This is a genomic window from Bauldia litoralis, from assembly GCF_900104485.1.
GTDB lineage: Bacteria > Pseudomonadota > Alphaproteobacteria > Rhizobiales > Kaistiaceae > Bauldia > Bauldia litoralis.
In genome coordinates this window covers 57672-395220 of record NZ_FMXQ01000006.1, presented here as the reverse complement: position 1 = coordinate 395220, position 337549 = coordinate 57672, and the positions used below count along the sequence as shown (strand labels likewise).

The 337549-nt window shown below is 66.4% G+C and carries 296 protein-coding genes, 5 tRNA genes, 2 other RNA genes, 1 pseudogene and 1 riboswitch (1 of these 305 running past the window's edge); of the genes and pseudogenes, 118 read left to right on the top strand and 186 right to left on the bottom strand.

The features are described 5' to 3' along the window. Positions 1-153 precede the first annotated feature (153 nt). Together BLT60_RS16120 and BLT60_RS16115 are read left to right on the top strand one after the other, a co-directional pair. The gene (locus BLT60_RS16120; protein ID WP_244521296.1) at positions 154-1170 is read left to right on the top strand and encodes a HupE/UreJ family protein; all 1017 of its coding nucleotides are present in this window, start codon (positions 154-156) and stop codon (positions 1168-1170) included. A gap of 86 nt (positions 1171-1256) precedes the next feature. Further along, a complete protein-coding gene (locus tag BLT60_RS16115; RefSeq protein WP_090877786.1) occupies positions 1257-1892 on the top strand; it encodes a hypothetical protein in 636 nt (211 codons plus the stop codon). Between the two features lie 48 nt (positions 1893-1940). Here the strand turns inward: BLT60_RS16115 and BLT60_RS16110 are convergent, their stop codons facing one another. Continuing rightward, positions 1941-2384, bottom strand: coding sequence for a methyltransferase family protein (locus BLT60_RS16110; protein WP_090877784.1), 444 nt, complete (start codon positions 2382-2384; stop codon positions 1941-1943). 178 nt (positions 2385-2562) lie between these two features. On the opposite strand from BLT60_RS16110, the gene BLT60_RS16105 reads away from it, so the two are divergent. After that, a complete protein-coding gene (locus BLT60_RS16105; protein WP_090877782.1) occupies positions 2563-2742 on the top strand; it encodes a Flp family type IVb pilin in 180 nt (59 codons plus the stop codon). A gap of 146 nt (positions 2743-2888) precedes the next feature. Here the strand turns inward: BLT60_RS16105 and BLT60_RS16100 are convergent. From BLT60_RS16100 to BLT60_RS16070, 7 genes are all read right to left on the bottom strand, one after another. Next, positions 2889-2965: transfer RNA gene (locus tag BLT60_RS16100), tRNA-Pro, on the bottom strand. Between the two features lie 63 nt (positions 2966-3028). Continuing rightward, positions 3029-3628 (bottom strand): MerR family transcriptional regulator, encoded by a 600-nt coding sequence (locus BLT60_RS16095; RefSeq protein WP_090877780.1) that lies wholly within the window; start codon positions 3626-3628, stop codon positions 3029-3031. A 33-nt stretch (positions 3629-3661) separates the two neighbouring features. Next, positions 3662-3994 carry an integration host factor subunit alpha gene (locus tag BLT60_RS16090; protein WP_090877778.1) on the bottom strand — a complete coding sequence of 111 codons (333 nt, stop codon included), beginning with the start codon at positions 3992-3994 and terminating at the stop codon, positions 3662-3664. Between the two features lie 131 nt (positions 3995-4125). Further along, positions 4126-5103, bottom strand: a complete 978-nt coding sequence (locus tag BLT60_RS16085; protein WP_090877776.1) for a beta-ketoacyl-ACP synthase III — start codon at positions 5101-5103, stop codon at positions 4126-4128. Then, positions 5100-6158 (bottom strand): phosphate acyltransferase PlsX, encoded by a 1059-nt coding sequence (gene plsX, locus BLT60_RS16080; protein WP_090877774.1) that lies wholly within the window; start codon positions 6156-6158, stop codon positions 5100-5102. The genes BLT60_RS16085 and plsX overlap by 4 nt, the downstream gene beginning before the upstream one ends. A gap of 141 nt (positions 6159-6299) precedes the next feature. Further along, positions 6300-6845: a YceD family protein gene (locus BLT60_RS16075; RefSeq protein WP_175478481.1), complete on the bottom strand. Its 546-nt coding sequence runs from the start codon at positions 6843-6845 to the stop codon at positions 6300-6302. After that, positions 6811-7401, bottom strand: coding sequence for a ubiquinol-cytochrome C chaperone family protein (locus BLT60_RS16070; RefSeq protein ID WP_090877770.1), 591 nt, complete (start codon positions 7399-7401; stop codon positions 6811-6813). Before BLT60_RS16070 ends, BLT60_RS16075 begins: the two co-directional genes overlap by 35 nt. A gap of 84 nt (positions 7402-7485) precedes the next feature. Between BLT60_RS16070 and BLT60_RS16065 the strand changes: the two genes are divergently transcribed. Next, the gene (locus BLT60_RS16065) at positions 7486-7959 is read left to right on the top strand and encodes an outer membrane protein assembly factor BamE (RefSeq protein ID WP_090877768.1); all 474 of its coding nucleotides are present in this window, start codon (positions 7486-7488) and stop codon (positions 7957-7959) included. A 143-nt stretch (positions 7960-8102) separates the two neighbouring features. On the opposite strand, the gene BLT60_RS16060 is transcribed toward BLT60_RS16065, so the two are convergent. The 6 genes from BLT60_RS16060 to BLT60_RS16035 all read right to left on the bottom strand — a co-directional run bounded on the left by BLT60_RS16060 (position 8103) and on the right by BLT60_RS16035 (position 16252). Continuing rightward, the gene (locus BLT60_RS16060) at positions 8103-10208 is read right to left on the bottom strand and encodes a sodium-translocating pyrophosphatase (RefSeq protein WP_090877766.1); all 2106 of its coding nucleotides are present in this window, start codon (positions 10206-10208) and stop codon (positions 8103-8105) included. A 204-nt stretch (positions 10209-10412) separates the two neighbouring features. Next, on the bottom strand, positions 10413-11828 hold the full coding sequence (locus BLT60_RS16055; RefSeq protein WP_175478480.1) for a M10 family metallopeptidase: 1416 nt from the start codon (positions 11826-11828) through the stop codon (positions 10413-10415). Positions 11829-12017: 189 nt separating this feature from the next. Continuing rightward, positions 12018-12929, bottom strand: coding sequence for a calcium-binding protein (locus BLT60_RS16050; protein ID WP_090877763.1), 912 nt, complete (start codon positions 12927-12929; stop codon positions 12018-12020). A 208-nt stretch (positions 12930-13137) separates the two neighbouring features. Continuing rightward, the gene (tig, locus tag BLT60_RS16045) at positions 13138-14496 is read right to left on the bottom strand and encodes a trigger factor (RefSeq protein ID WP_090877761.1); all 1359 of its coding nucleotides are present in this window, start codon (positions 14494-14496) and stop codon (positions 13138-13140) included. Between the two features lie 122 nt (positions 14497-14618). After that, positions 14619-14703 (bottom strand) — tRNA-Leu (locus BLT60_RS16040). Between the two features lie 97 nt (positions 14704-14800). Next, positions 14801-16252 carry an NAD(P)H-hydrate dehydratase gene (locus BLT60_RS16035; RefSeq protein WP_090877845.1) on the bottom strand — a complete coding sequence of 484 codons (1452 nt, stop codon included), beginning with the start codon at positions 16250-16252 and terminating at the stop codon, positions 14801-14803. 302 nt (positions 16253-16554) lie between these two features. Between BLT60_RS16035 and BLT60_RS16030 the strand changes: the two genes are divergently transcribed. Next, complete coding sequence (locus tag BLT60_RS16030; RefSeq protein WP_090877758.1) at positions 16555-16893, top strand: P-II family nitrogen regulator; 339 nt, start codon at positions 16555-16557, stop codon at positions 16891-16893. A gap of 111 nt (positions 16894-17004) precedes the next feature. Further along, the gene (gene glnA / locus BLT60_RS16025; RefSeq protein WP_090877756.1) at positions 17005-18414 is read left to right on the top strand and encodes a type I glutamate--ammonia ligase; all 1410 of its coding nucleotides are present in this window, start codon (positions 17005-17007) and stop codon (positions 18412-18414) included. Between the two features lie 90 nt (positions 18415-18504). On the opposite strand, the gene BLT60_RS16020 is transcribed toward glnA, so the two are convergent. The 4 genes from BLT60_RS16020 to BLT60_RS16005 form a co-directional block, all read right to left on the bottom strand. After that, complete coding sequence (locus BLT60_RS16020) at positions 18505-21213, bottom strand: valine--tRNA ligase (RefSeq protein WP_090877754.1); 2709 nt, start codon at positions 21211-21213, stop codon at positions 18505-18507. Positions 21214-21296: 83 nt separating this feature from the next. Next, positions 21297-21995 carry a PopZ family protein gene (locus BLT60_RS16015; RefSeq protein ID WP_175478479.1) on the bottom strand — a complete coding sequence of 233 codons (699 nt, stop codon included), beginning with the start codon at positions 21993-21995 and terminating at the stop codon, positions 21297-21299. Between the two features lie 142 nt (positions 21996-22137). Then, the gene (locus BLT60_RS16010) at positions 22138-23517 is read right to left on the bottom strand and encodes a TolC family outer membrane protein (RefSeq protein WP_425285023.1); all 1380 of its coding nucleotides are present in this window, start codon (positions 23515-23517) and stop codon (positions 22138-22140) included. 168 nt (positions 23518-23685) lie between these two features. Beyond that, positions 23686-24357 carry a protein-L-isoaspartate O-methyltransferase family protein gene (locus tag BLT60_RS16005; RefSeq protein WP_090877749.1) on the bottom strand — a complete coding sequence of 224 codons (672 nt, stop codon included), beginning with the start codon at positions 24355-24357 and terminating at the stop codon, positions 23686-23688. A gap of 159 nt (positions 24358-24516) precedes the next feature. Between BLT60_RS16005 and BLT60_RS16000 the strand changes: the two genes are divergently transcribed. Further along, a tRNA-Cys gene (locus tag BLT60_RS16000) sits at positions 24517-24590 on the top strand. Between the two features lie 29 nt (positions 24591-24619). Here the strand turns inward: BLT60_RS16000 and BLT60_RS15995 are convergent. From BLT60_RS15995 to BLT60_RS15985, 3 genes are read right to left on the bottom strand one after another with little or no spacing between them, the layout of a single operon-like run. Continuing rightward, positions 24620-25396, bottom strand: a complete 777-nt coding sequence (locus tag BLT60_RS15995) for an ABC transporter ATP-binding protein (protein WP_090877747.1) — start codon at positions 25394-25396, stop codon at positions 24620-24622. Then, on the bottom strand, positions 25393-26415 hold the full coding sequence (locus tag BLT60_RS15990; protein ID WP_090877745.1) for a FecCD family ABC transporter permease: 1023 nt from the start codon (positions 26413-26415) through the stop codon (positions 25393-25395). Before BLT60_RS15990 ends, BLT60_RS15995 begins: the two co-directional genes overlap by 4 nt. A 10-nt stretch (positions 26416-26425) precedes the next feature. Continuing rightward, the gene (locus BLT60_RS15985; protein WP_175478478.1) at positions 26426-28162 is read right to left on the bottom strand and encodes a TonB-dependent receptor plug domain-containing protein; all 1737 of its coding nucleotides are present in this window, start codon (positions 28160-28162) and stop codon (positions 26426-26428) included. A 253-nt stretch (positions 28163-28415) separates the two neighbouring features. Here BLT60_RS15985 and BLT60_RS15980 point away from each other — a divergent pair, with 253 nt between their 5' ends. From BLT60_RS15980 to cysK, 3 genes are all read left to right on the top strand, one after another. Next, positions 28416-29276, top strand: a complete 861-nt coding sequence (locus BLT60_RS15980; protein WP_244521295.1) for an ABC transporter substrate-binding protein — start codon at positions 28416-28418, stop codon at positions 29274-29276. Next, entirely contained in the window at positions 29273-30253 is a 981-nt protein-coding gene (gene cbiB / locus BLT60_RS15975) for an adenosylcobinamide-phosphate synthase CbiB (protein ID WP_090877739.1), read from the top strand. The genes BLT60_RS15980 and cbiB overlap by 4 nt, the downstream gene beginning before the upstream one ends. Positions 30254-30348: 95 nt before the next feature. Beyond that, positions 30349-31398: a cysteine synthase A gene (cysK, locus tag BLT60_RS15970; protein WP_090877737.1), complete on the top strand. Its 1050-nt coding sequence runs from the start codon at positions 30349-30351 to the stop codon at positions 31396-31398. A gap of 11 nt (positions 31399-31409) precedes the next feature. Here the strand turns inward: cysK and BLT60_RS15965 are convergent, their stop codons facing one another. The 7 genes from BLT60_RS15965 to BLT60_RS15935 are packed head-to-tail and all read right to left on the bottom strand — an operon-like array spanning position 31410 to position 39795. Next, positions 31410-32855 (bottom strand): cobyric acid synthase, encoded by a 1446-nt coding sequence (locus BLT60_RS15965; protein ID WP_090877735.1) that lies wholly within the window; start codon positions 32853-32855, stop codon positions 31410-31412. 34 nt (positions 32856-32889) lie between these two features. Next, on the bottom strand, positions 32890-33513 hold the full coding sequence (gene cobO, locus BLT60_RS15960; RefSeq protein WP_090877733.1) for a cob(I)yrinic acid a,c-diamide adenosyltransferase: 624 nt from the start codon (positions 33511-33513) through the stop codon (positions 32890-32892). Then, complete coding sequence (gene cobN, locus BLT60_RS15955) at positions 33510-37358, bottom strand: cobaltochelatase subunit CobN (RefSeq protein WP_090877732.1); 3849 nt, start codon at positions 37356-37358, stop codon at positions 33510-33512. The genes cobO and cobN overlap by 4 nt, the downstream gene beginning before the upstream one ends. A 3-nt stretch (positions 37359-37361) precedes the next feature. Continuing rightward, entirely contained in the window at positions 37362-38369 is a 1008-nt protein-coding gene (cobW, locus tag BLT60_RS15950; protein ID WP_090877730.1) for a cobalamin biosynthesis protein CobW, read from the bottom strand. Next, positions 38366-38908 (bottom strand): bifunctional adenosylcobinamide kinase/adenosylcobinamide-phosphate guanylyltransferase, encoded by a 543-nt coding sequence (gene cobU / locus BLT60_RS15945; protein WP_090877728.1) that lies wholly within the window; start codon positions 38906-38908, stop codon positions 38366-38368. The genes cobW and cobU overlap by 4 nt, the downstream gene beginning before the upstream one ends. Continuing rightward, the gene (locus BLT60_RS15940) at positions 38908-39606 is read right to left on the bottom strand and encodes a CbtA family protein (RefSeq protein ID WP_090877727.1); all 699 of its coding nucleotides are present in this window, start codon (positions 39604-39606) and stop codon (positions 38908-38910) included. The genes cobU and BLT60_RS15940 overlap by 1 nt, the downstream gene beginning before the upstream one ends. Positions 39607-39621: 15 nt before the next feature. Next, positions 39622-39795 carry a CbtB domain-containing protein gene (locus BLT60_RS15935; protein WP_090877725.1) on the bottom strand — a complete coding sequence of 58 codons (174 nt, stop codon included), beginning with the start codon at positions 39793-39795 and terminating at the stop codon, positions 39622-39624. Positions 39796-39833: 38 nt separating this feature from the next. Further along, a riboswitch (cobalamin riboswitch) is annotated at positions 39834-40036 on the bottom strand. Between the two features lie 101 nt (positions 40037-40137). Here BLT60_RS15935 and lipB point away from each other — a divergent pair. Next, positions 40138-40833: a lipoyl(octanoyl) transferase LipB gene (lipB, locus tag BLT60_RS15930; RefSeq protein WP_244521294.1), complete on the top strand. Its 696-nt coding sequence runs from the start codon at positions 40138-40140 to the stop codon at positions 40831-40833. Here the strand turns inward: lipB and BLT60_RS15925 are convergent. From BLT60_RS15925 to rpoZ, 10 genes are all read right to left on the bottom strand, one after another. After that, entirely contained in the window at positions 40830-41111 is a 282-nt protein-coding gene (locus tag BLT60_RS15925) for an acylphosphatase (protein ID WP_090877723.1), read from the bottom strand. The two genes, lipB and BLT60_RS15925, sit on opposite strands and share 4 nt — an antisense overlap. 8 nt (positions 41112-41119) lie before the next feature. Further along, a complete protein-coding gene (locus BLT60_RS15920; protein ID WP_090877721.1) occupies positions 41120-41623 on the bottom strand; it encodes a DUF3291 domain-containing protein in 504 nt (167 codons plus the stop codon). An 82-nt stretch (positions 41624-41705) separates the two neighbouring features. Further along, positions 41706-42617 (bottom strand): GTPase Era, encoded by a 912-nt coding sequence (gene era / locus BLT60_RS15915; protein ID WP_090877719.1) that lies wholly within the window; start codon positions 42615-42617, stop codon positions 41706-41708. Then, positions 42607-43353, bottom strand: a complete 747-nt coding sequence (gene rnc / locus BLT60_RS15910; RefSeq protein WP_342028604.1) for a ribonuclease III — start codon at positions 43351-43353, stop codon at positions 42607-42609. Before rnc ends, era begins: the two co-directional genes overlap by 11 nt. Beyond that, positions 43311-44054 (bottom strand): signal peptidase I, encoded by a 744-nt coding sequence (gene lepB, locus BLT60_RS15905; protein WP_090877715.1) that lies wholly within the window; start codon positions 44052-44054, stop codon positions 43311-43313. Before lepB ends, rnc begins: the two co-directional genes overlap by 43 nt. A gap of 105 nt (positions 44055-44159) precedes the next feature. Beyond that, entirely contained in the window at positions 44160-44567 is a 408-nt protein-coding gene (gene acpS, locus BLT60_RS15900) for a holo-ACP synthase (protein WP_090877713.1), read from the bottom strand. Then, complete coding sequence (locus BLT60_RS15895) at positions 44564-45091, bottom strand: DUF2062 domain-containing protein (protein WP_244521293.1); 528 nt, start codon at positions 45089-45091, stop codon at positions 44564-44566. Before BLT60_RS15895 ends, acpS begins: the two co-directional genes overlap by 4 nt. Positions 45092-45143: 52 nt before the next feature. Beyond that, positions 45144-45728, bottom strand: coding sequence for an orotate phosphoribosyltransferase (gene pyrE / locus BLT60_RS15890; RefSeq protein WP_090877709.1), 585 nt, complete (start codon positions 45726-45728; stop codon positions 45144-45146). 10 nt (positions 45729-45738) lie between these two features. Beyond that, the gene (locus BLT60_RS15885; RefSeq protein WP_090877707.1) at positions 45739-48024 is read right to left on the bottom strand and encodes a RelA/SpoT family protein; all 2286 of its coding nucleotides are present in this window, start codon (positions 48022-48024) and stop codon (positions 45739-45741) included. A 111-nt stretch (positions 48025-48135) separates the two neighbouring features. After that, positions 48136-48522 (bottom strand): DNA-directed RNA polymerase subunit omega, encoded by a 387-nt coding sequence (gene rpoZ, locus BLT60_RS15880; RefSeq protein ID WP_090877705.1) that lies wholly within the window; start codon positions 48520-48522, stop codon positions 48136-48138. Between the two features lie 298 nt (positions 48523-48820). Here rpoZ and BLT60_RS15875 point away from each other — a divergent pair, with 298 nt between their 5' ends. Both BLT60_RS15875 and BLT60_RS15870 read left to right on the top strand, forming a co-directional pair. Beyond that, entirely contained in the window at positions 48821-49429 is a 609-nt protein-coding gene (locus tag BLT60_RS15875) for a LabA-like NYN domain-containing protein (RefSeq protein ID WP_090877841.1), read from the top strand. Positions 49430-49461: 32 nt separating this feature from the next. Further along, positions 49462-50103: a uracil-DNA glycosylase gene (locus BLT60_RS15870; protein ID WP_090877840.1), complete on the top strand. Its 642-nt coding sequence runs from the start codon at positions 49462-49464 to the stop codon at positions 50101-50103. A gap of 42 nt (positions 50104-50145) precedes the next feature. On the opposite strand, the gene BLT60_RS24410 is transcribed toward BLT60_RS15870, so the two are convergent. After that, a complete protein-coding gene (locus BLT60_RS24410; protein WP_175478477.1) occupies positions 50146-50304 on the bottom strand; it encodes a hypothetical protein in 159 nt (52 codons plus the stop codon). 192 nt (positions 50305-50496) lie between these two features. On the opposite strand from BLT60_RS24410, the gene BLT60_RS15865 reads away from it, so the two are divergent. Next, entirely contained in the window at positions 50497-52137 is a 1641-nt protein-coding gene (locus BLT60_RS15865) for a winged helix-turn-helix domain-containing protein (RefSeq protein ID WP_175478476.1), read from the top strand. Between the two features lie 7 nt (positions 52138-52144). On the opposite strand, the gene BLT60_RS15860 is transcribed toward BLT60_RS15865, so the two are convergent. The 4 genes from BLT60_RS15860 to BLT60_RS15845 all read right to left on the bottom strand — a co-directional run bounded on the left by BLT60_RS15860 (position 52145) and on the right by BLT60_RS15845 (position 56157). Then, complete coding sequence (locus BLT60_RS15860; protein WP_090877838.1) at positions 52145-52627, bottom strand: cupin domain-containing protein; 483 nt, start codon at positions 52625-52627, stop codon at positions 52145-52147. A gap of 198 nt (positions 52628-52825) precedes the next feature. Continuing rightward, complete coding sequence (locus tag BLT60_RS15855; RefSeq protein ID WP_139167863.1) at positions 52826-53446, bottom strand: PilZ domain-containing protein; 621 nt, start codon at positions 53444-53446, stop codon at positions 52826-52828. Between the two features lie 102 nt (positions 53447-53548). Beyond that, positions 53549-55036, bottom strand: coding sequence for a hypothetical protein (locus BLT60_RS15850; RefSeq protein ID WP_090877698.1), 1488 nt, complete (start codon positions 55034-55036; stop codon positions 53549-53551). Positions 55037-55041: 5 nt separating this feature from the next. After that, positions 55042-56157 (bottom strand): substrate-binding periplasmic protein, encoded by a 1116-nt coding sequence (locus BLT60_RS15845; RefSeq protein ID WP_090877696.1) that lies wholly within the window; start codon positions 56155-56157, stop codon positions 55042-55044. Between the two features lie 79 nt (positions 56158-56236). Between BLT60_RS15845 and BLT60_RS15840 the strand changes: the two genes are divergently transcribed. After that, entirely contained in the window at positions 56237-56767 is a 531-nt protein-coding gene (locus tag BLT60_RS15840) for a YgjV family protein (RefSeq protein WP_090877694.1), read from the top strand. Here BLT60_RS15840 and aroE read toward each other — a convergent pair. The 3 genes from aroE to dapA are packed head-to-tail and all read right to left on the bottom strand — an operon-like array spanning position 56764 to position 59018. Further along, positions 56764-57621, bottom strand: coding sequence for a shikimate dehydrogenase (gene aroE / locus BLT60_RS15835; RefSeq protein ID WP_090877692.1), 858 nt, complete (start codon positions 57619-57621; stop codon positions 56764-56766). The genes BLT60_RS15840 and aroE overlap by 4 nt on opposite strands. A 37-nt stretch (positions 57622-57658) precedes the next feature. Next, entirely contained in the window at positions 57659-58135 is a 477-nt protein-coding gene (gene smpB, locus BLT60_RS15830; protein WP_090877690.1) for an SsrA-binding protein SmpB, read from the bottom strand. A 7-nt stretch (positions 58136-58142) separates the two neighbouring features. Then, positions 58143-59018: a 4-hydroxy-tetrahydrodipicolinate synthase gene (gene dapA, locus BLT60_RS15825; protein WP_090877688.1), complete on the bottom strand. Its 876-nt coding sequence runs from the start codon at positions 59016-59018 to the stop codon at positions 58143-58145. A 254-nt stretch (positions 59019-59272) separates the two neighbouring features. On the opposite strand from dapA, the gene BLT60_RS15820 reads away from it, so the two are divergent. Further along, positions 59273-61456 carry a lytic transglycosylase domain-containing protein gene (locus BLT60_RS15820; RefSeq protein WP_175478475.1) on the top strand — a complete coding sequence of 728 codons (2184 nt, stop codon included), beginning with the start codon at positions 59273-59275 and terminating at the stop codon, positions 61454-61456. 5 nt (positions 61457-61461) lie between these two features. Further along, a complete protein-coding gene (locus tag BLT60_RS15815; protein WP_090877683.1) occupies positions 61462-62442 on the top strand; it encodes an alpha/beta fold hydrolase in 981 nt (326 codons plus the stop codon). Here BLT60_RS15815 and BLT60_RS15810 read toward each other — a convergent pair. From BLT60_RS15810 to BLT60_RS15800, 4 genes are all read right to left on the bottom strand, one after another. Continuing rightward, positions 62439-63320: a hypothetical protein gene (locus BLT60_RS15810; protein ID WP_090877681.1), complete on the bottom strand. Its 882-nt coding sequence runs from the start codon at positions 63318-63320 to the stop codon at positions 62439-62441. The two genes, BLT60_RS15815 and BLT60_RS15810, sit on opposite strands and share 4 nt — an antisense overlap. After that, positions 63317-63457 (bottom strand): hypothetical protein, encoded by a 141-nt coding sequence (locus BLT60_RS24405; protein WP_175478474.1) that lies wholly within the window; start codon positions 63455-63457, stop codon positions 63317-63319. The genes BLT60_RS15810 and BLT60_RS24405 overlap by 4 nt, the downstream gene beginning before the upstream one ends. Before the next feature lie 8 nt (positions 63458-63465). Beyond that, positions 63466-65580, bottom strand: a complete 2115-nt coding sequence (locus BLT60_RS15805) for an OmpA family protein (protein WP_175478473.1) — start codon at positions 65578-65580, stop codon at positions 63466-63468. 312 nt (positions 65581-65892) lie between these two features. Continuing rightward, positions 65893-67080 carry a porin gene (locus tag BLT60_RS15800; protein WP_090877677.1) on the bottom strand — a complete coding sequence of 396 codons (1188 nt, stop codon included), beginning with the start codon at positions 67078-67080 and terminating at the stop codon, positions 65893-65895. 541 nt (positions 67081-67621) lie between these two features. Between BLT60_RS15800 and BLT60_RS15795 the strand changes: the two genes are divergently transcribed. After that, a tRNA-Ser gene (locus BLT60_RS15795) sits at positions 67622-67713 on the top strand. A 207-nt stretch (positions 67714-67920) separates the two neighbouring features. Here the strand turns inward: BLT60_RS15795 and BLT60_RS15790 are convergent. Beyond that, complete coding sequence (locus tag BLT60_RS15790; RefSeq protein ID WP_090877675.1) at positions 67921-69093, bottom strand: helix-turn-helix transcriptional regulator; 1173 nt, start codon at positions 69091-69093, stop codon at positions 67921-67923. A 224-nt stretch (positions 69094-69317) separates the two neighbouring features. Here BLT60_RS15790 and BLT60_RS15785 point away from each other — a divergent pair, with 224 nt between their 5' ends. Beyond that, on the top strand, positions 69318-70103 hold the full coding sequence (locus tag BLT60_RS15785; RefSeq protein WP_175478472.1) for an alpha/beta fold hydrolase: 786 nt from the start codon (positions 69318-69320) through the stop codon (positions 70101-70103). A 24-nt stretch (positions 70104-70127) separates the two neighbouring features. Here BLT60_RS15785 and BLT60_RS15780 read toward each other — a convergent pair whose 3' ends face one another. Continuing rightward, positions 70128-71009: a sulfotransferase domain-containing protein gene (locus BLT60_RS15780; protein WP_175478471.1), complete on the bottom strand. Its 882-nt coding sequence runs from the start codon at positions 71007-71009 to the stop codon at positions 70128-70130. A 145-nt stretch (positions 71010-71154) separates the two neighbouring features. On the opposite strand from BLT60_RS15780, the gene BLT60_RS15775 reads away from it, so the two are divergent. Both BLT60_RS15775 and BLT60_RS15770 read left to right on the top strand, forming a co-directional pair. Continuing rightward, positions 71155-72096, top strand: a complete 942-nt coding sequence (locus BLT60_RS15775) for a sulfotransferase domain-containing protein (RefSeq protein WP_175478470.1) — start codon at positions 71155-71157, stop codon at positions 72094-72096. A 49-nt stretch (positions 72097-72145) separates the two neighbouring features. Then, positions 72146-73018 (top strand): sulfotransferase domain-containing protein, encoded by an 873-nt coding sequence (locus tag BLT60_RS15770; protein ID WP_139167861.1) that lies wholly within the window; start codon positions 72146-72148, stop codon positions 73016-73018. Positions 73019-73131: 113 nt separating this feature from the next. Here the strand turns inward: BLT60_RS15770 and BLT60_RS15765 are convergent, their stop codons facing one another. After that, positions 73132-73830 (bottom strand): helix-turn-helix domain-containing protein, encoded by a 699-nt coding sequence (locus tag BLT60_RS15765; RefSeq protein ID WP_175478469.1) that lies wholly within the window; start codon positions 73828-73830, stop codon positions 73132-73134. 153 nt (positions 73831-73983) lie between these two features. Between BLT60_RS15765 and BLT60_RS15760 the strand changes: the two genes are divergently transcribed. Then, positions 73984-74766, top strand: coding sequence for an SDR family NAD(P)-dependent oxidoreductase (locus BLT60_RS15760; RefSeq protein ID WP_090877662.1), 783 nt, complete (start codon positions 73984-73986; stop codon positions 74764-74766). A 10-nt stretch (positions 74767-74776) separates the two neighbouring features. Here BLT60_RS15760 and BLT60_RS15755 read toward each other — a convergent pair whose 3' ends face one another. Further along, positions 74777-75817, bottom strand: coding sequence for a Gfo/Idh/MocA family protein (locus BLT60_RS15755; protein ID WP_090877660.1), 1041 nt, complete (start codon positions 75815-75817; stop codon positions 74777-74779). A 194-nt stretch (positions 75818-76011) separates the two neighbouring features. Between BLT60_RS15755 and BLT60_RS15750 the strand changes: the two genes are divergently transcribed. Further along, positions 76012-76395 (top strand): hypothetical protein, encoded by a 384-nt coding sequence (locus BLT60_RS15750; protein WP_090877659.1) that lies wholly within the window; start codon positions 76012-76014, stop codon positions 76393-76395. Positions 76396-76427: 32 nt separating this feature from the next. On the opposite strand, the gene BLT60_RS15745 is transcribed toward BLT60_RS15750, so the two are convergent. Next, positions 76428-77201 carry a hypothetical protein gene (locus BLT60_RS15745; RefSeq protein ID WP_139167860.1) on the bottom strand — a complete coding sequence of 258 codons (774 nt, stop codon included), beginning with the start codon at positions 77199-77201 and terminating at the stop codon, positions 76428-76430. A gap of 372 nt (positions 77202-77573) precedes the next feature. Here BLT60_RS15745 and purL point away from each other — a divergent pair, with 372 nt between their 5' ends. Genes purL through grxD form a run of 3 tightly spaced genes read left to right on the top strand, consistent with a single transcriptional unit; the run spans position 77574 to position 80432 of the window. Then, entirely contained in the window at positions 77574-79784 is a 2211-nt protein-coding gene (gene purL / locus BLT60_RS15740; protein ID WP_090877655.1) for a phosphoribosylformylglycinamidine synthase subunit PurL, read from the top strand. Positions 79785-79811: 27 nt separating this feature from the next. Further along, positions 79812-80045: a BolA family protein gene (locus BLT60_RS15735; RefSeq protein WP_090877653.1), complete on the top strand. Its 234-nt coding sequence runs from the start codon at positions 79812-79814 to the stop codon at positions 80043-80045. 42 nt (positions 80046-80087) lie between these two features. After that, on the top strand, positions 80088-80432 hold the full coding sequence (grxD, locus tag BLT60_RS15730; RefSeq protein ID WP_090877651.1) for a Grx4 family monothiol glutaredoxin: 345 nt from the start codon (positions 80088-80090) through the stop codon (positions 80430-80432). A 134-nt stretch (positions 80433-80566) separates the two neighbouring features. Here grxD and rpsD read toward each other — a convergent pair whose 3' ends face one another. Continuing rightward, the gene (gene rpsD / locus BLT60_RS15725) at positions 80567-81184 is read right to left on the bottom strand and encodes a 30S ribosomal protein S4 (protein WP_090877649.1); all 618 of its coding nucleotides are present in this window, start codon (positions 81182-81184) and stop codon (positions 80567-80569) included. 196 nt (positions 81185-81380) lie between these two features. After that, positions 81381-82736 (bottom strand): chromate efflux transporter, encoded by a 1356-nt coding sequence (chrA, locus tag BLT60_RS15720; RefSeq protein ID WP_090877647.1) that lies wholly within the window; start codon positions 82734-82736, stop codon positions 81381-81383. Between the two features lie 155 nt (positions 82737-82891). On the opposite strand from chrA, the gene BLT60_RS15715 reads away from it, so the two are divergent. Continuing rightward, on the top strand, positions 82892-83398 hold the full coding sequence (locus tag BLT60_RS15715; protein WP_090877837.1) for a DUF2165 family protein: 507 nt from the start codon (positions 82892-82894) through the stop codon (positions 83396-83398). Here the strand turns inward: BLT60_RS15715 and murI are convergent. Then, the gene (gene murI, locus BLT60_RS15710) at positions 83390-84184 is read right to left on the bottom strand and encodes a glutamate racemase (RefSeq protein WP_090877645.1); all 795 of its coding nucleotides are present in this window, start codon (positions 84182-84184) and stop codon (positions 83390-83392) included. The two genes, BLT60_RS15715 and murI, sit on opposite strands and share 9 nt — an antisense overlap. Before the next feature lie 19 nt (positions 84185-84203). Beyond that, positions 84204-85007: an RNA methyltransferase gene (locus tag BLT60_RS15705; protein WP_090877643.1), complete on the bottom strand. Its 804-nt coding sequence runs from the start codon at positions 85005-85007 to the stop codon at positions 84204-84206. Positions 85008-85130: 123 nt separating this feature from the next. On the opposite strand from BLT60_RS15705, the gene BLT60_RS15700 reads away from it, so the two are divergent. The 3 genes from BLT60_RS15700 to BLT60_RS15690 all read left to right on the top strand — a co-directional run bounded on the left by BLT60_RS15700 (position 85131) and on the right by BLT60_RS15690 (position 87587). After that, entirely contained in the window at positions 85131-85685 is a 555-nt protein-coding gene (locus BLT60_RS15700; protein WP_090877835.1) for an HdeD family acid-resistance protein, read from the top strand. A gap of 230 nt (positions 85686-85915) precedes the next feature. Further along, positions 85916-86206 carry a DUF718 domain-containing protein gene (locus BLT60_RS15695; protein WP_090877641.1) on the top strand — a complete coding sequence of 97 codons (291 nt, stop codon included), beginning with the start codon at positions 85916-85918 and terminating at the stop codon, positions 86204-86206. Positions 86207-86369: 163 nt separating this feature from the next. Continuing rightward, entirely contained in the window at positions 86370-87587 is a 1218-nt protein-coding gene (locus tag BLT60_RS15690) for an NADP-dependent isocitrate dehydrogenase (RefSeq protein WP_090877640.1), read from the top strand. On the opposite strand, the gene BLT60_RS15685 is transcribed toward BLT60_RS15690, so the two are convergent. Further along, complete coding sequence (locus BLT60_RS15685; RefSeq protein WP_090877638.1) at positions 87584-88474, bottom strand: AraC family transcriptional regulator; 891 nt, start codon at positions 88472-88474, stop codon at positions 87584-87586. The two genes, BLT60_RS15690 and BLT60_RS15685, sit on opposite strands and share 4 nt — an antisense overlap. A gap of 319 nt (positions 88475-88793) precedes the next feature. On the opposite strand from BLT60_RS15685, the gene BLT60_RS15680 reads away from it, so the two are divergent. Continuing rightward, the gene (locus tag BLT60_RS15680) at positions 88794-89819 is read left to right on the top strand and encodes an aldo/keto reductase (protein ID WP_090877637.1); all 1026 of its coding nucleotides are present in this window, start codon (positions 88794-88796) and stop codon (positions 89817-89819) included. A gap of 39 nt (positions 89820-89858) precedes the next feature. On the opposite strand, the gene BLT60_RS15675 is transcribed toward BLT60_RS15680, so the two are convergent. From BLT60_RS15675 to recA, 5 genes are all read right to left on the bottom strand, one after another. Then, complete coding sequence (locus tag BLT60_RS15675) at positions 89859-91595, bottom strand: cation:proton antiporter domain-containing protein (RefSeq protein ID WP_175478468.1); 1737 nt, start codon at positions 91593-91595, stop codon at positions 89859-89861. Positions 91596-91670: 75 nt separating this feature from the next. Next, positions 91671-92846: a cyclic nucleotide-gated ion channel gene (locus BLT60_RS15670; RefSeq protein WP_090877634.1), complete on the bottom strand. Its 1176-nt coding sequence runs from the start codon at positions 92844-92846 to the stop codon at positions 91671-91673. A gap of 12 nt (positions 92847-92858) precedes the next feature. Beyond that, positions 92859-95531: an alanine--tRNA ligase gene (gene alaS, locus BLT60_RS15665; RefSeq protein WP_090877632.1), complete on the bottom strand. Its 2673-nt coding sequence runs from the start codon at positions 95529-95531 to the stop codon at positions 92859-92861. 203 nt (positions 95532-95734) lie between these two features. Then, positions 95735-96136, bottom strand: a complete 402-nt coding sequence (locus BLT60_RS15660; protein ID WP_244521292.1) for a VOC family protein — start codon at positions 96134-96136, stop codon at positions 95735-95737. 51 nt (positions 96137-96187) lie between these two features. Further along, entirely contained in the window at positions 96188-97288 is a 1101-nt protein-coding gene (gene recA / locus BLT60_RS15655; RefSeq protein ID WP_090877628.1) for a recombinase RecA, read from the bottom strand. A gap of 245 nt (positions 97289-97533) precedes the next feature. On the opposite strand from recA, the gene BLT60_RS15650 reads away from it, so the two are divergent. Continuing rightward, positions 97534-98493, top strand: coding sequence for a PfkB family carbohydrate kinase (locus BLT60_RS15650; protein ID WP_090877626.1), 960 nt, complete (start codon positions 97534-97536; stop codon positions 98491-98493). Beyond that, positions 98490-99392, top strand: coding sequence for a pseudouridine-5'-phosphate glycosidase (locus BLT60_RS15645; RefSeq protein WP_090877624.1), 903 nt, complete (start codon positions 98490-98492; stop codon positions 99390-99392). Before BLT60_RS15650 ends, BLT60_RS15645 begins: the two co-directional genes overlap by 4 nt. Before the next feature lie 6 nt (positions 99393-99398). Here BLT60_RS15645 and BLT60_RS15640 read toward each other — a convergent pair whose 3' ends face one another. Beyond that, a complete protein-coding gene (locus BLT60_RS15640; protein WP_090877622.1) occupies positions 99399-100532 on the bottom strand; it encodes a sulfotransferase family protein in 1134 nt (377 codons plus the stop codon). 560 nt (positions 100533-101092) lie between these two features. On the opposite strand from BLT60_RS15640, the gene BLT60_RS15635 reads away from it, so the two are divergent. Continuing rightward, positions 101093-102793, top strand: coding sequence for a calcium-binding protein (locus BLT60_RS15635; RefSeq protein WP_090877621.1), 1701 nt, complete (start codon positions 101093-101095; stop codon positions 102791-102793). Positions 102794-102920: 127 nt separating this feature from the next. Here the strand turns inward: BLT60_RS15635 and cckA are convergent, their stop codons facing one another. After that, a complete protein-coding gene (cckA, locus tag BLT60_RS15630) occupies positions 102921-105479 on the bottom strand; it encodes a cell cycle histidine kinase CckA (RefSeq protein ID WP_090877619.1) in 2559 nt (852 codons plus the stop codon). 233 nt (positions 105480-105712) lie between these two features. On the opposite strand from cckA, the gene BLT60_RS24600 reads away from it, so the two are divergent. The 6 genes from BLT60_RS24600 (at position 105713) to BLT60_RS15600 (ending at position 111224) form a co-directional block, all read left to right on the top strand. After that, positions 105713-106714 carry a flagellar biosynthetic protein FliO gene (locus BLT60_RS24600; RefSeq protein WP_210185626.1) on the top strand — a complete coding sequence of 334 codons (1002 nt, stop codon included), beginning with the start codon at positions 105713-105715 and terminating at the stop codon, positions 106712-106714. Positions 106715-106867: 153 nt separating this feature from the next. Beyond that, positions 106868-107296 (top strand): RNA polymerase-binding protein DksA, encoded by a 429-nt coding sequence (dksA, locus tag BLT60_RS15620; protein WP_090877617.1) that lies wholly within the window; start codon positions 106868-106870, stop codon positions 107294-107296. 179 nt (positions 107297-107475) lie between these two features. Next, the gene (locus BLT60_RS15615) at positions 107476-107961 is read left to right on the top strand and encodes a BA14K family protein (RefSeq protein ID WP_090877615.1); all 486 of its coding nucleotides are present in this window, start codon (positions 107476-107478) and stop codon (positions 107959-107961) included. Positions 107962-108102: 141 nt separating this feature from the next. Further along, positions 108103-108648, top strand: a complete 546-nt coding sequence (locus tag BLT60_RS15610) for a SixA phosphatase family protein (protein WP_090877614.1) — start codon at positions 108103-108105, stop codon at positions 108646-108648. A gap of 81 nt (positions 108649-108729) precedes the next feature. Continuing rightward, positions 108730-110181, top strand: a complete 1452-nt coding sequence (locus tag BLT60_RS15605) for a YcjX family GTP-binding protein (protein ID WP_090877612.1) — start codon at positions 108730-108732, stop codon at positions 110179-110181. After that, a complete protein-coding gene (locus tag BLT60_RS15600) occupies positions 110178-111224 on the top strand; it encodes a YcjF family protein (protein ID WP_090877610.1) in 1047 nt (348 codons plus the stop codon). The genes BLT60_RS15605 and BLT60_RS15600 overlap by 4 nt, the downstream gene beginning before the upstream one ends. A 3-nt stretch (positions 111225-111227) precedes the next feature. On the opposite strand, the gene BLT60_RS15595 is transcribed toward BLT60_RS15600, so the two are convergent. Further along, positions 111228-111731, bottom strand: coding sequence for a cupin domain-containing protein (locus tag BLT60_RS15595; RefSeq protein ID WP_090877833.1), 504 nt, complete (start codon positions 111729-111731; stop codon positions 111228-111230). 277 nt (positions 111732-112008) lie between these two features. Between BLT60_RS15595 and BLT60_RS15590 the strand changes: the two genes are divergently transcribed. Together BLT60_RS15590 and BLT60_RS15585 are read left to right on the top strand one after the other, a co-directional pair. Next, positions 112009-114333 (top strand): efflux RND transporter permease subunit, encoded by a 2325-nt coding sequence (locus BLT60_RS15590; RefSeq protein ID WP_090877608.1) that lies wholly within the window; start codon positions 112009-112011, stop codon positions 114331-114333. Continuing rightward, the gene (locus BLT60_RS15585; protein ID WP_139167859.1) at positions 114264-114830 is read left to right on the top strand and encodes a hypothetical protein; all 567 of its coding nucleotides are present in this window, start codon (positions 114264-114266) and stop codon (positions 114828-114830) included. The genes BLT60_RS15590 and BLT60_RS15585 overlap by 70 nt, the downstream gene beginning before the upstream one ends. Before the next feature lie 45 nt (positions 114831-114875). Here BLT60_RS15585 and BLT60_RS15580 read toward each other — a convergent pair whose 3' ends face one another. From BLT60_RS15580 to BLT60_RS15565, 4 genes are all read right to left on the bottom strand, one after another. Beyond that, positions 114876-115931 (bottom strand): NAD(P)/FAD-dependent oxidoreductase, encoded by a 1056-nt coding sequence (locus tag BLT60_RS15580; RefSeq protein WP_244521291.1) that lies wholly within the window; start codon positions 115929-115931, stop codon positions 114876-114878. A gap of 161 nt (positions 115932-116092) precedes the next feature. Continuing rightward, entirely contained in the window at positions 116093-116602 is a 510-nt protein-coding gene (locus tag BLT60_RS15575; protein ID WP_090877604.1) for a FecR family protein, read from the bottom strand. Between the two features lie 154 nt (positions 116603-116756). Next, entirely contained in the window at positions 116757-117077 is a 321-nt protein-coding gene (locus tag BLT60_RS15570; protein ID WP_090877829.1) for a 2Fe-2S iron-sulfur cluster-binding protein, read from the bottom strand. 132 nt (positions 117078-117209) lie between these two features. Then, the gene (locus BLT60_RS15565; RefSeq protein ID WP_090877603.1) at positions 117210-117584 is read right to left on the bottom strand and encodes an Hpt domain-containing protein; all 375 of its coding nucleotides are present in this window, start codon (positions 117582-117584) and stop codon (positions 117210-117212) included. A gap of 893 nt (positions 117585-118477) precedes the next feature. Between BLT60_RS15565 and BLT60_RS15560 the strand changes: the two genes are divergently transcribed. Further along, entirely contained in the window at positions 118478-123313 is a 4836-nt protein-coding gene (locus tag BLT60_RS15560) for an apolipoprotein A-IV repeat region-like domain-containing protein (protein ID WP_090877601.1), read from the top strand. A gap of 127 nt (positions 123314-123440) precedes the next feature. Here BLT60_RS15560 and BLT60_RS15555 read toward each other — a convergent pair whose 3' ends face one another. The 4 genes from BLT60_RS15555 to BLT60_RS15540 form a co-directional block, all read right to left on the bottom strand. Further along, positions 123441-123986 (bottom strand): ABC-type transport auxiliary lipoprotein family protein, encoded by a 546-nt coding sequence (locus BLT60_RS15555; RefSeq protein WP_139167858.1) that lies wholly within the window; start codon positions 123984-123986, stop codon positions 123441-123443. A gap of 103 nt (positions 123987-124089) precedes the next feature. Next, positions 124090-125508, bottom strand: coding sequence for an MlaD family protein (locus BLT60_RS15550; RefSeq protein WP_090877598.1), 1419 nt, complete (start codon positions 125506-125508; stop codon positions 124090-124092). 11 nt (positions 125509-125519) lie between these two features. Next, positions 125520-126323: an ABC transporter ATP-binding protein gene (locus BLT60_RS15545; RefSeq protein WP_090877595.1), complete on the bottom strand. Its 804-nt coding sequence runs from the start codon at positions 126321-126323 to the stop codon at positions 125520-125522. A gap of 2 nt (positions 126324-126325) precedes the next feature. Then, positions 126326-127471, bottom strand: a complete 1146-nt coding sequence (locus BLT60_RS15540; protein ID WP_090877593.1) for an MlaE family lipid ABC transporter permease subunit — start codon at positions 127469-127471, stop codon at positions 126326-126328. Positions 127472-127589: 118 nt separating this feature from the next. Here BLT60_RS15540 and dgcA point away from each other — a divergent pair, with 118 nt between their 5' ends. Beyond that, positions 127590-128573 (top strand): N-acetyl-D-Glu racemase DgcA, encoded by a 984-nt coding sequence (gene dgcA, locus BLT60_RS15535; protein ID WP_090877591.1) that lies wholly within the window; start codon positions 127590-127592, stop codon positions 128571-128573. A gap of 3 nt (positions 128574-128576) precedes the next feature. On the opposite strand, the gene BLT60_RS15530 is transcribed toward dgcA, so the two are convergent. The 7 genes from BLT60_RS15530 to BLT60_RS15500 all read right to left on the bottom strand — a co-directional run bounded on the left by BLT60_RS15530 (position 128577) and on the right by BLT60_RS15500 (position 135499). Then, the gene (locus BLT60_RS15530; RefSeq protein ID WP_090877590.1) at positions 128577-129764 is read right to left on the bottom strand and encodes an MFS transporter; all 1188 of its coding nucleotides are present in this window, start codon (positions 129762-129764) and stop codon (positions 128577-128579) included. Positions 129765-129855: 91 nt separating this feature from the next. Further along, positions 129856-130842 carry a threonine ammonia-lyase gene (locus BLT60_RS15525; protein WP_090877588.1) on the bottom strand — a complete coding sequence of 329 codons (987 nt, stop codon included), beginning with the start codon at positions 130840-130842 and terminating at the stop codon, positions 129856-129858. Between the two features lie 12 nt (positions 130843-130854). After that, positions 130855-131901, bottom strand: coding sequence for a glycosyltransferase family 4 protein (locus tag BLT60_RS15520; protein WP_090877586.1), 1047 nt, complete (start codon positions 131899-131901; stop codon positions 130855-130857). After that, the gene (locus BLT60_RS15515) at positions 131898-132725 is read right to left on the bottom strand and encodes a UDP-2,3-diacylglucosamine diphosphatase (protein ID WP_090877584.1); all 828 of its coding nucleotides are present in this window, start codon (positions 132723-132725) and stop codon (positions 131898-131900) included. The genes BLT60_RS15520 and BLT60_RS15515 overlap by 4 nt, the downstream gene beginning before the upstream one ends. A gap of 143 nt (positions 132726-132868) precedes the next feature. Next, positions 132869-133315: a nuclear transport factor 2 family protein gene (locus BLT60_RS15510; RefSeq protein WP_090877583.1), complete on the bottom strand. Its 447-nt coding sequence runs from the start codon at positions 133313-133315 to the stop codon at positions 132869-132871. Between the two features lie 68 nt (positions 133316-133383). Beyond that, positions 133384-134787, bottom strand: coding sequence for a magnesium transporter (mgtE, locus tag BLT60_RS15505; RefSeq protein WP_090877581.1), 1404 nt, complete (start codon positions 134785-134787; stop codon positions 133384-133386). A gap of 115 nt (positions 134788-134902) precedes the next feature. Further along, complete coding sequence (locus BLT60_RS15500; protein ID WP_090877579.1) at positions 134903-135499, bottom strand: LysE family translocator; 597 nt, start codon at positions 135497-135499, stop codon at positions 134903-134905. Between the two features lie 361 nt (positions 135500-135860). Between BLT60_RS15500 and BLT60_RS15495 the strand changes: the two genes are divergently transcribed. Then, complete coding sequence (locus BLT60_RS15495) at positions 135861-136715, top strand: fumarylacetoacetate hydrolase family protein (RefSeq protein ID WP_090877577.1); 855 nt, start codon at positions 135861-135863, stop codon at positions 136713-136715. Position 136716: 1 nt separating this feature from the next. Here the strand turns inward: BLT60_RS15495 and BLT60_RS15490 are convergent, their stop codons facing one another. Next, the gene (locus BLT60_RS15490; RefSeq protein ID WP_090877575.1) at positions 136717-137667 is read right to left on the bottom strand and encodes a DMT family transporter; all 951 of its coding nucleotides are present in this window, start codon (positions 137665-137667) and stop codon (positions 136717-136719) included. Positions 137668-137813: 146 nt separating this feature from the next. Next, complete coding sequence (locus BLT60_RS15485) at positions 137814-140126, bottom strand: xanthine dehydrogenase family protein molybdopterin-binding subunit (protein ID WP_090877573.1); 2313 nt, start codon at positions 140124-140126, stop codon at positions 137814-137816. 217 nt (positions 140127-140343) lie between these two features. Here BLT60_RS15485 and BLT60_RS15480 point away from each other — a divergent pair, with 217 nt between their 5' ends. Together BLT60_RS15480 and BLT60_RS15475 are read left to right on the top strand one after the other, a co-directional pair. Beyond that, on the top strand, positions 140344-141030 hold the full coding sequence (locus tag BLT60_RS15480; protein ID WP_175478467.1) for an RraA family protein: 687 nt from the start codon (positions 140344-140346) through the stop codon (positions 141028-141030). An 8-nt stretch (positions 141031-141038) separates the two neighbouring features. Further along, a complete protein-coding gene (locus BLT60_RS15475) occupies positions 141039-142028 on the top strand; it encodes a ketopantoate reductase family protein (protein WP_090877569.1) in 990 nt (329 codons plus the stop codon). Between the two features lie 6 nt (positions 142029-142034). Here the strand turns inward: BLT60_RS15475 and BLT60_RS15470 are convergent, their stop codons facing one another. The 3 genes from BLT60_RS15470 to BLT60_RS15460 form a co-directional block, all read right to left on the bottom strand. Beyond that, complete coding sequence (locus BLT60_RS15470) at positions 142035-143204, bottom strand: alpha-hydroxy acid oxidase (RefSeq protein WP_090877567.1); 1170 nt, start codon at positions 143202-143204, stop codon at positions 142035-142037. Positions 143205-143237: 33 nt separating this feature from the next. Further along, a complete protein-coding gene (gene pgi, locus BLT60_RS15465) occupies positions 143238-144887 on the bottom strand; it encodes a glucose-6-phosphate isomerase (protein WP_090877565.1) in 1650 nt (549 codons plus the stop codon). Between the two features lie 80 nt (positions 144888-144967). Continuing rightward, positions 144968-146131, bottom strand: coding sequence for a pyridoxal phosphate-dependent aminotransferase (locus BLT60_RS15460; RefSeq protein ID WP_425285019.1), 1164 nt, complete (start codon positions 146129-146131; stop codon positions 144968-144970). Positions 146132-146248: 117 nt separating this feature from the next. Between BLT60_RS15460 and BLT60_RS15455 the strand changes: the two genes are divergently transcribed. The 6 genes from BLT60_RS15455 to aat all read left to right on the top strand — a co-directional run bounded on the left by BLT60_RS15455 (position 146249) and on the right by aat (position 151677). Further along, entirely contained in the window at positions 146249-147673 is a 1425-nt protein-coding gene (locus BLT60_RS15455) for a M48 family metalloprotease (protein WP_090877561.1), read from the top strand. 32 nt (positions 147674-147705) lie between these two features. Further along, entirely contained in the window at positions 147706-148590 is an 885-nt protein-coding gene (locus BLT60_RS15450) for a DsbA family protein (protein WP_090877559.1), read from the top strand. A 138-nt stretch (positions 148591-148728) separates the two neighbouring features. Next, positions 148729-149175 carry a type II 3-dehydroquinate dehydratase gene (gene aroQ / locus BLT60_RS15445; protein ID WP_090877557.1) on the top strand — a complete coding sequence of 149 codons (447 nt, stop codon included), beginning with the start codon at positions 148729-148731 and terminating at the stop codon, positions 149173-149175. Positions 149176-149184: 9 nt separating this feature from the next. Continuing rightward, the gene (gene accB / locus BLT60_RS15440) at positions 149185-149646 is read left to right on the top strand and encodes an acetyl-CoA carboxylase biotin carboxyl carrier protein (protein ID WP_090877555.1); all 462 of its coding nucleotides are present in this window, start codon (positions 149185-149187) and stop codon (positions 149644-149646) included. After that, positions 149643-151022, top strand: coding sequence for an acetyl-CoA carboxylase biotin carboxylase subunit (accC, locus tag BLT60_RS15435; RefSeq protein WP_175478466.1), 1380 nt, complete (start codon positions 149643-149645; stop codon positions 151020-151022). The genes accB and accC overlap by 4 nt, the downstream gene beginning before the upstream one ends. Then, a complete protein-coding gene (gene aat, locus BLT60_RS15430) occupies positions 151006-151677 on the top strand; it encodes a leucyl/phenylalanyl-tRNA--protein transferase (RefSeq protein WP_090877553.1) in 672 nt (223 codons plus the stop codon). The genes accC and aat overlap by 17 nt, the downstream gene beginning before the upstream one ends. Here the strand turns inward: aat and BLT60_RS15425 are convergent. Beyond that, positions 151614-152012 carry a DUF2155 domain-containing protein gene (locus BLT60_RS15425; RefSeq protein ID WP_090877550.1) on the bottom strand — a complete coding sequence of 133 codons (399 nt, stop codon included), beginning with the start codon at positions 152010-152012 and terminating at the stop codon, positions 151614-151616. The genes aat and BLT60_RS15425 overlap by 64 nt on opposite strands. Positions 152013-152172: 160 nt before the next feature. On the opposite strand from BLT60_RS15425, the gene BLT60_RS15420 reads away from it, so the two are divergent. Beyond that, the gene (locus tag BLT60_RS15420) at positions 152173-153504 is read left to right on the top strand and encodes a UDP-glucose dehydrogenase family protein (protein ID WP_090877548.1); all 1332 of its coding nucleotides are present in this window, start codon (positions 152173-152175) and stop codon (positions 153502-153504) included. 31 nt (positions 153505-153535) lie between these two features. On the opposite strand, the gene BLT60_RS15415 is transcribed toward BLT60_RS15420, so the two are convergent. Next, positions 153536-155065 carry a glycerol-3-phosphate dehydrogenase gene (locus tag BLT60_RS15415; RefSeq protein ID WP_090877546.1) on the bottom strand — a complete coding sequence of 510 codons (1530 nt, stop codon included), beginning with the start codon at positions 155063-155065 and terminating at the stop codon, positions 153536-153538. A gap of 63 nt (positions 155066-155128) precedes the next feature. Beyond that, entirely contained in the window at positions 155129-155941 is an 813-nt protein-coding gene (locus BLT60_RS15410) for an IclR family transcriptional regulator domain-containing protein (RefSeq protein ID WP_210185625.1), read from the bottom strand. Positions 155942-156158: 217 nt separating this feature from the next. Here BLT60_RS15410 and BLT60_RS15405 point away from each other — a divergent pair, with 217 nt between their 5' ends. The 13 genes and pseudogenes from BLT60_RS15405 to pcaG all read left to right on the top strand — a co-directional run bounded on the left by BLT60_RS15405 (position 156159) and on the right by pcaG (position 170563). After that, positions 156159-157373, top strand: a complete 1215-nt coding sequence (locus BLT60_RS15405; protein WP_244521290.1) for an amino acid ABC transporter substrate-binding protein — start codon at positions 156159-156161, stop codon at positions 157371-157373. Between the two features lie 184 nt (positions 157374-157557). Further along, positions 157558-158433 carry a branched-chain amino acid ABC transporter permease gene (locus BLT60_RS15400; protein ID WP_090877541.1) on the top strand — a complete coding sequence of 292 codons (876 nt, stop codon included), beginning with the start codon at positions 157558-157560 and terminating at the stop codon, positions 158431-158433. Next, positions 158430-160112, top strand: coding sequence for a branched-chain amino acid ABC transporter ATP-binding protein/permease (locus tag BLT60_RS15395; RefSeq protein WP_244521289.1), 1683 nt, complete (start codon positions 158430-158432; stop codon positions 160110-160112). Before BLT60_RS15400 ends, BLT60_RS15395 begins: the two co-directional genes overlap by 4 nt. Then, positions 160105-160581, top strand: a pseudogene (locus BLT60_RS24790) (ABC transporter ATP-binding protein); the annotation flags it as partial. The gene BLT60_RS15395 and the pseudogene BLT60_RS24790, both read left to right, overlap by 8 nt. A gap of 507 nt (positions 160582-161088) precedes the next feature. Continuing rightward, the gene (locus tag BLT60_RS15385) at positions 161089-162537 is read left to right on the top strand and encodes an aldehyde dehydrogenase (protein WP_090877822.1); all 1449 of its coding nucleotides are present in this window, start codon (positions 161089-161091) and stop codon (positions 162535-162537) included. A 91-nt stretch (positions 162538-162628) separates the two neighbouring features. Then, positions 162629-163837 (top strand): 4-hydroxybenzoate 3-monooxygenase, encoded by a 1209-nt coding sequence (gene pobA / locus BLT60_RS15380; RefSeq protein ID WP_244521288.1) that lies wholly within the window; start codon positions 162629-162631, stop codon positions 163835-163837. Beyond that, positions 163834-165207, top strand: a complete 1374-nt coding sequence (locus BLT60_RS15375; protein WP_090877539.1) for a class-II fumarase/aspartase family protein — start codon at positions 163834-163836, stop codon at positions 165205-165207. Before pobA ends, BLT60_RS15375 begins: the two co-directional genes overlap by 4 nt. A gap of 3 nt (positions 165208-165210) precedes the next feature. After that, positions 165211-166401 (top strand): bifunctional 3-oxoadipate enol-lactonase/4-carboxymuconolactone decarboxylase PcaDC, encoded by a 1191-nt coding sequence (gene pcaDC, locus BLT60_RS15370; RefSeq protein WP_090877537.1) that lies wholly within the window; start codon positions 165211-165213, stop codon positions 166399-166401. 11 nt (positions 166402-166412) lie between these two features. Continuing rightward, on the top strand, positions 166413-167261 hold the full coding sequence (locus tag BLT60_RS15365) for a CoA transferase subunit A (RefSeq protein WP_090877535.1): 849 nt from the start codon (positions 166413-166415) through the stop codon (positions 167259-167261). A 2-nt stretch (positions 167262-167263) separates the two neighbouring features. Then, a complete protein-coding gene (locus tag BLT60_RS15360; RefSeq protein WP_090877533.1) occupies positions 167264-168043 on the top strand; it encodes a CoA-transferase subunit beta in 780 nt (259 codons plus the stop codon). After that, entirely contained in the window at positions 168043-169248 is a 1206-nt protein-coding gene (pcaF, locus tag BLT60_RS15355) for a 3-oxoadipyl-CoA thiolase (RefSeq protein ID WP_090877818.1), read from the top strand. The genes BLT60_RS15360 and pcaF overlap by 1 nt, the downstream gene beginning before the upstream one ends. A 23-nt stretch (positions 169249-169271) precedes the next feature. Then, the gene (gene pcaH, locus BLT60_RS15350; RefSeq protein ID WP_090877531.1) at positions 169272-169976 is read left to right on the top strand and encodes a protocatechuate 3,4-dioxygenase subunit beta; all 705 of its coding nucleotides are present in this window, start codon (positions 169272-169274) and stop codon (positions 169974-169976) included. Continuing rightward, entirely contained in the window at positions 169976-170563 is a 588-nt protein-coding gene (pcaG, locus tag BLT60_RS15345) for a protocatechuate 3,4-dioxygenase subunit alpha (protein ID WP_090877530.1), read from the top strand. The genes pcaH and pcaG overlap by 1 nt, the downstream gene beginning before the upstream one ends. On the opposite strand, the gene BLT60_RS15340 is transcribed toward pcaG, so the two are convergent. Then, the gene (locus BLT60_RS15340) at positions 170527-171390 is read right to left on the bottom strand and encodes a polysaccharide deacetylase family protein (protein ID WP_090877528.1); all 864 of its coding nucleotides are present in this window, start codon (positions 171388-171390) and stop codon (positions 170527-170529) included. The genes pcaG and BLT60_RS15340 overlap by 37 nt on opposite strands. Positions 171391-171416: 26 nt before the next feature. Here BLT60_RS15340 and BLT60_RS24400 point away from each other — a divergent pair, with 26 nt between their 5' ends. The 14 genes from BLT60_RS24400 to BLT60_RS15280 all read left to right on the top strand — a co-directional run bounded on the left by BLT60_RS24400 (position 171417) and on the right by BLT60_RS15280 (position 183820). Next, positions 171417-171701, top strand: coding sequence for a peptidase associated/transthyretin-like domain-containing protein (locus tag BLT60_RS24400; protein WP_175478448.1), 285 nt, complete (start codon positions 171417-171419; stop codon positions 171699-171701). A gap of 179 nt (positions 171702-171880) precedes the next feature. Continuing rightward, complete coding sequence (locus BLT60_RS15335; RefSeq protein WP_139167857.1) at positions 171881-172360, top strand: DUF6932 family protein; 480 nt, start codon at positions 171881-171883, stop codon at positions 172358-172360. Continuing rightward, entirely contained in the window at positions 172357-173286 is a 930-nt protein-coding gene (locus BLT60_RS15330; RefSeq protein WP_090877525.1) for a hypothetical protein, read from the top strand. Before BLT60_RS15335 ends, BLT60_RS15330 begins: the two co-directional genes overlap by 4 nt. A 170-nt stretch (positions 173287-173456) precedes the next feature. Then, on the top strand, positions 173457-174473 hold the full coding sequence (locus tag BLT60_RS15325) for a substrate-binding domain-containing protein (protein ID WP_175478465.1): 1017 nt from the start codon (positions 173457-173459) through the stop codon (positions 174471-174473). 19 nt (positions 174474-174492) lie between these two features. Further along, entirely contained in the window at positions 174493-175839 is a 1347-nt protein-coding gene (locus BLT60_RS15320) for an ABC transporter substrate-binding protein (protein WP_090877521.1), read from the top strand. A gap of 136 nt (positions 175840-175975) precedes the next feature. After that, positions 175976-177220 carry a carbohydrate ABC transporter permease gene (locus BLT60_RS15315; protein ID WP_090877519.1) on the top strand — a complete coding sequence of 415 codons (1245 nt, stop codon included), beginning with the start codon at positions 175976-175978 and terminating at the stop codon, positions 177218-177220. Continuing rightward, the gene (locus BLT60_RS24785) at positions 177220-177900 is read left to right on the top strand and encodes an ABC transporter permease family protein (protein ID WP_210185623.1); all 681 of its coding nucleotides are present in this window, start codon (positions 177220-177222) and stop codon (positions 177898-177900) included. The genes BLT60_RS15315 and BLT60_RS24785 overlap by 1 nt, the downstream gene beginning before the upstream one ends. 3 nt (positions 177901-177903) lie before the next feature. Continuing rightward, a complete protein-coding gene (locus BLT60_RS24780; RefSeq protein ID WP_342028608.1) occupies positions 177904-178449 on the top strand; it encodes a carbohydrate ABC transporter permease in 546 nt (181 codons plus the stop codon). 6 nt (positions 178450-178455) lie between these two features. Then, positions 178456-179739 (top strand): amylo-alpha-1,6-glucosidase, encoded by a 1284-nt coding sequence (locus BLT60_RS15305; RefSeq protein WP_090877517.1) that lies wholly within the window; start codon positions 178456-178458, stop codon positions 179737-179739. Between the two features lie 11 nt (positions 179740-179750). Continuing rightward, entirely contained in the window at positions 179751-180806 is a 1056-nt protein-coding gene (locus BLT60_RS15300) for an ABC transporter ATP-binding protein (protein WP_090877515.1), read from the top strand. 123 nt (positions 180807-180929) lie between these two features. After that, a tRNA-Lys gene (locus tag BLT60_RS15295) sits at positions 180930-181005 on the top strand. Between the two features lie 78 nt (positions 181006-181083). Further along, positions 181084-181302 (top strand): hypothetical protein, encoded by a 219-nt coding sequence (locus BLT60_RS15290; protein ID WP_090877513.1) that lies wholly within the window; start codon positions 181084-181086, stop codon positions 181300-181302. After that, positions 181299-182387, top strand: a complete 1089-nt coding sequence (locus BLT60_RS15285; RefSeq protein WP_175478464.1) for a TIGR03032 family protein — start codon at positions 181299-181301, stop codon at positions 182385-182387. The genes BLT60_RS15290 and BLT60_RS15285 overlap by 4 nt, the downstream gene beginning before the upstream one ends. A 308-nt stretch (positions 182388-182695) precedes the next feature. Then, positions 182696-183820 (top strand): ROK family protein, encoded by a 1125-nt coding sequence (locus BLT60_RS15280; RefSeq protein ID WP_244521287.1) that lies wholly within the window; start codon positions 182696-182698, stop codon positions 183818-183820. 7 nt (positions 183821-183827) lie between these two features. Here the strand turns inward: BLT60_RS15280 and BLT60_RS15275 are convergent, their stop codons facing one another. The 9 genes from BLT60_RS15275 to BLT60_RS15235 all read right to left on the bottom strand — a co-directional run bounded on the left by BLT60_RS15275 (position 183828) and on the right by BLT60_RS15235 (position 192190). Next, a complete protein-coding gene (locus BLT60_RS15275) occupies positions 183828-185324 on the bottom strand; it encodes an amidase (protein ID WP_244521286.1) in 1497 nt (498 codons plus the stop codon). Between the two features lie 29 nt (positions 185325-185353). Then, positions 185354-186307, bottom strand: a complete 954-nt coding sequence (locus BLT60_RS15270) for a cyclase family protein (RefSeq protein WP_090877510.1) — start codon at positions 186305-186307, stop codon at positions 185354-185356. Continuing rightward, the gene (locus BLT60_RS15265) at positions 186304-187128 is read right to left on the bottom strand and encodes an ATP-binding cassette domain-containing protein (RefSeq protein ID WP_090877508.1); all 825 of its coding nucleotides are present in this window, start codon (positions 187126-187128) and stop codon (positions 186304-186306) included. Before BLT60_RS15265 ends, BLT60_RS15270 begins: the two co-directional genes overlap by 4 nt. Positions 187129-187133: 5 nt before the next feature. Then, positions 187134-188150: an ABC transporter permease gene (locus BLT60_RS15260; RefSeq protein WP_244521285.1), complete on the bottom strand. Its 1017-nt coding sequence runs from the start codon at positions 188148-188150 to the stop codon at positions 187134-187136. Between the two features lie 81 nt (positions 188151-188231). Then, complete coding sequence (locus BLT60_RS15255; RefSeq protein WP_090877811.1) at positions 188232-189161, bottom strand: sugar ABC transporter substrate-binding protein; 930 nt, start codon at positions 189159-189161, stop codon at positions 188232-188234. Between the two features lie 559 nt (positions 189162-189720). Then, complete coding sequence (locus BLT60_RS15250) at positions 189721-190560, bottom strand: glycosyltransferase family 2 protein (protein WP_090877506.1); 840 nt, start codon at positions 190558-190560, stop codon at positions 189721-189723. Between the two features lie 11 nt (positions 190561-190571). Continuing rightward, positions 190572-190859 carry an acyl carrier protein gene (locus BLT60_RS15245; RefSeq protein WP_175478463.1) on the bottom strand — a complete coding sequence of 96 codons (288 nt, stop codon included), beginning with the start codon at positions 190857-190859 and terminating at the stop codon, positions 190572-190574. Between the two features lie 79 nt (positions 190860-190938). Then, positions 190939-191886 (bottom strand): aKG-HExxH-type peptide beta-hydroxylase, encoded by a 948-nt coding sequence (locus BLT60_RS15240; RefSeq protein WP_139167856.1) that lies wholly within the window; start codon positions 191884-191886, stop codon positions 190939-190941. Between the two features lie 121 nt (positions 191887-192007). Next, positions 192008-192190 carry a hypothetical protein gene (locus tag BLT60_RS15235; RefSeq protein ID WP_090877501.1) on the bottom strand — a complete coding sequence of 61 codons (183 nt, stop codon included), beginning with the start codon at positions 192188-192190 and terminating at the stop codon, positions 192008-192010. 166 nt (positions 192191-192356) lie between these two features. Between BLT60_RS15235 and BLT60_RS15230 the strand changes: the two genes are divergently transcribed. Continuing rightward, positions 192357-193325 (top strand): hypothetical protein, encoded by a 969-nt coding sequence (locus BLT60_RS15230; protein WP_090877499.1) that lies wholly within the window; start codon positions 192357-192359, stop codon positions 193323-193325. A gap of 6 nt (positions 193326-193331) precedes the next feature. Here BLT60_RS15230 and BLT60_RS15225 read toward each other — a convergent pair whose 3' ends face one another. From BLT60_RS15225 to BLT60_RS15205, 5 genes are all read right to left on the bottom strand, one after another. Beyond that, positions 193332-194537: a cytochrome P450 gene (locus tag BLT60_RS15225; RefSeq protein ID WP_090877497.1), complete on the bottom strand. Its 1206-nt coding sequence runs from the start codon at positions 194535-194537 to the stop codon at positions 193332-193334. After that, on the bottom strand, positions 194534-196231 hold the full coding sequence (locus BLT60_RS15220) for a fatty acyl-AMP ligase (protein ID WP_090877495.1): 1698 nt from the start codon (positions 196229-196231) through the stop codon (positions 194534-194536). The genes BLT60_RS15225 and BLT60_RS15220 overlap by 4 nt, the downstream gene beginning before the upstream one ends. Continuing rightward, positions 196228-197181, bottom strand: a complete 954-nt coding sequence (locus tag BLT60_RS15215; RefSeq protein ID WP_090877493.1) for a hypothetical protein — start codon at positions 197179-197181, stop codon at positions 196228-196230. The genes BLT60_RS15220 and BLT60_RS15215 overlap by 4 nt, the downstream gene beginning before the upstream one ends. A 221-nt stretch (positions 197182-197402) precedes the next feature. After that, complete coding sequence (locus BLT60_RS15210) at positions 197403-202385, bottom strand: autotransporter outer membrane beta-barrel domain-containing protein (RefSeq protein WP_090877492.1); 4983 nt, start codon at positions 202383-202385, stop codon at positions 197403-197405. A 204-nt stretch (positions 202386-202589) separates the two neighbouring features. Continuing rightward, positions 202590-204833: a tetratricopeptide repeat-containing sulfotransferase family protein gene (locus BLT60_RS15205; RefSeq protein WP_090877490.1), complete on the bottom strand. Its 2244-nt coding sequence runs from the start codon at positions 204831-204833 to the stop codon at positions 202590-202592. A gap of 187 nt (positions 204834-205020) precedes the next feature. On the opposite strand from BLT60_RS15205, the gene BLT60_RS15200 reads away from it, so the two are divergent. Both BLT60_RS15200 and BLT60_RS15195 read left to right on the top strand, forming a co-directional pair. Further along, positions 205021-205593: an invasion associated locus B family protein gene (locus BLT60_RS15200; RefSeq protein WP_090877488.1), complete on the top strand. Its 573-nt coding sequence runs from the start codon at positions 205021-205023 to the stop codon at positions 205591-205593. 141 nt (positions 205594-205734) lie between these two features. Then, on the top strand, positions 205735-206517 hold the full coding sequence (locus BLT60_RS15195; protein WP_090877486.1) for a hypothetical protein: 783 nt from the start codon (positions 205735-205737) through the stop codon (positions 206515-206517). 14 nt (positions 206518-206531) lie between these two features. Here the strand turns inward: BLT60_RS15195 and BLT60_RS15190 are convergent, their stop codons facing one another. After that, on the bottom strand, positions 206532-207398 hold the full coding sequence (locus BLT60_RS15190; RefSeq protein WP_175478462.1) for a class I SAM-dependent methyltransferase: 867 nt from the start codon (positions 207396-207398) through the stop codon (positions 206532-206534). A 101-nt stretch (positions 207399-207499) separates the two neighbouring features. On the opposite strand from BLT60_RS15190, the gene BLT60_RS15185 reads away from it, so the two are divergent. After that, entirely contained in the window at positions 207500-208537 is a 1038-nt protein-coding gene (locus BLT60_RS15185; RefSeq protein ID WP_090877482.1) for a Bug family tripartite tricarboxylate transporter substrate binding protein, read from the top strand. A gap of 42 nt (positions 208538-208579) precedes the next feature. Here the strand turns inward: BLT60_RS15185 and BLT60_RS15180 are convergent, their stop codons facing one another. Both BLT60_RS15180 and BLT60_RS15175 read right to left on the bottom strand, forming a co-directional pair. After that, positions 208580-211738 carry an AMP-binding protein gene (locus BLT60_RS15180; protein ID WP_090877480.1) on the bottom strand — a complete coding sequence of 1053 codons (3159 nt, stop codon included), beginning with the start codon at positions 211736-211738 and terminating at the stop codon, positions 208580-208582. A gap of 77 nt (positions 211739-211815) precedes the next feature. Continuing rightward, positions 211816-213843, bottom strand: a complete 2028-nt coding sequence (locus tag BLT60_RS15175; protein WP_090877478.1) for a tripartite tricarboxylate transporter permease — start codon at positions 213841-213843, stop codon at positions 211816-211818. A gap of 225 nt (positions 213844-214068) precedes the next feature. On the opposite strand from BLT60_RS15175, the gene BLT60_RS15170 reads away from it, so the two are divergent. The 6 genes from BLT60_RS15170 (at position 214069) to BLT60_RS15145 (ending at position 224755) form a co-directional block, all read left to right on the top strand. After that, complete coding sequence (locus tag BLT60_RS15170) at positions 214069-215745, top strand: NAD(P)-binding protein (RefSeq protein WP_090877809.1); 1677 nt, start codon at positions 214069-214071, stop codon at positions 215743-215745. Beyond that, positions 215742-219329 carry a pyruvate:ferredoxin (flavodoxin) oxidoreductase gene (nifJ, locus tag BLT60_RS15165; protein WP_244521284.1) on the top strand — a complete coding sequence of 1196 codons (3588 nt, stop codon included), beginning with the start codon at positions 215742-215744 and terminating at the stop codon, positions 219327-219329. Before BLT60_RS15170 ends, nifJ begins: the two co-directional genes overlap by 4 nt. 2 nt (positions 219330-219331) lie before the next feature. Beyond that, positions 219332-220336, top strand: coding sequence for a dihydroorotate dehydrogenase-like protein (locus tag BLT60_RS15160; RefSeq protein ID WP_090877476.1), 1005 nt, complete (start codon positions 219332-219334; stop codon positions 220334-220336). A 112-nt stretch (positions 220337-220448) separates the two neighbouring features. Then, on the top strand, positions 220449-221156 hold the full coding sequence (locus tag BLT60_RS15155; protein ID WP_210185622.1) for an ABC transporter ATP-binding protein: 708 nt from the start codon (positions 220449-220451) through the stop codon (positions 221154-221156). 5 nt (positions 221157-221161) lie between these two features. After that, positions 221162-223534 (top strand): ABC transporter permease, encoded by a 2373-nt coding sequence (locus tag BLT60_RS15150; RefSeq protein WP_090877805.1) that lies wholly within the window; start codon positions 221162-221164, stop codon positions 223532-223534. A 3-nt stretch (positions 223535-223537) separates the two neighbouring features. Next, positions 223538-224755, top strand: coding sequence for an efflux RND transporter periplasmic adaptor subunit (locus tag BLT60_RS15145; protein WP_090877472.1), 1218 nt, complete (start codon positions 223538-223540; stop codon positions 224753-224755). 223 nt (positions 224756-224978) lie between these two features. Here the strand turns inward: BLT60_RS15145 and hypE are convergent, their stop codons facing one another. From hypE to BLT60_RS15080, 13 genes are all read right to left on the bottom strand, one after another. After that, positions 224979-226028 carry a hydrogenase expression/formation protein HypE gene (gene hypE / locus BLT60_RS15140; protein ID WP_090877469.1) on the bottom strand — a complete coding sequence of 350 codons (1050 nt, stop codon included), beginning with the start codon at positions 226026-226028 and terminating at the stop codon, positions 224979-224981. Further along, complete coding sequence (hypD, locus tag BLT60_RS15135; protein WP_090877467.1) at positions 226025-227137, bottom strand: hydrogenase formation protein HypD; 1113 nt, start codon at positions 227135-227137, stop codon at positions 226025-226027. The genes hypE and hypD overlap by 4 nt, the downstream gene beginning before the upstream one ends. A gap of 82 nt (positions 227138-227219) precedes the next feature. Next, positions 227220-227471, bottom strand: coding sequence for a HypC/HybG/HupF family hydrogenase formation chaperone (locus BLT60_RS15130; protein ID WP_090877465.1), 252 nt, complete (start codon positions 227469-227471; stop codon positions 227220-227222). An 11-nt stretch (positions 227472-227482) separates the two neighbouring features. Continuing rightward, a complete protein-coding gene (locus tag BLT60_RS15125) occupies positions 227483-228094 on the bottom strand; it encodes a LysE family translocator (RefSeq protein WP_090877463.1) in 612 nt (203 codons plus the stop codon). Further along, positions 228091-230400 carry a carbamoyltransferase HypF gene (gene hypF / locus BLT60_RS15120; RefSeq protein WP_210185621.1) on the bottom strand — a complete coding sequence of 770 codons (2310 nt, stop codon included), beginning with the start codon at positions 230398-230400 and terminating at the stop codon, positions 228091-228093. Before hypF ends, BLT60_RS15125 begins: the two co-directional genes overlap by 4 nt. Next, positions 230390-230623, bottom strand: a complete 234-nt coding sequence (locus BLT60_RS15115) for a hypothetical protein (protein WP_210185620.1) — start codon at positions 230621-230623, stop codon at positions 230390-230392. The genes hypF and BLT60_RS15115 overlap by 11 nt, the downstream gene beginning before the upstream one ends. Positions 230624-230645: 22 nt before the next feature. After that, positions 230646-231113: a hydrogenase maturation protease gene (locus BLT60_RS15110; RefSeq protein WP_090877458.1), complete on the bottom strand. Its 468-nt coding sequence runs from the start codon at positions 231111-231113 to the stop codon at positions 230646-230648. Continuing rightward, complete coding sequence (locus tag BLT60_RS15105) at positions 231110-232414, bottom strand: Ni/Fe hydrogenase subunit alpha (RefSeq protein WP_090877456.1); 1305 nt, start codon at positions 232412-232414, stop codon at positions 231110-231112. Before BLT60_RS15105 ends, BLT60_RS15110 begins: the two co-directional genes overlap by 4 nt. Then, positions 232404-233183 (bottom strand): NADH-quinone oxidoreductase subunit B family protein, encoded by a 780-nt coding sequence (locus tag BLT60_RS15100; protein ID WP_090877454.1) that lies wholly within the window; start codon positions 233181-233183, stop codon positions 232404-232406. Before BLT60_RS15100 ends, BLT60_RS15105 begins: the two co-directional genes overlap by 11 nt. A gap of 2 nt (positions 233184-233185) precedes the next feature. Continuing rightward, positions 233186-234022, bottom strand: coding sequence for an FAD/NAD(P)-binding protein (locus tag BLT60_RS15095; protein WP_090877452.1), 837 nt, complete (start codon positions 234020-234022; stop codon positions 233186-233188). A gap of 2 nt (positions 234023-234024) precedes the next feature. Beyond that, a complete protein-coding gene (locus BLT60_RS15090) occupies positions 234025-234495 on the bottom strand; it encodes a cyclic nucleotide-binding domain-containing protein (RefSeq protein ID WP_090877449.1) in 471 nt (156 codons plus the stop codon). Positions 234496-234514: 19 nt separating this feature from the next. After that, positions 234515-235633 (bottom strand): 4Fe-4S dicluster domain-containing protein, encoded by a 1119-nt coding sequence (locus BLT60_RS15085; protein WP_244521283.1) that lies wholly within the window; start codon positions 235631-235633, stop codon positions 234515-234517. Between the two features lie 103 nt (positions 235634-235736). Further along, positions 235737-236411, bottom strand: a complete 675-nt coding sequence (locus BLT60_RS15080) for a Crp/Fnr family transcriptional regulator (RefSeq protein WP_090877445.1) — start codon at positions 236409-236411, stop codon at positions 235737-235739. 196 nt (positions 236412-236607) lie between these two features. Between BLT60_RS15080 and BLT60_RS15075 the strand changes: the two genes are divergently transcribed. From BLT60_RS15075 to BLT60_RS15065, 3 genes are all read left to right on the top strand, one after another. Next, positions 236608-237633, top strand: coding sequence for a TRAP transporter substrate-binding protein (locus BLT60_RS15075; RefSeq protein ID WP_342028602.1), 1026 nt, complete (start codon positions 236608-236610; stop codon positions 237631-237633). Between the two features lie 95 nt (positions 237634-237728). Further along, complete coding sequence (locus tag BLT60_RS15070) at positions 237729-238208, top strand: TRAP transporter small permease (protein WP_090877441.1); 480 nt, start codon at positions 237729-237731, stop codon at positions 238206-238208. Next, a complete protein-coding gene (locus tag BLT60_RS15065; protein ID WP_090877439.1) occupies positions 238205-239509 on the top strand; it encodes a TRAP transporter large permease in 1305 nt (434 codons plus the stop codon). Before BLT60_RS15070 ends, BLT60_RS15065 begins: the two co-directional genes overlap by 4 nt. Here BLT60_RS15065 and BLT60_RS15060 read toward each other — a convergent pair. Then, the gene (locus tag BLT60_RS15060) at positions 239506-239778 is read right to left on the bottom strand and encodes a hypothetical protein (RefSeq protein ID WP_244521282.1); all 273 of its coding nucleotides are present in this window, start codon (positions 239776-239778) and stop codon (positions 239506-239508) included. The two genes, BLT60_RS15065 and BLT60_RS15060, sit on opposite strands and share 4 nt — an antisense overlap. 2 nt (positions 239779-239780) lie before the next feature. After that, positions 239781-240059 (bottom strand): DUF1488 family protein, encoded by a 279-nt coding sequence (locus tag BLT60_RS15055; RefSeq protein ID WP_090877435.1) that lies wholly within the window; start codon positions 240057-240059, stop codon positions 239781-239783. A 342-nt stretch (positions 240060-240401) separates the two neighbouring features. On the opposite strand from BLT60_RS15055, the gene BLT60_RS15050 reads away from it, so the two are divergent. The 4 genes from BLT60_RS15050 to BLT60_RS15035 all read left to right on the top strand — a co-directional run bounded on the left by BLT60_RS15050 (position 240402) and on the right by BLT60_RS15035 (position 245861). Continuing rightward, a complete protein-coding gene (locus tag BLT60_RS15050) occupies positions 240402-240716 on the top strand; it encodes a co-chaperone GroES (protein ID WP_090877433.1) in 315 nt (104 codons plus the stop codon). 57 nt (positions 240717-240773) lie between these two features. Beyond that, the gene (gene groL, locus BLT60_RS15045) at positions 240774-242432 is read left to right on the top strand and encodes a chaperonin GroEL (protein ID WP_090877431.1); all 1659 of its coding nucleotides are present in this window, start codon (positions 240774-240776) and stop codon (positions 242430-242432) included. Between the two features lie 193 nt (positions 242433-242625). Then, a complete protein-coding gene (locus BLT60_RS15040; RefSeq protein ID WP_090877428.1) occupies positions 242626-243537 on the top strand; it encodes a mechanosensitive ion channel family protein in 912 nt (303 codons plus the stop codon). Positions 243538-243650: 113 nt separating this feature from the next. Continuing rightward, positions 243651-245861, top strand: a complete 2211-nt coding sequence (locus BLT60_RS15035; RefSeq protein WP_090877424.1) for an esterase-like activity of phytase family protein — start codon at positions 243651-243653, stop codon at positions 245859-245861. A 97-nt stretch (positions 245862-245958) separates the two neighbouring features. On the opposite strand, the gene BLT60_RS15030 is transcribed toward BLT60_RS15035, so the two are convergent. The 5 genes from BLT60_RS15030 to BLT60_RS15010 form a co-directional block, all read right to left on the bottom strand. After that, positions 245959-247095, bottom strand: a complete 1137-nt coding sequence (locus tag BLT60_RS15030; protein WP_139167855.1) for a hypothetical protein — start codon at positions 247093-247095, stop codon at positions 245959-245961. Positions 247096-247296: 201 nt separating this feature from the next. After that, positions 247297-248868 (bottom strand): 2-isopropylmalate synthase, encoded by a 1572-nt coding sequence (locus BLT60_RS15025; RefSeq protein ID WP_090877421.1) that lies wholly within the window; start codon positions 248866-248868, stop codon positions 247297-247299. Positions 248869-249224: 356 nt separating this feature from the next. Continuing rightward, positions 249225-249653, bottom strand: a complete 429-nt coding sequence (locus BLT60_RS15020; protein WP_090877419.1) for a hypothetical protein — start codon at positions 249651-249653, stop codon at positions 249225-249227. 81 nt (positions 249654-249734) lie between these two features. Then, positions 249735-250163 carry a hypothetical protein gene (locus BLT60_RS15015; protein ID WP_139167854.1) on the bottom strand — a complete coding sequence of 143 codons (429 nt, stop codon included), beginning with the start codon at positions 250161-250163 and terminating at the stop codon, positions 249735-249737. 67 nt (positions 250164-250230) lie between these two features. Next, on the bottom strand, positions 250231-251139 hold the full coding sequence (locus tag BLT60_RS15010; protein ID WP_090877416.1) for a PhzF family phenazine biosynthesis protein: 909 nt from the start codon (positions 251137-251139) through the stop codon (positions 250231-250233). Between the two features lie 182 nt (positions 251140-251321). Here BLT60_RS15010 and BLT60_RS15005 point away from each other — a divergent pair, with 182 nt between their 5' ends. After that, positions 251322-251771, top strand: coding sequence for a BA14K family protein (locus BLT60_RS15005; protein ID WP_090877414.1), 450 nt, complete (start codon positions 251322-251324; stop codon positions 251769-251771). Between the two features lie 64 nt (positions 251772-251835). Here the strand turns inward: BLT60_RS15005 and BLT60_RS15000 are convergent, their stop codons facing one another. The 9 genes from BLT60_RS15000 to miaA all read right to left on the bottom strand — a co-directional run bounded on the left by BLT60_RS15000 (position 251836) and on the right by miaA (position 261468). Beyond that, positions 251836-253092 (bottom strand): cation:proton antiporter, encoded by a 1257-nt coding sequence (locus tag BLT60_RS15000; RefSeq protein ID WP_090877412.1) that lies wholly within the window; start codon positions 253090-253092, stop codon positions 251836-251838. A gap of 132 nt (positions 253093-253224) precedes the next feature. Continuing rightward, the gene (ilvC, locus tag BLT60_RS14995) at positions 253225-254244 is read right to left on the bottom strand and encodes a ketol-acid reductoisomerase (protein ID WP_090877410.1); all 1020 of its coding nucleotides are present in this window, start codon (positions 254242-254244) and stop codon (positions 253225-253227) included. A gap of 144 nt (positions 254245-254388) precedes the next feature. Then, positions 254389-254997, bottom strand: coding sequence for a LysE family translocator (locus tag BLT60_RS14990; RefSeq protein WP_090877408.1), 609 nt, complete (start codon positions 254995-254997; stop codon positions 254389-254391). A 10-nt stretch (positions 254998-255007) separates the two neighbouring features. After that, entirely contained in the window at positions 255008-255961 is a 954-nt protein-coding gene (locus BLT60_RS14985) for a sulfotransferase (RefSeq protein WP_139167853.1), read from the bottom strand. A gap of 59 nt (positions 255962-256020) precedes the next feature. Then, a complete protein-coding gene (locus BLT60_RS14980) occupies positions 256021-256935 on the bottom strand; it encodes a sulfotransferase (protein ID WP_090877404.1) in 915 nt (304 codons plus the stop codon). Continuing rightward, positions 256935-257678, bottom strand: a complete 744-nt coding sequence (locus BLT60_RS14975) for a pyridoxine 5'-phosphate synthase (RefSeq protein ID WP_090877402.1) — start codon at positions 257676-257678, stop codon at positions 256935-256937. Before BLT60_RS14975 ends, BLT60_RS14980 begins: the two co-directional genes overlap by 1 nt. Positions 257679-257879: 201 nt before the next feature. Next, the gene (gene ilvN, locus BLT60_RS14970) at positions 257880-258446 is read right to left on the bottom strand and encodes an acetolactate synthase small subunit (protein WP_244521298.1); all 567 of its coding nucleotides are present in this window, start codon (positions 258444-258446) and stop codon (positions 257880-257882) included. A gap of 122 nt (positions 258447-258568) precedes the next feature. Next, the gene (locus BLT60_RS14965; RefSeq protein WP_090877398.1) at positions 258569-260365 is read right to left on the bottom strand and encodes an acetolactate synthase 3 large subunit; all 1797 of its coding nucleotides are present in this window, start codon (positions 260363-260365) and stop codon (positions 258569-258571) included. A gap of 221 nt (positions 260366-260586) precedes the next feature. After that, positions 260587-261468, bottom strand: coding sequence for a tRNA (adenosine(37)-N6)-dimethylallyltransferase MiaA (gene miaA / locus BLT60_RS14960; protein ID WP_090877396.1), 882 nt, complete (start codon positions 261466-261468; stop codon positions 260587-260589). A 119-nt stretch (positions 261469-261587) separates the two neighbouring features. Here miaA and BLT60_RS14955 point away from each other — a divergent pair, with 119 nt between their 5' ends. Both BLT60_RS14955 and serB read left to right on the top strand, forming a co-directional pair. After that, positions 261588-262805, top strand: a complete 1218-nt coding sequence (locus BLT60_RS14955) for a DUF1015 domain-containing protein (protein WP_090877394.1) — start codon at positions 261588-261590, stop codon at positions 262803-262805. A 60-nt stretch (positions 262806-262865) separates the two neighbouring features. Next, a complete protein-coding gene (gene serB / locus BLT60_RS14950; protein WP_090877392.1) occupies positions 262866-263753 on the top strand; it encodes a phosphoserine phosphatase SerB in 888 nt (295 codons plus the stop codon). Positions 263754-263771: 18 nt separating this feature from the next. On the opposite strand, the gene BLT60_RS14945 is transcribed toward serB, so the two are convergent. From BLT60_RS14945 to BLT60_RS14920, 6 genes are all read right to left on the bottom strand, one after another. After that, a complete protein-coding gene (locus tag BLT60_RS14945; RefSeq protein ID WP_090877390.1) occupies positions 263772-265271 on the bottom strand; it encodes a Do family serine endopeptidase in 1500 nt (499 codons plus the stop codon). Positions 265272-265389: 118 nt separating this feature from the next. After that, the gene (hflC, locus tag BLT60_RS14940) at positions 265390-266568 is read right to left on the bottom strand and encodes a protease modulator HflC (protein ID WP_090877388.1); all 1179 of its coding nucleotides are present in this window, start codon (positions 266566-266568) and stop codon (positions 265390-265392) included. Further along, the gene (gene hflK, locus BLT60_RS14935; protein WP_090877386.1) at positions 266565-267704 is read right to left on the bottom strand and encodes an FtsH protease activity modulator HflK; all 1140 of its coding nucleotides are present in this window, start codon (positions 267702-267704) and stop codon (positions 266565-266567) included. The genes hflC and hflK overlap by 4 nt, the downstream gene beginning before the upstream one ends. Positions 267705-267878: 174 nt before the next feature. After that, the gene (locus BLT60_RS14930) at positions 267879-268385 is read right to left on the bottom strand and encodes a dihydrofolate reductase (protein ID WP_090877384.1); all 507 of its coding nucleotides are present in this window, start codon (positions 268383-268385) and stop codon (positions 267879-267881) included. An 11-nt stretch (positions 268386-268396) separates the two neighbouring features. Next, positions 268397-269191, bottom strand: a complete 795-nt coding sequence (locus BLT60_RS14925; RefSeq protein WP_090877382.1) for a thymidylate synthase — start codon at positions 269189-269191, stop codon at positions 268397-268399. Between the two features lie 91 nt (positions 269192-269282). Then, a complete protein-coding gene (locus BLT60_RS14920; RefSeq protein ID WP_090877380.1) occupies positions 269283-270497 on the bottom strand; it encodes a multidrug effflux MFS transporter in 1215 nt (404 codons plus the stop codon). Between the two features lie 192 nt (positions 270498-270689). Here BLT60_RS14920 and BLT60_RS14915 point away from each other — a divergent pair, with 192 nt between their 5' ends. The 6 genes from BLT60_RS14915 to BLT60_RS14890 all read left to right on the top strand — a co-directional run bounded on the left by BLT60_RS14915 (position 270690) and on the right by BLT60_RS14890 (position 274024). After that, entirely contained in the window at positions 270690-271124 is a 435-nt protein-coding gene (locus tag BLT60_RS14915) for a lipocalin-like domain-containing protein (RefSeq protein WP_090877378.1), read from the top strand. 29 nt (positions 271125-271153) lie between these two features. After that, positions 271154-271516, top strand: a transfer-messenger RNA (tmRNA) gene (ssrA, locus tag BLT60_RS14910). Positions 271517-271586: 70 nt separating this feature from the next. Next, the gene (locus BLT60_RS14905; RefSeq protein ID WP_090877376.1) at positions 271587-272168 is read left to right on the top strand and encodes an SspB family protein; all 582 of its coding nucleotides are present in this window, start codon (positions 271587-271589) and stop codon (positions 272166-272168) included. Between the two features lie 5 nt (positions 272169-272173). Continuing rightward, a complete protein-coding gene (gene fumC / locus BLT60_RS14900) occupies positions 272174-273604 on the top strand; it encodes a class II fumarate hydratase (RefSeq protein ID WP_090877374.1) in 1431 nt (476 codons plus the stop codon). Position 273605: 1 nt separating this feature from the next. Continuing rightward, positions 273606-273794: a DUF4169 family protein gene (locus tag BLT60_RS14895; RefSeq protein WP_090877372.1), complete on the top strand. Its 189-nt coding sequence runs from the start codon at positions 273606-273608 to the stop codon at positions 273792-273794. Positions 273795-273805: 11 nt separating this feature from the next. Next, complete coding sequence (locus tag BLT60_RS14890) at positions 273806-274024, top strand: ribbon-helix-helix domain-containing protein (RefSeq protein WP_244521281.1); 219 nt, start codon at positions 273806-273808, stop codon at positions 274022-274024. A gap of 7 nt (positions 274025-274031) precedes the next feature. On the opposite strand, the gene BLT60_RS24940 is transcribed toward BLT60_RS14890, so the two are convergent. Further along, on the bottom strand, positions 274032-279731 hold the full coding sequence (locus BLT60_RS24940) for an AsmA family protein (RefSeq protein WP_090877368.1): 5700 nt from the start codon (positions 279729-279731) through the stop codon (positions 274032-274034). 51 nt (positions 279732-279782) lie between these two features. Then, positions 279783-281198 carry an FAD-linked oxidase C-terminal domain-containing protein gene (locus BLT60_RS14880; protein WP_090877366.1) on the bottom strand — a complete coding sequence of 472 codons (1416 nt, stop codon included), beginning with the start codon at positions 281196-281198 and terminating at the stop codon, positions 279783-279785. A 208-nt stretch (positions 281199-281406) separates the two neighbouring features. On the opposite strand from BLT60_RS14880, the gene BLT60_RS14875 reads away from it, so the two are divergent. After that, positions 281407-282333, top strand: coding sequence for a DMT family transporter (locus tag BLT60_RS14875; RefSeq protein ID WP_090877365.1), 927 nt, complete (start codon positions 281407-281409; stop codon positions 282331-282333). Positions 282334-282336: 3 nt separating this feature from the next. Here the strand turns inward: BLT60_RS14875 and BLT60_RS14870 are convergent, their stop codons facing one another. Continuing rightward, positions 282337-283374, bottom strand: a complete 1038-nt coding sequence (locus tag BLT60_RS14870) for a GlxA family transcriptional regulator (protein WP_090877363.1) — start codon at positions 283372-283374, stop codon at positions 282337-282339. 110 nt (positions 283375-283484) lie between these two features. Between BLT60_RS14870 and BLT60_RS14865 the strand changes: the two genes are divergently transcribed. Together BLT60_RS14865 and BLT60_RS14860 are read left to right on the top strand one after the other, a co-directional pair. After that, a complete protein-coding gene (locus tag BLT60_RS14865) occupies positions 283485-284573 on the top strand; it encodes a class I SAM-dependent methyltransferase (RefSeq protein WP_090877803.1) in 1089 nt (362 codons plus the stop codon). Between the two features lie 148 nt (positions 284574-284721). Then, positions 284722-286311, top strand: coding sequence for a chloride channel protein (locus tag BLT60_RS14860; protein ID WP_342028600.1), 1590 nt, complete (start codon positions 284722-284724; stop codon positions 286309-286311). Between the two features lie 1663 nt (positions 286312-287974). Here BLT60_RS14860 and BLT60_RS14855 read toward each other — a convergent pair. Then, positions 287975-288949 carry an SIR2 family protein gene (locus BLT60_RS14855; RefSeq protein WP_090877359.1) on the bottom strand — a complete coding sequence of 325 codons (975 nt, stop codon included), beginning with the start codon at positions 288947-288949 and terminating at the stop codon, positions 287975-287977. A gap of 154 nt (positions 288950-289103) precedes the next feature. On the opposite strand from BLT60_RS14855, the gene BLT60_RS14850 reads away from it, so the two are divergent. Both BLT60_RS14850 and BLT60_RS14845 read left to right on the top strand, forming a co-directional pair. Then, positions 289104-291503, top strand: a complete 2400-nt coding sequence (locus BLT60_RS14850) for an ATP-dependent helicase (RefSeq protein ID WP_090877358.1) — start codon at positions 289104-289106, stop codon at positions 291501-291503. Between the two features lie 88 nt (positions 291504-291591). Continuing rightward, positions 291592-292443 (top strand): S1C family serine protease, encoded by an 852-nt coding sequence (locus BLT60_RS14845; protein WP_090877356.1) that lies wholly within the window; start codon positions 291592-291594, stop codon positions 292441-292443. Positions 292444-292475: 32 nt separating this feature from the next. Here the strand turns inward: BLT60_RS14845 and BLT60_RS24390 are convergent, their stop codons facing one another. From BLT60_RS24390 to BLT60_RS14835, 4 genes are all read right to left on the bottom strand, one after another. Then, on the bottom strand, positions 292476-292613 hold the full coding sequence (locus BLT60_RS24390; RefSeq protein ID WP_175478460.1) for a hypothetical protein: 138 nt from the start codon (positions 292611-292613) through the stop codon (positions 292476-292478). An 11-nt stretch (positions 292614-292624) separates the two neighbouring features. Further along, positions 292625-292792, bottom strand: coding sequence for a hypothetical protein (locus tag BLT60_RS24385; protein WP_175478459.1), 168 nt, complete (start codon positions 292790-292792; stop codon positions 292625-292627). Between the two features lie 141 nt (positions 292793-292933). Continuing rightward, a complete protein-coding gene (locus tag BLT60_RS14840) occupies positions 292934-293383 on the bottom strand; it encodes a hypothetical protein (RefSeq protein WP_090877354.1) in 450 nt (149 codons plus the stop codon). A gap of 87 nt (positions 293384-293470) precedes the next feature. Beyond that, positions 293471-293896, bottom strand: coding sequence for a hypothetical protein (locus BLT60_RS14835; RefSeq protein WP_090877352.1), 426 nt, complete (start codon positions 293894-293896; stop codon positions 293471-293473). 534 nt (positions 293897-294430) lie between these two features. Between BLT60_RS14835 and BLT60_RS14830 the strand changes: the two genes are divergently transcribed. Further along, positions 294431-295306 carry a 50S ribosomal protein L11 methyltransferase gene (locus BLT60_RS14830; protein ID WP_090877350.1) on the top strand — a complete coding sequence of 292 codons (876 nt, stop codon included), beginning with the start codon at positions 294431-294433 and terminating at the stop codon, positions 295304-295306. A 61-nt stretch (positions 295307-295367) separates the two neighbouring features. Here BLT60_RS14830 and BLT60_RS14825 read toward each other — a convergent pair whose 3' ends face one another. The 3 genes from BLT60_RS14825 to BLT60_RS14815 all read right to left on the bottom strand — a co-directional run bounded on the left by BLT60_RS14825 (position 295368) and on the right by BLT60_RS14815 (position 298230). Continuing rightward, on the bottom strand, positions 295368-296957 hold the full coding sequence (locus BLT60_RS14825) for a calcium-binding protein (RefSeq protein WP_090877348.1): 1590 nt from the start codon (positions 296955-296957) through the stop codon (positions 295368-295370). Positions 296958-297108: 151 nt separating this feature from the next. Beyond that, on the bottom strand, positions 297109-297873 hold the full coding sequence (locus BLT60_RS14820) for a DUF1194 domain-containing protein (RefSeq protein ID WP_175478458.1): 765 nt from the start codon (positions 297871-297873) through the stop codon (positions 297109-297111). Positions 297874-298014: 141 nt separating this feature from the next. Beyond that, a complete protein-coding gene (locus tag BLT60_RS14815) occupies positions 298015-298230 on the bottom strand; it encodes a hypothetical protein (RefSeq protein WP_090877801.1) in 216 nt (71 codons plus the stop codon). A 214-nt stretch (positions 298231-298444) separates the two neighbouring features. On the opposite strand from BLT60_RS14815, the gene BLT60_RS14810 reads away from it, so the two are divergent. Further along, positions 298445-300265, top strand: a complete 1821-nt coding sequence (locus tag BLT60_RS14810) for an aminopeptidase P family protein (RefSeq protein ID WP_090877345.1) — start codon at positions 298445-298447, stop codon at positions 300263-300265. Between the two features lie 4 nt (positions 300266-300269). Here BLT60_RS14810 and BLT60_RS14805 read toward each other — a convergent pair whose 3' ends face one another. Continuing rightward, positions 300270-301178: a hypothetical protein gene (locus BLT60_RS14805; RefSeq protein ID WP_244521280.1), complete on the bottom strand. Its 909-nt coding sequence runs from the start codon at positions 301176-301178 to the stop codon at positions 300270-300272. A gap of 259 nt (positions 301179-301437) precedes the next feature. On the opposite strand from BLT60_RS14805, the gene BLT60_RS14800 reads away from it, so the two are divergent. Further along, positions 301438-302076, top strand: a complete 639-nt coding sequence (locus BLT60_RS14800) for a PRC-barrel domain-containing protein (RefSeq protein ID WP_175478457.1) — start codon at positions 301438-301440, stop codon at positions 302074-302076. A 69-nt stretch (positions 302077-302145) separates the two neighbouring features. On the opposite strand, the gene BLT60_RS14795 is transcribed toward BLT60_RS14800, so the two are convergent. Next, positions 302146-303381, bottom strand: a complete 1236-nt coding sequence (locus BLT60_RS14795; protein ID WP_090877338.1) for a hypothetical protein — start codon at positions 303379-303381, stop codon at positions 302146-302148. Positions 303382-303513: 132 nt separating this feature from the next. Continuing rightward, complete coding sequence (locus tag BLT60_RS14790; protein WP_090877336.1) at positions 303514-304266, bottom strand: oxygen-binding di-iron domain-containing protein; 753 nt, start codon at positions 304264-304266, stop codon at positions 303514-303516. A 147-nt stretch (positions 304267-304413) separates the two neighbouring features. Here BLT60_RS14790 and BLT60_RS14785 point away from each other — a divergent pair, with 147 nt between their 5' ends. Further along, positions 304414-304986: a TetR/AcrR family transcriptional regulator gene (locus BLT60_RS14785; RefSeq protein WP_090877334.1), complete on the top strand. Its 573-nt coding sequence runs from the start codon at positions 304414-304416 to the stop codon at positions 304984-304986. Between the two features lie 191 nt (positions 304987-305177). Here the strand turns inward: BLT60_RS14785 and BLT60_RS14780 are convergent, their stop codons facing one another. Then, positions 305178-305744: a hypothetical protein gene (locus tag BLT60_RS14780; RefSeq protein WP_090877332.1), complete on the bottom strand. Its 567-nt coding sequence runs from the start codon at positions 305742-305744 to the stop codon at positions 305178-305180. Further along, complete coding sequence (gene ligA, locus BLT60_RS14775) at positions 305741-307912, bottom strand: NAD-dependent DNA ligase LigA (protein WP_090877330.1); 2172 nt, start codon at positions 307910-307912, stop codon at positions 305741-305743. Before ligA ends, BLT60_RS14780 begins: the two co-directional genes overlap by 4 nt. Before the next feature lie 200 nt (positions 307913-308112). Between ligA and BLT60_RS14770 the strand changes: the two genes are divergently transcribed. After that, positions 308113-309183 (top strand): transporter substrate-binding domain-containing protein, encoded by a 1071-nt coding sequence (locus BLT60_RS14770; protein ID WP_244521279.1) that lies wholly within the window; start codon positions 308113-308115, stop codon positions 309181-309183. Between the two features lie 11 nt (positions 309184-309194). On the opposite strand, the gene recN is transcribed toward BLT60_RS14770, so the two are convergent. The 23 genes from recN to BLT60_RS14655 all read right to left on the bottom strand — a co-directional run bounded on the left by recN (position 309195) and on the right by BLT60_RS14655 (position 334362). Beyond that, entirely contained in the window at positions 309195-310865 is a 1671-nt protein-coding gene (recN, locus tag BLT60_RS14765) for a DNA repair protein RecN (protein ID WP_090877326.1), read from the bottom strand. Between the two features lie 12 nt (positions 310866-310877). Beyond that, complete coding sequence (locus BLT60_RS14760; RefSeq protein ID WP_244521278.1) at positions 310878-311714, bottom strand: outer membrane protein assembly factor BamD; 837 nt, start codon at positions 311712-311714, stop codon at positions 310878-310880. A gap of 194 nt (positions 311715-311908) precedes the next feature. Continuing rightward, positions 311909-312859 (bottom strand): UDP-3-O-acyl-N-acetylglucosamine deacetylase, encoded by a 951-nt coding sequence (gene lpxC / locus BLT60_RS14755; RefSeq protein ID WP_090877324.1) that lies wholly within the window; start codon positions 312857-312859, stop codon positions 311909-311911. Between the two features lie 245 nt (positions 312860-313104). Next, positions 313105-314964 (bottom strand): cell division protein FtsZ, encoded by a 1860-nt coding sequence (gene ftsZ / locus BLT60_RS14750; RefSeq protein WP_090877323.1) that lies wholly within the window; start codon positions 314962-314964, stop codon positions 313105-313107. A 102-nt stretch (positions 314965-315066) separates the two neighbouring features. Next, complete coding sequence (ftsA, locus tag BLT60_RS14745; protein WP_090877797.1) at positions 315067-316386, bottom strand: cell division protein FtsA; 1320 nt, start codon at positions 316384-316386, stop codon at positions 315067-315069. 5 nt (positions 316387-316391) lie between these two features. Continuing rightward, on the bottom strand, positions 316392-317288 hold the full coding sequence (locus BLT60_RS14740; RefSeq protein WP_090877322.1) for a cell division protein FtsQ/DivIB: 897 nt from the start codon (positions 317286-317288) through the stop codon (positions 316392-316394). Further along, positions 317285-318205, bottom strand: a complete 921-nt coding sequence (locus tag BLT60_RS14735) for a D-alanine--D-alanine ligase (protein ID WP_090877320.1) — start codon at positions 318203-318205, stop codon at positions 317285-317287. Before BLT60_RS14735 ends, BLT60_RS14740 begins: the two co-directional genes overlap by 4 nt. Positions 318206-318372: 167 nt before the next feature. Further along, positions 318373-318768, bottom strand: coding sequence for a type II toxin-antitoxin system VapC family toxin (locus BLT60_RS14730; protein ID WP_090877318.1), 396 nt, complete (start codon positions 318766-318768; stop codon positions 318373-318375). Continuing rightward, positions 318765-319022 carry a type II toxin-antitoxin system VapB family antitoxin gene (locus tag BLT60_RS14725; protein WP_139167850.1) on the bottom strand — a complete coding sequence of 86 codons (258 nt, stop codon included), beginning with the start codon at positions 319020-319022 and terminating at the stop codon, positions 318765-318767. The genes BLT60_RS14730 and BLT60_RS14725 overlap by 4 nt, the downstream gene beginning before the upstream one ends. Positions 319023-319090: 68 nt before the next feature. Beyond that, on the bottom strand, positions 319091-320035 hold the full coding sequence (gene murB / locus BLT60_RS14720) for a UDP-N-acetylmuramate dehydrogenase (protein ID WP_090877314.1): 945 nt from the start codon (positions 320033-320035) through the stop codon (positions 319091-319093). Positions 320036-320038: 3 nt separating this feature from the next. Then, positions 320039-321445, bottom strand: a complete 1407-nt coding sequence (gene murC / locus BLT60_RS14715) for a UDP-N-acetylmuramate--L-alanine ligase (RefSeq protein WP_090877312.1) — start codon at positions 321443-321445, stop codon at positions 320039-320041. Further along, positions 321442-322557: an undecaprenyldiphospho-muramoylpentapeptide beta-N-acetylglucosaminyltransferase gene (gene murG / locus BLT60_RS14710; protein WP_090877310.1), complete on the bottom strand. Its 1116-nt coding sequence runs from the start codon at positions 322555-322557 to the stop codon at positions 321442-321444. The genes murC and murG overlap by 4 nt, the downstream gene beginning before the upstream one ends. 11 nt (positions 322558-322568) lie before the next feature. Next, positions 322569-323726, bottom strand: a complete 1158-nt coding sequence (gene ftsW, locus BLT60_RS14705) for a putative lipid II flippase FtsW (protein WP_090877308.1) — start codon at positions 323724-323726, stop codon at positions 322569-322571. Beyond that, the gene (gene murD, locus BLT60_RS14700) at positions 323726-325126 is read right to left on the bottom strand and encodes a UDP-N-acetylmuramoyl-L-alanine--D-glutamate ligase (protein ID WP_090877306.1); all 1401 of its coding nucleotides are present in this window, start codon (positions 325124-325126) and stop codon (positions 323726-323728) included. The genes ftsW and murD overlap by 1 nt, the downstream gene beginning before the upstream one ends. Before the next feature lie 5 nt (positions 325127-325131). Next, a complete protein-coding gene (mraY, locus tag BLT60_RS14695; protein ID WP_090877303.1) occupies positions 325132-326217 on the bottom strand; it encodes a phospho-N-acetylmuramoyl-pentapeptide-transferase in 1086 nt (361 codons plus the stop codon). Next, a complete protein-coding gene (locus BLT60_RS14690; protein ID WP_090877301.1) occupies positions 326217-327668 on the bottom strand; it encodes a UDP-N-acetylmuramoylalanyl-D-glutamyl-2,6-diaminopimelate--D-alanyl-D-alanine ligase in 1452 nt (483 codons plus the stop codon). The genes mraY and BLT60_RS14690 overlap by 1 nt, the downstream gene beginning before the upstream one ends. After that, positions 327665-329125: a UDP-N-acetylmuramoyl-L-alanyl-D-glutamate--2,6-diaminopimelate ligase gene (locus tag BLT60_RS14685; RefSeq protein ID WP_090877299.1), complete on the bottom strand. Its 1461-nt coding sequence runs from the start codon at positions 329123-329125 to the stop codon at positions 327665-327667. The genes BLT60_RS14690 and BLT60_RS14685 overlap by 4 nt, the downstream gene beginning before the upstream one ends. 43 nt (positions 329126-329168) lie before the next feature. Further along, a complete protein-coding gene (locus BLT60_RS14680) occupies positions 329169-330908 on the bottom strand; it encodes a peptidoglycan D,D-transpeptidase FtsI family protein (protein ID WP_090877297.1) in 1740 nt (579 codons plus the stop codon). A 12-nt stretch (positions 330909-330920) separates the two neighbouring features. Next, positions 330921-331244, bottom strand: coding sequence for a cell division protein FtsL (gene ftsL, locus BLT60_RS14675; RefSeq protein ID WP_090877295.1), 324 nt, complete (start codon positions 331242-331244; stop codon positions 330921-330923). After that, positions 331241-332281, bottom strand: coding sequence for a 16S rRNA (cytosine(1402)-N(4))-methyltransferase RsmH (gene rsmH / locus BLT60_RS14670; RefSeq protein WP_090877293.1), 1041 nt, complete (start codon positions 332279-332281; stop codon positions 331241-331243). The genes ftsL and rsmH overlap by 4 nt, the downstream gene beginning before the upstream one ends. Continuing rightward, positions 332278-332751, bottom strand: coding sequence for a division/cell wall cluster transcriptional repressor MraZ (gene mraZ, locus BLT60_RS14665; RefSeq protein WP_090877795.1), 474 nt, complete (start codon positions 332749-332751; stop codon positions 332278-332280). The genes rsmH and mraZ overlap by 4 nt, the downstream gene beginning before the upstream one ends. 420 nt (positions 332752-333171) lie before the next feature. Next, positions 333172-333567, bottom strand: an RNA gene (rnpB, locus tag BLT60_RS14660) — RNase P RNA component class A. A 33-nt stretch (positions 333568-333600) separates the two neighbouring features. Next, positions 333601-334362 carry a peptidoglycan recognition protein family protein gene (locus BLT60_RS14655; RefSeq protein ID WP_090877292.1) on the bottom strand — a complete coding sequence of 254 codons (762 nt, stop codon included), beginning with the start codon at positions 334360-334362 and terminating at the stop codon, positions 333601-333603. A gap of 71 nt (positions 334363-334433) precedes the next feature. Between BLT60_RS14655 and BLT60_RS14650 the strand changes: the two genes are divergently transcribed. Next, entirely contained in the window at positions 334434-335180 is a 747-nt protein-coding gene (locus BLT60_RS14650; protein ID WP_090877290.1) for a ZIP family metal transporter, read from the top strand. A gap of 20 nt (positions 335181-335200) precedes the next feature. Here BLT60_RS14650 and BLT60_RS14645 read toward each other — a convergent pair whose 3' ends face one another. The 3 genes from BLT60_RS14645 to BLT60_RS14635 form a co-directional block, all read right to left on the bottom strand. Beyond that, the gene (locus BLT60_RS14645) at positions 335201-336118 is read right to left on the bottom strand and encodes a thermonuclease family protein (protein WP_090877288.1); all 918 of its coding nucleotides are present in this window, start codon (positions 336116-336118) and stop codon (positions 335201-335203) included. A 65-nt stretch (positions 336119-336183) separates the two neighbouring features. Continuing rightward, a complete protein-coding gene (locus BLT60_RS14640) occupies positions 336184-336882 on the bottom strand; it encodes a molecular chaperone DjiA (protein ID WP_090877286.1) in 699 nt (232 codons plus the stop codon). Between the two features lie 82 nt (positions 336883-336964). Then, positions 336965-337549, bottom strand: the 3' portion of a protein-coding gene (locus BLT60_RS14635) for a hypothetical protein (protein ID WP_139167849.1). 42 nt of this gene lie beyond the right edge of the window; 585 of the gene's 627 nt are visible here — the last part of the coding sequence; its start codon lies beyond the right edge, outside the window; its stop codon occupies positions 336965-336967.

Sequence of the window (337549 nt, the reverse complement as noted above, 5' to 3'; positions counted from 1 at the left end):
CACCCAGAAGGCGGACGCCTGGCGCGACGCCTACGACGAGATGCGGGCGAAATACACCGTCCTGCTGCCGGTTCCGGCAGAGGCCGACACCGCCGCCGCGCCGCCGGAAACCCGCCCGCCGGAGGCGCTGGCCCAGGACAACGAGGCGCCGTTGTGAGCGGCCTCGGCCTCCATCGAGGCTGGCGCTGGCTGTTCGCCGCGGTCCTGCTGTCGTGGATGGCCGCAATCCCCGCCGCCCAAGCCCACGAGTCGCGGCCGGCCTACCTGGAGATCGAAGAAACGGCAACCGGCCAGTACGACATCCGCTGGCGCACCCCGGTGCTGGCGGGCCAGCGCCTGCCGATCGTCCTGAGACTTCCCGAAGGCGTCCGCAACGTGCGCGAGCCGTTAATCCAGGAGTTGAGCGACTCCCTCCTCGAGCGCCGCTGGATCGCAACCGGTCCCGATGGGCTGGCGGGACAACGCATCGGCTTTCCCGGTCTGGAACTGACGATCACCGAGGCGGTGGTCCGGGCGAAGACGCTCGACGGCGAGAGCTGGATGGCGGTCGCCCGCCCCTCGCAGCCATGGGTCGAGTTCGACCTCACCCGCGGCAGCATCGACGTCGCCATCGACTTCGTCCAGGAGGGCGTCTGGCACATCCTGTCGGGCTGGGACCATCTGCTGTTCGTCTTCGGCCTGCTCCTGCTCGTCCGGTCGCCGATGATGCTGGTCAAGACGGTCACCGCCTTCACCATCGCCCACAGCATCACCCTGGCGGCGGCGACCCTCGGCTATGTCGAGCTTCCGTCGCGGCCGATCGAGGCCGGCATCGCCCTGTCCATCCTGTTTCTCGGCGTCGAGGTCGTCCGCGAGAAGCGTGGTCGGACGAGCTTCACGATCCGCAATCCCTGGGTCGTTGCCTTTGCCTTCGGGCTCCTGCATGGCTTCGGCTTCGCGGGCGTATTGTCGGAGGTCGGGCTGCCCCCCCTTGAGGTGCCGCTGGCGCTGGTGTCGTTCAATGTCGGCGTCGAAGTCGGCCAGTTGGCTTTCGTTGCCGTCGTACTGCTCCTTGCCCGGGGACTGAAGCTTCTGGGCGTCGTCTGGCCCCGCCGCATGGAACTGGCGCCGGCCTACCTGGTCGGATCGCTCGGCGCCTTCTGGCTCCTGCAGAGGCTGGCCTTCGCCTAGGTCCGCCTCGCCTGCTGAAACCGGAATCCAGCGCCCGGGCGTGTAATTTGGAGGGACATGTGCTGCCCCGGGTTCTGGCGACAGGTTTGGCAATCGTTGTCCTGGCAGCCACGGTGGCCCGTGGCTGGTCCTGCGGCTTCGAGGACCCGAACAGCGCCACCATGCAGCGCGTCATGCTCACCGTGGTCTATCCGGAGTCCCTCCACGTCCAGGGCGCAGCCGATGCGGCCTTGCGCGCCGGCGCGCTCAAGCCGGAGCATTTCACCAGGCCCGGCGACTTCTTCGCCCTCCAGCGCACCACCCGCAATCTCGACCGCCTTGCCGGCGCCCTGGCCAAGGGCAAGCCCGCCGACCTCGCGGCCTTCTCAGTCGTCCTGATGGGCCCGGTCCTCTGGACCCGCTTCCGTCCCGATGTTGGCGGCGTGGCGATCGAACCGCACGCCGACGGTCCGCTGCCGGACAAGGTGGTGGTCGTGAGCGATGTCCCGGCGCTGGCGGCGCTGGTCGCCGGCGACGTTTCCGCAGCGGATGCGATGACCACCGGTCTTGTCCGTTTCTACGGCGATCCGGCGGCGATCGTTGCGCTGCGCGGCGCGCTGGATGCGGCCTTCCCGACAGACGCGACCCGGCAAACCGGTAATGCCAAACCGTCACTTCGCGCGTTTGACCAGAGCAGTCTGGACGCCTCAAACAACCGGCGCGGCAGCGTCGTCAAGCTGTAGCCGAAGCGGCGCCCGGTTCAGTCGCGAACGCCCGGCCGCTTCGGCCGGTCACAACCAGCGGCGCGATCGTCCAAGATAGTCCTCTGCCTGCTTGCCAAACGCAGCCCGGAGCCCCTTCTCTTCATCCAGGACAAAGCGCCGGGTGATGATGACCGGGAACACCAGGACCGGCAGGAGGGCGGTGACCGCTCCGAGAACCATCGCCCAACCGAGGAGCATGGCAATCATGCCCGTGTAGATCGGATTGCGGTTGAGGCGAAAATGATACTCGGCCAACAGCACCTTCGGCGTGTGGCGTGGTTCAACCGGCGTTCTCTTCAGAAGAAACAGGGCGGCCGCGGTGGCGGCCCACAGGAAGCCGAGACCGAAAACAGCCCACCCGAGCCAGTCAGGCAGATCGATCGCCGCAACGGGTATCCATTGGGCCAGAATCCAGGAAATCGCCCCGCAGCCCAGGAACCAGACCGGCGGCAGATCGGGAAAACCCTTCATTCTATCGCCCGTTCGAGATCATGACCGGTGCGATCATCGTCTTCCCCATCCCCACGGTCTCACCTCTCTGGCCGCACCGATGGCCGTCCACCGGTATCCGAATTGTTAACCGGTAACTGGAAGCATAGCCGGAAATGGGCGCAGACCGCCCTGAACTTCGTCGGGAGATGACCGAGCGATGAAGACCCTCGTCGAGATCGCCAACCGGCTCGCCCATGACGAAACGGGTTCGACCTCGATCGAATATGCGCTGATTGGCACGCTGATCAGCGTGGCCATCATCGGTGGCGCGATCGCTCTGGGCGACCAGTTGGGCGTGACCTACACGGATTTGTCGAAGAAATTCAGCGGCAAGTGAGGCTTTTGGGCGCTCCGCGGGGCCCAGGAGCTCCGGAAATCGCCGGGGATCGCGATGAATCGCGCGGGAGCAGCCTCTCCCGACAGGGGCAACATGCCGACCGCCTGGAGCGAGTCCTGTAACCAGTTATAATCTTTGGGGAATTTTGGTCGGAGCGATAGGATTTGAACCTACGACCCCTTGACCCCCAGTCAAGTGCGCTACCAGACTGCGCCACGCTCCGGCCGAGCGGGACTATAGATCATCTGACGCAGGATTGAAGGCGCTTTTCGCCCCAAAAACCCGATTATTGAGCCTGATCGAGCAGCCTCTTGCAGTCGAGCAGTTCGGCCAGCGTCGCCTCCAGCGTCCTGATGTCCGCTGCAGAAAGGCCGGCGGGCTCCTGCTTGGGTTCTGGCTTCGGTTCCGGGCGTGACGGCGCGGCCACGGTCGGAGCCGGCTGCTCGGCCCGCGGTGGCGGTTCTGCCGCGCGCGACTGCGGTGCCGGTGACGGCCGTTTTGCGAAGGACGGTTCTACCCGTTCCGCTTCCGCCCGACCGGCAGCGGGCTTGCGCCCGGTCGGCCGCTCGTCGGGACCGTCGGCGGCGTGTTCACCATCCGCCTCGCCGTTGAACTCGCCGCGACCGGCGCCGATGACGAAGCGCGGACCCTGTTCCTTGAGAATGCGCTGGACGCCGCGGATCGTGTAGCCCTCCCCGTAAAGGAGGAACCGGATGCCGCGCAGCAGGTCGATGTCGTCAGGGCGATAATAGCGACGTCCGCCGCCGCGCTTCATCGGCTTGATCTGCGTGAACCGCGTCTCCCAGAAACGCAGGACATGCTGCGGCAGATCGAGATCGTCCGCGACTTCGCTGATCGTGCGGAATGCGTCAGGACTCTTGGCCACTATCGTCCTCGCGCGCCGGATTGCGTTTCCGCGCTATTCCTCGCCCGGCGGAGTCTTGGCTTTGCCCCCGAGCAGCGCATCGTTGATCTTGTCCTTCAGGACATTGCTCGGCTTGAACACCATCACCCGGCGCGGCGAGATCGGCACTTCCTCGCCGGTCTTCGGATTGCGACCGACGCGTTCGCTCTTGCTGCGCACGATGAACGATCCGAACGACGAAAGCTTCACCGCTTCGCCCCGAACGATACTGTCTCGAATCTCGTCGATCACAACCTCTACGAGTTGCGCCGATTCGGTCCGCGATAGTCCGACCTTGCGATACACCGCCTCGCAAAGGTCGGCCCGCGTCACCGTTTTGCCGCCCATGGCCTCCACGCCCCGTTTGGAAGGTGCCGCTTCTAGAAGAAATTTCTCGGCTGTTAAAAACTCAGGGCACCGTATTGCCTCGCCACGCCGGAATCAACTGATCTTGCAGGAGGATCACCCGAGCCGGCGCATCACCACCGAAGCAGGACGGCCCCCCAGGTGAACCCGCCACCCATTGCTTCGAGCAGAAGCAGGTCGCCCCGCTTGATGCGACCGTCGGTGCTCGCCTCCCACAACGCCAGCGGGATCGAGGCCGCCGACGTATTGCCATGGCGATCGACCGTGCGGATGACCTTCTCGATCGGGATGCCGAGTTTCTTCGCGGTCGCATCGATGATCCGGATATTCGCCTGGTGCGGCACGAACCAGTCGATGTCCGCCGCGGTGAAACCCGTCGCCGCGAAGGCGTCCTCGATCACGTCGGAAACCATGCCGACCGCGTGCTTGAAGACCTCGCGGCCCTCCATCCGCAGATGGCCGACCGTACCGGTCGATGACGGGCCGCCATCGACGAAGAGCTTCTCCTTGAAACGGCCATCCGAGCGCAGGTGAGCACTCAGGACTCCGCGGTCGCTACGCCAACCCGGCAGCGACTCCCCTTCGATCACCACGGCCCCGGCGCCGTCGCCGAAGAGCACGCAGGTGCTCCGGTCTTCCCAGTCGAGAATCCGCGAAAAGGTCTCCGCACCGATGACCACCGCCCTGCGCGCCTGTCCGGACCGGATAAGGGCATCCGCGGTCGTCAGCGCAAAAAGAAAGCCCGAGCAGACCGCCTGGACATCGAAAGCCGCGCCGTGGTTCATGCCCAGAGCCTGCTGCACGGTGACGGCCGAAGCGGGAAAGGTGTTGTCCGGCGTTGCCGTCGCCATGACGATCAGGTCGATGTCGTCCGCTGACAGATCCGCCGCTTCAAGAGCGGCCCTGGCAGCGCGGGTCCCGAGATCCGAAGTCAATTCACCGTCGGCGGCGATGTGCCGCTGGCGTATTCCCGTCCGCTGGGTGATCCATTCGTCGGACGTCTCGACCAACTGCGACAACTCCGCGTTGGTCATCACCTTTTCCGGGAGATAGCCACCACAGCCCAGCACGACGGAACGGATGCTGCTCACGCGGCACCCGCTTCCACGACGGCCGGCTCTACGGACTGGTAGTAGACGCTCAGGTCGTTGTTGATCTTTTCGAGAAGCCGGTTGCGGACCATGCTGTAGCCAAGCTCGACCGCGGTTGCGAAGCCCGTCGGGTCGGTCCCGCCGTGGCTCTTGATGACGATGCCGTTGAGGCCGAGGAAGACGCCGCCATTGCCGCGTCTCGGATCCATCTTGTCGCGCAGCCGGTCGAACGCATGCCGGGCAAAGATATAGCCGATCCTGGCAAGCAGCGTCCGTCTCATCGCCGAGCGCAGGTAGGTGGCGATCTGCTTCGCCGTGCCCTCGGCGGTCTTCAGAGCAATGTTGCCGGAGAAGCCTTCGGTCACCACCACATCGACCGTCCCCTTGCCGATATCGTCGCCCTCGACGAAGCCGGAATAGGCAATGTTGGGCAGGTTCGCTTCGCGCAACAGGATTCCCGCCTCGCGGATCTGCTCCAGCCCCTTGACCTCCTCGACCCCGATATTGAGCAGGCCGACGGTCGGCTTCTCCAGGTCGAAAAGGGCCCGCGCCATCGCGCCACCCATCACGGCAAAGTCGAAGAGCTGCTGTGCATCGGCGCCGATCGTCGCCCCGACGTCGAGAACGACGCTCTCGCCGCGCAGCGTCGGCCACAGGGCGGCGATTGCCGGTCGTTCGATATCCGCCGTCGTGCGCAGGCAGAACTTCGCCATGGCCATCAGCGCGCCCGTATTGCCGGCCGACAGGGCGAAATCCGCCTCGCCCCGCTTCACGGCCTCGATCGAGCGCCACATGCTGGAACGTCGCCGGCCATGGCGCAGCGCCTGGCTGGGCTTGTCGTCCATCCGCACGGAAATCTCGCAATGCTCGAAATCCGACGCGTCGCGGACCTTCGGATAGCGGTCGAGCAGCGGCTCGACGATCTCGCGTTCGCCGAACAGCTTGAACCGGATGTCCGGGCGGCGGGTCAACGCCTCCGCGGCGCCGGGGATGACCAGTTCGGCCCCCTCGTCTCCCCCCATAACGTCCAGTGATACGATTACGTCAGCCGCCATTCCAACCCGCGTACGATCCTGATGTCGCGCAAAACTTCGTCCGTCAGAGCCTTGCGCCCCGGCGGGGCGGCAAACATACCCGTTTGCGGCGATGACACAAAGGCTTGGCGTGTGCTTCCCACCATAATGAGCATTGCCCGGCTAATTGTCGTTCCGGGCGATTTTCGCCAGCACCGCGAAGGGCGACTCGCGCTTGGCTTCGCCGATTCCGTCAGCCCCCGCCGGCAGTTCCGCTCCCGGCGCCCGCGGATAGGGATCGATCGCCAGGGCAAAATGCTCCAGCGCCACGGCGCCGAGATCGAGCATCCGGTCCGGCAGGACATCCGGCGATTCGTCATCCGGATCGACATGCACCTCCGCGCCGGGCTTCGGTTCCGGCGCCGGCTTGCGCTCGTCGGCCGGGATGAACCGCACCCGGAACGTCTCGTCGATTGCCTGGGTCACCGGAGCGAGGCTGACCACGCATTCCTGGACAATTTCGGCCCGAATCCGCCCTTCGACCGCAACATTGCGATTCGCCTCGCGCTGCGCTTCGAGATCGGCGACGAAGGCATTCACCGCGACAAGTCCGTAGGATTTGGCGATTGCCGCCCTTTCATCGGGACCGGTTTCGATCCGGACGATGTGTCCGGTCGGCGGAATCGCATCGACGTCAATCGGTCTGGCCGGCAGTCGGTTGGTCGACATGGCTCGTCTCGTCCTGAAGAAACGTGGCGGGATCGGCGAAGTCCAGCTCGCTGGCAAGCAACTGGGCCTTGCTTTGCGCCTTGAGTGACGCATCCGAGGCAATCATATAGGCGGCAAGCGCGTCCGCCGCCACCTCCCTGCCCTCGGCGGCCGGAATGTTCCGCGCCAGCGATTCGGCCAGCCCGGCGGCATCTCCCTCGGCAAGCGCCGTGTCGAAGGCCGCCGACCGCCCGTAGAACACCTCGCCGATCTTGCGCATCCGCTTCGGCACGCCGAGGTCACCGACGCCCATTTCCCGCAGCGAACGGTCCATCTCGGTGCAGAACTGGTCGAAAACCGTCTGCCCGATCGCCCGCATCTCCGCGTCCCCGGAGCCGAGGCGGCGCAGGACCAGCACCATGTGCAGCACGACCGCCTCGAAGCGCCCGTCGACGGTGTCGGCGACGTTCATGTCGCGATAGAGTGCCGGCGCGCGCGACTGCGCCACGATCGCGCCGTAAAGCGCGGATGGAATGGCGTCATCGTTGCCACCGCGCCGGAACAGACGGCCAAACATCGATTCGTCTCCTTTGGGGGCACTTGAACAGCGGCCAAACTTCTGTTGCAAGCCTAGGGCGCGTACGGTAGGGGAAATGCCAGAATGAGCAACGGTTTGCGTGACATCTCTTCCCCTGCGCGTCGCCGCCTGGCACTGGCCGCGAGCCTGTGTCTGGCCGTCGGCATCGCCGGCTGCGCCGCCACCGAGGGAATCGGCACGACCTCTAAGCATGGCTACGTCGTTTCCGACATCGCCATCGAGCAGGTTCCGGTCGGCTCGAGCAAGGACCAGGTGCTGATCGCGCTCGGCTCGCCCTCGACCACCGGCAATTTTGGCGGCGAGTCCTATTACTACATCAGCCAGACCCGCAAGCAGCCGGTCGCCTTCATGCCGGAGCGCGTCGTCGACCAGCGCGTCCTCGCCGTCTACTTCAACGACGATGACGAAGTCACCCGGATCGCCGATTATGGCCTGAAGGATGGCCAGGTCTTCGACTTCATCTCCCGCACCACCCCGACCGCCGGCAAGGACGACAACTTCGTCCGCCAGGTCATCGGCGGCCTCCTCGGCGGCTAGCGCGACCGACGGGCCCGGCCACGGCGTCCCGCCACCGGGTCGCCGTCTGCCCCCCGACCTGAGCCCCCCCAAACGCAAAAAGGGCCCGCCGTTTCCGGCGAGCCCCTGTTCGTACCCGCATCTGGTGCGGAGCGTGCGACGCCCTAGTGGGCCAGCACCGCGAGCAGCAGCAGCGCGACGATGTTGGTGATCTTGATCATCGGGTTGACGGCGGGGCCGGCAGTGTCCTTGTAGGGGTCGCCGACGGTATCGCCGGTCACCGCGGCCTTGTGGGCCTCGGATCCCTTGCCGCCGTAGTTGCCGTCCTCGATGTACTTCTTGGCGTTGTCCCAGGCGCCGCCGCCCGCGGTCATCGAGATCGCGACGAACATGCCGGTGACGATGACGCCGAGCAGCATCGCGCCGAGGGCCGAGAAGGCCGCCGAAGGCCCGCCGATCCAGTTGATGACGACGAAGATGACGATCGGCGAAAGCACCGGCAGCAGCGACGGGACGATCATCTCCTTGATCGCCGCCTTGGTCAGCAGGTCGACCGCGGCGCCGTAATCCGGCTTCTCGGTGCCCTTCATGATGCCGGGCTTCGCCTTGAACTGGCGCCGGACCTCCTCGACGATCGCGCCGGCCGCACGGCCGACCGCGGTCATCGCAATGCCGCCGAACAGGTAGGGCAGCAGACCGCCGAACAGCAGGCCGACGACGACATAGGGATTGGACAGCGAGAAGTCGACGGTGACGCCTTCGAAGAAGGAACCCGGTACCGCATTGGCCACGAAGAATTTCAGATCCTCCGTATAAGCCGCGAAAAGCACCAGCGCGCCGAGACCGGCCGAACCGATCGCGTAGCCCTTGGTCACCGCCTTGGTCGTGTTACCGACCGCATCGAGCGTATCGGTCGACTGGCGCACCTCTTCCGGCAGGCCCGCCATTTCGGCGATGCCGCCGGCGTTGTCGGTGACCGGGCCGAAGGCGTCGAGCGCCACCACGAAGCCGGCAACCGCCAGCATGGTGGTCACCGCGACCGCGATCCCGAACAGTCCCGCCAGCGAGTAGGCGACGAGGATGCCGGCGATGATGACGATCGCCGGCAGCGCCGTCGATTCCAGCGAGATGGCCAGGCCCTGGATGACATTGGTGCCGTGGCCGGTCTCGGAGGCCTTGGCGATCGACTGCACCGGGCGATAGTTGGTGCCGGTATAGTATTCGGTGATCCAGATGATCAGGCCGGTGATGACCAGCCCTGCGATGCCGCAGATATAAAGATCCATCGGCGTGAAGGTCTGCCCGGCCAGCGGCGTCGACATGTCGCCGAAGATCAGCATGGTGACCGGATAGAGCACGATCAGCGACAGCACCGCAGTCGCCACGAAGCCCTTGTAGAGGGCGCCCATGATCGACTGGTTGGCGCCAAGCCGGACGAAGAAGGTGCCGATGATCGAGGTGACGACGCAGGCCGCGCCGATCGCCAGCGGATAGATCATCGCCGGGATCGCGGCTTCGGAGCCGACGAAGAAGATCGAGGCGAGCACCATGGTCGCAACCACGGTCACCGCGTAGGTCTCGAACAGGTCGGCGGCCATGCCGGCGCAGTCGCCGACATTGTCACCGACGTTGTCGGCGATGGTTGCCGGGTTGCGCGGATCGTCCTCCGGAATGCCGGCTTCGACCTTGCCGACCAGGTCGCCACCGACGTCGGCGCCCTTGGTGAAGATGCCGCCGCCGAGACGGGCGAAGATCGAGATCAGCGAAGCGCCGAAGCCGAGCGCCACCAGCGCGTCGATGACGATGCGGTCGCCCGGCGCATGGCCGAGGAACTGGGTCAGCACGAGGAAGTAGACCGCGACGCCGAGCAGCGCCAGGCCAGCGACCAGCATGCCGGTGATGGCGCCCGAGCGGAAGGCGATGCTGAGGCCGGCGGCGAGGCTCTGGCTGGCGGCCTGCGCCGTGCGCACATTGGCGCGAACCGAAACCATCATGCCGATGAAGCCGGCAACACCCGACAGCACCGCGCCGATCAGGAAGCCGATCGCGACGGTGATCGAAAGAAGCCATGCGACGATGACGAAGACGACGGCGCCGACGATCGCGATGGTGAGATACTGCCGACGGAGATAGGCGGTTGCGCCTTCCTGGATGGCGGCTGCGATTTCCTGCATGCGGGCATTGCCAGCGTCAGCAGCGAGTACCGATTGGGCGGCCCAGATTGCGTATGCAATGGCAAGGAGACCGCAAAGAATGATGACGTAAAGCACGGGGTTTCCTCTTTGTCCGTAGGTCGTTCGTGACCCGGAGTTTTGGGCAGCAGCGCTTGTCTACTAGGGAATCGGCCGGGCCGCCCGCCTCGGCCGGTAAAAAGACGCGCGAGGGTATGGCCTGTCACATGCCGGTCGTCAAGCCTGTCGAGGCCCTGCGACGGTCGATGGAGCGCCAAATACTGCGGTTCGTGGCGTTGCCGGTCAGGCGACGACGACGAAGTCGTGGTGATCGAGCGACAACCCTGCGTCAAGCTTCGCGAATTTCTTCAGCCCACCGTTGTCGCCATGCCGCGCAAAGCTCAGGTTGCCGGAGTCGTCGTCATAGACGATGCGGTCCTTGCCGTCCTTGGCGTCGTCGCCAACGGTGAACTTGCCGGCCTTCAGATCGCCCTTGCTGCCGATCCCCTTGAAGGCCTTTTTCGAAAGAAGGATCTGGTCCTTGCCCGCCTTGAAATCGTCGACCGTGTCGACGCCGAGGGTCTTCAGCCGGCCCTTGAACTCGAAGCTGTCGCGACCGCCACCGCCATTCAGGATGTCGTCGCTGGCGCCGCCGGTCAGCACGTCCTTGCCCTTGCCGCCGTCGAGCTCGTCGGCGCCCTTCTTGCCGAGCAGCGTGTCGCGACCGGACCCGCCAAAAAGCATGTCGTCACCGCTTCGGCCCTTGATCTTGTTGGCAACGCTGTTGCCGCGCAGGTAGTCGTCGCCGGCGCCGCCGGTGGCATTCTCGATCACCACGCCATGGGCGATGGTGAACCCGCCATAGACGTCGTCGACATAGGACAGGAAGCCCCCGCCCCCCGGCTCGAGCTTCAGCGTCGCCGCGCGCAGGTCAATCAGCGCCGGGCCGCCGCCGGTAGCGGCGATGGTGTCGGTCCCGCCCGCGTCCCAGATGCAGGAATAGAAGGTGCCGGTTCCGTTGGTGGTCGGAAGATAATAGGTGGTGTCGCCAACGTTGTGGGCGGTGTTCACCCCGTATTTCGCCTGCAGGACCGCGATGTCGATCGCCATCGGCGTACCCTGGTAGCCAAAGTTCACCGATGGCGGCAGTCCGTCCGGGTTGGTTCGCCAGCCGGCATTGTAGGACATCGTGGTGTAGACGCCCTGATTCAGGGCGAAGTCGCCATAGTCGTTGAAGGCCCCGGACACGCCTGGAAAGACGGTGGAACTGCCCCCCTCGTCATGCGGATGGGCAAGCCCCAACCCGTGGCCAAGTTCGTGAATGATGGTGACGAAACCGAAGCCGCCCTGCTCGAGGCCACCGGTACCGGGCGCCGTCCAGTCCCACCCCGATCCGGCATAGTTGAAATAGCCGAAACCGGCATGTTCGGTCACCCCGGGGGGGAACATCATGCCGAGCGTTGAACTGGCGCTCGCATAAGTCAGCAGGTTGTAGTCCGCCTGCGCCGACTGGTCGACTTCGATGAAATGAAGGTCGAGAAACGTACTATAGACCGCGAAGGCCTGTTCGAACTGGGCAACCTCGTATTCGGTAAACCCGGACGAGACTTCGCCGAACGGTGTTTCTTCGGCGTATTCGTAGAAATAATAGAAGATGAAACTGTCGCCATCGGCGACCTTTGTTCCCCAGTTCAGCCCTGTCTCTAACGGGTTCGCCATTCTTCGATCTGTTCGGCCCATTGCGTCGAAACGAAGGACAGGGGCAACGCGGCAACGAAGCCACCCAATTCGGAACCAACTCTTGACCGTTGCCTGGGTCCCGGGCGGATATCATGCACGCGCCCAAACGATCGAACCGGCGCGAACACCCTGCGCCGAACTTTCGCCAGGTCGGCCTTCCCCATCTTATCAGACGACGAAGAAGTCCGTATTCGACAGCGCCAGTCCGGTGCTCACTGACGCGAACTGGACCTGCGCACCGCCGCCATTGCCGTCCGCGTCGTAATAGATGGCGCCACTTGAATCGTCATACACGATTCGTTGGTCGGCTTCAGTCGCATGTGTTCCGACCTTGAATTCCTTGGACTTCAGGACACCCTTGCCGGACAGCGCCGTAAAGACCGACAGCGCGAGGTCGATCGCGTCACCGCCGGGCGTCATGTCGGTGATCGTGTCGACGTTGGTCGCGGCATCGAGCGCGGTGTTGAAGACGAAGGTGTTGAAGCCGCCGTTGCCGGTCAGCGTGTCGTGGCCGGCGCCGCCGTTGATCGTGTCGGAGCCGCCGCCGCCCGCGATCGTGTCGTCATCGTTGTTGCCGAAGATCTTGTCGGCTCCGCCCGACCCCATGATGGTGTCGTTGCCGGAGCCGCCCTTGATAGTGTCCGCGCCCTTGCCGCCGTTGACGGTGTCGTTGCCGTCATTGCCCTTTATCTTGTCCTTGCCCTTGTAGCCATACAGGACGTCGCCCTCATCCGAGCCCTTGATCTTGTCGTTGCTGCTGAAGATCTTCTTGCTCAGACTGGGGAAGTTTTTGGAGAAGTATTTGTCCATGCTCTTGACCGGAATATTCAGTCCGCTCAATTCGTACTGAAGCCCGGACGAATACACGTCGATTGACTGGATGAAGCCGGCATACGGCGTCTTCCCGTTATAGAGCAGTCCGCTCCCCTCCATCCGAAAGGATATGCCGGCATCCTGGTCGATCGCGTTGAGGGTCGTGTGCGAACGATTGACCAGCTTCATGTCGGTAAAATCCGACAGCAGGCTCAATTCGCTGAGCTTCTGGGTATTGACCGCGACATCCGCGACGAACTTGACCATGGGGCATCCTCCTCAATCCGGACTGGCCGGCGGCTGCCGGCGACGAAAGCCGAGTTGGCCGACGAAACCTTAAGAGTCGGTCAAGCGGCAGACGTGCGCTTTAACGACAAACGCCGTCACGGTGACGAAAGAATCGTCACCGTGACGGCGATTGAAGCCGAATTGATTCGGGGAATCCAGTATTTCGGGTCAGGCAGGCGACATCGCCCTACCCGGCCTTGGTCGCCTCGTCTTCATCTTCGCGCATCAGTTCCTCGCGCGAGACGGTCTTGTCGGTGACGTTGACCAGTTCGAGCAGGAAGTCGACGACCTTCTCCTCGTAGATCGGGGCGCGAAGGCTGGCGATCGCCTCGGGATTGGCGCGGTAATACTCGACCAGTTCCTTCTCGCGGCCGGGGAACTGGCGAAGCTGAGCCGACAGCGCCCGCTGCACCTCTTCCTCGGTGACCTCGATGCTGTTCTTCTCGCCGATCTCGGACAGCACGAGACCAAGGCGCACCCGGCGCTCGGCGATCTTGTGGTAGTCGGCGCGTGCTGCCTCTTCCGTCGTGTCTTCGTCCTCGAAGCTCCGGTTCGACTGGGCAAGCTCCGACGTGACCTGCCGCCAGATGTTGTCGAATTCCTGCTCGACCATCTTCGGCGGAAGCTCGAACGTGTGCAGCGCATCGAGCTGGTCGAGGATCTGCCGCTTGACCTTCTGCCGCGTCGCCATGCCGTACTGGTTCTGCAACTGCTGGCGGATCGCGTCGCGAAGCTGGTCGAGCGACTCGACGCCGACGCGGGTGGCGAGTTCGTCGTCGATCTTGATCGGATCGGGCGACGAAACTTCCTTCACCGCGACGTCGAAGGTGGCGTCCTTGCCGGCGAGGTGCGCGGCGCCGTATTCCTCGGGGAAGGTCACGGAGATCGTCTTCTCGTCTCCGACCGCCATGCCCTCGAGTTGCTCGGCGAAGCCGGGGATGAACTGACCGGAGCCGATCTGCACCGTGGCATTGTCGTCGGCGCCGCCCTCGAAGGGCTCGCCGTCGAGCTTGCCGAGGTAGGAGATGACAAGACGGTCACCGGACTCGGACTTGCCCTCCTTCGGCGAGAAGCTCCTGACATTCTCGGCCAGGCGATTCATCTCGGTCTCGATTTCCTCGTCGCTGACGTCAGCGACCGGGCGCTCGACCTTGATCGACTTGAAATCGCCGAGGACGACCTCCGGCAGGATCTCGTAGGTCATCGTATAGGTGAGGTCGGCCTTGCCCTGGAGGACCTTCTCCGCCTCGCCCTCGTCTTCCGGCAGGTTGAAGTCCGGCTGCTGGGCGGCCCGCTCGCCGCGCTCGGACATCGTGTCGCGCGCCACGTCGGAGATCAGCTTCTGGACGATCTCGGCCATCGCCGATTTGCCGAACAGCCGCCGCAAGTGGTTGACCGGCACCTTGCCCGGCCGGAAGCCCTTGATACGGACTTCGCCCTGCATTTCGCTCAGGCGGCTGACCAGGCGGTCATCCAGTTCCGAAGCCGGAACCTTCACCTCGAATTCCCGTCGCAGCCCTTCGGCCAGAGTCTCGGTCACCTGCATGTTGTCACGCTTTCGTTGATCCACTCGTTCATCTAATCGTCCGGCCGGTTACCCGACCGCCAAAGCCGTTCGCGTCGCGCGGTTCAATCCGTTCACTGTGAACGACCTGTGACCAGAGACGCTGGTGCGGGCGGAGGGACTCGAACCCCCACGACTTTCGTCACGGGAACCTAAATCCCGCGCGTCTACCAGTTCCGCCACGCCCGCGGACAACGACGGCCCCGGCCGAGGCGCCGCCTCTATAACAACTGGTTTCGCACCAATCAAAGGGAAAGCTGCGCCGGCGAAATCAGCGTTGACGGGTTCAGGGGCCGGCAAGCGCCGAAAGAACCGCCGGGAGGGCCTCGGGCAGGTCCTCCGAAATCAGTCCCCGGCCGACATGCGCGGCGGCCGCGCCATGCAGCCAGACCCCGGCCGTGGCGGCCTCGAAGGCCGGCATCTGCTGGGCCATCAACCCGCCGATCATCCCGGCCAGGACATCGCCTGCCCCGGCCGTCGCAAGGTCCGCCGGGGCGTTGTCCGCGACCGTCGCAATCCCGTCCGGGGCCGCCACGACGGTGTCCGGACCCTTCAAAACCACCACCGCGCCCGACCGCATGGCCGCCTCGCGCGCCCGGTCGAGCTTCGAGGACAGGATGCCCAAGTCCGGGAAAAGACGGGAGAATTCGCCTTCATGCGGCGTCAGCACCACCGGCGCGCCCCGCCCCTTGATCCGCATGAACAGCGAATCCGGCGTGGCGGCAAAGGATGTTAGCCCATCCGCATCAACCACCGTCGCAGCATCGGAGTCCAAGGCCGCGGAAACCATGGCGATTGCCCCGTCTCCGACGCCCAGCGCCGGGCCGATCACCACGGCATTCTTCCTGTGATCCGCAAGGATTTCCGCCAATCCGTCAGCCTCATACATCCGCATGACCATGATTGCCGTCAGTTGCGCGGCGTTGGCGACGATCGCATCCGGCGGCGACGCCACCGTCACCAGTCCGGCGCCGATCCGCAAAGCAGCCCGCGCCGCGAGCCTCGCCGCACCGGTGCCGGTAATCGGCCCTGAAACCACAAGCGCATGGCCGCGATCGTACTTGTGTCCGTCAAGCTGTGGCCGCGGCAGGCCATCGAGCCAGAGGGTCGGGGAGTTGTGAAAGGCCATCGGCCCGATGTCGTGGAGGATCGACAGGTCGTGGCCGATGTCGGCGAGAGTCAGCCGGCCGGCGAGCACCCGCCCTGGCATCAGCAGATGCCCGGGCTTGCGGCGAAAGAAGGTGACCGTCTCGGTCGCAAGGATGGCCTGGCCGAGGATCGCCCCCGATGCGCCATCGACCCCGCTCGGCAGATCGACCGCGAGGATCGGCACCCGGCTCTCGTTGGCTGCCTCGATGGCCGCGGCAGCGGCTCCCTCGATCGGCCGGTCCAGCCCGGCGCCAAAGAGTGCGTCGATGATCAGGCCCGCTCCGTGGGCAAGATCCCGCCCCGGCGCCTCGATAGGCCCCTTCCAGGCCCGCGCCATCAGGCTGGCGTCGCCCTTGAGGGAGTCCCGGTCACCGATCAGGAAGACCGCAACCCGGTAGCCCCGCTCGGTCAGCAGCCGCGCGGCGACGAACCCGTCGCCGCCATTGTTTCCCGGCCCTGCCAGAACCGCGACACGGCCGCCCGGCGGAAGCATGGATTCGGCGACCGCCGCGACCGCTTCGCCGGCCCGCTCCATAAGGGCCGAGCTTCGGACCCCCGACGCCACCGCCAGCCGATCGGCGGCTCCCATTTCCTGGGGCGTCAGCAGGTCGGGCGCATCCGGCGCGATCGCCGCGGGCTCCTCCCCTGGATTGTCCAGCAGCGTTTCGAAGCGTTCGGCCCACTCTATGCCGATCGATGAATTATTAGCCAATTGCATATTCCTTAGTCACCAATTGACTGTCCTCACGGCGCCGATCATGGTGCGGTCCACCGACTAGCTTAATTTCCCGGCGGGTTCCACCACCTGGCAACGTGGCATGGAGTCTGCAAAACACCGCGCTGACCGGCAGTTGGCTGAGGCGGCTGCACACTTTCGGAGAATTGGAATAGATGAAGAAGATCGAAGCGATCATCAAACCGTTCAAGCTCGATGAGGTGAAGGAAGCGCTTCAGGAGGTCGGACTGCAGGGTATCACTGTCACCGAGGCCAAGGGCTTCGGACGGCAGAAGGGGCATACCGAACTCTACCGGGGCGCCGAATATGTCGTCGACTTTCTCCCCAAGGTGAAGGTCGAGGTCGTGCTCGGCGATGACATGGTCGAGCGCGCCGTCGAGGCAATCCGGAAGGCGGCCCAGACCGGCCGGATCGGCGATGGCAAGATTTTTGTTTCCAGCGTAGAGGAAGCGGTTCGAATCCGGACCGGCGAAAGCGGCATGGACGCGATCTGATCGTCGGACTGCTCGTATTTCCGCATGAGAATTGAGACCGTCTACGGGCTTTGGCACCGCCGGCAGTCGCAAGATTGAAACCACAGAAAGACAGGAAAGAAGGAACACACCATGGCAGGCGCCAAAGACGTCCTCAAGATGATCAAGGACAACGACGTCAAGTTCGTTGACCTGCGTTTTACCGATCCCCGCGGCAAGTGGCAGCACGTCACCTTCGACGTCGCCATCGTCGATGAGGAGACGTTCACCGAGGGCGTGATGTTCGACGGCTCGTCGATCGCCGGCTGGAAGGCGATCAACGAATCCGACATGAAGCTGAAGCCGGATCCGGTTACCGCCACGATCGACCCCTTCTTTGCCCAGACGACCATTTCCGTGGTCTGCGACATTCTCGAGCCGCTGACCGACGAACCCTATGATCGCGACCCGCGCGGCATCGCCAAGAAGGCCGAGGCCTATCTCAAGCAGACCAAGATCGGCGACACCATCGTCGTGGGTCCCGAGGCCGAGTTCTTCGTCTTCGACGACGTCAAATACTCCGCTACGCCGTACAACACCGGCTTCAAGCTCGACGACGTCGAACTGCCGATCAACTCCGACCGCGACTACGAGATGGGCAATCTCGGCCACCGGATGAAGATGAAGGGTGGCTACTTCCCGGTCGCGCCGCAGGACAGCCTGCAGGACATGCGCTCCGAGATGCTGTCGACCATGGCGGCAATGGGCGTGAAGACCGAAAAGCACCACCACGAGGTCGGCGCCGCCCAGCACGAACTCGGCATGATGTTCGGCGAAATGACGCTGACCGCCGATCTGCTGCAGGTCTACAAGTACTGCATCCACAACGTCGCCAATGCCTACGGCAAGACCGCGACCTTCATGCCGAAGCCGATCTTCGGCGACAACGGCTCGGGCATGCACGTCCACCAGTCGATCTGGAAGGGCGGCAAGCCGATCTTCGCCGGCAAGCTCTACGCCGACCTGTCGCAGGAGTGCCTCTACTACATCGGCGGCATCATCAAGCATGCCAAGGCGCTGAACGCCTTCACCAACCCGAGCACCAACTCCTACAAGCGCCTGGTGCCCGGCTATGAAGCACCGGTGCTGCTCGCCTATTCGTCGCGCAACCGCTCGGCGTCCTGCCGCATCCCGGTCGCCTCGTCGCCGAAGGCAAAGCGCGTCGAGGTCCGCTTCCCGGATCCGGCCGCCAACCCGTATCTCGCCTTCGCGTCGATGCTGATGGCCGGCCTCGACGGCATCCAGAACAAGATCGATCCGGGCGCCGCGATGGACAAGAACCTCTACGACCTGCCGCCGAAGGAACTGAAGAAGATTCCGACGGTCTGCGGATCGCTGCGCGAGGCGCTGTCCAGCCTCGACAAGGACCGCAACTTCCTGAAGGCCGGTGGCGTGTTCAGCGACGACATGATCGACGCTTACATCGAACTGCGCATGGAAGAGGTCATCCGGTTCGAGCACACCCCGCATCCGGTCGAGTTCGACATGTACTACTCGGTCTGATCGACCGACCGTCCACCACAAACGAAAGAGGGCGCCGTCGGCGCCCTCTTTTTTTGCATCCAGTGAAGCGGCGCGCGGTCCCCGGCCCGCCTAGGCCGCAGGCTCGAGTCGAGCCAGCGCCGCCTCGGTCTTGGCCTTCAGCGCCGCCGCCTCGGCCAGCCGTTCCCGCTGCTCCTCGATGACTTCTTCGGGCGCCTTGGCCATGAACTTCTCGTTGGCGAGCTTCGCCTCGATCTTGCCGACGTCCTTGGCGATCTTGTCGATCTCCCGCAGCAGCCGCGCGCGCTCGGCGTCGATGTCGATGACACCCTCCAGCGGCATCGAGAAGGTCGCCTCGCCGACGACGATCTGGAGCGCCCCTGCCCTCGGTGCATGGGCAAGCGTCAACGACTCGGCTCGCGCCAGCCGGCGGATCAGCACATTGTGCGACTGGAGCCGCGCCGCGGTGGTGAACGCCGCGCCTGAAACCGCAAGCTCGATCATCGCGCCGGCCGGGACGTTCATCTCCGAGCGAACCGAACGTACCGCCGATATCGTCTCGATCAGCCAGTTGATCTCGTCGGCCGCGTCGGAATCCTCGAAGCCGAGGTCCGGCCAGGCGTTCAGCATCAGCGCCGTCCGGCCCTCGTCGCCTTCCCTCGCCCAGAGTTCCTCGGTCAGGAACGGCATGAACGGATGGAGCAGCGAGATAATCCGGTCGAGCACCCAGGCGACGGTTGCCCGCGTCTCCGTCTTGGCCGGTCCGTCCTCGCCGTTCAGCACCGGCTTCGAGAACTCCAGGTACCAGTCGCAGTAAAGGTTCCAGGTGAAGCGATAGAGCGCCGCCGCAGCGTCGTTGAACCGGTAGGCCTCGATCGCGCCCGTGACCGCCGTTGCCGCGCGCGTCGTCTCGGTCGCAATCCAGCGGTTCAGGGTTTCCTTCGCGGTCGCCGGGTCGAATCCCCCAACCCGCTTGCACTCGTAATGCTCGGCAAAGCGCGCCGCGTTCCACAGCTTGGTCGCGAAGTTGCGATAGCCTTCGACACGGGCGGTGGCGAGCTTGATGTCTCGCCCCTGCGCGGCCATCGCCGCCAGCGTGAAGCGGAGCGCGTCGGCGCCGTATTCGTCGATCAGGACGATCGGGTCGATGACGTTGCCCTTTGTCTTCGACATCTTGGCGCCCTTCTCGTCGCGGACGAGGGCGTGGATGTAGACGTCGCTGAACGGCTCCTTCCCCATGAAATGGAGCCCGGTCATCATCATCCGGGCGACCCAGAAGAAGATGATGTCGAAGCCGGTGACCAGCGCCGTGGTCGGATAGTAGCGTTCGAGTTCAGGCGTCTCGTCCGGCCAGCCGAGCGTCGAGAACGGCCACAGCGCCGAGGAAAACCATGTGTCGAGGACGTCCTCGTCGCGCGTCAGGTCGGTCGCCTCGCCATAGTGTGTCGCCGCTTCGGCCCTGGCCTCGTCCTCGCTATAGGCGACGAAGACCTTTCCGTCCGGTCCATACCAGGCCGGAATCTGGTGTCCCCACCAGAGCTGACGGGAAATGCACCACGGGCGGATGTTTTCCATCCACTCGAAATAGGTCTTTTCCCAGTTCTTCGGGATGAACGTCGTTCGCCCCTCGCGCACCGAGGCTATGGCCGGCTGGGCCAGCGTCTTGGCGTCGGCGTACCACTGGTCGGTGAGATAGGGCTCGATGACCGTCGTCTTGGACTTCTCGTCATGGGGCACCATGACGGGCTTTTCCTCGACTTTCTCGAGCAGGCCCTTCTCCTCCATCATCGCGACCACGCGCTTGCGGGCCGTGAAGCGGTCGAGGCCATTGATCGTCGCGATCGTCGCCTTCAGGTCGTCCGACTCCGCCACGCCGTCAAGGAACTCGGCGTTGCCTTCGAGGACGACATTCGCCTCGGTATCGAACAGGTTGACCATCGGCAGATCCTGCCGCTTGCCGACCTCGAAATCGTTGAAGTCATGCGCCGGCGTGATCTTGACCGCGCCCGACCCCGTTTCCGGGTCCGCATGCTCGTCGCCGACGATACGCAGCCGCCGGCCGACCAGCGGCAGGATCGCGTATTTGCCGATCAGATCCTTGTAGCGCTCATCCTCCGGATGGACGGCGATGCCGGTATCGCCAAGCATCGTCTCCGGTCGCGTCGTCGCGACGACAATGGACCGGCCCTCTTCGCCCTCGATCGGATACTTGAAATGCCAGAGATGCCCCTGCATCTCGATATTCTCGACCTCGAGATCGGAGACCGCCGTCTGCAGCGTCGGGTCCCAGTTGACCAGCCGCTTGTCCCGGTAGATCAGCTTTTCGCGATAAAGCTCGACGAAGACCTTGGTTACGGCCTTCGACAGGCCCTCGTCCATGGTGAAGCGCTCACGGCTCCAGTCGCAGGAACAACCGAGCCGCTTGAGCTGATTGATGATCAGTCCGCCGGATTCGTCCTTCCACGCCCAGACCTTCTCGAGAAACTTCTCGCGGCCGATTTCACGCCGGCCCGGCTCCTGGCGCTCCATCAACTGGCGCTCGACCACCATCTGGGTAGCGATGCCGGCGTGATCCATGCCGGGCTGCCACAGCACGTCCCGGCCGCGCATGCGCTCGAAGCGGACGAGGACATCCTGAAGCGTGTTGTTCAGGGCGTGGCCGATATGCAGCGATCCCGTCACATTCGGCGGCGGGATGACAATGGAATAGGGGGCGGCGCCCGGCTTCGCGCCAGCGCCCGCCTTGAAGGCCTCCGCTTCGTCCCAGACGGCGCTGACGCGCGTCTCGACGGCTGCGGCATCAAAAGTTTTATCGAGCATGTCCGATCCCGGTGAAATGGGCGGTGCCCGTGTAAATCGGATGGACCTGTTTAAGTCAACAATCGACGTGGCAAATCTGTCGGTTAGCGGCGCCCCCGCGCCACCCGTTCGATTTCCTCGCGGACCAGCCGCTCGACCAGGGACGGCAGATTGTCGTCCAGCCAGTCCCTCAGCATCGGACGAAGGAGGTCCTCGACCACGTCGTCGATCGTCCGCCCGCTTCCTGTCAGAACGGACGTCGCCAGGTCCCGGAACGCTCCGGAAACGGCCGCGTCGGCCTCACGGGACAGCAAGGGCTCAAGCGGCTGCGCAACAGGCTCGCCGGGTGGCGGTTCAGGGTTTGCGGTCGGTCGCCTTTCCCCGACGGCCGGCGCAATCGGAGGCTCGTGACGGTCGTTTTCGCCTTTCGGCGCAGGGCGCCGCGGCTCCTCGTCACGCGTGACCGGTTCTTCCGACTCGGCGCGGGCACCCCTTTCGATCTCGACCCGCGCCTCCTCCATGGCACGAACCATGGCCAGTTCCACTGCCTGATCGGTTTCTACCGGGGTGTCGACCGTGGCATCCGCCACCGGATCCGGATTCGGCTTCGATACAGGCAGGGCGCTGGGCACGGGCGCCACCTCCGCACGGGGGGCGGCCGGCGGCGTCTCCGAGAAAAGCCTGCTGACATTGTTGGCAGCGGGGCGCGGATCGCCCGAGTCGGGCTCGGCCTGCGCCGCGGCTTTGCCGACACTCTCGCCGTCGGCCATCATGCTGCGAATGGATGCGAGGATCGCGTCCATTGCCTCATCCTGTGCCTGACCCGGTTTGGTCATGACCCCCTGCGTCGTCGATGAAGTGATTCGTCGGCTGCCGACCAACCCTATCTGAATCGGAAGGGAGTCGGAATCCCCGGACGGGCAGGCCCCGATCTGGCGGCGTGGATTACCGGCCGTCCGGCGTCCGCAGGCCCATCCACTTGTCCTTCACCGCATCGTAATGCTGGTCGGGATCGTAGACGGTGACGGGGAGCCCGAGGCTCTGGGCGTTGAGTTTGCCGAGCGCGGCAACCAGCGCATAGGCCGCGACGACCCGGTCGCGCTGCGCGGTGACTTGCTCGACCTGGGCAGCGAGAAGATCCTGCTGTGCGTTCAGGACGTCGAGGGTCGTCCGTTGGCCGACGCGCCGCTCCTCGATGACGCCCGACAGCACAAGTTGCTGGGCCGAGACCTGCAAAGCTGCCGAACGCACCACGGCTTTCGCCGCATCGAGCGCCCCCCATGTCGAAATCAGTCTCTGGCGAACCTCGGCGCGGGTCGAATCAAGCTCGATCCGGCGCTGGCCGAGCGTCTCCTTGAGCTGGCGGACATCGGCCGCGACTTCCCCGCCCTGGTAGATCGGCACGTTCAGGCGGCCGGTGATTGCGGCCGTGTCGTTCCAGCTTGAGCCGATACCGTCGACACCGTTGTCCCGATGGGTCACCGATCCGCTGAGCGTCACGGTCGGCAGGGTCGCGCCTTCGCTGATCCGGACGTTCCAAGACGCAACGTCGATATTGTAGAGGCCGGCGATAATCCCCGGATGCGACGCCTGGGCGGTCGCAAGGCCCGCGTCGACAGAGCCCGGGATCAGCTTCTCGATCCCGTTGACGGCGCCGAGTCGCTCCGGCTTGTGGCCGATCACCTGTACATAGACCGCGATCGAGCGGTTGAGGTCGGAGACGGCCGAGGCGTAGTCGGACATGCCCTGCGATAGCCGCGCATCGGTCTGGGCGACGTCGGTTCGGGTGCCCTCGCCGACTTCCAGCCGATCCTTGGCGGCCCGGACCTGTTCGCGCAGGAACTCGACGTTCTGGGCGGTCAGGTTGACGACCACCTGGGCCCGGACGACGTCCATGAATGCTGACACCGCGTCGAACAGCACCTGCTGCTCGACCAGCTTCAACTGCTCGCGCGCGGCTTTGACCGACGTCTCGGCCATCTTGACGGAGTTCTTGGTGCGGAACCCGAGAAACAGCGGCTGCTCGACCGCCAGGGTCACGCCGCGCGGCGTCGACCCGGTCGACCATTCAGGGAAGAGCTTCGAGCGCGAGGTGCTGGCGCCGATGTCCCCTGACAGCGAAATCTGCGGTCGGTAGCTTGATTTGGCGCGCGGCACGCCTTCATCGATCGCCCGCAACTGGGCGCGTGCGGAATTGAGATCGGGGTTGTTCGTATAAGCAGAAGCCATCGCGGAATCGAGAGATTCCGCCGATGCTGGCGCACCACAAACCGACGCGGCAACCAGAAAGACCGTCGCGGCCCAAACACCACGTCCAACAAACACGACGGGCCCCCTCGACACGGCGGCAGCACAAGCCCTCTTGCGCCGCTCAACTCTACCCAAGGCGGCACTGTAGCCACCTGAGACGCCTCGTCAAACATTCCATGACGCGGCGCGGCAAAAAGCCGTCGCCTGCGACGCCATTACAACAAGCGCCGTTCGACGACCGCCCTAGAAGACAAAGGAACGGGGCCTCTGGAAGCCCGGCAACGGCGGCAAGTGCACGTCGAAGACCGACCGGCCGCCGAAATCGTCGTCGGTGTGGGTAAACACCATGGCCGGGGCCGCCCGACCATAGCCAAGAACGCCAACCAGCCGGCCGCCCTCTTTCAGTTGCTGGAAAAGCGGCTGCGGGATCTCCTCAACGGCGCCGCCGAGCAGAATCACGTCATACGGCGCTTCCGACGGATATCCAGCCTCAAGCGGGCCGGTCACCACCGCCACGTTGTCGATTCCCTGCTCCGTCAACGCTTCCGAAGCGCTGGCCGCAAGAGCTTCGTCCGATTCGAGCGCCACCACCGAGCCCGCCAGACGGGCGAGGACAGCCGCGGCGTAACCGGTCGGCGACCCAACGATGAGCGCGAAATCCGACTGCCCGATCTCCGCCGCCTGAAGCATGCGGGCCAGAGGCGTCGGCCGGATCAGGTAACGCGCCGGGTTGCCGCCCTCGGCGTCCTTCACAAGAATGTCGTCATCGATATAGGCGAAGGGTCGCAACGCGGGCGCCAGGAACATCTCGCGCGGAATCTCGCTCATCGCGGCGATGATGTCGTGATCGGTGACACTCTCGGTCCGGATTTGCGTGTCGACCATTATGGTCCGCGCCTTGGCGAAATCGATCATGGCGTCATTTCTCGAGACGGTGGCGAAGCTTTCCCGTTCCTACCCGTGCCTATCCCCGGTGACAAGACGGCAATCCTCCTGCGATTTGGCCGGCTGTCGCGGATTCCGCAGCTACCCCTTGCACGGCTTGGCAATTTCACTATACCAGCGCCACCGGTTGGCCTCGTGGCGGAGTGGTTACGCAGCGGACTGCAAATCCGTGCACCCCGGTTCGATTCCGGGCGAGGCCTCCACCTTTTCACTCACAGCAGCAATTTTCCGGTCAGATCACCGATTTGGGGATGACGACCGTCGCGCCATCGCGCTCTAGAATTTCGGCCCGCACGCCGAATGTCGTGGCCAGCCGCTCGGCGGTCAGCACTTCGCGCGGCGGACCGGCCGCGACCACCCGTCCCTCGTCGAGAATCAACAGCCGGTCCGCATAGCGCGCCGCGAGTCCGAGGTCGTGCAGGACGGCGACCACCGCGCCCCTTGCCGCGTGTCGTTTCAGGATGTCGAGGACGACGAGTTGGTATCGAGGATCGAGCGAAGCGGTGGGTTCGTCGGCAAGGATGAGGTCCGCCTCGGTCGCCAGCACCCGCGCCAGCGCGACCCGCGCCCGTTCACCGCCGGAAAGCGTGGTCACCGTCCGGCCGGCGAAGCCCGAAACACCCGTCTCTTCCATCGCCCGCGCAACGGCGTTGCGATCCTCCTCGGACAGGTCGGCGCCCGCGCCGCGCGGCAGGCGACCGAGCCCGACGACGTCAAGCACGGACAGCGGCCAGTGGAACTCGTGCCCCTGCGGCAGGTAGCCGAGCAGCAACGCCCGCTGCCGCCGCGCGATGAGCGCCAGCGATCTTCCGCCGAGGAGCACCTCCCCGCTTGCGTCGAGCAACCCTGCCAGCGCCTTCAGGAGCGTCGTCTTGCCCGCGCCATTCGGCCCGATGACGACGAGAAACTCCCCGTGACGCGCCTTCATGGCGATGTCTTTGAGGATCGCGCGACCACCGAGGGAGACTGACAGTCCGGTCGTCGCGAGGACAGGCGCTTCGGCGCTCATGCTCCGCCTCCGGCTAATGTGCTCCGCCGCCGCAGGATCATGACAATGAAGAACGGCGCGCCGATCAGCGCCGTCAGCACGCCGACCTTGATCTCGCTGGTCGAGGGAATCAGTCGCACCGAGATGTCGGCCGCCAGCAGCAGCGCCGCCCCGGACAACGCCGCCGGGATCATCAGCCGCCCGGGGTCGTGGCCGACCAGCGGCCGCACCAGATGCGGCGCCACCAGCCCGACGAAGCCGATCGAACCGGCAACCGCAACGCCCGCCCCGACGGCCGCGGCGACGCCCGCAACCACCCGGAGCCGGATTCCGGTGAGGTCGAAGCCGAGGCTCTGCGCCGCCTCCTCGCCAAGCGTCAAGGCCCGGAAGGCCCGCCGGTCCCAGAACAGGAGCACCACCCCAACGGCCATGAAGGGCAACGCGATCAGCACATGGCGCATGCTGCGATCCTCGAGCGAGCCAAGCAGCCAGAAGGCGATTTCCAGCGCCGCGAAGGGATTTGGTGCAAGATTCAGCGCCAACGCCGTGCCCGCCCCGGCAAGGCTGGACACCGCCAGACCGGCTAGGATCAGCACCAGCAGGCTGGCGCGCGGTCCGGCGACCAGCAGCAGCAGTCCGACCGACAAGAGCGCCCCGGCGATCGCCGCGACCGGCAGCGCGATCGACAAAACGTTGACGATACCGAGCGAGATCACGGTCACCGCCCCGAAGGCCGCAGCCGACGGCGCGCCGAACAGCGAGGGCGACGCCAGCGGATTGCGCAGAAGCCCCTGCAGCGACGCCCCGGCGAGACCCAGCGTCGCGCCGATCATCAGGGCGAGCAGCGCCCGCGGCAACCGGATCTCGACCACGATGATCCGTGCGGCCTCGCCCCCCTGCCCGACCAGCCCCTGCACCACCCGGTCCGGCGGCAGCCAGACCGGGCCGATGCCGAGCGAAAACATGAACAGGAGACCGACCAGCACAACAAGGCCGGCGATCAGCCGTCCGTCCCTTCGCCGCCGACTACCGTGTGTCATCCGGGTCCCGTCAATTGCTCCACTTCAGCCCCGCATAGGCCGAAAGTCCGGCGCTGTTATAGCCTTCGGCATCTTGGTAGTCCGTATCGAGCAGGTTCTCGACCCGGCCGTAGATCGTCGTCGTGTCGCTGAGCCGGTAGTTCGCCGACAGGTCGATCCGCGCATAGGGGTCGAGCTTGACCGTGTTGGCGTCGTCGTCGAACCGCGGCCCGACATAGGTCGCCGTCACCGAGGCCTCCAGCTTGTTGAGGCCCGTATAGACCAGCGAGAAGGAGCCGGAATTCTGCGCCCGTCGGCCAAGTTGCAGGCCGGTCGCCATGTCGCGCGCGTCGAGATAGGTGTAGGTGCCCCTGGCGTTCAGCACGCCGGGAACGATCATCGCCGTCGCGCCGATCTCGACGCCCGATGTCTCGACCTCGGCGATGTTCGAATAGTTGCCCCATGGCGGCAGCGTAAAGTCCCAGTCGATCATGTCGTCGATCTGGTTCCAGAACCCTGTAGCGGAGATCATGAAGCGCCCGTCGAACAGCGACTTCTCGATGCCGAGGTCGCCGCCGATACTGGTCTCCGACTGCAGGTCCGGATTGTAGCCGAGCTGGAACGCTGTCGGGCGCTTTGCGCCGGTCCCGATGCTGCCGCGGATCGCCGCACCAATCTCCGGCAGGGCGTAGTGCGCCGTGGCGCGGCCCGTCGTGAAGCCTTCCTGATCGACCGCCCCGTCGTAACGCCCGGCGAAGGAGAGGTCCAGGCGTTCGCCGACCGGCAACTGGTAGAGCAGATAACCGGCATAGAGAACAAGAGAGGTTTCGAAGGTCGGGTCGGCCATGTCGCTCTGCATGCCGGTCGCCGTCTGGTTCTCGAAGCGCGTCCCGCCGAGCAGCGACCCGGCATTCCCGAGATTGACGAGCTTCTGGTATTCGACGCCGATCGTCCGGCCGACATAGTCGTAGGTCCGCGTCGGGTCGATATACTCGCGGTCGGTGTTGGCCATGAAGAAGTTGATCGAGTCGCTGGCCCGCCCGCCGAAGGTCGGAAAGCTGACCTTGGCGAAACCGGAAAACAGGTCGCGCTTCGCCTCGTAGCCGGACGCGTCCAGGTCCGGCCCGCCATCGATCTCGCTGTCCTGGTGATAGCCGTTGCCGCCGAACTCGAACTTGACGCCGTTACCCGGATCGAAGGCGCCGCGGATCGAGCCTGAGAATTTTTCCGTGCTGTCCGGCTCGCCCTTATCCCGGTCGCCAACCCGCGAGAAGCCGTCCGTCGCGAAATAGGTGCCGGTGGTCAGGAGGCTGAAGTCGCCGGCGGTGGTTCCACCGGACAGATTGACCCGCCGGGTCCCGTAGCTTCCCCCCTCGATCGAGGCCGACATCCGCGGCGGGCCGCCGGGCTTCCTGGTGATGATGTTGATCACGCCGCCGATCGCATCGGAACCGTAGAGTGCGCTCTGCGGTCCGCGAAGCACCTCGATCCGCTCGATGTCGGTGGTGTTGAGGACCGAGAAATCGAACTCGTCCCGTGTCGTCGACGGATCGTTGACCCGGACGCCATCGATCAGGACCAGCGTATGCTGCGATTCCGTGCCGCGAATGCTGACCAGCGTCTGGCTGCCGACACCGCCGCTTTGGGTGACGGTCAGGCCGGGCACGGTACGCAGCAACTGGGCGACCGACTCGGTCGGCTGGCGCTCTATTTCCTCGGCACTGATCACCGAGACGGACGAGCCGACGCGACCGAGCGCGGTCGGCACGTAATTGGGCGTAACAACGATTTCGATGGGTTGTGAGAGCGCCGGTGCAATCAGTGAAACAAACGAACCAATGGCAATAACAGCGCTGGCGCTTGCGCGCCGCGAGCAGAAATACATCAGGCAGACCTCGTCTTTCGATCGATCTGGCGACCGGCGCCCGTCACGGGATGTGTCCCGGGCCCACCCGGCTTCTCGGCCGGGTCAAGAAGGAGTAAACGGGCCCTCCGGGTGATGCAACGCGAAGGCGAACGGAATGCCCAGTTTTGTTGTCGTGTTGGGATTGCTGATAGCCAGCATCGTGGTCGTTGCAGCCGAGACCGCGCCGGTTGCGGAAGAGCCGCCCCGGCGCATCGTCTCCATCAACCTGTGCGCCGACGAATTGCTGATCGCGCTGGCCGACCCTGACCAGATCGCATCGCTCTCGGTCTATGCCACCGACCCGAAGCTCTCCTATTTCGCCACGCAGGCAGCCGCCTTTCGCCATGACGCAGGCGAGGCCGAGACCGTGGTCGAGCGCGAGCCCGACCTCGTGCTTGCCGGGCGCTACACCAAGCGGGCCACCCGCGACATGCTGACCGCCCTCGGCTACCCCGTCGAACTGCTCGATCCCGCGCGCAGCATCGACGAGTCGATCGTCCAGATCCGCCAGGTCGCCAGCCTCGTCGGCCATCCCGAGCGCGGCGAGGCGCTTGTCGCCGAGATCGACGCCGCCAGGACCCGCGCCAGCGACGCATTGACCGGCGACGCCATGCCGACGGCCGCCGTCTACCAGCGCCGCGGCTATGTCACCGGTGGCGACACCCTCACCGGCGAATTGATGACCGCGGTCGGCATCGCCAATGCCGGCGGCGATCTCGCCGGCGGGCGCGGCGGCTTCGTCCGGCTCGAAAGGCTGATCAGCGAACCGCCGGACTACCTCCTCGTCACGACGCCGGCGATCGCGCCCGGCGACCAGGGCGAGGCGTTGCTCGCCCACCCCGCTCTCGCCGAACTCTTCCCGCCGGACCGACGCATCCTGCTGCCCGAGCGGCTGACCGTCTGCGGTGGCCCGTCGCTGCCGGCAGCCCTCGACTGGCTGTCCCAGGAGGCGCGGCGCGTCATGGACGAGAGATGATTGGCCTCGATCATCTGTGGATGCTGGCGCTAGCGCTGGCCATCGACGGGTTGGTCGGCGACCCGGACGTCATCTGGCGAAAGTTCCCCCATCCGGTCGCGCTGATCGGCCGGCTGATCGACTGGCTCGACCGGATGGTCAACCGCTCGCGCGCCAAGCCAATTGTCCGCAGGATCGCCGGCGCTTTCTCGCTCCTCGTTATCGTCGCCATCGCAGCTGCGGTAGGCTTCGCGCTTGAATACGGCCTCGACCGAATTCCCCTTGGCTGGATCGGTACGGTCCTGATCGCCGCCGTCCTGCTTGCCGGCCGCAGCCTTTACGACCATGTCGCCGCCGTTGCCGCAGCATTCGAAACCGGCGGGCTGGCGGCGGCGCAGGCGTCGGTGTCGCGGATCGTCGGACGGGATCCGGCGGCGCTGGATGAAGCCGGCGTCTGTCGGGCCGCGATCGAATCGACCGCCGAGAATTTCGCCGATGGCGTCGTCGCGCCGGCCCTCTGGTTCGCGTTGCTCGGGCTGCCTGGGCTCGCCGCCTATAAGGCGATCAACACCGCCGACTCGATGATCGGCCACCTGTCTCCGCGCCATGAGGATTTCGGCTGGGCCGCCGCCCGGATCGACGATCTGGTCAACCTGCCGGCCAGCCGCCTTGCCGGCCTCCTGATGGCGCTGGCGGCGCCGCTGGTCCGCGGTTCGATCGGCGAGGCCTTTCGCGTCATGCGAAGCGACGCCCCGAAGCACCGATCCCCCAACGCGGGCTGGCCGGAGGCCGCCACCGCTGCGGCCCTTGGTCTGGCGCTGGCCGGCCCGCGGCGGTATCGCGGCGCGCTCGGCCACGACCCGTATATCAACGCCACCGGACGGCGGCAGGCGACACCGGCGGATATTCGGCGCGCCCTGCGGCTCTATCTCGGCGGCTGGGCGCTGCTTCTGATCCTCGCCGCAGCGACCGGCGGGCTCGTCCTCGCGCTGCGCTGACAGATACGGGCCGAGAACCCGCCATCCGATCCGATTTGAGGCGCGCCGCGCATGGGCATAGGGTAGCCTCGGGACTTCAGCCGGGAGGACGGATCATGGGCCACAAATACAGCAGCATTCTCGAGACAGTCGGTCATACGCCTGTCGTGAAAATCAATCGTCTGGCGCCGCCCGACGTCAACCTCTACGTCAAGATCGAGGCCTTCAACCCGCTGGGTTCGGTCAAGGACCGTCTTGCGCTCGGCGTCATCGAGGCGGCCGAACGCGACGGCAGCCTGAAGCCCGGCCAGACGGTCGTCGAGGCGACCAGCGGCAACACCGGGATCGGCCTCGCCATGGTCTGCGCGGCCAAGGGTTACCCGCTCGTCCTCATCATGGCCGAACCCTTCAGCGTCGAGCGCCGCAAGCTGATGCGCTTCCTCGGCGCCAAGGTGGTCATCACGCCGGCCGCCGAGCGCGCCGTCGGCATGATCAGGAAGATGGAAGAACTGGCCGCGGCGCATGGCTGGTTCATGCCCCGCCAGTTCGAGAACGAGGCAAATCCCGACTTCCATTCAAAGACCACGGCGGTCGAGATCCTCGACGACTTTTCGGATGAGCCGCTCGACTATTGGGTTACCGGCTACGGCACCGGCGGCACCCTGAAAGGCGTCGGTCGCGTACTGGCCAAGGAGCGGCCAGACACGAAGATCATCGTCTGCGAGCCCGCCGAAGCACCGCTGATCGGCAGCGGCGAGCCGCAGCAGCGCAATGCCGACGGAACGCCGGCGGCGGCGCACCCGGCCTTCAAGCCGCATCCGATGCAGGGCTGGACGCCGGATTTCATCCCGAAGCTGACCGGCGACGCCATGGACATGGATTTCATGGCCGAGCTGATCGAAATCCCCAATGCCGACGCGATGAAATGCAGCAAGGATCTCGCCGCCAGCGAGGGCATCTTCGTCGGTATCACGTCAGGCGGAACCTTCGCCGGAGCGCTGAAAATCGCGGAGAAAGCACCGAAGGGCGCCAACATCCTCTGCATGCTGCCCGACACCGGCGAACGGTATCTCAGCACCCCCCTGTTCGGCGACATCGAGGCCGACATGAACGCGGCCGAACTGGAGATTTCGAAGTCGACGCCGAGTGGCCAACTCGCGACCTGACGCGGCACCGGTCAGTCGGCAAGTCCGGCGATCGCCAGCAGGCGATCGATGTCGACATGCGCTTCGAGATGCTCGGCCAATGCGTCGAGCGTCTTCTCCACCTTTGCGTCATAGCGCAGGTCCGAGGCCCGCGCGCCAAGCCCGGCCAGATACGCCCGCCGGAAACCGTCGGCGGCAAATACCCCGTGGACGTAGCTGCCGGCGACCCGGCCATCGGCGGAAAGGGCGCCGTCCGCCCGGCCGTCGAGATCGAGAAGCGGCCGCGCGCAGTCCGCACCGGTGGTCCGCCCGAGATGGATCTCGTAGCCGCTGACCGCCTCGCCGCTGGCGTGGTGGGTCCCCGAAACGGAGACCGTCGCCTTGTCGCCGCCAAGCACCGTGTCGACGTCGAGCAGGCCAAGCCCGTCGACGGTGCCGGCCTCCCCCTCGATCCCTTCGGCATCGGCGATCGTCCGGCCGAGCATCTGGTAGCCACCGCACAGGCCAAGCACCCGCCCGCCCCGGCGATGATGGGCCTTGATGTCGATGTCCCAGCCCTGCGCACGGACGAAGGCGAGATCGGCCATCGTCGCTTTCGATCCTGGTATCAGGATCAGGTCCGCATTCCCCGGGAACGCCTCGCCCGGCTGAACGAGGACGACAGACACGCCGGGCTCCATGCTGAGCGGGTCGAGGTCGTCGAAATTGGCGATCCGCGGCAGCACCGGAACGGCGACAACGATCCCCTCGCCGGCTGGCGCGCTGTCGACCAGTCCGAGCACGTCTTCCGCCGGCAGGTTCCGGGTCGCCTCGAACCACGGGATGATCCCGAGCGACAACCACCCGGTCCGCGCCTCGGTGAACCGGAGGCCTTCGCCGAAAAGCCCGGCATCGCCGCGAAACTTGTTGATCAGGAAAGCCTTGATCCGGTTCCGGTCGGCCTCCGGCAGCACGGCGTGGGTGCCGACGAGACTGGCGATCACCCCGCCCCGGTCGATATCGCCAAGGAGAACCACCGGCACGCCGGCGGCCTCGGCAAACCCCATGTTGGCGATGTCGCCGGCCCGCAGGTTGACCTCCGCCGGGCTCCCCGCCCCCTCGACGAGGACGATGTCGGCGCCCTCGCCGACAAGCGCGAAGCTCTCCAGGACCTTCGGCAGCAGCGTCGCCTTGCGGGAGCCGTAGTCGGCGGCCTTCAGCGTGCCGAAGCGCTTGCCCTGGACAATCACCTGGGCGCCCCTGTCGGTCTCCGGCTTGAGCAGCACCGGGTTCATGTGGATCGACGGCGCTAGGCCAGACGCTCGCGCCTGCAACGCCTGCGCCCGGCCGATCTCGCCGCCCTCGATCGCCACGGCGGCGTTGTTCGACATGTTCTGCGGCTTGAACGGCGCCACCTTCAGCCCGCGGCGGACCAGCGCCCGGCAGAGGCCCGCGACGATCACCGACTTGCCGACATGGCTGCCGGTGCCCTGGATCATCAGGGCGGGCCTGGACCTCACGGTAGCCAGCGGCTCAAAACTCGATCCCGAGCTGGGCCTTCACCCCGGATCGGAAGGGATGCTTGACCATCTCCATCTCGGTGACGAGATCGGCGGCCTCGATCAGGCTGTCGGGAGCGTTGCGGCCGGTGACGATGACATGGACGTCGTCGGGCTTTTCGTCGCGAAGGAAGGCGACAATTTCGTCCGCCGAGAGGTACCCGTAGCGCAGCACGATGTTGAGCTCGTCGAGCAGCACCAGCTTGTAGTCGCGGCTGACGATGATTTCCTTGGCGCGCTCCCAGGCCGACCGGGCAGCGGCGAGATCGCGTTGCCGGTCCTGGGTTTCCCAGGTGAAGCCTTCGCCCATCGTGTTGATCGAAACCTGGTCGCCGAACTTCTCCAGCGCCACCCGTTCGCCGGTCTGCCACTTGCCCTTGACGAACTGGATGATCGCCACCGGCAGGCCATGGCCAAGCGCCCGGAAAACCATGCCGAAAGCCGCGGTGGATTTGCCTTTTCCCTTGCCGGTATGGACGATCAGCAGGCCTTTTTCGATCGTCTTTGTAGCGACGATCTTGTCGCGCGCCTTCTTCTTCTTGCGCATCTTCTCGGCATGGCGGGCGTCGAGTTCCGCCTCGGTCATTTCGGTGGTCATTCCGCCGCCTCCCGGTGCTGGTCGATCAATGAGGACAGTCGATCATAGGCGCTGTTCGAGCGCGGCGACCAGAGGCCGCGGTCGATCGCCTCGCGGAACCGCGCCGCCATCTCCCGAAGTGCCGGAGCATTGGCGTCGGCGATGAAGGCGCGGACGGTTTCGTCGGCGATATAGGCGTCGAAGAGCTGGTCGAAATGGTGGTCGCCGACGGCGTCGGTCATCGCCGAATAGGCGAAGAGATAATCGACCGTAGCCGCCATTTCGAAAGCGCCCTTGTAGCCATGGCGCATAACCCCGGCGATCCATTTGGGATTCGCCGCGCGGCCGCGCACCACCCGGGCGATCTCTTCAGAAAGCGAGCGAACGACCGGCTTCTCGGAGCGCGAGTGGTCGCCGTGATAGACCGGCGGCGCGACCCCTTTCAGGGTTTCCACGGTCGCGGCCATGCCGCCCTGGAACTGATAATAGTCATCGGAATCAAGCACATCGTGCTCGCGGTTGTCCTGGTTGTGGAGAACCGCATCGGTGGCTTTCAGCCGTTCCGCAAAGAGCTCCCGGGTCGCGGCACCATGGCTGCCGCCGCCATAGGCGTAGCCGCCCCAGGCGAGGAAGGTCTCGGCGAAATCGGCGCGGTCCTGCCAGATCCCCTCGTCGATCAGCGCCTGCATGCCGGCACCGTAAGCGCCTGGTTTCGCACCGAAAATCCGCGTTGCCGCCAGCGTCCTGGCGACCCTCTCGTCGACCTTCGCGTCGGTCATCCGGTCCTCGGATTCGCGGATGGCGGCGGCGATCGGGTTGGCGGTGGCGTCCTCGTCGAGGGCCGCGATGGCGCGGACGGCGGAATCGATCAGGTCGATCTGGTCGGGAAAGGCATCGCGGAACATGCCGGAGACCTTCAGGGTCACGTCGATGCGCGGCCGGCCAAGCTCGGACAGCGCCATGACCCGGAACCCGGTGACGCGGCCAGTGCCTTGTTGCCATTGAGGTTCTGCGCCCAGCAGCGCCAGCACCTGGGCGATGTCGTCGCCACCGGTGCGCATGTTCGATGTGCTCCAGGCGGAGAGCGCGATCGACTTCGGCCACTCGCCGTGATCGTGGAAATAGCGGAGCGCCAGGGCGTCGGCGGCGGCGCGGCCGAGGGCCCAGGCCGCGGCGGTCGGCACGGCGCGGACGTCGACCGAGTAGAAGTTGCGGCCGGTCGGAATCACGTCCGGACGGCCCCTGGTCGGGGCGCCGGACGGACCGGGCGGCACGAAACCACCGGCGAGGCAGGTCTGGACGGCGGCTGTCTCGGCGTGTCCCGATGAATCGAGCGCCGGCGCCAGCTCGGAGGCGATCCAGTCGAGGACGGCGGAGGCGGCGGGCATGTCGGCCGACGTTATCCCCGCCGCCGGCGCGCCGGAGACGAGCGCGGCGGCCAGCGTCTCGAGACGCTCGACCGTATCACCAGCCGTCCGCCATGGTGTCCCGGATACGGCGGCGAGCGCCTGTGGTCGCGGTCCCGACCATGCCGAACCGAGATCGCAATCGAGCGGGTTGAAAGCGCCGAGACCGAGGTCTTCGGCGAGGGCCCGATGGAGCGAGCGGTCACAGGCGCGCTCGCCGCTCCGGGGCACCCGGGCGATCGCCACCAGCGTGTCGATCCGCTGCCGCCCCTCAGGCGCGGTTCCGAGGATGTGCAGGCCATCGCGGATCTGCATTTCCTTCAGCTCGCAGAGATGCGCGTCGAGGGTCTGCAACGCATCGCCTGCGGCGTCGCGGACGAGGCCGAGGTCGCGGTCGAGGCCGTGTCGCTCGGCGGTGGTGATGATCTCGTTTTCGAGCCAGTCGCGGCGGCGCTGGTCGACGCCGGCGGCGAGATAGTATTCGTCGATCAGGGTTTCGAGTTCGGCCAGCGGCCCGTGGATCTCGGCGCGGGTCATGGCCGGCATCAGGTGATCGACGATGACGGCGCTGGCGCGGCGCTTGGCCTGCGCCCCCTCGCCCGGATCATTGACGATGAAGGGGTAGACCAGCGGCGTCGCCCCGAGCGCCACTTCCGGCCAGCAGGTGCGCGACAGGCCGAGCGCCTTGCCGGGCAGCCATTCGAGATTGCCGTGCTTGCCGACATGGACCATCGCGTCGACGCCGAAGTCCTGGCGGAGCCAGGCGTAGAAGGCGAGATAGTGGTGTGGCGGCACGAGGTCGGGGTCGTGATAGGTCGCCTTGGGATCGATGTTGTAGCCACGCGCCGGCTGGACGCCGACGACGACATTGCCGAAGCGATGGATGGCGAGATGGAAGACGCCGTCCGAGAAATGCGGGTCGTCTTCGGGGGCGCCCCAGCGCTCGGTGAGGGCCTCGCGGATCTCCTCGGGAAGCGCATCGAAGAAAGCCTGGTAGGCGGTCAGCGGCAGGTTGACGTCACTCGCGCCGTCATTCCGGCGAAAGCCGGAATCCATCCCCAACCCTCTCACCGGTTCATCAAGGTCATCGATGGACCCCGGCTTTCGCCGGGGTGACGAAGGGGAAGTGTCGAGCGCATTGGTCAGCCCCGACAGCAGGAGCGCCATCAGATCCCGGCCGGTCTCGGGGAAGCCTGGCAGGGCATAGCCGGCCTCGCCCATCGCGGCGGCGATCCGGGCCGCACTCTCCGGGGTGTCGAGGCCGACGCCGTTGCCGATCCGGCCGTCGCGGTTGGGGTAGTTGGAGAGGACGAGCGCAATGCGGCGGTCGGCGGCGGGCTTCGCCGCGAGGCGCGCCCAGTTGGCGGCCTGCCTGGCGACGAAGGCGACGCGGTCGGCGACCGGCCGGTAGGTGGTGGTGCGGCTGTCGGTGGCCGGATCGTGGGTCTCGGCCTTGAAGGACACGGCGCGGGTGGTCAGCCGGCCATCGACTTCGGGAAGGACGATATTCATCGTCAGGTCGCGCGGCAGCAGGCCGCGCGTGCTGTCGCGCCACGCCTCCTCGCTCGATCCGGCGAAGATCACCTGGAGCACCGGCCGGCCCGGCCGATCAAGGACGGTGCCCTGCCCGGCCACGCCGATCTTCGAGACCGCGAAGGCCGTGGCGTTGAGGACGACTGCCGGCGGGATCAGGCCGAACAGGTCATCGAGGAAGGCTTCGCTCTCGCGGTCCTTGAGGCTGGTGACGAAAACCGGCAGGCCGGCGACACCGTCCGCCGCCAACGCCTCGACCAGCGCGTCGACCGGCGCTGTGGCGCCGCCCTGCAAGATGGAACGGTAGAAGACGATCGGCGCGACTGGTCGGTCGGGATCGAGGCGGGCTTTCGCCTCCTGCGGCGAAAGCACCCCGTGGCCCGGACAATAGCAGCCGGCATTCGCCACCGGGATCGCCTCGTCCGGGCGATCGCCACGGCCGATCAGGTGCGCCATGTGGTCGAGCGCGATCGCGGCATTGGCCTCGCCGCCGGCGACAAGGCAGCGCCAGAGGCGACGCGCGCCATCCTCCGGTATGTCGGAATACACAGCCAGGGCATCGTCCCAGCGGTCCTCGCCGGGGATGACGAGGAGGCGCGGCCCCCCCCCGGCGCGGGCCAGTTCGCGCAGCCGGTCCAGGCCATAGGGCCAGTAGCCGACGCCGCCCATGGCGCGGACGACGACCAGCTTCGCCTCCGCCAGCGTCTTCTCGGCATAGAGATCGACCGACGCGGGATGGGCGAGCCGGACAATGTTGGCGAGCCGGAGGCTCGGCGCGTCCGCGGGACGAGCGGCCGCGACGCTGGCGAGCAGCGCCAGTTCGCTGTCGGCGGAAGAAAGGAAGACGATATCGCCGGGCGATTGCTCGAGATCGACGGCAACATCGCCATCGTCGATCCGTTCGGTTTCGCCGGCGAGCAGGTGCATCGGTCAGCCGGCCAGACGCGCGGAGACCGCCGCGGTGTCGAAGTCGCTGAGGCCGATGACCACCAGCCGGTCGCTGCCCTCGGCGGGATCGAAATAGGTCTCGACGCGCGGGCCGACGCCCTGGACGACGACGGCGGCCGGCTTGCCGGCGATCCGTGCCCGACCCTTGACCCGGAGTACGCCGGGAACCGAGAGCGCCGCCCCGATCCGCTCGCGCAAGACGTCCATCGAGGCGAAGGCCGGCGGCTCGACGACGACACTGACGAAATCGTCGTGATCGTGGTCTTCCTCGCCGGCTCGCTCGTGGTGGCTCTCGCGGCCGACCATGTCGGCCTCGGCGCCGGAGGCGAGGCCGAGCAGCACATCGGCCGGCAGGCCCTTCGGCGAACCGTGGATCGACGGCGTGCCGTCGCGCGCCTCGCGGCGGACGATCGCATCGACCCGGTCGAGCGCCGCGGCATCGAGCAGGTCGGCCTTGCTGACCACGACCAGATCGGCGCAGCGCAACTGGTCCTCGAACAGTTCCTCGATCGGATCGTCGTGATCGCGGGCAGGAGCGTCGCCCTGGGGCGCCTGCGGAGCGAAGCGCCCGTCATCGACCGCCGCCGCGTCGACCACCGCGACAACGCCATCGACGGTGACGCGATGCTTGACCGTCGGCCAGGCGAAGGCGCGGACCAGCGGCTGCGGCAAGGCGAGCCCGGAGGTCTCGACGACGATGTGATCCGGCGCCGGATCGCGGGCGAGCAAGGCTTCCATCGTCGGCAGGAATTCGTCGGCGACCGTGCAGCAGATGCAGCCATTGGTCAGTTCGACGATCGAGTCCGGCCGGCAGTCGGCATCGCCGCAATCGCCGAGCAACCCGCCGTCGAAGCCCATGTCGCCGAACTCGTTGACGATCACGGCAATGCGCCGGCCGCCGGCCCCGGCGATCAGGTTGCGGATCAGCGTCGTCTTGCCGGCGCCGAGAAAGCCGGTGACGATCGTTGCGGGGATACGGGACTGGCTCATGAGGATACTCCGACCGGGCTTGCCGGCTTGATCTGCAGGGGGATGCCGGCCGCCATCAGCACGACGCGCGGAACGGAAGCCGCGACCGTCTGGTTGAGGACGCCCTGGGCGTCGGCATAACGGCGGGAAAGCTGGTTGGCGGGGATGATGCCGGAGCCGACCTCGTTGGAAACGAGGATGGCCGGTCCGCCCGCAGCGGCGAGCGCCGCAACCAACGCGCCGGTCGCGGCGTCGATGTCTCTTTCGCCATGCATCAGGTTGGACAGCCAGAGGGTCAGGCAGTCTACAAGGACGATGCTTCGCGGGCTGGCCGCAGCGGCCAAAGCCTCCGGCAGGTCGAGCGGTTCCTCGATCGTTTGCCAGTCCGGCCCGCGCCGCGCCCGGTGCGTCGCGATGCGTTCGGCCATTTCGCCATCGCCGGCCTGCGCGGTGGCGATGTAGACCGGCGACAGGCCGCTTTCAGCGACGCAGGCTTCCGCATGGCGGCTCTTGCCCGACCGCTGTCCGCCGACGACGAGGAGGTGGCCCGGACCGGCCATCACGGCTGCGTGGAGCCGGACAAACGCCGATGCAGCCAGCCGGCCGAGAAGCCGGCGAGCGTCCACAGGACGGCGCTGACCACCAGCGAGGCGATGACGAATTCGCCGGCCAGCGCCCCGGGATAGGCGACCTCGTGGCCTGGCGGCGGCGGCGCCCCGATGACATGGGGCAGGACGAACAGCGCCAGCCCGGCCGCCTTCACCGCCCAATGGCGACCGAAGGCGATCAGGGCGATGCCGGCGGCGGACGCCACCACAGTCGCCAGCCACCAGACCTGCCTGTCGACGAGATCGGCGGCCGGGGTGCCGGGCAGTTCCGGCGGCAGGCCGAGAGCCGGCATCAGCGAAGCGGCGACGAAACCCGCGGCGCCCCACAGGAGGCCATGCCGCGCGTCGATGCGGTCACCCCTCAACACCATCGCGGCGAGAAGGATCAGCGAGACGGCCGCGCCGAGAACGAGATTGGCGAGGACCGTATAGGCCCGGCGCTCGAAGCCATCGGCCGGCGCCCAGTCCCCGGCGTCGCCGTGATCGTGGGCGGGCGTCGCCGCGTCGTGGTGATGGCCGGAATCCGCGGTGCCCTCAAATTGCTCGGCATGCAGAATCAGCGGCTCGGTCGTGAAGAATTGCAGCGCCGAGATGACGACGCATACGACGAGGCCTGCGCCAAAGGCGCTGAAAACGATCGTCCTGAACATGATGCCCCCGAAGGATCAGTGACAGGGGAAGCCGGTCGCGTGACGGGCGTCATGCGCGGCGTTATGCAGCGCGCTCGGCCAGGCGAAGCCGGTGCCGAGATACAGCCCGAGGCCGAAGACCAGCGCGGCGAATGCCGGCAGAATCCGGGATGACAGGCGTGCCGTTGCCAGGGAGGACGTGGTGGTCATGGTCGCGTCTCTTTCTCCGTCCCGCCGACGGTAGATGAGGGTTCAAGGACGCGCCGGCAGGTCTCCTGGCTCGCGGGTCGAAGCTTTCCCCACGCCTTCCCGGTTTCCCAGTGGCGCGATGTGGGGGAGCTCGCCGCTTACAGTTGCGGGGGCAGCTGCGGGATCGGGACGCTGTCCCTCACCGCATTCCCGTTTAATCTCCGATACGATCGACCGAAGAACCGACGCGGCGCGCAGCCTAGGCCGCGCGGCGTCGCGAGGCAACCGGCTATCGACACGGTTTGCGGCGCGATCTGGGACTCCCTATGTTCAAACCATTCCAGAAACATGGCGAAACGCCCCATGCTCGACACCGTCACGACCGAAACCGGCATGCTGCCGACGGCGCCCTCGCCGATCGAATGGCGGATCGCCGAGGCTCCGGTTGTCTATCCCGACGCGGTCGCGGCGATGGAGGAGCGGGTCGCCGCGATTCGCAACGACGGCGCGCCGGAGCGGGTCTGGCTGGTCGAGCACCCGCCGCTCTACACAGCCGGCACCAGCGCCGACCCCAAGGATCTGCTGGAGCCGGACCGGTTTCCGGTGTTCCAGACCGGGCGTGGCGGCCAGTACACCTATCACGGCCCCGGCCAGCGGATCGCCTATGCGATGCTCGACCTCAACCGGCGGCAGCCGGACCTGCGCCGCTACGTGCGGACGCTGGAGGAATGGGTGATCCGGACGCTGGCCGCCTTCAACGTGCGCGGCGAACGACGCCAGGACCGCATCGGCGTGTGGGTGGCGCGGCCCGAGAAGGGCGTCGGCGCCGAGGACAAGATCGCGGCGATCGGCATCCGCATCCGGCGCTGGGTGACATTCCACGGCATCGCGTTGAACGTCGACCCGGTGCTGGAGAACTTTTCCGGCATCGTGCCCTGCGGCGTCCAGGGTCATGGCGTGACCAGCCTCGTCGACCTCGGCATCCCGGTGACGATGCCGGAAGTCGACGCGGTGATGCGGCGCGAATTCGAGGCGCTGTTCGGGGAGACCGCCGGCTAGAGCGTCGGCAACCCGTTGAATCCGTCTGGCAGGGTTTCGTCCCAGGCCGCTGTTTCGACTCCGGAAACCAGCGCCGCCGGCGGGCCTTCGCGGCACAGGCGTACCATCGCCTCGACCGCGTCCACCGGCCCCGAGACGACGGCCTCGACGGTGTCGTCCGACCGGTTGCGCACCCAGCCGGTGAGGCCGCGCGACCGCGCCTCACCGCAGAGCCAGGCGCGATAGCCGACGCCCTGGACCCGGCCGGCAATACGAAGGTGCAGCGTCTTGTCCGCCATCCGCCAGCTCAGCCGCTGGACCGGTAGCGCACGTCGCCGGGCGCGGCGTCGGGTTCGACCAGCGGCTCGATGCCGGGGGCCGGGTCGAACAGCTTGCGGAAATGGAAGGCATAGGCGCTCGGCCCAACCGCCTGGAGATGGGCGAGCCGCCGCCGGCCCTCGGCCGCATCGGGCCATGCGCCGGGCGCGATCCACCACAGGGCGAGATACGGCCCGTCAAACGGCGCGAACCACTCGGTGCGGCGCTGGACGAAGCCGCGATGGACGGTGTGATAGGCGAAGGCGTGCAGCGCCTCGGCCGACTCCCAGACCGACAGGTTGACGATCACCAGCGGGTCGTCGAAGGCGCTGATATGAGTGGCGTTGCCGCTGTCGTCCTTCAGACGCCAGAGAAAGCCCTCGCTGCGCTCGGCCAGCGCGTTGATCCGGTCGAGATTGTCGGCGAAATCGGCGATCCGGGGATCGTCGATGGGATGGCGCAGGCGGCCGACGTTGATCTCGGCAAGGTGCATGGGACGGGCTCCGCGCAACCGAGGGAACGGGGTGTTGTCGCAGCCGCGGGACGCGGCGGTCAAGCGCGCGGGGCGGCCGGCCTCAGTCCTTGGGGAACTCGATGCCCATCGCCCGGTAGCGCTCCGGATCGTCGCCCCACTTCTCGCGAACCTTGACGAACAGGAAGAGATGAACCGGCCGCTCGGCGATCTCGGCGATTTCCTTGCGCGCCGCCATCGAGATCGACTTGATCGCCGCGCCGCCCTTGCCGATGACGATCTTCTTGTGGCTGTCGCGGGTGACATAGATGGTCTGCTCGACCTTGGCCGAGCCGTCCTTCTGGTCGGTCCAGCGCTCGGTCTCGACCGTCGCCTGGTAGGGCAGTTCCTGGTGGATGCGCTCGAACAGCTTTTCGCGGGTGATCTCGGCGGCGAGCTGGCGGAGCGGCACGTCGGTCACCTCGTCCTCCGGGTAGAGCCAGGGGCCGGCCGGCACGCTGGCCGCCAGATGGGCGAGGAAGACGTCGAGCCCGTCGCCACTGGTGGCCGAGACCATGAAGGTGTCGGTGAAGGAGACCATCGCATTGGCCTGTTCGGCCAGCGCCAGCAACTCCTCCCGCTTGACCAGGTCGACCTTGTTGAGGACGAGGATCTTCGGGTGGGGAACGTCGGCCAGCCGTTCGAGAAGGTCGGTGACCTCGGAGACGAAGCCGCGTGACGCATCGATCATCAGGACGATGAGATCGGCGTCGCGGGCGCCGCTCCAGGCGGTCTCGACCATCGCCCGGTCGAGCCGGCGGCGCGGGGCGAAGATGCCCGGCGTGTCGACGAAGATGATCTGCGAGCGGCCGGCCATGGCGATGCCACGGACAATCGAGCGGGTGGTCTGCACCTTGCGGCTGACGATCGACACCTTGGTGCCGACCAGACGGTTGACCAGCGTCGACTTGCCGGCATTCGGCGCGCCGAGAACGGCGACGAATCCGCAACGGGTGGCTTCGGCTTCAGGCTCCATCGACAGTCTCCCAGACGCCCTCGCGGACGAGCATATTTGCGGCGGCATTCTGTTCGGCCTCGCGGCGGCTTCGCCCTTCGGCCCGCGCCGGCTCGGTCTGGTCGACGCGAACCTCGACCGCGAAGAGCGGCGCGTGGTCGGGACCGGACCGTCCGACGATCTCGTAGGTCGGCGTGCCGAGCGCCCTGCCCTGCGACCACTCCTGCAGCGTCGTCTTGGCGTCGCGCAGCGAGCCTTCCCAGGTCAGCATCCGCGGCTGCCAATGGGTGGCGATGAAGCGCCGGGCGACACCGATGCCGCCGTCGAGATGCAGAGCGCCGATCACCGCCTCGCACACATCGCCGAGGATCGCCGCCTTGCGCCGGCCGCCCGACTGGGCCTCGCCGAGACCCAGCCGGATGGCGGCGCCGAGGTCGAGGTCGCCCGCCACCGCGGCGCAGGCCTCGTTGCGGACCAGCGCGGTGAGCCGGCGGGACAGTTCGCCCTCGCTGGCATCCGGAAACTGGGCGATCAGCAATTCGGCGATGACCAGGCCGAGCACCCGGTCGCCGAGGAATTCCAGCCGCTGGTAGGTTTCGTCGCCGGTCTCGACCGCGCTGGCATGGGTCAGCGCGATCTCGAGCAGCCTGTGATCTGAAAACGTGTGGCCGAGGCGCTTCTGCAGCGCCGCGATGGCTGCGTCGTCGCGGCCGCTCATTCCACGGACGTGAACATCCGATCCCAGCGCACGGTCCACGGCCACCTCCAGAACTCCCAGGCCCGGGCGCCATCCTCGACGGAGAAGAAGATGACTTCGGCGCGGCCGACGAGGTTCTCGAAGGGCACGTAGCCGACGGCGCCGAGGACGCGGCTGTCGGTGGAATTGTCGCGGTTGTCGCCCATCATGAAATAGTGGCCGGCCGGAACTTCATAGACCTGCGTGTTGTCGAGGCTCCCGGCGCCCCGGTCGAGCGTCGTGTAGCTGACGCCGTTGGGCAGGGTTTCCTCGATCTCGTCGTAGCGAACGCCATCATCGTCCACCCAGTCGCCGATCTTCTCGTGTTCGACTTCCTTGCCGTTGATCGACAACACGCCGTCGGTGACCTGGATCTGGTCGCCCGGCAGGCCGATCACGCGCTTGATGTAGTCGGTCGAATTGTCACGCGGCAGCTTGAACACCACCACGTCGCCCCGCTCCGGCTCCGCCGCCCAGATCCGGCCCTCGAAGAGGTTCGGCCCGAAGGGGAAGGAGTAGCGGCTGTAGCCATAGGCGTATTTGGAAACGAAAAGGTAGTCGCCGATCAGCAGCGTTTCCTTCATCGATCCCGATGGGATGTTGAACGGCTGGAACAGGAATGTCCGGACGATCAAAGCCAGAAGCAGCGCCTGGATGACGATCTTGACCGTCTCGCCAAACCCGCTGCTTTTTCCACGCGTCTTCTCGGTGGCCACGCTCATTGTCTCGATCTCGGTCGGGGGGAGGTTCCATACAAAGGAAATCCGGTCCGGTCATACCGGCTCGGATGGGCTTTCGCAACGCCGTGCCGCCCAAAGGAGTCCACTTTAAGGTGCCTCGCCCGGCAGGGCCTCGATGATGACGAAAGCCTGTGCCTGCGGGTATTCGTCGGTGATGGTCAGGTTGATCGCGGCGTGGTGGCCGGCCGGCATGAGGGCAGCAAGGCGATCTGCCGCACCGCCGGTCAGCGCCATGGTCGGCTTGCCGGACGGCAGGTTGACCACGCCCATGTCGCGCCAGAAGACCCCGGAACTCATGCCGGTGCCCAGCGCCTTGGCGCAGGCCTCCTTGGCGGCGAAGCGCTTGGCATAGGACGCAGCGCGCATCCTGCGCCGCTCGGACTTGCGAATCTCGATGTCGGTATAGATGCGCCGGATGAAGCGTTCGCCATGGCGCTCCAGCACCTTCTCGATGCGGCGGATATCGATCAGGTCGTTGCCGATGCCGATGATCATTCGCCCGGAACCTCCGAAGGTGCGTGCCCCGCTTCCGGCCGGTGCCGGGCTGCCAGACGTTCGCGCCGCGCCGCCTGATAGGCCCTAACAGCGGCCCGAACGATGAAATAGGCGATCGCGCCCGAAACCACGCCAAGCGGCAGCGCGCCGACGAGCATCGGCCGCAGGACCCGCATGATCTCCGCCCATGGCGCATGGAACAGGTCGGCATGCAGCGGCGGCGGCGGCCGGCCACCATGGCCCAGAATCCAGTGGCCGACGGAATAGGAGGCCCACCACATCAGCGGAAAGGTCAGCGGATTGCCGACCACCGTACCGAAGAGCGCGGCAAGGACGTTGCCACCGACGATCATCGCGACGGCCATCGCCATCAGGAAATGAAAGCCGAAGAGCGGCGTCCACGACACCAGCACCCCGCAGGCAAAACCGGCCGCGATCGCATGCGGCGAGGCGCTTAGCCGAAGTACCCGCTTGCCGAAATACTTGAGCGAACGCTTCCAGCTCTGGCGTGGCCAGACGGCCACCCTCAGCTTTTCGGTTCTGCTCGGAGGTGTGCGACGACGAAACAGCATGCTTTCAAGTGGCCAATCCGCGGCTACCCGGCTTCACCGCCGGTATGGCCGCCATTTCCGGCGGAATCGCGTCGGCCGCGTAGGCCGGCACCTTGTAATTGGCGAGCGCGATCAGCGGCACGCCGACATCGGCCTCGCCCGCCGACCGGTCGATCAGGCACGCGCAGGCGACAACCTCGGCGCCCAGCGCCCGCACCGCCTCGATTGTCTCGCGAATCGACAGGCCCGTCGTGACGATATCCTCGACGATCAAAACCCGCGCGCCGGGCTCGACCTCGAACCGGCGGAGGCGAAATACCCCCTCCTCCCGCTCCACCCACATCGCCGGCACGCCAAGCTGGCGGGCCGTCTCATAGCCCGGAACGAGACCGCCGACCGCTGGCGAGATGACGACATCAATATCGCCCACACCCGCGGCCCGGACCTTGTCGGCAAGCGCCCGGCAAAGCTGCTCGGTCTTGTCCGGATACATGAAGACCCGCGCCTTCTGCAGAAAGACCGGGCTCCGCAAGCCGGAACTGAGGATGAAGTGGCCTTCGAGCACGGCACCCGCGCTACGGAACACCTCGATCACTTCGGCATCGGTCATCACTCGTCCTTCAGGCATGGACCCGGGCCGCCGAGTTCACCACCGGCCGCGCCCGCAACTGGGCGATTAGACGCGACAAATGCTTCAAATCGAAGACTTCGAGATCGATCAGCATCACCGAGAAATCCGGGGCGGCCTGAGTAATGCTGAGGTTGGAAATATTACCGTCGCTATCCGCAATCACCTGGGCAATCTGGGCAAGGGTACCCGGCTCGTTCATCGCCGTCACTTCAATCCGTGCCGGAAAACGACCGGCGGCATCCTCGTCCATCTCCCAGCGCACGTCCAACCAGCGATCGGGCTCCTCGTCGAAGTCCTTCAACGCCTGCGAGGTGATCGGGTAGATCGTCACCCCCTGGCCCGGCGTGGTGATGCCGACGATGCGCTCGCCCGGCAGTGCGCCGCCGGCGGCAAAGCGCACGGGCTGATCGCCGGCAAGACCGCGGATCGGCATGACCCGGTCGGCCTTTTCCGTCTCGGCCCTGGCGGCGCCATCGACCTTTCGGGTGAAATTCGCCAGCCGGAACTTGAGGCCGGCGGCCCGGGGCAGGCCGAACCACCCCTCCTCGTTCCGCGCCCTGCCACGCGCCGGGCGTTCGTCCTTGTGGTCCGGATAGGCCGCCTTGAGCACATCGGCGAGCGGGATCTCGCCGCGTCCGACGCCGGCCAGCGCGTCATCAAGGTTGGATTGGGCGAGACGCGGCAGAATGGTTTTCACCAGTTCGTCCGAATAGGGCCGCCTGGCGCGCTCGAAGCCGCGCTCGAGGATACGACGACCGAGCCCCGCATACTGACGCCGCACGGCGGTGCGGGTCGCCCGTCGGATCGCCGAACGCGCCTTGCCGGTGACGACCATCGATTCCCACGCCGCCGGCGGCACCTGCGCCTTGGAACAGACGATCTCGACCTCGTCGCCATTCTGCAATTCGGTCATCAGCGGCATCGTCCGGCCGTTGATCCGGCCGCCGACGCAGGTATCGCCGATGTCGGTATGGACGGCGTAGGCGAAGTCGATCGGCGTGGCGCCGCGCGGCAGCGCGATCAGCCGCCCCTTCGGGGTGAAGCAGAACACCTGATCCTGGAACAACTCGAGCTTGGTGTGCTCGAGAAACTCCTCCGGCGTGTCGCCCTCGGCCAGCATCTCGATGGTATGGCGAAGCCACTGATAGGCGCGAATCTCGGCATCGAAGCCGCCCTTGCCGTGCGACGAGCCGTTGGCGCCATTGACGCCGTTCGCCCCATTGCCCTTGGCCTTGACCGGCACCTCGTCCTTGTAGAGCGCGTGGGCGGCGATGCCGTATTCGGCGATCCGGTTCATCTCGGCCGTGCGAATCTGCAGTTCGACACGCTGGCGGCCGGGGCCGATGACGGTCGAATGGATCGAACGATAGTCGTTCTGCTTCGGCGTCGAGATATAGTCCTTGAACCGGCCGGGAACCGCCGGCCAGGTGCTGTGAACGACGCCAAGGGCGGCATAGCATTCCGGGATCGAACCGACGATGACCCGGAAGCCGATGATATCGGACAGTTGCTCGAAACTGACCGCCTTGCGCTCCATCTTGCGGAAGATCGAATAGGGCCGCTTCTCGCGACCATGCACCTTGGCGGCAATGCCGCGTCGGGCGAACCCTTCCGTCAGTTCGCTCTCGATGCCGACGATCAAGGTGCTGGATCGCCGCCGCAATTCATCAAGGCGATCGGCGATGGTGGCGTAGGCTTCAGGATTGACGACGCGAAAGGCGAGCTCTTCCAGTTCCTCGCGCATGTCGTGCATGCCCATGCGGCCGGCAAGCGGCGCATATATTTCCAGCGTCTCCTCGGCCGTCCGCTTGCGCGACGCCTCCGGCATGAACTGCAGGGTGCGCATGTTGTGCAGGCGGTCGGCGAGCTTGACGAGAAGGACCCGGACATCCTCGGAAATGGCGAGGAGCAGCTTGCGGAGGTTCTCCGCCTGCGCCGCCTTCTTGGAGACCAGGTCGAGCTTCTGGATCTTGGTGAGGCCCTCGACCAGTCGGCCGATATCCTCGCCGAAGGTCGAATCGATCTCGGCGCGGGTGGCGTCCGTGTCCTCGATCGTGTCGTGGAGCAGCGCCGCCGCGATGGTCGCGTCGTCGAGCCTGAGGTCGGTGAGAATCGCTGCGACTTCAAGCGGATGGGAGAAATAGGGGTCGCCGTTGGCACGCTGCTGGCTGCCATGCTTCTGCATGGCGTAAACGTAGGCCTTGTTCAGCAGGTTCTCGTCCGCGTGTGGATTATACCGCGTGACCCGCTCGACCAACTCGTACTGGCGCATCATGGCGCAGGTATCCGACGACTTTATCCCGGTCGCACAACGCGACCGGGATCACTTGACCCCTGCCAACAATATAGGAACGAGAAGGTTTAGAAGCTATGGAACCGACGGCAATCAGAAATCGTCGGTCTTGTCGGGCGGCACCATGCTTTCCAGACCGCGCAGCAACTCGTCCTCGGACATCCGGTCGAAGGCAACCTCGCCGTCGTCCTCGGCGCCCGCGGCCTTCGGCGCGGCAATCATCGGCACCGCCTCGGGCTCCGGCTCGTCGACCTCGACATACTTCTGCAGCGAATGGATGAGGTCTTCCTTGAGGTCGTCCGGCGAAATCGTCTCCTCGGCGATCTCGCGCAGCGCCACGACCGGGTTCTTGTCGTTGTCGCGATCGACGGTCAGCGGCGAGCCGCTGGAAATCATCCGACCGCGATGACTGGCGAGCAGCACCAGTTCAAAACGGTTCTCTACCTTGTCGACGCAATCTTCGACTGTGACGCGAGCCATGGGCCAGTCTCCTGAGGAAATCGGGGGTTAGCGGTGGAAATAGGCTGCTTCCCCGGCAAAAGCAAGGCTCCAGACTGGAACGGCTCTGGACTGGAAGGATAATGACGCTATATCGCTTGACATAATCGAAGAAGTTCCGGAAACGGAGCGAAATTTCGGCGGGACCATTTGATACCGAATAAATCGGAAGAGCACACAGTCCGCGACCAGTGTCGCCCAGTCGGGCGAAGTTCCGACACGACCTTCCGACTCCCGCGTTCGCACCTCCCATGTATTAAGCAGGCTGAGAATGAAACCGATGTTTGACGAGCGCGAAAAAATTGCCCTTTTCATCGATGGAGCGAACCTCTACGCGGCGGCGAAGGCACTTGGTTTCGACATAGATTACAGGCGCTTGCTCCAGGAATTTCAGACCAAGGGCTACATGCTTCGGGCCTACTACTTCACGGCACTGGCAGAGGATCAGGAGTACTCGTCGATCCGTCCGCTGATCGACTGGCTCGACTATAACGGCTACTCCGTCGTGACCAAGCCGACCAAGGAATTCGTCGACGCGACCGGACGCCGCAAGATCAAGGGCAACATGGACATCGAACTGGCGGTCGCCGCCATGGAGATGGCCGAGACGGTCGACCACCTGGTGCTGTTTTCCGGCGACGGCGACTTCCGCTCCCTGGTCGAGATGATCCAGCGCAAGGGTCGCAAGGTCACGGTCGTCTCGACCATGGCCTCCCAGCCGCCGATGATCGCCGACGAATTGCGGCGCCAGGCAGACCACTTCGTCGATCTCGTGACGTTGAAGCAGAAACTCGGCCGCGATCCGGCCGAGCGGCCGGCTCGGCCGGAGCGCGCCCCGCAGGGCGAAGAGCCCGGCTTCGAGGACGATTTCGACGACGACGAGGATTGAGCGAGAGCCGGATCGCGGCGGACGAGCCGGCGATGGCGACCGAACCGGAGCGGGACTGCCCGCTTTGCCCGCGGCTGGTGGCGTTCCGCGAAACGTGGCGCGCGGCCGAACCGACGTGGCACAACGCGCCGGTGCCGACCTTCGGATCGCTGGATGCCGGGCTGCTGGTCGTCGGTCTGGCGCCGGGCGTGCGCGGCGCCAACCGCACCGGTCGCCCCTTCACCGGCGACTATGCCGGCGACCTCCTTTATCGCACGCTGCTCGACTTCGGCTTCGCGACCGGCACGTATGACGCCCGTCCCGACGACGGCCTGACACTTGTCGACGCGGCGATCACCAACGCCGTGCGTTGCGTGCCGCCGGAAAACAAGCCGACGACCGTCGAGATAAAGACCTGCCGGCCGTTCCTGATCGACACCATCGCGGCGATGCCGAATCTTGCCGTCATCCTGAGCCTCGGCCGGATCGCCCATGACAGCGTCATCGCGACGCTGGGCCTGAAACGCTCGGCCATGCCGTTCGGCCACGCGGCGGCCTATGACCTCGACGCCGGCCCGGCGCTGGTCAGCAGCTACCACTGCTCCCGCTACAACACCAACACCGGCCGCCTGACCGAGCCGATGTTCCGCGCGGTGTTCGAGGCAATCCGGGCGCGACTGCCGGCGCAAGGCTGAAGGCGCGCAGGCAGCAGCGACCGGATCGTGGGTTCCCCGGCGCTACTTCGGGAACGTTACGCCCCGCCAGACCGGCCACGCCGCCTCGGCGAAGGGTGCGGGCCGCAGGATCCGCCCGCGGTCGCCGCCGGTCGCGGCGGCACGATGGGTTCCGGCCGGGGTCTTGGCATGGTTCGGGGCAGTCCGGGTCGTGTCGGTCATCTGGGTTCTCCCGTGTTGCGGAATGCTTCCGCCGATGCACCCACAGTGCCCTGCCCCGGCCCGTGCTGCTTGAGGACGGGTGAACGATTGGCTGGTGATTGGGCGGGGATTGCCGGGTCTTTGGGGGAACTTCGCCGCTGGATCGCCCGCGGCGATTGCAATAGGCTTTCCGGCAACAGCGCGGAGGGGCGGATGATTTTCCGTTTCGATGATTTCGAGGTCGATACGGAAAAGTTCGAACTGCGGCAGGACGGGGTCGTTCGACCGGTCGAGCCGCTGGTCTTTGACCTGATCTCCTATCTCTCACGCAACCCGGGACGGGTCATCGGCCGCGATGAGGTGATCGACGGGGTCTGGAAAGGCCGCATCGTTTCCGACGCGACGGTCGCCGGTTGCGTCAAGTCGGCGCGCAAGGCGCTCGGCGACAGTGGCGATCACCAGAAATATATCCGTACCGTCCGCGCCCGCGGTTTCGAATTCCTCGGCGTCGTTTCCAGCCCGGGCCGCGACGCGGCGCCTGTGACGACGTCAGAGATCATCGCGCCCGAAGCGCCGGCCGCCGACCTGACCGTCGTGCCGGCAGATGACGACGGCCCCTCCCCGCCGCGGCCCCGGGGCGGAACCATGCCAAAGCTCGCGGTCCTGCCGTTCGAGAATCTCAGCGTCGAGACGGACGAGTATTTTGCCGACGGCCTGACCGAAGACATCATCACCAACCTGTCGCGTTTCAGGGACCTGCTGGTCATCGCGCGGACGACGACCTTCCGGTTCAAGGGCCGGCCGGTCGAAGCGAGAGACCTCGCCGAACAGCTCGACGTCGGCTTCGTGGTCCAGGGCAGCGTGCGGCGCGCGGCTGGCCGGGTGCGCATCTCGGTCCAGCTCATCGATGCGGCGAGCGGCCTTCACCTGTGGGCGGAACGCTACGACCGCGAGCTGGGCGACATCTTCGAGGTTCAGGACGACCTGACAAGAACCATCGCCTCCACACTGGGCGTGACGCTCCAGGATGTCGCGCACCGGCGGGCGATGACCAGGAACCCGGCCGAACTCGGCGCTTACGACCTTCTTCTGCGGGCCCGGCGCTACACGGCGCTGCTGACGCCCGAGGTCCACGCCGAGGCGCGCGACCTGCTCGAACAGGCGGTAGCCCTCGATCCGACCTCGGCCGATGCACACGCCCTGCTCGCCAACGTCTATCTCGCCGAACATCGTTTCGAGAGCAATCCGCGCCCGGATCCGATCGGCCGGGCGATGGCGATGGCGCAGACCGCGACCCGGCTCGATCCGCAGAACGCCTATGCCCATTGCTGGCTGGCGATCGTCCATTTCTTCCGGGGCGAGAACGACAAGTTCAAGGCCGAATCGCAGATCGCCCTGACCCTCAATCCCAACGATCCGGAGATCCTTGCCGACGTCGGCCACTACCTGGCCTTCATGGGCGAGTTCAAGCGCGGCACCGACCTGTCGCGCCAGGCCCAGCAGCTCAATCCGCTGCATCCCGGCTGGTACCATTTCAGCTTCGCGCGCTACCACTACGACCGGCGCGAGTATCTTGAGACGATAGCTCACATGGAGCGGGCCGGTTATCCCCACTTCTACTGGACCCACCTGCTCAACGCCGCCGCGCTGGGCCAGATGCAACGTCCCGAAGCGGCGGCATCGCTCGCCCGCATCTTCGAGATAAAGCCGGATTTCGCCGCGCGCACGGAATTGGCCAAATGGGGCGCACCGCCGCACGATCTCGAACACCTGATGGACGGGCTCCGCAAGGCCGGCCTCGACGACCGGCCCGCGGAAACCGTCCCGCGCCGAAGTCCGGCGCGGGACGACTGACCGCGACCTACTGGGTCATCGGATCATCGGCCGGATCCATGTAGGTGATGTCGAACGGTCCGGGGCCGTGGATCTGGACCACCACTTCGGTCGCGGCCCATGCGAAGTGAGGATGACCGGCCGGCATCTCGACAAAGCCACCGACGGGCAGGACCTCGCCCTTGTCCATGTCGAGCTTCTTGCCGTGGCCGATGCCGAACTCACCGGCGATGACGGTGATCAGTTCATCGCCCGAATGGATATGGGCCGGCACTTCGTACCCTTCCGGGAACTTGAGACGAAGGACGAAAGGCCCCTCCTCCATGGGATTTCCGGAAAGGACGGCGAGTTGCGCGCCGGGCGGGAGGATCGGCGGAGCGTCGCCCCAGGCGAGCGAGTCGGGAGCCATCGCCGGGGGGGCGTCGTGGGATCCGGCGAAACCTGGCTGGGCGCCAATGCTGAAGGCAGCAAGCGCGAGGAGCGGAAGTGAAATGCGACTGATTGCGAACATGATCGTTATCTCCAAGGACTGGATTGAACAGCCGGGCTGGCTGCGATGAAACGATCGTGCCGATTGCCGGCGACCCGCGCTTGAAGAAGCGCGGGTCGCATTCCGGGGATTTGAGGGGGAGCGGAGGGAGATTTACGGCCGCAGGCGCGGATACATGCAGAACGGGAGCGGTCTCGGCGGGGAGAGCGCCCCTCGGGGTCACGCCGCGTTGGCGCGATCGCCTGCCACCGTCGATATCTGATCCCACCTGTCGGCCAGGGTCCCGTCGGCCGAGACGTTTTCGAACCGCACGGCAACGCCATGTTCCGTGTGGCGGACCACGCGGCCCTGAAGGACTCCCAGCCGGAGCAGTGCACCGATCGGCGGGATTTGTCCGGCGACCTTCACCTCGGCACCGAGGATCGAAAGATTGACGATCTCGCAAGCCGGTCCCGACGGCAGGTTGGCCATCGGCGTCAGGTCGGCGGACGGGACGCGTACATCGCGGCGGCGCTCCCGGCCATCGAAGGTCCTTGTCATCCTTTGCAGGCGCTCCAGTCGATCCGAGAGCTTCCTTGTCGCCGCCTCCGACTGCGTCAGTTGCAGCGCGAAGCCGCCATCGACATAGCGGACGATCTTGCCCTGCATGCGTCCGAGCCTGTCGCTGTAGACGACAACGGGTTCGCCCAGCGAGCCGGCTTCGGGAGCCTCCATTCCGATGCCGCCCAGCGCCACGTCGATCAGGGTGCACAGATATTCGCGTCGATCCGAGAGCATGTAACGGCCCATCAATTCGACTTTCGTACGCTTGTACTTTCTCTTGTCTGTTACCTCAGTCACGTCCAACACTCGCCCTTTGCCTTCGAAGGTCGGACATATACCCCACAAGTCGTGTACAGGCGCTTAACCAGGCGGTTGTTTCCTGCAACCGCGCCACGCCCGCTAGTAAAGCTGCCGTTTGCGATACCAAAACAGAAGCAGCGCCACGACGATGACAAAGGAAGCGGCGACACTGAACACGGTATCCATCCTCAGGCTCGAGACGTAGCCCAGGATGTCGAACCAGCCCTCGTCGCGTCGGCCGATGGCCGGGTCGGACCCGAGCTGGCGCCCGACCACCGACATGCCGACGAAGAAGTCGAGCACGGCGACCGAGCCGATGGCGAAGAGCAGGAGGTCGGTGAAGACGCTGCTGCGCGCGGCCGCGCGCTGGAGAAGCTGTTCGTGGCGGCTGCGGGCGACGCCGATGACATCATGGAGATTGCCGACCAGCCGGCTGAAGCCCCAGCCTTCGAGGATGCGGTTGACCTGCCGGTTGCGCGTCCGGGTCAGGTAGCGCTTGAGATGGCGGTGATGGGCAAGGGTGAGTTCGGCTTCCTCCCGCGTGCGATCGAGGCGGGCGTAAGAGGCACGAACCTCGGCCGGCTTGGAGGAGGCGTTGATCTCGCCGAGCAGGCCGAACATGCGGTGCTCGACCTGTTCGAGCGCCGCCCAGAAGAACTGGCTGAACAGCATGCTTTCCCAGGCATCGACGAAGCGGATGCCGCGCTCGGTCATCGCCGACTCGTCGAAGGCATAGCGGAGCCAGCGCATGCTGAGCCCCTCGTCCGACATCTCCTTCCGCCAGTCGTCCTGGCTGACCGGGTCCAGCCAGTCAGCCAGCGCGGCGACGCCGCCGGCATCCTCGCTGTCAAAGACAAGGCTGCGCGTCACCCAGAGCGCCGGCCCGCGATCGGCGCCGGGTTCGGCGCGCCGCTCGGGCGTCCCCTCCGACACCGTCCACGGCAGGCGCTCGCCGGTGCCATTACCGAACAGCCGGCCGGCCAGCCCCCGCACCCCGCCCGGGCGCCCTGCCGCCGGCGTCTCGACGGAGAAGATGCCGACCAGTTCGTTGTCGATCCGCGCCGCCAGCGCCTGGAGCAGCGCCATGCCGAGCTGCTCGACTGCCTCGAGTTCCTCGGCCGACACGCCGTCGCCGGACTGGCCGAAGCCCTGCGCCGGACCGAGCGAGAACCAGACGATCATCACGCCGCCATAGTAGAGCCGGACATGCGCCTCCTCCGGCACGACGTCGATCTGCTCCTGCGTGGCCTCGGCGGTCTCGTCATGCGGCGATTGCGTCAGGCGCCGGACGGCGGTGGCGAGGATCTCGGCGCGCAGCGCGCCGTCCAGGACGACGCGGGTGTCGAGGAGGTGAGCCGGCAGCATCGGCGTGTCGTCGGTCACGGTCTCGTAGCGGACCGGCCGTTCCGCGACCGCTTCGCTGCTATGGGCGAAGCTCGTCGCCGTCAGGTCGAAGATCGACGGGCGACCCCGCGCCCGGGTCGCCACGTCCTGCCAGAGGTCCGCAAGGGCCGGGCCGCCGCCGACCACCGCATCGGCGGCGATCCAAACCCGGGAGAGGCACGGCCCCATGAAGATCGTCCGCATAACGCCTACTCCCCCTCCAGTTCGACGATCTCGTCGCGGACCCAGAGCCGCTCGCCGCGCAGCGGACCGTTGAGCAACTGGACATAGCTCATCGACGGCTCTTCCGGATCGGTGGCGGTGCCGAGGTAGTAACGGCTCCATTCCAGCACCACGGCGCGACTGCCGCGCGGCAGCAGGACGAAATCGGCGACGCCGCGGCGCGGGTGGCCGGCGAGCGGCGCGCCGGTGCCGGGTTCGTGCAGCGACACCACCCGCCCCTTCCACCGCCCCTGCCATTCGATTGTCTGGCGGAGTTCGGCAACCCGGCCGCTTGCCTCGATGCCGGCCAGCGCGCGATCGAAGGCCTGCTTCAGGTCGTTGGCGTCGGGCCGGCTGCGCGGGAAGAGGAAGTGGACGCCCATCGACCAGGTCAGCGCCGGCCGGTCGAGCACGCCGAACTTGCGGCGATCCTCCATCGGGAAGGCGCGGTCGATCAGCGACTCGCCGACCGCCCGGCTGGCGGCGAGATAGTCGATCTCGCCATCGCGCAACATCTCGAAGGCCCGGTACTCCGACTCGACCACGCCGAGATCGGCGACCGGCGGGGCATCCTGCGGGCATTCCACGGTCCCGAAATCGAGCAGGCAGTCGAGCTTGCCATAGGCATAGCCGGCGACCCGGACGGTTTTCAGGTCCTTCAGGTCCTCGAAGGCGGCGATATCGCGGATCGGCGACTGGATCGTCGGATTGAAGAAGACGACATATTCGACCTCGAGGATCGGGTTGGAATAGGCGAAGGCCTTCTCCCGCTCCGCATTGCGGAACCAGGGAAAGGTGCCGATCGCCTTGCCTTCGTCGGTCATCTGCAGGGCGTTGGCGAAGGGCAGGAATTCGTAGACCGGCTCGCGGTCCATGCCCTTGAGGACCTCGCTGACCAGGGCCGAGAGCAGGCCGCCGCCCGGCATTCGCTCGCTGGTGAAAGGTGGCCATTCGCCGGTCACCACGACCGCGCGATCGAGCAATACCGCGGCATGGGCGGAGCGCTGAACGCCGGGCGCCAAGGCCAGCCCGAGAGTCATGAGGAGGAAAAGCAGTGTCCCGTATCGCGATGTCAGCCGCGCGGCGGTACGTTTGCCGATCATGGAGTCTCCTGTGACGCGTTGCTGGTCAATCAATCCCTCGCCGAGCCGATCGCTTCGCCGCCGTCGGCCGGGGCCCTAGATGGATATCGTCCTCCAGGCACAGATCGTCGGCGCCGTCGGATTCGGACTGCTCGTCGTCGCGACCTTCGCCAAGACCCGTACGCGATTCCTTCTGATCGACATAGCCGGGCTGGCACCCACCGCCATCCATTACGTGATGCTGAACGCGGCGGCGGGCGCCGCCCTGACGGCCTTCTACATGGCCTCGGATGCGGTGGCGGCCCTTGCCGGCCAGCGGGCCGCCCGCGCCGTCTACTGGGTCTTCTACCCGACGGCAGGGCTGGTCGGCTGGATCTTCTGGGCCGGCCCTTCCGACCTGCTCGCCATCGGCGGGACGATCCTGGCGGTCGCGGCGCGCCACCAGCGGCCGGTGTGGCGCATCCAGGCGCTGGTCGTGGCCAGCACCATCGGCTGGGGCGCCTACGGTTTCGTTTCCGGATCGTATGTGCAGGTGATCTTCTCGAGCGTCTATGGCGCCGCCGCCCTGCTCAACGCGATCCGCTTCTTCCGCGCCCGCTCGTCACTCCCCGGCTCGCCTGAGGCGGACTAGTCCGAGGCGCCGAAGATTTCCGTCAGCGTGTCGCGCATCACGGTCGGGTCCGCATCGACGCCGGTCCAGTACTTGATGCCGATGACCCCCTGGTTGATCAGCATGCCGAGGCCGTCGACCACCGTGCAGCCGCGCGCCTCCGCATCGCGCAAAAGGTTGGTCTTCGGCGGATTGACGATGACGTCGGCGACGACCATGCCCGGCTTCAGGGTATCGAGATCGATATCGAGCCGCCCGTCGACGTCCGGGTAAAGGCCGATCGAGGTGGCGTTGACGACGATGTCGGTGCCGTCCGGAATCGCATAAGGGCCGCTCCAGGCGGCGAATTCGGCGGTTGCCTCGGTCTTCGCGTTGAGGAGGTCGACAAGGGTCTGGCCGCGCTCGACGCCGCGATTGACGACGACAATCCGGGTCGCACCGGCCAACGCGAGCTCGACGCCGATCGCCCGCGCCGCGCCGCCGGCTCCGAACATGACGACGCTCTTGCCGCGCGGATCAACCTTTTCCATCAGCGACTTGAGGAAGCCCTTTCCGTCGGTATTCTCGCCGATCAACTGGTCGCCCCGCCGCACCGCGCAATTGACAGCGCCCATGATCTCGGCCGACTCGCCCAGACCGTCGAGATGCTCGATCACCGTCACCTTGTGCGGCAGCGAGCAGTTGAAGCCGACCCAGCCCATGGCGCGGGCGCCGCGCACCGCGTCGCCGAGTAGATCCGGCGGCACCTCGCAATTGATGTAGCGGATGTCGAGGCCGTGATGACGATAGGCCGCCTCGACCATCGCCACCGTCGGGTTCTCCGCCGCCCCGGTCGAAAAGCTGCCGGTCAGCGTGCTCAGGAAACTCTTGGGCATTGGTTCTCCCCCCTCGGTATGGATCGTCCGCGCCGGGTCAGCCCTTGTCGCGAAGCAGCCGGGCCTTCTCGCGACCCCAATCGCGCTTCTTCTCGGTCTCGCGCTTGTCGTGGAGCTTCTTGCCGCGCGCCAGCGCCAGCTCGACCTTGGCCCGGCCCTGGTCGTTGAAATAGATCTTCAGGGGCACGACGGTCATGCCGTCGCGCTGGACCGCGCCGGCCAGCCGGTTGATCTCCGTCCGGTGGAGCAGCAGCTTGCGCGGCCGCCGGGTCTCGTGCTGGAAGCGGTTGGCCTGGAGGTATTCGGGGATATAGGCGTTGTAGAGCCACAATTCCCCGCCCTGCTCGCCAGCATAGGAATCGCCGATATTGGCCCGACCGCCGCGCAGCGACTTGACCTCGGTACCGGTCAGCGCAAGGCCGGCCTCGAACGTCTGGCCGATCTCGTAATTGAAACGGGCCCGACGGTTGTCGGCGGCAATGCGCGACGGCGCTTTGGCTTTCTTGGCGGCCATCAGTGGATCAGTTGATCAATCCGGCATGGACCATGGCGGAGCGGATTTCGGCCTTGGTCGCGTCGGACGCCTTGACCATCGGCAGCCGCATGTCGTCGGTCATCTTGCCGAGGATCGACAGGGCATACTTGGCGCCGGCGGGATTGGGCTCGAGGAACAGCGCCTTGTGCAGCGGCATCAGCCGGTCCTGGTAGCTGAGCGCCCTGGGATAGTCGCCGGCCATGCAGGCCTCGAGGAATTCCGACACCATCTTGGGCGCGACATTCGAGGTGACCGAGATGCAGCCGTGGCCGCCATGGGCCATGACGGCAAGCGCCGTCCCGTCGTCACCGGACAGCTGGATGAACTCCGGTCCCATCGCCTCGCGCTGGGTGCTGATCCGGTCGATCTTGCCGGTGGCGTCCTTGACGCCGACGATGTTCTTCAGCTCGAACAGCCGCGCCATGGTCTCGACCGACATGTCGATCACCGAGCGCGGCGGGATGTTGTAGATGATGATCGGGATGCCGATCGCATCGTTGATCGCCTTGTAGTGCTGGTAAAGCCCCTCCTGGCTGGGCTTGTTGTAATAGGGCGTGACGACCAGCACGCCGTCGGCACCGGCTTTTTCCGCATGCTGGGCGAGCTCGATCGCCTCCGCGGTGTTGTTGGACCCCGCCCCGGCAATCACCGGAACACGGCCGCCAGCGGCCTCGATGCAAGTCTCGACGACCCGCTTGTGCTCGGCATGGGTCAGCGTCGGGCTCTCGCCGGTGGTGCCGACCGGCACCAGGCCGTGGCTTCCCTCCTCGATCTGCCAGTCGACAAAGCTGCGGAAAGCCGCCTCGTCGAGCGCACCGTCCCTGACCGGCGTGACAAGCGCCGTGATGGATCCCTTGAACATTTCGGCCACAACCTCGCCGGATTTTTCGCTATTTTCTGGGGTCGAGACCTTATTCCGGGCCGACCGGGGGGGCAAGGACGGCCTTCGGACGGGCTCGTCAAGCAATCGTTCACTATGGCACAATAGGCTCTATGTCGAGGGTTGAGTCTTTTCGACGAGGCCGGTGCGGGCCGCCGAGGCCATCGCAGCCTGCACCGGAGAAGGCACGCATGTCATTCGACGCCCAAAGAACCATGAAACAAGGACGCACCGCCATGCGCGGCAAGGCCCTTCTGATTCCCGCATTCGCGATACTGGCCGTACCGGCGCTCCTCGCCCCGGGCGGATATGACGCCGCAGCCGAAACCGCCGGGATTCAGGTCGCCGACATCCCGATGCCGCGGATGAACCCGCAGCGCGCCCATTCCGACAGCCTGCCGCTGACCGCCGACCCGATCGCCCAGTTCCTCGCCAGCGGCGACGACCAGCACCGCGACGCGGTCGGAGACGTCGAGACGCCGATGGCTTTCACCCCGGTCGCTTCGGTGGCGGCAAAGCCGGCCTCGACGAAGGCCAACCTCAACACCATCGGCCTGCGATACGCGCTGAAATTCCTCGACGACGGCGATCCCGCCGCCGCGACGGCCGCCGCCTATGCCATGCCCAATCCGGTCGACACCAAGGTGATCGACTGGCTGGTGGCGATCAGCGGCCGCGACGACGTCCCCGCGCCGCGCATCGCCGAAGTGTGGCGGAAGCTCGCAGACTGGCCCGGACAGTCGCTGCTGCAAATCCGTTTCGAGCAGGCGCTGGTGCGCGAGAAGCCGCCGGCGCAGACCGTCATCGACGCGCTGGCAGGGCGCGTCCCGGAAACCGACGATGGCCTCGTTCTCCTCGCCAAGTCCTACATCGCCGTCGGCCGCAAGTCCGACGCCGCCAACCTGGTGCGCACCTACTGGCGCACCGAGCGATTCGGCAGCGACACCGAGTCAACGCTGCGCAAGGAATTCGGCAGCCTGCTGACCACCGGCGACTACAAGGTGCGGGCCGACCGCCTGCTCTACGAGGAGCAGACATCGGCCGCGCTGCGCAACGCGGCCTTCGCCGGCAAGAACGAACTGGCCCTCGCCAAGGCGGTGGCCGATGTCGAAGCCAACAACAACGCAGCGAAAGCACTGGCCGCTGTTCCGGCCAGCATGCGCAAGGACCCGCTCTACCAGTTTGCCCAGGCCCAGTATCTGCGCCGCGCCAACAAGTTCAGCGAAGCGGCCAAGGTGATGTTCTCCGCCACCACCGATCCGGACAAGATCGACGGCGATGCGTGGTGGGTCGAGCGGCGGGTGCTGTCGCGCGAGTTCCTCGATATCGGCGACCCCAAGACCGCCTACCGGATCGCCGCCGGTCATTCGGCCGAATCCTCGGCCTCGATCGCCGAGGCGGAATTCCATGCCGGCTGGTATGCGCTCGAATTCCTCAACGATCCGAACACCGCGAAGAAGCACTTCGCCGCTATCCTGAAGGTCTCGAGCCGGCCGCTGAGCGAATCGCGCGCCGACTACTGGCTCGGGCGCGCCTCCGAGAAGGCCGGCAACCGGGCCGACGCGATCGCCTATTACAAGCGGGCCGGCAAGCACCCGACCACCTATTACGGCCAGCTCGCCCTCGCCAACCTCGGCGTCAAGACCCTGCCCATCGCCGCGCCGCCGAAGCCGGACGCCGCCACCAAGGCGCGGTTCGAATCGCGCGAACTGGTGCAGGTGATCAAGCGCCTCGACGCCGCCAATCGCGGCGACCGCAACGACATCTTCTACCGGGCGCTGGCCGACGAACTGACCGACCCGGCCGAGATCGCGTTGCTGGCCGAGATGGCCGAAGAGCACGGCGGGCATCCCTTTGCCCTGCAGATCGGCAAGCTCGCCTCCTATCGCGGCCTGGCCGTCGACTCGACCGCCTTCCCGATCTCGGCGATCCCGAGTTCCGCCAACACGGGCGATGTCGAGAAGCCGTTGGTCTATGCGATCGCCCGCCAGGAAAGCGCCTTCAATCCGAAGGCAGTCAGCGGCGCCGGCGCACGCGGCCTGCTCCAGCTCATGCCGGCGACCGCCAAGTCGATGGCGAAGACCGCGGGCCTGCCCTATTCGCAAGACCGGCTGACCAGCGATCCGGCCTATAACGCGGCGCTCGGCGCGACCTTCCTCGGCAGGCTGAAATCCAGCTTCGGCGGCTCCTTCATCATGACCTTTGTCGGCTACAATGCCGGCCCGAGCCGGGTGAATACCTGGGTCGAGCGGTACGGCGACCCGCGCGACCCGAATGTCGACGCGGTCAACTGGGTCGAGCGGATCCCCTTCACCGAAACCCGCAACTACGTCCAGCGGGTGATGGAGAACCTGCAGGTCTACCGCGCCCGCCTCGGCCGCCCTGCCCTGACCATCCATACCGACCTGAAGCGGGGCTGAGCCGCATGGCCGCCGACGGCGCGACGCAGCCGGCGTTTCGCGATCGCTACTACACCAGCGCCGACGGGCTGAAGCTGCACGTCGCCGAGTATGGCGACCCGCTCCAGCCCTGGCTGCCGGTGGTCTGCCTGCCCGGCCTGTCGCGCAGCGCCCGCGACTTCCATGCGCTCGCCCTGCATCTTTCGAACCATCGCCACCGCCCGCGCCGGGTGCTGTGCTTCGACTACCGCGGGCGCGGCCTGTCGGAGCATGACCCGGAGGTCGCCAACTACAACCCGCTGACCGAGATGCGCGACATCCTCGACGGCATGGCCGCCCTCGGCGTTGGCCGCGCCATCGTCGTCGGCACGTCGCGGGGTGGCATCGTTGCGATGCTAATGGGCGTCGCCCGTCCGAGCGCGCTTGCCGGCGTCGTGCTCAACGATATCGGTCCGGTGATCGAGCCGGTCGGCCTTGCCCGGATCAAGACCTATATCGGACGGACGCCCGCGCCCGACGACTGGGACGACGCCGTCCATATCATCAAGCGGCTGCACGGCGGCCACTTCACCGCACTGTCGGACGCCGACTGGAAGGCCTTCGCCCGGATGACCTATCGGGACGAGGACGACCACCCGGCCGGCGACTACGATCCGGCGCTCGCCCGGACTTTCGACGGGGTCGAGTTCGATCGCCCGGTTCCCGAGCTCTGGGACCAGTTCGATACCTTGAAGGAGATTCCCGTGCTGGCGATCCGGGGCAGCAATTCCGACCTGCTCAGCGCCGCGACGCTGGCGGCGATGGGCGAACGTCATACCGGCCTCGAGTCGGTGACAATCGAGGGGGAAGGCCACCCGCCCCTGCTCCTCAACACGCCGATTCTTCAGAGAATTTCGGCTTTCATCACCCAGGCCGAAGGGTCCGGTCCGCCGATCGACGCGGTCGTCCCGGTCGAGACGTCGGCGTTCGACCTCGACGCACGGCCCGAAGCCTCGACGGAAGGCTAGCCAGCCTCGCCGCGCGCCGCCGCTCGCAATTCCTCGGCGACCGCTTCCTCTTCCGCCGCCCGCTGGCGATCCTCGGCCTTGATGTAGCCGGTCCGCCCACCACTCGCCAGGACTGTTGCCTGCCCGATCCAGTCGTCCCGCTCGATACGCTCCGGGAACTTGATCTGCAGCCCGACCCAGCGGATTTCGGCCGGCGTCCAGGCAGCGATCTGGCCGAAATGGAAGATGCCGAGGGTGTTGAGAAGTTCCTCGTTCTTCTTGCCGATGCCGCGGATCCTCTGGAGATCGTCGGGAACGCCATTACGCGGTGACGTCAGGCCGGCCGGGCGCATCGCCGGCAGTTCCTCGACGACCGGCGCCGGCACGACCTCCGGCAGCGGTTCGGGGACCAGGTCCTCAGGCGCAACGATCGCGGCGACCTCGGCCTCTTCCTCCTCGGTCCAGACCTCTTCGGCATGCCAATCGGGATCGACCTCGACTGGCGGCTCGTGCCAGTCCTGATCCGGATAATCCGGCTCTGCATCGTGACCCGCGAGGGCCGCCTCGATATCCTCGATCGGCCCGAGCGCCGCCGGTTCCTCGGCATGCACGGCGGGGGGCGGGCCGATGCGCCGGAGGGGCTCGCGATCCGGATAGTCGCGGTAGGCTTCCCCCGCATGCGAGACCATCCGCGCCCGCTGGCGGGTCCGCCAGGTCGCCGCGAGTCCAAGGCGCAGCCTGACCCGATCGATGACATGACCGACGCCGTCGGCCACCGCCTCCTGCGCCGGCGCAAGCCGCGTCTCGGCGATCAGCAGGTAAAGGAGCGAACCGAGCAGGCAGCCGGCGACGAAGACCAGCAGAAGCAGAAGCCATATCTCGATGGAATGCCAGATCAATGCTCGTCGGGCCCCCGCTCGAGCCACGCCGTCACGTCGTCAACGCTATACGGGTCCTGATACCACCAGCCCACCGCGACGCCGACACACAGCGCGACCAGAAGGTAGGGCCAATAGGCGATGATCAGATACAGCATGTCGGTACCTAGCCGCTGCCGGGCGGATCGATGGTCAGCGCGATGCGCCGGTTGGCGGCCTTGCCCTCCTCGGTCTCGTTGTCGGCGATCGGCAGCGTCTCACCATAGCCCTTCGCCGTCATGCGTTCGAACTTGACGCCGGCATCGACGAGATAATCCACAACCGCCTCGGCCCGGGCCTGGGTGAGCTCGAGGTTCTTCTCCTCCGAGCCATCGGAATCGCTGTGGCCCCCGACCTCGACCATCGACGCCGGACACCGCATCAGGACGCCCGCGACCCGGTCGAGGAGCGTGTAGCTGTCGATCGAAATCTCTGCCGCGCCCTTGTCGAATTCGACATTGCCGTTTCCGAGCGCCAGTTTCAGCCGCCCGCGGCACCCGTCGGTATCCAGGGGCTGGCCGACCTGCCGGGTGATGACGTTGATCCTGGTCTTGAAGGTGTCGGGGATCGATTCGGCGGCGATATCCGCGATGCGCTGCATGGCGCGATCGTGAAACGTCGTGCCGTCGATCTCGATGACGCTGTCGACGATCGAGAAATGACCGCCCGCCAGACGCGCCGCTGCCCGCATCGCGCCGCTGGCGCCATCGACCAGATTATCCGGCGCGCCACTGGCGAACCCGATCCTGTCCGTGACCCTGACCGAGCCGAACCGTTCGCGCGCCGCATCGAGCAGGGCCTGCTTCTGGTCTTCCGACCCGGCATAGCCGGCCATGATCAGCCCGTTCTCGCCATGGGAGAGCGAAAGGGTGAATGGGGAAACCACAGGCGGCGAGACATCCGAACCGGCCAGTGCGAGGCTCGCCGGAAGGCGTCGGGCATTGGCCGCCGTCAACGCTACATAGGCATCCGAACTCCCGGCCTCGCCGCTGATCGAATAGGTGACGCCCTCGACCTTGGCGACGCCGGTCTTCAACTCGGCCAATTGCTCCATCGCGAACTTGGCGGCGCCGATCCAGTCGATCTTCGGCTCGCCGGAGGCGATCTTGACGTCTTCCTTGACGGAAAGGCCGGCAAACAGCGTCCTGGCAAGCGCCTCGACTTCCGCCCGGCCTTCCAGCGACGGCACGTAACCGGTCAAGGTGATCGAGTCGCCCTCCCGCTCGCCCGTCCAGTGATAGGCCGAGACCGGGGCCGGCGTGATCGCATTGGCGACGATCTCGACCCCGGGCGGCAGGGTTCCGCCGATTCCGCTGACCACGGACTCGTAGTCCTCGACGCTGCGGGCCGTGCCGGCGACATCCAGCGTCAGGCCGTCGAGCATGACACCGCCCTCCTCGAGCTTGCCGAGGGCCTGGACGGCGAAGGTGGCCGCCTCGGCGAAACCTTCCGGCTCTCCGGAGGCAATGTTCATGTTGTCGATGACCGGCACACCGGGCTTCAAGGCTTCGGCGGCGGCGACAAGCGAGGTTCTTGCCACGTCGTTCGGGACATATCCCGCCAGCGTCAGGGAGACCTCGTCGAGGCTCGCCGACCAGACGAAGCGATCGACCCGCGCCGGGAGGATATCGACCGGGCCCAGCGTCACGCCACCGGGCATCGAATCACGGAACGCGGCGCGCGCCTCGGCATAGCCTTCGGCAGTCACGGCGGTTCCGGCAACCGACAGGGTTCCGTCGGTGATGGTCACCTGGCCTTCCGACAGGTTGGCCAGCCGATCGAGGGCAAAGGCCGTCATCGAGTTGAAGGTCTTGGCCGCGCCGCGGGCGAGATGGGTTTCATCGAGGATTTCGGCCTCGGGCAGTGCCCGGCGCGCCGCCGCGAGAACCCCGTTGCGCGTCGCTTCGGAGGGGACGCTGCCGAGCAGCGTCACTTTCCGGCCGAGCCGTCGCGCCGACCATTCATAGGGTGAGGCGATCGGCAGGAGGCCGCTCTCGTTGGTAACCGAGGCAACACCGCCGATGGCAGCCGAGGCAAGCAGCGCTTCTTCCTGCACCTCCGGCGTCGGCGCGACGCCGCCAATGACAACGTTGCGACCGGACACCTCGACGGTCGCCCAGTCGTAACCGTCCGCCACCAGCCGCCCGGACACCCTGGCAGCCAGTTCGCGCTCGACGGCGCCGGTTCGCAGCAGCACCGCCAGGACAGCAAGAAGGATTGTCGCCGCGAGTCCGGGACGCACCCATCTTCGCCAGTTCGACATACCGCGAAACCCTCAATTCTCAACGCACGCCGCTTGCGCACCACGGAAGAAGGCCACCGCCAATCCCGGCCGGCGGCGCCCCGATCTCTAGGGACTGATCGAACGCGGGATTGCGACGAATCTATGGGCGTGGCCCATCTTCGCCAAGAAAACCGCGACCCGCAAGCCGCGAGACGAGGCCGGGAGACGACAATTCCGCCGGCTGGCTCCGTCGAGAAGGAATGGCTCAGACAAAGAAAATGCCCGGCGGATTGCTCCGCCGGGCACTTGGATCAAGTCAGACCCGATCGCTTAGAAAGAAGTCTTCCAGCGAAGGTGACCACCGGTGGTGGAGTCGCCCGATTCCGGATCCGTGTAGAGAACTTCCGCACCGATCTCCGAGTTGCTGGTCGGGTGGTAGTAGATGCCCAGCGCGCCGGTGAAGGTGCCCATGTTCTTGCGGGAGTCCGCAGTGTCCTGCCAGCTGGCGGTTGCCGCAACGTCCATGTTGCCGCTGAGAGCGAAGCTGCCCGAAACGAAGGCACTCCACCACTCGCCGTCATCACAGCCACGGAACTTGCCGCCCGAGAACGTGTCGGAGCAGTTCGAACCGCCGGTGAAGCTCTTGGCGTTATCCGAGTAAGCGCCGGCAGCCTTCAGCTTGAAGCCTCCGCCGATCTCGCCTTCGGCAGCAAGGGCAACACCCCAGCCAGTGCCGCTGGTCCGGTCAGTGACAGCACCCGACAGCTTCATGTCGAAGCCGCCAACGCCGCCCGTCAGGGCCAGGACGATATCCGGATAGTCGCCGGTCGCATTCTTCGCACCGGAGTAACGGTCACGCGGATCTTCGAGGCCGAGCATGATGCCCCAGGTGCCCATCAGGTAGGACAGACGGAACTGGTCGGTCTTCTTGTCCGAACGAACCGCGCCGTCGTAGGTGTAGCCACCACCGACGTCGAAGGTCGAAGCGGTCCAACCGAACATCATCGGGCCGATCGCGCCGTAACCACCGTCGAAGCGAACTTCCTTGTCAACACCGTTGGTGCCGTCGAAGTTGTTCGAAACCGTGACGAAGTTGAAGTTGGTAACGATCGGACCAAGGTCGCCCATCGACTTGGCGGTGAAGTTCACACCGGCTTCCGTCTTGAACTCCCAAGCGGCCGAGTAGTCGTCCAGCGCGTACAGATCGCCGGCGACAACACCGTTGACGTTCGCGAGCGGGTTGCTCGGATCAGTCGTCGCGCCGGTGAGCTGGTTGGCAACGTTGAAGTAGTTACCGACCTTGTAGTTGTCCGAGTAGAACCAGATGTCCATCTGGATGTAGCCACCGACCTTCAGGCAGGTGTCCGTACCCGGGATGTAGTAGTAGCCGGTTCCAAAGGCATCACAAACCTTGACGTAGTCGATCGGCTCGACTGCGAGAGCAAGGTCTGCCGCCTGGGCGCCACCGCTAACCGCAAACGCGGCCGCAGTACCGAGGAAGAGAGCCTTCAATTTCATATCCTGACCTCCAAAACTTGTTCCAAGGGGCAGGTTGGTTCTTCTAGTGCTCCCGAACCTCGTACCCCGGTTCGGTAGATGAGCCTTGCGAAGTCTTCCCAATCCCCGCTGAGCTATCCTGAACGACCTTGCCCCAAGGCGACCGCCAGAACAACGCGAACTACAAATCCGCAGTTCGTGAGTCGCACCATATCCACGACGCCGGGCCTTGCAACGCCAAAAGGCCGTCTGAGGGTCCCCGCTCATGGTTTTGCAAACCCGTGTTGCAGATTTGGCACGAACTGGGGGTCGCTGGTAACCTTTCGGTCAGAATTGGGCGGTTTTCCGGGGGACTTCCGGCCGTGCCGGATCGTGTTGGTCGCGCCACAGCGACTCGTTCCGTCGGGTCCAAGGGCCTCAAGGCGACTCATCTCCGGTTCGCGTGCGGCGACTCTTCCTTCAAGGAGAAGGACGATTCGAGTCGCATAAAGGCGAGATACCGGCTCCCCGACACGATCGCCGCTTGATCGGGCCGTCGCAGACCGTTATCTCCAACCGGACCGGAGAGGTGGCCGAGTGGTCGAAGGCGCTCGCCTGCTAAGCGAGTATACGGGTTAAACCGTATCGTGGGTTCGAATCCCATCCTCTCCGCCATTCGATGTCGCCGCGCGATCGCGTGCTTCAAATCCCCTGCAACGCTGTCATTACCCCCCGGCCCACCGGCGGATACGCCCATTGTCCCACTGAACGGCGCACCTTGCCCGCATTTGTAGCTGGAGGACGGGTCCGTCCGGAAAACCGGAAGCCGCCGGCCCAGCCGATTCGACACAGGAACAGCGAGGTCGGCACAGGGATGCGTGCCTAGTTTTCGGCCGGCCGGCCTTGCGTCGCAATGGCCGGATCATGGTTCCGGCCATTGCTGAGGAGCGCCACCAACTGGCTCTGCTGCGTAGTGCCGGTCTTCCTGAACGCCGCGCTGAGGTGCTTGCGCATCGTGTGGTAGCTGACGCCGCGCTGGACAGCATGCGACTTCAAGGTGGCGCCCTGTTGCAGCGCCGACGCGAGGTCCCCTTCGGCGGGGGTCAGTCCATGGGCGCGGAAAAGCGCCTCCCGATCGACGACGCCGGACCAATCCAGGCAGACTATCGCAACCGGCGGGTCACCATCGGGCCAGCCAAGCATGCCTGCCAGAGCGTCTGTGCGCGATGTCAACGGTGCGACGGTCATCGGCACCATCCGGTTCGAATCCTGATCGCGAAGGAGAATCGGTCCCGTTGAGGCGGTGTGATCTTGACCGGTGATCGCGTGAAGCCTGCGCTGCAGGGCATCGTCTGCTTCCGGATCACTGACGACCAGGCGCCCCGCCCCGTCGTAGGAGAGCAACCGGCTTTCGCGCCGAAGGCTCTCGCCGGCCTTGTTCGCGTAAAGAACATGGCCCTTGTCGTCGACAAGGAAGATCGAGGCCGGCAGGACGTCGAGCGTCGCGCCGGCACCGAGACGGTGCCCGCGCAGATGCCGACTCACAGCGAAGCAGCGCGCCAGGTGCGGCGCCAGCAGGTCGAGCAGATCGGCAAGGTCGGCCTGGATCTTCTCCTGGTCCCTGAACCGGATATTGCAGGACAGCCGGAGCAGCCTTTGTCGGTCGCGGGCAATGGTAATGCCGGCGCCGGTACCAATGTCTTCCTGGGGCCGGATCCACTCATTGTAGAAGCGTGTCTGGCGCAGCAAGTCGGGCTCGATCAGCGATTCCGAGGTCTGAGCCTTGCCGACCGGCATCTGCTGGACCGCATCGAGCCATGGGTTGATCACCCCATATTCTCGATGCAGCGACTCCACAAAGCTCGGATCGTAGAGGTCGCCGGCCATGGCGATGCACAGCCCGGTCTTGGTGTCACTGCAGTGCAGACTTGTCCAGACGCCGCCGAGAGATCCCGAGATCGCGGACAGAAATGCCGGCCATTTCTCGGGCGTGTGTGCTGCCTCGTAGATCGCGTCGACAAGGCCGTTATAGGTCTCAAGAGAAAGGGATCGCATTTGTCATTCCCTCCTGCCTGAGGATCAGAACGCGCAAAAACATGACCACAAGCAAAAGCCTATAGGCGTATAAGCGATGGAACAACCAGCGATGTTTTCGTACCGTTTATTCCAGCGTTTCTTTCTCTTTTCGGCGACGGGCACATGCATTCATCTCAGTGGGAACGGTAATCATGGCAATTAGGTCGGACACTGTTGTTGGCACGTCGCATGGCGATATTGCATTGCATGATACCGGCGGCGCCGGCGCGCCGGTCGTTTTCCTGCACGGAAACTCCCTCTGCAAGGAAGTCTTCAAACCCCAGATCGCCGCGCTCGGCTCGCAATGCCGGGCGATCACTGTCGACTTGCCGGGACACGGCGCATCGTCCGACGCGATCGATCCCTCCCGCACCTATTCGTTGGGCGGCTACGCCCACTGCGTCGGCGAAGTGCTCGCCGCCATGGGTATTACCGACGCCGCGGTGGTCGGATGGTCGCTCGGCGGCCATATCGGGCTGGAATTGACGGACAGTTTTCCGGGCTTGCTCGGGCTGATGGCGATTACCACCCCGCCGTTCGAGCGTCTCGATGACGGGACGGTCGCCGGATTCCAGCCGCACCCGAAGCTTGGCATGTCCGGGCAGCGGGAATTTTCAGCGGACGAAGCCAGGGAATTCGCCTCGCTCATCAGCGATCATCACTCTCCCGCCGCCGATCCCTGGGAGAACGCCGTCGTGCGGACCGACGGTCGGGCGCGCAGCACCCTGTTCGAATCGCTGGCGGCGATGTCGCCGCGCCGGCAGAGGGACCTGGCGGAGCAATGTCCGGTCCCGATCGCCATGATCGTCGGCTCCGACGAACAGTTTGCCGACCCCGACTACATCGTCAGCGTCGACTACCGGACCCTGTGGGCCGGCGAGGTCCAGCTTTTCGAAGGATGCGGGCATGCGCCTCAAATCCATGCCGCCGACCGGTTCAACGACATTCTCAAGCGCTTCCTCACCGACGTTGGCGTTGTCAGGCCGTAACCCCGGTTGCGGGTACTCCGGCCGTCACTTCGGCAGGTAGCCGAAGCGGCGCATCAGCGGCTTGTGCGCCCTGACCATCCGGGCGACCTGCGCGTCGTCGAGCACATCGCGCCACTGCCCGGCCTTGCCGGCGCGAAAGAACTGGTCGGCCGACCGCTCGGACCTTTCAACGAATCCGTCCGCCGCTTCCCGGGCGCGCAGCTGGTCGAAGCTCGACATCGCAATGGCCTTGCGGAGTTCTTCCCGGCCCGGCTTCAGCCGGAGGTGGCGGGCAATGCGGGTAAAGGCTCGTTCGGGCTTCTCGATCATGTCTTCGTAACGCACCACCAGGATGATCGGGTTGGGGCGATCGCTCCAGGTCCCGACATTCTCGCTCCATGATCCCTGAATCACCCGGACCCGCTCGTGGCCCTTGTCGTTGCTCCGGCGAATCCCCCAGCCGCGCGTCGCCATCCGCTCGATCACGGAATCGATCGAGGCGTTGCTGAAGGCCGCGTATGAAATGACGACATCGAGCGGGTTGCGCACGACGTAGATGGCGCCGGCCGTCACCTGCATGTTGATCAGTGGCGCGCCATGATCCATGCCGTTGGCGTTATGGGTCTTGAGGTAGATCGGCCGGCCGGCCGAGCGGGCCAGCGCCGCCTGGACGCTCGGCCGCGCCGCGGCGATCTCTGCCTCGGTGGCCAGCGCAACCGGCTTGCCGAGGAAACGGGGATAAAGGGCGGCGGCATTCTCCACCGCGCCCCCCTCCTCGATCCGGTTGATGTCGACCGCGTCAAAATCGGGATTCCGCATGACGTTGAGAAGGGCGTTGATGAAGGCCCGCGTCCAGGTGTTGCCGGAGCGCGGATAGGAGGCGATCCAGATAATCCCCTGCGGCTTGTCTTCGTCCAGATTGATCACGTTGATTCGTTAGTCCCGATCGCCGATGGTCACGCTTCTGCGGCGGACGATTCCCGTCCTGGCCGGAACCCGCGCCCTGTCCTTTTATAATAGACGAGTCGCGCCTGCGGCAGTCGCCGCCCTATCCGGATCGCCTGAAACGCCCATGATCAACGTCAGCAAGGACAATCCAAGGGGAATCGTCTGGATCGCCTCCTATCCGCGTTCCGGCAACACATGGACGCGGGCCTTCATCAATGGCCTGACGCGGATCATGGAAGACCCCGACGCGGAGGATATCGACCTCGGCAGTGTCAGCCAGTGGTCGGTGTCGGAACGGTTGCTGACGCGCTACACGCCGTTCCTGGGCAAGCCGGCGACCGCGGCGACCCCGGCCGAGATCGCGGCCGTCCGGCCGAGGGTCCAGGCGAGCATCGCCGCCGCCGCGCCCGGCATCGTCTTCGTCAAGACACACAACGCCAACGGGAAGGACTTCGGCGTTCCGCTGATCAACAAGGCGGCCAGCGCCGGCGCCATCTACATCGTGCGCAACCCGCTCGACGTCGCCATCTCTTATGCGGCCTTCAGCAACGCCTCGATCGACGAGGCGATCAAGACGATGGCGACCGAGGGCTGGGGCATCCAGAGCACGGCCGAGAGCGCCAGGGTCATTTCCGGCTCCTGGAGCCAGAATGTCGCCTCGTGGACGGACCACCCCAACCCGGCCGTGCTGGCAGTTCGCTACGAGGACATGCTCGACCGGCCGGACAGTACCTTCGCGCGGATCGCCCGGCATATCCGCCTCAAGCCGAACAACAGCCAGATCCGCCGCGCGGTGGCGATGACCGATTTCGACCGCCTGCGCGCCGGCGAAGAAAAATCCGGCTTTGCCGAAAAGCCGAATACGGCCGACACCTTCTTCCGGGCCGGCCGCGCCGGCCAGTGGCAGGAGACGCTGAGCCCGGAGCAAGTCGCAACCATCGTCGCCGACCACGGGCGGATGATGGCGCGTTTCGACTACCTCCCCCCGGAATACCGGACGGCATCGGCCGGCGGCGCGAAGCGTCTTGATTCGGCGGCGAAACGCCGGCACGGTCGATCGCGATGACGGGGACCAACCAACCGCGGACCGCGCGCCTGCCGCGGCACCTGGCGCCATGATCAAATTCGACAGCGGCAACCCGAGGGGCATCATCTGGATCGCCTCCTACCCCCGCTCGGGCAACACCTGGATGCGGGCCTTCATCAATTCGCTCTTCAAGGTGATGCGCGATCCCGGCTCCGCCGATTTCGACATCAACAAGTTTGACGAAGCCGCTGAATCGGAAGGCGCCCCGGCGCTCTACCCGCGCTTCCTCGGCAAGCCCGTGTTCCGGGCGACCCCGGCCGAGATCGCCGCCGCCCGTCCGTGGGTCCAGGCGGCCCTGGTCGAGTCGGCCAGGCGCCTCATCTACCTCAAGACCCACAACGCCCGGGCGATGGATCACGGCGCCCCGCTGATCAACACCGACGTCACCGCAGGCTCCATCTACATCGTCCGCAACCCGCTCGATGTGGCGATCTCCTACGCCCATCTCAGCAATGCGCCGATCGACTTCACCATTGACCTGATGGCGAGAAGCGGCTGGGGCATTGAGACCACCGCGCAGAAGATCCGGACGGTCACGGGATCATGGAGCCAGAATGTCGGGACCTGGACCGACCGGGCCAATCCCACCACCCTCGTGGTGCGCTACGAGGACATGCTCGACAAACCGGAGCGGACGTTCAAGCGCATCGCGCGGCATCTCAGGACGGACCCGACGAAGGACCAGCTTCGCCAGGCGATCGAGCTGTCGAGCTTCGACCGCCTGCGCGCGAGAGAAGCCGAGGCAGGGTTCTTCGAGAAGCCCGATACATCGGTCGACATGTTCTTCCGCGAGGGCCGCGCCGGCCAATGGCAGGAACGGCTGAGCGCCGAGCAGGTGGCCCGTATCGTCAAGGCCCACAAGCCTGCCATGCGTCGCTTCGGTTATCTGCCGGCGAAATAGGCCTCATGGTCGTCCGGCCGATGGCTTCGAGATGATAGTCTCATCGCGAAGGGCGTTCCCATTGCGCAGGCGTGCAGGCGTTACGTCGCGCCGGGCGCTGTCCGGTTGAGGCTTCAGACCTCCCAGTCCGTCAGGCTGGCGGCCGGCTCGGCAAAGGCGGCGAGCTTCTCACGATCTCGCACCGCCACTTCACGACGGTTGACGGAGATGCCGTAGTCCGAGAGCAGCGCGAAGTTGCGGGACAGGTTCTCCGGCGTCATGCCGAGATGCCCGGCCAGGGTGCGCTTGTCGTAGGGCAGCACGAACTGACCGTTCCGGCTGTGATCCCGGTCCTGCACCAGGATCCAGTTGGCCAGCCGCTCGACACTGGTACACAGCCTCTGCGCCTTCAGTTCGGAGGTCATGCTCCGGAAACTCCGGGCAGTCTCGGCGAGAATTGCCCGCGCAAAACCGCCATCCGCCTCGAAGAGCCTGCGGAGCGGCTCCGCCTCGATCGCCACGATCGACGACGGCTCGATGGTGCGGGCCGACGCCTGGAGCGGGAGATCGTAGATCGTCGAGGCAATGAAAAAGGCCGAGACCGGCAGGACCACCCCGATCGACGCCTCCCGCCGGCCGCGCCTTGAAAAAAGCTCCACCGCGCCCTGGACCACCAGCCAAAGAAACTGCGGGTGGTCGCCCTCCTCGACGATCGTATCGTGGGGAAGGAATCGCTTCGCCACCGCATGCTGCGCAAGATCGGCAAACTGTTCCTCCGCCAGATCCCGGAACAGGGCGTGGGCGCGAATCGTCTCGATCTCGGGAACGGGCATGCTGTCTATTTGCCGAGTCTCGCCGCCGGGTGCCATAATAAAGATCGTCCGACCGACGCAACGGGAGGGTTGCGCGCGGTTTCGATTCGGCCCTGCCGATTGCCGCCCCCGTTGTCCCCCGCCATTTTCCCAATCGCCTTCACTGGAGTGAACATGACCACGAGCAACCTGAGAATCCCCGACCTCGCCGACAAAGTCTTCCTGGTGACCGGCGGTTCGACCGGTATCGGCGCGGCCGTTGCGCTGGCGCTGGCCGAACAAGGCGCCGCGGTCGCCGTCCACTACAATTCCAGTGAAACCCAGGCGCGCGATGTTGCTGATGCGATCACCAAGAATGGTGGAAACGCCTTCCTCGTCAAGGGCGACGTCAGCCAGCACGCTGCGAATGCCGAAATTGTCGACAAGACTGCCGACCATTTCGGCAAGATCGACGGGTTGATCAACAATGCCGGCGCCATGCTCGGCCGAATCCCGATGGAAGAGTCCGACGAGGCGCACGACCGCGCCGTCGTCGACCTCAATTCGCACTCGGTCGTCTGGATGACGCGCGCCGCCCTGCCCTGGCTGCGCAAGTCCCGCGGCGTGGTCATCAACACGACCTCGATCGCCGCGCGCAACGGCGGTGGCGGTGGCGCCATTCTCTATGCGGCATCGAAAGGCTTTGTCTCGACCATCACCAAGGGCCTCGCCAAGGAATTCGTCGGCGACGGCATCCGAGTCAATGCGGTTTCGCCAGGCGTCATCCTGACGCCCTTCCACGAGCGCTTCAGCACCGACGAGCAGATGAAGGGGATGGTCGCGACCATCCCGATGGGCCGCGCCGGTACGTCCGAGGAATGCGTCGGCGCTTACCTGTTCCTCGCCTCCGAGGCCCTCTCCGGCTACGTCACCGGCCAGATCATCGAGGTCAATGGCGGCCAGTTGATGCCGGGCTGACCGGACGGGCTCACGGGTAGGCCCGTGGCTTGACCGCCGTTCCCGAGGCCGCCGATTCGTAGGCGGCCTCGACCACCGCAAAGGTCTTCAGGTTGTCGGCGGCGGCCGTCGCCGCCGCGTCCTTGGCCCGGAAACTTTCCAGCATGTGGCGGCAGGTGATCAGCACGCTCTCCTGCGCCACGTGCCAGGGTTTCGATGTCCAGTGCAGGAGCGGTGCGCCGATGTCCTCGGTCCGCATCTCGCCGCCGCTGGTCACCTGCATCGTCAGACCCGCATCGACCACCACCGCGCCGTCCGGCCCCTCGATCTCGACCATCGTCTCGGGGAAGGGATCGGGCTCCTTGCGGCTCTCATAAGTAAAATCGACCACCGAGACGGCGCCGGAGACATGCTTGAGCATGACGGTCGCCGTATCCTCGGCCTTGACCTTCGGGTTGCGTTGCTGGGTTTCGCAATAGACCCGCTCGACCTCGCCCATGAAGACCCGGGCGATATCGAGCGTATGGACGCCGAGGTCGAGGATGATGAAGCGCTCCTCGTCGAAGAAATAGGGCTGGCCGGCATAGATGTCGTAACCGGTGCGGAAGGAAATCCGCCCCCAGCTCGGCGTGCCGATCACCCCGGTGCGCAGCGTCTCTGCGACGCGGATCAGCGGGGTCTGGAAACGAAAATTCTCGTGCACCGCGAGGAAGACGCCTGCCTTTTCGGCGGCGGCGGTCATCGCCACCGCATCCTCCCAGGTCGGCGCGAAGGGTTTCTGGACAATCGTCGCTATGCCCCGGCCGATCGCCTTTTCGACCAGCATCCGATGGGTATCCATGCGGGTCGCGATGTCGAGGAGGTCGATCTGCTCGGCCTCGACCATGGCGTCGAAATCCGTGTACCAGCGCGGCACGTTGAATTCCTTCGCCGCCGCTTCCGCCTTGGCCGCGTCGATATCGCAGACCGCGACGAGGTCGGCGCCCTCGGCCGCCAGGTCCTTCCAGGAAAACAGGTGATTGCGCGCGAAGAACCCGCAGCCGACCAGGGCGACCTTTACCGAATCTGACATCTCATTCCTCCCAGAACCAAGGCGGACGGTTTACCCCGCCGGGCCGGGTGGGAACAATGCCTTGCGGACCAGCGTTCGCCGAGTACGCCCGCTTGACGATAGCCGTAGCGCCGGTCAAACGTGGCGGAATGCCGGATCGGCCCGTCGCGACAATCGCATGCGTGCCCCTTCCCCCGGCCGCAGGACTCTCGGAAATGAAGCACCTGTCCCTGACCGCCCCAGTCCTTGCGGCCGCCATCGCCTTCCTGCCGGCCACGATCCTGCCGGCCGCCGCCCAGCCGAGCCAGGCGGCCTATACCCTCTATAGCCGCCTCGCCAAGGCGATGGACCAATGCTGGTTCGGACCGAATGCGACGGATTTTGCCCAGTATGTCTATTCGCCGGAGCCCAATGCCGCCGGCGGGCCGCGCATTCTGGTCGTGCCGAAGAACGCGCCGCACGAACTCCCCGTCCTCGTCGTCGAGATCACCGCGGCGGGCGGCCTCAACGTTTACGGACCGCTGGCCGGCACGTCGCTCTCGACACGGATCGCGGCCGACCTCCGCCGCTGGCTGGGCGGCAGCGATAGTTGCAGCTGATCGCAACGCCGCGTCGCGGTCGCCGGTAGCGCCTAAGACGCCTTCACCCGGCGATGGCCGCGCTCGCTGACGAGTTGCAGTCGGAGCGGCTCGAAATGGTTTTCGGCGGTGAACGGCGCGCTGAACTTCGACAGGTCCTCGCTGTCGGCGATCAGGAAGGCGTTGACCCCGTGCAGGTCGCAACCGACGAGGCTCATCTGCTTGCCGGCGCCGATCCGCTCGATGGCCTTGAGCGATCCGCCGTAGATGTGCCCGCCATCCCATACGGTTTCCGCCTCATAGGGCGTCTCGATGTCCAGCATCGGCGGAAACGCCGCGTTGTATTCGATGCAGGCGACCCGGGCCTTGAGGTCCATCGCTCGCCAGACATGAGTGGTATTCTGGTCGACATCCACCGAGACAAGGTCGACGTCCCGGAATTCCGGAGGAATGAGGTCGTTGATCGTCTCGGCCGTCGCCATCCCCTCGACGAGGACGAGGCGTCCCGATTCGATATAGGCGGCGAAGCGGGTCCGGATCCTGGCGCAGGCTTCCGGGTCCATCTCGACCCAGACGCCGCTGAAACCGCAATGTTCCAGCAACATCCGCGTGCAGTTCTGGTGGCCGTCCTCGACGCCGATTTCGACGAAGCGCCGTGAACCAAAGCCGATTCGGGTGAAGATCTCGCCGATCATCGCGTCTTCGTAATTCTGCGAATAGACCTGGGCGTGAGGGCCGAACAGGCGCTTCGGCTCCGAATAGCGCGGCGAAACGGCGGCCAGCAGATCGTCGGCGATCATCCGCAGCAGCTTGTTCTGGATGATCATGTTCGTGTCGATGCGCGGCACATTCTGCAGAAGCCGTGCATTCGAGTCGAGGCGATTAGCGATCCTGCCCGCCGACGCTTCGAGCGCCTTGAGCGGGCGCGCGACGTCTTTCGATCCTGACTTCGTCGCACGGGTCAGCTTCCGGAAGCCGGCAAGCTGCCGTCTCCGCTTCGACGGGACCTTTCCCTCTGAAGGCTTCGATCTCTTCCGCCCGGGACCCCTGCTGAACCAACCCATGAGAAAGAAGCCCCCTTCCGCACAATCGACGCTACCCCCAGTCAATCGCGCCAGGGTCAAACCGCGTCCTTCCATGGGACAGCGCGGCACGCTATGCAACAGGAACCCCGCCACGCCGCCATCGGTATCCACTGAATGACCGCATCTGTTTCCATGACACCCGACGTCATCGCCGCCCACGGCCTGAAGCCGGACGAATATGACCGTATCCTTGCCCTGATCGGCCGCGAGCCGACGATGACCGAGCTCGGCATCTTTTCGGCGATGTGGAACGAGCATTGTTCCTACAAGTCGTCGAAGAAGTGGTTGCGGACGCTGCCGACCACCGGGCCCCGGGTCATCCAGGGACCGGGCGAGAATGCCGGGGTCGTCGATATCGGCGACGGTCTGGCGGTTGTCTTCAAGATGGAGAGCCACAATCACCCCTCCTTCATCGAGCCCTACCAGGGAGCGGCGACCGGGGTCGGCGGCATTCTGCGCGATGTCTTCACGATGGGCGCGCGACCGGTGGCGGCGCTCAACGCGCTGCGCTTCGGCGCGCCGGAGCATCCCAAAACCCGCCATCTGGTCTCCGGCGTCGTCAGCGGCATCGGCGGCTACGGCAATTCCTTCGGCGTCCCGACCATCGGCGGCGAGGTCAATTTCCATAGCGGCTATGACGGCAACATCCTGGTCAACGCCTTCGCCGCCGGCATCGCCCCGACCGACGCAATCTTCTATTCCAAGGCCTCGGGGGTCGGCCTGCCGGTCGTCTATCTCGGCTCGAAGACCGGCCGCGACGGCATCCACGGCGCCTCGATGGCCTCGGCCGAATTCGACGACGATGCCCACGAGAAACGCCCGACCGTCCAGGTCGGCGACCCCTTCTCGGAAAAACTCCTGCTCGAGGCCTGCCTCGAACTGATGGCGACCGGCGCGGTCGTCGCCATCCAGGACATGGGCGCCGCCGGCCTGACCTCGTCGGCCGTCGAAATGGGCGCCAAGGGCGACCTCGGCATCGAGCTCGATCTCGACAGGATCCCCTGCCGCGAGACCGGCATGACCGCCTACGAGATGATGCTCTCGGAAAGCCAGGAGCGGATGCTGATGGTGCTGCGCCCCGAGATGCGGGAGGAAGCCGAGGCGGTCTTCCGCAAATGGGGGCTCGACTTCGCCATCGTCGGCCGGACGACGGACGACCTTCGCTTCAAGGTCCTGCACAACGGCAAGGTCGAGGCCGACCTGCCGATCAAGGAGCTTGGCGACCAGGCGCCCGAATATGACCGGCCGCACACGGCTCGCCCGCCCCGGCCGCCGATCGCCGAAACGAATCCGGAACCAGGGGATTACGGCACGGCCTTGATTCAGATTCTCGGCGCGCCGGACATGTGCTCGCGCCGCTGGGTCTGGGAGCAGTACGACCACCTGATCCAGGGCAACACCATCGTCAAGCCGGGCGGCGACGCCGCGGTCATCCGCGTCGGCGAGGCCGGCAAGGGCCTTGCCTTCGCCCTCGACGTCAACCCGCGCTACTGCGCCGCCGATCCCTATGAAGGCGGCAAGCAGGCGGTCGCCGAATGCTGGCGGAACCTGACGGCGGTCGGCGCCGAGCCGCTGGCGGCGACCGACAACCTCAACTTCGGCAATCCGGAGCGGCCGGAAATCATGGGTGAGCTGGTCGGCGCCATCAAGGGCATCGGCGCCGCCTGCACCGCCCTCGCCTTCCCGATCGTCTCAGGCAACGTCTCGCTCTACAACGAGACCAACGGCACCGCGATCCCGCCGACCCCGACCATCGGCGGCGTCGGCCTGCTCGACGACGTGACGGCGGCCGCGACGGTGCCGTTCAAGGCCGAGGGCGAGGCAATCCTGCTGGCCGGCGCGCCGGAGACCTGGGGCACCCACCTCGGCCAGTCGACGTATCTGCGCGAAATCCACGGCCGCGAGGACGGGCCGCCGCCGCCGGTCGATCTCGACCACGAGAAGAAGGTCGGCGATTTCGTCCGTGGCCTGATCCGCGATCGCCTGGTCACCGCCTGCCACGACCTGTCGGATGGCGGGCTGGCGGTCGGCCTGGCCGAGATGGCGATCGCCTCCGGCATCGGCGCGACCGTCGACCAGCTCGCCGACCAGCCTGCCCTGCCGGTGCTCTTCGGCGAGGACCAGGGTCGCTACCTGATGACCATTGCCGCGGACAAGGTCGACGCCGTAGTCGACCGGGCCCGCGATGCCGGCGTCCTTGCCCCCCGGATCGGCACCACCGGCGGCACCGATTTGATTCTGGGTGGCGTCGTTTCCATATCTGTTGCAAAGCTCAGGGAAGCCCATGAGAATTGGTTTCCGACCTTCATGCAGGCTGAACTCTGAAACCGACCGCCAACGGGAAGCTTCCACATGGCAATGAATGCCCGCGAGATCGAAACGCTCATCAAGACCGAACTGCCGGACGCGAAAGTCGTCATTCGCGATCTCGCCGGCGACGGCGACCACTACGCCGCGGAGGTTGTATCGGAATCCTTTCGCGGCAAGAGCCGTGTGCAGCAACACCAGATGGTCTATAACGCGCTCAAGGGAAACATGGGCGGCGCGCTGCACGCGCTGGCCCTGCAGACCAGCGTGCCGGAGTGAGTTGGCTGCTCGTCACCGGCGACAGGACAAGGATTTAAGGCAATGAGCGAGATCAAGCCCTGGATTGAAAACCAAGTGAAGACAAACGACGTCGTCCTCTTCATGAAGGGCACGCCGACCTTTCCGCAATGCGGCTTCTCGAGCCAGGTGGTCCAGATTCTCGACTATCTCGGCGTCGACTACAGCGGCGTCAACGTCCTCGACAACATGGATATCCGCGAGGGGATCAAGGCCTATTCCGACTGGCCGACCATCCCGCAGCTCTATGTGAAGGGCGAATTCGTCGGCGGCTGCGACATCATCCGCGAGATGTTCCAGGCCGGTGAATTGCAGACGCTGCTCGGCGAAAAGGGCGTTGCGATCGCGGAGCCGGCCAAGACCGCCTGACCGACCGCCACGACGTGTGAATGAACAGGAGGTCGCCCATCGGGCGGCCTCTTTTCGTTTCGGCAGGCACCCTGCGGCCTCATAAACAAAAGGCCGCCCGGAGGCGGCCTTTTCGATGCGACTGTCGACAGGCGTCAGCGCGAATAGAACTCGACGACGAGGTTCGGTTCCATCTGCACGGCGTAGGGGATCTCGGCGAGGCCGGGAACGCGCAGGAAGGTCGCGACCATCTTGCCGTGGTCGGCCTCGACATATTCGGGAACGTCGCGCTCGGCGAGCTGCGTCGCCTCGAGCACCATCATCATCTCGCGCGACGAATCCTTGACGGAGACGATGTCGCCCGGCGAGCAGCGATAGCTCGGGATGTTGACGCGCTTGCCGTTCACCCGGACATGGCCGTGGTTGATGAACTGGCGGGCGGCAAAGACGGTCGGCACGAACTTGGCGCGGTAGACGACCGCGTCGAGCCGGCTCTCGAGGAGGCCGACCAGCTGCTCGGACGTATCGCCCGGGCGGCGGACCGCTTCCTTGTAAATGTTGTTGAACTGCTTCTCGGAGATGTTGCCGTAGAAGCCCTTGAGCTTCTGCTTGGCGCGCAGCTGGGTGCCGAAGTCGGAAAGCTTGCCCTTGCGGCGCTGGCCGTGCTGACCGGGGCCGTATTCGCGGCGGTTCACCGGGCTCTTCGGACGACCCCAGATATTCTGTCCGAGGCGGCGGTCGATCTTGTACTTCGATTGTGCGCGCTTGGTCATCGCGTAATCCCTTCACATTCGGGTTTAAGCGCCCTCCTCTGCCGCCCCTCGCGGGACCGGCCGACAGGAATCAGGAGGCAAGCACCCCCAAATCTCCACGGGTCGCAGAAAAAACCACGCCGGCCCAGAAGGACCGGCGAGGCGAGAGGGTCATACTGCCCTCGTCCGCGGCTGTCAAATACGGGAATGCCGCGGTTCAGGCAAGGAAACGGACGAGGAGCCCGAGACCGGCGCAGATTGCCAGCGTCGGGACCACCCCCAGCCGAAACCGGAAGAGCGCCACGATGGCGACGACCATCAGGCCAACCGCCCACGGGTCGACGCTGCCCCAGACCGGCCATGGGGGTCGCGCCAGCCCGAATTCCAGCACCCCGACCTCGCGAAACAGCACGTGCAGGCCAAGCCAGAGCGCCAGGTTGAGAATGACGCCGACGACCGCGGCGGTGATCGCCGAAAGGGCGCCGGACAGGCGGAGATTGCCGCGCAGCTTCTCGACATAAGGCGCGCCGAGGAAGATCCACAGGAAACAGGGAACGAAGGTTACCCAGGCCGTCAGCGCCCCTCCGATCAGCCCGGCAATCAGCGGGTCGAGGTCGGTTTCGGCCCGGAAGGCAGCGATGTAACCGACATAGGAGAGGACGATGATCAGCGGTCCCGGCGTCGTCTCGGCCATCGCCAGCCCGTCGAGCATCTCGCCGGCGCTCAGCCAGCCGAAGGACGAGACCGCCGCGTCGGCGACATAGGCGAGCACCGCATACGCGCCGCCGAAGGTCACCACCGCCAGCCAGCTGAAGAACAGCGCCAGCCGCGGGTAGATGCTCTCCCAGCCGCCGAGAAGCGCGAAACCGACGATGGGCGCCGCCCACAACGCCCCCCAGGTGGCGATAACCCGGACTGCGCCGGATCGGGTTGTCTCGCTGCTGTGCAGCCGGTCGGGCTCGAGGGCCTTCGATTCCCCCTCGCCCACCGCGGTCCCCTCGCCCGGCGCCATCCGCGCCCGCAGATAGCCGGCCAGCCCGGCCAGGATGACGATCACCGGGAACGGCACGCCGAAGACGAAAATCGCAACGAAGGCGATCGCCGCCAGGATCACGGCGAAGCGGCTCTTCAGGGCGCGGCGGCCGATGCGGATGACCGCGTCGATGACAATGGCGAGGACCGCCGCCTTGAGGCCGAAGAAGATGCCTTCCAGCCAGCCGGTGTCCTGGTAGACCGCGTAGAGCGTCGACAGGCCGAGGATGACGGCGAGCCCCGGCAGGACGAACAGCGTTCCGGCGACGACGCCACCGCGCGTGCCATGGAGCAGCCAGCCGACATAGGTGGCGAGCTGTTGCGCTTCCGGGCCCGGCAGCAGCATGCAGAAGTTCAGGGCATGGAGGAATCGCGGCTCGGAAATCCACCGGCGCTCGTCAACCAGGATCCGGTGCATCAGCGCGATCTGGCCGGCCGGCCCGCCGAACGACAACAGCCCGATCGTCGCCCAGACCCTCGTCGCCTCGGCGAAGGATGGATGCGATGTCGCGTCCGCGTCGGGCTGCCCCGTCTCGCTCATTCCGTTCCCTCACGGTGGCCCGATGCTGTGCGAAAGGCACCGCCGAGCAACCAACTAGCCGCCGAATATGACAGGGATGTTCCGCTCGCGCGCCGGGGCAATTGCTCGCTGCCACAGGCCGTGGCTACGCTTCCTTGGAGGGAGGAACCGATTCGATGCGTGTGATCCGGCTCTGCAAGACGATCCTCGTCGCCTCGGTGGCGCTGCTCTTCAGCCTGTTCGCCCTCGGCAACATCACCGATTACGGTTCGAACTGGGCCTTCGTCCAGCACGTCATGAGCATGGACACGATTTTTCCCGACTCGACCCTGCGCTGGCGGGCGATCACCGACCCGACGCTGCAGACCGCCGTCTACTGGTCGATCATCGCCTGGCAGGTCCTGACCGCGCTTGTCCTGTGGGTCGGCGCCGCCCGCATGCTCGCGGCGTCTTCGACCGGACGCTTTGCTGCGACCAAGCCGACGGCGGCGACGGGCCTGACGATGGCGATGCTGCTCTACGCCGTCGGATTCGTGGCGATCGGCGGCGAATGGTTTGCAATGTGGCAGTCCGAGCAATGGAACGGTCAGGACGCGGCCTTCCGCTTCATCACCCTTGCCGGGATCGTGCTCATCGTCCTCCTGCTCCCGGAACCCGATGGCGAAGCGCGGCAATCAGCCTGAGGCCGGCTCGGACATCGGCTCGAGCCCCATCCGCCCAAGCACGTCGACCAGCGGTTCGGGCCAGACCTTGCCGGAGGTCAGGTAGGCCAGACCACCGCCAGTCTCTCCGCCCTCCCCCTCGCCGACAACGCTGACCACCCGGCGGGCAATCGCCGGCGCCGGGTCGATCCACTCCACCGGCCACGGGGCGAGACGGACGAAATCGGCCTTGAGGAAGGGATAGTGGGTGCAGGCCAGCACGATGCTGTCGGTGCGTCGGTCGCCGTCCTCGACGAAGGCCGGCCCGATCTCGGTGGCGATCGCCGCGTCGTCCGCCGGTTCGCCGCGCATCACCGCCTCGGCGATCGGCGCCAGGTTGGCCGACCCGACCAGCCGCACCGCGCAATGGCTGGCGTGGCTCTCGATCAGCGCGCGGGTGTAGTCGCGCCGCATGGTGCCGGGCGTCGCCAGCACGCTGATCAGGCCGGAGCGGGTCTGCTCGGCGGCCGGCTTGACCGCCGGCACGGTGCCGACGAAGGGGATCGAGAATCGCTCGCGCAGCGGCGGCAACACCAGAGTCGACGCCGTGTTGCAGGCAATCACCACCGCATCCGGGGTGAAGACGTCGATCAGCGCGCCGATCAGTTCGACGACATGGACGCCGAGGTCGTCGTCGCTGCGCTCGCCATAGGGAAAGCCGGCATCGTCGGCGACGTAGATCATCTCGGCCGCCGGGAGGGCGAGCCGGATCTCGCTGGCCACCGACAACCCGCCAATACCGGAATCGAAGACCAGGAGCCGCGTCATGCGATCCTCGGCGACGGTTTCATGCCTCGTCCCCCCGCGCGTCGGTCACGTTGCCATCTTCGGTCTCGCGCGGCCGGGTCGGGCGCCGCTGGAAGGCGGCGATGACGCCGCGCAGCGTCCGCACCTCCTGTTCGGAAAGGTTGGCCTTGTTGAGGATGGTCCGCAGCCCCTCGACCATGTGCGGCCTCTTCTCCGGCGGCCGGAAGAAGCCGGCGGCATCGAGCGCGGTCTCGAGATGCTCGAACAGCCGGAAAAGGTCGTCTTTCGCCGCAGGCAGGCGATCGACCGCGAAAGGCAGGCCGGCATCCTCGCTGGAAAAGCCGGAAATTCGCCACTCATAGGCAATCAGCAGCACCGATTGCGCGACATTGATCGAGGAGAAGGTCGGGTCGACGGGGAAGGTCAGGATCTCGTCGGCGAGCGACACATCCTCGTTGTTGAGACCAGTCCGCTCGGGCCCGAACAGGATGCCGGTCCGCACCCCCTTGTTCGCATAGGCGCGCAGCCGGCCGCCCGCCTCGCGCGGGCCGACGATCGGCTTGGCGACCTCACGCGACCGCGCGGTCGTCGCATAGACGAAGGCGAGATCCGCCACCGCGTCCGCGACCGAGCCGAAGACCCGCACCGCGTCGATGACATGGTCGGCGCGGCTGGCGGCGGCGACGGCCTTCTCGTTCGGCCACCCGTCGCGGGGATTGACCAGGCGCAGATCGACCAGCCCGAAATTGGCCATCGCCCGCGCCGCGGTGCCGATATTCTCGCCGAGTTGCGGCGCGACCAGAACGACTGCCGGGGGGCCGGCTTCGACAATTGTATCCGTCATGGCCGGTTCCTATCCGATCGGCGTGAGCGACGCCATATCGGCGCGCGCCAAAACCGGAGGTGTTGACGGATGGCCGATTGGAGTACTCTCCCGCCGTCGCGAGTCGTGAAGGAGAAGGGGCCCATGACCGACGCTGCAATGACACTCAACTCTGCCGACAATATCCGCAAGCACTGGGGGTGGTTTCTCGCCCTCGGCATCATCTTCGTGATTGGCGGCATCTTCGCCATCGCCTCACCGTTCGTCGCCGGTCTCGCCGTCACCGTGGTGTTTGCCATCGTGCTGGTCTGGCTGGGGATCATGCAGATCGTCCAGGCGTTCAGCACCAAGAGCTGGGGCGGATTCATCTGGCAACTGATCATCGGCCTCGTGCTGCTCGCTGGCGGCGCGTCCATGTGGTTCCGGCCGGTCGTCGGCGCGGTGACGCTGACCATCCTGCTGGCGGCGGTGTTTCTCGCCAAGGGTATCTTCCAGGTCATCCTCGGCTTCCAGATGCGCCCGCAGCGCGGCTGGGGCTGGATGCTGACGGCTGGAATCCTGGCGATCTTCGTCGGCCTGATCATCTGGGCGAGCTGGCCCGTATCGACCGCCTGGGCGATCGGCACGCTGACCGGCATCTCGCTGATCTTCACCGGCTGGAGCTACATCATGATCTCGATGGCCGCCCGGGAAGCCTGACGACCATTATTGGATGCGGATCAAGGGCGCGACGGCTTCGGCCGCCGCGCCCTTTTTTCTTCGTTATCGCAGCCTCCGACTGAAGCGCGATTGCGACGGGCTTCTGTCGATCCTGGCGACCGCAAGCTGAAACCCTGGCGGTGAAACCCAAAAAAGGGAGTAAGCTGCGGTCCGTGCGGGACCGAGTGGACCGCCGTCTCGACCGGTTCCGCCCAGCAAGGGAGGTAACCATGACCGCCTATAACGTCGTGAGAATGCGCGTTAAGCCCGGGTTAGAGGACAAGGTCCTCTCATCGTTTCGGGACGACAACGATATGGACGATGCCCGCCGGTTCGCGGTGATCAAGACCGGCGAACGCAGCTATTGCCTGATCGGCGAGTGGAACAGCATGGACGACATCGTTGCGGCGCGACCGAAGATGATCGCCAGCCTCGACAAGGTGCGCGACATGCTGGAGGACCTCGGCAACGGGCTTGGCGTCACCGACCCCGTGTCCGGCGAGGTGATTCTCGAATCGTAATCTCCGCCATCGCGAGACCCGTCCCGTCGGTTCCATCCGGTAAAGGCGGGACGGTTGCCTTTTCTCGCGACCGGTCGGGTGATATGAGGGCGCCACAATCACCGCGCCGGCCACCTCCACTGGCCGCGCCCTCCCCGATCAGTCTGCCAGTGAGGCCCAAACTATGTCGAAGATCAAGGTTGCCAATCCCGTCGTCGAAATGGACGGAGACGAGATGACGCGGATTATCTGGCAGCTCATCAAGGATAAGCTGATCCATCCCTATCTCGACATCGACCTCCAGTATTTCGACCTCGGCATGGAGCATCGCGACGCCACCGACGACCAGGTGACGATCGACGCTGCGGAGGCGATCAAGAAGATCGGCGTCGGCATCAAGTGCGCGACGATCACCCCGGACGAGGCCCGCGTCGAGGAATTCGGCCTCAAGAAGATGTGGCGCTCGCCGAATGGCACGATCCGCAACATCATCGGCGGCGTCATCTTCCGCGAGCCGATCATCTGCTCCAACGTGCCGCGCCTGGTGCCGGGCTGGACCCAGCCGATCATCATCGGCCGCCACGCCTTCGGCGACCAGTATCGCGCCACCGATTTCCGCTTCCCCGGCAAGGGCAAGCTGACCATCCGCTTCGAGGGCGAGGATGGCGAAGTCATCGAGCGCGACGTGTTCGACGCGCCGGATGCCGGCATCGCCATGGCGATGTACAATCTCGACCCGTCGATCCGCGATTTCGCCCGCGCCTCGATGAATTACGGCCTGGCCCGGAAATACCCGGTCTACCTGTCGACCAAGAACACGATCCTCAAGGTCTATGACGGCCGCTTCAAGGACATCTTCGCCGAGATCTACGAGACCGAGTTCGCCGACAAGTTCAAGGAAGCCGGCATTACCTACGAGCACCGCCTGATCGACGACATGGTCGCGGCGGCGATGAAGTGGTCGGGCGGTTACGTCTGGGCCTGCAAGAACTACGACGGCGACGTCCAGTCCGACACCGTCGCCCAGGGCTTCGGCTCGCTCGGCCTGATGACCTCGGTGCTGATGACGCCGGACGGCAAGACGGTCGAGGCGGAAGCCGCCCACGGCACCGTCACCCGCCACTACCGCGAGCACCAGAAGGGCAACGAGACGTCGACCAACTCGATCGCCTCGATCTTCGCCTGGACCCGCGGCCTGTTGCATCGCGCCAAGCTCGACAACAACGCCGACCTCAAGACCTTCGCCGAGACGCTCGAGAAGGTCTGCGTCGACACGGTCGAGTCCGGCTCGATGACCAAAGACCTGGCGCTTCTCGTCGGTCCCGAGCAGAAGTGGCTCTCGACCACCGGCTTCCTCGACAAGGTCGACGAGAACCTCCAGAAGGCGATGGCGGCAGCCTAAGGGCCCGCAGCATCCACGGGTGAACCGCGCAGCCGGGCCGCATCGCGGGCCGGCGGCGCCCCGAACAGGCGGGCATATTCGCGGGTGAACTGCGACGAGCTCTCATAGCCGACGGCAAAGGCAACGTGGCCGGCGCTCGCCGACTGGCCAAGCAGGAGGCTCCGCGCCTCCTGCAGCCGGATCTGCTTCTGGTACTGAAGCGGGCTCATCGCCGTCGCCGCCTTGAAGTGGCGGTGGAAGGACGACTGGCTCATCCCGGCGATCTCGGCGAGCGGGCCGACCTTCAGCGGCTCCTGGTAATGCCCGCGAATCCAGTCGATCGCCTTGGCGATTCGGGACAGGCGGCTGTCGCGGAGCGCGATCTGGCGCAGCACCGGTCCCTGCGGTCCCTGGAGAAGCCGATAGAGGATCTCGCGCTCAGCGAGCGGCGCGAGCACGGGAATGTCCTCCGGACGATCGAGCAGCCGGGTCAGCCGCAGCATCGGATCGAGAATTTCCGCCGTCACCGGGGCGACCGCGATCGACGCCAGCCTGCCGTCGTCCTGGCCCGGCATCTCCAGCAGCATCGCCGCGATTGCCGCCCGGTCGAGGCTGAGGCCGACCGCGAGATACGGCTTTTCCGGGCTCGCCTCGCAGATCGCCGCCGTAACCGGCAGGTCGATCGAGACCATCAGGGATTTCGCGCTGTCATATTCAATGACCCGGTCGCCCACGACCAGCCGCTTGCGTCCCTGAACAGCGAGGAAGAAAGTCGGCTGGTAGAGCGCCGGCCCCGGCCTGGTGGTCCTCGGCGCATTGAGCAGGACGAGTCGCGGGTTGGCGCTGACGGCGCGACCACCCGCGCAGTGGCGCACGATCAACGCCTTCAGTTCAGATAGATGATCCATGCCGATCTCAATGCACCCGCCGGTCGGTGCCGACAAGGTTCCACCTGCCGATAGAATGGTGGTTTGAGAGGATCGTGCAAGAAGTCGGCAGCATCCGACTACGCCCGCCCCGGTTTCCGACCCATCTTGGGATGGCGACCACCGGACACCGTTGCCGGGGCGCGGAATGGGCTGCTTCTGCCTGAAACCGCCCTCCCCGCGTCTCGCAGGACCATCCGGCCCTGCATCCGGCGGTCGCGGACCACGCAACCGGCATCATGCGCCGGTCGCTTCCGGCCGCTTCAACCGAAGCGGCTTTCCGATCTGAGGTGATTAATCCATGCAATACAAGAAACTCGGCGGCACCGGCCTCCTCGTGTCCGAAATCTGCCTTGGCACCATGACATTCGGCGGCAAGGGCGACATCTGGACCAAGGTGGGCTCCCTCGGCCAGACGGAGGCCGACGCCATCCTCGGCCGCGCGCTCGACGCCGGAATCAACTTCCTCGACACCGCCAATGTCTATTCCGAAGGGCTCTGCGAGGAGATCACCGGCCAGGCGATGGTCAATTCCGGCCGGCCGCGCAGCGACTTCGTCTTGGCGACCAAGCTCAATGGCCCGATGGGCGCCGGGCCGAACGACCGCGGCTCGTCGCGGGCCCATATCATGGATAGCGTCAAGGCCAGCCTCCGCCGCCTCGGCACCGACTATATCGACCTCTACCAGTTGCACGGCTTCGACAGGATCACGCCGATCGAGGAGACGATCCGCGCACTCGACGATCTCGTCACCCAGGGCCACGTCCGCTACGTCGGTTGCTCGAACTGGCCGGCCTGGGCGCTGGCGCAATCCCTGTCGCTTGCCGACCATCGCGGCTGGAGGCGGTTCGCTTCGCTGCAGGCCTATTACACCATCGCCGGCCGCGACCTCGAGCGGGAGATCGCGCCGCTCTTGCGCGACCAGCAGGTCGGCCTGATGGTCTGGAGCCCGCTGGCCGGCGGGCTGCTCAGCGGCAAGTTCGACCGCGACGGCAACGGACCGGAGGGATCGCGTCGCGCCAGCTTCGACTTCCCGCCGATCAACAAGGACCGAGCCTTCGACTGCATCGACGCGATGCGCCCGATTGCCGAGGCGCACGGGGTCTCCGTCGCCCGGATCGCGCTGGCCTGGCTCCTGCACCAGCCGCACGTCACGTCGGTGATCGTCGGGGCGAAGAATACCGACCAGCTCGACGACAATGTCGCCGCCGTCGATATCCGACTCTCGGACGAAGAACTGGCCGCCCTCGACACCGTCAGCGCCCTGCCCATCGAATATCCGGGCTGGATGATCGAGCGCCAGAACAGCAACCGCACCGGAAGTTGACGACGATTTGCTGATACAGCGGATCGGCGAGGGTCGGGATCAGTCCCGGCCCTTGCCGATCTCGCGCATCTCTATCTCCCGCATGGCCGCCAGACGGTTGTCGGTTGCATCCTCGGGCAGGCCGATCCTCATCAGCAGGCCCCGCGCCAGTTGCAGGCTGGCCTCCAGCGTCTCGGGCGTCACCGCCGACACGCCAAGCTTGATCAGCACCTCTGCATGGGCCGAATCGCGGGCACGCGCATGGATCGCCGCCTTCGGCCATGACTGGCGGATGGCGGCCACCATGTCCTCCGTCGCCCCGGGTGCATCGGTGGTGACGACAAAGGCGCGGGCCCGGGCCGCGCCGACCCGCTCGAGGAATTCGCGCCGGCTGGCGTCGCCATAGAAGACGGGCCGCCCGGCAGCATGCGCCTCTGAGACGGCGGCCGCATCGAGATCGAGTGCCACCCACGGAATGCGTTCCTCGGTCAGGAGCCGTGCGACCATTTCGCCGACCCGGCCGAAGCCGCCGATGATTACATGATCCGACAGTTCCTCGGACTCCCCCACCCCCGCGCCGTGATCGCGACCGTCGCGTCGCTCCGCCAGCGACTTGCCGACGCGCTGGCCGAGCTTGCCGAGAAACGGCACGACGAACATCGACAGGGCCGAGACCGAGACCAGGAATTGCAGGAGACCAGGCGCCACCAGGTCATGCTGGCTGGCCAGCGTGAAGACGACGAAGGCGAACTCGCCGGCGCCGGCCAGCAGGAATCCGGCCTCGATCGCAACCGACAGATCGACGCCGAAGGCCCGGGCAACGGCGATCATCACCAGCCCCTTCACCAGCACCAGCGTCACCACCGCGGCGACGAAGGCAAGCGGGCCGATGGTGATCGCCGCGAGATTGAGGCTCATGCCGACGGTCATGAAGAAGAGGCCGAGCAGCAACCCCTTGAACGGCTCGATATCGACCTCGATCTGATGGCGATACTCCGTCTCGCCGAGAAGCAGGCCGGCGAGGAAGGCGCCGAGCGCCGGCGACAGGCCGACCTGGGCGGTCAGGACCGCCGCGCCGATCGCCATGAACAGCCCGATGGCAACCACCAGTTCGCGGCTGCCGGTGCCGGTCGTCAGGCGGAGCAGCGGGCGCTGCATGATCCGGCCGAAGACGATGATGCCGGCGACCACCGCCACCGCGATCCCCGCATCGGCGAAGGAAAAGTCGGCTTCGCCGGCGCTGGCGCCGCCGAGCAGGCCGACGACGATGACGATCGGCACCACCATCAGGTCCTGGAAGACGAGGACGCTGAGCACCAGCCGGCCGACCGGCAAGGCGAAGCGATGCGCCTCGATCAGTACCTGGGTGACGATTGCCGTCGACGACAGGGCGAGCGCCAGCCCGAGGACCAGTGCGCCCGGGAGATTGAGGCCGACCAGCAGGGCGATGCCGAGGATCGCCGCCGCCGAGATGAACACCTGCAGCGAGCCGACGCCGAGAACGTAGCGGCGCATCGCCCAGAGGCGGTCGAAGGAGAATTCCAGCCCGATCAGGAAGAGCAGGAAGATGACGCCGAGCTCGGCGATCGGCGCGACCCGCTCGGGATTGGAGAAGGTGATATAGGAGAGCCAGGGCACCTGGCTGACGAAGGCGCCAAGCCCGCCCGGACCGAGAAGCAGGCCGGCGAGCAGGAAGCCGGGAACGACCCCGAAACGCATCTTGCCGAACAGGGGCACGACGACGCCGGCCGTCCCGAGGACGATGAGCAGTTCCCGTGCCGATTCGTGTTCGAACATTCCCGCCGCCGATATGCCTCTGTGCAGCCTAGAACAAGCGCACCGCGAAGGCATAGCCGCCACCGCGCACGAATCTTAGGCCGGATTGCCTCCCGAACCGTCATCCATGACGATGCCGGCCTGGACATTCGGCTTCAGCCGACCGGCCAGCCCGGGGTAACGGGCGACGAGGTGGATCAGGTCGATCCGGTCGATCGCCAGCAGCTTGACCCGCGTCAGCGCCAGCGCCGGATCCGCCCGCGTCTTGTCGGTGATATCGGGACTGGCCCCGAAGGAGTCGCCGACGCTCAGCCGCCGCCGGCCGCCATCGCTGTCGAGTTCGACCACCCCCTCGGCGATCCCGTAGAGCGCATCGTCGCCCTCCCCCGGTTCGATGATGGCGGTGCCGGCCTCGACGGTCATCGCCCGCAACATCGGCAGGAGATCATGCAGCACATCGGAGCTCAGGCTGGCGAACATCGGCATCCGCACCACGAGCCCGAAGGTGACGACGAAGCTGCGCTGGCGGATGACCTCGGCGAAGGAACTGCCGATGATGGCGATCGGCAGGGCGATCATCAGGATGCCGGTGATCATGGTGATGCCGCCGATGATGTGGCCAGCCAGCGTCTTCGGTATGACGTCGCCATAGCCGACGGTCGTGACGGTCTCGATCGCCCACCAGATCGCCTGGGGGATGCTGCCGAAATCGTCGGGCTGCGCCTCGCGCTCGGCGATATAGGCAAGCGATGCCGCCACCAGCACGATCGACGTCAGCACCAGGAAGCTGGCGACCAGGGCGTGGCGTTCGCGCCGCACCGCCTCGAACAGCGACTGGAAGCCGGTGGAATAGCGCCCGAGCTTGAACAGCCGCATCAGCCGGACAAGCACCATCGTCCGGATGTCGGCGCCGCCAAGGGCGACGATGAAGAACGGCACGATGGCGATGAAATCGATGATCGCCGACGGGGTGAAGACGTAGTTGAGCCGCGCCCGCCAGGCCGGCACGCCGCGCGCCCGGGGATGCTCGACGCAGACCCACAGCCGCACGACATACTCGATCGCGAAGACCGTCAGCGAGACGCCCTCGACCCCGGCAAAGACCTGGAAATAGGTCTGCGTCATGGTCGGCACGGTCTCGAAGATCGCCGCGATGACATTTACCAGGATGAGGATGATCAGCGCCGCCGAGAAGATCCTCGACAGCGCCGCCCGGCGCGAGCCGCCCTCGACGACCTCAAAAACCCGGCGCCGCAGCGAAAGCTGTTTCACCTGGGCATCCCGTCAGCCCATGGTCTCCGCGACAGCGGCCGCGATCGCCGCGATCGCCGCGTCCGCCTTGGCGCCATCGGGGCCGCCGGCCTGGGCCATGTCCGGGCGGCCGCCGCCGCCCTTGCCGCCCAGCGCCTCCGAGCCGAGCCGGACGAGGTCGACCGCGTTCATCCGCTCGGTCAGGTCCTTTGTGACGCCGACGACGATACCGGCCTTGCCGTCGTCGCTGACGCCGACAATGGCAACGACGCCGGATCCGACCGCGCCCTTGCCGTCATCGACCAGGCCCTTGAGGTCCTTCGGCGCGATGCCGGAGACCGAGCGGCCGAGGAACTTGATCGACCCGATGTCGCGAATGCCGGGATCGGCCCCATTGCTGCCGCCCGAACTCATCGCCAGCTTGCGCCGCGCATCTGCGAGGTCGCGCTCCAGCCGGCGCCGCTCCTCGACCAGCGCCTGGACGCGCTCGGCCGCATCCTCCGGCCGCACCTTGAGCGCCATCGCCACCGCCTTGAGGCGGCGCTCCTGCTCGGCCAGGTGCTTGCGGGCCGCGGCGCCGGTCAGCGCCTCGATCCGCCGCACGCCGGCAGCCACCGCGCTCTCGCTGGCAACCGCGATCAGCCCGATCTCGCCGGTGCGACCGACATGGGTGCCGCCGCACAGTTCCACCGAATAGGTCCGGCCGGGGACGCCGTCAGGCACCGTGCCGGTCGACACGACGCGCACCTCGTCGCCGTATTTCTCGCCGAACAGCGCCATGGCGCCGGATTCGATCGCCGCGTCGCGGTCCATCAGCCGGGTCTCGACCGGCGAATCCTGGATGACCACGGCATTGGCCAGCGCCTCGACCGCCTCAAGCTCATCGGCATCGATCGGCTTCGGGTGCGAGAAGTCGAAGCGCAGCCGGTCCGGCGCGACCAGCGAGCCCTTCTGCGCCACATGGCCGCCGAGCACGGTGCGGAGCGCCGCATGCAGCAGATGGGTCGCCGTGTGGTTGCCGCGGATCGTCGAACGGCGCGCGCCATCGACCGTAAGTCGCACCGCGTCGCCGGCCTTCACCGTCCCCTGCTCGACCGTGCCGTAATGGACGAAGAGGCCGTCGGCCCGCTTCTGGACATCGCTCACCGCAACGACGGCGCCGCCATCGGTCTCGATCGTCCCGGTATCGGCGACCTGTCCACCGGATTCGGCGTAAAATGGCGTCTGGTTGACGACCACCGCCACTGCCTCGCCACTCGTCGCCGTCTCGATCGCCTTGCCATCACGGACCAGCGCGAGGATCTCGCCCTCGGCGCTCTCCGTGCCGTAGCCGAGAAACTCGGTGCCGCCCAGCCGGTCGCGCAGGGTGAACCAGATCGCCTCGGTCTGGGAATCGCCGGAGCCGGCCCAGCTCGCCCGCGCCTCTTCCTTCTGCTTCTCCATCGCCTGGGTGAAGCCGTCGGTATCGACGCCGATGCCGCGCGGCCGCAGCGCGTCCTCGGTCAGGTCGAGCGGGAAGCCGTAGGTGTCGTAGAGCCGGAAGGCGACGTCGCCGGCCAGCGTGTCGCCGGTGCCGAGGCTGCCGGTCGCCTCGTCAAGCAGCGTCAGCCCGCGCGCCAGCGTCCGCCGGAAGCGGGTTTCCTCGAGGAGCAGCGTCTCGCGGATCAGCGCCTCGGCGCGGATCAGTTCCGGAAAGGCCCGGCCCATCAACGCCACCAGCGTCGGCACCAGCCGGTAGATCACCGGCTCGTCGGAGCCAAGCAGATGGGCATGGCGCATCGCCCGGCGCATGATCCGGCGCAGGACGTAACCCCGGCCCTCGTTCGACGGCAGCACGCCGTCGGCAATCAGGAAGCTCGTCGCCCGGACGTGATCGGCAATCACCCGGAAGCTCGCGGTTCGCTCGTCGGCCGCCGTCGCGCCGATCAGGTCCTCGGACGCCGCGATCAGCGCCTTGAACAGGTCGGTGTCATAGACGTTGTGGACGCCCTGCATGACGGTCGCCATCCGCTCCAGCCCCATGCCGGTGTCGATCGACGGCTTGGGCAGCGCGATCCGGTCATCCTTCGCCCGCTGCTCGAACTGCATGAAGACGAGGTTCCAGATCTCGACGAAACGATCGCCGTCCTCTTCGGGACTTCCGGGCGGCCCGCCCGCGACACCGGGCCCGTGGTCGAAGAAAATCTCGGAACACGGCCCGCACGGCCCCGTGTCGCCCATCGCCCAGAAATTGTCGCTGGTCCCGATGCGGATGATCTTCTGCTCCGGCAGGCCGGCGATCTTCTTCCACAGGTCGAAGGCGTGGTCGTCCTCGGCATAGACCGTCACCAGCAGCCGATCGGCGGCGAGCCCGAACTCCTTGGTCACCAGGTTCCAGGCCAGCTCGATCGCCCGTTCCTTGAAATAATCGCCGAAGGAAAAATTCCCGAGCATCTCGAAGAAGGTGAGATGCCGCGCGGTGTAGCCGACATTGTCGAGGTCGTTGTGCTTGCCACCGGCGCGCACGCATTTCTGCGAGGTCACCGCCCGCGGATAGGGCGGCTCGGCCCGGCCGATGAAATAGTCCTTGAACTGGACCATGCCGGCGTTGGTGAACATCAACGTCGGATCGTTGCGCGGCACGAGCGGGCTCGACGCCACGGGCGTGTGGCCGTTCTTCTCGAAGAAGCCGAGAAAATGGGAACGAATGTCGTTGACGGATTGCATGGACACTTTTCACTCTGGCGGCGACCGGGACAAAGCTATGGCCGCGCCGGCGGTTTTTACAGCCCCCGCCGTGGCAATGTCCAGAAAATGCCGGCCGAACCGGCTGTTGCCGTATCGGAGGGGCGACCCGATTGCGGCCGCTGGCGGAACGGAAACCCGCCGCCCGACCCGAAATGCCAGCGGATCAACGCCGACTACCTACCTTACGGCAGGGTTACCCGCCCCTCGCCGTCAAGCGTCCAGAAGGGATTGAAGGCGACTTCGAAGGGATGGCCGTCCGGATCGGCGAAATAGCCTGAATAGCCGCCCCATTCGGTCTCCGTTCCGGCCTTCAGGATGCGGCCCCCGGCGGCTTCCGCCTCCGCCAGCAGCGCGTCGACCTCACCCCGCGACCGCGTGTTGTAGGCGATCGCCATGCCGCTGAACGCCGCGCCGTCGTCCCCGATACCGGCATCCGCAGCCAATTCGGCCCGCGACCACAGCGCCAGCACGATCCCCGGCAACTGGTAGAAGGCGACCTCCGCCTCGGTGTTGCCCCGGCCCCAGCCGAGGCCATCCTCGTAGAAGCGCCGCGACCGGGCAAGATCGGCAACGCCGAGCGTCACCAGGCTGATCCGCTGTTCCAGGGCCGCCTCCTTCGGAGTGTCCGGCAGGCGCTATGCCTCCAGCGCGTCCTCGGGACCGCCGTCATCTTCACCGCTCTCCGGCGATGCGTCCTCGAGGAACTGCTCGGCGATCAGGCCGGCCGACTGGCGTACTGCCAGCTCGATCTTGGTCGCCACTTCCGGGTTTTCCTTCAGGAAGAGCTTGGCATTCTCCCGGCCCTGTCCGAGCCGCTGGCTGTCGAAGGAGAACCAGGCACCGGATTTCTCGACGATCCCCGCCTTGACGCCGAGGTCGACCAGTTCGCCGGTCTTCGAGATTCCCTCGCCATACATGATGTCGAATTCGACCTGCTTGAAGGGCGGCGCCAGCTTGTTCTTGACCACCTTCACCCGGGTCTGGTTGCCGACCACCTCGTCCCGGTCCTTGATCGAGCCGATGCGGCGGATATCGAGCCGCACCGAGGAATAGAATTTCAGCGCATTGCCGCCGGTCGTCGTTTCCGGGCTGCCGAACATCACGCCGATCTTCATGCGGATCTGGTTGATGAAGATGACCATGGTGTGGGAGCGGTTGATCGAGGCGGTCAGCTTGCGCAGCGCCTGGCTCATCAGCCGCGCCTGCAGTCCCGGCAACTGGTCGCCCATCTCGCCCTCGATCTCGGCGCGCGGCGTCAGCGCCGCCACCGAATCGACGACCAGGATGTCGACGGCGCCGGACCGCACCAGCGTATCGGCGATCTCCAACGCCTGTTCGCCGGTATCGGGCTGCGAAATCAGCAGGTCGTCGAGCGTGACGCCCAGCTTGCGGGCATAGCCGGCATCGAGCGCATGCTCGGCATCGACGAAGGCGCAGATGCCGCCGGCCTTCTGGGCCTCGGCGATGGCATGAAGCGCCAGCGTCGTCTTGCCGGACGATTCCGGGCCATAGATCTCGACCACCCGGCCGCGCGGCAGGCCGCCGATCCCGAGCGCAATATCGAGCCCGAGCGATCCGGTCGGCACCGTGGCGACCTCGACGATCGGGTCATTCTTGCCAAGGCGCATGATCGAGCCCTTGCCGAACGCCCGTTCGATCTGGCCGAGCGCCGCATCGAGCGCCTTCGACTTGTCCATTGCTTGACCCTCGATCAGACGAAGAGAATTGGCCGCCATTGGTGCGCTCCTTATTCCACAGGTAACAGGGACGTTCAAACGAATGCGCCGCTGATTTCGAAAGCGCAATGTACACGTTTTGTTCTCTTGCGCAAGAGGGTTTCCATTGCGGTACAAAACCCAGGCGCCGCCTGCCGGCACCAGCCCTCGGGCGCAACATTTCCCCGCCCGGCCCTGAACACCATTGCACGAAATTCCCGAGCGTCCGATGATCGGCCCCGGCGGATCTCGGAGCACCTGCAGGCATGACCAAGCGAATCGGCGAACGCGGCCCGATCACCATATTCGGCGGCGCGACGATCGACCATGTCGCCGCGACCAACGACACCCCGGTGATGGCGGCGTCGAACCCGGGGACGGCCCGGACCACGCCGGGCGGCGTCGCCTTCAATATCGCGGTGATCCTGGCCCGGCTCGGCCATCCGGTCCGGCTGGTGACCCGGGTCGGCGCCGACGCGGCCGGCGACACCGTCGTCGCGGCGATGCGCAATGCCGGTGTCGGGACCGGCCATGTCAGCGTCTCCACCGACGCGGCGACCGCGACCTATCTCGCCGCCCTCGACGACACGGGCGGGCTGATCATCGGCATTGCCGGCATGGGGATCTTCAACGAGATGACCCCGGCGGTCGTCGCGCCGGCAACGACCAACGCGCCCGAAGACGACTTCTGGGTAGTGGACGCCAACCTGCCGGAGGAGACGCTCGACTTCCTGGTCGGCCAGGCGCGGTCCTCTGGCCGGCGCATCGCGGCGCTCGCGGTCTCGCCGGCCAAGTGCGTAAGGCTCTCCCCCCTCCTCGACGACATCACCCTGCTGTTCGTCAATCGCCGGGAAGCGGCCGCCATGCTCGGCATCGGCTTCGACGAGGCCGGCGCGCCGGACCTGGCGCGGCGGCTCTCCGGCCCGGTCCACCCCGATGTCGTCGTCACCGACGCCGGCGCGCCGCTGGCCGTTGCCCATGCCGGCGAGTTGCGCTCCTTCCTGCCATTGCGCGCCGACATCCGCAGCGTCAACGGCGCCGGCGATGCGCTGGCCGCCGGGACCATCCACGGCCTGTCGATCGGGCGCGGCCCCTTCGAGGCGATCCTGCCGGGGCTTGCGGCGGCAGCCATTACCATGGAACACGACGGCACCATCCCGCCGGCGCTCAACGCCGACGCCCTTGCCGCCCGCACTGGCGGCGGCGCCCATACGGAGACTTCATGACCATCGACATCAGTGACGAAGTGCAGGCCGCCCTCGACGCGAGGAAACCGCTGGTCGCGCTGGAGACCACCATCGTCAGCCACGGCATGCCCTGGCCGCAGAATCTCGACACCGCGCTCGAGGTCGAGGAGATCGTCCGCGACGGCGGCGCGGTGCCGGCGGCGATCGCAGTGCTCGACGGCCGCATCCGGGTCGGGCTCGACCGGGCGTCGCTCGAACAGCTCGCCCACTCGAAGGAGACGTTGAAGCTGTCGCGCGCCGACCTCGCCTACGGGGTGAGTTCCGGCAAGCCCGGCGCGACGACGGTGGCGGCGACCATGATCGTCGCCGCAAGGGCCGGCATCCGGGTCTTCGCCACCGGCGGCATCGGCGGCGTCCATCGCGGCGCGGAGGAAAGCTTCGACATCTCCGCCGACCTCGGCGAGCTGGCCCGCACCGGCGTCATTGTCGTCGCCGCCGGCGCCAAGGCGCTGCTCGACATCCCGAAGACGCTGGAGGTGCTGGAAACGATGGGCGTGCCCGTCGTCTGCCATGGCACCGACGCCTTCCCGGCCTTCTGGTCGCGCGACAGCGGCCTCCGCGCCCCGATCCGCCTTGACGACGCCGCCGCCATCGCCGCCTTTGCCGATGCCCGCGACGCGCTGGCGCTGGGCGGCGGCATGCTGGTCGCCAACCCGGTGCCGGCCGCCGATGAAATCCCGGCCGAGGAGATGGCCACCCATATCGAAGCGGCCCATCGCGACAGCGTCGCCGACGGCATCACCGGCAAGGCGGTGACGCCGTACCTGCTCAACGCGATCCTCGAGCGGACCGACGGACGCAGCCTCGTCACCAATATCGCGCTGGTGAAGAACAATGCGCGGCTGGCGACCGAGATCGCCATCGCCCTGGCCGCCTGACCGGCGTCAGGCGTCGCGCGTCGCGTAGCCGAAGCGTTCGCGGTAGGGCCGCGAGCGCTCGCCGACCAGGCCGACATCGACAGGCTTCAGCCGGTTCTCGTTGCGCCGGTAGCCCTTGCGTTCGTCGAAATAGGCGGTGATGCCCGGTTCGGCCGGAGCGAAGTCACCAAGCTCGAGTTGCCCATAGATATCGCGAAGGCGCGCCAGCGGATCGGCGACCAGGTCCTCGAAGCGCATTTCGACCAGCCGGTTTGCCGGGATCAGCGACCGGTCCCGCTCATAGGTCTGGAAGAGCTGCTCGAACACGTCGAGCACATAGGCATTCAGCCATTCGTCATCCGCCGGGATCGGATTGTGCAACCCCTGGTTCGAGGCCAGCACCTTCAGGGTGCGAACATGCGAGGCGAAGATCTCGTACGGATCGCGGGCGGTGAAGACGAAGCGGGCGTCCGGAAACAGCTCGAGCAGCGTCGGAATGCGCGCCGCGTGATACGGCGACTTGAGGACCAGCCGCTTGTCGATGCTGAACTGGTACCGCTTGATCAGCGTCAGGTAGGACCGCTCCCAGGCGTCGCGATCGGCGTCCGACAGGCCGGCGAAATCGATGTAGCCCATGTTGGCCGGGCCATGCCGGGGAAAGGCCAGCGTCGCATAGGGCGTCTTCGCGCCGGAGTTGAGCAGCGCGAACTCCTCCTCCTGCGGCCGGTCGGGCCCGAAGGTCATGTTGTCGAAGGGCCGGGTCGCCGGCAGCATGTTGCGCGTCCAGCGGCCGACCAGCCCCTGGGTGAGCAGGAAGGAGCTTGGAAACATGCACTGGTAGGTGTTGGGCGCCGCCAGCCGTGGATCGCAATCCAGCAGTTCCTGCATCAGCGTCGTGCCGGTCCGCCAATGGCCGATGATGAAGACCGGCGGCGTCACCGCCGTCTCTCGGATCCGCCGCCCGTAGGCCGCCTGCGACACCTGGTGGAGCACCGAATTGACCGGCGTCACGGCGGTGACGGCGAGGATGCGTGGCAGGCAATTCAGCGTTACGTCGAAGCGTCCGGAGGCGAGCAGCTTCGCCCAGGTGCCGAACCGCATGCCGTACCAGACATACGGACTGGCGCCGCCGACGCGCTCGATCTTGAAGGGATTCCGCACCTGTTCCCGCCGGTCATTGCCAAGAGCTGGCCGACGATGCTGCGCCGGTCGGCCAGCCGGCCCATTGCTCGATCATGGCGCCGGACCATGGCACGACGGCGGCGTCGACACCACCCGGCCACGCCCCTCCTCCGCACCGGTCGGACCGGAGAGCATCCTTCTTCCGCAGGCTCTGTTAGGCCAAAGCCAAAGAACCAGAAGCCATCTCCCCGCCGGACAACAAATCCGCAATTTTATGCAAATTTTGTTCAACTACAAAAATTGCACTAAATTTTTGTGTAATAAATCAATGAGATACGTCGACACTTCGATGGCATGTCTTAATACTGAGTGGTGACGTGATTTTTTCAGGAAGAACTTTTAGCGCAAGCAGGTTGTGCCTGATCGAGCATCACGGCTTGGCAAACACACCGCCAGGCATCTTCCGGACCACATCTCACCAACGAATTGCGCGGCAGCACCCAGGCGTCGCTTCCATCGAGTCGTAACCGCTCACCCCCGGCCACCACCGGGCGGTGCGGCACCATACTCGCCAACCAGGAAACCGTCAGGACCGTCGCATGACCACTATATTCAAATGGGGGCCCGAGTTCACCGTCGCCTCCGAGGCCATCTACCCGTCCGTCACCGCCCTCGCCGACGGCCGCTTCATCGCCGTCGCGGCGGATAACGCCACGCAAGACGTCTATGGCCAGTTCTATAATGCCGACGGCACCGAAGACGGCGACCCCTTCCTTGTTCGCGATCTTTTCGACGATCCCGATTACTTCCTGCCTTACGCCAACGAGGTCACCGCCCTCGCCGACGGCGGTTTCCTGTATTCCATCCTCGAAGCCGCCCCGTTCGCCAACACCCGCACCCATATCTCGCAAGTGTTCGGTCCCGACGGCACGGCGGAGCCCGAATTCATCACCGGCGATGCCGGTAACGCCGCCTATGAGGCGGTCACCACCGAGCTCGCCGACGGCCGCTTCCTGAGCCTGTGGACCACCGACAGCGGCGGCCTGGACAGCGACGGTCACGGAATCTACGGCCGGTTCTTCAACCGCGATGGGACGCCGTCGGGCGATGCGTTTCTGGTCAACACGACGACCACCGACAATCAGGTTGGGCCGCAAGCCACGATTCTTGCCAACGGGGGCTTCGTCGTGATCTGGAACGACGGGAGCCAGAGCCCCGACGACCCCGACGGAAACACCACGGTTCGCGCACAGGTTTACGACCCCGATGGCAACGCGGTGGGCAACGAGTTCCTGGTGCCGACCGAGACGACGGGCAAGCAGGACGGGCCGGCGGTCGCCGCCCTGGCGAACGGCCGCTTCGTCATCACCTGGATCGACAACAGCGGACAGGCCCCGGACACCGACGGCAGTGCTATCCGCGCCCAGGTCTACAACGCCGACGGGACCCCGGTCGGCGGCGAATTCGTGGTGAACACCACGACGACGAACACCCAGGCCTGGCCGGATATCGCGGCATTGCCCGGCGGCGGCTTCGTCATCGTCTGGGGCGACTCGAGCCAGACCGGGCACGATACCGACGGCACGTCGATCCGCAGCCAGCAGTTCGACGGCGGCGGCAACCCGGTCGGTGGGGAATTCTCGGTCAACGCAACGACGGAAGGCTCGCAGACCAACCCCGAGCTGAAGGTGCTCACCGACGGCCGGTTTCTTGTTTCATATACCAGCGGGGGCGATGTTCTGGCCCAGATCTTCGATCCGCGCGACGAGGCGGTTTCGTTCTCCGGCTCGGGGCTCGACGACCAGTTCGTCGGCACGATCTTCGGCGACACGCTCCTCGGCCGCTCCGGCGACGACCTGCTGATCGGCGAGGCGGGCCGGGACATCGTCGTCGGCGGACGTGGCGAGGACCTGCTCCGCGGTGGCGCCGATAACGACACCATCGACGGCGGTCGCCACCGGGACGATCTGTTCGGAGGCGCCGGCGGCGACCTGTTCGTCTTCGATCACCTGAAGGATTCGCACAAGAAGACTGGCCGCGCCGACACCATCCACGACTTCAACAGCGCCGAGGGCGACATCATCGACCTGTCCGGCATCGACGCCAGAAAGGGCGGCCGCGACAACGACTTCAAGTTCATCGGCACCAGTAAATTCCACGACAAGAAAGGAGAGCTCCGCATCAAGGAGACGGCCGACAAGGTGATCGTCAAGGGCGACGTCAAGGGCAACGGCAAGGCCGACTTCTCGCTGGTGGTGAAGGACACCGACACCCTCTCCGTTGACGACTTCGTGCTCTGACGGGCCCGTTCCTACGCTGCCTTTTCAGTATCCCGGACGTTCTGGCGGCCGGGCAGCGGTCGAAGGCCGCCGGATGACCGGCTGCCCTCTTCGATGAAGCGATAGCCGTCGTGAAGCGCCATCGTGGTCACCGACCAAGCGTCTCCTTCACCGCGATGGCGAGTTCCTTCAGCGAGAAGGGCTTCGGCAGGAAGCGGAAGCTCTCGCCCTCGGGCAGGTTCTTCTTGAAGGCTTCCTCGGCGTAGCCGGAGACGAAGATGATCTTGAGTTCCGGCCGGGTCTTGCGGAGTTCGCGCAGCAGCGACGGCCCGTCGAGTTCCGGCATCACCACGTCGGAGACCACCAGGTCGATCTTGCCGCCCGCCTCCTCCATCACCTCCAGCGCCTCGACGCCGGACGCTGCCTCGTAGACCTGGTAGCCGCGCGAGGTCAGCGCCCGCGCCGCGAAGGCGCGCACCGCCTCCTCGTCCTCGACCAGCAGGATGTTGGCGGTGCCGGTCAGGTCGGCGATCTCGGCCTGAGGCTGGGCCGCCGCGGCCGGGACTTCGCCTTCCGCCGGGATATGCCGGGGGATGAAGATGCGGAAGGTCGTCCCCTTCCCTTCCTCGCTGTCGAGGAAGATATGGGCGCCGGTCTGCTTGACGATGCCATAGACGGTCGACAGCCCGAGCCCGGTCCCCTTGCCGACATCCTTGGTCGAGAAGAAGGGCTCAAAGATCCGCTCCTGGACCTCGATCGGCATGCCGGTGCCGGTATCCTCGGCCTCGAGCAGGACGTAATCGACCACCGGCAGCGGCCGGTAGGTGAAGCGGCTGACCTCGGCGGCCGGCAGGTTGCTCGTCCGGATGGTCATCGTCCCGCCGGAGGGCATGGCGTCGCGGCCGTTGACCGCCAGATTGACGATCACCTGTTCGAGCTGGTTGAGGTCCGCCTTGATCGGCCACAGGTCGCGGCCATGAACCACCTCGAGCTTGACGTTCTCGCCGAGCAGCCGGGTCAGCAGGATGGTGATGTCGGACAAGAGGTCGCTGAGCTGGACCACCTGCGGCCGCAGCGTCTGCCGGCGCGAGAACGCCAGCAACTGTCGCACCAGCCCGGCCGCCCGGTTGGCGTTCTGCTTGATGTTCATGATGTCCTGGAAGGACGGATCGCTCGGCCGGTGATTGGCGAGCAGAAGGTCCGAGAAGCCGATGATCGCGGTCAGGACGTTGTTGAAGTCATGGGCGATGCCGCCGGCCAGCTTGCCGACCGTCTCCATCTTCTGGCTCTGGGCGAATTGCTGCTCCAGAACTCGCTGCTGGGTGATGTCGATGGCGTTGACGATGATCGCCTCTTCGCCGTCGCCGCCATCCGCCACCGGATTGACGTAGAAGCGGGCGCCGCGCTCCCCCTCGCCGACGATGCTGGCGTCGATGCGCGGGATATCGGTGGCGCCGCTTTTCGCCGAGTCGAGCGCCGCCGCGATCATCGGCCGGTCGCTTTCGACCACCAGGTCGATCAGCTTCCGCTTCTTGGAGCCGCCGTCGTCGCCACCGCCGCCGAACAGCTTGAGGAACTCGGCGTTCCGACGGCCGATGAAGCCGTCGGGGTCGATCGCGGCAATGGCGATCGGCGCCGAATTGAAGAACCGCGCGAAGCGGACTTCCGATGCCCGCAGCGCTTCCGAGGCTTCGGATATCTCCTCGCCGGGGCTGCGGTTGAGCACGATGGTGCGGGTCGCGCCGGGGGCGCCGTCGGCCGTCACCGGCACCCGGTGCAACAGCCTGACCGGAAGGCTCCGTCCGTCCCGCTTGACCAGGTCGAGATCGATCACGTCGGTTCGGTCATGCCCGCGTTCCGTCAGGATGCCGGTCAGCAGCGCGATGTTGTCGCCCTTGACGATATCGGCCAGCGTCAGCGACCCGGCTTCGAAACGGGCGATGTCCATGCCCAGCCATTCGGCCAGCGTCGCGTTGATGTAGACGACCCGCCCGTCGGGCTCGGCGGAGAAAAATCCGGCCGGCGCATGGTCGAGATAGTCGATCGCATGCTGAAGTTCCTGGAAGATGGTCTCCTGCCGCGCCCGCTCGCTGGAGATGTCGGCCACGGCCCATGCAATCAGCGACTTCGCGCCGTTTTCCGGGGTCAACGGCCTTGCCTCGACCCGGTACCAGCGCGCCTCGCCGACTGTCGTGTCCCCGCCGGCGAGCGGTGCCGGCATGCGCACCTCCTCCTCGGCCGCGACGCCTTCGCGCAGTTTGCGCGTGATCCGGTGGATTGCCTCGGCCGACGAGGGATGGCCGGCGAAGACCCCGTCCACCGCGCGAACCTCCCGTGCGTCCATTACCCCGATCAGGTCGGCATAGGCGCGGTTGGCGTAGAGGATGCGGTTGGCCGGGTCGGTGATGACCACGCCCTCGTTCATCGAATCGAGGAAGTTGCGGGTGATGTCGACGCTCTGGCCGCGACCGCCGAAGCGGATCAGGCCGATCGCGCCGGCGAACATGCAGACCACGCCGATGACTGCGAGGACGCCGAGGATGCCGAGGACGAAGGGCTCCGCCCGCTGCCGCTCGATCAGCGCGAAGCCGACCGCCAGCCCGACAATGCCGAAAGCCAGGATGGTTAGCCGGCCGGCCGCATTGATGCCGCCGGACCGATCGATGACCGGATCAGGGCGAACGGTGTCTTTGGTCCGCTCGTTCATCCCGGATCGAATGTCCCTCTTCGTCAGCTTGAACCCCGCCCCGGTTCGGCCACAACTCGGTGAAAATTAGTTGGACCATGGGCAAAACCGCCCGCAGTCAGCGACGTCGGGTCTTGCATTGGCCGCCCCGCTTGAAAAGACTGCCATTTCCGATGATTCGCCAACGACGAATGTGCCGATCACGGCGGTAATGAGCAAGGTTAACCATCGTCGGAGGCGTCAGGGGGCGCGAAATGCGTGAGGCACTGGTTTCGATCTTCGGCGAAGACGGCGCGTTGGTAATCCAATACATCATCACCTTCGTCGTCATTCTGGCTCTCGCCGCGACGGCTGTCTGGCTGTATCGGCGCTTCAGCGGAGGCGCCGTCAATGTCGCGGGACGCGGCCGCCTGCCGCGTCTGGCGGTGATAGACGCGCTGACCGTCGACAAGCGCCGACGCCTGGTGCTCGTCCGCCGCGACAATGTCGAACATCTTCTTCTGATTGGCGGGCCGAGCGATATCGTCGTCGAGCCGGCGATCACCCGCACCCGTGTCGCGCAGCGTCCGGGCCAGGCCCCAGGCAGGCCGGCGGCGACCCAGCCAGCGGCCAACGCCCCGCAGCCGGCGCCTCCCCCGCCGCCCTCGCTCCAGCGCACCGCGGCCCAGGCGGCGCTGCGCGCCCGCGCCATACGGACCTCCGACCGCGCCGCGACACCCGGTCGCGAGGAGCCGATCCCCTTCCCGCCGCGTCGCCCGCAAACCCGGCAACCGGAACGTCTGCGACCGCACGAGGAACCGAAGGCCGTTGCCCCTGCGTCATCGCTTCGCCCCGCCGTCGAGCCGGAGCCGGAACCCGCCCCGCCACCTGCGCCGGCTCCAAAGCGAATCGCGGCTGCCGCGCCGCCCCCCGAACGGCCGCCGGTTGAAGCACGACGCAGCGATGCGCCGGGCTTGCCCGCCGTCCCGCCTTTCCTGACCGAAGGCCAGCCGGAGTCGATGGAAGAGGCGCCACTAATGCCCGCCGAGGTCGCGGAGGAGCCGCGCAAGAGCGCCTTCGCGCCACCCGGCGACGCCGATCATCCGGCTTCCCGGACGGATCGTCCGCAAGCTGAATCGCCTGCCCCGGCGGCCGAGGAACCGCGGCGACCGCCGCCCGTAGTGCCGGAGCGCGAGGACGACGAAGATACCGACACCGTCGGCAACCTCGAGAAGGACATGGCCCGCCTGCTCGGCCAGATTTCGACTGGCCGCTGACGCCGGTCTCTCGATAACCTGCCATTCTCACGCCTTTTTTGGTGTGAAAACGCCTCTTCCCGACGTCATTGAATCGTCGTCAACCAGTTGTTGTCGGCGTCAGGTGCCGTCGCTATATTCCGCCGCGCGACGCAGCCGATTCAGAGGTCCTTTATGCCGCAGTCAGCAGTTCGTACCAGAGCGCGGGATTACCGGCCGAGCGACGACGAACCGTTCATGAATGAACGCCAGCGGGAGTATTTCCGCGAGAAGCTGCTCGGCTGGAAGGAAGAAATTCGGAAGGAAGCCAAGGAGACGCTCGATTATCTCCAGGCCGAGAGCCAGAACCATCCGGATCTCGCCGATCGTGCTTCGTCGGAAACCGATCGCTCGATCGAACTCCGGGCCCGGGATCGCCAGCGCAAGCTTATCGCCAAGATCGACGCCGCCCTGCAGCGCATCGAGGACGGCACCTACGGCTACTGCGAGGAAACCGGCGAGCCGATTAGCCTGAAACGTCTGGACGCCAGGCCGATCGCGACCCTGTCGATCGAGGCGCAGGAGCGTCACGAGCGTCGTGAACGCGTCTACCGGGACGACTAGGCGCGTATCGGAGTTGGTCGCCGACCGGTCGTGGGAACCGGATGCCGGTGTGATCCGTTTCACTTGCCTTGGCGCAGCGTATGCGCCATCAATCGAGCCATGAGGGTGGCGTGATTATCCGACGTACCGAGGCTCGCGGGCCCGGTGGCGTCGTTATAAATACGCGAAGGAGCTAACGCATGAAGTCTCTCGTTTCAGCCATCGCCGTTGCCGCAGTCGTCGGCACCGGCTTCATGGGGTTGGGGGTCACCAGCGCCTCCGCGCAGAATTCACGGGCCTATTGCGAGCAGTATGCGCGCGACGTGTCACGCCAGGAGACCGGTGGCAACATCGTTGGCGGCGCAGCGGTCGGCGCCATCGGCGGCGCGGTTCTCGGCGGCATTCTCGGCGGCGGCAAGAAGGGTTCCGTCGGCACCGGCGCGGCGGTCGGCGCGCTTGGCGGTGGCGGTCTTGGTGCGGTGAACCGCAAGCGGGTCTTCGACCGGGCCTATGCCGAATGCATCAATCAGCCTCCGGCCTATGTCGCGCCGCAGCCGGCCTATGCGCCGCCGGTCGGTTCGTACGAATGGCAGGTGGCCTGCTCGCGAAAGTACAAGTCCTTCAATCCGAGCACCGGCTATTACAAGGGTTACGACGGCGCGTTCCATCTCTGCCGCATTCCGTAGTCCCGGCTGATCAGGCTTTGAGTAATGCAAACGCGCTCGCCTCCACGGCGGGCGCGTTTGTCGTTCCAGACCGTCGCGCCTAGACTGGTGCGATGAACACTGAATGCGGCCCTCGCGGTCTTTGATACGGGAGGTTTCGCGATGTTGCAGCTCTTGCTCCTGCGCCATGCCAAGTCCGAATGGGACAAACCGGGCATCCGCGATATCGACCGACCCCTGGCGCCGCGCGGCCAGCGCGCCGCGGCCGACATGGCCCGGGCGATCTTGAACGCCGGCTTGCTGCCCGATCGCGTCCTCTGCTCACCGGCCACCCGGACGAGGGAAACCCTGGCGGCGCTTCGCCCCTATCTGGGCAAGGAGAACGAGGTGATCTTCGTCGACGGCCTCTATGAATCCAGTCCGCGCGATTATCTTCGGGCGATAGCCCAACTCGGCGGCGACGCGGATACGCTGATGGTCATCGGCCACAACCCGGCCACCCAAGGCACGGCAATGGCGCTGGCAGGGGCCGGCGAGCCCGCCGTTCTGGCCGATATCGCCGCCGGATATCCCACCGGCGCGCTGACCGTCATTGCCTTCGACCGGGAAGACTGGATGGACATCACCGCACGGGGCGGCCGGGTAACCGGCTTCATCAAGCCCCGCGACCTCGAAGGCGAGGCCTCCGGGGAAAACCGTCAGGATTGAACGTAAACCCGCTTGGGCCTTTCGGCTTGACTGGTCAGTGCATACATCAAGGTGACAAGCCGGCTGCCGGGAGCGCAATATTTGCCACTGACGACGATCACCGACGAAACCCGGCTCGCCCTTGCCACCCTCGCGGATCGCACCATCGGCATCACGTCGCCGTCCATTCGGCTCGGCGTGACCGGGCTGGCGCGCGCCGGCAAGACAGTTTTCATCTCCGCCCTCGTTCACAATCTCGTGCACGGCGGACGGCTGCCGCTGTTTCGGGCCTATTCCGGCGGTCGCGTCCTCGGCGCCCGGCTGGAGCCGCAGCCCGACGACGCCGTGCCGCGCTTCGACTATGAGAGCCATGTCGCCGCGCTGGTCGACGAGCGGATATGGCCCGACTCGACCCGCCAGATCAGCGAATTGCGGCTGACCATCCAGTACGAATCGGCGTCGCTCTTCTCCCGGACGCTTGGCCGCGGCCGGATGCATGTCGATATCGTCGACTATCCCGGCGAATGGCTCCTCGACCTGCCCCTCCTGTCGAAGGACTTCGCCACCTGGTCCCGCGAAGCGCTCGATTTTGCCCGCACACCGGAGCGCCGCGCCACCGCCGCGGCCTGGCTCGCAGCGCTTGAGGCCGTCGACCCCAAGGCGCCGGAAGACGAGACCCAGGCGCGGAACCTCGCCCGGACCTTCACCGAGTATCTGCGCGCCACCCGCGCCGAAAGCGGCAGCCTGTCGACCCTGCCGCCGGGCCGCTTCCTGATGCCGGGCGACCTCGACGGATCGCCGGCGCTGACCTTCTCGCCGCTCGACCTTGCCGATGACGACATTCCGGCTGGCTCGGTCGCGGCGATGATGGCGCGGCGCTACGAGAGCTACAAGACGGCGGTGATCCGCCCCTTCTTCCGCGATCATTTTGCCCGCCTCGACCGCCAGATCGTGCTGATCGATGCGCTGGAGGCGCTGAGCGCCGGATCGACAGCCGTCGCCGGTCTCGAAACCGCGCTGGCCGAAATCCTCGCCGCCTTCCGGCTCGGTCGCGCCAACTGGCTGAGCGCCCTGGTGTCGCGCCGCATCGACCGCATCCTCTTCGCCGCCACCAAGGCCGACCACCTCCACCACGGCGATCACGACCGGCTTGAAGCGATCCTGTCGCGGATCGTCGGTCGCGCCATCGACCGGGCCCGCTTCGCCGGCGCGACCGTCGATGTCATCGCGCTGGCCTCGGTCCGCGCCACCCGCGAAGGCACCGTCACCGACCGCGGTCAGCGCCTGCCGACGATCATCGGCACGCCCCTGCCGGGCGAAACCGTCAACGGTCGCGTCTTCGACGGCAGCACCGAAATCGCGATGTTTCCCGGTGACTTGCCGGACGATCCGGAATCGGTCTTCGAAGATGGCGAGCACCTCTCCATGCCGCTGCAATATGTCCGCTTCCGGCCGCCAAGGCTCGAACGGACGGCCGAGGGGCTGACGCTTTCGCTGCCGCATATCCGGCTCGACCGGGCCCTGGAATTCCTGATCGGAGACCGTCTCGGATGAGCAGGGAGAGAAGACCGCCGACCGCATTCGACCTCGGCGACCTGAATGTCGTCGAGGCCGACTACGTCCCCGGCATCGGCGCCCAGCCGGTGCTGGCGCCGGACAGCGACCCGTTTGTCGAGGATCCCGAGATCGAGAGCGTCGAGGCGGCCCTGCCGCGCCGCGGCATCCGCTGGTCGCGCTGGTTCTTCGCTGCCCTCGGCGGGCTGGTCACCCTCGGCATCGGCCTGGCGATCGACACGCTGATTCGCGACCTCTTCGCCCGCTACGACGCCCTCGGCTGGGTCGCCGTCGCGCTCGCCGCGCTGGCCGCGCTGGCCCTGCTGGCGCTCGCCGCCCGCGAGGTCGCCGCCCTGTTGCGCATCCGCAAGGTGGCGCAGATTCATGCCCGCGCCGTGGAGGCCGTCGCCACCGACGACCGGACCGCCGCCCGCACGCTGTCGCGCGAGCTGATCCGCCTCTATGACGGCCGCCCGGAGACCGCCCGCGGCCGCGGCGCGCTCGCCCGTCACATCGAGGAGATCATCGACGGCCGCGACCTCATCGGCCTCGCCGAAACCGAACTGATGCTGCCCTTCGACGACGCAGCCCGAAAGCTCGTCATGGCGTCAGCCAGGCGTGTCGCGCTGGTCACCGCGATCTCGCCCCGGGCGCTGGTCGACGTCATCTTCGTTGCCGCCCAGATCCTGCGGCTGATCCGCCAGTTGGCCTCGCTCTATGACGGGCGGCCGGGCACCTTCGGCTTCCTCAAGCTGGCGCGGGCAGCCATCGCCCACCTCGCGGTCACCGGCGGCATGGCGGCCGGCGATTCGCTCGTCCAGCAGATCCTCGGCCACGGCATCGCGGCGAAACTCTCCGCCCGGCTCGGCGAGGGCGTCGTCAACGGCCTCCTGACCGCCCGGGTCGGCATCGCGGCGATCGAGGTCTGCCGCCCCCTGCCCTTCGTCAACGCCCGGCCGCCGCGCCTCGCCGACGTCATGGCCGAACTGCGCACCCTCGGCGGCACCGGCCGGAAAGCCGCGCCTGCCGCCGAAGAAAAATAGCGGTCAGCCGCCCCAGTAGCTGCTCATCGGCCCGCCCTGGCCGCCGACCGGATCGGCGTCCGGCATGGCGACGGCCGCGATCCGGCGGCGAATCCCGGCCGCGTCCTCCGCCCCCTCGCGCATCAGGTCGGCCCACTGGCCGCCGGGATAGGCGCCGATGACCAGCAGGTCTGGCGTGGCGGACAGTCGTTTATGGCCGACCCCGGCCGGGATCAGCACCGCATCGCCGGCTTTCACGGAGAGCGTCTCGCCCTGCTCGCCGCCGAATCGCACCTCCGCCTCGCCGGCCGCGATGCCGAGGACCTCGTGGGCGGTCGAGTGGTAGTGGTGGAAGGGGAAGATGCCGTTTCGCCAGCTGCCGCCCCAGCCGTTCGCGTCGAACAGCGCCTCGAATGCCGCGGCCGCATCCCCGCCCCCGGCGTCGATCGCACCGGCATAGACGATCAACGGCAGGCTGTTGTTGGGCACATCGCCGTCATCGGCGAACGAAAAAGATTGTGTATCCATCATAATACCCGCTCTACGGAAAGATCAGCGAAAGCGCCGCCCATTCCCGCAAAAGTTTGACAGTCTGTCGTCGGGCCGTCAAAACCGGGCGCTTAGAGTGGCGCAAAGTGAAGGGGCCCGGCGAACCGATGCAAGCGGAACGGCTACATGACCAACATGTCGCACCCACCGCCGACTCCGGATCGCGCCGCCGTCACAATTCCGCCCCAACACCCGTTGACCGCTGGCCGGTCGCTCGTTTCGCGGCGGCGTCGTGAGGTCGGGATTGAATACCGGATTGCGTTCACTCGGCTTCGGCCTCGATCGTGTGGTCGTGCCGATATTCCGCTGGCCGCGTATCTCCGCCTTCGTCGTTCTCTGCCTGCTTGCGCTGACCGCCTATGGCGGCACCCAGCTGACCTTCGACCAGAACCTGCGCGCCGTCTTTGCCGGCGGCACCGACGCCTACCAGGACTATATCCAGACCGTCGAGGATTTCGTCGATCCTGAGAACGAGCTCCTGATCCTTGTCGAGGGCGAGCGGCTGGGCGAGCCCGACGTCTTCGCCAAGCTCCGCGATTTCCAGTTCGAGCTCCAGTTCATCGAGGGCGTGAAGAGCGTCGTCTCGGCCTTTGCCCTGCGCCTGGCGCCCGACGCCAACGGTGACGCCCCACTTGTCATCGACGACGCGAAAGCCGAGGCCGGCCTGACGCCGGAACTGCTGGAGGAAGTCCGCGCTCATCCGCTGTTCGGCAACAAGCTCTTGTCGAACAACGGCGAAGCGATGAACTTCATCGTGACGCCGGAAGAACCGAAGGCGCCCCTCGCCATTACCCGGGCCATGCGCCAGGAGATCGAGCAGATTGCTGCGGATACCCTGGCTGATACCGGGCTGGACGTTACGGTCAGCGGCTTCCCGGTCCTGCGCCTCGATATCGTCGACGTGCTGATCCACGACCAGATCGTCCTGAACACCGCCGGCGTCCTTGTCGGCCTGATCATGAGCCTGATCGTTTTCCGCTCGTTCGTCGCCTCGGCGATGACCGCGATTCCGGCGATCCTCGCCGGTGGCGCCGTGCTCGGCATGATCGGGCTGATGGGCACGTCGATCACCGTCATGTCGAATGTCGTGCCGGCGCTGATCATGGTCCTCGGCTATGCGGACTCCATGCACCTCACCTACGCCTGGCGACGATATCGCGCGGAAGGAGCGGACCCCAGGGAGGCCGCGCGCCTCGCCCAGGAAGAGGTTGGCCCGGCCTGCATGCTGACCGCGATCACCACCGCCATCGCCTTCCTGTCGCTGACCCTCTCGGACGTCGAGATCGTCAGCCGCTTCGCCTGGATCGGCGCGATCGGCGCGATCCTCGGCGGCATGCTGGTGCTGGCGGTCCATACCCTGCTCGCCATCTATGTCGGCCGTTTCTGGCACCCGACCCGCGATTCGGGCCGCAACCTCCTGACGATGCTGCGCCGGCCGAATGCGGCGATCGGCCGTTTCGCCGTCACCCATGCCCGCAAGATCGCGATCACCGCCGGCATTCTCGTCGTCGTTCTAGGCACGATGTATTTCTCTGTGCCGCCTCAGCATTCCCTGCGCGAGCATCTGCCGACCAGCAATGCCGCCAACGCCGCCCTCGGCCGCATCGACAAGCTCTTTGACGGCGCCTTTCCGATCCAGATCGTCGTGCCGATCGGCACTATCTCGCCGACCTCGCCCGAGGGCCTCGAGAAGATCCGTGCCGTGCATGAGGCAGTCGCCGGGATCAAGGGCGTCGACCGTCCCCTGTCCTTGTGGAGCGTCGCCGAATGGCTCGGCGGCGACCTCGATGGCGGCGACAACCTGGATGCCGTATCCCGGCGGCTGACCGAGCTTGCCGAGGAGATGCCGACCGAGACCTCCTCGCGCTTCTTCGGGCGCGACGGCGCCTCGCTGGTCACGGTCAACATCCACGAGATGACGACCGAGGACACCGAACCGCTGGTCGACGAGATCGAGGCCGCCGCGCAAAGCGCCGGGGGCCCCGACGTGACGATGACCGGGGTGACCGTGCTCACCGCGCGCGAAAGCAATCGCACGATCAGCAACCTCTTCTGGAGCCTGACCCTGGCGGTCGTCGCCGGCGTTGGCGCCATCATGCTGGCTTTCCGGGACTGGCGGGTCGGCGCGGTGGCCCTCTTGCCGAACGCGCTGCCGATCTTCTCGACCGGGGCGCTGCTGTTCATCGGCGGCCACGGCATGCAGTTTACCAGCGTGCTGTCGCTGACCGTGGCCTTCGGCATTGCAGTCGACGATACGATTCACTACCTCAGCCGTTACAGGACAAGCGGTGCGGCGTTGAAACTGCCGGACCGCCTGATCGAGACGTCGCGTCACATCGGCCCTGTGCTGATCGGCACGACGGCCATTATCATCGCCGGCCTTTCGACCACATTTATGAGCGAAATGCCCACTATACGGTTGTTCGGCCAACTGGCGGCAGTTACCCTCGCCGCCGCCCTCATAGCGGACCTTCTGGTCCTGCCGGCGCTCATGGCCGGAGTAGCAAGTCGATGGTTCGAAAAGAAAACACCAAGTCCGGACTCAAAGCCCGCAAAGCAGGACGCGCCGGTTCAGGCCTGATCCTCGCCGCCCTTGCCTTCGGGCTGATGGGACAGCCGGCATGGGCCGCCGAGGACCCGCTCCTGTCGCGCATGACCGGCGATTTCGTCGGCCGCGGCACGTTCAAGTCGAGCCCCAGCGCCGAGCCGGAGATGGTCTACTGCAAGATCACCAACGCGCTCGCCTCGGGCGGCACGGTCCTCACCCAGAAGGGCCGCTGCGCCGTCGCGACCAATTCCGGCCGGGTCACCGGCACGATGGAAGCCAAGGGCGGCGGTGTCTACCAGGGCACGCTGGAATCGCTGTCGACCAAGGGCCCGGTGAAGTTCGCCGGCAAGGCATCCGGCGACCAGATCACGATGAACGCCGACTTCGTCGACAAGCGCTCGAGCAAGCCCGGCAAGGCCGTCATCCAGACGGTGGTCGGCGATGGCAAATACCGGACGGTCTCAAGGACCGTGGATACGAAGACCAAGTCCGAGTTCGTCGCCAGCGATATCGTCTTCACCAAGCAATAGGCGCTCGCCGCCCCGAAGGCGGCGTCCCCCTCCGCCCGGTTTCCCTCAGATAACGCCGAGCTTCTTCTGCAGGCTCGACGAGGACGTCGTGTACTGGAAGACGATCCGCCGGTCGGGGTCGACGATATGGGCCGCCGCCTGGGCCATCAGCGCGCCTTCGTGGAAGCCGCACAGGATCAGCTTGAGCTTGCCGGGATAGGTGTTGATGTCGCCGATCGCGAAGATGCCCGGCTCCGACGTCTCGAATTTCGCGGTATCGACCGGGATCAGGTTCTCCTCGAGATTGATCCCCCAATTCGCCACCGGCCCGAGCTTCATGGTCAGGCCGAAGAATGGCAGCATCCGCGTGCAGCCGACGCTGGTCTCGCCGGTCTTGCTTTTGACGGTGGCGCCCGTGAGCTGGCCGTTGTCGCCCTGAAGCGCGCTGATCTGCCCCATCTGGAAATCGATCTTCCCCGCCTCGAGCAGGGCATGCATCTTCTTGACGCTGTCCGGGGCCGCGCGGAACTCGTCGCGGCGGTGGACCAGCGTCAGGCTCCTGGCGATCGGCTGGAGATTGAGCGTCCAGTCGAGCGCCGAGTCGCCGCCGCCGACGATCAGCACGTCGTGGTCGCGGAACTCCTCCATGCGCCGGACCGAATAGAAGACCGACGCATTCTCATAGGCCTCGATGCCGGGCACCGGCGGCCGCTTCGGCTGGAACGACCCGCCGCCGGCCGCGATCACCACCACCTTGGCGATGAAGGTATCGCCCGCATCGGTCGTCAGCCGGAAGCGCCCGTCGGCTTCGCGATCGAGGCTCTCGACCATTCGGTTGAGGTGGAAGGACGGGTTGAACGGCTTGATCTGTTCGATCAGCTTCTCGACCAGGCCTTCGCCGGTGATCTCCGGATAGCCGGGAATGTCGTAGATCGGCTTCTCCGGATAAAGCTCCGCGCATTGTCCGCCGGGCTTGTCGAGGATGTCGATCAGCGCCGTGCTGAGATCCAGCAGGCCGAGTTCGAAGACGGCGAACAGGCCGACCGGCCCGGCCCCGATGATCACCACATCCTTCTCGATGACCTCGGTCGCCTCGAGAGTCTTCATCGAAACATCGTTCATGACAGCGAAAATCCCGCGCGTTCCAGTGTTGGCGGACACATATCCGCTCGCCCCGGCAAAACAAAGAAAGATTGTTGCGAGCAATCCGTGAACGCGAGCAAAAACGATTATCCGCCGCCCGGCGTTGATCCGGCGCAAGGCCGGCAGGCCGGGCGCCGGCGTCAGAAGGCGACGGTCGCCAGTGCGCGATCGACCTTGTCCGCCGACCATTGCGTCACCGGTCCGGGCGGCAGGTCGATCCCTTCGAGGTTGACGCCCTCGCCCGGTTCGTCGAGGACGACCGCGCCGGCATTGGTGGTCACGGTCACGACACCCTCCAGGACGAGAACGCCGAAGACGCCGTCGATCGGCCCCGCCCAGTAGTCGGTGCCGCGCACGCCGATGACGGCCGCCGGTGTCCGCACGTCGATCTGGGTCGCCGGGCTGGCAAGGGCGCCGGTCACCAGGCGGAACGGGCCGGTGCTCGAAAGCAGCATCCGGTCGAGGCCGGCTTCCGGCCGGTAGACGAAGGCATCAATGACCACCCGCGCCCGGGCGCCCAGCGTCAGCATCGACCCTTCGTCGAAGGTCACTTCGAGGCGCGCCGCCTCGCCGGTGGTGATCTCTTCGTCCATGTGGACCGGAAGGCCGGCAGCAAGCGGGCGCAATGTCCGTCGCTGAGGCCGACGCATGATCCTTGCGCCCGGCTGACGCCGCCGACCTCGGTCGCGGCCTGTGCCGTCGGCATTGCCAGAATCGCGATGGCAAGCGTCAGTGAAACCTGGATTCCGGCCAGCCGCATCGGCATCCCCGCTCCACGCAACGGACGCATGCGCGCGGCCGGGCTCAGCCCTGGCGCTCGGGCACCGTCACGGTCAGTCCGTCGAGTTCGTCGCGAACCCGGATCTGGCAGGACAGACGCGAAGTCGGCCGGACGTCATAGGCGAAATCCAGCATGTCCTCTTCCATCGGTTCCGGCTCGCCGACGATCTCCTTGAAGGCTTCGTCGACATAGACGTGGCACGTCGCGCAGGCGCAGGCGCCGCCGCATTCGGCCTCGATGCCCGGAACACTGTTCCTGATGGCGTTTTCCATCACGGTCGAGCCGTTCTCGGCCTGAACCTCGTAGCGGGCGCCTTCCGCGTCAATATACGTGATCTTTGCCATTACACCGGTCTGGTTGGGGAGGAGGACGCGCGTCGCGCCGGACAATGCGGCGCCATATAGGCGATTTTTCCCCGCCCTGCCAGTCCACGCCCGTTTTCGTACAACGAAGACGACGTCGGGCTCCCGGTTTTCCTAGCCTTCGCCGAGATACTGCGAAATGAAGTCGCGCGTCCGGGCCACCGATTGCTCCAGCGCCTTGAGCCGGCCGGCGACCGGCGCATGCGACTGTTCGATCTGGGCGGCAAGGTCGGCCATCGGGAATGCGCCGACATTCCGCGCCGACCCGACGATCGCGTGGGCAACCTCGCGCCGCTGGTCGATCGCCTCCGTGGTCTTGAGCTTTTCCACCAGTCGCAAGGCCTCCCGTGAAAAGAGAGCCAGCACCCGCCGCTCCAGTTCGGCGTCGCCGAACGTCTGGCGCTTCAGATGCTCCATGTCGATCGGCGGCCGCCGATGGGCATCGAGCCTGCGCCTGGAGGTTGCCGGCGGAGCGTCATGCAATGACATAGGGGTGTCCTGATGGTCGTGTGTCCGGCGAGCATAGCCGTGAGCACCAAACGGCGAGTAAACGCCTCCGTCCGCCCGGCCGGGCCAACAAACTTAAAAAATGGTTAACGCGCCGAATCGAGGGTCCGGACCGTTTTGCCGGAAGTGGCGGAACACGCCGGGCGGTCGCCCGTCCGTTGCCGTTTCGGCGCGTCACGGCGCCGTCCCGGAGCCCCCGCCCGACACCGATTGCATGCCGATCAATTGACTCGGAATTGTGGAAAAATGGAGGATTCCAAGCAGTTGCGGGTCATGCGCGGTTCGGCTCGGTTGCCGGCCGGCGTCTCGCCCGTCGCATGTATTCCAACCGGCCGTCCGGACCCGGCGGCGCGTCGGGCCTCCGGGACGAAGGCGCGCCAGATTATCCAGCGCGGCGAACGACCTCCGCCGGATCGTTGAACTTAATTAACAGAGCTGGATGGTCGCCTCAGTTTTTTGTTCCGCTGCCTTCAATGTGCCACTAGGATGGACTAGCGGCATACAGATGAGGCCAAACTGGACCGGAAATCGGTCCTGAGCGCGGAAACTGTGCTGCGCCGGGGGAGCGAGCAAAGCAGCGGCAGTCGTCCCTGTCGTTTTCCCGGATTGTGTGTACCAGCGCTTGTCGGGCCGTTTGCCCGGCGTGGCGGCCGGCATTGTATTGAGTACGGCGCGAGGCGATTAGAATGGCAACGAACCCGCGAGCAAAAACCCCCAACGACGCAGCCCTGTCTGCAGTCGAGGAGGCCCTGAGGCTTGATTTCGGCGCGGCCGAGGAACCGGAGCGCGAGCGCGCTCCCGGCCGCCGCCCGCCGGAGCCGCGAGCTCCCGAAGGCAACGATGCGGCCCGCAATCGCCGACCGGAGACATCGAGGATGCCCGCCCCGCCGCGTCGCGGTGAAGCGCCGCGTCGCGAGGAAGCCGCACCCCGTCGCGAGGAAGCGCGCCGTCCGCAGGAAGAGCCCCGGGCGCAGAATGCCCGCCGCCCCGACCCGCAGCCGCAGCCCCAACCGCAGGTCGAAGAGCCCAAGGCCCAGCCGGCGCGCCCCCGCGCTGCCGAGCAACGCGCCCGTGGCCGCTTCGCCGCCAACGACGACCGGCGCCAGCCCGGCGGTCCCGGCGCCTTCCCCCGCCGCCCTTCGCGGATGATCTATCCGACGGCGATGACCCTGTCCGTCATCTGGGCGGTCCTGGTCGTCGGCATCGCGTTGTCGAGCGGCACGCTGTTCGAGGGCGACTTCATCAACTCGCCGCAGTTGATGAACTTCGCCATATTCCTGCTCGCCCCGATCGGCTTCTTCTGGGCGATCGCCTCGATGATCTGGCGGTCGCAGGAGATGAAGATCGTCGCCCGTCAGATTTCCGACGTGGCCATTCGCCTTTCCGAGCCGGAGAACATCGCCACCGACGCCGTTGTCAGCGTCAGCCAGGCGATCCGGCGCGAAGTCGCCGCTGTCGGCGACGGCATCGAACGCGCCCTCGCCCGGGCGAGCGAGCTCGAACTGCTCGTTCACAACGAAGTCTCGGCGCTTGAGAGGTCCTATTCGGACAACGAGACCCGGATGCGCTCGCTGATCGACGATCTCGCCGGCCAGCGTGAAGCGATCGTCATCAACTCGGAGCGCGTCCGCACGTCAATCGTCAGCGCCCAGGAGTCGCTGTCGAAGGACCTGCGCCTGGCAAGCGAATCGATCGCGGAGAACGTCACCCATGCCGGCAACCGCATCACCGTCGCCCTGACGGAGCGCGGCGATCACATCACCGGCGCCCTGTCCTCCGCCGGCGAGACCATGGTCGACCAGCTGGCCAGCCGCGGCGAAGATCTCGTCAGCCGCCTGGCCGAGACGGTCAGTGACGTCGCCGAGTCCCTTGCCGCGACCGGCGGCGAGGTGACCGAGGCCCTGCTGACGCGCAGCGCCGACATCAACGACACCCTGGAGACCACCGGCCGCGCCGTGTCCGACACCATCGCCGAGCGCGGCGCCGAGGTGAACGACACTCTCGCCCGCGTCGGTACCGAGCTCGTCGAGAGCTTCGACCGCCGCACCGAGGAGATCACCCGCTCGATCTCCGAGACCGGCAACCTGGCCGCCGAGACGATTTCGACCCACGTGTCGGAAGTCAATGAAGCGCTCAAGAGCAACTCGGATTCGCTGCTCGTCGACCTCGCCCTTCGCGGCCAGGAGATCAACGACAAGCTGGACGACACCGGAACCCGCATTGCCGAGACCATCACCATTCGCGGTGGCGAACTCGCCGATCGGCTGTCCAACACCGGCGATCGCATCTTCGAAGCGATCTCGGTCAACGGCACCGAGCTCAACGACCGGCTCGCCTCGACCGGCGAAGCGATGGCCAACCTCATCGAGGGCCGCACCAACGCCCTCCGCGAGACCATCGATTCGGCTTCGACCGCGGTCTACGAGACCTTCGATGAGCGCAGCGCGGAGCTTACCCAGCGCCTGGCTTCCGTCGGTGGCGAGGTTGCCAAGGCGATCGCCGTCCGTGGCATGAAGATCAACGAGACGATCATCGCGTCCGGCAACGAAATCGCCGAGACCGTCGCTTCGCGGGCGGGTGCGATCCACGAGCGGATCGTCGAATCCGGCACCCGGATCGCCGATCGCATCACCGAGCAGGGCAATACGCTGCACCAGCGCATCGTCGAATCCGGTGGCCAGATCGCCAACGAGATCGAAGGCCGCGGCGCCTCGATCCACGAACGGATCCTCTCCTCCAGCCGCGAGATCGCCGAGACCATCGAAGGTCGCGGCACCGCGATCTACGACTCGATCGTCGAGGCGACGCAGCATGTCGGCGACGCCATCGAGTCGCGTGGCGTCTCCATCCACCAGAAGATCCTGTCCTCCGGACGCGACGTCGCCAACGCCATCGAATCGCGCGGCGTCTCCATCCACGAGAAGATCATCAACTCGGGTACCGAAGTCGCCGACGCCATCGAGGGCCGTGGCAACACGATCTTCGAAAAGATCGCCAGCTCCGGTACCGAGCTCGCCGATCTCATCGAGGGTCGCGGCAATTCGATCTACGAGAAGATCATCAATTCGGGCACCGAGGTCGCCAATGCCATCGAGGGCCGCGGCAATACGGTCTTCGACAAGATCATCAACTCCGGCAATGAAGTTGCCGACGCGATCGAGTCACGCGGCACGACGATCTTCGACAAGATCATCGAATCCGGAAACCGGTTCGATGAGGTCATCACGGTCCACAGCCGCGAACTCGGCGATGGCCTTGATCAGCGCTTCGAGCGGATCAACACGCTGATCGGCGAACAGGGTCCTGCCCTGATCACATCGATTGGCGCCCAGGCCCAGTCGATGGAGACGGCGCTGGCATCCCGCCTCGCCGATTTCGGCGATACGCTTCGCGGCAAGATCGATACCGTGTCGGAATCGCTGGAGAGCAGCTCGCACCGCATCTCGGAGGCTCTCGATCACCGGTCCCGCCAGATCAACCAGACCCTGATCGAGCGGACCCGGGAAATCGCCGAGACCTTCACCGGCGGCCAGACGGAGTTCGCGGCGCTCATCGACGGCCGGCTGATCGAAGTCACCGGCCAGCTCGCTGCCCGCACCAATGAACTCGCCGAGGTCATGTCCGAACGGGCCGATGCCATCTCGGCCGCCCTCGCCTCCAAGTCCGATCAGGTGGCGGAGGAAGTGCGGCGGACGATCAGCGAAGTCACCCAGCAGCTCATCGCGGAATCCGGCGATGCAGCCCAGGCGCTGCGGGCTTCGGCCTCCGAGGCATCCACGGTCGTCGGACGCGCGGTCAACGAGATCGAGGCGACGCTCGGCGAACGGGCGACCAACGTCACCGAGGCGATCGAGGTTCGCACCCGCGAATTCAACGACGTGCTCGGCGCGCGCAGCGGTGAACTCGCCGCCCTGCTGGACGGTCGCGGCAATGTGCTGCTGCGCACCCTCGACGAGCGTGGCAACGACATCGTCGAGATGGTGGTCAGCCGCAGCGATCAGGCGGCGCGCACCCTCATCGAGAGCGGAGAGCGGGTCGCCAAGACGTTCACCGACACAAACGAGAAGCTGCGCAGCGACGTCTCCGACATCGTCGACAGCCTCTCCCGGTCGAACGAGACCCTCACCGGCCTCCTGTCGGGCACCGAGCAGAACCTCGCCAAGATCGAGACGACGCTTGCCACCCGGTCGGCCGAATTCGCCAAGTCGATCGAGCATGCCGTCGAGACCACCCAGCTTTCGACCGGCGAACTTGGCAGCCAGGTCGAGAAATTGGGCGGCGTCTCGCACAATATCCTCGAGGGTGTCGCTTCGGTCGTGAAGCGCTTCGAGGTCCAGAGCCAGTCGCTGACCGAGGCCACCCGTCATCTCACCGAGGTCAATCGCCAGATCGAGACCACGGTCGAGGAACGGCGCCCGGCGCTCGAGAATCTCGCCTCGGGCCTGCGCGCCCGCAGCGAGGAACTCGACGGCATCATGCGGTCCTTCACCCGCATCATCGCCGAGACGCTGAAAACCGCCGAGGAACGGGCAACCGCGGTCAGCCGCATGCTGACCGAGAACACCTCGAGCGCGACCAAGGGCGTGATCGACAACTTCGAGAACATGTCCCGCACGGCGAGCGCCGAGGGCCTCAAGGCGACCGAGGCGATCCGTATGGCCAATGCCGCCCTGATCGAGGAGATCAGCGGATCGGTGACGTTGGCCGCCAAGAACTTCGGGGAGGCGACCAAGGAGATGCGCGGCGCCATGCAGGAGGTCCAGCGCGATCTCGACCAGACCCGCGCGGAACTGAAGCGCGGCGTCCTCGAGATGCCGGAGGAAACCCGCGAAAGCGCCGAGGCGATGCGTCGGGTGGTTGGCGACCAGATCAAGGCGCTGTCGGAGCTCTCCGACATCATCGCCCGCCACGGCAAGACGCTCGATGTCTACAGCCCGTCGCTGGGCGAGGCGCGCGCTACGCCGATCCATCAGATCGAGATGCCCGCGGCGGCCGTCGCGGCCTCGGCGGGTGGCGCCCCGGCGCGTTCCGCCCCGCCTCCGGCCGCTCCCCCCGCCCCGCAGGCGCGTCATGTCGGCAACGGGAACGGCAATGGCCATGCGGAGGTATCCCGCCCCGCGACGCCGCCGGTGCAACCCGCACCCCAGGCGCAGCAGCCGCGCCCGGCCCCGATTCGCCAGCCAGCAACGCCGCCCGCTCCTCCGACGGGAGCAGCCCCGGAACCGGCACAGGATGAGGCCCGGGCCGAAGGCGGCTGGGTGTCCGACCTCCTCCGCCGCGCCTCACGCGACGAGGAAGGCGGCAGCCCCGATCCGGCACCGACGCCCGCCGCGCCGGGAGTCAATGGCAACGGGACCAATGTCGAGGCCGACCAGCCGCTCAATGCCCTGTCGGTCGATATTGCCCGGGCAATCGACCACGACGCGTCCGTCGAATTGTGGGCGCGCCACGGTCGCGGCGAGCAGAACCTGTTCACCCGCCGGCTCTACACCTTGCAGGGCCAGCAGACCTTCGACGAGATCCGCAAGAAGTATCAGCGCGACGAGAAGTTCCGCACGGCGGTCGACCGCTATGTCTCGGACTTCGAGAAGCTGCTGGCGGAGGTCGCCCGCAAGAACAAGAACGACAAGAACGCGAACAAGAGCTACCTGATCTCGGATACCGGCAAGGTCTACACGATGCTTGCCCATGCCAGCGGCCGCTTCGACTGACGCTCGTCAGCCGAGCCACCGCCACAAACAGGAAAGGGCCTCCCGCGGCAGCGGGGCGCCCTTTTTCCTTGCGTCTCTGGTGAATGGCAGCCCGCTTCGCGCCGGGCCGTCTATGACCCGCAAGCGGTCAGATAACGCCGAGCGTCCAGCGGACCAGTTCGATGAGCACCTGGGACAGGGCGGCATCGACGCCGGCCACCACCCCTTCGGCAGAATCTTCGTGAACCGCGGCGTCGCCGGTCAGCGTCCGCACCGCGACGATCCGGCCATTGCGGTCGTCCATGATCTTCGCCGTCACTTCGATATGGGCAAAGCCGCCCCCGGCGCCATCCGTGCGGTATTCAAAGGAGCGGATGTTGGTGAGCAGCTGATAGTCGATGCTGAGGCCCTCGCCGGGCCGTCCCACGGCTTTCGCCTTCTTCGACTTCTCGAACGCCTCGATGGCCTTGGCCTGGTAGACCTTCGGCATCCGGTCCGGCCACTGGGCATCGGGATAATAGGAAAGCCGGGGCCCCGTCGCGACGACGATCCGCTCGCTGTCGAGGGTCTTCAGCGCGCTCGGCTCTGGAATCAGGATCTGGGCAGCCGTCCCCGACGTCGTCGGCACCGAACTCGGCCCGACGAGCTCGAACGTCTCCGGCGGCGGCCCGCGAAACAGGCTGCAGCCAGTCATCAGCAGCACCAACGCCAAAGGCGGCAGTCGCTGCGACCACCTCTTGGACCGTTCCTGTCGTATCAACCAGGCCCCCTCAAACGCACCGTGTCACGCCCGCCCCTCACCGACGATTGTACTCGCGCACACCAGAATTGCCACCGAAGACCGCGCCGCCCGGATTGCTCGAGAAATCCGAAACGGCCCGGTCGATCCGGGTGACCGAAGCGCGCAATTCCTTGATGAGCGAAGAGATATCCTTCAGGCCGCGATCGGAGAATTCCGCGACGCCGCCAAAGATCGTCCCCGCCTGCGCATCGAACTTGGCGGCGATCTGGCTGATCGACTTGGCCGCCGCGGTCGCCTCGGCAAAGAAGTTCTTGCCCTCGTCGCCCGAGCCGCCGAGGAAGTCGTTCGCCTTGACGAGCACCGTATCGAGCTTCTCGGATGTCCCCTTGAGCCGCTCGGACAGGTCCTTGGCGTTGGCGATGATCTCGTTCAAGTCGTCGTTGCGGGCGTTCAGGTTGGTCGTGAAGGTGCTGGCATTCGCCGCGACCTCCTTGGCGCTCGCCACCGCCGACTTGGCATCGGCGATCAGGCCATCGACGTCCGGTCCGGCCGTCTTGAGGGTATCGGTGAAGGCGCTGATATTGTCCACGGCGGCCGCGACCTTGTCGCGATTGATCCCGTCGACGACGTTCTGGACGTCTGCGAGCGTCGTGTTCAGCCCCTTGGAGAACGCGCCGACATCCTTGACGATCTCCTTCGCCGAACCGGTGATGTCCTTGATATCGGTCGTGGAATCCGCAATGCCGGCGACCAGCCTGTCGGCATTCTGGACCACCGACGCGACGCGATCCGGATCGACGGCGCCAATGATCCTGTCGGCCTTGTCGACGACCGAGACCAGGCGGTTGGAAAGCTGGGAAACGGTATCCGACATCTTGGATACGTTGGCGAGGAAGCCCTGGACGCCGTCGGTGTTGCTGGCCAGCGCGCCGGTGAACTTCTCGACATTCGCGGCCGTCTGGGTAACCGCTTCCTCGTTCTTCTGGAGAAATTCGTCGATGCGGCTGACGATCCCCTCGATCTTGACGATCGTCGCGCTGGCCGAGCCGATGACGTCGCTGATCGCCGACCGGCTGCCGATAATCTTGGGCGGCGTCGCCGCGAACAGGCTTTCGGCGCCGGGGCTGCCGCCCGACATCTCGATATAGGCGACGCCGGTCAGGAGGTTGGAGCCGACCTCGGCCCGCGAATCGACCTTGATCGGCGTGTCCTCACGTACGTCCGCGGTGACCATGACCACGTTCGGATCCTGCTCGTTGAAGGCGAGGGTCGCGACGTTGCCGACCTTGATGCCGGCGAAATAGACCGCGCTGCCCGGCGCCAGGCCACCGACCGTCCCCTGGAACTCGAAATACACGGTCGTGCGGATGCCGGTCTCGTCCAGGCGTTTAAGCCAGTAGACGAAGCCGAACGCCATCACGATCACCAGAAGGGTGAAAGCGCCGATGACCGCGTATCTTGCCCGTGTCTCCATCCGGTCTCGCTCTAGGCCGTTATCCCGCGCGCCCTGGTGCCGCGGAAGTAGCTGCGCACCCACGGATGGTCGAATTCCAGCATATCCGAGAATGCGCCTTCGATAAGGACGCGCTTGTCCGCCAGCACGGCGATTCGGTTGCAGGCCGTATGCAGGCTATCGAGGTCGTGCGTTACCATAAAGACCGTCAGCCCCAAACTCTCGCTGAGGGTGCCGATCAGTTCGTCGAAGTCGGCGGCGCCGATCGGGTCGAGGCCCGAGGTCGGCTCGTCGAGGAAGACGATGTCCGGGTCGAGCGCCAGCGCCCGGGCCAGCCCGGCGCGCTTGGTCATGCCGCCGGAGAGTTCCGACGGGAACTTTGTCGCCGCGTCCGGCGGCAGGCCGACCATCTCGATCTTGAGGCGGGCGAGTTCGTCCATCATCCGCGCCGACAGCTTGAGATGCTCGCGCATCGGCACCTGGACGTTCTGGAGCACGTTCAGCGACGAAAACAGCGCACCCTGCTGGAAAAGCACGCCGAGCCGCTGGTCGATCGCCTCGCGGGCATCCGCATCGGCCGTTTCGAGGTCGACGCCGAGAATCTCGATGGTGCCGGCCCGCTTGGGGATCAGCCCGAGGATCGTGCGCAGGAGCACGGTCTTGCCGGTGCCGGAGGCACCCACGACGCCGAGAACCTCGCCGCGATAGCTGTCGAGGTCGAGATTCTCCAGGACCGTCGTGTCCTCGAAACCGGCGGTCAGGCCGCGGACGCGGATGACCACGTCGCCACGGGCGCCCGCTCCGTTCGTTCCGCCATTGGTGCCGTTCGTATTCATGCTCAATAGTCGATTGCCGCGAAAAAGATGGCGAAAATGCCGTCCGCGACGATGACCATGAAGATCGCCTTGACCACCGAGGAGGTGGTGCGGCGGCCCAGCGACTCGGCGCTGCCCTCGACATTCAGGCCTTCGTTGGCCGCGATCAGCCCGACGATCAGCCCCATGAACGGCGCCTTGATGATGCCGACCATCAGGGTGCTCATGTCGATCGCGTCGCGCAGCAACAGGACGAACCGCTCGAACGCCATGTCGCCGTAGATGAAGGTGACGAAGGCGCCGCCGATCAGGCCGCAGATGTCGGAAACGAAGGTGAGCAGCGGCAGCGCGATGATCAGCGCGACCAGACGCGGCATGATCAGCACCTCGACCGGGTCGAGGCCGATGACCTTGAGAGCGTCGAGTTCCTCGCGCATCTTCATCGAGCCGATTTCGGCCGTGAAGGCGCTGCCGGAGCGGCCGGCAAGCAGGATCGCGGTGAGCAGCACGCCGAGTTCCCGCAGGACAAGAATGCCGACAAGGTCGACGACGAAGTCCTCGGCGCCGAAGAAGCGGAGCTGGAAGACGCCCTGCTGGGCGATGATCCCGCCGATCAGGAAGGAAATCAGCGCGACGATCGGTACCGCCTGCAGGCCGGCGCGATCGAGATGATAGACGATGGAGGTGAAGCGGAACCGCGACGGTCGCGCGAAACCGCGGAGCAGCCCGCCGATCACCCCGCCGAGGATCGCCATTCCCTGCGTCAGGTCATGACCGGCATTGACCGTCGATCGGCCGGTCTGCTCGAGGAGGAGAATAAACATCGAGCGCCGTTTCGGCGTCTCGACGGTGATGTCCTTGGCCCGCTCGACGGCCGCCAGCAGCCGGCGGGCGGGGTCCGACACGCCCTCGAGCTCGACCGAATCGGCTACCGCCTCCAGGTCACCCTGGATGCGGGTGATCAGCCACGCGCCGGCCGTGTCGATCCGTTCGATGCCGGACAGGTCGAGGATGACCCGGCCCCCCGTGTCGCCGATCACCTGGGGAATGCGTGGCTCGATCCGCGAAACCGTGCTGATCAGCCACATTCCGCCGGCCGAGACCCGCGTCACGTTGCCGACCGCGCCGCGATCGAGGGTCGCCTGGGTAACCGTTTGAAATTCCGCCATGAAGCCGCGTTTTCGATACCCGGCGCGACCTGCTTGAGGCTTCCGCGCCCGGCCCCTACTGTCCGGGGCGGAGTGTGCCTGTGAAGCCAAGGCGCGGCAAGCCGACGATCGCCCACAAATGCAAAGATCCCTTGAGGTTTTCGTAGAGAACTGGCCGATTGCCGGGCGGTTTGCCATTTCCAGGGGCGCGCGCACCGAGGCAATCGTCGTCGTCGCGGTGATTCGCGACGGAGCGGCGGTTGGCCGCGGCGAATCGGTCCCCTACCCCCGCTATGGGGAAACCACCGAGGACGTGGCCGGCGCGATTCAGGCGATGGCTGGCGACGTGGCCAACGGAGTCGACCGCACCCGGCTGCAGGCCTTGATGCCGGCCGGCGCCGCGCGGAATGCCATCGACTGCGCCCTGTGGGATCTCGAGGCCAAGCTTTCGGGCCAGCCGGCATGGGTCACCGCCGGGCTTGCCGCGCCACGCGCCGTCGAGACCGCCTTCACGCTCAGCCTCGGCTCGCCGGAAAGCATGGCCGAGGCAGCCGACAAGGCCCGCGACCGCCCGCTGCTGAAGATCAAGCTCGGCGCCGACGGCGATGCGGAACGGCTGGCGGCCGTCCGCGAGGCCGCGCCGGGCGCCCGGCTGATCGTCGACGCCAACGAAGGCTGGTCGGCCGATACCCTCGCCGCCAACATGCGGGCCTGCGCCGCCGCCGGAGTGGTGCTGATCGAGCAACCGCTGCCGGCCGGTGCCGACGACCTGCTGGCCACCGTCGAGCGGCCCGTCCCGGTCTGCGCCGACGAAAGCCTGCATGTCGCCGCCGATCTCAAGGGGCTTCGCAACCGATACGACGCGGTCAACGTCAAGCTCGACAAGACCGGTGGGCTGACCGAGGCGCTGGCGACCGCCCAGGCCGCACGGGACCTCGGTTTCTCGGTGATGGTCGGCTGCATGGTGTCCACGTCGCTGGCCATGGCGCCGGCGATGCTGCTCGCCCAGACGGCGGATTTCGTCGATCTCGACGGTCCGTTGCTGCTTGCCGGCGACCGGCAACCCGGGCTGGTCTATCGCGGCAGCCAGGTTTCACCGCCCGAGCCGGAGCTCTGGGGCTAGGTCTCAGGCGCGCTCGCGGTAGACCCCGCGCTGAAGCCCCAGCACGCCGAGCGCCACCACCGGCAGCACGATCATGATGCGGAAGGAGTCCGGGCCGAACGCCGCATAAAGCGGCCCGGACAACGCGACCATGCCGGCCATGATCAACCCGCCGACCAGCACGATGATGCTCTGCGCCGACCCTGCCATTTCCTCCGGCACGGCCCGGACGATGATGAACTGGGTGCCGACGAAGACCGCGGCAAAAGACAGGGCGTGGAGACTTTGCAGCGCCAGGAAGCCGGCGCCGCCGAGGTCCAAGGGAAGCAGCGTCCAGCGCAGGATCGCAGCGAGGGCGCCGATGGTGAGCATCGCATAGGGACCGATCCGCCTGATCAGCGCCCCGGACCACGCGAAAAGCAGAACCTCGCAGGCGATGCTGACGGCCCAGAATCCACCGATCTCGACCGGGCTGAAGCCGAGCGACTGCCAGTAGATGCTGCCGAAACTGTAGAAGGCGGCGTGGCTTCCAAGGATCAGCCCGCTGGCAAGCACGACTGCCATGACATTCGGATGCCCGAGGACCTTCCATGCCGGTCTTTCCTCGGGGCGTGACGCATCGTCGATCGCGCGCACGGCCTTCGGAGTCCTGGGCAGGACGAAGCCGGCCATCGCGGCAATGACGAAAGCGGCGAAGATGAACCAGAAGATCGCCTCGATCGGCAGCAGGCCGAGCATCGCGCCGCTACCGACATTGGCGGCGGCGAAAGCCACCGATCCCCAGAGCCGCATCCGCCCGTAGTCGACGCCGAAGCGGCGAGCGCCGGTGAGCGCCAGGGCTTCCCCGGCCGGCATCGCCATCTGCATGAGCGTGAAGGCCGCGCCGGTGAGCAACAGCAGCGGCCAATAGGTGGATGCCGTCCAGGCGGTCAGGAAGACGAGTCCGGCCGGGACAAGGAACAGCCGGATGGCGAAGCGGCGGCTGGGCGTCCGGTCGGCGATGAAGCCACCGACCGGCGCCATCAGCACGCGAAAGGCCATTGGAATGGCGAGGACGCTGGCGATTTCGACGTCGGTCAGCCCCCGCCCCTGGAGCCAGACGGGGAACCACGGCAGGGAGACGCCGCTGATCAGGAAGAAGCCGCCGAAGAAGGCCGACATCCGCAGGGCAAAATGCGACGGCGCGGCGGGAAAGGCCGGATCGACGGTCATGGGTCTCAAGATCGCGATGGAGAGCGCCAGGAGGACAGCCCGGCCCGGAAGCGCGATGCTAACCGCAAACACGGTGCATGGCGAGCCGGCTTCAACCTGTGGCTAGCGCCCGGGCCAGGATCGCTTCGTCGATGTTGCCGCCGGACAGCACCGCGACGACCGTCCGGTCGCGGCAGTCGACCTTGCCGGATAGCAGCGCGGCAAGCGCGACGGCCCCGCCCGGCTCGACCACCAGCTTCAGTTCGCGGAAGGCAAATGCGATCGCCGAAAGCACGTCGTCATCGTCCACGGTCACCGCTGCCGCCACGTTGTCGCGGTTGAGCGCGAAGCTGATCGAGCCCGGCGCCGGCGCCATCAGAGCATCGCAGATCGAACCGGAGGTCGACGCATTGGCAACGATCCGTCCGTCGCGGAGCGAGCGACCGTAGTCGTCGAAGTCCCGCGGCTCGACAAGGACAAGGCCGCAGTCGGGGAAACCGTCGCGAACCGCAAGGCCGACGCCGGCCGACAGGCCGCCGCCGCTGCACGGCACCACCACCGCATCCGGCGCCAGTCCCCTCGCCCTGGCTTCATCGACGATTTCCAGGCCGACCGTCCCCTGGCCGGCGATGACATCGGCGTTGTTGAACGGGTGGATCAGGGCGCCGCCGGTCCGCTCGACAATCTCCCTGGCCACCGCATCGCGGTCGCCGCTGACCCGGTCATAGGTGACGACCGTCGCGCCGCTTCGCCGGGTGCGCTCCAGCTTGATGGCGGGCGCGTCCGACGGCATCACGATCGTCGCGGCGACGCCGAAAAGCCGGGCGGCCTCGGCAACCCCTTGCGCATGGTTTCCCGAGGAAGCCGCAACGACGCCCCTCGCCCGCCCTGCTTCGCCCAGCGCCGAAACCGCATTGCAGGCGCCGCGAAACTTGAACGAGCCGGTCCGCTGCAGCGTCTCGCATTTGAGCAGGATCCGGCCACCGAGCCGCGCGTCGAGGATAGGGTTGACCAGCAGCGGCGTCTGCACGGCATGGCCGGCGATGCGGTCTCGCGCGCGATGAATATCATGGATGGAAGGCAGGGCCGGCTCGGACATGCCCGCCGGATATCAGTGGGCCGCGGCCTCGGCAAGAGGCACGAAATCGCGACCGAGGTCCTGCGCCGTCACGACATTGTCGAGGAACTGGCGCGCGCAGGCCGCCCAGCTATGGCGAAGGGCGAAGGCCCGGCAGTCGTCCCGCGAGATCGCCAGGGCCGCGACCGCCGCCTTGCCGAGATCCTCGTCGAGAACGCCGACGTTCGAGTCGCCGATCACGTCGGCCGGACCGGGCACCGGAAACGCCGCAACCGGCAGACCGGAGGCAAGGGCTTCGAGCAGGACGATTCCATAGGTGTCGGTGCGGCTCGGGAAGACGAAGACATCGGCATCGGCATAGGCCTGGGCCAGCGCTTCGCCGGTCAGGGTGCCGGCGAATTCGGCATCGGGAAACGCGGTCCGCAATTCGCTCATCGCCGGCCCGTCGCCGACCACCCGCTTGATGCCGGGCAGGTCGAGTTCAAGAAAGGCGCGGATATTCTTCTCGACCGCGACCCGGCCGACAAAGAGAAAGACCGGTCGTTGCCGGTCGGTCGTGCGAAGGTCCGGGCGCGGACGGAAGAGTTCGGCGTCGACGCCCCGCGACCACGGCAGGAGATTGGTGAAGCCGCGCTCGGCAAGCTCGGTTTCCAGCGTCCGGGTCGCCACCATGCAGCCGCGTCCCGCATTGTGGAACCGCCGCAGCACCGCGTAGCTGGCCTTGGGCGGAACCGGCAGCCGGGCCGCGAGATATTCCGGAAAGCGGGTGTGGAAGGAGGTCGTGAACGGCCGCGCCGTCGCCAGGCACCAGCGACGGATGGCATAGCCGATCGGCCCCTCGGTCGCGATATGCACCCCGTCCGGCGCCATCGCCGCGGCCTTTTTGGCGATCGTCCCGGGCAGCGCCAGAGCCAATCGGATCTCCGGATAGGTCGGCATCGGCATGGTGCGGAAATCGGCCGGCGTCAGCATCGTCACCGCGACGCCTGCCCGCCCCAGTTCCTCGCTCACCCGCTCAAGGGTCCGGACGACACCGTTCACCTGCGGCCGCCACGCGTCGGTGGCGATAAGGAGTTTCACTCCGCCGCCTCGACCATGATGCGGTCTTCATCGGTGCCGGCGCCGGCCTCTTCGATCTCGTCGGCCGAGGCCCGGATCTCGGTCCAGTAGATGATCTCCAGCCGGCCGTCGTGGTGCTCGGCCACCGCCGTGCAGCTTTCGACCCAGTCGCCGGTGTTGACGTACTGGAACCCGTCGCTGTCGTCGATCCGGGCGTGATGGATGTGGCCGCAGACCACACCGTCCGCCCCCACCCGCCTGGCTTCCTTGGCCAGCGCGTCCTCGAAGGCGCCGATGTAGTTCACCGCGTTCTTGACCCGAAGCTTGAGCCAGGCCGACAGCGACCAGTAGCCGAGGCCAAGGCGGCGGCGCATGCGGTTGAAGCCGGTGTTGAGGGCAAGCACGGTCGAGTAGGCGCCGGCGCCGAGATGCGCGAGCCACCTGGCATGCCGGACCACGACGTCGAAGTCGTCGCCGTGGATGACCAGCAGCTTCCGCCCGTCCGCCGTCTCGTGCAGCGCCCGGTCCATAACCTCGACGCCTCCGAAATGGGTGCCGACGTAATCGCGGAGGAAGTCGTCATGATTGCCCGGGATGTAGATCATGCGCGAGCCCTTGCGGCCTTTCCGCAGGAGCTTCTGGACCACGTCGTTATGGGTCTGCGGCCAGTACCATCCGCGCTTCAGCCGCCAGCCGTCGACGATGTCGCCGACGAGATAGACCGTCTCGGCATCGTGGTAGCGGAGGAAATCGAGAAGCAACGGGGCCTGGCATCCCCTGCAGCCGAGATGCACATCGGAAAGGAACAGGGTCCGGAAGTGCCGGGGGGCGGTCGGGGCAAGCATCGCGAAGCGCTCCGCTTCTGTCTGCGCTGCCCCGCATGTAGCTGATTCGAAAGACAGTTCTGTGACGCGACGCTGACCGGACGGCGACGAAACCGCCGTCGCCGCGATGGCCTGACGTTAACCTTGAGCGCCGACCCGGCCGCCTACGGCTTCAGCGTCGTGATCTGGAAGAAGGCCTCGATCCACTTCCCGTCGCGCCTGACCAGCGTCTCGTTGACGAAGGCGTGGGCCGGCAACGGTTCGCCCTTGAAGCTGCCCTTGAGGTCGATGGCGAAGGTCCGCAACGCCACGTCCGGCGACAGGAACGCGACCGACGGTTCCCCGATGATCGTTCCCCCATAGGAGAGTTCGTCGAGCGACGCGATCTGGTCGTCGACGGTCTGCGGTCCGTCGTAATAGGGCGTCACCGAGATGTGGTCGGGGGTCATCAGCGCGCGGATCGCCGCGATGTCGCGCGCTCCGAACGCCGCGTCCAGCGCATTGGACGAGGCGTTGACCGCCGCAACCGTCGCCGCGTCGTCGGCTCGGGCCGTCGTCAGGCCGACAACCGCCGCAAGGCCGACCAGGGACATCAACACCAGTTTCCGCATCGCTCGTCTCCACCGTTCCCATCCTGGGCCGGATAGCACCACGCGGAACCGAACGATGCAACGTCCGGCTAGACCAGCAGCGGCATCATCAGCGTCGCGAGGCTGAGGACGAGGAAGAAGCCGGCAACGTCGGTGATCGTCGTCAGCAACGGTCCGGAGGCGACCGCCGGATCCTGGTTGAAGCGCTTGAGCAAGAGCGGCACCACGCCGCCGATCGAGACGGCGATCACCGTGTTGATCGCCAGCGCCAGCCCGATCACCAGCCCGAGGAAGGCATTACCCTTCCAGATCCATGCGACGATGCCGATCAGGATGCCGAGGACGACCCCGTTGATGACGCCGACCGAGACCTCCTTGGCCCACACCCGGAAGACGTCGACCGGCTTGGTCAGGCCAAGCGCCAGTTCGCGCAGCGACACCGCGACCGACTGGTTGCCCGAGCAGCCGCTCATGTCCGAAACCATCGGCAGGAAGATCGCGATGGCGATGACCGCGGCGATCGTCTCCTCGTAGACGGAGATGACGCTGGCGGCGATGACGTTGAGGATGATGTTGGCGCTGAGCCAGGCCAACCGCCGCCGCGAGCGCAGGATCAGCGGCATCGACCGCAATTCGTCGCCGAAGACGCCCTGCCGCCTCAGGCTCTCGCTCTCGGACCGTTCGAGCAAGGCGTCGGAGATCGCGGAGCGTGAAACGGTGCCGACCAGCTTCCCCTCGCTGTCGATAACCGGCAGGCCGAGAAACTCATGCTCGTCGAGCAGGTCCTGAATGTCCTCGAGAGGCGTGTCGGTCGTCACCGACATCGGCACGACCATGATGTCGGGCAAGGCGGTCGAACGCTTGGCGGTGAGGAGGTTGCGCAGCGAAACGACGCCGATCAGCCGCCCTTCCTCGTCGATGATGTACGGATGCTGGCCGCGATAGCGCTCGAAGTCCTCGTCCTCGCTGGTCAGCCGGCGGATGACCGCGCCAACCGTATCGGTGTTCGGGAAGGAGAAGGTCTCGCCGATCATCAGGCCGCCGGCGGTGTCGTCGTCATACTCGGCGAGGCGCAGGACCTCCGCTGCCTCCTCCGGCTCCATCTCGGCCAGGATCGCGTCGGCGTCATCCTTGTCGAGTTCACCGACGACATCGGCCTGGATGTCGGAATCCAGCTCCTCGATGATGTCGGCGGCATCCCCCGCCTCCATGTGCTCGACGAGATCGACCGCCTGTTCGTTCGGCGCCTCGGTGATCAGCTCGGCGGCAAGTTCCGGCGGCAGGGCCGCAAGCACGCTGGTCCGCTCCTCGGCCTCGAGCTGCAGCAGCGCCCTCAGGCCGTCGCTGAGACTGAGTTCCTCGAAGATCGCGGCGAGGCGTTGCGGATCGTCCGCCTCCAGCGCCTCGCGCAGCGACACCCACGGCTCATCGGGATCGAAGAGCCTGGCACCCTCTTCGGGATCACGCGGATCGATGGTCGGTGCGTCTGTCATGCCTGCCCCCTTCGCCTGCGACGGTGCGGCCTTGCCACCCCATCTTATGTACAGCGGGGGTGGGTGTCGTCGAGGTTCTGTCGGACTTAATCGCCCGGACAACGACGAAATTACGTCAGAACAGGGCTGGCAGAACCGAGGCGACCAGCAGCACCGCCATGCTCACGTTGAAGATGCGCCGTCGCCGGTCGTCGGAGAGAAACCGGGCGATCGCCTTGCCGAAGAGCGCCCATACGATTCCGTTCGGCAGGCAGACGAGACCGAACATCAGGGCCATGACGCCGATCTCGACCACCGGGTCGCCGCCCGGCGTGGTGAACAGCGCCGTCGCGCCAAGCACCAGCGCCCAGGCCTTCGGGTTGACCCACTGGAAGGCCATCGCCTCGAACAGGTTGAGCGGGCGCGATCGCACCGACGTCGTCTGCGGCTTCCCCGCCTGCGCGATGCGCCAGGCGAGAAACAGCAGATAGGCGAAGGCAATGTACTTGAGCACGTCATGCACCAGCGGATAGGCCTCGAACACCTGGCCGAGACCGAGGCCGACCGCGATGATCATCAGCGGAAAGCCGAGCGCGATTCCGACGATATGCGGCACGGTCCGCTTCAGCCCCCAGTTCGCGCCGGAGACCAGCACCATCAGATTGTTCGGGCCCGGCGTCGCGGTGAAGGCGACGACGAAACCGAGAAGCGGCAGGAGCGTGTCTGGGGTCATGGTCGCTCATTATCGGTCAATAGTACTGACCTTTTCAATCGCTCTGAGTCGTCTTCCCGAGAGGGCTTCGGCTGAAATAAGCCGGGAACACCTTGAGCCGCCGACAGGAACGGGGTAGTTCCGTCACAAACGAGGGGCGGAACTTGCATCTCCGGAAATCGGGCCGCAAGGCTTTTGGTTCGCGCGTCACGCCGCGGGCCGGCGAGGCTGTATGGAATCTCGCGCGCGCGGCGAGCGTAGACGCCCCTCTTGCTGACTCCCCTCGCCTGGCGCCAGCGCCGGCCGGAGTATTCGCGCTGACGACGACGTCATCGTGACAGACACCTGAACTCGACAATCCTCAAGGAGAAGAGAACAAGCCATGAAGTTGCTCCGCTACGGACCCAAGGGTCGCGAGAAGCCCGGCATCCTCGACAAGGACGGCGTCATCCGTGACCTGTCCGGCGTCATCGACGACATCACCCCTGCGACGCTGGCCGCAGGCGCCATCGCCAAGGTCAAGAAGGCGAAGATCGACAGCCTGCCGAAGGTCTCGCCGCGGACCCGCATCGGTCCCTGCGTCAACGGCGTTCGCAATTTCATCGCCATCGGCCTGAACTACATCGACCACGCCAAGGAAACCAACTCGCCGATCCCGGCCGAGCCAATCGTCTTCAACAAGGCGCCGAGCTGCATTGTCGGCCCGAATGACGACGTGCTCCTGCCCAGGGGCTCGAAGAAGACCGACTGGGAAGTCGAACTCGCCGTCATCATCGGCAAGGGCGGCAGCTACATCGACGAGAAGAAGGCGCTGTCGCATGTCGCCGGCTACGCCGTCTGCCATGACGTGTCGGAGCGCGAATACCAGATCGAGCGCGGTGGTCAGTGGACCAAGGGCAAGGGCTGCCCGACCTTCGGTCCGCTCGGGCCGTGGTTGGTGACCCGCGACGAGATCAAGGACATCCAGAACGTCGACATGTTCCTCGACGTCAACGGTCGCCGCATGCAGACCGGCAACACGTCGACGATGATCTTCGGCGTCGCCCACCTGGTCAGCTACCTCAGCCAGTTCATGCTGCTCGAGGCCGGCGACGTCATCACCACCGGCACCCCGCCGGGCGTCGGCATGGGCATGAAGCCGAAGCCGCGCTTCCTCAAGGGTGGCGAGACCATCACGCTGGGCATCGAAGGCCTCGGTGAGCAGACCCAGACAGTGGTCAAGCAGAAGAAGAAGTAAATCAGTTGAGCGGCGTGGTCGGGGTCTGTGCCCGCTTCGACCGCGCCCGCTCGATCCCGAGCCAGCGCTCGCGGAAGATCACGAACAGCCCGGCGCCGACCACGATCCCGGTGCCGAGCAACATCCGCTCCGTCGGCCAGGTGTTGAACACCAGCAGGCTGACGATCAGCGCCCAGATCATCGACGTGTAGTCGAAAGGCGCGATCATCGAGGCGCCGCCATAGCGGAAGCTCTGGGTCATCAGCACCTGCCCCAGCCCGCCGAAAACGCCCGCCGCGATCAGCGAGAGAATGCCGAACAGGTCCGGCATCACCCAGCCGAAGGGCAAGGTGAACAGGCCGAAAAGCGACGTGAACAGCGAGAAATAGACGACGATCGTGCCAGCGCCCTCGGTGTGCACCATGGCCCGCACCTGGGTCGACGTCACCGCGCCCAGGAAGGCGCCGACCACGGCGATCATCGCTCCGATGGCGCTGCGCTCCGTAGCGCCCGCCTCGACATCCGGGCCGACATAGTCCGACAGGATCACCAGCACCCCGATTAGACCGACGATCACCGCCGACCAGCGGTAGATCCGCACCTTCTCGCCGAGGAACAGGACAGCCAGCACGACCGTCATCAGCGGCGCCGCATAGCCGATCGCGGTGGCGTCGGCGATCGGCAATAGCGACAGCGCGGTGAAGCCGAGGAACATCGTGCATCCCCCCGTCACCGAGCGGACGAAATGCCGCCCGAATCGCTTGGTGTGGAAGACCGCCGGAAACTGCCCGCGCCACGCCACCCAGGCGAAGACCGGGATCAGCGCGAAGAAGCTGCGGAAGAACACCAGTTCGCCAATGGGATAGCGGGCGCTGTCCAGCTTTATCAGCGTGGCCATCGCAGTGAATGACAGCGTCGAGGCGACCTTGAGCGCGATACCGACAAGCGGCCGCGCATGTTCTGGCGGGTCCATTGAGCGTCCAGCCGATCACAATGCGCGATGCCCTGCAAGCCTGATCGGCGAGGCGGAACGGTCGCGCAGAAACGCCGCCGGAGCTATCCGGCGGCGTCGCTTGGTTCAGTCGTTTCGTCGGCCGGCCCCGAAGACCGGCCGGATTATCAGGCTTTCGCGTTCTGGATCGCGGTCCAGACCCGCTCCGGCGTCGCCGGCATGTCGATATGGGTAATGCCATAGCCACGGTTCAGCGCGTCGACCATGGCGTTCATCACCGCCGGGCAGGAACCGATCGATCCGGCCTCGCCCGCCCCCTTGATGCCGAACGCATTGGTCTTCGACGGGACATTCCGGGTCTCGAAAACGAAGTTGGGCATGTGCGCCGCGCGCGGCATCGTATAGTCGAGGAACGAGGCCGAGAGCAGCTGCCCGTCGTCGTCGTAGACGACGTTCTCGTAGAGCGCCTGGCCGAGGCCCTGGACGATGCCGCCGTGAACCTGGCCCTCCAGCAGCATCGGGTTCACCGTCGCGCCGAAGTCGTCGACGATCCAGTAGCCGACGATCTCGGTGACGCCGGTCTCCGGATCGACTTCGATCTCGGCGATGTGGGTGCCGTTCGGATAGGTCGGCTCCGGCTGCTCGAAATCGTTGTCGAAGGCGGTCAGCGCCTGCGGGTCCTTGGCCGACTTCGCCACGTCGGCGAGCGAAACGCCCCGGTTGGTGCCGGCGACCTGGACCATGCCGTCGACCAGTTCGAGATCGTCGACCGCCGCCTCGAGCTGCTCCGAGGCCAGCGTCTTGACCTGGCGCGCCAGCTTCACCGCCGCGTTGTGGACGGAGACCGCGCCAAGCGGGATCGAGCGCGAACCGCCCGTCCCGTCGCCGTTCGGAACCTGGTCGGTGTCGCCCTGGATCACCTTGACCTTGTCATAGTCGAGGCCGAGATGGCCGACGATGAACTGCGAATAGGCGGTGGCGTGGCCCTGGCCGTTGGTCTGGGTGCCGATGAGCAGGGTGACGGTGCCGTCCTGCTCGAGCCGCACCGTCGCCTCCTCGCTGCCGGGGAAGGCGCAGGCCTCGACATAGGTGCCGATGCCGAAGCCGCGGAGCTTGCCATTCGCCTTCGACGCGGCGGCGCGTTCCTCGAAGCCCTTGTAGTCGGAAACCGTCAGCGCCTGTTCGAGATGGCCGTCGAACTCGCCGCTGTCGTAGATGCGGCCGCCCTGCGTCTCGTAAGGCAGCGCTTCCGGCTGGATGAAGTTGCGCCGCCGGATCTCGACCGGACCGAGCCCGGTTTCCCGGCCGCACTGATCGACCAGTCGCTCGACAAGGTAGGCGGCTTCCGGCCGGCCGGCGCCGCGATAGGCATCGACCGTCACGGTGTGGGTGTAGACGCCACGACACAGCGCGTAGAGATGCGGAATGTCGTAGAGCCCGGTGAGCATGGTCAGGCCGCCTTCGGGAATGAAGGGCCCGAACTGCGAGAGATAGGCCCCCATCCCGGCAAGCAGGTCGACGCGCATGGCGAGGAACTTGCCATTCTCGTCCATCGCCATCTCGGCGACCGCGAAGTTGTCGCGACCATGGCTGTCGATGAGGAAATGCTCGCTGCGGTCGCCGATCCACTTGACCGGGGTACCGAGCTTCTTCGCGGCAATCGCCGCCAGCGGATACTCCTGGTAGACGAAGGACTTGGTGCCGAAGCCGCCACCGACATCCGGCGTGATGACCCGGACCTTGCTGGCCGGAATGCCGAGGATGTCCTTGGCGATGCGATCGCGCATCCCGTGGCCGCCCTGGGTGCCCATGGTCAGCGTGTAGCGATCGTTCGCGCCGTCATATTCGGCAACGATGCCACGGGTTTCCATGTAGTTGGAGACCAGCCGGTTGTTGACGATCTCCATGCGGGTCACCTTGGCCGCGCGCAAAAACGCCGCGTCGGTCGCGCCTTTGGCGCCACGCGAACAGGTGAAGGCGACATTGGTGCCGTGCTCCGGCCAGACCAGCGGCGCGTCGTCCTCGACGGCCCGGCGCAGGTCGGCCACCGCCGGCAGCGGATCGTAGTCGATCTCGACGGACTCGGAGGCCATCTTCGCCTGCTCGACCGTATCGGCGACGATGAAGAGGATCGGGTCGCCGACATGGCGGACGACATCGCCGCACAACAGCGGATGCTCGGGCATCCAGGGGTGGGTGCCGTCGACCTGGCGAATCTTGCCCTTGCAGGGCAGCCCGTTGATACCGTCGAGATCGTCATGCGTCAGGATCAGCTTCACCCCCGTCATGGCGCGCGCCGCCGCGAGGTCGCCGACCTTGATCTTCGCATGCGCCATCGCCGAGCGCAGGACATAGGCCTGCAGCGTGCCCTCGGGCGTGTAGTCGTCGGTGAAATGACCGTGGCCGGTGACCAGCGCCTTGTCTTCGGTGCGCTTGGCGCGGGCACCCATGCCATATTTGGGCGGGGCAGCGATGTTCATGATGCGATCGGCCTGATGGCCGCCTCTCGTCGAGCAAAAGAATGAAAACCGTCGGTCAGGAGTCGCCGACGGTCGAACCGATATCCTGACCAGATCGAGGCCGAAAGGCAACTCCATGATCGCAGGAACCGGGTCGATTGCTCGCGACAGACGGCGTGTTTTGCTAGGTTGCCTGCCGGGCGCTCGCCCCGACATCAAAAACAAGGCATTTCCAGACATGATCACCGATCCGCCGCTGCTTACCGTTCGCCGCAATTTCCCCCGTCCCACCGCCGACCAGGTCGCCGCCTTTGCCGGATGCCAGACCGGCCACGCCGTCGATGCGATGAGCGGCGGCGGCGCGCTCGACGGCCAGATCAAGTCGATCGGCGGCGTGAAGCCCTTCTGCGGCGTCGCCGTCCCGGCCGGCGACGGCCCGGCCGACAACCTCGCCACCTTCGGCGCCCTCAGCATCGCCAGGCCGGGCGACGTCATCGTCTCTGCAACCGGCGGCTTCAAGGGCGTTGCGGTGATCGGCGACCTGCTGCTCGGCATGATGAAGAACAGCGGCTGCGCCGCCTTCGTCACCGACGGCTTTGTTCGCGACGTGGTCGGCCTGCGCGGCGTCGGCCTCCCCTGCTACGCCGCCGGCGTGACCCCGAATTCTCCGGTCCGCAACGGCCCCGGCACCGTCGGACTGCCGGTGATGGTCGGCGGCACGATGGTAGGCCCGGGCGACATCGTGCTCGGCGACGAGGATGGCGTCGTCGTCGTTCCCTACGCCCGGATCGACGAGGTCATCGAGCGACTGGCCGTCGTCCGCGCTGCCGAGGCCGATCTCGAAGCCAAGGTGAAGGCCGGCCTGAAGATGCCCGATTTCATCCAGACGCGGATCGACGCCGGCCTGTTCAACGAGATCGACTGACCGCCGCCATGCGTATCGCGATGATCGGCGCCGGGGCGATGGGCGCGATGTTCGGCGCCCGCTTCGCCGCGGCCGGCGCCGACGTCGTTCTTTATGACCGCGATGCCGAGCATGTCGCAGCGATCTCGGCCGACGGCCTGCTTGTCACGGATCCCGAAGGCGAGAAGCGGTCGCACCTCGCGGCGACCACGTCGATCGACGCAATCGGCCCGGTCGATGTCGCGGTCGTCATGGTCGACAGCAATGCCACCCGTGTCGCGGCGGGGGCGCTGGAAGCGGTCCTCGGACCGGATGCCTTCGTCCTGACCATGCAGAACGGCATCGGCAACGTCGAGGCGCTCGCGGAGGCCTTCGGCGCCGACCGCGTGGTCGGCGGCAGCACCTATAACAGCGCCGCCCGGCAAGCTCCGGGACGCATTCTCCATTCCAACATCGGCGAGACGACCATCGGCGAGCTCGATGGCGCCGCCTCGGATCGGGTCGCGGCGATTGCCGACCTGTTTCGCCGGGCGGCCTTGCCAATCGTCGTCAGCGACAACGTTCTCGGCGTCATCTGGATGAAGTTCGTGCTCAATGCGGCGATCAACCCGGTTTGCGCCGTCACCGGCCTGCGGCCGGGCGAGGTCGCCCGGACCGAGCCGGCGCGACACCTGCTGGAGAGCCTGCTCGACGAGATCCTGGTCGTGGTCGCGGCGCGGGGCATCGCCCTGCCCTCCGTCGATCCGCGCGCCGAGATCCTCGACCACGCCTGGGAGCGCTACAACCGTCCGTCTATGCTCCAGCATGTCGAAGCGGGCCAGCGCACCGAGATCGACGCGCTGAATGGCGCCCTGCTCCGTGAAGCCGATGCGCTGGGCATCGCCTGCCCGTTCAACCAGGCGATCGTGCTGACGATCAAGTCGCTGGAAGCAAGGACGCTCGCCCGCGCCGCGTCGCCCGATCTCGACGAGTCATCTCTCGAGGCGGTGGCGCGCGCCAACCCGCGACCGGCGAGCTGACAGCGCCTAGTTCTGGCGCCACGGCATCCTGAGCAGCAGGTCCGGCCCGAGGTCGTCGACCCGGGTCACGCCGCAAAAGCCCATCACCCGGTCGATCTCGCTGCGGTAGATCTCCAGCACGCGGGCGACGCCCGCCTCGCCGGCCACCGCCAGCCCGAAGAGCTGTGGCCGCGCCACCAGGCAGGCGGTGGCTCCGAGGATCAGGGCGCGAACCACGTCAACACCCCGCCGAATGCCGCCATCGACGAGAACAGGAATCCGCCCCTCGACCGCCGAGACGACGCCGGGTAGCGCCTCGATCCCCGAGGCCGCGCCATCGAGCTGGCGGCCGCCGTGGTTCGAGACGATCACCGAATCGACGCCGTGGTCGATCGCCCGCCTGGCCTCGTCCGGGTGCAGGACGCCCTTGAGGATCAGCGGCCCCTTCCAGATCTTGCGAAGGTCCTCGACATCCTTCCAGGCCATTGCCGGATCCAGCATGTCGGCGATCCGCAGGCCCTGCGCGCCAAGCTCGATCGCCTTGCCCTCGCGCTCATAATTGCCGAAGCCGATCGTCGGCAATTCCCGGCGCATCCGCCACAGCCATCCCGGCTTGATCGCCATCCCGGCGACCTCGACCGGGCCGAGCCGCGGGGGAATGGTAAAGCCGTTGCGAATATCGCGCTCGCGATTGCCGGTAAGCTGGTTGTCGATCGTCAGCACCAGCCCGTCATAGCCACTGGCGGCCGCCCGTTCGGTGAGTTCACGGGTAAACCCGCGATCCTTGTAGATGAAGACCTGCATGAAGCGCGGCGCAGCCCCGGTCTTCGCCAGATCTTCGAGGGTGCAGACCGAGCCGTGGCTGAGGCAATAGGCAGTGCCGGCCGCCGCCGCCGCCCGCGCCGAGCATTGCTCGCCACCCGGCCAGAAAAGCCCGGCAAGCCCGGTCGGGCCGATCATCAGCGGCATCGACAGCTTGTGGCCGAACAGCGTCATCGACAGGTCGCGGTTCGCCGCGCCGTCGAGCGGCTTCGGCAGGAGCGCGATATCGTCGAAGGCCGACTCGTTCCGCCGCAGGGTCCACTCGTCCTCGGCCGCGCCATCGGCAAGGTCAAAGACGGCGCCCGGCAAGGCACTGCGGGCGCGTGTCCGCATCTGGGCGATGCTGTTGATGCGGCGAAGGGCTTCCGGACTCATGGCGCACTTCCGCCTACGGTATGGCGACCCACGTCACCCGCCCCTCAACAGCCGCGCGGCGGCAATCAATCCCGCGGTGGAGGCATCCTTGCCGTCGGTGGACTGCTTGCCCTCGACCATCGGCAGCAGCGTCTTGGCCAGCGCCTTGCCGAGCTCGACGCCCCACTGGTCGAAGGAATTGATCCCCCAGATCGTCCCCTGGACGAAGATCTTGTGCTCGTAGAGGGCGATGATCATGCCGAGCGTCTCGGGATCGAGGCGCTTGTAGAGCAGCGTGTTGGTGGGGCGGTTGCCGGGGAAGACCTTGTGCGGCGCCAGCCGCTCGATGTCGGGCGGGGCCATGCCCTCGCCCTTCAGTTCCTCCCGCGCCTCGGCGATGGTCCGGCCGCGCATCAGCGCCTCGGTCTGGGCGAAGCAGTTCGACAACAGCAGGGCGTGGTGGTTGTAGTCCTCCTTGGCGTCGGAATAGGCCCCGACCATGAAGTCGCAAGGGATCACGTCCGTGCCCTGGTGAAGAAGCTGGTAGAAGGCGTGCTGGCCGTTGGTGCCGGGCTCGCCGAAGACCAGCGGCCCGGTGTGCCCCATCACCGTGGCGCCGCCGGCGACCTTCACCCGCTTGCCGTTGGATTCCATGTCGAGCTGCTGGAAATAGGCCGGCAGCCGCGCCAGCCGCTGCTCATAGGGCAGGATGCCCAGGGCCGGGAAGCCGAGAATGTTGCGGTTCCAGACGCCGATCAGGCCGAGAATGGCCGGCAGGTTGCGCTCCAGCGGCTCGGTGCGGAAATGGTCATCCATCGCCCGGGCGCCGCCGAGAAAGCTGCTGAAGCCGGCCGGGCCGATGGCGATCATCAGCGACAGGCCGATCGCCGACCAGACCGAATATCGCCCGCCGACCCAGTCCCAGAAGGGAAACATCCGGTCCTCGGACATGCCGAAGGCTTTCACCTTGTCGGTCGCGGTCGACATCGCGGCGAAATGCGCCCCGACATGCTCTTCGCCGACCCGCTCGACGATCCATGCCCGCGCCGTCGCCGCGTTCGTCATGGTCTCGACCGTGGTGAAGGTCTTCGAGGCGATCAGGAAGAGCGTCCGGTCGGGATCGAGCCCTTCCAGCACGTCGCGGATGTCCGCTCCGTCGACATTCGAGACGAAGTGGGTGCGCGGCCCGTCGTGATAGGGCGACAGCGCCAGGCAGGCCATCCGCGGTCCGAGATCGGACCCGCCGATCCCGATATTGACGACGTCGGTGAACTGTCCGCCTGAGCCACGAATCTCGCCCGACCGCACGCCGTCGGAAAACGCCGCCATGCGGTTGAGGACGGCATGCACCTCGGGGACGACATTCACCCCACCGGAACGGAATATCTCATCGGGAAGCGACCGGAGGGCGATATGAAGGACGGAGCGGTTCTCCGTCTTGTTGATCGCTTCGCCGGCGAACATCGCGGCGCGATGCGCTTCGACGCCCGCCGCCTTGCCGAGCGCGAAAAGCAGCGGCATCGTTTCGGCGTCGATCTGGTTTTTCGAATAATCCAGAAGGAGATCGCGGAAGGAGATCGAGAATCGCTTGAAGCGCTCCGGATCGCCTGAGAACTTGTCCCTCATGGGCGTCTTGGCGACGACCGACCGGTGTGTATCAAGCGCGGCGAATGCCTGGATCATGTCGGAATTCACGGATCTCATCTCCCCTCGGCGAGCCTCAGTCCTCGGCACCAGACCGACTAGCACATGGACCGGCCCATGGCATCAGGCTTGGTCGATCGTCACCCCAGCCACCGTCCCAGTCGCGCCACTGCCTCCGCCATGTCCTCTCCGGTCCCGGCGAAGGAAAAGCGCATCCAGGCATGGCCGCGTTCGCGGTCGAAGTCCGGCCCCGGTGTCGCCGCCACCCCCGCCTCGTCAAGCATTCGACGGGTGAAGTCGACGGAATCGTTCGAGAAGCGCCGCACCGACGCGTAGACGTAGAAGGCGCCATCGACGGGAAAGAAATCGTCGAAGCCGATCGCCGGCAGCTTGTCGAGCAGCAGTTGGCGGTTGGCGGCATAGCCGGCCTTCACCGCTTCGAGTTCCTCGGTCGCGTCAAAGGCCGCGACGGCCGCCCGCTGGGAAATATCCGGCGCCGAGATGTAGAGATTCTGCGCGATCCGCTCGATCGGCCGGACAAGGTCCTCCGGCAGCACCATCCAGCCGATCCGCCACCCGGTCATGCAGTAATATTTGGAGAAGGAGTTGACGACGATGGCATGCCGCGCGTGTTTCAGCGCCGTCTCTGCGATACCGGCGTAGACAAGCCCATGATAAATCTCGTCGGAGATGAAACGGATGCCGAGACGCTCCGCCGTCTGGACCAGCGTCCGCAGGGCGTCCGGGTGCATCACGGTCCCGGTCGGGTTGCCGGGACTGGCGATCAGCACGCCGGCCAGCGGCGCCCGCTCATGCGCCGCGACAAGCATCTCAGGCGTCATCACATAGCCGCTGTCGGCACTGGTCTCGATATTGACAACCTCGAGCCCCAGCGCCCCAAGCAGATTCCGGTAGGCCGGGTAGCCCGGCGTCGCCAGCGCGATCCGGTTGCCAGGGTCGAAAGCGGCGAGGAAGGCAAGGTTGAAGCCTGCCGACGAACCGGTGGTCACCGCGATCCGGTCGGCAGCGACCTCCGTCCCGTAGGCTTCGCCATAATGGGCCGCGATGCGCTCCCGAAGGGCGCGAATACCGAGGGCGTCGGTATAGCGGAAACGACCGTCCTTCAGCGCCGCGCGCGCCGCCGCGAGCACCGGGCGTGGGGCCGGCGCGCCGGGTTGTCCGACTTCCATATGGACGACGTGATGGCCTGCCGCTTCGCGGTCGCCAGCCGCCTTCAGCACCTCCATCGCGAGGAAGGGATCGACTGCGCTGCGCCGCGAAGCGTGAAATTTCGATCCGCTCAACCGGCTCTCCCTGAAGCCAAACGTCTTTCTGTTGCCCTATTTTCCGGCCATTTGCGCTCGAAGCGCGCCGGGAAGGCCATGGCGCGACCGCGAGTGCGAGACGGAGCGACACCGCCCATGCCAGCGACGAGCGTGCCTAGCAGCCCGGACACGGCTTGGAAAGTCCGGCCAACCGTCGGCCGCCGATGGGTCGGGCGGGCGCTCGCGGCCGGCCTGGCGGCGTCCTTCGCGATCCCCCCGCAGGTCGCCGTCGCCGCCAACGTCAATATTGTTCGCGACGCCGAAACCGAGGCCCTGATCCAGGACTACGCCGCGCCGCTCTTCAAGGCCGCCGGCATCCAGGGCAGAGACGTCCAGATCTTCCTTGTCCCGGACGACCGCTTCAACGCCTTCGTCGCGGATGCGTCCCGCATGTTCATCAATACCGGGGCGATCATGACCGCCGAGACACCGAACGAGGTGATCGGCGTCCTCGCCCATGAAGCGGCGCATCTCGCCCATGGCGACCTTGCCGGCATCCGCAATTCCATCGCCAATTCCACGACCGCCGCCCTGATCGGCGCGATGCTTGGCGTCGGCGCGGTGATCGCCGGTTCTTCGGCCGGTCTCAAGGGACTGGGCCAGGCCGGCCCCGGCATTGTCGCCGGCTCGATGCACGCGGCCCAGCGCAACGTGCTCGCCTATGCCCGTGCCCAGGAAGCTGCCGCCGACCGCACCGCAATGGATTACCTCGCCGCCACCGGGCAATCCGGCCAGGGCATGGTCACCGTGCTGGAGCGACTGGCGAACCAGGTCCTGTTGTCGGCGCGTGGTGCCGATCCCTATGTCCAGTCCCATCCCCTGCCCGCCGATCGCGTCCGGACGGTCGCGGCACTGGCGAGCGCCAGCAAGTTCCAGGGAAAAAAGGATTCGGCCGACCTCCAGCAGCGCCACGATCTCGTCCGCGCCAAGCTCGCCGGTTTCACGCTGACCCCGCAGCAGGTCGGCCGGCGCTATCCGCAGTCCGACAACAGTCTCCCCGCCCGCTATGCCCGGGCGATCGCCGCTTATCGGTCCGGCGCGCTGGACCCGGCGATCAAGCGCATCGACGAACTGATCCGGGCCGACCCCGACAATCCCTTCTTCTGGGAATTGAAGGGCCAGGCGCTGCTTGAGGGCGGCAGACCGACCAACGCCGTCGCGCCGCTGGCCGAGGCGGTCGCTCTCCGGCCCACCTCCGGGCTCCTGCGTATCCTCTACGGCCAGGCGCTGGTCGCGACCGAGCGCCGGGACAATATCGAGCTGGCGGTCAAGAACCTGACCGTCGGACTGCAGATGGATCCGGACGTGCCGGTTGGCTGGCGAACCCTCGCCCGCGGCTTTGCCCTGATCGACAACCTTCCGAGGGCAGAACTTGCCACCGCCGAAGGGCTTTTCGTCCTCGGCAATTTCGGCGAGGCCAAGATTCACGCCCGCCGCGCTCAAGAAAGATTGAAGACCGGGACGCCCGCCTGGCTTCGCGCAGATGACATTTTGACTTATAGACCGCCCAGTTCCCGCTGACCGTTGGTCGGCCGCCCATCCGGAGCCCAGACATGAACCAGAAGAATATCGCCATCGCAGCCATCGGGGCGATTGTCATCGGGGCCGCAGGCTATCTCATCGGCGTCGAGGTTGCCGGTCGCGGACCGAGTGCCGCCGTCACCGAAACGGCGGTCAAGGATTACCTCGCCGCCAACCCGGACATCCTTGCGCCGGCCGGAGCCTCCGAGACCACCGTTGTCGCGGGCCTGAACGATACCCAGCGCACCGAGGTCGCCTCGATGGTCCGCAGCCATCTGATCGAAAACCCCGAGATCATCCGCGACGCAATGGAAGCGCTTCAGGTGAAGGAAGACCAGCAGGCCGCGCAGGCCCAGGTCTCGGCTATCACCAGCAACAAGGACCTGCTCTTTTCCTCCGAACGCCAGGTCGTGATCGGCAATCCCGAGGGCAAGACCACGCTGGTCGAGTTCTTCGACTACAATTGCGGCTACTGCCGGCGCGCGCAGGAGGACATGCATCGGTTGATCGAACAGGATCCCGACCTGCGAGTCGTTCTCAAGGAGTTCCCCGTTCTCGGCGAAGGCTCCGTCGATGCGGCGCGGGTTTCGATCGCCGTCAAGCTGGTCGCTCCCGACAAGAGCGAGGAGTTCCACAACGCTCTGCTCGACCAGGCCGGCCAGGTGAACGGCGATGTTGCGCTCGCGGTAGCGGAAGAAATGGGTCTCGACAGGGACGCGCTCAAGGCCGAGATGGACAGCGACGAGGTGATGGCGACCATCACCGAAGTCTATGCGCTTGCTTCGGAATTGGCCCTGACCGGCACGCCTTCCTACGTCACCAATAGCGAAGTCGTCATCGGCGCCGTCGGCTTCGACGCGCTGAAGACAAAGGTGGCGACAGCCCGGGCCAATTGCGCCGACGAGGCAGTCTGCTAGCCGCCGAGCAGCCGCCCAGGCATCAATCCACAGGTGCCGCGACCTGGCTCGCGGCCCTTTCCCTCGTCGCAGCTACCCCCTATAACGGCGCAAATCCGGGCGGTCGCCGCCTGGCCGCGTGGTGGAAGTGACGATTCGATGACGGGCACCGTCTTCGTCCTTAATGGACCCAACCTCAATATGCTCGGGCAGCGCGAGCCGGGCATCTATGGCGGCAAGGGCCTGGCCGAAATCGGCGAGGAATGCCGCAAGGCGGGCGTTGAGTCGGACCTTACGGTCGATTTCCGCCAGACCAATCACGAAGGCGTCCTGGTCGACTGGATTCAGGAAGCCGCCGACGGCGCCGAAGGCATCGTCATCAACCCGGGCGCCTACACGCACACGTCGGTGGCAATCCACGACGCCCTACGCGCAGTCGGCAAGCCGGTCATCGAACTGCACCTTTCGAACATTTTCGCCCGCGAGGCGTTTCGTCATCATTCTTACGTTTCGCCGGTCGCCACCGGCGTGATCTGCGGGCTTGGCCCCGCTGGCTATATTCTCGCGCTGTCGGCCATGAAACAACTGATCGCGGCGCGCAGCTAAAGAGGACGCATGAACGACAAGAAGAAAATCGTCGACCACGACCTTATCCGCGAGCTCTCGAAGCTGCTCACGGAGACCGATCTGACCGAGATCGAGCTCGAGGACGGTGATATGAGGATCCGCGTCGCCCGCAGCCCGGCCCCGGTCACGGCTGTGGCTCCTGCGGCGGCAGCCCCCGCGCCTGCGGAGCCGTCGCACCGTCAGCCCGCCGCGGCGCCGGACGACCCGGCCGCCAATCCCGGTGCGCTCCTGTCGCCGATGGTCGGCACCGCCTATCTCAGCTCCGAGCCCGGCGCCCGGCCGTATGTGGATATCGGCGAATCGGTTCGGGAGGGCCAGACCGTCATGATCGTCGAGGCGATGAAGACGATGAACCAGATACCGGCGACGCGCTCCGGCACGGTGACCCGTATCCTGGTGGAGGACGGCCAGCCGGTCGAGTATGGCGAGCCGCTGATGATCATCGAATGAGCGAGGCAACGCCCTTGTTCGACAAGATCCTCATCGCCAATCGCGGCGAGATTGCCCTGCGCGTGCTGCGAGCCTGCAAGGAGCTCGGCATCGCCACCGTCGCCGTCCATTCGACGGCCGACGAGGATGCGATGCATGTTCGCCTCGCCGACGAGAGCGTCTGCATCGGCCCGCCGCCGGCCCGCGATTCCTATCTCAACATTCCGCAGATCCTCGCCGCCTGCGAGATCACCGGCGCCAACGCCGTTCATCCCGGCTACGGCTTCCTGTCGGAAAACGCGCGCTTCGCGGAAATCCTCGAAGCCCACAACGTCGCTTTCATCGGTCCGAGCGCCGAACATATCCGCATCATGGGCGACAAGATCGAGGCGAAACGCACTGCCCAACGTCTTGGAATCCCGGTGGTTCCGGGCTCCGAGGGCGGCGTTTCCAACGAGATCGAGGCACGCAAGATCGGGGCCGATATCGGTTACCCGGTCCTGATCAAGGCGACCGCCGGCGGTGGCGGGCGCGGCATGAAAGTGGCGCGCACCCCCGATGAAATGGCCGAGGCTTTCAATACGGCCCGTCAGGAAGCGCGCGCCGCTTTCGGCAATGACGAGGTCTATATCGAGAAATACCTCGACAAGCCGCGCCATATCGAGGTGCAGGTGATTGGAGACGGCAAGGGCGGTGGCGTCCATCTCGGGGAACGCGATTGCTCGCTGCAGCGCCGCCACCAGAAGGTCTGGGAAGAGGCCCCCTCGCCTGTCATCGACGCTGCGACACGCGCCGAAATCGGCGGGGTCGTCGCCAGGGCGATTGCCGATATGGGCTATTCCGGCGCCGGCACGATCGAATTCCTGTACGAGAACGGCGCGTTCAATTTCATCGAGATGAACACCCGGCTCCAGGTGGAGCATCCGGTCACGGAGGCGATCACCGGCATCGACCTGGTGATCGAGCAGATTCGCGTTGCGGCCGGCCACAAGCTGTCCTTCACGCAGGATGAGGTGACCTTCGACGGACACGCCATCGAATGCCGGATCAACGCCGAGGACCCGCGCACCTTCGCCGCCTCGCCGGGCCGGATCGCCAACTACCACCCACCCGGCGGTCTTGGCGTCCGGGTCGATTCGGCGGTCTATCAGGGCTATCGAATCCCGCCCTTCTACGACAGCCTGATCGGCAAGCTGATCGTCCACGGCCGGACGCGCCAGGAATGCATGATGCGGCTCCGGCGGGCGCTCGACGAGTTCGTCATCGACGGTATCCGCACCACGATCCCGCTGTTCAGGGACCTCGTCATCGACGAGGATATCGCCGCCGGCCAGTACGACATTCACTGGCTGGAGAAGAAGCTTTCGGAACCCGCGCCCGATGACCGGACCGGATGACATCCTTCTTGAGATCACGCCTCAGGTTCTGCTGAAGGCTTACGCCGTCGGCATCTTCCCGATGGCGGAGTCGGCTGACGACGTCGGCCTGCACTGGATCGAGCCGGAGATGCGCGGCATCCTCCCGCTTGACCGTTTTCACATTGCCCGTCGCCTGAAGCGGACGGTTCGGCAGAACGTCTTCGACGTCCGCGTCGATACCGATTTCGAGGCCGTGATCGACGGCTGCGCCGCCGCCTCGGAGGGGCGAGCCAAGACCTGGATCAACCAGCGCATTCGCCGTTTGTATTTCGAACTCTTCGAGATGGGTCATTGCCACACGGTGGAGGCATGGCGCGACGGGAAGCTGGTTGGCGGACTCTACGGCGTTCGTCTCGGCGCGGCCTTTTTCGGTGAAAGCATGTTCAGTCGGGCGCGCGATGCCTCGAAGGTCGCGCTTGTCCATCTCGTCGCACGATTGAACGCCGGCGGCTTTGCCCTGCTCGACACCCAGTTCACCACCCGCCACCTGAAACAGTTCGGTGCGATCGAGGTCGACCGCTTCGACTATCAGAAGTTGCTCGAAGCGGCGATCGACAACAACGCCGACTTCTATCGCTGGGACGGGGGCGCGACTTCAGAGGACTGCTTGCAGTCGGCCAGCCACACGTCATAAACCGCGTGATCGACGGCGTGCAGGCCGGGGCTTGCCGCGAACATCCAACCGCCGAAGATGCGCCGGACCTTGCGGTCGAGGGTGATCTCGTCGACCTCGACAAAGGCGTCGGTCAGGGGCGCTTCCGTTGGCGGCCGCGAGTAGCATACCCGCGGCGTCACCTGCAGCGCGCCGAACTGAACCGTTTCGTCGATGTAGACATCGAAGGAGATGATCCGACCGGTGATCTTGTCGAGGCCGGAAAAGACTGCCACCGGATTGGAAATCCGCTCGGCGTTTGCCGGCAGGATGCCGAGTGTCGAAGCCAGTGCGGCAAAGAGCAATATGCGCTTCATGGGCCCGTTGACTGATTCCCGTGACGATTGGTTAAACCGCCTCGTAACACGGGAATCCGGCAAGGAGAAGGCTACTCCGGGGCAATGTGACCGTCTGGCGTCATCCCCTTCCCCGTGCTAGCGAACCGGCTCGAAAAACACCGGCACAGGGATTATCGCGATGCGCCTCACAATGATCGGCGCGGGTTACGTCGGACTGGTTTCGGGGGCGTGTTTCGCCGATTTCGGTCACGTGGTCACCTGTGTCGACAACAACGAAGACCGCATCCGTTCGCTTGGGGCCGGCAAGATGCCGATCTACGAGCCCGGGCTCGACCGGATCGTCGCATCCAACGTCGCCGAAGACCGGTTGCGCTTCACCACCGATCTCGCCGCCTCCGTCGCCAGCGCGGATGCCGTCTTCATCGCCGTCGGCACCCCATCGCGCCGTGGCGACGGCCACGCCGACCTTACTTATGTCCACGCTGCCGCCCGCCTGATAGCCGCCGCACTCGACGGCTTCACCGTCATCGTCACCAAGTCGACGGTCCCCGTCGGCACCGGCGACCAGATCGAGGCGATCATCCGGGAAGAGCGGTCCGATGCCGATTTCGCCGTCGTCTCGAATCCGGAATTCCTGCGCGAAGGCGCTGCGATCGATGATTTCAAGCGCCCGAACCGCATCGTCGTCGGCACCACCGATCCCCGTGGCCGCGAAGTGATGCAGGAGGTTTATCGCCCCCTCTATCTCAACCAGGCGCCGCTGCTCTTCACCGACCGGCGGACCGCTGAACTCGTCAAGTACGCCGCCAACGCCTTCCTCGCGACCAAGATCACCTTCATCAACGAGATGGCTGACCTGTGCGAGAAGGTCGGCGCCGACGTCCAGGACGTGGCCCGGGGGATCGGCCTCGACAACCGCATCGGCCCCAAGTTTCTCCATGCCGGCCCGGGCTTTGGCGGCTCATGCTTCCCCAAGGACACGCTTGCGCTGATCCGCACCGCCGAGGAGGCCGGCGCCGACCTGCGCATCGTCTCGGCGGTCAGCGATATCAACGAGTCGCGCAAGAGCCGGATGGCAGACCGGGTTGTCGACGCGCTGGGTGGTTCGCTGGAAGGCCGGACGATCGCCGTGCTGGGACTGACCTTCAAGCCCAATACCGACGACATGCGCGAGGCCCCGTCGCTCAGCCTTATTCCGCCACTGCAGGCGGCCGGTGCAAGTGTCCGCGCCTACGACCCCCAGGGCATGGAATTCGCCAGGCCCCTGCTGCCCGGCGTGACCCTTGCCAAGGATGCCTACGATTGCGCGACCGGTGCCGATGCACTGGTGATCGTTACCGAATGGGAATCGTTCCGCGCGCTCGATTTCGCCCGGATCAAGTCGGTGATGAAACAGCCGCTTCTGGTCGATTTCCGCAACATCTACCCGCCGTCGGAACTCCACGCCCACGGCTTCACCTATCGCTCGGTCGGCCGCCCGCGCCTTGACCGCGGCGAAGCGGTATCCTGAACAGGACGCATCGATCGACCGGCTGCGCGGGTTACCGCGCGCCGGCGATGGTCGCGCTCAATGCGCCGAGGCCCTGTTCGGCGAGCCAATCCTCAAGTGCTGCCGCTTCCGCCGCGCTGAAATGCGCGCCGAGCTTGGACCGGCGCCACAGGACGTCCTCGGCCGTCCGCGCCCATTCCTCGCGTACGAGGTAGCGTGCCTCGGCCTCCGTCAGGTCAGCACCGAAGGTCCGGCCGAGGTCGCCAGGGCTTCGTGCGCCGGACAGTATCGACTGGGCAAGCGTTCCATACGATCCAACCAGACGCCGCGCCCAGGGATCGTCGACGAAGGGATAGGCGGCCTTCAACGCCCCGGCCAGCGACGTCATCCCGTCCACCTCGAAGCCGCCTCCCGGCAGCGTCGCCTGTGACGTCCAGGCCTTCCCGACAGGCAGGGTCTTTCCGATCTGGTCGACCACGCGCTCCGCGAGACGACGGCTGGTCGTGATGCGGCCGCCATAGGCGGAGATCAGCGGCGCCCTGCCCTCGCCGCCGTCCTCTTCGATGATCCCGTCGCCGTCGCTCGGTCTCGGCTTCGCCGACCCGTCGTCCCGGATCGCCCGCACCCCCGCCCACGACCAGGCGATCTGATCCTCCAGTACCGGCTGGCGAAAGTAGGCGCCGACCGTCGACAGGAGGTAGGCGATCTCGACGTTGTCCGCCGCGACGCTGCCCGGGTCGCCGTGGAAATCTTCGTCCGCCGTGCCGATCAGCGTGTGGTCGCCGTGCGGGATGACAAAGACGATCCGCCTGTCCGTCGCCCGCAGGGCGTAGGCGCGATCGTGATCGAAAAGCCTGCGCACGACGACATGGGTCGACTTGACCAGACGGACCCGCACCGATCGGCTGGCATCGATGACGTGGTTCAGGACGTCGACGGTCCAAGGCCCCGTGGCGTTGACCAGGGACCGTGCCCTGACCACGAAGCGCCGGTCGCTGTCGCTCGCCTCAAGCGATAGCCGCCACGCCCTGCCGTCCCGCTCGGCGATGACGCAGCGCAGGCGGGGATTGATGCTTGCGCCCCGCCCGCGGGCGTCCATCGCGTTGGCGACAACCAGTCGTGCATCATCGACCCGGCAGTCCGAATACTCCGCCGCCCCGGCGAATTCGTCCCGGAGAACCTCGCCAATGGCACCATCCGACCGGTCGAGCATCCGCGTCGGCGGAAAGGCACGCCGCCCGGCGAGATGATCGTAGGCGAACATCGCGGCCCGGAGCATCGTCTTTTGCACCGTCCGATTGCGATACGGCAGGAGAAGCCGGAGCGGGCGAACCAGATGCGGCGCGGAGCGAAGGAGGACTTCACGCTCCTTCAGCCCTTCCCGGAGCGACCCGAGCGCCAGTTGGTCGACGTGGTGTAGCCCGCCATCGACCAGTTTCATCGACGCCGACGAGCCGGCCCCGGCAAGATCGGCCTGGTCGCACAGGAAGACGGACAGGCCGCGTCCGGCTGCATCGCGCGCAATGCTGCAGCCGGTGATGCCACCGCCGATGATTGCTAGATCGTGGATCTGACCCGACATGCCCTTCGCCCCGGTCCGGACATGGCTGCGACAATGCCGCAGTCTGCCCCAAATGCGAAGCGATCAGGGAAGAGATCGCGAAATTTGATGGGCGACCTCACGCAATTCAGGGAGGAACCGCTCGCGGAGTTCGCCGCCGCTGGCCCGGCTCGAATGCGCCGAAAGGTTGATCGCCGCGACATTGACACCGCTGCGCGTGACGATCGGCACCGCCAGCGAGCGAAGCCCTTTCTCGAGTTCTTCATCGACGAGGGAATAGCCCTGCTCGCGATCGGCGAGAACCCGCCGGTGCAACGCCGCGCGGTCGACGATCGTCTGCGGGGTATAGGCCTTGAGGTCCAGTCCCTCGATCGCCTGGCTCAACACCACATCGTTCAGGAACCCCAGCTGGATGCGGCCGAGCGAGGTGAAGAAGGCGGGAAGCCGGGTGCCAACGGCGATGGTCGTCGACATGATCCGATGCGGCGCCGGCATCCGCGCGACATAGACGATCTCCGTGCCCTGGAGGATCGCCGCCGAACAGGATTCCTGCAGGGAGTGGCTGAGTTCCTTCATCAACGGCTCCGCCCGGTCGATCCATGACTGGGTGGTGAGATAGGCGAAGCCGAGTTCGAGGATGCGCGGGGCGAGCGAGAAACGACGGCCGTCCTGGGCGACGTATCCAAGTTCCGCAAGCGTCAGCAGGACCCGACGCGCCGCCGCCCGCGACAGACCGGTCACTTCCGCTGCTTCGGACAACGTCATCGCTTGCCGCATCTCGCCGAAAGACGCCAGCACCGCCAGCCCCTTGGCCAGCGTCGTCATGAATTCCTTGTCGACGTCGACGCGGGAAGCCGCCGGGGCTTTCCCGCCAACGGGATGGTGGGCCGTTGACACTGGTTCGATCCCAAACAATGATGGTCGCATAACGAACGACCGTTCGATATTCGAACGAAACGGATGCCGGGTCAACCACTTTGGCCAGGGCGGGAGGAGCGGGAGAAAAAGTCGACCACGGGCAGACGCACCGGCAGGATCGCCGGCACGCCCGCGCAGGGCACCGTCGCTCCTCGCAAGCCAGCAGTCACACGCTTCAAACGGGAGGAAACCGATGATGAAGACGCTGACATCTACCCTTGCCGCCGCGACAGCCGCGGCAATGCTGCTCGGTGGCGCCGCCGCCGCGCAGGACAAGATCAAGATCGGATATGCGGTCTCCAAGACCGGCCCCAATGCACCGGGCGCCGGGATCACCACGATCCCGAACTACCAACTCTGGATTCACGACATCAACGAAGCCGGCGGCATCAAGCTCGGCGACGCGGTCGTCCCGATCGAGGTGATCGAGTACGATGACCAGTCGAACACCGAAGAACTGGTCCGCGCCGTCGAGCGCCTCGTCAACCAGGACGAGGTCGACATCCTGCTGACGCCCTGGGGCACCGGCATGAACCTGGCCGTCGGCCCGACCTTCAACAAATACGGCTACCCGCAGATGGCGGCGACTGCGGCCACCGACCGCGCCTACGAGATGGGCGAGCGCTGGCCGAACTCCTTCTGGATGCTCGGCACCTCAACGATGGGCGCGAACTCGCTCGCCGAAGTCCTCACCACGCTGAAGGGCGAGGGCAAGATCAACGACAAGGTCGCCATGGTCAGCGTCGCCGACGCCTTCGGCATCGAGTTGGCGGCCGCCAGCCGTCCAGCTCTCGAGGCGGCCGGCTTCGACCTCGCCCTCGACGAGACCTATCCGATCACCACGCAGGATTTCTCGCAGATCATCAACGCCGCGAGGGACAGCGGCGCCGACACTTTCGTCGCCTTCAGCTATCCGCCGGACACCTTTGGCCTGACCGGCGCCGCGATCGCCGGCGCCTATAATCCGGCCGTCTTCTACACGGCCGTCGGCACCGCCTTCCCGATCTACAAGGACAACCTCTTCCACGACAATGTCGATGGGGTGATCGGCATCGGCGGCGTCGATATCGACGATCCGAAGTTCCAGGACTATCGCCAGCGCCACGTCGCCGTGACCGGCCAGGAGCCCGACCGCTGGGCGAGCCCGATCACCTATGCCAGCCTTGAGGTCCTCCAGCAGGCGATCGAGCGGGTCGGCAAGATCGACCGCGAGGCAATCATCAAGGAGATCCAGACCGGGACCTTCGACACGGTGGCCGGCGAGATCAAGCTCGACCGCAACGTCAACGCCAATGTCTGGTGGGCCGGCCAGTGGCAGGATGGCGATTTCCACGGCCTCGCCCCGGCGAGCATGAAGGGCGCCGTCAAGCCGGTCGCCCCGAAACCCGCCTGGAAGCCGGCCGACAAGTAGCTGAACCGGATTCTATCGTGACTTGCGTGAGCGAGACCGCCTCGCCCAGGATTCGTCGATCCACCTCCCCCCCAGCGGGGGAGGTCCGACGTCCCCGATCTGTCATGCGCAGATCGGATTCGGTAGTCCGGGAGGGGGGGACTGAGCCAACACTGCCCCACCACGGGCGAGAGGCCCCCCGCCTATGATCGTCGTCGACATCATCGTTGCCGGGCTGATCCTCGGCGGCCTCTACGCAACGGTCGCGCTCGGGCTGACTCTGCAATATGGCGTCGCCCGGATTATGAACCTCGCTTATGGCGAATTCATCGTCGCCGCCGCCTTCGGCGCCTGGTGGCTGTTCACTGCCAATGCGATCAGCCCGCTCGCCGGGCTGGTCGTCATCGTCCCCCTCGCCTTCCTCGCCAACTGGCTGATCTACCACCTGCTGCTGATGCCGCTGGTCAGGCGCGCCAGGTCGCGCGAGGTGCTGGAGGGCGATTCCATCCTCTTCACCTTCGGCCTGCTCTTCGTCATGCAGGGCGTGATGCTGTCACTGTTTGGCGGCCAGCTCTACAGCTATTCCTACCTTCTGGTCCCGATCGACGTCATCGGCACGACCGTCTCCGCCAACCGGCTGATCGCGTTCGCCTTCGCCATCGTCATCGGGCTTGGCCTCTACCTGGTGCTGACCCGCACCCGCGCCGGCACGGCGATGCGCGCCGTCGCCGTCGACCCGCGCTCGGCACGACTGGTCGGCATCGACGTTCCGCGCATGTCGGCGCTGGCCTTCGCGCTGGGAGGCGCGCTGTGCGCGGCGGCAGGCGTGCTGATCTCGATGTTCCTCACCTTCAGCGCCTCCGGCGGCGTGCTCTTCACCATGAAGGCGCTGATCGTTGTCATCATGGGCGGCGTCGGCAGCCTGCTCGGCACGCTGGTCGCCGGCCTCCTCCTCGGCCTCGCCGAGGTCGCCACCGCCCGCCTCATCGATCCCGGCCTGACGCTCGCCGTCAACTTCGCGATCTTCCTCGCCGTCCTGCTGGTCCGCCCGACCGGCCTGTTCGGGAGGCCGTCGTCGTGACCGCGGGACGCCTGTGGCTCGGGCCGCTGTTGATCCTGGCGGTCGTGGGACTGGCCGTCGTCCCGATCTACGCCAATGGCTACTATCTCGCCCTTGGCATCAGCATGCTGAACTATGTCGTGCTGGCCACGGCATGGGCGCTGTTTTCCGGCCCGACCCGCTACATCTCGCTGGCCACCGCCGCCTTCTTCGGCATCGGCGCCTACACCATGGCTGTCCTGTCCGAAGCAATCCCGGTCGCCGCCGTGATCGTCGTTGCCGCGGCCGTCGGTGTCGCGGTCGCCCTCGTCGTCGGACTGGCGACCCTGCGCCTCCGCGGCGTGTTCTTTGTCATCTTCACCTTCGGCCTCGCCGAACTGATCCGCCAGATCGTCACCTGGTACGAGGTCAAGATCACCAAAACCGTTGGCCGCTACATCTTTCTCGACATCGGCCAGGAGCAGATCTACTGGCAGCTTCTTGCCCTCGCCGTCCTTGTCTTCGTCGTCGGCTGGCTGATAGGCCGGTCGCGCCTCGGCCTTGCCATGCGGGTGATCGGCGACGACGAAACCGTCGCCCGCCATGTCGCCATCGACACCACCCGCGCCAAGCTCATCCTCTTCGCCGTCAGCGCCGCCTTCATGAGCGTCGCCGGCGCGGTCATGGCGCCGCGCTGGACCTATATCGACTCGGCAATCGCCTTCAACCCGATGATCTCCTTCCAGGTCGTCATCATGGCCTTGCTCGGCGGCGCCGGGAAACTCTACGGCCCGCTGCTCGGGGTCATCCCCCTGGTCCTCCTCTTCGAGGTCATCAACGCCAACTTCCCCAACCACTTCGCCATCGTCCTCGGCGTCGTGTTCATCGTCATCGTCTACTTCCTGCCCGGCGGTGTCGCCGGCCTCTACGACCGCTGGCGCGCCGGTTCGATCCGCCTGCCGGTGGTTGCAACTCGGGACAGCGCGGCCCCCGGATCGGCGACGCTCGAACTGGTTGGTCTGCGCAAAGCCTTCGGCGGTCTCGTGGCGGTTGACGATCTCGACCTCCGGGCGGCGCCCGGAGAGATCGTCGGCCTGATCGGTCCCAACGGCTCCGGCAAGACGACCGCGCTCAACCTGATCTCCGGCGCGCTCAAGCCCGACTCCGGCGACATCCTGTTCAAGGGCCGCCCCATCACCGGCCTGCCCGCCAATCGCATCGCCCGCCTTGGCGTCGCCCGCACCTTCCAGATCGTCCGCGTCCTCGAACACCTCTCCTGCCTCGAAAACATCGTCGCCGGACTGGCCTTCCGCCCGCAGCCGCTGTGGGGCGACGCGGCGCGGCGCCGCGGCCGCGAACTGCTCGACCGGGTCGGCCTTGCCGAGCGTGCCGATGTTCCGGCAGGCGACCTGACCTATATCGACCAGAAGCGACTGGAACTCGCCCGGGCACTGGCCCTCGACCCGGAACTCCTTCTCCTCGACGAATGGCTGGCCGGCCTCAATCCGAGCGAACTCGTCATCGGCATCGAACTCATCCAGTCGCTGCGCGACGAAGGACTGACGATCGTCATGGTCGAGCATGTCATGGACGCCATCCGCACCCTCTGCGACCGCTGCGTGGTGATGAATGCCGGCGCCAGGATCGCCGACGGACCGCCCTCGGCCGTACTGGCCGAGCCTGACGTCATAGCCGCCTATCTCGGAGGCGCCGATGCTTGAGCTCACCGGCATCGGCGCCGCCTACGGCAAGCACACCGCCCTGACCGGCGTCGACCTGTTCGTCGATGGAAGCGAGATCGTCGTGATCCTCGGCGCCAACGGCGCCGGCAAGTCGACGTTGCTCAAGGTCATCGCCGGCATCGTCCGCCCCCTGCCCGGCGGCACCGTCACCCTCGGGGGCCGTCAGCTTACGACGATCGAGCCTCACCGGATCGTCGAGGCCGGCATCGCGCTCGTCCCCGAAGGCCGCGGCATCTTCGCCGACCTCACCGTCCACGAAAACCTGATGCTCGGCGCCCATCCCCAGCGCGCCCGCGCCGGGGAAGCGAAAAACCTCGCCACTGTCCTCAAGCTCTTTCCGAGACTCAGGGAGCGGATGCGCCAGCACGTCCACACCATGAGCGGCGGCGAGCAGCAGATGGTTGCCATCGGTCGGGCGATGATGTCGTCGCCGGAGATCCTGCTCCTCGACGAGCCGTCGCTCGGCCTGTCGCCGATGCTGACCCACGAGCTGTTCCAGGCGCTCGCCCATATTCGCGAAACCGGTGTCGGCGTCCTGCTGGTCGAGCAGAACGCCCGCGAAAGCCTCGCCATCGCCGACCGCGGCTACCTGATCGAGACCGGCCGAATCGTCGGCCATGGCGAAGCCAGCCGCCTCGCCGCCGACCCGGCGGTTCGCGAGGCCTATCTCGGCGTCGCCGGCCACGCCAGGCTGCCGGTCCACGCTGATGAGGACAAGCCGATTGCAGAAGGCACGGCGCCCAAACTCCCCCTTGTGGGGAGGTCGAAATCAGCGAACGGCACGAAGCTGATGTCGGGAGGGGGGAAGACCATCGACGAGGAAGCGCCCCCCTCCCGCAATCGCTCGGCGATTTCGACCTCCCCTAAAGGAGAGGATTTTGAGTCGCGTTTCATGGCAAACGAGAATGCTCTGCCGGCGCCCAAGGCGCCCGCTCGCGAATCGGAGACTCCCCCCATGTTCCATACCAAGCTGATCATCGCCGACCGCGATCTCGCCGCCAGCGACTCCCGGACATTCGACCGGCTCGATCCGGTCACCGGCGAGGTCGCCACCCGGTCCGCCGCCGCATCGATTTCCGACGCCCAGAAGGCCGCCGACGCGGGCGCGGCGGCCTTCCCGGAGTGGTCGCAGACCCCGCCCGGCCAGCGCCGCAAGCTGCTGCTCAAGGCCGCCGACATCCTCGAATCGAAGATGGAGGAATTCGCCGCCGCCGTCGTCACCGAGACCGGCAGCCCGGCCCATTGGGCGCAATTCAACGTCGGCCTCGCCGCCGACATGATCCGCGAAGCCGCGTCTATGACGACCCAGGTCTCCGGCGACGTCATTCCCGCCAACCGACCGGGTTCGGTCGCCATGGCGATTCGCCAGCCAGCCGGCGTCGTCCTGTCGATGGCGCCCTGGAACGCGCCGATCATCCTCGGCGTCCGCTCGGTGGCGATGCCGCTCGCCTGCGGCAACACCGTCGTCTTCAAGGCCTCGGAGAACTGCCCGCGCACCCACGCCCTGATCGTCGAATCCTTCCGCGAGGCCGGCCTGCCGGCCGGCGCCATCAACCTCGTCTCCAACGCACCAGAGGACGCGGCCAAGATCGTCGAGACCCTGATCGCCCATCCCAAGGTCCGGCGGATCAACTTCACCGGCTCGACCCGCGTCGGGCGGATCATCGCCGAAACCGGCGCGCGCTACCTCAAGCCGGTCCTCCTCGAACTCGGCGGCAAGGCGCCGCTGGTCATCCTCGATGACGCCGATCTCGACGAGGCGGTCAATGCCGCCGTCTTCGGCGCCTTCGCCAATGCCGGCCAAATCTGCATGTCGACCGAGAAGATCGTCGTCGACGGCAGCATCGCCGATGCCTTCGTCGAGAAATTCGCCGCACGCGCCTCGGCCCTTCCTTTTGGCGACCCGCGTGGACACGTCGTCATCGGCTCCTGCATCAACGCGGGCGCTGTCGCCCGGGTCAGGGAACTGATCGACGACGCTGCCAGCAAGGGCGCCAAGGTGGTCGCAGGCGGCCCAAGCGACACCTCGATCATGGCGGCGACCGTCCTCGACCACGTCACCCCGGCCATGCGCATCTACGAGGAGGAGTCCTTCGGCCCGGTGGTCTGCGTCATCCGCGCCGCCGGCGAGGACGACGCGGTCCGAATTGCCAACGACACGGAATACGGCCTATCGGCAGCGGTCTTCACCCGGGACATCGCGCGCGGCATGAAGGTCGCGGGCCGGATCGAATCCGGCATCTGCCATATCAACGGCCCGACCGTCCACGACGAGGCCCAGATGCCCTTCGGCGGCACCAAGTCGAGCGGCTACGGCCGCTTCGGCGGCAAGGCGGCAATCGACGAATTCACCGAGCTTCGCTGGATCACCATCCAGACCGAACCCATGCACTACCCGTTCTGAGATCGCTCATGCTCGCCCGCTCCGGAACATCTGACGCCACGCCCAACCTCCCCCTCGAGGGGGCGGTTGGGCGCGCCTCGGATGATCGGGAATGCTCGGCATGACCACCCGGCGGACACAGGTCGGGATCGTCGGAGCGGGCCCGTCGGGCTTGCTCCTGTCCCACCTGCTCGCCCGCCAGGGGATCGACTCGATCGTCGTCGAGAACCGCGGCCGCGACTATGTCGAGGAGCGCGTCCGCGCCGGCGTTTTGGAGCAAGGCACCATCGACACCCTCGCCGAAGCCGGCCTCGGCGAGCGAATGATGGCGGAAGGCCTCTTCCACGATGGCATCGAGATCCGCTTCGACGGACAGGCGCATCGCATCGACTTCCCGTCGCTGACCGGCGGCAAGCGGATCATGGTCTATGGCCAGAACGAGGTAGTGAAGGACCTGATCGATGCCCGGCTCGAAGCCGGCGGCGCCATCGTCTTCGATGTCGACGATACCGCCATTGAAGGCATCGACGGCGAAAGTCCGACGATCCGCTACGGCAAGGACGGCGCGGAACACGCGATCGCCTGCGACTACATCGCCGGCTGCGACGGCTTCCACGGCATCTGCCGCCCGAGCATCTCCGAGGCGGCGCTCACCGGATATGACCGCGTCTATCCCTTCGCCTGGCTCGGCGTCCTCGCGGACTCGAGGCCGCCTTCCAGGGAAGTCGCTTACTGCCACAGCGAACGCGGCTTCGCCCTCCTGTCGCTCCGATCGCCAACCGTCAGCCGCCTCTATATCCAGGTCGCGCCCGACGAGGACATCGCCAACTGGCCGGACCAGCGGTTCTGGGACGAACTGCAACGCCGCACCGCCGTCGAAGGCGCCGCGCCGATCGAAACTGGCCCGATCCTCCACAAGGGCATCACCCCGATGCGCAGTTTCGTCGCCGAGCCGATGCGCAATGGCCGCCTGTTCCTCGCTGGCGACGCCGCCCATATCGTCCCCCCGACGGGCGCCAAGGGCATGAACCTCGCCGTCGCCGATATCCGCTTCCTTACCGAGGCGCTGGCCGCCTTCTACCGCACGGGCGATACCGCCGGGCTCGACGGCTATTCGGCGCGTGCGCTCCGCCGGGTCTGGAAAGCCCAGCGCTTTTCGTGGTGGATGACCACCATGCTTCACCTCTCGCCGGACGATTCGCCCTTCGACCGCCGCCGCCAGCGCGCAGAACTCGACTATGTCACCGGCTCAGAGGCCGCGATGCGGACCATCGCCGAGAACTATGTCGGCCTGCCGTTCGAAACGGGGTTGACGCCATGACCTTCTCAGCCCTCGACTCGGCCATTACCGGCCCGCTCTTCGCCACCGACGCCATGCGCGCGGTCTTTTCCGATCGCGCCAAAGTCTCGGCAATGCTGCGGACCGAGGCGGCGCTGGCGCGGATCGAGGCCAAACATGGCTTCGTCGCCAAGGCGCTCGCCCCCGCTATCGACAGGATCTCGCCCGACGATCTCGACCTCGCGGACCTCGGCCGCGAGACGGAGACCACCGGCGTACCGGTCATCCCATTCGTCAAGGCCGTGCAGGCCAGGCTGCCGGCGAAACTCCGCGCCGACTTCCATTTCGCCACCACCACCCAGGACATCGCCGACACGGCCCTCGTCCTGCAGATGTCGGACGGGCTTGACCTCATCGCCACCGACCTCCGCGCCATCCTTGCCGACCTGTCGCGGTTGGCGACCCGGTATCGTACGACGCCCTGCGCCGGCCGCACGTACGGCCAGCACGCCGCTCCCGTCACTTTCGGCCATGTCGCCGCCATCTGGCTCGCCGGCATCGCCGATGTGGCGGGCGGCCTGCCGGCGCTGCGCCAGCGGGCGCTTGCCGTCTCGCTCGGCGGCCCGGTCGGAACGCTGGCCGACCTCGGCGACAAGGCGGACAAGGTGATCGCCGGCGTTGCTCGTGAGCTCGGCCTCGCCGCGCCGGTTGCGACATGGCATGTGACGCGCGGCCGCATGGTCGAAACCGGCGTCTGGATCGCAACCCTGATCGGCGCCCTGGCCAAGATGGCCGAGGACGTCGCCCGTCTCGCCGCCACCGAAGTCGGCGAAGTCGCCGAGCCCCACGCCGCCGGGCGCGGCGGGTCATCCGCCATGCCGCACAAGCGCAACCCGGTCTCCGCCACGGTGATCCTTGCCGCCCATGCCGCGGCGAAAAGTCAGGTCGTCACCCTGCTCGACGCCATGGCGGCGGAGCATCAGCGTCCCGTCGGCCTGTGGCATGCCGAGTGGCACGCCCTGCCGCAGCTCTTCGGCCTCGCCTCCGGCGCCTTGCGGGAAGCACGAAGCCTCGCCGCCGGCCTGACCGTCGACAAGGCCCGCATGGCGAAGAACCTCGACATCACCGGCGGCATGTTGATGGCTGGAGCAGTCGCTGCCGCCCTTGCGCCATCGCTCGGACGCGAGGCCGCCCACCGCCTCGTCGAGACGGCCGCCAGCGCCGCGCGCGACTCCGGTCGTTCGTTTCGTGACATCGTCATCGGCGACAGCCCGGCGAAGGCGCGGCCCGTCGCCGAGGCCGCCTTCGACATCGGCCCCGCCGTCGCGGCGGCCAGCGCGGGTGTTTCCCCGATCGTCGCCGAGGCGAAGACCATCCGCGCCCGCCTCGCCCCCCGAAAAAGGAGCCGTTGACCCGTGCCGACCCTTCTCGCCAACGGCATCGAACATTTCTACGAGAGCAGCGGCCCCGCCAATGCGCCGGTGGTGGTCTTCGCCCATTCGGTCGGCTGCTCGCTCGAAATCTGGGAAGCCCAGGTCGCCGCCCTCGGCGACCGATACCGTTGCATCCGCTACGACATTCGCGGTCACGGCCGGTCGGCGGCGGTCGATGTGCCAACCAACATCGACGACCTCGCCGCCGATCTCGGCGGTCTGCTCGACGCGCTTGAGATCGAAAGAGCCCACATCACCGGCCTGTCGATCGGCGGCATGCTCGGCCAGGCCTTCGCCGTCGCCCATCCGGAGCGGGTGAAGAGCCTGATGCTGGTGTCCACCACCGCCCTCCTGCCGACCCGTGAATTTTGGGCGACCCGCGCCGCAACCGTCCGCGCCGATGGCATGGCCTCGGTCTTCGACGCCGTCATCCCGCGCTGGTTCACGCCCGATTTCATCGATCGCGAGCCGGCCATCATCGACGGCTTCCGACAGCGCTTCGCCGCCACGGATGTCGCCGGCTATGCCCGCTGTTGCGAGGCGATCGGCGGCATGGACCTTCGCGAACGCATCGGCGCGATTGCCGCCCCGACGCTGATCGTCGTCGGTGCGGACGATCCGGCAACGCCGCCGGCCATGTCGGAGGACCTCCGCCAGCGGATCCCCCACGCGGAGATGGTGGTGCTCCCCGACGCCTCGCATATCGTCTCGGTCGAGAGCCCCGACGCCGTCACCGCGCAGCTCGCCGCCTTCCTCGCCCGCCACGAGCCGGACGCGCCGAACAGCGCCTTCGTGCGGGGGCTGGCGACCCGTCGCGAGGTGCTCGGCGATGCCTATGTCGAACGGTCGCTGGCGCGGGCCGGCGCCTTCGCCATGCCGTGGCAGGACTTCATCACCCGCCACGCCTGGAACGACGTGTGGGGAGACCCGACGCTGCCACGCAAGACCCGCTCGCTGCTGACACTGGCGATGATGGTCGCCCTTCACCGCGAGGAGGAGTTCAAGATCCACCTGAAGCCGGCGCTCGGTAATGGCGTGAGCCTTGAGGAACTGCGCGCGATGATCCTCCAGACGGGCATCTATGCCGGCATTCCGGCCGGCAATGCCGCGATCCGCTGGGTGCGCGACGAACTCGGTGACGAGATCGCCGCTTTCGAAGCGCGATCGGACTAGGGAGCCGTCTCTTGGCAGAATTCCTCTCATTGCAGGACGCGGTCGAGGGCAACATCGGCGACGGCGATTTCGTCGCGATGGAGGGCTTCACCCACCTCATCCCTTTTGCCGCCGGCCATGAGGTCATCCGCCAGGGTCGCAAGGACCTGACCGTCAGCCGCATGACCCCAGACCTGATCTACGACCAGTTGATCGGCATGGGCGCCGTCGACAAGCTGGTCTTCTCCTGGGGCGGCAATCCCGGCGTCGGCTCGCTGCACCGCATGCGCGACGCGGTCGAAAACGAATGGCCCCGGCCGCTGGCGATCGAGGAACATTCCCACGCCGCGATGGCCAATGCCTATGAGGCGGGCGCCGCCAACCTGCCCTTCGCCATGTTCCGCGGCTACATCGGCGTCGACCTGCCGAAGGTCAATCCAAGGATCGGCTCGGTCACCTGCCCCTATACCGGCGAGATATTGGCGACTGTCCCGGCCCTCCGACCCGATGTCGCGGTCATCCATGCGCTGCGCGCCGATCGCGCCGGCAACGTCCTGCTTGAGGGTATCGTCGGCGCCCAGAAGGAAGCGGTGCTCGCCGCCCGACGCTCGATCGTCACGGTCGAGGAAATCGTCGACGACTTCGGCCCGCGTTCGCCGAATGCCGTCATCCTGCCGGCCTGGACCGTGACCGCCATCGCCTTGGTCCCCGGCGGCGCCTACCCGTCCTACGCCCACGGCTACTACAAGCGCGCCAACGCCTTCTACAAGGCCTGGGACGCCATCGCCCGCGACCGCGACACGTTCCGCGCATGGATGCGGGAGAACGTGCTGGAAAAGGGCCCGGACGATTTCCGACAATACGCGGCGCGGGCTGCCTGACCATGACCGAACCCTACACCCCGACCGAGATCATGACTGTCGTCGCCGCCCGGGCGCTGCGCAACGACGATGTCTGCTTCGTCGGCATCGGCGCGCCGTCCGCCGCCTGCAATCTCGCCCGCCTGACCCACGCACCGGGCATCACCCTGATCTACGAGTCCGGCACCATCGACACGCGACCGGAGGTCCTGCCGCTGTCGATCGGCGATGGTGAGCTTTGCGAGACGGCGCTGACCACCGTCTCCGTGCCGGAAATGTTTCGCTACTGGCTGCAGGGCGGCCGGGTGACTGTCGGTTTCCTCGGAGGCGCCCAGATCGATCGTTTCGCCAACCTCAACACCACTGTCGTCGGCGCTTATGACAACCCAAAGGTCCGGCTGCCGGGCGGTGGCGGTGCGCCGGAGATCGCCGTCCATTGCGGCGAGATCTTCATCACCATGGCGATGTCCAGACGCGGTTTCGTTGCCAAGCTCCCCTTCGTCACCTCGCTCGGCCACGGCACCGGCAAGGGCAGCCGCGAAGCGCTCGGAGTCTGCACCAAAGGCCCCACCCGACTGATCACCGACCTTTGCGTGCTGGAGCCGGACCAGGAGACAAGCGAGATGTCGGTCGTTTCGCTGCATCCCGGCGTCACCCGCGACCAGCTGCGCGAGAACTGCGGCTGGGACTTGCGCTTCGTCGCCGTTCCCGAGGAGACGCCACCCCCCACTGAGGAGGAACTCGCCGTCCTGCGCGAACTCCACGACCGCACCCGCCGCGCCCATGGAGGCGAAGACGCATGATCCGCGACGTTTTCATCTGCGACACCGCGCGCACGCCCATCGGCCGCTACGGCGGCGCGTTGGCGATGATCCGCCCCGACGATCTCGCAGCGGTGCCCATCCGTGCCCTCCTCGCCAGTCACCCGAGCGTCGGAGAAGCGGTCGACGAAGTCATCCTCGGCTGCGCCAACCAGGCCGGCGAGGACAATCGCAACGTCGCCCGCATGGCGCTGCTGCTTGCCGGTCTACCCGAAACCGTGCCCGGCACCACGATCAATCGGCTGTGCGCCTCGGGCCTCGATGCGATCGGTTACGCCGCGCGCGCCATCAAGGCCGGCGAGATGGAGCTTGCGATAGCCGGCGGCGTTGAATCCATGTCGCGGGCGCCGCTGGCCATGGCCAAGGCCGAGACCGCTTTCCAGCGTTCCGCCGAGATTCACGACACCACCATCGGGTGGCGCTTCATTAACCCGCTGATGAAGGCGCAATACGGCGTCGAATCCATGCCCGATACTGGTGAGAATGTCGCCGCGGATTTTCAGGTCAGCCGCGGCGACCAGGACGCCTTCGCGCTCCGCTCCCAGCAGCGCGCCGCCGCGGCCGAAGCCGCCGGCGCCTTTGACGGTCCGGTCGTCGCGGTCGAGGTTCCCGGCCGCAAGGGAGCGACTCTCGTCACCCGCGACGAGCATCCCCGCGCCGGCACGACAATAGAGGCCCTGGCTGGGCTCCGGCCGATCGTCCGCGAAGGCGGCACCGTGACCGCAGGCAATTCCTCGGGCGTCAACGATGGCGCGGCCGCCGTGATCGTCGCCTCGGCCGAGGCGGTCGAGCGACACGGCCTGACCCCGCTGGTCCGCATCCTCGGCATGGCGACCGCCGGCGTGCCGCCGCGCATCATGGGCATCGGGCCTGTCCCGGCAACCCGGAAGCTGCTCGACCGGCTGGCGCTGCAGACCACGGACATCGACCTGCTGGAAATCAACGAAGCCTTCGCCAGCCAGTCGCTCGCCTGCCTGCGCCAACTCGGTTTCGCTGACGACTCCGAGCATGTGAACCCGAATGGCGGTGCCATCGCCTTCGGCCATCCGCTTGGCATGTCCGGCGCGCGGATCGCCGCGGAGATTGCCCGGCAACTGCCAAAGCGCGGCGGCCGCTACGGCGTGGCCACCATGTGCGTTGGCGTCGGCCAGGGCGCCGCGATGGCTTTCGAGGCCGTGACTGGCTGAAAAACTCTGCGGGAGGACATCCAATGACCATGCAGTATCCGCGCGAGAGCCTTGCCTCCGAGCCGCAGGCGCTCACCCCCGACTACAAGTCGACCATCCTGCGCTCCCCGAAGCGTCCGCTGATCGGCCTCGATCCAACCATCTCGGAGCTGAGCGGTCCGGTCTACGGTCAGGAAAGCGTCCTGCCGACTGACAGCGACCTTACCCGTCAGCATTCCGGCGAACCGCTGGGCGAGCGGATCATCGTCTCCGGTCGCGTCATGGATGAAGACGGCCGGCCGCTGCCGAACACCCTCCTGGAGATCTGGCAGGCCAACGCCGCTGGCCGTTACGTCCACGTCCGCGACCAGCATCCGGCACCGCTCGACCCCAACTTCTCCGGCGCCGGCCGCTGCCTCACCGACGATGCCGGGCGCTACACCTTCACCACCGTCAAGCCCGGCGCCTATCCGTGGAAGAACCACCACAACGCATGGCGGCCGGCCCACATCCACTTCTCGCTCTTCGGCCCGAGTTTTCTCACCCGGGTCATCACCCAGATGTATTTCCCCGGCGATCCCCTCTTCCCCTTCGACCCGATCTTCAATTCGGTAAGCGACGAGAAGGCCCGCCAGCGGATGATCTCGACATTCGATTTCGACACCACGGAGTCGGAGTGGGCGCTCGGCTACCGTTTCGACATCGTGCTGCGCGGCCGCGCCGCGACGCCCTTCGAGGATTCCGAGTGATGAGCGATCATGGATTGATGCCGTCGCAGACGATCGGACCGTTCTTTGCCTATGCGCTGACGCCGACGGCCTACGATTATGCCGCACTCGCCGGCAACGACCTGCGGACCGACGACGCTGTTGGCCAGCCGATCGTCGTCACCGGCAGGGTCTTCGACGGCGGCGGCGATCTCGTCCCGGACGCGATGATCGAGATCTGGCAAGCCGATGGCGAAGGGCGTTATCCGGGCGTTTCGGAGGCCCTCGCTAACACCCGTTTCAAGGGCTTCGGCCGCTCCGAGACGCTTGAAGGCATTTACCGCTTCAGTACCGTCAAACCCGGCAGGATAACGGGTCCCGAGGGCAGCGATCAGGCGCCACACATCAATGTCGGCCTCTTCGCCCGTGGCGTGAACCGGCGCCTCTTCACGCGCATCTACTTCGAGGATGAGAGCACCAACCAGACCGACGCGGTTCTGGCCCTCGTCCCTGACGAACGGCGCGCCACCCTGATCGCCCGCCGCGACGGGACCGAGAATGGACTCCCGCGCTACGTCCTCGATATCCGCCTTCAGGGAGAGGACGAGACGGTGTTTTTCGAAGCGTGAGATCCGTCGGCCGGGTTCGCTCCGGCCCAGTGCTCCGCGATAGCGCCGGCAGTCGTGATCCACACGGCATCGCGGCGCGCGGCGATATGCTCCAGCGCCCGCCTCAGGTGCTTCAATCGGAACGGCTGCCCGACGATATAAGGGTGGAGCGCGATTCCCATGACCAGGGGCATCGTCCTCGATTGTTCCAGCATCTCGTCGAACTGATCGATGATCATGTTGGCGAAGTCGGACGCGTTTGTCCGGCGCACCGCAATCGCCGGGATGTCGTTGATCTCCTGCGGATAGGGAACCGAGAGGAACGGCCCTGCCCTTGTCGTGAACCAGGTCGGCTGGTCGTCATGGCACCAGTCGAGCATGTAGGTATACCCGGCTTCTTTCAGCAAATCCGGCGTCACGCGGCTTTCGGCGATCCACGGACCGAGCCAGCCCGTCGGCGGCAACTCAAAATGCCGCGCAATCCGTCCAGTCGCCTCCGCGATCATCGCCATTTCCTCCGCCTCGCTCATTGTCGATTGGCGGTCGGAATTGGTGTGGCCGTGGCCGGCGATTTCGTCACCCCGGGAAGCCAGGGCGACGGCCACCTCCGGACAATGGTCGAGTATGCTGGAATTGATGAGCGCGGTTGTGGGGAGCGACAGCGCATCGAGCATCTCGATCATCCGCCAGACGCCGACCCGGTTGCCGTATTCTCGCCAGGCGTAGTTCAGCACATCCGGCTGTGGCCCGCCGGGCGCCAGTTCCGCGCCGAGCCCCTCACCGAACGCGAAGTGTTCGAGATTCAATCCGATATAGACGGCGAGGTTGGTGCCGTTCGGCCACGGCATACCCGAACCGCGATCGATCGGCTGGTATGGAAAACGACCGTGATGGGGAAGCGTCACGCCGCGCCGGCTCCCCGCTGCCCGGCAACGTGCAATATATCATTGCCTGGAGTCGGACTTCGCATCCCGGGATCCCCTTGCGTTTAGCATCCCACTATAGGGTCCATCACTTCACGACCGTCAAGCGGGGCAAGATGCCGAGTCCGGACGGCTGCGATCAAGCGCCGCGCATCGGCCTCTTCGCCCGCGGCGTGAACCGGCGTCCGTTCACCCGTATCTCCTTCGAGGACGAGACGGCGTTCTTCGAAGCCTGAATCGGGAATCGCGGAATCTTACGCCGGCAATTCCATCGCGAATTGTGCCGGCAGGGCGGAAGTTCATCCGTGACATCAAGCGGCTCGCATTAACTTCGTCATGAATTGTCGCTATTGAAGAGGAGCGGTGTGCATGGACGACGGTCGAAGGCGACCGGAATGGGGGTTCCGTGACTACATTGGCGCATGAAAAGTCGTTTCCGGCGCTGCTTCCCATGGGGTTTCACCAGACAGATCTGAAGGCCCTGGACCGGCTTTGCGTCGAGTATTTTCCCACATCGACGTCCCGCCCCCGGTTGATGAACACGCTGACGACTGTTGTCTCGCTGATTAACCGCGCCAGCATCCCGGCCCGGCTCTGGATCAATGGCGGCCTGCTCACCGAAGAACCCGACCCGGGCGACTTTTCTGCCACCCTGGTTCTCGTCGAGTCGGTCTTTCTCGGGCTTTCGGCCGACCAGCGCGAATTCTTCGACTGGTTCCGGACGGAGTCTCTCTATCAGCAGTATCACTGCGACAACTACGGCATGGTGATCGACGCCGACCGCGACGACTACGAGCTGATGCAGACCTACTGGATGCGTCAATGCCGGTTCGACCGCGGGCGAAAATCGAGGGGGATTGCCGAACTCCTGGTCCCTTCGCTGGCTCGGTCATGAACTCCCTTTCCGACATTCTCATCGACCTGCGCGATACCGACCTCACGCTTCAGGAACTGCACACCCTCGCCGGCGGCGCCAATGACGACAGGGTTCTCCGGGTCAATATCGACGCCATAGCCAAGCGCCGCCGCGATCTTGAGCGGCAACTCGACGCGCAATTGCGGATCGGACAACTCGATCTCATTCGCTATCGGGTCGAACGCGAAGATGGCGACGTCGCAGCGGCAGCCGCGTCGGCGCAGTCCCTCGTGCTCTTCCAGGAGGTGATTACCGCGGTCTTTGACGCCATCCGGGATAGGCCCAAGCGTCGCTACGCCCCAACCGGCGAAAACGCCGCGCTCTCAGCGTTGCATTTCGCCGCGGCCCCGACGGACTCGCCGACCATGTCGCTATCGATTCCCAATGACCGGCTGCTGGCGATCCGAAGCGATCTCGATCTGACCTTCGAACTGGTATTCGCCCTGTTCCACCTCCGCTCGGTCGTCGAGTTTCGTCACTTCGCGCCGCGCACCGGCATCGCACCGATCACAAAGCTGTCTGCGTGGGCAACCAACAGCATCGAGCACGGACTCCGGACGACGATTGGCTGGCAGAAGACCAAGGCCCGCGCCACAACGACCGTGACCACGCTTCGCGACGCAACCGCCCTCCGCCGGGCCATCGAAGCGGCGAGCGACGAACTCATCGAGGACACTGACATCGAAGGACGACTGGTCAGTCTCGATGAGGCGCTCGGAACCTTCCGCATTCAGTCGGAGACAGCATCGATCCAGGGCTTTCTGGCGAGCGATTTTCCGCGCGGCGACGGCTGGATCGTCAATGCGGGTATCATCGCTGTCCTCTCCAAAGCCACCCGCACGGACTACGCGACCGGCGCGGAGACGGTCCACTGGACGTTGAAAAGTCTCATCCAGCACCGCTGAACGTCCGGGATCTTCCGCGAGCTTTCTCTGTCGGTTTGACAACCGAAAGCGCTTTCGCTTAGCCTTCAGCAGCACCGAAAGCGCTTTCGGACGGAAAGGCCGCGCCACCAACGAGCCGGCCGCCGATGGGAGAAAACGCGTTGCAGCGCAAGCCGCGCCGAAACCAGGGCATGTCCATCGCCCGCCTCGCTGAACACCTCGGCCTTTCCGAGGGCACCGTCTCGCGGGCGCTGAACGGTTATCCCGATGTTGCGGGCAAGACCCGGGAGCGCGTCATCGACGCCGCCCGGACCCTCGGCTACAGCCCCTCCTCCGCCGCCCGCCGCCTCGCCCGCGGCGTGGTCGAGACGGTCGGTTTCGTCCTTCCGCAACGGGCCGGCCATTTCTCCGATCCGTTCCTCGCCGAAATGCTCGACGGCGTCGCCATGGAACTCGCCGACAGCGATTGGGACCTGATCGTCGCGGCGGTTCCCGATGGCCATGACGAACCGGAAGTGATCGACCGCCTCGCCCGCACCGGCAAGGTCGGCGGCTTCATCCTGACGCGCACCCGCCGCAAGGATGCCCGCGTCGACCATCTTCGCGAACTCGGCCTCCCCTTCGTCGTCCACGGCCGCACCGAGGATTGCGCCGACTACGCCTGGCTCGATATCGACAACGAGAAGGCCTTCGTCGACGCGGTGCGCTACCTCGTCGAGCTTGGCCACCGGCGCATCGCCCATATCGGCGGTGACATGAGCTTCAACTTCGCCCACTTCCGCCATCTCGGCTACCGGCGCGCAATGGAGGATGCCGAGCTTCCGGTGCCTGCCGGCTTCGTCGCCGAGGGCATCGCCGACGGCGTCGCCGCCGACGAGGCGATGACCGCGATGCTGTCCCTGCCCGCGCCGCCGACCGCCGTGGTCTGTGTCACGGACGCCGTGGCGCTTGGCGCCATGCGGGCGATCTCGGGCGCCGGCCTCAGGCCCGGGGTCGACGTCTCGGTGATCGGCTATGACGGCCTTCCCTTCGGGCTTGCCGCCCATCCGCCCCTCACCACCATGTCCCAGTCGAGCCACCGCGCCGGACGCGAGGTCGCCCGTATGCTGCTGGCGCTCATCCATGGCGCCGAACCCGCGAATTCCCAGGTCCTCTGGGAAGCCACCCTGACGAAACGAGCGTCAGCAAGCCCACCGCCACCACATTGATCATCATCGGGAGGAGATCATGACCACACGCCCCATTCGGACCCTGGCCGTCGCCGCCGCGGCGCTGCTTCTCGGTTCCAGCCTTGCCAGCGCCCAGTTGCGCTTCTGGACCACGGAGGAACAGCCCGACCGTCTCGCCAAGCAGGAGCAGATGGCGACCGAGTTCGAGGCCGCGACCGGCATCGCCGTCGACGTCATCCCGGTAACCGAGAGCGACCTCGGCCAGCGCGCGACCGCCGCCTTCGCCGCCGGCGACCTGCCGGACGTCATCTATCACACCCTCCAATACGTCCTTCCCTGGTCGGAGGCCGGCATCCTTGATGTCGAGGCCAACAACGAGGTGGTCGAGGAACTCGGTCGCGAGACCTTCGCCCCCGGCAGCCTGACCATGGCCGATTTCGACGGCCAGACCGCCGCCGTCCCGGTCGATGGCTGGACCCAGATGGTCGTCTACCGCAAGGACCTGTTCGACAAGGCCGGGCTGAAGGCGCCGGACAGCTACGCCAACATCCTCGCCGCCATCGAAAAGCTCCATAATCCGCCGGAGATGTACGGCTTCGTCGCCGCCACCAAGGTCGACGAGAACTTCATGAGCCAGGTGCTCGAGCACGTCTTCCTCGCCAATGCCGCGACGCCGGTCCATGCCGACGGCACCACCGGCTTCGACGAGAAGAAGACGATCGAGGTTCTCGACTTCTACAAGAAGCTCGCCGAAGCCTCGCCGCCCGGCGAACTCTTCTGGCAGCAGTCGCGCGAGCTCTACTTCGCCGGCAAGGCGGCGATGATCATCTGGTCGCCCTTCATCCTCGACGAGTTGGCCGGCCTGCGCGATTCCAACCCGCCGACCATCAACAACGACCCGACCTCCACCGAACTGGCTTCGATGACCGGCATCGTCACGCGGCTTGCCGGACCGTCCAATCCCGACGGCGCCGCCTGGGGCGACATTCGTTACTTCGGCATCACCAGCGACGCCGACACCGACGCCGCCGCGGAGTTCGTCAAGTTCTCGATGGACGACGGCTATGCCCGCACCTTGTCGATCGCGCCGGAAGGCAAGTTCCCGGTCCGTCGCGGCACGGCGGACGACCCGCAGAAGTTCGTCAAGGCATGGGAAGTGCTGCCGGTTGGCGTCGACCGCAAGGCGCCGCTGTCCGACCTCTATCCGCCGGAAGTGATCGCCAACATCGTCGGTGGCCTCGAAACCGCCGACCGCTGGGGCGTCAAGGAAGGCCAGCTCGCGCTCGCCTCGAAGATCATCAACAGCCAGGCGATCAACCGCGCCGTCCGTGAATATATCGACGGCGAGCGCACCGCCGCCGAGACGGTTGCGCTGATGAACGAGGAGATCGCCGAGATCGATTGACCGCGAAGCCTTGACCGGGCGCCCCTCGGAGGTGCCCGGTCCCTTTTTTCAGCTCTGGCAGGACAGGCCCATGTCGGCGTCGGACAGTCCCGAACAAGCTCCACCCCGCCCGCCGGGACGCCCGCGCCTCGGCCCGATGGCCCGTCGCGAAGCGCGGCTCGCCGCCGCCATGCTGGCGCCGACCTTTCTCATCGTCCTGGCCATCGTCCTCATCCCGCTGCTCGCCAATTTTTGGATCAGTTTCAAGCCGGTGTCGCTTGCCGACCTCCGCCCGCCCATCCCGGTAGTCTCGGAGCGCTTGCGCGGCGACGCCGATGTCCCCGGCGCCGAACTGCTGATCCAGTATCGCCTGCGCAATTCCTCGCAGGACAAGGAAATCCGCAACGTCGTCCTTGTCGACGAGTTGACGCCCGGCCTCACCTTGCAGTCGGCCGACGAGCGCTGTGCATTCGACGGGCCGCGCGTCCGCTGCGACCTCGGCACCTTCGCCGCCGGTCACCGCGAGGAGGTAGAACTCACCGTCATCGGCGACGAGGCCTTCGCCACCGCCGGCGTCTCGCCCCGCGACAGCCAGCCGCTGATGACCGGCGACGCCGACAACATCCTCACTAGCTGGGAATTCTCCTTCGAGAATTTCGCCCGAATCTTCCAGTCGCGCGACTTCTGGACCGTGGTCTGGGTGACCATCGCCTACACCGTCTTCGGTACCCTTGGTGCCATCGTCCTCGGCCTGTTCGCGGCACAGCTCCTCAACACCAGCTTCCGCGGCCGCGCGATCCTGCGCGGGCTCTTCCTCTTCCCCTATGTCGCGCCGGTGATCGCCGTCGCCTTCACCTGGGTGGTCCTGCTCGATCCCTTCTCGGGCACGCTGAACGCCATTCTCAAGCACATGAATGTCGTCGACGAGGGCATCAACTTCTTCGGTCAGCGCGCCGTCGAGCTCAACCTCTTCGGCCTGACCGTCGACTTCCCGCTGGCGCTGGCAACCGTCATCGCCTTCGAAGCCTGGCGCTATTTCCCCTTGTCGCTGCTGTTCATCCTCGCCCGCATGCAGTCGATCCCCGCCGACCTTTACGAGGCCGCCGGGGTCGATGGCGCGACACCCTTCCAGGCCTTCCGCCACGTCGCGCTGCCGCAGCTCTTCGCCATCCTGTCGACGCTGTTTCTGCTGCGCTTCATCTGGACCTTCAACAAGTTCGACGACATCTTCCTGCTCACCGGCGGCGCGGCCGGCACGCGCACCCTGACTGTCGATGTCTACGAACAGGGCTTCGCCCTCGGCAATCTCGGCGCCGGCGCGGCAGTCGCCGTGGTCATCTTCCTGTTCCTGCTGGTCTTCGCGCTCAGCTACTTCCGCTTCGTCCACCGGGAGGAAGGCTGATGGCCCTCGGCAAGGGTTTTGGTCTCGGCATCCTGACGGGCTCGCTCTGGGGCATCATCGCCCACGGGCTGGCCGGCATCGTCCTGACCCTCTTCACGGGCCTTCCGGCCGCGTCGATGCTGCTCGCCGGTCTCGCGGGGGGAGCGGCCGGCGCCGCCGTCCTGATGCTTCGCCCGCCCGGGGAGCGGACAGCGACGCTCCTCCTCGTGTCCTTCTTCGCAACCGTCCTGGTGCTGCTGCTGGCCTCCTTCGCCCAGCCCTTCTCGATCGCCCTGTCGGCAGGCGCATTCTGGCAAGCCACGGCAATCGCCTTGACCGCCGCGGCGGTAACCGCCGCCAACCGCCTCTGTCTCCACGACATCGGGTCGGGCGCCCTCACCCGCTACAAGACGGAGACCCTCATCGTCCGGGCGATGAAAGGGTTCGGCTTCGTCTTCTTCACCGCGATCGTCATCCTGCCCTTCTACGTGATGGTGGTCACCAGCCTGAAGAACCAGCAGGCCCTGCTCCTCAATCCCCTCGACCTGTCGATCGACGTGTCGCAGGGAATCGGCACCCTGTTCCGCAGCTATGTCGAGCTCTTCACCCAGTTCAACTTCGGCCGCTTCATGCTGATCTCGACCATCGTCTCGGTCAGCACCGTCATCATCACCCTGCTCTTCTCGATCCCCGGTGCCTAGGCGATTGCCCGGCTGCGCTTCCCGGGCCAGGCCTTCCTCAACCGGTCGATCCTGATGATCTACATGGTCCCGGCGATCGTGCTGGTCATCCCGCTCTATTCGGTCTTCAGCCAGCTCGGCCTGCGCAACACGCTCCTCGGCCTGCTCATCGTCTACCCGGCGACCACGGTGCCGGTCGCCCTCTACATGCTCCAGGGATACTTCCGCGGCCTGCCGCCGGAGCTCGAGGAAGCCGGCCTGATGGACGGCCTCGGCCGCTTCGGCGTGATCCGCAAGATCACCCTGCCGCTGTCGCTCCCGGCGCTCGCCTCCGTCGCCCTCTACGTCTTCATGATCGCCTGGAACGAGTTCCTCTTCGCCTTCATGTTCCTCGACGATCCCGGCATCTTCACCCTCGCCCGCGGCGTCGTCGCGCTCGATTCCTCCGAGGTGCCGCGACAGAATCTCATGGCCGGCGCGGTCGTCGCGACGGTCCCGATCCTCATGATCTTTCTCTGGTTCGAGCGGTTCCTGGTCCAGGGCCTCACCGCCGGCAGCGTCAAGGGCTAAGCGAGAATGGAAGACACCAAGCTCGATCTCCGGGCAAAGGAAATCCTGCGGACCAACGATCGTGGCGGCTACACGGTGCCGACCGCCGGTCTCTACCCCTATCAATGGAACTGGGACTCGGCCTTCGTCGCCCTCGGCTTCGCCGCCTTCGACATCGACCGCGCCTGGACCGAGGTCGGGAGCCTTCTCGCCGGCCAATGGCCCGACGGCATGGTGCCGCACATCATCTTCCAGCGGGTCGACGACAGTTACTTCCCCGGCCCCGATCAGTGGGGCACGACGACCAGCCCGCCGACATCCGGCATCACCCAGCCGCCGGTCGCCGCCACCATCGTTCGGCGCCTCCATGACCTTGAGCCCGCCAAGGGCCGCCGCCGCGCCGAAGCCGCATTGGTCGCCCTCGACCGCTGGCACGAGTGGTTCGCCACCGCGCGCGATCCCGCCGGCCGCGGCCTCGTCGCCATCATCCATCCCTGGGAGAGCGGCCGCGACAACCTGCCGGACTGGGATCGTCCGCTTTCCTTCGTCGATACGTCGAAAGTCGGCGCCTATGAGCGCCGCGACACCCAGCATGTCGCCGCCGACCAGCGCCCCCACCAGCACGAATACGACCGGTACCTCGCCCTCGTCGCCTTTGGCCGCGACAATCACTGGGACCCGGCCGCGATCGCCGCCGGCAGCCCCTTCTGGGTCGCCGATGTCGGGGTCAACGCCATCCTCCTGCGCGCCGAGCGCGATCTCGCCGCGCTCGCCGGCGCGCTTGGCGACAGCGACATCGCCGACCGCGCCACCCGCCGCGCCGAACGCCTCCAGGACGGCCTCGCCTCGTTGTGGAGCGACGCCGCTGGCGGCTATGTCTCGCTCGACCTGCGCCGCGAGGAACACGCGACGACGCTGTCGGCCGGCGCCTTCCTCCCCCTCTATGCAGGCGGGGTGCCGGCGGACCGTGCCGAGCGTCTGATTCCGACCTTGCGCCACTGGCTCGATGCCGTCCGCTATGGCGTCCCGAGCTTCGACCCGACCGATCCGCAATTCGACCCGATTCGCTACTGGCGCGGCCCGATCTGGGCAGTGGTCAACTGGATGATCGCCGAAGGGCTGGCCGGTGCCGGCCATGCCGATCTCGCCGACAGGATTCGCGTCGATACCCGGGCACTGATCCGCCAGTCGGGATTCTACGAGAGCTTCAGCCCGATCGACGGCCGCGGATGCGGCGGCAAGGACTTTTCATGGACCGCCGCCATCTGGCTGGCCATGACCGCCCCCGCCCCGGTCGCCGCGGTCGCATAGAGAGAGATGTGATGGGACAGATCGAACTCAGGCAGGTCCGCAAGGCCTTCGGCGCCGTCGAGGTCATCAAGGGCGTCGACCTCACCATCGCCGACAACGAGTTCGTTATCTTCGTCGGCCCCTCCGGCTGCGGAAAGTCGACCCTGCTCCGCCTGATCTCCGGTCTCGAGGAAGCGACCGACGGCGCCATCGTCATCGACGGCGAGGATGTCACCGGCAAGCCGCCGGCCGAGCGTGAACTGTCGATGGTGTTCCAGTCCTACGCCCTCTACCCGCACAAGACGGTACGCGAGAATATGGGCTTCGCCCTCACCGTCGCCCGCATGCCGAAGGCCGAGATCGCCGCCCGCGTCGACCGCGCCGCCGACGTCCTGAAGCTCGAGGCGCTGCTCGACCGCCGTCCCAAGGCGCTGTCCGGCGGTCAGCGCCAGCGCGTCGCCATCGGCCGGGCCATCGTCCGCGAACCCAAGGCCTTCCTGTTCGACGAGCCGTTGTCCAACCTCGACGCCGCGCTGCGCGTCGAGATGCGGCTGGAGATCGCCAAGCTGCACCGCCGGCTCGACGCGACCATGGTCTACGTCACCCACGACCAGGTCGAGGCGATGACGCTGGCCGACAAGATCGTCGTCCTCCAGGCCGGCCGGATCGAGCAGGTCGGCGCGCCGATCGACCTCTACATGCGGCCGGCCAACCTCTTCGTCGCCCAATTCATCGGCTCGCCGAAGATGAACGTCGCCGACTGCCAGCCGGCCGAGGGCGGCCTCGCCTTCGCCAACGGCCAGGCGATGTCGCTGCCGGCCGCCGATGCGGCAGCCCGCAAGATCGGCATCAGGCCGGAGCACATCAACCTCGCCCCGCCGGAGGAGAGCGACGTGACCGGCGTCATCGACGTGATCGAGCAACTGGGATCAGACACCTTCGTCTATGTCGAGGTCGACAAGGTCGGCCTCTTCACCGTCCGCCTCGTCGGCCATGTCGAAATGACCGAGGGCGAACCCGCCGGCCTGCGCTTCGACCGCGATCACATCCACCTTTTCGGCGCCGACGACCGGGCCCTGGCCCCCTGACGGCGCCCCGCCACCCCCACCCGCGTCGCCACGTCGCGGCCCGCGCGCACCAACCCGGCGAGATTACCCAACACCGGACTGGACAGGCGACCCCACAGCTTGGTAGAAGGGCCGCGATCTTACGGGTGTATAGCTCAGTTGGTAGAGCAGCTGACTCTTAATCAGCGGGTCCACGGTTCGAGCCCGTGTACACCCACCAAAGATCTGAACGACTTATCCTGGAAACGGCCTGGGATTCCAACAAGCCGTCACCGGATCATTCTGACACCCCCTGCTCTTGTTCTCTTGTCTGATCGAGCTTCACCACGGCACCGGCTTCTTCCGCGATTTCGATCCGGATGACGCCACGCCGGTCCTGCCTTATGAATGGCAACTGGCCGCCGAGGATAGGAACCGTGCTGGTACAGAGACGGGAGGCTTCGATTTCTACAACCTGGTCAGCGACACCAAGGTTGTTGTTGCGGTCGATGCCGACATGACGATCATTCTGGCGTGAGCGCGCACAAGGCATCAGCCACCTCCAACGCGGAATCTGCTGCCGACAATCGGCCGCCGCGGCTGGAGATAACGACGTCTCGCCAGTTCGTGAGCTGGCTGGCGGAGGCCGGCGGCAGCCTCGCCTTCACCACCTACCAGAGCGGCAAGGTCTTCCTGATCGGCAGCAATCGGGGTGCCCGTCGACTTTCGGTGTTCGAGCGCACCCTCGACCGGCCGATGGGGATGGCAGTGTCGGGCGAGCGACTGTCCATCGCCTCGATGAACCAGATCACCACCTTCGTCGACGCCGCCGAAGGTGCTGCCACCGGCGATGGTTACGACGCGGTCTACGTCCCGCAGCTCGCCCATTTCACCGGCGACCTCGACGTCCACGACCTGGGCTTCGATGCCGGCGGCCGTATCGTCTTCGCCAATACCCTGTTCTCCTGCCTTGCTGCGGCTAGCGAGACCCATAGCTTTCGGCCTCTCTGGCAGCCGCCCTTCATCTCGCGCCTCGCCGCGGAGGATCGCTGCCACCTCAATGGCCTTGCCATGTCCGACGGCACACCGGCCTATGTCACTGCGGTCGGCGAGACTGATGTCGCCGACGGTTGGCGCGACAACCGGGCCGCTGGCGGCGTGGTCGTCGATGTGGCCGCGAACGCCATCGTCTGTCGCGGCCTTTCGATGCCGCATTCGCCGCGACTGCACGAGGGCAAGCTCTACGTTCTCAATTCCGGTGCCGGAGAATTCGGTACGACCGATCTGGCGAGCGGCCGGTTCGATCCCATCGCATTCTGCCCTGGCTACCTTCGTGGCCTGACCTTTCTGGCCGGTCACGCCATCGTTGGCCTTTCGGAGCCTCGCGAAAACAGGACCTTCGGCGGTCTGCCGCTTCAGGATCGTCTTGTTCGGGAGGGGGTCGAGCCGCGATGCGGGCTCTATGTCATCGATCTCAGGACAGGCGACGTCGCCCATTGGCTGCGGCTGGAGGGCTTCGTTTCCGAACTCTACGACGTGGCGGCGCTTCCCGGCGTTGCGCGGCCGAGCATGATTGGCTTCCGCAGTGACGATATCCGCCGCACGATCTCGATCGAACCGTAAAAAAACAAACGCCGGCAGGTGCGCTTTTCTACGACCGTCTGGCGCGGTTCCCGAGACACCGATTGTATGGCGTCCGCACAAATTCGTCGAAAGCCGCGAGGAGATCGTCTAGAAAGCGCAATCGTCGATGACAACTCTCCTCTTTATCTGAGCATTGCCGGAAAATGGACAGCCTTGGCGCCAACCGACGATTTGGAAACGGCCGCTCCGCTTCGGGAACTGCAACCACGCCCAGCGCTGACGAACCGGGCCGTCTCCGCCAGCCTCTGCTGTCGTCGTCACGGGTCGGCTCGACGAATCGCGGCCTCGTGATCCAGGCGCTCTTCGATCTTGGCCCCACGAGCCGGGTCGAACTGGCGCGCCTTGCAGGGGTCAATCGAACGACGATATCCGGAATCGTCCAGCCGCTGATCGATGACGCGTTTCTCGTCGAGATCGACCCCCTCCCCGCTTCAGCCGGCGGCGGCAAGCCGGCGCGGCCACTATGGTTCTCGCCCGAGGCAAGACCGATCTGCGGCGTCTTGCTGATGCCGGATGCCGTCCATGCCTGCGTCGTCACTCTCGACGGCCGCATCCTGGCGGAACACAGGATGGAACTGCCGAGCGGCCGCGGCCCCGTGGAACCGATCGTTGATGTGATCGCCTCCTGCGTCGACCGCACGCTGAAGGATGCCACGCGCCTGCCGCTGGGCATCGGGATCGCGGTCGGCGGCATGGTCGACACCGACCGCGGAACGATCGTCACCATCAATCTTGCCCCGGCGCTTGATGAATTCCCACTCGGCACCTCATTGCGTGACCGCTTCGACCTGCCGGTTCGCGTCGACCATCATCCGAGGGCCCTGCTCGTCGGCGATCGCTGGTTCGGCAAGGGTCGTGGCATGCCGCAATTCGCCGTCGTCTATACCGGCGAAGTCCTGGGCGGCGCCCTGTTTTTCGACGGACACCTGTTCCGCGGCGCTGCGGGCGCCGGCGGCGAACTCGGCCACACCTTCGTGCAGATCGACGGTGAAATCTGCCGGTGCGGAAGGCGCGGCTGCTGGGACACGATTGCAACGCTTGGGTGGCTCCGACGCGAGGCGGGCCGGGCGAAGCTGCCGGGCGCACGCCACATGGATTCCGGACGGCTGGCCGCGCTGGTCGAACGCGGCGATGCCGCCGCCGCCCGCCTCTTCGATCGCTATGCCCACAATATCGCGATCGGCATCGCCAACCTCCAGCAGACGCTGGCGCCGAATTATTACATTCTGCACGGCGACGTCGTGCTCGGCGGCCCGCCGCTTATCGAGGCGATCGCCGCCCATGTCCGCAATCTCGTCCCGTCGCGGCCGGGCGGAGACATCGAGATTGTCGCCGGCGACGCGACCGATCGGGCGGCACTGCTCGGGGCAGCCGGGCTCGTCCTTTCCGATCTCCTTCAGTTTCCGATCTGAGTGCCGCTCAGGCGGCGCGGTCGGCCTGCGCCAGGCCAGGATAGTCCTGGAACCACGGCTGCATCCGCTCGAACCGGGCTGCCATGGCGAGCACGCTTTCGTCGTCATGTCGGCGGCCGATGATCTGGAGCCCGACCGGCAGGCCTTCCGGCGTCAGGCCGGCAGGCACCGAGATTGCCGGATGTCCAGTGAAATTGACCGGATAGGTCATGCACCAGCCGATCAGCGGATCGACGGGTTCGCCGTTGATCTCCGTCGGCCCGATGGTGTTGCCATCCGTTGCGTTGCGGACTGGCGGAACGGCCAGTGTCGGCGCGACAATCAGGTCGTGATCTTCGAAGACGTCCTCAAGCCCATCGAGAATCCGCGTCCGCAGCAGATCGTCAAGGGCGTGGTCGACCGCCGATACCCCGACGGCATCTTCCAGCATTCGGCGGAACTCCGGCGTCAGCCTGTCGGCGTGGTCGCCGAGCAGGTCGATACCCTCACCCTTCCAGTGAACCGCGATCGCCGCGTAATGGACGCCGATGGTCCGTACCCATAGCGCTGCGAGCTCATTGTGATCGACCCCGAAGTCGAGCTCGACCTCGTCAACCGCGATGTCCTGCGCCTGGATGAACGAGACCGCGTCGCGAACGACGGCCGCCACCCGAGCGTCGACCGGGAAGTTGCCCAGCCGCGGGCTGAAGGCGATGCGAGGCGCGCGTGACGGACGCTCGGCGGCGGCGACATAGTCGATGCCGGTATCCGGCAGGCTGAGCGGATCACGGGGGTGCGGCCCGGCCATGACAGCGGTCATCAGCGCCGCGTCGGCGACGGTGCGCGCCAGCGGCCCGATATGGACGAGCGGGTGGCCCCAGAGAAAGGCGTCGGGCCGTGTCACCGAAGGAATGCGGCCGAACGAAGCCTTGAAGCCGACGGTACCGCTGAAGGATGCCGGGATGCGCACCGATCCTCCGCCATCGGTGCCCTGGGCCAACGCCGCCATGCCGTCGGCGACGGCAGCCGCGCTGCCGCCTGAAGACCCGCCCGCATTGTAGCCGATCGCCCATGGCGTGCTGGTCGGGCCGAAACGGAGGTTGTCGGTGGTGCCCTTATGCCCGAATTCCGGCGCGTTGGTCTTGCCGAGAACGATGGCTCCGGCATCGAGAAGGCGCTCGACCGCCAGGCTGCTCTTCGCCGGCACGCGGTTCATCACCGCGTTGGATCCCATCGAGGTCGGAACACCGGCGACGTCGTCGAGGTCCTTGATCCCGACGGGAACACCGTGGAGAGCGCCAAGCGGGCCGCCGGCCATCACCGCCTTCTCAGCGGCGCGGGCCGCGTCCATCGCCCGGTCGGCGAGGATCAGGCTATAGGCGTTGACGAGCGGATTGCGCGCCTCGATCCGCCGCAGATACGCCTCCGTCACCTCGACAGGCGACAGGTCGCGCCGCCTGATGCGGGCGGCCAGTTCCGTCGCGGGCAGGAAGCAGAGCTGCGTGTCGGAGTCGGGCATCGTCATGGCAATGATCTTTCGTGTTCCTGAAAGCGCTACTTGATGAAAACGGGATTGACCGAGCCGCCGGTGCCCTTGCTCACCCGGGTCGGGCTGGCGCAGTAGAATCCGTCATACTGGCGATCGGCGGCGCAATCCGCCGCGAGGTCGTCGAGCCAGGCCATCTCGGTGAACACCACCCCGAGATTGCGCATCAGCGCCGCATGCAGGACCAGCATCATCCCGGTCCGGGGCTCATAGGTGGTCTCGTTGGCCAGGCTGTCGGTCACCAGGCACGGAATCTGCATTTCGTCGAACCAGCGCACGAGGTCGAGGCTGAAGGTCAGGCCTGGTTCCCAATAGCCGTCACCGATCGTCTCCGCACCCGACCGCAGAGCACCGACCCAGCCGGTCCGCACCAGGAGAATCGAGCGCGGCTGGATCTCGACGCCCTGGGCCCGCGCACATTCGAGGAGGTCGCGGTGATCGAAGGTTTCAGCCCTTGCGAGCGCCGGTTTGCCGCGAAACCGCGCCATGTCGATGAGCACCGACCGGCCGACGACACCGCGCGCGGCGATCGGCTCGATTCCCGCCCGGGTCATGCCGCCGTTGGTCGAGGCGGCCGGGTAGCCGTTCCACAGCGTATCGTCGAACCACATGTGGCCGAGGGCGTCGCAATGGGTCCCGGCCTGGGCGAAGCCGCTGACATAGTCGTCGGCGAATTCGAGACCGCCCGGCATCGGGTGCCAATGGCCAGCCTCGAACCCAGCCTTGTCCGCGACCATGTAGTGGCGCGCCGGCCACCGGCCGGGAAAGACGTGGTCGCCGGCCGGCGTGGCGACCGGTACCCCGAGGGTGAAGGTGCGATGCTGGCGGACCGCTGCGAGACCGGACTTCACCTCCGCACCGGTCAGGTAGTTCAGGGCGCCGATCTCGTCATCCGCGCCCCAACGCCCCCAGTTGCTCGGCGCCTCGGCGAGGAGGTGCGCCAGCGTTTCGGTATCACTCATGCCGCGCCCTCGCGCAGCCGGGCGCTTGTCCCTTCGGGCTCCTTCGCGCCGGTTATGTAGCCGACGACGTCCTCCATCGTGGTCGCGGCGCTCGGCATGTCCGCGACCTTGCGGCCCCGACGCATGACAACGACCCGGTTACACACCGCCCACAGATGTTCGAGGTTGTGGGTGACCATGACGATGGTGATGCCACGCGCGCTGAGCCGACCGATGAGGTCGAGCACCTCCCGCGACTCCCGCACGCCAAGGGCGGCGGTGGGTTCGTCGAGAAGGAGCAGCTTGTTGCCCCAGAATGCGCCGCGGGCGATGGCGACGAGTTGGCGCTGGCCGCCCGACATGCGGTCGACCGGCTTGCTGCGTACGCCGGGGATGTCGATGTGGAGTTCCTCGAGTCCGCGGATCGCGGTCTTGGCCATCGCCTTGGGGCGGATGAAACGAAACAGCGCCGGCCCCTTCCCGACCGAAATCTCGCGACCGAGGAAGAAGTTCTCGGCGGCATTGAACGTGCCGACCAGGGAGAGATCCTGATAGACGGTCTCGATACCCAGCCGCTGCGCCTCGGCCGGCGGCGACAGCCGCTGGGGGCGCCCCTCGAGTTCGATGACGCCGGACGTCGGATCGTGGGCGCCCGCCAGGATCTTGATCAGGGTCGACTTGCCGGCACCGTTGTCTCCGACCAGCCCGACGACATCGTGCCGGTGAAGCGAGAGGGACAGGTCATCCAGCGCATGGATGCCGCCAAAGCTTTTCGAGATATGGCGAAGGTCGAGAAGCGCCTTGCGCTCGGTGGTCTCGCCGTCGGGACGTTCGGCCGCCATGCGCGTCACCCTATCCTGTAGCGGCGGCCGATGCCGCCAAGCGCCACGGCAACGACGAGGAGCGAACCGGCGAAGACGAACTGGGTGAAGATCGGCGCACCGATCATCGCCAGCCCGTTGTTGCCGACCGCCACGGTCAGCACGCCGATCAGCGTCCCGACGATATGGAACTGGCCCTCCTTCAGCGCTGCCGAGCCGAGAAAAGCGGCGGCGAAGGAGGTGAGCATGAACCCGTCGCCGGCCGTCACCTGCCCCGAGCCGAGGTTCGACGCCATCAGCACACCGCCGATGGCGGCACAGGTGCTGGCGATGGCGAAGGCGACGATGCGGCTGCGATCGACTGCGACGCCGGCGCGGCGGGCGGATTCGGGGCTCACCCCGATCGCCTTGATATGCTGCCCCTGCACCGTGCGATTGAGGATGACCCAGAGGACGACCAGAACCGCCGCCATCAGCAGAACGAGATGCGGCACGCCGGCGATCCGACCGATCGCAATATCGGTAAACTCCCGCGACTGCGTCAGTTGCTGGGGAATGCCGCCGGAATAGGCGTAGTTGAGCCCGACGACCACCGTCCCGGTTCCGAGCGTCGCGATGAAAGCGTTGACGCCGATCTTGGTGACAATGAAGCCGTTGACGATGCCGATCGCCATGCCGACGGCGATGACCAGGAGGATGGCCACCGGGATGGCCAGTCCGGCGCTGAGCAGCCCGACGACGAGCAGGCCGCAGAAACTCGCGATATAGCCGATGCTGAGGTCGAAATCGCCGGCGACCAGCGGCACGGTCAGCCCGGCGGCGACGATGGTCCCGATCGCCATGTCGTTGAAGATGTTCCGGAAGTTGCCGACGGACGAAAATGTCCCCGGCCGCAGCGACGAGAACACCACGACCATCAGGACCAGGACGATGATGGTTCCGTACGTCCCGAGCACGCGCATCACGATGGCGCGCGTGGCCGGCGGCGCCGCGGTCACGGTAGCTGTCTCCCCGCCCTTGGCGGCATTGCGGTCAGCAGACATGGCTACGCCTTGGGGCGAGGACATCGGGATCGATCCCGGCCGTCAATGCGGCCGGAATCCTGCGTGTTGGACAAGGCCGCTTTACTGCGGGTTCTCGGCCATGAACGCGTCGACGTTATCCTTGGTCACCATGGTATATCCCGGAATGAAGTATTTCGGCTCCCAGGCTTCCCCGGCCGCGAGAATCTCCGGGATCGTGTCGACGAGGATTTGTCCGGCGGACGTCAGGTCGACACCGAGGGTCGCCCGCATGCTGCCGTCCTTGACCGCCTGGACGGCGGGCGCGGTGGCATTGAAGGAATAGACCAGCACGTCGTCGCGGCCATTCTGCTTGAGTGCGGCGATCGCCCCCATCGCGTTGTCGTCATAGCAGTTGAAGATGGCGAACGGCCCCTCGTCGCCCGCCGTGGCGGTCAGCCATGCGCTTGTCGCCGCCTGCGAGGATTCGGCTGCGCCGGGAATGGTGATTTCGTGCGTGGTCGCCTTCAGGGCGGGGTTCGCTGCGACCGCCGCATCGAAGGCGTCGGCACGCTCGCGACAAGGAACGCCGGGGTGATAGCTCAGGTCGAGAAGCGTCCCGGCATTGCCGATGTCCTCAAGCATCAGCGCAACCAGCGGGTCGGCAGCACCGGTGCTGGCCGAAAGCGCGATCCCCGGCGCCATTCCGCCACCCGCCGAGAGGACCGGAATATTTGCCTCCTCAGCGGCGGCGATGCCGGCCGCGAGACCAGTCGAATCGAAGACCGTGACAATGATGGCGTCGACGCCCTTAGTCGCGAGCTGCTTCATCGCCGTGATCGCCTGGGACGGATCGCCGTTCGCGTTGAGCGTCTCGACGCTCCACCCCTGCAACGTGGCGGCTTCGGTCATCGTGTCGATCATCTGGTTGGTGTCGACGTCGGACGAGGAAAAGGTAACGATCCCGATGGACAGGTCGTCCTGCGCGACCGCGGCAGACGTGAACGACAGTCCAATCAGCGCCGCGGCTCCAATGAGTTTGGTGCAATTCATCTTCATGCTCCCAGTTTGAACGCGTCTGTGCGGTTCAACATCGGTCGACGCCCCACCGATCGGTCGATTGGCCCGAAGGTTTGTACGAGCCACAAACTAACTAAGACATAGGTTGGGAAGTCGCGCAACCGAATCCCGTCAGGCAGGGCAAACAGCGAAGGCTTTTTGGATAGCAGACGTTCCGCTATCGTCATGCCGACATCACGATCCGCGGCAACATCGACGCGATGGCGTTTCCGGTCGGCGCGACCTTCGCGGCACGGCCGAACCCGAGGCGCGGAACTGCCGCGACATGGCGCGGCATCCTTCGCGCTGTTCCAGCATCTCGGGCACAGCATCGAGTGGTCGGACATCGTGATCCGTGCCTGCGCACCCTCGACGCAGGAGACTCCGTGCAGCGATGGCACCGGCAGCCGCGAGCCATTCCTCAAGCGTCAGCGACCCGGTGCCTTCTGACCAGGCGGCTTGGACACGATGCGTTGAGCAGACGGCGGCTCACGGCGGCGCCTATAAGGCTTGCGGCTCGGCGCGGCCGCAGCTTTCGGGCCTCGATCCCCGATCAGCGCAGTTTCACCTGTACCGTCACCGTGCGGAGAAACTCCCAGGTCTCGTGCAGGCCGCGCGTCTTGTCGTCCGGGAACTTGATCTCCAGACTGAGTTCCTTGCGCTCCATCCGCTCCATGTTGCCGACCAGCCGGGCGACTTCATCGTAGAGTTGTTGTCGGAGATCCGGGTCGATGTCGAACTGGCCGTTGAGCCGGACCATCGCATCCTTCGCGACGCGGTAGACCTTGCCGATCAGGAAGCCGCGCTCGGCGCTCATGTCGAAGTAGCGACCGCGATCCTGATGATCGTGATCGATCACCCGGACAAAGGCCGCCGGGTCGAGAAAGACGCTCTCGACCCGCGCGGCGGCGAGGCGTTCGTACAGTTCGAGGTCCTCACCGCCGTAGTTCGTGAGAACCTCGTCATAGCCACCGACGAGGTCGAAATGGCGTCGATGCACGACGCAGGTACCCTGGTAGGAATTGTCGAGCACGACTTCCGGCTCGTGGGGCTTGGCGTAAGCGCCCTCCCCGAGGGTCGCATCCACCAGCGCGACAAACCGGTCGGAGATGATCACGTCGGCATCGACAAAGATCAGCGTCTCGCCAAGCGCTTCGGTCGCGCCGCAGTTCCGGGCGCGGCTAGCGTTGAACCCCTCCACGCCGCGAACGCGGACGACCCGGGCCTCGGGGTGGCTTTCAGCGACACGCTCCGCAGTCCGGTCGGGGCATGCATAGTCGACGACGATGACTTCCGAGTCAGGCTGAGCCAGAAGCTGCGGAAGCGATTCGGACAGGTGGTGCCACCGGCCCTTGCAAGTCGTGATGATCGAATAGCGCGGACTGTCGGCCATCGGCCGGGCGATCAGGCTTCGCCGCTATTGGCAGCGGCGTCCGGCTTCGCCGCGTCGCCACCGCTGGTCAGGCGGGCGATCTCTTCGGCCGCCTCGGCCACGGTCTCGCAGCGCAGGAACAATCCCACTTCGATCTCCCGTCCGGTCTCCTGCTCGATCTCCATCGCCAGCACCACCGCGTCGGCCGAATCGAGGCCGAGCGCCTCGAGATTGGACTCGGGCGTGATCTCGTCCGGCTTGATGCCCGCGAGATTCGCCGTCTTCTCGATGACCAGCTTGCGAATCTTGTCTGGTTCCATTGCGCGCTCCTTCAACTGCTCTGTCGTCATGCCCGCATGGTCGTCAGGCCGATCAGCAGGTTTTCATCGAATCCCGGAATTATGCGCCTGACATATACTGTCGGGCCGCGTCATAGAAGGCCTTGCCGACCGGGGTGAATATCGCATGCTCGGCAACAATCTCGTCGCCGAGGCGGAACTGGTGCATGTAATCCGCGATCTGCGCGTCGGAGAAGACCTCGGCCATCGCCGGCCGGGTCGCGAAATAGTGGAGTCGCGCGACGACGAAAGTGGCATGGACGATTCCGTCCATTGGTCGCTCATCCGGCCGGAGCGGCGAGGCATAGCGCTCGCCGCCCGGGTTGTGGACGAGCGGCTCGCCAAGGCTCGCGCCAAGCAGGAGCGCGTGCGCCGCCTCGTGGACGATCCCTTCCGCCAGAGTCACCGCATCCGGATGATTCAATGCATTGATGACATTGGCGCCCCACAGATAAAAGGTCGTCGTCCCGCCGAAATCCGGCGCCTCGCCGCCGCCTTTGGCGAACACCACTTGGCGAACCAGCGCCCGCAACTCACGCCCGAGCGAAGGGTCGGCCGCATCGACAAGGGACATCGCTTCGCCGAGCCGGCGCGTTGCCGCATCCAGTTCGTCGGCGGCAAGCGGCCGCGCGTCGATCGCCACCTCAGGATCGTCGTCGATATGGCGAATGAAGCGGTCTGCCATCCCGGCGCCGAGATCCGCATCGGTCAGGTTGACCGCCTGCACCGGGCCGGGTGGCCGAAGATCGATCGTCCCGGCGGTCGTCAGGACCGACATCACCGCCCCCGGATCTTCGTCCCGGAGCGCATGGGCAAGATCGGTATAGAGCGCAAAGACTGCAGGCGGCACAGGCCCTGCCCGCAAGGCGTCGCAAAGACGATCGAGCGCGGGCGCCGCCGACTCGACCTGCAGCGCCAACGGCGCCCGTATCTCGGAGAGGCTGTCGGCCACGCCGAGACGGACGGCGCGATCGATCGCCGCCGCCCTGTCTGGATCAGGAAGAAACAAGATGCGCCTCTGGCCTGACGCTCAGCCCGCTATTGGCCGGGGATGTGATCTCCACAATAGCCAGTGGCCACCCCGCCCCTGCTGGAAGGCGGACGGCGAACCGTTCACCCTGGCGAGTTGTTCAGGGCTTGATGCCGCGCTTGGAGGCTGACGCCTTGCCCAGCTTGAAACCACGCTTGGAGGCCCCGTTCTTGACGATGCCCCGCTTGGAGGAAGTCCCCATCTGCCCAAGCGTGTTGAAACCAACGAGCCGCTTGTCGCCCATCGTCGCGGCAATTTTGCCGAAATCGATCATCCCCGCCATCTTGAACTCTCCGTCTCATATCGGTGCAACGGTTGCCGAAACCGGCCCACCGCGTAATAAAAGACCGTAGCAGAAGCGGCGCCGATTGGCCATATCGCGCGCCTATATTCCGCGGCTGCCGGCTTGTCGCCGGCGATCCGCGAAATCTCAAGTCAAGAGGCGACAAGTGCTGGTTTTCGTGACGTCCCGGGGCCATTCTTTCCCGGTCCATACGCTGGTTAACAACCGGCTGGGCGAGGCGACGCCGCCGTGCCGGGTGGTCAGCTATGACGATCTTTTCACGACGAATCAGACCGTCAATGGCGTCCACATCTTCACCGGCATCGATCAGCTCTACGACTGGGAGGTGGTTCTGGCCGCCGACCTGTGCAGGGCGCTCAAGGCCAAGGGAATCGTCTGCCTGAACGACCCGGCCAGGGTCATGAGCCGTTTCGAACTGCTGCGGAACCTGCACGAAGAGGGGATCAACCCGTTCAACGCCTACCGGGCGGACGCGCGCCCCAAACCCGCACGGTTTCCGGTCTTCATCCGCCGGGAGTTCGATCACCGCGGCCCGGTCACCGACCTCATCCATGACCAGGCCGAACTCGACCGCGTCCTGGCGGGCATTCGCGCCGACGGCCGAACGCTGCGCGGACTGCTGGTGATCGAATATGCGGCGGAGCCGATCGCCCCCGGCATTTGGCGGAAACTCGGAACCGCCCGGATCGGCGGCGCCTACCACATCCTCGGTCACGTCGTTCAGGATCACTGGGCCGCCAAGCATGGCAAGCTCGGGCTCGCCACCGATCCCATGTACGAAGAGGAACGCGCCATCGTCGCGGCGAACCAGCCGCCGGAGGTGGTCAAGCGTGCGTTCGAGCTCTCCGGCATCGAATGGGGCCGTGCGGACCACGCCACGGTCGATGGACGAGAAGTGATCTATGAGATCAACACGAATCCCTGGATCTACCGCGTCCGGAATATGGGCGCCGACGTGCGCCAGGAAACCATGGCGATCGCCCGCGAACGGTTCGCCAGGCTCCTGTGGCAGACCGACGCCGGCGACGGATCGCCGGTCCTGTTCGAGCCGAGCGACCGGCTCGTGGGCTATCGCAACATGAACAGCGACGCGATCTCGCCGATCCGCCCCTGACGAGCGTCAGCTCATCTCGACCGGCATCGTCCCCAGCGTCCTGATAATCGTTCCCTTGCCGCGTTTCGGTTTGCCGGCGAGCCGCAGTTCCGGCGCCTCGGCAAGAGCGTCCAGCGCCGCAGTGACGATCCTCTTCGACATCTGCATGCCGACACAGACATGACGGCCCGCGCCAAAGGTCAGCCCGACGCCGTGGTGGTTGGACAGGCTGATCCTGTCGGCGTCGGGTCCGAATTTGGCAGTATCCCGGTTTGCCGATGGCGGCGAGGTCATCAGCCGCGATCCGGCCGGCAGGACCACGTCGCCAAAGGTCTTCTCGCTCGACGTCACACGGGTCAGGAAATCGACCGAAGCGCCGTGGCGAAGCAAGTCGTCAGAGAGCCGGCCCCAGTCTTTCTGGGGCACGGTCTCGCCTTTGTTCTGCTCCGGGTCAAGCAGCCATGAGACGCCCGTGCTCATCGCCCCGCCGAGGGCGTCGTTGCCCATCAACAGCATCACGCAGAAGGAATCGATCGTCGCCGCTACACGGTCGGGCTCCGTCTCGGGAATCGCGTTATGGAGCCGGGCGAGAAGGGAGTCGGGCGACTGACGGACGAAGACTGGAATGCGGTCGGTCAGCAGTTCGAACGCCCGCAACAAGGCGTCTTCCATGGCTTGCCGGTCGCGGATCGAAAGCGTTGCCTCGATGGTCCATGAGAGCCGGCTGAGCGGGTAGAGAAGCGGGCGATGGGCGGTCTCTATTTCCGCCAGATCGCAGAGCACCTCGAAGAGCAGCCGATTGGCAAAATCCTCGGCGAAGTCGAACCCACCGTCGCGTCGGGCCCGGTCCAGCAGGCGACGCGCCGCCGCCGCGAAGACCTCGTCCCGGTCGGCAAGGGTCGCAATGGCACGGGCGACCCGCCGCCGACCCTCGGCATGTTGCGCGCCTTCGTAGTTGAAGGGCATCGCCGAAATCACCTGGATGGCGGTCTTGAAATCGATGCCGTGCCGGTCCCTGATCCGCAGCCATGGGTCGAGAATGCCGACATGCGACATGTGCGGATCGCGCAAGACCCGGACGACATCGTCGTAACGCGTCAACAGCCAGGCATTCGCCGACGGCTGCCACGATACCGGGCATTTCGATCGCAGATCGGCATAATGCGCCGCCGGATTGTCGGCGAAAGCCGGCGTGTTGGTGTCGATTCCGCTGGCCCGCGCTACGTCGTTCACGACGGACCCGCCTCGTCTCTCGCCGACGATCGCCGGGTTTCGTGAAGGATCGGCAGCTCCGCCTTGCCATAAAGGTCGGAGACCAGATGACGCCGGATTTTGCCGCTGGTCGTGCGTGGCAGCACGCCGACAGCAACCGCCACCAAGCCGTCGGGCGTGTGGCCCGTCGCTTGCGCGATGCCCTGATTGAGCCGGCGCGACATCGCGGTGAAGTCATCCCCGCCGAGGCCGCGATCGGCCTCGAAGACTAGGATCATCGCCTCGGTCCCCCCGTCCCGCACGGCGACCGCGGCCACGGCGCCGGGCCGGATCGCCGGGTCGGCCCGCAGCGCGGCATTCTCGATGTCGCCCGGATAAACGTTCTGGCCGCGCAGGATGATGATCTCCTTCCGGCGACCGCTGATGTAGACCTCGCCATCGTGGATGAAGCCGAGATCGCCCGTTGGCACCCGGCCCCCGACCGTCGCGCCAACCCCAACCGGCCGGCCGACGCTCTCCCCGGAAATCTCGATCTCGCCGATGACACCGTCGCCGCAAACGTTGCCCCCGGCATCGACGATCGTCACCCCGACCCCGGATACCGGGCGACCGAGGCTGACCACCGGTCCCCCGGCCTCCGCGCCATCCCAACCCTCGACGGGGTCGGCGTGAACGCGCGGCCCCGAGGGACGCCGGCCGCTCGAAACGAGAAGCGTTGCTTCCGCCAGGCCGTAGCTCGGTGCAAAAGCGCCCCGGTCGAGCCCGACCGTGGCAAAGACCCGGCAGAAGGCGTCCACAGTCTCCGGCCAGACCGCCTCTCCGCCACAGACCATCGCGGTCAGCGAAGACAGGTCGATGCCGGTGAGGTCCCCGCCCCTGGCAGCTTCCTTGACGCAGAGTTCGTAGGCGAAGTTCGGCGCGCTGGTGATCGTCGCGCCTTCCTCGCCGGCCCGCCGCAGCCACCGCAATGGCGATTGCAGGAACAGGAGCGGGTCCATGATTGTCGAGCGGCAGCCGATCCATAGCGGCGTCAGGACGTGGCCGACCAGCCCCATGTCATGGTGCAGCGGCAGCCAGGAGAAGCCACGCGTCGCGGCGCTGAGGCCGTAAGCCTCGACAATCGCGCTGCAGTTGCTGGCGAGGTTGGCGTGGCTGAGGCCGACACCGCGCGGTGTGCCGGTCGAGCCCGAGGTGAACTGGATCAATGCCGGCCCGTCCAAATCGGTCGGCCGGGCAATTGCCTCCAGCCGGTCGCCTGCCTCTGGCGTGAGCGGCAATCCCTCGATCCCGCCAGCCTCCAGAAGTTCCGCGATCCAGGGCTGCTCCAGCACCTTGGCCGTCGCCAGGACAGCCGCTGGCGAGGCGGCTTCGAGAATCGAGCCGATCCGTCCGGCCGAACGCCGGGTCGCGACCGCAGGGACCGGAACGACGACCGCGCCGGCATAGAAGCAACCGCAAAGGGCGATGAGGAAATCCCTTGGATCGGGACAGATGACCGCAACCGGCTTGCCGACCAGGCCCTTGCCGAGCAACGCCGCCCCCACGCGCCGTGCCGCGGCGTCAAGGGCGCCCCAGCTCAGTTCGCGCGTATTGGCCGCGTGGCGCGCAACGAAACGGAAGGCCGTGTCGTCGGGGCGCTCCGCCGCATGCCGTTCGACAGCGCCGGCCATTGTCCGGGAGCGGTCGAAGACCGCGGCGGCCGGCGGCGCGTTCATGGCGCGTTTCCAGCCGTTGACGGCCCGGCGCCATAGACGAAGTCGCGAAGCACGTCCTCGAGCTGACCGCGCGCCAGCAATCCCGCCATCACGTCGTGCTGGACGTGATCGGGCAGCAGGTTGACCTCGACCCGCGGCAGGTCAGCCAGGTGCAGGGCATGAGGCCGGTCAACCGGGTTGCCGTCACCGCTGTAAAGGATGACGCGCTCCGGATAACGGCTCTTGATAAGTTCCGGCTTGAGGTCGATCAGCATATGGGGCGCGACGTCGCGCAGTCCCTGCCGCTTGAAGAAGCCCCCGACCGGAATGCGGCTGTCGACCGACAGATCGGTTCGAATGCTCATGCCGAGAAACGACTTGGCCTGCAGGTCGATCGCATAGCGCAGCCCGGCGAACCCTCCGGCCGAATTCGCCATGACGTGGACCTCGTCGACGCCAAGGCTGTCCAGTGTGCCGCGCAGGGCGTCCCGCAACCCGTCATATCCGCGCGCCACCGTCTCCAGCCCGTCGAAGAAGATCAGTTGCCGCAGGTCGGTGAGGTAGATGATGTGGGTGTTGAGCCTCTTGAGAAAGAGGTGCAGCATCATCAGTGACAGCCAGAAGCGCGGGTCGATGCCGGTGAAAACGATGATCGCCTTGCGCGTCTCGCCGTCGTAGCGGGCGGTGAAGGCCTCGTGCCGTCCATCGATGACCTCGCCGCCGTCCGCGGAGAAAGCCGCAAGATCTTCCAGCACGCCGCTGCGCCGCAACTGACGGGAAGCGGCGGACAGCCGGTTCAGGCCACGCCCATAAGCGGGGTTCTGCCGCAGCTTCTCGATGATCTGGTCGGCGAGATCCAACTGCCCCCACGAGACCAGCGTATCAGCCGCGACGTAAAGCTGTTGCTCGGTCGCATTCGGATCATGCGCCCACAGCAAGGCATCGTCGATATTGGGAACTCTCGGTGCCATCTACACTGACCTGCGCGGCGAACTTAGCATGACGATACCCCTAGGCGAATTCCCCGCGCCTGACAAAACGCCGCCACCGAACGGGTTTCCACGACTTTGGGGCCCTGCCCTCTGGCCGCCGAATTGGCAATCGGCGCCAGAACGAAAACAAGCCCCCGTAGGGGCTTGTTTCAATCTTCAGGCGTCGACATTGGTGCCGGACCAGCCGGCACCCGGCCGGATCAGAACTTGTAGGTCCAGCGGGCCACCACCTCGTGCGAGGAATAACCGTTGAGGAACGTACCGTCGTAACCGATCGTCAGGTCGTTGCTTCCGTTGACGCTGTAGGTGCCGCCGATGCCGAGGAGCAGTGCATCCGCGCCCGGATCGGAGCTGATGACGTTGAAGTTGGCTCCCTTCGGCGCCCCGGCGAAGCTGGACTGCACCGTCTGGGTCGTATCGGCGAACTCATGACGCCAGGCCAGCGACATCTCCGGGGTGAAAGCGCCCCACTTGCCGTTGACGCGAACACCCAGCGTCGAAGCGACGGAGTTGGCGTCGGTGCCGCGGACCTTGAGACCCGCGCCGGTTCCATGGGGGTCCTTCTCGGTGAAGGTCCCGATCTCGGCGCCGGCGATCCCCAGGCCGACAAACGGCGTGGCGACCAGACCGCTCTGCATGGCGAAGCGCTTGCCCGCCTCTCCGTAGTAGGAGACGACGCTCGGGTCGAACTTGGCCGACGGATCCACCGGCGAAGAGCCGATGCCGACATCACGATGGCTGGAGCCGTTGTAGCCGCCGTAGCTCAGGATGTTGCGGGCATACCACGTTCCATTGTCCCAGCCGCCGTAGGCCGCGATCTGGAAGCCGTCATAGTCGATCGAAGCGCCACTCCGGCCGCCCCATCCATCGAAGTTCATGTTCGAGCTGAAGTAGCCACCGGCCAGACCGAAGAACACCTGCTCGTTGATGGCATAGTCGCCACCGACGATGAACGTCGCCTGGTCCTCGCTGTAACCCGGCGCGTTCTTGTCGCCGTCGTTGTTGTTCCAGCCGCCGCCGATCCGGCCCCAGACCTGGACTGCGCCAGGATCGAAGCACTGCATCGCGCCGCGCGCATCGGAGGACCCGGCGCCCGCATCCCAGTTGAGCCCGCAATCCATGCGGTCGGTGACGGTCGCGTTGAGCTGACCGGTCGACCACAGCACCGACTGCGCGAGTTGCGCGAATTCGGCGCCCGCAAGCTGGTTCAGGGCGTCGGCGTAATCGGCGTCGTTCAGGGTGAACAGGGTCTGCGTCAGCTCGGAGAAATCGTTCTTCCCCGACACCTTGCCATAGACCTTCTCGATCCCGTCACCGGCCGCGCTCTGGTTCTTGGTCAGGCCCTTGACGTCGCCAAAGCCCTTACGCTTGACCTTCAGGTCGACGTTGCTGTCCGACTTGTAGACCAGCGTCGACTTCAACAGCGCTGAGTTGTCGATGACCTTGTCGAACTTCCCGGACCGGGTGCCCGCCGTGATCACGTTCTCGTAGCGGAAGGAGTCGTCATAGAGGTCCGGAGCGTAGGTTGCGACGAACTTGCCCTTGAGCGTCGCCGAGTTGGCGGTGATCGTCGGGTAGTCTCCCATGCCATGATCGGCGTTGAATTCCATGCCGATCGAACCGCTGCCACCCATAGTGAAGGAGTCGACATAAGCCGCTGACGGACCTTCCAGTTCATTGGTATTGGCCAGCGTCAGCTTGCCCTGGGAGAAGATCTCGAGGCTGCCCTCGAGCGTCATGTCCGGGTTGATGATGCCGTCCAGCCTTGTCCAGCCTTCCGTCACCTGGATCATGTCATCGCCGGTGATGTCGATGTTGCCGAAGATGCTGGCCGGGTCGTCCCCGCTCATCAGTTCGATCAGGACACCGTTCGGTGCGGCCATGAAGGTCGTGGTGCCAAAGGCCGACTGGACGGTAGCCCCTTCGGTGTTGATCGCATTGCCGCGCAGGACGGTCTTCCCACCGTCCGTCGAGTAGCCGGCCCAGATGGTGCCGCCGTCGTTGGTGACGACTGCCGGCCCGGTTCCGGGTGCGACTGCCGAAATGGTGCTTCCGGTCGATGTTGACGTACCGAACACCGCGATCGCCGTGGCCATCGCGCTCGGCCCCTCGGCGTAGGCGGTGATGTCGCCCGTGTTGATGATATTGGCCGAATTGCTCGTCGACGGATCGAGAATGCCGACCGCCCAGGCGAACCCGGTAGCCCCGTCGGCATAGGCGCCGGCGTAGATGCTGCCGGAGTTCTTGAAGGTCCCGGCGAGATTCCCGTCGAAGTAGGCCAGTTCGACACCGATCGCCGCGGCCAGCGCCGTTTCGGCGGCGGGGTCGTTGCTTGAAGCAGTCGCCATGGCCTCAGAGTAAATCAACCCGGCATTCTTCGCATCGAGCACGAAATCCGGGCTGTCCCCGTCTTCCGGTTCGCCGTCATTGGTTAGGCTGACGCCGATCGAACTTGCCGCTGCGAGAGCTCCGTCATGGCCGACCGCATTCGCCACGGCCGAGGCCATGATCTCGCCTTCGGACTTGTTCTTGAACGTCGCCACCGCCGAACCGGTGATGTCGTCCATCTCAGCCGAATAGCCGACGCTGTTGGCAAAAGCGACGGCAATGTCGCCATTGGCATTCGCTTCGCCGTAAGCGCTCACCACCCCGGAATTCGTGAACTTGGTGTTTCCGGTCTCCGCCCATTCGACGTACTGCTGCACTCCGAAGGCGCTGGCAAACGCCGCGGCGTAGGTCGCGTGATCGGCATCGTACCCGCCGGCCGTCGCCAGTCCGCTGACGGCGAGCGTCCCCTCATTCTTGAATGTGGCGCTGGCGAGCACGCCAGGCGCATCCTCGGACCCATCGTAGAATTCGGCATCCGCATCCTGCGAGAGACCGAAAACATTCGCCCGCGCGATGGAAATACGGTTTGCCCGGCTCTCGGCCTCAACACCAACGTTGATCGCGCCGGTATTCTCGAAGAGTGCCGTCGCGGTTACGCCATCCGCCTCTTGGCCAACGCCGAACCCGGACGCGACGCTCGCCGCATAGGTCTCGGCGGTCGCGTTGGCGGCGCTGCTGACCATGATGTTGCCGGAATTATTTCCGGTGACGGCGGCCACCGATCCCAAGGCATTGGTCGGCGCATATGCGCTCTGCGCCACCCCACCGACGTAAGTCGTCTGGGCAAACGCCACCGAAGGCCCGTCGCCCGGCTCCAGGTAGCTCGGAAGTCCGCCGACCTCCGCCATCGCATTGGCCTCGGCATAAACGGCGATGTCGCCTTTGTTGACGAAATCGCCGGCCGCGTATGCGCCCCAGGCCTCCTGGGCAACCCCGATGCCGTTGGAAATAGACATGGCGAGGTAGGTGCTGTTCACCGACGCCATGGACATGACGCTCAGGCTGCCCTTGTTCTCGACAAGGGCCGTGGCCATGCCGTCCTCGTCCTCGGCGACGCCGGCATACTGGTCAACGCCGAAACCGAACGACGAGGCAATCCCGAGAGTTGCCGTCACATCCGATTCCGCACTGACGTTGATCACGCCGTCCTTGCGATTCTTGAATGTCGCGTCCGCGGTCCAGGCATCACCGACCCACTGGTCGACGCCCCCGGCATACGAACTCGCGACGCCGTAGAAGGCACCGAGATCAAATGTGGTTTCGGCGACCGCATCGACGTTGATCGTGCCCTTGTTGACCACCTTGCCTTGAGCGAACGAACCCTCGCCGTTCGACGCCTCGATGTCCTGCATGATGCCCACGCCATCGGCATAGGATACCGCGTAGGTGCCGACATTCGCCCGGACAGAGGCCGCGGCCTCGACATCGATCAGGCCGGTATTCTTGACCAGCCCTGTTGCCGTCTCGCCGCCTTCGATTTCCTGATCGATACCGTAGGCCTCGGCGGTCGCCATTCCCAGATCGAGGAATGTCCCGCTCGACATCGCCTGGGCCGACACGAGGATATCGCCATCGTTCAAGACCGTGGCCGACGCCGTGCTTCCGACGTCGCCGCCGACGATATCGATATACTGCGTGATACCCGACGCTTCCGCATAGGCGCCCGCATACGTGCTGGCCGACGCCTTGGAGATGACCCCGACATCGATCACACCGAGGTTCTCGGCGAAGGCCGACCCGCTATTCTCCGCCAGGACCTGCTGGTCGATGCCGAATCCAGCACCAACCGCCAACCCGATATACTCGGGGGCTATCGCCGAATTCTGGACCATCGCGGTGATGGTGCCGGTGTTCTGCGCGCTGGCAGAGGCGTTCAACGTGCCCTTTCCGCCGGCCTCCTGAAGCACGCCATCAGCAACCGCGTAGGTCGAGGCGACATAGTCGTCGGAAATGGCGAGGCCGTTCGCCGTCGCAGTGATGTCGGAGAAATTGTTGACGATCGTCGTGGCGTTCTCGGAATAGTAGATGCTCTGGACGACACCCGCGGCATAGGTGTCGCCATAGACGTCAGAATAACCATGCAGGCTGGTATTCGCCTCGGCCTCGATCGAGCCGTTATTCTCCGTCAGCGCGTAGCCATTGATGCTGGCTTCTGTGCCGACTTCCTGATCGACACCGACGGCATAGGCAGAACCGCTGGCGTCGTTATCGTCCGACTGCACGAACACGCCGGCTTCCGCGGACACGTCGGAATTGTTGATGAAGGTAGCCGAGTCGTTGAACTCGTTATCCCAACGCACGCCCACTGCTTCGGCGTCCGCGTCGCGCGAACCGGAGTCGTCGCCGTCCACGCCGTCATGAGCGTAGGCATAGGCGTCGATGAGGCCGTTGTTCGTGACCATCGGGGCAACGCCGTCAAGCAGCAGCGCCGTCGCCGTGGCGGCCGTCGTGCTGTAGTTGTTGCCAAGCGCGTCCTCGATCGCCTGGAAGGTGCCGTTGTTGATGATCTCGTCGACGATGGAGTCGCCGCGGACATGGCCGGCCAGCGCCGAAGGGGATCCCGGCGCCTGAGGATTATCGCCTGCCACGCCGAACCCGTCGGAGATCGTCGCGTCATTGGTGAAGACGCCGATGTCCGAGTCGTTGATGTTCAGCCACGTCGCGCTTGCCGCCCTCGTGAAGACTGCCGCGGTCGTCGTGACGCTTGCCGCAACGGCGCGATTCGACGACGCGACCGCCAGAGTGGCAAGCGAAGCGCTCGCCAGAAGGGCGGTAATGGCTTTGTTCTTTTTCAATTTATCCCCCGAGGATCCGCATCTGTCCGTCCGACATGGCCCAATGTCGTCGACTCATATCGTAAACCTAGACTGCCAAAGCCTTAACACTCAAGGGTCGTTGGCAAATCAGGATGGAAACGATCCCTTTTTTTGGGCGACCATCGCATTTTTGCCATACCGGGGCCCGTGTCGCAGCCGCGCCATCGCACGCAATGGTTTAAATCAGGATTGAAACCCGAGTGATTCGATCAACGGCTGGACCGCCGGACCATATCGCCGCCAGCGCTCGACCGAGGTCGTGTAGACCGGACGGCGCACCTGGACGACGCTGGCCGTCTTCACCGGTCGGGCTGACTCGTGGAACGCGAGGCATGCCTCGTCCCATGGCAGCCCGATGAAATCGATGAGGTCGCGGGCGTTTCGCTCCACGTCCGAGACGACTTCCTCGTAAACGACCGTGGTCATGGTGCCCGGCGGCAGGACCGCCTCCCAATGCGCCATGAGGTCCGCATATTTGCGATAGTAGCGCCCCAGTTCGCCGAAATCGTAGCTGTGCGGCATGTCGTCGTGGAAGAGCTTGGAATAACAGGACAAACAGGCGTCGACCGGGTTCCGACGCGTCTGGATGAACTTTGCCTTCGGGAACATGACGTGCAGGAGGCCGACGAAATAATAGTTCGTCAGCAGCTTGTCGGTAATACGATCGGCGGACGGTGCGAGCGCCCGCACCGACGACAGGTAGCCGTCGGCGACAAGCCTGTAGTGGTCGCTGCTCATCCGGAGCGCGAGCTTCGGATATTTCGGCAAGCCCGGGAACCGCCCCCGCAGCGCCCCGAGGCGGCGGTTGAATTCCTTGATCTCGCCGGCTCCGAAAGCCTGCGGGTGACTGGCGATGATCTGCTCGATCAGGCTCGAGCCGGTGCGCGGCATGCCGACGATGAACACCGGCACTTGGGACGCGTCGCCCTGAAACGGCGGATTCTCAAGGAATTCCTTGGTGAACGTCTCCTGGATCGCGTCGAAGAAGGCGAAGGTCTCCGCCTCGTCATAGTCGAGTCGGGCGCGCTTCAGCGTCGCCCCGGCAATGTAGTACTCGATCGCCTTCTCGTATTCGCCGACGTCGTCATAGGCCTTCCCAAGCGCGAAATGGAGCGGCGTGTAGCGCTCGTCCATCGGATTCGCGGCCTCGCCGATAATCCGCTTCATCGTCTGGAAGTGCTTGTTGTCGGGACCGAAGGATTCGAGGTCCGCGAGGTTGTTGTAGCAGCCGAGCCCGTCGGGATTGAATTCCAGCGATTTCCGGAACGCCTCGCGGGCTTCATCCATCCGCCCGACCGACTTCAGGCAGACGCCGTATAGGTTGAGAGTCTCCCAGAGGTCGGGCTTGCGCGCCAGGGCCGCTTCGTAGGCGGCGATCGCATCGGTGAAACGGTCGGCCGAATTATACACCTCGCCCAGCGTCGAATAGGATTCGGGATTGTCCGGCGCGATTTTGATCGCCAGCCGGCATGCCTGCTCCGCCTGGCTGTAATTGCCTTTCTTGAGCTGGGTCCGGCCGACGAGGTTAAGTGTCGATATCGCACGCGGATTGACCTCCAGAGCCTGGCCGAGCGTCCGCAGCGCTTCGTCCAGCCTGTCCTCCTCGCCGAGCAGGATCGCCAGGTTGTTATAGGCGTCCATGTAGCCGGGCTTGAGCTCGATCGCCTTTCGATAGGCGTGCTCCGCCTCGGTCATCTGGCCCTGCTCGCGCAGCACGGTGGCAAGGTTGTTATAGGCCTCCGGGTAGTTTTCGCGGATCAGGAGCGCCTCTTGATAGGCCTCCAGCGCCGCGTCGTTCTCGCCCAGCATCCGCAGGGCATTGCCGAGGTTGTTCTGGGCTTCCGGATAGGCCGTGTTCAGCGCGATGGCGTGGCGATAGTGATCCACCGCCTCGGCGAAGTCCCGTCGGTCGAAGGCGACGATGCCGAGATTGTTGAACGCCTGGGCGGATTGCGGATTGAGTTCGACGGCGCGGCGTAGCGCGATCCCGGCCTCGCGCAGCTTACCCCGCTGCCGCTCGGTCTCGCCAAGATTGGCGTGGAACTGGGCGTTGTTCGGATCGAGGCTGACGGCTCGCTGGAACGACTTGACAGCCGCTGCGACCTCGCCGCGAGCGATGTGGATCGCCCCGAGCAGGTTGTGCGCCATCGCGACGCGCGGGCTGACCGAGATGATCTGGTTGCAGATCCTCTCGGCGACATCGAGCCGCCCTGCTCCGTATTGCTTTAGCGCTCCGGCCAGTGCCTGGTCGAGCGTCACCTTGGTTGTCTTCTGCGGCCCGCCCGCCTGGGGGGCTTCAGGCGTCTGGCCGACCCGCGCCGGGGCAGCCGGCTTCGATGCCGCAGGCGGCGCTCCGAGGAGTCCCGGCGAAACCTTGTGCTCGGATTTGGCGCCGACCGCGTCCGCTGCTTTCTTCGGTTCGTTCATGAACTCCTGCCGGATTGTCTCGTCCCGGCCTTGCCAGCCGCGTCTTGATCCCGACTAGGTGGTATCTTCAACGCGCGATCAGTTGCAAGGCGCTTGATCGGTCGGATAGGTTCGCGCACTTGCGAGACGCCGGCCGAACGACTGCCTGGCGCGGACGCGAAACGTGACAAACCGAGGAAGATGAAACATGGCCCGCAACACTCCCGGACGCCCGATCCTGCCGCTTTCGGGCAAAGCCGGCCGGCTTCGTCTCGGCGGCCTGGTCGCCACTCTCGCCGCCCTGATCGCCCTGCCGGTCCTGGTCGATTCGCCGGCTGCCGCCGCCACCAAGACCGAGAAGACCTTCGACAGCTGGACGGTCGTCTGCCTCGAGAACGACGATCAGCAGAAGCGCTGCTCGATGCTCCAGTCGCGGATTCGCGCCCAGGACAAGCGCATGGTCCTCGTCTGGTCGATCACCGCCGACGACAATAACGAGATCACCCAGTCGCTGACGGTGCCGGTCGGCGTGTCGATCAAGGAAGGCATCCGGCTGTTCCTCGGCGATGGTGATCCGATCACGCTCGGCTACGACGTGTGTGGCCCGCGCATCTGCCTTGCCAGGACACCGCTCGACACCGCGTTGGTGGCGACCGTGAAGAGCAGCGGCAAGGCGTCGGCAAGCTACGTCCTGGTGAACAAACAGCTGATGCAGGTCGAACTCGACCTCACCGGCTTCGACACCGCCTATGATTATCTCGTCGAGCAATTGTCGTCTTAGGATACGAAGAGAACGCGTCATTCGGCTTGATCGCCGATCAGGCCCCACGCCCGGCGCGCACCATTGGTCAGTCGGAGCCACCGGGTTTCCGGGTCCGGTCGTCCGGCCCCCAATCGACAAGACAAGGCATCATCCGCGGTCATGAGCTATCCCGCCGACCCTCCCGCCAATCGCTCGAAACTTCCCTATCGGGACGACGGACGCGTCGCTCCGCCGACGCGCGCCGAAGACCCGCAGGCGTGGGACGGGCCGCCGCCGGTCTGGGATCCCGAGCCGACGGCGCGGCCGGCGCCGCGCCCAAACAAGTCAAAAGGCATCGTCCGCGCTCTGCTCCTGGTCGTGCTGGTCGTCGCCGTTGCAGGTGGCGGTCTCTATGCGGCTGACCGGCTCGGATATCTCGATCTCGCCGGGCTGACCGGCGGCTCGACCGGCGGTGGATCTGGCGGACGACCCGCCGCGGCCACCAGGCATGTTGTCTTCTCCGGCCGCGCTGCCGAACTCGTCGCCGCCGAGGGCAACATCATCCAGGAGGACACCTCCACCAGTCCGCCAACCGTCTGGCTTCGGTCGCGAAACAAGACGGCCAATCCGACCGGCGCCACCGACGGCGTCACCGTGACCGTCCCGAACGCGATCGTGCCCCGCCTCGAAGGCCGGGCGGTTCGTGTGACGGTCACGGCAATGACCGGCGGCAAGGACGACCCCAGGCCCTTCGCGGTTGCGTATTCGGCCGGCACCAACGGCACGAGCGGCTGGTTTGTCTTCCTGCCCACCCGGCGCATGGAAGATTATTCCTTCACCTACAATGTTCCGATCGGTGAGATGGAGGGTTCCGACAACGTCCATCGCATCGCGATCTGGTCCGACATCGGCGGCAGCAACGGACCGCTGGCCGTGAAGGAAATCTTCGTCTCCGGCGAGTAGCCGGCCGGGCGGCGCTACCGGACCGTCGCGCGAACGACCAGCCAGTCGTCAGGATCCTCGGATTCGTCCGTCAATGGCATGTCCGGACAATACTGTTCCACGACATCGCGGACCGGCGCGATATGCACGTCGCGAAACCCGCGGGCCATCAGAGCGGCGGGCAAGTCCCCCCTCGTGTCCGGCAACGGGAAGTTTCCGAAGCGATACGGACGCCCGTTCGCGGCTTCCATCCTGTTGCGTCGGTCGATTCGGGCGTTGGACCAGAAGTCGAAGGTCAGTTCGCTGCCGGGCGCCAGCCCAAGATGGTTTGGGTCCAGCAGCCGTTCGATCGACTCCGGCTGAAGCTGAAAGAACAGGCCCTCCGCGAAGACCGCGGTCGGTCGGGATGGATCGAAGCCGTTTTCGACCAATCGACCCGGGAAAGCTTCGTCCGTCAGGTCGCCTGGCACCGCGACGACCGTTGGTGGATAATCGATCCCGTTTCGGCTCAGAATTTCAGACTTGTGCGCGATCTTGTCGGGCAGGTCGACCTCGAAGACCCGCAGATCATCGCGCATGAGATCCTTGAGCCACAGTGCGCGGGTGTCATAGCCGACGCCAAGCAGGAGAAACTGCGGCAGCGCCTTCGCCGCCGTCGCCATCTGCGCGCTGAAGAACGCGAATCGTCCCAGCGATACCGCGAGCACGGCGGGATTGGCGGTGTAGGTAAGTCCGGCCCGGCGCTGAACTGCGCGGCTCACGAAGAGATGCGCATGAGGGTCCTCCACGCCGCAACGCTGAAGCAAATGGCGAGCACGAAAATACACCATCCCACCATCAAGGATGGCGTTCAGATCGGTCATCGTGCCCATCTGCCGAGCGTCGGCAGTATTGTCCGACATAAGTGCTTCTCCTAAGATATCGCCCCGGGTCCTTGACCACCGAGGAGGAACCACGCCAGACATTTCATTGCCACATCCCTCGAAAGATTGCTGGAGCTTCCATGGAAATCACGCGAATCTGGACGGTCGCCGCGTTTGCGATGGCGACGATGATCTCAACCGGCGCAACGACAATCGCGAATGCGGAGGAAGTCGATTTCTCTGGAAAGACCATCACGATTGTCGTCGGCTTCGGTGCCGGCGGAGGGTACGACGCTTATGGACGGCTCGCCGCTGATCATCTCGGAAAGCACCTCGAGGGAAATCCCACCGTCATCGTCGAGAACATGCCTGGTGGCGCCGGGCAGCGCTCGGCGGTCTACATGGCAACCGCGGCGCCGAAGGATGGAACGTCGATCACCGTGATCCCGGCAAGCATCGCCTTCGACGCAATCCGTGGCGGCATGGCTTCCGAGATCGAGCCGCTCGCGTTTCGTCCGATCGGCCGCCTCACGTCGATCATCGAGGCGCAACTCACCTGGCATGACTCGCCGACCAAGACATTCGCGGACGCGCAGGAGCGCGAGACTCTGGTCGCCGGCGACGGCGCCCGCGGCAATGCCAGCACGGTCCTGAGCGTTATGAACGCCCGGTTCGGCGCCAAATTCAACCCGGTGCTCGGCTACAAGGGCACCGCCGACATGGCGCTGGCCATGGAACGCGGCGAGGTCGAGGGGATCGTCCATCCCCTGCAGACCCTTGATGCCACGCACCCTGACTGGGTCAGCGAGAACAAGGTGAACTTTCTCTGGCAGCAGGCGACGGCACGCCACCCCGACTATCCGGAAATCCCCGCCATCGTCGAATTTGCCGACGACGCCGAGGGCAAGGCCCTGCTCAGCCTGCTTGCGAGCCAGGGCGAAATCGGCCGCTCGCTGTCGGCGCCTCCCGGAACTCCGCCCGAGACGGTCGAAGCGTTTCGCGCGGCCTTCGAAGCAATGATCGTGGATCCGGATTTCATCGCCGACGCCAGGACCCGCAACCTGCCCCTCGATCCGGCAACGGGAGAAGAGGTCGAGGCACTGATCGCGGCGACGATCGAAAGCCCCGCCGAAGTGACTGCCGAACTGAACAGAATCCTCGAGGCCGTCAAGGAGTAGGACCGAAACGCTTCAGCCGCCGTCGGTCTCCGGAGGCGGCTGTCACTTTGCGAAAGCGATACCGGCTCGCTCGATCAGGGCACCGACGGTGGCGTCGGGATCGAGGGACGCCTCCCGGATAAACCGGACGAGGTTGTCGACAAGGCCGTTCATCTTCTCGGGCGCATAGAGGCGCGCATCGTAGGTCAGGAGGCAGTGGTCTTCCTCCTGACGCTCGTCGAACCTGACCACGATCCCCTTCTCCATCGGCAGCTGCAGGGAGTTGTCCCAGTTCAGCTCCAGGCCCGCGAAGCGCAGCGGCGGCAATGGCGTCGGCATGTGCATCCAGAGGACGAGCGGCGGGACCTTGATCTTCTCGCGCTTCATCTCGCGGACGAGCAATGACCAGGGAAGTCCGGCGCGGGACTGCACATCGAGAACGTGGCACCTCACGCGCCCGACATGCTCGCGAAACGTCACGGACCGGTCGAGGCGGAAGATCATCAGCGCCGCGTTGGCGAAGAGCCCGAAGACGCGCTCGACTTCGGCCCGGCTGCGATTGGCGAAGACGCCGCCAACGACAACCGCATCGTGCCCGGAGGCCAGCGCGAGGACAGGAACCAGCGTTGCCAGGCGAACGACGTAATAGGTGGCCGCTTCCTCACGCCCGAGGGCGTCGAGCCTCTCGCTCGTCGCAAGGTCGAAGCCCCATTCCGTCCGCCAGTCGTCGATGGCCAGCGGACCGGCCGGCTTGTCGCGCAGGCAGCTCTTGAGAACGACCGCGTCAGGAAGATCGGGCTGCAGGAATTGCTCCTTCCACCATGCGAAGGTTTTCCTGAACCGCTCCCCGTCGCGACGCCACGTCCGCCGCTGCCATACCGAAAAGTCGGCATACTGCACCGGCAACTCCGGCAGCGCGGGTTCCTCGTTGGCGATCAGCGCCTTGTAGATTTCGGCGAGGTCGCGGAAAAAAAGGTTCCACGACGGCGCGTCGGGCAGGATGTGGTCGTTCGACCGGACGAAGAGGTGTCGATCCTCGCGGAGTCGCACGACGGTAAAAACCACCGCCGGCCCCGCCTGGAGGTCGAAGATCCGGCTGCGTTCGTCGCGGATGAACGCCTCGGTCGCCGCCTCGACGTCGTCCCTTCCGGACAGGTCGACCATCGCCATCGGAACCGCGCCCGCCGGCTCGACCACCTGGACGGGATTGCCGTCGGACAGGCTGAAGCGCGTTCTGAGCAGTTCGTGCCGCGCCACGACGCGATCGAGACTGTCGCGCAGCACCGCCACGTCCAGCGGGCCATCGATCCGGGCCACGCCGACCCGGGTCTGACGTCGGGGACGGGCTGCCGGTCGGCGGGGCCAGTAGGGTTCCTGAAGCAGGGAAAGCGCAATCGGGCGATCGCGCGGCACGGCTACCAGCGGTTCGTCATCGAGAACCTCTGCAACGTCCCGCATCGTATCGATCGTCGTGGCCGCCTCCGCCAGAACCGGATGGTCGACAAAGATATCGAAGCCGAGTTCGATGCCGTAGCTGGCATGCAGTCGCGCGGCGATCGTCGCCGCGATCAGCGAATCCCCCCCAAGGTCGAAAAAATCGTCGACGCGCCCCACGGCCTCGATATCGAACGCCTCCTCCCATAGCCGGGCGAGCAGTCTCTCCGTCTCGGTGACCGGAGGCTCCGGCTCCCGTCGCGCCGGCGGCGCGATCTCCCGCAGGCGCTGGCGGTCGACCTTGCTGTTTCCGGTGCGCGGCAGATCCTCGACGACTACGAACAGGGACGGCACCAGATGCTTCGGCATCGTTCCGCGCGACACCGATCGCAGCCTCCTGATGGACGGCCGGGTGCCGGGCTTCGGTACGACATAGGCCACGAGCTGCAATTCGTCCCGCGGACCGGGAACCGCCACCACGGCGGCAGCATCGACGCCCGGCAATTCCGATAGCCCCTTCTCCGCTTCGGCGATATCGACACGCTGTCCGCGGATCTTGTAGGTGAGATCGCTGCGGCCGGCGAGAACCAGCATGCCGTCCCCGTCGACGCGGCCGAGGTCGGCGCTGCGAAACGTTCGCCATCCGTCCGGATCGACCGCGAAATGGCTTGCGGTGAGATCGGCATCGCGCCAGTAGCCCGTCGCCAGATGCCGTCCCCGCACCGTGATCGCGCCCACCGTTCCGGCGGGGCAGTCCCGTCCGTGATCGTCGAGGATACGGATTTCGAGACCGTCAAAGCACCGGCCCACCGGCAGCGGGCCTTTCGGCAGCGGGCCATCGGACGAGATCATCGCGAAGGCGAGGTTGCCGACTTCGGCCGAGCCCATCGCGTTCATGACGCGCGCGTTCGGGAAGTGCCTGGCACAGGCGGCGATGTCCTGCCACGTCGCCGCATCGGCGCTCAGCTTGACCACCCGAACCGAGGGAAATTCAGCCGTGTCGCCGAGGGTCCGCGTCAAATGCCGGAACAGCGAAGAGGCCGATGCAAAGATCGTGACGCCGGCCTCGTTGATCCAGTCGCCGACTCCCGTCACGCCATTCTCTGTCGCCGGGAAGACCGCCAGCGTCGCACCGCCCAGCAACGCCGTCCACATGGTGTTGGCGCCCTGCCCGCCCCACAACGAGGCAACGAGCGCGATCCGGTCGTCCGGGGTCAGGTCGAGTGCCCGCCACAGGCCTCGACCATTGAACACGGAATGGCCATGCGACTTCATCACGCCCTTGGGGCGCCCGGTCGATCCGGAGGTATAGACAAGCTGCCCGATAGCGTCGGTGTCGATCGCCATCTCGGGCGCTGTTTCGGAGAACCCGTGGAGTGAGGCCGCGACATCGATGGTGGGGGACCGCGCGCCGCCGATCTGGCCCGCCTGCGCCAACAGGTCCGCTGTGGTCAGCACCGCCACCGGCTGGCAATCATCGAGCAACTGGTGGTGACGGGGCAACGGGTCGCCCGGGTTGAGAACGACGATGATCCGCCCGGCCTTCAGCACGGCGAGAAGCGCAACGAATATCCATCGATCATGCGGCAGCAACAGCGCCACCCGGTCGCCGGGATCGCCGATAGCGATCAACCGGTGGGCAAGCCGGTTGGCGGCGCGGTCAAGGTCGGAATAGGTCATCCGGTCGGTGCCGCAAGCGACGGCGACCCTGTCCGGATGCTCGCGAACGGTTCGTCCGAACGCTGCCGGCAGGGACTCGCAGCCGCCTTCGAGACCAGGTGTCGTCACGATGCGTCTTTGTTCCTTATTGCGTAGTCCCGACAGACAGCCTGTCCATCCAATTTCTCAAACCCTGACGCCGGTGACTAGACCAACCCGCCAAGCGCCTGCCGCAGCGCCGGAAAGAAATCGCCAACCAGGCTTCGCGGCCACACGATGCTCAGTCCGAGATCGAAGACCACCCAGCAGCCCATGACGAGACCGAGCCCCAACGTCAGCGAAGTCCGCCAGCTCTCGCGGCCTTCGACGCGGGCAAAGGCAATACCGTAGACCAGCAAGGCCGGCAACAGACCGATCGCCCACGCCGTGGCGATCACGCCGATCAACCAGAGGAAGTAGAGGCCGCCACGCTTGAGGATGTCGCCAGGCGCGAAGCCGTCTTCCTCGGCGGAATGGCCGCGGGACATCGCGTCGGTGGCCCCGGCCGGCGCATCCTCGCCCCGGAACAGTTCGACCAGCAGGCTGAACAGTGCCAGCGTAAGGCCGGTGACCAGGACGATCTGCGGACCGATGCGAGCCTGCAACGGCCAGTCCCGCGCAACAACCAGCGCCGCACCGAAGATCACAACGAAGACCAGATTGAACCACACCTGACGGCCGAACTTGACCGATCGTCCCCTGAGCCGAAACCCCCGGGCCGCGCCGCCGATTGCCCGGCGCAGCGGCCCGTACAGGCCCCAGGCGGCGAGGGCCAGCAGGATCATCACCAGTGGCCGGAAGAGCCACTCGTATCCGTAGATCTGGATGGAGATGAACAGGTAGCGTTCGACCAGGTCGCCCAGCACCAGTCCGAGAAGCAGGGGCGCCCTCGGCCAGTTCAACTCTCGCATCGCAAAACCGAGCAACCCGACGGACACCAGGATCAGCATGTCCTCCCAGGCGCGCTGACCGCCGACAAAGGCGCCGATCAGCGCCAGGCCGATGACCACTGGCAGCAGGATCGCGTAGCGCACGTCGACCAGCTTGACGAGATAGCCGCTGGCCAGCACGCAGACCGTCGCCCCGACCAGCGTTCCCAGCACCAGGCTGCCGATGATCAGGTAGGTCACGTCGAGATGCCGGGTCAGCATCTCCGGCCCCGGCACCAGGCCGTGGATCTGGAAGGCGCCGAGCAGCAGCGCCATCGAGGCGCTCCCCGGCACCCCGAAGGCGATGGTCGGTATCAGGGCGCCGCCTTCCCGCGCATTGTTGGCGGATTCCGACGCGATCACGCCGCGGATGTCGCCGGTGCCGAAGGTCTCGGTGTCCTTTTCCGTCCGCACGGCATGGCCGTAGGCGATCCAGTCGATCACCGATGCCCCCATGCCGGGGACCGCGCCAAACGCCGAACCGATCCACGAACACCGCAGCATCAGCCACCAGTGGCGCCCGACATCGGCAAAGCCCTGCTTCTGGCCGCGCAGCGAATAACCCTCGCTGGTCTTCTTCTCCGAGACGTTTGACCGCGCGATCATCAGTGCCGCGAGTTCGGGAACGGCAAACAGGCCGAGCGTGAAAGGCGCGAGGGGAACGCCGTCCCACAGGTAGAGCTCGCCGAAGGTCAACCGCTCGATGCCGGTCTGCGATTCGATGCCGACCATGGCGATCAGCAGGCCGAGTGCTGCCGCCGTCATGCCGCGCAGTGGTTGTCCGCCGCTCAGCGCCGCGACCATCGACAGGCCGAAGATGCAGAAACCGAGCAGTTCCGGCGTCCCGAGGTGAAGCAGCAGCGGCCGGAGAACGGGGATCGATACCAGCAGCAGCAGCGCACCGAACAAGCCGCCGAGCGTGCTCGCGGCATAGCTCGCGCCAAGCGCCCGTGCCGCCTGCCCTTTCTTGGCCAGCGGATACCCGTCGAGCACCGTTGCCGCGCAGCCGACGGTCCCGGGGACGCCGAAGAAGATGGCGGGGATGACGTCCGACATCGGGATGACCGCCGCCATGCCGATCAGCAGCGCCATCGCCGAATAGGAGTCCATCGAATAGGTGAAGGGGATCAGGACGGCGAGCGCGGTCAGCCCGCCGAGGCCCGGAATCAGCCCGACCAGCAGGCCGACCAGGGCGCCGAGCCCGAGAATCCCGAGCCGCGTCGGATCGGCCAATTCAGATAAGGCTACGCCGGCCGCTTCCAGCACGTCGGTTCTGTCCTTGAATACTGGTCGTCAGGACGGGCGGACGGTTGAACCACAGTCCGTTCCCTGTTCATAGCCCGGACACGGCGTTGGCGGCAGTCGGAACAACGACTTTGATCGGAAATAGCGGCCCATTGCCGTTCCAGCCGCCTTTTCGCGCATTTGACCTGGATTAAAGTGGCGCCCCGCCGCAACCGCTAGGACTCGCTCGACAAGGGAGCGATGCGGATGAGCCTGATACCGAAGGACCTGACGCCGGTCCTCCAGGCGACGATGCAGAAAGGCGCTGGCGCCCGGCGCTGGCAGCGGCCGGCATGGATCGACCACCTGCCGCCCTGCAACAGCGCCTGCCCGGCCGGCGAGAACATCCAGGCCTGGCTGGCGCACGCACGAACCGGCGATTTCGAGGCGGCCTGGCGCACGCTGGTCGCCGACAATCCGATGCCGGCCGTCCACGGCCGCGCCTGCTACCACCCCTGCGAGACAAGCTGCAACCGCAAGGACCTCGACGAAGCGGTGCTGATCCACGCGGTCGAGCGCCACCTCGGCGACCTCGCCGCCGAGCAGGGCTGGACCGTCGCCCCCGGCCCGGATACCGGCAAGCGCATCCTGGTCGTTGGCGCCGGTCCCGCCGGCCTCTCCTGCGCCTGGCACCTGCGCCGCCTCGGCCACGCGGTCGAGATCCGCGACGCCATGGCCGAGCCCGGCGGCATGCTCCATTACGGCATCCCCGCCTACCGCCTGCCCCGCGCCGACCTTGCCAAGGAAGTCGCCCGCATCGCCGCCATGGGCGTCACCTTCACCATGAACACCCGGGTCGACGATCTCGACGCGGCCGTCGCCGAAGGCGGCTTCGACGCCTGCTTCGTCGCGATCGGCGCCCAGGCCGGCAACCACCTCGACATCCCCGCCGCCGACGGCCGCAAGATGGTCGACGCCATTCGCCTGTTCGAGCAGGTCGAGGCCGGCAACGCCCCCCTGCTCGGCCGTGTCGTAGGCATCGTCGGCGGCGGCAACACGGCGATGGATGCCGCCCGCGTCGCCAGGCGACTCGGCGCTGAGGAGGCAATCCTCATCTACCGCCGCGACCGCGAGCATATGCGCGCCGACCCCTATGAGGCGGACGAAGCCTTCCTCGAAGGCGTCAAGGCCCAGTGGCTGACCAGCCCAGTGCGCTTCGGAGCCGAAGGCGTCACCGTCGAGGCGATCGAACTCGGCGAAGACGGCGCCCTTACCCCGACCGGCCGCCTCGAAACCCTCCCCGTCGACGCACTGGTGCTGGCGCTCGGCCAGCACGCCGAGCTCGATGTTCTGCGAAAGATCGACGACGTCGCTATCGGCGCCCGTGACACCGTGCTGGTCGACGCGATGATGATGACCGGCCGTCCCGGCCTCTTCGCCGGCGGCGATGTCATCGGCGGCCTGATGACGATGACCGCCGCCACCGGCCACGGCAAGAAGGCCGCGCGCGCCATCGACGCATGGCTGAACGGCCAGACCATCGAGCCGCGCGAAAAGGCGCCCTCGGTTGATTTCCCGATGCTCAACCTGCCGCATTTCCTCGATGCCGGGCGGTCGCAGATGAGCGCCCTGCCCCCCGAAGCGCGCTCCGGCTTCGCCGAGGTGGTCGCCGGCATCGACGCCCGTCAGGCGCGGTACGAATCCGACCGCTGCCTGTCCTGCGGCAACTGCTTCGAATGCGACAACTGCTTCGCCGCCTGTCCCGAACAGGCAGTCGTCAAACTCGGCAAGGGCCGCAAATACACCGTCGACCTCGACCTCTGCACCGGCTGCGCCGTCTGCTACGACCAGTGCCCCTGCCACGCGATCGAGATGCTGCCCGAACCCGTGGCGGCACTTGCGCCGGAAGCCCACAGTCCTCTCCGCTTCAAGGTCCGGCCATGAGCGCGATCGCCAACACACCCGTCACCGACACCATGGACGGCAACGCCGCCGTCGCCCATGTCGCCTATCGCGTCAACGAGGTCTTCGCGATCTACCCGATCACCCCCTCCTCGCCGATGGCCGAGCATGCCGACGAGTGGATCGCCAGGGGGATTGCCAACGTCTGGGGGACGCTCCCTTCGGTGCAGGAGATGCAGTCCGAGGGCGGCGCGGCCGGTGCGCTGCACGGGTCGCTGCAAAGCGGCGCGCTGACCACCACCTTCACCGCCTCGCAGGGCCTGCTCCTGATGCTGCCCAACATGTTCAAGATCGCCGGCGAGCTGACGCCGACGGTCTTCCATGTCGCGGCGCGTTCCCTCGCCACCCAGGCGCTTTCGATCTTCGGCGATCATCAGGACGTGATGGCGGTGCGCTCCACCGGCTTCGCCATGATGGGCGCTGCATCGGTGCAGGAGGCGCACGACCTTGCCCTGGTCGCCCAGGCCGCGACGCTGGAATCCCGCATCCCCTTCCTCCATTTCATGGATGGCTTCCGCACCTCGCACGAGGTCAACAAGCTGACCCTGCTGCCCGACGACACGATGCGGGCGATGATCGACGAGAAGCTGATCCGCGCCCATCGCGAGCGGGCGCTGAGCCCGGCCCATCCGGTGGTCCGAGGCACCGCCCACAACCCGGACACCTTCTTCCAGGCCCGCGAAACCGCCACCCCGTTCCACGCAGCGGTTCCCGTCATCGTCCAGGCGGCGATGGACCGGCTCGCCGGCCTCTGCGGTCGCCAGTACCGGCTGTTCCAGTATGACGGCCACCCGGAGGCCGAACGCGTCGCCATCGCCATGGGCTCCGGCGCCGAGGTGGTGCGCGAGACAGCGGCCCGGCTGGCGGCCGACGGCCAGAAGGTCGGCGCGCTGCAGGTCCTGCTCTACCGGCCGTTTTCCGTCGAACACTTCCTCGCCGCGCTGCCGGCCACCGTCCGCGGCATCGCCGTGCTTGACCGCTGCAAGGAGCCCGGCGGCACTGGCGAGCCGCTCTACCAGGACGTCGTCGCCGCATTTGCCCAGGCTGTCGCCAACGGCGAGCGAACCGCCATGCCCCGCATCTTCGGCGGTCGCTACGGCCTGTCGTCCAAGGACTTCCATCCCGGCATGGTCAGGGCGGTCTTCGACGAGGCCGCGAAGGACAAGCCCCGCAACGGCTTCACCATCGGCATCGACGACGATGTCTCCGGCACCAGCCTTCCCTTCGACCGCGATTTCGACATCGAACCGGATGCCACCACGCGCGCCCTGTTCTTCGGCCTCGGCTCGGATGGCACGGTCGGCGCCAACAAGAACAGCGTCAAGATGCTGGCCGAGGACGCCGACCGCTTCGCCCAGGGCTACTTCGTCTACGACTCGCACAAGTCGGGCGCCGAGACCGTCTCGCATCTCCGCTTCGGCCACGAGCCGGTCCATGCCCCCTACCTGATCCGTCACGCGGATTTCGTCGCCTGCCACCGCTTCGAGCTGCTGCGCAAGCTCGACATCCTCGGCCCGGCGCGCCCCGGCGCCACCTTCCTGCTCAACGCGCCATACACAGCCAACGCCGTCTGGGATCACCTGCCCCGTCCCGTCCAGCGCCACATCATCGAGAAGCAGCTCCGCGTCTTCGTCATCGACGCGACGAAGGTGGCACAGGACCTAGGGCTTGGGCCCCGCGTCAATACCATCCTCCAGACCTGCTTCTTCGCCATCTCGGACATCATGCCGCGTGACGAGGCGATCGCCGCGATCAAGGCATCGATCGAGAAGGCCTATGGTCGCAAGGGCGGCGCGGTCATCGAGAAGAATTTCGCCGCGGTCGATGCCGCGCTGGCGCATCTCCACGAGGTGACGATCCCCGTCGACCTGACCGGCACGGACAATCCACCCCTGGTCCCCGACGACGCGCCGGACTTCGTCCGCACCGTCACCGGCGCGATGATGGCCGGTCGCGGCGACGCCATTCCGGTCAGCGCCCTCCCCGTCGACGGCACCTTCCCGGTCGGCACCACCGCTTTCGAGAAGCGCAACATCGCCGTCGAGGTCCCCTTCTGGGATGCCGATCTCTGCATCCAGTGTGGCCAGTGCGGCATTGTCTGCCCGCACAGCGTCATCCGCGCCAAGACCTATGCGGAAGACGCGCTGGACACCGCGCCTGACAGCTTCCGCTCGGCGCCGGTCAATGCCCGCGGCTTTCCCGACAGCCGCTTCTCCCTGCAGATCTATGTCGAGGATTGCACCGGCTGCGGCATCTGCGTCGAGAACTGCCCGGCGATCAGCCCGACCGATCCCGACCACCGCGCCATCGACATGGTCGACAAGCGCCCGCTGGTCGAGACCGAGCGCAAGAACATCGCCTTCTTCGAGACGCTCCCCCAGGTCGACCGCTCGCGGGTCAATTTCGCCAATGTCCGCGGCGTCCAGTTCCTCGAGCCGCTGTTCGAATTCTCCGGCGCCTGCGCCGGCTGCGGCGAGACGCCCTACGTCAAGCTGATCAGCCAGCTCTTCGGCGATCGCCTGCAGATCGCCAATGCCACCGGCTGCTCGTCGATCTATGGCGGCAACCTGCCGGCCCATCCGTGGCGCGCCGGTGCCGACGGACGCGGCCCGGCCTGGAACAATTCGCTGTTCGAGGACAACGCCGAATTCGGCCTCGGCTACCGCCTCGCCATCGACAAGCAGACCGAAGTCGCCCGCCATCTCCTGGCAGAGCTCGCCGCGGATATCGGCGACGATCTGGTCACGGCGATCCTCAAAGCCCCGCAGGTGACGGAGAGCGAGCTGGCGGCGCAGCGCACACGGGTCGCCGCCATGCGCGAGAAGCTCGCCGGCCGCATCGACGACATTGCGCTGAACCTTCTGGCGCTCGCCGATTTTCTCGTCCGTCGCAGCGTCTGGATCGTCGGCGGCGACGGCTGGGCTTATGACATCGGCTATGGCGGCCTCGACCATACCCTGGCCCAGAACCGCGACGTCAATGTCCTCGTCCTCGACACCGAGGTCTATTCCAACACCGGCGGCCAGTCGTCGAAGGCGACGCCGCTCGGCGCCACGGCGAAGTTCGCGTCGGCCGGCAAGGAAGTGCCGCGCAAGGACCTCGCCATGCAGGCCATCGCCTATGGCTATGTCTATGTTGCGCAGATCGCGATGGGGGCCAATTCCGAACAGGCGCTGCTGGCGCTGCGCGAAGCGGAAGCCTATCCCGGCCCGTCGCTGGTCCTCGCCTATTCGCATTGCATCGCCCACGGCTTCGACCTGCGCTTCGGCATGAAGCAACAGGCGCGGGCGACGGCCGCCGGCTATTGGCCCTTGTTCCGCTACGACCCGACCCGGCGTCGAAGCGGCGAGAATCCCTTCCGCCTCGACAGCCCCCGGCCGCGCGTCAAGCTCGCCGACTTCGCCTATCGCGAACTCCGCTACAAGACGCTCGCCCGCAGCGATCGCGAGCGCGCCGACCACCTGATGCGTCAGGCGCAGGCCGTCGTCGACGAGCGCTACCGCACCTATGAGGATCTCGCCGCCCGCGACGGCAGCCGGTTCCAGCCGAACTGGACGGAGGTTTGAGCATGGTCGATCTCGCCACCACATGGCTCGGCCTGCCGCTCGCCCACCCGGTGGTCGCCTCGGCCTCGCCGCTGTCCCGCAGCCTCGATGGCATTCGACGGCTTGAGGATGCCGGCGCGGCAGCGATCGTCCTGCCGTCGATCTACGAGGAGGAGATCGAGGCGGAGGATGCGCTCACCCTGGCGCTGGTGGAGGAAGGCAGTTGGACCCAACCGGAAGCCGCAGGCTATTTCCCGACGGCCGACACCGAGACGGGCGGACTGGAGGCGCGGCTTGAGACGATCCGACGGGCGCGCGAAGCCTGCGCCGTGCCGATCGTCGCCAGCCTCAATGGCTCGGCGCCCGCCGGCTGGGTCAGCTTCGCCCATGAGATCGAGGCAGCCGGCGCCTCGGCAATCGAACTCAACCTCTACCGGGTTCCGGCCAACATCGATGAGAGCGGCGAGGCCGTTGAGCGGCGCTGGCTGGAAACCGTCTCTGCCGTCCGCGCCGCCGTACCGATCCCGCTTTCGGTCAAGCTCGGGCCGTGGCTCTCCTCCCCCGGCCATTTCGCCGGCGCGCTTGTCGGCGCCGGTGCCGACGGGCTGGTCCTGTTCAATCGCTTCTACCAGCCGGATATCGATCTCGCGACACTGACCCCGAAGTCCGATCTCGAGCTCAGCTCGCCCTACGAGATCCGGCAGGCGCTGTTGTGGATCTCGCTGCTCGCCGGCCGGCTGAACACCTCGCTCGCCGCGACCACCGGCGTCGAGAGCCATGTCGAGGTGGTCAAGTATCTGCTGGCCGGGGCCGACGTGACGATGACCGCCTCGGCCCTTCTCCGCCACGGACCGGACCACATCGCAACCCTGCGCGACGGGCTGGCGGACTGGATGGCGGGACGCGGTTTCGACAGCCTCGCCGCCATGCGCGGCCGCCTCGCCGCCGACCGCCTGGAGACCACCGAACCGCTGCTGCGCGCCCAATATGCCGAGATGCTGGTCGGCTACGGCGGCGAACCCCGCTGATCCCTGACGGTCGATGCTGCCCGGCCGGACTGCACGATCGATCCGGCCGATTGACTTGGGTCAAGCCAATGACACGGTTCCGCGCTAGGGTCCTCCGCTGAGGAGACACGCATTGCGCGAAGCCGTTTTCACCATCCGTGGTCTCAGCAAGATCTACCAGACCGGCAACGTCGAGGTGAAGGCGTTGCGCGGCGTCGACGCCGATCTGTTCCACGGCGAACTGACGGTGATGCTCGGTCCGTCGGGGAGCGGCAAGTCGACCTTCCTCAACATCATCGGCGGCCTCGATACGGCGACGACCGGCGAAGTCCGCTATCGCGACCATGACCTCTCTTCCGCCAGCGACCGCGAACTGACCCGCTACCGCCGCGACCACGTCGGCTTCGTCTTCCAGTTCTACAACCTGATCCCGAGCCTGACCGCCCGGGAAAACGTCGCGCTGGTCACCGAGATTTCCCGCAATGCCATGCGCCCCGAGGAGGCGCTTGAACTCGTCGGCCTCAAGGAGCGCATCGGCCACTTCCCGGCCCAGCTTTCCGGCGGCGAGCAGCAGCGGGTCGCCATCGCCCGCGCCGTCGCCAAGCGGCCGGAGGTGATGCTCTGCGACGAGCCGACCGGCGCCCTCGACTCGAAGACCGGCATCCTCGTCCTCGACGCCCTGACCGCAACCAACAAGGAACTCGGCACCACCACCGCCATCATCACCCACAACGCCACCATCGGCTCGATCGCCGATCGCGTCTTCCACTTTTCGGATGGAGCGATCACCGAGGTGATCGAGAACGAGACCCGCCTCAAGCCGTCCGAAGTGAGTTGGTGAGCCGGATGCGGGCCCTCGACATCAAGCTCTTTCGCGACCTCCGCCGGCTCTGGGCCCAGTCGCTCGCCATTGCCCTGGTCATGGCCTGCGGCGTCGCCACCCTGATCCTTGCCTTCGGCGCCTATCTGTCGCTCGAGGAGACCCGCGACGCCTATTACGAGCGCTACAAGTTCGGCGACGTCTTCGCCTCCGCGTCGCGGGTCCCGGACTCCGTCGCCCGCCGGATTGCCGAGATCGACGGCGTCGCGGCGGTCGAGTCGCGCATCGTCGAGATGGCGCTCCTCGATATCGAGGGCTTCCGCGAGCCGGCGACCGGTCTCATCGTCTCGACCCCGCCCGACCGGTCGATCGACGTCAACGATGTCTTCGTCCGCCAGGGCCGGATGCCGGAGCCCGGCCGCGTCAACGAAGTTGCCATCGACACCCAGTTCGCCGAGGCGCAGCGCTTCGAGATCGGATCGGAGTTCGAGGCGGTCATCGGCAGCGCCAAGATGCGGCTGACCGTCGTCGGCATCGCCATGTCGCCCGAGTTCGTCTACGCGCTGGGCCCCGGCGACATGATGCCGGACAGCCGCCGCTTCGCCACCATCTGGATGCCGGAGGAGGCGCTGGCCTCGCTCTTCGATCTCGACGGCGCCTTCAACTCCGTCAGCGTCCGGCTCCTGCGCGACGCCAGCGAGACCGCGGTGATCGAGGCGATCGAGGCGATCGACGACCTGCTCGAACCCTATGGCGGCACCGGCGCCCATGCCCGCAAGGACCAGATGTCGAACGCCTTCCTGCAGGGCGAGCTCGACCAGTTGCGCGGCATGGCCCAGATGATCCCGCCGATCTTCCTCCTCGTCTCGGCCTTCCTGATCAACATGATCCTGTCGCGCCTCATCGAGCTGGAGCGCGAGCAGATCGGCCTGTTGAAGGCGCTCGGCTTCGGCCGCGGCGCCGTCGCCTGGCACTACCTCAAGCTGGTGCTGGTCATCGCCGTCATCGGCGTCCTGATCGGCGCCGCATTGGGCACATGGGCCGGGCGCGGCATGACCGTCATGTATTCGCGCTTCTTCGCCTTCCCCTTCCTCGTCTTCCGCTCCGACATCGACATCTACCTGATCGCCGCCGTGGTCAGCATGGCCGCCGCCGCGGCCGGCGCGCTGCGGGCGATCACGGTTGTCTTCGCCCTGCCGCCGGCCGTCGCCATGCGCCCGCCCGCCCCGCAGGTCTATCGCCAGTTCATGGGCGGGCTGCTGTCGCGCCTGAACCTTTTCTCCCAGCTGACGACGATGGCGCTGCGCCACCTTGTCCGCCACCCGGTCCGCTCGCTGCTCACCGCGATCGGCACCGCCTTTGCCGTCGCCCTGATGGGGGTCGCCCTCGGCACCCTCTCCTCGGTCGACTTCATGGTCGACGCCGTCTTCTTCCGCACCGAGCGACAGGACGCGACGCTGGCCTTCTCCACCGCCCGCCCGTCACAGGCTTTCGAAGCGGTCGCGCGCCTGCCCGGCGTCATCGCCGCCGAGCCTTATCTCTCCGCCCCGGTGACGATGCGCAACGGCCAGTATTCCCGCCAGCTCACCATCACCGGCAAGCCGCCGCAGACCGACCTCAGCCGCGTCCTCGACCTCGACCTCGCGCCGGTCCTGCTCCCGCCGACCGGCCTCGCCATCGGCGATCGCGTCGCCGACCTCCTCCACCTCCGCCCCGGCGATCTCGCCCGCGTCGAATTCCTCGACGGCGAGCGCCGCACGGTCGACGTCCCCGTCACCCAGATCATCCAGAGCTATATCGGCCTCGTCGTCTTCATGGACATCGAGGCTCTCGCCCGCCTCCAGGGCACCGGCCCGCGCATCTCCGGCGTCCACCTGCTGGTCGACGACAGCCGTCTCGACGACCTCTACACCGCCGTCAAGGAAACGCCGCAGATCTCCGCCGTCGCCCTGGTCAGCCGCTCCCGCCAGCGTTTCCAGGAGACGATGCAGGAGAACATGACGATGATGCTCACCGTCTACCTCGCCCTCAGCATCATCATCGCCTTCGGCGTCGTCTACAATTCCGCCCGCATCCAGTTGTCGGAGCGCGCCCGCGAATTGGCGACGCTGCGCGTCCTCGGCTTCCGCCGCGCCGAGGTCTCCAACGTGTTGTTCATCGAGATCGGCGTCATCGTCGCCCTCGCCCAGCCGATCGGCTGGCTGATCGCCACCGGGCTCGGCATCATCATTACCGACAGCCTCGCCACAGACATGTTCCGCGTGCCGTTCGTCATCGAGCCGAGCACTTTCGCGATCGCCAGCATCGTCGTCGTCGCCGCCGCGCTGGTCAGCGCCCTGATCGTCCGCCGTCGGGTCGACAGCCTCGATCTCGTCCGCGTCCTGAAGACAAGGGAGTAGGCAATGCAATCGAAATGGGTCAAGCGCGCCCTGGGCCTTGTCGTCGTGGCGCTGATCGTCGCCGGCGCCATCTACGCGCTGATGCCCCAGCCGGTCGCGGTCGACGTCGCCACGGTCACCCGCGCGCCCCTCTCAGTCACCATTGACGAGGAGGGCATCGCCCGCATCCGCGATGTCTTCCGCGTCTCCGCCCCGGTCGCCGGCCAGGTCGAACGCCTGCCGGTCGAGATCGGCGACCAGGTCCATCGCAACACCACCGCGGTCGCCTCGATCCACCCGGTCGACCCGCCCTTCCTCGACGTCCGCTCACGCCGCGAGCTGGAAGCCGCCGTCGAGGCCGCCCGCGCTTCGGTCACTCTGGCCGAAGCCCAGTTGACCGCGGCGGAGGCGACCGAGCGGATGGCCCTGTCCGACCGCGACCGCGCCGAACGCCTCGTCAAGGCCGGGACCATCACCATCCGCGCCCAGGAAAAGGCCGTCGCCGATCTCGACACCGCCACCGCCCAGGTCGCCCAGGCCAAGGCCGCCCTCACCCTTCGCCAGAGCGAATTGTCGAGCGCCGAGGCGCGGCTGATCCAGCCGAACCAGCTTGAAGGCGGCAGCAGCGGCGCCTGTTGCCTGACCCTGCGCGCCCCCGTCGACGGTACGGTGCTCGACCTGCTGACCGAGAGCGAGCAGGTGGTCGCCGCCGGCCAGGGTCTGCTCGAACTTGGCGACCCCGCCAACCTCGAGATCATTGTCCACCTTCTGTCGAGCGACGCGGTCAGCGTCCATCCCGGCAGCCATGCCACCATCGACCAGTGGGGCGGCCAGCCGCTTGCCGCCGAGGTCCGCCAGGTCGATCCGGCCGCCTATACCAAGGTCTCGGCACTCGGCATCGAGGAACAGCGGGTCGACGCCATCCTCGATATCGTCGACCCGAGGGAGGCTTGGGAGCGCCTCGGCCACGAATTCCGCGTCATGGTCCACATCTCGGTCTGGGAAGAGGACGACGTCCTCCAGGTCCCGCTCGGCGCCCTTTTCCGTGTCGGCGCCGACTGGACGGTCTACCGGATCGTCGACGGCAAGGCGGTCGAGACAACCGTCGTCCTCGGCCATCGCAACAACACGGCCGCCGAGGTGATCGAGGGTCTCGATGCAGGTGACCGGATCGTTATCCACCCGAGCGACCGGGTCGTCGACGGCATCGCGGTGGTCGGTCGCGTCGCCGAACAGGGATGATCGGTTTCCGCCAGGCGTTTGGCGGGTGTGCCGGTCGGACGGAGGTGCGTCCTTCGAGGGCCGCCGCTGACGCGCCGGCCACCTCAGGATGGCGAGGAAGGAAGCCAACCAACATTCTTGGGCATCATTTCACGCCCGGAAAGGCGCTTTGCACCACCTTCGCCATCCTGAGGTGCTTCGCATAGCGAAGCCTCGAAGGACGCACGACCCCTCCACTCCCCCCTCAGCAGATCCGCGGCAGTTGCTCCCCGCTCAGCATGTCGACGATGCGATCGACACCCAGCGCCCCCCGGCATGTCACCTCCCCGGCCGCCCCGCCGCCGACCGTGCCGATCCGAACGGCGCCCGCCGACACCGCGAAGCGCCGGAGAATGTCGATCGCCCGCTCGGCGTCGGCCTCTGCAACGAAGGCGACGAAGCGTCCCTCGTTCGCCACATGCAGCGGATCGAGCCCGAGTATCTCGCAGGCGGCGTTGACATCCTCGCGGACCGGGATCGATGCCTCGTCGAGCGCGATCGAAACACCGGCCGCCTCGCCGATCTCCACCGCGGCGCTGGCCAGCCCGCCCCGCGTCAGGTCGCGCAGGCAATGGACCGCGACGCCTGCCTCGATCAACGCCATCACCGGATCGACCACCGGCGCGCAGTCGCTCTCGATCACCGTCTCGAAGCCGAAGCCCTCCCGCGCCGCCATCACCGCGATGCCATGCCGACCGATATCGCCGGAGAGGATCACCGCGTCGCCGGCGCGTACCGCGTCCGGGCCGATCGGCGCGGCGCTGACCACCGGTCCCAGCCCCGCCGTGTTGACGAACAGCCCATCCGCCTTGCCGTGATCGACCACCTTGGTGTCGCCGGTCACCAGCGTCACCCCGGCTGCATCGGCGGCGCTTCGCATCGAGGCGACGACCCGGCGCAGGGTGTCGAGCGGCAGCCCTTCCTCGAGGATCAGTCCGACGCTGAGATGCGCCGCCCGCGCCCCGCACATGGCAAGGTCGTTGACCGTGCCGTTGACCGCCAGCGTGCCGATATCGCCGCCGGGGAAGACCAGCGGCTTGACCACGTAGGAATCGGTTGTGAAGGCGACCGGCCCGGCAAGGTCGAGCACGGCCCCGTCATGGCGGCGCGCCAGGTGCGGATTGTCGAAGGCCGGCCGGATGATCGTGTCGAGCAGCCGTTCCATCGCCCGCCCGCCGCCGCCATGGGCCATCTGCACGGTATCGTCGCCGCCGGCCGGCGCCGGACAGGCAAGGCTGAAATCACCGTCCGTCACGACGCGGCCTCGAGCGACGCCGACTTGCGGCCGCGATAGCGGTAATAGGCGGCGCAGGCGCCTTCGGAGGAAACCATCGTCACCCCCAGCGGCCGCTCCGGCGTGCAGTGCGTACCAAAGGCCGGGCATTCCGGCGGTTTCTTTTCGCCCCGCAACACCAGTCCGCTGATGCATTCGGTTTTCGCTTCTGCCCCCGACGACACCGGACCGAACCGCCGCTCGGCATCGAACCCGGCATAAGCGTCGGACAGGCCAAGCCCGCTCTCGGCAATATCGCCGATCCCCCGCCAGCGGCGCGGCGTCACGCGAAAGACCTCGCCGATAATGGTCTGCGCCGTCCGGTTGCCGGCCCGCGTCACCGAGCGGCTGTACTGGTTCTCGACCTCCGCCCGCCCTTCCTCGAGCTGGCGGATGGTCATGTAGACCCCTTCGAGGATGTCGAGCGGTTCGAAACCCGTGACAACGATCGGCACATGATACTGCGCGGCGATCGGATAATACTCCTCGAAGCCCATGACAGTGCAGACGTGGCCGGCGGCGAGAAATCCCTGGATGCGGTTGGTCGGCCCGTCGAGGATCGTCCGCATCGCGGGTGGCACCAGAACGTGCGACACGAGCAGCGAGACGTTGGTCAGCCCCTCGCGCTTGGCCTGGTAGGCGGCCATGGCGTTGGCCGGCGCGGTGGTCTCGAAGCCGACGGCGAAGAACACCACCTCGCGGTCGGGATTGGCCCGGGCAATGGTCAGCGCATCGAGCGGCGAATAGACCACCCGCACGTCGCCGCCGCGCGACTTCGCCGCCAGCAGGTCTCCGCCGGTCCCTGCCACCCGCAACATGTCGCCGAACGAGCAGAGGATCGTTTCCGGCCGGGCGACAATCTCGATCGCCTTGTCGATATATTCCGCCGGCGTCACGCAGACCGGACACCCCGGCCCATGCACCAGCGTCACCCCGTCGGGCAGCAATTCGTCGATCCCATAGCGGACAATCGCATGGGTCTGCCCGCCGCATACCTCCATCAGCGTCCACGGCCGGGTGGTGATCCTGGCAATCGCGTCGGCATACCCCCGCGCCGCGACCGGATCGCGATACTCGTCCCGGAACTTCATGGGCCACCCCTCAGGGGCATCCTCAACCGCTCCTCCCCGCGAAAGCGGGGACCCAGACGGGCGTGGGGCCGATGCCTCGCCATCACCCCGCCTCCTCCAGGTCTTCCAGTTCCCCGATCTCGCGCAGATGCGCAAAAACCTTCTCCGCCTCCGCCTCGTCGATCACCGTGATGGCGAAGCCGACATGGACCAGCACGTAGTCGCCGATCGTCGCTTCCGGCGTATAGGCGAGGTTGATCTCCTTGAGCACGCCGCCGAAATCGACGCGACCGACCCGCATCAGCGGATCGTCGCCGCTGGTGCTGAGGATTCGTCCGGGGACTGCGAGGCACATGGAAACCTGTCCTATCTGTCCGAGAGCGCCAGCCGAAGCCCGAGCAAACCGAACGTCCCGGCGAACGAGCGTCGGAGCCACCGCATCACGATCGGTTTCGAGATGACGTAATCGCGGGTCGCCGCGGCAGCCGCGCCATAACCGACAAAGACCACGAAGGTCAGCAGCATGAACACGCCGGCCAGACCCAGCATCGTCATCGTCGGCGTCGCGGTCCCGACAGGAACGAATTGAGGCAGGAAAGCCAGGAAGAACAGCGACAGCTTCGGATTGAGCAGGTTGAGGACGATCCCCCGGGCCACGATTTGCCGTGCCGTCATCGTTGTCTTGTCCTCCCGGACCTGGAGAACGCCTTTGTCGCGGAGCACGCTCCACGCCATGTAGACGAGGTAGGCCACGCCAAGAATCTTGACAACCTGGAAGGCGACGGCGCTGGCGTGCAGGACCGCAGCCAGGCCGACGATACTGGCGAAGATGTGCGGCACGATCCCGAGCGTGCAGCCGAAGGCGGCGACGATGCTGGGCCGCAGCCCCTGCCCAAGCCCGATCACCAGCGTGTAGATCACCCCGGTGCCCGGCAGCAGGATGACGACCATCGACGTCAGAAGAAATTCGATACTCATGACGCGGTCTCCGTCATCCCGGCCCAGACGGCCTGCCCAAGCGCCAGGCCGCCGTCGTTCGGCGGAATGCGTCGGTGCCAAAGCGGCGTGAACCCGGTCTCCCGAAGTCCGGCAACGGCGCCTTCGGTCAGGCGGACATTCTGGAAGCAGCCGCCCGAGAGCGCCACCCGGTTTTCGCCGACCCGTGCCGCCACCTTGACGATGGCCGCGATCAGCCCGCCATGCACCGCCTCGGACACAACGTCGGACGCTCCCCCGGCGCGAAGCTCGGCCAGCGCCGCCTCCAGTGCCGGCTGCCAGTCGACCACCAGCATCCCCTCCGCGTCATCGGACACCGGGAAATCGTAGGGCGCGCCTCCGGCCCGCTCCCCTGCCGCCCATTCCAGTTCGCAGGCCGCCTGCCCTTCGTACCCGTTGACCTGCCGCAAGCCGCAGAGCGAGGCGAAGGCATCGAGCAGCCGCCCGACACTCGATGTCAGCGGCGCATTGACCCCGCGCGTTAGCATCCGGCCGATCACGCCGCGTTCAGCGACGTCGAAGGCGGCGACCGTCGGCAGGTCGGTCATCGTCACCGCCTCTTCGCCGAACGCCTCGAACAGGAGACCCAGCGCCGCCCGGCGCGGCTCGCGCACCGCCGCTTCGCTCCCCGGCAAAGGGAAGTGGCGAAGCCGTCCGACACGCCGCCAGCTATCCCTCTTCACCAGAATGAACTCGCCGCCCCAGATCGTCCCATCGTCGCCATATCCGGTCCCATCCCAGGCAACGCCAAGCGCCGGTGGCGCAACGCCGTTTTCGGCAAGGCAGGCAACGACATGCGCGAGGTGATGCTGGACCGCAACGGTGTCGACGCCGAGGGTTTCGGCGGCGCGGCGCGACGCATAGTCGGGATGGAGATCGCGCACCGCCAGCCTTGGCGCGATGGCGTGAAACCGCGTCAGGTCGGCGAGCGCGGCAGTGTGCGCGGCCCGGCTCGCCACGGTGTCGAGATCGCCGACATGCGAACCAACGACGACACTGTTGTCCTGCGTCACGGCGACCGCCGTCTTGAGGTGCCCGCCGACAGCGACGATGCCCTCCTCGACCCCATCGACCGCGATCCGCGCCGGCGCATGGCCCCGACCGAGCCGCAGCACCTGGCCGGCGCCCGCGACCACCTGGACGACGCTATCGTCGAGCGGCCGGACGATCGGCCGATCATGGACGAGGAAGAGATCGGCGATCCCGGCAAGCCGTTCAACCGCCTCATGCTCGTCCGTGACGATCGGCTCGTCGCTGACATTGCCGCTGGTGGCCACGATCGGAAATCCCAAATCCCGCATCAGCAGATGATGCAACGGAGCATAGGGCAGCATCGCCCCGATCCGGGGATTGCCGGGCGCGACCGCCTCGGCGATCGGCCCGCCGGTTCGGGTGAGCAGCACGATGGGGCGCCGTGAATCGGTCAGGAGTGTCTCTTCCGTTTGGGACAGCCGGCAACTCGCCCGGACTGTCGCAAGCGACGGGAACATCACCGCGAACGGCTTCGCCTCCCGCCGCTTTCGGTGCCGGAGATCGTCGACTGCATCGCCGTTGCGTGAATCGCACATGAGATGGAAGCCGCCAACGCCCTTCACGGCGACGATCCGCCCGTCGCGAAGCGCGTCCGCCGCCGTCGCAAGCGCCGCCTCGTCGGTGTCCAGGGGGTGTCCGTCCCTGTCCCAAACCGCGAGTCGTGGCCCGCAGGCCGGGCAGGCATTCGGCTCGGCATGGAACCGCCGGTCGCCCGGATCGTCGTATTCCGCCTGGCAGTCCAGGCACATCGGGAAGCCAACCATCGCCGTCCGAGCCCGGTCATACGGCATGCCGGTGATGATACTGAACCGCGGCCCGCACTGGGTGCAGTTGATGAAAGGGTAATGATATCGGCGGTTTAGCGGATCGAACACTTCCGCCAGACAGTCCGGACAGGTCGCCAGATCGACCGGAACCCCTGCCGTCCGCCCACCAACGTCGTCGCTCATCCGGATCGAAAAACCGGATTCACCGGTCGGAATACCCCGTTCGATCTCAATACCTTCGACCCGCGCGCTGACAGGCGGCCTCAACCGGATCGCATCGACCAGCGCATCGATCGACACACCCGGGCCCTCCACCTCGATCGTCACCCCGCCAGCGGTATTCCCCACCCATCCCGAAAGCCCAAAGTCAGTCGCCTGACGATAGACAAACGGCCGGAATCCAACACCTTGCACGACACCACGGACGACGATCCGCCGCCGCGACGGCGCCGCGCTGACGGCGTTGGCGATGGCGGGTTCAGGTTTCAACCTCGACACTTTCCAGCAGGACGTCCTGCGCATTGGCGTGACCGGGATCGTCGGAAAGAGTCGCGTCGATCCGCGCGCCTTCGGCCCTCGTGCCGGCCGCGGAATGGCGGAAATGCTCGCCGAAATGCTCCTCGGTCATGTGACTGAGCGCCCCCAGCCAGACCGAAACTGCCACCACGCGCCGGGCGTTTTCCTCATCGGCAATGGCGTCGATCTTCGCCATCAGGTTCTTCATCAGCGACGCTTCATGCATCCTGCATCACCTCGTCCGCGACCATGCCCGCCACCGTCTCGATGGCGTCCGCCACCGCCGGGGTGAGTGCCGCGCCTGTCTCGAAGCCGCCCGCCTCGATCGCAAAGACCACCGTGCGCGGCGGCAGATTTCCAAGCGCCTGGCCGAGCGCGATCGCTTCCGCCAGGCCGAAGCCATGGGTCGAGAGACCGAACTGCAGGTCGGGCAACGCGCCGCCGTCCTCGTCCAGATTCAGCCGGCGGACGGCCCCGGGCGCCCCTCCGGACACGCATGCGTCGATCAGAAACGCCGTCCGGACACCCTCGAGACAGGCCAGAAGCGACGCTGCCTCGCCGTCGTGTTCCACGACGCGCACCTCCGGCGCGACCATCGCCTTCAGCCGTCGGGCGACCAGCCGACCGACTCCGTCGTCACCACGATCGGGGTTGCCGATGCCGACGATGAGAGTGCCGGTCGTCATCGGCTGGTCTCGTCGATGCGTTCGAGCTTGAGGAAATGGGTCGAGCAGGAAATGCAGGGGTCGTAGTTGCGCACCGTCTGCTCGCAGCGATGCTGCAGCGCCTCGTCGTCGAGGTCGAGCCAGCCGCCGACATAGCTGCGCAGGTCCTCCTCGATGCTCGGCTGGTTCTGCGAGGTCGGCGGCACGATCTGCGCCTCGGCAATGCTGCCGTCCTCCTCCAGCCGGTAGCGGTGATAGAGTAACCCGCGCGGGGCTTCGGTCGCCGCGTAACCAATGCCGGCGCGCGGGCGTATCTCGACCGCCGGCCGGTCGGGTTGCCGGTAGTCGGCGATGATGCGCAGCGCCTCGTCACAGGCGTAGAGGATCTCGACCGAGCGGACGATGATGCTGCGGAAGGGATTGTTGCAGACCGGTCCGAGGCCGGCTTCCCGCGCCGCCTCCTGCGCCAGCGGCGACAGCCGGTCGAAGTTGAGATTGTAGCGGGAGATCGGACCGACCAGGTAGGAGCCGACGCCGAGCATCTCGGCCTGCAGCGCCGTCGACCGCTCGACATGGATTTCCCTGAAATGCTTGTCGTAGTCGGCGACCGCGATATCGAGACCGCCATTCGAGACGATGCGGCCCTCGTTGAAAGGATACTCGCCGGGATGACTGAGCGAGACGTTGACATAGTCTCGCTCGCGGTCGGGGAAGTCGAAGCCCGCCACCAGCTTGACGGTCTCGAGCGCAAGGTCGCGCGCCGTCTTCAGCGTTTCGGCCAGCGGTTCGAGTTCGCGCCGGGTGGGCGTCCGGTAGAAGCCGCCGACCTTGACGTTGATCGGATGAATTTCGCGGCCGCCGACCAGATTGACGATGTCGTTGCCGGCCTTCTTCAGCGCCAGCCCCTTGCGGACCACCTCGGCGTGGTCACGGGCCATGTCGATGGCGCCGGCATAGCCGAGGAAATCCGGCGCATGCAGCATGTAGACATGCAGCGTGTGGCTCTCGATCCATTCGCCGCAATAGATCAGCCGCCGTAGGTCGCGCAGCGGCCCGTCGACGGTGACGCCGAGCGCGTCCTCCATCGCGTGGACCGAGCTCATCTGGTAGGCGACCGGGCAGATACCGCAGATCCGGGCGGTGATGTCGGGCGCTTCCGAGAAATCACGGCCGCGCATGAAGGCCTCGAAGAAGCGCGGCGGCTCGAAGATCGCAAGCTCCGCCGACTCCACCACCCCATCGCGGACCACCACCTTGAAGGCGCCCTCGCCCTCGACCCGGGCAAGGTAATCGACCTTGATGGTCTTGGTCTTACCTACCATGGCGTTCCTTCTCCTCGCGGAACGGTTCGGCATCGGTGTTGAAGGTGCTGTAGACGCGGCTGATCGACCGGTCATCCATGCCGAGTCTGGACAGCCAGTCGCTGAGCGCCGGCGCGTTCGGCGTTTCCATCGGCCCGAAGCAGCCATAGCAGCCGCGGTCATAGGCCGGACACAGCGCGCCGCAGCCGGCATGGGTCACCGGCCCGAGGCACGGCGTACCATGGGCGACCATGACGCAGACCGTGCCGCGCAGCTTACATTCGACGCAGACGCTGTGGGCCGGGGTCACCGGTTTGCGTTTGGCGAGATAGGCCGACACCACCTCGACAAGCTGGCGCTTGTTGATCGGGCAGCCGCGCAGTTCGAACTCGACGCGGATGTGGTCGGCGATCGCCGTCGAGGTCGCCAGCGTCGAGATATAGTCCGGCCGAGCGTACACGATCGAGGCATATTCCTTGACGTCGGCGAAGTTGCGCAGCGCCTGGATGCCGCCGGCGGTGGCGCAGGCGCCGATGGTGATCACCACGTCGGAGATGCGCCGCACCTCGCGAATCCGTTCGGCGGCATGGGCGGTGGTGATCGAGCCTTCGACGAGCGACAGGTCGTAGCGACCGGAGATGTGGCCCCGGGTCGCCTCCATGAAATAGGCGATGTCGATGGCGTCAGCGACGGCCAGCAATTCGTCCTCGCAATCGAGCAGGCTCAACTGGCAGCCGTCGCAGGAGGCGAATTTCCAGACCGCCAGCCGTGGCTTGTGCGCTTCGGCCATCCCTAGAGCTCCTTCAGCGCCAGCAGGTAGCGGATCTGGTCGTAGCGGAAGACCGGCCCGTCCTTGCAGACGAAGGCCGGCGAGAACTGGCAATGGCCACATAGGCCGATCCCGCATTTCATGCTGCGCTCCATCGACAGGTACATCCCCTCGTCCGGCACGCCGACGCTGCCCAGCGCCTGGACGCCGAAGCGCATCATGATCTCGGGCCCGCACAGGAGCGCAACGGTCCGGCCCGGATCGAAGGCGATGCGCGGCAGCAGCGTCGTCACGACGCCGACCTGACCGTGCCAGCTCTCGTCGGCATGATCGACCGTCACATGCACGTCGACATCGAGACGCTGACGCCAAGATTCGACCTCGCTGCGAAACAGGATATCGGCAGGGCTCCGCGTGCCGTAGAGGATCGCCACCGCACCGAAACGCTCGCGCTCGGCCAGCAGCCGGTAGATCGCCGGGCGGAGCGGCGCCAGGCCGATACCGCCGGCAAGCAGGATGACGTCCTTGCCGTAGAGTTCCTCCATCGGCCAGCCGACCCCGAAGGGGCCGCGCAGGCCGAGCGAGTCGCCTACGCGCAGCTCGGTCAGCGCCCGCGACACAGCGCCAACGGCGCGAATGGTGTGGACGATGCCGTCGCCGCTGGCCGGGTCGCCGCTGACGCTGATCGCCGACTCGCCGACGCCGAAGGCGGTCAGCATGTTGAACTGGCCGGGGGTGAAGCGCGGCAGGTCCGCCTCCGGCTCAAGCTTCAGGGTAAAGACATCGGGCGCGTCCAGTTGTGCCTGGGCGACCCGCATCACCTGCGGCACCATCGGGTCGTGGCTCGCCGGCTGCACCATGGTCACGCCGCCGGCTTCCCGTAGATGTCGAGAACCTGCAGCCGCGTCGCCTGCAGGCGCTGAAAGAGGATCGGCACCAGCCGCTTCATCACGTCATACCCGAGGTCGTGGTCGGCCTCGCACTTGGTGCGCAGGCAGGTCGCGTCCATGCCGATCGCCCGCACCCGCTCCATGGCGCGGGCGTCATAGGTCCAGCGATAGGGTGGAAAGAGCCAGGAGATACCGACGATCTCGCCTTCGGAGACGGTCTGGAACGTCACGGCGCCGCTTCCCGGCGCGGCGATCTCCAGCGCCACCCTGCCTTCGCGGATCAGGTAGAGCTGATCGGCCGGTCCGCCTTCGCGAAAGAGATACGCGCCGGCCTCGAAGCGCACATTCTGCGCGCAGCCGCAGACCAGTTCGAGGAACGACTCGTCGAGCCCCTTGAAGAAGGGGTGATCCCTGACGATGCGCTCCAGTCCTTCGACCGCCATTCTCCGTCTCCCTGAGCCTCTAGTCCCCGCCCTGGATGGCGCGGACTTCCTCGGTGATGTCGATTCCGACCGGGCACCAGGTGACGCACCGTCCGCAGCCGACGCAGCCGGAGGTGCCGAACTGGTCGAACCAGGTGGCGAGCTTGTGGGTCATCCATTGCCGATAGCGCGCCTTAGCGCTCGACCGGACGCTGCCGCCGTGGATGTAGGAGAAATCCATGGTGAAGCACGAATCCCACCGCCGCTCGCGCGATGTCTCCGTCCCGGTCAGGTCGCTGGTATCCTCCACCGACGTGCAGAAGCAGGTCGGGCAGACCATCGTGCAGTTGCCGCAGGTCAGGCAGCGTTCGGCGACATCGTCCCAGCGCGGGTGTTCGAGATTTTCGAGCAGCAATTCGCGGATATCGCCCTCCGGCATCGCGCGGCCCATCGACGCCGTGGTGCGCGCGACGATCCCGATGGCGGTCGCCTCGTCTGCCGCGGTCGCCGGTTCCCGCGGCAGCGCGGCGAGCACGTCGCGGCCCTCGTCCGATCCGACCTCGACGAGGAAGCGGCTCTCGCCGCCCTCCAGCATTTCAGTCAGCGCCAGGTCGAATCCGGCTTCGGCCTTCGGCCCGGTCTTCATCGAGGCGCAGAAGCAGGTGCCGCCGGCCTGGCCGCAATTGACGGCAACGAAGAAGGCGTCCTCGCGCCGCGCCTGATAATGCGGATCGGCGAAGGGGCCGCCGAGAAAGACGCGATCCTGGATGGCAATGGCGTTCAGTTCGCAGGCGCGCACACCGATAAAGGCGAAGCGCGGCGGCTCGGTCACGTCGGCGGTGACCCGTGTCTCGCCATCCTCGCGTTTGGCGGACCACAGGCGTTGCCGTGGCGGATGCAGGAACTTCTTCCACGAATGCGGGCCGACGACATAGCCGAACAGCGCGTCGTCGTCGCGGCGGTTGAGACGGTAGTGGCCGCCGTCCTGTTCGTCGGTCCAGCCGCGCGGCAGATCGTCGACGGCCGCGATGTCGTCGTAGACGATGGCCTGGTCGCGAACCGTCGGGCCGACGACGCGGTAGCCCCGATCGCGAAGCGCGGCGAACAGCGCCTCCACCCCGGCGACGGTCAGAACGGATTGCTCGCGGCCAGCTTCCAAGGGCGCCTCCTCCGACGTCACCCGGCATCCAACCACGAATCCGGCCGGCTGTATTGCGCGAGGTCAATTCATCGGGGAGAAGCCGGCGTGCCGGCGACGGACGTCAGTCGCGGGTCGAGCGGTAAATCTCGATATGCGGCCCGTTCATCCGGATCTTGTCTTCCTTGGCCAGCGCCCGAAGCTGCTTGTTGACCGCCTCGCGGCTCGATCCCAGCATCTGGGCGAGCGTTCCCTGGGTCAGTTCGAGGTCGACGATGGCAACTTCGGCCTCGATGCGGCCATGGATCATCGCCAGTTGGCGCAGCAGCACCAGCAGCCGGTGGCGCAGGTCGTGGAAGATGGCCTGGTCGACCTGGGAATTGGCCGCCCGCAGCCGCTCGCACAGCATCAGGATGATCTGCCGGGCAAGGCGCGGCGTCGTGTCGAGCAGCGACATGAACGGCTCGCGGGGAATGAAGATCAGCTTGGCGTCGGTCAACGCCGCGGCGCCAGCGCTGCGCGGTAGCCCGTCGAGCAGCGCCATCTCGCCGATTACCTCGCCCTCCTCCAGGAGGTTGATCGTCGCCTCGCGGGTGTCGTCGGCGGTCAGGTAGATGCGGATGATGCCGGATACGACGATGTAGAGGCCGTCCGATTCATCGCCCTGGTCGAAGAGGGTCTCGGTCGCGGCAAGGTTGCTCTCCCGGGCGATGCCGGCGAGCCGGCGCAGGTCGGCTTCATCGAGCCCACCGAAGAGAACGGTGCCGTCGAGTTCGGCAGCAATGTCAATGGTGGCCAAGGAAGAACCTCATACGCCGCAGACCCCGTGGTTCCAACCGTAGCGATACCACTAGAGGTGGATTGTGGCGAGCGCGGGTCGCCTCCCCCAGGCCGGTGATCTCAATCGTTGGTAGCTTGAACCATTTACACGCGCGCAGAACACCCTAAGCTGATCATGCAAGCAATGAACAAAAAAGTTACCGGGAGTGAAACGCATGCCAAGCAAAGACCTCACGCGCAGGATTGCGCAGCGCGGCGGGATGACCGTCGCCGGACTCGCCCTTGTCGGACTAATGTCGGTCGCAGCGTCGCCCGCCAGTGCCGACATCACGCTGATCGGCGCCAGCCAGTTCGACGAGAACCACGCCTTCACCAAGACCATGCGCAAGTTCGAGGAGCTGGTTCAGGCCTGCTACACGGACGAGCCGGTGATCTTCGAGCTGCATCTCAACTCCGAGCTCGGCCTTGAGAAAGACTATGTCGCCTACATGAACCAGGGCCTGTCGGTCGACTATGCCGTCGCCTCGCCGGCCCATATGTCGACCTTCTCGAAGATGGCGCCGCTGATGGACATGCCGTTCCTGTTCCGGGACGAGGACCATTGGCAGAAGGTGCTGCAGGAGGACGGCCTGAAGCCGGTCGCCGACGACATCCTCAAGACGGCGGACGTCATCCTCCTCGGCTATGCCGGCGGCGGAACCCGCAACGTCTTCGCCAACAAGAAGATCAGCAACCTCGAGGAGATGCAGGACCTGCCGATCCGCATGCAGGGTGCGCCGATCTGGACCCGCGTCTTCGACGCGATCGGCGCCGCGCCGACCGTCATCGCCTATAACGAGGTGTATAACGGCATCTCGACCGGTGTCATCGAGGCGGCGGAGAACGAGGCCGCCGGCATCGAGCAGATGAAGTTCTACGAGGTCGGGCCGTATGTCACGCTGACCAAGCACGCCATCACCGTGCGGCCGCTCTTCATCTCCAACAAGACCTTCCAGCGGCTGCCCGAGGGCCTGCAGGATTGCATCATCTCCTCCGGAGCCGAGGCCGGCAAATTCGGTCGCGACATCGAAAGCGGCGAGGATGCCGCCAAGCTGAGCGCGATGGAAGAGAAGGGCTGGCTTGAGACGGTCGAGTTCACCGACCGCGACAAGATGCTGGAACTCGCCGACCCGGTGCTCAAGGCCTATGCCGAAGAGCTCGGCGCCGGCGAGGTCCTGGTCAACATCCAGGCCATCGAGTAGGCGAAAATTCGCCGCCTTAAACAGGTCGGGGTGCCGCTTTCGCGGCGCCCCGGTCGCCGTGTGGACTCCAGCGCCAGGGGAGCGCGCGCCGTTCCATGACCCGTATCCTCGACGCCATTCACCTCGTCCTGAAGGTGCTGCTCGCGACGCTGATCGCCGGGCTGCTGATCCCGGTGACGATGCAGATCCTGTCGCGCTTCACCGGCATCATTCCGCGCTACATCTGGACGGAGGAGATCGCCCGCTTCTGCTTCGTCTGGATGATCATGATCGGCGCCATGTGCGCGGTTCGCGACGGCACCCATTTCGACCTCGACGTCCTGCCGCCGGCCCTGAACCCGAAAGTCGAGGCCGCCAAGCGGATCTTCGTCCACCTGATGATCCTTTTGGTCGGCCTGGTCTTCATCTGGTACGGCTGGGACTTCATCGAATTCGGCTGGTTCCAGACTTCCGAGATCGCCGAATTGCCGATGAACTGGATCTTCGCCGCCTGGCCGATCGCCGGCTTCCTGTTCTTCGTCTTCAGCGTCGAGAAGATCGTCGGCGAGGTCCTCACCATGCGTAACGCGCCATGACCCCCGGATTTGTCGCGGCGCTGCTGTTCGGCACCTTCCTGTTCTTCATCATCCTGCGGGTGCCGGTGGCCTTCGCGCTGGCGCTGGCCTGTCTGCCGGTCTTCTTCATCGAGCCGCGGCTGACGCCGGTGCTGCTCCTCCAGGAGATGTTCCGCTCCTACAATTCCTTCATCCTGCTGGCGGTGCCCTTCTTCCTGCTCGCCGCCAACCTGATGAATGTCGCCGGCATCACCGACCGGCTGATACGACTGGCGCGCGCCCTCGTCGGGCACCTGCCGGGGGGACTCGGTCACGTCAACGTCGTCGTCTCGATGTTCTTCGCCGGCATCTCCGGCAGTTCGACCGCCGACGCCGCGGGGATCGGCTCGCTGCTCATCCCGCAGATGAAGAAGGAGGGCTTCTCGTCTTCCTTTGCCGTCGCTGTCACCGCCTGTTCCTCGGTGATGGGCGTCATCATCCCGCCGTCGATCCTGATGGTGGTGTGGGGCGGGCTGATGTCGGTCTCGATCGGCGGCCTGTTCCTTGCCGGCGTCATCCCCGGCGCGCTGATCGCCGGCGCCCAGATGCTGACCGTCTATCTCTATGCCCGCCGCCATGGCATGGGCCTGCATGACCGCGCCACGCTGGTCGAACTGGCCCGCGCCGTCGCCGGAGCCTTCCTCGCCCTGATGACGCCGATCATCATCGTCGGCGGCATTGTCGGCGGGCTGTTCACCCCGACCGAGGCATCGGTGGTCGCGGCGATCTATGCGCTGATCCTCGGCATGCTGGTCTACCGCTCGGTCGGCATCCGCCAGCTCGGCCACGTCCTCTACGATACCGGGCGCTTCGCCTCGATCGCCCTCTTCTGCATTGGCACGGCAAGCGCCTTCGGCTGGATCCTCGCCTATTTCAGGATTCCCGCGGCGCTCGTCACCTATGTCCAGGCGCTCGACCTCGGCGTCACCGAAATGGGCTTCGCGGTGGCGATATCCTTCCTGGTGATCGGCTGCTTCATCGATGCGATCCCGGCGATCATCATCCTCGGCACGGTGCTCTTCCCCGTCACCCAGGCGGTCGGCATGCATCCGATCCACTTCGCCATCATCGGCATCATCAGCCTCGCCTTCGGCCTGGTGACGCCGCCCTACGGGTTGTGCCTGCTGATTTCCTGCTCGATCGGCAAGATCACCGTCCGACAAGCATTGCGGGATGTCGGCATCATTCTGGCGCCGATGCTGGTGATCCTCGCCATCGTCATCCTGTTTCCGGCGCTCACGCTTTGGCTGCCGCGCATGCTGATGGGCAAGTTCATCGACTAGGCGGGATTTTCTCCCGAACCACGAACCGTCAATCCGGCATCGCGCAGAAGGCTTGCGTCGAGATCGACGGCGTCAACGCGGTGAGCCTGAGAGACCCCGGCGCGCCGCACGTGGATCGTCGTGGCAACGCGACGCCAGGCGACGAAGGACAGGTCGGCGATCAAGACCTCGTCCGTCTCCACATCGTAGGTTCCAGGCGGCAGGTCACCCTCGATACCCGACAGGGTGAAGGGTTGTTTGAACGTCACGGTCTCGCGACTGGTCCGCATCGTCATCGCGCACCTGAAAACTGGTCGGCAGTGAGTGTGTAGAAGCTGCGATGCTCGCGCGGACGATACGTCCTCGAAGCGACCGCAATGATCTTGTCGCGGGCGGCATCGAAGGCTTCGAGGATTGCCGCCTCCATCGGGCGGGTCTCCGGATAAAGCGCAAAGATCGCGTTCTCCTCCAGGAAGAACGAGACTTCCATTGCGTTGTCGTGACCCCAGAAGCGGATGCGATGCCGATCCGAATCGTAACTGCGACTGGTATTTGGAAAGCTGAGGCTCATGGTCGATCTCCGGGATCGAAGCGGGAGCCCTCACGCGAGTCTCCCCCGAATTCTTCGGCGCAATCACGCCTTGAAGGCGTCTGTCGTGAACCGCCAACTATCCTGTCTAGAAAAAGTCGGCGATGGCTCGCTTTTTTATTATAGGGACGAAACAGAAATGGCCCCTATTAAATATTTGGAATTATCCAAGGTACCTGAACCTAATAGTTATTCCGATTTTTCTTGAAACCCCCGAAATAAGTTCATACATCCCGCACAGCTTGGCACTCGCCCCTGGAGAGTGCCAGCAGGCAGCCCGGGCGTCCCCGACCTCCGGCCATGCCCCTCACAAAGGACACACCGATGAAGTTCCGACCTCTCCACGACCGAGTCGTGGTGCGCAGAATCGAAGCCGAAGCGAAATCCGCCGGCGGCATCATCATTCCCGACACCGCCAAGGAAAAGCCCCAGGAAGGCGAAGTTGTCGCCGTCGGTCCGGGCGCCCGCGACGAAGCCGGCAAGCTTGTCCCGCTCGACCTCAAGGCCGGCGACCGCATCCTTTTCGGCAAGTGGTCCGGAACCGAGGTGAAGGTCGATGGCGAGGAACTCCTCATCATGAAGGAGTCCGATGTCATGGGCGTCCTGGAAACGAAAGCCGCGGCCCGCAAGGCCGCCTGACCTCCCGGGCGCCTCGCAACTCAGCACGATTTCAATCTGCAAAGGATATAAATTCTCATGGCCGCCAAAGACGTACTTTTCTCAACCGACGCGCGCGACAAGATGCTGCGCGGCGTCGACATCCTCGCCAATGCGGTGAAGGTCACGCTCGGCCCCAAGGGCCGTAACGTCATCCTCGACAAGAGCTACGGCGCACCGCGCATCACCAAGGACGGCGTCACCGTCGCCAAGGAAATCGAGCTTGAGGACAAGTTCGAAAACATGGGCGCACAGATGGTCCGCGAGGTTGCCTCGAAGACCAACGACATTTCCGGCGACGGCACCACCACCGCCACCGTCCTCGCCCAGGCCATCGTGCGCCAGGGCGCCAAGGCTGTCGCGGCCGGCATGAACCCGATGGACCTCAAGCGCGGCATCGACATGGCCGTCGCCACCGCGGTCAAGGACCTCGAAAAGCGTTCAAAGCCGATCAAGGACTCCGGGGAGATTGCCCAAGTCGGGGCGATCGCCGCCAACGGCGACACGATGATCGGCGAAAAGATCGCCGAAGCCATGAAGAAGGTCGGTAACGAGGGTGTCATCACCGTCGAGGAGTCCAAGGCGCTCGAGTTCGAGCTCGAAGTCGTCGAGGGCATGCAGTTCGACCGCGGCTACCTGTCGCCGTATTTCATCACCAACGCCGACAAGATGATGACCGAGCTCGAGGACCCCTACATCCTCCTGCACGAGAAGAAGCTCTCAAACCTGCAGGCGCTCCTGCCGGTGCTGGAAGCGGTGGTGCAGAGCGCCCGGCCGTTGCTGATCATCTCGGAGGATGTCGAGGGCGAGGCCCTGGCCACGCTCGTCGTCAACAAGCTGCGTGGTGGTCTCAAGGTCGCCGCCGTCAAGGCGCCGGGCTTCGGCGATCGTCGCAAGGCGATGCTCGAAGATATCGCCGTGCTGACCGGCGGCCAGGTCGTTTCGGAGGATCTTGGAATCAAGCTTGAGAGTGTCACGCTCCAGATGCTCGGCACCACCAAGAAGGTGACGATTACCAAGGACAACACGACCATCGTCGGTGGCGCCGGCAAGAAGAAGGAAATCGAGGCTCGCATCGGCCAGATCAAGGCACAGATCGAGGAGACCACCTCCGATTATGACAAGGAAAAGCTGCAGGAGCGCCTTGCCAAGCTGGCCGGCGGCGTCGCGATCATTCGCGTCGGCGGTGCGACCGAGGTTGAGGTCAAGGAAAAGAAGGACCGTGTCGACGACGCCCTCAACGCCACCCGTGCGGCGGTCGAGGAAGGCATCGTTCCCGGTGGCGGCGTTGCGCTGCTGCGGTCCAAGAAGGCGGTTGCCAAGCTTTCTTCCGAGAATGCCGACGTGATGGCCGGCATCAAGATCGTGCTTCGCGCGCTTGAAGCGCCGGTGCGCCAGATCGCCCAGAACGCCGGCGTCGAGGGCTCCATCGTCGTGAACACTGTCCTGGAAAACAAATCCGAAACCTTCGGGTTCGATGCCCAGGAAGAGACCTACAAGGACCTCGTGACCGCCGGTATCATCGATCCGACCAAGGTCATCCGCACCGCGCTTCAGCATGCGGCCTCCGTCGCCGGTCTCCTCGTTACCACCGAGGCGATGATCGCCGATCATCCGAAGGACGAAGCGGCCGCCGGCATGCCCGGCGGCATGGGTGGAATGGGCGGTATGGGTGGCATGGGCGGCATGGACTTCTAGACGTCGCCTGAGCATCACCAGAAGGGGCCGTCGAAAGACGGCCCCGTTCGATTCAGAAAGCCTTCGTCACCGCACCCGGAGCCAAACGCCCGGGACCGGCGACGATCTCCTGCCCCGATCGACGCGATCGACAGGCGGGAGAATCCCCTCGCCGCCCTTGTGCGACGCGGCCCGACTCTTCTAGACTCGGCGCATGGACGTCGTCGAAATCCCCTCGCATCTCGGCATCATCGCCTCGGCCTTCTGGACCTGGGCGATCGATTTCCTGCCGAAGCTGGTTTCGGCGCTGATGATCGTCATCTTCGGCTGGCTGGCGGCGAAATGGGCCAGCCGAGCGGTCGGCAACCTGATCCACCGCACCGACAAGATCGACCGGACGCTGCGGCCGGTCTTCACGGCGATCGTCCGCTACTCGATCCTGATCCTGGTTCTCGTCGCCGCCCTTGGCCAGCTTGGCGTCCAGACCACGTCGATCCTCGCTGCCCTCGGTGGCGCGGCGCTGGCAATCGGCCTCGCCCTCCAGGGTACGCTGACCAACATCGCCTCTGGCATGATGCTGCTCTGGCTGCGCCCCTTCGGCATCGGCGACTATATCGAGACGGAAAACGTCGCCGGCACGGTCGAGGAGATCAACCTGTTCCACACCCAGATTCGCACCTGGGACGGCATCTTCAAGTTCGTGCCGAACTCCGAACTCTGGAACACCACGCTCACCAACTACACCCGCAACCCGACGCGGCTGATCCTCATCGAAATCGGCATTGCCTACGAGGACGACATGGCCGAGGGCCGCCGCGTCCTGGTCGAGACGGCGCAGAACAACGCAAACGTCCTGAAGGATCCGCCGCCGGTCGTCGTGCCGCTGTCGCTCGGCGACAGCGCCGTCAACCTGCAACTGCGGGCATGGGCGACGACCGCCGATTTCTGGAACACCCGCTGGGAACTGACCCAGCAGGGCAAGCGCGACCTCGAGGCCGCCGGCATCAGCATCCCCTTCCCGCAGCGGGTGATACACATGGCGCCGTCCGACGACGACGCCCCCTCCCTGCCCAAGCCGTCGATCGAGGCGCACGAGGCCGACCAGGCCGCCCGCCAGGGCTCCTGACCGCTTCTCCACAGCCGTCACCGTTCTGTCATGACGCTGTAATGGCGCAGTCATCGCCGAACGCTATGCGCCGGTAGCTCCCGTTCCGAACCTACGAAAAGGGCTACCCGACCATGATCCTCCTGCGCGCAAGCGCGGCAGCCGCCGCGCTATTGGCCTGCACCGCCCTCACCCCGGCGTCCGCCGCGGTCTTCAACCGCATCGCGACGTTCCATGTCGCGGATAACCGGCCGGCCGATTCCGACCCGCAAGCGGAAACCGTGGCGGAAATCATCGCGGCGACACCCGACGGCATGACCCTGGTTCACACCGACAGCCCCGGCGAACGACTGGGCCTGATCGACATCACCGATCCCGAGGCGCCGAAGACCGCCGGAACAATCGCCCTCGGCGGCGAGCCGACCTCGCTGGTCGTGGTCGGCGACAAGGCGCTGGTTGGCGTCGTCACCTCCGAGTCCTACGACAAGCCGTCGGGCCACCTCGCGGTGGTCGACCTGACCGGCAAGACCGTGCTCGCGACTTGCGATCTCGGCGGCCAGCCGGACGCCCTCGCCAAGTCGCCGGACGGCGCCTACGTCGCCATCGCCATCGAGAACGAGCGCGACGAGGACATCAACGACGGCGCCATCCCGCAGCTCCCGGGCGGCAACCTGACCTGGTTCGGCATCGGCGCTGATGGGACCGTCGACTGCGCCACGAAGACGGTCGCCGACCTCGCCGGTATGGCCGACGTCGCGCCGACCGATCCGGAACCCGAATTCGTCGACATCAACACCGCCAACCAGGCGATCGTCACCCTCCAGGAAAACAACTATCTGGCGGTCGTCGACCTCGCCACCGGCGACGTCATCAACAGCTTCTCCGCCGGCAGCGTCGACCTCGACCAGATCGATACCGTCGAGGAAGACACGATCAGCCTGACCGGGTCGCTGACCGGCGTTCCGCGCGAGCCGGATGCGGTGCAGTGGATCGACGACGACCGCTTCGTCACCGCCAACGAAGGCGACTGGAAGGGCGGCAGCCGCGGCTTCACCATCTTCAGCAAGGGTGGCGACATCCTCTATGACAGCGGCAACACCGTCGAACACATCGCCGCCCGCCTCGGCCATTACCCGGAAGGCCGGTCGGAGAACAAGGGCTCCGAGCCCGAGGGCGCCGAAGTCGCCACCTTCGGCGACGATCGCTTCATCTTCATCGGCCTGGAGCGCGCCTCGCTGGTGCTGGTCTATCGCGACACCGACGGCGAGCCGGAATACGTGCAGGCGCTGCCAGGCGGCATCGGTCCCGAGGGCCTGCTCGCCATCCCGGAGCGGAACCTGCTGGTCTCCGCCGCGGAGAACGATCTGCTGCCCGACGGCGGCATCGGCTCCGTGGTCACGATTTTCGCCCTCGAGGACGGTGTCCCCGCCTACCCGCAGCTGATCTCCACCGACGACGCCAACGGCACGCCGATCCCGTGGATGGCGATTTCCGGCACGGTCGCCGACGCCAGCGAGGCCGGCAAGCTCTACGCCGTCACCGACAGCGCCTCGTCGGTCGCCCGCATCCTGACCATCGACGCTACGAGGAAGCCGGCGGTCATCACCGCCGAGATGACGCTGACCCAGGACGGCAAGCCGGCTGCCAACCTCGACCCCGAGGGCATTGCGCTGGCATCCGACGGCGGCTTCTGGATCGCCTCGGAAGGCAATCCGGAGCGCGAGAAGAACAAGACAGACAGCCTGCTGATCAAGGTCTCGGCCGATGGCGCCATCGAGGCGACCTACCCGCTTCCCGAGGCGATCCTCAAGCACGCGCTACGCTTCGGCTTCGAGGGCGTGACGACCGTCGGAACCGGCGAAGACGAGACGGTCTGGATCGCCGTGCAGCGGGAATGGAAGGACGACGAGAAGGGCCACGCCAAGCTCCTCGCCTTCAAGCCCGCCGACCAGACCTGGGGCGTTGTCCGCTACCCGCTCGATGCACCGAAGAAGGGCTGGATCGGCCTGTCCGAGATCACCGCCCATGGCAACGGCCTGATCGTCGTCGAGCGCGACAACCAGATCGGCAAGGCCGCCGCGACCAAGCAGCTCACCTATGTGTCGCTTGACGGTGTCGTGCCGGCGGCTCCCGACGCATCGGATGTGCCGGTGGTCAGGAAAGAGGTCGTCCGCGACCTGATCCCCGACCTCGCCAGCCCGAAGGGCTACGTCCTCGACAAGATCGAGAGCTTTGCCATCGACTCGGCCGGCGACGCCTTCATCATCACCGACAACGACGGCGTCGACGATCATTCGGGCGAGACGGTCCTCCTCAACCTCGGCAAGCTCGACCTACCGATGTAGGCGGAAGCGCCTTCTTCCCGTCAGGGCTCGCGCGTCCCCGCGCGGGCCCTTTTTTCTGGCTGGACGGCACGAAAGGCGGCGAGGCGCGCGAAGGCCGTCAGTCGCCCTCGATCTCCTGCATGTCGGCGGGGCCGGGACCGGACGCCGGATCTTCCGGCCACGGCCAGGCGTGCGTGTCGAACGGCGCCACCGTCGGGAGCAGCGCCTTCTTCCCCTGTTTCTCGGCGTCCACCTCGACCGCGTGGCGCGCCGCGCTGCCCAGCAGCTCGGCGTCCATCAGGTAATAGTTCCGGAAGAAGACCTCGCCGAGCGACCGGTCGGCAATGATGCGGGACAGGACGTCGAGGAGCTTGGCCTCGGTCGTCGTGAAGGCGGTCGTGCCGACCAGGATCAACCGGTCGTCGATGGCATCCTCGCCCATGAACTGGGCCAGGATCGTGAACAGGACATTGTTCTGGCGGGTCACGTAGAGCGTGTTGGTGATCGCGTAGGTCTGATCCCAGTCGTCGCCGAGCATCGTCTGCCATTCGCCGAGCACGCTTTCCCAGTGATCGACCTGGGTCTGGGCGGCCAGAGCGACATTCTTGACGATGTCCGGCTCAAGCGCGTGGGCAAGGTCGGTCAGGTCGGCGAAGGTAAAGGTGCCCGTCTCCAGGCACCGCTCCATGAAGGCGATTTCCTTGTCCAGCATCGAATCGAGTCGGGCCTGGACATTGTCCGGCAAGTCGACATCGGCGATCGATTCCCGAGCGGTCTTGACCTGCGTCAGGTAGATCGCCATCGGCGCCCGCCATGAGGTGTCGCCCGGATCTTTCAGGTAGGGCGCGACGAGCTGGTACATCGCCATCGCGCTATGCGAGACGGACTTGACCAGTGCATAGGCTTCCGGAACCGGCGGCGCCTGGACCGGATCCTTGCCCGGCGCATAGAGCGTCATCGCACCGCCAAAGTTGTCGAAGCGGGCGATGATCAGGGGATATTTCTCGCGGATGTTCGCCTTGAAGATTTCCAGCGATTCCGCGTAGATCGCCTGCATGCCGTCGTCCAGCGCGGTGATGTTGTCGATCGCGACCTGCGCCTTCGACGTCGGTTTCCCGCTGCCGACGGCGATGTCCATATAGGCTGGCAGCGTTTCAGCGGCGACGGTCGCCGGTCCCGTCAGCGCTACGCCAATGGCGATCGCCCCTGCCGCCAAACACGCGCTACGGATGGGTGAAATACGTGAAGATCGCATGGGAGGCTCCTGACTTGATTCCAGACACGGCCAAAACGGCTTGAAGAGGAACAAAAGAGTACCGTCCGGCAATCGGGACAGGCAACCCCGCCGGCTTGTCGGGAGCGCGGGCGGGCTCGGATGGCGCCTTGGACATAGTCGAAAGGAAACAGGGGCACGGCTCGCACCGCACCCCTGTCAAGCAGCTCGAAGCGCGGTCCGTCAGACCGCCTTGAGTTCGACCGCCGGCTTGCTCTTGGCGCGGCGAGTCACCAGCTTGTTGACGGCCGAGACATAGGCCTTGGCCGAGGCGATCATTGTATCGGTATCGGCGCCGCGGCCGGTGACCATCTTGTCGCCTTCGCCGAGCCGCACCGAAACCTCGGCCTGGGCGTCCGAATCCTCGGTCACCGCGCCGACCTGGTAGAGCTGCAGCGTCGCCTCGTGCGGGGCGATCGCCCGCACCGCCTTGAACATCGCATCGACCGGGCCGTCGCCGGTGGCTTCCTTGGTGACATGCTGGCCCTCGACATCGAGGGTGACGATCGCCTTCGGCGGCCCGCCGGTGCCGGCGATGACGGTCAGCGCCACGAGGCGGATCGCCTCGCCCGCCTGGGTCATCTCGTCCTCGACCAGCGCCTCGATGTCCTCGTCGAAGACATGCTTCTTGCGATCGGCGAGGTCCTTGAACCGCCGGAAGGCATCCTGCAGGGCGTTGTCGCCGAGCTCGAAGCCGAGCGCGATCAGCTTCTCGCGGAAGGCGTGACGTCCGGAATGCTTGCCCATCACCAGCGAGGTCGACTTCACGCCGACATCCTCCGGCCGCATGATCTCGTAGGTCTCGGCATTCTTGAGGATGCCGTCCTGGTGGATGCCGGACTCATGGGCAAAGGCGTTCTTGCCGACGATCGCCTTGTTGTACTGGACCGGGAAGGCCGAAACCGCCGAGACCAGCTTCGACGCCCGCATCAGCATCGTCGTGTCGATGTTGGTGTAATAGGGATAGATGTCGCCGCGGGTCTTGATCGCCATGACGACTTCCTCGAGCGCCGCGTTGCCCGCCCGCTCGCCGAGACCGTTGATCGAGCACTCGATCTGCCGCGCCCCGCCGGCAACGCCGGAGAGCGAATTGGCGACCGCCAGGCCGAGGTCATTGTGGCAATGGGTCGAGAAGACCACCTCGTCGGCGCCCGGCACCTTCTCGATCAGCATCCTGATCATGTCGGCGAATTCGGCCGGCGTCGTATAGCCGACCGTGTCGGGGATGTTGATGGTCGTGGCGCCGCACTTGATCGCCGCCTCGACCGTCCGGCAGAGGAAATCGGCTTCCGTCCGCGTTGCGTCCATCGCCGACCATTCGACGTCGTCGGTATAGTTGCGCGCCCGGGTCACCGAGGACACGACCCGCTCGTAGACCTGCTCCTGGTTGAGCTGGAGCTGAAACTCACGATGCAGCGGCGACGTGCCGATGAAGGTGTGAATGCGGCGGCGCTCGGCATGCTTCAACGCCTCGGCGGCGCGATCGATGTCGCCGTTGCCTGCCCGGGCGAGGCCGCAGACGACGCCGCGCTTGACCAGCTTGGCGATCTCGGTGACCGCCTCGAAATCGCCATTCGAGGCGATCGGGAAACCGGCCTCGATGATGTCGACGCCCATCTCGTCGAGGAGCGTCGCGACCTGCAGCTTCTCCTCGAGGGTCATCGATGCGCCGGGGGATTGCTCGCCGTCGCGCAATGTCGTGTCGAAGATGACGACCTGATCGCGTTTGTCGGCCGTCGGTGTGGTGGTGGTCATCGTACTCTGTCCTTCTCGAAACCTTGCCCGCCTGGCTGTCCCATTCGGGCGATCATGGGATGTCCTCTTGTCGACAGTCCCCTGAGAGCCCGCCCGCAACAGGGCAGTCGACGCTCAGGGGCGTCTAAGGAGCAGGCCGGGAAGAAGCAGGGAGCCGGGCGCAATCCGACGGTCTTCGGCGAAGGCCGGAGTCGGTGCGCTCTGGGGATCGCGAACGATCATGTCAGCTCCACATGGGTCCCCGAGGATCATCCACCGAACAGGTTAAGGCCCGGTTCTCCTCAAGGCACCGGTCTTTTTAGCCAGAACGGTCGGGTTTCGGCAAGTCGAAAACACGATATGGGCGGCGGCCCGGCCTAATGGAAGGCCAGCACGGCGAAGATCAGAGCCATCAGCGCCGAGACCCCGGCGAGCCGGCCGAGCAGCGGCATCTGGCGCGCGGCGCGGATATCGCCCTTCCGCGCCCGGCCCATCAACCGGTGCATGACGATGGCCAGGCCGGTCAGCGCCACGACCGCCACCATCTTGATCCAGAACATGGCCGAGAGGAATGCAAGGCCGTTCCAGCGGATGAGGACAAGGATCACGCCAGTGATCCACAACAGCACCAGCCCGATGTTGGAAACCCTGGCAATGGCCGGCGGGAACCGCGAGAGCACCACAGCGTCGGCGGCCTTCGCCTTTGCGATCAGGCCCATCATCACCATGTTGCCGAACCCGGCGGCGAAGCCCATCGCCAGTCCGAGAAAGTGGCCGATCAACAGCAGGTCATAGAACCAGAGCATTGCGAGTTCCGAAATAAGGAGGCCCCGCGCCGCGCCCAGACAAGCGTCGGACAGCGCGGGGCGGTTATGGTTTGGCGGGTGTCAGCCGAAAGCCAGCGAAGCGAACAGGACCGCCAGCACGGCCGAGGCGCCGGACAGCGGGCCAAGCTTCGGCAGCCGCGACGCCACCGCCTTGTTGCCCTTGCGGATCTCCGCGTAGGTCATGTGGACGGCGATGGCGCTGACGGTCAGGGTGACGATGAAGACCGCCTTGACCCAGAAAAGGGTCGGCAGGCTGCCCAGCCCGTTCCACTTGCTCCAGACCAGAATCAGACCGGTGACCCACAGCACCACGACGCCGAGATGGGCGACGTTGGCCAGCATCGGGCCGAGCATGCGGATGGTCTGGCCCTGTTCCGGCGGCAGGCTCGCCGCCTTGCGCATGATCAGGCCGCTCGCCATGCCTCCGGCAGCGCCGAGCATCAGGCCGAAGAAATGAAAGAACAAGATGACGTCGTTGACCCAGGTCATGCCCATCTCCCCCGTATCGCCTCCTGTGGCGATCGGCGCAGATTAGCATGATTCCACGGAAGCGACGTCAGGCCGACAGCGTCCCCTGGGCGACCACGATCGCGTCGCCCGAAATCCGCGCGCCGTCCACCGCGGCGTCGTGCATGTCGATCTCGAGACCGATCAGGCTCGGCCGTCCCATCTCGTAGCCCTGCTCGATGGTGTAGCGATGGCTGCCGCCCGGCGGTTGGTCGAAACGGGCGATGACGCCGGCGAGTGCCGCGACGGCGGAGCCGGTGGCGGGGTCTTCGGCGATACCGGAGAGTGGCGCGAACATCCGGGCGTGGAAGTGGCGATCCGTGCCGAGCGTCTCGCGCGTGTAGACGAAGGCAAAGGCGTGGGGGCCGGTGAACACCGATCCGAACTGGCGCATCTGCGGTTGCGCCCTGGCGATGGCGTCGAGATCGCGGACCGGCACGAAGCAATAGGGGACACCGGCCTCGAAGGCGCTCGGCACGTGATTCTCGAAACCGACGTCGCTCGGCGACAGGTTAAGCGCGCCGGCAATCAGGTCCCGCTCGGGCGGGTCCTTGATGGCGGTGGGCAGGCGCGGCAGGTCGAACATCGCGTGGCCGGCCGCCTCGCCCTTCAGCGAGACGCCGCAGCGCACCGCTCCGATCTTTTCCTCCAGCACCAGCATCATCTCGTGCTTGTTGTGGTTCGCATCCGCCGCCTCAAGCGCCAGCTGGATCGCCGTGCCCACCGTCGGATGACCGGCAAAGGGCAGTTCACTGCGCGGCGTGAAGATGCGGATCGCGGCAGCATGGGCCGGGTTCTCCGGCGGCAGGACGAAGACCGTTTCGGAGAGATTGAACTCCCGGGCGATGGCCTGCATCCGGGCATCGTCAAGCCCTTCGGAATCGAGGACCACGGCAAGCCCGTTCCCCGCCAGCGGGCGGTCGGTGAAAACGTCGAGAATGGCGAAACGGCGCGGCATGGGGAGACTCCGGCGGGGATGCATCCGCTTGTGGCGCGAGCCCGGAGGCAGGTCAAGGCCACCCCGCAGCCCACGCCATATTTCGTTCAGCGACCATTCATCCACAGGGGCTCATTCTTGTCGGCAATCGGCAAGGACCGGATCTCCGGCCAGCCAAACTCTTGCGTTATGTGGAGTAGAGAATGAGAAAGTTCGCTTTGGCCGCTCTCGCCGCCGCTGTCGCCGCCGCGTCGACCGCCGCGATCCCGACGGCCGCTTCCGCCGGCAACGGCTACAATCAGAATTACCGGCAGGGAAACGGCAAGAACGTCTACAGAAACAACTACAACAACGGCTGGCGACCCGGTCCGGGCGTCGGCTTTGCCGCCGGCGCGATCGTCGGCCTTGGTGTCGGCGCGCTTGCCACCGCGCCGCGGCGGGCCCCCTACTATGGCGCCCCCGCCTATTACGCGCCGGCCCCGCGATACTATGCGCCTCCGCCGGTCTATTACGCGCCGCCCCCGGCACCGGTCTACTATCGTGGTCAGGCGCACGTGAACTGGTGCTTCTCCCGGTACCGGTCCTACAATCCGACCACCGATACCTTCATGGGCTATGACGGCTACGCCCACCGCTGCAACAGCCCGTACTGACCATCCCTGACCCGCGTCGATCGCCGGACTGGCTCCAGCCGGGGCCCGGTCCGGCGGTCGCGTTTCAGTCCCTGGCGACGGGCTGGATGACGCGCCGGACCAGCGGCATGATCGTCAGCCCCTGGACGATGATCGAGAAGATCACCACCGCATAGGTGGCGACCAGGATCGGCTCGCGGAAGGCGACCAGCGGGATCGCCAGCGCCAGCGCCACCGAGATGCCGCCCCGGACCCCGCCCCAGGTGAGGATGGGGATCGAGCCGGGGGTGAAGGTCTTTCTGAGCGACAGCAGCGTCAGCGGCAGGGACACCGAAATCAGCCGCGCCATCAGCACCAGCGGGATCGTCGCCACCGCCAGCCCGGCCATCGACGGATCGAGGGTGACGATCAGCACCTCAAGCCCGATCAGCAGGAACAGGACCGAGTTCAGGAGTTCGTCGATGAACTCCCAGAACTGGAAAAGGTGCTCGCGGGTGCTCTCGCTCATCGCGGTCCGAACCCCGCGATTGCCGACCAGGATACCGGTGATCACCACCGCGATCGGCCCCGACATGTGCAGCCGCAGCGCGACGGCATAAAGCCCGGTCACCAGGCCGAGGGTGATCATGATCTCGACCGGATAGTTGTCGATGGATTCCATCGCGCGAACAGCGATGAAGCCGACGATCAGGCCGAGGATCGCGCCGCCGACCGCCTCCCAGAGAAACAGCTCGCCGACGTGGATGAAAGTGAGTTCCTCGGTCCGGGTCGCGATGCCGAGCAGCAGCGTGAACAGCACGACGCCGACGCCGTCATTAAACAGGCTCTCGCCGGCGATCTTGATCTCCAGCCGCTGCGGCAGGTCGACCGACTTGAGCAGGGCGAGGACGGCCACCGGATCGGTCGGCGAGATCAGCGCGCCGAAGACCAGCGCCCAGATGAACGGCACGTTGACGCCGATCAGCCCGGCCAGCAGGTAGAAGCCGGTGCCGACGATGAAGGTCGAGATGACGACGCCGACCGTCGCCATCAGGCCGACGGCCCAGGCTTCCGCCCTGAGCCGGCTGAGATCGACCTGCAGCGCGCCGGCGAAGAGCAGGAAGGCCAGCAGGCCATTCATCATCGTGTCGTAGAAGTCGATTTCGCCGAGCGCGCTCTCGACCGCGTCGCGCACGCCGAGCCCCGGCATGATCGCGTCGAAGATGATCAGCACGATCGACGTCGTCAGCGCCATGACCAGGAGGCCGATGACATTGGGCAGGCCGATATACCGCTCGTTGGCCCACCCGAAAATGGCCGAGAGCACCAGAAGAATCGCGCCGATCTCAAACAGGCTGAGCATGGCCGCCCTCGTCCGTCAAAAGTGAAAGCCGCGCCGGCAAGGGGAAAGACACCCCTTCCCGGCTACGACCTAGATGGACAGGATTCGTCTGGGATTGTCGAGCGGGGCGGCCCGGGCCGCCCCGAGCCAACCTTAGTTCTTGTCCTTGTCGACCAGCGCATTCGACTTGATCCACGGCATCATGCCGCGGAGCTTCTCGCCGACTTCCTCGATCGGGTGCGCGTCGTTCATGCGGCGCGTTGCCTTGAACTTCGCCTGGCCGGCCTTGCACTCGCGGATCCACTCGGAGGTGAAGGCGCCGGACTGGATATCCTTGAGCACCCGGCGCATCTCCGCCCGGGTCTCGTCGGTGATGATCCGCGGCCCGCTGGCATATTCGCCGAACTCGGCGGTGTTGGAGATCGAGTAGTTCATGTTGGCGATGCCGCCCTCGTAGATCAGGTCGACGATCAGCTTCACCTCGTGCAGGCACTCGAAATAGGCCATCTCCGGCGCATAGCCGGCCTCGACCAGCGTCTCGAAGCCGCCGCGGATCAGCTCGACCAGACCGCCGCACAGGACCACCTGCTCGCCGAACAGGTCGGTCTCGCACTCTTCCTGGAAGGTCGTCTCGATGACGCCGGACCGGCCGCCGCCGATCGCCGAGGCATAGGACAGGGCCAGGTCATGGGCATTGCCCGAGGCATCCTGGTCGATGGCGATCAGGCACGGCACGCCGCCGCCCTTCTGGTATTCGCCGCGCACGGTGTGGCCCGGGCCCTTCGGCGCGATCATCACCACGTCGATCGTCTTGCTCGGCTCGATCAGCTTGAAATGGACGTTGAGGCCGTGGGCGAAGGCAATCGCCGCGCCGTCGCGGATGTTGCCGGCGATATGGTCGTTCCAGATATCGGCCTGGAGTTCGTCCGGGGCGCACATCATGATCAGGTCGGCCCAGGCGGCCGCATCGGCCACCGACTTCACCGGCAGGCCGTCCGCCTCGACCTTCTTGGCCGTCGCCGAACCGTCCTTCAGCGCGATCGCGACGTTCTCGACGCCCGAATCCTTGAGGTTCAGCGCGTGGGCGCGACCCTGGCTGCCATAACCGACGATGGCGACATTCTTAGCTTTGATGAGGTTGAGATCGGCATCCCGATCGTAATAAACGCGCATGACTTTCCCTTTTTAGCCGGGGGTGATCCAGGCTTGGAAAAGCGCAGGACCGGTAAGACCGCGCCGGTTCTAACGGGCGAAGGCGCGGGGCGCAATCCATCGCTGTCACGCAGGATGCGCCATTTTGAACCGTTTCAGCGCTCCCTAGAGCCAATCCTCGACCAGAACCGGCACAATCGAGGCGACCAGAAGCAGTCCCATGGCGATATTGAAGACGCGGATGGCGCGCGGCGTCCGCACCAGACGGCGCAGCGCCTGGCCGAAGATCACCCAGGCCCAGGCCGAGACCAGGCCAATCGCGCCGAAGATTCCGGCGATGATCGCCATGTTGAAGGGAAAGGCGGCGATCGCCGCATAGGTGGCAACCGCCCCGACCGCCATCACCCAGGCCTTCGGGTTGACCCACTGGAAGGCGGACGCTTGGAGGAAGGTGATCGGGTGCCCCTTCCCCCCGCCTTCGGTATCAGGCGGCGCGGCCGTGGCGACGACCCAGGCGAGATAGAGCAGGTAGGCGACGCCGACATACTTGATAACCGGGTAGAGCGCCGGAAAGGCGTTGAACACCGCCCCGAGCCCGATGCCGACGGCCAGCACCATGACGGCGAAGCCGATGGCGACGCCGAGGAGATGCGGCATCGCCCGGCGCAGCCCGTAATTCAGGCCAGACGCCATCAGCATGATGTTGTTCGGGCCGGGGGTGAACAGCGTCACCACCGCGAAGATCACGAACCCGGCGAGAAGATGCTCCGACATCGCGGGCCCCTCACAAGCCGTATTTCTTCGGCCAGGCCTCGGCCGGGCCGCCGAATTCCGCCGCCGCCCGCCGGATCTCGTCGCCGAGGATGTCGACAAGATGCTCCCGCACCTTGTCCGACATCACCACCTTGGGGTCGGTGCTCTTGCGGTTGAAGCCCGGCGGCAGGGTTCCGCTCGGCTTGCCGGGGTCGCCGCCGAGGAAGCCGATGATCTTCGCCCGCAGCTTCGCCGGCTCGGTCCGCAACTCGTCGAAGAAGAACAGGCCGAAGCGATCGGCCGCGCCTGCGTCCTTCCACCGGGCGACGTTGACGGTCGGGCTCGAATGGCGGATGCCGCTGCCGGTCCTGATGAAATTCTCGACGGTCGCGAAATCCGCCGCGTTCTCCCACTTCTGCTGGCGGGCCATCATGCAGTAATGCGACCAGAAGCGCTCGATCGGCTCGCGCACTACGTAGACGACCTTGGCGTCCGGCAGGTTGCGGCACGCCGCCTGAACCTTCTCGTCGGCGATGATTGCGTAGGTCGGCGTGATGTCGCCGGACAGCCGGTCGCCCTTCGGGCTGAACAGCCGCTTGTAGCGATCGAAATCGAGCGGCTTGCCGTGCAGCCAGATCAGGGCGCGTAGCCATTCGATGTCGCCATCCTCCAGCGGCCGCATGTGCGAGCGGGTCAGCTTGCGGTTCAGCCGGCTGCGCCCGTAGCGCGCCTTGGTGTAGAGCGGCTCGGCCCATTTGAGATGGATGTTCTCGTTGAAGTAATGCAGTTCCTTGATCGCCGGCATCCAGAAGTCGGGATGGTGGTTCAACTGGTCGAACAGCCATCGCGTGCCGCCCTTCTGCATGCCGATGCAGAAGAAATCCGGCCCGCGCAGGTCGCCCTGCGCCAGCAGCTCCGGCATTTCCGCGGGATCCGGCAGCCGACCGAGAAGCCGGTCCCCCGCCATGCGCAACACGTCCAGCACGGTTTTTCCTCATCAGGGGATTCGCGGCCGGCGCGAATCCGTTTGCGTTTCGGCTCCGCTCAGAGCCCGTATCTGGCGGGCCACTCCGCCGCCGCGCCGCCGAATTGCCGGGCCGATGCCCTCAGTTCATCGGCCAGGTGCTTGCTCAGCCGGTCGCGAAGCTCCGGGGAGAGCTGCGCCTTGTCGGAATCACTCTTCCGGTTGAAGCCGGCCTTCGTCGTCCCGCTCGGCTTGCCGGGATCGCCGCCGAGAAACGACAGCACCCGCGCCCGCACCCCGTCGGGATCCGTCACCAGGTCGTCGAAGAGATAGAAGCCGAACTGCTCGTCCGGCACGTGCTTGCGCCACCGCGCGACAATGTCGGTCTGGAACGACCGCTTGACCACAAAGCGCTTCTCGACCAGCCGCATGAGGTCGCTTGCCGAGAGGTCTCGGGCGATGTCGCCCTTTCGGACGTGCATGTTGAGATGCGACCACACCCGCGCAACCGGATCCCGGGCGATGAAGACGACCTTGGCGGCCGGAAACCGCGCCATGATCCTTTCGATCAGGTTGGGCTTCAGCGTCGAGTAATCCGGCGTGATGTCGCCGGCGATGGCGCCGCCCTTGCTGGCGAACAGCCGGGCATAGGCATCCAGATCGACCTGCCGCCACGGCAGGTCGGCATAGGCATCGAGGAAATCGAGATCGCGCTGGTCGAGCGGCCTGAAATTCTTCTTCGCCCGGCGCCTGTTCAGATGATCGAGGTTGCCGGCGGCCTTCGCCGCCAGCTTGGCCGCCCGCTGCGACGGCTTCTTGCGGTCGAAATAGTGCAGTTCCTTGAAGGGCGGCATCCAGAAATCGGGATGCAACTGCACCTGGTCGTAGAGCCAGCGGGTGCCGCCCTTCTGCGCCCCGACGCAGAAGAAATCCGGACCGTCGGCGGCCGTCGGCCGGTCGGCAACCGGGTCGATCGCGAGGGCCGGCTCGCCCATCAGATCGTCTCGCCGCAGGCTTCGCGATAGCGCAGCACCGCGTCGCCCATGCCGAAGCGCAGCGCATCGCCGGTCAGCGCATGGCCGATCGACACCTCCGCCAGATGCGGCAGCGCCGCGACCAGCGGCGGCAGGTTGTCGAGCGTCAGGTCGTGCCCGGCATTGAGGCCGAGGCCGGCGTCGCGCGCCGCGTTGCCGGTCGCCACCACCTTCGCCAGTTCGCCCGCCTGCTCTGCCGGGTCAAGGCAGCCGCCATAGGGACCGGTGAAGATCTCGATCCGGTCGGCGCCGACTTCCCTAGCCAGCGCCGCCGCAGCCGGATCAGGATCGACGAACAGCGACACGCGCAGGCCCGCCGCCTGGAAGCGCGCGATCATCGGCTGGAGGAAGTCGCGATGGGCGGCGATGTCCCAGCCGTGGTCGGAGGTCGACTGGCGAATGTCGTCCGGCACCAGCGTCACCTGCGTCGGCCGGATCGCCTCGACGGTCTCGATGAAGCGGGCGTCGGGATTGCCCTCGATGTTGAATTCGCGATCGGGGAATTCGTCGGCGATCAGCTTCGCCAGTTCCGGCACGTCGGAGCGGCGGATGTGCCGCTCGTCGGGGCGCGGATGGACGGTCAGCCCGTGCGCCCCGGCTTCGAGCGCGATGCGGCCGATGCCGGTGACGCTCGGCCACGGCAGGTCGCGCCGGTTGCGCAGGTAGGCGATCGCGTTGAGGTTGACGGAGAGCTTGGCGGTCATGGCTCGATCATCGGGTAATGCGCCCGCATCGGCGGCGAACCCTTCGGCGCTTCCGGGCGCATACTTCTGGCCGCGTCGCGGCGAAGCGTCAAGGCCGGCTTCCATGACGGCTCGCCGGCCTTGACTGTCTTTTCGTCCGTCTTTGGAAGATCATGAGAAATCAATACCATACGGCATGATCCTCTCACCTCCTCCGAAGCGCTATGGCATCCGGCTGGCGAGCCCCGTCATCGCATGCGGGCCGCGCGACAGGGCGGCGATACCCGTCCGGCACACCTCGACCATGCCGAGCGGCGCCATGATCGAGATGAACTGCTCGATCTTGTCGGTCCGGCCGGTGAGCTGGAAGATGAAATGCTCGGTCGACGCGCCGACCACCTCGGCCCGGAAGGCGTCGGCGATCCGCAGAGCCTCGACCCGCTTCTCCCCCTTGCCGGCGATCTTGATCAGCGCCAACTCGCGCTCCAGCGGATTGCCGTCGGCGGTCAGGTCGTTGACCGAATGGACCGGCACCAGCCGCTCGAGCTGGTTCTTGATCTGGGTGATGACCATCGGCGTGCCGGTGGTGACGATGGTGATCCGCGACTGGTGCCGGGCGTGCTCGGTCTCGGAGACCGTCAGGCTGTCGATATTGTAGCCACGCCCCGAGAACAGGCCGATGACCCGGGCAAGCACGCCCGGCTCGTTGTCGACCGTGATCGACAGCGTGTGCCGCTCGAAGCGATCGTGCCGCTCCTCGAAGAAATAGGCCGAGGCCGGCGACGGCAGCGGCTCAGTCCGCGTCTGGTCCGGCGCCTTGTCGGCGACATGAGACACCGCCGGCGCGGCTTTCTTCGTCGTGCGCCTGGCCGGACGGCGTGCGGTTGTCTTCTTGGTCGTTGTCCGCTTCATCAGACGAGCGCCTTTCCGGATGCGCTGATTGCCTTGCCGATCGCATCGTCGTCGGCCTCCTCCGGCAACAGCATTTCATTATGGGCCTTGCCCGACGGGATCATCGGGAAGCAGTTGGCCAGCGCCACGACCCGGCAATCGAACAGGACCGGCTTGTCGACGGAGATCATCTCCTGGATCGCGTCGTCCAGTTCGTCCGGCTTCTCCGCCCGGATGCCGACCCCGCCATAGGCTTCGGCCAGCTTCACGAAATCGGGCAGCGAATCCATGTAGCTGTGCGACAGCCGGTTGCCGTGCAGCAACTGCTGCCACTGCCGGACCATGCCCATATACTGGTTGTTGAGGATGAAGATCTTGATCGGCAGGTTGTGCTGCACCGCCGTCGACATCTCCTGCATCGTCATCAGCACCGAGGCGTCGCCGGCGATGTCGATGACCAAGCTGCCGGGATGCGCGACCTGGACGCCGAGCGCCGCCGGCAGGCCATAACCCATGGTGCCCAGCCCGCCGGAGGTCATCCAGCGGTTCGGTTCCTCGAAGCCGTAGAACTGCGCCGCCCACATCTGGTGCTGGCCGACCTCGGTGGTGATGTAGGTGTCCCGATCCTTGGTCGCCGCGTAGAGCCGCTCGATCGCATATTGCGGCATGATCACGTCGTTGTTCTGCCGGTAGGCCAGGCAGTTGCGGCCGCGCCACGTCTCGATCTGCTTCCACCACGCCTTGCGTGCCGCCTGGTCGACCTTCGGCTTCTCGGCCTTCCAGATCGTCAAGAGGTCCTCGAGAACCGAGGCGACGTCGCCGATGATCGGCAGGTCGACGCGGATGTTCTTGTTGATCGACGAGGCGTCGATGTCGATGTGGATCTTGCGCGAGCCCGGCGAGAAGGCGTCGGTGCGGCCGGTGATCCGGTCATCGAAGCGCGAGCCGATCGCGACCATCAGGTCGCAGTCGTGCATGACGTTGTTGGCCTCGTAGGTGCCGTGCATGCCCAGCATCCCGAGCCACTGCGGATCGGAGGCCGGAAAGGCGCCGAGCCCCATCAGGGTCGAGGTCACCGGATAGCCGGTCAGCTTCGCCAGTTCGCGCAGCAATTCGGTCGCCCGCGGCCCGGAATTGATGACCCCGCCGCCGGTATAGAAGACCGGCTTCTTGGCCTTGGCGATCAGTTCGACCGCCGCGCGGATGGCGTTGGGATCGCCCTTGGTGCGCGGCCGGTAAGTCTTGTGCTCGACTTTCTTCGGCCCGGTATAGGTGCCGGTGGCGAACTGGACGTCCTTCGGGATATCAACGACCACCGGGCCCGGGCGTCCGTGCGAGGCGACGTAGAAGGCCTCGTGCAGGATGCGGCTCAGGTCGTTGACGTCGCGGACCAGCCAGTTGTGCTTGGTGCAGGGCCGGGTGATGCCGACGGTATCGCACTCCTGGAAGGCATCGTTGCCGATCAGGTGGGTCGGCACCTGGCCGGTCAGGCAGACCATCGGGATCGAGTCCATCAGCGCGTCCGTCAGGGCGGTGACCATGTTGGTCGCGCCGGGACCGGAGGTGACGAGGACGACGCCGGTCTTGCCGGTCGAGCGCGCATAGCCCTCCGCGGCGTGGCCGGCGCCCTGCTCGTGGCGGACGAGGATATGCTCGACCCGGTCCTGCTGGATGATCTCGTCATAGATCGGCAGGACGGCGCCGCCGGGGTAACCGAAGACGTGCTCGACGCCGTGATCCGCCAGCGCCTGGACCACCATCTCGGCGCCGCTCATCTGCTCGCCGTCCCTACTCGCTTTTTTCTGCTGCCGTTTCATCTCGCCACCTCAAGCCACTGTCGGCCCTAGCCGTTTTGCCATAAAAAAAGGCCCTTCCGGGCCCTGTCAGCGCACCACCAATCGCGACGGCTCAAGCCATCGTGGCGGTACGCTCCCTGATTACGAGGACGGATTTCGCCGTCATTGGTTCACATGCTCCAGTTGATGCCGGGCAAGATAGGCACGCCCGCCGGCCCGGTCAACGACTTATTTGCCCGGCCTCACGCCGCCGGCGGCGCGATCCGCTCCCAGTCGGCCATCTGGTTGCGGAACCAGGTCTCCTGGCGCTTGGCGTAGCGTCGCGTCTCGGTCTTGACCCCGGCGACCGCCTCGTCGAGCGACAGGTCGCCATCGAGATGATCGCGGAACTGGCGGACGCCGATCGCCTTCATCGCCGGCAGTTCGGGCGACAGCTTGAGGTCGAGCAGCCGCCGCACCTCGCCAAGCACGCCGTCATGCAGCATCGCCTCGGCTCGCAGGCTGATGCGGTGATGAAGCCAAGCCCGGTCCGGCGCGATCACCAGTCGCCGAACATCGCGACCGACCAGCGGCGGCACGCCCGGCTGCCGCTGCCAGTCGGACAGGGATCGCCCCGTTGCCTCATGAACCTCGAGGGCCCGGCAGATCCGCCCCCGGTCGGACGGCCGCAGGTCGGCCGCGGTCGCCGGGTCGCGCTCGGCAAGCCGCGCGTGCAGCGCCTCGGTCGCGACCTCGCGGGTCTCCTCGGCGAGCCGCGCCCTGAGATCGGCCGGCACCGGCGGGACCGTCGCCAGCCCTTCCGTCAGCGCCTTGAAGTAGAGCCCCGTGCCACCGACAAAGATCGGCATCCGCCCCTCCTCGCTGGCGCGGGCCAGGGCCGCGGCCGCGTCGGTCAGCCAATGCCCGACCGAATACCGCGTGGCGGCAGGAACGTGGCCATAGAGCGCATGCGGCACGGCCGCGATGTCGACCTCGGTCGGCCGGGCCGAGAGGACGCGCAACGCGCCATAGACCTGCATCGAGTCGGCATTGATGACGACGCCGCCCTCCCGGCGCGCCATGTCGATCGCCAGCCTGGACTTGCCGCTGGCGGTGGGGCCGGCGATGAGGATGGCTTGGGGCATGCCGCGACCTTTTCTCCGATTCGGCGCATCTGGGCCCGATCCCGACCAACGGTGTTGAACCCGTCACGTCCGCCCACTAAAACCGGCACGCAACCCGTCATGCAAGGACGTAGCCGCCCGTGACCCTGCTTCAACCCTTCCGCGCCCTGCGTCCGGCCCCGGGACGCGCCGCCGACGTGCTGGCGCCGCCCTATGACGTGCTGTCCAGCGCCGAGGCGCGCGAGCGGGCGGCGGGCAAGCCGTGGAGCTTCCTCCACGTCTCGAAGCCGGAGATCGACCTTGCCGCCGACATCGATCCCTATTCCGCGCAAGTCTACGCCAAGGCGGCCGAGAACCTCGACCGCATGATCGCCGAGGGTGTCCTCGTCCGCGACGATGCTCCCCGCTACTACGTTTACCGCCTGACCTGGCAGGGCCATGTCCAGACCGGCCTCGCCGCGGTCGCCTCGCTGGCCGATTATGCCACCAACCGGATCCGCAAGCACGAATTGACGACGCCGGTGAAGGAGGACGACCGCGTCGCCCAGATCGAGGCGGTCAACGCCCAGACCGGTCCTGTGATGCTGGCCTACCCGACTGCCCCGGCGATCGACGCCATGCTCGAGGCCGCGACGACCGGCGAGGCCGCGATCGACGTGACCTGGCCCGACGTCCGCCACCAGCTCTGGGTCGTCGACGACGCGGCGGCGATCGCCGACCTCACCGCCGCCTTCGACGCCCTGCCTGCGCTCTACATCGCCGACGGCCACCATCGCTCGGCCGCGGCCGCGCGGGTGGCGGCGGCCCGTGGGGGGAACGGCTCGCACAATGCGTTCCTGACGGTCACCTTCCCCGATCACGAGATGACCATCCTCGCCTATAACCGCGTCGTCGCCGACCTCAACGGGCTGAGCCCCAAGGATTTCCTCGCCGCGGTCGGCGAGCGCTTCGCGGTCGAGGCGTCGGACACGCCAGTCGATCCCGGCGCACCGAACCAGGTCGGCATGGTCGTCGACCGCCAATGGTACCGGCTGATCCTGCCAACCGAGCGCGTGCCGACGGACGACCCGATCGGTCGCCTGCCGATCACCCTGCTGACCCGCAACCTGATCGAGCCGCTGCTCGGCATCACCGATCCGCGCACCGACAAGCGCGTCGATTTCGTCGGCGGCGGGCGCGGTCTTGGTGAACTGGAAAAGCGCGTTGCCAGCGGCGACTGGGCCGTCGCCTTCGCGCTGTATCCGACCCGGATGGCCGACCTGATGGCGGTCGCCGATGCCAACGGCATCATGCCGCCGAAATCGACCTGGTTCGAACCGAAACTCGCCGACGGGGTTGTCAGCCACGTGCTCGACTGAGCGCCCTGCCCCGTCCATCCCGCCTCTTGCCAATCTGACCAAAGGATCCGTCTGTCGCGGATGACCGAATTCGTCGCCACCCTGATCGCGGCGCCCGGCAACGATGCCGGGCTGACCGCGGCCCTTGCCGCCCTGACCGACGCCCTCGGCGCCCCGCGCATCGACTGGCTCGCCGAGGGCGAGGCGGTCGATCTCGCCTTCGAGGCCGCCGGCGACGGCAACGCGCCCGCCCTCTCCCGGCTGGTCGCCGCCATGCCGGTCGACCTCGTCGTCCAGCCGGCGGCCCACCGCCGCAAGAAGCTCCTCGTCGCCGACATGGATTCGACCATGATCGGCCAGGAATGCATTGACGAAGTGGCGGATTTCGCCGGCTTCAAGGCCGAGGTCGCGGCACTGACCGAGCGCGCCATGGCCGGCGAGATCGCCTTCGCGCCGGCCTTGCACGAACGCGCCGCTCTACTGGCGGGCCTGTCGATCAAGACCCTCGGCAAGGTCCTCGCCGAGCGCATCACGCCGATGCCGGGCGCCGGCACGCTGATCGCGACGATGCGGGCGCATGGCGCGACCAGCCTGCTTGTCTCTGGCGGCTTCACCGCCTTTGCCGAAGCGGTCGGCGCGATGATCGGTTTCGACGGCGTCGAGGCCAATCGCCTGCTCGTGGAAAACGGTCGCCTGACCGGCAAGGTCGCCGAGCCGGTCGTCGGGCCGGAGGCCAAGCGGACGGCGCTGGAGCGCGGGGCCGCGCGCCTCGGTCTGGCGCGCGAACAAACCATGGCCGTCGGCGACGGCGCCAACGATATCGCGATGGTGGAGGTGGCCGGCCTCGGCGTCGCCTACCACGCCAAGCCGAAGCTGGCGGCTATTGCCGCGGCCCGGGTCGATCACGCCGACCTCACCGCCCTGCTCTACATGCAGGGCTACCGGCGGTCGGACTTCGTCACGGCCTGAGCGACCGGCGAAGCCGGTCTATTCGATATTCACCGCGACGAAGCGCAGGTCGCCATTCTTGTTGGCGAGCAGCAGCAGCGCCGACTTGCGGCCATCGGTCTTGAGCTGGTTGATCCGCTCCTCGATCGCCGCCGGCGAATCCACCGCCTCCTGCGAAATCTCGAGGATGACATCGCCGGCCTGGACGCGCTTTTCCTCGGCTGCACTGCCCTCGACGACATCGGTGACGACAACGCCGTTGATCTCGTCCTTGATGCCGAACTTCGAACGCATCGCCGGCGAGAGGTCGGAGAGCGTCAGCCCAAGCGGCCCGGTGACGACCGCCGGCTCTTCCGGCTCCGGCTCGGCTTCGTCCGCGGCAAGGGCCGCGACTTCCGCCGCCTCGGCCTCTTCGAGACGGCCGAGCTTGACCTTGAGGCTCTGCTCGGCGCCCTTGCGGATGACGACGATCTCGACTTCCTTGCCGACCGGCTCGTCGGCGACCATGCGCGGCAGTTCGTGCATGGCGGCAACCGGCCGGCCGTTGAACTTGACGATCACGTCGCCGGGCGCGATTCCGGCTTCGGCGGCCGGTCCCGGATCGGTGACGCCAGCGACCAGCGCACCCGCCGCCTCGACCATCGACAGGCCCTCGGCGATATCGTCGGTGACTTCCTGGATCCGTACGCCAAGCCAGCCGCGCCGCGTCTCGCCAAAGTCGCGCAGCTGCTGGATGACGTTGACCGCGGTGCTCGACGGCACGGCGAAGCCGATGCCGATCGAGCCGCCGGTCGGCGAGATGATCGCGGTATTGATGCCGATCACCCGGCCTTCCATGTCGAACAGCGGGCCGCCCGAATTGCCGCGATTGATCGAGGCATCGGTCTGGATGAAATTGTCATAGGGGCCGGAATTGATGTCGCGATTGCGGGCCGAGACGATGCCGACGGTCACGGTCCCGCCGAGACCGAAGGGATTGCCGATCGCCATCACCCAGTCACCGACGCGAAGCACCTCTGAATCGCCGAATTCGAGCGCCGTCAGCGGCTCCTCCGGCTCGACCTTGAGCACCGCCAGGTCGGTCTTCTCGTCGCGGCCGACCAGCGTCGCCGTCAGCTTGGAGCCGTCGGCGAAATTGACGGTGATCTCGTCGGCGCCGTCGATGACATGGTTGTTGGTGATGATCACGCCGGACGAATCAATGACGAAGCCGGAGCCGAGCGACTGGACCCGGCGCGGCCGCGCGCTGCCCCGGTCCTCGTCCTGGCGCTGGTCGAAGAATTCGTCAAAGAAGTCCTGGAAGGGCGAACCGTCCGGCATGCTCGGCGCCGGGACGTTGCGCGATCCGCTCACCGTCTGGCTGGTCGAGATGTTGACCACAGCGTCGAGCAGTTCTTCCGCGATGTCAGCGACCGATTCCGGGCCGCGCGCCGAGGACGGCGCTTGCGAGGCGATGACGAGTCCCAGCCCGACGACCATGGCACCGGCGAAACGTCTGGTCGCTCCAGACTTCGCCCCGAGGGATGCAAGAACGGTCATCGACCTGTCTCCTGAGCTCTAAACGACGCGGGGCCGCGACGTGGACGACGCGACTCCCGAAGTATCATGATCGAATTAGGGCAAAACGGCGACCCCGCTAGGGGCCGCCGTTCCGTTATCACTCGATCGTGACGTCATCGGCCGGTTCGCCGGTGGCCGCGTCCTCGGTCGGAGCGGCGGCCGGCTCGTCACCGGTGGCCGCGGGCGCGTCCATGGCGGGCGCGTCGGCGGCGGGGACCGTGGCGTCATCCGGCGCCGCGTCCATGGCTGTATCGTCCATGGCAGCGTCGGGTGCCGGTTCGGCAGGCGCGGCCGGTTCGACCGGCTCCGCCGTCGCGGTGTCCTCAGGCGTCGGGGCCTCCGCCGTCGGCGCCGGCGCTGGTGCGCCCGGCCCCGGCGGATTGATCAGCGCCGGGTCCATCGCGAGCCCGGAGGCATCGTTGAAGAACCGGAAGAACTCCGAGTCCGGCGAGATCACCAGGCTGGTATCGGACGATCCGCCAAGTCCGTTTTCGTAGGCCTGCATCGACCGGTAGAAGGCGAAGAAGTCCGGATCCGCGCCAAACGCCTTGGCGAAGATGTCGTTTCGCTCCGCCTCGCCGCCGCCTCGCACCCGCTCCGATTCCTGCTGAGCCTCGGCGACGATGACCGTGGCGGTACGATCCGCCTCGGCCCGGATACGCCGGGCCTGCTGCTCGCCGAGGGCGCGAAGCTCGGTGGCTTCCCGCTGACGTTCGGTCTGCATCCGCTGGTAGATCGCCTGGCTGTTCGCCTCCGGCAGATCGGCACGGCTGATCTTCACGTCGACGAAGTCGATACCGAAGCTCTGTGCCTCGCGATCGACACGCTGGGTGATCCGCGACATCAGGTCGGCACGTTCGTCACGAACGAGCTGGATGAAGGTCGCGTCGCCAAGCACCTGCCTGACCGCCGAGTTGAGCAACACCGACAGGCGCTGCTGCGCCGTGGTGACGCTGCCGACCGACTGGAAGAAGCGCAGCGGATCGACGATCTTGTAGCGTCCCCAGGCATCGACGACGAGCCGCTTCTGATCGGAAGCGATGACTTCGAGCGGCGGAGAATCGAGATCCAGGATGCGCTTGTCGAGGTAGATCACGTCGTCGATCAGCGGCAGCTTGGTGTTCAGCCCCGGCGTCGTCACGACGTCGACCGGATCGCCGAAGCGCAAAACGAGCGCCTGCTGCGTCTGGTCGACGATGAAGAAGCTGAGATAAAGAACGATGCCGATAACGACGACGATGGCGAGGCCGATGCCTCCGAAAAGTCCGCGCCTCATTGGTTGCCTCCCGTCGTGTTCCGTCGCCCGAGCGAATCGAGCGGCAGATAGGGAAGGACGCCGGTTGCGCCGTCTTTCTGGTCGATGATCACCTTGCTGGTTCCGGAGAAGACGTTTTCAAGCGTCTCGAGATACATGCGCTGCCGGGTCACCTCCGGCGCAACGCGGTAGCTGTCATAGACCTGCGTGAAGCGGTCCGCCTGACCCTGTGCCTCGTTGGTGATCCGGTCGCGATATGCGATCGCCGCTTCCGTGATCTGCGAGGCCTGGCCGCGGGCTTCCGGAATCACCCGGTTTGCGTAGGTCTGTGCTTCGTTCTGCGACCGCTCCTGGTCGGCGCGAGCCGCCTGGACGTCACGGAACGAGGCGATGACCTCGCTCGGCGGATCGACCTTCAGCAACTGGACCTGGTTGATCTGAACGCCGGCGCCATACTCATCCATGGTTTGCTGGATCAGGGTCTGCACGTCGGTTTCCGTGATCGCCCGCGCCTGGGTCAGGAGCGGCTGGATGTTCGAGCGACCGACCACTTCGCGCATGGCGCTTTCCGCCGCCGCTTTGATCGAGCCGATCGGATCTTCCATGTTGAACAGGTAGTCCCGGGCATTGCTGATCTCCCAGAACACCGAGAAATCGATATCGACGATGTTCTCGTCGCCCGTCAGCATCAGGCTTTCTTCGGGAATGTCGCGGCCAGCGCTGCCGCTGTCCTCGCCAACCTGGCCGATGGTGATGCGATTGACCCGGGTCACCTTCGGGGTGAAGACCGTCTCGATCGGATAGGGCAGCCGGAAGTTCAGGCCGGAAGGCGCCTGGCGGTCATACTCGCCGAAGCGGAGCACGACGCCGACCTCGTCCGGCTGGACGCGGAAGGTGAAGAACTGGAACGCCGCGAAGACAACGACCGCCGCGATGATCAGGAAAATGACCAGCGGGTTGGTTCGTCCGCCGCCGCCACCGGGCAACACGCTCTTCAGGCGGTCCTGGCTACGCCGCAGCAATTCCTCGATGTCGGGGGGATTGGGTCCCCCACCGCCGCCACCGCCGGTGTTGCGCGGTGGCTGGCCCCAGGGGCCGCCATTGCCGCCCTTCCAGCCACCACCACTACCACCACTGGACTGGTTGTCCCAGGGCATGTTGCTCCTTTCAGAAGCTTCAGCGGACCGCCCGAAAACCGGTCGATTCCGCACAGTTTTAACAGGCGCGGGTTATAGGCGACTTGCAGCGGTGTTTCAACGCGCCGCGGCAGCCTGCCTCCGCGCGTCGGATCAGACTGCCTTCAAGTGGGGCTGACCCGGCCGCGTTTCAACTCAAATGGCGGCGCCAGGCCGCTCATAGACGGCGAAGACCGTCGCCGCACTATCCCGCTCGCCGGCCGGGACCTCCTCGCGGGCGGTTTCCCGCCATACAGACGGGTCGATCACCGGGAAATGAACATCGCCCTCCGGCGAAACCGCGACATGGGTGATGTAGAGCCGGTCGGCCAGCGCCATTGCCGCCGCATAGACCTGCCCGCCACCGATGACGACGATCTCGCTCGCCTCGCCGGCCCTGTCGGTGGCGAAGGCCAGCGCCTCCGCGAGGCTCGGCCGCACCGCGACACCGTCCGGCCGGAAGCTGTCCTGCCGGCTGACCACGACGTTCAGCCGGTCGACCAGCGGCTTGCCGATCGATTCGTAGGTCTTCCGTCCCATCACCACCGGCTTGCCGGTGGTGAGCCGCCTGAACCGCTTCATATCGGTCGAGAGCCGCCACGGCATTGCCCCATCGGCGCCGATGACGCCGTTTTCCGCCACCGCGGCGATGATCGACACCATGGGTTTTCCGCTCAAACCGCCACCGCCGCCTTGATATGCGGATGGGGGTCGTAGCCCTCTAGTTCGAAATCGCCATAGACGAAATCGAAGATCGACCCGACATCCGGGTTGATCGTCATCGTCGGCAGCGGCCGCGGCTCACGGGAGAGCTGCAGCCGGGCCTGGTCGATATGGTTGAGGTAAAGATGGGCGTCGCCGAGGGTGTGGACGAAGTCGCCCGGCGCCAGCCCGGTCACCTGCGCCACCATCATCGTCAGCAGCGCGTAGGAGGCGATGTTGAAGGGCACGCCGAGGAAGATGTCGGCGGAACGCTGGTAGAGTTGGCAGGACAGCCTGCCATCGGCGACGTAGAACTGGAAGAAGCAGTGGCACGGCGGCAGCGCCATGCCGTCGACCTCGGCCGGGTTCCATGCGGTGACGATCAGCCGGCGTGAATCGGGATTCGAACGGATGCCCTCAACCACTTGGCGAATCTGGTCGATCGACCCGCCGTCCGGCGTCGGCCATGCCCTCCACTGGGCGCCGTAGACCGGGCCGAGATCGCCGTTCTCGTCCGCCCATTCGTCCCAGATCCGGACGCCATTCTCCTTCAGGTAGCGGATGTTGGTATCGCCGGACAGGAACCACAGCAGTTCGTGGATGATCGACTTGAGGTGGACCTTCTTGGTGGTCACCAGCGGAAAGCCGTCGGCCAGATCGAAACGCATCTGATGGCCGAACACCGACCGGGTGCCGGTGCCGGTGCGGTCGTCTTTTTCCGCGCCCGTATCGAGGGCCAGGCGCATCAGGTCAAGATATTGGCGCACGTGCGGCCAGCCTTTCCAACCGACTCAGATCTTCGCCCGGCAGCATGACTCCGCCGGGCCGGGGTGGACAACCACCCCGCCCCATCGATCGTTATTCGGCCGGTGCCGGGATCGGCTTGCCACCGCGGCCGCTGCGCGGCCCGAGCGTCACCCAGGCCAGCGTCGCCGCCATCGCGCCGCAGACGGCGATCGCTGCCACCATCGGCCGTGGCGACCCGTCGGCGAACAGGCTGACCAACGCGGTGAAGCCCGCGCCGAGCAGCATTTGCAGTGTGCCGAGCAGCGACGCGGCGGTACCGGCGATCTTGCCGTAGTCGTCGAGCGCCAGGACCAGTGTCGACGGGACAACCAGCCCGAGGCAGCCGAAGCTGATCAACAGCATGAACCACAGGACGAACAGGTTTTCCCCACCGACGAATGTCAGCGCGAGCAAAACCATCGTGAAGGCGGCGAAGGCCGTTGCCGCCGCAAGGACGACCCGGGCCAGGCCGAACCGCCGTCCGAGATAGCCGTTCAACTGCGCCGTGCCGATGAAGGCGAAGGCATTAGAGGCGAAAATGATGCTGAACTCGATCGCGCTCAGCCCGAAGTGGTCGATGAACAGGAAGGACGCGCCGGTCAGGTAGGAGAAGAAGGCGGCCATGCCGAAGCCGCCGATGAACGACACGCCGAGGAAATAGCGGTCGAGCAGCAGCCGACCGTAATTGCCGTAGGCGGAGCCCCAACTGCTGGCGATCCGCGCCTCCGGCGGCCGCGTTTCCTTCAGCGACGTGACCGCCAGGGTCAGACCCAGGATGCCGAGGCCCGCGAGAACCCAGAACACCGCGCGCCAACCGACGAACTCGCTGATCACGCTGCCGAACATCGGCGCCAGCATCGGCGAGACGCTGAACACCAGCATGACCAGTGACATCAGCCGCGCCGCGTCCGGACCGGTGTGCAGGTCGCGGACCACCGCGCGCGGGATCGACATGCCGGCGCAGGCGCCGACGCCCTGCAGGAACCGCATGGCGATCAGCATCTCGATGGTCGGCGCCAGGGCGCAGCCGATACCGCCGATGGTATAGAGGATCATGCCGACGAACAGCGGCCGGCGTCGGCCGAACATGTCGGACAGCGGCCCGTAGATCATCTGGCAGAGCCCGACCGCGGCGAAAAAGGCCAGGACACTGAGTTGCACCACGCCCGGTTCTGCATTGAGATCGGCGCCAATCTCCGGCAGCGCTGGCAGATACATGTCGATCGCAAACGGCCCGACAGCCGAAAGCAGCCCGAGAACAATCGCGTTTCGCGCGAAGCTCGCCATTTGATTATGACTTTCTGGAGTGCCCGGCCGGTCAGGCGGACGAATGAAGAAATATAATATCCCGGTCAATGCTGCATTGCAATGTAGGGTCGCCCGGCCCGACAGCAAGCGATGGCCGTCGAGGCATGGGCAAGCTGCTATGATTCCGGCATGAACCCGGATCGCCGACCGGCGCATTGAAGGACAGAAACGATGACGGAATCGCCCCTGACGGGAACCTGGCGGCTGATAGGCTGGCATAACGAAACCGCCGACGGCGACAGGGTCTATCCGCTCGGGCAGGATGCGATCGGCATTGTTACCTATACGGGCGACGGCCACATGATGGTCCATATCGCCCGGGCCGATCGGCCGCGCTACGCCACCGAGGACATGGCCGGCGGCTCGACCGAGGAGGATGTCGCGGCGATGAAGTCGATGATCGCCTATGCCGGCCGCTACGAATTCCGCGGCGACCATGTCCTCCACCACGTCACCCTTTCTTCCTTCCCGAACTGGGTCGGGAGCAGCCAGAAACGCCATGTCCGCTTCGATGGCGACCGGCTGGTGCTGAGCACCGACCCGATTATCCATCAGGGACGGGAGATTACCGCCGAGCTCATCTGGGAACGGCTGCCAGCCGCCTAGGCAGGCGGAATTTGGCGGCGGCCGCGTCGGTCCTTCCCAACCCGCCCGCGAATCCCTATATTCGTCAGTGCCGGAGCAATCCGGATATGGCGATAAACTGCCATCGTAATAAACCCTGCGGACCCGGGGGCAGTACCCGGCGCCTCCACCAGAACCCGTTCAAGGACCGCGAGCGGTTTCCGGCGGGGGCGAAATAGGATCGACGAGGGCGTAAAGGGTGAGCTTTTGCCCGGCATGGTACCCGCCGTTATCGGGCCAAATTGTAGTTGCAAACGACAACTATGCAGAGGCACGCCTCGCTGCGTAATGCAGTGATGTATCCTCATCTGAAGCCCTTGCGGTTTGCACCGTAAGGCGGGGTTCGGAGGCACCTGGCAACAGAAGCCTCCACTTTTGCCCGGGGCCGGTGTCGCTCCGAATTGGTAGCCTGGGGCCGGACGGTCCCGACGTGGTATCGGGGTCATGGCCGAAGATTTAATCCGCTACGACATCCTCGCTCAGGACGCATTGCGCGGCGTTGTCCGCAAGGTCCTCTCCGAGGTCGCGCGCACCGGACTTCCGGGCGAGCATCACTTTTTCATCAGTTTCGCCACCCACGCCCCCGGCGTCCGGGTTTCCAGCCGTCTTCTGGCCCAGTATCCCGAGGACATGACCATCGTCGTCCAGCACCAGTATTGGGATCTGGCGGTGACCGAGCATGCCTTCGATATCGGGCTGTCCTTCGATGGCGTGCCGGAGCGGCTTCATGTCCCCTTCACCGCAGTGAAGGGCTTCCTCGATCCCTCGGTCCAGTTTGGCCTGCAATTCGAGATCGCCACCAAGCCCGGTGAGCTGCCTGGCGAGTCGCCGCGCGTCCTCGAGGACAATGACGAGGAGCAGCCAGCCTCCACCAACACGGATGTCGCGCCGACGCCGCTGCCGCTTCCCGTCGCCGAGACGGCCGCCGAAGCCGCCCCCGATTCCGATGACGAGACTGCCGACGACGGCCCCCCGGCCAACGACGCGCAGGTCGTCAGCCTCGACGCCTTCCGCAAGAAGAACTGAGCATCATGGGCAAGCGATCCCATTTCCAGCCGCCGCGCTCCGCAGCGGCGGCGACCCGGACCGAGTCCGACACCTTCGGCCCCATCGATGTCCCGGCCGACCGCTACTGGGGCGCACAGACCCAGCGCTCGATCCAGAATTTCCCGATCGGCGGCGAGCGCATGCCCGAGCCGGTCATTCGCGGACTCGGCATCGTCAAGCGCGCCGCGGCGGAAGTGAACATGAACCTCGGCCGCCTCGATCCGAAGGTCGGCGAGGCGATCGTCCAGGCCGCCCAGGAAGTCATCGACGGCAAGCTCGACGCTCATTTCCCGCTTGTCGTCTGGCAGACCGGCTCCGGCACCCAGTCGAACATGAACGCCAACGAGGTGATCGCCAATCGCGCGATCGAGATCCTCGGCGGCGAGATGGGCTCGAAGGAGCCGGTGCATCCCAACAACCACGTCAACATGAGCCAGTCGTCGAACGACTGCTTCCCGAGCGCCATGCACATCGCCTGCGCCGAGGAGGTCGTCCACCGGCTGCTGCCGTCCCTGGAGAAGCTCCGGGCTGCCCTCGACGGCAAGGCGACGGCGTGGAAGGACATCGTCAAGATCGGCCGTACCCATACCCAGGATGCGACGCCGCTGACCCTTGGCCAGGAATTTTCCGGCTACACCACCCAGATCGCGAATGGCATCGCCCGCATCGAGATGACGCTGCCGAAGCTGATGGAGCTGGCGCAGGGCGGCACCGCCGTCGGCACCGGCCTCAACGCGCCGGTCGGCTTCGCCGAACAGATTGCCGAGCGCATCGCCGCGATCGCCAATCTCGGTTTCACCTCGGCGCCGAACAAGTTCGAGGCGCTGGCCGCCCACGACGCGATGGTCTTCTCGCACGGGGCGATCAACACCGTCGCCGCCTCGCTGTTCAAGATCGCCAACGACATCCGCTTCCTCGGCTCCGGCCCGCGCTCCGGCCTCGGCGAACTCGCCCTTCCGGAGAACGAGCCGGGTTCGTCGATCATGCCGGGCAAGGTCAATCCGACCCAGAACGAGGCGCTGACCCAGGTCTGCGTCCAGGTCTTCGGCAACAACACCGCGATCACCATCGCCGGCAGCCAGGGCCATTTCGAGCTAAACGTCTACAACCCGGTGATGGCCTACAACTTCCTGCAGTCGGTCGACCTGATGGCCGAGTCGGTCGTCTCCTTCACCGACAACTGCATCGCAGGCATCGAGCCGCGCCACGACAACATCAAGGCCGGCGTCGAGCGTTCGCTGATGCTGGTCACGGCGCTAGCCCCGAAGATCGGCTACGACAAGGCGGCCGAAATCGCCAAGACCGCCCACAAGAACGGCACGACCCTGCGCGACGAGGCGCTGCGGCTCGGCTATGTGACGGCCGAGGACTTTGACGATCTCGTCAGGCCGGAGTCGATGATCGGGCCGGGCTAGGATGACCGGCGAGGTCGTCAATCTCCGCCGCTTCCGCAAGGCGAAAAGCCGCGCCGGAAAGGACGAGCAAGCCGCCGAGAACCGCCGCCGCCACGGCCTGACGAAGACCCAGAGAGAGGTCGAGCAGGCTCAACGGACGCAGGCCGACCGTCACATTGAGGGTCATCGCCGCGAGCCGGACGACACCTGAGCGCTCTTTCGATGAAGCGGTCGATCTCCATCGCCGGCCATCGCACCAGCGTCTCGGTGGAAGACCCGTTCTGGGACGGCCTGACTGAAATCGCCGAAAGCCGGAAGCGGAGCGTCGCCGCGGTGATCGCCGACATCGACCGCGAGCGGCCCGAACAGGTCAACCTGTCCTCGGCGATCCGGATCTTCGTGCTCCAGCATTATCGGAAAATCGCCGCGCCAGACGGCTGACCGGGCCTCAGTTCGGCGGCGTGATGACCAGCGGGTCCGCGTCGGTCGGCAGCCGGACCGGGTCGGCGACGGGCGTCGATGCATCCAGCGCGGTCTCGGCCGCACGGTCCGGTCGTGGCCGGGGCAATACCGTCGGCGGCAGGAGCTCGATCGTCAACGCGGTCTCCTCGTCCTCGTCGGCCGGCGCGTCGGTGAGCGACGCCGGCACGGGTTCCGGTTCGGCTTCCGGCTCCGGCTCGGGCTCGGGCTCGGCGACGACGATGGGGTCCGGTTCAGGCGCCGGGTCCGCGACCGGGGTCGCGTCGGCGGCCGAGCCAGTGATGACGGTGGCGTCGGCCGGGGCTTCCGCCCGGTCGCCCCTCACCTGGCCCTCGACCCAGCCGCGCGGCAACGCCGCTGCCCGCTGCGCCGCCTCGCGCGCCGCCGCTTCGGCCGCTTCGGCCTTGAGCGCCGCCTCTGTCGCGGCGTCCTGCGCTGCACGGAATTCGGCGAGCGCAGCGCGTCCCCGATCCAGCGCTTCATTCTCCTGCGCCGTCTTCTCCGCGACCACGGCGGACGCATCGGCCAGCGCGGTTTCAGCCTCGGCCAGCGCCTCAGCGGCGATGTCGACGGCGGACGCCGCCTGCTCCATTCCGTCGATCGCCCGCGCCCGGGCGTCGACGGCCGCTAACACGGCCGCCTCGGCGTTCGCCAGACGCTGCTCGGCGGTGCTGCGATCACCGGAGGCCGCCTCGACGACAGCCCGCGCATCGGCCAGCGCCGTCGCCGCATTCGCGGCCGCCGTTTCGGTAGCGTCAGCCTCCAGGGCCGCCTGCTCGGCCGCCGACCGGGCTTCCGCCGCAGCATTGGCCGCGACCTGGTAGGCCTGTTCCTTTTCCGCCGCCAGCACCCTTGCTGCTTCCGCCGCCGCAGCAGCATTGTCCGCCGCAGTCCCCGCGGCCTCCGCGGTCAGCGCCGCGACGGAGGCATCGGAGCGCGCCTTCACGGCCTCGTCGCGCGCCACATCGGCCGGCGCGACAAGCGACTCGGCCTTCGCCACCGCATCGTCGCGGGCAATCACTGCCGCGTCGGCCCGCAAGGCAGTGGACACCTTGGCCTCTGCCGCCTCGGCGACCCGCGTCTCGGCGTAATCCAGCTCTTCCCGCGCCGCATCGACACGAGACCTGGCAGCCTGCAGATCGGCGCGGGCCGTCTCCAACTGTGCATTCCCGGCATCCGCCTCATCGCTCATGTCGAAGGCGTCGATACCGGGCGTAGCGTCATCGACCGGCACGGCCTCGGCTTTCTCGAGTTCGGCGACGGTTGCGGTCAACGCAGCCTCGGCTTCCTCCGCCGCCGCCAGCCTTTGCTGTGCGACGATCAGGTCCGCCTCGGCGGCCTCGGCCGCAACGACAGCCGCGGCAGCATCGTCCTGCGCCTGGGTCAGCGTCACGTCGAACTGTCCAGCCAGCCCAACGGCGGCCGCCATGGCCGCATCCGCCCGACTGGCCTCGGCCTCTGCCTCAGCCGCCCGGCTGGCCGTCGCTTCGGCGGTCTCCTCGGCCTGCTTCCGCTGTTCGGTAGCCGCCACTTCGGTATCGGCCTTGACGTCGGCATCGGTCGCCGCCGCAGCGCGCTCTTCGCTCGCGATCCGCGCCGCTTCCTCAAGCGCCGCGGCGCGATCGGCGCGTTCGTCGGCCCGCGCCACGGCCTCATCGGCCGCCGCCCGGGCGATCGCCACCTGCTCTTCGGCCGCAGCCAGCGCGGCGCGCGCCGCCTCGACGTCGGCCGCCGCGCTGCCGGCATCTCCGCCGGATGCATCGCGGTTTGCCTCGGCCTGTTCCAGCGCGGCGTTGGCATCTTCTACCGCCTGGGCTGCCGCGGTCGCACGGGCCTCGGCGCTGGCGAGCGCCGCCCGCCGGTCGGCGACGACCTGCTCGGCCGCGGCCATCGCCGCGCTCGCCTCGGCCAGTTCGCCGGTCGCCAGGCGTTGCGCGTCGCCCGCCGCGGTGATCGCGACCCGCAAGGTCTCGACCGCCTCCATGGCGGCCGCCGCCTGCTGCTTCTCGGCCTCGGCCGCCTCGGCCGCGTCCGCCGCGGCGCCCTCGGCCGCCGCCTTCTCGTCCGCCGCCGCGGTCATCCGCTCCCACCACGCCGCCGTCTCGGCAGCCGCCCGCGCCTCGGCCTGGCGCGCGCGCATGATGTGCAGCGCCTGGGCGCTGGCGGCGGCATCGACCCGCGCCTGGCGCGCTTCCTCCTCCTCGCGCTCGCGGCGCTCGGCATCCTCGCGCAGCTTGCGACGCAGCCGGTTGAGCCGGTCCTTCTCGAGCCGCGCCTCTTCCTCGAGGATCAGGATCTGCTGGATCCGCTCTTCCTGCCGGATGTTGAGGTAGGAGTTGAACTGGAGAACGTCGAAGATCCGGGTCGGCTCGGACAGCGGCCCGCGGAAGACGATGCCGACCTGCGGCGGCGAGCCCTCGTTGTTGTCGATGTTGCCGGGGTCGAGGGTCAGCGTCCAGTCGCTGTCGATGGTCAGCGTATTGAGGTCGATCGCCGCGCTGCCCGACGCCCCGGCCGCGCCGGTCTTGACCGTCATGTTCTGCATCCGCAGCGTTCCGGCGGCGATCGAAAAGGCCGCTTCCGCCTCGGTGAAGCTCATCGAACCACCGTCGATATAGCTGGCGAAGAGGTCGCGAAGCTGCTCCTCGCTGAATTGCTGGCCGAGGTCGGAGGCCCGGATCACCAGGTTCGCCGCGCGCGGATTGACATAGCGCGCCTCGCCATTGTGGATCGCCAGCGTGCCGCCGCCGGTCAGCGAGGAGATCAGGCCGGAGGGCGACCGCCCGGTCGCCTCGAAATCGGCGGACATGTCGAGGGTGCCCGTCGCCACCGCCCGGCCGGCGCGTTGCCAGATGATCGTGTCGAGGTTGCCATCGACCAGGCTGAGGCGTCCAGCGACATTGGCGTTGCCGCCGACATTGCGGATGGTGAAGCCACCGACGACGCTGCCGCCGAGCACCTCGCCCGACAGGACGTCGAAGGCGACCCGGTTCGGCTCCAGCGCCACCGCCAGCCGCGCGTTGCTCACCCGCATCGAATTGCCGAGGGTCAGTTCCTCGGTCGCCACGTCGATCGCCGCCTCGAGCTGGCCGAAGGTCGGCTCGGCGAAGGGCGTCTTCGACCACGGCGCTTCCGGGTCGCCGGTCGGCAACGGCGCGAAGCCGAGTCCCAGCGATGCGATCCAGCCGGCGTCGACGGTATCGATCTGCAGGTCGCCCTCGTCGAGCCGGATGCCCCCATCGGCGCGGGTGGCGACGCGGACCTTGCCGCTGACCGCATGGCCGGCGATCTGGCCGTTGGTCCAGACGACCTCGGCCGAGGGGCCGAGCGACGTGATGTCGCCGGCCAGCGCCACCGGGGTGCCGAGCGCGGCGCCGGGAATGCCGAGCCCGACCATGTTGATCAGCGGCTCGACGTTGTCTGTCTCAAGGTCGAAGCTGCCGGCAAAGGTCGGCGGCAGGTCGGCGGCGAGGACCAGCGTCCCGGCGCTTTCCAGCGTCAACCCGCCGAAGCTGCCCTGGAGCGTCGATTCGAGACCCTTGGACGGGATGCCGGCGGCGGTGACGCTGATGCGGGCGCCGCCGATGGTCGGGCCGACCGGCTCCAGGCCGACCTGGCGCGCGACGCCGACCGCATCATAGGAGGTCAGGGACCCGGTGAAGCTGGCGCGGCCGTTCCGCCACGATGTCGGCGCACCGGCCAACTCGATGCTGCTGTCGAAATTGGTCGCGCCGGCCGAGCCCTTGATGTCGAGCCGCGAATTGGGCGCACCGTCTTCCATCACCGAATCGATGGTCAGGCTGAGCGACGCCGGCGCCAGCGACGGCGCCGTCTCGAGGAACCAGCGCGAGAAGCGCGTGTCGGGGATCACCCGGTCGACGACGCGGGCGAGCCCGGTCAGAGTCCCGGCGGTCAGCTGCGCCTCGATCCGGCCGAGCGGCTCGGTCAGCACGTCGTCGATCTGTCCGCGGGTGACCTTGAGCGACGCGCCGCCGATGTCGCCGACCTCGATGCCGTTGACGGCAAGCCCGCCGCCGGCAAAGGCCGCGTCGATCATCACGCCGCGCATCCGCACGTCCTCGATCGCCATTTCACTGGCCGAGAGCTTGATCGCGTAGCTGTCGGCGATGGCGGTCGCGTCGGTGAAGTCCCGGCCGCCGAGCAGTTCCGCCAGCGCCTTGATCTGGATGAAGTCGAGACGGTCGGCCTGGAGGTCGGTGCGCAGCTTGCGCTCGCTCAATTCGGCGGTCGCCCGCGACCATGAGAAGCCGCCGGTGATGGTCGCGTCGCCGATCCGCGTCGTCATGCCCTCGACGGCGATGCCGCCGAGATTGACCGTCGCCCGGCCCGACAGGTCGAAGGGCGCCAGCAGCCGCCCTGCCCCGCCCGAGCTCTTGCCGCGCCACCAGTTGGCGAAGGTCGCCGGCTGCCCGACAGCCAGCCGCACGACGCCGCCGAAGCCGACATTCTCGCCGGTCGACAGCCGGCCATCGGCCTGGAAGGTCGCCTGGCCGGGCAGCCGCGCCTGCAAGCCCTCGATCTGCCAGCCGGCATCTTCCGGCATCGCGACGAAGCGCACGTCCTGGATGACGCTGCCGCCGACCACGATACCCGGCACGTTGAACCGGACCCGGCCGGGGATCGGCGGCACCGGAACGCCGGCCAGCCACTCGACGAAACTGTTGGCGGCGGCGCCAACCTCGACGGGCTTGGTCGGCCCCTCGCCGAGCGATCGGTCGAGATCGAGCTGGCGCGCCTGCATCGTCGCCTCGAAGCGGGCCTCCTTGCCGAGTTCGACCGTCATCGATCCAGCCAAGCTCGACGGCCGGTCGGGCGGGCCTTCGGTGAGGATCGCCTTGTCGATCACCAGCCGGTCGCGGGTCAGGTTGAAGCTGCCCTCGCTGCGCCAGCCGGGCGAATCGCCGGCCTCGCGGCCTTCGGCGGCGACGATCTGGGTGAGGTTGTAGGTGCCTTCATAGGTCGGCCCGTCCTCGCTGCCGGCGATCACGCCGTCGGTGCCGATGGCGACCGGCCACTGGGCGGGGGTCGCGTCGAACTTGACCCTGAGCGAGCCGTCGTCGTTGCGGCGGCCGGTGGCGACCGTGAACTGGACCGGGATGCCTTCGTCGGCATAGCTGCCCTCGATCCGCCACGGACCGGAGAGCGTCCGCGCCTCGATCGACGCCTGGATGTCGTTGAGCCGCACCGTCGAGCCAGCGCCGGCATCGGTATAGATCACCGTGCCGTCGTGGACCTCGACGCCATTGAGCACCACCGAATCCGGGTTGAGATCGCGCGAGGCTTCCGAGCGATGGAACCAGTCGACCTGGCCGACATCGTCGATCGACACCCGGACGGTGGGCTTTTCCAGCTTCATCGAGATGACCTGGATTTCGCCCTGCATCAGCGGCAGGAGTTCGATGGTCACGGCGAAACGCTCGACCGTCATCATCGGCTGGCCTTCGGTGTCGCCAACCTCGACATTGGTGAAGGTCAGCGACGGCGATGGCAGGATCGACGCGTCGGCCGTGCCGACGACACGCACCGGCTGGCCGAGAATTTTCTCTGCCTGGGCCTCGAAATTGGCCTTGTAGTCGTCCCAGTTGATGAACCACGGGCCGATCAGCGCCGCAAAAAGCGCAATCACGGCGAGGCTCCCAAGGATCACTAAGAGCCTGCTCAGCGTGGACCTCCTCTCGGTCGGCGCGCCCCGTTTCGCTCAGTTCGCGGCAATGATCTTTCCCGGGTTCATGATGTTGTCGGGGTCGATCGCCCGCTTGATGGTTCGCATAACCGCCACCCCGGCGCCATGCTCGGCGGCGAGGTATTTCATCTTGCCCTGGCCGACGCCATGCTCGCCGGTGCAGGTACCGTCCATGCCGATCGCCCGCATGTTGAGCCGGCCGACAAATCCTGCCGCCCGTTCGACCTCGTCGGCGTCTGAGATATCCAGCAACATTGTGACATGAAAGTTGCCGTCACCGACGTGGCCGACGATTGGAGCGACCAAACCTGTTTTTTCGATGTCCGCGACGGTCTCGCCGACACATTCCGCCAGCCGCGAGATCGGCACGCAGGCATCGGTGGCGATCGCCTTGGCCCCCGGTCGCAGCCCGACGCAGGCCCAGTAGACGTCATGCCGCGCCTTCCACAGCTTGTTGCGGGCCTCGGCCGAGGTTTCCCAGATGAAGGCGCCGGCGCCGAATTCGGCGGCGATCTGGCCGAAGCCCTCGGACTGTTCGGCGACCGAGGCGGGCGAGCCGTGGAACTCGACGAAAAGCGTCGGCACCTCTTCAAGATCTAGCTTCGAATAGGCGTTGCAGGCCTTGACCTGCAGCGCGTCGAGCAGCTCGATCCGGGCTACCGGGATACCGCTCTGGATGGTCATGATGACCGCGTTGCAGGCGTCCTCGACCGTCGGGAACGGGCAGACGCCGCCGGAGATCGCCTCCGGGATGCCGTGCAGCTTCAGCGTCAGCTCGGTGATCACGCCGAGCGTGCCCTCCGAGCCGATGAGCAGCCGGGCGAGGTCGTAGCCTGCCGACGATTTCTTCGCCCGGTTGCCGGTCTTGACCACCGAGCCGTCGGGCATCACCGCCGTCAGGTTGATGACATTGTCGCGCATCGTGCCGTAGCGCACCGCGTTGGTGCCGGAGGCGCGGGTCGCCGCCATCCCGCCGAGCGACGCCTCGGCGCCGGGATCGATCGGAAAGAACAGCCCGGTGTCGCGCAGGTATTCGTTCAATTCGTAATGGGTGATGCCGGGCTCGATGACGCAATCGAGATCCTCGCCATGCACCGCGATCACCCGCTTCATGTGGGTAAAGTCGATCGAGATGCCGCCACCCGGCGCGTTGAGATGGCCTTCCAGCGACGAGCCGGCGCCGAACGGAATGATCGGAACCCTATGTTCGCCACAGACCCGGACGATCTCGACCACTTCCTCCGTCGATTCGACGAAGACGACGCCGTCCGGCGGCTGGTTGGTCAGCCAGGTCAGCGTATGCCCATGCTGCTGGCGCACCGCCTCGGACTGGGCGAATCGTTCGCCGAACCGCTGGGCAAGCAACGGCAGAGCCGTGGCGATGCCTGCTTCGTTGCGGGAGACGGGTTCGATGGCGATGGGAATCGTCATTTCGACTCGGAAAGCCTTTCTGCCTGCTTCGTTCAGGCAACCTAGCAAAATGGCGAATATGAGCCAAAGCCTACATTAATCGCGATCCGCCACCCGCCCTGCCCGGATTGGCGCCGCCAAAACGCTGATCGAAAGGTCGAAATCGGAATGCGGCACCGGGTGCCTGCGCCTACAGTCGCGCCCCACGCCCGAATCCCCCGAGTCGTCGATGCCAGCAGCCATCCACCGCACCATGAATGTCGCCGAATGGGGGCTGCTGGTGACGCTGTCCATGCTGTGGGGCGGCTCGTTCTTCTTCAACGCGGTCATCCTCGTCGCCCTGCCGCCTTTCACCCTGGTTGCCGCGCGCCTGCTGCTCGGCGCAGGCTTCCTCTACCTGGTGGTCCGCATCGCCGGCCGGCGCATGCCGGTCGCGCCGAAGGTCTGGGCGGCCTTCCTGCTGATGGGCGTGCTCAACAACGTCATCCCCTTCAGCCTGATTGCCTGGGGCCAGACCCAGATGGCCAGCGGCCTCGCCTCGATCTTCAACGCGACGACGCCCTTCTTCACCGTGCTCGTCGCCCATATCTACACGCGCGACGAACGGATGACGCCGGCGACCGTCGCCGGCCTGCTCATCGGCTTCGGCGGCGTCGTGATGATGATGGGCGCCGACGCTTTGCTCGATGTGGTCGGCGGTCACCTGCTCGGCCAGCTGGCGATCCTCGCCGCGGCCCTCAGCTACGCCTTCTCGGCCGTCTTTGCCCGGCGCTTCGCCAGGACCGGCGTCGAGCCGTTGCCGGCGGCCACCGGCCAGATCGCGGCCGCAGCACTGGTCATGGCGCCGATGGCGCTGATCGTCGACCGGCCCTGGGCCCTGCCCGTGCCCGGCCCGGAGGTCTTCGGCGCGATCCTCGGACTGGCGGCGCTCGCCACCTGCCTCGCCTATGTCATCTACTACCGCATCCTCGCCACCGCCGGCGCCGTCAACCTGATGCTGGTCACGTTTCTCATTCCGGTCAGCGCCATCCTCTTGGGCACGGTCATCCTCGGCGAGCGGCTCTCGCCGCACCACTTCCTCGGCATGGCCGCCATCGGCATCGGCCTCGGCGTCATCGACGGACGGCCGCTCGCCTTTCTCCGCCGGCAAGGTTGACCGTCAGCCGCTCCGCCCGATCCTGCCAAGCGACTGGAACCTTTGCCGGTAGCGCGCTGGCGTGACTCCGGTTTTCCGCTTGAACAGCCGACGGAAATAGGCCGCGTCCTCGTAGCCGACGGCGTGCGCCACCGCGTCGGTCGGCTCGCGCGTCGTCTCCAGCATCTGCTTCGCCTCCTCGACCCGCACCGTCTGGACATAGTCGACCGGGGCATAGCCGGTCGCCGTCTTGAACCGCCGCTTGAAGGTCCGTTCGGCAAGGCCCGACTGCGCCACCATCCGCGCCACCGCGTTTGCCGCCGCGTAGTTGTCGGCCACCCAGGCCTGGGCATCGGCGACGACCGCATCCTCGCTGCGGTCCGCCCGGCGCATCGCCGCATAGGGCAACTGCCCCTCCGAGCGATCGCCGAAGACAAAGATCTTCGAGATGCGGATCGCCTCGGCCTCGCCCCGGAACCGGGCGATCAGGAAGAGCACGAGATCCTCCCATGACGCCGAGCCGCCGCTGGTGACGATCCGCCCGTCCGCCCCGCCGCGCGACAGGACGCGTTCGGCACGGATGTCGATACCGGGATAATAGGCCTTGAAGAGCGGCGCCGCGGCCCAATGCGTCGTCGCCTCGATCCCGTCGAGAATGCCCGCCTCGGCCAGGAGGACCGTCCCGGTGCAGACCGAGCAGAGCATCGCGCCCTGTTCGTACTGCCGGCCGATCCACTCCGCCGCCGCCGGCCAGCGGCCGCGCGGATCCACGTGCGGCGACAGGGTGAGATCGGTGGCCACGACGATGTCGGTCCGCGCCACGTCGCGCGTCGCGGCATGCGGCGCGATCGGTATGCCCATGGTGGTCGTGAATGGCTCGCCCTCGGGCGAGACGATGCGGGTCTCGAAGCGTCCGCAGTCGCTCGCCTCCCCGGTCAGTTCACCCCAGGCCGTGCCGACCGACAGCAGCACCTCGTAGAGCCCGTAAAGCGTCGCCGGGGTGGTTTCCGGCAGGGCAAGCAGGCTGACCGACACGATCGGCGCATCCTTGCCCGATGTCATGATCTGTCCATGGCTCAAAAGCCCCGCTTTTGTCCGAATGGCCGCTCACGCGCGCATGTCTCCCCCGGTATCTCCCCTGTCCATCGTCAATGCAACCAATGGAGAACCCCATGTCAGCCCTTCCCGCCGCCGCGCCGGCTTTCGATCAGGCCGAAGCCGAGGCTTTCGCCGACAAGACGCTTTCGATCCTCAACCACGGCGCCATCGCCGCGATGATCGCCATCGGCCACCGGTCCGGCCTGTTCGACGTGTTGGCCGGCCTGCCGGCCGCGACCAGCGCCACGATCGCCAACGCCGCCGAACTCGACGAGCGCTACGTCCGCGAATGGCTCGCCGTCATGGTCACCGGCGGCATCGTCACCTACGCGCCGAAAGGGCGGACCTATGCCCTGCCGGCCGAGCACGCCGCCTGCCTCACCCGCGATGGCGCGCTCGGCAACCTTGCGGTCTATGGCCAGTTCGTCGCGTTGATCGGCTCCCTGCAGGACAAGATTCTCGAACGCCTCGAGAGTGGCGAAGGCCTGCACTATCACGACTATCCGCACTTCCACGGCATGATGGCCGAGGACAGCGGCCAGACGGTCACCGGCCAGCTCTTCGACACAATCCTGCCGCTGGTCGACGGGATCGCCGAACGCCTCGAAGCGGGGATCGACGTGCTCGACGCCGGCTGCGGCCGCGGCGGGGCGCTGATCGCCATGGCCACGCGCTATCCGAACAGCCGCTTCGTCGGCTACGACCTCGGCGAGGACGCCATCCGCTATGCTGAAGGGGCGGCCCGCAGCGCCGGCCTCACCAACATCCGCTTCGAGGCCCGCGACCTCACCGGCTATGACGAGCGGGAGCGCTTCGACTTCATCACCACCTTCGACGCGGTCCACGACCAGAAGGACCCGGCCGGGCTGGTGCATGGGTTGTTCGGCGCACTGAAGCCCGGCGGCGTCTACCTGATGCAGGATATCGGCGGCTCGGACCATCTCGAGAACAACCTCGACTTCCCGCTCGCCGCCTTCCTCTACGCGGTGTCGCTGACCCACTGCATGCCGGTGTCGCTCGGCCAGGGTGGCGCCGGGCTCGGCACGATGTGGGGCTGGGAGACTGCCGAGGCCTTCCTCAAGGACGCCGGCTTTGTCAGCGTCACCTGCAACCGCCTGCCGCACGACCCGATGAACGTCTGGTTCGTGTCGCGGAAGCCGTGAGACCCGGGCTGGAGCCGGACCAGGGCCGGGTGGCGATCCGCCGCCCGGCTCCCCGGCGTGCGACCGGCCGCTTGAGCCCATACGGTGCGGCCGCTAGACCTGAGGAATGGCGTCGCACCGCGCGAATCTCCGGGACATCGCCCACCGCTTGACGATCCCCAATCTGCGGATCTTCCAGCAGGGCCGGCACCCGGCCGTCTGGCTGCTGGCGCCGCTGGTCGGGCTGGCCACCGGTGGCGCGGCCATTCTCTTCCGCCTCGCCATCGGCATCTTCCAGTGGCCGTGGCTCGGCACGATGACCGAGAATGTCGCGGCCGCCGCGCGCCAGCAGCCGTGGTGGGTAATCCTGCTTGCCCCGGCGATCGGCGGCTTGCTGGTCGGGCTGATGCTTAACTACCTGCTGGCCGGCAAGCGCACCGGCGCTGTGCCCGACGTGATGGAGGCGCGGATCAATGCCGGCCGCGGCCTCGGGCTCTGGCAGGGCTTCCTCAACGCGGTGGCCAGCGCCCTGTCGCTCGGCGCCGGCGCCAGCGCCGGCCGCGAGGGACCGATCGTCCATCTCGGCGCCTCGATCGCGGCGGCCGCCTGCACCCGGCTCAACCTGCCCAATGCCGGCCGCCGCACCCTGCTCGCCGCCGGCGTCGCCGGGGCCGTCGCCGCCTCCTTCAACGCGCCGATCGCCGGTGTGCTGTTCGCCCAGGAGGTGATCCTCGGCCATTTCGCCATCACCTCCTTCGTGCCGCTGGTGCTGGCCTCGGTCACCGCGACCATCGTCTCCCAGGCCTGGTTCGGCAACGTCGCCGCCTTCGTCGTTCCCGCCTACGAGATCGGCAGCTATCTCGAGGTCCCGGCCTTCATCCTGCTCGGCGTCGTCTGCGCCGGCGTCGCCATCGCCTTCCAGGTCGCCATGCTCGTCACCGACTGGCTGGCCCGCACCGTCACCATGCCGCTGATCGCCCGGCCGGCGGTCGGCGGCATCATGATCGGCGCCATCGCGATCTTCTTCCCCGAGGTGCTGGGCGTCGGCTACGACACGACCGACGCCGCGCTCAAGGACCAGTTGCCGCTCCTCCTGATGCTGGCGCTGATCGTCGCCAAGACCGCGGCAACGGCGATCGCGCTGGCCTCGCGCTTCGGCGGCGGCATCTTCTCCCCCGCCCTTTACCTCGGCGCGATGACCGGCGGCGCCTTCGGCCTGATCGCCACGACGGTCTTTCCCGGCGTCGGCTCGAGCGAGGGCCTTTACGCCATCCTCGGCATGGGCGCCGTCGCCGCGGCCCTGCTCGGCGCGCCGATCTCGACCACCGTCATGGTGTTCGAACTGACCGGCGGCTTCGCCCTGTCGATGGCGCTGCTGCTCACCGTATCGATCGCCAACGGCATCTCCAACGCGGTGCTCGGCCGCTCCTTCTTCCAGGCCCAGCTCGAGACCCGCGGCTTCGCCACCCACGAAGGCCCGCACCGCGTGGTGATGAAGACCATCCGCGTCGCCGACTTCATGGAACCGGTGGCGCCCGGCGACGACACGACGCTGGCCGAGGCCGACCGCGAGGCGGCGCTGCGCTCCGACGACACGCTGGAGACGGCGCTGCGCGTCTTCGACGCCGGCGGCCGCGACCGCATCCCCGTCACCAACCCCGCCGACCGCGCCCACCTCGTCGGCTGGGCCACCCAGGTCCGGGCGCTGGGCCGCTTCAACAAGGCGCTGATCGAGTCGAGCGTCGAGCAGAGCCGGTAGCAGCTGGCGCGCGGGCGGATTCGTCTTCCCACCGACCCGCCCGTCCCCGCTGCCCGTCTCCCGCTCGTCCCCGCGAAAGCGGGGATCCAGACCTTCTTCCCTGCCTGGCTTCGCCAGGACTGGGTCCCCGCTTTCGCGGGGATGAGCGGTGGGGGGCCGTCACCAGGGCCTTCAAGACCCGCGCTCCATCGCAACCGGGCACGCACACCAAACACCAACCTGTCATCCCCGCGAAGGCGGGGATCCAGTAAACGATGCCGGGCCTCGTTCTGCGCCGGCATCGGTTACTGGTTCCCCTTCCCTCGCGCCTCCGGCGCTCGCCGGGGATGACAGGATGGCGCGGCGCCCGACACACAGACGACGTCATGCCCGGGCCTGACCCGGGCATCCACGCCATCGCGGCGCCAGTCCCGGGATCGTGCGGCGTTGGCGTCAACGTCATGGCGTGGATGGCCGGGTCAAGCCCGGCCATGACGGCGGTGGGGTGTATCGGCTTGTGCGACATCGACAGCGCACGCTCCATCATTGCCGCGAGCGACACCGCTCCGGGCTATGATTCTTTTTTCCTTCCCGGTCCGGCCTTCGGCCGTCCTCGCCTCTTTTGTCCCGGTCGGACCTTTCGGTCCTCCTCGCCTCTTGGTGCCCCCCAGGCAAAAGCCCGAGGGGTGGCGGGCGCTCGACAAGCGTCCGGTGGCCCCGGGATGGTTTCCGGGGCGGAAATGGGCGCTTCCCGAGCGCCCGCCGCGGCGACTTTCGGCACTCCGCTTTCTGCGCTCCGGACGCCCGACCACCGCGAGGTGGCTCCCTGGATCCCTCCGGGGACTTCGCCGGGAAACGGGTTGCCCCGTGCCCGGCTGGCGGCCGCCCTTAAGGTGGGTCATGTCCCACAGCCGGTCGTAATGCCGGCGGGCTACTCGCGAAGGCCTCCCGGTCCGGCCAGGGTCCGATACCCCGGCCAGAGCAGGCGCCGCTCCACACCCCGTGAGCCGTTCGGTACCGGACACGACCCTCGGCGGGCATGGACGGGAGCGAGTTTACGGGAGGAATTTGGGAGGGGGATAAGATGGGGGGATGTGCCCGCTGGGCACCGTAGGGCGGGTTAGCCGAAGGCGTAACCCGCCAAGACAACGCATCGACAGATGGCGGAACACGCTCCGCTATTCCGCCCTACGTGCTCTCCGTCATTCCGGCGAAAGCCGGAATCCATCGAAGCGCCCGACGCCACGATGCCGCCGCCACTGAGTGCAACGCTTTCGATGGACCCCGGCTTTCGCCGGGGTGACGGTGGTGGGGCTGGACTTCGCATCCGCACGCGACAGGCGCAGCCCCGCTAGCCCCCACGCGACCCGTCATCCTCCGGCTTGACCGGAGGATCGCTGGTCGCAACCACACCCTCACCGACTCGCACGACGGCAACCCGATCCTCCGGTCAAGCCGGAGGATGACGGGTGTGGAGGTGATGAGGTTGGGGAAGCAAAGCCGTGTGGCGCGATAAGGTCACGCCGCCTGATCGCCCCGGCCGGTCATGTCGTCCCGACCCGCCAGCAGGCCGGCGACCGGAAACCAAGCGAGCGGCACCCCGATGGTCCGACCGTCGCTGAGGTCGCCCCAAAATCGAACCGCCGTTGGCGAAATGGCCCTTTCCAAAAGCTGAGAAACGCTCTCATTTGAAAAACTGCATCACCTTCTCCAATTCCACGTCGTCACCACCGAAGATTTCGCCCAGCGAGCGCCGCGAGGCGCCGATTAACGCGCCTTTCAGCGGGGCGAGAACCGGATCGGGATTATTGACTTTCAGAGTTTGAGGATCGCGACGTGGACCGAGAATATCGACACCGGACGGATCGATAATAAACATCTTCAAGCTTCCGGATTCCGCAGCTTTAGCGATAGCGGTATTCACGTGTGGATCGCGAAACCCATAACCGATGACCATCAATCGGGTTTCGGGTTTGGAAAGACAATCCTCGAACGCACTCCAATAGGTCGCCAGCAGGGGATGTAGTCCGATTTCTTGCGCCTTGTTGTTACCCATAATGAGGAGGTTGCCGCCATCAGATTCCTTCCAGTTGCTTGACCCGTGAAGCTTGATGTACGGAATTACATCCTCGCCAATCGAATAATCTGATGGGTCATCCGACGGCACATGTTCAACCGTCGCCGCTGGGATTGGGTAGTCAGGGGCGCACCCGACTTGATGGACACCGGGCGATCGAAGGCGCTGAGATATCCGTCTCATTTCTATCGTTTTGGAGCCAAGACGTTCGCAGTGATATTCGAGCAGCAAGTCTTGGTTCAGAGTGAAGATCGCGTCAAATCTGGTTAGGAAAAGAACAATTGAACGCCTGTCCTCTTCGGAGAACTCGAATCGACGGCCAGCGAGAGCCGAATTCATACGTCCGAATACGGCAGAGAAAACACTATCCATCTCTGTCCTGAGCGGCCCTCGCAGTTTCGATAAGACGCTCTCGAAGTTCCTTTCTTTCCAGAGTACACTTTTTGTGAAAGCGTTTAAGTCGTAGCTAAGCAGCGTTTCGAAAAATTCGCTTGCAATCCAGCCGCCCCAATTGCGCGTGAAGCCCGCGCCCGTCAGCAAAACAAAGCGACGTCTTTCTGTTGCTTGAGGATCTGGCTGCATGCTTCGCCCCTATCGCGCAGAGAATGTACTACCATCGGTAGCAAGTTCCGCGATTTGCTTCCACTCTACCCCCCTCCCCATTCGCCTCCCCCATCCCCATCTGTTGCTATAGTGTTCCCCTGACCGCAGAATCACCAAGAGCAACAAACGCCGCATGACCGGCCCTGCCTCCCGCGCCATCATTCCCGGCGACGAGCCGCCCGCGCCGAAGCCTGGCGGCATTGCCGACCGGGCGCGGGGTGCGCGTGCCGCCGGCGGCGACTACCTTGCCAAGCTGAACCCCGAGCAGCGGCGCGCCGTCGAGGCGCTGGACGGGCCGGTGCTGGTGCTGGCCGGGGCTGGGACCGGCAAGACCCGGGTGCTGACCACCCGCATCGCCCACCTTTTGGCCACCGGCCGGGCGCGGCCGTGGGAAATCCTCGCCGTCACCTTCACCAACAAGGCGGCGCGGGAGATGAAGCACCGCATCGGCGACCTGATCGGCGGCGTGCTGGAGGGGATGGAGTGGCTCGGCACCTTCCATTCGATCGGCGCCAAGATCCTGCGCCGTCATGCGGAGCTGGCCGGGCTGAAATCCGGCTTCACCATCCTCGACACCGACGACCAGATCCGCCTGATGAAGCAGATCATCCAGGCCGCCGGCATCGACGAGAAGCGCTGGCCGGCCCGCCAGCTCGCCGGCCATATCGACCACTGGAAGAACAAGGGCCTGGCGCCGAAGGACGTGCCGCAAGGCGACGGCCATGTCTTCGCCGACGGGCGCGGCGTCAAGCTTTATGCCGCCTACCAGGCGCGGCTGAAGGTGCTCAACGCCGCCGATTTCGGCGACCTGATCCTCGAGCCGCTCAGGATCCTGCGCGAGCATCCGGACGTGCTGGCCGAATATCACAAGCGCTTCCGCTACATGCTGGTCGACGAGTACCAGGACACCAACGTCGCGCAGTATCTGTGGCTCAGGCTGCTGGCCCAGGAGCGCAAGAACATCTGCTGCGTCGGCGACGACGACCAGTCGATCTATGGCTGGCGCGGCGCCGAGGTCGACAACATCCTGCGCTTCGAGAAGGATTTTCCCGGCGCCACCGTCATCCGGCTGGAGCGCAACTACCGCTCGACCGCGCATATCCTCGGCGCCGCCTCGCACCTCATCGCCCATAACGAAAGCCGGCTCGGCAAGACGCTGTTCACCGACGCGGTCGATCCCGAGGCGGCGAAGGTCTCGGTCGCCTCGTCATGGGATTCGGAGGAGGAAGCCCGCGCCGTCGGCGAGGAGATCGAGCAGCTCCAGCGCCAGGGCCATACGCTGAACGAGATCGCCATCCTCGTCCGCGCCTCCTTCCAGATGCGCTCCTTCGAGGATCGCTTCGTCACGCTCGGCCTGAATTACCGCGTCATCGGCGGGCCGCGCTTCTACGAGCGCGCCGAGATCCGCGATGCGCTGGCCTATTTCCGCGTCGTCGCCCAGCCGGCCGACGACCTCGCCTTCGAGCGCATCGTCAACACCCCGCGCCGCGGCATCGGCGACACCACCGTGCGGCTGCTGCACGACCGGGCGCGAGCGCGCGGCGTGCCGCTGACCGAGGCGGCAGCCGAAATGATCGGCACCGACGAGATCAATGCCCGCGCCCGCACAGCCATCCGCGACCTGCTGGCAAGCTTCGACCGCTGGCGCGAGCAGCTCGAGACGCTGCCGCATACCGAGCTGGCCGAGATCATCCTCGAGGAGTCCGGCTATACCGAGATGTGGCAGGCCGACCGCTCGGCCGACGCGCCGGGGCGGCTGGAGAACCTCAAGGAGCTGGTCCGCTCGATGGAGGAATTCGACTCCATGGCCGGCTTCCTCGAGCATATCTCGCTGGTCATGGACACCGACTCCGAGGCCTCCGCCGACGCCGTGTCGATCATGACGCTGCATTCGGCCAAGGGGCTGGAATTCGACTCGGTCATCCTGCCGGGCTGGGAGGAAGGGCTGTTTCCCTCGCAGCGCACGCTCGACGAGAGCGGCCGCGTCGGCCTCGAGGAGGAGCGCCGGCTCGCCTATGTCGGCATCACCCGGGCGCGCAAGCGCGCCTATATCCGCTTCGCCTCGAACCGCCGCATCCACGGCCTGTGGCAGTCGTCGGTTCCGTCGCGCTTCGTCGACGAACTGCCGGAGGCGCATGTCGACGTGGTCGAGGAGTCCAATTCCTATGGCGGCTACGGCATGGGCTCCTACGGCGAAAGCCGCTTCGACACCCGCGATCCCTTCCAGAACACCTATTCGACACCGGGGTGGAAACGGGCGCAGAAGAACCGCTCGGGCGGCGGCTTCGACGAGGCGAGCCAGGGCGGCTATGGCAACTTCTCCGGGCCCCGCTCGAAGCAGCGCTTCATCGAGGGCGACCTCGTCGCCAAGAGCGTCGTCGGCGGCTCGTCGATCTACGAGACCGGCGAGCGCGTCTTCCACCAGAAGTTCGGCTACGGCCACATCGCCACGATCGACGGCAACAAGCTGACCATCGATTTCGACAAGGCCGGGCGGAAACGCGTGCTGGACAGCTTCGTCGAGCGGCACTGAAGCCGTCCGCGTCAGGCGCGCCAAACCTTTCCAAAATTTCATCCGGCGGCCATCCCGCTGCCATGCAGCAAGCCCCACATTGGTGGGCATGGAACCGCATTACGACTACACCGAGCCTCGCCGCGCGCGGCGGATTTCCGCCCGGCCGGGCGTGCTTGCCGCGGCGGCCGGGGCGATCGCGCTGGCCAGCTTCGCGGCCGGCGCGGCGATGGATCGCCCGACGGCCTCCGCCGCCCTCTCCCTGCCCGCGTCAGCCGCGGCGTTGCCCGTTGGAGCGGCCCTGCCGGGAACCGGCTTCGCCGATCTCGTCGACCGGGTGCGCCCCGCCGTGATCTCGGTCCAGGCGATGGCGCAGGTCCCCTCGCCGGTCGCCAACCGCCTGTTTCGCAGCCGCCAGGCGCCGGTCTCGATCGCCGAAGGCTCCGCCTTCTTCATCTCGGCCGACGGCTATGCGGTGACCAACCACCATGTCGTCGACGGCGCCCGCGTCGTCCAGGTGACGATGGAGGATGGCGCGGTCTACCGGGGCGACGTCATCGGTATCGACCCGGCGACAGACCTGGCGCTGATCAAGGTGGATGCGCCGGACCCGGTCGCGCATGTGGCGTTCGCCGATGGCGAGCCGCGCGTCGGCGACTGGGTGGTGGCCGTCGGCAGCCCCTTCGGCCTCGGCCACACGGTGACCGCGGGGATCGTCTCGGCCGTCGATCGCGAGCTCGGCCGCAACGGCGTCGGCTATATCCAGATCGATGCGCCGATCAACCAGGGCAATTCCGGCGGTCCGACCTTCGACCTCGCCGGCAACGTCGTCGGCATCAACTCGATGATCTTCTCGCCGAATGGCGGATCGGTCGGCGTCGGCTTCGACATTCCGGCCAGCACTGCCCGGAGCGTCATCGCCGGCATGATGGGCGGCGGCCTGATCGATCGATTGTTTTGAGGTCGCCTGCGCCGGCCAGGGCACGGTAGCGGTTACCGGGCCAATCTGGCGAAGATGGCGTCGGCGGCGCGGCGGACAATCCAGGCGCCGGTCCTGCCCGGCGCGACATAGGTGAAGCCGGGCCTGGTGGTGCCGTCGGCGTTCCGGCCAAGGCGCTGGTTGGTATTCATCTGTCGATGCCTCAGCGAGCGCGGTGGAAGGGCGCACGGATGGCGTTGAAGACGACCGAGCGCGTCGTGCCATAGAAGTCGACCAGCGCCTCGGCGCGAAGATGCCGAGCCTGCGAGCGATAGTGATCGAAGTCGACCGCCGCGTCTGTCCGCTGGCGGGTGGCGTGAACCTGGGTCATGGAAACCTCCCTCCGGATCGCATGGTCCGATGGAGGGATGATGGCGGAGCCCCGCCTCTCGTGCAGTGAGCCGGGTCACAAGCGATGGGAGACTATCCGCCGCCGACACGCCGGCGACGGACCGGGTCAGGGGCTCGGCGGCTACCAGTCGCAGGAATAGATCCAGACGCATTCGGCATCGCCGCCATAGGGACAGTCGAAATCCCATCCGCAATAACGCTCGCCGCTCTTGCGCTCCGGTCGGCTCACCGGCACGGCGTCGATCGCGTCGAGCAAATACTGGTCGTCGCCGGACAGGCCCTTGGCTTCGGCGAGAATGACGGAAACGTCGAAGGCCTTGCTGGCGCCCGCCGCGGCCGGATCGGCGACCGGCGCCTCGATCCCGGCCAGCAGCTTCGCGCCGACCAGCAGCATCATCGGGTCCTTGTCGGCACGGCCGATCGCGATCAGGCTGGTCGCGGTCTTCACCTTGGCCTGTTGCTGCGCCAGTTCGGCGGCACTGGGTTGCCCGGCATCCTGCGCCATGGCAGCGCCCGACAGGCAGAAGGCTGCGAGCGCTCCTGCCGTCATCGAAAGATGTTTCCTGCTCATCTGGGATTCCTCACGCGTTGAAGGACGGGCTCCCGGCGGCGGGGGCCGGCCTGACGGCCACCCCCGCCGCAACGGATCTCGGTGGGGCTAGTAGCAGGACAATACCCATTCCCACGCGTAGGGATCGCTCCCGTAGCCTTGGACCTGGACCCAATCGCAGTTGCGCTCGCCACTGCGATTGGCACGCTCGGTGGGCACCGCGGCGATCGCATCGAGAAGCATCTCGTTGTCGCCCGCGAGCGCCTTGGCCTCGTCGAGGATCGCCGACACGTCATAGGTCTTTTCCGACCCGTCAAGATCGACACCGGAAAGGATCTTGGCGCCGACCACCAGCATCATCGGATCCTTGTCGGCACGGCCCAATGCGACAACGCCGATGCCAACCCGGACCTTGGTCTGGATTTCGGCAGCCTGCTGGGCGGTGAGCTGCTTGCCGCCTTCGGCGTAGCTGGTTCCGGCGAGCGCGACGAAAGCGACCGCACCGGCGGCCAGGGAAATGACACTCTTCTTCATGCCTGTTCCTTCCTATGGGTCGCCGCGACGAAAACTACCCTGACCCACGCGGCGACCGGGTGGGGTGGGACAGGCCATCGCCAGCGGCGATGGAGCGGGAACGGAAGACTCAACGCAAGGCGACCTCCACCGACGGCGCGGTGACGTCCGTCCTGTCACGAGCCAGCGCTGGCCAGTGCGGGCACGCAGGCGCGCGGCTTCGGATCGTGGCGCGGGGACGCGGGAAAGAGTTGTGCGCAAGCGTCATGAGGCGGCGCGCGTACACCGGTGGGAATGGCGTCGAACCGCCGGCCAGGATGTCGTCGTCCTGTCGCACCAATGCCAACTCGCGATCATTGAGGGACCGGCAGCAAATCGATGCCGGATCCCGCCATGCCCTCCTCGCGGTAAATGCAAACTTGCCACAGGCGCTGGGCGAAATGAAGTCGCGAATTCGGCGATACCGTGAGCATTTGCGCGCCTTTTGTGGTTTAGCATCGGCGCGAGACTGGCGCGGCCGGACGATGGCGGCGCCGATGCAACGAAAGGCGACACATGAACTGGACGGCGAGCGTGACCCTGTCGGAGGCCGGGGCGAAGGCCCTTGCCGAGGTGCTGGGCGATGACGAGGACCTGGCGGCCCATGCCGTCGACGCGGCCGAGACGACGCCCGGCCGTTGGCGGCTGATGGTCTATTTCCCGGCCGAACCGAACAAGGCCGAACGCGCTGCCCTGAAACGCCACGCGGTCGAGGCGCTCGGCAAGGACGGGCCGGCCTTCGCCTTCGAGGCGCTGGCGGATGCCGACTGGGTGGCGATGAGCCTCGAGGGACTGACGCCGGTGCGCGTCGGCCGCTTCGTCGTGCACGGCAGCCATGATCGCGCCGTCGCCCGCATCGGCGACATTGCCATCGAGATCGAGGCCGCCCAGGCCTTCGGCACCGGCCACCACGGCACCACCGCCGGCTGTCTCGCCGCCATCGACCGGCTGGCGCGGACGCGGCGCATCCATCGAGCGCTTGATGTCGGCACCGGATCGGCGGTGCTGGCGATCGCGATCGCGCGGCTCGCGAAGGTTTCGGTTCTGGCCAGCGATATCGACCCGGTCGCCGCCCGCATCGCGGCGGAAAACATTCGCCTCAACGGCGTCGCGACGCTGGTCCGGGCGATCTGCGCGGCAGGCGTCGACGACCGGCGCTTCGCTGTCGCGGGCGGGTTCGACCTGATCGTCGCGAATATCCTTGCCGGGCCGCTGGTCGGGCTGGCCCCGCCGATCCGCCGGCGTCTGGCGCCCGGAGGCACGATCGTGCTGTCCGGCCTGCTGGTCCATCAGGCCAACCGCGTCGTCGCCGCCTACCGGGCCCAGGGCCTGCGCCTGGTTCGCTCGGATGTCCGCGAAGGCTGGGTGACGCTCACCCTGGCGCTCCGCTGAAACGACGGCGGCAGCGCCCGCCGCCACGTCTCTGCCCCGCCGCTCGAGCGATCGTTGCCGCTCAGGCGTAGATGATGATGTCGATGTCGCCGAGGCTGTCCGGCGCCTTGTCGGTGAATTTCGCGAATTTCACGTCGTCGTAGAACAGCGCGCCATGCTTGTAGGAGACGTGGCCGTCGGGATCGGCGAGCTCGCCGAGCGCCAGGTCGGGAACCTTGCTCTGCTTGAGATGGATCGTGTCCTGGCTGGCGTCGAAGTCGGTGATCTTGTCCCAGTGCTTTTTTGCGCTGGCCTTGGTCATCGCGAAGTCGAACAGGAAGGCATCCGCCCCCTTGCCGCCGGACATCTTGTCCTTGCCCTTGCCGCCGATCAGCGTGTCGTCGCCGATCCCGCCGCGCAGCCGGTCGTCGCCGCGCGAACCGTCAAGGTAGTCGTCTCCCCTGCCGCCGATCAGCTTGTCGCGGCCGGCGTGTCCGACCAGAAGGTCCCAGCCGGCCTGGCCGAACAGCTTGTCGTTCCCGGCAAGGCCCAGCACGATGTCGTCGCCGGCCCGCGCCTTGATGGTTTCATGGGCCTTGGTGCCGTAGAGCGAATCCGCGCCCCTGGTGGCGGTGGTGATCGGGTCGTCGACCCAGGACGGAACCGAGATGCCGGGCTTGAGACCGTCCGGCTGGTAACTGCCATTCTCTCCGTAAATCCCGAACCCGACCTGGCCGGCCGGCCAGGTGACGGCCGGGCGGTCGAAGGCGTCGAAGACGAATAGCGGCACGGTTTTGCCGCCGGCCGATTCCTGACCATCCAGCCAGGCAAACATCTCCTTGATGACTTTCTGCTGGTTGGCGGCGCCCCAGTCTTCCGAATAGCCGGTCTCGCCGACAAACACCTCGAGCGTGGTTCCGAAGGCCTTCTGGACCGCCGTGAAATAGGCCTCGACCGTGCTGAAGTCGGTGCTCTTCTGGTTGTCGCCAGTATACTGGTTGAAGGCGACGAAAGGCACGCCGTTGTTCCACTTGGCGCCCCAGTTGGCGATGATATGCGCCGGGATCTTGACCGATACCTCGTTGGTCACGCCGTAGTTGGCGATGGTCGTGGTGATCGGGATCGAATCGAGCCCGTATTTGGCCATCGACGCCTTGAGGTTGTCGAAGGCCGCCGGAATCCAGGTGTCGACGTAGTCGCTGAAGCTCGTCGAGGTCGGCGGCGGACCGTGCTGGTCGATCTCGTTGCCAAGCTCGATCGCCTTGAGGCCGATCTTGACCTTGGCGACGCTGCCGAAGTCGGCGATCAGCATCTTGACCCAGAGATCGGTATAGGCGGAGCTTGTCATCAGCCCGCCGGTCCAGGTCGAACCGGCGCCGGATATCGCCAGGGCGCTGTTGTTGGTGCCCATCACCAGTTCGTTGCCGGGATTCTTGACGATCCAGTCGATGACCTGGGATTGCGTCGGGTCCATCGACGGCGTCGTCGGGTCGGTCGTGCCGACAGCGGCCGCGTGATAGGTCCGGATCAGATGAAAATTCTCGGCGATCTGGTCGAGATCGGCGGAGATCGAATAGCCCGTCCGGCCGACCTCCCAGCTCTCGTAGTTGACGCCGACGTTATAGGCGAACGGCGTCTGCGCCGGGATCAGCGGATCGGTCTTCTTGGCCATGGCGGCATCATTCCCCAAAGGACAATTTACGACAGCCATAGCGGACGTCGGTTAAGACAAAGGGAATGACCTCGGCCAATGCACGCAAACCGACTCGGCATGCCTGTCTGGCGAGCCGGCAACGCCGTCACGAAGGGTTGGTAGGCGCCGTCTAGAGCGGAGGGCCCGAACCGGCGGCCCACGCCGCGATCTCCAGCACGAGCTTTCGCCGCAGCGCCACCGCGAACGACTCGGAGCGGTCGACGGCGATGACGAAAGATCCCGGCCCGCCGATGACCTCGTCGCGGTAATAGGCGTGAATGTCGCGATCATCGTCCTCGAAGAGGTAATCGTATGGCCCGTCCCTGTTTGGCTTCTCGGAGGCGATCGACAGGCCGTTGATGACGATGCGGCGGGCGATTACCGCCTCGCGCGCCTCGGCGACCGGCGGCCCCTGGTCGCTGACCCCGTCCCCGGAGATGTCGATGGTCCGCCGATACGAGCGGAAGCCGTTCGAGTCGAACTGCGCCGCGGCGAAGAACAATCCGCTCGAGACGGCGGTTCCGGATCCGCTGTTGCGCGACGGCGCCGCCGCCAGGGTCTCGGTGAAGGCCATGACGCTGGCCCGGCCGGTCAGCACGGTCCAGGGCACGACGACGGATTGCGTGCGCGGCCCGGCCCATTCGACATAGGTCACCGCGATCCGGCCGATCGGCCCGGAGGCGATGGCGTTGATCACGTCGGGATCGCGCAGCGCCTCGATATGCCCTTCGCGCTGCAGGCGCATCTCGTCGCGGCTCATCGAGCCGGACGCATCGGCGGCCAGCACGAGTTGCAGGTCGACCTCGATCAGGTCGGCAGCATTGGCGACTGCGGAGTGAAAACCGGAGGCCGCCAGAAGCATCGCGAGGCGGAGGAAAACGGGGGAAGCGCGCATAGCATCACCTTGCCTTGCCTCCCTGGTTGGTTGTCCGTCGCCGCGCGCCATGCGCGGCACGACCTCCCTCTCCGGGGTCGGAGCAAGAACGGTGCCTTTCGGCGCGCTATCCCCGCCCCCGGTCGATACGCGGATACGCAGTTAGAGCGGGAAGCGGCCGCTGCCGGCTTCCTCGATCGCCTTGCGGTCGTAGCCGAAGGTGGCGAGCGTCGCGTCGTCGAGACCGAGCAGATAGGCGTTGATGCTCTGCCGGGCGCGCTCTTCGCGCGCTGACATCATCCGCCCGAGGACGCGCCGCAGCACGCCCCGCCCCGGTGTCGCCCGTCCGCCGATGTCGCCGGCTATCCTGGTGGCCATGATCCTGTCCTTCCGAATCGGTCTTTCCATGCCCTCCGAGAGCCGAGATACGCTTGCCTCGGAGAAACGAAAACCCGGCCAAGCGCATGACTGATATGCGATTATTGCACCGCACTGTCATAATGCTGCAATGCACAAGAGCCGTGCAGCCGGAATGACCGCGCGGCACGGCTTTTTGTTTGAACGCGCTGCTCAGCGCCCATAGAAAGAGCAGATGACAGACAGCGATCCCCACCGTGACCGGCTTGCCCGGCTGCGCGCCGAACTCGCCCGCGAGGGACTTTCCGGCTTCATCGTCCCCCATGCCGACGAACACCAGAGCGAATATCTGCCGGCCTCGGCCGAGCGGCTGGCCTGGCTGACCGGCTTCACCGGTTCGGCCGGCACGGCCATCGTCCTTGCCACCAGGGCGGCGGTCTTCGTCGACGGGCGCTATACCCTGCAGGTGGTGAGCGAGGTCGACGCCGACCTGTTCGCGCATGTCCATCTGGTCGAGACGCCGCCATCGCAATGGCTCAAGGCGAATGCCGCGTCCGGCGACCGGATCGGCTACGACCCATGGCTGATGACGGCCGCCGAAGTCCGCCGGCTGGAGGCCGCCTGCGCCGCGGTCGGGGCCGAGCTTGTCGCCGTGGCGGCAAACCCGGTCGACCGGATCTGGACCGACCGGCCGGCGCCGCCGACCGGCGCGGTGTCGCTCCACCCGGTGGCGCTTGCCGGCGAGACGGCCGAGGAGAAGATCGCCCGGCTGCAGGCCCTGCTGGCCGAGGACAAGGCCGATGCCGCCGTGCTCGGCCAGGCCGACTCGATCGCCTGGACCTTCAACCTGCGCGGCGCCGACATTGCCCATAACCCGGTGGCGTTGGCCTGGGCGATCCTGCCGCGCTCCGGCAAACCGACGCTGTTCATCGACGGCCGCAAGCTGTCCAACACCGTGCGCGATGCCCTCTCCGCCCTCGCCGATATCAACGAACCGTCCCACCTCGACGACGCGCTGGCGGGGCTCGGCCGCGACAAGGCGACGGTGCTGATCGAGCCGCGCGCCACCGCCATCGCGGTCGCCAATGCGATCACCGCCGCCGGCGGCACGGTGATCGACGGCGCCGACCCGGTGTCGCTGCCCAAGGCGCGCAAGAACGCCACCGAGATCGCCGGCTCGCATAGCGCCCATGTCCGCGACGGCGCGGCGATGGTCCGCTTCCTCGCCTGGCTCGATGCCGGCGCGGCCAGCGGGACGGTTGACGAACTCACCGCCGCCGACAGGCTTGCCGCCTTCCGCGCCGAGACCGCGAAAGCCGACGGCTCGGAGCTCGTCGATCTCTCCTTCGACACGATCTCGGGCGCCGGGCCGAACGGCGCCATCGTCCATTACCGGGTCTCGCCGGCCACCAACCGCCGGCTGGAAAGCGGCTCGCTCTACCTTGTCGATTCTGGCGCCCAGTATCGCGACGGCACCACCGACATCACCCGCACCGTCGCCATCGGCACGCCCGACGCCGAGATGCGCGACCGCTTCACCCGCGTGCTGAAGGGCCATATCGCCGTTGCCAGCGCCCGCTTTCCGGCCGGCACCACCGGCGTCATGCTCGACGCCTATGCCCGCCGCCCGCTGTGGGAGGCCGGCCTCGACTTCGACCACGGCACCGGCCACGGCATCGGCTCGTTCCTGTCCGTCCACGAGGGACCGGCGAGCATCTCGAAACGCGGCAACGTGCCCTTCGAGCCGGGGATGATCCTTTCGGACGAGCCCGGCTACTACAAGACCGGCGCCTGGGGCATCCGGATCGAGAACCTCATCCTGGTCACACCGCCCGCGGCGATCCCCGGCGGCGAACGCGAGATGCTCGGTTTCGAGACGCTGACGCTCTGCCCGATCGACCGCCGGCTGATCGACACCGCGCTGCTGACCCCGGCCGAGATCGCCTGGGTCGACGCCTATCACGCGCGGCTGCTACCGGAGCTCGGCCACCTGCTCGCGGACGACGAGCAAACCTGGCTGGCGGAGGCGACCCGACCTCTGGCGGTTCTGGCCTGAGAATTCAGCCGGCCAGGAGACGGGCGAAGGTCTCGGTGACCGGCAGGTGGAACGGCACCTCGCGGTTGGTGTGGTGCCAGGCATGGGGGACGAGGACATCGATGGTGACATTCGACGAGTTGAGCCCGCCGAACCAGTCCCACGCGCCGATCACGTCGGTGATCCTGCTGAAGCCCCGCGGCATTTCGATCGCGGCGCTGACCGTGACAATGCGGGTATCGGCCGGGATCGGCAGCTTTCCTTCCCCCACCTCAATGAGGGCGTAGAGCGCCTCGGCCACCACCAGGTTGCCCTTCGAGTGGCCGGTGAGAAGGGTGAAGTCGAAGCGCGGATCGGAGAGCAGCGCTATCACCGTCGCGGTGTCCTTGCTGCTGCGGCGCAGTTCCGTGGCACCCAGGTCCGAGGCCGTCGGCGCCTTCATCTCCGAGACAAGCCGCTCGACCATGCGCGTCCGGTTGGCGGCGCCGAAAAGAAACCAGCCGCCCATCGCCTCGGAGACCAGATCCGAAAGGCCATAGCCCGAGACCACGACGGCAACCGGCTCGCCGGTCGCATCGGCGATATTGCGGGCAAAGGCGGCGGAGCCGAGGGCTGAACTGCCGACGCCGGCGACCGCGAGGCTCGACACCGCGCCCACCCCGGCGAGATCGTCCGGCGTAGCGCACAGCGTCAGATCTCCCTTGCCCGTCGGCGGGACGTGGAGGATCGAGCCTTCGCGCGCCAGCCACGGGCTGATCGTGCGCGCCTCATCCAGGGTGACGACGGAGACATCGTAGAAGAGAGCATCAAGGGCGGCGTTGCGGCGACGAATGCCTTCCAGCGAGGCCGAGACTGGAGGCGGTTCGGCCATCCCGGGGACGGCGATCGTCCGCTCGACCTGAACTTCGCGAAGCGTCGACAAGGTGGATGCCATGACCGGCCCTCGTGTTTTCTGCGCCGCATCATTTTTGCTGCAACGCAACATCGAAGTCAACCGAAGCGTGTAGTTGCTGCCCGGCAGGGTTTTGTTGCCCTCGCGGAATTGTGGCGGCGGCGACCCTTTCCGCTGACGATTGTGGCAGCCGCGTGATCATTTCTGGACGACGGAACCGCAGCCTCTCCCCGCGGCTTTTCCCTGCATGCGACCGCCGGGCACGCTGTCCGGCGCGAGCCGAAAAACAAGGAGAGACGACATGAAGACCCTCTTGACCACCAGCGCGATCGTTGCGTTGCTTTCGGCCCCGGTCTTCGCCCAGGGCGACAACGAACAGATCGACATCGACCAGCCGGCCGCCACCGAAATGGCCCCCGATGGTGCGATGGACGCACCCCTCAATGAAGATCTCGGCGTGATGGACGACCAGGTCGCGCCCGAGGCGATCACCCCCGACGCCGTTGCGCCGGAGCAGGCCGTCGAGGCCCCGATCGTCGAGGACGACGCCGCCGTCACGGCCGACAACCAGATGTTCCTGAACCGCCAGGACACCGACGAGGATCTCGCCTCGAACTGGATCGGCCAGTCGATCTACAACCGGGCCGACGAGAATCTTGGCGACGTCAACGACCTTCTGTTCACCGACACCGGTTCGGTCGGCGCGGTGATCGTGGGGGTCGGCGGCTTCCTCGGCATCGGCGAGAAGAATGTCGCGGTGCCCTTCGAGGCGCTTGAGTCGCGGACCGACGAGAATGGCGATGTGACGCTTTATATCAACGCCACCGCCGAGCAGCTCGACGCGGCGCCGGAGTTCATGACGCTGGCCGAGATCCAGGCCGAGGAGCGCGCCCGCGCTGCCCAGGCCGAGATGGAGCCGGCCCCGGCCCCCGCGCTCTGACGCTTCACGCCTGAGGTGAAATGAAGAAGCCCGCCGTTCCCCCGGCGGGCTTTTTCGTTGTCGGCTGGGTCAGTTGTACCAGAGCGCCGAGACGCCGAAGGAGCCTTCGAAGGCGCCGACCATCGCCGCCCAGTCGGCGCTCGTCGTCACCGGGCCATCCTCGAGGTAGGGCAGCGCCGCCGGCCCGGTGATCCACAGCACGAGGTCGAAGTCGCGCGGCTCGTCGAAGACCTTTTCGAGGTTGAAGCCCTTGTCGAAGCGCCAGTGCGGCACAAGCAACTTGCCGTCGATCACCTCTTCGGCCTGGTCGAGCACCGCCCGCCATGCGGCAATCCGCTCGGCATTGACCTGGATCGAGGCGAAGGGGCTGGTCTGGCGCGGATTGGGAAGCCACTCGCGGTCGTCGTCGGTCTCGGCCTCGATCGCGTCCCAGCTCTCGCGGCTAAGCGCGATCATCGCCTTGGCATGCTGGCGCACCGCCGCCATGCGGTCGGGATCGTCGATCCGCCAGCGCATGTGGAAGAAGGAGATGAAGTCGGCGATCGGCGCGCCTTCCGCATACATCGGGTCGCCGCCGGGTGCGGCAAGCGCCCGGGCGAAGTCGGACTCCACCTTCGGGAAGAAATGCGGGAAGGCAACGTCGAAGCTCTCCTGCCAGTCATGCGCCAGCCAGAACTGGGTGAAGCCCATCAGCACGTTGACGTAACCGCGCAGCCACAGCGCATCGCCCTTGTCGAAGGCGAAGGTCAGCGTCGCCGGCATGTCGTCGGCCTGCATGCCGGTGACCCGCTGGATCACGGCGATAAAGCGCTCGTCACCGTCGACCGTCCCGTCGCCGTTGGCGTCGTAGCGAAGTGCGGCAAGGTCGAGCCGCAGCTTGATGCCGGAGTCGCCCACCCCGTCGAGCGTCTGCTCGGCCGCGGCGAGATCGTCGACGAAATCGACCAGCAGGTCGCGGAAAGCCGCGTAGGTGACCGGTTCGGGATCCGGATTGACCGGCACCGGCAGCCGGACGACCGGCAGCATCATGGTCCGCGGCGACTGCAGGCCGTAGCGGTAGAGGCCTTGCGACAGGGTCTCGATCGCCCGCACGAAGCGGATGGCGCCGAGGCCCATGCGGGCGTCGTCATTCGTCGGATCGGCATCGAGAATGGCGGCGAGTTCGGCATCGCCGGCGGCGAGCGTTCCGGCTTCGAGATGAGCGACCGCGGCAACGTTGGCCGCCTCGTCGGCGATGGCCGGCGCGGCGACAAGGCAGGTCGAGGCGGTGATACACGCGGCAACGGCCGCAACGAATCTTCGCATGATGTGGGTTCCCTGGGGGTGACGAGCGAGCCGCCACCACTATCCGAACCCGCATGGCGGAGATGTGACCGCCGTCACCGGGCCCGGACGCGGGCGCCCGCGTCGGACGCGCCGCGCCGGGATCGGCGGTTGTCAGGCCGCCCTGGCGAAGCCGAACTCGGCAAGGCGATCGCCGATACGACGGTCATAGTCGTCGGCGAGCGCATTGATCGCCGCCGCGCCGTCGCCGGCAAAGGACGGGCCGTGCATCAGCGCCAGCGTCTTCGGCGCGAGCGTGGCGAGGCCTCGGATGGTCATGCCCATCCCGGGGTTGAGCGAGGAGTAGTGAAAGACGTCCTCCGCCGCGATCGCCGGTCCGACCACATCGCCATGGACCAGCGCCGGCTCGTTGCCGAGCTGGGTGAACAGGTCGCCGCACATCAGCGTCCCGGTCGATTCCTCGAACAGCACGCCGGCGTCCCAGCCATGCGGCGTATGCGGGGTATCGATGTAGCGGACGACCTTGCCGCCGCCGAGATCGATCCTCTCGCCGTCGTCCAGCACCCGCGGCGGCCGGGAGGCCATGTCGTTGAGCGATACCGAGACGCCGGTTTGGCCGTGGGCAACCTGCGCTCCTGGCGCCACCGCCAGCCATTCGTTCATCGCGCCGCACTCGTCGGCCTCGTAATGGCCGAAGGTGATCCAGCGCAGCGTCTCCGGCGGGATCAGGCTGGCCACCGCATCCCGGTTGAGCGGGAACATGTTGCGCAGGCCGGTGTGAAAGAGAAGCGGCTCCTCGCCGCGAACGAGAAACGAGTTGAAGGTCATGCCGGCGGGCGTGAGGTCCGGCACGAAGGTCGAGAGCCGATAGATGCCGTCGGCGATTTCGGCGACACGGGTTTCCACTGAGAAATCTCCTGTGGCTTGGGTTGAGGCCGCGGGACCGCTCTTCGATCCCGGTGGACTTTGGTCATATTTGACCGTACATACACGTGTAATGAAAATCGCAGCCGCAGTCAATATGACTGCACACACGTGTGTGACCAAATTCACATGGCCCGTCCCTACACCCTGAAGAAGCGCGCCGCGCAGCAGGCGGAAACCCGGCAGCGGATCGTCGAAGCGGCCGTCGACCTCCACGGCACCGTCGGCCCGTCGCGCACCACCGTGACCATGGTCGCCGAGCGCGCCGGCGTGCAGCGCCACACGCTCTATGCCCATTTCCCGGACGAGCGCAGCCTGTTCCTCGCCTGCTCCGGGCTGGCGACCGAGCGCGACCCGATGCCGGACCCGACGCCGTGGCAGGCCATCGCCGACCGCAACGAGCGGCTCGAGACCGGCCTCGCGGCGATCTACGCCTGGTTCGAGCGCAACGAGAGCCTGACCGGCTGTGTCCTGCGCGACAGCGAAACCCACGCGCTGACCCGCGAGATGGCCGAACTGCGGACCGGGCCAACCATCGCCGGCTACCACGCGGTGCTTGGCGCGAGCCTGGCGCCGCGACAGCAGGCGATGCTGACGCTGGCGCTCGACTTCCACACCTGGCGAAGCCTGGTTCGCGACAGCGGCATGGCCACGACCGACGCCGCCGGCCTGATGGCCGGGGCCATCGCCCAAGCCGGCTAGCCGGCTTGTCCCCGCCTGCCGCCGGTTGCGGCCTTGCCGTCGCGGTCGACACCGGTGACCGTGTCGGCAATGGTTCCGCCATCGTCAGGGCGACGGCCCGGTGCACGAAGGGGCCGCTTCTCAATAACCGGCTGCATCACGCGGCCGCGTGATCCCTGCCGGGCGGCGATCCTTGTCCGGTCGCCGTCCGGTCAGCCGTCGTCGTTTCGTCTCGCCTCCGCGGCCTTCGCCCGCAACCGATCGAGGTCCGCCGCGACGCGGGCAACGCCCGGCACGCCGAGCAGCGTGTCGCGGCCGGTCCTCCCGGTGAAGACGGTCAACGCGCCGGAACCGCCCCAGCCCTCCTTCGTCACCACCCGGGTGATGCCGGCGAGATCGATCGCCCGCACGATCTTCTTCGGGCGCTCGGAGACGGTAACCAGCCGCTGGTCGGAGAGCGCATAGAGCGTCGAATTGGTCCGCCTGAAGGACAGCAGCCCGGAGAGCGCGATGGCGAGCCCGAACAGGGCGAAGAAGAATCCGATATAGGGAAAGATGCGGAACACGCTGCCCGCGTCGTCGTTCGCGGTGAGGATATAGGCAAAGCCGGACCACACCGCCGCGATGGCGATGATCACCAGCCCGGTGAGGAACCCGCTCAGCGCCTTGCGGATGGCCGTCCATCGCACCGGCCGGCCGGCCCAGACGAGCTTCTCGCGCGACCGCATCTCGCGCTGCGCCGCGATCATCGGCGACGCCCCGGAAAAATCGTTGCTCATTCGGCGATCAATTTGAACCAGCCGTCCTCGTCGATCACCTCGACGCCGTGCTTGGCCGCATCCTTGAGCTTCGACCCCGCCCCCGGCCCGGCGACGACGAGGTCGGTCTTCTTCGACACCGAGCCGGACACCTTGGCGCCGAGCCGCTCGGCCATCGCCTTGGCCTCGTCGCGGCTCATCTTTTCCAGCGAGCCGGTGAAGACGATGGTCTTGCCGGCGACCGGCGAGTCGCTCGCCGCCTGCTCGGCGTCGGTGATCGTCTCCATCTGGTCAACCAGCGCCTCGACCAGGTCGCGGTTATGCGGCTCGCCGAAATAGCGCGCGATCGCCTCGACCACGGTCGGGCCGATCTGGTCGATATTGTTCATCTCCTCGCGCGCCGCCTCGTCGCCCTCCGCCACCTTCAGCGCCGCGTCGTGAAGCGCCGACCATGAGCCATAGGCCCGGGCCAGCACCCGCGCCGTGGTCTCGCCGACATGGCGGATGCCCAGCGCGTTGACGAAACGCTCCAGCGAGATCCCCCGCCGCGCCTCGATCGCGGCGAAGAGGTTGCGCACCGATACGGTGCCGAAGCCCTCGCGATCCTTTAGCTTCTTGAGGTTGGCGGCGTCGCGTCTCGCCAGCGTGAAGATGTCGGCCGGCGCCCGGACCGGCAGGTCCTCGTGGTCGTAGAAGAACTCGATCTGCTTCTCGCCCAGCCCGTCGATGTCGAAGGCCTGGCGAGAGACGAAGTGGCGAAGATGCTCCTTGCGCTGGAAGGGACAGGCGAACTCGCCCGAGCAGCGCCGGACGATCCCTTCGGTGCCGCTGGCCGTCTCCGCCCGCACCACCGGCGTCTTGAGCGGACAGGGACAGACCTTCGGAAAATCGAAGGGCTTCGCGTCCTTCTTCCGGGCAGCAAGGTCGACGGCCAGCACCTGCGGGATGACGTCGCCGGCGCGCTGCACCGTCACCGTGTCGCCGACCCGGATGTCGATCGGCTCGCCATGCTCATCGGCCCGCAGGATCGAGCCGTCGCGACCGAAGCCGCGGATGTAATCCTCGTTGTGCAGCGTCGCATTCTCGACGACCACCCCGCCGACGGTCACCGGCTTCAGCCGCGCCACCGGGGTCAACGCCCCGGTGCGGCCGACCTGGATGTCGATCGCCTCCAGCACCGTCGTCGCCTTTTCGGCCGGGAACTTGTGGGCGATCGCCCAGCGTGGGCTTCGGGTCCGGAAGCCGAGGCGCGCCTGCAGCGCCAGCGAGTCGGCCTTGTAGACGACGCCGTCGATATCGTAGTCGAGGCTGGCGCGCTTCGTCTCGATCTCGGCATAGACGGCCAGCGCCTCGTCGACCGTCTCGCAGCGCCGCATCAGGTCGTTGATCGGGAATCCCCAGGCCTTGAAGGTCTCGACCATGCCCATCTGGGTGTCGGCCGGCATGGCGCTCATCTCGCCCCAGGCATAGGCGAAGAAGCGCAGCGGCCGCGACGCGGTGACCTCGGCTTTCTTCTGGCGAAGCGAACCGGCCGCCGTGTTGCGCGGATTGACGTAGAGCGGCTTGCCGGCCTTCTCCTGCGCCTGGTTCAGCGCCGCGAAATCGCCCTTGCCGAGGTAGATCTCGCCGCGCACCTCGACGATCTCCGGCACGCCCTTCGGCAGCGTCTGCGGAATATCGCCGATCGTCCGGACATTGGCCGTCACGTCTTCGCCCGACACCCCGTCGCCACGAGTGACGCCGAGGACCAGCTTGCCGGCCTCGTAGCGCAGGTTCATCGACAGCCCGTCGATCTTCGGCTCCGCCGTCAGCACGATCGGCTCGTCCTCGGCCGAGCGGCCGAGAAAGCGGTACATCTGGTTGAGAAAGTCGCGGACGTCGTCGGCGTCGAAGGCATTGTCGAGCGACAGCATCGGCACGGCATGGCGCACCTCGGCGAAGCGGCCGGTCGGGGCGGCGCCCACCCGCTCGCTCGGGCTGTCCGGCCGCTTCAGCGCCGGAAATTTCGCCTCGATCGCCGCATTGCGCTGGCGCAGCGCATCGTATTCGGCGTCGCTGACCGTCGGCGCGTCCTCCTGGTAGTAGCGTGCGTCATGCCCGGCAATCGCGTCGGCCAGCCGCTTCAATTCGGCGGCGGCTTCCTTCTCGCTCAGCAGGTCGACTGCCTTGTCACTGGCCGGGGCTTTCATCGGGATTGGCGGTTCCAGGGGATTCTCTTTTTCGGCCCGGAGAATCCTTCGCTTTGACCGCCCGCGCAAGCCATTTCCCTCCCGGGGTCAGCAACAGTTAACCCGATGGTGGCAGGACAGGGACCGGTTGGAAAACCATCACCAAAGCGGAACAGGGGTTGAGAATGCATATCGGGTTGCTTCGGGCTTTGGCGATTTTCGTGGCACTGGCGACGTCGTCCGCCAGCGTTGCCCAGGACGCCGAACCACAGCCCCCCACCGCCGCCGCCGCGGAGCCGGTCAAGGTCGGCCTCTACCTCAGCCCGCCCTTCGTCATGGAGAAGGACGGCGCCTATGCCGGGCTGGCGATCGATCTCTGGGAGGCCTTCTCGGACAGCGCCGGGCTGGAGAGCGACTACCAGGTCTTCCCGACGGTGCGCGAACTGGTTCTCGCAACCGCCGCCGCCGATATCGACGTCGCAGTGACCAACCTGACCATCACCCGCAGGCGGGCCGAGACGGTCGACTTCACCCATCCGTGGTTCGACGCCGGCATGCGCATCATGGTCGACGACGACCGCACGACCAGCTTCGGTGACGTATGGGACGGTCTCCGCGATTCCGGCTTCCTGCGCGCCTATGCCTGGCTCGCCTTCGTCATTGTCGTTGCGACGCTGCTCGTCACGCTGTTCGATCGCCGCTTCGACAAGAGCTTCCCGACCCGCTGGCGCGACGGCGTCGCCGAGAGCTTCTACACGGTGATGTCGGTCACCACCTCGGGCAAGCCGCCGTCGCGCAAGAACCTGTTCGGCTGGGTCGGGCGCATCTGGTCGGCTTTCTGGCTGGTCTGCGGCATCGCCGTCTTCGCCTACATCACCTCCTCGGTGACCAGCGTCATGACGACGATCTCGCTGACCAACCAGATCAACAGCCTCGATGACCTGCCGGGCCAGACCGTCGGCGTCCTGGCCGGCGGCGTCTCGCAGGATTACGCGGAGGAACAGGGCTTCGCCCATATCGAATACGCCTCGACCGACGAAGAGGTCGCAGCCCTGCTGAGGGGCGAGGTTGCCGCCCTGATCGGCGACGCACCGGTGCTCGAATACTACGCCCACACCCATCCGGAGGACACGGTTTCCGTGGTCGGCGCGATCTTCGAGCCGGACAAATACGGCTTCGCCCTGCCGCCCGGCAGCCCGCTCACCAAGCGGTTGTCGCTGGAGATCATCGGCGCCTCGGAGTCGGGGGCGCTGGACGATTTCAGTTCCCGCTACTTCGGCGACCAGCCCTAACGACGCCGGGATCACGCCGCGCCGAGAATCAGCCTCTCGGCCGCGGCGCGGGCCTCGTCGGTGATCGTCGCCCCGGCCAGCATCCGGGCGATTTCCTCGCGCCGCTTCGCATCGTCGAGGCGGACGACGTCGGTCAGCACGGTCTTCGTCCCCTTCCCCGCCGCCTTGGCGACGAGGAGGTGGCTGGTCGAGCGGGCCGCGACCTGAGGTGCGTGGGTGACCGACAACACCTGCACCCGGCTCGACAGGCGCGACAGGCGCGCGCCGATCGCATCGGCGACGGCGCCGCCGACAGCCGTGTCGATCTCGTCGAAGACAAGGGTCGGCGCCGAACCACGATCGGCCAGCGCCACCTTGATGGCCAGCAGGAAGCGGGCAAGCTCGCCGCCGGAGGCGACCTTCATCAGCGGCCCGGGGCGCGAACCCGGATTGGTGCGCACGTCGAAGGAGACCTCGTCGATCCCGGCTTCGGAAATCCGCGCCGGATCGCTCTCGATCGTCACCATGAAGCCGGCGCGCTCCAGCTTCAGCGCCGGCAGTTCCTCCGCCACCGCCTTCTCCAGTTCGCGCGCCGCGGCGCTGCGCTTCCTGCTGAGCGCGGCGGCGGCCTTCTCGTAGCGCGCCCGCGCCGCGACGACCGCCTTGTCGAGACCGCCGAGTTCCTCCTCGCCCGAATCGAGCGCCGCCAGCGTCGCCGCCATCTCCTCGGCCAGGGCCGGCAGCTCGGCGACCGGCAGGTTGTATTTCCGCCCGGCGGCGCGCAGTGCGAAGAGACGCTCCTCGGTGCGTTCGAGCTCGTGCGGATCGGCATCCGCCGCGGCTGACGCACGCTCCAGCGCCATGGCGGCTTCCTCCAGCGCGTTGAGCGCCCGGTCGAGCGCCGCCACCGGCTCGTCGAGCAGCCCGCCGGCCTCCGGCGCCTTGCGCTCCAGCCGCCGCACAAGGCTCGCCAGCGTCGGCACCGGGCTGGTCGAGCCGGCGATGGTGTCATGCGCCTCGGCGATATCGCCGGCGAATCGTTCCGCCCGCATCAGGTGCTGGCGGCGATCGGCAAGCGCCTCCTCCTCGTCCGGCTGGGGCGCCAGCGTCGTCAACTCGTCGACGGAAGACCGCAGGTAATCGGCTTCGGTCCGCGCCGCCTCGATCCGGGCGCGCAGCGCCGCCGACGCTGTCTCCGCCTTGCGCAAGGTCCGGCAGTTGTCGGCCACCGCGGCGGCCTCGGCATCCAGCCGGCCGAAGGCGTCGAGCAGGGCGCGATGAACGGCGGGGTCGACCAGCGCCCGGTCGTCATGCTGGCCGTGGATCTCGACCAGCGTCGCGCCGATCCGGCGCAGCAGCGTGACGGAGACCGGGCTGTCATTGACGAAGGCGCGGCTGCGGCCGTCGCCGCTCTGGATGCGGCGGAGAATCAGCGTCCCCTCGGCCTCGATGGCGCTCTCGTCGAGAACCGCCCAGACCGGATGATCGGCGCCCGGCTCGAAGACGGCGGTGACATCGCCCTGCTCGGCACCCTGGCGGACCAGGGCACTGTCACCCCGGCCGCCAAGCGCTAGCGACAGCGAATCGAGCAGGATCGACTTGCCCGCGCCGGTCTCGCCGGTGAGCACGGTCATGCCTTTGGTGAAGTCTATCGACAGCCTGTCGATCAGAACGATATCGCGGATCGAGAGGGCGACGAGCATGGCTCGACCAGCCTAACTGGTTCCGACGATCGCCGCTTCGCTGATCGCGCCGCCGTTATCCTGCGGCGAGATCCCCTTCTTCTGAAGCAGCTGATACGCGTCCTTGTACCACTGGCTGTTCGGGAAGTTGTGGCCGAGCACGGCAGCCGCGGTCTGGGCCTCGCGGACGAGACCGAGGGCGAGATTGGCCTCGACGAGGCGTTCGAGCGCCTCCTCGACATGCCGGGTCTCGGGATATTCGGTCACGACCGAGTCGAACCGGTTGACGGCGGCGACATATTCCCGGCGCTCGAGATAGTAGCGGCCGACCTGCATCTCCTTGCCGGCGAGCTGGTCGCGGGTGGCGATGACCTTCTTGCGGGCGTCCGCCGCATATTCCGAATCCGGGTAGCGGACCGTGATCTCTTCCATCGCCGCGAGCGCCCGGCGGGTCGCCGCCTGGTCGCGGGTGACGTCCTTGACCTGGGCGAAATAGGACTGGCCGAGGATATACTGCGCATAGGCCGCTTCACTGCTGCCCGGATAGAGCGTCAGGTAGCGGTTACAGGCCTGGACCGCGGTGTCGAAATCGCCGCTGCGATAGCTGGCGAAGGCCGACATCACCATCGATTTGCGCGCCCACTCGGTATAGGGGTGCTGGCGGTCGACCTCGTTGAAGCTCTTGATCGCGTCGCCGTATTTGCCGGCATTCATGTAACCGAGGCCGCGATTATAGAGCGAACCGGCCGGCTGCTCGTCCTCATAGGCCGCCGCGGTGCCCTCGACAGAATGCTGGCAGGCCGACAGCAGCACTGGTCCGCCGATGATGGCGACCCAGACCGCCGCCATCCGCAGACGGCGCGAGCGCATGGCTGGAACTGGTGAGGTAACTGTCATCCCCCGATCAAACCGGCTTGGTGCCGAATCGCCCTTTTCTGGTCCCGCGGCAGCGAACGGCCTGTTTACTCCAACAAGGACCGCGCGCCAATTCATGGCTCGCAAGGACTTCGCTTTTCTTTGTGGCAAAACAGCGGACACGGCGGTCTTAAACCGCCGATATCGGCTCAGGAAACGTCGGGACCGAAGGCCGCGGCGGCAACACCGGCCTGCAGATCGGCATGGCCGGTCTCGCGACGGACCGGCATTTCGACGTAGCTCCAGGCGTCACGGTCGGCGAGAAGCGCCTCGAGAGCCATGTGGTTGAGCTTGTGGCCACCGCGATGCGAGCGGTAGCAGCCGAGGATCGGCGCGCCGGCAAGCGCCAGGTCGCCGATGGCGTCGAGGGCTTTGTGACGAACGAACTCGTCCTCATAACGCAGGCCTTCCGGGTTCATCACCTTGTCCTCGCCGATGACGATCGCGTTGTCGAGCGAGGCGCCGAGGGCGAAACCGCGTGCCCAGAGGGTCTTCACGTCGGCGTAGAAGCCGAAGGTGCGGGCGCGGCCGATTTCCTTGCGGAAGGTCTCGCCGCAGACGTCGAAGGCGTAGGCCTGCTTGCCGACGAGGGGATTGGCGAAGTCGATCTCGACCTCGATCCGCTGGCCGTCATAAGGCGTGAATTCGCAAACGCTCTTGCCGACTTCGACGCGGATCGGCTTGTTGATCTTGATATAGCGGCGCGGGGCCGAAAGGGTCTCGATGCCGACCTGGTCGATCGCATCGATAAAGGCATCGGCGCTGCCGTCCATCACCGGCACTTCGGCGCCGTCGATCTCGACCATGCAATTGTCGACATCCAGCGCCCGGAAGGTCGCCATCAGATGTTCGATCGTCGCCACCGAACCGTCGGTGGTGCCGATCGAGGTGCACAGGTCGGTCGCGTCGACATAACGAAAATCGGCCGGGATTTCGCAATCGCGGCCGTCATCAAGGTTGGTCCGGTAGAAAGAGATGCCGCTGTTGGCCTCGGCCGGATGCAAGGTGATCGAAACCTCCTTGCCGCTGTGAACACCGACACCAGATAAAGTCACACGACCTTTCAGTGTCGTCTGTGCCCCGTTACGCCGTTTCGCCATACTGGCACCCGCCCCTTAGTCTCGCCCCGCCGCTTTCGCGGCTCGATTGCGGCACCGGGTGTCATGTCCCCCAGCCCGTCCTCGACTCGAACAATATCTGCGGTGGGAGGGAAGGGAAAATCACGCTTGGTTACACAATGTAACGCCCTTGACTGCTCCTGACCGCCTCGCCTTTTCCTCGACTCTCCAATGCGTTACGGCCCGGCTCCGCGTTGGCGGAACCGGGCCGTGAAGTCGCTTCTGTATCAGTTCGCCTGGCGGCGCAGAAACGCCGGAATCTCCAGTTCGTCATCCGTCCCGCGGTGGTCCTGCGGCATCTGCCGGCCATGCGGGTCGAGTTCCTGCTGGCGCGGCCGATACTGCTGCTCCATGCCCGGAGCACGCGGCGCCGGCGGGCGCTTGGCGTAGTCGCTGCCGGGAGGCGGCGGCGGCGCCTGGCGCTGGGGCTGCTGCTGCGGCGCGCGCTGCTGCGGTGCAGGCTGTTGGGTCGGCTGTGGCGCCTGGCGCGGCTGTGCCTGATTCGCGGCGACCGGGCGCTGCACCGGGGGACGCTGTCCCTGCGGGCGTTGCGCGGGCGCCGCCTCGTCCTCGCGCCGGCCGAGGCCGACATGGGCGAGACGCTTCAGGAGGCTGAGCGGACCGCGATCCTCCTCCTGTGCCGCGCCGCCCGCCTGATGGGCCTCGATCTGGCGCCGCGCGACCGGCGGAAAGTCCTGGACCCGCGGCATGCGGACCGGCGGCGCTTCGGCCTCCGGCGGGATGAAGGGCGCGTCGTCGACGTGGTGCTCTTCGTCCGCTTCCTCGAGCCGCGGCTCGGATTCGGCATCGAAGTCGCCCTCGTCATACTGGGTCGCCGCCGGCTTGTAGGGGGCGATGGTGATGCCGCCATCGTGGCTGGCGGCAGTCGGCGCCGGCCGTTCGGCGATCGCCGCCGGGGCCTGTTCCTCATGCATCTCGGCGGCAGGCTGCGCCATCGGGTCGATGGCGGCGGCGACCGCGGCAGTCGCCGTGGCGATCGCCGCCGGTCGGGCCGGAATGGTCTCCGGCGCCGGCCTCGGGGCCGACGGCTGGGTGACCGTGCGCAGGCGGTTGTTGAGTTCCGCCATGCGGGTCTCGGTCGGGGTCGAGTCCTCGCGGGCCGAACTGTCGATGCCGGTCGCGACCACCGAAACCCGGATGATGCCCTCGAGCGATTCCTCGAAGGTGGCGCCGAGGATGATGTTGGCGTCGGGATCGACTTCCTCGCGGATGCGGGTCGCCGCCTCATCGACCTCGAACAGGGTGAGGTCCTTGCCGCCGGTGATCGAGATCAGCAGGCCGTTGGCGCCCTTCATCGAGGTTTCGTCGAGCAGCGGATTGGCGATCGCCGCCTCGGCCGCCTGGATGGCGCGCTTGTCGCCGGAGGCCTCGCCGGTGCCCATCATCGCCTTGCCCATCTCGCGCATCACCGAGCGGACGTCGGCGAAGTCGAGATTGATCAGGCCTTCCTTGACCATCAGGTCGGTGATGCAGGCAACGCCGGAATAGAGCACCTGGTCGGCCATCGCGAAGGCGTCGGCGAAGGTGGTCTTCTCGTTGGCGATCCGGAACAGGTTCTGGTTCGGGATGACGATCAGCGTATCGACGCAGGCCTGCAGGTCGAGAATGCCCTGGTCGGCAATGCGCATGCGGCGGGCACCTTCGAATTGGAAGGGCTTGGTGACCACACCAACAGTCAGTATTCCCTGGTCGCGGGCGGCGCGGGCGATGATCGGCGCGGCTCCCGTCCCGGTGCCGCCGCCCATGCCGGCGGTGACGAAGACCATGTGCGAGCCGGTCAGGTGATCGCCGATTTCGGCGATGGCCTCTTCGGCGGCCGCGCGGCCGACTTCGGGCTGCGATCCGGCGCCGAGACCCTCGGTCACCGCGACACCCATCTGGATGACCCGTTCGGCGGCCGAGGACGAGAGTGCCTGGCTGTCGGTATTGGCGACGACGAACTCGCAGCCAATCAGCCCGGAGCGGATCATGTTGTTGACCGCGTTGCCGCCGGCGCCACCGACGCCGAACACGGTGATCTTAGGCCTGAGTTCCTTGATATCCGGCATTTGCAGATTGATCGTCATGACACCCTCGTTGTGACCCCTATGGCCGCTTGCGTAGCTCCGGCCTCAAGTTACCCAGTACGGAACCGCCGCCGCGGTTGCCGGACACCGTCGAAACGGCGTCTAGAAGCTTTCCCTGAACCAGTGCCCTACCCTTGCCAGGTAGCCCCCGGTTCCCGTCATCGCGAAGGGCCTGTCGCTGCCCCCTTCGCACTGTTCCATCGTCGCCACCTGCGGGTAGATGATCAGCCCGACTGCGGTGGAGAATGCCGGTCCCTTTGCGACTTCCGGCAGACCGGCGATCCCGAGCGGACGGCCGAGCCTCACGTTGCGCGCCAGCACCCGGCGCGCCGATTCGACAAGGCCGGTGAGCTGGCTGGCGCCACCGGTCAGCACCATGCGGCGACCGACCAGGGCGGCGTATCCCGACTCGTTCAGCCGGTCGCGCACCAGTTCGAGGATTTCTTCAACCCGCGGACGGATGATGCGGGTCAGCGCCGAGCGCGGAATCTGGTTGGCCGGCTCGTTCTCGTCGTCGCCGATGGTCGGCACGGAAATGATCTCGCGCTCGTCGGCCGGGCTCGGCAGCGCGCTGCCATAGACCGTCTTCAGACGCTCGGCGACATCCAGCCGGGTCGACAGCCCGCGGGCGATATCGGTGGTGATGTGCTGGCCGCCGATGGCGATCGCATCGACATGGACGAACTCGCCCTTGCTGAAGACCGCGATGGTCGTCGTGCCACCGCCGAAATCGACGCTGGCGCAGCCAAGCTCCGACTCGTCGTCGACAAGGACTGAAAGGCCGCTGGCATAAGGCGTCGCGACCAGCCGCTCCACCGACAGGTGGCAGCGGTTGATGCACAGCTCGATATTCCTCAGCGGCTGGGCGTCGCCGGTGACCATGTGCATGTCGACGCCGAGGCGTTCGCCGACCATCCCGCGGGGATCGGCGATGCCGCCATTGGCGTCGAGCGAATAGCCGATCGGCATGGCATGGACGACCGACCGGCCGTCGCTGACGGAGTGGCGCCGTCCGGCGGCGAGCACCCGTCCGATATCGACTTCCTCGACCGCCTTGCCGGACAGCGCGACGCTGGCCGAATAGGTTTCGCTGCCGAGGCGCCCGGCGGAAATGTTGACGATCAGCGAGTCGACCGTGATGCCGGCCTGCCGCTCTGCCGCGTCAACCGCGAGGCGGATCGCCTGCTCGGCCGCGTCGAGATTGACGACGACACCGGACTTGATGCCGCGCGACCGCTGGTGGCCGATGCCGATCACCTCGATCGAATGGGTGCGTCCGCGCAGGGCCTCCGCGCTCTCCCCTTCCTCCAGCGGCTTCAGCCGGGCGATCAGGCAGCAGATCTTGCTCGACCCGATGTCGAGGATCGAGACGATCGTCGGACGCCGGACGATGGCGCGCTTCTGGTCGGGTTGGCCGAACATCTTCATCAGGTGTTCGATCCGTTTTTCTTGCGGGCCTTGAGCAGCGCCTCGCGCGCCTCATAGCCCTTCTCGGTCAGCCGGAAGACGAGGCGGCTGGGCAGCCGCAGGTCGACCGCGGCGATCTCGCGGGAAAGGATGCCGTGCCCGTCGTCGAGCGCGACGGCCTGGATCAGCGCCGAGGCGGGATCCTCCTCGGGAAGCATGATCTCGACGCCGTTGCGCAGCACGACGTTCCAGCGCCGGCCGCTGACAAGGACTCCGGCGGTCACGCGCGGGGCGAAGGTCGGGAATTCCTTGAGCAGCGTGACGAATTCGTCCGCCCGCTTGTCGGCGTCGACGCCGACGACCATTGGCAGGTTCTTGTAGCGCGCGTCGACATGGTCGGAGATGACCTTGCCGTCCTTGGTGATCAGCACCACCGCGCCGTCATGCTGCCAGATGGCGAAGGGCTGGCGCTCGCTGATCGCGACCTGCAGCGTGTCGGGATAGAGCTTGCGGATCGTCACCCGCTTGACCCAGGGCAGTTTCTCGACCCGTTCGCGCGCGGTGATCGCATCGAAGGTGACGATCGAGGGATATTCCCCCATTGCCATCGCTTCGAGGACATCGATCTCGGAGGTTTCGCTCTGGCCGCTGATCTCGACCTCGTCGATCGCCAGCCCGGACCAGGCGGTGAAGGCCGAGACGACAGTCATCGTATGGCCGCCGGCCAGCATGCCGGTGACGGCGGTCGCAGCGAAAAAGAGAGCGAGGCTCTTGGTGCCGACATGCCCCGGCATGCGCAGGTCGAGGCGCGACAGGATGCGCGCCGGCCGGCGGAGGAAGCGCGGAAGCACGATGCGACGGGACGGCCGCGTGCCAGCCGGCCAGTCACCCGTTTCCCCATCAATCTCCGGCTTCACCGACTGCAAGACGCGTCCTCCACCATCCAACGAACCAGGCTCTCGAAGTTCATGCCCGCGTAGGCGGCCATTTCGGGAACCAGCGAGGTTGCCGTCATGCCTGGCTGCGTGTTGACCTCGAGGCAGATGAGTTCCCCCGTCCCCCCGGGGCGGTCGTCGTATCGGAAGTCCGCCCGACTGACGCCACGGCAGCCCAAAGCCTGATGGGCCCTAACCGCCAACATCCGTATATTTTGGTAAACATCTGGTAAAAGTTCAGCCGGAAGGACGTGTTTTGATCCGCCCACGTCATATTTGGCGCTGTAGTCGTAAAACCGATCTTCCGTAACGATATCAATCACATCGAGCGCTTCGTTACCACGAACGCCGCAAGTCAGCTCGCGTCCGCCGACATAACGCTCGACCATGACCACGTCGCCGAAGGCCCAATCCTCCGAATAAAGCTCCTGCGGCGGGTGAATCGAATCTTCCTTGACGATCAGGACGCCGAAGCTCGATCCCTCGTTCGGCGGCTTGATCACATAGGGCGGCGCAATGACATGCGCCTTGGCCGCGTCGAGGCGATGAGCGAGCACGGATTCGGAAACCGGAACCCCGGCCGCCCGCAGGACGTGGTTGGCCTTCGGCTTGTTCATCGCCAGTGCCGAGGCCAGCACGCCGGAATGGGTATAGGGAATCGCCAGGATCTCGAGAATGCCCTGGATGCAGCCGTCCTCGCCGAACGGGCCATGCAGCGCATTGAAGACGACGTCCGGCCTGAGGTCGGCCAGGACCTTGGCGATGTCGCGGTCGACATCGACGCGCGTCACCCGGAAGCCGCCGGCTTCCAGCGCGTCGGCGCAGGCCTTTCCAGACGAGAGCGAGACCGGCCTTTCGGCCGACCAACCTCCCATCAATACCGCAACATGCGTCGTCATTCCCGTCCTCCTCCGCCGATTCGTGGCGGATTTGACGAGAGTGCGGTCCAAATTCGTTAAGAAACGTTAACCACGGCAGAAACCGTTAACTTTTTTTGGCCGGGCGGCGCCGGGACGCGATTTAGCTGCGCGACGGGACCCAAAAACCACACCGCCTGCCGTCCGCCTCAGCCGGCAGCGGCCCGCACGTCGGTCTTCGAGAAATCGCCACCCTTGTAGAGCAGCGGCTCACCACGGTCCTTGGCCAGCGCATAGGCAAAACAGTCGCCGAAGTTGAGCCCGGCCGCATGCCCGCTCCCCTTGCCAAAATCCCGATACGCCTCGCGAGCAATCCGCGCCTGGCGCTCGGTGACGGGTTCGATGTGGATGGCGGCCGCCGCAAGAAAGGTATCGAGGCCCCGGCTGAGTACAGGATCCCGACTGCCGTCAATTACGATGGCAGCTTCGAGGAGAGACGCCGCGGAGAGATAGTTGACCTCATCGCGATCCAGAGCAGCAAGAAACTCCGCCCGCTCCGGCTCATTTCGAACGATCGCAACGACCGCCGAAGTCTCGACGATCATTTCGGCAAGCCCGTCTTCTCGTCATACAGAAGGTCGCCATGTTCGATTGTGTCGTAGGGCGGTTTGAAGCGCGGCGCCATTTCCGCTGCGATCGCCATCATTTTCTCGTAGCGACCACGTCCCTTCGCTTTGCGAAGGCTTTCTATCCGCTCCTTCACCGCAGCGGTCACGGCTTCCGTCTTCCCCTCGCCCGTCAATTCAGCGAGTTCGCTGATCAGCCGAACTGTTTCCGGATTCTTGATGTTAATGCCCATTTGGGTACCCATGTAGCTTGGCTCGGGTAGATATATACCCTTGGAGGTCGCCTGCCAAGTCTTGGGCGCTAGCCCTTCCCGAGAAACGGCTCGACGGACGCCTCCGTCGCGAAGCGTCCCACCCGGCGTATCTCCCAATCCAGCCGCACGCCCGAGGTATCCAGCACCCGCGCCCGCACCGTCTCACCCAGCGTTTCGAGGTCGTGGCCGGTGGCGTCGCCAGTGTTGATCAGGAAGTTGCAATGCTTCTCCGACACCATCGCCCCACCGATCCGCAGACCCCGGCAGCCCGCGGCGTCAACCAGTTGCCAGGCCTTGTTTTCCGGCGGGTTGGTGAAGGTCGAACCACCGGTCTTGTCGCGGATCGGCTGCGCCGCCTCGCGGTGCGCCTCGACCTCGTCCATCGCCGCCTGGATCGCGCCGGGATCGGCCGGTTCTCCTTCGAAAACCCCCTCCGTGAAGATCAGGTCTTCTGGAGCCGCTGAATGCCGATAGGTGTAGCCCATGTCGGCATTCGACAGGACATGGCGCCGCCCTGCCCGGTCGACCGCATGCGCCTCGACCAGCCGTTCGCGGGTCTCGACACCGTTGGCCCCGGCATTCATCCGCAAGGCGCCGCCGACGGTGCCCGGAATCCCGTGGAAGAAGGCGAAACCGCCAAGCCCCTCGTCGCGGGTGAAGGCGGCGAGCCGCTTGTCGGGCAGCGCCGTGCCGGCCCGGACGCGGTTGCCCGCCTCGCGCACCGTATGACCGAAGCCCTTTGCCGTCAGGCGGACGACGACACCGGCGACACCACCATCCCGCACGAGCAGATTTGACCCGACGCCGATGACGGTTACGGGGATTTCCGGATTCAATTGCTGAAGAAAGAGAGCGAGGTCGTCGGCATCGGCCGGCTGGAACAACACCTCCGCCGGCCCGCCGACCCGAAACCACGTGAAGGGCGCCAGCGCCGCGTCGGCGGTCACCCGGCCACGGATGCCTTCAAGCCTGAGGCCGTCGATCAGCGCCACGGCCTAGCCGCCGAGCTTCGCCAGTTCGCCCGGCAGGGCCTGGGCCCATTGGCTGATCGAACCGGCGCCGAGGCAGATAACCGTGTCGCCGGGGCGGGCCACACCGGCGATCGCCGCGGCGAGTTCGTCGCGGTCGTTGATGGAGCGCGCGTCGCGATGGCCGCGGGTCTTCAGGCCCTCGACCAGCGCATCGCCGCTGATCCCCTCGATCGGCGCCTCGCCGGCCGGATAGACCGGCGCGACGACGACCGTATCGGCATCGTTGAAGCAGGAGCAGAAGCCGTCGAAGAGATCGCGGAGCCGGGAGTAGCGGTGCGGCTGGACGACGGCGATGACATGGCCGGGCGTCACCGACCGCGCCGCCTTGAGCACGGCGGATATCTCGACTGGATGGTGGGCATAGTCGTCGAAGACGTCGACGCCGTTCCAGTCGCCGGTCCGGGTGAAGCGGCGCTTGACGCCGCCAAAGCCGGACAGGCCGGCGCGGATGGCGCTGTCGGGGATTCCGAGATGATGGGCGACGGCGATGGCGCCCGTCGCATTCTGGACGTTGTGTTCGCCCGGGATCGACAGCGTCAGGCTGTCGATGGTCGTCGCCTCGCCGTGCTGGCGATCGCGGATGACGGCGGTGAACATGGTCGTCCGGTTCTCGACCCGGATGTCGACGCAGCGGACATCGGCCTGCGGGCTCATGCCATAGGTGATGATCCGCCGGTCCTCGATCTGGCCGATCAGCGCCTGCACTTCCGGATGATCGATGCACATCACGGCGAAGCCGTAAAAGGGCACATTCTCGATGAAGTGATGGAAGGCTTCGCGGATCTTGTCGAAGTTGCCGTAATGATCGAGATGCTCGGGGTCGATGTTGGTGACCAGCGCCACGTCGATCGGCAGCTTGACGAAGGTGCCGTCGGACTCATCGGCCTCGACCACCATCCAGTCGCTGTCGCCCATCCGCGCATTGGTGCCATAGGCGTTGATGATGCCGCCGTTGATCACCGTCGGGTCGAAGCCGCCGGCATCGAGTAGCGCGGCGACCATCGAGGTGGTGGTCGTCTTGCCATGGGTGCCGGCGATGGCGATCGCCTGCTTGAGGCGCATCAGTTCGCCCAGCATCTCGGCCCGGCGCACCACCGGCAGGAGGCGCTCGCGGGCCGCCCTCAGTTCGGGATTGTCGCGCCGGATCGCGGAGGAAACGACGACGACCTGGGCCGCGCCGAGATTGGCGGCGTCATGGCCGATGGCGACGGTGACGCCCTTCTCGCGAAGGCGCACGACATTGGCGTTCTCGGCGACATCCGAGCCCTGGACCGTGTAACCGAGATTGACCATCACCTCGGCAATCCCGCTCATGCCGATGCCGCCGATGCCGACAAAATGGACCGGACCGATATCGAGCGACATCTTCATGAAATGGCCTTCCCGTTCACACGCTTTTCCGTTGCAACCGTCTCGACGAGATCGGCGAGGTTCTCGACCGCGTTCGGTCGCCCGACACCGCGCGCCGCGTCCGCCGCGGCCGACAGCCGGGCGGGATCGGCGATCAGCGCTTCGAGTTCACCCGCCAGACGCTCCGGCGTGAGGTCGGCCTGCGCCACCATCCATCCGCCGCCCGCCTGCTCGAGGATGGCCGCATTGGCCTTCTGATCCTGGTCGAGCGCATGGGGCAGCGGCACCATGATCGCCGGCCGGCCGATCACCGCCAGCTCGGCGACGGTCGACGCGCCGGAGCGCGATACCACGAGATGGCTCGCGGCGATACGGGCCGGCATGTCGCCGAAGAAGGACTCGAGCTCCGCCGCGACGCCAATCTCGCCGTAGGCCTTCGCCACGCGGTCGAGATCCTCCGGCCGGCACTGCTGCGTGACCACCAGCCGGCCACGCGTGTCCGGAGACAGTCTGGCCGCCGCCGCCGGCACCAGATCGGACAGGAAGCGCGCGCCCTGGCTGCCGCCGAAGGCGAGCAGGCGAAACGGTGCGTCGGCGGTGCGGGCCGGATATGGGGTCTTCGCCGCTTCCAGGACCGCGGCGCGGACCGGATTGCCGGTCTCGACCGCCCGGTCGGCGAAGCCCTCGGCGCCCTTCACGGTGTCGAAGGCTGTGGCGATGGTGGTGACCCGCCTGGCGAGAAATGTGTTGGCCCGGCCGAGTACGGCATTGGCGTCATGGACGATGGTCGGCACCCTGGCCCAGGTGGCGGCGAGCATCGGCGGCAGGGTCGGATACCCGCCGAAGCCGATCGCGACCTCGGGCTTCAAATCCCTGATCAGTCGCCGCGCGGCGAAGAGCCCGCGCCCGAGCTGGACGATGGCGCGCGCCGCGGCAATCGGGTCCCGGGTGATCGTCGCCGACGGGATGATGTGAATCTTCTCGGCCGGGAAGTCGCGGGCGTAGGAATCGACCCGGTGGTCGGTGGCCAGGTGCACCGTCCAGCCACGCGACCCGAGTTCGAGCGCCAGCGCCTCGGCAGGAAACAGATGTCCGCCGGTCCCGCCGGCGCAGATGAGGACGACCCCGGTCATTGGCTTCCGGCTCAGGCGGCGCTCGGCCGCATCCGCCGATCATTCATGCGCGGCGGGAAGGGACGCATCTCGGCGCTCCGGCGGGTCAGCGACAAGAGCAGCCCCATGCCGAAGGCGACGGCGATCATCGACGAGCCGCCATAGGAGATGAATGGCAGGGTCATGCCCTTGGCCGGCATCAGGCTGAGATTGACCGCCATGTTGATGACCGACTGGACGCCGAAGAGAACGACGAGGCCCGCCGCGGCGAGCCGCGTGAAGGCGTCGTCCTTGCGGATCGCGTCGGACAGGCCGCGCAGCACCACCAGCATGAAGAGGACGACGAGGCCGACGCAGATGACGATGCCGAACTCCTCGGCCGCGACGGCGAAGATGAAGTCGGTATGAGCGTCCGGCAGGATGCGCTTGACGGTGCCCTCGCCCGGTCCCATTCCCAGCCAGCCACCGCCAAGGATCGCCTGCATGGCGGTATCGACCTGGAAGGTATCGCCGGATTCAGGCGACAGGAAGCGGTCGACGCGCGCCGCGACATGGGGCAGCGCGGTATAGGCGGTCACCATGCCGCCGATCGCCACCGCGAACAGGCCGGCGATCCACAGCCATGGCATCCCGGCCATGAAGAACAGCGCCCCCCAGGCGACGGCGACCAGCATGGTCTGACCGAAATCCGGCTCGGCGATCAGCAGCGCCACCGCGATGATCAGGAGGATCAGGGCGAACAGGTTGCCCGGGATATCGGGCCGGCGGGTGTTCTCGGCAAACAGCCAGGCAACGACGACGACGAAGGCCGGCTTCATGAATTCCGACGGCTGCAGCGACAGCCCGAAGATGTTGATCCAGCGCCGCGAGCCGTTGTTCTCGACGCCGACCAGCAGAACCGCCAGCATCAGGAGCAGCGAGATGACCAGCGCCACCATCGCCACGCGACGGGCCTGGCGCGGGGTCAGGAAGGATGTACCCAGCATCACCAGAAGCGCCGGCACGAAGAAGGCGAGGTGTCGGTTGACGAAATGGAAGCTGTCAAAGCCGAGGCGTTCGGCGACCGCCGGACTGCCCGCCAGCGAGAGCACGACGCCGCCCAGCATCAGCGCGACGAACCCGACGAGAAGGAACCTGTCTACCGTCCACCACCACTCGGCGAAGGGGGATCGATCTGCTCGGCTTACCATCAGGCTGCCTCCTCGCGGTTGCGGACGCCATCGAGCGCCAGCGCTGCCGAACGGAACGCGTCGCCGCGCCGCTCGAAATTCGGGAACTGGTCGTAGGACGCACAGGCCGGCGACAGGAGCACCACCGCCTCGGGCGCTCCATCGAGCGCGGCGTCGCTGGCCGCGGAGGCGATCGCCTCGCTTAGCGTCCCCGACACCTCGAAGGGGACCGTGGCCCCTAGCGTGCCGGCAAAATCGTCCGCCGCCTCGCCAATCAGGTAGGCCTTGGCGATGCGCGGGAAATAGCCGGCGAGGCTCTCGATGCCGCCTTCCTTGGCCCGCCCGCCGGCGATCCAGTAGATGCGGTCGAAACTCGCCAGCGCCTTGGCCGCGGCATCGGCGTTGGTCGCCTTGGAATCGTTGACGAAGATGACGCGGCCGCGCTGCCCGACCTGCTCCATCCGGTGGCGCAGGCCGCGGAAGGTCGCCAGCCCCTGACGGATCTCGTCGTCACTCAGTCCAAACTTCTTCGCCACCGCCACGGCGACCGCCGCGTTCTGGGCGTTGTGGTCGCCGCGCAGCGACGCGACGCCGCCGAGCCTGGCGATCTCGGTCGAGGCGCCATTATCCGCCTCGAAGACCGTGCCGTTGGCGACATAGACACCGTCGGCGAGCGTCCGCCGGGTCGACACCCGCACCACCCGCCGTCCCGATTGCTCCAGCCGGTCGGCGACCGCCTGGGTGATCCCGTCGTCGACGGCGACCACGGCGATGCGGGACGCGGCAACCAGCCGCTCCTTGATCGCCGCGTAAAGGTCGAGCGTTCCGTGGCGGTCGAGATGGTCCGGCGTCACGTTGAGCAGCACGCCGATCGACGGAGCGATGCCCGGCGCGAGGTCGAGCTGGAAGGACGATACCTCGATGACGTGGTAGCGGCCGACGCGCGGCGGATCGAGCATCAGGACCGGTGTGCCGATGTTACCGCCGATCTGGGTGTCGCGGCTGGCGGACTTGAGCAGATGGCCGATCAACGCGGTCGTCGTCGACTTGCCGTTGGTGCCGGTGATTGCGACGAAGGGCGACATCGGCACGCTGCGCTTGCGCTCGCGGCTGAAAATCTCGATGTCGCCGACGATCTCGACGCCGGCCTGTTCCGCCTTCGCCACCGTCCAGTGCGGCACCGGGTGGGTCAGCGGCACGCCGGGCGCCAGGATCAGCGCATCGAAGGCGCTCCAGTCGGCCGTATTCAGGTCGCCGACGGGGATGCCGGAATCCTGCGCGGCCGCGACCGCCTCGGCATTGTCGTCCCAGGCCGACACGACGGCGCCGCCGGCAACCAGCGACGCCGCGGTCGCCCGACCGCTGCCACCGAGGCCGAACAGGGCGACGTTTCTGCCGTTGAAGCTGGTGGCCGGGATCATCGCGCCTACCTGATCTTCAGGGTGGCGAGGCCGATCAGCGCCAGCATCACGGCGATGATCCAGAAGCGGATGACGATCTGCGGCTCGGTCCAGCCAAGGTGTTCGAAGTGGTGATGGATCGGCGCCATCCTGAAGACGCGCTTGCCGGTCAGCTTGTAGGAGCCGACCTGGATGATCACCGACACCGCCTCGAGCACGAACAGGCCGCCGATGATGGCCAGCACGATCTCGTGCTTGGTGGCGACGGCGACCGCGCCGAGCATGCCGCCGAGCGCCAGCGAGCCGGTATCGCCCATGAAGATCGCCGCAGGCGGCGCATTGTACCAGAGGAAGCCGAGGCCGGCGCCGATCACCGTGCCGCAGATGACGGCGAGTTCGCCGGTGCCCTGGGTGAAATGAATCTGCAGGTAGTCGGCGAAGACCGCGTTGCCGGCGAGATAGGCGATGATGCCGAAGCTGGCCGCGGCGATCATCACCGGGACGATGGCGAGGCCGTCGAGGCCGTCGGTCAGGTTGACCGCGTTGCCGGCGCCGACGACGACGAAGGCGGCAACCGGAACGAAGAACCAGCCGAGATTGAGGACGACGTCCTTGAAGAAGGGAAAGGTCAGCTCGGTCGATAGCGGCGCCTGGCCAACCTGCGCGACGAAGAAGCAGGCGATCAGCGCGATGGCGAATTCGATCGACAGCCGCGCCTTGCCGGAAAAGCCCTTGTGGGTCTGGCGGGTGACCTTGAGGTAGTCGTCGTAAAGGCCGATCAGCCCGAAGCCGAGGGTGACGAAGAGGACGATCCAGACATAGGGGCTGGAAAGGTCCGCCCACAGCAGCGTCGAGACGACCAGCCCGGACAGGATCATCAGGCCGCCCATCGTCGGGGTGCCGATCTTGGTGACGAGGTGGTTCTGCGGCCCGTCGGCGCGGATCGGCTGGCCCTTGCCCTGGCGGATGCGCAGCGCCGAGATGATCGCCGGCCCGAGCATGAAAGAGAAGAGCAGCGCGGTGAAGGTCGCGCCGCCGGTGCGGAAGGTGATGTAGCGAAAGACGTTGAGGACCGAGACCTGATCGCCGAACTGGCTCAGATAGTAGAACATCAGGCGATTTCCTGTCCCTGCCGGTCACCGGCGTCCGTCGGCCCGGCTTCGAAGCGCGCCTTCAGGGACTCGACGAGCGGCCCCATCCGGCTGGCATTCGACCCCTTGACCATCACCACGTCGCCGGGCCCGAGCGCCTCGGCGACCAGCGGCTCGAGTTCCGCCGATGTCGCGGCGATGGCGCCGCGACGGGAGTCCGGCAGCGCCTCCCACAAGGCTTCCATCATCGGCCCGGCGAGATAGACCGCCTCGACCCCGGCCTCGACCAGCGGCTCGGCGAGATCGGCATGCATCGCCGCCGCCTCGTCGCCGAGTTCCAGCATCTCGCCAAGGACGGCGATGCGACGGCCGCCCGAGGGCGCCGCCTGGCCGAGCAGCGCGATCGCGGCGCGCATCGAGGCGGGATTGGCGTTGTAGCTCTCGTCGATCAGGGTCGCGCCGCCGCCGCCGAGGTCGAGGATGTGGCGCGATCCGCGTCCCTTCGGCGCGCTGAGGTGGCCGAGCGCCTGCGCCGCCGCGTCGAGGTCGCCGCCCATCAGTTCGACTGCCGCCAGCACGGCGAGGCTGTTCTGGATGACATGACGCCCCGGCGCGCCGATCTCGCAGGTCACTTCGTGACCGAAGATGGTGGCCAGGATGCCGGAGCTCTCCGCCTTGAGGTCCATCGCCTCGAGCCGCGCATTGGCATCCGGGTGCTCGCCAAAGCCGACGATCCGCTCGACACCGGCTTCGCGCGCCAGCGCGGCGAGCAGGTCGAAATGCGGGTTGTCGCGGTTGAGGATCGCCGCGCCGCCCGGTTCGATGCCGAGGAAGATCTCCGCCTTGGCCCGGGCGATGTCCTCGACGCTGTCGAAATATTCGAGATGGACCGGCGCGATGGTGGTGACGATGCCGACATGCGGCCGGACCATGCCGACCAGCGGCGCGATCTCGCCGGCGTGATTCATGCCGATCTCGAAGACGCCGAAATCGGTGGCGAGCGGCATGCGCGCCAGCGACAGCGGCACGCCCCAGTGGTTGTTGAAGGAGGCGGGCGACGCGTGGACCGTGCCGCCGGCCGAAAGGGCCGCGGCGAGCATCGCCTTGGTGCTGGTCTTGCCGACGCTGCCGGTGATCGCCGCGATCTGCGCGCTGCTGCGCGCCCGCGACGCCCGGCCGAGCGCGACCAGTCCTTCGAGCACGTCGTCGACCACCACCAGCGATCCGGTGACATGGCCGAGCGCGGCAAGCTTGGCCTCAGAAATCACCGCCGTGCTGGCCCCGGCGGCCAGCGCGATCGACACGAAGCTGTGGCCGTCGAAGGTGTCGCCACGAATGGCGAAGAACGCATCGCCCGGCGCACCGGTGCGGCTGTCGATCGAGATGCCCGTGACGCCGGCCGGAAACGACCCGACCGGACGACCGTTCATCGCCTCGACCATTTCGTTGAAGGTCCAGAGATAGTCGCTCATGCCGCCTCCTCGGCAGCCAGCACCGAGCGGACGACCTGGTGGTCGGAGAAGGGCAACTCCTCCGCCCCGACGATCTGGCCGGTCTCGTGGCCCTTGCCGGCAACGCACAGCACGTCGCCCGGGCCGAGCATGGCCATCGCTTCGCTGATCGCCTTGCCACGGTCACCGATCTCGATCGCGCCCGGCGCCCCTTCGAGGATCGCCTTGCGGATCGAAGCCGGCGCTTCGCTGCGCGGATTGTCGTCGGTGACGACGACGACATCGGCATGGGCCGACGCCGCCTCGCCCATCAATCGCCGTTTGCCCGGATCCCGGTCGCCACCCGCGCCGAAGACGATGACAAGGCGGCCGGCGGTCATCGGCCGCAGCGCCTGGAGCACCGTGGCGATGGCATCCGGCTTGTGGGCATAGTCGACGAAGACCAGCGCGCCATTGGCCTTGCGGCCGGCAAGTTCGAGCCGTCCGGTCGCGCCTTCCAGCCCGGCCAGCGCGCCGAAGGCGGTCTCCGGCGCGATGCCGGCGCCGATCGCCAGGCCAGCCGCGACCAGCGCGTTCGAGGCCTGGAATGCACCGGCGAGCGGCAGCAGGACATCGTAGGGCTTGCCGAATCCGTCGAAGCGCAGTCGCTGGCGGAAGCCCGAAGCCTCGAGGCCGGTGATGCGGATTTCCGCGCCCTGCCTTCCGATGCGGATGAGCCGCGCGCCACGGGCCTCAGCCGCCGCCAGGGCGTCGACCGCATGGGCGCCGTCCATGTCGACCACCGCCGTGCCGTCGGCCGGCAGGATTGCGGTGAACAGCCGCAGCTTGGCGGCGAGATAATCGGCGACCGTCGGATGGTAGTCCATGTGATCGCGGCCGAGATTGGTGAAGCCGGCGGCGGCGATCCTGATCCCGTCGAGCCGGCGCTGGTCGAGGCCGTGGCTCGACGCCTCCAGCGCGGCATGGGTGACGCCCTCCCCGGCCAGCCGGTCGAGCGCCTCGTGCAAGGCGATCGGGTCGGGCGTGGTCAGGCGTCCGTAGGTGCTCCAGCGGCGACTGGCGATGCCGATCGTGCCGAGACTGGCGGCCTCGTGGCCGGCGGTGGCGAAAATCTCGCGGGCGAAGGTGGCGACGGAGGTCTTGCCGCTGGTGCCGGTCACCGCCACCAGCTTGTCGGGCTGGCGCGGATGCAGCCGCGACGCCATCAGCGCAAGGATGTGACGCGGATCGTCGGCACGCAGGACTGCGACGCCCGGGAGCGACGGGATGTCCGCCCCGGTTCCGGCCAGCACGGCGACGGCGCCGGCGGCGATGGCCATGTCGACAAAGCGCGCGCCATCGGTCGTCGACCCGGGTAGCGCTGCGAACAGGAAGCCGCGGCCAACGGCCCGGCTGTCCGATGCGATCCCCGTGATGTCGATCGCAGCGGTCCCCGTGTCGATCGTCAGGTCGTTGGCGGTAAGGTCCCCGAGAAGCATATCCCGCGCTGGCTTCGGTTTGGCGATTACGTTGACGGCCCCGTCAGTTCGATACCAGGACGACGCCGTCCTGAATCGTCCTCGGCTTGACCCCGAGCAGCGCCGCCGTACGCCGGATGACGGCCTCGACGGTCGGCGCGGCATTCCACCCGGCGGTGGCGCCGCCACCATCTTTCGCCTGTTTCGGTTCGTCAAGCACGACAAGTACGACATATTGTGGATCGTCCATCGGAAAAGCCGCTAGAAAGGAATTGAGGCGCTTGTTGGCCGAATAGCCGCCGGCAACCGCCTTTTCCGCCGTTCCGGTCTTGCCGCCGACGTTATAGCCGGGCACCGCGGCCTTGCGGCCGGAGCCCTTTTCGACGTTGAGGGCGAACAGGTCGCGCATGTGGCGGCTGGTTTCCTCGCTCACCATCCGCACCGCGAGCTTGTCGGCCTCGGCCCGGCTGCGCTTGAGGAAAGTCGGCGGAATCAGCTTGCCGCCGTTGACCAGCGCGGCGTCGGCGATGGCGACCTGGAGCGGCGTTACCGCCAGCCCGTGGCCGAAGGCGATGGTCATCATGGTCAGGTCGGACCACTTCTTCGGCATCATCGGCGCGGCGACCTCGGGCAGGTCCGTCTTGGGAATGTCGAAGAAGCCGAACTTGCGGAGATAGGCCTGCTGCCCCTCCTGGCCGACCTTCATCGCCATGCGCGCCGAACCGATATTCGAGGAATAGATGAAGACTTCCGGGACCGTGAGGACCCGGTGCTTGCCGTGGAAATCGTTGATCGTGAACCGGCCGACGCGGAGCGCGTTGGTGGCATCGATTCGGTCATTCATGGTCACCGCGCCCGAATCGAGCGCCATGGCGAAGGTGAAGCTCTTGAAGATCGACCCGAGCTCGTAGACGCCGGCGGTGATCCGGTTGAGGCGATCCGGCTTGTTGGCGTCGACCGGATTGTTGGGATCGAAGTCCGGTATCGATGCCATCGCCATCACCTCGCCGGTATGGGCGTCGAGGATGATGCCGGAGGCGGCGATGGCGCTGTAGCGCTCCATCGCCTGGGCCAGTTCGTCATGCAGGATGTGCTGGACGCTGATGTCGATCGACAACTGGACGGGATCGAGTTCCTCGCCGCGCGCGAAGCCCGCCGCATGGAGGTCGGCCAGCCACTGGTCGTCGACATATTTCTCGACGCCGGCGATCCCCTGGTTGTCGACATTGACGAGACCGAGGATATGCGCCGCGGTCGGCCCGGCGGTGTAGAAGCGCCGGTTCTCGGTCAGGAAGCCGATGCCGGGGATGCCGAGGGAGTGGATGGCCTGGCGCTGCTTCGGCGTGATCTCCCGCTTGATCCAGGCGAAGCCGGCATTGCCGCTGAGCCGCTTGCGCAGCGCATCGACCTTGAGATCGGGCAGCACGGTGACCAGCAGTTCCGCCGCCTCGTCAGGATCGATGATGTTGCGCGGCTCGCCATAGACCGAGGCGGTCTTGATGTCGGCGGCCAGCACCTCGCCGTTGCGGTCGATGATATCGGGCCGGCCGGTGGCGATCGCGTCGTTGGGGTTGACGCCGTAATTGCCGGGGACCGGTTCCATCATGCCAAGACTGACCAGCCGACCGATGATCGTCAGGAAGGCAAGCGAAAAGACGATCATCGCCAGACGGATGCGCGGCCGCATCGAGTCGCGGGTATCGCGCGACGCCCGCCGCACCACCCTCGGCCTGTGGACGGGCGCGTCGTCGTGGTGTCTACGCGCGACTTCCGACGGCATGCTGGCGAGATCGACGGTGGTCATCGTATGTCTGCCTTATCTCGCCGCCACGGTGGTGGGTTCGGCGGCATCCTCCTCGCGCACGGGAATCTCGTCGAGGGTCGCGACCTGCGACGTGACGAACGGCTCGAGCTGGAAGTGATCCTGGTACTTCTCAATCAGCGACTGGAGACGGCCGGGCTGCGACAGCAGGCTCCATTCAGTCTTGAGAAGCGCGATTTCCTCCCGCTCCGCCGCGATGTTGGCGTGGAGCCGCGCGACCTTCTTCGACGCCTCCTCGGCGGAGTGCTTCAGGTCGTAGGTGACAACCGCCGTCACGATCATCATGCCGAGCAGCACGAGATTGAAGATACGCCTCATGATGGTCTCCCGATGGAAAAGGACGGCAGATCGGGAACGCCGATCGCCGTCTTGTCGAGCGCGCGGGACGGCGCCGCCGTCCGTCGCGCGGCCCTCAGCCGCGCCGAGCGGGCGCGGGGATTGGAATCGACCTCGGCTTCGCCCGGCGACACCGTGCCCCGGGTCAGAAGAGTGAAGGTCGGGGGCTCAAGCTGCGCCTCCGGCATGTGACGCGAGCCGCCGGCGCGCTCCGCCGAACGGTCGGCCAGGAAACGCTTGACGATCCGGTCCTCGAGCGAATGGAAGGCGACGACGACGAGGCGCCCGCCTTCGGCCAGCACCCGCTCGGACGCCGCCAGCGCATCGGCCAGTTCGTCGAGCTCGCGATTGACGAAGATGCGCAGCGCCTGGAAGGTCCGGGTCGCCGGGTGGATCTCGCCGAATTTCTGTCGCCCGATGGCGCGCGAGACGATCTCGGCAAGCTCGCCGGTCGTCGTGATGGCGCGATCGGCGCGGGCGCGCATGATCGCCGCGACCACCAGACGCGCCTTGCGCTCCTCGCCGAGCACCGCGATCACCCGGGCAAGGTCGCGCGGCTCCATGGTGTTGACGACATCGCTGGCCGTCGGTCCGTCGCCGCCCATTCGCATGTCGAGCGGACCGTCCTGGCGGAAGGAGAAGCCGCGCTCCGCCCGGTCGAGCTGCATCGACGAGACGCCGACATCGAGGACGACGCCATCGACCTTTTCATGGCCTTGATCGGCAGCCAGTTGATCGAGATCGGAGAAGCGGCCTTCGACCAGGGTGAGCCGCCCGTCCGATGCCGCGACCATCGATTGGCCGGCCTCAAGGGCGGTCGGATCACGGTCGATGGCGATCACCGACGCGCCGGTATCGAGGATGCGACCGGTATAGCCACCGGCCCCGAAGGTGCCATCGATGAAGGTTTCGCCCGCCATCGGGGCAAGATGCTCGATGACCTCCTCGATCAGGACCGGGACATGCGGGGCCGCTCCGCCGGTGACGCCATGATCGTCGCTGCCGCGCGCCGCGATCATTCCGCCGCTCCCGCTGCCAGCCGTGGACCGGAGCCCAGAGTCTTGCGCAGGTCGCGCAGGCGGTTCTTGGCTTCCTCGCGATAGGCGGTGAACCGCTCCGGCTCCCAGATCTGGAACTTGTAGCCCTGGCCGACAAAGGTGACCTTGTCGTCGATCCCGGCATGGGCCCGGATCGTATCGGTCAGCACCACCCGCCCCTCGCGATCGTATTTGAGGATCTCGCTCTCGCCGATCAGCGTCGTCGACAGATATTCGTGGTCCTCCGAAAAGGGCTCGAAATTGGCGAGGCTGGCCCGGATGATGTCGCGAAAGTGGTTGCCGCCCGCGTCCATCGCCTGCCGGTCGAGCGTCGGACAGCAATAGAGCCCCTCGAAGCCGTCGACCGTCAGCACCGCCCGAAAGGGCGCGGGGATCGAGACCCTGCCCTTTGCGTCCAGCCGGTTCGTGAAGGTCGAAACGAACTCGTCCATGCCCCTCGCCTGCGCCATCGCGCAGCGCCGCCCGCTGCGCGATCCCGTCCGAGAGCCGGCCGATCACCGGATGCCGCCAAACCGGCCGTCCAAACGCGAACTGCAACTCGGCGTTGGCGCAACGCGATGGTGGCAACGCTCCGACCCTCTCGTGGGATAACATGGGATACCATGGGACAGACTGGGAGGCAACGGAGTCCGGGCCTGATCAGCTGCTTCTCTCGAAGAATATTCATCGACTGTTAGTCTTAAGGAATCATTGAATCAGAGGTCGCCGCGGCAGGGAATCCCTTGCGAGTCGCGGATCGTCGCCCCACCGATCGTCGCCGAGCGTGGCTCGGGACGGGACACCGCCAGCTGTGCGCCGGCTCGCCCGAAACGGGTGAGGCCGCCGCCCTTGTCGGACGACGGCCTCCCAATCATGCCAGTTGGCCTGTAAGCCGGGTTCTGTACGGCGACGTTTCCGCCGCGTGACGACCATTCATCTTGGGCGCCCGTTGCCGGACGCCTCACGCAACCTACCCGGACGACTGGCCCGGAAACGGGCCTGAGGCGAACCTCGCGTCGTCCCTATTCGGTTTTGCTCCCGGTGGGGTTTACCATGCCGGTCCCGTCGCCGGTCCCGCGGTGGGCTCTTACCCCACCCTTTCACCCTTACCCGGCTGGCCGAAGCCGGCCGGGCGGTTTGCTTTCTGTGGCACTTTCCCTGGGGTCGCCCCCCGCCGGGCGTTACCCGGCACCGTGTTTCCATGGAGCCCGGACTTTCCTCTCCCGCGGCGTTTCCACCGGTGCGGGAGCGGCCGTCCAGCCAACTGACGGCGCTGAGATAGGCGCGCGGGCCGATGCGGGTCAAGCCCCGGCAGGAACCGCGCCAGGCAGGGCGGCGATCAGCCGGTCGAGCGTCGCCAACGTCGCGGCGTCGGCGACGCCGTCGAAGCACGCTGGGCGGAAATGACGCTGGAAGGCAACGACCACCGCCTCGGTCTCCGGCCCGAATTCCGAGTCTTCGTCAAGGCCGTAGCCGTATTGCCTGAATCGATGCTGGAGGTCGGCGACTGCGTCGCCCCGGTCCCCCCGCCGGAATGCCGCCCCGGCGGCGACCGGCGCCGGCGGCACCCAATGACCGATGCCTGCCGCGTGCAATCGCTGCCACGGAAACAGCTCGCCGGGATCCTCCTTGCGGGCCGGCGCCACGTCGGAATGGGCGAGCACCCGCGCCGGCGCGATCGGGTGACGGGAAAGGATGCCGGTGCTGAGCGCGATCAGCGCGGCGATCTGCGGATCGGCGAAGGCGCGATAGCCGTGTTCATGGCCCGGATGGGCAAGCTCGATGCCGATCGAGCGCGAATTGATGTCGGTGTCGCCGGCCCAGCTCCCCCGGCCGGCATGCCAGGCCCGCCGGCTCTCGTCGACGAGCTGGACGACCCGGCCATCCTCGAAGATGAAATAGTGGCTGGAAACCTGCGAGGCCGGGTTGCACAGCCATGACAGCGCACCGACATCGGTCTCCATCCCCGTATAGTGGAGCAACAGGATATCGACCGGCGTTCCGCGCGGACGCGGACCATGGTTCGGCGATGGGTGCTGTTCGATCGTGTCGGGCGCTAGCATTGTCGCATTTCCGATTCGCTTGTCCGGGATAGCCGAAGGGACGCCGTGACACCACCAGCCGCAGGCCAGCGATGAACGCCGGGGACGCCGGCCTCGCCTTCGCCTGGGGGCTTGCCTCGGGCAGCGGCCTGCTGATCGGCGCCGTGATCGGCCTCTATGCCAACCTGCCGCGGCGGGCGGTCGCGCTGGTGATGGGCTTCGGCAGCGGCATCCTCATCTCGGTCATCGCCTTCGACCTGATGGACGAGGCCTTCGGCCATGCCGGGCTGCTGCCGGTGGTTGGTGGTTTCCTCGGCGGGGCCGCGTTGTTCACCGTCGTCTCGATCGCCCTCGCCCGCGCCGGCGCCCGCCATCGCAAGCGCTCGACTCGCGGCCGGGACGGGGCCAACGCCCGGGCGATCGCCATCGGTTCGATCATGGACAACATCCCGGAATCGATCGTCATCGGCCTCAGCCTGATCGACGGCGAGGGCGTGGCGATCGCCACCTTTGTCGCAGTCTTCCTGTCCAATGTTCCCGAGGCGCTGTCGTCGAGCGCTGGCATGAAGGCGGCCGGCCGCAAGGTGTCGGCGGTGTTCCGGCTGTGGGCCGTGACGATGGTGCTGAGCGGCATCCTGGCGCTGGTCGGCTACCTCGTCTTTGCCGGCCTGTCGTCCACGGCGACGGCACTCATGCAGGCGGCCGGCGCCGGTGCGCTGCTGGCGATGATCGCCGACACGATGATCCCGGAGGCCTTCGAGGAGACACATGACGCCGCCGGCCTCGTCGCGGCTATCGGCTTCCTCGTCGGCTTCGCGCTGTCGCACGGCCTCGCCTGATCAGCCGCCAAAGGACTTACTCAGTCCAAGTGGGTCGTCTCGTCCCCCATTAACATCGAGAAGGTCTCTGCCGGCCGCTCCGGCATCGCGTCAAACACTAGGAGTTCCGGCAAACGGGTCAACGTCACCGTCGTTCCCACCTGATCGATGAATGAATCGAAGTGTGTAAAATTCTGCTCCTCGAGATCAAAGACCGGCTCGGCATATTGCTCCATTTTCGCCTTGAAGCCGTCAACCGTGCCGTAGAATGCGACATGCTCGACCAACCGCCGAAAGAGCTTGGGCATGATCGGATCGTCGTCGGTGATCGCCTTGAGTGACGCGACATCGACACCGCTGTTGGTCGCATCGGACGCATACAGACCACGACCGCTGGCCCTCGCGTCGGTCGCCGCACTCGCCATCGCGTCACGAAGATCGTGGAACAATCCCTCATAGAAAGTCGGATAGGCCAAGCCACGCTCCAACGCGTGATAGTTGAAAGATTGCCTCAGACGCGGCACCTCAAGCCTGACCGACGAGCCATCGGGTTCAGGGGGCGAACCCGCGAAAACGAAAGCGATCGGCCGACCGTATTTTTCGACGGCGCGCGCGAGAATATAGCCCTCGACGGGGCCATCTGCGGCTAGGGCGACGTTCCGGCCATCGGCCCAGACGACCCCTGTGATGCCGAGAAAATCCAGCAGGGCATCCCTTGCCTCGTTCGCCAGAGCCAGGGGCTGGCTGTAGGATCCGCCGCCGCTCGGCGGAGAGTAATGAGTTTCGAGGGCATCGATCGCCTCGATCCGCAACTGGGCGTGTCCGCGTCCGTTGAGCCGCGCCGGAGGTCCACTCAGACTATCGAGGAGGTGAGGATTGTCGGGCCCGAACCGAATGGAATCCCCATCCGGCGAATAACCGACAACATGAAATGAGCCCCCGATTAACGTGAACGGCATGGTACCCTCCCGCCTTTATCGCGCAAAGGTTGACATTGTCGTTTGTCACAATCAACAAAAACTGATCAACCGCGCTCCAGGCTGATCTGGTCGAAGGCGCGGTTGATGGCGGCCATCCGGTCATGCGCCAGGGCGGCTGCCGCCGGCGGCAGGCCGCGACCGTGCAGGACGTCGGGATGGTTCTCGCTGGCCAGCGACCGGTAGCGCGTCCGGATCTCGGCGAGCGTCATCGACCGCTCGACGCCGAGGATGCGGTAAGGGTCGCCGCCCTCGGGAACCAGATGACGGGCGGCGATCCTGTCGAAAGCCGCGTCGTCGATGCCGAAGATCTGCGCGACGCGCTCGAGATAGACCAGTTCGGCCTCGTGAATCAGGCCGTCGGCGCCGGCGATGGCGAACAGCGCATCGACCACGTCCTCAAGCGCCTGGCGTTCATCGCCGAACAGGCGGACGATCCGGTTGGCGTAGGACTCGAAGCCCGCGACATCGCCCTTGGCGAGGTCGAAGAGCCGGGCGACATGCCGCTCCTCCGTCGGCGGGATGACAAAGAATCGGCGGAAGGCGGCGACCTCGTCCGAGGTGACGACTCCGTCGGCCTTGGCCATCTTGGCCGACAGCGCGATCAGCGAAACCGAGAAGGCGACCTGCCGGCGGGTTTCGGTGTCGCCGATGCTGGCAAAGACGCTGCCGACCCAGTCGAACAGCGCGCCGACCGCCCCTGCCCCGCCTTCGGCGACCTCGCCGATCCAGGTCCACATGCTCATCGCGGCGCTCTCGCCACTTCCAATGCGTGGTTGGCACGCGCCCTTGCCGACGCTGCCGTGCGGTCAACCCGCGCCGCTCCGGTCAGGGCTTGGTGACCGCGAGGTTGTCGAAGCCGAAGCCAGCGACGCCGGTCGGCGGCGAGGCGGCGAAGATGCCGATCTGCTGGCCGTTTTCGGGGGGCGAACCCTCCAGTTCCTCGAACTTCTGGCCGTTGACGTAGAAGGTCGCCTTGCTGCCGATGGTCGTCACCTGCAACTCGTTGATCGCACCGTCGCCCTGGTTGGCGCTTTCCGCGTCGCGCCACTCGACCTGGGCGAGCCACTTGCCGCGCTGCCGGCGCCAGACCGAGGCCTTGCCGTTCGGCGCCAGTTCAAAAACGTAGAAATTGTTGGCGTCGCCGTACCAGAAGACCAGGCCGGCCTTCGACTCGAGCGGATCGACCTCGGCGAGGGTGGTCATGGTGACGCACATGTCGATGTCGTCGTACAGATTGGCGGAATTCGCTGACCAGTAGTATGTATCGGCCGGCGGCTGGACCTCGAGCTGGCTGTTAACGACCTTGAACGATTCGGTTTCGGTACCCCAGGTTGGCTGTAGCCTGTCGAAGCTGTCCTGATAGAGAATGGTGCTCCCCTGGCAGGCGGCGAATGCCATACTGTCTGCGCC

Coding starts and splice junctions, on each gene's coding strand:
- BLT60_RS16110 (WP_090877784.1), bottom strand. CDS start 2,384: ATGAAGGGTTTTCCCGATCTGCCGCCGGTCTGGTTCCTGGGCTGCGGG.
- BLT60_RS16105 (WP_090877782.1), top strand. CDS start 2,563: ATGAAGACCCTCGTCGAGATCGCCAACCGGCTCGCCCATGACGAAACG.
- BLT60_RS16090 (WP_090877778.1), bottom strand. CDS start 3,994: ATGGGCGGCAAAACGGTGACGCGGGCCGACCTTTGCGAGGCGGTGTAT.
- plsX (WP_090877774.1), bottom strand. CDS start 6,158: ATGGCGGCTGACGTAATCGTATCACTGGACGTTATGGGGGGAGACGAG.
- BLT60_RS16075 (WP_175478481.1), bottom strand. CDS start 6,845: ATGTCGACCAACCGACTGCCGGCCAGACCGATTGACGTCGATGCGATT.
- BLT60_RS16070 (WP_090877770.1), bottom strand. CDS start 7,401: ATGTTTGGCCGTCTGTTCCGGCGCGGTGGCAACGATGACGCCATTCCA.
- BLT60_RS16065 (WP_090877768.1), top strand. CDS start 7,486: ATGAGCAACGGTTTGCGTGACATCTCTTCCCCTGCGCGTCGCCGCCTG.
- BLT60_RS16055 (WP_175478480.1), bottom strand. CDS start 11,828: ATGGCGAACCCGTTAGAGACAGGGCTGAACTGGGGAACAAAGGTCGCC.
- BLT60_RS16050 (WP_090877763.1), bottom strand. CDS start 12,929: ATGGTCAAGTTCGTCGCGGATGTCGCGGTCAATACCCAGAAGCTCAGC.
- tig (WP_090877761.1), bottom strand. CDS start 14,496: ATGCAGGTGACCGAGACTCTGGCCGAAGGGCTGCGACGGGAATTCGAG.
- BLT60_RS16035 (WP_090877845.1), bottom strand. CDS start 16,252: ATGGGAGCCGCCGATCGGCTGGCGGTGGCGTCGGGGGTCCGAAGCTCG.
- BLT60_RS16030 (WP_090877758.1), top strand. CDS start 16,555: ATGAAGAAGATCGAAGCGATCATCAAACCGTTCAAGCTCGATGAGGTG.
- glnA (WP_090877756.1), top strand. CDS start 17,005: ATGGCAGGCGCCAAAGACGTCCTCAAGATGATCAAGGACAACGACGTC.
- BLT60_RS16020 (WP_090877754.1), bottom strand. CDS start 21,213: ATGCTCGATAAAACTTTTGATGCCGCAGCCGTCGAGACGCGCGTCAGC.
- BLT60_RS16015 (WP_175478479.1), bottom strand. CDS start 21,995: ATGGACGCGATCCTCGCATCCATTCGCAGCATGATGGCCGACGGCGAG.
- BLT60_RS16005 (WP_090877749.1), bottom strand. CDS start 24,357: ATGATCGATTTCGCCAAGGCGCGGACCATAATGGTCGACACGCAAATC.
- BLT60_RS15995 (WP_090877747.1), bottom strand. CDS start 25,396: ATGAGCGCCGAAGCGCCTGTCCTCGCGACGACCGGACTGTCAGTCTCC.
- BLT60_RS15990 (WP_090877745.1), bottom strand. CDS start 26,415: ATGACACACGGTAGTCGGCGGCGAAGGGACGGACGGCTGATCGCCGGC.
- BLT60_RS15980 (WP_244521295.1), top strand. CDS start 28,416: ATGCCCAGTTTTGTTGTCGTGTTGGGATTGCTGATAGCCAGCATCGTG.
- cbiB (WP_090877739.1), top strand. CDS start 29,273: ATGATTGGCCTCGATCATCTGTGGATGCTGGCGCTAGCGCTGGCCATC.
- cysK (WP_090877737.1), top strand. CDS start 30,349: ATGGGCCACAAATACAGCAGCATTCTCGAGACAGTCGGTCATACGCCT.
- BLT60_RS15965 (WP_090877735.1), bottom strand. CDS start 32,855: ATGATCCAGGGCACCGGCAGCCATGTCGGCAAGTCGGTGATCGTCGCG.
- cobO (WP_090877733.1), bottom strand. CDS start 33,513: ATGACCACCGAAATGACCGAGGCGGAACTCGACGCCCGCCATGCCGAG.
- cobN (WP_090877732.1), bottom strand. CDS start 37,358: ATGCACCTGCTCGCCGGCGAAACCGAACGGATCGACGATGGCGATGTT.
- cobW (WP_090877730.1), bottom strand. CDS start 38,369: ATGAGCCAGTCCCGTATCCCCGCAACGATCGTCACCGGCTTTCTCGGC.
- cobU (WP_090877728.1), bottom strand. CDS start 38,908: ATGGCCGGTCCGGGCCACCTCCTCGTCGTCGGCGGACAGCGGTCGGGC.
- BLT60_RS15940 (WP_090877727.1), bottom strand. CDS start 39,606: ATGTTCAGGACGATCGTTTTCAGCGCCTTTGGCGCAGGCCTCGTCGTA.
- BLT60_RS15935 (WP_090877725.1), bottom strand. CDS start 39,795: ATGACCACCACGTCCTCCCTGGCAACGGCACGCCTGTCATCCCGGATT.
- lipB (WP_244521294.1), top strand. CDS start 40,138: ATGCTCGACACCGTCACGACCGAAACCGGCATGCTGCCGACGGCGCCC.
- BLT60_RS15925 (WP_090877723.1), bottom strand. CDS start 41,111: ATGGCGGACAAGACGCTGCACCTTCGTATTGCCGGCCGGGTCCAGGGC.
- BLT60_RS15920 (WP_090877721.1), bottom strand. CDS start 41,623: ATGCACCTTGCCGAGATCAACGTCGGCCGCCTGCGCCATCCCATCGAC.
- era (WP_090877719.1), bottom strand. CDS start 42,617: ATGGAGCCTGAAGCCGAAGCCACCCGTTGCGGATTCGTCGCCGTTCTC.
- lepB (WP_090877715.1), bottom strand. CDS start 44,054: ATGAGCGTGGCCACCGAGAAGACGCGTGGAAAAAGCAGCGGGTTTGGC.
- acpS (WP_090877713.1), bottom strand. CDS start 44,567: ATGATCATCGGCATCGGCAACGACCTGATCGATATCCGCCGCATCGAG.
- pyrE (WP_090877709.1), bottom strand. CDS start 45,728: ATGACCGATGCCGAAGTGATCGAGGTGTTCCGTAGCGCGGGTGCCGTG.
- BLT60_RS15885 (WP_090877707.1), bottom strand. CDS start 48,024: ATGATGCGCCAGTACGAGTTGGTCGAGCGGGTCACGCGGTATAATCCA.
- rpoZ (WP_090877705.1), bottom strand. CDS start 48,522: ATGGCTCGCGTCACAGTCGAAGATTGCGTCGACAAGGTAGAGAACCGT.
- BLT60_RS15875 (WP_090877841.1), top strand. CDS start 48,821: ATGTTTGACGAGCGCGAAAAAATTGCCCTTTTCATCGATGGAGCGAAC.
- BLT60_RS15870 (WP_090877840.1), top strand. CDS start 49,462: ATGGCGACCGAACCGGAGCGGGACTGCCCGCTTTGCCCGCGGCTGGTG.
- BLT60_RS24410 (WP_175478477.1), bottom strand. CDS start 50,304: ATGACCGACACGACCCGGACTGCCCCGAACCATGCCAAGACCCCGGCC.
- BLT60_RS15865 (WP_175478476.1), top strand. CDS start 50,497: ATGATTTTCCGTTTCGATGATTTCGAGGTCGATACGGAAAAGTTCGAA.
- BLT60_RS15860 (WP_090877838.1), bottom strand. CDS start 52,627: ATGTTCGCAATCAGTCGCATTTCACTTCCGCTCCTCGCGCTTGCTGCC.
- BLT60_RS15850 (WP_090877698.1), bottom strand. CDS start 55,036: ATGCGGACGATCTTCATGGGGCCGTGCCTCTCCCGGGTTTGGATCGCC.
- BLT60_RS15845 (WP_090877696.1), bottom strand. CDS start 56,157: ATGATCGGCAAACGTACCGCCGCGCGGCTGACATCGCGATACGGGACA.
- BLT60_RS15840 (WP_090877694.1), top strand. CDS start 56,237: ATGGATATCGTCCTCCAGGCACAGATCGTCGGCGCCGTCGGATTCGGA.
- aroE (WP_090877692.1), bottom strand. CDS start 57,621: ATGCCCAAGAGTTTCCTGAGCACGCTGACCGGCAGCTTTTCGACCGGG.
- smpB (WP_090877690.1), bottom strand. CDS start 58,135: ATGGCCGCCAAGAAAGCCAAAGCGCCGTCGCGCATTGCCGCCGACAAC.
- dapA (WP_090877688.1), bottom strand. CDS start 59,018: ATGTTCAAGGGATCCATCACGGCGCTTGTCACGCCGGTCAGGGACGGT.
- BLT60_RS15820 (WP_175478475.1), top strand. CDS start 59,273: ATGCGCGGCAAGGCCCTTCTGATTCCCGCATTCGCGATACTGGCCGTA.
- BLT60_RS15815 (WP_090877683.1), top strand. CDS start 61,462: ATGGCCGCCGACGGCGCGACGCAGCCGGCGTTTCGCGATCGCTACTAC.
- BLT60_RS24405 (WP_175478474.1), bottom strand. CDS start 63,457: ATGCTGTATCTGATCATCGCCTATTGGCCCTACCTTCTGGTCGCGCTG.
- BLT60_RS15800 (WP_090877677.1), bottom strand. CDS start 67,080: ATGAAATTGAAGGCTCTCTTCCTCGGTACTGCGGCCGCGTTTGCGGTT.
- BLT60_RS15790 (WP_090877675.1), bottom strand. CDS start 69,093: ATGCGATCCCTTTCTCTTGAGACCTATAACGGCCTTGTCGACGCGATC.
- BLT60_RS15775 (WP_175478470.1), top strand. CDS start 71,155: ATGATCAACGTCAGCAAGGACAATCCAAGGGGAATCGTCTGGATCGCC.
- BLT60_RS15770 (WP_139167861.1), top strand. CDS start 72,146: ATGATCAAATTCGACAGCGGCAACCCGAGGGGCATCATCTGGATCGCC.
- BLT60_RS15765 (WP_175478469.1), bottom strand. CDS start 73,830: ATGCCCGTTCCCGAGATCGAGACGATTCGCGCCCACGCCCTGTTCCGG.
- BLT60_RS15760 (WP_090877662.1), top strand. CDS start 73,984: ATGACCACGAGCAACCTGAGAATCCCCGACCTCGCCGACAAAGTCTTC.
- BLT60_RS15755 (WP_090877660.1), bottom strand. CDS start 75,817: ATGTCAGATTCGGTAAAGGTCGCCCTGGTCGGCTGCGGGTTCTTCGCG.
- BLT60_RS15750 (WP_090877659.1), top strand. CDS start 76,012: ATGAAGCACCTGTCCCTGACCGCCCCAGTCCTTGCGGCCGCCATCGCC.
- BLT60_RS15745 (WP_139167860.1), bottom strand. CDS start 77,201: ATGATCATCCAGAACAAGCTGCTGCGGATGATCGCCGACGATCTGCTG.
- purL (WP_090877655.1), top strand. CDS start 77,574: ATGACCGCATCTGTTTCCATGACACCCGACGTCATCGCCGCCCACGGC.
- BLT60_RS15735 (WP_090877653.1), top strand. CDS start 79,812: ATGGCAATGAATGCCCGCGAGATCGAAACGCTCATCAAGACCGAACTG.
- grxD (WP_090877651.1), top strand. CDS start 80,088: ATGAGCGAGATCAAGCCCTGGATTGAAAACCAAGTGAAGACAAACGAC.
- rpsD (WP_090877649.1), bottom strand. CDS start 81,184: ATGACCAAGCGCGCACAATCGAAGTACAAGATCGACCGCCGCCTCGGA.
- chrA (WP_090877647.1), bottom strand. CDS start 82,736: ATGAGCGAGACGGGGCAGCCCGACGCGGACGCGACATCGCATCCATCC.
- BLT60_RS15715 (WP_090877837.1), top strand. CDS start 82,892: ATGCGTGTGATCCGGCTCTGCAAGACGATCCTCGTCGCCTCGGTGGCG.
- murI (WP_090877645.1), bottom strand. CDS start 84,184: ATGACGCGGCTCCTGGTCTTCGATTCCGGTATTGGCGGGTTGTCGGTG.
- BLT60_RS15705 (WP_090877643.1), bottom strand. CDS start 85,007: ATGACGGATACAATTGTCGAAGCCGGCCCCCCGGCAGTCGTTCTGGTC.
- BLT60_RS15700 (WP_090877835.1), top strand. CDS start 85,131: ATGACCGACGCTGCAATGACACTCAACTCTGCCGACAATATCCGCAAG.
- BLT60_RS15695 (WP_090877641.1), top strand. CDS start 85,916: ATGACCGCCTATAACGTCGTGAGAATGCGCGTTAAGCCCGGGTTAGAG.
- BLT60_RS15690 (WP_090877640.1), top strand. CDS start 86,370: ATGTCGAAGATCAAGGTTGCCAATCCCGTCGTCGAAATGGACGGAGAC.
- BLT60_RS15685 (WP_090877638.1), bottom strand. CDS start 88,474: ATGGATCATCTATCTGAACTGAAGGCGTTGATCGTGCGCCACTGCGCG.
- BLT60_RS15680 (WP_090877637.1), top strand. CDS start 88,794: ATGCAATACAAGAAACTCGGCGGCACCGGCCTCCTCGTGTCCGAAATC.
- BLT60_RS15675 (WP_175478468.1), bottom strand. CDS start 91,595: ATGTTCGAACACGAATCGGCACGGGAACTGCTCATCGTCCTCGGGACG.
- alaS (WP_090877632.1), bottom strand. CDS start 95,531: ATGCAATCCGTCAACGACATTCGTTCCCATTTTCTCGGCTTCTTCGAG.
- recA (WP_090877628.1), bottom strand. CDS start 97,288: ATGGCGGCCAATTCTCTTCGTCTGATCGAGGGTCAAGCAATGGACAAG.
- BLT60_RS15650 (WP_090877626.1), top strand. CDS start 97,534: ATGACCAAGCGAATCGGCGAACGCGGCCCGATCACCATATTCGGCGGC.
- BLT60_RS15645 (WP_090877624.1), top strand. CDS start 98,490: ATGACCATCGACATCAGTGACGAAGTGCAGGCCGCCCTCGACGCGAGG.
- BLT60_RS15635 (WP_090877621.1), top strand. CDS start 101,093: ATGACCACTATATTCAAATGGGGGCCCGAGTTCACCGTCGCCTCCGAG.
- cckA (WP_090877619.1), bottom strand. CDS start 105,479: ATGAACGAGCGGACCAAAGACACCGTTCGCCCTGATCCGGTCATCGAT.
- BLT60_RS24600 (WP_210185626.1), top strand. CDS start 105,713: ATGCGTGAGGCACTGGTTTCGATCTTCGGCGAAGACGGCGCGTTGGTA.
- dksA (WP_090877617.1), top strand. CDS start 106,868: ATGCCGCAGTCAGCAGTTCGTACCAGAGCGCGGGATTACCGGCCGAGC.
- BLT60_RS15615 (WP_090877615.1), top strand. CDS start 107,476: ATGAAGTCTCTCGTTTCAGCCATCGCCGTTGCCGCAGTCGTCGGCACC.
- BLT60_RS15610 (WP_090877614.1), top strand. CDS start 108,103: ATGTTGCAGCTCTTGCTCCTGCGCCATGCCAAGTCCGAATGGGACAAA.
- BLT60_RS15600 (WP_090877610.1), top strand. CDS start 110,178: ATGAGCAGGGAGAGAAGACCGCCGACCGCATTCGACCTCGGCGACCTG.
- BLT60_RS15595 (WP_090877833.1), bottom strand. CDS start 111,731: ATGGATACACAATCTTTTTCGTTCGCCGATGACGGCGATGTGCCCAAC.
- BLT60_RS15585 (WP_139167859.1), top strand. CDS start 114,264: ATGGTTCGAAAAGAAAACACCAAGTCCGGACTCAAAGCCCGCAAAGCA.
- BLT60_RS15580 (WP_244521291.1), bottom strand. CDS start 115,931: ATGAACGATGTTTCGATGAAGACTCTCGAGGCGACCGAGGTCATCGAG.
- BLT60_RS15575 (WP_090877604.1), bottom strand. CDS start 116,602: ATGCGTCGGCCTCAGCGACGGACATTGCGCCCGCTTGCTGCCGGCCTT.
- BLT60_RS15570 (WP_090877829.1), bottom strand. CDS start 117,077: ATGGCAAAGATCACGTATATTGACGCGGAAGGCGCCCGCTACGAGGTT.
- BLT60_RS15565 (WP_090877603.1), bottom strand. CDS start 117,584: ATGTCATTGCATGACGCTCCGCCGGCAACCTCCAGGCGCAGGCTCGAT.
- BLT60_RS15560 (WP_090877601.1), top strand. CDS start 118,478: ATGCCCGCCCCGCCGCGTCGCGGTGAAGCGCCGCGTCGCGAGGAAGCC.
- BLT60_RS15555 (WP_139167858.1), bottom strand. CDS start 123,986: ATGACTGGCTGCAGCCTGTTTCGCGGGCCGCCGCCGGAGACGTTCGAG.
- BLT60_RS15550 (WP_090877598.1), bottom strand. CDS start 125,508: ATGGAGACACGGGCAAGATACGCGGTCATCGGCGCTTTCACCCTTCTG.
- BLT60_RS15545 (WP_090877595.1), bottom strand. CDS start 126,323: ATGAATACGAACGGCACCAATGGCGGAACGAACGGAGCGGGCGCCCGT.
- BLT60_RS15540 (WP_090877593.1), bottom strand. CDS start 127,471: ATGGCGGAATTTCAAACGGTTACCCAGGCGACCCTCGATCGCGGCGCG.
- dgcA (WP_090877591.1), top strand. CDS start 127,590: ATGCAAAGATCCCTTGAGGTTTTCGTAGAGAACTGGCCGATTGCCGGG.
- BLT60_RS15530 (WP_090877590.1), bottom strand. CDS start 129,764: ATGACCGTCGATCCGGCCTTTCCCGCCGCGCCGTCGCATTTTGCCCTG.
- BLT60_RS15525 (WP_090877588.1), bottom strand. CDS start 130,842: ATGTCCGAGCCGGCCCTGCCTTCCATCCATGATATTCATCGCGCGCGA.
- BLT60_RS15515 (WP_090877584.1), bottom strand. CDS start 132,725: ATGCTTGCCCCGACCGCCCCCCGGCACTTCCGGACCCTGTTCCTTTCC.
- BLT60_RS15510 (WP_090877583.1), bottom strand. CDS start 133,315: ATGCGGAAACTGGTGTTGATGTCCCTGGTCGGCCTTGCGGCGGTTGTC.
- mgtE (WP_090877581.1), bottom strand. CDS start 134,787: ATGACAGACGCACCGACCATCGATCCGCGTGATCCCGAAGAGGGTGCC.
- BLT60_RS15500 (WP_090877579.1), bottom strand. CDS start 135,499: ATGACCCCAGACACGCTCCTGCCGCTTCTCGGTTTCGTCGTCGCCTTC.
- BLT60_RS15495 (WP_090877577.1), top strand. CDS start 135,861: ATGAAGTTGCTCCGCTACGGACCCAAGGGTCGCGAGAAGCCCGGCATC.
- BLT60_RS15490 (WP_090877575.1), bottom strand. CDS start 137,667: ATGGACCCGCCAGAACATGCGCGGCCGCTTGTCGGTATCGCGCTCAAG.
- BLT60_RS15485 (WP_090877573.1), bottom strand. CDS start 140,126: ATGAACATCGCTGCCCCGCCCAAATATGGCATGGGTGCCCGCGCCAAG.
- BLT60_RS15480 (WP_175478467.1), top strand. CDS start 140,344: ATGATCACCGATCCGCCGCTGCTTACCGTTCGCCGCAATTTCCCCCGT.
- BLT60_RS15475 (WP_090877569.1), top strand. CDS start 141,039: ATGCGTATCGCGATGATCGGCGCCGGGGCGATGGGCGCGATGTTCGGC.
- BLT60_RS15470 (WP_090877567.1), bottom strand. CDS start 143,204: ATGAGTCCGGAAGCCCTTCGCCGCATCAACAGCATCGCCCAGATGCGG.
- pgi (WP_090877565.1), bottom strand. CDS start 144,887: ATGAGATCCGTGAATTCCGACATGATCCAGGCATTCGCCGCGCTTGAT.
- BLT60_RS15455 (WP_090877561.1), top strand. CDS start 146,249: ATGCCAGCGACGAGCGTGCCTAGCAGCCCGGACACGGCTTGGAAAGTC.
- BLT60_RS15450 (WP_090877559.1), top strand. CDS start 147,706: ATGAACCAGAAGAATATCGCCATCGCAGCCATCGGGGCGATTGTCATC.
- aroQ (WP_090877557.1), top strand. CDS start 148,729: ATGACGGGCACCGTCTTCGTCCTTAATGGACCCAACCTCAATATGCTC.
- accB (WP_090877555.1), top strand. CDS start 149,185: ATGAACGACAAGAAGAAAATCGTCGACCACGACCTTATCCGCGAGCTC.
- accC (WP_175478466.1), top strand. CDS start 149,643: ATGAGCGAGGCAACGCCCTTGTTCGACAAGATCCTCATCGCCAATCGC.
- aat (WP_090877553.1), top strand. CDS start 151,006: ATGACCGGACCGGATGACATCCTTCTTGAGATCACGCCTCAGGTTCTG.
- BLT60_RS15425 (WP_090877550.1), bottom strand. CDS start 152,012: ATGAAGCGCATATTGCTCTTTGCCGCACTGGCTTCGACACTCGGCATC.
- BLT60_RS15420 (WP_090877548.1), top strand. CDS start 152,173: ATGCGCCTCACAATGATCGGCGCGGGTTACGTCGGACTGGTTTCGGGG.
- BLT60_RS15415 (WP_090877546.1), bottom strand. CDS start 155,065: ATGTCGGGTCAGATCCACGATCTAGCAATCATCGGCGGTGGCATCACC.
- BLT60_RS15405 (WP_244521290.1), top strand. CDS start 156,159: ATGAAGACGCTGACATCTACCCTTGCCGCCGCGACAGCCGCGGCAATG.
- BLT60_RS15400 (WP_090877541.1), top strand. CDS start 157,558: ATGATCGTCGTCGACATCATCGTTGCCGGGCTGATCCTCGGCGGCCTC.
- BLT60_RS15385 (WP_090877822.1), top strand. CDS start 161,089: ATGTTCCATACCAAGCTGATCATCGCCGACCGCGATCTCGCCGCCAGC.
- pobA (WP_244521288.1), top strand. CDS start 162,629: ATGCTCGGCATGACCACCCGGCGGACACAGGTCGGGATCGTCGGAGCG.
- BLT60_RS15375 (WP_090877539.1), top strand. CDS start 163,834: ATGACCTTCTCAGCCCTCGACTCGGCCATTACCGGCCCGCTCTTCGCC.
- BLT60_RS15360 (WP_090877533.1), top strand. CDS start 167,264: ATGACCGAACCCTACACCCCGACCGAGATCATGACTGTCGTCGCCGCC.
- pcaH (WP_090877531.1), top strand. CDS start 169,272: ATGACCATGCAGTATCCGCGCGAGAGCCTTGCCTCCGAGCCGCAGGCG.
- pcaG (WP_090877530.1), top strand. CDS start 169,976: ATGAGCGATCATGGATTGATGCCGTCGCAGACGATCGGACCGTTCTTT.
- BLT60_RS15340 (WP_090877528.1), bottom strand. CDS start 171,390: ATGCCGTGGCCGAACGGCACCAACCTCGCCGTCTATATCGGATTGAAT.
- BLT60_RS24400 (WP_175478448.1), top strand. CDS start 171,417: ATGGAAAACGACCGTGATGGGGAAGCGTCACGCCGCGCCGGCTCCCCG.
- BLT60_RS15330 (WP_090877525.1), top strand. CDS start 172,357: ATGAACTCCCTTTCCGACATTCTCATCGACCTGCGCGATACCGACCTC.
- BLT60_RS15325 (WP_175478465.1), top strand. CDS start 173,457: ATGTCCATCGCCCGCCTCGCTGAACACCTCGGCCTTTCCGAGGGCACC.
- BLT60_RS15320 (WP_090877521.1), top strand. CDS start 174,493: ATGACCACACGCCCCATTCGGACCCTGGCCGTCGCCGCCGCGGCGCTG.
- BLT60_RS15315 (WP_090877519.1), top strand. CDS start 175,976: ATGGCCCGTCGCGAAGCGCGGCTCGCCGCCGCCATGCTGGCGCCGACC.
- BLT60_RS24785 (WP_210185623.1), top strand. CDS start 177,220: ATGGCCCTCGGCAAGGGTTTTGGTCTCGGCATCCTGACGGGCTCGCTC.
- BLT60_RS15305 (WP_090877517.1), top strand. CDS start 178,456: ATGGAAGACACCAAGCTCGATCTCCGGGCAAAGGAAATCCTGCGGACC.
- BLT60_RS15300 (WP_090877515.1), top strand. CDS start 179,751: ATGGGACAGATCGAACTCAGGCAGGTCCGCAAGGCCTTCGGCGCCGTC.
- BLT60_RS15275 (WP_244521286.1), bottom strand. CDS start 185,324: ATGACGATGCCCGACTCCGACACGCAGCTCTGCTTCCTGCCCGCGACG.
- BLT60_RS15270 (WP_090877510.1), bottom strand. CDS start 186,307: ATGAGTGATACCGAAACGCTGGCGCACCTCCTCGCCGAGGCGCCGAGC.
- BLT60_RS15265 (WP_090877508.1), bottom strand. CDS start 187,128: ATGGCGGCCGAACGTCCCGACGGCGAGACCACCGAGCGCAAGGCGCTT.
- BLT60_RS15260 (WP_244521285.1), bottom strand. CDS start 188,150: ATGTCTGCTGACCGCAATGCCGCCAAGGGCGGGGAGACAGCTACCGTG.
- BLT60_RS15255 (WP_090877811.1), bottom strand. CDS start 189,161: ATGAATTGCACCAAACTCATTGGAGCCGCGGCGCTGATTGGACTGTCG.
- BLT60_RS15250 (WP_090877506.1), bottom strand. CDS start 190,560: ATGGCCGACAGTCCGCGCTATTCGATCATCACGACTTGCAAGGGCCGG.
- BLT60_RS15245 (WP_175478463.1), bottom strand. CDS start 190,859: ATGGAACCAGACAAGATTCGCAAGCTGGTCATCGAGAAGACGGCGAAT.
- BLT60_RS15235 (WP_090877501.1), bottom strand. CDS start 192,190: ATGGCGGGGATGATCGATTTCGGCAAAATTGCCGCGACGATGGGCGAC.
- BLT60_RS15220 (WP_090877495.1), bottom strand. CDS start 196,231: ATGAACGCGCCGCCGGCCGCCGCGGTCTTCGACCGCTCCCGGACAATG.
- BLT60_RS15215 (WP_090877493.1), bottom strand. CDS start 197,181: ATGGCACCGAGAGTTCCCAATATCGACGATGCCTTGCTGTGGGCGCAT.
- BLT60_RS15205 (WP_090877490.1), bottom strand. CDS start 204,833: ATGAACGAACCGAAGAAAGCAGCGGACGCGGTCGGCGCCAAATCCGAG.
- BLT60_RS15200 (WP_090877488.1), top strand. CDS start 205,021: ATGGCCCGCAACACTCCCGGACGCCCGATCCTGCCGCTTTCGGGCAAA.
- BLT60_RS15195 (WP_090877486.1), top strand. CDS start 205,735: ATGAGCTATCCCGCCGACCCTCCCGCCAATCGCTCGAAACTTCCCTAT.
- BLT60_RS15190 (WP_175478462.1), bottom strand. CDS start 207,398: ATGTCGGACAATACTGCCGACGCTCGGCAGATGGGCACGATGACCGAT.
- BLT60_RS15185 (WP_090877482.1), top strand. CDS start 207,500: ATGGAAATCACGCGAATCTGGACGGTCGCCGCGTTTGCGATGGCGACG.
- BLT60_RS15170 (WP_090877809.1), top strand. CDS start 214,069: ATGAGCCTGATACCGAAGGACCTGACGCCGGTCCTCCAGGCGACGATG.
- nifJ (WP_244521284.1), top strand. CDS start 215,742: ATGAGCGCGATCGCCAACACACCCGTCACCGACACCATGGACGGCAAC.
- BLT60_RS15160 (WP_090877476.1), top strand. CDS start 219,332: ATGGTCGATCTCGCCACCACATGGCTCGGCCTGCCGCTCGCCCACCCG.
- BLT60_RS15150 (WP_090877805.1), top strand. CDS start 221,162: ATGCGGGCCCTCGACATCAAGCTCTTTCGCGACCTCCGCCGGCTCTGG.
- BLT60_RS15145 (WP_090877472.1), top strand. CDS start 223,538: ATGCAATCGAAATGGGTCAAGCGCGCCCTGGGCCTTGTCGTCGTGGCG.
- hypD (WP_090877467.1), bottom strand. CDS start 227,137: ATGAAGTTCCGGGACGAGTATCGCGATCCGGTCGCGGCGCGGGGGTAT.
- BLT60_RS15130 (WP_090877465.1), bottom strand. CDS start 227,471: ATGTGCCTCGCAGTCCCCGGACGAATCCTCAGCACCAGCGGCGACGAT.
- BLT60_RS15125 (WP_090877463.1), bottom strand. CDS start 228,094: ATGAGTATCGAATTTCTTCTGACGTCGATGGTCGTCATCCTGCTGCCG.
- BLT60_RS15115 (WP_210185620.1), bottom strand. CDS start 230,623: ATGGCGAAGATCGACGCCATTGCCGATGAGGAAAACGCCCGGCGCGTG.
- BLT60_RS15110 (WP_090877458.1), bottom strand. CDS start 231,113: ATGACGACCGGCACTCTCATCGTCGGCATCGGCAACCCCGATCGTGGT.
- BLT60_RS15105 (WP_090877456.1), bottom strand. CDS start 232,414: ATGGTAGGTAAGACCAAGACCATCAAGGTCGATTACCTTGCCCGGGTC.
- BLT60_RS15100 (WP_090877454.1), bottom strand. CDS start 233,183: ATGGCCGAAGCGCACAAGCCACGGCTGGCGGTCTGGAAATTCGCCTCC.
- BLT60_RS15095 (WP_090877452.1), bottom strand. CDS start 234,022: ATGGTGCAGCCGGCGAGCCACGACCCGATGGTGCCGCAGGTGATGCGG.
- BLT60_RS15090 (WP_090877449.1), bottom strand. CDS start 234,495: ATGGCGGTCGAAGGACTGGAGCGCATCGTCAGGGATCACCCCTTCTTC.
- BLT60_RS15075 (WP_342028602.1), top strand. CDS start 236,608: ATGCCAAGCAAAGACCTCACGCGCAGGATTGCGCAGCGCGGCGGGATG.
- BLT60_RS15070 (WP_090877441.1), top strand. CDS start 237,729: ATGACCCGTATCCTCGACGCCATTCACCTCGTCCTGAAGGTGCTGCTC.
- BLT60_RS15065 (WP_090877439.1), top strand. CDS start 238,205: ATGACCCCCGGATTTGTCGCGGCGCTGCTGTTCGGCACCTTCCTGTTC.
- BLT60_RS15060 (WP_244521282.1), bottom strand. CDS start 239,778: ATGCGGACCAGTCGCGAGACCGTGACGTTCAAACAACCCTTCACCCTG.
- BLT60_RS15055 (WP_090877435.1), bottom strand. CDS start 240,059: ATGAGCCTCAGCTTTCCAAATACCAGTCGCAGTTACGATTCGGATCGG.
- BLT60_RS15050 (WP_090877433.1), top strand. CDS start 240,402: ATGAAGTTCCGACCTCTCCACGACCGAGTCGTGGTGCGCAGAATCGAA.
- groL (WP_090877431.1), top strand. CDS start 240,774: ATGGCCGCCAAAGACGTACTTTTCTCAACCGACGCGCGCGACAAGATG.
- BLT60_RS15040 (WP_090877428.1), top strand. CDS start 242,626: ATGGACGTCGTCGAAATCCCCTCGCATCTCGGCATCATCGCCTCGGCC.
- BLT60_RS15035 (WP_090877424.1), top strand. CDS start 243,651: ATGATCCTCCTGCGCGCAAGCGCGGCAGCCGCCGCGCTATTGGCCTGC.
- BLT60_RS15030 (WP_139167855.1), bottom strand. CDS start 247,095: ATGCGATCTTCACGTATTTCACCCATCCGTAGCGCGTGTTTGGCGGCA.
- BLT60_RS15025 (WP_090877421.1), bottom strand. CDS start 248,868: ATGACCACCACCACACCGACGGCCGACAAACGCGATCAGGTCGTCATC.
- BLT60_RS15020 (WP_090877419.1), bottom strand. CDS start 249,653: ATGCTCTGGTTCTATGACCTGCTGTTGATCGGCCACTTTCTCGGACTG.
- BLT60_RS15015 (WP_139167854.1), bottom strand. CDS start 250,163: ATGACCTGGGTCAACGACGTCATCTTGTTCTTTCATTTCTTCGGCCTG.
- BLT60_RS15010 (WP_090877416.1), bottom strand. CDS start 251,139: ATGCCGCGCCGTTTCGCCATTCTCGACGTTTTCACCGACCGCCCGCTG.
- BLT60_RS15005 (WP_090877414.1), top strand. CDS start 251,322: ATGAGAAAGTTCGCTTTGGCCGCTCTCGCCGCCGCTGTCGCCGCCGCG.
- BLT60_RS15000 (WP_090877412.1), bottom strand. CDS start 253,092: ATGCTCAGCCTGTTTGAGATCGGCGCGATTCTTCTGGTGCTCTCGGCC.
- ilvC (WP_090877410.1), bottom strand. CDS start 254,244: ATGCGCGTTTATTACGATCGGGATGCCGATCTCAACCTCATCAAAGCT.
- BLT60_RS14990 (WP_090877408.1), bottom strand. CDS start 254,997: ATGTCGGAGCATCTTCTCGCCGGGTTCGTGATCTTCGCGGTGGTGACG.
- BLT60_RS14980 (WP_090877404.1), bottom strand. CDS start 256,935: ATGGGCGAGCCGGCCCTCGCGATCGACCCGGTTGCCGACCGGCCGACG.
- BLT60_RS14975 (WP_090877402.1), bottom strand. CDS start 257,678: ATGACCGCCAAGCTCTCCGTCAACCTCAACGCGATCGCCTACCTGCGC.
- BLT60_RS14965 (WP_090877398.1), bottom strand. CDS start 260,365: ATGAAACGGCAGCAGAAAAAAGCGAGTAGGGACGGCGAGCAGATGAGC.
- miaA (WP_090877396.1), bottom strand. CDS start 261,468: ATGCCCCAAGCCATCCTCATCGCCGGCCCCACCGCCAGCGGCAAGTCC.
- serB (WP_090877392.1), top strand. CDS start 262,866: ATGACCGAATTCGTCGCCACCCTGATCGCGGCGCCCGGCAACGATGCC.
- BLT60_RS14945 (WP_090877390.1), bottom strand. CDS start 265,271: ATGACCGTTCTTGCATCCCTCGGGGCGAAGTCTGGAGCGACCAGACGT.
- hflC (WP_090877388.1), bottom strand. CDS start 266,568: ATGAGGCGCGGACTTTTCGGAGGCATCGGCCTCGCCATCGTCGTCGTT.
- hflK (WP_090877386.1), bottom strand. CDS start 267,704: ATGCCCTGGGACAACCAGTCCAGTGGTGGTAGTGGTGGTGGCTGGAAG.
- BLT60_RS14930 (WP_090877384.1), bottom strand. CDS start 268,385: ATGGTGTCGATCATCGCCGCGGTGGCGGAAAACGGCGTCATCGGCGCC.
- BLT60_RS14920 (WP_090877380.1), bottom strand. CDS start 270,497: ATGGCGAGCTTCGCGCGAAACGCGATTGTTCTCGGGCTGCTTTCGGCT.
- BLT60_RS14915 (WP_090877378.1), top strand. CDS start 270,690: ATGACGGAATCGCCCCTGACGGGAACCTGGCGGCTGATAGGCTGGCAT.
- BLT60_RS14905 (WP_090877376.1), top strand. CDS start 271,587: ATGGCCGAAGATTTAATCCGCTACGACATCCTCGCTCAGGACGCATTG.
- fumC (WP_090877374.1), top strand. CDS start 272,174: ATGGGCAAGCGATCCCATTTCCAGCCGCCGCGCTCCGCAGCGGCGGCG.
- BLT60_RS14895 (WP_090877372.1), top strand. CDS start 273,606: ATGACCGGCGAGGTCGTCAATCTCCGCCGCTTCCGCAAGGCGAAAAGC.
- BLT60_RS14890 (WP_244521281.1), top strand. CDS start 273,806: ATGAAGCGGTCGATCTCCATCGCCGGCCATCGCACCAGCGTCTCGGTG.
- BLT60_RS14880 (WP_090877366.1), bottom strand. CDS start 281,198: ATGACGATTCCCATCGCCATCGAACCCGTCTCCCGCAACGAAGCAGGC.
- BLT60_RS14875 (WP_090877365.1), top strand. CDS start 281,407: ATGCCAGCAGCCATCCACCGCACCATGAATGTCGCCGAATGGGGGCTG.
- BLT60_RS14870 (WP_090877363.1), bottom strand. CDS start 283,374: ATGACATCGGGCAAGGATGCGCCGATCGTGTCGGTCAGCCTGCTTGCC.
- BLT60_RS14865 (WP_090877803.1), top strand. CDS start 283,485: ATGTCAGCCCTTCCCGCCGCCGCGCCGGCTTTCGATCAGGCCGAAGCC.
- BLT60_RS14855 (WP_090877359.1), bottom strand. CDS start 288,949: ATGCAGCCAGATCCTCAAGCAACAGAAAGACGTCGCTTTGTTTTGCTG.
- BLT60_RS14850 (WP_090877358.1), top strand. CDS start 289,104: ATGACCGGCCCTGCCTCCCGCGCCATCATTCCCGGCGACGAGCCGCCC.
- BLT60_RS14845 (WP_090877356.1), top strand. CDS start 291,592: ATGGAACCGCATTACGACTACACCGAGCCTCGCCGCGCGCGGCGGATT.
- BLT60_RS24390 (WP_175478460.1), bottom strand. CDS start 292,613: ATGAATACCAACCAGCGCCTTGGCCGGAACGCCGACGGCACCACCAGG.
- BLT60_RS24385 (WP_175478459.1), bottom strand. CDS start 292,792: ATGACCCAGGTTCACGCCACCCGCCAGCGGACAGACGCGGCGGTCGAC.
- BLT60_RS14840 (WP_090877354.1), bottom strand. CDS start 293,383: ATGAGCAGGAAACATCTTTCGATGACGGCAGGAGCGCTCGCAGCCTTC.
- BLT60_RS14835 (WP_090877352.1), bottom strand. CDS start 293,896: ATGAAGAAGAGTGTCATTTCCCTGGCCGCCGGTGCGGTCGCTTTCGTC.
- BLT60_RS14830 (WP_090877350.1), top strand. CDS start 294,431: ATGAACTGGACGGCGAGCGTGACCCTGTCGGAGGCCGGGGCGAAGGCC.
- BLT60_RS14825 (WP_090877348.1), bottom strand. CDS start 296,957: ATGGCCAAGAAGACCGATCCGCTGATCCCGGCGCAGACGCCGTTCGCC.
- BLT60_RS14820 (WP_175478458.1), bottom strand. CDS start 297,873: ATGCGCGCTTCCCCCGTTTTCCTCCGCCTCGCGATGCTTCTGGCGGCC.
- BLT60_RS14815 (WP_090877801.1), bottom strand. CDS start 298,230: ATGGCCACCAGGATAGCCGGCGACATCGGCGGACGGGCGACACCGGGG.
- BLT60_RS14810 (WP_090877345.1), top strand. CDS start 298,445: ATGACAGACAGCGATCCCCACCGTGACCGGCTTGCCCGGCTGCGCGCC.
- BLT60_RS14805 (WP_244521280.1), bottom strand. CDS start 301,178: ATGGCATCCACCTTGTCGACGCTTCGCGAAGTTCAGGTCGAGCGGACG.
- BLT60_RS14800 (WP_175478457.1), top strand. CDS start 301,438: ATGAAGACCCTCTTGACCACCAGCGCGATCGTTGCGTTGCTTTCGGCC.
- BLT60_RS14795 (WP_090877338.1), bottom strand. CDS start 303,381: ATGCGAAGATTCGTTGCGGCCGTTGCCGCGTGTATCACCGCCTCGACC.
- BLT60_RS14785 (WP_090877334.1), top strand. CDS start 304,414: ATGGCCCGTCCCTACACCCTGAAGAAGCGCGCCGCGCAGCAGGCGGAA.
- BLT60_RS14780 (WP_090877332.1), bottom strand. CDS start 305,744: ATGAGCAACGATTTTTCCGGGGCGTCGCCGATGATCGCGGCGCAGCGC.
- ligA (WP_090877330.1), bottom strand. CDS start 307,912: ATGAAAGCCCCGGCCAGTGACAAGGCAGTCGACCTGCTGAGCGAGAAG.
- recN (WP_090877326.1), bottom strand. CDS start 310,865: ATGCTCGTCGCCCTCTCGATCCGCGATATCGTTCTGATCGACAGGCTG.
- BLT60_RS14760 (WP_244521278.1), bottom strand. CDS start 311,714: ATGCGCTCGCGCCGTCTGCGGATGGCGGCGGTCTGGGTCGCCATCATC.
- lpxC (WP_090877324.1), bottom strand. CDS start 312,859: ATGGCGAAACGGCGTAACGGGGCACAGACGACACTGAAAGGTCGTGTG.
- ftsZ (WP_090877323.1), bottom strand. CDS start 314,964: ATGACGATCAATCTGCAAATGCCGGATATCAAGGAACTCAGGCCTAAG.
- ftsA (WP_090877797.1), bottom strand. CDS start 316,386: ATGTTCGGCCAACCCGACCAGAAGCGCGCCATCGTCCGGCGTCCGACG.
- BLT60_RS14735 (WP_090877320.1), bottom strand. CDS start 318,205: ATGACGACGCATGTTGCGGTATTGATGGGAGGTTGGTCGGCCGAAAGG.
- BLT60_RS14730 (WP_090877318.1), bottom strand. CDS start 318,768: ATGATCGTCGAGACTTCGGCGGTCGTTGCGATCGTTCGAAATGAGCCG.
- BLT60_RS14725 (WP_139167850.1), bottom strand. CDS start 319,022: ATGGGCATTAACATCAAGAATCCGGAAACAGTTCGGCTGATCAGCGAA.
- murC (WP_090877312.1), bottom strand. CDS start 321,445: ATGAAGATGTCGCTCGATATCGGTCCGGTCCATTTTGTCGGCATCGGC.
- murG (WP_090877310.1), bottom strand. CDS start 322,557: ATGACCGGGGTCGTCCTCATCTGCGCCGGCGGGACCGGCGGACATCTG.
- ftsW (WP_090877308.1), bottom strand. CDS start 323,726: ATGGTAAGCCGAGCAGATCGATCCCCCTTCGCCGAGTGGTGGTGGACG.
- murD (WP_090877306.1), bottom strand. CDS start 325,126: ATGATCCCGGCCACCAGCTTCAACGGCAGAAACGTCGCCCTGTTCGGC.
- mraY (WP_090877303.1), bottom strand. CDS start 326,217: ATGTTCTACTATCTGAGCCAGTTCGGCGATCAGGTCTCGGTCCTCAAC.
- BLT60_RS14690 (WP_090877301.1), bottom strand. CDS start 327,668: ATGAGCGACTATCTCTGGACCTTCAACGAAATGGTCGAGGCGATGAAC.
- BLT60_RS14685 (WP_090877299.1), bottom strand. CDS start 329,125: ATGCTTCTCGGGGACCTTACCGCCAACGACCTGACGATCGACACGGGG.
- BLT60_RS14680 (WP_090877297.1), bottom strand. CDS start 330,908: ATGACCACCGTCGATCTCGCCAGCATGCCGTCGGAAGTCGCGCGTAGA.
- ftsL (WP_090877295.1), bottom strand. CDS start 331,244: ATGAGGCGTATCTTCAATCTCGTGCTGCTCGGCATGATGATCGTGACG.
- rsmH (WP_090877293.1), bottom strand. CDS start 332,281: ATGATCGCGGCGCGCGGCAGCGACGATCATGGCGTCACCGGCGGAGCG.
- mraZ (WP_090877795.1), bottom strand. CDS start 332,751: ATGGACGAGTTCGTTTCGACCTTCACGAACCGGCTGGACGCAAAGGGC.
- BLT60_RS14655 (WP_090877292.1), bottom strand. CDS start 334,362: ATGCTAGCGCCCGACACGATCGAACAGCACCCATCGCCGAACCATGGT.
- BLT60_RS14650 (WP_090877290.1), top strand. CDS start 334,434: ATGAACGCCGGGGACGCCGGCCTCGCCTTCGCCTGGGGGCTTGCCTCG.
- BLT60_RS14645 (WP_090877288.1), bottom strand. CDS start 336,118: ATGCCGTTCACGTTAATCGGGGGCTCATTTCATGTTGTCGGTTATTCG.
- BLT60_RS14640 (WP_090877286.1), bottom strand. CDS start 336,882: ATGAGCATGTGGACCTGGATCGGCGAGGTCGCCGAAGGCGGGGCAGGG.